The following is a 461,373-nucleotide window of genomic DNA, read 5'->3' as shown; positions in this document are numbered from 1 at the left end:
AACGATGAAAGTAATATGCGGCAGTCGTTTTGTTTACATTGACTAACTCTGCTGCTGTCCTTGCAGTAACACCTGCAACAAATAGCTCAATGAGTTTATTTTGTTTGTGCTGACTTAGACGACTTTTTCTCATTGGTTCATTCTAACCTAAATAGATTTTTTAGTTGTTATCTAGGACAGCCCCAAAAATTATCAAAAAATCCTACCGCACTTCAAAATCTCAATGCCTATACAAATTACACACATCAAATAAGAAATAAAAAACGAATGCTGCAAATTAAATATAGCTTCTTTCCACTAAAAAAATGTGATTAGAATGAGAAACTGTAGCTTCTGCAAAAATTTTTTACTGCGAGATAAAACATTCTGCCGCTGTCAGTATGATAGTTCAGGAAATCACATAATACAGAATAACAACAAAAAATTACAATTATTGCTATTTATCACTCAACCAATGACTTTTTAGGCTGATTTCTCTAAAATACACCACAAACAAATAACTAGATGTAACGATGATCCCAGAACTTGCCTTTATCACCCTACTTTTTGCCTTAATGAGTGCCTTGCTATTGGCAGTTGTGCCAGCGATTGGCATTCAATATCGGCAGCCTCGCTTAATCCGCCTAGCGTGGAATTTCAGCTATTTATTTGGGATTTTCACCTCACTGGCACTGGGGCTATTGGCGTATTCTTTCGCCGTTGATGATTTCTCATTGCAATATGTCGCCGCCCATTCCAATTCTGCCTTGCCGATTTTTTTCAAGCTAGCTGCCACTTGGGGTGGACACGAAGGCTCAATGCTATTCTGGCTCTTTTCCCTCAGCTTATGGACGATGGCATTTGCCTTTTTCAGCCGTAAAATCGATCCCATCATTGCTAGCCAAACCCTTTCTATTCTGGGCTTGCTGTGCGTTGGCTTTGCGGTGTTTATTGTGTTCTTCTCTAACCCTTTTGAACGCCTATTTCCTACTCCACTGGAAGGGCGAGATCTCAATCCAATGTTGCAAGATGTGGGGCTGATTTTTCACCCGCCCCTACTTTATTTCGGCTATGTGGGCTTTGCGGTGAATTTCGCTCTCACCCTCGCTGCTCTACTCAGCGGGCATTTTGATGCGGCAATGGCACGCTGGACACGCCCTTGGGTGCTGGTATCTTGGTTTTTCCTCACGCTAGGCATAATGCTCGGTGCGTGGTGGGCATATTATGAACTCGGCTGGGGCGGTTGGTGGTTTTGGGATCCCGTGGAAAACGCCTCGCTAATGCCTTGGCTACTCGGGCTAGGCTTGCTACACAGCTTATCAGTAAGCGAACAACGGGGCATTTTCCATTACTGGACGATTTTATTTTCTCTTTTCGCCTTTGCATTCAGCCTGTTAGGCACATTCATTGTGCGTTCTGGCGTGCTGACCTCTGTTCACGCTTTTGCAATGGACGGCGAACGCGGAATGGCGTTATTGCTCCTCTTTTTCTTACTTACCACTTGCTCGCTGACCCTCTTCGCGTTGAAAGTCAATGTTCGCTCTAGCGAGGAAAAAAGTGCGGTGCGTTTTTCTTTTCTATCGCGAGAAAGTTTAATGTTAGTGCTGAATATTCTGATCGCAGTGGCAACGGTCAGCGTGTTTCTCGGCACATTTTACCCAATGCTGTTTAGCACAATGGGTTGGGGATCGATTTCTGTCGGTGCGCCTTATTTTAATACCATTTTCTTACCTCTTATCCTGTTAGCCTTATTGACGATGATTGCGATAATGGGAACATTCTGGAAAAAATTCCACCGCACTTTGCTTAGCCGTAATGGGCTACTCTTCCTCCCCGCGTTAGTGCTAGCTTACAGCATTATTGCCTTTAGCCTTAAAGGGGACGCAAGCCTACATTTTCAAGCCCTACCTTTTGTCTTAGTAGCACTGGCTTTTTGGTTGATTTTGGTGAATCTATGGGGCTGTTGGCGAGGCTTTTCCCTTAAACGTTGGGCGATGCGAATTGCACATTGCGGGCTAGGGCTGACGGTGATCGGGGCGACAATGTCGAGCTATTTCGGTAGCGAAATTGGCGTGCGTCTTGCTCCGCAACAAAGCCAAATGTTAAACGGCTACGAGTTTCATTATCTCGGCTTCCGCAATGTGTTAGGTGCAAATTACACCAGCGAAGTGGCAGAATTTGAAATCAAAAAATCGGGTCAAAAAATCACCGCACTTTATCCCGAACGACGCTACTACGATGTGAGAACAATGAATATGTCGGAAGTGGGGCTACACTGGGGCTTGACAGGTGATATTTACATTGTAATAGGCGATAAATTTGGTAACGGCGAATTTTCTTTCCGCTTGCATTACAAGCCTTTCATTCGTTGGTTATGGATTGGGGCGAGTTTAATAGCATTGGGGGCATTGCTCGCCGCGTGGTCATTGCGTCGCCGAAAAGTTGTAGCAAAAGGAAGTCAAGAATGAAAAGAAAAATTATCGTTTTTCTCCCGCTAATGCTCATTCTCAGCATTTGCATTTTATTGTTTATGGGCTTGCATAATGATCCGAAAAAAATCGCCTCCGCCTTAGTCGGCAAGCCCATACCCGAATTTTATCAGGCGAATTTACTCGATCCAGAACAAGGGCTAAGCCCAAGATCCTTGCCAAAAGGGGCGTATTTGCTCAACGTTTGGGGAAGCTGGTGTGCTTATTGCAAACAAGAACACCCTTTTTTAATGCAGTTGCACCAACAGGGCGTGCCGATCGTGGGGCTAAACTACCGCGATCAACGGCAAAATGCCTTGCAAATGTTGCAACAAATGGGTAATCCGTTTAGTTTGGTGATTGATGATAGTAAAGGCTTACTCGCAATGAAATTAGGCGTGGACGGTGCACCCGAAACCTATTTGGTAGATCGTCAAGGTATTATCCGCTACCGCTATTCAGGCCCATTAAACGAACAAATTTGGCAACAACAATTTTTACCATTGTGGACGGAATAAAAGCAAAAAATGCCTTGAAATGATCTGCACCCCAAAAGTTGGACTAAACAACCAACTGATTAAGGTGCAGATTTTTTATGACTAAATATACTCAACGTTTCAAACAACAAGTGCTCGACTTTTATCATCAAAATGGAAAAAACCGTTCGCTTACTCGCCAGTATTTTCAGCTTCCCCAAAGAACGTTAGCACGTTGGATTGCGAAATTTAATCATAATGGAATCAATGGATTAGCTGTATTAAGTAAAAAACGATATTATTCTGTTGAGTTTAAATTAAAGGTTATTCAAGCTATCAAAAAAGGCCAGTGCTCCGCTGAAGCCGCCTGCTTTCGCTTTGATATCCCCAGTTCAGGGATAATTAGTCAATGGTTGCAACGCTTTGAAAAACAAGGTATAGATGGGTTATTACTCAAACCTAAAGGTCGTCCAAGTATGAAACTCAACTCACCTAAAATGCCACCAACGCCCAAAACAGAAGAAGAACGCTTGCGTTACCGAATTTTGGAATTAGAAGCGGAGAATGCAATGCTAAAAAAGTTGCAGGAACTCAACCAACAAAAAATGCAGAAAAAGCCGTCATCGTAAATGCCTTACGCTCGCGTTTCCCGTTGGAATTGTTACTCAGGCTAATCGGATTGGCACGCAGTTCGTTCTTTTATCATCTCAAGCCAAAGTCGGATAAAAATGTAGCGATTTCACAGAAAATAGAGGAAATTTATCGCAAAAATGACGAAAATTATGGTTATCGTCGAATTACCTTGGAATTAAGGAAATACTTGATTATCAACCACAAAAGGGGGCAAGCGATAATGCAACGTTTGGGGTTAAAAGGAAAAAGTAAGCAGAAAAAATATCGTTCTTACCAAGGCAAAGTGGGACACATTGCCGATAATCTGTTGCAACGGGATTTTACGGCAACGATGCCGAATGAGAAGTGGGTAACGGATATCACCGAGTTCAAATGTGCGGAAGGCAAAGTGTATTTATCGCCGATTAAAGACTTGTTTAATAACGAAATTATTGCTTATGATGTGGCGAGAAGTCCGAATTTTGAGCAGATAACTAGAATGTTGACCCAGGCGGTGAACCGATTAGCGGGGGAAAAACCGATACTGCATTCCGACCAAGGATGGCAGTATCAAATGATGGGTTATCGGGAGATATTGAAAAAACACGGTATTACGCAAAGTATGTCGAGAAAAGGCAATTGCCTTGATAATGGTGCGATGGAAAGCTTTTTCGGGCGATTGAAGACGGAATGTTACTTTGGCAAGCGGTTTGAAACCTTTGAACAGCTTGAAAAAGTGATTCACGAGTACATTCATTACTACAACAATGAGCGTATTCAAGTGAAGCTCAAAGGACTAAGCCCTGTGGAATACAGAACTCAGTCCTTGAATGAAATTAGAATATAGTCTAACTTTTTGGGGGCAGATCAAAAAGCCACCGCACTTTTGTGTTAGAAAATGATTTTGTGGGAAAGGTGAAACGCCCGTGTTGGGAAAAATGAGCGTTAAAAAATCCTTAAAAGAATGATGAAAATAAAAAATGAAGATCGGGGAGCTGAGGCAAAATAAATGAAAAAATGGTTTTTTCTATTGTATTTAATTAGCCATTTCGCACGGGCGGAAATGGTGGATACCTTTGAATTTAAAAGCTCGGCGGAGCGTACCCGTACGGTGGCATTGGCAAAATCGCTACGTTGCCCGCAATGTCAAAATCAAAATTTGGTGGAGTCCAATTCCCCCATTGCTTACGATCTTCGCCTTGAGGTGTATAAAATGGTGGAAGCGGGCGAAAGCAACGAACAAATTATCGCCACAATGACGGAGCGGTTCGGCGATTTTGTGCGTTATAACCCGCCGTTGAAATCCACTACGCTGTTGTTGTGGGGCTTGCCTTTTGTGCTGTTATTGCTCTCGGTGATCGCAATGTGGCGAATGCTACGCCAACGCCAAAAGCAAGGCAATCACACCGCGGGGCTTTCCGCCTGTGAGCAACAGGCTTTGCGTGAATTATTAGCAAAAACGGAGCAAAAACAATGACTTTTTGGCTGGGTATCGGGTTACTTTTATTGCTCACTTTCGGCTTATGGTTGCCGTTAGGGCGGGGGCTGGATTGGCAAACCAATCACCGTCAGAGGGAAAATATCGCACGCTACCGCGAGCAAACGCAAGGCAATGTGGACGCGGAACTCGCACAAGAATTGGCTCAGCGTTTACTTGACGATGAAAAACAGCTTGAAAAACAACCGCACTTTATTCCTAAGACTTCCCCCCGCTATGGCGCTTATCTTGTTGTATTAATGGCGGTGTTGGTTGTTGTACCCTTAGGGTATTATTTTTCTCTCGATCGTTTTAGCGAAGTTCAGCAATATCAGCAAACTCAACGAAAAAAACAGGCGGAAAAGGCGGCGACACCGCAAAATGCAGAGCAATCAGAAGATCGTTATGTGCTAAAAATCCAACAGCGATTACGGCAAAATCCTAACAATGCGGAAGATTGGATCGCACTGGGGCAGGCTTATATGACGCAAAATGAGGTGGATAACGCCTTGCTTGCCTATTCCTATGCGGAAAGATTAGCGGGGGCGAAGCCGTATTTGCTAGGTTTGATCGCCAATGGTTTGTATCAACAGGCGGGGCAAAAAATCACGCCTCAGGTGCGGACATTGCTAGATCAGGCATTGGCGCAAGATCCCAAAGAAGTATCCAGCCTATCTCTCTTAGCGGGCGAAGCCTTTGTGCAAGGGCATTACGCCGATGCACTTCACTTATGGCAACAGGTGCTTGATGCGGAGAAATCTATCGTAGATCGCCGTGCGATTATTCAAAATATGCAAATGGCGGAAATGTTACAAAACGCCAAAACTCAGAAGGCAAACTAATTTTATGATGACAACGGTTTCAGACACCTTGATTATTGGGGCGGGGGCAGCTGGGCTGTTTTGTGCAGGGCAGCTTGCCAAGCAAGGCAAACAGGTGGCGGTACTTGATTGTGGCAAAAAAGCAGGACGCAAGATTTTGATGTCAGGAGGTGGCTTTTGCAATTTCACCAATTTGGAAGTAACGCCGCAACATTATCTTTCGCACAACCCGCACTTTGTGAAATCCGCCTTGGCACGTTTTACCCAGTGGGATTTTATCGCGTTGGTGGCGGAATATGGCATTCCTTACCACGAAAAAGAATTAGGACAGCTTTTTTGCGATCGAAGTTCGCAAGATATTGTGGATTTGCTTCTTAGCGAATGCGAAAAATACCAAGCCCAGATCCATTTACGCCAGAATATTGAGCAGGTTTCCGCCATTGAAAATGGCGGGTTCTCGGTGCAAGCAAACGGGAAAAGGTGGCATTGTCGCCAACTGGTGATCGCAACGGGTGGGCTTTCAATGCCCGCCTTAGGAGCAACGCCTTTTGGTTATCAGATCGCGGAACAATTTGGGCTGAATGTGATTGCCCCGCGTGCGTCTTTAGTACCGTTTCGTTGGCGAGAAACGGAGCAATTTTACACCGCACTTGCGGGCGTTTCTTTGCCTGTGCGGGTCAGTGCTGAAAATGGGCAATCTTTCTTCAATCAATTATTGTTCACCCATCGCGGTATTTCTGGACCGGCGATCTTACAAATTTCTAACTATTGGCAGCCGAATGAAGCGGTGGAAATGGATTTATTACCGAGCCAATCCATTAGGGATTATTTGCAGGAATTACGCCAAACCTCGCCAAAATTGCAGTTAAAAACCGCCTTATCTCGTTTGTTGCCGAGTAAATTGGTGGAGCTGTGGGTTGAGCGAGGGATGATCCCCAATGAAACCTTAGCGAATTTAAGCAAAGTGCGGTTAGAAAATTTGCACAATTTTATTCACCATTGGCAGGTTTTCCCCAATGGCACGGAGGGCTACCGCACTGCTGAGGTTACAATGGGCGGGGTGGACACCCACGAGATTTCCTCGAAAACAATGGAAGTGCAGGCGGTGAAAGGATTGTATTTTATCGGCGAAGTACTTGATGTTACAGGTTGGCTGGGCGGCTATAATTTTCAATGGGCGTGGAGTTCGGCTTATGCCTGTGCGAGCCATATTGCGAGCCTGTAGCCTGTTTGTCATCTGAGCGTTAAAATTATAGTCGTTTGATTTCAAAATAATACTGCGTTACTTCGCCTTGCCGTACTATTTGTACTGTCTGCGGATCAAAGCCTTGTCTTATTTTGAACTTAAACGACTATAAAACTTTTTCGTTGCGGGAACGGGCAGGAAAAAGAAATTTGACCCCCTTGAAAATCCCGCTAAAATGACCCACTCATTACCCATTCAAATTCAATGATAAGGATAAGTTATGTCAGAACCCCGTTTCGTGCATTTGCGTGTGCATAGCGATTTTTCAATGATTAACGGTATCGCCAAAGTGAAACCGCTAGTCAAAGCCTGTGTGCAAAATGAAATGGTGGCAATGGCATTGACGGATTTCACCAATTTCTGCGGTTTGGTGCGGTTTTACGGCGAAGCCCTCTCTTCAGGTGTGAAACCCATAGTAGGGGCGGACGTGCTGGTAAAAAGCGATCTGCTCGGCGATGAGCATTTTGAGCTGACCCTATTAGCCAAAAATAACGTGGGTTATCATAATATTACCTTGCTACTGTCAAAAGCCTACGAGCGTGGCTATCAGGACTTGCCTTATATCGATCAGCAATGGTTGGTGGATCATCACGAGGGGCTGATTATTCTTTCGGGCGGTCGCAACGGCGATGTGGGCAAAAAGCTACTGAAAAATAATCCTGCCGATGTTGAAAGTGCGGTGCGTTTTTATCAAGAATTTTTTCCTAACCACTTTTATTTGAGCCTCACTCGCACGGGGCGAGCGGAGGAAGAACGCTACATTCAAGCGGCATTAAAACTGGCAGAAAAACACCATATTCCAATGGTAGCAACCAATGACGTGTGTTTTTTATCTTCGGAAGATTTTGAAGCCCACGAAATCCGCGTTGCCATTCACGACAGCTATACCCTTGATGATCCGAAACGTCCGAAATTGTATAGCGATCAACAATATTTCCGCACTGAACAAGAAATGTGTGAACTCTTTGCGGATATCCCCTCCGCCTTGGCAAATTCGGTGCAAATCGCCAAACGCTGTAATGTAACCATTCGTTTGGGAGAATATTTCTTGCCGAAATTCCCGACAGGGGATCTCAGCACCGAAGAGTATTTAGTGCAGAAATCCCGCGAGGGCTTGGAAGAACGCTTGGCGTTTTTGTTCCCCGATGAAAAAGAGCGGTCAGAAAAACGCAAGGAATATGATGAACGCTTGCAAGTTGAGCTAGACGTAATTAACCAAATGGGTTTCCCGGGTTATTTCTTGATCGTGATGGAGTTCATTCAGTGGTCAAAAGACAATGATATTCCTGTTGGACCGGGGCGTGGCTCAGGGGCGGGATCTTTGGTGGCATATGCGTTAAAAATCACCGATCTCGATCCCCTTGAATTTGATTTGCTCTTTGAGCGTTTCCTCAACCCTGAGCGGGTATCAATGCCCGATTTTGACGTGGATTTCTGTATGGACGGTCGCGACCGCGTAATTGAACACGTTGCCGAAACCTACGGACGTGGCGCGGTGTCGCAAATCATCACCTTTGGAACAATGGCAGCGAAAGCGGTAATCCGTGATGTGGGGCGAGTGTTGGGACACCCTTATAATTTTGTGGATCGTATTTCTAAACTTGTGCCACCTGACCCTGGTATGACCTTAGCGAAAGCCTTTGAAGCCGAACCACGTTTGCCTGAAATTTATGAAAGCGATGAGGAAGTAAAAGCCCTCATTGATATGGCTCGCAAGCTGGAGGGGGTAACCCGTAACGCTGGGAAACACGCGGGCGGCGTGGTGATTTCTCCAGGGCTGATTACGGATTTTTCGCCGTTATATTGTGATAGCGAGGGCAAGCACCCCGTTACCCACTTTGATAAAAATGATGTGGAATATGCAGGGCTAGTTAAATTTGACTTCTTGGGGCTGCGGACGCTCACCATTATCAAATGGGCATTGGATATGATTAACGCTCGCCTAAGCAAAGAAGGCAAGCCATTAGTGGATATTAACCGCATTCCCCTTGATGATCCGCAATCTTTCCAAGTGTTACTCAATGCAGAAACCACCGCCGTGTTCCAATTGGAATCACGAGGAATGAAAGATCTGATTAAACGCCTAAAACCTGACTGTTTTGAGGACATCATCGCGTTGGTGGCATTGTTCCGCCCAGGGCCGTTACAATCGGGAATGGTGGATAACTTTATCCGCCGTAAACACGGGGAAGAAGAAATCTCCTACCCTGATGCAGAATATCAGCACATTTGGCTGAAACCAATTTTAGAGCCAACCTACGGCATTATTTTGTATCAAGAACAAGTAATGCAAATCGCCCAAGTACTGGCAGGTTATACCCTTGGTGGAGCGGATTTATTACGCCGTGCAATGGGGAAAAAGAAACCGGAAGAAATGGCAAAACAGCGTTCTGTATTTGAAGAGGGGGCGGTGAAAAACGGTGTGGACGGCAACTTGGCAATGAAAATTTTCGACCTCGTGGAAAAATTTGCGGGCTACGGGTTTAACAAATCTCACTCCGCTGCTTATGCCTTGGTTTCTTACCAAACCCTATGGCTCAAAGCCCATTATCCTGCGGAATTTATGGCTGCCGTAATGACCTCTGAAATGCATAATGCAGAAAAAATTGTGGGGCTTTACGATGAATGTTTGCGAATGGGACTTAAAGTTACACCGCCAGATATTAATACCGGTCAGCATCATTTCAGCGTAAATGACAATGGTGAAATTGTCTATGGTATTGGTGCAATCAAAGGCGTAGGAGAAGGCCCGATTGAAGCGTTGATTACTGCCCGCGAACAAGGTGGCATTTTCAAAGACCTGTTTGATCTTTGTGCGAGAGTGGATTTAAAGAAAATTAACCGCCGCACTTTTGAAAACCTAATAATGTCAGGGGCATTTGATAAACTCGGGCCACACCGTGCAGCATTGGCGAAAAATTTGGAAGATGCACTTAAAGCCTCCGATCAATATGCTAAAAATGAAGCCATCGGGCAGGCAGATATGTTCGGCGTGCTAACCGAAACCCCTGAAGAGGTTGAACAAGCCTATGCCAACACGCCACGCTGGAGCGAAAAGCAGATCCTTGATGGAGAGCGGGAAACCCTTGGGTTGTATTTGACTAGCCACCCAATTAGTCCTTATTTGAAGGAGCTTGCTCATTATAGTTCAACACGTTTAAATGAACTTGTACCGAATTATCGAGGACAGATTAGTACTACTTGCGGACTAGTGGTCAATTCCCGCATCGCCATTACAAAAAAAGGCAACCGCTTAGGCATCGCCACCCTTGACGATCGCTCAGGGCGTTTGGATCTCACCTTATTTGGCGAAACCCTTGAACGTTTTGGAGAAAAATTACAAAAAGACAGCATTGTGATTGTGTCCGGGCAAGTAAGTTTTGACGATTTCTCCCAAGGACTAAGAATGTCAGTGCGTGAGCTGATGACCCTTGATGAAGCTCGTAGCCGTTACGCAAAAAGTTTAGCTATTTGCTTAACCCAAGAGCAATTAAATGCCCAATTTATCAAAAAATTTAAGGATACCATTACCCCTTATTGCGGTGGTGTATTACCAATTAATGTGTATTATCAAAGTCCACAGGGCAGAGCATTAATCAAACTCGGTGTGCAATGGTCCGTAAACCCAACTGATGAGCTTATTCATTCCCTAGTTGAACTAATAGGACAATATGCTGTGGAATTAGAATTCGGTTAATGCGGTTTATTGAAACAGAAAATAGATAGAAATTTATACTTCCATAGCACGTTCTTCGTGCATAAAAGTAGGAGTTTTTATCCTAGCATCTTCGTCTGAAAGCAAAATGAATTGTATTATATATCGTTTGCTATGTTTTCTCTGCTGACTGTAACACCTAAATATCCAAAATCAGGGCAAATCCTATGGATTCGCCCATCATTCATAAATTCACGTTACATTACGCAAGGGTCATTTGCCCAGCGTACAAAATAAAGTAACGCAAGCAAAGTACGCCAATCAAGCCTAACGCGGCAACAATCAGCATAAAGCCTTTGCGGTGTTTTAGGCTGTCATTGGCGAAGGTGTTAAGTAACAGCGGTAAGACAATGCCGATGCCAACCACGCCAAACCAAAAGACATTGGCCCAGAAGCCACCGCCAAGTGCGGTATAAAATGCTACCGTTTTTTGTCCACCACCAAGGTATAAGCCAAAGAAGAAAGCGAAGAGCAAAAAAGCTTCAATCAACACAACAGGCTGTTCAAATTTGTGTAAGAATGCCAAGCCTTTCGAATGGCTACTTTCTTTCGTGCATAAAATGGTGAAGAAAATCAATGCTGCAATGCCTGATGACGTGCCTGAGGCCAAGAATAACACTGGCAATACTGGATTATTCAACATTGGATAGCTCACTAGGGCGGAAAGCAAGAAGCCTGTATAAGCCCCTAATGCCACGCTAAATAACAAAGTAACAAGCTCAATCACATTGGTAAATTTCGCGGCAAAATCAATGATTTTCTCAGCTAAATTGGCAAGTTTTGGGAGAAAACGCTTCACTAAACTTAGCACAAGAGATTTAAAAATAATCGCCAGCCACAGCACCAAGAACAGCATATACAACTGGAACAACATCACCCCAGCGGACATAATTGAGGTGTGGTGATAATTAAACATTAAGTACCAGAATGTCCAAGGTTTAGTGAGGTGGAAAATCAGCAAAAGCAAGCCAATCATAATGCTAATTGGGGCAAGCAAAGCATTCACGCGTAACAGATTGCTTTCATCAGGGCGTTCACCCGCTAAGCCTGCACGTTTTAACAAAATTGCCAGCATTGTTGAACCCGCGGAAATCCCCAATAAAAAGAGATAAATCGCAATAGGCCCGTCCCACACTAAAGATGGGAAATGAAATGGACTGTTCATCGTCTGATCTCCCCTGCTCTAGCTGGAACGTGGTAAAGATTAGGATCTGTACCCAGTTCAACTCTGGTACGATAGATTTGTTTTTCTTTTAATTTCAATGAAATCGCACTATTTGGATCGTTAGTATCACCAAAAGTCAGTGCTTTTGTCGGGCAAGATTCCACGCAAGCGGGCTGTTTGCCTTTTGCAAGATTTGTATCGCGACAGAAATTACATTTATCTGCTGATTTATAAACAGGGTGGATAAAGCGAACGCGATAAGGGCAAACCGCGATGCAATATTGGCAGCCTACGCACAAATCTTTATGCACATCAACAATCCCTGTGGACGCGTCAATGTAAGACGCACCCGTTGGGCAGACCGCCACGCAAGGGGCATTGGTGCAATGCTGGCAAGAATGGCGGAAAAATTCATATTTCACATTCGGGAACTCGCCATAGGGTTCGCTACGAATAATTTCTAAACGCGAAACACCCTCTGGCACTTGGTTAGTTTCTCGGCAAGCGTCCATACAAGCCGTGCAGCCAATACAAGCGGTTTCATCGTGCAACATCGCGTAGCGAATGGGCTTTTCTTCCGCTTTTTCTTGAGCAACGGATTTGACGGCAGTGCCTGTCATTAGGATCAACGCCCCCATACCGGAAACGAAATTACGGCGTGAACAAGTGGTCATTGGCTATCCTTTTGTTTAGTCGTTGGATCAAGATCTTTCAAGGCTTTGCGTTTTTGTTGCTCTCCGTGGCAATCTACGCAAAGTTTAACCCGTTGTTTTTTCTCAATGCCTTTCATTGCATCTTTTTCTGGGTGCAAGGTATGGCAAGCGGCACAAGGTAATTTCATTGCGTGAACATCGTGCGCCCAAAGTTTTTCGCGTAATTTTTCAGGACGATGGCAAGAAAAACACACTTGGTTTTGTTCTTGCACCGAGTACATCGGGGTTTTGTCCGAGAAAATATTGCTTTCAAAATGCATTACATCTTTCACGCCGCGGCAGTGGTTTTCAGAAATATTACCGTGGCAACTCACACAGGTAATCGGCTTGCCTGTGGCTGGATTGGTTTTGGATAAATGCGTACCGTGGAATTTACCAAAATGCAAATCGCCGCCTGATTGTTCCTCATTGGCTTCCAATTTATGGCATTTGGCACAGTATTCATTTGGGTTACGCTGGTTTTCCAACGTGGGTTGATAGCTAAGCTCCGCAGGTTTACTCGCGGCTGATGCGGGCAATGCAACAATCATCGCCCCCAATAATGCCGCCAGTTTCACCATTTTCTTTAATACAACATTCATTTTTCTTTCCTCAAATTCTCATTCAAAATAGACCGCACTTTTATTCGCACAATAAAGTGCGGTTACTTTTTGGCTTATTTTGCTGGTGGAGCTTTCTCCATTAAGCCTTTTTCTAACGCTTCTTTATTCCATTGTGGAACAACTTCTTTGAGGAATTTTTCTTTCGCCGCACGTTCTTTGGCAATATCAATACCCATTGCTTTCCACGCTTTATCCGCATCAGAAATGTCTGGATAATTGATCGGCTGTTTTACGCCGTGTTTGGTGAGGATCACCGCTAATTTGGTACGGGCATCAGCAACACGATCAAGCCCCGTGGCGATGGTTTTTAAGATCACATCTGGTGCGTGAATATGACCGCCGTGTCCTGCTGCAGAGTAATCCCAACGCCATTGTGCGTGGCGAATGTCTTGTAATGCAGGCTTCATTTCTTCTTCTGTTGCCCCTGCGTCCCAAGCGGCTTTCGCTTCAAAGTGGGCTTTCACGAGCTGATCTTCCAGTTTAAGCATTACCTCTTTGATGTCTTTTTTGTGTCCAGCTACCACTTTTTGCAAGGTTTCTTTGCTTTGATCGTGGCAGTTCGCACAAGTGTTTTCAAAGGAATCAAGTGGGTTGCCAATTTGGTGATCGGTGTAAACTTTACCGTCTGCCCCTTGCACTTTCGGCATATGACAATCCACACAGGTTACGCCGTTTTTGCCGTGTGTGCCTTGCAACCAAGTTTCATAATCTGGATGCTGTGCTTTCAACATTGGGGTTTTAGATAAGGAGTGAATCCAGTCATAAAATTCGATGCTGTCGTAGTATTTTTCCATACTGTCCACATCAACCCCTTTTTGCCAAGGGAAAACCACATTGTTCACCACTTTTTTATCGAAGTAATATTCAACGTGGCAGTTCGCACAAATTGCCCCACGTTTATCGGTTTTGTCTAAATGAGCAAAGTCTTTACCAATGGTATCCAAAGCACGCAAAACGTGTGGACGAGCAATGCGTAAGGCAGGCTTCCCTTCCGCAAAGTCTTTTGATGTGGTGTCGTGGCAGTCAGCACAGCCGATAGGGTTCACAATTTCAGCCCCGCCTTTCGCCCATTTGCCATCAAAGTATTTTTCCTCGCCCCATTCCGCAATTAAACGTGGTACATCGGGGCCTTTACAAGTCCAGCACGCCATCGGCTGCGGCCCGCTATTGGCATCAAAAGGTGCCCCCGTACGCAAAATATTACGCACATCTGTAATAGTATAAAAGTGTCCGCGAGGTTTGTTATATTCTTTTGAGAACGCATAACCGCCCCATAAAACGATTAATCTTGGATCAACTTCATCAGCGTAAACAATTTCAGAAGATTTTGCCGTATCCGCCCAACCTTGATATTGTTTTGGGTATTTTTCCGCAAATTTTTCACTGATAGTTTCAATTTTCAAATCAGGATTCGGTTTTGCCAGTTCTTCACGGGTAGGGGCACGTTTTTCCGCCGCACTATTATCTACCGCCATAGCAGACGATGCCGCCGCTAAAGTTAATCCAGCCATTGCCAGAGAAGCTAGCGTTTTTCTGAAAATGTTCACGATAATTACTCCATTAAAAGTTGATCAAGGGATATCCCACATTCGCAAAATGCACGTTCATTATATGTTGTAAAAATGATAATTTTTCTCATTAAAAACAATAGGATAATGAACATAAAAGAGAATTCTACAAGAATAAAAATAGCAAATCCGCCAAGATTTTTCAGGGCTATTTTGCTATTTCTTGCGTTTGATCAATCTTTTTCTACTCAACACCCTTTTATAGGTATTTAAACCCTATAAAAACTATCAATTAGAGGTATAAAACTTATTGAATTATAAAGAAAACCGAATAAAAATAGATGCATTTAAACTCATTCAGGCGAAAAATAAGTAGAAATTGGTGAGCAATACCGCGTTTTGAGAAAAATTGGATACTTTATTTGGAGTGTAAGCAAAAAGAAAAGTGAGGTGAAAAAATAATGATTTTTTGATCTGCCCCCAAAAAGTTAGACTATATTCTAATTTCATTCAAGGACTGAGTTCTGTATTCCACAGGGCTTAGTCCTTTGAGCTTCACTTGAATACGCTCATTGTCGTAGTAATGAATGTACTCGTGAATCACTTTTTCAAGCTGTTCAAAGGTTTCAAACCGCTTGCCAAAGTAACATTCCGTCTTCAATCGCCCGAAAAAGCTTTCCATCGCACCATTATCAAGGCAATTGCCTTTTCTCGACATACTTTGCGTAATACCGTGTTTTTTCAATATCTCCCGATAACCCATCATTTGATACTGCCATCCTTGGTCGGAATGCAGTATCGGTTTTTCCCCCGCTAATCGGTTCACCGCCTGGGTCAACATTCTAGTTATCTGCTCAAAATTCGGACTTCTCGCCACATCATAAGCAATAATTTCGTTATTAAACAAGTCTTTAATCGGCGATAAATACACTTTGCCTTCCGCACATTTGAACTCGGTGATATCCGTTACCCACTTCTCATTCGGCATCGTTGCCGTAAAATCCCGTTGCAACAGATTATCGGCAATGTGTCCCACTTTGCCTTGGTAAGAACGATATTTTTTCTGCTTACTTTTTCCTTTTAACCCCAAACGTTGCATTATCGCTTGCCCCCTTTTGTGGTTGATAATCAAGTATTTCCTTAATTCCAAGGTAATTCGACGATAACCATAATTTTCGTCATTTTTGCGATAAATTTCCTCTATTTTCTGTGAAATCGCTACATTTTTATCCGACTTTGGCTTGAGATGATAAAAGAACGAACTGCGTGCCAATCCGATTAGCCTGAGTAACAATTCCAACGGGAAACGCGAGCGTAAGGCATTTACGATGACGGCTTTTTCTGCATTTTTTGTTGGTTGAGTTCCTGCAACTTTTTTAGCATTGCATTCTCCGCTTCTAATTCCAAAATTCGGTAACGCAAGCGTTCTTCTTCTGTTTTGGGCGTTGGTGGCATTTTAGGTGAGTTGAGTTTCATACTTGGACGACCTTTAGGTTTGAGTAATAACCCATCTATACCTTGTTTTTCAAAGCGTTGCAACCATTGACTAATTATCCCTGAACTGGGGATATCAAAGCGAAAGCAGGCGGCTTCAGCGGAGCACTGGCCTTTTTTGATAGCTTGAATAACCTTTAATTTAAACTCAACAGAATAATATCGTTTTTTACTTAATACAGCTAATCCATTGATTCCATTATGATTAAATTTCGCAATCCAACGTGCTAACGTGCTTTGGGGAAGCTGAAAATACTGGCGAGTAAGCGAACGGTTTTTTCCATTTTGATGATAAAAGTCGAGCACTTGTTGTTTGAAACGTTGAGTATATTTAGTCATAAAAAATCTGCACCTTAATCAGTTGGTTATTTAGTCCAACTTTTGGGGTGCAGATCATTTCACCGCACTTTTATTTCAATTATTTCACTAATTTACCGCTGGCTTGTAAATCGGCATGGTAGGAAGAACGCACGAAAGGCCCGCAAGCGGCGTGTTCAAAGCCCATTGCGTTGGCTTTGTCGCGAAACTCATCAAATTCTTCAGGCGGAACATAGCGAGCTACGGGTAAATGATGGCGGCTTGGCTGTAAATATTGCCCAAGTGTGAGCATTGTTACGCCGTTGGTGCGTAAATCTTGCATCACTTGCAAAATTTCTTCGTTGGTTTCCCCTAAGCCCACCATTAAGCCCGATTTGGTTGGAATATCAGGGAACATCGCTTTAAAGTCACGCAATAATTTCAACGACCATTCATAATCCGCCCCTGGACGAATATCACGATACAGACGCGGCACATTCTCTAAGTTGTGATTGAACACATCAGGCGGATTATCTTTTAATTTTTCAAGGGCTTGCTCGATGCGTCCGCGAAAATCAGGTACGAGGATCTCAATTTTGATCCCTGGATTAAGCGCGCGGATTTCTTTGACACATTCGGCGAAATGTCCTGCCCCACGATCAGGCAGATCATCGCGATCCACCGAGGTAATCACCACATAACGCAATTTCATATCCTGAATGGTTTCTGCCAATTTGCGAGGCTCTTCGGGATCAGGCGGCAATGGCTTGCCGTGAGCCACATCGCAGAATGGACAACGACGGGTACAGATCGCCCCTAAAATCATAAAGGTTGCCGTGCCGTGATTAAAACATTCGTGCAGGTTTGGGCAAGAGGCTTCTTCACAAACCGAGTGCAAGCCGTGGCGACGCATTCCATTTTTGATGCTGTCGATTTTCGCTGAATTGGCTGGAAGTTTAATTTTCATCCACTCAGGCTTTTTCAATAAAGGCTGGTTGGGATCAATATTTTTTACAGGGATAATGGAGGTTTTCGCGGCATCACGATATTTTACGCCGCGTTCCATTTTAAAAGGAGTTGCCATTAATGATCCTATGCTTGTTAATGATTTGTTACGGAATTATACCCCAATAATTGGGTGAAGTGTGTAACTAATTTGGGCGAAACCTTGTCTGGCTGTGCTTCTTCTTGCGGGATAAAATCTGCCATTTGACACATTTCAAGCCCAGCATAACCACAGGGGTTAATGTATAAGAAAGGCGTAAGATCCATATTGATGTTTAGTGCTAAACCGTGGAAAGAACAGCCTTTGCGAATGCGTAAACCGAGCGAGCAAATTTTTTTGCCGTCCACATACACCCCTGGTGCATCGGCTTTGGGATAGCCTTCAATGCCGTAATCTGCCAGCGTTTGCACCACCGATTGCTCAAGAGCGGTAACCAGCTGACGTACATTGAGATCTTTGCCTTGTGCTTTCAAACGTTTGATGTCAATCAGCACATACATAATCTGCTGCCCTAACCCGTGATAGGTGATTTGCCCGCCACGATCCGATTGCACCACGGGGATCTCACTTTGGCTAAGCAAATGCTCTGGCTTGCCCGCCGAACCTTGGGTAAACACCGCTGGGTGTTGTACTAGCCAAATTTCATCGGTGGTATGTTCATCGCGGTTATCGGTGAATGCCTGCATTTTATGCCAGATGGTTTGATAATCCTGTATGCCGAGTTGGCGAACGATAATAGATTGGGTCATCTTTCCCCCTTTTAGCCAATTTTTTAGCCCATTTCCTTGGGCCTTTTTGCTAGCCTTTTCAAAGGCCGATTACAGCACCATTCTTACGCCATCAATTTTGGCAAGCTCCGCATAGAGGGTTTCCACTTGCTCAATATTTTCTGCCACAATATCTACCGAAATTGATTTGTATGTGCCTTTTCCGCTGACATTTTCACGCGGATTATAATCGCCTTTGGCATATTTTTGTACCACAGCGATCACATCATCGGCTAAATCAGGTCGGTTTGCTCCCACCACTTTAAAGGTGAAATCACAGGGAAATTCTAAAAGATCTTTAAGTTGCTTTTGTGGAATATCTTCAAGTTTTACGACTTTTTCTTGTTCTGCCATTTTATGTTTCCTAAAAATTGTTAAAAATTTAGACCGCACTTTGAATAAAGCACGGTCATCTTGCGATTAAGATAGGGAGAATTTCGCGAATTTCAAGTCTAGCTAAATAAGCTTTTCACGGTTAGCACCAGCCAGTCCCAAGCCTTGCCGAAAAAGCCGCCTTCGGCAACCTCGTTCATTACTTGTAAATCCACTTGGGCGATGTCTTTACCGTCAAGCTGATAAATCACTTTACCCACCACTTGCCCTTTGGCTAATGGGGCTTCGAGGTATTTTTGCGTGAGTTCGTAGCGTGCTTTAACATCGGCTTGTCGCCCTTTTGGTAAAGTTACAAAACGATCTTGCAATACGCCAAGTTGAACCTTGCCGTTATCGCCGTAGTAAACGCTTTGTTCTGACACCGCTTTGCCCGCCTCTAAGGCTTTGAAGGTTTCAAAATTGGCAAAGCCCCATTGTAATAATTTTTTGCTTTCGATTTCACGACCTTTGTAGGTTGGCACGCCCATTACCACAGAAATTAAACGCATATTGCCATTGCCTGTGGCAGACGCCACTAAATTATAGCCAGCTTTGTCGGTATGCCCTGTTTTCATTCCATCAACATTAAGGCTTTTATCCCATAATAAGCCGTTGCGGTTTGGCTGGCGGATTTTATTAAAAGTAAATTCTTTTTCGGAATAAATTTTATATTCTTCAGGCAAATCACGAATAATATGAGAACCGATGATCGCCATATCACGGGCAGAAGAATATTGATTTTCATCGTCTAAACCGTGTACGGTGGTGAAATGGGTATTTTTCAAACCAAATCGTTCAACATATCTGTTCATTACATCGATAAAATTCTGAGTTGTTCCTGAAATATGCTCTGCTATTGCAACGCAAGCATCATTACCAGACACTACAATAATCCCGCGATTCAGCTCATCGACGGAAACTTGCTGATTGAGATTTAAAAACATTTTTGATGAACCGGGGAAATTTTTGCCCCACGCACTTTCACCAATGGTAACCATATCATTATTATGGATTTTGCCTTGCTTTAAGGCATCCCCCACCACATAACTAGTCATCATTTTTGTCAATGAAGCTGGGTATTGACGCTGATCAGGGTTCAACGCAGCTAATACTGCTCCCGAATCATAATCCATCAAAATAAAGGTTTGTGCATTCAGCTGTGGTATAGAAATATTATGTTGCATATCTACGGCAAAAGTTGATTTTGCCATACTCAGGCTTACCACCGCCAATGCTATTCCTGTTACTCTATTTAATACATTTTTTATCATTCTAAGCTCACTTATAAATCACACAATAAATCGTTATTTAATAGGTTTCTCAACCTTTTTCATTACAGCTGATTTCTTAGCTAACTTCATCAAAGAATCAGCCCCTACGCCTGATAAACCTCCTGCGGCATCAACGTAAAACACTTCAACGCGAACCTGTCCAATTCCTTGATGAATAATGCCTAACTCCCTTGCTGCTACTCGAGATAAATCAATAATTCTTCCTTTAACAAAAGGGCCTCTATCATTAATCTTTACAATAACTTTCCTCCCATTACGCAAATTTGTTACTAACGCATACGAGTTCATTGGTAATGTCTTATGTGCTGCAGTATAGCGGTTAGGATCATAGCGTTCTCCACTAGATGTTTTCCGTCCAGTAAATTTATTATGGTAATAACTCGCTTTCCCTATCTTAGTATATTCTTTAGCTATATTATAGGGTATTGTAGTATAACTTATTCCCTTCACTTTATAAGTACGGCTTTTATTTGAAATTTTATGATAAACCAATTTAGGGCCTTTGATGCCATATAATTTTTGAATTTCTACATTCTCAGCATTTATTACCGTACTAAATAAAGTAATTAATAATATAAAACAAATATTAATCAACTTACTGAGTATCATATTAAAATCTCCCATTCCCTAAATAATATTTATTAGATACAAGCAATTATGTCGTCTTTTTAAAAAAATGCTCTTTATGGGTATGAATGGACATAATCAGCCCAAACCCAGCCATTAGGGTAACAAACGACGTTCCACCATAGCTCACTAACGGCAGCGGCACGCCCACAACAGGCAGAATGCCGCTCACCATACCGATGTTTACGAAAACATAGACGAAGAAAATCAGCGTCAATGCCCCTACCAGAGTTCGCCCAAAAGCGTTTTGTGCATTCACGCCGATGATTAATCCTCTTGCCACAATAAACAGATACAAAAACATTAAGATTGCAAAGCCCACTATTCCGTGTTCTTCACTTAGCACCGCGAAAATAAAATCCGTGTGCGGTTCGGGCAAAAATTCCAGTTGGGATTGCGTGCCTTGCATCCAGCCTTTGCCCCAAATGCCTCCAGAGCCAATGGCAATTTTCGATTGCAAAATATGATAGCCCGCACCGAGTGGATCTTTTTCAGGATCGAGCAAGGTCAGCACCCTTGTGCGTTGGTAATCGTGCATTAAATAGAACCACATAATGGGGATAAAACCTGCTAAGCCCACGACGGCGATAGAAATCAGCCACCAGCTCATTCCTGCCAAGAAAACCACAAATAGCCCCGATGCACTCACCAAAATAGACGTGCCTAAATCGGGCTGAATTGCCACAAGTAGCGTGGGAACGATGATGATAAACAGGGCAATAAAGGTGTCTTTCAAACTCGGCGGTAACGCTCGCTTGCCTAAAAACACCGCTACCATTAACGGTACGGCAAGTTTGACAATTTCTGACGGCTGAAAACGGAATAAGCCTAAATCAAGCCAACGCTGCGCCCCTTTACTGGTTGTGCCGACTAAATCTACCAAAATCAGCAACACCAGCCCGATTCCAAATACATAAGGGGCAATGCCTTGATAAAAACGCGGGGAAAATTGTGCCATTACCAGCATTACCACAAAGCCAAGCACTACTTGAATAATGCGGTTGCGGAACATTATTTCATTCGCCCCAGAGGCACTATATAAAATAAACAGCCCGCCGCCAGAAATAATCAGCAAGCCCAGAAAAAGCCACAGATCAATATGCAAACGTTGCCACAGGCTCTGCCAACCTTTTTTCTCACTCATTTGTTTTCTCCTGATTGTGCTGCATAGCTGGCGTCGCCGACACGAGCATAGCGTCCGTTGAAGGGGTGGAAGATGTGGAAGAAGAAAGTGCGGTGCGATTTTCCATTGCATTAACTTGCGGAAGACGTACGTTCAAATAATAATCCATAATCTCTCTCACCACAGGCCCCGCATTGCTACCGCCGCCGCCCGCATTTTCTAAAATGACGGCAACTACTAACTTCGGATCTTCGTAAGGGGCATAGCCAATAAACCACGCGTGATCGTGTAATTCTTTCACCAAAGATTTCGCATTATAGGTTTGGTTTTCTTTCAAGCTGAACACTTGTGCCGTTCCCGATTTGCCCGCAACTTGGAAATGGGTATTCACAAAGGCTTTGCGAGCCGTGCCGTTACTGGCATTTACCACGTTATACATTCCGCGTTTTGCCAATGCCCAGTAATTCGGCTTCGGCTCGTCAATATCGGGATATAATAGCGGGTCTTTATAAGGAACAAACTGCGAGCCTTCCACGCCTTTCATCAAGTGCGGTGTGTTTACCTTGCCATTATTCACCAAAATCGCTAAGGCTTTCGCCACTTGTAACGGGGTTGCCGTCCAATAGCCCTGCCCGATACCAACTGAAATGGTATCACCCTGCAACCAAGATTTTTTATAGCGTTTTTGCTTCCATTCACGCGACGGCATTATGCCCGCCGTTTCTTCTTTAATATCAATCCCTGTCGGTAGCCCAAAGCCGAATTTATTCATTGCCTGCGATAGGCGATCTATCCCCATATTATAAGCGAGCTGATAGAAATAGGTGTCTGAAGACTCCGCAATGGCTTTGTTTAGATCCGTGTAACCATGTCCCGATTTTTTCCAATCGCGGAAGCGTTTTGTGGTGTTGGGCAACACCCAATAACCGGGATCAAACACAGTGGTGCTTGGCGTGATGACATTATCCTGCAAGCCTGACACCGCAATAAACGGCTTCACCGTAGAAGCTGGCGGGTACGCCCCTTGCGTTGCACGGCTATACAGTGGGCGTTGCGGATCTTGCAATAAGCGTTGATAATCATTGCTCGAAATGCCATCAACAAAAAGATTGTTGTCATAACTCGGCACTGATACCATCGCCAGAATACTGCTGTCTTTCGGATCTAGCACCACTGCTGCCCCTTTTCGCCCTGCAAGCAAATCGGTGATGTAGCGTTGCAGTTCCAAATCAATGGTTAAATGAATGCTCTTGCCTGCCACGGCGGGTTGTTCACGCAATTTGCGGATCACCTTACCGCGATTGTTAATTTCCACTTCCTCAAAGCCCACTTCGCCGTGCAGCTCATCTTCATAGTAGCGTTCAATGCCTAATTTGCCGATATTTTGCGATCCCGAATAATTGGCATATTTTTCTTCTTTTTTCAGGCGTTCCACATCTTTATCATTGATTTTCGCCACATAGCCCAAAATGTGGGTGAGGGGTTCGCCGTACAAATAATGGCGTTTAAAATAAGGCTTCACCGATAGACTTGGGAATTGGTATTGGTTCACCGCAAAGCGGGCGATCTGCTCTTCGGTTAAATTCGGCTTGAGCAAAATGGAGGTATAACGCGAAGAACGACGGCGTTCCTTCGTAAAATTGGCGATGTCTTCATCAGTTAGCCCCACAAGTCGCTTTAATTGTTCAAAAGTGCGGTCTAAATTTTCCACCTTTTCTGGCACGATGTATAAGCCAAAAAAGGTTAAATTTTCCGCTAATAATTTGCCGTAGCGATCATAAATTAAACCGCGAGTTGGCGGAATGGGCAATAATTTAATGCGGTTGCCGTTAGAACGGGTTTGATAGGTTTCATAATTCACCACTTCAAGATGATACAAATTAGTGAACAAAATTGCAGACAGCCCCAACACGCTAAGGAAAGACACCAAGGCACGGCGAATAAACAGGTTTTTCTCCGCTTTTTTGTCGCGGATAGGCTCAACCGCAGAAGCTGAAAGCAATTTTTTTAAATCCATTGATTACTCTCGATGATAAGGGTGATTGGTGGTAATCGACCAAGCACGATACAGGCTTTCTGCCACCACCACACGCACTAACGGATGGGGCAAGGTGAGGGGCGAAAGCGACCAACTTTGCTCCGCCGCGGCTTTGCACTCTGGCGACAAGCCCTCAGGCCCGCCGATGAGCAAGCACAGATCGCGTCCGTCATTTTTCCAGCCCTCGAGCTGTTGGGCGAGCTGTTCCGTTGTCCAAGGCTTGCCTGGAATATCCAAGGTAACGATTTTATTTCGCCCACAAGCTGCCAACATCGCCTTGCCCTCTTGCTCTAAAATACGCTTAATATCCGCGTTTTTGCCTCGCTTTCCCGCGGGGATTTCGATCAATTCAAAGGGCATATCTTTAGGGAAACGGCGTTGATATTCCTCAAAACCTGTGGTTACCCACGCGGGCATTTTTGTGCCAACGGCAATTAATTGGATTTTCATTTAGCCGCAAAGTTTTTCTAATTGGTACAGCTCACGGCTTTCCGCTTGCATAATATGCACCATCGCTTGCCCAAAATCGACCACCACCCAATCCGCTGTGGCACGCCCTTCTTCGCCGAAAGATTCAAAGCCCGCTTGTTTGCTTTCATCAATCAACTTTTGGGCGAGCGAGCTAATATGGCGGCTCGATGTCCCCGTGCAAATAATCATTGTGTCGGTTACGGAGGATTTTCCTTTTACATCTAAAGGCAAAATCTCGGTGGCTTTTAAGTCATCTAAAGTTTTTACTAAAAAATCTACTAAAGTTGTCATCGTTGTTTTTCTATAATCTATAAGGTATTCAAGGTTGTCTTTCAAAGTGGCTCATTCTAGCACGAGATAAAAAATAACGAAAAAAACACCGCACTTTTCACTACCGCCCCCCCTTTTTTCAAGTGCGGTATCAAAGTGCGGTGCTTTTTCGCCCCTGTTTTTTAAACCCTTAATACCGTTTTCTCATTGGCTTGCGATGGGGTGAATGTGTTGTTTTGACCGTGCGTTTGCGATAAGGTTTCGGTAAATTTGTCAATAATGCCTCAGGATCATACTGGCTCACGGGGATCGAATGCCCGATGTATTCCTCAATGGCAGGCAGATTCATCGCATATTCTTCGCAAGCAAAGCTGATGGAAACCCCACTTTCACCCGCCCGCCCCGTGCGTCCGATGCGGTGTACATAGTCTTCACGATCATCAGGCAGATCATAGTTGAAAACGTGGGTAACTTCAGGGATATGCAACCCGCGTGCGGCAACGTCTGTCGCCACTAAAATATCCAACTGCCCTGAGGTAAATTGTTGCAACAGAGCAAGGCGTTTTTTCTGTGCCACATCGCCCGTGAGCAAGCCAACACGATGTTTATCCGCAGCCAAATAGCCCCAAATTTCTTCGCAACGGTGTTTGGTGTTGGCAAAAATAATGCAACGCCCTGGCCATTCTTCTTCCAAAAGCGTCATCAACAATGCCATTTTGTCTTGATTTGAGGGATAAAACAGCTCTTCTTTAATGCGATGCCCCGTTTTCTGCAACGGCTCAACTTCCACATATTCGGGATCATTCATATCTTCAAATGCCAGCTCTCGCACCTTATAAGAGAGGGTGGCGGAAAACAGCATTGTCAAACGCTGAGCAGGGGCTGGGCATTTGCGTAGTAAATAGCGAATGTCCTTAATAAAGCCGAGATCGAACATTCGATCCGCTTCGTCAAGCACCACCACTTCAATTTCATTTAAGCAGATAATGCCTTGTTTCACATAATCAATTACCCGCCCCGTTGTGCCGATTAAAATATCAATGCCCTGTTCGATGACTTTCAGTTGCTTATCATAACCATCGCCACCATAAGCCAGCCCCATTTTTAGCCCTGTGGCTTGAGATAATTTTTCCGCGTCATTGCTGATTTGCACTGCCAGCTCTCGTGTTGGGGCTAAAATCAACGCACGCGGTGAAGTGGCTGAGGAATGAGAGGTAGCACTTAATAAATGATGAAAGGTGGCAGTTAAAAACGCCATTGTTTTCCCTGTGCCTGTTTGAGCTTGCCCAGCCACATCACGCCCCGCAAGGGTGATTGGCAGGGATAAAGCTTGAATGGGGGTGCAATACTCAAACCCGTTTTGTTGTAAACATTGTTGAATAATCGGATTTAATGGCAGATCAGCAAAGCGTTGCTGAGATAAATGATTCGTTTGCATAATAAAATTTCTCGCTAAAAATTGCCCTAAGCATAGCACGAAGGCAAAAAATTCCCAAAGAAAGCACCGCACTTTTGGATTTTTTTCCGCAAAATATAGACAGTTGCACAATTTAATGATAAGTTTACGCCCATTCAACATTAATTAATCAAACATCTCAACCAATAATTCATTTCTAATTTAAACTTTTCAATTATGCATTTAACAGAACTAAAAAATACGCCCGTTTCTGATCTTGTGAAACTCGGCGAAGAACAAATGGGCTTAGAAAATCTCGCCCGTTTACGCAAACAAGATATTGTATTTGCCATCTTAAAACAGCACGCCAAAAGCGGTGAAGACATTTTCGGTGGCGGTGTCTTAGAAATTTTGCCTGACGGCTTTGGCTTCTTGCGTTCCGCAGACAGCTCATACCTCGCAGGCCCCGATGATATTTATGTTTCACCAAGTCAAATCCGCCGCTTCAACTTACAAACAGGGGATAAGATTGAAGGGAAAATTCGCCCACCCAAAGAAGGCGAACGCTATTTTGCCCTCCTCAAAGTTGATCGCGTTAATGATGACAAACCTGAAGTTTCCCGCAGTAAAATCCTATTTGAAAATCTCACCCCACTTCACGCTAATTCCCGTTTAAGAATGGAACGTGGTAACGGCTCAACGGAAGATTTAACAGCACGTATTTTAGATCTCGCGTCTCCAATCGGGAAAGGACAGCGTGGTTTGATTGTTGCCCCACCAAAAGCAGGGAAAACAATGTTGCTACAAAATATCGCGCAAAGTATCACCCATAACTACCCTGAATGCGTGCTTATCGTGCTACTTATTGACGAACGCCCTGAAGAGGTTACCGAAATGCAGCGTTCAGTAAAAGGCGAAGTGATCGCCTCAACCTTTGATGAGCCCGCTTCTCGCCACGTTCAAGTTGCGGAAATGGTAATCGAAAAAGCCAAACGCCTTGTAGAACATAAAAAAGACGTGGTGATTTTATTAGATAGTATCACCCGCCTTGCTCGTGCCTACAACACCGTAACCCCTGCGTCAGGTAAAATTTTATCGGGCGGGGTAGATGCCAATGCCTTACATCGCCCAAAACGTTTCTTCGGTGCGGCACGTAATGTCGAAGAAGGCGGCAGCCTCACCATTATCGCCACCGCGTTGGTAGATACGGGGTCAAAAATGGACGAAGTAATCTTTGAAGAGTTCAAAGGAACGGGGAATATGGAACTTCACCTCTCCCGCAAAATTGCTGAAAAACGCGTCTTCCCTGCCATTGATTTCAACCGCTCAGGCACGCGTAAAGAAGACCTCCTCACCACCCCAGACGAACTACAAAAAATGTGGATTCTACGCAAAATCCTTAACCCAATGGGCGAAGTGGAAGCAATGGAATTCCTCATTGATAAATTAATGGTCGCCAAAACCAACGATGAATTTTTTGAAATAATGAAACGTTCGTAGGTTTGATTATAAAAATCTTGCAATAATGCAAGATTTAAGACTGCAGACAAAGATGTAGCTTTTGTCTGCAGTTTAAAATGATAGGGGATCACATTTCTATTTTTTCATAGAACTTCCGATTTTACACCGCACTTAGTTATTTCGCCTCCATTTAGCGAATAACGATAACGCAGATGAATAATTAAAAACACATTATACTGAACAATGTAAAAACACCACCAACTATTCCTATGTAAGATAAACCTAGATGCTGCATAACTTGATTGCCAAGTAACGCACCACTACCAATGCCAATATTATAAATACCAGAAAAAATGGCCATAGCAACATCTGTAGCATCTGGAGCAAGCTGTAAAATACGAATTTGCAAACTCAAACCAATTCCAGCAATACCAATTCCCCAGATTAATACGAGTGGATAAGTAAAAGCTGAATTTTTTTTCAAAAGCCATAACGAAAATAAGGAATACGTTAGTAGGAGCATTGCAAATAACAAAAACTTTGCTGGTCCCAAACGGTAAAAACGGCTAAATAAAATACTCGCGATCATTCCTGCACAACCAAACAGTAATAAAATCAATGTTGTTTCTGATGCGGAAATATTCACTTCTTGAATCATAAAAGGTTCAATATAGCTGTACGCTATAAAGTGTGCGGAGATCACAATAGCAGTAAGAACAAATAACCCCACTAGCAAAGGCCGTTGAAATAATATTGGTACGCTTTTTAGTGTCCCAGCATTTTTGCTCACTAAGTACGGTAATAATTTATACAAAAATATTAAGACAACAAAGGCTACAATACCAATCACGCCAAAAGTTATTCTCCACCCTAACCATTGACCAATCATACGTCCTAATGGTAATCCTAATACCATTGCTAAAGCACTTCCCATTGCTAACAAACCAAGTGCTTGTGCTTTTTTATCTCTTGGAGCAAGACGTACCGTAAGTGATGCAGTAATAGCCCAAAAAATAGAATGAGATATAGCAATACCAATACGAGAAATCACCAAAATCTGAAAATTCCACGCAATGCAAGATAGTATATGGCTAAGGATAAATAGAATAAATAATTTAATAAGTAAACCACGCCGTTCAATCTTGGCGGTTAACAACATAAAAGGTAAGGAGAGTAAAGAAACAATCCACGCATAAATAGTAATGATTAACCCTGTTTGGCTCACAGACATTTGAAAACTTTCTGCAATATCCGATAATAAAGCAACAGGAAGAAACTCTGTTGTGTTAAAAATAAAAGCGGAAAACGCCATACAAAGAACACGCCAGAATTTCACACGACGAACAATTTTTGGAGATAACATTTTGCACTAAAGCTAGAAAAGAGGTCGCCATTTTAGCATAGAAGTTTATGCTTTTGTTCAATGAAAATGCTGCTTAAGGAGATCTTTCAGCTGTGTTTTCAACTCTTTTGGAGAACCAATTTGATATTGAGGAGAGTGACAATCCCCAAAGAAATGTAACGGCAAACGAAAGTTTTGATATTTTTTTTCACGCAGATTAAGAGTAACAAGAAAATCGCATTGTTGTTTGTTTTGTTCTATTATACCTTGCCCTGTCAATTGGAAATAACGATCTCGCAGTTGTAAATCCTGCCATTGCATTTTTTGCTTATCCCAACTTAATGTCGCTGTTAGTTGTTCAAAAGGCGAGTCATTTTGCACATTTTGCTGTTCATAATTAATCGGTAAATGTCTTGTGATGATAGAAAATAAATTAATATTTTTCATCTTGCCATTCATAACCTCCAAATTAAACCGCCCTTTATCAATTTGTAGATCACTAAAATACATTTCACCATTAAGATTTGTCTTTCCTATTACTAACGCGGGTAATTTAAACAGGGCTAGCCATTGTTCTAAAGCAATATTTTGTGCAGAAACCTGTAAATGTGGCTGAGTTCTAGAAAATTCAAAATCTAAGCTGCCTTGCGATAAAAAATCCCCCTTCCCTTTAATTAAGTGCGGTTGAAAATCAATGAGGATTTTTCCCTGCTGAAAAGGTATTTCATTAATAAAAAAATCATCAAAACTCACCCCATAATAGTGCTTATAATCTTGTATTTCATTATATAAATTGCCTTGTTTTAAACGAAATACCATTTTATCCATATCACCATAAATTGGGTGTTCAAACCTCCACTGTCCAGATAACTGATTAAATCTCAATCCATTATTTAATAACTGGAATTTCCCCTGTACATTCATTTGGCTAACCAAGTTTTGCATATTTACACTAAATGCCATTTGCACAGGACTCTCCAAATTTAATGGTATATCCTGCGATAAAGCGGTAAATAAATGGGAAATATACTGCCAAGAAAGCTCAATAGGTTTTAAATTCAAATTTAATATTTTCCATTGAGAATCCGCTAACCCTCCGTTATATAACTGAATTTCATTAAGTTGGATATCACCACTAAGCAAGGTTTTCATATTTACATCAAGAACAATTTTTTCGAAAAAAAACCATCGTCCATTTTGTTGAAACTGCACTTGATGTAAAGATAACTGGGTAGGAAAAAGGTGACTTTCAACTTCTACTACTTGGATTCTATTTTCTGCAAGATAAGTAGAAAGCTGTGTATTTAAGTGAGATTTCTGCCAAAAAAGAAAGCAAAGTCCCGCAAGTAATATACTTATTAATACTAGTGCTTTCTTTTTCATAACTTATTTGTCCTTGTCAATACGACTAGCAACAGCATTTTGCTGATCTTTATACTTAGCATCTTGACGACGGTTATAAGGTCGTGCTGCTATACCACTTAGCACTTCAAAACTCAACGCACCAATGACCATTTTCGGTCGTAACGCTAAAGGTAATTTACCCGAGTTAAAAAATTCCAACACAATACGACCGTTCCAACCTGGATCAATGCGGTGAGCCGTAACATGTACCATTAATCCCAAACGAGCAAGAGAAGAACGCCCATCTAACCAACCAATAATATTAGCCGGCAAAGACACTGCTTCAAATGTTGTCGCTAGTGCCAATTCTCCAGGATGAAGAAAAAACGCCTCTCCATCCTCAACCAAAATTTCATCACTCATTACCGCTTCAAGTTGAGCAGAAACCTCTGCTTTAGGCCCGCTTAAATCAATATAAGCTGCACTATACTCGCGGAATACACGAAATGAATTCCCTAATCGAACATCAACCGTTGCACCATTAATTTTATCATTACTAGGACGCGGAAAAAGAGTAATAATACCTTCATCTAAATAACGTTCAATATCTAAATCACATAGCCTCATTTTCTATCCTTACTTTTTTTCCAAAAGTTGCATAATCTGTGCCTTTAATATATTAATTGCAATACGATTTTTTCCCCCTCTCGGTACAACAATATCAGCATATTGCTTAGAGGGTTCAATAAACTGCAAAAACATTGGACGAACAGTTTCTCTGTACTGATCTATAACCGATTGCAACGAACGTCCTCTTTCTTCCATATCCCGTTTTAAACGACGAATAAAACAAATATCTAAAGGAGTATCTACAAATACCGAAATACTTGCCTCTTTACGGATCCGTTCATCAGTAAGTAATAATATCCCTTCTAAAATAATAACCTTTTTAGGATTAAACGGCGTTACTTGCTTTGTCCTCGTATGTTCCACATAACTATATACCGGAATATCTACTGATTTACCTTCTTTCAATGCCCGCAAATGCTGTAACAACAAATCACGATCCATTGAATTAGGATGATCATAATTAGTTTTAATACGCTCTTGAAAATCTAAATGAGTTTGATCTTTATAATAACTATCTTCCGAGATAATACCGATATCTTCACAGCTTAGCTCATTACGAAGCTCTTCGTGAATTGTAGAAGCAATAAGGCTTTTTCCAGAAGCTGAAGCTCCCGCAATAACAATAATGATACAAGATTCTGACATAAAATAGCTCAACTAGACACATATAATAATACTAAAATTATAAATAAAATTTTTCATTTTTGATAATAATTTAATCTCGTTCTAAGAAATAAAATAAGAAGTTACTCAACTTTATAGGATACATACAATAGAAATTCACCTAAAATTTATTTTTTCATAGATAAATCAAAATTTTATCTTTATTATCAATATTTTTTTTGCTATAACAGCTTACCAAATTTAAAAAGTACTCTGCCAAACAAATGATAAATAAATTGCCTAAATTTCTAGATAATAGCCTATTTTGGGTCCTATTTGCCCTAATTGGTTTTATTTTCTTACCATCTATGGCCTTACAATATGGACTGCTTGACTCTTCATTTGAAGAAATTTATAAGTCAATGGGGTGGCATAGCGTGAATATCAGCTGGATTTGGTTTGGTGGATTATTGCTTTTTCCCTTATATTTATACGTTTATAAAAAACGAACGCTATATCACCAAGGACTTACAGAATTTTATATCTCACTGGTGCTTTTTTTATTTATTATCATTTCAGCAAAATTAACAGAATTTAATCTAGGATATGCCACTTTTGTGATGATCCTAAGTTTGATTGCTATTGCGACAAATGGGCTTGTAAAAATGAGAATACTACAAGGAGATAAATTTATTATTTTATCTTTAATTTGTATTATTTTAATTGTTACATGCTTTATCATTTATCCAGCGATAATGCTTTTAATTTCAATACATTATGACTCGAATGAATTCACCTCGCTCCAATTTGTCACATATCTGAACAAATCTTACATTCTCCGTCTTATAATTAACTCTCTTAGCGTATCAATATCAGTAGGAATACTATCCACTTTATTTGGACTGATATTAGCACTCTATACCACTCGAATTGCTAAACATAATCTCATTATTAGTAAAATATTTTCAATTCTACCAATAATAACTCCCCCCTTTGTTATAGGATTAGGAATAATATTGATGCTAGGAAGAACAGGCTATATAACAGAACTGTTCATTGAATATCTTGGCTTTAATAATAATTGGTTATATGGTTTCACTGGTATCACAATTGCACATACATTAGCATTCACTCCATTAGCATTTATGATTTTAGAAGGAGCGTTAAGAACTATCCATCCGTCTATTGAAGAAGCGGCTTATAGTTTAGGTGCTAGCCCCTATCAAGTGTTATTACATATCCTTTTTCCTTTACTAAAACCAGCATTTGCCAACGCATTCCTTGTAATAACGATCCAATCTTTAGCTGATTTTAGCACTCCTCTCATACTGGGAGGTAATTTCGATGTTATTTCATCACAGATCTATTTATACATTACTGGTTCACAACTTGACTATACATCTGCGAGTATACTAGGAAGTTTTCTACTCCTATTCTCACTAATTATCTTTATTACCCAATATTTATGGATTCGCAACCGTTCTTACACTAGTATTTCCGGAAAATCATCTTACTGGAATATACAAGATCTCCCATTCTGCATTAAGATATTAGTAATATCGACTTTTTTAGGATGGAGTTTATTTAATGCTTTATTATATGGCAGTATATTTTATGGCAGCTTCACAAAAAGTTGGGGAATAGATTATACATTTACGCTCAATAATTACTTAATATTATTTGGACAGGGATTCCAAAATGGTGCTTGGCCCTCACTAATTAATACTATACTTTTTTCCATTATTGCTGCACCACTGAGTACAATATTAGGTTTCCTCATCGCTTATATCACCACTAGATGTGATTTTAAAGGGAAAAAATCTCTTGAACTATTGGTCTTACTTTGCTTTTCCATACCTGGAACAGTAATTGGATTATCCTATATCATTGCCTTTAACGATGCTCCAATTTATCTTATTGGAAGCAGTACTATTATTATAACTTCGATGATAATACGCAATATACCTATAGGAATGCGTACAGCAATAGCAAGTTTAAAACAGATAGATAAATCACTTGAAGAAGCCTCTATGTCACTAACGGCTAATTCATTGCATACGATTAAACACATCATATTCCCACTTATTAAACCAACTTTATTCGCCGCACTAACGAGCAGTTTTGTCAGATCAATGACTACAGTTAGTGCTATCATATTCTTAGTTACTACGGATACCCGTGTTGCTACATCTTATATATTAAACCGTGTAGAAGATGGTGAATACGGCATAGCAACATCTTATGGTGCAATGCTTATTTTAGTAATGATTCTAATTATTTTATTATTTGAATGGGCTATGAGAAACACATATACATCTTATTTCAAAGCTAAAATAATGAACTCATAAGGTTGCGTAATGAACAATGAAAATTTTTTACTATTAAAAAATATAACTAAAAGCTTTGACCAAGCTACTATACTACAGGATTTTAGTCTTTCCATTAAACAAGGTAAAATGGTAACCTTACTAGGCCCTTCTGGCTGTGGGAAAACCACGCTGTTACGTATCATAGCCGGTCTTGACAGCCCCTCCTCTGGGCAAATTTTTATTGGTTCTCAAGACATTACTAAACTTCCTATTCAGAAGCGAAATATTGGGATCGTATTTCAATCTTATGCCCTTTTTCCCCATATGTCTATCGGTGAAAATGTTGGTTATGGTTTACATATTCAGGCAATATCAGCGGCAGAACGTAAAAAACGTATCCAAGAGGCATTAGAACTTGTCGATCTTTCAGGCTTTGAAAATCGTTATATAGATCAAGTTTCAGGAGGACAACAGCAACGCATAGCCCTTGCAAGAGCATTAATATTAAAACCCCAAATATTATTATTTGATGAACCACTTAGCAATCTTGATGCAAATTTACGTCATAGTATGCGTGAAAAAATTCGCGAGATACAACAACATTTTAACATCACCGCTCTATACGTTACCCATGATCAGAATGAAGCATTTGCCGTATCTGATGAAATTATCGTAATGGACAAAGGCAAGATAGTACAACAAGGCTCTGCTCAAAAATTATATCAATTTCCTAACTCAACATTTACTGCCAACTTTATGAGTGAGAATAATATTTTTGATGGAATATTAGAGGGGAATAGAATCAGTATAGGTAAATACACTTTTTCTTTCGTAAATGCGGAAAAATATGGTTTAACTAATGGAAACTGCCTCGTAGGAATACGCCCAGAAGCAATATACCTTTCAAAACGAGGCTATGACACACAATATTGCAAAATTCAACGGGCCATTTATATGGGAAGCCACTGGGAAATTATTGTTAAATGGCAAGGAAAAACACTTTTCATTCACATCCCCTCAAATCATTTTAATATACAAACAACCGAAGCCTACGTGAATTTTGCTGAACACGGAATTTTTTTGCTAAAAAAAGAGTAAGCTACCATAAAAATATACATAGAAATAGCTAGCCATTTCCGCCCTAAAAACAAAGACCACCTAGTCTCCTAGGTGGTCCTTTCTTATTCAAAACCTGGCGGTGTCCTACTCTCACATGGGAAATTCCCACACTACCATCGGCGTTACAGCGTTTCACTTCTAAGTTCGGCATGGATTTAGGTGGGTCCACTGCACTTTCGCCGCCAAGATAATTCTTTAAATTCTTTACATTCTTTATCTTTTCTATTCGTTCTTTACTTCTTTAACAAAAACAAGCCAAAACCCTTGAGCGTTGTATAGTTAAGCCTCTCGGGCAATTAGTACTGGTTAGCTCAACGGCTCACACCGCTTACACACCCAGCCTATCTACGTCGTCGTCTCCAACAACCCTTACTGACTTTAAGTCAGGGAGAACTCATCTTGAGGCAAGTTTCGTGCTTAGATGCTTTCAGCACTTATCTCTTCCGCATTTAGCTACCCAGCAGTGCCTCTGGCGAGACAACTGGTACACCAGTGATGCGTCCACTCCGGTCCTCTCGTACTAGGAGCAGCCCCTCTCAATTCTCCAACGCCCACGGCAGATAGGGACCGAACTGTCTCACGACGTTCTAAACCCAGCTCGCGTACCACTTTAAATGGCGAACAGCCATACCCTTGGGACCTACTTCAGCCCCAGGATGTGATGAGCCGACATCGAGGTGCCAAACACCGCCGTCGATATGAACTCTTGGGCGGTATCAGCCTGTTATCCCCGGAGTACCTTTTATCCGTTGAGCGATGGCCCTTCCATTCAGAACCACCGGATCACTATGACCTGCTTTCGCACCTGCTCGACTTGTCTGTCTCGCAGTTAAGCTTGCTTATACCATTGCACTAACCTGACGATGTCCGACCGTCATTAGCAAACCTTCGTGCTCCTCCGTTACTCTTTGGGAGGAGACCGCCCCAGTCAAACTACCCACCAGACACTGTCCGAGTACCCGTTTCAGGCACTTCGTTAGAACATCAAACGTTAAAGGGTGGTATTTCAACAACGACTCCACGATAACTGGCGTTACCGCTTCACAGTCTCCCACCTATCCTACACATCAAAATTCAAGGTTCAGTGTCAAGCTATAGTAAAGGTTCACGGGGTCTTTCCGTCTAGCCGCGGGTACACCGCATCTTCACGGCGATTTCAATTTCACTGAGTCTCGGGTGGAGACAGCCTGGCCATCATTATGCCATTCGTGCAGGTCGGAACTTACCCGACAAGGAATTTCGCTACCTTAGGACCGTTATAGTTACGGCCGCCGTTTACTGGGGCTTCGATCTGGAGCTTCTCTTTCGATTACACCATCAATTAACCTTCCAGCACCGGGCAGGCATCACACCCTATACGTCCACTTTCGTGTTTGCAGAGTGCTGTGTTTTTAATAAACAGTTGCAGCCAGCTGGTATCTTCGACCGGTTCAACCTTCGTGAGCAAGTCACTACAATCTACGCCGGCGCACCTTCTCCCGAAGTTACGGTGCTATTTTGCCTAGTTCCTTCACCCGAGTTCTCTCAAGCACCTGAGTATTCTCTACCTGACCACCTGTGTCGGTTTTCAGTACGGTTTAGTAAAGCCTGAAGCTTAGTGGCTTTTCCTGGAAGTGTGGTATCAGTTACTTCAGCACCTTAGTGCCTCGTCATCATCTCTCAGTGTTAACGGTGAGCCGGATTTGCCTAACTCACCCACCTACCAACTTAAACGACCATTTCCAACAGGTCGATAACCTAACCTTCTCCGTCCCCACATCGCAACTTTACCAAGTACGGGAATATTAACCCGTTTCCCATCGACTACGCTTTTCAGCCTCGCCTTAGGGGCCGACTCACCCTGCCCCGATTAACGTTGGACAGGAACCCTTGGTCTTCCGGCGAACGGGTTTTTCACCCGTTTTATCGTTACTTATGTCAGCATTCGCACTTGTGATACGTCCAGCAATCCTCTCGAACCACCTTCTTCCGCTTACACAACGCTCCCCTACCCAACAGACGTATCACTAATATCCCTCTTCGATTCTTTGCCATTACACTCAACGTGTTTTTCGCTTTACCCACTTGCTTCGCAAGTGGTTAATCGTTAAGGCGTATTAGTGATACGCCTGATGCCGCAGCTTCGGTACTATATTTTAGCCCCGTTACATCTTCCGTGCAGGCCGACTCGACTAGTGAGCTATTACGCTTTCTTTAAATGGTGGCTGCTTCTAAGCCAACATCCTAGCTGTCTAAGCCTTCCCACTTCGTTTCCCACTTAATATAGATTTTGGGACCTTAGCTGGCGGTCTGGGTTGTTTCCCTCTCCACGACGGACGTTAGCACCCGCCGTGTGTCTCCTGTGCATTACTCTTTGGTATTCGGAGTTTGCATCGGTTTGGTAACCCAGGATGGGCCCCTAGCCGAAACAGTGCTCTACCCCCAAAGGTATTCACACAAGGCTCTACCTAAATAGATTTCGGGGAGAACCAGCTATCTCCCGGTTTGATTGGCCTTTCACCCCCAGCCACAAGTCATCCGCTAATTTTTCAACATTAGTCGGTTCGGTCCTCCAGTTAGTGTTACCCAACCTTCAACCTGCCCATGGCTAGATCACCGGGTTTCGGGTCTATACCTTGCAACTCAACGCCCAGTTAAGACTCGGTTTCCCTTCGGCTCCCTTATTCAGTTAACCTCGCTACAAAATATAAGTCGCTGACCCATTATACAAAAGGTACGCAGTCACCCTTGCGGGCTCCCACTGCTTGTACGTACAGGGTTTCAGGTTCTATTTCACTCCCCTCACCGGGGTTCTTTTCGCCTTTCCTTCACAGTACTGGTTCACTATCGGTCAATCAGGAGTATTTAGCCTTGGAGGATGGTCCCCCCATCTTCAGACAGGATTCCTCGTGTCCCGCCCTACTTCTCGTAAGCTTAGTACCACAGCCTGGATTTTAAGTACGGGGCTATCACCCTGTGTCGCTTGCCTTCCCAGACAATTCCTCTATCTCTGCTGCTATTACTTACTGGCTCCTCCGCTTTCGCTCGCCGCTACTCACAGAATCTCGGTTGATTTCTTTTCCTCGGGGTACTTAGATGTTTCAGTTCTCCCGGTTCGCCTTACGAGGCTATTTTATTCACCTCGCAATGATAGGCTCTTCGCCTATCGGGTTTCCCCATTCGGACATCGTGGGTTAAACGCTTCTTATCAACTCACCCACGCTTTTCGCAGATTAGCACGTCCTTCTTCGCCTCTGATTGCCAAGGCATCCGCCCTGTACGCTTTCTCACTTAACTATACAACCTCAAGGATTTTTCCCCGAAGTTGTTCTCTCGTTGAGAACGCTTACTTGCTTTTGTTCAAGTAAGTCTTTTTACTCAGACTTTTTCAATTTAATCAGAAAGCAGTTCTATTACTCTCACCACTCCCTCATTAGCTTGAAAGTCTCTTCAGTTTTCAGCTTGTTTTTACATTGTTAAAGAGCAAATCGCGAAAAATTCGCTTTCTATGGCGTCCCCTAGGGGATTCGAACCCCTGTTACCGCCGTGAAAGGGCGATGTCCTAGGCCTCTAGACGAAGGGGACAACATAGAAAGCGTCTCTCTGCTTTATTAACGTGCGGTGTGATTTTAAGCCATTTTCTCATATCGCTAGTTTCTTCAACACCATCACTATTCCTTTCTTTGCTTCTTATTGTCTAACAACCATCACGACAATCTGTGTGAGCACTCATCTATTCTATTTGGTAAGGAGGTGATCCAACCGCAGGTTCCCCTACGGTTACCTTGTTACGACTTCACCCCAGTCATGAATCATACCGTGGTAAACGCCCTCCCGAAGGTTAAGCTATCTACTTCTGGTACAACCCACTCCCATGGTGTGACGGGCGGTGTGTACAAGGCCCGGGAACGTATTCACCGCAACATTCTGATTTGCGATTACTAGCGATTCCGACTTCATGGAGTCGAGTTGCAGACTCCAATCCGGACTTAGATGCACTTTCTGAGATTCGCTCCCCCTCGCAGGCTCGCTTCCCTCTGTATGCACCATTGTAGCACGTGTGTAGCCCTACTCGTAAGGGCCATGATGACTTGACGTCATCCCCACCTTCCTCCAGTTTATCACTGGCAGTCTCCTTTGAGTTCCCACCCGAAGTGCTGGCAACAAAGGATAAGGGTTGCGCTCGTTGCGGGACTTAACCCAACATTTCACAACACGAGCTGACGACAGCCATGCAGCACCTGTCTCTAAGCTCCCGAAGGCACTCCCGTATCTCTACAGGATTCTTAGGATGTCAAGAGTAGGTAAGGTTCTTCGCGTTGCATCGAATTAAACCACATGCTCCACCGCTTGTGCGGGCCCCCGTCAATTCATTTGAGTTTTAACCTTGCGGCCGTACTCCCCAGGCGGTCGATTTATCACGTTAGCTACGGGCACCAAGCCTAAAGCCCAATCCCCAAATCGACAGCGTTTACAGCGTGGACTACCAGGGTATCTAATCCTGTTTGCTCCCCACGCTTTCGCACATGAGCGTCAGTAGCTTCCCAAGGGGCTGCCTTCGCCTTCGGTATTCCTCCACATCTCTACGCATTTCACCGCTACACGTGGAATTCTACCCCTCCCTAAAGTACTCTAGTAAACCAGTCTGAAATGCAATTCCTAAGTTAAGCTCGGGGATTTCACATCTCACTTAATTTACCGCCTGCGTGCCCTTTAAGCCCAGTTATTCCGATTAACGCTCGCACCCTCCGTATTACCGCGGCTGCTGGCACGGAGTTAGCCGGTGCTTCTTCTGTGGCTAACGTCAAATCAGTGTGCTATTAACACACCAACCTTCCTCACCACCGAAAGAACTTTACAACCCGAAGGCCTTCTTCATTCACGCGGCATGGCTGCGTCAGGGTTCCCCCCATTGCGCAATATTCCCCACTGCTGCCTCCCGTAGGAGTCTGGGCCGTGTCTCAGTCCCAGTGTGGCTGGCCATCCTCTCAGACCAGCTAGAGATCGCAGGCTTGGTGAGCCTTCACCTCACCAACTACCTAATCCCACTTGGGCTCATCTTATGGCAGGTGGCAAAAAGTCCCACCCTTTAATCTTCCGATTCTATGCGGTATTAGCCATCGTTTCCAATGGTTATCCCCCTCCATAAGCCAGATTCCCAAGCATTACTCACCCGTCCGCCACTCGTCAGCATTGAAAGCAAGCTTTCAACCCGTTACCGTTCGACTTGCATGTGTTAAGCCTGCCGCCAGCGTTCAATCTGAGCCATGATCAAACTCTTCAGTTTAATCTTTCTCAATTCGTACACTAACAAAGCTCTGTGATTTCATTTAAAATCACGATGAATTTCAGTTACGCACTCATTGTTTATAAATCTTTAATTTTTTCAGAATTCAACAAGTGCCCACACAGATTGTCTGATTGATTGTTAAAGAGCAAAAAAGAACGACGCGAGGTGTACTTTCAAACTGTTTACAACGTCGCGTCGTTGTGTGCGGCGTATTATAGGGATTTTTGAAATCGATGCAAGTCTTTTTTTGCAAAATTTTTTCATTTTTTTGTTGTTTGGTTATTCTCTCAACGTCCTGAGGGTTTATCATCCAATTTTTGCTGAAGAAATGTAAAGTGCGGTCTAAATTTGGGGGGGTTTTTGTACCGCACTTTGTTTCTTTATTTTTCCATTGATAAGATTTTTAATTCGCTAAACACAAATTGTTCAAACACATTAAGTAGCAAATGTTGTTCTTGCGTGCAATAAACCTTATTCAGTTTTGTGCTTTGCCCTGTTACTTCGCCCAAAAGATCTTTTACTCGCTTTGCTATCGCTTTGCTAGGATCAAGAAAATATTTCACTTGAGGCAAACTTGCCATTAGCTCTGATTTCAGGAAAGGAAAATGGGTACACCCCAAAATAACCGTATCCAATGCCAGATCTTCTCGCCAATCTTTGATTTCTAACAAAAGCCGAATGGGATCAACGGGCTTACCTTGCAATTTTTCCTCTGCCATTTTGACTAATTCGGTACTGCCCAGTTTGCTTACTCGGCATTCACTCGCATAATCTTGAATTAACTTGTCCACATAAGGACGTTTCACTGTGCCTTTCGTGGCAAGCAACCCGATGACTCCGCTTTCAGTTTTTTGTGCAGCGGGTTTAATAGCAGGAACTGTTCCCACAATCGGGCAGGTAAAAGCCTCACGCAATGCGGGCAACACGACCGTGCTTGCGGTGTTGCAAGCGATAACGATGAGATCCAGCGGGTAATCCTGTTCAATTTTTTTACAGATCGCAACACAGCGTTCAATGATGGCTTGCTCTTCTTTTTCAGAATAAGGAAAAAATGCGTTATCGAGGCAATAAAGATAGTGGCAATTTGGTAGCAGCGTTTTCACTTCGCGATAGACACTTAAACCGCCGATGCCCGAGTCAAAAAAAAGAATGGTTGGTGAATTTATCATTAATTATTGAAAATCAAATTGATGTTGCGGCGATCTTATACCTTCGCTCGCTATATCTCAAGCAAAAGGCTCGCGTTACGCATTGGAATAAATGGTTTTCTCATCAAGCCAACGCTGAATTAAAGCTTCAGAAAGTTGGGGATATTTCACGATCATTTCTCTGGCATAATGTTGTACAGTTGGGATCATTTTACGATCACGCATTAAATTCGCCACTTTAAATTCGGCAACGCCCGTTTGTTTTGTGCCTAACACTTCCCCCGGCCCACGAATTTCCAGATCTTTTTCCGAAATATAGAAGCCGTCTTGGCTTTCACGCAATACTTGCAAGCGTTTTTTCGACACCTTACCAAGCGGAGGCTTATACATTAAAACACAGAAAGATGCCGTACTTCCGCGCCCAACTCGACCACGCAACTGGTGAAGTTGAGATAGCCCAAGGCGTTCGGCATTTTCAATAATCATCAAGCTGGCATTCGGCACATCTACACCCACTTCAATCACGGTGGTTGCTACCAACACATCTAACTCGGCGGCTTTGAAACTTGCCATAATTGCTTGTTTTTCTGTCGCTTTCATACGCCCGTGTACTAATCCGATGCGTAAGTTTGGAAGTGCTTTACTGAGATCTTCCCATATCGCCTCCGCCGCTTGTGCCTCCAAGACCTCGCTTTCGTCAATTAAAGTACACACCCAATAGGCTTGGCGTTTTTCATTCATACAGGCGTGATACACACGGTTTACAATTTCTCCGCGGCGTTCTTCGGACACCGCAACGGTGGTAATCGGCGTTCTGCCTGGTGGTAATTCATCAATAATTGAGGTGTCTAAATCAGCGTAGACCGTCATGGCTAAAGTGCGAGGAATGGGCGTTGCGGTCATAATCAGCTGATGTGGATAATTTCCTGATTTTTCGCCTTTTTCCCGCAGCATTAGCCGCTGATGAACGCCAAAGCGATGTTGTTCATCAATGATCACCAATGCTAAATCGTGAAATTCCACATCTTGCTGAAATAGAGCGTGCGTGCCGACAATCATTTGCACTTCACCCGCTTTCATTTGTTCAAGTACCGCTTGGCGAGCCTTGCCTTTCACTTTTCCTGCCAGCCAACCGACTTTGATGCTCAAAGGCCCAAACCAATTTTGGAAATTGGCAAAATGCTGTTCTGCCAAAATTTCTGTTGGTGCCATTAATGCCACCTGCTTTTGATTATCAATCGCCACCAAGGCAGCCAACGCGGCAACAAGGGTTTTTCCTGAGCCAACATCGCCCTGCACTAATCGCATCATTGGATAAGGCTTTTGCAAATCCCGCTCAATATGCTGCGCCACTCGGCGTTGTGCATTGGTGGGGCTGAAGGGTAAACACTGTAAAAAGCGTGATTTGAGATCCGTTTGATATTGCAAGGGCAGTACAAAAAACTGCTGAATATTTGACCGCACTTTTTGCATCGCCAAATTATGTGCTAATAACTCTTCAAAAATTAACCGCACTTGTGCGGGGTGTTGCCCTTTTTCCAACATTTCCAACGACACATCTGGCGGTGGACGATGTAGAAAACGGATCGCCTCTTTCAAACTGTATGGATAAGGATTAAATTCATCAGGCAAAATTTCGGGCAACTGCACTTTATCTAACAGTGCCAAGGCTTGATCGGTGAGCTTCCGCAAGGAATTTTGTTTTAGCCCCTCCGTTGTGGGATAAATCGGGGTGAGGGTTTCCGCCATTATCAAGGGAGTATCATCACGCAGAATTTGATATTCGGGGTGATGAATTTCTGCCATAAAGCGACCTCGTTTAATCTCGCCAAAGGCTTTCACTTTCGTTCCCACTTGAAAGCTGTTTCGCATTGCGGCATTGAAATTGAAAAAACGTAAGGTCAGCTTCGATGTACCATCAGACACCACGACCGTTAAAATCGGACGGCGACCAAATTGCACTTCGCAGAGCTGCACAACAGCACTAATGGTGGCATATTGTTCGGGGCGAAGATCGATAATGGGTGTAATTCTTGTGCGATCTTCATAACGGCTTGGTAAATGGAAAAGCAGATCTTGCAGATTATTAATCCCAATACGGCTGAGTTTCGCTGAAATCGCTGTTCCCACGCCCGATAATGTCGTGAGGGGAACTGCACCTAAAACGTCCATAGCCATTATCGGTTGCCACTATCGGTTAATGTTACGCTCAATACTGACAAAACCGGGAATGGTTTTAATTTTACGCATAATTCGCCCTAAATGATGGGTGTCTTTTGCCGTGAGCAAAACCACAATTTGATATAAACGCCCGTCTTGCTCTTCTGTCCAAATGCTATGAATATTGCTATCCATTGCGGAAATATTGGCTGTGAGATTTGGCAACGTTCCTTGCTGGTTGATCATTTCGATCCGCAATTCCGTTTCAAATTCCACTTTATTATCACTTTGCTCCCAAGTTACTGGCGTGTAATGTTCTGGGCTGTCTTTGCGATTGCGTAAATTTGAACAAGATTCGTGATGCACCACTAAGCCTTTTCCTGTGCTAGCATAAGCCACAATGGGATCCCCCGGGATCGGGTGGCAACATTGTGCAAAGGTGGTGAGCAGCCCCTCGTTCGCATTAATAGCAAACAAGGTTTTGTTATTACTGCGATCGCCATCAGTGTCAATTTCAATGCTTTCACCCAATAAGCGATATGCCACCACCGCACTCATTTGATTGCCAAGCCCGATTTCCGCGAGCAAATCTTCAAAGGTATTGAGTTTTAGCTCATTCAATAAATCGGTAATGCGTTGCGGGGCAATGTCCGCTAAATTATGCGGTAATAATGCGTTAATAAGCTGGCGTTTCCCCAACAAAATCGCCGTATCTGAACGCAAGCTTTTCAACGCGTGGCGAATATTTGTGCGTGCTTTCGCGGTTACCACAAAATTCAACCAGCCCACATCAGGCTGTGCTGTCGGTGCGGTGATAATTTCAATGGTTTGTCCTGACTGCAACGGCTGAGAAAGCGGATAAGGCTTGCGATCCACATTCGCAGCAACGCAAGCACTGCCAATATCAGAATGCACGGCATAGGCGAAATCCACAGGCGTTGCCCCCACTGGGAGTTCAACAATGCGTCCTTTTGGCGTGAAAACATAAATTTCTTTCGGAAAAAATTCTGATTTGACACTTTCAATAAATTCAAAGGAATTGCCCGCACTTTGTTGAAGCTCAATCAAACTTTGTAGCCAACGCTGAGCACGAATTTGTGCGGTGGTGCTGTCATTTTTGCCACCTTGTTTATATGCCCAATGTGCCGCAACCCCCATTTCTGCCATTTGATCCATTTCTTCCGTACGGATTTGCACTTCCACCGGCACGCCATGAGGCCCAATCATAGAGGTATGCAACGACTGATAACCATTGGCTTTCGGTACGGCGATATAATCTTTAACTCGCCCTGGACGCGGTTTATATAAATTGTGCATTTGCCCAAGTACACGATAGCACGTATCCACCTCTTTCACCACCGTGCGGAATGCGTAAATATCCATAATCGAATGGAATTGCTGATCTTTCAACCGCATTTTCTGATAAATGGCATAGAGATGCTTTTCTCGTCCAAACACACGGGCTTCAATGCCGATGTCATTTAAACGCCCTTTGATCTCCGCCGCAATGCGTTCGATCATATCTTTTCGATTTCCGCGTGCGATTTGGATCACTTTTTGCAACACCGCATAACGCTGTGGGTGCATTGCTTCAAAGCCAAGATCTTCCAATTCATTTTTGATATGTTCGATCCCTAAACGATGGGCTAATGGGGCATAAATTTCAAGGGTTTCTTTCGCGATACGGCGGCGTTTATCGGGACGCAACGCCCCGAGGGTTCGCATATTATGGGTGCGGTCAGCCAATTTGATTAGCACAACGCGAATGTCTTTCGTCATCGCGAGGATCATTTTGCGGAAGTTTTCTACCTGTGCCTCTTGGCGGGTGCGGAATTTTAGCTTATCTAGTTTAGAAACGCCCTCTACGATCTCCGCCACACTTGCACCAAATTCCTGTTTTAATTGCTCTTCGGTGTAAGGGGTATCCTCAATCACATCGTGCAACAAGGCAGCCATTACCGCTTCGTGATCCAATCGCATTTCCGCAATAATGGACGCAACGGCAACGGGGTGCGTGATGTAAGGTTCCCCGCTTGAGCGAGATTGCCCTTCGTGAGCATCTCTTGCGATGACAAAAGCACGTCTGACTAATTCAATTTGCTCAGGCGGTAAATAGCCTTGGATTATGCGTTCTAAACGTTCAAATAAGTACAAGGGACACCTAACTTTTCTTCAACTTTTATGGCTACTGATAAAAATGAAACAAAAAATGACCGCACTTTGACATTAAGAGGATAATAACGACACGGCGTGATGCTGTTGCATTTCTTGCTCTAGCATATCTTGACGTTCGTGTGCGTTCATAATCTCGTTGTTGATTAAGCCTTTTTCGATTTCACGCAATGCGATAACCGTTGGCTTGTCATTATCTTCTGGGACTAAAGGTTCACGCAAATGTAATTGCAACTCTCTTGCACGGCGAGCCGCGGTTAAAATTAAATCAAAACGGTTACCAATTTGCTCTACCGCATCTTGCACTGTTACATGAGCCATAAATTTACTCCAGTTAATTAAACATTATTCTTGAATATAAGGGGATTAATGATACTAAAATGTCAATTATTTTGCCAGTAATTGATGAATTAAAGCGAGATTTTGCGATTGCTGATAACGCGTGGTTAGGCATTCGGCACGCAAAATATGTTGCAGATCGGCGATCGCTTGCTCAAAGTCATCATTGATAATCACATAATCATATTTATCATAATGGGACATTTCACTGGTGGCTTTTGCCATTCTATCGGCGATCACCTCCGCACTATCTTGCCCACGCCCCACTAAACGGCGTTCCAATTCCTCGACAGAGGGCGGCAAAATAAAAATGCTTTTCACCGTCGGCACTTTACGGCGAATTTGCTGAGCCCCTTGCCAATCAATATCCAAAAACACGTCAATGCCTTGTGCGAGGCTTTTTTCAATGGTCGGTAACGATGTGCCATAATAATTACCGCCAAACACTTTGGCATATTCTAAAAAGGCTTCCTGCTCGATCAAACGCTCAAATTCGTCCACGCTAACGAAATGATAATGCACGCCGTCCACCTCCCCAGGACGTGGCGAACGTGTGGTATGTGATACCGACACTTTCATTTCTCGCCCTGTATTTTTTTCTAACAACGCCGCAATCAGCGAAGATTTGCCCGCTCCACTCGGGGCCGAAATGATATAGAGATTACCTTGGCTCATACGTTATCCTTCTTCTTTCAACTTAATAAGGACAATTATGCCGACAAATCCGCAAAAAATCATTAATAAAGTGCGGTGTTTGATCTGCACCCCAAAAGTTGGACTAAATAACCAACTGATTAAGGTGCAGATTTTTTATGACTAAATATACTCAACGTTTCAAACAACAAGTGCTCGACTTTTATCATCAAAATGGAAAAAACCGTTCGCTTACTCGCCAGTATTTTCAGCTTCCCCAAAGCACGTTAGCACGTTGGATTGCGAAATTTAATCATAATGGAATCAATGGATTAGCTGTGTTAGGTAAAAAACGATGTTATTCTGTTGAGTTTAAATTAAAGGTTATTCAAGCTATCAAAAAAGGCCAGTGCTCCGCTGAAGCCGCCTGCTTTCGCTTTGATATCCCCAGTTCAGGGATAATTAGTCAATGGTTGCAACGCTTTGAAAAACAAGGTATAGATGGGTTATTACTCAAACCTAAAGGTCGTCCAAGTATGAAACTCAACTCACCTAAAATGCCACCAACGCCCAAAACAGAAGAAGAACGCTTGCGTTACCGAATTTTGGAATTAGAAGCGGAGAATGCAATGCTAAAAAAGTTGCAGGAACTCAACCAACAAAAAATGCAGAAAAAGCCGTCATCGTAAATGCCTTACGCTCGCGTTTCCCGTTGGAATTGTTACTCAGGCTAATCGGATTGGCACGCAGTTCGTTCTTTTATCATCTCAAGCCAAAGTCGGATAAAAATGTAGCGATTTCACAGAAAATAGAGGAAATTTATCGCAAAAATGACGAAAATTATGGTTATCGTCGAATTACCTTGGAATTAAGGAAATACTTGATTATCAACCACAAAAGGGGGCAAGCGATAATGCAACGTTTGGGGTTAAAAGGAAAAAGTAAGCAGAAAAAATATCGTTCTTACCAAGGCAAAGTGGGACACATTGCCGATAATCTGTTGCAACGGGATTTTACGGCAACGATGCCGAATGAGAAGTGGGTAACGGATATCACCGAGTTCAAATGTGCGGAAGGCAAAGTGTATTTATCGCCGATTAAAGACTTGTTTAATAACGAAATTATTGCTTATGATGTGGCGAGAAGTCCGAATTTTGAGCAGATAACTAGAATGTTGACCCAGGCGGTGAACCGATTAGCGGGGGAAAAACCGATACTGCATTCCGACCAAGGATGGCAGTATCAAATGATGGGTTATCGGGAGATATTGAAAAAACACGGTATTACGCAAAGTATGTCGAGAAAAGGCAATTGCCTTGATAATGGTGCGATGGAAAGCTTTTTCGGGCGATTGAAGACGGAATGTTACTTTGGCAAGCGGTTTGAAACCTTTGAACAGCTTGAAAAAGTGATTCACGAGTACATTCATTACTACGACAATGAGCGTATTCAAGTGAAGCTCAAAGGACTAAGCCCTGTGGAATACAGAACTCAGTCCTTGAATGAAATTAGAATATAGTCTAACTTTTTGGGGGCAGATCATTTTTTGAGGCAGTTTTTTAGCCTACAAAAACCCCCAATTCTCAAGGCAATAGAAGCCCCAAAGTTTGATGTAGATCACAAAATGTTTTGCTGTTTTCGCACGAGTTAGTTTCATCCAGTAAAAAAAGCGTGCTATAATCCCGCCGACGATAAATAGAAATGATTTCTATGACACGTAACCGTTTTGTTTAACTTAAATTATAGGTGAAAAACTTATGGCAATTAAAATTGGTATCAATGGTTTCGGCCGTATCGGTCGTATCGTATTCCGTGCAGCACAACAACGTGATGACATCGAAGTAGTAGGCATCAACGATTTAATCGATGTTGAATATATGGCATATATGTTGAAATATGATTCAACTCACGGCTGTTTCGATGGCACTGTTGAAGTGAAAGACGGTCATTTAGTGGTGAACGGTAAAACAATCCGTGTAACTTCTGAGCGTGATCCTGCAAACCTTAAATGGAATGAAATCGGTGTTGATATCGCTGTTGAAGCAACTGGTATCTTCTTAACAGATGAAACTGCTCGCAAACACATTGAAGCTGGTGCAAAAAAAGTTGTTTTAACTGGTCCTTCTAAAGATGCGACTCCAATGTTCGTAAACGGCGTAAACTTTGATACTTATGCAGGTCAAGACATCGTTTCAAACGCATCTTGTACAACAAACTGTTTAGCACCATTAGCAAAAGTAATTAACGACAAATGGGGTATCAAAGACGGTTTAATGACAACTGTTCACGCAACAACTGCAACGCAAAAAACCGTTGATGGCCCATCAGCAAAAGACTGGCGTGGTGGTCGCGGTGCGGCACAAAACATTATCCCATCTTCAACAGGTGCAGCAAAAGCAGTAGGTAAAGTAATCCCTGCATTAAACGGTAAATTAACAGGTATGGCGTTCCGTGTTCCTACACCAAACGTTTCTGTAGTTGATTTAACTGTAAATCTTGAAAAACCAGCAACTTATGATGAAATCTGTGCAGAAATCAAACGTGCCTCTGAAAACGAAATGAAAGGCGTTTTAGGCTATACTGAAGATGCCGTAGTATCAACAGACTTCAACGGTTGTGCATTTACTTCTGTATTTGATAAAGAAGCTGGTATCGCATTAACTGATACTTTCGTTAAATTGGTTTCTTGGTACGATAACGAAACAGGTTATTCAAACAAAGTATTAGATTTAGTAGCACACATTCACAACTACAAAGGCTAAGAAAAACCTTTTTAAAATTAAACCGCACTTTTAAAGTGCGGTTTTTTATTTCTTGAATTTTTACTCGTCTTATAAAATACAAAATAAAACAAAGCAACAAGCCAAAGTCTGTATAAATAATATGGGGCTGTCCTAGATAACTAGACTAAACTCCCTTTAACCAATTGTTTTAAAATAGAAATTTGACTTTTTATGTTGCTGTAATTAAAACGCCATTCACATTCCTTTAAATAAAGCTCAAAATGCGCTTTTGGGATACCATTAAATTTTCGTAAATGGCGTTTTGCTTGGCTCCAAAAATTCTCAATTCCGTTAATGTGGTTATGATTTTCAGCAAAATGTGTGCTGTGATTGATACGAAAATGACTAAATTCACTCACATCAAGCACGTCATAACTACGATAATTATCGGTGTAAACAATACTATCAGGCTTTACCTGCTCCCGAATAATGGGTAACAAGGTGGCAGATTGCGTATTTGGAACCGCAACGGTATAAACCTTGCCATTGCGCTTGAGAAGCCCGAATACCGCAATTTTCCCTGCCGCACCACGACCACGTTTGCCTTTGCGAGCACCGCCAAAATAACTTTCATCGGCTTCAATTTCACCTTCAAACATCTCTAAGTGAAGGCTGTTTTGATAGATGAGTTGGCATAAACGATGAAAGTAATATGCGGCAGTCGTTTTGTTTACATTGACTAACTCTGCTGCTGTCCTTGCAGTAACACCTGCAACAAATAGCTCAATGAGTTTATTTTGTTTGTGCTGACTTAGACGACTTTTTCTCATTGGTTCATTCTAACCTAAATAGATTTTTTAGTTGTTATCTAGGACAGCCCCAATAATATAGCAAAATGGTATGATTCAGTATTATTTTAAAATAACGCTGTTCAAAAAGACCTAACAATAGGTTAGGTCTTTTTTATGAAGAAAATAAATTAAAGAATATCCAACAATTCCACTTCAAACACTAATGTGCTAAATGGTGGGATTGATGCACCAGCACCGCGTTCGCCGTAGGCGAGGTTATGAGGAATGGTGAGTTTCCATTTTGAGCCAACTGGCATCATTGAAAGGGCTTCAACCCAACCTGGGATTACGCCACTTACTGGGAATTCCGCTGGCTGACCGCGTTGCACGGAGCTGTCGAATACCGTGCCGTCTGGCAATGTTCCTGTGTAGTGAACGTGTACTTGATCTTGTTTGCTTGGAATTTTGCCGTTACCTTCCACTAGCACTTCATATTGCAAGCCCGAATCGGTAACTTTTACGCCGTCTTTTTTTGCGTTCTCGGCTAAATAGGCTTTGCCTGCTTCCTCAATCTGCTTAAATTGAGCTTTAGCGGCTTCGGCAGCCTCTTGTTGAAGTTGTTGTAATGCTTGGCTGACTTCGTTGAAATCAATCGCAGGCGGGTTTTGATTTAATGCGTCAAAAATCCCTTTCGCAACCGCTTCTGCTTTAACGGCTAATTTGCTTTCGACTAATTGCTGACCGATTTGTAAACCGATACCATAGCCACCTTTAGCAGAAACATCATCTAAAGACACTTGATTAAAAAATTGTTCTGACATTGTTTTTTCCTTTTATTGAATAAATAAATTTTATCGCGACGATGTTGGAGTTAAGCCATTAGTGCTTTTTATAGCCCAACACTTCTCCCATATGCACAGGCACATCAACGGCTAACTGTTCCGCGAGGGTGATTTTATCCGCTTGGAATAAGTTAATCACCGTTGAGCCAAGTTGAAACGCGCCCATTTCTTGCCCTTTGGCTAATTTCACCGCGTTATCGCCCTCGTACGTCCACACTTTTACTTCATTGGCTCGTGGTGGATTAATCACCCCCGCCCATTGTGTACTAATGCTCGCTGTGATGGTTGCCCCCACTAAAATTTGTACCATTTGTCCAAATTCGGTATCAAACACACAAATCACGCGTTCATTGCGAGCAAATAAATTGGGAATATGCTCCGCTAAGAACGGGTTCACGGAAAAAAGCACGCCCGGCACATAAATCATTTTGCGTAATGTGCCATCGCAAGGCATATGTACACGGTGATAGTCGCGTGGTGAAAGGTAAGTGGTGGCGAACTCACCATTTTTAAAGGCCTCAACTAATTCTTCGTCATTAGCAAGCAAATCAGCGAGGCTAAAATCCTGTCCTTTAGCTTGTAACAAACGATCATTATCAATATGCCCTAACTGGCTGATGCAACCATCAGCAGGCAAGCAAAGTGCGGTCGGATTTTCATCGATTTTTCTTGCACCGTCCGCTAATGGGCGGATAAAAAATTCATTAAAGGTGGCATAATCGTTAAAATTAGGTTTTGCCGCCTCTTGCATATTCACTTGGTATTTTTTGGCAAATAATTTGATAACAAAATGGGTTACCACGCCCCAACTCTGCTTTGCAAACCAACCTGCCAGCTGGGTTAAATAAAGTTGCGGCATTACATATTGAAAGGCCACTTTTACACGTTGCCAATACGTTAAAGGCATTTGCGTTTTTAATGTCATAAGGTTTTCCTTTGTTAAAATGGAAGGGCGATTATATCAACTTATCCTACTTGTGCAACGATATGCGGATTTTGCCTTGATTTATCAAAAGAATGGGGGTAGTGTTCGTTTTCAATTAGAAAGGCGTAGGGCGACCTATGTATTTGCCCGTAAAGCGGATAATGATATACGGACGGACACACTGGTTCGTCCCTACGATAAAATGATAGGTATAGCAACTGTATTCCGCTAAAAAGCAAAAATACAAATTCGTTAATTAAAGTGCGTGAGCGTCCCATTGCGAGTCATCGCGGACAATCGCATTTAAAATGGTGAGAAGCTTACGCATACAGGCGTTAATCGCCACTTTGAACGCCTTACCATTAGCACGTAAGCGTTCGTAAAATTGTTTGAGTTTAGGCTCAAAACGCACACAAACAAATGTTGCCATATACAGTGCATTTCGTACGGCTTTGCGACCACCTGAACAGCGGCTTTTCCATTTGGTGTTGCCACTTTCTTTAGGATGGGGTGCAACACCAACAAGTGAAGCGATTTGTTTATGTGTGTATTGACCTAACTCAGGCAACATTGACATCAAAACGGCTATTGTTTGTGTACCCAACCCTTTGATGTCTTTAAACTTTTTTATTGTATCGTCAAAATGTTTGAGATGCTGTTCGATTTCCCTATCCAGCTCATCAATACGCAGGCTGAGATAGTCGATATGCTGTTCAACACTGAATACTTGTGTGGAATGAACTTGTTCAAGGCGGTTTTTCTCCGCAAAACGCATTTCAACAAGCTGATTACGGCGTGAAACAAGGGCTTCAAGCTGTTCCTGCTCGGGAGTGGGTGGTATGTAAAGCTGCTGTGCTACATTATCACGCATTGCGAGCATTTGGGCGTAAAAAGCCAACATTTTGGCGTCTTTATTGTCGGTTTTTGCTAGTGACTGCGACATCGCAAACTGATTGGTTTGTCGCGGGTTGGCAATCACCACACGAAAGCCTGTGCGGTGGAGTGCTTTAGCTAATGGGAGTTCAAGCCTACCGGTGCTTTCAAGGACAATTAAGTCCACACTGAAACGACGTAAATACTCAATGGTATGTGCAATCCCTTTCGGGTTGTTGGTTTCGGTTTTTGTTCGTTTTTGGGTAGAAAGCCCAATGACGAAATGACGTTTAGCAACATCAATACCACAATAAGTTTGTTCATTCATCATTAACCTGCCTTGCATTCGGGTTTAAGTCTGGCAACTGTTCGGTTTTTTGGTGAAATGTTATCTGCTCTCATTGCTACAACTCGGTTTGTTGCCTGGGGCGGACGCGAGATGCAGATAACGGGGTTTTGTTGCTATTTTATATTAATTTTAATATACAAGGGGTGCACCTATGTGTGCACCCAAAAAATTAATGATTATTACGGACGGACACGTAGGTCCGTCCCTACAAAAAATGATATGAGATGCGGGCGAATACATCGTTCTCCCTAAAGTTTGCAGGAATAACAGGTTAAAAATGCAAGAACAAACCCTCCTCAATATCGACAAAAACCACATCTGGCACCCTTATTCATGTCTGAATAGTAATGCACCGATGTTTGCGGTGGAGCGTGCGGACGGGGTGGAAATCACGTTGAAAAATGGCAAGTGGCTGATTGACGGAATGTCTTCTTGGTGGGCGGCGTTACACGGTTATAATCACCCGAAATTGAACCAAGCGGCGAAGGATCAACTGGATAAAATGAGCCATATTATGTTTGGCGGTTTTACCCACGATCCCGCTGGTGAATTGGCTTCTCGCTTGGTGAAATTATTACCTCAAGGGCTAGACAAAATTTTCTTCGCCGATAGCGGTTCTGTGGCGGTAGAAGTGGCGATGAAAATGGCGGTGCAATATCAGCAAGCTAAAGGGGAAAGCGAGCGTTACAAGTTTGCCACCATTCGTTCGGGCTACCACGGCGACACTTGGCACGCAATGTCGGTGTGCGATCCGATCACGGGTATGCACAGCCTATTTGCGAAAGGCTTGCCCGTGCAGTATTTCCTCCCACAGCCTAAAACCCCTTTTGACGGACAATGGCAAGAGGCAGATATTCAGCCATTAAAGGATTTACTCGCCGAAAAGAGCGGTGAAATTGCTGCCTTAATTTTAGAGCCCATTGTGCAAGGGGCAGGCGGAATGTATTTTTATTCGCCGACTTATTTGGAAAAAGCCCGCACCTTGTGTGATGAATATGGCGTATTGCTGATTTTTGATGAAATCGCCACGGGCTTCGGGCGAACAGGGAAATTATTTGCCACCGAATACACCAATATCAAGCCTGATATTATGTGCTTAGGCAAAGCCCTCACAGGCGGTTATTTAACCCTTTCTGCCACTATTACCACCGCTCACATAGCAGAAACCATTTGTAACGGCGAAGCAAAATGTTTTATGCACGGACCAACTTTTATGGGTAATCCACTGGCTTGTGCCATTGCTTGTGCGTCCATTGATCTTTTGTTAGAAAGTGATTGGCAAGGCAATGTACAACGCATTGAGCAACAATTAAAAATGGAACTTGCCCCTGCAAAATCCTTCAAGGCGGTGAAAGAGGTGCGTGTTCTGGGGGCGATTGGCGTGTTAGAAATGAAAGAACCTGTGAATTTGAACATTTTACAGCCAAAATTTGTCGAAAAAGGCATTTGGCTACGCCCTTTCGGGCATTTGGTGTATATTATGCCTCCTTTTATTATTTCGGCAACCCAGCTCAGCCAGCTCACGCAAGGCTTATTGGCAGTACTCAAAGAGGTTTACAATGAATAATCATCTCGCTGATTTTGCACAAACACTGGCAGAACTCAAGGCGATTGGGCAGTTTCGTCAGCTTCCCCAGTTAGATCATCAAGGCAAAATGATCGTCAAAGACGGACGTACAATGCTCAATATGTCCTCTAATGATTATTTAGGTCTTGCCAATGATGACGCATTGAAAAGCGAATTTTTAAAAAACTATGGCGAAAACCTACCGCACTTTACTTCCTCTTCCTCAAGGTTACTCACGGGATCTTTCGCCATTTACGAACAGCTCGAAAGCCTAATGGCAAGCCGATTTGGACGTGAGGCGTGCTTGCTGTTTAATAGTGGCTATCACGCCAACATCGGCATTTTGCCTGCGGTGGCAAATAAGAAAACCCTAATCGTGGCGGATAAACTGGTTCACGCCAGTATCATTGACGGCATTCGTTTGAGCGAGGCGGATTTTGTTCGCTATCGGCATAATGATTTCAATCACTTAGAAACCTTATTAACAAAACATCAAGCCCATTACCAACGAATGATCATCGTTACCGAAAGCATTTTCAGTATGGACGGTGATGTGGTAGATTTACGCCAGCTTGTAGCGTTAAAACATCGCTTTGGCAATGTGATGCTTTATGTGGACGAGGCCCACGCCATCGGGGCTTATGGCGACACGGGATTAGGCATTGCGGAACAGCAAGGTTGTGTGCAAGAGATCGATTTTTTAGTTGGCACCTTTGGCAAAGCCCTCGCTTCAATGGGAGCGTATGTGGTGTGCGATCAACTGCTAAAAGATTACTTAATCAACAAAATGCGACCGCTGATTTTTTCTACCGCTTTGCCACCGATATGCGTTGCGTGGACGGCATTTCTGTTTGAAAAACTCCCACACTTTGCTACGCGTCGCCAACATTTACATCAGATAAGCGAAAAAGTGCGGTGCTTTTTTCGCGAGAATTTAGCCCAATCGATTCTGAGTGAAAGCGGTATTATCCCTTATATTATCGGTGATAATCAAAAAACCGTTGCCACCGCCCAAGCCTTGCAACAACAGGGCTATTATTGCTTGCCGATTCGTCCGCCAACTGTGCCACAAGGCACATCGCGAATCCGCCTTTCTTTAACGGCGGATATGAGCGAGCAAGAAGTGGACGCTTTTCTCACTTTGTTACAGGAATTTCAGCAATAAATGCAAACCACATTGATTAAAACGGCAGAAAATAACAAACAGCTAATCCTTTATTTTGCCGGCTGGGGAACGCCTGCCAGTGCGGTGGGACATTTAACCTTGCCCGAAAACACAGATTTATTATTGTGCTATGACTATCAAGATCTGCATTTTGAGCAGGATCTTTCCGCCTATCAGCAAATCCGCCTTGTGGCGTGGTCAATGGGCGTATGGGTGGCGGAACAAGTGATGGGACAACTGCCTCTCATCAGTGCCACAGCCATTAACGGCACGGGAAAACCTTGTGATGACGAAATGGGTATTCCGCAAGCGGTGTTTGTTGGAACGCTAGAACAACTTAATGAACGTAATTTAACCAAATTTCAACGCAGAATGTGCGGTGATAGCGACATTTTTCAGCATTATCAAAAATTGGCGGAGCAACGCGATTGGCAAAAAGTGCATTCAGAATTGACCGCACTTTATCACGCTATGCAACAAACTCAGGGGCGGCAAAGATCAATACAATGGACAAAAGCTATTGTGGGCGAAAAGGATCGCATTTTCCCCGTACAAAATCAGCTTAGCTTTTGGCAAGCCTACCAAGCGGAGCGAGTGCATATCGCCGAAGAGCAACGCATAACAAATAAAAGTGCGGTGCAAAATGAGGCTGAATTTTCTCTACAAACCTTAGCCTTGCCTCATTATCCATTCACCGCATTTCAACACTGGACTGAATTATTTTGATGAATAAGGTGGATAAATCTCGTGTCGCACAATGCTTCACCCAAGCCTTGCCGACCTACGACAGCCAAGCCCAAGCCCAGCAGCGCATTAATCAGCAACTGCTCGCTTTGCTATTACAAAGTGGGGAAACCGCATTTGAGCGAGTGTTAGAAATCGGCTGCGGCACAGGGCATTTAAGCCGATTGCTGATTGAGCATTTGCAAGTAAAACATTGGGCATTCAATGATTTGTGTGAGGTAACCAGCCAGCTTAACGCCTTGTTGCCACAGGGCAATTTTACCTTTTATCAGGGCGATGGGGAAAGCTATCCTTTTCCGCACCATTATGATCTTATCGCCTCTGCCTCGGTCGTGCAGTGGTTTGCCAATCCGCAAGGCTTTGTGCAAAAATGTGCGGGCTTACTAAAACCGCAAGGGCAGTTATTAATCAGCACGTTTGCCGAACAAAATTTGGCAGAAATTCGCCATTTAACGGGTGTAGGATTGGACTATCCCAGCCTCGCACAATGGCAAGAATGGTTGCGTGCAGATTTTGAGGTTAAGGCATTGTTTCAGCAGGGAATATCGCTCTATTTTTCCTCTCCCCTTGCGGTATTGCAACATCTTAAAGCAACGGGGGTAACGGGAACGGGGCAGGGGCGTTGGACAAAAGGGCAACTGCAACAATTTATCGTGGATTATCAACAGCAATATCAAAATGAGCAAGGTAAAGTGCGGTTGAGTTATCAGCCTGTTTTTATATTGGCACAGAAATTAAGCTAGAGAGGAAAAATGGCAGGACAAGTGTTATTTGTATCGGGCATTGATACGGACATAGGCAAAACCATTGCCACAGGTTGGTATGCGAAAAAACTCGCGGAGCAAGGCTTTTCCGTGATCACGCAAAAAATGATCCAAACGGGCTGTGAAAACATCTCAGATGACATCGTGCAACACCGTAAATTGCAAGGCATTGATTTACTGCCCGAAGATCATCAAGGGCTAACTTGCCCCTATTTGTTTCGTTATCCTTGCTCGCCCCATTTAGCCGCTCGTTTAGAAACCCGTGAAATTCGCACCGCACTTATTCAGCAAGCCACCGCACAGCTTGCTGAGCGTTACGATTATGTGCTACTCGAGGGCGCGGGCGGGTTGTGCGTGCCTTATGATGAACAACACACCACCCTCGATTATGTGGCACAACAACAATACTCGCTGATCTTGGTAACATCAGGGAAATTGGGGAGCATTAATCATACCCTGTTGAGTTTATTGGCTTGTCAGCAATATGCAATCCCGCTACACGCCTTGATTTATAACCGCTATCCCCTTGCCGATGAAACCATTAATCGGGAAACCGAGCGTTATTTGAAAAATTATTTTCATCAGTATTTTCCGCAAGGGAAATTTCTTGTGTTGGAAAAACAGGAACAAGGTTAGCAAAGGAGAAATTCGAGTTTTTCGCAGAAAAAAAGCGAATTTCCTTTGACTAATTGCACATCAAAAGGTAATATTCACGCCCTATGAAAAAGGTAAAATTACCCATTACAACCGATCCAGTGAAAGATGCTCAACGTCGATTGGATTATGATGGCTACTATGCGATCAACCAATTAACGCGTTTGGCAGAATCAGTGGAGAAAGTGCTCAGCGATGCACAGGTAACATTATCATTTTTCATTGATCCTCAAAAATTAGTTGTAATGAAAGGCAAAGCCAGCGTAGAGGTGGAACTTATTTGCCAGCGTTGTGATAAGCCTTTCACACAAGTTTTAGAAGCGGAATTTGCATATAGCCCAGTTTCTAATTTGGATCAAGCTGACGCGTTACCAGAAATTTATGAACCTATTGAGTTTAATCAATTTGGCGAAATTGATTTGTTGGCAACCGTTGAAGATGAACTCATGTTATGTCTGCCTATTGTGCCGATGCATTCATCTGAACACTGTGAAGTGTCCGTGGCTGAACAGGTTTTTGGCGAATTGCCTGAAGAATTGGCAAAAAAACCGAACCCGTTCGCTGTATTAGCTAGTTTAAAGCAAAAGTAAATTTAGGAGTATAGCCAATGGCTGTTCAACAAAATAAAAAATCTCGTTCACGTCGTGATATGCGTCGTTCACACGATGCCTTAACTACTGCTGCTGTATCAGTAGATAAAGCAAGTGGCGAAACCCATTTACGTCATCACGTTACTGCTGACGGTTATTACCGTGGTCGTAAAGTGATCAACAAGTAATTACTTTTTATAAGGTAAGCACTTGAGCCGTCTAACCCTTGCGTTAGATGTGATGGGCGGGGACATTGGTCCCCGTATTACTATCCCCGCATCAATAAAAGCGTTGGAACAAGATCCGATGCTTTCTCTTTTATTGTTTGGTGACAGCCAGCAAATTCTTCCATTATTAGAAAATACACCACAAAGCATTCAGAATCGCATTAAGCTGTGCCATTGCTCCAAAGTGATTGATAATCATCAAGATTTTACTTATGCCTTACGCAATAGCAAAGGCTCGTCAATGCGTTTAGCCATTGAAGCGGTGCAAAAAGGCGAGGCACAAGCTTGTGTGAGTGCGGGGAATACGGCAGTTTTAATGGGGCTTGCCAAAATTTTATTACAGCCCTTAAAAGGCATTGCACGCCCCGCGTTGATCTCCGCGATCCCAACCATCAATGGCGATCGTTCAGTAATGTTAGATCTCGGGGCAAATATTGAGTGCAGTGCGGAAAATTTGTATCAATTTGCCTTGATGGGGGCGATTTTTGCCGAAAATTGCCTTGATCTAGTGTTTCCACGCATTGCATTATTAAATATCGGGATTGAAGAAATCAAAGGGTACAAATCAATTCGTGATGCTGCAGAAATGCTGAAACAAAATCCGACTTTAAATTACATCGGTTTTATTGAGGGGGATTTGTTGCTCAATGGCAAAGCGGACGTTATTGTGAATGATGGCTTTGTAGGCAACGTGGCATTAAAAACCTTAGAGGGCGCAGCAAAGAATGTGATTTCTTTATTCAAAGGCAGTCCCACATTGAATAAAACAAATCATATTTTAAAACCGATTTTGCGTTGGTTTGTGCACACATTCTTGTTGAAAGGAAGTTATCAATGCTTGAAACAAATTAACCCAGATCAATACAATGGCGCTTCATTAATTGGCTTAACTGCTGTTGTTGTGAAAAGCCACGGCAGTGCCAATATTGAAGGGTTTGCTTATGCCATTGCCGATGCTGCACAGCAGGCAAGACAGCAAATTCCCGCTAAGATCTTAGCTGGCTTACAAAAATAGTCGCTTTCAATTTATTAATCATTAGACATTGTTATGTATAGTAGAATTTTAGCCACTGGTAGCTATGCACCAGAAAAAATAAGAACCAACGCCGATTTAGAAAAAATGGTGGACACCTCTGATGAGTGGATCACCACACGTTCGGGCATTAAAGAACGCCGTATTGCCGCAGCTGATGAAACTGTCGCAACAATGGGAGCGAATGCCGCACGAAAAGCCTTAGAAATGGCAGAGATTGATCCCCAAGACATCGATCTTATCGTGGTGGGAACAACCACTAATTCCCATTCTTACCCGAGTGCCGCGTGCCAAATTCAAGGGCTTCTTGACATTCAAGACGCGATTTCCTTTGATGTCGCCGCAGCTTGCACAGGCTTTGTTTATGCCTTATCCGTTGCGGATCAATTTGTACGCACGGGGCAAGTGAAAAAGGCACTGGTGATTGGGGCGGATTTAAATTCTCGTCATCTTGACGAAACCGATCGTAGCACAGTGGTGCTGTTTGGCGACGGGGCTGGTGCAGTGATTTTAGAAGCCAGTGAAAAGTGCGGTGTGATTTCAACCCATTTACACGCTTCCCCAGATACCGAAAACGCCTTGCTACTTCCACAGGCACAACGTGGTGATGAGCAGTCTGGCTATATTTCAATGCAAGGCAATGCCACTTTTAAATTAGCGGTGAGCCAATTAGCCAATGTGGTGGAAGAAACCCTAGCCAAAAATCAATTAGACAAAAAAGATCTCGACTGGCTCGTGCCACATCAAGCCAATTTACGCATTATCAGTGCCACAGCAAAAAAATTAGAAATGGAAATGTCGCAAGTGGTGATCACGCTCGATCGTTATGGCAACACCAGTGCGGCGACCGTGCCAACTGCCCTTGATGAAGCGGTGCGAGATGGGCGTATTCAACGCGGACAACTGTTATTATTAGAAGCCTTTGGCGGTGGTTGGACTTGGGGTTCAGCACTGGTTCGTTTTTAACTTTATTTGCTAGAATAGCAATTCCATAAAAAATAGGATAAAACAATGAAAAAATTTGCAATGGTTTTCCCCGGACAAGGCTCGCAAGCGGTCGGAATGCTTGCCGAATTAGCCAGCCAATTTCCTGTGGTAGAACAAACTTTTCAGCAAGCCTCAGAAGTGCTTGGCTATGATTTATGGCAATTAGTGCAACAAGGCCCCGCAGAAGAATTGAATAAAACGTGGCAAACCCAACCCGCACTTTTAGCCGCTTCAGTAGCGATTTATCGTGTATGGCAACAACAATATCCAGATTTAAAACCAAGCGTAATGGCAGGCCATAGCCTTGGCGAATATTCTGCCTTAGTTTGCGCAGGTGTCATTGATTTCCAAGATGCCATTAAATTAGTGGAATTACGCGGAAAATTAATGCAACAAGCCGTGCCAGAAGGCACAGGTGCAATGTATGCCATTATTGGTTTAGATAACGAATCAATCATCAAAGCTTGCAAAGACGCCGAGCAAGGCGAAGTGGTTTCAGCGGTGAATTTCAACTCTCCGGGTCAAGTGGTGATTGCGGGAACAAAAGCGGCGGTAGAACGTGCGGCTGCAGCCTGTAAAGAAGCAGGGGCGAAACGTGCTTTACCGCTTGTGGTGAGCGTGCCTTCTCATTGTGCATTAATGAAGCCAGCCGCAGATCAACTTGCAGTTTCTTTACAAAATATCACCCTCAAAACCCCTGAAATCGCGGTGATCAACAACGTTGATGTGAAGACTGAAGAAAAAAGTGATGAAATTCGCACCGCACTTATTCGCCAGCTTTACAGCCCTGTGCGTTGGACGGAAACGGTGGAAAAAATGGCACAACAAGGCATTGAGGTTCTCATTGAAATTGGGCCAAACAAAGTGCTGACAGGCTTAACTAGCCGTATTGTGAAAGAGTTAAATGCGGTTGCGGTGAATGATCTTGCGTCTTTAGAAAAAGCAGGAACAATGCTCATTGAAGCCTAATCGCAAGCAACCCATTGAATAATTAGGAGAAAAAAATGCAAGGTAAAATTGCTTTAGTAACAGGAGCAACCCGTGGAATTGGGCGTGCGATTGCGGAAGAATTAAGTGCCAAAGGAGCGTTTGTGATCGGTACTGCCACCTCTGAAAAAGGGGCTGACAGCATTTCCGCTTATCTTGGCGAGAAAGGCAAAGGCTTAGTGCTAAATGTCGCGGATCAACAATCCATTGAAGCAGTTCTCGCACAAATCAAAGCGGAGTTTGGCGATATTGATATTTTGGTGAACAACGCGGGCATCACTCGTGATAACTTGTTAATGCGGATGAAAGAGGAAGAATGGTTTGATATTTTACAAACTAATCTCACTTCCGTTTTCCATCTCTCTAAAGCAATGCTACGTTCAATGATGAAAAAACGTGCGGGTCGCATTATCACCATCGGCTCAGTGGTTGGCTCAATGGGCAACCCAGGACAAGCCAATTATTGTGCGGCAAAAGCGGGGTTGATCGGCTTTAGCAAAGCCCTTGCCAAAGAAGTGGCTTCGCGTGGCATTACCGTTAATGTTGTCGCTCCGGGATTTATTGCCACAGATATGACCGAAGCCCTAACCGAAGAGCAAAAAGCCGCGACTTTAGCTAATGTACCCGCTGGGCGTTTAGGCGAGCCGAAAGATATTGCCAAAGCGGTAGCATTTTTAGCCTCTGACGACGCAGGCTATATCACAGGAACAACATTGCACGTTAATGGCGGAATGTATATGGCATAATGCCAACAGACAGCGATTTTGACATAAAACAATTTATTGTCTGAAACCATAGCCAAAAACAGGGCTTAATGCTAGAATTACCTCCAGCGATGTAAATTGTTTACGTTGGCTGTTGCGTTAGCAAAGTAACGTAACTTATTTTAGTGAATGTATTTTGATTAGCGAATTTGTGGTTTGACCTTGTAAAAAGAGGTTGCAACTTGGCTAAAAATACATACACTATAAAACCATTATTTTATGGCTAACTATAAATAGGAAAAAGCAAATGAGCATTGAAGAACGCGTAAAAAAAATCATTGTTGAACAATTAGGTGTTAAAGAAGAAGAGGTTAAACCAGAAGCTTCTTTCGTTGAAGATTTAGGTGCAGACTCTTTAGACACTGTTGAATTGGTAATGGCTTTAGAAGAAGAATTCGATATCGAAATTCCTGATGAAGAAGCAGAAAAAATTACCACTGTTCAATCAGCGATTGATTACGTTGAAAACAATCAATAATTAAAATTAAGGCGGTTTCTAGACCGCCTTAATTTTTGTCCTTTTTTAATATCTAACTTTCCACTCTCTCTAATTTTCAGCGTAAATTTTGATTTAGATAGCCTTTTTCTAAAAAAATTTCTCAGATATGTTGTAGAAAATTCTAAATAACGTATCATTCATAAATAATTATTAATAACTCATCTTAGGGATAGACTATGCTTTATTTAGAATTCTTATTTCTACTACTAATGCTTTACATCGGTAGTCGTTATGGTGGTATCGGCTTAGGTGTCGTATCTGGTATAGGGTTAGCTATTGAAGTTTTTATCTTGAGAATGCCTTTAGGTAAAGCACCGATTAGTGTAATGCTAATTATTCTTGCTGTGGTTACTTGTGCTTCCGTGCTGGAAGCTGCTGGCGGATTAAAATTTATGCTACAAGTCGCAGAAAAAATCCTGCGTAATAATCCGAAACGCGTTACCTTACTCGGACCGATTGTTACTTATTTAATGACCTTTATGCTTGGTACAGGGCATTCCGTGTATTCTATTATGCCAATTATTGGTGATGTCGCACTAAAAAATAAAATTCGTCCAGAACGCCCAATGGCAGCAGCTTCCGTAGCATCACAGCTTGCGATCACCTCTAGCCCATTATCCGCTGCGGTGGTTTTCTATCTCGGCAAAATTACCGAATTACCTGGTTTTGAAAATATTAGCTTACTTGATATTATCTGCGTGACTGTGCCAGCAACCCTTGCTGGAACAATTGCACTTTCGCTTTATAGTATGCGTCGAGGTAAAGAATTAGAGCAAGATCCTGAATATCAACGCCGTTTACAAGATCCTATTTGGCGTGAGCGAATCTTGAATACAACAAGTACAACGCTAAACGAAACGCTTCCTCCTGCTGCAAAACAATCTGTTTACCTCTTTTTATTAGCCCTAATTTTAATTGTATTCATTGCAATGTTCCCTGAAATTAGAACTGTAGGCGTCGGAGAAAAAATCAAACCAATTTCAATGTCTTATATTATTCAGATGATGATGCTCTGCTTTGGAGGAATTATTTTATTAGTCACTAAAACAAATCCTCAAACTGTTCCAAATGGTGTCGTATTTAAATCTGGAATGGTTGCTGCAATTGCTATTTTTGGAATCGCTTGGATGAGTGACACATATTTTAGTTATGCAATGCCACAATTTAAGGCTGGTATCACAGAAATGGTGAGCAATTATCCTTGGACATTTGCTTTTGCCCTCTTCGCCGTTTCAGTCGTAATCAACAGCCAAGCTGCCACTGCGGTAATGATGTTGCCCGTAGGTATCGGCTTAGGCTTACCAGCTCCCCTGTTAGTTGGCTTAATGCCAGCGACCTACGGTTACTTCTTTATCCCCAATTATCCATCAGATATTGCTACCGTTAACTTTGACGTAACAGGTACAACAAAAATTGGCAAATACTATTTCAATCATAGCTTTATGATACCAGGGTTAATTGGTGTTATTGTTGCCTGCATAGTAGGCTACACTGTCGCACAAATTATTATTAGATAGTCAAATAAATAAGTGCGGTGATTTTTCTCCGCACTTATATTAAACGACATATTTTTAATTACATTAAACAAACTACATTTTTATCAGATTATGTGCCGTAAAACTCCGTCCTTCAGGGCGGAGATATAAGGCACAAACGGCGTAAGCCGTTTCAAACCTAACTAATCAGGTGTTTGTTGTTGCTCAATGTATTGGCGAATAATGGAAATTGGAGCGCCACCACAACTCCCTGCAAAATAAGACGGAGACCAAAGCTGATTACCCCAAAGTTTTTTGCGGATGTTCGAGTAGTTTTTCTTCCTAATCATTCGGCTTGATACACCTTTTAAACTGTTTACAAGTGTAGATACAGCCACTTTCGGTGGATATTCCACAAGTAAATGAACGTGATCGTCTTCGCCATCAAACTCGACTAGTTTTGCTTCAAAATCGTTGCATACACTGTCAAAAATAAGCTGTAATTCACTCAACATTTCTTTTGTAAATACATCTCTACGGTATTTAGTGACAAAGACTAAGTAAACATGTATGTTAAAAACACAATGCCTTCCGTGTCGAATATCAGTTTCTTTTTGCATAGACCAAGGGTAAAATGTTGAAAACTTACATTCTAAACCTTGTCAATGCAACTACGCAAAGCCTTTAAGTTCGAGATAATGCCGAATGGCGAACAAACCCGTAAAATCAAGCAATTTTGCGGTTGTTCTCGTTTTGTGTTCAATCGGGCATTGGCTTGGCAAAATGAACAATACGAGCAAGATAACAGCTTTAAGTTCAGTTACACTAAAATCGCCAACTTGCTTCCACAATGGAAAAAAGAATTAGTTTGGCTAAAAGAATGCCATTCTCAAGTGCTTCAACAGTCTTTAAAAGACCTAGAAAGTGCGTTTAAAAATTTCTTTCAGAAACGTGCCGACTTTCCAAAATTCAAGAAAAAAGGCGTGAAAGAGAGCTTTCGTTTTCCGCAAGGTTGCAAATTAGAACAGGAAAATGACCGCTTATTTTTGCCAAAAATCGGCTGGATTCGCTATCGCAACAGCCGAGATATCGTTGGTGAAATCAAAAATGTTACCGTCAGCCAAAAGTGCGGTCGCTTTTTTGTTAGTATTCAAACTGAATTTGAGTATGAAATCCCGACACATAAAGGCGGTGAAATCGGTATTGATATGGGCGTTGCACGTTTTGTAACATTGTCAAATGGTGAATATTTTGAACCGGTTAACGCCTTTAAAACTTACAAAGGAAAATTGGCTAAACTGCAAAAGAGGCTTAAAAATAAAGTAAAATTTAGCCAAAATTGGCAGAAATTAAAGGCGAAAATCGCCAAACTGCATCATAAAATTGCTAATTGTCGCAAAGACTTCTTGCATCAGACTTCAAGCAAAATCAGCAAAAACCACGCCATGATCTATATTGAAGATTTGCAGGTGTCAAATATGTCAAAATCAGCCAAAGGTACGGCGGAAACACCAGGCAAAAATGTTGCTGCAAAATCAGGGTTGAACCAAGCGATATTAGATCAATCTTGGTTTGAGTTTCGCCGTCAGTTGGACTACAAAACGCAATGGCAAGGTGGATTTTTAGTGGCAGTGCCAGTGCAAAATACCAGTCGAACTTGCCCTTGTTGTGGTCATGTAGCAAAAGAAAATCGCCAAACACAGGCTAATTTTGAGTGTGTAGAATGTGGCTACACAGAAAATGCCGATGTGGTTGGAGCGTTAAATGTATTGGGGCGTGGGCGAGCTATCGTCCACGCGTAATAAAATGTCAGGGCAGGACATGCCCGTAGAGCTTGTGAAGTGAACTTCATTGAGAGGTCAGCAACAAGAACCCACCGAGAGTAGCCCATTGCTTGCAATGGGCACTAGTAGGAATCCCCGTCCTTTAGGGCGGGGAGGATGTCAAAAAAAATACTAAAAACTTTTTACTTCAAGCATTCCACCAAAGCCTTAAACAACGGAGAATCCTGTCTTCGATTAGGGTAATAAAGATAATAACCTTCGTAACGCATTGCATAATTTTGTAACACCTCGACTATCTCACCAGATTTAAGCTCTTTTAGCACTCTGTCTTTCGGCATTAATGCCAACCCCAAATGAGATAAGCAGGCTTTTTTTGCAAGAAAATTATTATTCACCACGAATCGACCCGATGGCATAAATTTAACCACTTCTTTACCCTTTGGCATACAAAATTCCCAAGGAAAAATACCTTCAGAAGTTGGCATTCGTACACACAAACATTGATGTGAAGTTAAATCATCAATTGTTTTTGGAATTCCGTATTGTTCTAAATATTGTGGCGTTGCAATTAATGCCATTTGCATATCATCTGAAATTCTGATGGCGATCATATCTTTATCTACTTCTTTGCCTAAACGAATCCCCGCATCAAAACGCCCAGCTACGATATCAGTAAATTTCATATCGCTGATTAGCTCTAATTTTACTTCGGGATATTTTTCCATAAATCTTAATAGCTTATCCCAAATAACATAGAGAAAAACGTGATCAGCCCCATTAATACGTAATGTTCCATTTAGCGTGTTACGAAAATGACTTAGTGCATTAACATTATCTTCAATACTCTCAAATAATGGAAAAAGTTGTTTAAAAAGTTGTTCACCTGCTTCGGTAGTGGCAACACTGCGAGTTGTTCGATGAAACAATTTTATTTTCAGCTGTTCTTCCAATTTCCGCATAGAATGGCTTAACGCTGAGGTCGATACGCCTAAATATGCAGCCGCTTTAGTAAAACTGGCAGTTTGTGCAACAATAATAAAATTGCGTAATTCATTCATATTTTCAATCATCTTGGCTCTCTTTGATTGTTGAAAAATATTCAACAGGCTATCAAAAAAATACCCCACTAATCAAAACAATATTTTCTCCCTATAATGTCATCATTCAAAGCACATAGGAGTAAAAAATGAAAACAGCAACATTAAACAACGGTATTGAAATACCAATGATCGGCTTTGGCGTGTATCAAGTGAGCGATGAAGAAACGGAACAAGTCGTCTTATCCGCCCTTGAACAAGGCTATCGCCTGCTCGACACCGCTGCCATTTACGGTAACGAAGCGGGCGTAGGGCGTGCGATTAAAGCCAGCGGCATCCCTCGCGAAGAGATTTTCGTTACCACCAAATTGTGGATTCAACGCCAAGATGCGTTTAACGGCACACAAAAAGCCCTTGACGAATCCTTGCGCCGTTTGGGCTTGGATTATGTGGATCTCTACTTAATGCACCAGCCTTTCGGCGATGTGCACGAAGAATGGCATGCGATGGAAACAGCATTAAAAGCAGGCAAAACCCGTGCCATTGGCGTGAGCAATTTCCATATGGATCGCCTCGCCGACCTTATCACCTGCCACGACACCGCGCCAGCCGTGAACCAAATCGAAACCCACCCGTTCTACCAGCGTGAGGCGGAATTAGCCTTTCATAAAGAACTGGGGATTTTGCAACAATCTTGGGGATCGCTGGCTCAACCAACGCGGTATCGCCATCATTCCAAAATCAGTGAAAGTGGAAAGAATGCGTGAAAACCGCGACATTTTGGATTTCACCCTTGACACACAAGACCTCGCCGCCATCGCCACACTTAACCGCGATGAAATCATCTTCGATCACCGCGATCCAAAAATGGTGCAATGGTTGGCACAAGCGAGAGGCTAAACCCAGATTGAAAAACGCCGTGTGGCATACCGCACGGCGTTTTTACTGTCATTAAAAAAACAGCGTGAAAAATGCACCGCACTTTTCAGGCAGCCTGAAAAGCAGCGAAATGCTATTGCAAAGAAAACTGGCGATGGCTGGTGATCAAACCCATTGTCAATTTTAATGCCGTCTGAAAGTGCGGTCATTTTTCACCGCACTTTTTTATGCCATTCTCCCCAAATTATTGAATTTTATTCACAACCTTATCCAATAAAACCCCACTAATCATCGCTGTGCAAAAACCTTATACTAACCGCCTCAAGCCTATTGATTTATCAGGAAAAAATAATGAAATCAAAATTTAAACACACCCTCATTCTTTCCGCCGTGTTGGCATTTACCGCCTACGCCTTTGCCAGCCCGATCAGCATTGAAAAACAAGGCAGTTTTACGGTGGGTGGGCGTTATGTTACCCACGAGGGGCAGTTTAACCAACGGAATTTTCTCTCCCCCAATGGGCAGCGTGCCTATGGCGATTTTGCCTATGTGAACTATCAAATTCCCGTGAATGCGAAAAAATATCCGCTGATTTTCCAGCACGGCGGTGCGCAATCCAAACGCACTTGGGAAAGCACGGTAGACGGTCGAGAGGGCTTCAACACCTTGTTTTTACGCAAAGGCTATTCGGTGTATTTGCTGGATCAACCACGCAGTGGCGAAACCAACCTCTCCACCCAAGCCCTCGACCCTGCCACCCCTTGGGCGAGTAACCCGATGTATGGCGACAAAACCTTTTATATCCTCTCCCGCGTTGGGCATTTTGACGCACAAGGCAAGCCCGTGCCAAACGCCCAATTCCCCGCAGGCGAAGCCAACTATCAAGCCTTCCAACAAAGCTGGTCGGTTGGCTCAGGGCCTTTGGACAACGAGTTAAACGCCGATGTTCTCGCCAAACTTGTCAATCAAACCGATGGTGCAGTTTTGGTAACCCACTCAATGGGCGGCACAATCGGCTGGTGTGCCGCCATTCGCAGCGACAAAGTCAAAGCCATTATCGCCTATGAACCAGGCGGCACGCCGTTTATCTTCCCCGAAACGGAAATGCCTAAGATCACAAAAGCACGTTTTGAACACTTATCTGCCACTGCAATGGGTGTGCCAATGGACGACTTTTTAAAACTCACCCAAATCCCCATCGTGCTGTATTACGGCGATTACATCAAACTCGGCTCAAACAACGTGGGTGAAGACAAATGGGGCACAGAAATGGCAATGGCACAACAATTTGTCGATACCATCAACCGCCATGGCGGCGATGCCACGCTGGTGCATTTGCCCGACATTGGCATTAAAGGCAACTCCCATTTCCTAATGGGCGAAAAAAACAACCAACAACTCGCCGACCTCGCAGCACAATGGCTGAAAACAAAAGGCTTAGATCGCTAAGATGAAAAGTGCGGTAGAAAACGACCGCAGTTTTACCCATCATAACAAAAAGAAATGTTTAACAATTTAAGGAGTATTTAAATGAAACCAACAGGCTTCCCCCTTACCTTACTTTCAGCGGTGTTACTCAGCACTGCGTCATTTAGCCACGCCGCCGATCCCGTGCAGGCAGGGGCTGGGATTGTGGTGGTGCAGACCCAAGCAGGCGAGTTGCAAGGCTATGTGCAAGACGGCATTTACACTTACAAAGGCGTGCCTTATGCCCGTGCCGAACGCTTTATGCCACCGCACGCCGTTACTTGGCAAGGCACAAAACTCGCCCTCACCTATGGCGATGTCTGCTCACAAGTGCCGATGGGCGGACGTTCGTTTTTCTTCACCGGCCCCGAAATGCACGAAAGCGAGCAATGCCAAAACCTCAATATTTGGACACCCTCGCTTTCAGACGGCAATAAACGGGCGGTGATGGTGTGGATTCACGGCGGCGGTTTTCAATCGGGTGCGTCTAACGATTTAGACAGCTATGACGGCGAAAACCTCGCACGCACGGGCGATGTGGTTGTGGTGTCGCTCAATCACCGCCTCAACGCAATGGGGCATTTGGATCTCTCCGCTTACGGCGAAGCCTACAAACACTCTGCCAATCTAGGCATTCAAGATTTAGTCGCCGCCTTGCAATGGGTGAAACAAAATATCGCCCAGTTCGGCGGAGATCCTGACAACATCACTATTTTTGGCGAAAGCGGCGGCGGGGCGAAAGTCCTCACCCTAATGGCAACCCCTGCGGCGAAAGGCTTATTCCAAAAAGCCATTGTGGAAAGCGGTGCGGTGGAACGAATGGGTATGACCCTCACCGATCCGAAAATCGGTCAGCAAGTGGCAGCGGAAACCCTCGCCATTTTGGGCGTAAACGAAAAAGACTTGAGCAAATTACAACAATTTAGCCCCGAACAAATCAACCAAGCCGCCAGCCAAGCGATGAAAAAAATCGCCGAGCAACGCAAAATCCCAGCCATTCGTGGCAACGGCTACGCACTGGCTTGGTCGCCAACAATGGACAGCGACTATATCCCAACGCAACCTGTGGGCGAAAAATACCCCGACATCGCCAAAGATATTCCGCTCCTCATCGGCTCAAATTTAACCGAATGGGAAAGCTTCCCCTTGCAACTGAACCTTGCAGAAAGCGAAAAAAGCAACCGTTTCACTTGGAGCGAAGAGGAAGTGCAACAACGGCTGAATGCCAAATATGGCGACAAAACCGCCGCCGTGATCGCCGCTTTCAAACAAGCCTACCCACAACGCCGCCTCGCCGATGCCCTGTATGTGGACAGCTTCTTACGCGCCCCAGCCTTAAAAACCGCCAGCCTCAAAGCTGACCAAGGCGGCGCACCTGTGTATCAATACCTCTTCACTTGGGACACGCCCGTATTTAACAGCATGCCAATGAGCTACCACACCACCGAAATCGCCTTTGTTTTCAATAACATCGACCGAATGAAACAAGCCACAGGCGGCGGAGCAGCCGCCCACGCCCTAGCCGCCAAAATGAGCCGTGCGTGGACAAACTTCGCCAAAACAGGCAACCCCAACGCCACAGGCTTACCCCAATGGCAGCCCTACACCCGTGAAAACGGCAACCTGATGATTTTCGACAACCAACCCGAAGTCAAACAACATCACGACAAAGCCCTAATGCACCTACTCGCCCCGAATATGAAGTATTAACCGAGCAACATTATTTGGAGCAAAGGGAATGACATAAAGTGCGGTGAGTGCGGTGAGATTGGAGCGTGTTTTTATCACTAAATTGATTTCACTTTTATAAAAGTCCTTAAAGTTACTCATTTTTGAGCAGTTTAGTCAATTTAAGGCTTGTTTTGAGTGTGTGTGTGGGGGGGGGGAATAGAAAAGAAAGCAGTGGGGTTTCTGAATTTTTGCAATCGCAAAATCCCCTAAAAATCCCACCGCTCTTTCATTCTCCCCCTTTCAACAAACGGTCAAAATCGCTTTCAAAATGCTGGTCTTGAATAACACGATATTTTTCAAACTCGCTTAAAGCGTGGGCGCTGGCGATTTCGGCGGTAACTTTGCCGGCGTCTTGCAACACGGCTCGGTCGGTGGCGTCTAAAAAGCGATTGAGCCTTGTTTCCCAATCTTGCATTGTCATCGGAATTTGGCGTAATGCCATATCTTCCGCCATATCCAAATAAGCGGACACCAGCCGTTGCAGTTGAGCTAATTCATTGTCGGATAAATAATTTTTCGCCACCACCACATCAAAAGGATAAATTTTGCCCTGTGGTGCGTCTTTCCAAGTGGTCAAGCCCATATTCGGCTTGCTGGCGTTTGCTCGTTCTACAATCAATTCTGCGGCGGTATGACCGTGAATCGCCCAATGCAATTTGTTTTGCACGGTGGCAAAAAAGCGTTTAGTCGCTGTGGAGGTGCGGTCGTAATCAATGGAAGTCGCATAAATATCGGTGATTTTTTGGTAAAACTTGCGTTCTGACAGGCGAATTTCTCGGATACGGGCAAGTTGTTCTTCAAAATACTTTTTGCCTAAACGGGTGCCGTCATTTTTCACCCGCTCATCGTCCATCGCAAAACCTTTGATGGTGTAGGTTTGAATAATCTCAGTCGCCCATTTGCGAAACTGCACCGCTCGCTCGGAATTGACTTTATAACCCACCGCAATAATCGCTGAAAGATTGTAGTGTTTGGTCTGGTAATTTTTACCGTCATCGGCAGTTACTCGAAATTTTCGAGTAACTGAATTTTCCGATAACTCATTGTCTGCAAATATTTTTTGCAGATGATAGGTTACAGTATGCGACTCTATATCATAAAGCTGCCCCATCATTTTTTGACTCAACCAAACATTTTCGTCCGCATAAATGGCATTAACTTGGCTCTCGCCTGTAGCGGTCATAAAGGTGAGATATTCCGCCACTGAAGAAACAATTTCCGATTTGGTCATACAAACTCCTTAACTGAAATTCTGTTTAGTCTAATGCCATTTGCAAAGCTGGCAAGGGAAAAAGGGCATTTTTTCTATGTAGATCGCAAAAAAAGGTGAAAATCCGACCGCATTTTGGGTGTGGTGTGTTTTGCGTTCTCTTAACAAGCGAGGTCTATTTTAACCGCTGGTGTGAACTTGCCTTAAGAATAGACGAAGCGTATTTAAAAAACGATGCGAAAAAAGTACCGCACTTTTATGTTTTAATCCAAAAGTGCGGTGTTTTTTTGGGTAATTTTTTGCTATGTCGCCCCGCTACACAATTTTTGCACTAGGTAAATTCGAGTGCTGTTTATTTGAGCAAGAAAAATAATCGTCTTCAACCGCCTCAAGCTAACGCCTTCTTTTTTCTAAAGAACAATCCCCAGATCGCCCCTCTTGTGGCGTAAGCTGTGGCAATTAAAATGGTGAAAAAATCAAAATAAAAAATTCCTTGAGATTCACCATAGCTGAAGTAGGCGAAATCCACTTGTAGCAATAGATAAGGCAATAAATCCCTCTGTAGGAAGATCAACACGCCATAGGCGGCGATGATGAGCCAGCAAGCGGGAATGAGCTTGCGGGCAAGCCAGTGATCGAGGTCTAGGCGGTAAACATTCGCCAGTAAATTGGCGATGATTTTCCAATGTAAGCCGAGATGAACGCCGATCATTATTTGCAGCCAGTGGGTGCTGGTCATATGGACTTTTCGTATTAGATCGCTGGTGGAATGGAACGGCATCTCCGCCAGCAGGTGTTTAGACAACATTATGCCGCTGATACAGGCGGTGAAAAATAATAAAAATGTGGTGAAATTAATGCTGTATTGCAACAGGCTATAAGGGGTAGGGTTGGCTGAAAACAGCGTTTTGAGCCACCAAGTATTCAATGCGAGATGAGAAATAATCAGGGCAAAAAAGGCGATGCCAAGCCATTCGTGCGTGCTTTCGTCATACAAATGATAGCCAAATAATGACAGCAATACCGCCGTCATTACCAAATCTTGTGCAAGCTGGAAAAGCGTTTTCTTTTTCATTAACAATCCGTAGTGTGAAGGGCGAGCCATAACGCCATTTTGTCAATGAGCGATAGGAGGCCCACGGTTTTCTTGTATTTAGTCGTTTGATTTCAAAACAATACGGCATTACATCGCCTTGCTGTACTGTCTGCGGCTCGTTGCCTTGTCTTATTTTGAACTTAAACGACTTTAATTTTTCGTGTAACCATTTTGCTGTAAAAAAGTAGCTAAGCGTTTTTCCACTTCAGGCTCTGCTCTAACGGTTTTATGTAGGTAGGCTTCAAAGCCTGCTTTCACGTTGGCTTGCGGCTGAAGCTGTTGGATTTGTCTGTCCGTTCCGCCTAAGCGACTACCGCCGTGTCCCACAACTGGCACGATCTCTTTTCCGCTAAAATCCACTTGTTCCAGTAAAGAATAAAGCGGCATCGGCATTTGATACCACCAAATCGGATAAACCAAGAAGACCCTATCTACCTCCGCTAAATTCGGCAGGGCTTTCAAGGCAGGCTTGATATTTTTGCGTTGCTCGGTTTGGGCAAAGTCTAACAATGGCTGATGTATTGTTGGATAGGTTTGCACCGTTTCCAAATGGAATAATTCACCGCCAGTGTTTTTTTGAATTTCCTTCGCCAAATATTCATTTGCCCCAAGCATTTCGCCATCTTTCACCAACTTACTCGCTCCCGAAACGCCATCAACCAGCTGATCTTGGGTGTAACTTTCGGGCTGAGAGAAATAGATAATCAAATTCTTGGCTTGCAACGGCATCGCCATCACCGCTGATAACATTAAGCTAAAAAAGGTTTTTTGGGAAAATATCATTGTTTCGTCCTCGTTATTATTGAGGAACGCATTATAAGAAAAAGCCAAGTAAAGAATTAGTGGGCAAAAACAAAATAGGCTTGTGAATAATTTTCAACAATATAAGGAAAGTGCGGTGGTTTTTTACGCTGTTTTTTACGCCATCTGAAAAACCTGTTTTCAGACAGCCTCTCTTTCTTTTTTCTCACAAACCAAAAAACGGGTTTTTAAACCACCGCACTTTTCCCCCATCACCCATTCGTTAGGCGTAAGTAATCCACCACCACTCTTAGGGCGGGGGAGATGTGGCGGCTGGGGTAATAGAGATAAAACGCAGGCAGGGTTGGGGGTTGGTTGGGGAACAGGGCGATGAGTTCAACGCGTGCGATGTCTTGTTCCACCATACTTTCGGGCAGGTATGCCAGCCCTAGCCCCATTTTGGCGGCGGTGCGAGCGGGGTAATCATCGCTGAAAATCCATTTTGCTTGTGGGGTGAGTTGGTGGGTTTCGCCGTTGTGTTGGAATGTCCAAGGGTAAAGCGTGCCGCTGCTGAGCATACGGTAGCCGATGCACGAATGTTGTGCCAGTTCGCTGGGGTGTTGCGGTATGCCGTGCTGTGCTAGATAGCCTGGGCTGGCGACTACTGCCATTTTTAGCGGTTCGCTGATTTTCACGGCGATCATATCTTCTGCCACATCGTCACCAAGCCGTATGCCTGCGTCAAAGCCATCTTTGACGATGTCGATAAAACGGCTGTCGCTAATGGCTTCGATGATGATGTCGGGGTAAAGCCGTTGCAGTGGAGCGAGTTTGGGGAGCAGTAGCCATTCGATGGGGTGGTTAGCACAATTAATCCTCACCACACCACGGGGCGATTGGCGGTAGTGTTCAAGCTGGGCTAGTCCTTGGTTGAGGCGGTTGAAACTGCGTTCGGCTTGTTGATAAAACTGTTGCCCTGCTTGGGTGAGGGATACGCTGCGAGTGGTGCGGTGCAGCAGTTGCACACCTAATCGGGCTTCGAGCTGGCGTATGGTTTTGCTTAAGGCAGGGGCGGAAATGCCGAGTTTGTTGGCGGCTTGGCTGAAGCTTTGGTGCTGGGCGACTTGGTAAAAGGCGTAGAGGTCGTTGTAATTGATTTTGTCCATATTCTTAACCTGTGGTTCATAGTTTATGATGATTTTAGCCTATTATCATTGAATTATTAATCTTTACAATAGTGGTCATTCAATTAATGGAGAACCACAATGAAACTCAAACCCTTATTTACCGCCTTATTTTTAAGCACAACTTTATTAGGAGGCCCAGCAATGGCAGAGGTAACCCTCACCCCAATGAAAGGCGTAGAAAGCCTGAATATGACTCAACAATGGGACAAAATTTTCCCGCAATCCAATCAAGTGGAACACCACAAAGTTCGCTTCAAAAACCGCTTTGGCATTACCCTCGTGGGCGATTTGTATATCCCGAAAAACGCCAAAGGTAAACTGCCTGCCATCGCCGTGAGCGGCCCATTTGGTGCAGTGAAAGAACAAACCTCAGGGCTATACGCCCAAACCCTTGCCGAACGTGGCTTTGTAACCCTTGCCTTTGACCCTTCCTACACGGGCGAAAGTGGCGGCACACCACGCAATATGGCTTCCCCTGACGTGAACACCGAAGATTTCAGCGCCGCCTTAGACTATCTCGGCTTGCAAAACTTTGTCGATCGCAACCGACTTGGCGTATTAGGCATTTGCGGTTTAGGCGGAATGGCATTAAACGATGCCGCAATGGATACCCGCGTCAAAGCCGTGCCACCAGCGTAATGTATGATATGAGCCGATCCATCGGCTGGGGCGTGGGCGACCAAAAAAATGGCTATACCCCAGAACAACGCCAAATCGTGAAAACCTACCTCAACAACCTACGCTGGGCAGATGCCGAAAGCGGTGAGCGTGCCATCGGCTTACACGAAGTGGTGTTAGATCCAAATAACAACGTTGTGCCAATCCAACAAGGGCTACCTGACGAACTGCCCGCAAACGCCAACCCCGTATTGGCACAGTTCCACAACTTCTACAAAACCCAACGCGGCTACCACCCACGTTCCATTAACTCCACCACCGCGTAGACAGCCACCATGCCCTTATCTTTCGTGAACATTCCAATGATAGCTACATCAGCGAAATATCCCCTCGCCCAATGCTGATCGTAACAGGCGAAAATGCCCATTCACGCTATATGGCAGAAGAAGCCTACCAAGCCGCAGGCGACAACCCAAATAAAGAATTGGTGATCGTGCCAAACGCCACCCACGTTGATCTCTACGACAACCAAGCAGGCAAAATCCCTTTCGACACCTTCGCCGATTTCTTTAAAAAGCATTTATAAGTTGTAAAAAGTGGCTTGATAATGCACCGTGCTTTAGGCGTTTGGCTTAAAGTGCAGTGCGTTTTTACGCTGTTTTTATGCCATCTGCCTCCTGTTTTCAATCAGCCCCTCCGCCTTTCACATTCATTTCAATACCGAATCAAAAACATTTCCTCATTCCTTTTTCAGACAGCATTAGGGTTCTCGTCGCCTATTATTGAATATTATTCAACACCCTATCCCATATTCTTCGCTAATCAAAGTAAGTCCATTCTGCTATCCTATCCCCTATCATTTACATTCATCATTAATAAGGAAAAATTATGCTATCCATTCGTCAAAAATTCACTGTCTTGGCGGCGGTTTCTTTGCTGGCAAGCCAAGCCTTTGCCAGCCCGATCACCATTGAAAAGCAAGGCAGTTTTGCTGTGGGCGGTACGGTGAAAACCAGTGTTGGGCAATACACGCCCGTGCCTGAGGCGATTAAGGGCAAAAGCAGTAATCCGTTTTGGGACGTGTATAACGCCTCCATCGCCGCTGGTGGGCAAACCTTGCACGGCGATCACGCCAGTGTATTTTACCAAATTCCGGTAAATGCCAAGCCTTATCCGCTGGTGTTTTTGCACGGCTATGGGCAGTCGGCACGTACGTGGCAAACCACGCCAGATGGCCGTGAGGGCTTCGATACGATTTTTTTTACGCAAAGGTTACCCGATTTATTTGATCGACCAACCAAGACGCGGGCAAGCAGGGCAAAGCACGGTCGCCGCCAACTTGCCTGCCGTGCCTGACGATCAATTTTGGTATGCCCAGTTCCGTATCGGTGTTTATCCGAATATGAATAAAGGCGTGGCGTTCCCGAAAGATGCCGCCAGCCAAGACCAATTTTTCCGCCAAATGACACCCGATACAGGGGCGTTTGATGTGGGCGTGATCACCGATAGTATGGTGAAATTGTTCGACAAAACAGGGCAAGGCGTATTTGTTACCCACTCCGCTGGTGGCGTGATCGGCTGGACAACCGCCATGCAAAGCGACAAGGTGAAAGGCATCATCGCCGTTGAACCAGGTTCGTTTCCGTTCCCAGAGGGTGAAGTGCCGCCTACACAAACCAGCCAATTTGGCGATGTTGCACCGATGAAGGTCAGCAAAGCCCAATTTGAACGCCTTACCAAGCTACCAATTGTGATTTATTTTGGCGATTTTATCCCCGACCATTTAGACGGCACGCAAGGCGGCGAGCAGTGGTATGCCCGTTTGCAACTGGCGAAGCAGTGGGCAAAAGTGGTGAACCAACACGGCGGCAAGGTGAGCGTGGTGGAATTGCCGAAAGTGGACATTCACGGCAACACCCATTTCTTAATGTCGGACACCAATAATCAGCAAGTGGCTGAACATTTGGCGGAGTGGCTAAAAGAAAACGGATTGGATAAATAAGGGGGTAATTCAATGTCGTCTAGTGCTTAGGCGACATTATCGATCTTGTTCGAGGCTTTCGCCAAGCCGTATGCCTGCATTAAATCGCCCTGTGATAATGTCGGTGAATTTCATATCGCTGGTGAGTTCCAGCTTTACTTCGGGATAGCGTCGCATAAAGCTGTCGAATTTTTCCCATAAGAGCATAAATGAATAATTGCTCACCTGCTTCGGTGGTGGCTATGCTGTGGGTGGTGCTGTTGATCAATTTGATTTTTAATTCTTCTTCCAATTTGCGTATGGAATGGCTGAGTGCGGAGGTGTATACGCCCAACTGTGCCGCCGCTTTGGTGAAACTCCCTGCTTGTGCGGCGATTAAAAAATATTTGAGTTCGTTTAGATTATTCATTGTGTTGTGTTGTGATTGTTGAATTTTGTTCAAGAGTTTAGCGAGCTTTTATTTAAACTGGTATTATGAGAGTCTATTAAATGAAAATGCCGTCTGAACTTTCAGGCGGCATTTTATAATATCTTATTAAATTACAAATATACTGAGTTAATATATTCTAAAAATATTTCTCTTAATTGATTACCACGCTCTTCAATATACTCAAGACACCATTTATCTTTATTACGTAAATAATCATTAATTTTTACATTACCACTCTTAAAACCAATAATATTGTCCTTTTTATCTTTATCTTCCGCCTTTTTATCAAATGATTTGTTAGATAAATTGCTGTTATAAGCGGATAAAGTCAGATTTCCTAAAGAATGCAATCCGTATTTACAATCCTCATTCCATTCACCTTCTTTGGGATTTTGCGGATAAATATGCTCCACTGACCAAATTGCTTTTCCTTTTTGATTAACTGCCCAAAAATCTACTTTATTTTCTGCTGTACGGTTTTGTTGCTCCAAATAGATTAAAATATAACGTATTAAGGCTGGATTATCTTCATATAAGGATTTACTTAGCAATGCCTCTTTAATTCTTTCTTGTGAAGGTAATTCTTTTTGTAATTCATCAAACAAACTTTTTTCATTATATTTGTTATGTTGCGTTTCCGTTGCCCGAATAAAAATTTCATCTAAACGATTGGTTGCTGGACTATCTGTCAAATGGCGAATCATAAACCATTTCTCAATATAATCCAGTAAATTGGCAAAATTTTGTTGAGAGTACTTCTCAAATAAAAATAACAGTAGTGTATAAGCTGGTGCAATCCCTAACTTCTTCAAATCAAATAATTTATTCTTATATTTACTCCATAATTCATCTTTCTCCTGAATATTTTCAGGGTATGACAAAAATTTATAAATGATTCTATTATTGATTATGTGAGATCTCAAATGAAAGAATCAAATTCAATCAAATATTTTATTAATCATTGTGATGTCTCAAATCCTGATCTTTTCTCAAAATGTCTATCAAATAACTTAAAAATACTAAATAGGAATAAAATAGACTTCTTTATTGCTCATTGAGAACATCCACACAAAGTAAGAAATTAGGACTTATGTTGAATTAAACGGAATTAAGTGGGTCAGAAGTCTTATAGAATAAGGGGTTAAGAGAGTTTAGCCCCTTTTTTATTGAGGGAAATTTAAAGATGAGAAAATGAGAAAAATTAGCTGATTAGAGCCGTTTCAATCACATAAAGTGAGAAATTCCGATCCAAATTTAAAAGCGTTTAAATGGCGTTTAAATTCATTGTTTAGCCTTTCATCAATCAATCGTTATCTATCTTGACAGTTTCAATAAAACCTTTTTATTATCAATTCACTAGGTGCTTAAAAATTCAAAAATAAGCACCTTAGATGGCTTTTTGTCTGAAACCTTAGGCTACGGCACGAACCTCAAGGGCGGCCAGGCTCTCTTTTTGTTCCTTTTCTGTCTGAGCTGCTAACGCTTCGGCTGTTGCCAACAAACCAACTTGTCTATCTTTATTACACCGCCTAAACGCACACACAAGCTGCCATTCGTCATTCGTTAAGCCCTCAGGCGGTTTAGGCTGAACAAAGCCTTGTGCCTTTGTTTCTAGGGCTTGTAGCTTGTTTTCTAGTTGATCTATACGTTTTTGCAAGTCATCTTGGCTTGGTGGTATAGATTTATCAGGCTCTTTTGTTAAACGCTGAGAAAAGCCTAAAGCAGTCTGCACTTCTAATGGCATAGTATAGACACTATATTCAAAAGTTTTTCCTTTTACTCCCTCTCTTTGTCGTTTTTCCCACCCTTCTCTACTAGCTTTTTTTACAATTCCTTTATCAGACGTAGGTAATGAGCTTATTTTTTTTTCCAATAATTCTGTTACAGAAAACCATTCCTGAGAGTTCTTCATAAAACCCCTAGTAAGGAACTCAAGTTCTTTTCTGGTGTGAGAATTTAACTTATTGATATTAAAAAGAAAATAAAAATAATTAAATTTTTTTGAAAAGAACTATTGAGTTCCTTACAAAATAAGCGTATAGTTCCTTTCAGTTACTCACAATCATAACTCAATTAAATTAATTAACGTCATAAGGATAGCACGGAATGGAACAGAGTAAAAAGAATATGCATCGAGCATACATCATTGCCGCTATAAAAGAAAAAGGTAGCTCGCTTACTCAATTATCAGTGAACGCTGGATTGCATCCTAGAACATTAGCAAATGCACTAGATAGAAAGTATCCAAAGGGCGAGAAAATTATTGCAGATTTTATTGGCGTTCCTGTTCAAGAAATATGGCCAGAACGCTATTAGTTCTGTAAGGAATTTTTATGGAAACTTGGCTAACTACTCAAGAACTTTTAGGGCTGACATCTTTACCCAGTTCTGATCGTGGAATTAGCAAAAAAGCTATACGAGAAAATTGGGAAAAACGGCAAAGAGAGGGAGTAAAAGGGAAAACGTATGAATACGCCTTCTCCTCCCTCCCCCAAGAAGTCCAAGCGGAGTATTTACTTAAAAACACCACCTTACCAAAACCAAGTGCGGTGGAAAAACAGGCTGAAAAGCAAATGAGTGAAAGCGCGTGGAATGTCCTCGCTTCGGCTACTAATGAACAAGAACGCCGTGCTGAACGTCGTTTTAATGCGGTGATGAAGCTAAAAGGGTTGTTGGATATGCACCTTAAATTAATGGACGCCATGGATCGGGTGGTTGAGCATTTTGCGGGGCAAGAAGGTGAAGCGGTGAGCCGTGGAAGTCTGAAGCGTTGGTGGTACAAAGTGAAAAATCACCCACAAAGCAACTGGTTGCCGTTGTTGTTAGATAGGGTTGAGCGTGATACCACAAACCGCTATGCCAAGATTGACGAGCTTGCGTGGCAATTCTTTTTAGGGGAATACTGCCGTCAAGCCCAACCAAACTTTGCCATTTGCTATGAAGAGCTGTGTTATGCGGCAGAAGAAAACGGCTGGGCGGTACCAAGCCTCAACACGTTAAAACGCAAGTTTAACAGAGAGATGACGCCCGCCCAAATTGCCCTGATGCGAGGCGGTGATCACGCCCTGCGTGAGTTGGTTAAACCGCAACGCCGTAGCGTCGCCCACCTCCAAGCCCTTGAGATTATCAATGGCGATGGTTATCAGCATAACGTGTTTGTGGATTGGTATGAGGACGGCTCTCGCCCTATCCGCCCGAAAACGTGGTTTTGGCAAGATGTTCGCACCCGTCGCATTTTGGCGTACTGCGTGGACGACAGCGAAAACGGCGATCAAATCCGTCAAGCCACCCTGCGATTAATCAAACAATATGGCATCCCAAAGAAAATTTTAATGGATAACACCCGAGCCGCCTCCGATTTGCAAACCTCCACCCAAACCAAACGAGGTAAGCGGAATAAAGCCATTGTGGTTGATGGGTTGTTTGAACGCCTTGGTATCCAAGTGATCCGAACCCTTGTATTTAAAGGGCGAGGCAATGGACGAGCCAAGCCGATTGAGCGTGCGTTTAGACGTGATGGATTGCCCGCTTACATTGACCGAAACCGCCGTTGCGAAGGCTTTTTTACGGGGGATAGCCCAACGGAAAAACCCGAAAACTACCAATACAAAAAAGGCTTAGATAAAGCGACATTTTTACAAATTGTTGAAGAGGGTGTGCGTAAGTGGAACGCCAAGAAAGGACGCCAAAGTGAGCTAGGGCAAGGCATTTACAGTGCCGATGAGTTATGGGCAAGGGATTATGCCCAAGTTGAAGTGATAAAACCTACCGATGAGCAGTTACGCCAATTAATGATGTTAGGCGAAAGCACCAAAGTGGACAAATACGGCTGTTTTACCCTCAAAGCAGGCTACCGCCTAGACGGCGAGAAAAACACCTACTATGCCGAAGCCTTACAGGGCGGGCAATACCCTTATGTGGTGGTGCGGTTTGATCCCGATGACTTACACGGCACGGTGTATGTGTATGACTTAAATGGCGTGTATTTGTGTGATGCGATATGTGATAAGCCACTTGCCTTTGACAGCATGAAAGGGGCGGCAATGCAACGTCGCTTAGAGGCACAAGAAGCACGCCAAACCAAAAAGCAAGTACAAACCCTAGAGAAAATGGACAAACACCAACACGAACAATACCGCAAGCATTTTGACGACGTACCAGAGGCGGAGTTAGTTGAGCCGAAGAAAGTCAAGCGACTAGCAATGTTCGAGGGGAATTTACAACGCAAAGTCGAAGAAATGGATTGGGTGGTGGATGACGATCCCCCTACCGAAAACGGATTTGCCAAAGGTGTAGCGAAGTTTAAACAGTTATTAAATGATGATTAAAGCAACAGGAGAAAGTGATGAGTCAACGAAATCTACAACGTAAAAAGAGCCTAAAGGTCGCAAACGTACTCAAAGCCCTTGAACGTGAAAATACAGAACAACTCAATCAAGCAAAAGAAAACGAGGAAGTTGTCGCTCAACTTGAAAGGCAAGCCTTGAGTAGCGTTGCAAGAAAGTGGGAATTGACTGAACAATTTCTTGCCGATACGACACTTCCCCGCTCTTTGCAAGTCGCGTTGAAAGACTATCAAGCCGCGTTAAGTATCGCCATTTCGCGAAAAGTAAAAGTAAATAGACATCTTCTGGGGGTATTTTGAAATGACGGCTAAACCAGTAAACCAAGTTGACTTGATGTTCTTCACTCTTTGCATAGGTAAATTCTTCAACGTAAGGCAAAAAACGCTGTTCAATAAGAGTGTAACGGGAAAAGTTAATTTTATGCAAGATGAAATTTAAACGTTTTTTAACTGATTTAGGAATGCCTTTAAACACTGTTCTTTGATGTTTTTGGGCAAATTTAATAATAACACGATCCATAAGCTGATCCACTAGAACAAGGGAATGACATTATGACATTAATTGAACAAATCAAGCAAATTATTGAAAGCGGTGAAATTAACCGTATGCAACTTGCAAAAGAAATTGGGGTAACGCCACCTGTTATCTCAAGTTATCTCAATGGTAAATATACAGGGGATAATGACAAAATCACCCAATCGCTAGAAAGTTGGCTAGAACAGCGTGAAATAAAACGCAGTCAATTTATGACCGCACCTGAGTTTATTAAAACCCCAACCGCCGAGCTTATTCACACCATTATTAGTTATGCTCATGCGTTAGGCTGTATTACCACTGTGTTTGGAATGAGTGGTGCAGGTAAAACAGTCGCCGCACGGGAGTATCAAAAACGCCACCGTAATGTGTGGCTGGTTACCGCCCACCCAAGCCGTGCCAGCCTTGCGGAAATGCTTTATGAAATCGCTCTTGAATTGGGCGTGGGCGAACCGCCAAAACGCAAGGCAGCCCTTGCACGCTTAATTGAAAGCCGAATGAAAGGCACAAAAGGCTTGCTGATTGTTGATGAGGCGGATCACCTCTCTTATGAAACGCTGGAAGAGTTACGTCTTATTCAGGAAGCCTGCGATGTAGGAATGACTTTAATTGGGAATGACAAGGTTTACACCCGTATGCGTGGCGGCATTAACCAAAGCCACGACTTTGCCCGCCTTTGGTCGCGTAGTGCGAAAAACGAAAGCATTCAGCATTGCAAAAAAGAAGACATTGTCGCCATTGCCAATGCGTGGCAACTGGATACCACAGATAAAAAACTGATCAGCTTATTAGCAGAAACAGGCAAGCGAGGTGGTGGCTTACGCATTTTAACCCAAGTGCTACGCCTTGCGTGGTTTAGTGCCAACGGCGACAACAAACGCCTTGATTATGACTACATTTTAGCGGCGAAAAATGAATTGCAAGGGGGAACGGTATGAAACGCACCACATTAACCCACCCAAACCCTGTTTTACGAGGCAATAACGAGATGGTGTTGGGCTACCTTCGCCAAGTGCAAAAGTGCATTAGAAAGCTGGAAGAAATGGGCTTGCACGTCATTAATGTGCATTTTGAGCATATCAAACCGAAAGTGCGGGTGCAACCCAACCATAACACCAAAGAGCTAGAAAAAACCGCTCAAGCGATGCGGTATATCCTCGGCAATGATGGACAACGCTTTGACGAGTGGCAAATGATAGTGGAAGGCATTAAGGTGGTTTGGAGGAGTTATGCCAACTAGAAAGTGCGGCGAACGGGGGAAAGCAAAATGCCATACCGTTTATGCAATCTATAAAGGCGAAATCAATATCGCTGATGGCACAGCCGCAGAGCTAGCAAGACGATTAAACAAAAGCCAAGGTTATATCCGTATGCTAGCCAGTAGCAGAATACATAAGTTAGCAGAACAAAATCCAAACCGCTTAATGGCAATCAAAATCGGTTATACCACCGATGAACTATAAGGAGAAAAAAATGAAAAAACTCACCCTAATTTGCACCGCACTTTTATTGGCAGGGTGTGATGGACAAACCCGTGCCAAGTTTACCGACGTGCGAATTGCGGAAATTTGCAAAGGTGGCGTGGTGTATTTAGTTGTTAATAATGGCGGCATCACCCCAAAAATCAACGCCAATTATGACGTTTATACCTGTAATCAATCAGCTAACCCATAGGAGAAAACAATGAGTAAAACCAAACTAAAAAGCGACACCATCCGCTATCAAACCCGAGAAGAAGTGGAGATTGCGATTAAAGATATTGGCGATTTGCAACGTGAGTTACAACGCCTTGCGACCCACCAAAATGACGAACTGGCAGCGATTACCGAAAAATATGCCCCAAAAATCACCGCTCTTCAGGAGCAAATGAAGCCTTTACAAAAAGCTATCGAAGTGTGGTGTGAAGCCAACCGTGCGGAGCTGACACAAAACGGTAAAACGAAAACGGGCAGCTTTAACACGGGCGAAGTGCAATGGCGACAACGTCCACCGAGTGTATCAATCCGCAAAGCGGACGAAGTGTTGGCAAGATTGCGTGCGTTAGGATTAACTCAGTTTATCCGCACCAAAGAAGAGCCAAACAAAGAAGCGATGCTCGCAGAGCCAAATATCGCATCAACGGTCACGGGCATTACGATTAAAACTGCCGTGGAAGATTTTGTGATCAAACCGTTTGAACAGGAGGTGTAAATGGGTGATGTGATTATTGTGCTGGGCTATTTTGCCTTAATGGGTTGGATTATGTGGCTATTTACAAAGAGTTAAAACCCTTTTCAACGCTCTTTAAACCTGATTTAAGGGGCGTTTATAAAGTGTTTTAAATCAAAAAATAGGAGCAATGACAATGAATTATCACGCTGAAATAGACGTTAAATTGACTTTGGGTATTGAAGCTGAAACCAAAGACGATGCGATATGTTATATCGACCAACTACTGGAAGAAATCCATGAAGGCTACGCTATTGGTCTGAAGTATCGAATTAATTTTGTCAATGAGGAAGGCGAAGATGAAGAATAAATACCTTGTCAGAGTTTATGGAATGGTTGAAATCACCGTAGAAGCCGAAAGCATTGAGCAGGCGGCGGAAAAATGTGATTTAAACACCTTAGACCTGAATAAATTGCCTCATCAGATTACGGAAATTGACGAGGTTGTGGAGGTTGAAGAGCTATGACAACGCAAAAGCAAAGTGAACTTGCACTCAAGCTGGATATGATGATCGGACAGCTTCAACAAGCAGTCAGAGCGATTAATACGGGCAACTATATTGCGGCGGGGGTGTATCTGGAGCTGGTGCAAAATCAGTTGCCCAAAGCGAGATGGCAAGTAGTGAGGGGATAAAATGAAACGCGAAAAACTATTAAGAAAAATAAAAAAGTTGCTTGCACTAAGTAAATCAAGCAATCCTCACGAGGCAGCAAAAGCGTTAGAGATGGCACAGAAATTAATGGCTGAACATCAAATAAATCAGGTTGATATTGAGGTGTCATCAATACATAACCAAAAGAGATTTGCAATGAAGACTGCACGATATGTCTTAATGCTTTCAGGCGTAATACGCAAAGCATTTGGGGTTGAAGCCTATGTCGCTAATTATTATGACGATGGTAGCGAATATGGCGAAGGTCTATGTCACATGGTGTTTTTCGGTGTGCAAGAAAAGCCCACTATCGCCTCATATTGTTTTGATGTGCTATATCGACAATTACAAAAAGCCCGAAAAGCTTTTAATGCAAAACAAAATAAGAAATTAAAACGCAGTACATTGATTGCGAGAGCCGATGCCTTTTGCGAAGGGTGGGTAATGGGTGTCGCTAAAAATGTGGAAAAATTTGCTGTATCTGAAGAAGAAAGCCAATTGATGAGTGCTTATTATAAAACAAAAGTGGAATCCGCAAGAAATTTTGGGAAGTGCAAAAGTCGAGAAAGCGGAAATACAAAAGAAAAAAATGATAACTCTCGTTGGCTTGGTTTTGAGGAAGGGCGAAAAGTTGAGTTAAATCACGGTGTAAATGGAACCGAAACAAAGAAATTAGGAGCAAAAAATGAAAACGATATTAACTAATCAAGAACGAGGCAGTATTTGGATCTCAATGGATATTGCTGATGATTGCCTAAATGAGGCTTTAGCTCTGTGGGATCGCTATATTGATGGCGAAGTACAGCAAGAATATGAGGCAATTAAAGCGATTGAGCTAGCAGAGGGGGAAACAGTAGAAACGCTTTCTGCGGATTGTATTTCCCCCTTAGATTGCCTAGAGCTTATTGTGATGGATTTAGATGAAGCGATGCGATATATCAAACACGTTCGCCCAATTTTGAAAAAATTGATTAAAGCCCAACGTAAGCACCCCGAACAGACTATTAAAGAAGTGATGTGGGGAACAATGGGGCAAGCAGATTAAAACCCATTTACCGCCCTTTTAATCTCCCCTAGCCCCTCTTTACAAAAGAGGGGAACTGAGAGGGCGGAATAATGTGTTTTAAGGGAGGTCTAATGTACACTAAACCCAAATATATCCAGCTTATCCATATCGCCAAGCAAAAGCTCGGTATAGATGAGCTTAGTTATCGTGCAATGCTAGAACGGCTCACGGGCAAAAGCTCAACGAAGCAAATGACGATTAAAGAACTTAGTCAGGTTTTACACGAATTGGAAGATAAAGGCTTTCGTAACACCGCAAAAAAAGCCGTTCGGACAACAGGCAAAATGAGAACTGCGAAACCGACTATTGTGGATAAAATCCGCGTGCTTTGGCGAGCAATGCACAAGCAGGGCATTATTCGTGATGGGTCAGATACCGCCCTTGACCAGTTTGCCCGCAATATTGTCAATGTTGAGCTAGTGAAAAAAGGCAATAACGTGCTGATTATGACGGTGGCAGGGTTAAATGGGGATAACAAGTTGGCGACACAGGTGTTAGAGCGGTTAAAACAATGGCAAAAACGGGTGGAGAGGAAAAATGGATAAAGACAAATTAGATGTGTTTGAACGCAAAGCCCCAGAAGTGTTGGCAGATTTAGCAGCTCATGTTGAGCAAGAGTTAATCAATCGTTATGAAATGCCCGAAGAACAAGCCAAACAAGCGGGAGTTGATGTGGCAATGCGGATTTCAAGAGCTTGGGCGGGGGAGATTATTTATATCCCTCGTGCTTTGCTATTAGCATTATCTGAACGTGATTTGAAAATTTGGCGTGAGTTTAACGGGGTTAATCACCGTGAGCTTGCCCGTAAGTATGGCGTATCAATGCAATGGGTATATCAGATAGTTAAACGGATGCAAAAGGAAGAGATCGACCGTCGGCAGTTTGATATGTTTAAGTAAAAAATCTTTAAACCACTTTAAAATAGTTCTTTAAACAAAATCTTTAAACTCCTTTTAAAAGCATTTAGAAGGAGTTTATGTTATATGCCCTTTCCCATTACCAAAATCGTGATCCACTGTTCTGCCACGCAGAACGGTAAATCCTTACGCAATAAAACAAAATCCGCCGCTCAAGTGATTGACAGCTGGCATAAGCAGCGTGGTTTTAAGCGTAACCCTATCAACACCAAACATTTTAACCCGCACTTGCCACATATTGGCTACCACTTTGTTATTGATACCGATGGCACGATTGAAACTGGTCGTCAAGAGGGAGAAAACGGGGCGCATGTCAAAGGGCATAACGCCCACAGCCTAGGGATTTGTCTGGTGGGTGGCATTAGCATTACAGGCAAAAACTACGGACGCTACACCGCCAAACAATGGCAAGCCTTACACAAGCTATTACAAGAGTTAGAGGCTAAATATCCAGATGCACGAATTTGTGGACATCGCGATTTAAGCCCAGACCTTAATGGCGACGGCACGATTACGCCCAATGAGTGGCTCAAGGATTGTCCGTGCTTTGACGTTTGGAGTTGGCTTGATAGCGAGCAGATTATTAACGTTGAGCATTTATTTAAGGAGTAATGATGAAATACCTATTTAGCACTGCTTGTGTAGGGGCGTCAGCGTATTTGTTAGGGTTAGATAATCCTTGGGGATTGGGCTTTTTAGCTTTGGGTTTAGTTACTGTTTTTATAGCAAGTGTTTGTAACTAGCTAAGGAGTAAATGATGAGTGTATCAATGAAATTTTACTGGGGTAAAAAATTCTCCCGTGGATGGAAAATGAGCAATAACGCCAAGCGCAACAAAGCGATTAATGGCGGACATACTGCAGCACAACAGTTTTATTTGTTATGGGGTTACTAAATGGCACTGAAAGAATTAATTACTAACGATAACGGCAGGCTTAGCACCACCGCCTTTATTCAATTTTTCGGGGCGGTTTTGATGGCAATAATTTTGGCTTATAGCGTCTATTTAGACCGCTCAAATGTCAGTGAGCTTTTTACCACTTTTGCCCTATTTTGTGGCGGTGGTGTGGCGACTAAAGGCTTTGCCAATGCCCTTAATCACCGTAAATCCTCACTACCGCAAGGAGAAGAGCAATGATGTTATCTGCAAGTTTAATTGCCCTCGGTAGCTTTGCCTTATTTGTGGTTTACGCCGTATGGCGATTTAAAAAAGCGGAGCGAAGCCTAGAACAAATGTTTGCCACCGTAGAGCGCCTTGAGCAAGAAAAAGCCGTGGCACAAGCCCAAGTAAAACAGTTTGAAGTGAGAAAAAACAATGAAAAAAACCACCGCACTGCTGATCGCAATGACCTTATTGACCGCTTGCAGCAACAAGGCGATCTCTGTGATTAATCCGAGTTGCTCTGGCTTTGGCTTAATCCAAGCCAGTCGGCAGGATACCACTGAAACCTTGCGCCAGATTGCGGTGCATAACGCTACTTATCGGGCGATTTGCCAAGAGGATAAAAAATGATGATGGAATTATTGGAGTTTATTCAAAAGCACTGGGGATTGGTGGCAACGGTTATCGGTTCAGTTTGGGCAGGAATGAAACTCTCAATGGATAGTAAATACCCCAAACGTAGCGAAATTGAGGCTATCCGAAAAAATATTGATGAAGTGGAGCAACGGCTGACCAAGGTCGAAGATACCCTTGAGCATATGCCTACCAAAGAAGATTTATCCGCATTAAAAATTTTGATGACAGAAATCAAAGGGGAAACAAACACCACGAATGCCCGTTTATCCACTTTAAGTCATCAAGTGGCATTATTAATTGAAGAACGTGTAAAAGGATAACTATGCGAGAGATTTTTATTAAAGACCAACGCCTTGTCATTTTACGCTCCCTTGTGGACGCAGGCTATGATGCAAATGAGTCTATTTTAGATGATTGCCTTGCCCTTTATGGGCATAACATCAGCCGAGATTTGGTGCGTAACCATTTAAACTGGCTGGAAGAGCAAGGGCTTATCCAAATTGAGCGGCTTAAAAGTGGTTTTATGATTGCCACTATTACCCAGCGTGGGCTTGATGTTGCCAACGGCGAAGCGGTTGTTGAGGGCGTGAAAAAGCCCGCACCCAAATATTAAACCGCATTGAAAGGAGGTTTAAATGAGTGAAAAACTCAAGCGTGGGCGAGCGAGCAAAGTGGATTTATTGCCACCGAATATCAAAACGCAATTAACAATGATGTTGCGAGATAAACAGTTCTCGCAACAGGAAATTCTAGCCGAGATTAATGATTTAATTGCCAATTGTGGCTTACCCGACGAAATGCAACTGAGCAAAACAGGGTTAAACCGTTATGCCTCACGAATGGAAGAAATGGGGGCGAAAATTCGTCAAGCCCGTGAAATGGCAGAGGTCTGGACGAAACAGTTAGGCGAAGCCCCGCAAAGTGATGTTGGCAAATTGTTGATGGAAGCGGTCAAGACGATGGCATTTGATTTAACGATAAATACGGAAAAGGTTGATCCTAAATTTTTAAATCAGTTGGCATTAATCGCCAACCGTATTGAACAAGCACAACGCATTGCTGAAGAGCGAGAACGCAAAATCCGCAAAGAGATGGCTCAATTAGCAGCCGAAACCGCCGAAAAAGTGGTGGTGCAAGCAGGATTATCTGCAGATACCGTCCGCACAATTAAAGAGCAAATTTTAGGTATTGCGTAATGGCATTATTAAATAACCGACCATTAAACGAATTAGCCCCTGAATGTCAGTCTTTTCTTAATGCGATTTATGCGTTTAATCCATTGGAGCTGTTGCTGGGTTATCAACGGCGTTGGATCGCCGATGATAGCCAGTTAAAAATTGCTGAAAAAACACGACGCTGTGGTTTAACTTGGGCGGAGGCAGCGGATAATGCTTTGATTGCGAGTACTCGAAAAGCCGACGGTGGTTCTGATGTTTTTTACATCGGGAGCAATAAAGAAATGGCTCGTGAGTACATTGATGCTGTCGCGATGTGGGCGAGAGCCTTTAACTACGCCGCCAGTGAGATACAAGAAGAAGTTTTTGAAGATGAAGGAAAAGATATTTTGACCTATGTGATTTATTTTGCATCAGGCTTTAAAGTGAAAGCACTCTCATCAAATCCGAAGAACTTGCGTGGTATGCAAGGTGTGGTCGTTATTGATGAAGCTGCTTTCCACGAATACCTTGCGGAGGTATTAAAAGCAGCACTTGCTCTAACAATGTGGGGAGCAAAGGTACGCGTTATCTCAACTCATAACGGCGTAGATAATCTATTCAACGAACTCATTACTGATAGTCGAGCTGGTCGCAAGCGTTATTCCGTTCACACAATTACGATTGAAGATGCGTGCCGTGATGGGTTGTATCAACGTATTTGCCAAGTAACCAAACAAACATGGTCGCCTGAAAAGGAAAGGGAGTGGATTGACAATTTACTCAACGATACCGCAAGCGAAGAAGATGCCCTTGAAGAGTATTTCTGTGTACCTAAAAACGGATCGGGCTTATGGCTTTCTCGTGCTTTAATTGAACGTCAAATGAGCGAAAGCACACCTGTGGTGCGATTTACGGCAAAAGACGGCTTCAGCCTTGTGCCAGAACCAACCCGATATAAAGAAATGCGAGATTGGTGCGAGCAAACATTACAACCAATTTTGATAACCTTAGACAGCAATCAGTTGCACTTTTTAGGTGAAGACTTTGCAAGGTCGGGAGATATGACCTCTTTTGTGGTGTTGGCTCAACAGCAAAACCTAACCAAAAGTGTGCGATTAATTGTAGAGTTAGGCAATATGCCTTACAAGCAACAAGAGCAAGTTGTGCTGTTTATCTTAAAATCTTTGCCACATTTTGCAGGTGCCGCATTTGATGCTCGTGGGAACGGTGGTTATTTAGCGGAAGCCGCCCGTGATGCGTTCGGTTCATTAGTCGATTGCGTGCAGTTATCGGAAAAATGGTATCGGGAACACACCGCCCCATTTAAAGCCGCATTGGAAGATGGCGAACTAGACAGTATTCCCAAAGATGCCGATATTCTTGCTGATTTACGTTCGTTCCAAGTAGTGAAAGGTGTGCCTCGCATTCCAGATAAACGAACCAAAAGTGCAGACGGTAAAAACAAACGACACGGTGATACGGCAATTTCACTTTTGCTAGCACATTATGCAAGCCGACAGTTAATACAGTTACCAGTCAAAGCCCACAGCAGAAGACCAAGAGCTAGCCAAAAATTAACGCAAGGATATTAACAATGATTGCATTTGTCACTTTAACCATTTCTGCCACTGTGCTGATTTTTTATGACAAGCCGTTTTGGTGGGTATTTTTATTGTTTGCCACCTTTGTGGATTATGAAAAATAAGGAAAGCCAATGACAGCAAAAAAACAAGATTTAGTGCGTGAAATTGCAACCCGTGCCAGTGCTGTGGATTATTGGGCATTTATGCACTATTTGCCTAACCCAGACCCTGTGTTGAAAAAAATGGGTAAAGATATTTCCGCCTATCGTGAAATTTTATCCGATAGCCACGTGGGCGGTTGTGTACGCCGACGTAAAGCTGCAATTAAAGGGTTAGAATGGCGACTTACACCAACAGGTAATAAAAAAGTCGATGAAATTCTGGCCGCACTTTTTGAACGCTTACCTCTCAACCATATCATTAACCAGATTTTAGATGCCACCCTCTTTGGCTATCAAGCTCTTGAGGTGATGTGGGCGGAAGAAAACGGCTTGTTATTACCTGCCGAGATTGTGGGTAAACCGCAAGAATGGTTTGTGTTTAATGAAGAAAATGAATTGCTACTGCGTGATAAAGAGGAGCGCGATGGTAAGCCTCTCCCTGAAATGAAGTTTTTACTTGCCACCCAGCAAGCAGATTATATGAACCCTTATGGCCGTGCCGATTTAGCCATGTGCTTTTGGGCGGCCACCTTTAAAAAAGGCGGGCTAAAATTTTGGCTCGAGTTTGTGGAAAAATACGGCAGCCCTTGGCTGGTGGGTAAACATCCAAGACAAACCCAGCCGCACGAAATTGAAGACTTGCTGGATAGTATGGAAAAAATGCTGGGAACTGCGGTTGCGGCTATCCCAAATGACAGCACCATTGAGCTGTTAGAAAGTGGTAGCAAAGGTGGCTCATCACAGGTGTTTGATGATTTCCTGCGTTATTGTAAATCAGAGATTGCTATTGCCATTCTAGGGCAAAATCAAACCACCGAAGCCGAAGCTAACCGCGCTAGCGCAACGGCGGGGCTTGAAGTAGCCAAAGCCATTCGCGATGAAGACGCGGCGATTGTAGAAAGCTGTTTTAATCAGCTTTTAAGGTGGATTTGCAAACTCAATTTTAATGTGGACACCTTGCCAACCTTTGAACTCTTTGAGCAAGAAAGTATTGATAAATTGCAAGCCGAGCGTGACCAATTGCTGGCGAGTATGGGGGTGCAATTTAGCGAGCAGTATCTCGCTCGCACTTATGGCTTTGAGCAGGGAGATATTACCCTAAAACAACAACCGTTACCGCAGCAAAGTGCGGCGCAAAAATCGGCAGAATTTAATGAGCCAGCTCCCACAATGCCACGCAATATTGCCGATGGCATTGTGGAACAGCTGGAAATTGAAGCAGAAAGCCACGTGGATAATTGGTTGCAAGCGGTACAAGATAAACTAGCATCGGCTGAAAGTCTTGAGGATTTTCGCACGCAATTAGATAGCCTTATCCCAGAATTAGATTTTAGCGAGTACGCCCAAGTCATGGCGTGGGCATCAACCAGTGCGGAGCTGGCGGGGCGTTATAGCGTCAATAAAGAAAGTAAAAAGGAACGCTAAATGGCAATAGAAAACGGTTTCACCTTTAAAGAGCAAGTGCGCTATTTTGAGAAAAAACTCAATTTACCCACTGACAGCTATTTAGATGTGTTAGGCGAAGAACACGACTATTTTTTTATGGTCGCAGGGGCAAATCGCAATGAAATCATCGCACAGTTTCGTCAAGCGGTGGATGATGCCATTGCACGAGGTGAAACCCTAGAAGGCTTTCGCAAGCGCTTTGATGAGATTGTGGCAAAAACAGGTTGGCAGTATAAAGGTGGGCGCAACTGGCGTACACGGATCATTTATGACACCAATGTGTATGGCGCTTATAACCGTGGGCGGTTAAAGCAGCATTTGGATTTAGCCGATGTGATGCCTTATTGGGAATATCATCACCACGACAACGCCCACCCACGTCAGGCGCATATTGATTTAGATGGCACCATTCGCCCAGCCAATGATCCGTTTTGGCGTTATTACTACCCTGTTAAAGCCTACGGTTGTCATTGTACCGTCGAAGCACACGATGAAGATGATTTAAGGGAAATGGGCAAGCAGGTATCACCTCCCGTGGAAATTGAATTTGAAGAGAAATTGGTTGGCGTGCGAAGTGGTAACCCAAGAACCATCAATCTGCCCAAAGGCTATGATGCAGGTTTTGCTCCGCATAATTTTGACAATCTCACCGCAAGCCGAAATCAATCGGTGGATGCGGTCTTAATGCAAAAATTAAGCCAGTCTGAGCCACGTCTTGCGAGCCGTTTGATTAATGATGTGATCAGTCAACGCCCGCAAGCGGTGGCAATGTTAAACACCGCAATGGCGGAGATGGTCGAAACTGTTACCAAAGAGAAAATGGCACGCGGTCAAATGAAATATGTGGGCGTGCTGTCTGATGAGGTCTTGACTAAGTTAGAGGTGCTAGACAAAGCTCCACAAAGTGCGGTGATTGCGGTGCGTGATCAAGATGTGTTACACGCTTTGCGAGATAACAAACAAGCAAAAGGTATTAACTTACCTGTTGAGTTTTGGAAACAGCTGCCTGAAAAGCTACGCCATCCTAAAGCGATTTTGCTCGAAAGCCAACAGAAGCAACCGACCTTAGTGTTTGTGCATGACACGGAACAAGGTAAGGTGGCAGTCAAAATGGATTATGACATTCAACATCGCGATCAACTGACGCAGAAAAAACAACGGGTAAAAGTGAATATGGTGAGAACGGCAAGTGTGATTGCTGATAAACGTCAATGGGAAAGCTTAAAAGGGTTTGAGGTTTTATGGGGAAACTTGGATTAATAGCCACAGTTTGCCTGATTCGAACAGGATAATACGGTAGTTGCCTAGCGTAACCTTTCCAGTAGGAAACCCCTGTGGCTAGTTAAACTATACCCCTAACTTATTTTTTAATCAATAGGAGAAAATAAAATGAACATTTTTGAAGAAGAACTTAAAGAAGCCGAATTAAAATTAAAAGCCCTAAAACTCGTACCAGAGTTTCAAGGCTTAATGATGGTTGATGCTCAATTTGTATTAAAACAAATTGAACTAATATTACTCAATTTTCAGACTGTTAAGAGTGATCAGGCGAAATTTGACGAAGTAGCTTTAAAACTTCAGGCTGAAATTCAGCGATGTCAGTTACGGCTGACTGAATAAAATCAGTATAAACATCGTTGTAGGCTTTATGCGAAAGGTTGAAATTATTACATTTCGCTGCTGCCAAAGTTAAAACTTGAGCAGTTAAAAGCTGTTCTAATAGTTCAGTTTGTTTATCTTTCATTTGAAAGTCCTTAAATTAAAGCGTGGCAACATTACCACGCTTTCTTTTTAATCCAATTTGCGAGGTAACACAATGATTAAAATTACCCTTGATGATACGCTACCCAAACAGCAGTTAGAGCGTATCGCACGCACCTTAAAAGCCCCGCGTAAGCTCTATGGTGTGTTGGGTGAAACCTTGAAAAAAATTCACGCCGAACGCTTTAAAAACGAAGTCGCTCCTGATGGCAAAAAGTGGCAAGCCCTTTCGCCCATTACCCGTCAAATTAAGGGTAACAATAAAATTCTAAGGCAAGATGGCTATTTGTCGCAGAAAACCGCTTACAATTATGATGATCATCACGTGGAATTTGGTAGCGATGCCAAATATGCCCGCCTACACCAATTTGGAGGCAAGATTGTACCGAAGAAAGCAAAACGGCTACGCTTTGGTAAAAGCAAGATTTTTGCCAAAAAAGCGGATATTCCTGCCCGCCCTTGGTTAGGGATAAACAAACAAGATGAGCAAAGATTGCTAAAAAAAGCCACCGCACTTTTACAGCGACAAATTGAGCAAGGGTTATAGTATTTAAAATCGTGCTTACAAAAAAGCGGATGCTTTTTTGAACATCGGCTATGCCGATGGGGCTAAAAGCCCGAGCAAATTTCGCTATTGCGAAAATTGCGAGTAAAACGTCCATAGCGAAGTTTTCTTTTTAAGTGGTATATTGCCTTACGTTAAATTTTTTGAACGCACTGTGAAAGTTTTGAACGGGGTTTGAACGACGTATAAAATACCATTTAGCCATTATTTCAAAATAACGCCATAATCGCGTGTTATGGCGTTTTTTATTTTTACCCTTATGCTGGGTCATCTTGTAAATTATCTCTTCTCTTTAAGCGGTCTTTAATGCCTCTTTAATCGCCTTTTGATTTAAGTGGAGTATTTTTTGGAATACCGCTGGGAAAATCACGCAAAAAAATCTTTAAAGGACTTTAAAATCTTTTTCGTCTCTCTTTCGTTACTCTATCGGTGTTTCAGCAAACAAGGACACCGATATGACCCTTATTGATATTTTTCGAGCAGGCTCTCGCCCTGACGCCAATGGCAATGTGGTGAACATTACCACGGAGTCGTTGCAACAGGCGATTGATGCCTATAACCCGCAATTCCACGAGTCCCCCGTGGTGATCGGACACCCTAAAGACAATCACCCTGCTTATGCGTGGGTGAAAGGCTTACAGCTCAACGGGGATACATTGCAAGCAGAACTGACCCAGATTGATCCTGATTTTGCCGAAATGGTACAGAATGGACGATTTAAAAAGGTGTCGGCATCTTTTTACTTACCTGATAGCCCGAACAACCCTGTTGCTGGCAAGTTGTATTTACGCCACGTGGGCTTTTTAGGTGCTGTACCACCTGCGGTAAAAGGCTTGCGTAATCCTGAATTTAATGAGGAAGAACAAGGCATCGTTGAGTTTAGCGATTGGGCGCAATCAAGCCTTTGGCGGCGACTACGGGATTGGGTGATTGGTAAGTATGGACAGGAGGAAGCAGATAAAGCCCTGCCTGATTATTTGGTGAGTTCGGTGCAAGAGGAAAGTATCCGTGAGGAGTATCGCCATACTGACGTCCTTGTTCCAGACTTTAATGAAAATAATGTGCAACCAGAAGGAGAACCCGCAATGAGTGCAGAAGAAAAAGCCGAGCTTGACCGCTTGCGTCAAGAAAATGAGCAGCTAAAAGCGACAAAAGCCAAAGCCGAAGCTGAAAAAGCCGAAGCAGAACTTAACTCAGCCAAAGCCGAGAATGCCAGTTTTGCCGAAGCCTTAATTTCGGAAGGCAAACTTGCCCCGAAAAATAAAGACAAGGTGGTGTCAATGCTCAATGCCATGACGGTGCAAGCCCAAGGTGGTGTCGTGGAATTTGAAGAGGGTGAAAGCCTTGTTCAGCAGTTTAAAGCCTATCTTAAAGACCAGCCTAAAGTGGTTGAGTTTTCAGAGGTAGCGACCAAAGACAAGGCCGCACAGCCTGCTGACGAGACGGTGGACTATGCCGAAGGCACAAGCCCAGCCAGCATTGATGCGGATAAACGCATTCGTGCTTATATGGGCGAGCACAATGTGGATTACACCACCGCATTTAATGCGTTATTTAACTAATTAACCAACAAGGAGCAATTTTTATGGCACTGGATTTATCAAAATTACGCGTACAAGACCCTGTACTCACCAATTTGGCTTATGGCTATCACAACAATGAACTGATTGGCGATAGCCTTATGCCTATCGTTGAAATCGACAAAGAAGCGGCAAAAATCCCGACATTTGGGCGTTTAGCCTTCCGTATTCCGACGACCACGCGAAGCCTACGCGGGGCATCTAACCGCTTAGAGCCTGAAGATTTGGGCGCGATTGATGTGGCACTGGAAGAACACGACGCAGAATATGCCATTGATTACCGCGAAAGCAATGAAGCCAGTTTTCCATTGCGTCAATACGCCCTAGGCGTTATCCAAGATGTGATTGCGTTAGACCGCGAAAAACAAATCGCCACCCTTGCGCAAAATGAGGCGAGCTATGACAGCACCAATAAAGTGGCATTATCTGGCACAAGTCAATTTAGTCACAAAGACTCCGACCCATTTGCCGTCTTTGACGCAGCAAAACGTGCGATTAAACGCACCATTGGGCATAAAGCCAATGTGTGCGTGATTGCAGGCGATGTGTGGGAGGTGCTGAAATCCCACCCGAAAGTGATTGAAAAAATTAAGTATGTGCAAAAAGGCGTGATTACGCCAGAAATTTTTGCGGGCTTAATTGATATTGACACCGTCAAAATTGGCGAGGCAGTTTATGAAGAAAGCGGTCAGTTAAAAGATATTTGGACTAAAACCGTGGTGTTGGCTTATGTGCCGAAAACCGCCGATAAGAAAGGCACGGTGTATCAGCCAAGTTTTGGCTATACCGTTCGCCGTCGTAAAGGATTATTTGTGGATACCTACCAAGAAAGCGGTGGCAAGTTAGAAGTGGTGCGTTGTACCGATATTTATAAACCGCATTTGGTGGGCAAGCCTGCGGGTTATTTAGTGAAAGACTGTATCGCGTAACCCCTTTAAACCGCATTTAAACGTCCTTTAAGTGCGGTTGAAAAATCCTAAATTTTGGAGAATGCAATGAACGAAAAATTACTTTACGCCGTGATTGGCGCAGTGGCTGTTTTGCATAACGGTAAACGTTATGAAGTGGGCGAAACCCTTGAACTCACGCAAGAAGAAGCACAAAACATCGCCTTGTATGTGGAACTTACCGAAAGCGGCAAAGTCAAGCTCGCCCAACAGCAACGCAATGCTGAGGAAGCACAACGTAAAGCTGAAGAAGCCAAAAACAACAAAGAAGCGACCACTAATACGGCGAATGCCAACACGGAAAATCAGGCATAAGGCGGCACAATGTACATTAATGCAGAGGATTTAAACGAGCTATTAAGTGAACGTGCCTTAATGGATCTTTCGAATGACAACAGCCGTGCCACAAGCATTAACTTTGCGGTGTTAGATAAGGCGTGTTTGTATGCCACGGAGATTGTCGATGGGTATTTGCGTTCGCGTTATGTTCTGCCGCTGCATCAAGTGCCAACCCTTGTGCGTAATCTCTGTTTGCAACTGGCACGCTATTGGCTGTATTCACGCCGTCCTGATGGCAAAGGTTTTCCTGACCAAGTCAAAGACAGTTATGCCCAAGCGCTGAAAGATTTGGAGCGTATCCAATCAGGCAAATTGCATTTAGGGCTGACCGAGCTTGTCGATACGATGGACGACAATGTGCCTGCTGTACCGCGTTTTGTGGCACGAGCACCTGAAAAAGTGGATTTATCGGGGTATTAAAATGTCTGCCACCTTGCCGATTTTAACGAGCGTCCAAGAACGCTTACTTGAGCGAATAGATCGCTTTAGCATTGAGCTTTTCCCCGATGATTTGGCGAATTACTACGTTAAAGACGAATACGGGGTCATCTTAGTGCAATACGCAGGCTCGAAGTTTGAAACCCAAGGTAGCACCGACCTTGTACATCAACGCCGTGATGTGCATCTTGCTTTAACCATTATTGCCCGTAGTCAGCACGATGATAGCGGGGCATTAGAGGTGCTGGATAAGGTTCGCTTGGCGATTGTGGGCTTTCGCCCCACTAATTGCGAACCTTGTGTATTAATTAGCGAAGAGTTCGCGGGTGAAGACGAAGGGCTTTGGCAATATCAACTGATTGTGCAAACCAGCACGTGGCAGGTGGAACAACGCGACCTGCAAAATTCACACAAATTTACCACCGCACTTTTACGCCGTGCGGATCAACATTAAGGAGAAAAATATGGCTTTTCACCACGGAACTGAAACCAAACGTGAAACAGGCGGATCTGTTCCCGTTCAAACCGTTGATGGGGCGATTATTGGCATTGTCGGCACAGCCCCAATGGGAGCGGTAAACCAGCTTACGCTGTGCCAAACGAAGAAAGATTTTGCCCAATTTGGCACGCTTACAGGTAAAGGCTTCACCCTCCCTGATGCCTTTGAGATTTTAAGCCGTTATGCCAGTGGGCAGGTTTATGTGGTCAATGTGTTAGACCCCACTCGTCATAAAACCCAAGTCAATGATGAGGTATTAACCCAAGACCCAAACACCTTAATTGCCGTAACGGAAAAAGCGGCATTGCTCACCTTAACGGTGAAAGCAAACAATGTGGCTCTCACTGAGGGGACAGACTACACGGTCAATATGCAAACAGGGGAAATCTGCTTTAAAGCCAGCAAAACCAGCCTCACTGTGACCTATACCTATGCTGACCCAAGTAAGGTTACGGAAGAAGATATTAAAGGCGGCGTGGAAAGTAGTACGGGGCAACGCAAAGGCTTTGAGTTATTGCGTGATGGCTTTAATAAATTTGGGGCAGATGCCAAGGTGTTGATTTGCCCTGAGTTTGATAAAACGGCGACTTGTGCTGCCGCCCTTCAAGTGCTGGCGGAGCAACTAAAAGCGGTTGCCTATGTGCAATTGCCAAAAGGAACAACCCTTTCTAAAGCCATTGAAGCACGAGGTCCACTGGGTAACCTTAATGCCAAAGCCAGCTCAGAACGAGTACGCCATTTTTACCCTTATGTCACAGGAATGAGTGGTGGGCTTGAAAGTCTTGCCACGCACGCGGCGGGGCTGCGAATGAAAACCGATGTGGAACAGGGTTATTGGTTTAGTACCTCTAACCGCGAACTGTTGGGCGTGATTGGTATGGAAGTGCCATTAACGGCGCGTATTGATGACTTACAAAGTGAAACCAATCGCTTAAATGCCGTGGGGATTACCACGATTTTTAATAGCTTTGGCACAGGGTTTAGATTATGGGGCAACCGCTCAAGCTGTTTCCCAACGGTTACCCATATCATCAACTTTGAGACCGCCTTGCGTACAGGGGATTTAATTGATGAAAGCATTCGCCGTGCCGAGTTGCAATATATCGACCGTCCGATTGATGATGCGTTAATTGACAGCCTATTGGAAACCATTCGCACCTACTTAGGAACGCAAAAAAGCCTCGTAGGTTTTGAAGTGGGGCTCGATTACGACTACGACTTGGCAGATGCTTTTAGTCAAGGGCAGATCCCCTTGACCTATGATTACACACCAAAACTGCCAGCTGAACGCATTAGCAATCGCTCAGTGATGACGCGTAAATATTTGGTGAATTTGGTTGGTCAAAAATAATTAAGGAGCAAGAATGAGTACAGCAATTAATCAAATCGTCAATGCCAATGTGTATTTCAACGGTAACTCTTTGCTAGGTAAAGCCAAAGAAATTAAGGTTGCCGATATTGAGTTTGAACAAATTGAGCATAAAGGGCTTGGTTTAGTGGCAACCATTAAACTGCCAGCGGGTTTAAATGCCCTAGAGGGTGAAATAACTTGGGATAGTTTCTACCCTGAAGTTCGTGTACAAAATACTAACCCATTTAAACACCAGCAATTAATGATCCGCTCTAATTTGCAAGTATTTAACGCAATGGGCTTGGCAGAAGAAGCCCCATTAGTTACGGTAATGAATGTGCAGTTTAGTAAAACCGCAGGCGGAAGTTTTAAACCTAAAGAGGCGGTTGAGCTGCAAGATAGTTTCCAAATCTACAGCATTAAGCAGACCTTAGAGGGGAAAGAATTGCTCTACGTGGATACCTTTGCCAACATCTACCGTGTAAACGGACAAGATGTGTTGCAAAAATACCGCACCAATATCGGGCAATAAATTCTTAAAACTACTTTAAAAGAAATTTAAAGACGATTTCAGTAAACTCCTTAATGACGTTAAATAATAACCATTAAGGAGTTTTTTTATGTCTGACGTTATTGTTGCTCTTGATTTTCCTATTCAAAATGGTGAAGGCAATCTAATCACCGAGTTAAAAATTCGTCGTCTGAAAGCCAAAGATCTTCGCAAAATGAGAGGCAGTACGGATATTGAGCAAAGTATCAGCTTGCTTTCAATCGTCACAGGTTTAGTGCCTGAAGATTTGGAAGAGCTAGATATTGCCGATTTCAAACGTGCGGCTGAAGTGATTGAAAAAATGCAGAAGGGAAAGTTGAACTAACCGCCCTTGATGCAGCGTTAGCTGATTTGGCGTTTTGGTTTGGATTTTCGCATTCAGAACTGGAAGAAATGACGCTTGATGAAATTGAACGGTGGCTCATTCAAGCCCAACGGCAGATAAAAGCCAAGTACACGAAAGCCGCTATTTAAGCGGCTTTGTTGTTATTTATTGAAGGCTTTATGAAAACCGTTTTTAAAAGATTGGATGGGGTTTTGTGTATTTCTTTTTTCGATACGTCCAAGAATAAAACCCAAGGCAATAAGAAATAAAAATGCAATGGTTGTTTTTGGGAAGTAATACAACGCAAAACCAGTGGCAATAATGGTTAAACCGATAGCAGCTACTGATCCTAATTTTTTGGCTTGAGAGTCAGAAAAATCAAGCACATTAACGAGCCAAGTGAAGATCCCTAATCCACCTATGACACAAGTTGTCATCGGGTAATAGTAATAAGCAGTTCCCACGCCAATCACTAGCAAAAGGAAACCAATTAGGACACCAATTATGCCAAATATTTCATCAATGAACTTCATTAACATTGCACCTTCTCCCTAACTGTTGAACAATTTAAAGGAACTATAAATGATCTCAAGTAAACTCGCAATAGGTTTAGTCATCGGTGCCAGCGTAAAAGGTGCAATTTCAGGTATTAAAGAAGTCACAGCAGCCTTTAAATCATTAAAAGATAATACGTTATCACTTGAGCAAAAAACTAACTCAATGTTTAACCTTGCCAAAGGCTCATTTAAAGCGGCATTTACCTCAGTAACAGGGCTTGGTTCAAGTATTATGGCGTTATCTCAACCAGCTATTGCTTTTGAAAGTGCAATGGCAGATGTAAAAAAAGTCGTTGATTTCAAAACACCTGAGGGCTTCGCTAATCTATCCCAAGATATTCTCAATCTTACCCGCATACTACCAATGACCGCCGAAGAGCTTGCTGCTATTACCGCTTCAGGTGGTCAGCTTGGTATAGCTGAAGAAGATCTCAAAGATTTCACCACAACTATTGCAAAAATGTCGGTGGCATTTGATATGTCTGCCGAAGATAGCGGTGATGCAATGGCGAAACTTGCCAACGTGTACAAAATCCCGATTAAAGAGATTGAAAAGTTAGGTGATGCGATCAACGAACTCTCCAACTCAAGCCCCGCAAAAGCCAGCGACATAGTGAGTACGCTTGGACGAATTGGTGGCGTGGCAAAACAATTCGGCTTAACCGAAAATGCGGCAGCTGCTTTATCTAGTAGCTTTATTTCATTAGGTAAAGCACCTGAAGTAGCAGGAACGGCAATTAATGGAATGCTCACAAAATTGATGACAGCTGATAAAGGCGGCAAGAAATTCCAAAACGCTTTGAAATCAATGGGGCTTAATGCCAAAGATCTAAAAAATTCAATTGGACAAGATGCAGAAGGTGCTTTAACCGACTTCTTAAAAAAAATTCAAAAACTGCCGAAAGAAAAACAAATGGGAGTATTAGTTGATTTATTCGGCTTAGACTATGCCGATGATGTGGCAGTGCTTGCAGGTAATGTGGAAGTGTTAGAAAACAGCTTGAAAACATTACAAGATACGGACTCAAATGGTAAAGCAAAGTATCTTGGTTCAATGGAAAAAGAATTTGCTGCTCGAGCTGCCACAACAGAAAACAGTCTGAAGTTACTCAAAAATAGCTTTATGGAAGTGGGCGTTACGCTTGGCTCATCACTTTTGCCGATTATCAATAATTTTGTGCAAGGGCTTATGCCTATGGTGCATTGGGTATCAGATTTAATTAGCAATAACCAAGAACTCGTTGCCTCTTTACTTAAAGTGGGAATTGGTGCAATAGCAGGTTTTTCTGGGCTGTCTTTTGTCATTGGGATTTTTAGTACCATCACAGGAACATTCTTAAAACTAAAAAGCGGTGCGGGATTTGTGTCAAAAGCATTTTCATTCATTAAACCGTTTGTTTCAGGTTTTGGCAGCACACTATTGAACATTGTTAAAATTATTGCACTTTCTTTGTTGCCGATATTCGACAAATTAGTCACCATTTTAGGGGTTGTTAAAACTGCTATTTTTTCAATGGGCAGAGCTCTGCTTACCAACCCCCTCGGCTTAACTATTACTGCCATCACTGTCGCTGCTTATCTCATCTATGACAACTGGGAACCTATTTCAGCGTGGTTTTCTAATCTTTGGACGAAAGTCACGGGTTATTTCCAAAACTTCTGCAACTGGGTGCAAGGTATTTGGACGAGAGCAACTGAATGGGTATCGAGTGCGTGGGCAGGGGTGTCAGATTACTTTGGACAGCTTTGGAATAACATCACCAACTTTTTCAACTCAGGCATCGGCAACATTACCGCCACCATTCTTAACTGGTCGCCGCTGGGGTTGTTTCATCAAGTTTTTTCCACTGTGCTGTCTTGGTTTGGCATTGATATTCCGAGCAAGTTTTCTGAATTTGGGAAAAATATGATTGATGGTTTAGTGGGTGGTATTCGCAATGCGTGGGAAGGTGCGAAAGAAATCGTTTCTGGGTTAGGTAATGGCATCAAAGGTTGGTTTGCTGAAAAACTCGGTATTCACAGCCCAAGTCGCGTATTTAAGGGCTATGGCGTGAATGTGGTTGAAGGCTTGGCAATTGGTATGGATAAGGCTCAGCCTCTTGCTACACAAGCCAGTCAAAACCTCTCAAGTGCGGTAAAATTCGAGCCTGTTTTAAATGATGCTGAAACGCTCTTTAAACCACTATTCAACGAGAAAAAAGGCATTTTGGAAACACTTTGGGACGATGTGAAACTTGGCGTGAGTGCTGTTGGCAATCTCTTAGGGCAAAATCAACCTGCGAATTTCTCCACGCCTGATTTTGACTCGAATGCACAACACACCGCTCCATCTTCGCCTTTTGCGGATTATCAACCCTTAAATCGACATGCAGTAGTAGGGCAAGAGGGAGCATCAGCAGGTCATTCGTTTGTGGTGAATTTTAACCCAACGATTAATGTTAATGCTAATCAAAATCAAGGGGTGTTAGACCAAGTACAACAAGGCTTGAACCTCTCTTTAACGGAATTTGAACGCCTATTAGATCATGTGATAGATCAAAAAATGCGGAGGGCTTACTGATGTATTGTTTACTTGGTGACATTGTTTTTGAACCTATTGATTTAACAGAATTTTCCGAAACTCAGCAAGCCAGTTTTGCTGAACATGCTGTAATGCGTGGTAAACCCAGACTACAAGCCACAGGTGATGGACTAACTACATTACAGTTTGCAGCAAGATTACACCACCAACTCGGTAACGTGGAAAGTCGCTGGCGTGCGTTAAGTGCAGCAAAATCTACACAAAAACCATTGGCTTTAGTATGGGGGCGTAATGGGCTTAAAGGTAATTATGTGATCACTAATCTAAGCTCAACTACGCTCTTTACTGATGATAAAGGTAATGTGTTGTGCCGAGAGATTAACGTTAGTCTTACCGAATATATAGGTAAATTAGAGGCGACATTACAAGGAGCAGCATTACAGTTAGGTAATAATCGCATTTTAGGCTCAATTTTGCCTAAAAATCTTACGAATGCACTAAGTGAAATAAAAAGTCTAGTCAATAAAGGAGTACAGCTTTATCAAGCAGGTAAGCGTGCTGTTGATGATGTGAAAAATATCGTGGCGGTGATGCGACAGTTAAAAACAGATCCTCTATCAGCTCTCAATCACTTACCTCAAGCCTTATCTGGTCTAGATCAATCTTTAGGGGCATTTAGTGATCTTGTTGGTATGCGTTCAGTTTTGGATAGTGTGTCACCTTATTTGAATGCTGTAGGAGAATTTGTGCAGTCAGGGCAAGCTATTTACGATACGCTATCATTTGCTAAAACGAGCTTTGAACAATTGGATATCGCTGATTGGGATAAAGGATTTGCGATTGCTGATAATGCTTTAAATGAAGTGATTGAACATATTGATAACCTCGCCACAACTACTGCCGAAATGACAGCTTGGGTGGTATTACGCAATGATGAGGAAGAAAATAATGAGAACCGTGATTAAGCATACTGTGAAACTGGGTGAGCGTTGGGACAACCTTGCCTACTATTACTATGGTGATCCTTTAGCCTATAGTCGTATTATTGATGCCAATCAGCAACTCAGTTTTTACGAAGTGTTGCCAATGGGGGTGACGGTTTATATCCCTGTCTTACAAGTACAACCCACCAATAATGAACAGATGCCACCTTGGCTAAGGGGAAACAATGACTAATGTCGCTCAATATGATTTTTCGCTGTTTTATGAAAAAACTAATATTTCCGCCGAAATTGAACCGCACTTAATTGAACTGAGCTATACCGATTATCTAGAAGGGCAAAGTGATGAATTAAGCGTAACCTTTGAAGATATCCAAGGAAAATGGATACGCCAGTGGTTTCCAACTCAAGGAGATAAATTAATTGCAGCGATTGGTTATAAAGGCTCGCCGTTAGTAGAAATTGGCGGCTTTGAAATTGATGAGGTGGAATATGCAGCCCGCCCTTCAACTATTACGCTACGGGCTTTAAGTAGCGGTATCAGCAAAAATTACCGCACTTTAAAACCCAAAGCCTATGAAAACACTACCCTTGCACAGATTGTGGCACAAGTAGCAGGACATTTAAAACTTAAGGTGGTAGGAACTATTAAGCCTATTCCGATTAAACGGGTTACTCAGTACCAAGAACGTGATGTGGAGTTTTTATCACGTCTTGCCCGTGAATATCATCACAGTTTTAAGATTGTAGGTGAACAATTAGTCTTTACCCATAAAGACGAATTAGGACAAAGTAATCCTGTCGCAGTCCTTGATGAGCAAGATGTCATCAGCCTACGATTGCGTGATCGCATTAAAGATACCGCAAAAGCGGTGGAAATTAAGGGCTTTGATGCCAATGGCAAACAGGTCATCAAGCAACGCAAGAACGCCTCAAAACGCCGTCAGAGCATTCAGCAATCAGCGGAAGCAAGCGGTGATACGCTACGCATTGTTACCCGTGGCGAGACCCAAGAGCAAATTGATGCCCGAACTGATGCCGCGTTAGCGGAACAAAATGATGACCAGCAAGCGGGTAATATCACGCTTTGGGGCAATCCTAAACTGGTGGCTGGCAATACGATTTTGTTGCGTAATTTGGGCGTGTTTAGTGGCAAGTATCTGATTAAAAGCACAAGGCATAGTTTAAATCGTTTTAGCGGCTATCAAACCGAAATTGAAGTAAGAATGCTTGAATTTATCCCTGATGATTTGATTACCTTAGGTATGGAGGCAACCTATGCAAACCCATAATTTTACCGCGACCTATCAAGAGGGCATTGTTTCTGCGGTTGATGTTAATACCCATAAAGTGCGGTGCAAAATCCCTGCCCTTGATGACTTAGAAACCGCATGGTTACATTACCCTGTGCCTAATGCAGGCGGAAATCAATTTTATTGCTTGCCTGATGTCGGCGAATTGTTGGCGTTGATTTTAGACGCTCGCGGTGAAGGTGGCTGTGTGCTAGGGGCAATCTATAACCAACAAGACCCTGTGCCTGTGGCGAATGGCGAGATGTTTATGCTCAAATTTAAAAACGGCACAACCATTTCACACAATAGGGCAACAGGTGATGTAGTGATTGATGCGGTAGGAACGGTATTAGTTAAATCCCCAAGCCTTATCACGCTTGATAGCCCTGAAACCAAAACTGCGGGTAATTTACTTGTAGAAGGGAAATTAACCTATATGCAAGGAATGACAGGATATGGCGGAGAAGGTGGTGCTGCGGCGGTGATTAATGGCACGTTAGCGACAAAAGGTGGGGATATTAAAGCCGATAATATCAGCCTGAAAAACCACGTGCATACGGAGCAAGGAGATGGCAACGATACAAGTGCCGCCAAATAAAAATCTTTAAACGACTTTAAAACCAATTTTCCTCTCAGCCCTGTATCCTCAGGGCTATGAATACACAATTAACTACTCATTGGCAACTTGCCCCTGAATTAGACAATCCACAGCCTTTACAAGGAATTGAAGATATTCATCAGTGCATTTCCAATATTCTCAATACAATTAAAGGTTCGGATATTTTGCGACCGCACTTTGGCAGCGATCATTTCAATTATTTAGATCAGCCTGAAGACATTGCTGTCCCTCATATCGTGCGTGAAATAAGCTACGCCTTAGTACAATGGGAACCTCGTATCAGGGTTGAACGAGTTAATATCACTGGTGAAGCTCCTCATTTTGAATGTCTAATTGAGTGGCATTTAAAAGACGAAATATATCGAGAAATTTATCAAACGGCGGTGAAGTTATGAGTTGGCAAAAAGACGATGTGAAAATTGTCCATGAGGACGTGAAACAAATTTTAAGTGATGCCATTGTAGATTATGAACAACGTACAGGCAAAACCTTACAACCTGCTCATATTGAGCGTTCAATTATTCAAACCTATGCTTACCGAGAATTATTGGTACGCAAAGGGATTAATGAGGCATTCTTACAAACCTTTCCACAATTTGCAGTAGGACTAGCGTTGGATTTATGTGGTGAACCTTTTGGCTGTTACCGTCTGCGTGATAAGGCAGCTCGTTGTGTGTTGCGTTTTAGTGTAGAGGGTGAACACAGCAGTATTTTAGTACCGAAAGGCACAGAAGTGGTAGTTACTCCAGAACTCAGTTTTATCACCCTTGCCGATGATGTCATCACCCCGTTAATTAGTTATGTAGAAATTGAAGCAGAAGCCAATAAAACAGGCTCTATTGGCAATGGTTGGGAAATTGGGCGGGTAAAACAATTAAAACAGCCATTAAATACCGATAAAACCATTATGGTTAGCAATATTGATACGACAAGCGGTGGCATTGCCGAAGAAGATGATGAGGCTTACCGTGAGCGTATTTTGCAAGCACCTGAAGCCTTTAGCACTTGCGGTTCTATTGCGGCTTATCAATACCATACTCGCACAGTATCACAAGCAATTGTCGATGTACAGGTGATTAATGGTGGAGGAGGTAAGGTAAATATCTACCCACTTACCGTAACAGGTGTGCCTGATGAACGACTTAAACAGGCGATTATAGACGCTTTAAGTCCAGAGCATCGCCGTCCGCTTTGTGATGTAGTTATTGTCAAAGATCCGATTGTGCAAAGCTACCAAATCGTGGCAGAACTTACCTTACTTGAGGGGTATCGTGAAGATATTGTGAAAACCAAAGCTCTTGATGCCTTGCAGGATTATTTAGCGAAACGTACTAAAAAACTCGGTATGGATGTTGTCCCCTCTGCATTAATGCAGGTGTTACGCGTTGAGGGCGTGTATGACGTAGCTATTCAACAGCCGACCAAAATGATCCTCAATGCGACCGAATGGGCGAACTGCACCAAAATAACCCTAAATATCAATGGGGTACGACAAAATGGCTAAACTACAATATCCGAGCATCATAAAAACCTCTGAAAAATATACCGCACTTGCAGAGCTAGGTAAGAAATTAGATTTGCAAGCAAAACGTCAAATTATGACCAGCCTTGTAGAATTGCTTGATGATAAATGGATAGAGCTTTTAGCGGAAAAATGGAGTGTCACAGGTTATGACGGCTTATTTGTGGCAGAAAGCGAAAGCTCTAAACGTCAGCTTGTCCGCAATGCGGTAAAACTGCATCGTTATAAAGGCACTCCTTGGGCAATTCGTGACGTGTTGCGTCAATTAGGTTTTGGCGAAATTGAAATAGATGAGGGATTAAAAGCCCGAAATTATGACTCTCACCAAGAAGTGACTCGCATACCGCAAGACGAACGTTGGGCGGCTTATGCTATCCGCTTAAATCAACCCATCACGAACGAACAATCAGCAGAAATTCGCAAAGTATTGCTGAATTTTGCCCCCGCACGTTGCATTTTGGCTGTGCTGGATTATAAAGCAACGCCCATTCGCTATAACAACAAAGCGACTTATAACGGGGCATACAATCATGGCTCAGCATAATTTTAATGTCTATTTAAACTGCATTTAAAGATAATTTAAGGATAGGAAATGGCAAATCTAACAGAGCAAGAAAAATGGGAAAAAGGCATTTATCAAATTGAGGAAAATGACCCTGTACATGGTGGTGAAGATGGTATCACCAACAAACCTATTAAACAGCTGGCTAACCGTACCTCTTGGCTTAAAAATCAGCTAGAAACGACAAAACAGCAAGGGCGACCTAAGCCATTAAGTGCTACTACAACCGAAGCCGTGGAAAGTGATGGACATACACATAGCCTTCCGCAAGGCTCAACTACGCAAAAAGGGCTGATCCAACTTACTGATAGCATTAATATGGCATCAAGCGTGTTTGGGGCAAGTGCGTTGGCGGTGAAAACGGCGTTTGATAAAGCCGAAAGTGCTTACAATTTGGCTGAAAGCAAACAATCACCAGCCACAACCTTAGCAGGCTATAAGATTGCGGATTTTGCCCAACGTGCCTTGACCGCAAGCGATAATCTCAATGACATCACTGTAAAAGGCATCTATCACAACTCAACTTATCGCAACACGCCAAATAACAATTATCCCGAAGAACAATCCGGGGTGTTGCTTGTACTGTCAGCAGATGAGCAAATCTATTTTGCCTCTAACGGTAAGATGTTTAAACGCCTTAAAAGCAACAACAATTGGGCGAATGGCTGGGTGAGACTGGATAATTTGACTACCCCCATCGGTGCTGACCAAAATCTTGATGAGATAACCACAGACGGCAATTATTATATTGTTGGCTCGTCTAAAGCAACGCTAGCAAAAAATTACCCCGTTGAGAGAGGTGATGGGGCTTTAGAGGTCTTTGGCAACGGATATTTTCAGCGGTTTACCACGTTTCATTCGTGCCAAGTTTTCAACCGTCGTAAAGTCGGCGGCAATTGGACAAATTGGGTAATGAGTGCTGATGATAAGAGTGAGATACGCCAAAAGACCATTGATTACACCAAGGCAGAGGGTTATGCCTACAGCGGTTTTTACCGACCAAACGGCGATAAACTTAACAACCTGCCGCTTGCCAGTTTGATGGTGCACATCACACACCCATCCTACACCACCAACGCCCACGCAAGAGGGATTGGTTTTAGTTATGGTAGTTATAACGGCAATCAGGCTTGGGATATATTTACCACGGCATTTGACGCAAATGGCACTTATCTCGGACAAAAACAGATTATGACCGAGTTAGGAGGGATATTTAGAGGTGACATTAACCTTAATAATAACATGCTGGGATTTAGTGCAGATACAAAAGATTTTATCAATAGCAAGAATATTGATGGTATTTGGCACGATGACAACAGCAACACCTTTCATTTTCAGTCTGACAGCACTTACAAAAAAACAGGCGACGCAGGTAACGCAAGTTTATCGGCTGTTAATTATTTTGCCAGTGGACGAGTAGAGATTAAAAGTAACACCTGGGGGCGCATCCGTGCCATCCTACCCGATGGTGGTTATTGGCAGTGGGAAGTCAATCCTGCCTCAGCAACCGACCCACGCTTTAATTTTGTCTACCGCTATCCAAACCAGGAAAACCCTGACCGCTACGTGAGGTTCCCGACCGTTCAGCAAGGCGGTGAGACGGTTGCCTATCAAAGTTGGGTGAATGGGAAAGTGGCGGTGTTAACGGGTGTAGTTGAACACGGAGCCACTTTGCCATTACCTCCATCATTTAGCGAAGGACAATGTAAGTTTTTTGTCTCAATGAATTTTGACGATCCAAGGACACAACCATGGGATATTCAGGAATCAGGCAGAAGCAAATCTTACTATCAACGTTGTTTTGTTACAGGGCGAACAGTTACAGCTCAAGCTTGGCACGGTGAGGGGCGAGGTATGGACGTAGGCTCCTGGACAAACGGTAGAGCCAACTATCTTGTTATTGGAATTAAATAGGAGCAAATATGTTTTATGTTTTTAATAAATTGGGGGATTTCCTTTACAGTTGCGATAATCGGATGAACGAGGAAGATTTGGCGCAACGTGGCGAAACGGCGGTAGCGAGCGAAAAGGTTTTTATCAATCCCGTGCTGGTGAATGGAAACATTATCGATAAAGGCAATGCCCCGAGCGAATATCACCGTTGGAACGGGGCGGAATGGGTATTATCAACGGAAAAACAAGCCGAACTGCTTACCGACCAACGCAACCAAATCCGCTTACAAATCAACGCCAAACGCGATGCGTGCGTAAACGGCGGTGTATATGTACCAGAAATCGGCAAATGGGTGGATACGGACGAAAAAGGGCGTGCCACGTTGGTTGAAATCAAAGCGGATTTTGACTTAAACGGCAAAACGGAAGAAAACGGCGAGCCGCGTATTTTCACCCTGATTTGTGCGGATAACACCGCAGAGCCACTGGATTTTGACAAATTCAAAGCGGTGTGGAACGCGGCGAAAACGCTCAAAGAAAAAATGTTTGAAAACGCCTATATGCACAAGATTTTGTTAGAACAAGCGGAAAATCCGCTTGAGTATGACTGGTCAATCGGCTGGTCGCAAACCTATGAGGAATACCAAAATGAGCAAGAAAAATCCCTTTAAAACGTGGGGCTATCACGTTTTGATTGCCCTCGACCAACTTTGCAACGCCTTAACGGGCGGTGGGGCAGATGAAACCTTTTCCAGCCGTTGTTACCGCCGAGCCGTGTTAGAGAGCAAGCCCAAAGCCCGCTGGCGGTTTTGGTTTCGGCTGGTGAATGGGCTGTTTTTCGACAAAGACCATTGCAAAACCGCCTATGAAAGCGAGGTGAAACGGCGGCAATATCCTACAGATTTTTCAGAGGTGATCTACATTAAGAAACGGCAATTACGCTGAAATTGTTTATGAAAGCCCATTTGGCAAGCTATTAGTGGTTGAGCAAACAGACTCGGAGCTGCCCGCAGTGCATTGGCATAATGCCGATGGCTCTTACCATAAAGACGAGGATAATCAGGTTATTTCAAATGAGTTAGATATTATTTGGGAGGGGCAAAATGAAGTAAACGTTTAGAGCAAAAGAAGAAGCGGCGATGTGGTAGGCTCTGACCTCTACCACATCAGCCTAAGCAGATAGCACCTGCATAGACCCGAGACCGCTTTGTCTGACCAGACGGGCGGATTGTAACAAAACCGCGTAAAGTGAGAAAGTTTATGCAAAAAGATTTGCAAGAAATGCGGTGCAAGTGCTGTAAAAAGCTCCTTGCACGCACAAAAGATAATCAATATTTAGAAATTAAATGTGTGCGGTGTAAAACCTTAAACACATTTAAACCTACTCGTTAAACAACTTAAACAACTCAGAGTGTCCGAACGCCTTGAGCGTCAGAACGCCATAATTTAAGGATAAATTATGGCAAATCAAACAAATCCTACTCACTATAAACAAGCACCACTGCCTTTCGTTGGGCAAAAACGGCTGTTTTTAAACGCCTTTAAACAGGTTTTAAATGAGCATATTTCTGATGATGGGGAGGGGTGGACGATTGTCGATGCTTTTGGAGGAAGTGGTTTATTAAGCCATGTGGCAAAGCGTATCAAGTCCAAAGCACGGGTGATTTATAATGATTTTGATGGCTATGCCGACAGGTTAAAACACATAAGCGATACAAATCGTTTACGAGCTGAACTGCTTCAAATTGTTGGCGATATTGTACCCAAAAACAAGCGATTAGATAACAATAAAAAGCAAGAAATCATCAATAAAATCAATGATTTTAAGGGATTTAAAGACCTCAACACCATTGCAAGTTGGTTGCTTTTCAGTGGGCAACAAGTCAGCTCATTTGAGGAGCTATTTAGCAAGACATTTTGGAATGGAATAAAGCTGGCTGATTATCCTAGTGCAGAGGATTACCTTGATGGGCTTGAGATAGTCAGCGAGCCATTTCAACAGCTTCTGCCTAAGTTTGCCGACAACCCTAAAGCCCTGTTTGTGTTAGACTCGCCTTATCTTTGCACCAAGCAAAACAGCTATAAAATGGCAAATTATTTTGATTTGATTGATTTCTTGCAGCTTATTGACCTAACGCGACCGCCTTATGTGTTCTTTAGCTCCACTAAGTCAGAGTTTGTGCGGTTTATTGCGTATATGGTGCAGACAAAAAAGGATAACTGGCAAGCCTTTGATGGAGCTGAGCGGATAGTCCTTCAAACATCGTTAAACTATCAGGTTAGCTATGAGGATAATTTGGTGTTTAAATTCTAAAAATTAAGGGGCTAACGCCCCTATTTTTCAACGCCCGCCTTATAGCCTGCCTCATAAGCCGCACGCATAAGGCGTTTGATATTCCATACGCCCATATCATAAAAATCTAAATGGTCGCTCATTCGGGTCTCTAATGTTTCAATATCCCCCACCTCTTTTGCAATGGTTTCTAATATTTTTGCGATGGTTTTTTCAGTTGTTTTTTTCATTGCTTATTTCCCTCTTAAAATGTTTGCGATTTTGTCAGCGATTTGCTGGGCGACAATGTCAAAGTTAGTCTCGATTGAAACGCGTTGGCGACAATGTTCAGAGTGTTCAACCAGCGTGCCTTGTGGCATATAAAGTAAATAAATTGTTGGCTCATTTTGATAACTATCTTGACGGACTTGAAAGCGGCGTTTCCCTTGCACAAATTCCCTATTTTTAAAGCCGTGATGGTTTTCAAGTCTGGTGGTTAAGTGTTGAATAAATTCTCGTGTATTAAATTTCATTTTTATGTCCCTGTTGTTTTATGTTGGGGGCATCATTGCTCGTTGGGGACGAGGAGTAAAGGGGAAATAAGCGGGTAATTAAGCTGGCTGGCTAACAATGTAGCTGGGGAGGTATGGAGGTCTATTTCAGCATCGTTTAAAAGCGGTTTAAATAGCGTTTAAATATCATAAAAAAATCCACATAACGTGGGAAATTTTTTTCTCAAGTTATGTGGATGCTTTTCTCATTTTTCGCGGACGGCTTCAGCCATTTACGCAAATTTAATGGTATCCCAAAAGCGCATTTTGAGCTTTATTTAAAGGAATGTGAATGGCGTTTTAATTACAGCAACATAAAAAGTCAAATTTCTATTTTAAAACAATTGGTTAAAGGGAGTTTAGTCTAGTTATCTAGGACAGCCCCTAAAATAAAGTGCAGTGCTTTTTCTTACTTCATTCAATCCCAATCAACTTATGGGTTTGAATACTCAGTTGCCATTTGGGTTTGTTTAGACGCTGGTTGAGCAGCCCTAATTGGGTGATGGTGTGGAGCAAATTCATCTCGCCATTGATTTCACAAGGGGAAAGATAGTAATGCGTGGCTTGGATTTTGCTTTCAATTAAGGCACAGAAATCTTGCACATCACCGTCAGCCACAATACGAACTTCATCAGCGTGGGAAATGCAACGTTGGCGATATTTCGCTTCGTATTCCCGCTTTGGGCTGGTGGCGATGTAGTCGATTTGCGTTGGAATGGTTTTTAATCCGTTGGTTTCAATGGCTAAAAAATAGCCTTCCGCTTTGAGTTGATCGAGCAATAACGCAAGCTGTGGTTGGATTGTGGGTTCGCCGCCCGTGATGATAATATTCTTCGCTGAAAACGACCGCACTTTTTGCAAAATCGCTTGCAACGACCATTGGCTGAATTGGTTGTACGACGTATCACACCAAGGGCAAGCCAAATTGCACTTGCCAAAACGCACAAAAATGCTCGGCATTCCCGTGTTTGCCCCCTCCCCTTGCAGGCTTTCAAAAATCTCAACAATGGGGTAATGGGGATTAGAAATTAACGCTGCCATTAGGATTTTCGGTACTCGCAAAATGAAGTGGGCGTTTCCCACAAGCGAATGGCACTCAACGGCAGCCCTTGCTGTTCAAGACGCTGAAAAATAAAACGTGCCATTTCTTCCGCCGTGGTTCGCGTTGGCATAGCAAAGGTTTTGGAGTTCAACTCTTGCAGTAAGCGGGCGATTTTACATTCGCGTTCGCTAGTTTCGTCATAGATAAAGGCGTGATCCATTGGAGCGAGGATCTGTTCTTTGACGATCTTTTTCAAATCGGAAAAATCCATCACCATTCCTTTTTTCGCTCCGCTTGGGTGAAGCTCGCCTTGCACTTCAACTTGTAATTTGTAGGTATGACCGTGTAGGTTTTGGCATTTGCCATCGTGTCCGTCAAGCAAATGTGCCATATCAAAACTAAATTCTTTAGAAACCTTAAACATTTTGCACCGCACTTTTTTGTTGTAAATATTCTTCTAGCCCTTTGTTACGCAAAATACAGCTCGGGCATTCGCCGCAGCCGCCCTCTACGCCCATATAGCAAGTATGCGTGTGCGTGCGGATATAGTCCAACGCCCCGAGGCTGTCTGCGAGTTCCCAAGTTTGGGCTTTTGTCAGATACATCAAGGGCGTGCGAATGTTGAAGTTGTAATCCATCGCAAGATTGAGCGTTACATTCATTGATTTTATAAACACATCGCGACAATCTGGGTAGCCGCTAAAATCCGTTTCGCAGACCCCAGTGATAATGTCAGAAATGCCCTGCCCTTTGGCATAGATCGCGGTATAGAGTAAAAATAAGGCGTTACGCCCGTCCACAAAGGTGTTAGGAAGCTCGCCTTTTGCCTGTTTGATTTGAGCGTGATCGTCCATTAACGCATTGGTGGTAATGGCTTTGATCACGGAGGTGTCAATCAAGGTTTGTTTAATGCCTAAATCCTGAGCGATCCATTGGGCTTTTTCGAGTTCAATGGCGTGGCGTTGCCCATAATGAAAGGTAACCGCTTGTACATTTTCCTTGCCATAATCAGCAATGGCTTGAATTAAACAGGTGGTGGAATCCTGTCCACCCGAAAAGATAACCACCGCTTGACGGCGGTGAATGTTGGTTGTTGTCATAAATTGTCCTAGTTTTTTTGCGTGGGAGGGTTGCGAACCACGATAATAAAGAGCGTTATTCTATAATGATTGCCCCTTGATTTCAAAATAATCGTTACACATCGGGCATTTGTATTGAGCTTATTTTAAATTTAAAGGTTGAAAAAAGCCCGCACATCGCGGGCTATCTTACTTATTCTTTAAATGAATCTTTCAACCGTTCTTCAGCACGGCGAGATTCTCCTTTATGTTGCAATTTATTGAGCTGACGCTCTAATTTTTCCTCTACTTCATTAATGGCTTTATACATATCTTCCGCCTCACTGCTGGCGAATAAATCACCAAACGGCGTACCAATCGACGCTTCCACCGCAAAGCCTTTCGGCACTTTATTTAAAATGAAATGGGGATTAATCAGTTGAGTTTGCCATTTTCCTAATTTAGCAAGTCTTTCTTCGATGTGAGAACGAATAGCGGGGGTGATGTCCATTTGTTTACTTGTGATATTTAGAGTCATAGCATTTACCTCTTGTTGATTGTCGGTCGCCCGACCTGAATGAAATCCTATGCCTACAACATAACGCCATCAATCTTGCTTTTCAAGTGCTTTATCACAAAATTTTAAATAAAAATGTAAATTTATGATCTTAAATAAAGGGGCTGTCCTAGATAACTAGACTAAACTCCCTTTAACCAATTGTTTTAAAATAGAAATTTGACTTTTTATGTTGCTGTAATTAAAACGCCATTCACATTCCTTTAAATAAAGCTCAAAATGCGCTTTTGGGATACCATTAAATTTGCGTAAATGGCGTTTTGCTTGGCTCCAAAAATTCTCAATTCCGTTAATGTGGTTATGATTTTCAGCAAAATGTGTGCTGTGATTGATACGAAAATGACTAAATTCACTCACATCAAGCACGTCATAACTACGATAATTATCGGTGTAAACAATACTATCAGGCTTTACCTGCTCCCGAATAATGGGTAACAAGGTGGCAGATTGCGTATTTGGAACCGCAACGGTATAAACCTTGCCATTGCGCTTGAGAAGCCCGAATACCGCAATTTTCCCTGCCGCACCACGACCACGTTTGCCTTTGCGAGCACCGCCAAAATAACTTTCATCGGCTTCAATTTCACCTTCAAACATCTCTAAGTGAAGGCTGTTTTGATAGATGAGTTGGCATAAACGATGAAAGTAATATGCGGCAGTCGTTTTGTTTACATTGACTAACTCTGCTGCTGTCCTTGCAGTAACACCTGCAACAAATAGCTCAATGAGTTTATTTTGTTTGTGCTGACTTAGACGACTTTTTCTCATTGGTTCATTCTAACCTAAATAGATTTTTTAGTTGTTATCTAGGACAGCCCCTTATTTTATAAAGTAATTTACCTAAAAAAATTTGGACACTATCCACGAATTAAAGGGCAGATTTTTTATGGGAAAACATTATTCAACATAACTTAAACTACAAACTATCTCATTAGTTTCTGAGCAAGGAATGAGTGTGCGTCAGGTGGCGGAATATTGTGGTCTTTCCAATCAGACCCAAATTGTGATTTGGTTGCAACGCGTATAAAGAATACGGTATTAATGGGCTAATTCGCCAGCCTAATCGGAAGAAAAATACGACGAAACTACCCAAACGCCCGTCAAAATCTATGAAAAAACCTTTTATTACAATAACTTGAATATCTTCGCGCGGAGAATGTCTATTTAAAAAGTCTTTGGAGCTCAGAGACCTCAAACTCAAACGGAAAAATGTGCCACCGTCCGCGGACTAAGGGCACAATATCCCCTTTCCGTATCGAAGCTACCTCGTGCAACCTTCTGTTATGCAAGAAAAATCAAGAAATTAGATGATATTGATAACTTAATACAGAAAATATTTAAGGCACATCAAGGGCGAAATGGTTACCGCATCATTCGAGCGAAGTTACGCGAGAAAGAGTATTATCTAAGTGGAAAAACGGTGCTGAAACGAATGCGTCAACTGAATATTCGTTCCTGTGTGAAAGCCAAAAAACTTGTGAAGACGGGAAGAACAGCCTATGTCGTGCCGAATTTGATAGCTCGAAACTTTAAGGCTAAGATGTGACCAAATTTCGTGTTAGGAATGAAAAGTTATATCTTTCACCCATAATGGATTTGGTGAGCCGTGAGATTATTACCTACCAAATCAGACGGCGACAAAGTTTTGGGCTTTTTTCGAAAATGCTTAAAGAAGCCTTATCAAAGCGAACTTCTGGCACAGTACCGATGATTCATAGAGAGCAAGGTTGCCTTTATCAACTGTCTGCGTGTCGAGAAATATTGATGGGTAAAAAGGGCTTTCCAAAGGCGATTCAGAGTATGAGTCGTAAGGGAAATTGCTATTGCGGTGATAGAGAGTTTCTTTAGCATTGTAAAAGAATGTTTTTACCCGAATCGCTTTGCCAATGTCGCGAAGCTAGAGGTGGCACTGTACGAGTATATTCGTATTATAACGAATTACGGAAACCCGCATTAAACAACTTGAATCCTGTGCAATACAGAGCTCAATATTTAACTTCCTAGGTGTCTAGGATTTGGGGGCAGATCAAAGTACGATGTTTTCTTTTTGTGAATTTTATAGCTGTTTAATTTAGAAATCATCCAGCGTTACTTGGCATAAAAGTACTATTTTCACTGTATTCAGCTTGTTACCTTGATTTATTTCGAACTTAACTATAGCCATTGAAATTTATGATAAAGCAAGAAAGTAACGTTATTTTATTTTAAAATCTAACCTCTATGTCTGATTATAATATTGATAAGCCTCATCAATAGAAGAGAAATCTAACAATTTTCCTTTATCTAATACTTTTGCATTATCACAATATTGTCTAATAGCGGTTGGACTATGAGAAACTAAAATAATGGAACGATCTTTGCGTTTTTCAAAAAGTTCATAGCGACATTTATCACTAAAACGAGAATCTCCAACGGCAATCACTTCATCAATGAGATAGCAATCAAACTCAACGGATAACGACAATGCAAAAGCTAAGCGTGCTTTCATTCCTGAAGAATAATTTTTTACGGGCTCATATAAATAATTGCCCAATTCGGAAAAGGATTCCGTAAATTCAGTAACATAATTAATATCAGCATTATAAATACGACAAATGAAGCGTAAATTATCCATTCCCGTTAAGCTACCTTGGAATGCACCGCTAAAGGCTAATGGCCAAGAAATGCTCATTTCTCGTCGAATTATTCCTGAAGTTGGAGCTTCAACACCACTCATTAAACGAATTAATGTTGATTTTCCTGCTCCGTTGCGTCCTAAAATGCCAATTTTTTCTCCTTTGTTAAGGCTAAAATTAATATCATTTAATACGGTTACCAAACCTGTCCGTGTTTGATATTTTTTATAAACGTGTTCTACACTAATCATCTTGCATTAATCCTATTACTAAAACTGCGTACCATTAATAATCCAATTAAAAGCATCATTAAATCACAGGTAAGAAGGTAGCCGGGTGATTCCATTGTGACGACACTTGGGCCAAAATAACCGTGACGAAACATTTCTGTGCCGTGAACCATTGGAAACCAAAGTAAAATGGATTGCAGATTGCTTGGCAGACTATTCACTAAAAAGAATGCACCGGAAATAGGAAACATCACAAAAGATAATGTTCCCCAAATTTTACCGAAAAACTCTAAATAATAAGAAATAGCACAAATAATTAAACCTAAACCAATGGCAAACAGTGCCATTAAGAACCAAGCAAAAAGCATATACAACACATCATTTGGCAAGCCGATCCAATCAATAGCAATTAAAATCACTAACATCACAATTTGTGCCACAGTCGCACCAGCAATCTCCAAAATCATACGAGAAAAAAGCGTATCAAGAGGGCGAACATTACGGTGATAAAGTAATGAAATATTGGAATCAATACCACTAATTGCACGGTTAGAAGCATTACGCCACATCATTAATAATGGATAACCCGTCATTGCAAAAGCAACAATGTTTAATGTCGAAAAGCGATCAGCACGAAAAAAATGCCACATCAACACAATAACCAGACTCATCAAAAAAGGCTCTACAAATAACCACAGAAAGCCAAAATTTTTACGCCCATAACGAGTGATAATTTCACGTAACAACAATGCTTTTAACACTCGCCCTTGGATGATAAATGAATCTTTTAACGAAGTTTGCTCACCGTACTGCATCAGTTTTTATGCTCTCTCACACCGGCTAATAATAAGGTTAAAACGCCATAAATCACCAATCCAAGAATAAAGGTGGCTAAAATATTGTACAAACGGTGCGGTTCCAATGCTAAATCCGGATGGCTAGGTTTAGCAATGATTTCCAAATAAAGCTGTTGCCTTCCAGCTTCTTCTTTTGCACTTTGCAACGCAGACATTGCCGCCGTTAATTGCTGTTTTGCCAAGGTTTCATCTAAAATTAAACGCTGATACTCTGCTGATTGTGTTGTTAATGAATGGTTTCCCTCAAAAACTCGATTCAATTGTTGTGCCACTTCTTCACGAATACTTTTTTGCCTTGCCTTTAACACTTTAACCTGAGGGTTATCCGGAGATAACGCCCTCACCTGATCAAGTTGCGTCTGAATGGCAATCAGTTCATCCTGCAACTTCTGTACTAAAGTTAAAATCGATTCAGATTGTGCCCCAATATCAAATATCCCATTTTTTACACGATATTGGCTTAAGGCTGTCGAGGTTTCAGACAAATATTTTTCTGCTTCATTTACCGATTGTTCCGCAAAAGTAATTGTATCTTTACGTGCACGATCATTGAGTTTATTCACTAATGTTTCCGCCAAATGCAATAATGCTTCATTAATCTGTTGTGCCGAGTCAGCATTAAAACCACGAACCTGTAAAGTAGCAATACCAGATAGAGAATTGGTATTAATCATCAAATGTTTACGAAAATATTGATAAAACGATTCCTGTTCATTAAAAAAACCTAACGGATTAAAACGGCTGAAAAAATCCCCTTCATCTTCATAAAATTTTCTCACCGGTAACTCACTTTCCAATGTTGTCAACGCATTACGCGAACGCATAAGTTCTTGCACCGTAAAAGTATCATCTTGCGAACGAGCAAAACCGATACTCTGCAATAAAGCCCCCATACCTCCGAGCGATGCTTGAGCACGAGAAGAACGCACAATAAAACTGGACTCCGAAATATAAACATCGGAAGCCCAAATAGAAAAATAAAATAACGAACAAAAAGTCGGAATAATCACCGTCAGTAAAAATAACAGATTAATTTTTCGCAACCACTGTTTTAACTTTCCCAGTTGTTCTTTCGATTGAACTACTACATTTTGTTCCATCATCTCCCCCTACAGATTATTAACACTGTTTACAGTTGAAACCGCCGGTGTAGTTGCTCCAAAAATCATACGAATAAATTTTTGGTATTCAGCCAATGGTGCATTAGATACATAAACAATATCTTTATCTTTAATTGGAAATTGTTGAATCCAAAACATTGATTGAGGTTCAAGTAAATTCGCTTGATATACTGTTGGAATTTTCATTCCGTTGTGATACCCCTTGGCTTGCCATTCATTTTGTTTACTTAAGGGCATTTCTTCAAATGGAACATAACGAAAGATAAATACTCCTCTTGGATCTGCACGATCATCATTCAATCCACCTAAACGACCGATTGCTTCTGCTAAAGTTAAACCTTCTGCCGAAAAACGAATTTCTTTACTATTTCCTACCGCACCCATTGCAGTGAAAGAAAGTGGATTATTTAATAACGTTACTACATCGCCGGAACGTAATAGGATATTTTGCTGTGGCTCCTCCGTTAATCTGGCTAAAGAAATCGTTTGCACCTGATTTCCACGAGTCAGTCGCACTGAAACATCTTGCACATTACCACCGGCTCCACCTGCTGCCGCAATAGCATCTAACACTCGTTCACCGTAAGCAGTTAAAGCCATTCGAATAGTAGTCGATTTAGTTAAAACCGTCACATTAGCAGAATTATTCTTCACAATTCGCACCACTGCTTGTGGTTGATTGGCAATTGCTTGTAAACGTCCAACAATTTCAGATTGGATCTGCTCCGGTGTTTTCCCTGCTACTTTTAATACACCAACAAAAGGAATGGTTATTCTTCCATTGCTATTAACCACCTGTTCCGGTAAGTGAGTGCTTTGTCCGCCCGACACACCGGCTTGATTCAACACACTGCCAAACAAAGTTGCTGGCGGTGCTTCCCAGAGAGTAATATCAAGTAAATCACCAGCATTTACTACCCCCTGATAATGTGCTTTTGATGAAGGAAACTGCAAAAATGATTGAGGTTGTTGTTGATTAAACATACTTTCCGCAACTTTATTATTCACCTCGATCAACTGTACTGCAAGCAAATCCTCATTGGATTTCTGTTTATTGACTACCTCAATATTGCCTTTGCTCGGTCCTGAATTTGGCAAATAAGAACAAGACATTAATAATAAGCAGTAACTTACTGCAATCAGCGATTTACGCATAGTTTTACCTTAATTATTTTGTTTTTGATCATGATTTTTCTATTAAAAGTGAGTAATTATCATAGATAATTATTAATTTTTGCTCAATTTCCTGTAGAAAACTTTTTTATAAAAATAATTCCAATTTTTTAAAGACTCGGGAAATTTTATTTATATCAACACTTATCTCTTTTGGAATAGAAAAAAGCTCTTTTCTATTTTTATAGTTCATACGAATAGAATGCCCTAACATTAACTGTTTGATATGCCAATTATTCCAATTCTCCCAATACTGTTGTCGAATTAAAACACTATGATCTGAATAACCTGTTTCAATGCTAGTCATCAAAGAATTTTCTCTATGAGCTCCAATAGTCAAAGGCTTATTAATAACAAAAATAGCTTTATTACCAAAAACAAGCTTTAATCTTGAATTAAATTCACTATCAGCACCTGTTCTTACCCAATCCCATAATCCAGTTTTTTCTTCAACAATTTGACGTCTAAATAATGCAGAAGAAGGATTCAAACGGATAAAAGGATAGATCATCCTTGAATATGCTTTTCCTTTTTCTGTAACTCTAAACCACTTAGAAAAAGTGACTATTATATTTTTATTTTTCAATAGAGGTTCTACTTGTTTTGTTAATTTTTCTGGATGTGCCCAGTCATCAGAATCTTGGCAAGTTATAAACTCTCCAGTTACAAATTTAGCCCCAATTGTTTTAGCCACAAATGTCCCCACATTTTCTGGCAACTTAATTAATTTAACAAAAGAATATTTATCAGAAATTTTTTGAACAATATTGCACGTATTATCGGAACTGCAATCATCAATCACAATAATCTCTTTATTCGGATAGTCTTGATAAATTAAAGATAACAAACTATTTTCTACAAATTCTTGGCTATTAAATGTCGTCATTAAAATCGACACCAAAGGAAAGTTTTCTGCATTTTTTTGTTCTATTTTAACTCTATCACATCGCAAATTAGTACTAAATATAGCTTTAGTGTAATTAATTAATACTATTTTTCTTAACCCATAAACATCCATTAATTGGTTAAAATAATACTGCTGTTTTAATGGATTATCTATTGCTAAAAAATTACTAGCCAATAATATATTCTGAGGTTTTTTTAATAAACTAATTTCTAAAAGAGAATTATCCTTTAGTTTCTCATCTATAACACTTAAAATAGAATAATATAATATTTTATCCTGTGGAAAATAAAATTTACAAAAAGCTTTTGCTTTATGTGGGTAATTAATATATAAAGATTTTAATATAATTCTTTTATCAGATGCACTTAATTTTTTCTTTTTAGAGAACGAACGCCAATAAACCCTAAAATCAGTATAATCTTTATAAAATAATAATCCAACGGCATAAAAAACTGATCCTTTCCATTGAGGATCCGTCAAAAATTGACTATATAAACCGGATTCAAAAATAGTTTTTCCTAATAAAGATTTATTAAATTGAGCTGAATATTTTGCCAATAATAGAGAATATTGTCTCTCTTTAAATAATCGATTTATCTTTGAAAATTTAAAAATCACTACCCCAAATATCCCTTGTATAAACTTTATCTATAACATCAAATAATTCTTCCGATAGACGATTAGTAATAATAAGATCTGACTTATCTTTAAACTCTTCCAAATCTTTAATAATTGTAGCACAATAATAATCATCGTCTTTTACAACGGGCTCATAAGCGATTAACTCTACTCCTTTTGCCTTTAAACGTTTCATGACACCAAAGATAGAAGATGCTCTAAAATTATCAGATCCAGCCTTCATAATAAAACGATGAATACCCACGACCTTAGGATTCATCGCTTCTATCTCATCTGCAATAAAATCTTTTCTAGTACGATTAGATTGAACAATTGCTTCAATTAAATTCTGAGGAACGTTTCTATAATTTGCCAATAATTGTTTGGTATCTTTCGGTAAACAATAACCACCATAGCCAAAACTTGGATTATTATAATGTTTACCTATACGTGGATCTAAACACACACCAGCAATAATCTGTTTTGTATCCAAATGATGAATAGCCGCATAAGTATCTAGCTCATTAAAATAAGCCACACGCATAGCCAAATAAGTGTTAGCAAATAATTTTATTGCTTCCGCTTCGGTACTATCTGTAAATAAAATAGGAATCTCTTTTTTATTTGCACCATTAGCAAGTAATTGAGCAAATATTTTAGCCTTTTCGCTATGATCACCCACAATAATTCGACTAGGATATAAATTATCATATAACGCTTTCCCTTCTCGCAAAAACTCAGGTGAGAAAATAATATTATTAGTATTAAATTTATCACGCATTTTTTGCGTAAAGCCAACAGGAACAGTTGATTTTATAATAATCGTCGCTAATGAATTAATGGTTAAAACATCAGAGATAACTTTTTCTACTGATGAGGTATCAAAATAACCGCTTTCTACATCATAATTTGTAGGAGTCGCAATAATAATAAAATCAGCTTCTTTGTACGCATAATTAACATCTGTCGTTGCAGATAAATTTAACTTTTTACTTGCAAGATATTCCTCAATTTCTTTATCTTTAATTGGTGATTTTTTGTGATTAATTAAATCTACTTTATCTTGCATAATGTCAAGAGCAATAACCTGATTATGTTGTGCAAGAAGTACAGCATTAGATAAACCTACATATCCTGTTCCTATAATAGCTATCTTTGTCATTTAAAGTCCTTAAAATATAGGGTCTATTTTTTTATTTTTATCAAATCTAAATAAGTTATCCTTATCCAAAATTTGCTTAACTAGTAATACTTGGATTAATTGCCATAAAGGCTGATAATGCCCGATCTATACCCTCTCCCCCAAAAAAAAACACAATCTTAAATTTTTGTTTTGATAATAATATTTATATTATATTGAAAAAGAATTGTTTTATTTGCATTTTCTGCACATTCTCTTAATCTCGATAATTTTTTTCTGATTTCAGAACAGTTAATAAGAAGTCCATTTTTATTTCCTTATGAATAGTGAAATATTAGAAATAAGCTCATCTAATATATATCTATTATTAATTGATATTTATATATTTAATAAGAAATTGATTCATCTAATTCAATTTGTTTTACTACAGAAAATCTTAATTTTGAATATCCTGATATGACTTGTACTTCTCTAATAATTTCACTAGGCCATTTTTTAGTAAAACTGGAAAAGATAGAATTCTCTACTGTTATTTCTTTTTGCCAGTTAGCCTCTCTAGGAATGCACAATAAAGATATATTATTCTCATATAAATATTTACTAAATCTCACATCAACATATTTTTGTGATCCCTCCATATAAGATAATGAGGGTAATTGATGACCTTTCAAAAAAATAGTTCCCGTACCTAATTGATTTACCACTCTTATTTTATCTAAGGTCTGTCTAAACGAAAAAACTTTTCTTGCTTTAAATGAACCATTGTATATATCGGAATATATAACACCATGCGTACCGATAACAACATTCAAGTTTTTAAATTTTTCATAAAAATATTGTAGATGTGCTACATAATTAGGAGGATAAATAATATCATCATCAACTAAGATATAAGAGGCATCTAATACTATAGGGTGTATAAATTTACCTACATCCTTATAATCTTTATTAGGAATAATAGGATTCAAATTAGAGAACTTCGCATATTCTTTAGGAATAGATGTAAATTCATTTAAACAAAGATTTAGCAAGTCTATTTGTTTATGTAGAGATTGAATAACTTTTATAACAATATCCTTTCTTGCTGGGAAGGTTGCCATATTAGCAATAATCATATTTATACTCCAAAATTTTCTTTAAAAATGCTATGTTCCTTCAACACATCATTAATATCTTCATCAGAAATAATTTCATTTCCTAATAATCTTTGCCTTGCACATATATCAGAGAAAGCTCTTCTTTTTTTTGCAACAAACCCACTATTTCCTGCTACTAATGTTTTTTGTTTCGTTAAGGAGCCACCTCCCCATAATCCTAAAATCAATGGTTTTTCTAATTTATAAATGCTTTCTCTACCATAAAAATGAATCACTCTTTCGTAGAAATCAGTATCAGCAGCAATTAAAGAACTTTTAAAAGAACCTATTTTTTCTAAAATCTCTTTTCTTATCATTGATGAAACAACACACAATCTATTTAATTTTCCATCAAAAAAATAGATAAATCTTCCATCTGGTTCAATTCTGACCCATTGAGAAACACACAACATAATATGCTGATGATTATTTAATATATTAACTTGCTCATCTATTCTAGTCGGCAAAGCAAAATCATCAGAATCATGAAATGTAATATATTCTCCTTTTGCTAATTTAATCATTTCATTTCTAATATTATATGTGCCTTGGTTTTTAATAGACTGATAGACTCTTATTTTAGAATTTTTTAATTCCATATCTTTTAAAATAGCAAAGGTATTATCTTTAGAGCAATCATCACAAACTACTATTTCAATATTCTGATAACTCTGATTCAATAAAGAATTAATGGCATACTCTATAGTATCTTGTGAATTATAGGCTGACATTACAATAGATACTAAAGGTTTCTGTTTGCTCAATACAATCCTATCATTGTTTTCAAATTGTATTCTTTTAAGAATATTACCTTTACCATTATTGACCTTAGTTATTAATGGTAAAGCATAAGAATTTAAAAACTTATTAAAAAATATTTTATATTTTTCAAAATCATCACTAAAATTATTGCAAAATACACCATATAATTCTGGATTAATCTTTAGCTTAGTTTCTATGTTCTCTTTTTCTATTAGAAATGTGAAAGCCTGTTTAGGATCATCTTGCAAATCAAATAAGAGATATTTATCTTCGGTTTGTGAGTAATCCCAGTATCCAGAAAAATTCGTTTTAAAAAGTTTATCCTTTAATTTTGGTGATAAGGGAAGATCCTTTATTAAATAAGGAAAACTCATTAATATTATCTCTATAATCTCTGAATCTTCTGAAATTCTTAATGCATTGGATATATGTACTAAAAATTGCTTTTTATTTTTAAGATTGAGTGAATGATAATGAAGACATAAATATTTAACTAATGCTATATATGTTTCTGTTAACTCTAATTTTCTAATTTCATCTGTATATTGCAATAAAAAATCAAATTCTTCTCCAGATTTTTTACTGGAAATTTCTTCTGACAATAAATAGATTTTATGTGCATTTGATTTAGTCTTAAACGAATCTTTATCTAAAAAAGATATATTATTATTCTTTTTATAAAAATCTATAAGAAAATCAAGAGCACCAATATTTCGACCCAACTGATCACGTTTATTCTGTAATTGCTGTAATTTATTTCCCATAGCCTTTTTTATTTTTTCTAAATTCTTTTACTACTTTCGGCACTTTAGCTAAAAAACTAAAAATATTATTCTTTAAATAAAGCTCACCTAATTGATAAGAAAGATGACGTTTCACTTTCTCTGATTGAAGATAATCTTGATATTCTTCTAATCTAGGTAAAGTTTTCTGCTGTTGGTTATATTTTTTATGTATTTTATATTCACGTTGAATATGAGACAGTGAAAACGGCATTTTTAGCCAACCTGATAAACTACGACTATTCTTAATCATTTTTGCACCAAGCTGATAATTCAGTTGTTGCTTGACACGTTCAGGTGCTCCGAATAATAATGGCTTTTGTTTTAATTTTTGATTTTCTTCAAAATAGTGCTCTAACTCTTGTTGCAAGATATGCACCTGTTCTAAAAGTTCTTTATTCTCCTCAGATAATTCTTTTTGTAATAAATGATTTTTCTCTTTTATTTGTTGCAATTCCTTAGCAATCTTTTCTTTTTCAGTTATAATTCTAGTGGTTTGTTCTTGTATATTTCCTAGCTGTCTAGAAAGTTCTTGACTATTTTTTCTGCTATGATCTAAATCGTCTTGTAATTGATGATTTTTGAGTTCTAGATTTGCTTTTTGTGATGAAAATGAATTTTGTGCTGTATTTAATCTCTCAGACAATTCTGTTGTTGAAGAAGTTAATTCAGCTATTCGATCTTGATTCTTTTTGATGGTATATTTTTGGCTCTCTAAATCAGATTTTTGTTTAATCAGATCTTTCCAAGCACTTAACACTGCTGAATTTTGCCCTTCAAGAGTAAGGTAAGGTAAGGTAAGGTAAGGTAAGGTAAGGTAAGGTAAGGTAGCGTTATTTTGTAATTCCTCATAAATATTAGCAACTTCTTTATAGCCTTGAAGGATATTATTTACTACAAATTTTTCTAATGTTGAGTTCTGCCCTTGTTCAGTATCATCTTCAACATCCATAACATCACACTGCTGTTCTAAAGATAAAGGAGCTGATAATGTATTTGCTACTTTCTCTACAGCACTATTAACTTCATCAAGCATTTGTTGCCCACAAAGAAGTACACTACGTGATTTATATTGATTAAATAAGGTCAACATTTTTTGGTTATATTGTTGCCACTGCTGTAATTTATTATCTATCTCGTTAGCACTTAAAGATAATGCTTGCTCTACGTTAGAATGTAAGAAGATATTACTTGGGTGATCATAAACAAAAATAAATTTAATCTCAGGATCTAATTCTGCCCAGTAATTTAAAACTTCTATCGCATTAGAATCTGCCCATCCCCACATATCTTGCTCTAAGTTGGATAGCATTAAGTCTAGAAATAATCCATTCCATATTGGATTAATTTTTAGTTGATTATTTGAACCAGTTACAGGCATTACAGAGATAATCTTCTGTTTCTTTCTTCTTTTGTTTTTATTACCTTTGATAGCAATCTGAGATTTATTAATAATTGTTTCTGGGAAAATAGTCGCCGATGTATTTTCTTGTTGCGAACATACTTTTCGTAAAATTTCTGTAATTTCTACTGGAGTAAGTTGCTCTCGTTTTGATTTATTAGCAGGATCCAATCCATGTTGTTGAAGTAGCCGCTCAACATTCAAAAAATGAGAAGAATGATGTCCAATAATAATAAACTTATTCATAAGTGCCTGTATATCTGAATATTCAAATTATAAAAAGGATAGATTTAAAAAGGTTGTTCATTATAAAATAAAAAAAGCAAGCAAGCAAGCAAATATTACAAAAATTTCTGTTTTTTCAAAATGATAAATACTTTTCTTTTATTTGATACTAATCAAAATAGCATCCTTCCGCTGTTTTTTTATCCATTATTTTTAATTTTGATTTTGGACATCAAAGAAAAATGCTGAAAGATAGCTAGTTTGTTTTCTATACAGACCATTTTATTGATATTTATTGATTCAATAGCTTCTCTGCTTTAGGATAGCGACAATTTAATATTGAGATGATTTGATGAACCCAATTATTTTTTCCTCTGGAATCAAAAAAATCCCGAATCTATCTAGTTTTCTAAAGGATAGCCCAACCTGTTCCTTTGAAAATTCTGTGATGGGTTGGGGATTTCGCCCTACGGCAAACAAAGCACGTGATTATGCTAAAAAGCATAATCTGCACTATATTGCACTTGAAGATGGCTTTCTTCGCTCTATCGGACTTGGGGTTGAAGGATACCCTCCATTTTCTTTGGTTGTGGACGATATGGGTATTTACTATGCGGCAGAAAAACCTTCACGGTTGGAAAAGTTAATTGCTGATTGCTGCTTAAATGATGAGCAAGCGCAACAATCCCATCGAGCTATGGCATTGATTCGTGAATGGCAATTATCTAAATATAATCACGCACCTTGCGAGCCAATAGACACAGAACATAAAAATCAAATTGTATTAGTTATTGATCAAACCTTTGGTGATATGGCGGTGCAATATGGTTTGGCTGATGAAAATGGTTTTCGTCAGATGCTGCGATCAGCACTGCAAGAAAATCCTGATGCTGAAATTTGGGTAAAAACACATCCTGATGTGATTGCAGGGAAAAAACGTGGATATTTAACCGATTTATTAGATCAAGCTCGTGTGAGAATCATTAGCCAAGATATTAATCCGCCAACCTTATTATCTCAGGTGGATAAAGTGTATTGCGTTACTTCACAAATGGGATTTGAAGCATTGCTACAAGGCAAAGAAGTGGTTACCTTTGGTGTGCCTTGGTTTGCCGGTTGGGGCTTAACAGATGATCGTCATCCATTTGTTGCTGAACTGATTCGTCAAAAACGCAGAATGCCCCGTGATTTGTTTGAGCTATTTTATGCTGCTTATTTTCAGTATTGCCGTTATATTAATCCGTTTACCGGGGAATGCGGCGATATTTTTGATGTTATTCATTATTTGATTTGGATAAAAAAATGGCAAACTTTTTTAATTGGTGATTTTTATTGTATTGGGCTTTCTTTGTGGAAAAAAAACGTTTTAAAACTGTTTTTTCATTTGCCAAACTGCCGTTTACACTTCGTCCGTTCGCTTGCTAAGTTTAAGAAAATTCAGCTTCGTGAAAATGCAAAATTTTTGCTTTGGGGGCAAGGAAATCCAGAAGTCATCTCATACGCAGAACAGCATAATATTCCCATTTGGCGAATGGAAGATGGCTTCATTCGTTCTGTTGGATTAGGTTCAAACCTTGTTGCACCACTTTCTTTAGTGATTGATTCATTGGGGATTTATTTCAATCCACAGCAACCTTCACAACTAGAGTATATTTTGCAAAATACGCAGTTCTCAGAAAATGATGAGTATTTAGCAAAAGAGATCCAACAACAGCTTATTGAGGCGAATATCGGTAAGTATAATGTGGGCTATACAGGTTTTTCACGCCCAAATACAGCTAAAAAAATGATTTTAGTGCCGGGGCAAGTAGAAGATGACGCTTCTATACGTTTTGGTTCCCTCCAGTGTAAGTCAAACCTGACTTTACTACAACGAGTTAGAGAAACTTACCCCGATGCTTATATTATTTATAAACCACACCCTGACGTATTGAGTGGAAATCGAACAGGCGATATAAAACAAGAAAAAGCATTAATGTATGCTGATCAAGTGGTTACTGATGCAAATATCTTAGATTGCATTCAAGCTGTTGATGAAGTTCATACAATGACTTCTTTAGCCGGCTTTGAAGCATTATTACGAGGTAAAACAGTCTATTGCTATGGTTCACCGTTTTATGCTCACTGGGGGTTAACCATTGATGCCTATGACTTGCAGCGTAGAAAAAGAAAATTAACATTAGAGCAGTTAATTGCAGGAACTCTGTTATATTATCCACTCTATTTAAATCCAAATACGATGCAACTCACTGATGCAAAAACAGCTATTCAAATTTTGTTGCAACAACGTGAACAATTAAAAGATAGCGGAATGTATAAAAATTGGTTAAGTAAAAAATTAGGAAAATATTGGTATTTCATTAGAACATTTTGGTTACAATAAGCCAAATTTTATAGGATATATTTAATTCAATGATTGTGGATAACCTCACTGAGCTAGTAACTTCATCACAACGAATTTTGTTATTGCAAGGTCCAATTGGTCCTTTTTTTAAGCATTTTGCAGATTGGCTAGTTAACGTTCAAGGCAAATATGTTTATAAATTGAACTTTAATGCCGGAGATAAATTTTATTTTTCTTCTGCGTTAGAACAACAATCTATTATTGATTATCGTGATACCTTTGAGAATTTTGAAGCCTTTCTTTTGCAGTTGTGTCAAGAAAATGAAATTGATGCTTTGGTATGTTTTGGTGATACTCGCCCCTATCATCAAGTTGCTAAAAGAGTATCAGAACAATTGCAATATTCATTTTGGGCATTTGAAGAAGGCTATTTTCGCCCTCATTATGTTACCCTAGAAAAAGAGGGCGTAAATGCCTATTCAACGCTTCCGAGAAATAAACAATTCTTTCTGCAACAAGCAGAAAACTTAACAGAATATATACAGCCAATTCCTATTGCAAAAGGTTTTTTCCCGATGGCTAAATTAGCCACCCAATATTATGTCGTTGCTAGACATAGGGAAGAACAGTTTCCTCATTATAAACATCACCGCGTTTATAACCTCAATTATTATATAAAATTATGGCTTATTTCAGGGCTAAAACGTGTTTGTCGTTATGTGAAAGAAAAGCGATTTATTCGCAAAATTGAGCAAAATAAATTAGGTGATTTTTATATATTACCTTTACAAGTTTATGACGATAGCCAAGTGAAAGTACATTGTGATTTTGATAGTGTTGAAGCATTTTTAATCTATGTACTGAATTCCTTTGTAAAAAATGCTCCAAAGTCATTGAGTTTGGTAATCAAGCATCATCCAATGGATCGCGGGTTTATTAGCTATAAAAATGTGATTAAATGCTATTTATCTGAACATCCCGAACTGCAAGGGCGGGTATTCTACGTCTATGATGTACCAATGCCTGTTTTACTTCGATATGGAAAAGCAATGGTAACATTGAACAGTACGAGTGGACTATCTGCACTCATTCATAATATGCCTGTAATGACGCTAGGACTAGCCAATTATAATATTCCTGATATTACACACCAAGGAACACTAGAAGAATTTTGGCATACTCCACAACAACCCGATGAAAAAGCATTTAAGGCATACCATCTCTACCATTTGCATAAAACCCAAATTAATGGCAGTTTTTATAATAAAGTGATCTTACCAGAAGAGAAAATTGAATGATAGTAGCTGTTCGATTATAGTCATTTTAGTTCAAAATAAGGCAAAGCGTTGTACTCCATAGACAGTACGACGACTATGACGAGGCAGGCTAGTGCCGTATTATTTTGAAATCAAACGAGGTATAGAGCTTCAGTTTGATTTTTTCTATTAAATAAAGTGCGGTGCTTTTTTGAACCATTTTTATCTTCTCGGATGGAAGTGCTCGTGTAAATATTTCAAGCAAGCCATTACTATCTTTCCCCTTGTGAAATCAATGGCGAGATGAATTTGCTCCACACCATCACCCAATTAGGGCTGCTCAACCAGCGTCCCAATAAACCCAAATGGCAACTGAGCATCCAAACACATAAATTGATCGGGATTGAATGAATATAGTTTCATTTAAAACATACTGACCACGAATTTTGAGATTATTCGCTTTTTATTCTCCAATAAGTCGCAAATCTAGGTAGACCTTTTGAGGTTAATCCTCGATATTTGTAGGTGATGGTTGAGCCGATAGGCGGAGGATTTTGGCGATCTTCTAAGGTGAACCCTGACCCGATACGAAATTCGCCACGCTGGTTTTTGCAGGTGATTGCACCTAGGAGGTTGGTGAATTGCCCCTTTCCTTGATGATGAGCGATGACTTCACATTCTTCGTCGTGAGTACTTTTCAGTTTCAAAATTTGGTTGCTACGTTTCTTTTCGTAAGGGGCGTTTGGATTGCGTAGTACGATACCTTCGCCTTTTTGTGCTTCAACTTGATACAGAAACTCTTTGATATGTTGATGATTTTTAATGGGGATTTGCGGAATAATAGTAATGTGTTTGCTTGGGTGCTGAGCGAGGTATTGCTCTAGCACAGCGAGGCGGGCAAAAAGATCGCCCTCCGCATTTGGCACATCAAAAACGTAGAGTTTAATGTCTTCCCAGCCTTTATCTTTTTGTGAGCGGATAATGGATGAAATGCGTTCAAATTCATTGCGTTGGGTAAAAAGTTCGCCATCAATCGCAAACGGTGGAAAGTCTTTTACAAAATAAGCAGGAGGCGTGAGGATTTTATTTTGTCTAGTGAACAGTTGTTTACCGTCCCAATAGCCTCTTACGCCATCTAATTTTTCGCTCATTACCCAGCCTGCGACATTTTGGTTGCTGTAAGTGCCAAGCAGCATAAAATCTGGTGGAGTGGCACTGAGGAGGTTAGGTATAAACAGCAATGTGATGAGGTAAGTAACGAATTTTTTCATTCTAGTTTCCTTATTGGGCTTGGATATGGCTTAGCTTATTAGGTAAAAAGAAAATGGAAAGTAGAAATGTTTGGTTTTGCGATCACTGTCGTAAAAGTGCGGTTATTTTTGAGTATATGTTTTATGGAATTGACAAAAATAGTCTAATTTTGTGATGTATCTCACTATTTTGCCTTTTTTCTCTAAATTCACTTTATTTTGGAGTTTATATTACTTTATAATTCAAAGTGTGAAATATTTCTTCGGAATAATGTTTTAATTTTTACAAAATAGGAGATTGCTATGCGTTTAATTCCACTCAAAACCGCTTCTCAGGTGAGCAAATGGGCAGCTCGTCATATTGCAGATCGCATTAATGCGTTTAAACCAACGGAAGATCGCCCTTTTGTGTTGGGCTTGCCAACGGGGGGAACGCCGTTGGAAACCTACAAAGAATTGATTAAATTGTATCAAGCGGGTGAGGTGAGCTTTAAGAATGTGGTTACGTTCAATATGGACGAATATGTGGGCTTGCCAAAAGATCACCCTGAAAGTTACCGCTCTTTTATGTATAACAATTTCTTCAATCACGTTGATATTCAAGAAAAAAACATCAATTTATTAGACGGTAATGCCCCCGATCTTGATGCGGAATGCCGCCGTTATGAAGAAAAAATTCAGTCTTATGGTAAGATCAATTTGTTTATGGGCGGAGTGGGTGTTGATGGGCATATTGCCTTTAATGAACCTGCTTCTTCTTTGGCATCGCGTACTCGCATTAAAACTTTGACGGAAGACACGTTGATCGCTAATTCGCGTTTCTTTGATAATGATGTAAATAAAGTGCCGAAATATGCCTTAACTATTGGAGTGGCGACCTTGCTTGATGCGGAAGAAGTGATGTTGTTGATCACTGGGCATAACAAAGCACTTGCCTTGCAAGCGGGTGTGGAGGGTAGTGTAAACCATTTCTGGACAATCAGTGCCTTGCAATTACACCGCCACGCGATTTTTGTATGCGATGAACCCGCAACGCAAGAATTGAAAGTGAAAACCGTGAAATATTTCACCGAGTTAGAGGCGAAAGCGATTCACAGTGTAGTATAAAAAGAAGGTAAAAAATGAGCTATGCGTTAGTAAATGGCGTAATTTATACAGCGGAAGCCGTGCTTTACGGGCAAGCTGTGGTGGTGGAGGGCGATAAAATTGTCGCCATTGTGCCACAAGAAAATGTTCCGTCAGAGTTAGAACAGATTGATTTACAAGGTCATAATTTGACCGCTGGGTTCATTGATCTGCAATTAAATGGTTGTGGTGGGGTGATGTTTAACGGCGAAACTAGCGTGAAAACCCTTGAAATTATGCAGGAAACCAATTTGCGTTCAGGTACAACCAGCTATTTGCCAACCTTTATCACCGCCGATGATGAGGGAATGAAAAAAGCCGTTGTGGTGATGCGTGAGTATCTCAAAACCCATCAAAATCAGGCGTTGGGCTTGCATTTAGAAGGGCCTTATTTGAGCGTTGAGAAAAAAGGGGTGCATCAGGTTGAATATATCCGTGCGATTAGCGAGGAAATGAAAGATTTTCTTTGCCAAAATGCGGAAGTGATTAGCAAAATCACCCTTGCTCCAGAAAATCCAACGGCTCAATATGTGGCAGAGTTTGTCGCAAAAGGCATTGTGGTTTCTATTGGACATTCCAATGCCACTTATGAGATTGCCAAGCAAGCCATTGAAAATGGGGCGAGTTTTGCTACTCATCTGCATAATGCGATGTCGCCGATAAGCTCAGGACGCGAGATGGGCGTAGTGGGTGCGGTGTTGGAAAGTGATATTTATGCGGGCATTATTGTGGACGGATTGCACGTTGAATTTGATAATATCAAGATCGATAAAAAAGCGAAAGGCGACAAGCTGTGTATTGTTACGGACGCAACCGCCGCAGCTGGTGCGGAGATTGATTCTTTTGATTTTGTTGGCAAAACGGTTTATGTTCGCAATGGTAAATGCTATGACGCCAACGGCACACTGGGCGGCTCGGCGATTACGATGATAGAATCGGTCGAAAATGCGGTGAAGCACGTTGGCATTCCATTAGACGAAACCTTGCGTATGTGCAATTATTATCCTGCCAAAGCCATTGGCGTTACCGATCGCTTAGGGGATATTAGCGAAGGCAAAATTGCTAATTTAACCTTGTTTAACGCACAGTTTGAAGTGCTTGCCACGGCGGTGAACGGACAATGGAAATGGCATAAAAACTAACCACACTTTGATTTTTCGTGATTTTCATTAGTTTTATCAAGGGATTTATTCTATTCAGAAGATAGCATAGTAATGCTCTTGAAAGGTTGGGGGGAATACTCAACTGAGTAAAGAGCAGATTTTTTATGACCAAGCACGACTATTTTTATTTAATGGCAAGTGATCGGATTTAATCTTCTAAATCATAGCTAGTTGTTATAGGGCTGAAATTTTTTCTTTATGAACTTGTTTTTCTAGTTTTTTTTGTTCCCGTCGTTTTTGGAAAAAACGGCTGAGTTTTTGGCTACATTCTTCCTGCAATACGCCGCTGGTGATTTCTACACTGTGGTTCATTTTGTAGTCGTCAAAGAAATGAAAGCGTGAACCTACTGCACCTGTTTTTAAATCGCTCGCACCAAAAACTAAGCGTTTGATTCGGCTATGCAAAATTGCCCCCGCACACATCGTGCAAGGCTCGAGGGTAACGTAAAGGGTGGTGTTGAGTAAGCGGTAGTTTTGGCGTTTTTCTCCCGCTTGACGCAAGGCAACAATCTCGGCGTGAGCGGTGGGGTCGTTATGGATAATGGATAAATTCCAGCCTTCGGCAAGGATATTTCCCTCCTCATCAACCAGCACTGCCCCCACGGGAATTTCTCCCAAGGCTTCGGCTTTGTCGGCGAGACTTAGGGCGTAACGCATCATTTTTTCGTCAAAATTCGCATCAAAATCTGACCGCACTTTTTTCTCCGTTAAGGTCGTGGTGGGTTAAAGCAAAGTGCGGTGGGTTTTCCGCACTGTTTTTTATACCGAGAAAGGGTATTTGATCGCGGGGTGAGATTCATAGCCCACCACCTTGAAATCGTCCATCGTTACCCAAGTTTCTAAATCTTCTAGGGTTTTGATGTCAGGGTTGATTTCCAATGTCGGCAACGGCAATGGCTCGCGTTTGAGTTGCACATCTTGCATTAGTTCCAACTGATCTTCGTAAATATGGGCATTGACGATTTTATGATACGCCATTCCTGCCTTTTTGCCCGTAATCTGTGCCATCAATGCCAAAAAGGTAAATACTTGAATTTGATTGAAATTTAAACCGAGTGGCACATCGCAAGAGCGTTGATAGCTGGTTAAATAAAGGGTGTCGCCAAGCAAAGAAAAGGTATGGGTGTGCATACAAGGGCGTAAGCAGCCGAGATCAATTTCACCGGGATTATAGAATGTGATGATTTCCCCACGATCGTCAATGCCTTTGCTTAAATGGTTTACCACTTTTCGCAGTTGATCCAGCGTTTCGCCGTTGGGTTTACGCCACGCTCGCCCTTGCACGCCGTAAACGCGTCCCATATCGTCCGTGCCTTTGCGGTGCGGATTATTCAACCACGCTTGATTTTCATTGGCATTGGCGTCCCACGTTTTTGTGCCGAGCTTGCGGAAATCCGCTGCGTTGTCATAGCCACGAATATAGCCCAAAAATTCCGCAATCGCTGCTTTCCAGTAGCTTTTACGCGTGGTGATAAGGGGAAATTCGTTATCCGCCACGTTGTAGGTGAGATCGGCATTGATGAGGGTTAAGCAACGTTTCCCCGTGCGTTCATTTTCTACCCAAGTGCCGTGATCTATAATTTTTTGGCATAAATCTAAATACTGACGCATAAAAAACCTCGTTATTTTCGCACCGCACTTTTATAGGCGATGAATATAATGATTGCACCGAGCAAAATCATCGGCAGAGAAAGAATTTGCCCCATTGAAATATGCTGGCTGAAGAAAAGCCCGAGTTGAGCATCAGGCTCACGGAAATATTCTACAATGAAGCGGAAAATGCCGTAGCAAAGTAAAAATAGCCCCGCAACTGAGCCAGTTGGGCGAGGTTTTTTGATGAATAAATTTAAGATGATAAATAGCACCACACCCTCTAAAACCGCTTCATAAAGTTGAGAAGGATGGCGAGGGAGATAACCGCCCGACGGGAAAAGCACCGCCCAAGGTACATCGGTTACACGTCCCCAAAGTTCATCATTAATAAAGTTGCCAATGCGTCCCATTCCTAAGCCAAAGGGAATGAGCGGAGCGACGAAATCCGCCGTAGCCCAAAAGCCACGATGTTGTAATTTAGCGGTGATCCACATTGCTAAAATCACGCCGATTAACCCGCCGTGAAAGGACATTCCCCCTTCCCAAACGCGGAATAAATAGCTGGGATCTTGTAGAAAATAGTCAAATTGGTAGAACATCACATAGCCAATACGACCACCAAGAAACACGCCTAAAAAACCGTTGAAGAGCAGGCTGTCCACCTGTTCAACGCTCCAACCACTGTTCGGGCGATTAGCTCGGCGAACCGCAAGCCAACGGGCGAACAGGAAGCCGATTAAATACATCAAGCCATACCAGCGTAAACTGAGTGGTCCGAGGCTGAAAATCACGGGATCGAATTGAGGAAAAGCGAAAAATTGAGAAGTCATAATGTTCCTTTATTTAATAAGCATATTGATCGCAATACAGATCAGCAATACGGCAAAATAGCGTTTAAGGGTTTTCACGGGCAGTTTATCGGCGGTACTCGCCCCTAATTTTGAGGTGAAAAATGAGGTGGCAGTAATGGCGATGACCGCTGGCAAGTAAACATAGCCCAGTGAATAGTTTGGCATTCCTATTTGCCCCCAACCGCCGACAATAAAGCTCAGCATTCCCGACAACCCGAGCAGCATTCCGCAGAACGCAGATGAGCCAATGGCTTGTTTCATCTCAATACCACGAGCGTTAAGGAAAGGCACGATAAAGCCGCCGCCGCCAATCCCCGCAATACTAGACGCGATACCGATTAAAATTCCGCCGATAACCGAAGATGCCGTGGTTAGCGTTTTTTGCACCGCTTTTGGCTTAATGGAAAGTAGCATTTTGACTGCAAGATAAACCACTAAACAGGCGAACAATTTGCTCGCGATGGCTTTGTCTAATTTTCCAACGAAAAGCCCTGAAATAAAGGTGGTAATCATTATAACTGGAGCGAGAATTTTCACCGCGTTCCAAACAATATTGCCTAATTTGTGATGACGCTGAGCCGATGAAAAACCTGTAATTACTATAGTGGCAAAAGATGTTCCTAACGCGGTGGACATCAACAGTTCATTAGGTACGCCTACCATAGGTAATAGATACACTAAGGCGGGAACAATGATTAATCCTCCCCCTATGCCGAATAAGCCCGCGAGAAAGCCGACAACGCAGCCCACGGCTAAACAAATAAGAAAAAAGCTAAGCATCGTTATCCCCTTATGCGATGAAATGCACGTTTCTGATATTTTTTTGATGAATATTTTTTATGTGAGTTTGAATAAGCCAGCTTATTTTCATTTTGCTGAGATGTTGAACCCCCAGCGGTTTTGAGGTTGAAAAGCACTGCCATAAATTCTTTCATTGCCTTGCGGTAAACCTCTTTTTTAAATGAAACCACTTGCCGCACGGGATACCAAAAACTCACCCACCGCCAACCGTCAAATTCGGGGGACTTGGTGGCTTGCATATTGATGTCTTTTTCATCAGAAACTAACTGTAATAAAAACCACCGCTGTTTTTGCCCGATGCACATCGGTTTGCTGTCATAGCGTAATAAGCGTTTGGGCAGTTTATAGCGAAGCCATTGCTTTGATACATAAAGTAATTTTACGTCTTTTCGCGTTAAACCCACTTCTTCAAAAAGCTCACGATACATCGCCTGTTCAGCTGTTTCATCATCGTTTATACCGCCTTGCGGAAATTGCCACGAGTTTTGCCCATAGCGTTTTGCCCATAATACTTGTCCTTTACGGTTGCAAATCACAATTCCCACATTCGGACGGTAGCCATCGAAATCGATCACTATCGTTCACCTTTGTTTTCAAATTCATAATGAGTGTGAATTGTTACATAAACGCGAAGTTTTCACAATCCACAAACCCGCTTTTCTGTGGCAAAGCACGGATTAGGCTTGTTGATAACTGAGATAAAAATCAGCGGGCTGTGCATAATGTTGTGGAAGAGGCGGGGATAATCCTAGATGACTTGTGAATAGTGGAAAAAAATAATTTATCTATTAATGAGTTAAGCTATTGTTGTGGAAATTTTTACGATCTAAAAATAGGATCTGAGATCGCATTTTTTTACATCGATCTCCGTTGATAAAAAACGCAAACTGTATTTTTATCAGGATTTGTACCGCACTTTTTTCCGCTTGCTGTGAGTTATTCAGAATTTCTGTGGATAAAATTGTGGTTTTATACCGAATAGTCGGGAATTAATCGTTGTGGTTCACCAAGATAGATATGGGGTAAATAAAAAAATCTTTATTTATTAAAGAGATAGAGAAAAAGTTCCTGAATAATTGGTTGTGAATGAACAGCACAAAATGAGCTGATTACTAATTCACCAATAAAAAAGTGCGGTGTGTTTTTTCAGCGTTTTTTTACATAGTGAGGAATGATGAATTTATGATACAGCCAGTCATAAAATAAAAGTACTGTAATGGCAAAGAGGAGAGCGATTAGGTAACTATGATTGTCGGTAATCACAAATTTTTTTGTATAGAATAGTGCGGTGAACAAAATGACTGTGAGGATATTGCAGAGCAAAAAATAGGACACAGTGGCTTTTGCATTAAGGCGAATTTGGTTTACCTCTTTGATTTCATTAGATTTTTTATCTAAGAATTGAGTAAAAAAACCGAGTTTTCTAAGCAAGCAGGGCAAGATCAAAAAAATGGCTAAAGCAATTTCAATCCTATAATCGTGATTTAGCTGGTAACGTTTTCCAAAATGAAGCAAAATTTGTGAATAGATAAGTGCAACAAGAACGTTGATGGTTCTAATTTTCATTTTGCTCAGCCCCTAGAAAGTATAATGGCACATTATAGAAAAGAGGTGCCAAAAAAAACGTGATACGCCTCACAAAAGAGAATAAATTTCACTCATTTTTATACTCCCTCAAGATATTTTTTCCAATCAAAATACTGCCCAGGGTCAATTTTCCGCCCAGGGGAAATATTACTATGCCCCACAATGCGATCTTTAGAAATTTGGGGATAACGTTGCATTAGGTTTTGGGTAAGCTTTTGCAATGTGGCATATTGTTGCTCGGTGAAAGGCTGATTATTACTACCTTCTAACTCAATGCCAATCGCAAAATCGTTACATTTTTCCCGTCCTTGAAAACAAGAAAGCCCCGCGTGCCAAGCTCGATCATCAAAGCTAACATACTGGGTGATTTTCCCTTTTCGGTCGATCAAACAATGTGCAGAAACACGAAGATCTTTGATTTCTTCAAAGTAAGGGTGAAGGCGGGGATCTAATTTTCCCTGAAAAAACGCATCAATATAGCCGCCACCAAATTCTTCAGGGGGTAGGCTGATGTAATGAATAACTAACAAAGAAATATCCTGTGGATCAGGGCGTAAATCATAATAGGGTGAGGGGCAATGTTTTTCATTTTCCAACCAGCCCGCTTGGTTAATTAAATAGGGTCGTGTCATCTTTTTTTGCGATCCAGATCGAGAAAAAGTGCGGTGGTTTTTGGCGTTATTTTTCATTTGCGGCACACTTATCCCGAGGGTGATAAAACCCTCACATTGTAACGAAAATTTACTAGAATAGAAATGCGGAGGATAAGTTATGCAAAACCCAATCCATTTAAAAATCAAAAAAGGCTTTACTTTGATTGAACTGATGATCGTGATTGCGATTGTGGCGATTTTAGCGACCATTGCGATTCCAGCCTATCAAAATTACACCAAGAAAGCGGCAATATCCGAGCTAATTCAAGCCGCAAGCCCCTATCGTTCAGAAGTGGAATTATGTATTTATAATACGGGGGCTACCACGAAATGTAATGCGGGTTCAAATGGAATTCAGAAAAAATTAACGAATAAAGGGAAAGTGGCTTCTATTGATGTACAAAAAGGCACGATTACGGTTAAAGGAAAAGATAATCTTTCTGATATTACTTATTCATTAAAAGCCAGTGGAGATGCCTCAAAAGGTGTATCTTGGACGGTAAATTGTGGAAAATCTGTAGAGTTTTTCCCAGCGGGATTTTGCGGATAATAGGATAATGTAATGGCTGAGTATTCTTTAGACGAGGACGACATTGTATATGCTGTTGATGGAAAATGCTTTGAAATAACACCGCACTTATGGCAACAAAATAAGCAGCAAAAAGATATTTTAATACGTTATTTAGCAGTACCTTTACAGGAGGATGAACATACACTTTGGCTTGGTATTGATGACTTAACAAATCTATCGGCTTGTGAAAGTTTTTCATTTCTAACAGGAAAAATAGTTGAGCCGATTTTGTTATCAGAACAAGATTTAAAATCGCTATTACAGAAGTTATCTCCCACATTAGTAGAAGAGCCGGCATTACTTGATTTTTATCAATCGTCTATTTCACCTTATAGCGAAAATCAACCAGAAAAACTTGATGAACCAATTATTCAAATACTAAATAAAGTTTTTGAATCGGCAATGCAATTAAATGCCTCAGATATTCATTTAGAGCCACAGAATGAGCAATTGCAGATCCGTTTTCGTATTGACGGGGTATTGCAACATCAGCCTCCTATTTCTAAACAAATGAGCCAACGTTTGATTTCTCGTTTAAAACTTCTAGCTCGTCTTGATCTTAGCGAAACTCGCTTACCACAAGATGGAAGATTTCATTTCAAAACGACATTTTCCGATATATTAGACTTCCGTATATCGACATTACCTACATATTATGGAGAAAAAGCGGTACTACGTTTACAAAAAAATAAACCTGTTACCTTGGATTTTTCTGAGCTGGGGATGACAGCGATACAACGAAAAACATTACAAGATGCTTTATCTCAACCTCAAGGACTCATTTTAGTAACGGGGCCAACTGGGAGTGGAAAAAGTATTACGCTTTATACAGCATTAGAATGGCTTAATCAATCGGAAAAACATATTCTAACAGCAGAAGATCCGATTGAAATAGAACTTCCAGGGATTATCCAAACGCAAATTAACCCACAAATTGGTTTAGATTTTAACCGTTTGTTGCGTACATTTTTACGTCAGGATCCAGACATTATTATGCTTGGTGAGATCCGTGATGCAGAAAGTGCAGCGATTGCGTTACGTGCAGCACAAACTGGACATTTAGTCCTTTCAACATTACATACAAATAATGCACATTCAGCTATTGCTCGCTTGTTACAGCTTGGTATTCAACAATATGAAATTGAAAGTTGTTTATTATTAGTGATTGCCCAGCGTTTAGTTCGTAAAAAATGTCTACACAAAACGAAAAATTGCGGATGTTATCAAGGTTATAGTGGGCGTACTGGTATTTATCAATTTTTACAAGCTATTTTTGATTCAAATACAGGGCAAATTTCTTATCAAACCGATTATCCCTCATTATGGGATAGTGCTTCACATAAAATAGCACAAGGTATCACAGATATTGCTGAATTAGAACGAGTTTTAGGTAGGCATACAAAAGCTGAACTATAGCTTAATTAAAAATTAAGATAGTGAATTATAAACATTTGTAAATTAATGCAGCAAATTGCTATTCCAGATTAAATCTAAAGCCCGATACTTTTAAAGTATATCATTGATATTCTGCGATATATCTCTCTATTAAATAGAGGTTCTAATCATAGAATCCAGTCTATTTTTTGTCTGAAGTATTTTCAGCAAATCGATGTTGCTCTATAATACGCAGAATTTTATTCTCAACTTTTGTGAGGCGAAGAAAAAATGAGCAAACCAGTATATAAACGCATTTTACTCAAATTGAGTGGTGAGGCGTTGCAGGGCGATGAAGGCTTTGGCATTGACCCCTCTATTTTGGATAGAATGGCGTTAGAAATCAAAGAATTGCTAGAAATGGGCGTTGAAGTTGGCGTGGTGCTTGGCGGCGGAAATTTATTCCGTGGGGCGAAGCTGGCGAAAGCAGGAATGAACCGCGTAGTGGGCGATCATATGGGAATGCTCGCAACGGTGATGAACGGGCTGGCGATGCGTGATGCTTTGCACCGTGCTGATGTGAATGCGAAATTAATGTCTGCCTTCCAACTTAACGGCATTTGCGATACTTATAACTGGTCGGAAGCGATTAAAATGTTGCGTGAAGGACGCGTGGTGATTTTTTCCGCAGGAACAGGCAGCCCATTTTTCACTACGGACTCAGCCGCTTGCTTGCGAGGCATTGAAATTGAAGCCGATGTGGTGTTGAAAGCGACGAAAGTTGATGGCGTGTATGATTGCGATCCCGCGAAGAACCCTGATGCCGTGCTGTATGAAAAACTCACTTACGCGGAAGTGATCGATAAAGAACTTCAAGTGATGGATCTCGCCGCCTTTACCTTGGCACGGGATCACGGAATGCCAATTCGCGTGTTCAATATGAGCAAGCTGGGGGCATTACGCAACGTGATTTTAGGTGAGCGTGAAGGTACGCTTATTTGTGATTAATTAAGACGACTAAAAGGAATAATTGTGATTAACGAAATTAAAAAAGATACGCAACAGCGTATGGAAAAAAGCCTTGAAACCTTTAAAAATCATATTTCTAAAGTGAGAACAGGACGTGCTCAACCGAGTTTACTTGATGGCATTCAAGTGGAATATTATGGGGCATTAACCCCATTACGCCAACTTGCCAATGTGGTGGCAGAAGATGCTCGCACCTTAGCGGTAAGCGTGTTTGACCGTAGCCTTATTGGGGCGGTAGAAAAAGCGATTTTGACTTCTGATTTAGGCTTAAACCCATCATCAGCAGGCACAACCATTCGTGTTCCCCTTCCGCCATTGACCGAAGAACGCCGCCGCGATTTAATCAAAATCGTAAAAGGTGAAGCTGAGCAAGGAAAAATCGCTGTGCGTAATGTTCGCCGTGATGCCAATGATCAAATCAAAGCCTTATTGAAAGAGAAAGAAATCAGCGAAGATGAAGAACGCAAAGCACAAGATGAAATCCAAAAAATCACTGATCTTTATGTGAAAAAAGTGGACGAAGTGTTAGCGGATAAAGAAAAAGAATTATTAGATTTCTAATCCTCAGGAAAGCAAAGTCGCATTATTAAAATGACAGGGCGGACAGTAAGTTCGCCCGTTTTTTCTTGCTGAATGGCAGGCTTTTGAGTATATTCAGCACCACTTAATGAACAATATCATTATTTGAGTTTAACACCCTAAGACGGTAACAACCTTTAATAAAGTGCGGTCAAAATTTTATGCAAAATCAACAAAAACTCGTTATTTTAGGCTCAACAGGCTCTATTGGCACAAGCACCCTTTCCGTTATTGAGCAAAATCCTGAACAATATCAAGCCTTTGCTTTAGTTGGCGGACGCAATGTGGAATTAATGCTCGCTCAGTGCGTCAAATTTCAGCCGACGTTTGCGGCATTAGATGATGAAAATGCGGCGAAAAAACTGAAGCAGGAACTGACCGCACTTGGTATTCAAACCCAAGTATTAAGCGGGCAAAAAGCGATTTGCGAGCTAGCCGCTCACCCAGAGGCGGATCAAGTGATGGCAGCGATTGTTGGAGCGGCGGGATTGTTACCGACACTTTCAGCCGTGCAGGCGGGAAAACGCGTACTGTTAGCCAACAAAGAAAGTTTGGTTACTTGCGGTCAGCTTTTTATTGATGCGGTGAAAAAACATCAAGCCCAGCTTTTGCCGGTGGACAGCGAACACAATGCGATTTTCCAATCTTTACCGCCACAAGCCCAACAGCAAATCGGCTTTTGCCCATTGCAAGAATTGGGAATAAGCAAGATTGTTTTAACGGGATCGGGCGGGCCTTTCCGCTATACGGATCTAGCTGAATTTGAACACATCACCCCAGCTCAAGCGGTGGCTCACCCGAATTGGTCGATGGGGAAAAAGATCTCGGTAGATTCAGCCACGATGATGAACAAAGGCTTAGAATATATCGAAGCACGTTGGCTATTTAACGCCAGTGCGGAGGAAATGGAGGTGATTATTCACCCGCAATCCATTATCCATTCAATGGTGCGTTATATTGACGGCTCGGTGATTGCACAAATGGGCAACCCTGATATGCGAACCCCAATTGCCGAAACAATGGCTTATCCGCACCGCACTTTCGCGGGCGTTGAGCCGTTGGATTTCTATCAGCTAAATGGGCTAACTTTCCTCAAGCCAGATTATCAGCGTTACCCTTGTTTGAAGCTGGCAATGGACGCATTTGCTGCAGGGCAATATGCCACCACTGCGATGAATGCCGCAAATGAAATTGCGGTGGAAGCCTTTTTAGCAGGGCAGATCAAATTTACCGATATCGCCAAACTGAATTTACAAGTGGTTGAAGCCATTCAGCCACGCCGTATTGCTAGCGTGGACGACGTGCTAAGCGTGGATCAGGAAGCTAGAGCGAAGGCTTGGCAGCAGGTTCAATCTTAAAAGAACAAGTGCGGTCTAAAAACGTTGTAAAAAAAGCACCGCACTTTTGTTTTCCCCTGTTGTCTTACAAATGAACGCGAATTGGCTTTTCATAGCAAGTTAGTGGAACTTGTGATATATTCTCACACATTTTATAGCGTAACTCATTGAGCAATGACAGACATCGATCTTAACAATATTCCACAGCACGTCGCCATTATAATGGACGGCAACGGTCGCTGGGCTAAGCAAAAAGGCAAGATGCGAATCTTCGGTCATAAAAATGGCATGGCAGCGGTGCGTCAAGCGGTTTCCTATGCCAGAAAGATCGGGATAAAGGTGCTGACATTATACGCTTTCAGCAGTGAAAACTGGAGTCGTCCAGAAAATGAAGTGAGTGCGTTAATGACGTTATTTATGCAAGCCTTGGATCTCGAGGTCAAAAAATTGCATAAAAACAATATTCGGCTAAAAATTTTGGGCGACACCTCGCGGTTTAGCAAAAAATTACAACAAAAGATCGCCAATGCAGAAAATTTAACGCAAAATAATACCGCACTTACGCTAAATATCGCCGCGAATTATGGCGGCTATTGGGATATTGTACAAGCCAGCCAACAACTGGCGAATTTAGTGAAAGCGGGTAAGCTCGCGGTTGAGGCGATTACCCCTGAGTGTTTTCAACAGCATTTGGTTACCCAAGATCAGCCGATGGTGGATTTGTTGATCCGCACCAGTGGCGAGCAGCGGGTGAGCAATTTCTTGCTGTGGCAGATTGCTTATGCGGAATTTTATTTTTCTAATGTGCTATGGCCTGATTTTGACGAACAAGAATTTAATCAAGCGATTTTCGCTTATCAACAACGAGATCGCCGATTTGGCGGTGCAGAACAAGAGGACTAAACTGTGCTTAAACAACGTGTTATTTCGGCAATAATTCTCATTGCGTTAGTCTGTGTGGCATTATTTCTCTTTTCCCCCTTTTATTTTGCACTCGCACTGGGGGCGGTTGTCGCATTAGGTGTGTGGGAATGGACGCAATTTGCTCAAATTAAAAATCCGTTTTGGCGTTGGATTATCGCCGCATTAGCGGGAGCAGTGCTGTTTTTATGGATTGTCAGCGAGAAGCATTATCTCAATGCGGGACGTGTGTTTGAGGCTTACGCACAACCGATTTTACTCACGGCAGTAGTCTGGTGGATTGTGGCGATTGGCTTTGTGGTGAGCTATCCGAAGTCAGCGAAAATTTGGGCGAAATCGGTGCTGTTGCAAGGGGTTTTTGCACTGGTTACGTTAATTCCGTTTATTGTTGGGGTCTTGTGTTTACGTTTAGACAGCTATAACACAAACCCTTATCACGGGCTGATGTTGCTCTTTTATGTGTTTATTCTTGTTTGGGCTGCCGATTCGGGAGCGTATTTTGCAGGACGAAAATTTGGCAAACATAAACTCGCGCCGAAAGTTTCACCAGGCAAAACTTGTCAAGGCGTCTTGGGTGGTTTGGTTACGGCAGGCGTGTTAGCGGGCATTTTTATGCAAGTCGCACCGCAAAATTTATTTAATGTGCCGACCTTGCCTTTTATCGTGTTATCTGTAGCAACGGTGGCAATTTCAGTGCTGGGTGATCTCACAGAAAGTATGTTCAAACGAGAAAGCGGTATCAAAGACAGTAGCAATTTAATCCCTGGACACGGGGGCATTTTGGATCGCATTGATAGCTTAACCGCTGCTGTGCCGTTCTTTGCGTATTTCTATTTTTATGTGTTATAGGGCTAGGTTGTAATGTCGTTTTTGTGGTCGTTAGGTTCGTTTTTAATTGCCATTTGTGTGCTGGTTTTCGTACACGAATACGGGCATTTTGGGGCAGCAAGAAAGTGCGGTGTTAAAGTTGAGCGTTTTTCCATTGGCTTCGGCAAAGTGTTATGGTCGTTTTTTGATAAAAAAGGCACGCAATTTTCCATTTCGCTGATTCCGCTCGGCGGTTATGTCAAAATGCTTGATGAACGCAATGAAGCCGTGCCTGAAGCATTGAAATCGCAAGCTTTTAATAATAAATCTGTGGCTCAGCGTGCCTTTGTGATTGCCGCAGGGCCGATTGCCAATTTTATTTTTGCCGTGTTAGCGTATTGGCTGGTGTATTCCATCGGTATTCCAAGCGTGAAACCTGTGATTGCAGAGGTCGAACCACAATCTATCGCCGCGACTGCACAGATCCAACCTGATTCGCAAATTCTGGCTATTGATGGAACGGCAACGCCAGATTGGGAAACCATCAATATGGTGCTAGCCACCAAAATGGGCAGTTCGAATGTGGAAATCACCCTTTCGCCTTTTAATTCTGATGTCAAACAGCACCGCACTTTAGATTTAACTCATTGGCGATTTAATCCCGAGAAAGAAAGTGCTTTTGGTGCATTGGGAATCGTTCCCGTGCGAACTAAAGTGGAAATGATCTTGTCTAAAGTTGCACCTAATTCACCAGCGGAAAAAGCCGGCTTGCAAGTTGGGGATAAATTATATACCAATACGGGAGAGCCACTAAGTTGGCAAGATTTTGTACAAGATGTGCAGAAAGGTCAGCCATTTACCATTAAGATTGTGCGGAGCGGGGAAACGTTATATAAAACTTTAGCCCCAATTTTTAATGAAAAAAGAAGATGGTTTGTCGGCGTTTCGCCAACAGTTCAGCCTCTTAATGATAAATACCGTACCGAATTAAAATATGATCCGATTGAGGCTTTACAAAAAAGTTTCAATAAAACGAAAGATCTAATGGTGTTGACGCTCAAAGTTGTTGGTAAATTATTTACTGGAGAACTCTCCTTGAATAACTTGAGTGGTCCAATTTCTATTGCGAAAGGAGCTGGCATTTCCTCTGAAATTGGTTTTGTTTACTATCTAAGCTTTATGGCACTAATTAGTGTCAATTTAGGCATTATGAATTTGTTTCCATTACCAGTGCTGGACGGTGGGCATTTAGTTTTTCTTGCGGCAGAAGGGATAAAAGGCAAACCACTTTCTCAAAAGGTGCAAGATATCGCTTATAGAATAGGTGCAATATGTTTATTAGCTTTAACTATATTTGCCTTATTTAATGATTTTTTACGTTTATAATTCTTTCTTTTATAAGGATAAAAAGTAACAATGAAAAAACTTTTAATCACAAGTTTATTATTTGGTTCAACCTCTGTGGTTGCCGCTCCTTTTGTCGTACAAGATATTCGTGTAGATGGCATCCAAGCTGGCACGGAAGGAAAATTCCTTGCAAATTTACCTGTTCGGGTTGGTCAAAGAGCAACGGATAATGATATCGCGAATGTAGTTAGGTCGTTATTTTTACAAGGGTATGATGGCGTTAAGGCCACCAGAGAGGGCGATACATTAGTGATCACGGTGAAACAAAATCCAGTGATTGCAGATGTTGTTTTTAACGGTAACAGTTCGATACCCAATGAGGCTTTAAAGTCTAATCTAGATTCTAATGGTTTTTCTGTAGGCAATATATTAAATGTTGAGAAATTAGAGGCTTTTCGTCAAAGCTTGTTGGAGCATTATCATAGCGTTGGGCGTTATAATGCAAAAGTTGAAACCATTGTTACTCCTCTGCCAAATAATCGAGCGGAAGTAAAAATTCAGATAAAAGAAAATGATGTTGCAATATTAAAAAATATCACTTTTGAAGGTAATCACAACTTTAGTGCAAGTAAATTAGAGGAACAGATAGAGTTACAACCTGACGCGTGGTGGAAAATTTTTGGTAATAAATTTGAGGAAGTTCAGTTTAATAAAGATTTAGAAACCTTGCGTAATTTTTACCTTGAACAAGGATATGCGAAAATGCGTATTCTCAATACCAATGTTCAATTAAATGATGAAAAAACAGAAGCTCAAGTTTTTATTAAGATTGATGAAGGTGAAAAGTATATTGTCAAGAACGTCCGTATCGTTGGTAATGTAGCACAAATGGAGAATGAGTTACTTCCATTATTAAATCAAATTCATATTAATGAACACTTTCGTCGTAGTGATGTCGCTGGTGTTGAAAATGCTATTAAGACAGTGTTGAGCCAGCAAGGGTATGCTAATCCGCAAGTAAGTATTAGCCCAGAATTTGACGATAAAAACCATACGATTACTTTAACCTATGTTGTAGATATTGGGCGTCGTTATTCAGTTCGACAAATCCGTTTTGAAGGGAATAATGTCAGTGCCGATGAAACATTAAGACAAGAAATGCGTCAGCAAGAGGGTTCTTGGTTATCATCACAACTTATTGAGTTAGGAAAGGTGAGGCTAGAACGTACAGGTTTCTTCGAATCTGTCGAATATCGAACAGATGCAGTGGAAAATACAAATGACGAACTCGATGTTGTTTATAAAGTAAAAGAACGCAATACTGGAAGTATAAACTTTGGTATTGGTTATGGAACGGAAAGTGGTTTAAGTTATCAGGCAAGTATTAAACAAGATAATTTCCTTGGATTGGGATCATCTGTGAGCTTTGGGGGGGCTCGTAATGATTATGGAACCAGTTTAAATTTGGGGTATTCTGAACCTTATTTCACTAAAGATGGCGTGAGTTTAGGAGGTAATCTATTTGTTGAAAAATACGATAACTCGAAAAATAATAATACTGCTTCATATAGTAGGGCAAGCTATGGAATTAATGGAACACTTGGTTTCCCTGTAAATGAAAATAACTCATATTATATTGGTTTAGGATATATCTATAATAAACTCAAAGATGTTACACCTGAGTATAATCGTAATTTGTATCGTTTATCAATGGACATTGATGATTGGACATTTAAATCTCAGGATTTTGAGCTATCACTGGGGTGGAATTATAACAGTTTAAATAGAGGATATTTCCCTACCTCAGGGCTTAAAGCTTCTTTAGGTGGAAAAGTAACGATTCCAGGTTCTGATAATAAATATTATAAATTATCTGCGGATATACAAGGTTTTTATCCTTTAGATAGGGATCATTCTTGGGTTATTTCAGCAAGAGCTTCAGCTGCTTATGCAAGTGGTTTTGGTGGAAAAAGATTGCCTTTCTATCAAACCTATAGTGCAGGAGGAATAGGTAGTTTACGAGGTTTTTCTTATGGTGCGATAGGACCTAATGCCATTTATCAACACAAAGATGATAAATTTTGTCAGCCAAGTAATGATGTTGTAGGCGGAAATGCGATGATAACAACAAGTGCTGAGCTAATAATTCCTACTCCATTTGTTGCCGATAAGAATCAGAATTCAGTAAGAACTTCCCTTTTTATTGATGCGGCGAGTGTGTGGAATACAAAATGGAAATCTGATGGAAAAACACGTTTCCCAGATTTACCTGATTATGGCGATCCAAGTCGGATTCGCTCTTCTGCTGGAGTGGCATTGCAGTGGCAATCTCCGATAGGACCATTGGTTTTCTCTTATGCTAAACCAATCAAAAAATATCAAGGAGATGAGATTGAGCAATTCCAATTTAGTATTGGTGGTTCTTTTTAATTAGAACCTATGATTTTTTATCTAGTTTAACAACGATAACCTGTTAAACCGTATTATTTATTTAACTTAAGGACATTTACAATGAAAAAAGTAGCAAAATTGACAACCCTTTCTTTTGCATTAGCATTAGGTACATCTGCTGTGGCGAACGATAATATTGCTTTTGTAAACATAGATTATCTTTTTGCTCATCATCCAGCTCGTCAAGTAGAGTTACAAAAATTAGATGATGAATTCAAATCCCCATCTGAAAAATTGCAAGCGGCAGAAAAGGCGTTACAAGATAAAAAAAGTGCATTTGAAAAAGAAATCGATGGTAAGGTAAAAGCCTTAGAAAAAGATGCACCAAAATTACGTCAAGCTGAGATAAAAAAACGTCAAGATGAAATTGTGAAATTAGAGCAAAAACGTGAAGAAGAATTTAAAAAGTTAGTCGCGGATTATCAACAACAATTAGAGCAATTCAGACAAGATGTACAGAAAAGACAAATGGATATTCAACGTAAATTGGCTTCGGATATTCAAACTGCAACGAGTAATGTCGCTAAAACTAAAAAATATACTATTGTTTTAGATGATAAGGCGTCAGTATATTCAGTTGAAGGAAAAGATATTACTGAAGATGTATTAAAAGCGATTCCTGCTCCAGCTGTGCCAGCAAAGGCTAAATAATGCAAAAGTCTTATTCTCTTAAAGAATTAGCACAACAAATTGGCGCTACCATTCGTGGTAACGCCAATGTGCTTATTGATAGCATCGCCCCGCTCGACAAAGCACAGCCAAACCAACTCACCTTTATTTCAAACATTAAATTCCGTGATTTACTTGCTCAATCCCAAGCTGGGATTTTAGTGGTAAGCGAAAATGATGTAGAATTTTGTTCGCCTGAAAGCAATTTACTTATTGTCAAAGATCCTTATGTGGCTTACGCCGTACTAGCGCAATATATGGATTCAACGCCAAAAGCGGCAGCAGGCATTGCATCAAGTGCAGTGATTTCTGCCTCTGCAAAATTAGGCGAAAATGTGTCTATTGGCGCAAATGCCGTGATTGAAGATGATGTGGAACTTGGCGATAACGTGATTATTGGCGCAGGTTGCTTCATCGGTAAAGGTGCAAAAATTGGTGCAAATACACAGCTTTGGGCAAATGTAAATATCTATCACCAAGTGCAAATTGGCGAACATTGCTTGATCCAATCTGGTGCTGTGATCGGTAGTGATGGCTTTGGTTATGCAAACGATAAAGGTCGTTGGATCAAAATTCCACAGACTGGAACAGTTATTATTGGAAATCACGTTGAAATCGGGGCTTGCACCTGTATTGACCGCGGAGCATTAGATGCCACCGTTATTGAAGATAACGTTATCATCGACAACCTTTGCCAAATTGCCCATAACGTGCATATCGGTACGGGGACAGCGGTGGCTGGCGGTGTGATTATGGCAGGTAGCCTAAAAGTGGGGCGTTATTGCTTAATTGGTGGTGCAAGTGTGATCAATGGCCATATGGAAATTGCCGATAAAGTTACTGTTACGGGAATGGGAATGGTAATGCGACCAATCACCGAACCGGGCGTATATTCTTCTGGTATTCCATTGCAGCCAAATAAAGAATGGCGTAAAACCGCGGCACTGACTTTAGACATTGACAAAATGAACAAACGTCTAAAAGCGGTAGAAAAAAAGCTTAATAATGCTTAATTCCTCTCTCAAACGTGCCACTTTATGTGGTGCGTTTTGTATTAAATGATGAAATACCGTATAATTTGCATCAATTTTATTTTCTATTATTTTCAAATTAAAAAGGTACTATTGTGACAACAGAACAAACCGCAAAAGTCATTGAAGCAAAAGAAATTATGACCTTACTTCCGCACCGCTATCCCTTTTTATTAGTGGATCGTGTTACTGATTTTGAAGAAGGGAAATGGTTAAAAGCGATCAAAAACATCAGTGTTAATGAGCCTTGTTTCACTGGGCATTTCCCAGGCGAACCTATTTTACCTGGTGTGTTAATTTTAGAGGCACTCGCCCAATCAATGGGGATTTTGGCGTTTAAAACTCACGAATTACAAGGTGGCGAATTATTTTATTTTGCGGGAATTGATGACGCACGTTTCAAACGCCCAGTATTACCAGGGGATCAAATGGAGCTTTATGTTGAAGTCATCAAAGAACGCCGTGGTATTACCGCATTCACCGGCATCGCAACGGTCAATGGCGAAGTGGCTTGCGAAGCGAAACTAATGTGCGCACGTAGATAACCTAACGAGAGGTCAATATGATACATCCAAGTGCAAAAATTCACCCCTCAGCCATTGTAGAAGAAGGGGCAAAAATTGGCGAAAATGTGGTAATAGGGCCATTTTGTATTATTGGTGCTGATGTAACAATTGGCAAAGGCACAGTATTACATTCGCATATTGTGGTTAATGGTGTAACAGAAATTGGCGAAGACAATGAAATATTTCAATTCGCCAGCATTGGTGAGAAAAACCAAGATCTGAAATACCAAAATGAGCCAACGAAAACCATTATCGGCAACCGTAACCGCATTCGTGAAAGTGTAACTATTCACCGTGGCACGGTGCAAGGTGGTGGCGTAACGCGTGTGGGTGATGATAACTTATTTATGATCAATGCCCATATTGCACACGATTGTAAAATCAAAAATCGCTGTATCCTTGCCAATAATGCTACCCTTGCAGGACACGTTGAGCTTGATGATTTCGTGATTGTTGGCGGAATGTCAGCGATTCACCAATTTGTCATTATCGGTGCACACGTTATGTTGGGCGGTGGTTCTATGGTGAGCCAAGATGTGCCACCTTATGTAATGGCACAAGGCAATCACGCTCACCCTTTTGGGGTGAACATTGAGGGCTTGAAACGTCGCGGTTTTGATAAACCTACATTGCACGCCATTCGCAACGTGTACAAATTAATTTATCGCAGTGGAAAAACCTTAGAAGAAGTGATGCCAGAAATTGAGCATTATGCCAAAACAGAAAGTGCAATTAGCTTTTTCCTTGATTTCTTCAAACGTTCAACACGCGGGATTATTCGGTAACACCAGCTAAAAATATGACAATTTTTCACCGCACTTTGTTTATTGCACAAAGCTAGCAATGATAAAGTGCGGTTCTTTTTATGAAAGAAAACGAAATGGAACAAACAAAACAATTTCCTACCATTGGCATTGTCGCGGGTGAAGTTTCGGGAGATATTCTTGGCGCAGGGCTGATGCGTAGCCTAAAAATTCGTTATCCTAACGCACGTTTTATCGGCATTGCTGGCAAGCAAATGTTGGCAGAGGGTTGCGAAACCTTGGTGGATATGGAAGAAATTGCCGTAATGGGGCTAGCCGAAGTGGTGAAACATTTGCCACGTTTGCTGAAAATTCGCCGTCAAGTGATTGACAAAATGCTACAAGAAAAACCTGATGTGTTTATCGGCATAGATGCACCTGATTTCAATCTTGACATTGAACTCAAACTCAAGGAACAAGGCATCAAAACCATTCATTACGTCAGCCCATCGGTATGGGCGTGGCGACAAAATCGCATTCACAAAATTGCACGGGCTACCAACCTTGTTCTTGCGTTTTTACCTTTTGAAAAAGCCTTTTACGATCGTTTCAACGTACCTTGCCGTTTTATCGGCCACACAATGGCAGACGCCATTCCCTTAAAACCCGATCGTCTTATGGCTTGCCAAATGCTTAATATTGATCCAAGCCAACGCTATTTAGCGATGCTTGTTGGTAGCCGTGGTTCAGAAGTGGAATTCCTTGCCGAACCTTTCTTGCAAACCGCTTTATTGCTGAAAGAACAATATCCAGACGTGCAATTCCTCGTTCCCTTAGTGAATGAAAAACGTCGCCAACAATTTGAACGCATTAAAGCAAAAGTTGCCCCTGATCTTGCAATGATCTTGCTTGATGGGCAAGCCCGCCAAGCGATGATCGCCGCCCAAGCCACTTTGCTGGCTTCAGGCACGGCAGCATTAGAATGTATGCTATGCAAATCGCCAATGGTGGTGGGGTATAAAATGAAACCCTTCACTTATTTCCTAGCTAAACGCTTGGTGAAAACCCCTTATATTTCATTGCCGAATTTATTGGCGAATGAAATGCTCGTGCCAGAAATGATCCAGCAAGATTGCACGGCAGAAAAATTGCTAGAAAAGCTCGCCCCTTATTTTTCCACAGAAGAAAGTGCGGTGCAAAATCGCCATAATTTAGTGCAACACTTTATTAATCTGCATAAAATGATCCAATGTGATGCGGACAAACAAGCCGCCGACGCAGTGATAGAATTATTGCAAGAGGAAAAATAATGAGCGAATTTGTCTATCCTGATTATAAACTTATCGCAGGCGTTGATGAAGTAGGGCGCGGGCCTTTAGTGGGCGCAGTGGTAACTGCCGCAGTGATTTTAGACCCTAACAATCCCATTGAAGGCTTAACGGACAGCAAAAAACTCTCGCACAAAAAACGCCTTGCTTTAGCGGAAGAAATTAAACAAAAGGCCAAAGCTTGGGCGTTAGGGCGAGCTGAACGCGAAGAGATTGATGAACTTAACATTTTGCACGCCACAATGTTAGCAATGCAACGCGCAGTCAATCAGCTCAACATTACACCGCACTTTGTGCTCGTGGACGGCAACCGCATTCCCCCATTGCCAATGCCGGCTCAAGCGGTGGTGAAAGGGGATAGCCTTGTGGCAGAAATCAGTGCCGCCTCCATTCTTGCTAAAGTCGCCCGCGATTTAGAAATGGAAGAGTTGGATAAACGCTATCCCCAATACGCCTTCGCCCAACACAAAGGCTACCCAACAAAATTACATTTAGAAAAACTGGCAGAACACGGCCCCTTACCCCAACACCGCCGAAGTTTCGCCCCAGTAAGAAAACTGATTACAGAATAAAAAGTGCGGTCATTTTCCCCAAAAATTCTAAAAAATCCCACCGCACTTTAAATTTAAAATTAAACGTGAAATGTCGGGCAACCCCCTTGTATTGCCCTAATGAAAACAAAAATACAGCAGCTTATTACTTTTACCGATTATGCTTTCATCTATCAAACAAATTTACACATTAGAAATGTTTGAAGGTGAGATTGAAGCTAATGAAAGCTATTTCGCTGGTACTCGCAGAAAAATTATTTGTAAATGCAATGGTTATATAATAGTTTAGACATTGGTTATGCTTAATTAGCCTAGTAAAACAATTAAAGATGCGGAGGATTTAATTGTTTTGCTGTTTTATATTCTACAGCAACAAATCAATGGCAAATTTTCACTGAGAGATCTGCCAATTTTCCCCACACTTCATCACTAAACTCTTGTTTTACCAAGCGTTCAAGCTCTGCCAGTTGTTGGATAATTTGATACAGTTTGCGGTAGGTGAGGCGTTGGATCGCTTGGGTGAATAAGGTGCGGCGGGTTTGCCAGATTTTTAGTTGATCAAATTGTTCCCGCAATCTTGCGGTAGAAAGAGGGGAATCGATATTGATCTGCTGTTGAGAGGCGGTGAGCGTTAGGATTGTGATCTGCTCGCGTTGTAAAGTGCGGAGCAAAATCACGGGCTGAATGTCTTCGCCGCGTAAACCGTCTAAAATGCGTCTTGCACGCTGGCTTTTGCCCTCCAATAAGGCATCAATCCATTGAAACACGGTGAAAACGGAAGATTGTTCTACCACATTTTGCACTTTAGCGAGGGTGATTTTCTCTTTTGGATAAAGCAAAGCGAGCAGTTGTAAGGTTTGCTTGAGTGCCAGTAAGTTATTTTCGTAGCTGTAACAAAGAAGCTGAACCGCGTCAGGCTCAATAAAAATATCCAGCGATTTCGCCCGTGCGGTAATCCAACGCGGGAGTTGATCGATATTTGGCGTTTGGCAATTAACAATGCAAAGTTGCGGTTCAAGCTGATTCGCCTGCATAAACCAAGCCTGTTTTTCCATTGCTTTCGTCAGCTTGGGCGATTGTAACACCAATAAAATATCGGGGTGCAATAAAGCGACCAATTCCGAAAGTTGCTTTTGTAAAAGTGCGGTCAGATTTTCGGGCAAATTTAGCAGTAGGATTTGACGATTAAAAAATAGCCCCATTGATTGCACTTGCTCAAACAGGGCTGTCCAATCGGTGCTATTTTCAATGGTGATTTCGTTTTTTTCATCAAATCCCTGTGCTTTTGCGGCAGCCCAGATATGATCTTTGCTTTCTAACAGCAATAGCGGATCTTGCCCGACTAAATAATAGATCGTGGCTAAGCGAGCCGTTAATGATCCCGCGAGCTGTTCCGCAAATAAACGCTGCATTATTGACCTTTCACCTGCTGTTTTAATGCCACCATTTTGGTGATGAGCTGACGAGCGGCTTGCTCCCGCATATCATTCCAAATTACTTCTTTTTCTGCTGATTTCGCCAATGCCGCACGGGAGTTGTCAAAGAAGGTTCGGCTAACTTGGGTTTCGATTGGGTAACGCTGTTTGTTCGCCAGTTGCACTGTCGCACTCACTTGCAACACCAACACTTTCTCCGCCTCTCGCCCTTGTTTGAAAACCGATGCCACTTCGCTATCGGTGCGGGCGTTATTCAGACGTAGTACCACCGCGTCCGCCTCTTCAACCAATTTGACATTATTCGCACGCAATTCTTTACGCATTGCCATTGTCATTGCGTCATAAGGATCATTGCTTTCTAAGCGTAGGGTTTTCATTTCTTGTGGGCTCAATTCCCCATTTTGGAAATGGAAACCGCAAGCACTTAGTACCGCAATGCCTGCAATAAGACAGAATTTTTTCATTAGATTACGCATTTTGTTTTCTCTAAAATCCTAAATGAACCCCACGCGGGTGGCGTGGGGTATTGCTGCTATTTGGCAACGAAGCTGAATAATTTGCCTGGTACATAGATGGTTTTCACAATGTTTAAACCCTCTAAGAATTTTTGTACATTCGGATCGGCAAGGGCGATTTCTTTAATGGCGTCTTCTGCCATATCCGCTGGCACGGTGATTTTCGCACGCACTTTGCCGTTTACTTGCACCACTACCAGTTTTTCATCGTCCACCATTGCTTGTTCGTCCGCTTTCACCCAAGGGGCAAAGTCAATGGTTTCGGCGTTGCCTAATTCTTTCCAAAGTTGGAAACAAATGTGTGGCGTGATTGGGTAAAGCATTTTTACCACCGCATTTAGAGCCTCCGCGATTACCGCACGATCTTGCTCATCTTCCAATGGGGCTTTGGTTAATTTGTTCATTAGCTCCATAATGGCAGCAATGGCGGTATTAAAGGTTTGGCGGCGACCGATGTCATCGCTCACTTTGGCAATAGTTTTATGCACATCACGGCGTAGGGCTTTTTGCGTGTTAGAAAGTGCGGTCGGATCTAATGGCGTTTTTGCTGGATTTTTGCTGTATTCAAACACCAAATTCCATAAACGGCGTAAGAAACGGTTCGCCCCCTCTACGCCTGATTCTAGCCATTCCAAAGTCATTTCCGCAGGGGACGCAAACATCATAAATAAGCGAACGGTATCCGCACCGTATTTTTCCACCATTTCTTGCGGGTCAATGCCGTTATTTTTCGATTTGGACATTTTTGTCATTCCGCTGTGGACTAACTCGCGTCCTTCATCATCAATGGCACGGATAATGCGTCCTTTCTCATCACGCTCAAGGGTTACTTTTGTTGGTGATACCCAAATGCGCTCGTTAGTGTCGCTGGTGTAATAGAACGCATCAGCCAATACCATTCCTTGACACAATAATTTGTTTGCTGGCTCGTCAGAGTTCACTAAGCCCGCATCACGCAATAATTTGTGGAAGAAGCGGAAGTAAAGCAAGTGCATTGTGGCGTGTTCGATCCCACCGATATATTGATCCACAGGTAGCCAGTAATTGGCTTCTTCTGGGTTGAGCATTGCTTGGTGGAAGTCTGGGCAAGTGTAACGCGCGTAATACCACGAAGATTCCATAAAGGTGTCGAAAGTATCGGTTTCTTTCAATGCCGGTTGTCCGTTATAAGTGGTTTTTGCCCAATTTGGATCCGCTTTGATCGGGCTGCGTACGCCGTCCATTACCACATCTTCAGGTAACACGATTGGTAAATCAGCCAATGGTGCAGGTACAACTTCACCGTTTTCCAGTGTTAGCATTGGAATTGGCGCGCCCCAATAACGTTGGCGAGATACGCCCCAATCGCGTAAACGATAATTCACTTGGCGTTTGCCCACGCCCATTTTTTCTAATTTATCGGCGATGCCATTGAATGCGGCATCAAAATCCAAGCCATCAAATTCTGCTGAATTGATCAAAATACCGTGTTCGGTGTAAGCCTGCTGTGATAAGTCTAACGGGCTACCGTCTGCTGGCGTAATCACTGGATAAAGCGGTAAATCATATTTTTTAGCGAACTCATAATCACGCTCATCGTGTGCTGGCACGGCCATTACCGCACCTGTTCCATAGTGCATTAACACGAAATTCGCCACCCAAACAGGCACTAATTTTCCTGTAATCGGGTGAATGGCATTGATCCCCGTTGCCATTCCTTTTTTCTCCATTGTAGCAAGCTCAGCTTCCGCCACTTTCGTGTTTTTGGCTTCTTGAATAAACTGTGCAAGTGCGGGGTTATTTTGCGCTGCTTTTTCTGCTAATGGGTGCGCAGCTGCCACAGCAAGATAAGACACGCCATAGAAAGTATCAGGACGTGTGGTATAAACTGTTACGGTTTCATCAGAATTTTCAATGTTGAAAGTTATTTCCACCCCTTCCGAACGGCCAATCCAGTTACGTTGCATTGTTTTCACCATATCTGGCCATTCTGGCAGATGATCTAAACCGCCCAATAATTGCTCGGCATAGTCGGTAATTTTGATAAACCATTGTGGGATCTCTTTTTGTTCCACTGGCGTATCACAACGCCAGCAACACCCCTCGTGGACTTGCTCGTTCGCCAACACGGTTTCGTCATTCGGACACCAGTTTACGCTAGAGGTTTTTTTATACACCAAGCCTTTGCGATAAAGCTCCGTAAAGAACCATTGCTCCCATTTGTAATATTCAGGTTTGCAAGTGGCGATTTCACGATCCCAATCAAAACCAAAACCCAAAATTTTGAGCTGATTTTTCATATATTCAATGTTTTCATAGGTCCATTTTGCTGGAGCGGTTTTATTTTTCACCGCTGCCCCTTCCGCAGGTAAACCGAATGCGTCCCACCCCATTGGCTGCAACACATTTTTGCCGTTCATTCGTTGATAACGGGAAACAACATCGCCAATGGTGTAATTGCGAACGTGCCCCATATGCAGACGACCTGATGGATAAGGGAACATTGAAAGACAATAATATTTCTCTTTAGCGGGATCTTTCACCGCTTTAAATGTTTTATTTTCAGCCCAATATTTCTGAACTTCAGGCTCAATCAAATCGGGACGATAATGTTCTTGCATAAAATTACCTTTAAAAATTATCAAAAAATTGACCGCACTTTGCCCATTTATTACGGCGATTTTAGTCGGTATAGATGAATAAGAAAATGTGGTATAGGATAGCGTAAAATGGGGAAAATTGATAGAACTATTACGAAAATTGCCACCCTTATTGCTGGTGGCATTTCTCATATAACGGCTGTAAGGCTTCAATGGTTTGCACGATAAAATCCACCACCTCAATATGATCTAATTCCGCTTTTTCGAGATTTTTTCCAATACAGAAAAAATCCTGTTCGTTATTCAATAAAAAATCTTGTTCGGAAAGACACCGCACTTTGCGGAAATCGGCGTATTCGCTTTCATCGCCACGCCAAAAATCGAAGTCGCTGTATTGATTTTGATCGAGTTGTTCAGCCCATTGATTGTATTGTTGCACGTTAATTTGCGAGCGATCCGCACGATAGCAATGCCAATCTAGGCTCACTTGCAAGCGACGGCGGTTTAAGATGACAGATAAAATCGCCGCTGAATTTTGATTAAACTCATATTTAAAAAAGGCGAAAAAATGCGCCCGCACTTGCCAACCGTTACACCATTTTTCAATATGAGGGTCAGCAAAAGGTGTGCCAAGGCGTTGTGCCACTTGCAAAATCGCCATTTTCCATAAATTCCATTGCCGTTTGTAATCCGCTTTAATTTGTGGGATTTGCTCTGGGCAGAATTTTTTCATCTGGGCGAACTGGAAAAAAGGAAGATTGAACAGCTCGCAACTGGCAGAAGTAATCAGTTTTTCTTTCATAGGTTAAGTGTATTGTTTCATTGCAGGTTGAGTAAAATACTGTTTATCTTCCCAGCGTAGCATTGTCATTCGATTGCCCCACACGCAGCCCGTATCTAGTGCGTAAATATTGGCTGGGGTTGGCGTATCAACCAAGCTCGCCCAATGCCCGAAAACGAGATTTTCTGTTTTGAATAAAGGATTATCCAAGTTAAACCAAGGGGTTAGCTCAGAGGGGGCTTGATCCACAGGGGCTTTGCAATCAAAATCAAGGCGGTGATCGTAATAGCAAAAACGCATTCGTGTGAACACGTTGATAATATAACGCAGGCGAACAATGCCTTGTAAATCAGGCGACCAGCGGTCTGGCTGGTTGTCATACATTTGACTGATCATTGCATAATAATCCCCCTGCCGTAGCACCGTTTCCACTTCCGCGGCACAGGCTTTTGCTGTTGCAAGATCCCAATCGGGGGAAATCCCTGCGTGGGTGAGGACGAAGCCCACTTGTTTATTGTGGATAAGCAAGGGTTGCTGGCGTAGCCAGTCAATCAGTTCCTGAAAATCGGGAGCGTTGAAGATGGCATCAACGCGATCTTTCGGCTTGACCTTTTTAATCCTAAGTGCGGTGGAAATTAGGTGCAAATCGTGGTTGCCGAGTACGCTATGTGCGGCGTTACCTAGTGATTTCACCAACCGCAAACATTCGAGAGATTTATCCCCGCGTGCCACCAAATCGCCCACGAGATAAAGCTGATCTGTGGCGGGATCAAACCGCACTTTTTCTAATAAAAGGCTAAATTCGTCATAACAGCCTTGTAAATCACCGATTAAATAGGTCGCCATTTTTGCCTCTGGTTTACGATTATTCTTACTCTAAATCCGTAAGCTCTGCCTTGTCTTGCACGGGATTATCCGCTAGCCAATTTGCTAAGCGAGCATAATCGGCAATCGACAGATTTTCTGCCCGAGCATTTAAATCAACCCCAAGTGCGGTGAGATCTTCCGCAGAAAATAGCGTAGAAAGGGCATTACGCAAGGTTTTGCGGCGTTGATTAAAGGCTTGGGTACAAACGCGGTTTAGCCAATACAAATCTTTAACGGGGTGTGGCAAGGTGCTGTGGGGAATTAACCGCACCACCGCAGAATCCACTTTCGGTGCAGGTTTAAAAGCCGTTGGCGGCACTTCCAGCACGGGCATCACTTGGCAAAAATACTGTGCCATAATGGTTAAGCGTCCGTAAGCTTTGCTATTCGGTGCAGCACAAAGGCGTTTAACCACTTCTTTTTGCAACATAAAGTGCATATCTTGAATTTGTTCGCAATAGTTGAATAAATGGAACATTAATGGCGTAGAAATGTTGTATGGCAGGTTGCCGAAAATGCGTAATTTTTGATTTTTTTCTGCTAAATGCTCATCGCGATAAAGCTCGGCAAAATCAAACTGCATTGCGTCCGCCTCGATCACGGTCAATTTTTGATGTAAGAAAGGGTGATGGCGTAGGCGATGTGCGAGATCGCGATCTAGCTCAACCACAGTCAAATGGGAAACTCGCTCAGCCACAGGCTCAGTTAATGCCCCTAGACCGGGTCCAATTTCTACCAAGAATTGATCGGGTTGCGGATAAATTGCCGCAACAATACTTTGAATAATATTATCGTCAGATAAAAAGTTCTGCCCGAAACGTTTACGGGCGGTATGCCCTAAATGTCTTTTTGAGTTCATTGTTTGTATTGTATCGAAAAAAATTGGCTTTATTATAAAACAAAATCCCAACCTTAGGGCTGGGATTTTTCATTTAAATACAGATTAGTTGAAGTATTTAATATCGGCATTTTTACGTAAAATTTTAACCCAATCTTTGGAAACATCTTGTAGTTGTTTATTTACCAATTTCTGGTAGGCCTCCTGCATATAAATATCTTTAGTGCTATCTACTTGACGAGTATTCGTTACTTCCAATATATGCCAGCCAAATTCTGTTTTAAAGGGCAAAGAAATTTTTCCTTTTGGCGTTGTTAATACGACTCTTGCAAAAGGAGGAACATAGGTTTCTGGAAAAGCAAAGCCTAAATTTCCTCCATTTGCACCTGATAGATAATCTTTAGAGTATTTTAATGCGGCTTCTTCAAAAGTCATCTTATTATTTAAAATATCAGAACGAATTTTAGTCAATAGTGCTTTTGCTTGAGTGTCATTCAATAATGGTGTCAATTTTAATAAAATATGATGAACTTGATATTCTGTTGCAGTTGCTTTCTTTTCTTGACCTAATTCTTTAGCTTGAGCGAATAATTTATTGCCAAGTTCTTGGACTTCCTCGTGGCTCACTTCCAAACTTTTTCCAATGGCTTGGTTTCGAACCTCAGACATTAATAACTGATTAGCAATCTGATTACGGTATTGCTGGTAATTAATGCCTTGATAATCTAGTGCATCTAATAATTGCCCAAAAGTCAATCCATTACTTGCAGCGATATCTTCAATAACTTTATCTACTTGTGCATTAGTCACGCTTATTCCGGAGTTTTTAATAGCTTGATTAACCAAAATATCATCAATAATATTATCTAAAGCTACTTTGCGATTATTCTCAGTATAGGCTTTCTTTCTTAAAGCCGTTTTTACTTGGCTCTCAAGAATTGGGACACCATTTACACTTGCGATTACAGCATCTGATGAATAACTATGAGTGGAAATAAAGAGCAATCCAAATAAGGTGATAAAAATACCTTTAATATTATATCGTTTCATATACATCCATTGATAAAGTGATTTATTTTACATTTAGAGTATTAATTGATTAAAAGGTTCATTAATTCTTTTTGGGGCTGTAGTAGATTAGTAACAATGCTATACTACAAAAATGAAGATAACATATTGTAAATTAAAGCAATCCATACAGAAAAAACTGCTTGAGTTTTTTGTCGCAGAAGTTACTGCAAGAACAGCAGCAAATTTGCTAGATATTCAACCGAATACAGCCGCTTTGTTCTACCATAAAATCAGGCTTGTGATTGGCTATCATTTATCCCTTGAAGTTAACGAGATTTTTGAGGGGGAAATTGAACTAGACGAAAGCTATTTTGGTGGTCATCGAAAGGGAAAACGAGGACGAGGACGAGGAGCGGCTGGAAAAGTTGCTGTTTTTGGGTTACTAAAACGACAAGGAAAGGTATTTACTGTTGTGGTTGAAAACACCAAGAGTGAAACATTACTCCCTGTTATTAAAAGAAAAATCAAGCCTGATAGCTGGGTTTATACGGACACTTATCGCAGTTATGATGCGCTTGATGTGAGTGAATTTCACCACGAACGAATCAATCATTCCGAGCTATTTGCGGTGAAACAAAATCATATTAATGGCATTGAAAATTTTTGGAATCAGGCGAAGCGGATACTGCGAAAATATAATGGAATTAACCGAAAAAACTTTCCTTTATTCTTGAAGGAATGTGAATTTCGGTTTAACTTTGGGACACCAAAAGAGCAGTTAAAAATATTGCGAAAATGGTGTGAAATTTAGGGCTAATCTACTACAGCCCCTTCTTTTTTATTGAGCCTAAAATCAATTTTCCTTTGATACTAATGCCACTTGATAACGCTGATCAAACTTCATAGTGCGAACTTGCACTTTTTCCGTGCGGCTGGTTGGCACATTTTTGCCAACATAATCGGCACGGATTGGCAATTCACGATGTCCGCGATCAACAAAAATCACCAATTCTACTTTTGCAGCTCGCCCAAAATCAATTAAGGCATCAAGTGCAGCACGGATTGTCCGCCCCGTAAATAAGACATCGTCTACCAAAATCACAATCTTATTTTGAATGCTCACATAATTTGACGCACCGCTATACACGGGGGATTGGCTCTGTGGTTCAACATATTCTAAATCATCGCGGTAAAAGGTAATATCTAAATCAATTGAGGGCAAGGTTTTACCGCTCAAATCGGTGATTTTGCGTTTAATAAGCTCGGCAATTTCTGACCCACGACGTTTAATTCCGACAATGATGAGATCATCCAGATTTTGATGTTTTTCAATAATTTCGTGGGCGATGCGAGAAATGGTTCGCATAAAACGGTTTTCATCAATAATGATTTTTTCTACCATTCGTTATCCTTAAAGCGAGATTAAAACTTTGGTTACTATATCAAAAAATCTGCCAAAAATGACCGCACTTTATAAAATTCTTTGTGAACATCGCAAAAAGATCAAGAAATCTTCCAACTTTTCCCTATAAAAAAGTACAAAATCTTGTTTGTACTTTCTTGCTTAGTCTGTGGCATAGCCGTTAGGCGGCAACATTTTTTCATCTAAATAGGCTTTACCCGCTTGCAATGTTAGGCGTTCGGTAACAAACCAATTAACCACCAATGGATAAATGTGCTGTTCCTGATATTTCACCCGTTGTTCAATATCTGCAATATCATCATCAGGGAAAATCGGCACTTTCGCTTGCAAGATAATCGCCCCACCGTCCACTTCTTCATTAACGAAATGCACCGTTGTGCCGTGTTCTTTCTCACCCGCTGCCAAGGCTTGTTGGTAGGTGTTTAAGCCGGGATATTTCGGCAATAAGGAGGGGTGAATATTCAAAATCTTGCCTGCAAAACGCTGAGTAAATTCCGCACTGAGAATTTTCATATAGCCCGCTAGCACGATTAAATCAGCCTCCAATGACGTAATATAATCGCCAATCGCTCGATCCATCGCTAGATTATCCGCATAATCACGGCGTTCAAAAAGTGCGGTGGGAATTTCAGCCATTTTTGCACGCTGTAATCCATAAGCATTTGCTTTATTGGCGATAACAGCACAAATTTGAGCGGGAATATCGCCCACCTTGCAAGCATCAATAATCGCTTGCAAGGTTTGCCCTTGTCCTGATATTAAAACAACAATTTTTTTCATTAGCTGATAATAACCTGTGCTTCGCCTTCAGCTGCACTTTCAATGCATCCAATTTGCCACGCCGTTTCACCCACTTGTTTCAACAGTGCTAATGCCGTTTCCACTTGATTTTGTGGTAATGCGATGATCATTCCCACGCCACAGTTAAAAGTGCGGTACATTTCATAGCGATCGATGTTACCTTGCTGTTGTAACCAAGTAAAAATTGCGGGCCATTGCCAACTGGCTTCATTAATTACTGCTTTCACCGAATGTGGCAATACGCGAGGAATATTTTCCCAAAAGCCGCCGCCCGTTAAATGAGAAATCGCGTGGACATTAACCTGTTTGATCAGCTGTAAAATGGATTTTACATAAATTTTAGTTGGTGCAAGCACTTGATCCGCAAAAGGTTTTCCCTCAAGCTCGGCTTCTGCTGGATTAATTCCAGAATGTTCAATCACTTTACGAATCAGAGAGTAGCCGTTGGAATGTGCTCCACTTGAAGCTAACGCAATTAACGCATCGCCCACTTTTACTTGGCTGCCATCAATGATTTCTGATTTCTCAACCACGCCAACGCAAAAGCCAGCAAGGTCGTAATCGCCCGTGTGATACATACCCGGCATTTCTGCTGTTTCACCGCCCACTAAAGCACAACCTGCTTGCTGACAGCCGTCTGCAATGCCTTTAATCACACTCACCGCGACCTCAACGTCTAATTTTCCTGTGGCATAATAATCAAGGAAAAACAATGGCTCAGCCCCTTGCACCACAAGATCATTCACGCACATCGCCACCAAGTCAATGCCGATGGTATCGTGTTTATTCAAATCAATGGCAAGGCGTAATTTTGTGCCAACGCCATCAGTGCCAGAAACTAAAATCGGCTCTTTATATTTTGTAGGCAAAGCACAAAGTGCCCCAAATCCTCCCAATCCCCCGATCACCTCTGGGCGAGAGGTTCGTTTTACATCGGCTTTGATTTTTTCCACTAACGCATTACCCGCGTTAATATCTACGCCCGCATCTTTGTAACTTAATGATAGTTCGCTCACGATTTTTTCCTACTATATAGCCTAAGAATTAAAAATTTTTGTGTATTGTACCACGCTTACGCAATCGTTTGCGATAAATTTTCTAGCCCCATTATAGAAATTTCGATGTTCAAAAATTTATTTAAGATAATTATATTGAACTTAACAAGTATATATTTTTCATTTATTAAGATTATTGAATGAGTTGCAGTTGCTTTAAGGTGGTTCATTGCCCAAAGATATTCGTCTTTATTCATAATGCAACATTGTTTTAATTTTTTTTTGTATTTTTTCAGTTATTTTTATTTGACATCTATTTTTTTATGATATGTACCCATTTTATAGTATTTATGCTCTTGTTGTGTTTTGTGAGTAGCATAATTTTTTAGACTTCTAAAGGAATTAAATTTATGAAAAAAGTATTAGTTGCATTATCAGTTGCTGTGGCTACAGCATCAGCAAATGCTGTAACGGTTTATAGTAATAATGACTCTCAAGTGGATGTTGGTGGGTATTTTGATGTTGTATTAGGTAAATTTAGCAAATATCAACGTATAGATTTACGCAATAATGAGTCTCGTATTAACTTTCAGGCTCAACATAATTTAGGTAATGGGCTTAAAGTGTTGGGGTATGCTCGTTTACGTTTTGATGATTTCAGTAATGGCGTATTTGAGGATTATCAAGCGAATACAAATACATTTAATAATCCAGTAACCAATAAATTATGGTTGGCTCTTGAGCAAGACGGAATTGGACGTGTTTCATTTGGTAAACAAAATACGACTGGTGATGCAGTTCAATTGAATGATAATGCCTACTTCTTGGGAGGAAACAATAACCTTTATACGGGGGGGTAATAAAGTTGTTTCTTTCCGTTCAGCTGATTTTGAATTGTCAGCTGGTCAGACATTAGGGTTTGGGGCGGATTATGTTTTTGGTGATGCAAGAAAAGATACAACAACGGTCAATTTAAAAAATGCTTATGGAGCAAGCCTGTTTTATCGCGGTGACTTTAGTGGCGTGGTATTAAATCTTAATGCGGGTTACACAATTGAAAGTAAGGACAATAACTTATCAAATAATGGTACAGGTAGAAAAGATAAAAGCTGGCGTGTTGCTTCCCGTTTAGATTTTTCAGGTGCAAAATTGGGTGTGGAATATGGCAAAACACATATTACAGATAGCACTCGAATGAATGTAATGAATTTCTTAAATACGCATTATCTTGTTGGTGCTGAATATCAGGTTTTACCTTCGTCAAGAGTGTTTACTCAGTGGAAGCGTAAAGTTGAGGTAGGTAAAACTGCACAATACATTTATCGTAGAACAGACTATTACATTATTGGTGCTGACTATGACATTGCAAAAAATGTAACAGCTTATGCTCAATATGCTCAAAAACGAATGAATAATGGTCGCCGTTCAGGTTCTACAAAATCTAAAGATAGTCTTTATGGTGTTGGATTGCGTGTTTATTTCTAAGCGTATTATTTAGAATAAATCAATTTAATCAGCATATGAGTAAAATCGTATGCTGATTTTTTTATTTTTAATTTGTGAGATTTTCTTTTGTGTGGTGAATTAAGTTTAAAATAAGGTGGGTGTCATTTGAGGGGGTAATGAAAGTTATTTCGGATACCAGAGATAAATAGAAGCAGGTTAAATGTCATTTATGAAATGTTTGCTGGTGCTATCAATGTATATTTTAAGTTGTACTTAATTGATGAGGTAATGTGGCGGAACGGACGGGACTCGAACCCCTGCGTGACAGGCAGGTATTCTAACCAGCTGAACTACCGCTCCGAATCTGATATGCTAATTGGCGGAATGGACGGGACTCGAACCCGCGACCCCCTGCGTGACAGGCAGGTATTCTAACCAGCTGAACTACCACTCCGCGTTAGCGAGTTGAATGATAATGGCGAATAGTCATTGCGTCAAGCTATTTTTCCCTTGCTTCGTTTAATTGATTAAGCAATGAGCGTTAATGCAGGGTTTCGTTTTCCATTCGCTTTGTCCATAAACAATTTTCTTTGCTTTTTTTGTTGATTAATTTCAAATAATCCAAATGGGCTTGTTCTTCTTCCGCGTTTGGCGTTAATACAGAAAAATCGTAGGAAAAACTGACCGCACTTCCAGTTTGACTATCTTCCTCAATCTGCAGGAGTGGAATTTCCGCTTCGCTTTCATCAAATAAGCTGGTTTGACCGCCAGTCATTGCTAAATAAACATCACCCAAAATTTCCGCATCGAGTAACGCTCCGTGTAGGGTTCGCTTACTATTGTCAATATGCAAACGATCGCAAAGAGCATCTAAGCTATTCCGCTTGCCAGGGTATTGCTGACGTGCCATTTGCAAGGTGTCAGTAACTTCACAAATGTCACTGGTTTTGACATTACAATGATGCTTTTGAAATTCATAATCCATAAATCCCACATCGAAGGGTGCGTTATGAATGAGCAATTCTGCCCCTTTGATAAAGTCAATAAATTCTTGAGCAATTTCAGCAAAAGAGGGTTTATCCGCAAGCATTTCATCGGTAATGCCGTGAACTTTAATTGCCTCAGGATCAACAGGGCGATCAGGCTTAATATATAAATGGAGTTTTCGTCCTGTATATTTTCGGTTAATTAATTCCACCGCACCAATTTCAATAATGCAATGTCCCTCATAATGTGCACCAAACTGGTTCATACCGGTGGTTTCGGTATCCAGCACAATTTGGCGTTCAGGCGTTAATGGCGTTGTCATTGTTTTTCTATCTCTTTCGTCATTTTTGCGGTATTATCGCCCGATTTGAGAAAAATTTATAGTGAAAATTTTGCGGGATTTATGTTAAAACAGATCGAAATTTTTACCGATGGCTCTTGTCTTGGCAACCCTGGGCGAGGCGGAATTGGGATTGTGTTGCGTTATAAACAGCACGAAAAGCACCTTTCCAAAGGCTATTTTAAGACCACCAATAACCGAATGGAATTGCGAGCGGTGATCGAGGCTCTGAATAGCTTAACAGAACCTTGTGCCGTTACGCTACACAGCGATAGCCAGTATATGAAAAATGGCATTACCCAATGGATTTTTAACTGGAAACGCAATAAGTGGAAATCAAGCCAAGGCAAGCCCGTTAAAAATCAAGACCTATGGCGGCAGTTAGATAACGCCATTCAACCGCATAAAATAAATTGGCAATGGGTGAAAGGGCATAGTGGACACCGTGAAAATGAAATTTGCGATCAACTGGCAAAGCAAGGGGCAGAAAATCCTACACTCGATGATGTGGGGTATGAGCCTTAATCCTTTGCGAGTGTATTCACCGCATTGTAAAGTGCGGTGTGATTTTCACCTCATTTTCACTCTTCAATACTTTCATTGAAGAAGCCTTCTCTTTTTTATTGATTATGTGTATAAGAGAAAAGAGGGGGAATAATTTCCCCCTTTATTATGATTACATCTGTTTCGGCAAGGCGGCGATGACCGCATAGCCCTGTGCCATTCCCTCAATTTCATATTGTGAGCCAGCACTAATAAAAGCGGATTGACCTTGCTTTAAATAAAGAGCGGTGTGATTTTCACGGATTTTTATTTCACCGCTCATCACTAATAAAATCTCCGCACTTTCACTGTGAAGCTGGTGCGTTTGGGCTTTTTCATAGGTGATTTGGGTAAGTGCAAAATCTTTTGCAGGCGTGCTGTAAGTAAATATCGCTTGCTCAATAGGGGCTAGGGGGATAATTTGTGGCACGACTTCTCGGCAGTCGATCACGTTCAATAGTTCAGCAACATCAACGTGTTTTGGGGTTAAACCACCACGAATTACATTATCCGAACACGCCATTAATTCAATATTTTGCCCGCGTAAATAGGCGTGGGGAATGCCCGCATCTTGGAAAATGCCTTCACCTTTTTTGAGATGGACAATGTTAAATAAGTAAAAACAAATCAGCCCCGCGTCTAATTTTTCAGTTGGGATTTTCATTGCCTCAATGGTATAAAGCACCCAATAATCAGGATTTTCAAGGCTAAGCTGATTTTGTGCATAAGCACTTTGATTGGCTTGAATAATTGGGTTAAGCCAAGCTGCAAGGGCTTGCTGGTCGGCTTGCATAATGTCGGCATAAAAATCCGTTAAGGATTGTTGTGCAAGTTTTTCTGCAAGCGGGACGAGAGAAGGGCGAGCTTGCAAGGTTTGCAGAATAGCTTGCTTGGTTTTGAATCCGTGCAATAACCAAAAATCGGACAAGGCAATCATCATTTCGGGTTTGTGATTGTTGTCTTTGTAGGTTCTTTTTGGATCATTTAAGGCAATGCCTAGGGCATTTTCTTTGGCAAAGCCTTGTTCAGCTTGGCTTTTAGTTGGGTGAAGCTGAATAGAAAGGGGCAGTTTTACATCTAAAATTTTCAGCAAATAAGGCAAGTTGTCGCCAAATTGAGTTCGGCTTGCATCTCCAAGTGCGGTGGGATTTTTCGCTAAAAATGCGTTCAGTGGTTCAGAGGTGCCATTTTCTTCAATGATTGATGGGGCAGAGCTGTGATCCCCTAGCCACCATTCGGCATAATATTGATTTTGCTCGGCTGGAATGCCTAGAAACTCAGGTAAAAATTGGTGTCCGCCCCAGACATAATGCTGGAGCTGACCGTTTAATGGGTAAAGCATTGTTATTTTCCTTTTTTATTGGTTTTTTCGCTTTTGTTCGCCGTGGATTTTTGTTTCGCTTGTTGCTTAGCTTGTTCTAGGGCGTTTTGATCTTGCGAAATGCGACCGCTATCGGTGAGATATTGTAGGATTTTTTCCACATCTTTAGGATTTTCAGCCACTAAAGGCACGGCTTTGCCGTTTTTTAGCACTAATTGCAAAAAGCCATTTTCACCAATATTAATGGTATTGATATAAGCATATTGCAAATACAGATTATTTAAGAAAAAGCCTTCTTTTTTCAAAATAAACACAGGGTAGCGGATAAAGAAATGATAAATCATCAAAATACCGAACATTACCAATAAAAACATTGTGTAAGGTTCGATGCCTTGTGGTAGCGCTTGATAAATCGCAACGCCAACGAGGGCGAGCATAATAATGCCTTCAATTTTCGATTTTCGGCGTAAACGCACTTTTAAGATGGTTTCACCAAAGCGTTTTTCCATTAGGAATTGATCGTAGAAAGCATATAAAAAATAAAGAATGATAAAAACTAATAAAGCGGTATTGATCATAGCAATGTCCGTATTCTGATTAGATAAAAAATAAACTCTCCGCGAAAGTTCGGGGAGAGTTTAATTTTAGCATTATTCTGCGTTTAAGTAACGATTAAGCAAGAATACCGGTTGCAGCACCGATGATACCGATGATGAAAATGCCCACGATAATCCATAACGCATTGACGCGGTTGCGTAATAACCACATACAAGCAAAGGTGAACAACAATGGTAGTAAGCCCGGCATTAAGCTATCAAGGATAGATTGCACGGTCGTTACTTCAATCGTACCGTCTTGTTTTTCAATGGTGGAAACCACAAGTGGCACATTAATGCTTGTCCATTTTTGCACTAACGCTCCCATTATGAATAGACCGAGAATTGATGCCCCTTCAGTGAGTTTTTGCAATAAGCCCCCACTCATATCTTGCACCACATCAAGCCCTTTCTTATAGCCGTAAACTACGCCGTAATAACGGGTTGCTAAACGTACAAGATTGAACAAGACGAAGAATAATAATGGGCCAAGGATACTTCCGCTTAAGGCTAAACCTGCACCAAGTGCTGCGAATACAGGACGAGCCGTTCCCCAGAAAATTGGATCACCCACACCCGCTAGCGGCCCCATTAGACCTACTTTGATCCCGTTGATTGCAGCATCATCAATCTCTTTCCCATTTGCACGTTCTTCTTCCATTGCGATGGTTACACCAAGCACAGGTGCTGCCACGAACGGTTGCGTGTTAAAGAACTCTAAATGGCGTTTGATTGCATCTTTGCGTTCTTGAGAATTTGGATCTGGGTATAAACGCTTGATAACAGGCACCATTGAGTAAGCAAAGCCAAGGGCTTGCATACGCTCAAAGTTCCAAGAACCTTGGAAAAGGTTAGAGCGCATTACTACTTTATTTAAATCGCTTTGGGTTACTTTTTTCATTTCAGTTGTCATTTTTCTTACCCCATTAATCTAATCTGTTATCAAGATCATTGTTGCCATTTGAAACCACTTGCACCACTTGTTTACTTTGGTTGTATTTCGGGTGAAGTTGGATATAAAGTGCTGCCATAATTGCACCTAGCACACCTAAGGCAACAAGGTTGAAATCAGTAAAGGCGGCAATCACAAAGCCTGCGTAGAAAAATGGCATTAAGTGGCCTGCGCGCATCATATTGATCACCATTGCGTAACCCACAACGGCGATAATTCCACCGGCAATTTTTAAGCCTGTTGTAACAACTGGCGGAATCGCATTTAACATTGCTTGCACAGCGTCTGTACCTGCGGTTAAAGCCACGATTAACGCTGGGATTGCAATACGCATCGCTTGTAAAATCAAGGCACTGCAGTGAATCCAGTCTAAGCGGTTCAAGTTACCATCTTCAATCGCACGGTCTGCGGCGTGTTGGAAACCCACAGTAATTGCACGCACCACATAGGTTAAAACCTGACCTGCTGCGGCAAGTGGAATGGCAAGAGCGATTGCAGTAGTGATTTCTTGACCACCCACAATCACAAGAATGGTTGAAACCACAGAAGCTAATGCGGCATCAGGTGCAAGTGCCGCACCAATGTTCATCCAGCCAAGAGCAAGTAATTCTAATGAACCACCCACAATAATCCCTGTTTTAATATCGCCTAACACTAAGCCCACAAGGGTACAAGCGATAAGCGGACGGTGAGTTTGAAATTCATCAAGGATCGATCCCATACCTGAAATACAGGCAACGATAAATACAAGAATAATTTGTAGCGTTGAAATTTCCATAATATTCATCCTTTACACAAGATTGTTTTTCTTCAATAAATCCATCATATATTGACGGCTATCGTTTGATACTTTACGCACATCAAGCTCCACGCCCATTGCATCAATAGCTTTGAATGCGTCAATGTCTTTATCATCAACAGATACCGCACTGGTAATCATTTTCTTACCGTCTTTATAAGCCATACCACCAATGTTGATAGATTTCATATCTAACCCTGCTTCTAGCAGTTTTAACACGTCTGTTGGATTAGTGAATAACAACATCATACGCTCGCCTGCATATTCAGGGTTGTTATAAACGCGGATCATTTTATCTACGCCCACAACGTGTGCGGTTACTCCTGGTGGCGCAACGCTTTTCAGCATTGTTGAACGTACGCTATCTTTCGCCACATCGTCATTCACAACCACAATGCGAGAAACTTTGCTTTCTTTTGTCCAGCGTGTTGCTACCTGACCGTGAATTAAGCGGTCATCAATACGCGCAAGCCCAACAACAAGATGACCTTCTTTATTTGGTGTAACCACTTCAGGTTGGCTTGGTGCAGGGGCTGCTTGAGTAACGGCTTGTGGTGCTTGCTCTGGCTCTTCTTCCACATATCTTAAGGCACGCACACCAGTACGACCTGTTTCTAACGCGATTGCCACGAGTTCTTGCAAACTTGGGCCATCATCGCGAGCCATAAAGGTTTCCACCAACATTGGCACATTCACGCCCGTAACAATGTCCATATTGTCTTTGCCTTCCGATACACGGTTCGCCGCATTAAACGGACTGCCGCCCCAAGTATCTACAAGGAACAACACTTCATCACAATGTGATAGGGTTGTGCTGAGTTTTTCCTGATATTTCGCCATAATCGTTTCAGCGTTTTCGCCGAGAACAAAATCAATTGTGGCAACGTTTTCTTGTTCACCAATCAACATTTCGGTCGTTTTAAGCAGTTGTTCTGCCGCCACGCCGTGTGTTGCGATGATAATCGCAATAGCCATAAGGACTCCTTTAAGTTAAGTGATTGCAACGATATAAATTCGGCGAGCATTCTAAACTAAAATACTCCAAAATAATGTGATAGAGATCACAGTTTTTATTAATTCTTCAATAAAATTTGTGAGGAAGATCGAACTTTTACTGTTTTTGCTAAAAAGGGTAATAGTTTTGATAATTTATTTGACGGAATTTTGAAGTAAAACTCTATTTATAAAATAAAAATTTAGTAAGGTAACAAAATATTACATCATTTTCTTTCTTAAATTTTATTATTGAGATGTGGATCGTAAAAAATAAAGTGCGGTGATTTTTTTTTGGTACTATTTTTATAAAATAGATGAAAGATTTTGTTATTTTATGCTTGAAGTGCCATATGAAGAAATCAAAGATGAAATTATTTAAATGGAAAGCAGTTAATCAATTGCAACAAAAACAGCAAGGAATGATTGTCGCCAAAAATGAAGATATAGCTAAAACGCTCTTATTTAATCGAAAACTACAAAATATTAAGCTACAACGCAACTGGCAATTTTCGCGTAAACCAAAATTAAATGAGCTTTATGAATTCATAAATCAATTGGCTTTATTATTGAAAGCGTCTCTTCCGCTTAAACAAAGTTTATTGTTGTTACAGCGAGATTGTACAATTATTCAATTAAATATCTGGATTAGTGAAATTATTTCTGCATTAGATAGTGGATTAAGCTTTTCTCAGTCAATAGAAAAACAAGGTAAATATTTTTCTCAACAAGAGTTGCAACTTTTAAAAGTTGGCGAAATGACGGCATCACTTCCTCAAGTTTGCCACAATATTGCACAATACCGACAACGCTCATTAAAGTTGAAAAGAAAAGTCCAGAAAATCTTACTTTACCCTATAGTTGTGTTTTGTATTTCTTCAATTTTAACCATTCTTTTATTAGTTTTTGTTGTGCCACAATTTGCTGAGATGTACGAGGCTAATCATAGACAGTTGCCTTCTTTTACTGTCTTTTTAATTGCATTATCAGAGTTACTACAAACTTATTTGCTACACAGTATTTTATTGGTCGTTTTATGTGTTATTTTTATTCGTATACGTTTGAAACATTCTCAGCGTCTTGTGCGATTAAAGAACCAGTGTATTTTTTATTCTCCTATATTAGGAAAAATAACAAAACTCTCTCGTCTCATTAATTTTAGCGGGACCTTATCTTTAATGTTGTATGCTAAAGTGCCATTAAATATTGCTTTACAGTCTTTTTTACCTAAACAAGCTAGCTGGCAGATCCAAAAAAGTTATGTGGGCGATCAATTTTTGAACCAAGCCATAGAAACAGCATTGTATTGGCTTAATTTAGGATATAGCTTATCTGATAGCGTTTCTAGCGATTTTTTTCCACTTGAAGCTCAGCAAATGTTAAAAATTGGTGAGGAAAGCGGTCAAGTGGCTCAAATGTTGCAGCATATTTCGGAGAAATATCAACAAGATCTTGATCACCAAGTGGATCTGTTATCTCAATTATTAGAGCCGATGTTGATGCTAATTATTGGCGGATTGATTGGTGCGGTGCTGCTCGGAATGTACCTCCCTATTTTTAATATGGGAGCAATGATCCAATGAAAGAACTGGCTTGTTTTTTCTTCGGCGGTTTGGTCGGTGCAGGCATTTTTTATGCCGTTTCAACCTTTACCGCACGGCTTTCGTTTACTGTATGGAACGATTATTGCCAGCTTTTCCCCCCGCAAGAAACCGCAATGCCACAAACAACATTAACAAAGAAAAAGTGCGGTCATTTCTGGCACTATTTTTTTGCGATTGGTGGTTTATTTGCTCTGTGCGTCCAGCTCAATGCCAACATTTGGGTTGCGTTATGGTGGGCGTGTTGGTTGAGTGCATTGATTTTGATTGGTTTAATTGACGGGCTTTATCGGCTTATCTCCCCCTTGCTGTGTGTTTGGCTTTTCTTGTGGGGATTGCTTGGTGTGTACTGGCAAATTTTGCCTTTAGGCTTGGAACAGTGCGTTATTAGTGCGGTCAGCATTTTCGTGATTTTTTATGGGCTGTATGCCCTTTGCCGATGGGGATTAAAAAAAGAAATGCTCGGCGAGGGCGATTGCTGGTTAGTGCTGGGTCTCGGGGCAGAAATTCAGCTTGAAAAACTACCGCACTTTGTTTTTTTAGCTAGCCTTTACGGCATTGTTTTTTATTTGATCAAGCAACGCCTCGTTAAAAAATCACACCACAACGCCACTCCCGAAATCCCCTTTGCCCCGTTTCTTATTCTTTCCGCTTTAACGCTTGTGTGGTGGTAGTTGCTTCAGCTCAAAATAAGACAAGGCTTTGATCCGCCGATAGTATAAATCGTACAGCAAGGCGAAGCACTGACTATTTTATATTGCTTCGTAAAAATAGAGTGCGTATGATCGCGAATAACGCAATAAATCGGGAGAAAAAATGGGCTATATCGTTGGGGTAACAGGTGGGATCGGTAGTGGTAAAAGCACGATCGTAGATCTTTTCGCGGAATTGGGGGCGGAGATTATTGATGCTGATGTGGTTGCAAGGGAGGTTGTTGCACAAGGATCGCCATTGCTTGCTCAAATTGTCGAGCATTTTGGCATACAGGTTTTACAAGATTCTGGCGAGTTAAATCGTTCCGCGTTACGCCAAATTGTTTTCGGTAATGAACAAGAAAAACAATGGCTTAACGATCTGCTTCACCCTGCAATTCGTAAAGAAATGCTCACTCGATTAGCACAATCGCAAGCCCCTTATGTGCTGTGGGTTGTGCCGTTATTAATTGAAAATCAGCTTACGGAATTTTGCGATCGTGTTTTGGTAATTGATGTCTTGCCCGAAACGCAGTTGCATCGAGCCAGCTTGCGGGATCACAGCGACATTCAACTGATTAAAAATATTATGGCAGCCCAAGTCAGTCGTGAGCAACGTTTAGCGATGGCTGATGATGTGGTGGATAACGAACCCGAATTACCGCAAAATCTTCCTGCGTTAAAAAAGAAAGTGCTAGAATTGCACCAACATTACTTACAGTTCGCGAAAAAAGAAGGATACCAATGACAAAAGAGATTTTTGAAGTGCCTTGTCCTCAGTGCCAAAAAGCAGTGCCTTGGATGGAAACAAGTCAATATCGCCCTTTTTGCAGCAAACGTTGCCAACTGATTGATTTAGGCGAATGGGCAGCCGAAGAAAAAGCCATTCCGTGCGAAACCGCAGATTTTGCTACGAATGAACATTTTGGCGATGATTGGCGAGGCTAATGGAGGCAGAATGAGGATACAACACCAACAAAATCAACAAGATGGCGAGTTTTTTATCTTTGATGAAAAGGGGCAAAAAGTGGCAGAGCTTACTTATTATTTCATTGATGAACATCGCATTAATGCCAATCATACCTATGTTTCAGAAGCATTACGCGGTCAGGGCGTGGCGGATAAACTCTATCAAGCATTGGTGAAGTTTGTGCGAGAAAAGCAATTAATTTTAGAACCAACTTGCAGTTATATCGCCAAAAAATGGCAACGTGAGCTGAAATAACCCCATCAAAGCGTAGTATTGAAATATGTCATTTTCTTCGTGAAGAAGATTGAGAAATTAAAATTATCTTGCTAAAATCCACCGCACTTTTTTACAAAAGTATGTTCGGATGAAGGTAGCTGGAGAGTAGGGAATTAACCCTGCACCGACGAGGTAAAATCTTTCAGGTGCTATTAAGTTAGCGAGGACTGTTACTGGACGAACCCTTGGAGAGAGCCATCGCGATTAACGCAGAATGGACGCCGAAGGCGCAAAAGAGCGGTGTGAAATTTCACCGTTTTTCAAACGCTCAGGCAAAAGGACAGGGGCAAGAGATTATTTTCGGTGAAATGCACGATGTATTTCGTGTTTTTTATTGCTTAATCGTTTAGGTTTAAAGACAGGGCGAGCCGCCCTGTGATGTTAAACTCAACCAACGCGATTTCACCCACTCTTTTCGCCTCCTTGTAAACCCAGATTTTTTACGAGGAATATTCAATGACCGCATTTTTATCATCAATTAATTCATTTATTTGGGGGCCGCCGTTATTAATTTTATTATCAGGAACGGGGCTGTATTTCACTTTCAGGCTTGGATTTATTCAAATTTTTCAATTACCTAGAGCACTCACCTATTTATTCAAAAAAGAAAAAGGGGCACAAAAAGGAAAAGGTGATGTTTCCGCCTTTGCCGCATTGAGTACCGCTCTTGCTGCCACCATTGGCACGGGGAATATTGTCGGCGTGGCCACCGCCGTGCAAGCGGGAGGGCCAGGGGCGATTTTTTGGATGTGGTTGGTCGCCTTGCTTGGAATGGCAACCAAATATGCCGAATGTTTGCTTGCGGTCAAATATCGCATTGTGGATAAACGCGGTTTTATCGCAGGCGGGCCGATGTACTATATTGAACAAGGCTTAGGGATCAAATGGCTGGCGAAATTTTTTGCCGTTTGCGGGATCTTAGTTGCCTTTTTCGGCATTGGCACATTCCCCCAAGTGCAAGCCATCACGCACGCGATGCAAGATACTTTCCATATTCCTGTGGAAATAATGGCACCTATCATCACGCTACTTGTGGCTTCGATTATTCTTGGCGGTATTAAACGGATTTCTGCTGTCGCGGCGATTGTCGTGCCGTTTATGGCGATGCTTTATGTGCTGACGTCGATTGTGATCATCATCTTAAATTGGAAACACGTTCCCACCGCAATCAGTTTAATTGTAGAAAGTGCGTTTAACCCACAGTCTGCTTTGGGGGGAGCATTGGGATATACTGTGATGAAAGCTATTCAATCAGGTGTAGCACGGGGGATTTTTTCCAATGAATCAGGGTTAGGTAGTGCCCCCATTGCCGCCGCCGCCGCACAAACGAAAGAACCCGTACGGCAAGGTTTAATCTCAATGACGGGAACATTTTTAGACACCCTAATTGTATGTACAATGACCGGTATCGTGATTGTGCTAACTGGGGCGTGGCAATCTCCACAAGCGGGGGCAGCGGTAACCAATCTCGCCTTTTCTGAAGGACTAGGCACCGTGGCAGGCGGAACAATCGTTACTATCGGCTTACTCTTTTTCGCGTTCACCACGATCTTAGGCTGGTGTTATTACGGCGAACGCTGCTTCGTTTATCTCGCAGGCGTAAAAGGCGTGAAACTTTACCGCTTTATCTTCATCTTACTCGTTGCTTGCGGGGCATTTATCCAACTCGACACCATTTGGATCTTAGCCGACATCGTAAATGGACTAATGGCATTCCCAAACCTCATCGCATTAATCGGCTTGCGTAAGGTCATTATTGAGGAAACAAAAAGCTATTTTGAGCGTTTAAAACTCACGCACCACGATGCTGATGAGTAATGGAATTCGTTAATATGCTTTAAATCGCTAACCTCGTGTATATGGAAAGTTTATAGGTTAGCGATTTAATATTTAACTTAATAAGCAATAGGTGAATTATACATTAATAAGCTAACTAACATAATAGCTCACTTATTTGCTATTGTTTCTTACAACTATTCATTTACCTTAAATGCTTCTAACGCTCTTAAAGAGTAAGTATAAGCAGCCCCAGCATTTAGGGCGATGGCAGTGGCTAAGGCTGCGGCTACTTCTTCTTCCGTCGCTCCCGCTTTGACTGCTTCATCAGCATGAACAGCAATGCAGCTTTCACAACGTGTGGTTACCGCAACAGCAAGAGCAATAAGTTCACGCGTTTTTGCATCTAATGCGGATGCTTCCATTGCACTTGATAATGCTCCATATGCCTGCAACATTTTTGGATATTTTTTACCTAATTCACCAAAAGATTGTTTAACATGGCTTTTTTCTTGCTTCCAGTCTTTAAACATAGTTTAACTCCTATTTAATTAAATGATAGCTATTTATGGTCGTTTCATTTTTAACTTAAACGATTATAGTCCGTATTATTATGAGATGAATTGTTCGATATGTCTGGTAGGATCATCTCAAGTTTTAGTTAAAAAATCTAACAAAATGCTTTATGATGATTGCCTGTAGTAAGGAGAAAGCCGTTGGATATTTTAGATCACCTCATTGAATTGGCTCAAATTCAAGGAGAAATTCACACACATTGCCTATTTCAAGGAAATTGGCGAACCCTACAGCCAAGTGCGGCCCAAAATATGGGTATTTTTCATATTATTGTTCGTGGTGAGTGTGAAGTTATTGTTAATAAACAAAAAATTTTTCTTAAAGCGGGAGATATTTTCTTTTTACCTGAAGGGGATTTGCATTATATTCAAAGTCGAAAATTTGCAGAAATCACACAAAGTACGATTGAAAAAAGTGAAATTGGGCTATTTCAGCTAGCCACTAATGGTTTAGAAAAAAGTGATTTTGAGATGTTTTGCGGTGTATTTTATTACGATAAACAATCCATTTTATTCAAAATTTTGCCGCATATTTTGCATTTATCAATGTATCAAACACCGATTGAGCAACTTGTGGAACTTTTTCGTTTTGAAGCTGAAGGTAAACAATCGGCAGGAAGATCGATTATTAATTCGCTTTCATCTGTGCTATTTGCTTACATTTTGCGTCATTATATTGTAAAACACGAAAGTGAGATGGGCTTGCTTGCAGCATTACAAGATAAACGCTTATCGGCAGTTGTACGCGAGGTTTTACAGAATCCCGAGCAAAATTGGAATATGGAAGATTTAGCTGAAATGGCGAATATGTCGCGAGCCAATTTTATCCGTGTTTTTCAGAAGAAAATGGGAGTAGCTCCGGGCAAATTTCTTACTCAAGTGAGAATGCAACGAGCCTCAATGTTATTGAAAACAACACAGAAAAATATGCTTACCATTGCTTTAGACATCGGTTATCAGTCTGAAGCCTATTTTAGTCGTGTATTCAAACAATATTATGGTATTTCACCCAATCAGTACCGTAAACAAGGAGAATGATAATGGCTGATCCACATATTCAATCCCCAATGGATTGGAGCGATTACCTTACCGTAATCATTTATCGTTGTGGTTTTGTACTTGCAGCAATAATGACGGCGCTTTTACCTTATTATCCCGCTATTGCTTATTTAGGGTTGCTTACTGCAGCGTTATGCTGTGCCTCATCATTGCATATTTATTTGAAAAATTTTAGGTTTGTCTTGCAATTTGCGACCTGGGTTGCCTTGTTATGTCATTTGTATGGAATGCCACAGTTGGCTTTAGGAGGAGCGTTGGTTACTCTTGGTGGTTTGGCATTTAAAGAATATTTTTGTTTCCGTATCATTGGGCTAAATTTTCAACCCATTTTTCTCGCATTGCTGTGGTTTGCAGATAGGCTTAATTACGTGCTATTTTTCAATGGATTATCCGTGATCTCAGCGTTACTTTTTGCATTACTAGCGATCCAAAAATGGCGAATGCCATTGCATTTTGATATTGGGGATAAGCGAAAATATCAAATTTAATGGTCGATAAGATAAAGTACAGAGAGAAATTTTTCTTTTTAAGCAAAGAGATTGTTGTTTTGCTCGGCGGAGAATTATAGAATTCAGCACTTTCACTCCTGCCTGTATAAAAGCAGGGTTTATTTATTTTTTTATGAATAGGGCAAAACCGTGATTTCACCAGAAAGCCAAGTGCTTGAGCGTCATCTTTCTTTATTTGAAAATAGACATATATTATTTACAGGGGCATTGTGCGATGCTTTTCCACAGCAACTGCAAAATAAAGCAAAATCAATACATTGTTGGTCATGGTATTTTGATTATGCAGAAAATCAAAGTGCGGTAGATTTTTGTGTTGATTTTACTCCGAATGCCGATCTCATTGTTTATTATTGGACGAAAAACAAACAAGAAAGCCAACTGCAATTAATGCAACTTTTGTCTAAATGCGAGCCTGAGCAAGAGGTGCTAATTATTGGCGAAAACCGCAGTGGCGTGCGTTCTGCGGAAAAAATACTTTCCTCTTTGGGGGAAATTGGAAAAATTGACAGTGCAAGGCGTTGTGGGCTATATCATTTTTGCTTAAAAAAAGTACCGAACTTTGATTTAGCTCAAGCTTGGAGATCTTATCGACATACCCAATTAGGGGATTTAACCATATTTAGTCTGCCTGGTGTATTTAGTGCAGCCGAACTTGATGTGGGAACCGCGTTATTACTTTCCACTTTAAATCATCCAATTAAAGGACGCGTGTTAGATCTGGGCTGTGGCGTTGGTGTCATTGGTAGCTATATTAAGCGACATAATCCGAATGTGGATCTTACTATGACGGATATTCACGCTCTAGCTATCGCTTCAGCACAACGAACCCTTGCAGAAAATCAGCTTAAAGGTAAAGTGCTGGCGAGTGATGTATTTTCAAAAATTGAGGGCAAATTTGATTTGATTGTTTCCAATCCCCCTTTTCATGATGGTGTGGATACCGCTTATCGTGCGGTGTCAGAACTTATTCAGCAAGCAAAATGGCATTTAAATACAGGGGGAGAATTACGCATTGTTGCGAACGCATTTTTGCCTTACGCCGATTTGCTCGATCAATATTTTGCTTCTCACCAAGTGTTAGCTAAAACCAATAAATTTAAGGTTTATTCTGTTCGTTATTAAAATTGGGGCTGTAGTAGATTAGCCCTAAATTTCACACCATTTTCGCAATATTTTTAACTGTTCTTTTGGTGTCCCAAAGTTAAACCGAAATTCACATTCCTTCAAGAATAAAGGAAAGTTTTTTCGGTTAATTCCATTATATTTTCGCAGTATCCGCTTCGCCTGATTCCAAAAATTTTCAATGCCATTAATATGATTTTGTTTCACCGCAAATAGCTCGGAATGATTGATTCGTTCGTGGTGAAATTCACTCACATCAAGCGCATCATAACTGCGATAAGTGTCCGTATAAACCCAGCTATCAGGCTTGATTTTTCTTTTAATAACAGGGAGTAATGTTTCACTCTTGGTGTTTTCAACCACAACAGTAAATACCTTTCCTTGTCGTTTTAGTAACCCAAAAACAGCAACTTTTCCAGCCGCTCCTCGTCCTCGTCCTCGTTTTCCCTTTCGATGACCACCAAAATAGCTTTCTTCTAGTTCAATTTCCCCCTCAAAAATCTCGTTAACTTCAAGAGATAAATGATAGCCAATCACAAGCCTGATTTTATGGTAGAACAAAGCGGCTGTATTCGGTTGAATATCTAGCAAATTTGCTGCTGTTCTTGCAGTAACTTCTGCGACAAAAAACTCAAGCAGTTTTTTCTGTATGGATTGCTTTAATTTACAATATGTTATCTTCATTTTTGTAGTATAGCATTGTTGCTAATCTACTACAGCCCCTTAAAATTTTGTAAATAAGTGAAAGGTCACATATCTAGATATTTATTTGATGATAGAGCCTGATTCTTTTCAGGCTCATATCTACATATAGTCATTTAATTCCAAGCGAATACGATGTTATACCAACGGTATTATTTATACTCGCTTTGAATTAACGCTTTATTTTGAATTTAATCATATTCGTTTACTATTAACTCCCAGTGTGTGTCATCATTAATTTTTAAGTGAAGATGATGATGGTTCATTAAAGTAGATCGGTGACCTACACTAATGATTGTTGTGCTAGGAAGTGATGTTTTTAGTAAATAATACATTGCTTCTTCTAAGCCTTCGTCCATACTTGCGGTGGCTTCATCAAGAAAGGCGACTCGTGGCTTATGTAATAATAATCGAGCAAATGCTAAACGTTGTTGCTCGCCTAAAGAAAGTATTTGAGTCCAATCATTTTCTTCTTTCAGTCTATTGACAAGATGTCCTAAATTGACTTTATGCATAATTTCTATAATTGGGGTCATATCCTGTGAATCGTTGATTTTTTCAGGATAATATATCGCATCAATGAGTTTTCCTTGTGGTAAATAAGGCTTCTGTGAGAGAAACAATGCTTTTTGTGGACAAATAATATCGCCCTCTGAATAGGGCCATAATCCGGCTATCGTGCGTAATAATGTTGTTTTTCCTACACCAGAACGTCCCTGAATTAATAAACTTTCTCCTAAAGGTAATGTGAAATTTAAATCTGAAATAAGCGTTTTATTATCAGGTCTTTTAATTGTTAAATTATGAAAGATAATTTCTCCATCGCTATCTTGTATTTGTGATTGTTGAATGGTTGTATTAATAGCCGTATGAAAACCTGTTAAACGATCGAGTACTGCTCGATAAGCTGCAAAATCATCATAAGAATTACGATAAAATGATAATGATGATTGCACTTTACCAAATGCTTGGGCTGTTTGAATTAGATCTCCTAATTTAATTTGTTGATTAAAATAACGGACAGCTTGAATTAAAAAAGGAAAAATTACCGAAACCTGTGAAACTGTTAAATTAAAACCTGATAACTTTAATGTTCGATAAATCAGTTGCCAAATATTTGTAATTATCTTATGAAATTGGGTATTTAGTAGATGTAACTCTACTTTTTCTCCACGATAAAAGGCAATACTTTCTGCATATTCCTTGAGCCGAATAAGAGAATAGCGATAGTTAGCATTCAATTTTTCATTGATAAAATTAAGTTTAATTAAAGGTGAGCCTATTTTAAAAGCAATAAGACTTGTGAAGAAAACATAAATGAAAACAAGAAATACCATCATATGAGGAATTTCATATCCTGCAACATTCATTGGCCCAGACAAATTCCATAAAATTGCTGTAAATGCAATGAGGGATACTGTTGAAGAAATGACACCTGTAGCTAAACTAAGTGATCTTTCAATATAGGATTCAATATCTTGTTGAATACGCTGATCGGGATTATCTATTTGGGTCAAGCTATGTTGCGTTTTGTAATAAGCTTGGTTTGATAGCCATTTTTCTAAATAACATTGGTTTAACCAAATACGCCATTGAATTTTGAATCGTTGAGATAAATAATAAGTGAGCAGAATATTTAAAACGTGAATACTTGCAAGAAAAGAGAATAAAAGCATTTGTTGCCAAAATATTTTTTCATTCATATCTTGTAAAGCACTGTACATTGCGTTATACCATTCAGAAAACAGAATATCCAAACGCACAGAAATTAAGTTAAAGAAAATGATCACCCAAAAGTAGCATAAGGGTTTCAAACTTTGTTTAGGTGAAAGATAATCTCGAGCTAAAAGCCAAAATTGCCGTCCCCATCGAGTTATTTTAGTGAGTATTGCTAAGATGAGTGAAAATACGAGACTTGTTATAATTAGGGTTTTAGCTACCCATATCAACGAAGTAAGAACTTCTTCTGACCAGTTCATAATTATTCCTATTAAAAATTATTTTATCTATCGTAAATTTTGTAATGAATAAAAAATATTAGATATTAGAATTAAGAATTTGTTCGAATATTGTTAAAGAAAATTATCCATCTCGCAAGAAAAATGTGATGTAGATTACATTTTTCAATCTTAATTTATTCTTTCTATCGATAGGTTGTTATAATTTTCTAGTAGAATCTAGTTTTTGAGGTTGTTATGAATGATATTGCGATTACTATCAGTATCTTAGCACTGGTCGCAGTGGTGGGATTATGGATAGGACATTTTAAAATCCGTGGTGTAGGGCTAGGTATTGGCGGTGTATTATTTGGAGGGATTATTGTTGCTCACTTTACAAACCAATATGGCGTACATTTGGATTCCCATACTTTACATTTTATTCAAGAATTTGGCTTGATCTTATTTGTATATACCATTGGGATTCAAGTTGGACCAGGTTTTTTTGCTTCATTACGAGAATCTGGATTAAAGCTCAATGGCTTAGCCGTGTTGATTGTATTGCTTGGTGCAGCTTGTGTCGTAGTGCTTTATAAAATTGCTGGTGTGCCACTTGATATTATTCTTGGTGTTTATTCTGGTGCCGTAACCAATACCCCTTCTTTAGGTGCTGGACAACAAATTCTTTCTGAACTGGGAATGAATCACGCCACAGGTAATATGGGAATGGCATATGCAATGGCATATCCTTTTGGAATCTGCGGTATTCTACTCACAATGTGGTTAGTGCGGTTATTTTTTAAAATAAAAGTAGACGAAGAAGCAACCAATTTCCAACGAGAAAGTGGACAAGATAAAGAAAGTCTACGTTCAATGAATATTCGTGTTACCAACCAAAATCTCAATGGATTGGGTTTGATTGAAATTCCAGGATTCGAGAGTAAAGACGTTGTTTGTTCACGTTTGAAACGTGGTGAAAATGTGAGCGTACCAAACGCAGATACGAAAATTTTCCTTGATGATTTATTACACCTTGTTGGTGATAGTCACACCCTACAAAAGATGCAACTCGTGATTGGTGAAGAGGTTGATGTGCCGCGTTCAACATTAACGGGCGATCTTCGTTCTGAACGTATTGTAGTAACCAATGAAAAAGTACTAGGTAAAAAAATCAAATCTCTTGGAATTCATCAAAAGTATGGCGTCGTGATTTCTCGTTTAAATCGAGCGGGAGTTGAACTTGTGCCGACAGCGAACAGTACGTTGCAATTTGGGGATGTTCTACATGTTGTAGGGCGTACAGATATGATTGACAACGCGATCAATTTAATTGGTAATGCACAGCAAAAATTGCAACAAGTACAAATGCTCCCAGTGTTTATTGGCATTGGATTAGGTGTGTTAGTAGGTTCCATTCCTTTCTATATTCCAGGACTTTCGGTTGCTTTAAAACTTGGTTTGGCAGGTGGACCTCTAGTCGTTGCACTAATTTTGGCAAGAATAGGAAGTATCGGAAAACTATATTGGTTTATGCCACCAAGTGCGAACTTGGCACTTCGTGAAATTGGTATTGTATTATTTTTAGCTGTTGTTGGATTAAAATCAGGTGGAAATTTTGTAGATACGCTTGTCAATGGTTCAGGATTAGAATGGATGGGCTATGGGATTATCATTACGCTTTTCCCATTAATGGTCGTAGGGGTATTGGCTCGTTGGTATCTAAAACTTAATTATCTTTCCTTATGCGGTTTACTAGCAGGATCTATGACGGATCCGCCTGCACTTGCTTTTGCAAATGCGATTAAAGAAGATAGTGGAATTGCCGCATTATCCTATGCTACTGTATACCCACTAGTAATGTTTTTACGAATACTTTCACCGCAACTTCTTGCTATATTGATGTGGAGTTTCTTATAAAAACCTTATGTAGGTGTACGTTTAGCGAGCAATATTGTTCATATCGATAATTCTGATTCAAGTGGAGTAGAACGAAGAAAACAAACTAAATTTGGTTATGGTATTTTAACTGGATTCTCTTATAGTCTTGATAAAAACCTTGCATTAAATGCAGGCATAGAATATAACCGTTTAGGTGGATGGGAAGATACTAACGTTAACCAATACGGTGCAAAAATTGGACTTCGCTACGAGTTCTAATTAATCATTTTTAATAGTGCGGTAGTTTTCTACCGCATTTTTCATTCTAGATGCTAAGCGAATTTATTAAATTAATAAGGCTTTTCATTAAATCAATCAAGAGTATTTTGCATCTTTTATTTTTTCGACCGCACTCCTAATCGTAAGTCCGACTTCAGCAGATATGAGCTGACAGAGAATTTGGCTTAAATCATCTAGTAAAGATAGATTGACTTGATGATTCTCGTCAAAATAGTTATTTTCCTTTAAGCTTCCAATAAATGCTGAAAATACAGCTTTATCAAAAAATTCTGGTGCATTAATTCCATGCAATACAGATAAACGTTGAGCGACAGATTGGCTTTCTTTCTCCAATGTGGCTCGAGAAATGGCAGGATCATTTTGTAAAATATTTACTGTAATATAGTAACGTTGTAAGATTTCTCTTACACCAGCTGACCAAAGTTGTAGCATTCTGACTTGAGGTTTATAAATTGACAAGATACTTTCATTACATTGAATAATCTTTTGCCGTTGCAATTCTCGGATAATATTTTCTACACGTTCTTTTAATTCATCATTACTGAAATGTAAAAATAATTCGTCACGTAGAAAAGGGTAAATTTTTCCAACAGCTTTTAAAACCAGATCTTTTTGAATTGCACCGTAATGTAATACGATACTTGTGACTAAAGAAGGAAGCACAAATAAATGCTGAATATTATTGCGATAATAAGTCATTAATACAGCAGAGTTGCGTTCTAAGCGGACAATTTCACCAAAGTTATCTTTCTCAATAAGTACACCAACACGATCTAAAGTTAATACATGTTCTAACATCTCTTCAGGTGTTTCTGAGGGGATAATGATATCTGCAGAATAAGGGACATTTTGCAAAAATTGCTGATAACTAGCTAATTGCTCTAATAACTGTTTACGCGTTAATGCCCGTTGGCGGGAAGATAGTAATGCCATTCCCGTTAAATTCATTGCATTTACCGCAGCTGCATTATTAATATTTACCATTACTTGGTTAGATACTGCATCTACGGCTTTATTAAACCACTGAGTTCGGTCATCTTCAGAATGAGTTTCTTTCCATTCAGGAAAATTCGTATTCAGATAATTACTTAGAATGATAGGTTCGCCAAAATTTACATAGCCTTTTCCTAAATTGCGTAATTTTTTGATAACACGCAATACTAAGCCGGCATTTTCTTTTTCTTTGGCTGCTCCGCGTAATTCTTTAGCATAAGTATCCACTTCTAAAACGTGTTCATAGCCAACATACACGGGGACGACTGAAATTGGGCGGGTTTGTCGCTGTAATGCCTGTAACGTCATTGACATCATTCCCGTTTTTGGGGCAAGCAAACGCCCTGTGCGAGATCGGCCTCCTTCAATAAAGTACTCTACAGAATAACCGCGATGGAATAATTCTGCTAAATATTCCCGAAAAATCGTTGAATAAAGGCGATTACCTTTAAATGTACGGCGGATAAAAAAGGCTCCGCCTCTGCGGAACATCGCACCAACTGGCCAAAAGTTCAAATTAATTCCTGCCGCAATATGTGGTGTTACCAAGCCTTGATGATAAAGTACGTAAGAAAGCAATAAATAGTCAATATGACTGCGGTGACAAGGTACATAAACGATTTCGTGGCCTTCAAGTGCAAGTTTACGCACACGATCAGCATGTTGCACATCAATACCTTGATAAAGCTTATTCCATAACCAGCGTAAGAACCGATCCGCCATTCTTAATCCTTCATAGCTCACGTTTGCTGCAATTTCATCTAAAATTTTATAAGCCTCTTTGTGTGCTTTTTCTAATGGAATTTTCTTACTTTTTGCCTCATCTTCAATTGCTTTTAAAATAGTTGGTAACTGCAATAATTTATTAAACATAGCTTGGCGATTAGGTAATCTTGGACCTGTAGCAGAAATACGCTGTTTAGAGAAATGGATTTTTGCAACACGAGCTAATTTTGCCGCAATTTTTTCATCTGAACCATGTTCTTCAACCATATAACGTAAAGAAACAGCTTGTGAAAAACGCACAAAAGTATCACGACCAAACCAAATTGCAGCAGCAAACTTCTGAACTCCATTTAATAAACGTAAATTAGGTAGGCTAGATTTATTTTCGTGTCCTGGAGAGCGCCCCCATAATACGGAAACAGGAATAATTTGCACATCAAGATCAACTAAAGTGCGGTGTAATTCTAAATATTTATTAAAAATAGCAATCGTCTCTTTCTTAGCTCCTTTAGATTTAAAAAAACGTCTTCCTTCATCTAAGAAAACAAAACGCGGCAATGTGAGGTTTCCAATTACATTTTTTTCAAATGGATCAGGCAAACCTACATTTAAACAATTTTTCCGAAAAATCACTAAATCTGTTTGCGAAGTATAAGGCAATACATATACGACAGGTTGAGCAATATTAAGAGCCAGCTCTTCTATAGGATTGTGAGGAATTGGATTATTTTTTACTAAAATAGATAGAGGGAATTCTAATAATTTTCTATATAAATTAAGCACACTTGTCATACAAATTCCATAATTAAATTAATTAGTACAAAAGTGAGCGGTATTTTAACATAAAAATTTGATATCGTTTTTCCTTTTCATATTCAAATTTTATTAAAATTCAGTAAAAAAGATCAAAAAGCACTAAGAATATTGCAACAAATTCTTTTATGTATATAATAACAGTGATTATGTATATAAAAACAGGAGGATGCTATGAGTATGATGAAAGCCCTTACCGCCCGTCAGCAGCAAGTCTATGATCTACTGAAACGACACTTAGAACAAACAGGGATGCCGCCAACACGAGCAGAAATTTCTAGAGAGCTTGGGTTTCGTTCACCTAATGCCGCTGAAGAACATCTCAAAGCTCTTGCAAGAAAAGGAGTCATTGAAATTATTGCTGGAGCATCGCGAGGTATTCGATTGCTAGTGAATGAAGAAGATGAAGAAGAGTTAGATGGGTTGCCGTTAGTTGGACGCGTTGCAGCTGGTGAACCTATTTTAGCTGAGCAGCATATTGAAGGTACTTATAAAATTGATGCTAATATGTTTAAGCCTCAAGCAGATTTTTTACTGAAGGTTTATGGACAATCGATGAAAGATATCGGCATTTTAGACGGAGATTTATTAGCCGTTCACAGCACAAAAGATGTTCGTAATGGGCAAGTGATTGTGGCGAGAATTGAAGATGAGGTTACGGTAAAACGCCTTGAGCGTAAAGGTGCTATAGTTTATTTACATGCGGAAAATGAAGAGTTTGAGCCTATTATTGTCGATCTTTCTCAACCCGTGAATTTTGAAATTGAAGGCATTGCAGTTGGGATTATTCGCAATAATGCGTGGATGTAATCTATTAGTTAGTCATAGTGGTTATATTTATATATTCTTCGGATCGAAGATTTATATGAAATCCTCATCAATTTAGCGATAGCTAAGAATTTACTAGCATTTTATTGATAGAAGAAAGGAAAGCGTGTTAAAGATGTATCATCTTTTAAGTTATTTGATAAAGAAAAAAGGAAACTTTATAGTGGTTTGACTTCAAAATAATATTAGCTCACATCGTATCACGGCATTATTTATGCTTTTTTAGATTAACGATTATTTTGTTAATTTAAGTGCTAATAATATTTAAAGAAAATTTGATTTTTTTAGTAACTAGTTAGAGCCTATCTTTGTAAACACATCGACAAAATTCTATCTATAGTTCGACCGCACTTTAAAAGTGCGGTCGGTTTTTAACGTGATTTTTTATTTGTATTGAGCGGGATCATAACCATAATAAGCATTGGTTAAGATCACTTCCATATCTTCCACTAATGGCAAGCGTGGGTTGGCTGGGGAGCATTGATCCTCAAAGGCGAGTAATGCAATATCACGGCGAGCCGCAAGCCACGTTTGTTCATCGATGCCCTGTTCTTTGAAAGACATTTGAATGCCGACGCGGGCTGCTAAATCGTAGCAGGCTTGGGCGAACGATTTCACGCCCTCTTCAGGGGTGGCACAAGGCAGCCCGAGCATTCTGGCGATGTCTTGGTATTTCACATCGGCTTTGTAGTGGTTGTATTTCGGCCAAGTGGACACTTTTTGCGGTCGCGTGCCGTTATAGCGGATAACGTGTGGCATTAAGATCGCATTGGTGCGTCCGTGTGGGGTGTGGAAGCGTCCCCCGATTTTGTGCGCGAGAGAGTGGTTCATTCCTAAGAAGGCGTTGGCAAATGCCATTCCTGCCATTGTGGAGGCGTTGTGCATTTTTTCGCGCGCTTCAGGATCTTTCTCTTTCACTGAACGCTCGAGGTTTTCAAAGACCAATTTGATGGCTTGTAAGGCTAAGCCGTCGGTGAAGTCGTTGGCAAGCACGGAAACATAGGCTTCTGTTGCGTGGGTAAGTACATCTAAGCCCGTATCGGCGGCAACGTGAGCTGGCACGGTCATCACTAATGCGGGATCAACAATGGCAACTGTTGGCGTGAGTGAGTAGTCGGCGATTGGGTATTTTTTGTCGCCCTCAGTAATCACGGCAAATGGCGTCACTTCTGAGCCTGTTCCCGATGTGGTCGGAATGCCGATAAAGCGTGCTTTGCGTCCTAATTGTGGGAATTTGAATGCCCGTTTGCGAATGTCCATAAATTTTTGCACTAAATCGCGGAAATCCACTTCAGGCTGTTCATAGAATAACCACATTACTTTCGCCGCGTCCATTGATGAACCGCCTCCTAAGGCGATAATGGTATCAGGTTTATAGCTACGGATTAATTCTACCCCACGGCGTACGGTTTCAATACTTGGATCAGGCTCAACATCAGCAAATAATTGATAAGTAACGTGATTTCCGCGTGCAGTGATTTGTTTTGCCACTTTTTCCACAAAGCCTAAATCGACCATTGTGCGGTCGGTGATGATGACCACACGCTCCATTCCTTTCATTGATTGTAAATATTGGATTGAATCCCGTTCAAAATAGATTTTTGAAGGCACTTTGAACCATTGCATATTATTTCTCCGTCTTCCCACTCGTTTAATGTTTAGTAAATTCACCGCACTGACGTTGTTGCCTACGGCGTTTTTGCCGTAAGAGCCACAGCCAAGGGTGAGAGAAGGGAGGAAAGAGTTATACACATCGCCAATACCGCCAAAGGTGGACGGGGAATTCCAAATGACGCGAATGGCTTTAACGCGTTCACCAAATTCTTTCGCTAATTCTGCGTCTTTGGTGTGAATGGCGGCGGAATGTCCAAGACCGTTAAACTCCACCATTTGTTCGGCTAATTGAACGCCCTCTTCACGAGAATGGGATTTTAGGAGGGCAAGCACTGGGGAAAGTTTTTCGCGAGTGAGCGGTTCTTTTGGCCCAACTTCTTTACATTCAGCAAGTAAAATGTTGGTTTTTTCTGGCACGTCAAAGCCCGCTTGTTGAGCGATCCAATGGGCTGGTTTGCCCACCACATTTGCGTTGAGTTTTGCCCCACCGCAGTTGGCACTGTTCGCTTTTGCACCGAACATAAATTCTTCTAACAGGGCTTTTTCTTTTTTATTTACCAGATAAGCACCGTAAGATTTCATTTCTTTAACAAAATCATCATAGATTTCTTCATCAACAATCGCCGCTTGTTCAGAAGCACAAATCATTCCGTTATCAAAGGCTTTCGACATCACAATATCGTGTACCGCTTGTTGTAGATCCGCACTTTTTTCCACATAAGCTGGCACATTGCCCGCCCCCACGCCTAGAGCAGGTTTACCGCAAGAATAAGCCGCTTCCACCATTGCATTTCCCCCAGTAGCTAAAATGGTTGCAATACCGGGGTGTTTCATTAAGGCAGACGTGCCTTCCATTGACGGAGTTTCAATCCATTGTACGCAATCTTCGGGTGCACCTGCCGCCACTGCCGCTTCATACACAATACGGGCAGAGTGAGCAGAGGATTGTTGAGCGGAAGGGTGGAAAGCGAAGATGATTGGGTTACGGGTTTTGAGTGCGATGAGGGCTTTAAAAATGGTGGTGGAAGTCGGATTGGTGGTTGGCGTGATACCGCAGATAACCCCCACAGGATCGGCAATCTCGGTGATGCCTGTTACATCGTCCTCACTGATGACCCCCACGGTTTTTAAATTCCGCATATTGTTCACCACATACTCACAAGCAAACAGGTTTTTAGTGGCTTTGTCCTCAAACACCCCACGCCCTGTTTCTTCATAAGCGTGCATCGCCAAGACACCGTGCTGATCCAACGCTGCCACCGAGGCTTTTGCCACGATATAATCAACCTGTTCTTGATTCAGTTGGCGGAATTTTTCTAAGGCAACCAGCCCTTTTTCCACTAACGCATTCACTTCAGCTTGTGCTGAACTCACTGTGCTTTCAACAGCGTTACTCATAATGATTTCTCCTAAAGTTTATAAATTAATAATTTTTTTCTACGGGAAATTATACCTATTTAAAAACAGAAGAGTTTGTACAAATTTGCATAACTATAATAAATAGTGATCCAGATCAAAATGAAAATATTCTATTTTACAAGTGCTTAACGAGCGTTTAACAATTGAAACTATTGTTAAAAACGTAAAAGACATTATAGGAATAAGGAGATGATTCTGCTGACTTTAGGGAGAGGAAACACAAGACGGTGTGAGCTTTTTAATTACCCATTGCGTTCAAGAGAAAAATTATGTTTGATGAGTGTAACCTCTCTCTTAAATTTTTAGCTATTTTATGCGATTTGTAGTGAAAAATTATGTCGATGACAATCACATTTAGGGGGGATTTTTGGAATAAACGTTAGTATTTAGTCAAAATAGAATGGATGACTGAAAATCCTTTCAATTAGTATTGAAAGGACTGTTGGTTGGGTAACTTTTTACGTTAAACGATGAATTAAAATAGTTAGCATATTTGATATAAAGTGAGTTATTTTGTGTTCAGATAATCCAGCACTACTTGATGGTGTTCACCCGTTTTAAATTTTTCAAATACTTTTTCAATTTTACCTGTTTCATCAATTAAAAAGCTGATGCGGTGAATGCCATCATAGGTTTTACCCATAAATTTTTTTTCTCCCCAAACGCCAAATTGCTCAGCCACTTGATGATCTTCATCAGCAAGCAAGGTGAAATTCAGGGCTTTTTTCTCGGCAAAATTGGCGAGTTTTTTCGGGCTATCGGGGCTAATGCCTAAAATGACGACGTTGCGTTTTTCCAATTCTGCTTTGCTATCGCGTAACCCGCAGGCTTGCGTGGTGCAACCCGGTGTGAGGGCTTTGGGGTAAAAATAAACTAACACTTTTTGGCCTTGAAAATCCGTTAAGGCAATGGGGTTTTCGTTTTGATCGTGTAAAGTAAAGTGCGGTGCAAAATCGCCAGCTTTTAATATTTGCATTAGAAATCTCCTTAAAAATGTGGTGATTGCGAAAAAAAAGATAAAAAGTAACTTGCAAAGTCGGGCTATTTTAGCGATCCTAAACAAACTTTATCAAGCAAACTCAATTAAGATAACAAAAATAATTCGGAGGTCTTTTATGTCAGCAACGAATCCTTTATTTTACGGTAGTATCACCGCCCTGATTACCCCAATGGATCAATATGGTGAAGTGGATTTTGATGCCTTAAAGAAATTGGTGGAATATCACATTGATGCTGGCACGCACGGTATTGTGTCAGTGGGAACAACGGGGGAATCCGCGACATTAAGTATTGAAGAAAATGTAAAAACGATCTTAAAGACCCTTGAGTTTGCCGCAGGTCGCATTCCCGTGATCGCAGGAACGGGAGCAAATGCGACCAGTGAAGCCATCACAATGACGAAATTGCTCAACGGCAGTGGGGTTGCGGGCTGTTTGTCTGTTGTGCCTTATTACAACAAACCGACCCAAGAAGGAATGTATCAGCACTTCAAAGCCATTGCAGAAAGCACGGATATTCCACAAATTTTATACAATGTTCCTGGTAGAACGGGAAGCGATATGTTGCCTGAAACCGTAGCACGTTTATCGAAAATCAAAAATATTGTGGGAATTAAAGAAGCTACGGGTGATGTAAGCCGTGTGGCGAAGATTAAACAGCTAGCTGGGGAGGATTTTATCGTTTTAAGCGGTGATGATGCCACGGGTTTAGAAAGTATGAAAGCGGGTGGTGAAGGCGTGATTTCGGTAACGAACAATGTTGCTGCTAAAGATATGGCTGAAATGTGTAATTTAGCTTTGGCTGGCAAGTTTGATGAAGCGGAAGTGATTAACCAGCGTTTAATGGCATTGCACAAAGATTTGTTTGTGGAATCTAACCCAATCCCTGTGAAATGGGCATCTTACAAATTAGGTTTAATTCCTGAGCCTGTGTTGCGTTTACCGCTCACCACTTTGAGTGAAGCGGCACAGCCGAAATTGGTTGAAGCGTTAAAAATTGCTCAGTTATTATAATTTTAGCCAAAGTGTGATGAGGGGTATTGAGGCATTCAATGCCCCTAAACTTTTTAATACTATAGTTATCAAACGTTGGTCATATTAGTTTTATGTAATCTTGAGGATAAATAGATGAAAAAGTGGTTATTATGTACGCCGATTTTAATGGTATTAACAGCTTGTTCTACCAGCAATGAAAGCAAACAACAAGCAAACGATAATTTTGAAAAATATGCAGAACAGCAAGTCTTTTTTTCTCCATTGGCGAGTGGCGGCGTAAATTTACCGAAACAAGATAGCACCTATGCGTTACCTAATTTTAAGAAACAAGCTTATGAAATTGTGGATATTCGTCCCCCAAGTATGCCAATGGCATTGATTCATCATTCGGTTGCTCAATTTGATGGAGAACATTCTTTAATTGTTTATCCTGTGTCCAAAGAAGCAATTTATAATCTTAATCAAGTGGCTCGTTTATTGAAAGAGCAGGGAATTAGCTTTCAATCGGCATCTAATCGCATTGAAACTGATTGGACTTTGACTGGACGAGCTGATGATATTGGTGATCTGCAAATTCGTTATTTGATTGAACAAGTGCAATATCAAGGGGCGAGTGCGTTGGTGGTGTCAATTCTGCAAATGAAACAGGATAATATTATTTTTACCCCAACAGTGGCACAAAAGCAGCGTTATACGTCTGATCGTTTAAATCAGCTGATTGGTGAGTTAAATGCGGCGTATCGCAAACAGCAAAGTGAATTAAATAGCACTGCGGTAACGCCAATTCAAACGCAATTAACGACAGATATAAACGGTCGTGCTGCATTAGCGTTAAATGCACCTTTTAACCAAGCGTGGCAGCGTTTGCGTGGAGCGTTAAATCAAGTAGGATTTGAAACCACGTCAGAAAATCCGGGGCGTGGCTATCGTGAATTAAAATATAGTCCATTAGAAAAAACAGAATGGGCGAGATTTGGCGTGGCTTCGCCTGAATTAGAAAAAGGGGAGTATGCAATGCAACTTTCTGATTTAGGCAGACAAAGTGCAGTGGTGATTAGCGATGAAGACGGCAATGCGCTTTCAGGTAATCAAGCACAGTCTATTTACCAAGCCTTGCAAGCGATTTTAGCCAAATAAATTGTCATCAAGCAGTTCTTTGATGACACAGGGCGAGCCAGAATGTTCGCCCTTCGTTTTAACTATCATAATCCGCAAAAATAAAGTGCGGTCTTTTTTTATCAAATTTTTAAGGGCAAAAAAATGCTGAGTTATCGTCATAGCTTCCACGCGGGCAACTTTGCCGATGTGCTAAAACACATTGTGCAAATGCTGATTATTGAAAGTCTGCAACAAAAAGACAAAGGCTTTTATTATTTAGACACCCACGCCGGTGTGGGGAATTATCGCTTATTCGGCAATGAAGCGGAAAAAACCGGTGAATATAAAGAAGGGATCGGGCGTTTGTGGGATCAAACAGAAATGCCTGAAGAAGTAGCGCGTTATGTCGCCCTTATTAAGAAACTGAATTATGGCGGTAAATCGCTACGATATTACGCAGGATCACCGCTGATCGCCGCACATTTATTGCGTCCGCAAGATCGTGCCTTATTAACGGAGCTGCACCCTGCGGATTTCCCATTATTACGCAATAATTTCAAAGAATTTGATAATGTTACCACCAAGCGCGATAACGGTTTTCAGCAAATTAAAGCCACCTTACCGCCCAAAGAAAGACGCGGGCTGATTTTGATCGATCCCCCTTATGAATTAAAAGAAGATTATGATTTGGTGGTAAAAGCCATTGAAGAAGGCGTGAAACGTTTTGCCACGGGCATTTATGCCATTTGGTATCCTGTGGTGTTACGTCAGCAAGCCAAGCGCATTGTAAAAGGGTTGGAAAACACCGGCATTCGCAAAATTCTCCAAATTGAAATGGCGGTGCGTCCTGATTCTGATCAACGCGGAATGACCGCAAGCGGAATGATTGTGGTTAATCCCCCTTGGCAGCTAGAAGCACAAATGAAAAAAATTCTGCCTTATTTAACCAAAACCCTTGTGCCAGAAGGTACGGGCAGCTGGAAGGTGGAATGGATTACTCCAGAGTAAGAATTTACCGATTAGATTAATTAGTCGCTTTACTCCGTATTTTTCGGCAAAATAAGCGCAGATTTATTATGGGCTTTTTCGCATTCACAGCCCAATTCACCAATTTAGGGAGTTAAAAATGACAAAACATTATGATTACATCGCCATTGGTGGCGGAAGTGGCGGTATCGCTTCAATTAACCGTGCGGCAAGCTATGGCAAAAAATGTGCCATTATTGAAGCAAAAGAACTAGGCGGAACCTGTGTAAACGTGGGCTGCGTGCCGAAAAAAGTAATGTGGTATGGCGCTCAAATCGCCGAAGCGATCAATCTGTATGCACCAGATTATGGCTTTGATGTTGCGGTAAAAGACTTTGATTTCAGTAAGTTAGTGGAAAATCGTCAGGCTTATATTGGACGTATCCACAATTCTTATAACAATGTATTAGCCAAAAATAACGTGGACGTGATCAAAGGCTTTGCCAAATTTGTTGATGCCCACACCGTTGAAGTAAACGGCGAGAAAATCACTGCAGATCATATTTTGATCGCAACGGGGGCTTATCCTGCTCACCCTGAAATTAAAGGCGCAGAATACGGCATTGATTCTGACGGCGTATTTGAATTAAACGCGTTACCAAAATCCGTAGCGGTTGTTGGTGCAGGTTACATCGCAGTGGAATTAGCGGGGGTATTAAACAGCCTAGGTGTGGACACTCATTTATTTGTGCGTAAACAAAGCCCATTGCGTAGCTTTGATCCCCTTATCGTAGAAACCCTTGTGGAAGTAATGGCACAAGATGGCATTCATCTGCACACTCACTCCATTCCAAAAGAAGTGGTTAAAAATGCTGACGGTTCTTTCACCTTAAAATTAGAAGATGGACGTGAGCAAACTGTTGAAAAAGTGATTTGGGCGATTGGTCGTAAACCAAATACGGCGAACATCAACCTTGCCGCAGCAGGCGTGGAAACTAACGATAAAGGCTTTATCAAAGTAGATAAATATCAAAACACCAATGTGAAAGGCATTTATGCAGTGGGCGATATTATCGAAGGTGGCATTGAACTCACCCCTGTTGCCGTTGCTGCAGGACGCCGTTTATCTGAGCGTTTGTTCAATAATAAACCAAACGAACATTTAGATTACAATCTTGTGCCAACTGTAGTGTTTAGCCACCCGCCAATCGGTACTATCGGCTTAACTGAGCCGCAAGCCATTGAGCAATATGGCGCAGAAAACGTGAAAGTGTATAAATCATCATTCACACCAATGTACAGCGCAGTAACTCAACATCGCCAACCTTGCCGAATGAAATTGGTTTGTGTGGGTAAAGATGAAAAAATTGTCGGCTTACACGGAATTGGTTTTGGTGTTGATGAAATGATCCAAGGCTTTGCTGTTGCAATCAAAATGGGTGCAACCAAAGCGGATTTCGACAACACCGTTGCCATTCACCCAACGGGGTCGGAAGAATTTGTAACAATGCGTTAATATTAAGTGCGGTGTAAATTTTCATCATTTTTAATCAATCCAACCTTTCGGGGTTGGATTTTTTATTTATCTACGCACAAATTGAATGTTTTTTAATCTTTTCCTTTCGTGAAAGGAGAAAAAATAAAATTTGTGTGAAAAAATGACCGCACTTTTAATTTGAATGGGGTACACTGAACGGCATAAATCTTATTTAGCATAATTTATGTTACGAACTTGAACTTTACTAAATTGCCCCAATATGGGAGAGTAATTTCAAGTTTTAAGGAAAGAGAGAAAATATGAACGCCAGACGAACAAAACAAAAAACCATGCCTGTTTTACCATTACGCGATGTGGTGGTTTTCCCATATATGGTTATGCCATTGTTTGTGGGACGCGAAAAATCCATCGCCAGTCTTGAAGAGGCAATGGAAAATGGCAAACAATTATTATTAGTTTCGCAAAAAGTGGCTGAGTTAGAACAGCCTACGGTGGATGATGTGTATGATGTCGGCACGGTGGCGAATATTATTCAATTACTAAACTTGCCAGATGGCACAGTAAAAGTGCTAGTGGAAGGACAGCAACGTGCCAAAATTTCCCATTTGGAAGACAATGGACGCTTTTTTGAAGCAAAAATTGAATTAATAGATACCCAATTCGGTGATGAAATTGAGTTAGAAGTCGCACAAAATGCCGCATTACAGGAATTTGAAAAATATATTGAATTGAATAAAAAAGTACAACCTGAAGTGCTTTCTGCATTAAAAAATATTTCAGATCCAGAGCGATTGAGTGACACAATGGCTGCACATATGCCTGTAGCGGTACAACATAAGCAAGATGCACTCTCTATTGCAAATGTTGTAGAACGTTTTGAATATTTGCTCGGTTTAATGATTAACGAAGCTGGCATTTTAGAGGTTGAGAAACGGATTCGTGGGCGAGTGAAACAACAAATGGAAAAAAGCCAGCGTGATTATTATCTCAACGAGCAAATCAAAGCTATTCAGAAAGAGCTGGGGGAAACGGAAAGCACAATCGATGAAGTGGAACAACTACGTCAAAAAGTAGAAGAATCCAAAATGCCAAAAGAGGCGAGAGAAAAAGTGGAAGCAGAATTGCAGAAATTGAAAATGATGTCGCCAATGTCTGCTGAAGCAACGGTGGTGCGTAGTTACATTGATTGGATGTTGCAAGTGCCTTGGTATAAACGTAGTAAAGTAAAAAAAGACATTGTGAAAGCTCAAGAAATCCTTGATGCGGATCATTATGGCTTGGAGCGTGTGAAAGATCGCATTTTGGAATATTTAGCAGTACAAAGTCGTTTAAATCAGCTTAAAGGGCCTATCCTTTGCTTAGTTGGGCCTCCAGGGGTAGGGAAAACTTCCCTAGGACAATCTATTGCCAATGCCACAGGACGTAAATATGTGCGTATGGCACTAGGTGGCGTGCGTGATGAAGCGGAAATCCGTGGGCATCGTAAAACCTATATCGGTTCATTGCCGGGTAAATTGATCCAAAAAATGGCAAAAGTGGGGGTGAAAAATCCGCTCTTTTTACTTGATGAGATTGACAAAATGGCATCAGATATGCGCGGAGATCCTGCCTCTGCATTGTTAGAAGTGCTTGATCCAGAACAGAACGCCAACTTCAACGATCATTATTTAGAAGTGGATTATGATCTCTCTGATGTGATGTTCGTGGCAACCTCAAACTCAATGAATATCCCAGGGCCGTTGCTTGATCGTATGGAAGTGATTCGTTTATCGGGCTATACGGAAGATGAAAAACTCAATATCGCCACACGTCATTTGCTTAACAAACAAATTGAGCGTAACGGGTTGAAAAAAGGCGAGTTAAAAATCGAAGACAGTGCTATTTTAGATATTATTCGCTATTACACCCGTGAAGCGGGTGTGCGTGGGATTGAACGTGAGATTTCTAAAATCTGTCGTAAAGCGGTGAAAAATTTACTGCTGAACCCGAAATTAAAATCGCTCACGGTAAACAGCGATAACCTGAACGAATATTTAGGCGTAAAACGCTTTGAGTTTGGTCGTGCGGATACACAAAAACGTGTAGGTGAAGTAACGGGCTTGGCGTGGACGCAAGTCGGTGGTGATTTACTCACCATTGAAGCCACTTCCGTTATCGGTAAAGGTAAATTAACCTACACAGGATCGCTAGGCGATGTGATGAAAGAATCTATTCAAGCAGCGATGACCGTGGTGCGTTCTCGTGCAGAAAAATTAGGCATTGCGCCTGATTTCCACGAAAAACGCGATATTCATATTCACGTTCCAGACGGTGCAACACCAAAAGATGGCCCAAGTGCGGGCATCGCAATGTGTACCGCCTTGGTTTCCTGCTTAACAGGGAATCCTGTGAAGTCTGAAGTGGCGATGACAGGGGAAATCAGCTTACGTGGTAAAGTGCTTCCAATTGGTGGTTTGAAAGAGAAATTGCTCGCAGCACACCGCGGCGGCATTAAAACGGTGATTATTCCAAAAGATAATGTAAAAGATTTGGAAGAAATCCCAGAGAATGCGAAAAACAGCTTAGATATTCGTCCAGTGGAAACCATTGATGAAGTGTTAAGCATCGCCTTAGAAAATCCGCCTGAAGGGGTTGATTTTTCTCACTTGATTGCAAAAGAAGAAAAAGCAACGCCACGCCGTAAAAGTAAACGTGCGGAAAGTGCGGTGAATTAATTGCAAGTTTTTTTAATAATAAAGTCGGTAAAGAACAATCTTTGCCGACTTCTTTATTTTTATGCTGGCAATCAAAGCACTTTCGATTATAATTCTCAAGATTTGTCTTAATTTTACATTTAAGGATAATTTCAATGTTAATGGAAAAACTTAGCGATGCGTCAAACAGCATCTTGTGGAAGATCATTTTCGCACTAATTGTGGTTTCATTTGTATTAAGTGGTGTGGCAGGCTATATGTTCACACGCGTTGATACTTTTGCGGCAAAAGTGAATGGTGAAGAAATTTCCCAGCAATTATTTTTAGAGCAATATAATCAAGAGTCCCAGAGAATTAGTCAACAAATGGGAACAAGTTTTGCCGCGGTTGCAGATTCGCCAGAATTTGTTCAGCAACTGCGTAGTACTATTTTACAACGTTTGATCGATGAGCAATTATTACGTCAGTACAGTCAAGAATTAAAACTCGATATTAGTGATGAGCAAATAGAACAAGCTATTGTAACTAGTCCTATTTTTCAGAAAGAAGGAAAATTTGATAATAGACTTTATCAACAAATTCTTGAGAATAATCAACTCACTGGCGAGCGTTATGCACAATATCTACGTGAAGGCTTACGTTTACAACAATTAAATGATGGTTTAGTTCAATCTGTATTTACGGTTCCCAGTCAAAGTGATACGTTTGCGAAATTGTTTTTTCAACAGCGTGATGTGCGTTTACTCCAATTCCCATTGGCTGCAACAATTGCTCAGCAACAAGTGAGTGAAGAAGAAATTGCCACTTATTATAATGCCAATAAATCCGCGTTTGCTGTACCTGAATTAGTAAAAGTACAATATCTTGATTTAACTAAACAAGCGGCAGAAAAAAATGTTAATGTTACCGATGTAGAAGTGGCACAGTATTATCAAGATAATAAAGCTCAATATATGGTTCAACATTTGGCACATATTCAGCTCTCAACAGAGAAAGAAGCACAAGCAGTTTATGAAGATTTACAAAAAGGAGAAAGCTTTGCCTCATTAGCAAAACTTTATTCTATTGATAAAATTTCAGGCTCAAATGGTGGTGATTTAGATTGGGTGGTTGCAGGTATGATGCCTCCACAATTTGAAGCGGTTGCACGAGAGTTAAAAGTGGGCGAGTATAGTCAGCCTGTAAAAGTTGATAATACTTATCACATCATTAAAGTGGAAGATGAAAAGTTTTTACCACTTTCAGAAGTAAAAAATGACATTGTTGCGAAACTTCGCAATGAATTAAGTGCAAAAGCGTTTTATGCAATGGAAAGACAGGCGAATGAGAGAGCATTTGAACAGCCAGATTCTTTACAAGCTGCTGCTCAAACGGCTGGCGTTAGCGTGCAAGAAACGGGCTATTTCCCACGTAATGAAATTCCAGCTGTATTAAATTATAGTAATGTTGTTTCTGCGATATTTGACTCTGAATTAAACCAGGGAGGGACAAATTCAGAAGCGATTAATGTAGGCGAACAACACTCTTTGATTATTAGAGTGGTCGATCACAAACCAGAAGGGGTGAAAACTTTAGCAGAGGCAAAAGATCAAATTATCCAATATTTGAAACAACAAAAAGCAGAACAAATTGTGTTGGCTCAAGCTGAAAAAGTAGCACAATCGTTAACGGAAAATAGTGATGCTACGTTACCAGATGGAGTTCAATTTGGTGAAACAGAACAATGGGTTTATGCAGAAAACAAACATCCACAACTGCGAGATGTGATTTTTGCAATGAGAAAACCGGCGGATAAACCAATATATATGGCTGCAAAAAATGGTGATAATGGTATAGTTGTAATAGAGCTTATTAATGTGAAAGATGGAGAGTTATCGCCAGAACAACTTAAGCAATTTGATATGCAGTTACAACAGACGCAACAAATTGAATTACAGCAGACATTATTGCAGGCGTTAAGAGCAAAAGCGAAAATCGAGATTAATCAAGCGTTTTTAACTCAGCAAGAATAATTCGTAGCATAAAAATAAAACGGCAGCTTTGGAATGACAGGTTGCCGTTTTTATTGGTTTTTAAAAATTCGCTAGTTTTTCACCGCACTTTATGGTATAAAGTGCGGCGTTATTTTGGCTAGAATAGCAAAGTAATTTTTATTTTAGACAAAATAATTTCAAACTTAATTTTTAACAATAAATCACACACATATCGCACGGATAAATCGGGGTGCCAAACGGTCGATTTATTTGGTATGTGGAGGCTAAACCCCAAACAAAAGGAAAATTATTATGGCACAAGTTTCAATGCGTGAAATGCTACAAGCTGGCGTTCACTTCGGTCACCAAACTCGTTACTGGAACCCAAAAATGAAACCATTCATTTTCGGACCACGCAACGGCGTTCATATCATCAACCTTGAAAAAACCGTCCCAATGTTCAATGCTGCATTAGCAGAATTAACTCGTATTGCGGGCAACAACGGTAAAATCTTATTTGTTGGTACAAAACGAGCAGCAAGTGAAGCAGTAAAAGCAGCAGCATTAGACTGTCAGCAATACTATGTAAATCACCGTTGGTTAGGTGGTATGTTGACTAACTGGAAAACAGTACGTCAATCAATCAAACGCTTAAAAGATTTAGAAACTCAATCTCAAGATGGTACTTTCGACAAATTAACTAAGAAAGAAGCATTAATGCGTAGCCGTGAGATGGAAAAACTTGAATTAAGCCTTGGCGGTATCAAAGATATGGCGGGTCTTCCTGATGCATTATTTGTTATCGGTGCAGATCACGAACACATCGCAATCAAAGAAGCAAATAACCTTGGTATTCCAGTATTTGCAGTGGTTGATACAAACTCTGCACCAGACGGTGTTGATTTTGTTATCCCTGGTAACGATGATGCAGCACGTGCAATTCAACTATATCTTGCAGCAGCAGCGGCAGCAGTAAAAGAAGGTCGCCAACAAGAAGTGGTAGCCGAAGAGAAATTTGCTGAAGCAGAAGCAGCTGAATAATTCAGGTGAATGCGGCGAAAGCCCTTATTAATCACAACGATTAATTGGTTAGCAGGGGGCTTATGTTCCCTGCTTTTTTACATAAGTGCGGTCAAAAATCGCATCAAATTTTGTGGATAGAGGATTTTAAAATGGCTGAAATTACAGCATCTTTAGTAAAAGAACTTCGTGATCGTACCGGCGCAGGTATGATGGAATGTAAAAAAGCATTAGTAGAAGCAAACGGTGATATCGAATTAGCGATTGATAATATGCGTAAATCAGGTCAAGCAAAAGCGGCGAAAAAAGCAGGTCGTGTTGCTGCTGAAGGTGTTATCATCGCACGTGTTGCTGGCGACTACGGCGTAATGATTGAAATGAACTGTGAAACTGACTTCGTAGCAAAAGACGCAGGTTTCTTAGGTTTAGCAAATGAAGTAGCAGATTACGCATTAAACAACAAAGGCGTAACCATTGAAGCATTACAAGCTGAATTTGAAGAAAAACGTGCTGCATTAGTGGCTAAAATCGGTGAGAATATGACAATCCGCCGCGTTGGTTCAGTACAAGCACCAGTTGTAGGTTCATACTTACACGGTGCGAAAATTGGTGTATTAGTGGGTGCAGTAAACGCTGATGAAGAATTAGTGAAACACGTTGCAATGCACGTTGCAGCAAGCCGTCCAGAATATGTAAATCCAAGTGATGTACCTGCAGACGTAGTAGAACACGAGCGTCAAATCCAAGTGGATATCGCAATGCAATCTGGTAAACCACGCGAAATCGCTGAAAAAATGGTTGAAGGTCGTATGAAGAAATTCACTGGTGAAGTGTCTTTAACTGGCCAGCCTTTCGTAATGGATCCTTCTAAATCAGTGGGTGAATTACTAAAAGAGAAAGGTGCAGAAGTGGTTTCATTCTTACGCTTTGAAGTGGGTGAAGGTATCGAAAAAGTTGAAACTGACTTCGCTGCAGAAGTTGCTGCAATGACGAAATAATCATTGTAAAATGGCGAATCGAAAAAAGCAGATCTTCGGATCTGCTTTTTTATTACTAATCTACTAAAGAAAGATGTAAAACGAATTTTATAACTATTTAAGCTCAAAGCAAGGTAAGATTCTGATTTAAAGATCATATGAGTAGTATTTTGATGTAAAGCCCGCTGGAGGTTGTTAGCATCAAATAATTTATATCGGTTTTCTTTACCAATGAATCGTGATGCATTTGGGACAATAAAGAAACAAAAATTATGCTTTAGTAATATACCCGAATACAGTGATTTTTTGGGGAGAGCAATTGCCCTCCCTTTTAGCGTTGCGGGGTTAGTGTTCCCTTGTTTTAAAGAACGCCACATCAGGATAACGCTCTTGGGCAAGGTTGAGGTTTACCATTGTTGGGGCAATGTAGGTGAGGTTGTCGCCGCCGTCTAGAGCGAGGTTTTGTTCATTTTTGCGTTTAAATTCTTCAAATTTTTTCGCATCTGAGCATTCAACCCAGCGAGCCGTTGCCACATTGACGGTTTCATAAATGGCTTCAACGTTATATTCGGATTTCAAGCGTGATACCACCACATCAAATTGCAGCACACCAACCGCACCTACGATGAGGTCGTTGTTGGTGAGCGGGCGGAAAACTTGCACCGCCCCTTCTTCCGAAAGTTGAACTAAGCCTTTCAACAGCTGTTTTTGTTTGAGCGGATCTTTCAGACGAATACGGCGGAATAGCTCAGGGGCGAAGTTTGGAATGCCCGTGAATTTCAGTTCTTCCCCTTGTGTGAACGTATCGCCAATTTGGATCGTGCCGTGATTATGCAAGCCGATAATATCGCCCGCATAGGCTTCTTCGGCGTGGGTGCGATCGCCTGCCATAAAGGTCAGAGCATCAGAAATCACCACATCTTTGCCGATACGAACGTGGCGGAGCTTCATTCCTTTTTCATATTTTCCCGAAACCACACGCATAAAGGCGACGCGGTCGCGGTGTTTTGGATCCATATTGGCTTGAATTTTAAACACAAAGCCCGTGAGCTTTTCTTCGCTACTTTCAACCAGACGAGTATCCGCTTGGCGTGCTTGCGGTGCAGGCACCCATTCGGTTAAGCCGTCAAGGAAATGATCTACCCCAAAATTGCCTAATGCCGTACCGAAGAAAACAGGCGTTAGCTCGCCGCTCAAAAAGAGGGATAAATCAAATTCGTTCGATGCCCCTTTGACTAGCTCTAATTCCTCACGCAGTTGTTGGGCTAAATCCGTGCCTACGGCAGCATCTAGCTCAGGATTATCCAAGCCTTTAACGATGCGAACCTCTTGAATGGTATGCCCTTGTCCAGTCTGGTAAAGATAGGTTTCATCTTTGTATAAATGATAAACCCCTTTGAAAAGCTTTCCGCAGCCAATCGGCCAAGTGATCGGTGCACAATGGATATTTAGCACGCTTTCCACTTCGTCCAACAATTCCATTGGATCGCGAATATCGCGGTCTAATTTATTCATAAAAGTGAGAATTGGGGTATCACGCAGACGGGTAACTTCCATTAATTTAATGGTACGTTCTTCCACCCCTTTGGCACTGTCGATCACCATTAAACAGCTATCTACGGCGGTTAAAGTGCGGTAAGTATCTTCCGAGAAATCTTCGTGTCCGGGGGTATCAAGCAAATTCACCAAGCAATCGTTATAAGGAAATTGCATTACGGAGGTGGTGATAGAAATTCCCCGTTGTTTTTCCATTTCCATCCAGTCTGATTTTGCGTGCTGGGCTGAGCCTTTCCCCTTTACCGATCCTGCTTTTTGAATGGCATTGCCGTAAAGCAACACTTTTTCCGTAATGGTGGTTTTCCCCGCATCGGGGTGGGAAATAATCGCGAAAGTTCGGCGTTTATTAACTTGTTGTGGATAATCGTTTACAGACATTGTTCTCTCATCATTCTTTTTATGGCGAAAAATAGGAGCTATTTTCCCTGATATTGCCTTTATTCTCAATCTTTTATTTCTTTTTTACGAAAATAAAAAAATTAAGCAATCGTTTGCGTAAATAGGGCAAAAGTGCGGTACAATAGACGGCAGTTTTTTCACAAAGCAACAGAGGCTGAAAATGAGCGAATTAAGTTTGAAAAAAATCTATTCGGGAAAAGTGCGAGATCTCTATGAGATCGATGAGAAACGAATGCTAATGGTGGCAACGGACAGGCTGTCGGCATTTGATGTGATCTTAACCGATCCCATTCCTCGCAAAGGGGAAATCTTGACCCAAATTTCCAATTTTTGGTTTAACAAATTGGCACATATTATGCCGAACCACCTAACAGGAGAAAGCCTGTATGACGTGTTGCCGAAAGCGGAAGCGGATTTAGTTAAAGATCGTGCGGTGGTGTGCAAACGCTTAACACCGATTAAAATTGAATCTATCGTACGCGGTTATCTCACGGGCAGCGGGCTGAAAGATTATCAGCAAACGGGAACAATTTGCTGGCTGGTGCTACCACAGGGCTTACAGGAAGCGAGCAAATTACCCGAACCCATTTTCACCCCGTCAAGCAAAGAAGAAGTGGGCAATCACGACATTAATATCAGCTACGCAGAATTCGAAAAATTGATTGGGGCAGAATTAGCGGCTCAAGTGAAAGAAAAAGCCCTCGCTCTCTATCAAGCAGCGGCAGAATATGCCCTGACTAAAGGCATTATTATTTGTGATACCAAATTTGAATTTGGCTTGGACGAAAATGGCACACTCACCCTAATGGACGAAGTGCTTACGCCAGATTCAAGCCGTTTTTGGTCGGTGGATACTTACCAAGAGGGTATCAATCCACCTTCTTTTGATAAACAATTTATCCGCGATTGGCTGGAAAACAGTGGCTGGAACAAAGAACCGCCCGCTCCACGTGTTCCTACTGAAGTGATCCAAAAAACAGTGGATAAATATCAAGAAGCCTTGGATCTTTTAACTAAATAAATTTTAAGTGCGGTGATTTTTCGGTTCAGATTTCCTTAATTAAAACATTGCTTTTTTATAATAAAGTAACGAGCTTCTTGAAAGCGGAAATTATCAAAATACGCAAAAAACCATATTCTAAGCCATTGAATATGCGTTAAAAATTCACTAAAAACCGACCGCACTTAGTTTAAGTGTGGTTGTAAATTTCTTGTTCGGTTATTAAATATAGATTAAAATCTATATTAAGTAATAAAAGGTAATCGCTGTATGAAACAAGAATGGGAAGTTATTTTACAAGACCCACTTTTAAATTGGCTTGAAACATTAGCAGAAGATGACTTATTAAAAGTCTATGCGGCATTAGCGTTATTATCAACAGAAGGACCGCAATTAGGCAGACCTTATGCCGATACTATTCAAGGTTCTAAATATACCAATTTAAAAGAATTGAGAGTACAGTCTAAATTATCCGTTTTCCGTTTGTTTTATATATTTGATCCCATTCGACAGGCTATTGTGCTATGTGGGGGAGATAAAAAAGGCAAAAAAGAAAAGCTCTTTTACAAAGAGATGATCACACTCGCCGAACAAACTTATGATAATTACCTTTCTGAATTTTTAAAGGAGCAATAAAATGAGCGTAGCATTTAAAGATTTAATGAATAAACTGCCAGCAGAAAAGCAAGCCAAAGTAAAAGCGATAGCAGATGATATGCGAATGGAATTACAACTTTATCGCATTCGTGAAGAATTGGAGCTTTCCCAAAAGCAAATGGCGGAAGCTTTGAATATTTCTCAGCCATCAGTTGTTGCACTTGAGAAACGGGGTAATGATATAAAATTATCATCAGTGAAGCGTTATATTGAAGCAATGGGCGGTGTTCTAAATTTATCTATTGAATTGCCTACTGGGAAAACCGTAACATTTAACTTATAAATGGTAAGGTGTTTTAGTGAACGTTTTTTTAGCTAAACCCTTGTGGAATATACAAAAAGAAGATATTCCGCTAAAATTAACCGCACTTTGAATTAACGTTTTTGAGGGATTATGCGATCTGTTGCAATCGTTGGATTAGGTTGGTTGGGCTTGCCCCTTGCTCGTCATCTGAAAAATTTAGGTTGGGCGGTGAAAGGCACAAAACGCACCCATAGCGGTGTGGAGCAAATGCGATTAATGCGGCTGGAAACCTATCATCTCTTGTTAGAGCCTGAAATTAATGCTGATCCTGACGATCTCGCTGCCTTATTTTCGGTGGAAACTGTGGTGATTAATATTCCGCCGAGTCAATATTTTTTCGATGTGCAACAGTATGTACAAGGCATTAAACATTTGGTGAATGAAGCCTTACTCAACGGCGTGCAACACTTTATTTTTATCAGCTCAACTTCCGTTTTCCCACAGCAAAATGGGCATTTCGCCGAAAGCCAATCGCCTCAACCTGATAGCGAAATCGGACGGGGCTTGTTAGAAATTGAACAATGGCTAGCCAGTTTGGCGAATATTGATTGCGACATTATTCGCTTTGCGGGGCTAGTGGGGGCGGATCGCCACCCCGTTTATGCTCTCGCGGGAAAAAGCGATTTGCCACAAGGCAACACGCCGATTAATTTGGTGCATATTGACGACTGTGCCAGAGCCATTCAGCTTTTGTTGGAAACGCCAAGCGGGCAGCGTTTATATCACCTCGTCGCTCCACAACACCCGAGCAAAGCGGAATATTATGGCAAAATGGCGGAAAAACTTCATTTAATCGCACCGCACTTTGTTTGTTCCGCGAATGATCCAATGCGGATTATTGCGGGCAACAAAATTTGTCAAGAATTGGATTTTGTTTATCAATATCCCGATCCTGATTTAATGATCGCCGATGGGGAAAAAACTCTGTAACGGGCAATGGACTTTATGGGGGATTTCATTGATAATAAGCCGATTTAAAATCACACCAACGCAAATTTAAAATCAAATATAGGGATTACTATGTCAAACACAATTTTACAAAGCCTTCCAGTTGGACAAAAAGTAGGGATTGCCTTTTCAGGTGGATTAGACACCAGTGCCGCATTGCTTTGGATGCGTCAAAATGGGGCGATTCCTTATGCTTACACCGCCAATTTAGGTCAGCCTGATGAAGAGGATTACAATGCTATTCCACGTAAAGCGATGGAATACGGTGCGGAAAATGCTCGCTTGATTGATTGTCGCAGCCAGCTTGCTCACGAAGGGATCGCAGCCATTCAATGCGGTGCGTTCCACATTTCAACGGGCGGTGCGACCTATTTCAACACCACCCCATTAGGGCGTGCGGTAACAGGCACAATGTTAGTTTCTGCAATGAAAGAAGATGATGTAAATATCTGGGGCGATGGTAGTACCTTCAAAGGCAACGACATTGAACGTTTCTATCGTTACGGCTTATTAACTAACCCAAATTTAAAAATCTACAAACCTTGGTTGGACAACCGTTTTATCGAAGAATTGGGCGGTCGCCACGAAATGTCAGAATTTTTAATTGCCAACGGTTTTGAATACAAAATGTCAGTGGAAAAAGCCTATTCGACCGATTCCAATATGCTTGGTGCAACCCACGAAGCGAAAGATCTTGAATTACTCAGCCGTGGCATTCGCATTGTGAACCCAATTATGGGCGTGCCATTCTGGCGTGAAGATGTGGAAATCAAACCTGAAGAAGTGACCGTTCGCTTTGAAGAAGGCGTGCCAGTAGCATTGAATGGCAAATCATTCAGCGATTTAGTTGAACTTTTCCTTGAAGCCAACCGCATTGGTGGTCGCCACGGCTTGGGAATGTCAGATCAAATCGAAAATCGCATTATTGAAGCGAAATCTCGCGGTATTTATGAAGCCCCGGGAATGGCGTTATTACACATCGCGTACGAACGCCTGCTCAGTGCAATTCACAATGAAGACACTATCGAACAATACCGTATCAACGGCTTACGTTTAGGTCGCTTGTTGTATCAAGGTCGCTGGTTCGACCCTCAAGCCCTAATGTTGCGTGAAACTGCTCAGCGTTGGGTTGCGCGTGCGATTACAGGCGAAGTTACCCTTGAATTACGCCGCGGGAACGATTATTCCATCTTAAACACCTCATCAGCAAACAGCACTTATCACCCAGAGCGTTTGAGTATGGAAAAAATTGAAAATGCGCCATTCGATCCATTAGATCGTATCGGTCAATTAACAATGCGTAACTTAGACATTGTGGATACTCGCGATAAATTAGGTATTTACACCCAAACAGGGCTATTGAGTATTTCCAAAGACTCTTTTTTACCACAATTAAATAATAAGCAAGATTAATCAAAATCTCGCAAAAATTGCACCGCACTTTTTTCAGATAGCTTTTTCCTGATTGAAAGTGCGGTGGTTTTTTATTAGAATTTTCCCCTCAATTTGGCAGACTTACGGTATTTTTATGACCACAGAATTTTCTTTTCCTTCCTTTGCTCAACTGTATCCCAATGAAAAACGCCGCTTAAAGCGTTTACGCGAAGCGTTGCGTTATGCAGGGAGAACATTGTTATACCGTAAACAATGCCAGCAACTCGTTGCGTTTTTAAACACAAATCCGCTTTGGGCGGAATTTTTTAATCAAAACTTATACCGCACAAACAGTTTGTTATACGCCTATTGCGATAAAACCTTTAATGCCGAGCAACGTTTGAATGCGATTTCACAGCATTTTCTACTTGCCGAAGAAAAATGGGGCGTGGATTTCTGTCAAAAATTAGTTACGCAAAAAAGTGTAGTATTATCCCAGCTCACAGAGCAATTATCACTACAACTAAACCTAAATCAGATTGATCCGCTGGAAGGATTTTTCTCGTTGAATATTTATGATAATGAAAGCCAACGCAGTGTTTACGATGCCTCATTCAGCTTTTTATCCCCAAACCAAATTTTGATTGCCTCAATTCAAGGGCCAAAAGGGGAAGTGGCACAAGATCTCGTGCGAACAGCCACCAAACAATTACACGGCATTCGCCCGATGTTTATGATTGTCAATGCTTTCAAAATGCTCGCCACACAATCCGATTGCGAATTAATCGGCATCGCCCATAAACGCCAAGCCAAATACCGTTGGAACGACTCTAAACGCTTGATTTTTAATTATGATGAATTTTGGCAAGAAAATAATGGGACATTAAACGCAAAAGGCTATTGGCAACTCCCCCTCAGTATTGAACGCAAACCCTTAGAAGAAATTCAAAGTAAAAAACGTTCAATGTACCGCAAACGTTATGAAATGCTCGATCAACTCGAAGCTGAGTTAGCTAAGCGATTTGAATAAAAATAGTTCACAAAAAATACCGCACTTTTACTTTAAATAAGATGCGGTATTCCTTATTTTAGAGGCTTAAGGCATCAATACGGCTCTAAATCTGGCTTTCGGCTGTAAAACTTTCTCTGCGAGGAGATCTATATTTTCTTTGCTCGCGATTTGTTCCAAATGTTGATACAGATAGATTTCTTCGTTACTTTCTGTATGCCAAAAACTTTGTTCTATGATATTTGCCACTGAAAGCAATGTATCAAATTGTTGTTTAATTTGTCGGTGCTTTTCTTGAATTTTCTTCTGTAAGAATTGGCTGTCAATTCCATTTTGACTGATTTCGTCAAGAATCTGGTAGGTTTTTTGGCTTAGTTCTTGGACTCTCTCTGGTGCACAACTAAATGCAATTTTTCCTTCAATTTTGGATTGCTCTTTTTCTTGGGTAAACCAGCTCTCTATTGTATATACACCTGACGCTTGTTCGCGTAAAACCCGTCGTAATTTTTCCTGTAAAATATCACTAAGTAAATCTAATTGATATTGCAATTCGGGTTGCCATTGATGCTTTGCGGTTAAATAAATTTCAACATCCGCTCTAGGTTCTTTTAGCCCATTCATTATTAATGTTTTAGCTGGTATTTGCGGAGAAATCTCGTAAGCTTGCCGTTGCTGTTTTTTTACAGGCACGGAAGAAAGATAATGACGAGCTAAATTTTCAACCTTGCTTTGCTCAATATCACCAATAATAAAATAGGTAAAATCTGTTTTACCTAATATGGCTTGATGATAAAAATCGGTTAATTGTTGGGTGGAAAAATTGAGAAGCTGTTCTGGTTTGGCATTATAGATAAAAGGAATATGAGGATAGCGTTGTTCAAGAATCTTTTTCATAAAAAGCGTTTCTGTATCAATTTGTGTTATATATTCTTGAGTCTCTTTTTTATAGCGTTCAAGTGCATTCTCAGAAACAGGCGTTCCTTGTAATTTTAAACGGAAAAGTTTTAATAAACTCTCTAACTGATCTGTTTTTCCAACAGCCGTGAATCCCTGCTTATAATCATCAAGGATTGTTGCAAAAGCGATTGGACTTTGGCTAAATAGCTGATTAATTTGTGAAAGGGTTAATACATTTATCCCTGAATCATCAGTAAGTGTTACTGCGGTTTTAAATAAATGATAGTCATTAGGCGACACTGTTCGTAATCCGCCCTGAGTAATAGCTTTAAAATAAACTTGATTCGGCATTTTATCACTATAGTGATAAATTAATTTACTGCCATTGGATAATTGATATTCTGTAATATCGCCTTTTTTCCAATATTTTACTTTTTTAATTTCTCCATATTCTATTTCTAAAGGGGGAAATTGGACGTGATTGGTTTTAATTTGCCAAGGTTGCTGTTTCGTAGAAAGTGCTTCTTGCCACATATTTTCTATGTTCTTTTGCGTTAAAGATAAAGAACCCGCTGGGTAAGGCTGTGTAATCAGTAATAATTTTGCTTTAATGGCAAGTAGTTGTTCAAATTGCTGATTAATTTCCTCTAAAGAAATTGTATTTAGAAATCGTTGGTTTAATTGATAGCGATCTTCTGGGCTAATAACAATTTGGTTATTGGCAGCAGAAATAATCAGATCATCTGCAATTTTTAAGCTCCCTGATCTTAGTGTGCGTTGCTTTTTATTTAATTGAATTAATCTTTTTATTTCTTGTTCAAATTCTTGTTTTGAAAATCCTTGCTGTTTAATTTCTGCAATAAAGTTAAATAAATTTCTGATTACCTTTTTATAATCTGTATTAAAAAGCTGTAATGAAAAAATATTCTGTATTGTTTCTCGACCTAAATGTGTACGATAAAAATTAACGGATTCAATATTTTTATTTTCTTGCTTTTCCCAATCTTGTAAACGTAGATTAATTAAACGAATAAGAATTTGTTGTAATAAATCTTGTCGGTATGCTGATAATGTATTTATTTTATTATCAAAAGTTTCAAAGAAACTAAATTCAATCACGGGAATATTTGTTCCTTTTTCAGCAACTGTTGCTAAACGCCACTGATTGATTAACGGAATTGAAAAATCAATTTTAGGTATAGGTGGCTGATTTATCGCTTTTTTGATATCAAGTTGTTGTTTTAATTGCTTTATTATCACTTTTGTATCAATATCTCCAACAATGATAAGCGACATATTATCAGGTCTGTACCACTTATGATAAAAATCAGCAACGCGTTGCTGAGAAATGGTACGAATAATATTCATATCACCAATAGGATCTCGTAGAATATAGCGAGAGCCAGCCATTTCAATTGCACTTTTTTTATCTCCTAACCGTAGCATTGGACTTAAGCGGCGACGCCATTCTTCCTCTACAACACCGCGTTCAGCATCTAAATCTTTCTTTAAAATTGTAAGGTGATGTATCCATTCATTTAAAACGTCAAAAGCTAAAGTGAAACTCTCAGGATCATTTTTATCCAGATTAAGGGTGTAAACTGTATTTTCAAAATCGGTAAAGGCATTAATATCTCGAGCAAATTTCATACCTAATTTTTCGAGAGCATAAATAATTTGGTTTTCAGGATATTTTTTGGAGCCATTAAATGCCATATGCTCTACCAAATGAGCAATACCTTTTTGATCTTCCTCTTCGTGCATAGAACCCGCATTAATCACTAATCGAATATAAACGCGATTTGCTGGCTCAACATTTTTCATTATGTAATAGGTCAATCCATTTTCTAATTTTCCATACTGCAAATTAGGATCAGAAGGTAATGGCATTGACAGCTGTTCTTTGGTATTTATTTGACAAGCTGAGAGAATGAAGAAGATAAAGAAAAGTGCGGTTAGTTTTTTCATTATTTTTCCCAAAATAAAAAAGGTAAAAATCCCTATATAATGTTTGTAGATATAGAGATTCTTACAGATAAATTGCGTTAAAATTCATATCCTATTTCTAACCAAAATTCACGACCTGGTGTATAAAGGCTATATTCGGAATTATTTGACAGAGAAACGGAACGAATTTTTCGAGTTTGGTTGAGAACATTCAGTGCATCAACTTGTAGATAAACAGAATGTTTTCCAGCAAATTTTGGCCGCCAACGTAAACTCATATCCCATTGGGTATGCGAGCCATAATCAAAGGTTCGATAGCGAGATATTCCATCTGGATATTCAATATTGATGATTTCTTCATAACCTTTGATTGGGGCTTTGATATAAATTCGATTTGACCAAGTTAAGTCCCAATTAGGAATAGCCATATCAATACCTAATCTCGCAATCCAGTCTTCTGTATTAGCATTTACTTTTTGCTGCATTGTATGACGAGTCATTAATTTACCATCAAGATAAATAAGTTCATTGGGATCAATATCTTTATCAAGATCCGAGCGTTTTGTTTTTAGCCAATCAAAGCCTAAAGAAGCATTCCAATGTGTACTTCCTAATTTAAATGGTTCGCTATTCTCAACTTGTAAAGTATAAATATCGACATTATAAGGATTACTATTGGTGTAATATTTTATTTTCTCTCCATTAACATCTTTCTGTTTTAGAATAATGCGATTTTTATATTTACGATGAATATAACCTATTTTAGCTAAAATATTGTGGTATTTTTGCTCAAAAGTTACACTTAATTCATCAGAATGAGGCGTTTTTAATTTACCTGAGAGCATAAAATCTCTAATATTCTCAGTATCACGATTAATTTTTAAAATTTCATTTGTCAATTTTAAAGAGGAAAAAGAACGCCCGTAATAACGATTTAAGCCTAAAGTAATTCCCGTATTATCCCAAGGGGAATATTTAGCAACAAAACGGGGAGAGAAATTGTTATTTTTTAAATAATCATCACGCTCAAATCTAATACCTGGTCGGAATTCTAAATTTTTCCTAGTTATCAAATCTTCGGCATATAATGCGATATTTTGATAATGTACTTTCGCATTGCCGCGATAGGTTGTTGCAATAGTTGAACCATTATCTCCCATTGGAAACCAAAAAATATTTTCTTCAGATTCCCCTAATGTTGCCATTCCTGTTTTTGCATAAACATTTTCACCACGATGAAATTTATAGTGGGTTAATTGATAAATTCCTCCTAGAGAAATGGAATGGCGAGCTGCTCCTATATTAAAAGGTTCAAAAGCATATTCTGTTGAATAATGAAGATTGGTTTGTTTTAATTGACTGTTTCCATAGCCGCCTTTTTCATAATCATAAAGTGGTTCATAATTTTCATCAGAAACAGAGACAATTTCTACATAATTAGCACTAGAATACCGGCTATCTTTAAAGTGATCATAAGCAAGAGTATTAGTTAAAACGCCAGAATTAAAGGCGCTTACCCAAGCGAGTGTTGCACCCATTGCACTATGGTAATCTGAAACATTTCCATTGATATTTGTTTGCGAATATTTTTCTTCTCGATAGTTAGAATAGCGAGTATTTAATTCTAATCGGTTATTGTCATTAATATTCCAATTAACATTAAATAATAGATTATCAGAACGGCGAGTATGAGCTTGTTGATGTAGTTGGGCTTCGGAGGCAAAACCGATGAGTCGGTATTGATTAATGGTTGAGGTTCTTCGACTAATCCCTAATACAGCACCAATATTTTCAGTTAAACCTTTTTCGGCAACAAGGCTAAAATTTTGCTTATGATATTTAGGTTGTAAACTAGCTGAACCATCAATTTCTGGGCGTACCTTTTCTAGTACTTGACTTACATTATCATCTTGTTTCATTTTAGCCCAAGAAGAATGCGTTGTTCGGTATTTCAATTTAAAACTATCTTGCCCGCTATATTGCTTGGTTTTAGCAATTACGCTTCCTCCCATAAATCCACCTAAACTGGCAGAAATGTTGCTATCTTGAACTTCAACTTTTGAAAGCATACTCGCATCGAAAAAATAAGCCTGGGTATGTGAAATTCCTGGCAGTACCTGCATTGCACCATCAAATATGCCTTGTTCAACAGCTAGATCATTATTAACATTAACATTATCGACAAAATAGGCAGTTTGATTAGCATCTGAACCATTAATTGATATATTTTCGGGTTTTATTTCTCCTTGCTGAAAACCATCTTGATCACTATTTTCATAGCGTATATGAGGGCTGGAACGTAAATAATCCGTAATATTATTTCCCTTTGATGGAGTTTTTTTCATTTTATCTGAATCAATCTTCAGCACTGAAGTTAAAGATTTATTTTTATCTGCATATATAACAATTTCAGGTATTGAGAATTGTGCTTGCATTTTTTGAGTATCTATTTTTTGTGTTTGAGCATAAGTTGGTATAAGTATGACACTGACACTAAGGCCGAGCATTGGAACGAGCAGTTTAGACATATACTTGATCTAAATATTATTGATAATTATTATCAATAATAATTTTAAAGAATGACTTTGAAAAGAGAAAAATATCTAAAATGTGATAGCTATCACAAAATGAATATAAAAAATTTGACCGCACTTCAAAATTCATAAGATGAAAATCATCTTATTATGTTTAGAATATGTTATTCTAATAAAAATGATGTGCTGGAAAGAGAATTTAATGTGAAACATACGATTATTACCGTTGATGGACCAAGTGGGGCGGGGAAAGGAACACTATGCTATGCCCTAGCACAAAAGCTAGGCTTTGCCTTGTTAGACAGCGGGGCGATTTATCGTGTTACCGCATTGGCTGCTTTAAAAAAGCAAGCGCCATTAGATGATGAAGTAGCTTTGGCGAATTTGGCAAGTCAATTAAATGTTGCTTTTTTACCTAAAGATAATGAAGTGAAAATTGTTTTAGATAGGGAAGATGTTAGCAGCCAAATCCGCACGCAAGAAGTGGCAGATGCTGCTTCTAAAGTGGCAGTATTCCCGAAAGTTCGTGCTGCATTATTACAATTACAGCAAAGTTTTGCCAATGAAAAAGGGCTTATTGCTGATGGGCGTGATATGGGAACCGTAGTTTTCCCTAATGCACAAGTAAAGTTATTTTTAGATGCTAGCACTGAAGAAAGAGCAAAAAGACGCTATAAACAGTTGCAAACTAAGGGAATTAGTGGTAACTTTGCACAGATTTTAGCCGAGATAGAAGAGCGTGATTTTCGCGATAGAAATCGCCCAATCGCCCCTTTAAAACCTGCTGAGGGCGCGTTGTTGTTAGACAGCACGGAATTAAGTATTGAGGAAGTGATTGCTCAAGCCCTTGATTATATCCACCAAAAGGTTGATTTTTAAGGCTTAAATTATTTTCGTCAGTTTATTCAAGGAAGGATAAACATTTATTATCAGCCCCACTTTTTATGGATATAAAGTGGACGTTATTAACTAAATTTAGAAGATTAATTATGTCAGAATCTTTTGCTCAACTCTTTGAAAAATCATTAAAAGACCTTGAAACTCGTTTAGGTTCAATCGTTAACGGTACTGTTGTTGCTATTGAAAAAGGCTTCGTGTATGTAGATGCAGGTTTAAAATCTGAAGCACGTATCCCAGCTGAAGAATTCCAAAATGCACAAGGTGAATTAGACGTTAAAGTTGGCGACGTGGTAAACGTTGCATTAGACGCTGTTGAAGATGGTTTCGGTGAAACTAAATTATCTCGTGAAAAAGCAGTGCGTCACGAATCTTGGATCGAATTAGAGAAAGCTTACGAAGATCAAGCAACTGTTATCGGTTTAATCAACGGTAAAGTGAAAGGTGGTTTCACAGTTGAGTTAAACGGTGTTCGTGCATTCTTACCTGGTTCATTAGTAGATACTCGCCCTGTACGTGATGCGGATCACTTATTAGGTAAAGAATTAGAATTCAAAGTAATCAAATTAGATCAAAAACGTAACAACGTTGTTGTTTCTCGTCGTGCTGTAATCGAATCAGAAAACAGCCAAGATCGCGAAGAAATTTTAGCTAACCTAGCGGAAGGTAGTGAAGTTAAAGGAACAGTTAAAAACTTAACTGACTACGGTGCGTTCGTTGATTTAGGTGGCGTTGATGGTTTATTACATATCACAGATATGGCTTGGAAACGTGTTAAACACCCAAGCGAAATCGTGAATGTGGGTGATGAAATCACGGTTAAAGTATTAAAATTTGATAAAGATCGCACGCGTGTTTCTTTAGGCTTAAAACAATTAGGTCAAGATCCTTGGGTTGCGATTGCTGAAAATCACCCAGTTGGTAGCAAATTAACAGGTAAAGTAACTAACTTAACTGATTATGGATGTTTCGTTGAAATTTTAGATGGGGTTGAAGGTTTAGTTCACGTTTCTGAAATGGATTGGACAAATAAAAATATTCACCCATCTAAAGTTGTGAGCCTTGGTGATGTTGTTGAAGTGATGGTATTAGAAATTGACGAAGAACGTCGTCGTATTTCTTTAGGTTTAAAACAATGCAAACCTAACCCGTGGTTACAATTTGCTGAAACTCACAATAAAGGTGATAAAGTTACTGGTAAGATCAAGTCAATCACTGATTTCGGTATCTTCATCGGTCTTGAAGGTGGTATTGATGGCTTAGTTCATTTATCTGACATTTCTTGGAATGTACCGAGTGAAGAAGCGGTTCGTAACTACAAAAAAGGTGATGAAGTTTCTGCCATCGTTTTACAAGTTGATTCAGCGAAAGAGCGTATTTCTTTAGGTATTAAACAACTTGAAGATGATCCATTCAATAACTTCATTGCGGCAAACAAAAAAGGAACTATCGTAACGGCTAAAGTTGTTGAAGCTGATGCAAAAGGTGCAAAAGTTGAGTTAGATGGCGGAGTTGAAGGTTATATCCGTGCAGCAGACTTAACAAGCGAAGTTGCAGTAGGCGATGTTGTTGAAGCGAAATACACAGGAGTGGATCGTAAAGCACGTCTTGTTCACTTATCTGTGAAAGCGAAAGATCAAGCCGAAGAAGCAGCTGCAGTTGCAAGCGTGAATAAAGAAGAAATTGTTATTCCAAATGCAATGGCTGAAGCTTTCAAAGCAGCAAAAGGTGAATAATTTACATTCCCTGTAAAAGATTGGCTTAGTAATTACGCCAATTTGCTGATGTTAGGAGAATATTTATGACTAAGTCAGAACTTATTGAACTTATAGTTCAAAATAACCCCTCTCTTCCTTTGAAAAAGGTAGAAAGTGCAGTGAGAGAAATTCTTGAACAAGTTGCACAAACATTAGAAAGAGGGGAACGCGTGGAAGTACGAGGATTTGGAAGTTTTTCATTACATTTCCGTCAGCCACGTATTGGACGCAATCCTAAAACAGGAGCTAGAGTTGAATTAGAGGCGAAATCAGTTCCTCATTTTAAAGCTGGTAAAGATTTAAGAATGCGTGTTGATATTCAGGTATAATATACTCAACTAATTGAACGGCACTCTTTGGTGTCGTTTTTTATATTTATTTGTAACATAATAGTGAAAAGGATTTTTAGGTGGTTCCTATGATTAAATATGTTTTAGGTTTCATTATTTTACTTGCTGTTATTCTGGTTGGGATTACTGTAGGTGCTAATAACGATCAAATTATAACGTTCAATTATATTTTTGCACAAAATGAGATTCAGCTTTCTACATTGGTTGCAATTTTGTTTGGTTTTGGATTTATTTTGGGGTGGATAGTGACTGGTTTCTTTTATTTGAAGCTGAAGTTAAAAAATATGTCTTTATCGCGTAAAATTAAGCGTCAATCATTACAAATTACTGAATTAACCACAAAGGATAATAATGCTTGAACTGCTCTTTCTCTTACTTCCTGTGGCGGCAGCTTACGGATGGTATATGGGATATCGAAGTGCAAAGAAAGAGCAGGAAGATATTAGTAATAGGCTCTCCCGTGACTATGTTACTGGCGTTAATTTATTGCTGTCTAACCAACAAGATAAGGCAGTGGATTTATTTTTAGATATATTACAAAAGCAGGAACAAGAGAATGAAATTGAAAAAGGTTCACAATTTGAGGCTGAACTTACGCTAGGAAATTTATTTCGTTCACGTGGAGAGGTAGATAGAGCATTGAGAATTCATCAAGCTCTTGAACGCAGTCCTAATTACAGCTTTGAGCAAAAGTTATTAGCAAGACAGCAGCTAGCAAAAGATTTTATGATGGTTGGATTTTTTGATCGTGCTGAAAGTTTATATATTACTTTAGTTGATGAGCCAGAATTTGCAGAGAATGCCTTAAACCAGCTTATGCTCATATATCAAACAATGAAAGACTGGCTAAAAGCGATTAATGTGGCAGAAAAACTTGCAAAGATATCAGATGTTCATAATAGTATTGTGCTTGCACACTATTATTGTGAATATGCAGAAAATGTTGCAAATAATAATATTGATGTTCTACCATTTTTACAACAGGCACTTAAAGCTAATCCTAAAAGTATTCGAGCTTCCTTACTGTTAGCTGAATATCATATGTTACACTTAGATTATCAAAGTGCGGTCGAAAATTTAGAAAAAATTTTGGACCAAAATGCAGATTATATTGGCGAGGCATTGCCTATTTTAAAGTATTGCTATCAAGAATTAAGACAGCCTGATGACTATGAACTATTTCTCATTAAGGCAAGCAGAATATGTAAAAATAGTGCTGTGGATCTTGCCCTTTCAGATTTTATTGCTGAAAAAGAAGGGAGTTTTGTCGCACAGACTAAACTCTATCAATATCTTACGCAAAATCCAACTACGATAATGTTTCATCGTTTTATTCAATATCAAATTGATATTGCTGAAAATGGGAAAGCAAAGGATAGTTTAATTTTATTGCATAAGATCGTTGGAGAGCGAATTAAACAGGGATTTGATTATCGTTGTACCAATTGTGGCTACCAAACACACAAGCTTATTTGGTGTTGTCCATCTTGCAGACAATGGGAAAGCATTAAACCTACCAAAGATATAGAATACCGTTAACTTAATTAAGGAAAAAATATGGCTAGTAAAGTTATTGTTGCATTGGATTATGAAAAAGAATCACAAGCTTTGTCTTTAGTTGATCAGCTCGATCCCAGCTTATGTCGGCTTAAAGTAGGGAAAGAAATGTTTACAACATTAGGGACTAACTTTGTCAAGCAGTTGCATAGCCGAAATTTTGATGTATTTCTTGATCTAAAATTTCATGATATTCCAAATACTGTAGCCAGAGCTGTTCGTTCCGCAGCTGATTTGGGGGTTTGGATGGTTGATTTGCATGCTAGTGGTGGGCTAAGAATGATGGAAGAGGCCAAAAATATTCTTGAGCCTTATGGTAAAGAGGCTCCACTATTAATTGGTGTTACTGTATTAACTAGTATGGAAGATCTAGATTTATTACAAATTGGTATTAATGCATCACCTATGGAACAGGTAATCCGTCTTGCTCATTTAACACAGCGTGCAGGGCTTGATGGCGTTGTATGTTCTCCACAAGAAGTAGAAATTTTACGTGAACATTGTGGGAAAGAATTTAAATTAATTACACCAGGAATTAGACCAATTGGAGCTGACTTTGGCGATCAACGAAGGGTGATGACTCCTGCAGCTGCTATTCAAGCTGGCTCAGATTATCTTGTTATTGGTCGTCCTATTACTCAGGCTGAGAATCCGGCTGAAATGTTGCGTTCTATTAACTCTTCTATCGAGTAATAATAATGATGATGGAAGAAACGTTAGTTTATTCGACAGAAATCGGTCGGATAGAAAAGGAAAAAAAGCAGAAAAAACAACCTATTTCTTTTTCTTATGGAGATGGCATTATTCGTATTGAACGCCAGGTAAGTGGGCGTAAGGGGAGTGCGGTTAGTGTTATCAAAGGGCTTAATTTGCCTTATGATGAAATGAAGGCACTAACCACGGAATTAAAGAAACGTTGTGGCTGCGGAGGCTCAATCAAAAATGGTATGATTGAAATTCAAGGTGATAAACGAGATTTACTGAAACAACTTTTAGAGGAAAAAAATTTTAGCGTAAAGTTAGCTGGTGGATAGATTCATTATTGAGTATATGGGGTTATCTCATTTTGAATTTTGTTGGCTATCCTCGAAAGTTTACTAGACGATAAGATGTAGAAATTATATTTTATGTTAATAAAAAAAGGCTAATTGATTAAATTAGCCTTTTTATCTTAGTTAAACATAGCTGAAATGGATTCTTCGTTGCTAATACGGCGGATTGCTTCAGCAAGCATACCAGAAAGGGTAAGAACGCGAACTTTCCCTAATGCTTTAATTTCAGGAGAAAGAGGGATGGTATCTGTTACTACAATTTCATCAAGGGCATCACTAGCGATATTTTTTGCAGCAGCCCCTGAGAATACAGCGTGAGTTGCATAAGCGAAAACACGTTTTGCTCCCCTTTCTTTAAGAGCTTCAGCAGCCTTGCATAATGTTCCGCCAGTATCAATCATATCATCTACTAATATACAATCCCGTTCGGAAACGTCACCAATGATATGCATAACTTGTGACACATTCGCTTTCGGACGACGTTTATCAATAATCGCCATATCTGTATCGTTCAAGAGTTTTGCAACGGCACGAGCTCGTACAACCCCACCAATATCTGGTGATACGACAATAGGGTTTTCAAGATCAGTTTTTTTCAAGATATCATGAATTAATACAGGCGAGCCAAATACATTATCAACGGGGACATCAAAGAATCCCTGAATTTGTTCGGCATGAAGATCACAGGTTAAAACACGATCAACACCGACACTAGATAAAAAGTCAGCAACAACTTTGGCAGTGATAGGTACACGAGCAGAACGAACGCGACGATCTTGTCTAGCATAGCCAAAATAAGGAATTACTGCAGTGATGCGACCAGCAGAAGCACGGCGTAGAGCGTCTACCATCACAATTAATTCCATTAGGTTATCGTTTGTTGGAGCACAAGTAGATTGAATAATAAAAACATCGCTCCCCCGTACGTTTTCATTGATCTGAACTTGGATTTCTCCGTCACTGAATCTGCCTACAGTCGCATCTCCTAAAGATGTATATAAGCGTTCAGAAATTCGTTTTGCTAGCTCTGGCGTCGCATTACCAGTGAAAAGTTTGATATCGGGCATTTTAGAATTAACCTCAGAATTTTAGATGGAAGAATGTGTATAACATCGTGATTTTATTTTTATAAGTCCTTTATCATTTTATGTAATGGTGAAAGATTTATACCTTGTGCAACAAAACCAAAACAGTTTTTGGGTTTATTTAGAAAGACTGAATGAGCGGATCCTGAGTCGTCAAATTCAGCGAAAACACAGGCTCCAGTTCCAGTTAACCTTGCGGGTGCATATTGTAGCAACCACTTTAGTAGTTCTTCAACCTCTGGATAATGATCTCGAACAATTTTTTCACAATCATTTGTATAATTTTCAGTTAAGAGTTGTTGTAATGTTTTTTTAGGTGTATTACGAGGTAAATTAGGATCCTGAAAAATTGTTTGGGTTGAAATAGAAATATTAGGATTTAGTACGACATACCATTTTTCTTGGGGGTTACAATACTGAATTTTTTCTCCTATCCCTTCGGCAAAAGCCGCTTTTCCATGAATAAAAATTGGAACGTCAGCACCTAATTGTAGTCCTAGTTCAGCTAATTCATTTAGCGAGCATTGCGTGTTCCATAAGGCATTTAAGGCAACAAGAGTAGTTGCAGCATTAGATGAACCTCCACCTATACCGCCACCCATTGGCAAAATCTTATCTAAATAGATATTCGCACCTAAATGGCAATGAGTATATTGTTGTAATAACTTAGCCGCTCGGAAAACAAGATTATCTGTAACATTTATTTTAGAAAATGCAGGGGAAAGAATAATTTGGGGATCTTGCCTAATCTCAATTTCTAGCCAATCACCAAAATCAAGAAACTGGAATAGAGTTTGTAATTCGTGATAACCATTTTCCAATTGCCCATTTATATAGAGAAATAAGTTCAGTTTTGCGGGACTAGGAAAACGATATTTGCCATCTGTTATATGCGTATTCAACGGTGTAGAGGAAAAATGATAGTTTTTCATTGGTATTTCCAGTTATTCACTCTAATTTTTAAGGTTTGATCCGTATTTTTTAATAAAATATCTTGAGGTAGAGGAATAGGACTATTATGGTAATTTAAGTAATCTACAGTCCATTCATCGGAATAAATAGTGTAAGTGAAACTGGCCAGTAAATGATTTTCCCCGACTTGATAGTCAAGTTGAGCATTTGGATCACCCTTTAACCAAATAGCTAGTTGATCAATAGGAATCATTATGCCTAGTGTTTCTTCTAGAAGATGTTGTGCGTTACTATTGTTATAGGATTTCCCTTTTTCATCAGTAATAATAAACTCCCCATTCTTCTTTTCTAGAATAAATAAGGAGCGACTTAAAATTGAGGAAAGGGTGAGTGTATATTCGTTAGGAGAATGATATTGCCAATCAAATGTAACGGAGGCTCTTTGTTTTCTATCAAGATAGCCAATTTGCCCTTGGATATGATAGGATTTTATTTGTTTTATTTGAGCTAAATGTATTTGCCACTTAGGATCAGTTTTATCAAGATAATGAATATGCGTAGGGCGAACATTATCAACGCTGAGCATACAGCCTGTAAGAACTAGGCTGAATATTAAAAAAATAAAAAAACGATTAAAAATGAGCATTAAAATTTACTAACGATTGAAGAATAAAAAATACAAAAAAACTGACCGCACTTAATTTTCTAGTTTTCTATATTCCCACAGAAACGATAGCCTTCCCCGTGAATTGTTGAAATAAGTTCAGGTGTATTCGGATGATCCTCAAAATGTTTGCGAATTCGGCGAATAGTTACATCGACAGTTCTGTCTTGAGGTTTCAATTCCCGTCCAGTCATTTTCTTCAATAATTCTTCGCGAGATTGGATTTTTCCTGGATTTTCGCAAAATTGCAACATTGCACGAAATTCGCTACGCGGAAGTTTATAACTTTCACCTTCGGGATTGATAAGTGTTCGACTATTAAGATCTAACGTCCACCCATTAAACCGATATTGCTCAATTTGCTGTTTCGGTGATTTTTTATTTTCAGACATTGTTCGTTGGAGTAGGTTTCTTGCTCTGATCGTTAGCTCTCTAGGGTTAAATGGCTTAGTAATATAATCATCAGCACCAATTTCTAGCCCTAAGATTTTATCTACTTCATTATCACGCCCAGTCAAAAACATTAGTGCTGTATTTGTTGTTTCTCGCAGTTCTCGAGCAAGCATTAAACCATTTTTCCCAGGCAAATTAATATCCATAATGACAAGATTTATTTCTCTGCTTGAAAGGATCTTATGCATTTGGCCACCATCATTTGCTTCAAATACATTATATCCTTCTGCCTCAAAAATAGTTTTCAGCGTATTTCTTGTAATCGCTTCATCTTCAACGATTAGAATTTGCGGCGTAATCATATTAATGCTTTTTTCCTACAGTCGTGTCGATTTAAAAATTGTCAGGTATTTTATGCGGGTAATTGTATAATTGCAACATTATTGTAACAAGCATAAAAGAGCAAGAAGTGATGAATCATTTATATTTTATGATCTAAATCATATTATAGGCATTGAATTTGAAACTAATTGGTTTTAGAAGGATTATCCATATAGCTTGCCGTTTATTACAGTCATTATTTTGAATATCAGCTTTTATTGAGAAATCGGAGATAAAATTAAGTGCGGTCGTTTTACAGAGGTATTTTAACAAGAAACAGAATAGGAGAGGGGGTTAAGTTTGGTGTAAGGCAATGTTGTAAGCTAAAGGCAACATATAGGTAAACTCCCTTTACTTTCCTACAGAAACATTCCGTATTAACGTAATATACATTTCATCAAATGGCGATGCGTCAGAAAAATAGGCTAAATAACAATACTTAACTTAGCCTATTTTATTCTTAATTAAAATTATGCGGGATAAACTGGCAAACGCTTACAAATTTCAAGCACTTTTTCTTTTGTGGCAGCAATAACTTCAGCTTCGTTTTCTTTGCCTACAGCGTCAAGCACATCACACATCCAGCCAGCGAGTTCTTTTACTTCCGCTTCTTTGAAGCCTCGGCGGGTTACTGATGGTGTTCCTACACGAATGCCCGAAGTGATAAACGGTTTTTGTGGGTCATTCGGCACCGCGTTTTTATTCACTGTAATATTGGCTTTGCCTAATGCGGCATCGGCTGCTTTCCCCGTTAAACCGTGGCTGACTAAATCCACAAGGAATAAATGGTTTTCTGTGCCATTGGATACCACGTTATAACCACGCTGTTTAAACACTTCCACCATTGCTTTAGCATTTTTCACTACTTGTTGTTGATAAGCTTTAAATTCTGGCTCAAGGGCTTCTTTAAAACATACCGCTTTAGCAGCAATAACGTGAACCAACGGACCACCTTGACCAGCTGGGAATACCGCACTGTTTAATTTTTTATAAAGATCTTCATCGCCACCTTTGGCTAAAATTAAGCCACCACGCGGACCGCCAAGGGTTTTGTGAGTTGTTGTGGTAACAACGTGAGCGTGTGGTAATGGGTTAGGGTAAACACCTGCTGCGATAAGCCCTGCAACGTGAGCCATATCCACAAATAAATATGCCCCCACTTCATCAGCGATTTCGTGCATTTTCGCCCAATCCACCACTTGCGAATAAGCTGAGAAACCGCCCACGATCATTTTTGGTTTCACGCGTAAGGCTTGTTCACGCAAGGCATCGTAATCGATTACGCCTTCATCGGTAATGCCATATTGTTCAGCGTGATAAATTTTACCCGAGAAGCTCACTGACGCACCGTGCGTTAAATGCCCGCCGTGTGCCAAACTCATTCCTAAAATGGTATCGCCTGGGTTTAACAATGCCATATACACTGCCGCATTCGCTTGTGAACCTGAGTGTGGCTGCACGTTGGCATAATCTGCACCAAACAATTCTTTAGCACGGTCGATCGCTAATTGCTCAACAATATCCGCATACTCACAGCCGCCATAATAGCGTTTACCCGGATAGCCTTCGGCATATTTGTTGGTAAATTGCGAACCTTGTGCTTCCATCACACGCGGGCTGGCATAGTTTTCTGATGCGATTAATTCGATATGTTCTTCCTGACGGCGGTTTTCGTCTAAAATGGCTTGCCATAATACGGGATCGTAATCAGCGATGTTCATACTTCTTTTTAACATTGTGTTTGTCCTCTTTTGTGTAGAAAAATAGATAAGATTATCTTGTTAAAGTGCATTTTTTAATAGCAATACAATTTATAATTTCTCATCTTATAGATGAATTTTTTTCATCTAGCTTGTTTTTTCCCGCTCCACCGCTCGCCAGCCAATATCACGGCGAAAAAAGCGACCTTGCCATTGAATTTGTTCCGCAAGGGCTAAGGCTTTTTGTTGGGCTTCTAAGACGGAATCGCCGAGTGCGGTGGCACAAAGCACCCGTCCGCCGTTGGTGAGCAATTTACCGTTTGCTTCGCTCACGCCAGCTAAAAACACCTTTTCATCTAACCGCACTTTTTCGCTCAGTCCGTGAATTTCATCGCCTTTGCGATAATCCGCTGGATAGCCCTCCGCCGCTAGCACAATGCCTAACGCGGCTTGCGGTTTCCATTGTGATTTAACTTGATCCAGCTTCCCTTCGCAGGCTTTTAAACAAAGCTCGACAAGATCAGAATCCAAACGCATCATAATCGGCTGGGTTTCAGGATCGCCAAAACGGCAGTTAAATTCGATCACTTTAGGTTGCCCGTTTTTATCAATCATCAACCCTGCGTACAAAAAGCCTTTGTAGTGATTGCCTTCCGCTGCCATTCCTCGCACGGTTGGGTAAATAATTTGTTCCATTACTCGCTGATGAATTTCAGGTGTAACCACAGGAGCAGGAGAATACGCCCCCATTCCGCCTGTGTTCAAACCTTTATCGCCCTCCCCCACACGCTTGTGATCTTGGCTGGTTGCCATTGGCTCAACATTTTTACCGTCCACCATCACGATAAAACTGGCTTCTTCGCCATCTAAAAATTCTTCAATTACGACACGGCTTCCTGCATCACCAAAGGCGTTACCTGAAAGCATATCTTTAATGGCTTCCTCTGCTTCCGCTAACGTCATCGCCACAATCACGCCTTTCCCCGCGGCTAATCCGTCCGCTTTGATGACAATCGGCGCACCTTTTTGACGCACATAAGCAAGTGCTGGCTCAACTTCTGTGAAGTTTTGATATTCCGCCGTTGGGATTTGATGACGGGCTAAGAAATCTTTAGTAAAGGCTTTTGAACCCTCAAGTTGTGCAGCGGCTTGCGTTGGGCCAAAAATGGTTAGCCCTGCCTGTTCAAAAGCATCCACCACGCCAGCCACCAATGGAGCTTCAGGGCCGACAATAGTTAAGCCCACTTGATTATCCTGAGCGAATTTCACGAGTGCGGGAATGTCTGTGGCAGAAATGTTCACATTTTGCACCGCACTTTTCTCAGTGTCATTTTTCTCTGAGCCATTTTCTCTCGCCGTCCCCGCATTACCCGGTGCAACAAAAATATTGCTCGCCAACGGCGATTGTGCCGCTTTCCAAGCCAAGGCGTGTTCACGCCCTCCGTTTCCAATAATTAAAATATTCATAATAATTAACCTTTTATTTTTAAAATACTCATTACACAAAGTTTATTTTCAATTAGGATTAATAAATACAGGAGGAGCAGGATAAGAAACTTTTAGATATCCCATATCTCCAGTAATAAAACCAGAATTAATAATGCCATTTTTACAATCTGAGATAGGCATATTAAATCCCATCGTATTAATAATAAAGGTTGCTATTTGTTGATGAAATAAACGGTTACACTGCTTGAATTTCTGTATAGTGTTATTAAAAATATGTTCTGGAGCATAAATAAATACAGGGACTAGATATTGAGATTCATCCATTGTGCCTTGATTATAAAAATTGCTTGTAACATGCTGTCCGTGATCTGAAGTATAAATTAATAAATAATCTTCTTTATTACGAGCTTTTAAATAATCATAAACTTTTTTAATTAATTGATCTGTATTATAAATGGTACTATCGTAGTTATCTAAAGGTGTATTTTCTTTAAAGACTTTTTCATCTTCTGATAAATATTCGCCATAAACACCATGCGAGCCTCGTTGATGTAATACGATAAAATGTTTTCCTTGATCTAAATTTATTTTTTCAAATAGCGGAAATAAATAGTGATCATTCATTCCTAGGCTACTATTGTGGTGTAAATCTGTAGGTGTAAATTGATGATCCATCCAAGATTTCCCCATTAAACTCATAATCATCATTTGTTTCTCGGGTTGAGCCGTGTAGAAATAGGTTTCAAATCCTTGTAGTTTTGCTAAATGGAAAAAATTAGTATCACCTTTGATGATTTGAGTTAAGCCATTAGGGTAAGGAATTGCACTAAAAAATGCAGGTACAGAAATGGCGGTCATTAAACCTGCACTATAGGCTTCTTTTAGTAAAACCTCATCATTATCTTTATTATTTTTAGCGAGTTGTGTTAAAAACGGCATTGTTTCTCGTTTATAACCAAAATAATTTACGTGTGTTGCGGATAGACTTTTGCCCATTATTAAAATAATGTTTTTTACTTTAGGTTCAGAAACTATATCGGGTATAGGGTGAGAATAATTTTCTACTTTACTTAAATGTAATAAATTATAAGGAATGACTTTTCCAATAAATACACTAAAGGTATAAAAGTTACTTTTTATTCTAGAGTAAGATAAATTTGAAGTTATTCCAAATTCTTGTGTAGAATAAAAAGAACGAATAAACATATAAATAAAAATAAGATAAAAAAGGAGATCTATTGATAGGTATTTTTTGGATTTTCTATGAGGTATGAAGAATAAGATAGAAGCAAATACAAAAGTTTCTAGCAGAGAATAAAGAAAAGGAGGAATTACTTTGTCTAACATTGAGACGCCATTATGAAAAACCTCCTGAAATTCCTCAAAAAAGAGATAATAATTCGTTGCATTAATCCAATTTTGATAAACCTCATAATGAACCGAGTTCACAATTTGGCTTAACCCAAAGAAAAATACAAGACAAAACCGAGTAAATCGGCATTTTGAAAAATATAAGAAAACAATAAATGCAAGATTTATCCAAAATGTTTTAATATATTGTTCTAAAGGTCTTATACCAAATAAGTAACGATACCCTATTTCACTTAAAACAAAAAAGAGAGGGTAAAGTATGAAAATTAAAATGTTTCTTAAATAAATATTCATTGTAATACGAGTAACTTTTCCTAAGATAGAATGAGCAGTCGATTATAATAGAAACATCTATTAATGTCTAAAATGACGCATTCCCGTTAGCACCATTACCATATTATGTTCATCTGCGGCATCGATCACTTCTTGATCTCGCATTGAACCACCAGGGTGGATCACACATTCAATGCCGACTTTGGCAGCAGCATCAATGCCATCGCGGAATGGGAAAAAGGCATCGGACGCCATTACGCACCCTTTCACTTCCAGCCCCTCATCTTGGGCCTTAATCCCCGCAATTTTGGCAGAATAAACACGGCTCATTTGCCCTGCACCAATGCCGATAGTTTGATTATCTTTGGCATACACAATAGCGTTGGATTTCACAAATTTCGCCACTTTCCAGCAGAAAAGCAAATCTTGCAGTTCTTTTTCCGTTGGCTTGCGTTTGCTCACCACTTGTAAATCAGCAAGATCGACCATTCCTAAATCCGTTTCTTGCACTAATAGCCCGCCATTCACCCGTTTGAAATCAAGGCGTTGTTGCGGTTGGTTATACCATTCACCACATTCTAAAACACGCACATTTTTCTTCGCGTTCAACACCGCTCTCGCCGCTTCTTGCACCACTGGAGCGATAATCACCTCAACGAATTGACGCTCAATAATTGCCTGTGCTGTTGCCTTATCTAAAGGACGGTTAAAAGCAATAATACCGCCAAATGCAGAAGTTGGATCGGTTTGATAGGCACGGTTATAGGCTTCTAAAATATCCTCACCCAATGCCACACCACAAGGGTTTGCGTGTTTCACAATCACGCAAGCGGGTTCGGCAAAACTTTTGACGCACTCCAACGCCGCATCGGTATCGGCAATATTATTGTAAGAAAGGGCTTTGCCTTGTAGTTGGGTGGCGGTGGAAACGCTGGCTTCTTTTTGTTCTTTTTCTACATAAAACGCCGCATTTTGGTGTCCATTTTCACCGTAACGCATTGTTTGTTTACGGATAAAATTCAAATTCAAGGTGCGAGGAAATTGCCCGCAAACCGCTTCACGCTCGTCATCATCAGCGGCAAAATAAGGTTTCACTAATTTGCCAAAATAGTTTGCGATCATCGCATCATATTGTGCGGTATGTTCAAAAGCTTTGATGGCTAAATCAAAACGTGTTTCTAGGGTTAAGCCATTTTGATTTTGATCCATTTCTGCCAAAATCGCGGAAAAATCCTGATTATTCACCACAATCGCCACATCTTTATGATTTTTCGCTGCTGATCGCACCATTGTTGGCCCACCAATATCAATATTTTCTACCGCATCGGCAAGGGAACAATCTGGTTTGGCGACGGTTTGAGCGAAAGGATAAAGGTTCACCACCACCATATCGATCGGCTCAATTTGATGTGTTGCCATTACCTCATCGTCCACACCACGACGCCCTAAAATTCCCCCGTGTATTTTTGGGTGAAGGGTTTTCACACGCCCGTCCATCATCTCAGGGAAGCCCGTGTAATCTGAAACTTCCGTAACAGGCAACCCATTTTCCAGCAATAATTTTGCCGTGCCGCCGGTGGAAAGCAGTTTTACTCCACGTTGCACTAAACCTTGAGCAAATTCCACGATACCTGTTTTATCAGAAACGCTAAGTAAAGCCTGACGAATTGGGCGATTTGATTGCATTGAACTGTCCTTTAATTAAATGAAATGAAAAAACGCCCGCATTATAACGCAAACGTTTGCTTTTATATAGTAAGAGCAGAGAGAAATTTATTTTTTTGCTAAAAAAATCATCAGAAGGAAAATTTATGGTTTTCATAAAACAAAATGATTTAGTCGATCGTAGGGGGGGAATACGCGTCAGTGCTGGATTTTTTTACTTATAAAACACCGCACTTTTGTTCTGTCATTTTTTTAATATTTGGGCTGATAACTTTTGGGGCTGTAGTAGATTAGTAACAATGCTATACTACAAAAATGAAGATAACATATTGTAAATTAAAGAAATCCATACAGAAAAAACTGCTTGAGTTTTTTGTCGCAGAAGTTACTGCAAGAACAGCAGCAAATTTGCTAGATATTCAACCGAATACAGCCGCTTTGTTCTACCATAAAATCAGGCTTGTGATTGGCTATCATTTATCCCTTGAAGTTAACGAGATTTTTGAGGGGGAAATTGAACTAGACGAAAGCTATTTTGGTGGTCATCGAAAGGGAAAACGAGGACGAGGAGCGGCTGGAAAAGTTGCTGTTTTTGGGTTACTAAAACGACAAGGAAAGGTATTTACTGTTGTGGTTGAAAACACCAAGAGTGAAACATTACTCCCTGTTATTAAAAGAAAAATCAAGCCTGATAGCTGGGTTTATACGGACACTTATCGCAGTTATGATGCGCTTGATGTGAGTGAATTTCACCACGAACGAATCAATCATTCCGAGCTATTTGCGGTGAAACAAAATCATATTAATGGCATTGAAAATTTTTGGAATCAGGCGAAGCGGATACTGCGAAAATATAATGGAATTAACCGAAAAAACTTTCCTTTATTCTTGAAGGAATGTGAATTTCGGTTTAACTTTGGGACACCAAAAGAGCAGTTAAAAATATTGCGAAAATGGTGTGAAATTTAGGGCTAATCTACTACAGCCCCTAACTTTTTTCTTTGATAAATTTAACGGTTTTGCTGTTAGCGACTTCTTTTCTGTTTATCCTCCCGTAGGGGCGTATCGCATACGCCCCAGTGATGAATTTTTACGATTTTTGCTTGCTGAATATTGAACTTTTGTTTTTTATTTTTTTTGATATTTGGGCGAATTACTTTTTTCTTTGATAGCTATAACGGGTTTCGCTCGTTGAGCGACTTACTTTCTTTTGCGTTCCCAAAAGAAAGTAAGCAAAGAAAAGGGAACCCGACTAAATTGCTGTTCCTCATTCCAATAAAATTTTCTTCACGAAAAGTAAGCCTGATGTTCGCTTCGCTCTCGCTCGGCGTTACTTTTCTTAAAATTTTATTTCCATTCGGGCAATTTACACGGGAAAGGGCGATTTTTAAAAGTGCGGTGGTTTTTTGAGGGTGTTTTTGTGCTATTTTTTGATAATAAAAAAGGGCGGTTATTCCGCCCCGAAAAAGATACTTGCTTGTGAATACTTATGCTTTTTTGCAGATTTTGCTGTCTAGCGAGAATGCACCTGCACCAAGGAAAACAAAGTTTAAGAAAACAAGGGAATATAACGCCACAAGTTCGCCTTTGTTTACGATTGGTAACAATACATTATCTAAAGACGCGTGAATTTGGAAATACGCCACAGCCATCATACCTGACAATAAAAAGGCGACTGGGCGGGTGAATAGCCCTAGGATAAACAAGGTTCCACCAACGATTTCTAATACACCGCCAACACCCATCATTGAGAACAGTTCCACAGCCCCATTTCCACCTGTCATTGATACAGGAAATTCAAAGAATTTTGCCGTTCCGTGAAGTAAGAACATATAGCCTGCGATAATGCGTAATAATCCGAGGGCGTAAGGTTGTATTTTTGTGAAGATATTCATATTTTTTCCTTAAATAAAACGGGGCGTATTATAAGGGAATTATTGTTTTTAAACAATTCAAAATAAGGAAATTAAGTTTTTACGGTTAAGAAAAAGTGATAAAAAAACACCGCACTTATTTTAACTGTAGGTATTGCATTTTTAATAATACAAATTTTTCTTGAAATGATGAAATAACCAATCAAATTAGTCGGATATGAGTGGAGAAACTTAAAGAAAATGATTAAATTATGCTCACTCATTAGACCAGCAAGGGAATTAAAATAGTGTTTTTAATTGCATTTAGTTATTAAGTGTTAGAAATTACATATTGCATCAATAAATGAGGTGTTTTTATTTGTAATCTCTAATTAATTAGAGTAGTATTGAGCGGAATCTTATCTTTACTAAATTAATGGTATCACCTCTCAGAGAGGGAGAAGCAAATTCCCCCCCTAGAAATACCTAATAAGAGTTACATTAAGGGGGTATTACAAAAGTAATTTATCGATAATGATTAACGCTCATTATTATTAATAAAGAAGTGGGTAACGGATATCACCGAGTTCAAATGTGCGGAAGGCAAAGTGTATTTATCGCCGATTAAAGACTTGTTTAATAACGAAATTATTGCTTATGATGTGGCGAGAAGTCCGAGTTTTGAGCAGATAACCAGAATGCTGACCCAGGCGGTGAACCGATTAGCGGGGGAAAAACCGATACTGCATTCCGACCAAGGATGGCAGTATCAAATGATGGGTTATCGGGAGATATTGAAAAAACACGGTATTACGCAAAGTATGTCGAGAAAAGGCAATTGCCTTGATAATGGTGCGATGGAAAGCTTTTTCGGGCGATTGAAGACGGAATGTTACTTTGGCAAGCGGTTTGAAACCTTTGAACAGCTTGAAAAAGTGATTCACGAGTACATTCATTACTACAACAATGAGCGTATTCAAGTGAAGCTCAAAGGACTAAGCCCTGTGGAATACAGAACTCAGTCCTTGAATGAAATTAGAATATAGTCTAACTTTTTGGGGCAGATCAACACTCATTTTTAATATTAATATAGGAAAATGATTTATGAATAAAGTTTTTAAAATTAAATATTCTGTTGTAAAACAAGAAATGATTGTGGTTTCAGAGCTAGCAAATAATAAAGATAAAACAGCTAGCCAAAAAAACACACATAATACTGCATTTTTTCAACCGCTATTTACAAAGTGTACATATCTTGCTCTTCTCATTAATATCGCACTAGGAGCATCATTATTCCCTCAATTGGCTAATGCGAAGTGGTTAGAGGTTTATAGTAGCTCCGTAAAACTATCTACTGTTAGTGCACAAAGTAATAGTGTTAATCTTAATCCATCGGGAGCTGAGAGTGTTGGCACAAATAGCCTACAAGGGGTTGCTATTGGCTATGGTGCAACCAACGATAGATCTGCAACAGGAGCTATTGCTCTTGGGTTTGGGGTAAAAAATGAAACTTTAGCGAAAGACTCTATTGCCATTGGTTATGGGGCAAAAAATGAAAGCACAGCACCAAGTTCTGTGACTATTGGAAAACAGGCGATTAACCGTTTTGAAAAATCTATTGTGATGGGTCTTAATGCTTATACACAATTAGATCCCCGTAGAACTAGTAAAGAAACCCGTCAAGGTTCTGTAGTGATTGGGGAAAATGCGAAAAGTGCTGGGAATCAATCTGTTTCTTTAGGGCAAAATTCGTGGTCAAAAACCAATTCTATTTCTATTGGGGCAGGAACCTTTGCGGAAGGAAAATCAAGCATTGCTATAGGGACTGATAAAATATCAGGGACTAAGTATAATGACAAATTGCCTGCTACTGCTTGGAATGGAACAGGCACTGTTCCGAAAAACTCCATTTGGGATATATTTTCTGAGTTATATATGGGGAAACAGACTAACGGCAGAGATTATGATACAACTACTCGAGACCCTAATAAACCGGAGGCATTTTATAAATTTAGCGATTTTAAAGGAAAATATGTCAATACCCCAACTGCTTCACCTACTTATGCAGGGAAATTAGGGGCAATTGCTCTAGGTTCCCGCACCATTGCCGCGGGGGAAATGTCCACCGCAGTGGGTTCGTTAGCCTTTGCATTGGCAGATAGATCCACCGCAATGGGGTTACGTTCTTTTGTTGCTAAAGACGCCGTAGGTGGAACGGCGATCGGGGAAGAATCTCGAACCTTTGCTAAAGATTCCGTTGCCATTGGTAATAAAACTGAAGCCTCAAATGCTGGCTCAATGGCTTATGGTTATAAGGCGAAAGCAGTAGGTGCGGGAGCAATCGCAATTGGGACAGAAGTCGCAGCAGGGGCTAAATTTAATAGCTATCAAACAGGAAATTTACTACAGGATAATAATGCTTATGCTACCTTAAAAAATGCCGATAAATCAGATGATACTAAAACCGGAAATGCGATTACTGTATTTACCCAGTCTTTTGATAATATGCTTACTAATGGATTACCGCTGGTAAGTGAAAACGAAACCTATTTAACGACCTCATCGGGAGCAATTAAAAAAACTGCAACAACAGACAGCAGTGCGGGGGGAGGTAAAAATGCCATTGCAATTGGTAGTAAAACCTTTGCCTCTAAAGCAAATTCTGTGGCATTAGGGAGCTATGCCTTAGCCGATGCCCAAAATGCCTTTGCACTAGGTTCTTATTCTTTTGTGGAATCTTCAGCAGCAAATACAATCACAATTGGTGTGGGAAGTTATGCCAAAGGGGAAAACAGTTTCTTAGGGGGGACTTGGGCATCAACCCTTTCAGATCGGACAGTTGTGCTAGGGAATTCCACTTCAATTAGCTCAGGTTCTCAGAATGCATTAGCAATCGGGGTGAATGTCTTTATTGGTAATGATAGTGCTTCTTCATTGGCATTAGGTATGGGTTCTACTATTGCGAAAAGTGCCAAATCCCCTGACAGCTTAGCCATTGGTAAAGAGGCACGAATTGACGCTAAAGATACAGATAATGGTACTTTGTATCAGCCTCAAGTTTATGATGAAACTACTCGAGCCTTTAGAAACTTTAATGAAAGTAGCGATTATATGCGTCAAGCAATGGCATTAGGTTTTAATGCTAAAGTTTCGCGTGGGGCGGGCAAAATGGAAACGGGGATTAACTCGATGGCGATTGGTGCTTATGCTCAAGCAACTTTGCAAAATTCCACCGCACTTGGGGTAGGCTCTAAAACAGATTACACTTGGGAACAGTTAGAAACCGATCCTTGGGTATCTGAAGGGGCAATCAGTATCCCAACTTCAGGTAAAACTGGGGTTATCTCTGTGGGTTCAAAAGGTTCAGAACGTCGTATTGTGAATCTTGCTTCGGGTTCTTCTGATACTGATGCCGTGAATGTTGCTCAGTTAAAAACCGTTGAAGAACGTTTCCTATCTGAAATTAATTTATTACAAAATGGCGGTGGGGTGAAATATCTCTCTGTTGAAAAAACGAATATCAATGGACAATCGGGGAGAGTGGCTAGCCAAATTCGTAAAGGGGAAAGTTATGAGCGATATGTGAAATTAAAAACACAATTGCTCTATTTAGATGCACGAGGAAAATTAAATGGAGAGAAGTTTGATCAAAATTCATTAAACAAAATTCGTGCGGTAGTGCAAGAACTTGAAGCGGAATATAGTGGCGAGTTAAAAACAACCGCGTCAGCTCTCAATCAGGTTGCAACACAATTAGAGCAAGAAGCAACCACAAATAACTTCGACAAATTTAATCAATATAAAACGCAGATTGAGAATGCAAGCAATGCGGATTCAGCAAGAAATGTAGGCGGCTTAACCCCTCAAGTAATTGCACAGTTAAAAGCCAATAATAACTATCTTAATGATGGTGCAAAAGGGCAAGACAGTATTGCATTTGGCTGGCAGGCAAAAACCTCAGGAGCTAATAATGGATTAGCAGGGAAACAAGCCATTGCGATTGGTTTCCAAGCGAATTCTTCCGCTGAAAATGCCATTTCTATCGGTACGAATTCGGATACCTCAATGACAGGGGCAGTGGCGATTGGTAAAGGTGCAACGGTTACTGCGGGTGGAAAACCTTCCATTGCATTGGGGCAAGATTCGACGGTTGCCAATTCCGCAATTAGCCGTACAAGTTCAGCGACGATAAATGGTTTAACATTCAATAATTTTGCAGGTTCCCCTGAAACACTCGGTGTGTTAAGTATCGGAACGGCTGGGAAAGAGCGTAAAATTGTTAATGTTGCAGCAGGCAATATTTCGCAAACTTCTACTGAAGCCATTAACGGCTCACAGCTTTATGCAACGAACTTTATGTTGAACAAACTGGCTCAATCCGTTAAAACGAATTTTGGCGGTAATGCAAACCTTGCCACTGATGGCACAATTACATTTACAAATATTGGCGGCACAGGGCAAGATACAATCCACGATGCGATTAATAATGTTCTCACCAAATTGATCTCGCTTTCGGCAACAGAAGAAGAAGTGGTGTCAGGGGAAGCTGTCTATGAAGCACTTAAAGGTGCAAAACCAACGGTTTCAGCAGAAGCCAACAAAGGCATTACTGGCTTGGTGGATGTGGTGAAAAAAGCAAATTCACCGATCACAGTTGAGCCTTCTACCGATAACAACAAGAAAAAAACCTTCACTGTCGGCTTAATGAAAGACATTGAAGGGGTAAACAGCATTACCTTTGATAAGTCAGGGCAAGATCCAAATCAAGTTACGGGCAGAATGAGCAGTGCGGGTTTAACCTTCAAAAAAGGCGACACAACAAATGGTTCAACCACCACTTTTGCAGAAGATGGCTTAACCATTGATAGCACAACAAATTCTGCTCAAACAAACTTAGTGAAAGTAAGTCGTGATGGCTTCTCGGTGAAAAATGGCAGCGATGAAAGCAAATTAGCCCCGACAAAATTATCTATCGGTGCGGAAAATGCAGAACACGTTGAAGTAACTAAATCGGGCATAGCCTTAAAAGCGGATAACACCTCCGATAAATCTCGCATCACCTTAGCCCAAGATGCGATTACTCTTGCGGGGAACGCAACCGGAACGGCGATTAAATTGACTGGTGTTGCAGATGGTAACATTACGGCAAATTCAAAAGATGCGGTAAATGGGGGGCAGTTGCGTACCTTATTAGGGGTTGATAGCGGGGCTAAAATTGGCGGTACTGAGAAAACAACGATCAGTGAAGCCATTTCTGATGTGAAGCAAGCTCTTACCGATGCGACATTGGCATATAAAGCGGACAATAAAAACGGTAAAACAGTTAAATTGACTGACGGATTGAATTTTACTAGCACGACCAATATTGATGCTTCAGTGGAAGATAGTGGTGTGGTGAAATTCACCTTAAAAGATAAATTAATAGGCTTAAAAACTATCGCAACTGAATCTTTGAATGCTTCTCGAAATATCATCGCTGGCGGCACAGTAACCGTGGGCGGCGAGACAGAGGGCATTGTGCTAACAAAATCTGGCTCAGGAAATGACCGCACTTTATCTTTATCTGGTGCAGGCAATGCAGCAACAGATGGCATTAAAGTCTCTGGCGTGAAAGCAGGGACGGCAGACACCGATGCGGTGAATAAAGGTCAGTTAGATAAACTTTTTAAAGCGATCAATGACGCATTAGGCACAACAGATTTAGCGGTAACCAAAGATCCAAATCAAACCTCTATCTTTAATCCGATAAACGGCACGGCTCCAACCACCTTTAAAGACGCGGTGGATAAATTAACCACCGCTGTGAATACAGGTTGGGGATCAAAGGTAGGTATTTTGGCAACAGGTATTGATGGTATTGATGCTGGGAATAAGAAAATTAGTAATGTCGCCGATGGGGATATTTCTCCAACCAGTGGTGATGTAGTGACAGGTCGTCAGCTCTACGCCTTAATGCAGAAAGGTATTCGCGTGTATGGTGATGAAGTTAGTCCAACGAAGACTCAAACAACAGCACCTACAGCATCTAGCACTCAAGGTGGGGCGACAACGGCGAATACGGCGGGTGGTGTAGCACCAGCAGGTAATGTAGCAACGGGGGATATTGCGCCGACACAGCCAACATTGCCAGAGATGAATACGGCATTGGTTGATGATCACTTGGCTGTGCCGTTAGGTGGAAGCCTCAAGATTCACGGAGATCATAATGTGAAAACAACGATTTCTGCGGGTAATCAAGTGGGGATTTCATTACAGCCAAATATTTCTATTGAGAATAACTTGGTAATTGGTTCAAATGAGCCTGAGAAGGCAAAATTAGCCGCACAAGAAGGTAATGCTTTGGTTATCACTAACAAAGATGACGGGAATGCAGCGATGGTCTTTAATAACGAGAAAAATATGCTTGTTCTCAGTGATAAAGAGGCGAAACCAAGAGCGGTTCTTGATGGACAAAATGGGGCATTAACTTTAGTCGGCAATGATGATTCTCAAGTCACCCTTTCCTCTAAGAAAGGTAAAGATATTGATGGAAATGATTTGAGCCGTCTCTCTGTGACGATTGAAAGAACAAATGCTGATGGGCAACTTGAAAAAGTGGAAACCTCATTTGCTACAATGGATGATGGCTTGAAGTTCAAAGCCGACGGGGAGAAAGTGATTAATAAGAAACTTAATGAAACCGTTGAAATTGTTGGTGATGAGAATGTGACAACATCTATTACTGATGATAATAAGGTGAAAGTTTCACTGAATAAGAAAATCGCGATTGATGAGGTTAAGATTCCAAATACAGCTCCTGATGCTCAAAAGGGAGATAGCATTGTAATCAACAATGGTGGAATCCACGCAGGTAATAAAGTGATTACTGGCGTTAAAGCGAGTGATGACCCAACCAGTGCGGTGAATCGAGGTCAATTAAATACTGTGATTGATAATGTTCAAAATAATTTCAATCAAGTTAATCAACGTATTGGCGATTTAACACGGGAGTCGCGTGCAGGTATTGCAGGTGCAATGGCGACGGCAAGCCTACAAAATGTTGTTTTACCAGGGAAAACAACGATTTCCGTAGGTACAGCAACGTTCAAAGGGGAGAATGCTGTTGCAATAGGGATGTCTAGACTCTCTGATAATGGAAAAGTAGGTATCCGTTTATCTGGTATGAGTACGAGTAACGGAGATAAAGGGGCAGCAATGAGTGTTGGATTTACCTTTTAGCCTTAATCCATAAATAAGCAAAAAGCGAATCACCTTTGATTCGCTTTTTTTATCAGATTATGTGCCGTAAAACTCCGTCCTTCAGGGCGGAGATATAAGGCACAAACGGCGTAAGCCGTTTCAAACCTAACTAATCAGGTGTTTGTTGTTGCTCAATGTATTGGCGAATAATGGAAATAGGTGCACCACCGCAAGAGCCCGCAAAATAAGACGGAGACCACAGCTGATTACCCCAAAGTTTTTTGCGGATGTTCGGGTAGTTTTTCTTCCTAATCATTCGGCTTGATTTTGTTACAAAGACTAAGTGAACATGCATATTAAAAACACAATGTCTACCGTGCCTAATTTCTGTTTCTTTTTGCATAGGCCAAGGGTAAAATATGGAAAACTTACATTCTAAACCTTGTCAATGCAACTACGCAAAACCTTTAAGTTCGAGATAATGCCGAATGGCGAACAAACCCGTAAAATCAAGCAATTTTGCGGTTGCTCTCGTTTTGTGTTCAATCGGGCATTGGCTTGGCAAAATGAACAATACGAGCAAGATAACAGCTTTAAGTTCAGTTACACTAAAATCGCCAACTTGCTTCCACAATGGAAAAAAGAATTAGTTTGGCTAAAAGAATGCCATTCTCAAGTGCTTCAACAGTCTTTAAAAGACCTAGAAAGTGCGTTTAAAAATTTCTTTCAGAAACGTGCCGACTTTCCAAAATTCAAGAAAAAAGGCGTGAAAGAGAGCTTTCGTTTTCCGCAAGGTTGCAAATTAGAACAGGAAAATGACCGCTTATTTTTGCCAAAAATCGGCTGGATTCGCTATCGCAACAGCCGAGATATCGTTGGTGAAATCAAAAATGTTACCGTCAGCCAAAAGTGCGGTCACTATTTTGTCAGTATTCAAACTGAATTTGAGTACGAAATCCCGACACATAAAGGCGGTGAAATCGGTATTGATATGGGCGTTGCACGTTTTGCAACATTGTCAAATGGTGAATATTTTGAACCGGTTAACGCCTTTAAAACTTACAAAGGAAAATTGGCTAAACTGCAAAAGAGGCTTAAAAATAAAGTAAAATTTAGCCAAAATTGGCAGAAATTAAAGGCGAAAATTGCCAAACTGCACCATAAAATTGCCAATTGTCGCAAAGACTTCTTGCATCAGACTTCAAGCAAAATCAGCAAAAACCACGCCATGATCTATATTGAAGATTTGCAGGTGTCAAATATGTCAAAATCAGCCAAAGGTACGGCGGAAACACCAGGCAAAAATGTTGCTGCAAAATCAGGGTTGAACCAAGCGATATTAGATCAATCTTGGTTTGAGTTTCGCCGTCAGTTGGATTACAAAACGCAATGGCAAGGTGGATTTTTAGTGGCAGTGCCACCGCAAAACACGAGTCGAACTTGCCCTTGTTGTGGTCATGTAGCAAAAGAAAATCGCCAAACACAGGCTAATTTTGAGTGTGTAGAATGTGGCTACACAGAAAATGCCGATGTGGTTGGAGCGTTAAATGTATTGGGGCGTGGGCGAGCTATCGTCCACGCGTAATAAAATGTCAGGGCAGGACATGCCCGTATAGCTTGTGAAGTGAACTTCATTGAGAGGTCAGCAACAAGAACCCACCGAGAGTAGCCCATTGCTTGCCAATTGGCACTAGTAGGAATCCCCGTCCTTTAGGGCGGGGAGGATGTCAAACTCAGTATAATGTTTAGGAATAGTATAGTCGTTTGATTTCAAAATAAGACAAGGCGATGTAACGCCGTATTATTTTGAAATCAAACGACTATATATCTCTAATAAAGATATAGCTGTTTAATTTAAACTATAGCTAAACTTCTTTCATTTTCTTATGGCGTTTACTTAGCTTGTACTGTCATTGGCTCAAAGCCTTGTATAAAGCGGAAATCAATTTAGCTATAACAAGGCATTAATTATTTATTAAGCCGTTGCTGTAACCAGTTTAAAAATTGCTCTGAGTTCATAAATCCTGTAATACGAGCGGCTTCAATTTCTTTTCCCTGTAAGTTAAAAAACAGGATTGTCGGCAAGCCTAACACATTGAGTTTTTCCATCAGTTCAGTGTTTTGTGGGCTGTTTTTGGTCATATCCACTTGGAGTAACAACATTTCATCAAACATTTGTTGCACTTGCGGGTTGGAAAAGGTGTATTTTTCAAATTCTTTACAGGCAACGCACCAATCTGCATAGAGATCGAGCATGACAAAAGTGCGGTCATTTTTTTGTAAGATTTTTTGTAACTCCGCGTAGCTTTCCACTTTTTGGAACGCGACTTTGTGAGCTTCGTTGCTTTGCCCTTGATAGCGTTGTGGGAAATCTGCCTCATTCCAGAGCCAAGATTGCAAAGGTTTCACTAACATCATCGCCAAAATAAAGAAAGCGATGCGAGCTACCCAGCCTAAGCCTTTACCCTGAATTTGCAACCCAGCCCATAAGCAAAACGAAACGCCGAGTAATGCCCAGAGGCGGGCCTCCCATAGTTCAGGCAATAGGCGAGAAAGCAAAAAGACGGGCAAAGCAAGCATCACAAAGCCAAAGATAATTTTGACTTTTTCCAGCCAGTCGCCTGATTTGGGTAAAATGCGATTGCCAAATACTGTAACCAACATCAACGGCACGCCCATTCCTAAGGCGAGTAAATAGAGAGTGATTGCCCCTGTGAACAGATCGCCACTTTGTGCCACATAAAGCAACGCACCCGATAAAGGGGCGGAGGTGCAAGGGGAGGCGACCAGTCCTGCGATCATTCCCATCAAAAACACCCCGCCAAACGCACCGCTCTTTTGTTTTTGGCTGAGCAAGGTGAGCTTGGTTTGCAAGGAAGTAGGAAGCTGTAAGCTATATAACCCAAACATTGACAATGCGAGTAATACGAAAAGAATGGATAGCCCAATCAGAACATAGGGGCTTTGCAAGGCGATTTGAAACGGCAAGCCGATAGCGGCGACCGTCAAGCCGAGCAAGGTGTAAGTCAGTGCCATTCCTTGCACATAGGCGAAACTCAGCCCTAAGGCTCGCAAGGTGCTTGGGCGTTGTCCGCTGCCGATGACAATGGCGGAAAGCAATGGCAACATCGGCAACACGCAAGGGGTGAATGCCAGCCCTAATCCCAATAGGAAAAAGCCAAATACGGCATATTTGCTTTGCCATAATTGTTGTGCGAGCGATTGTTGTTCATTCAAGGGTAAAAGTGCGGCACTTTTTGGCGACGAATTTTTTTGCATCGCATTTTCTGAAGGCTGCCATTCTACGCGTTTCGTTTCTGGCGGATAGCAAAACCCTTTGGTGCAACCTTGGTAGGTTACGCTGAACTGCACGGGCGTATCGCTGTTGATAGGGATTGGTAAGGCTAAATGTTGGCGATAAATCTCCGTTTCGCCAAAAAATTCATCGTGATAATTTTCGGCTGGCGGAAACGGAAGATCGCGAAGTGGCTGATCATTTTGTTCAAGGCGAATTTCTTTTTTATAAAGATAATAATCGGGGGCGATTGTCCATTCTAATAAAAGCTGGTTACCAGTTGGGTGATAGCTAAACTGAAAGGCATCATCAGCTTTGAGGAATTTAGGCTTGGTATCAAATAACCCTGCCTGTGCCAGTAAAGCTGTGCAACATAATAAAACAGTGATGATAATTTTTTTCATTCTAGTCCTAGAAAATTAGGTTAAATGCGTTAATAAAGATAGGATTTTAGCATATCCTTTTGTTAATCAATGTAGAAATAGTCTAGGATTTTGACAAATTTATCGCCATCTTATTTTACTTTAAAAAATAAGATTTGATAATAGTTTGCATTTATTGTAGGATAGCTGCTCAAGTTATTTTTTATCGCAAAATAAGAGGTTCTCTAATGAAAAAAGGTATCCACCCTGAAAATTATCGCACCGTACTTTTCTATGATAGCAATGCCAAAAAAGGTTTTTTAATCCGCTCTTGTGCCAGAACAACGCAAACAATGAAATGGGAAGATGGCAAGGAATATCCTGTGTTTATGTGTGATACCTCTTCTGCATCACATCCATTTTATACAGGGAAAACACGCCAAATTAGTAGTGAAGGGCGTGCCAGTGATTTCAATAATCGCTACGGTAAATTCGGTGCATTAAAATCAAAATAAGGATCAATTATGCAAGTGCTTTCATCATTAAAAACAGCGAAAACTCGCCACCCAAAATGCAAAGTTGTACGCCGCCACGGTGTGGTTTATGTGATTTGTAAAGAAAATCCGCGTTTTAAAGCTCGTCAAGGCGGTAAAAAGAAAAAACGTTAATTTGGGTTATGGTTTCTTTATCATTTCTGTCAGGCTCGCAATATGTTGCGAGCTTTTTGTTATTGTGTATTGACTATCTCGTTTGCCAAGATTCCTCTGTGAGGAGATGTCCAAAATGGCTTTCTACCAGACGTTTAGTTACTTCATTTTGAGGATGAGTGAAAATTTTTTTAGTGGTATCGTATTCAATCATTTTACCTTCATCCATCACTAATACATTATCTGAGATATGTTTGATAATACCGAGATGTTGCCCTATATAAATATATGAAATACCGAGTTTTTCTTGAATTTCTAGCATTAAATTCATTAGTTGGGTTTTTACGGTTGCATCAAGTGAGCCAAGAACATCATCGGTAATTATGATTTCAGGTTCTAGGATCAATGCTCTTGCTAATGCCACGCGTTGCTTTTGGCTAATAGACATTGTATTAATTCTGACATTCGCCTGATCAGGATAAAGACCGACTAATTTGAGCGTAGAAAAGATTTTTTTGTCGCGTTCTCTTTCATTTAATGTAGATGTGAGTCTAAGTGGGGTATCTAAAATTTGCCCTACATTAAGTTTAGGGTTAAACGAGCTGTTAGGATCTTGAAATACCATTCTAATATGTTGTGAGCGGTAAGAATAATCACCAAATTGAAGGGGGGTATTTTTAAATAAAATTTCCCCCGCACTCGGCTTGATAATTCCAACGATCATTTTGACTAAAGTTGATTTTCCAGAGCCATTTTTTCCTATTATGGCAAGTGTTTTTTTACGTTGTAGTTCGAAGTTAATATTTTCTACGGCGATCAGTCGCGTAGAGGAAAAAATATTTATATTATCTTCAAAATATTTCGATAAGTTTTTAATTTGTAGTAAGGTATCCACTTCATTTCCTTATTCTTCATTATTTTCATCGGTGGTAATGATAAGAGGGCGTTGTTCTTCTTTTTCTTTATATTGATGTTCCCGTAAATTTAGTGGGAAATGGCAGAAAAATTCGTGTTGTTTTATTCGTCTTCCAGCAGGTTTGTGAATACATTTTTTTTGTGCAAATGGACATCTTGGACCTAGTCGGCAGCCTATTGGAAGTTGATCCAGTAAGGGAACATTGCCTTTTAATGTACTGAGACGGCTTTTAAGAGGCAGAGGGTATTTGAAATCTGGGATCGAGTGAAGTAAAGCGTTTGTATAAGGGTGATGAGGGGCTGAAATAATGCTGTCTTTTGGACCTGACTCAGCATTTTGACCACAGTATAAAACATTAAGGGTGTCGCACCATTCACTGATACTATTTATATCATTGCTAGCGAGTAAAATTGAGGTACCTTGATTCTGGTTCATACTTAATAGTAAACGAAATATTTGTATTTTAGTGATCGATTCCAAAGCATTTGTAGGTTCATCTGCGATAAGTAGACGAGGCTGGTTAGCAACAGCAACAGCGATCATCACTTTTTGTCCCTCTCCCTCTGTTATTTCGTGGGGGTAACTGTTCATTATATCCTTATGATCCTTTATTCCGACTCTGTGAAGCAGTTCGATTGCTCTTCGTTTTTTCCAGCCAACCCACTGCCACCAATGACCTTTAAATGCCCAAGAAGGAATGTTTTGTATGAGTTGTTTGCCTATTTTTTTACTAGGATCTAAATTAGTAAGGGGTTCTTGAAAAATCATTGAAATAGATTTACCGATGAGTTTTCTTCTTTTATGTGTGCTGAGTTTTAGTAGCTCAATATCATTAAATCGAAAGCGATCTGCGGTAACAATCCAAGATTCTTTAATCGTATTACAGATAACTTTCGCAATAAGGCTTTTGCCTGATCCTGATTCTCCGACAAGTCCACAGATTTCACCTTCATTCAGTGTGAGGTTTACATTATCAATAATTTTTACTTTCCCAGTTGAAGTGGGAATTTCTATACAAAGATTTCGAATATCGAGTAGTGCCATTAGGATTCCTATTTTTTGTAGTATTGTTCAATGGCTTGGCATATGCCGTTCCCTAGTAATAATCCGACAAGAATCAGAGCCATAATGGCTAACCCAGGGAGGATAATGGTCCAAGGGGCAAGATAAATGAGCTCAAGTGAGTCCTTGATCATTGCTCCCCATTCTGGAGTGGGGGGCTGTGCTCCTAAAGAGATAAAGCTTAATGCACTTATATCCAATATTGCGATAGTAAAAGCTCTTACGATCTCTTGAATGTATTTAATACAAATATTTGGAAATATGGCTTCTTTAAAAATAAGCCAATTGGACGCACCTTCTAGACGTAGCATTAAAACATATTCTTTTTTTAATTCGGTTTGAATGGTTTGATAGATCTCGTGAATGAAATGAGGAAGTAATGCCAATGTAATAGCTAATATTGCATTCATTAGGCTTGGTTGCATTAATGTTGCAATAATAATGGCGATTAATAAAACAGGAATAGAGAGAAATGCATCAAGGAAATGCCCTAGTATGCGAGCTTTAATGCCTTGAGACATCCCAGCCCAAGCACCAAGGATTCCACCAAATATTGCGGTCATTAAAATAACAATTAATGCTGACCCTAAGGTATAAGTGGTTCCAATAATTAAACGGCTAAATACATCTCGCCCTATATCATCAGTACCAAAAAAATAGGTAATCTTTCCTTCATTAACCCAAGAAGGTGGCATAAGTTCATAGCCTACAAACTGCATTTGGTCAGAATAAGGTGCGAGGAATCGACTAAAAAGTGCGGTCAAAATAAATGCTAAAAAAAGGTAAAAACTTCCTAAAGCCACTTTATTCTGATAAAAAAGTTTCCAAATATTTGTGAATGTTCTTGTATGGCGAAATTCTTCAGTGTCTTTATCTTGCATACCAACCTTTTTTATTAAGAGGATCTAAAATGAAAATCAGTATTTCTGTAAATAAGTTTACAATAATAATACATAATCCGATAACAATGATGCCAGCTGAAATACTATTGTAGTCTTGTTGTGTTACCGCATTAATTAACCATCGCCCTATACCAGACCATCCTAAGGTTTTTTCTACTAGCATACATTGTGCAATAACAAGTGTGAATAACCTTGTCATTTGTGGAATTAATAGAGGCAGTGTGTTACGTAAAATATGAACCCGCAGTATTCTCCATAAAGACCAACCTCTTGTGATGGTAATTTTAATATAGCTTTGCTCAAACAAATACTCCGCACGCCCTTTAATAATTCGGATAATCTCCATTGTTGGTAAGATAGAGAGAACTAGCGTGGGAAGTACTAAGTGCTGTAACACATTTTGGATAACTTTTATTCTATAGGGAACCTCAATAAACCATACATCAATAATAGGAAAACCTGTTATAGAAGGGATATCGTAAAGGAGATTATATTGTCCTATGGCAGCAATTTCCCATCCATAAATCGCAGCAGAATATAGTAATATAGGGGCAACCCAAAAGACAGGGAGAGAAAGCCCGATAATTGAGGCTACTTGGATCGCTTTTCCTAATAAATTAGTCCGATAGATTGCACCGATTAATCCTAACGGGATACCGAATAAAATTGCAAGTAATAGTGCGGTAAAACATAACTCAAGAGTGGGAGGGAGTACAGTGAAAACTAAATTGCTCAATGCATCCCCACCATTATAACTAATTCCTAAATCACCATTTAATAGATTTTTTATATATAAAAAGTAACCAGAATAAAAATGGGGAGTGGATAATACCTGATTCAACGGATCTTGTATTAGCACGATATAACTAATGAGTGAGAGAGCGATAAGTGTAATGACTAATAAGACTAAATGTCTAAAAAAAGACAAAATCATTGTTTCTCTCCTTGTTGATAGGATAAGGTAGTGAAATTTATGCTGCCAAATGGGGCGAGTTCTAATCCTTTTACCTTAGTATTTGCGATTAACATCCGTTTAGCATTTGCGATAGGGATAATAGGCAATTCAGATAAGATAATATCTTGGGCTATGTTGTAGTATTTAGCTCGCTCACGTAAGTTTGATGTACTTAATCCTTTATTCATTGCTTGCTCAAAGGGGGCATAGCACCAATTTGATAGATTGGTGACATCATTCGAGATACCGCAACTTAGGATTGGACGCATAAAGCTATCAGGATCTAAGTTTCCAGCTAACCAGCCTGTAAGAATTAAATCATAATCTTCAGCGTTATTTTTTAATTGTTCAAGTAAATAAGTACGAGTAATAGGTAGAATACTGATATCCACACCTACTTGGGATAAATCCCATTTTATTAGTTCCGCCATTTTTAGAGGAGAGGGGTTATAAAATTGCTCTTCATTTAAAACCCACATTGTTAATTTTAAATGTTTATCTTGAAAGAATGCTTTAGCTAATTGAGGGTTATAATCATAAGTAAAATCAGGCGTATTGACGGTTGCCGCCCAAGAGATACTCGGGATAATGTTATTGGCTATACTTGCAGTATTGTGATAAATACGTTGAACGATTCTCCTACGATTAATACTTTGTGAGATAGCTTGCCGTAATTTAGGGTCTTTTATTGTAGATTTCGCAAAATTAAAAGCAAGGTAAGATAAATTTACTCCTTCTGTGAACTTGAGATAATATTTTTCATTGAATTTTTTCAAAATACCAAGTTGGCTCACATCAGGCATAGAAGTAATTTGGCATTCACCGTTTAAAAATTTTATTAATCTTCCTGTTTTATCTGTTGAGAGATCAATAATAATATTGTTAAGTGTGCCTTTTTTACGCCAATAATGTTCGTTTTTTATTAGGCGAATATATTGATTTTTGACAAAGTTTTTGACTTTATAAGGACCCGTGCCAACAGGTAAGCTGTCAAGTTGCGATAGGTTATCATCGGCATTGAGCTGTAATGCATATTCTTGAGAAAAAATAATAGCATATTGACTAGCTAAATGAGAAAGGATAGAGGCATCAGGTTGAAATAGCTTTATTTGTACTTGGTATGGTGATGTTGCGATGATAGATTCAATTTTATCGTTGAGTTTAATGCTTTCGAAATAAGGAAAATGAACTTTTCTAGCTTGCTCGTGGAAAACCTGATATTGCGGGTTTTGGTAATTTGCTGAGGATTCTAATGTGGGTAAATCTGTATTACGTTGTAAAACTCGATTGAGAGAGAATACGACATCTTCTGCGTTGAAATTACGACTTGGCGTAAACCAATCTGTGTGATGAAATTTAATTCCCTTGCGTAAATTAATTGTAATTGTTTTGCCATCTTCAGAAATACTATAGTTTTTTGCCAATACGGGTTCAACTATTGAACTATTATTTATAATTTCAAATAGTTTATTATAAATTTGTTCAGTAACGACATTCATATTTGTACCAGCATCATTTGTTTGTGGATTAAAGGATAAACCATTTGCGTGAGTACAATAAATAAGCCCATTTTGAGTAAGGCTATCTGGAATTTTTGGTGCAGCTTGAATAGCTACACTTGCTAAAAATGTAAGTATAAATGTAATGATTGAAATGATTTTTCTTATAAACATAAAACAGGGATTTGTGATACATTATGGGGAAATTTTAAAGTATATTACTAAAATATAGAAATAAAATGTTTGATTCTATCCAAAAAGAAATTGATAACCTTATAGACCGAGGTTTTGATCGATCTTTACGCTTAGCTGTAACAGGGCTGAGTCGTAGTGGGAAAACAGCGTTTATAACGAGTTTTATCAACCAACTTTTACACATTAATTCAACTGATGAGAACCATCTTCCTTTATTTGATGCTGCTCGTGATAGACGTATTTTAGCGGTTAAACGGGTAGAGCAACGTGATTTATCTATTCCTCGTTTTGAGTATGAGAATAATCTACAATGTTTAGGTGAGGAGCCACCTATATGGCCAAATTCTACGATAGGTGTACACGAAATTCGGCTTGCTATTCGTTATAAAAAGTCTGGTTTTTTACGGCATATAAAAGAAACGGGGACATTATATATAGACATTTTTGATTATCCTGGCGAATGGTTATTAGATTTACCTTTATTGGAATTGAATTTTCAGCAATGGAGTGAGCAACAGTCTCAATTGATGTATGGAATGCGTAGGGAGTTAGCACAACAATGGTTAGAAAAAATACAAAAACTAGATTTAACAAAAAAAGCAGATGAGGATGTTCTTGCTCAACTCGCAAAGTGTTATACGCAATACTTATTAGATTGTAAAAAGCAAGGGCTACATTTTATTCAACCAGGGCGTTTTGTTTTACCTGGTGAATTGGACGGCTCACCGGCAGTACAATTTTTTCCTTTGATTCATATAAATGAAGCACAATGGAAACGTTTAAGGCAAGCGGAGAGTGGCAGTTATTTTTCAATACTAGAAAAACGCTATAACTACTATTGCCAACATATTGTGAAACAATTTTATAAGCAATATTTTTCTTTATTTGATCGTCAAGTTATTCTCGCTGATTGTTTGACTTCGCTAAATTATGGTCAGCAATCCTTTTTGGATATGCAAGAGGGGTTGAAGCAATTATTTGAAAGCTTTCGTTATGGAAAGCGAACGGTACTTCATCGTCTATTTGCCCCTAAAATTGATAAATTAATGTTTCTTGCAACAAAAGCGGATCATATTACAAATGATCAATGGAGCAATTTGATAAGTTTGTTGCGTCATCTCGTGCAAGATGGGCATCATTATGTAGAATATGAAGGAATTGAAACAAGTTATGGGGCAATTGCTTCTGTTCGCTCAACACAGCAAGTGAGGGTCAATAAAAATGGTAAATTTTATAATGCAATTCAAGGGGTTAGACAAATAGATCAACAAAAAATAACAGTTTATCCAGGGGAAGTGCCAAAACGTTTACCAAATATCCAATTTTGGCAAAAACAGAAATTTGAATTTGATCAATTTTCTCCTCAACGATTAGAACAAGGCGGTGTTATTCCTCATTTTAGAATGGACACGGTATTACAATTTTTGTTAGCGGATAAATTAACGTAATAGAATATTAGAAGGTTTTTTATGAAAAAAGAAATTTTTCATACCCCCTTTCAGGAAGGGGAATCGTCGTCACTTATTCCTAAGCAAACTTTTGATCAAAGTGATCTTACAATGGAAGCAGAGCTGAAAATAGATTCAGAGATGGCCGATGAAGTATCTACGCAATTTACACAAATCGTGCAGTCAGGCCTGAGCTGGTGGAAGAAATGGTTAATTGGCTCAATGTTGTTTTTCTTAGTAGGCGTAGTTGCTCAGTCTATACAATGGTTAATCGACAGTTGGCAAAATCATCAATGGATTTATTTTTCTTTTGCTTGTGCAAGTTGCACCATTTTAGCATTAGGTGGAGTAGCGATAGCTAATGAATGCTATAAGTTAATAAAATTAAAAAGAAGGATGCGATTACAAGAACGAAGCCAGAATTTATTAACTGAAAGTGCGGTGGTTTTTTGTCAGGATTTTTCTATTCAGGATATTGAAGAGGCAAAGAAGATCTGTGATGAGCTGACTAATATTTTAGAAATTCCTCAAGATGCACAATCATTAATTTGTTGGAAGGCTCGTATTAGCGATGGGCTTTCGGCGTCAGAAATAATGTATATGTTCAGTCAAACAGTTTTAACCTCAATTGATTTGGAGGCAAAAAAATTAGTGAGTAAAAATGCTATTGAATCGGCGATTGCTGTCGCAGTCAGTCCCTTGGCAGTGGTTGATATGCTTTTTGTGGCTTGGCGGAATATCCATTTAATTAATCAATTAGCTAAGTTGTATCATATTGAGTTGGGTTATTTTAGCCGTCTGCGTTTGTTCCGAATGGTCTTAGGTAATATGGTATTTGCTGGTGCAACAGAAATGGTTAAAGAGATGGGAATAGATTGGCTTTCACAAGATATAAGTGCAAAACTTTCTGGTCGCCTTGCTCAAGGGATTGGTGTCGGTATTTTGACTGCACGTTTGGGAATTAAAGCAATGGAGTTTTGCCGTCCACTACCTTTTACAAAAGAAGAAAAACCTCATTTAAAGCATATTTATAAAGAGATCTTGTCAAATTTGAAGCAATGACTTTTTAAGTGAGGCGTTGATGATTAACATAATACGGCGTTATAAGATTTTCTTATGTCTAATAGCTCATTATTCTGATAATTCATTTTAAATAGTAATGCAATGTAAAATTTTCTTTCCATCTTGTCCAAAATATTTACAATAAAGGCGAGTTGAAAAAATAGAAAGGAGCGATAGAGATGAATACTGATTTTTTTGCAGAAATTATTGCACAAAGTTGGAAAATGAAAGAGGTTGTAAAAAAAGCAAGAAAATTCGCATTGCTTGATGCTCCACTACTTATTCAAGGTGAAACAGGAACAGGAAAAGATTTCATTGCTAAATCTTGCCATTTTTCTAGCCCTAGACGGGAGAATAAATTTATTGCGGTAAATTGTGCAGGATTACCAAGTGAAGATGCTGAAAGTGAAATGTTTGGAAGAACTAATGTACATTCTGAAACTCAAGGCTTTTTTGAATATGCTGATGGTGGAACCGTGTTGTTGGACAGTGTGGCAGAATTACCTTTAAGTTTGCAAGCAAAATTGTTGCGTTTTCTTAATGATGGCACGTTTCGTCGCGTTGGTGAGGAAAAAGAGCATTATGCTGATGTGCGTGTGATTTGCACTTCTCAGGTTCCATTAATGTACTATGTAGAAAAGGGTAAAATGCGTGAAGATCTGTTTCATCGTCTTAATGTGCTTAGCCTTACTATTCCGCCTCTGCGTGAACGTAAAGAAGATATTGTACAGTTTGTATCAATATTTGTGGCACAGATTAGTCAAGAATTAGGTATTTCTACACCGCATTTTGACTACGCATTTCTTAATTATTTAACGCATTATACTTGGCCAGGAAATGTCCGAGAATTGTACAACGCACTCTATCGTGCTTGTTCTCTAGCGGAGAATAATCAGTTATCAATTGAGGGATTGAACTTGGTTGAGCAAGAACTCCCTCTTGCCAATATTGAGCAGTTTGCTAACCAAACATTAGAGGAAATGATGAATAATTTTGAAGCGAGGGTATTGCAAAAATTTTATGAAGAATATCCGAGTACACGAAAATTAGCAACGAGATTAGGTGTTTCGCATACGGCGATCGCAAATAAGTTAAAACAATATGGGATTGGAAAATAAGGAAATTTCTTTTGAGATTTATGGTGAAGGTCTAGCTTTCTGTCTAGACCTTTATTCATCATCCGAAGTATATGAGCTATGTTAATATTGACTAGAACTCAAAGTTCATCAACACTTTAATTGCCCAAATAAAAAGGATAGCAAAAATAGCGAGGAGGGCTTTTTCCCAATGATTGAGATTAAGCCGTTTGCCTTGAGATTGGTAACGAGAGTAAAGAAAAAGTGCAATACCAGGCACATATAATGCCACGGAAATTAGCAAATAATCTAATCCAGCGGCGTATAATATCCATAAAGCGTAAAGGGTTGCCATAAATCCAGTGAACTTAATGTACCAGTGGCTAGATTGTTGGAAAGAGAGTTTCAGCAAGTAAGCTCCGATAAGCAAATAAGGCACTAGAATCATTGAGGTTGAAATAAGTAGTAAGGCATCATAGGTTTTGCCAGTAAGCAACACAAGGAATAAACAAAGCTGCACAACAAGACCGGTGAACCATAAAGAATTAATTGGCACATCGTTGCGATTAAGTTTGTTGAGAATTTGCGGAAAAGCCCCATTTTTTGCACCACGATAAGGCACTTCGGCAGAGTACATTGTCCAACTAATATATGAAGCCAATACGGAAACAATCAAACAAAACGTAATTAACACTTTTCCACTTTTTCCAATCATCAATTCGAGCAAGCCTGCCATTGATGGATTTGCCATTTGAGCAATGGCTTCTCTTGGTAAAAGCCCTAAAGAAAGCACGGTGATCGCCACATAGAGAATTAACGCAATCACAATTCCCAATACAGTGGGCAAGCCCCACATCAGTTCGGTTTTTAGCGTGAGCAGATAATACCGCTGCCCCTTCCACGCCCGTGAATACCCACAAGGTAATCAACATCGTATTTTTGACTTGATCACTTACGCTATTATTGAGTGCGGTGGCTTTGGTGTCCAAATTAAAGGTATCAGGCGAGAAAAACCAAAGGGCTAATGCAATAAATAAAATAAGCGGAAACACTTTGACAATGGTGGCGACTAAATTAACGGAAGCCGCTTCTTTTACTCCTTTAGCAATGAGAATATGCACTAACCAAACCACGCAAGACGCACCAATAAATGAGGCAATCGTATTTCCTTGCCCAAAAATCACCGCACTTTCATTATCGGTAAAAGTCCCAATTCCTTCAAATGCAACAAGCAAATAGCCCACAATGCCAATGGTGGCACATAGCCAGTAGCCCCACGCAGAAAGAAATCCCATTAAATCGCCAAAACCTTCCCGTGCATAGGTATAAATGCCCCCATCTAATTCAGGTTTAAGGCGAGAGATAAAAAAGAATGAAAGCCCGAGGAAGATAATGCCAATACCCGTGATTAACCAACCAATGAGCAAAGCTTCAGAGCCTGCCACCGCTGCCATATTTTGCGGTAAACTGAAAATGCCTGAGCCAATCATAGAACTCAGCACTAATGCAGTGAGTGAAATTAAACCAATTTTTTTATTCGACATAAATCGCTTTCCTATAAAAAGATTATCTAAAATGTTTAAATCTGCGGTTTGAAATAATGAGAGAGTGCCTGAATATGAGCTAAACCAATCCCACAGCACCCGCCAATAATCGTTGCTCCAGCTTGTTGCCATTTTTTCGCCCAAGCTAAATAGGCTTGCGGATCGAGGTCCTGACGCACTTCATCAAGCCCTTCATTGGCTGTTGCTTCTTTACCTTGTGGTGCAAAAGCATTGGCATATGCCCCTGTTTCAATATGTAATGCTCCGTGTTTTTGTAAGGTTTCACGGGTAATAGCTAAGGCTTGCTCAATCACTTCTGGCTGACAACAGTTAAATAAGATCGCACTGACACCCAATTCGATCATTTTTTCCACCGCACTTTGCACAGATTCGCCTGAACGTAAACACGCCGGTTGATTGAGATCTTCATCTTGTAAAGTGAAAGAAACCCAAAGTGGGCGATCATCAGGTAATAATGGCTTAATGGATTGAGGTTCAATAATCGCACTTTGCGTTTCGCACAACCAGAGATCCACATAAGGAGAAAGCCCGTCAATGATAGGCTGAGCTACTTCTTTTACGCGCTCAGGTTGAAATAAAGCAGGGCGGTATGAGCCAAATAATGGAGGCAATGAACCTGCAATTTTGACCGATTTTCCACTATTTTGTACCGCACTTTTAGCTAAACGCCCCGCGAGATCGGCAAGTATTTTTCCGTCCACCACAAAACGCTGTTCACCAATATGAAAAGGCACAACCGCATAACTATTTGTCGTGATTACCTCAGCACCATTTGCGATAAAATCTTCGTGTACCTGTTGTACCGCTTGCGGTGACTCATAAAGAGCAAGGGCTGACCATTCAGGCTGACGAAAAGGGGCGTTTAAACGCATTAATTCACGGCTCATTCCACCGTCAAGAATTGTCATTGTCATTTTTGCTTCCTTTAATAACATTTGGGCTAAAAAAATACCGCACTTTTGCAAAGTGCGGTGAGATTTTTCATTATTTTTTTAGACTAAATTGGCATCATTAAGAACAGTTATACATTAAAACGGAAGTGCATTACATCGCCGTCTTGCACGATATAATCTTTCCCCTCTAAACGCCATTTGCCGGCTTCTTTTGCACCATTTTCGCCTTTGTATTGAATGAAATCTTCATAAGCAATCACTTCGGCACGGATAAAGCCTTTTTCAAAATCCGTATGAATAACTGCCGCCGCTTTTGGTGCAGTTGCGCCTACGGAAACTGTCCACGCACGCACTTCTTTCACCCCAGCGGTAAAATAGGTTTGCAAATTGAGTAAGGCGTAACCCGCACGAATTACGCGGTTTAAGCCCGGTTCTTCAATGCCAAGATCTTGCAAAAATTCCACTTTTTCTTCATCGTCAAGTTCTGCGATTTCCGATTCAATCGCCGCACACACAGGCACAACCACCGCCCCTTCTTTTGCTGCGATCTCACGCACGCGGTCAAGATAAGGGTTATTTTCAAAACCGTCTTCGTTTACGTTAGCGATGTACATTGTCGGTTTGAGAGTGAGGAAGTTGTAACTTTTAATGGCGTGAAGTTCCTCTTTATCTAAGTCGATAGAGCGGATCATTCCCGCATTTTCTAACACAGGCAGAATTTTTTCCATTACGCTTAATTCAAATTTCGCCTCTTTATCACCACCTTTAGCACGTTTTTGTAAACGCTGAATGGCTCGCTCACAGCTATCTAAATCCGCAAGGGCAAGTTCGGTGTTGATAGTGTCAATGTCTTCCGCAGGATCAATTTTACCCGCAACGTGGACAATGTCGTCATTTTCAAAACAACGCACAACGTGTCCGATGGCATCAGTTTCACGGATATTCGCAAGGAATTTGTTACCTAACCCCTCGCCTTTACTCGCCCCTGCCACAAGCCCTGCAATATCCACAAATTCCATTGTGGTCGGTAATACTCGTTCAGGTTTAACGATTTCCGCTAATGCGTCCAAACGCGGATCAGGCATTGGCACAACACCGGTGTTTGGTTCAATGGTACAAAACGGATAATTCGCCGCTTCGATACCTGCTTTTGTTAATGCGTTAAAAAGGGTTGATTTACCCACATTCGGTAAACCCACGATACCACATTTGAATCCCATAATTTTTCCTTAATTTGTTTTATGCTTTAAAGCTATTGAGTCGATTTGTTGCTTTTGTAATGCCTTCTTTGATGAGAATTTCTACGCACGCGGCGGCTTCATCTAAGGCTTTATCAATCAGTTGCCAATCAGTTGGCGAAGGTTTGCCGAGTACATAGGCGGAAACCAGATTTTTATCTCCGGGGTGTCCAATGCCCACACGCAGACGGTAGAAATTTTTATTATTGCCCAGTTGAGCAATGCTATCACGCAAACCGTTATGTCCGCCGTGTCCGCCCCCTTGTTTAATTTTGGCAACACCGGGGGGAAGATCTAATTCATCGTGAATAATCAAAATTTCTTCAGGTTTTATGCGATAGAAATTGGCTAAGGCACTCACCGCTTTACCGCTTAAATTCATAAAGGTAGTAGGAACGAGAAAACGAATTTCTTCGCCAAAAATCACCGCTCTTGCCGTTTTACCGAAAAATTTACTTTCTTCTTTGAGCTGAAAATGAAACTGACGAGCAAGGCGATCAATCACCCATTCCCCTGCATTATGGCGCGTGTCGGCATATTTATCGCTGGGGTTAGCCAGCCCAACAATGAGTTTAATCTCTGACATACTTTCTTTAACTGGACAAAAATAGTGGGCCATTGTAGCGAAAAATGTTGTGAAAAACCAGCCAAAGCGGAACGATAACGTTAAAGCGAGGGTTCTAGCTGAACTCAATATAGAATCCAATTGAAGAACAAAATGAATTTATTTTTTCCTTTATTCTTTGGTTTCTCACCGCACTTTTCCGCTATAATAGCGAGCGTTTTTTATAGAAAGGTAATAGAAAGATAATATAAAGCAATGCCAAGCGTGAATCAACGAGCCTTAGTGCCTTACAGTGCCAAACAAATGTATGACTTAGTGAATAATTATGAACGCTACCCCGAGTTTGTTCCGGGGTGCGTGGAAAGTCGTACCTTAAACCGAAGTGAACGCGAACTAACCGCCGAACTGGTGATTAGCAAGGCGGGCATTTGTCAGCGTTTCACCACGCAAAATACCATGGTGGAAAATCAGCAAATTCAAATGCAACTGGTTGAAGGGCCTTTCAAATTTCTACAAGGGCAATGGCAATTTACAGAAATTGATGAACAATCTTGCCAAATTGCGTTAAAACTGGATTTTGAGTTTTCTAACCCCTTGATTGCAATGGCATTCGGGCAGATTTTCACTCATTTAACCCTCAAGATGATTGATGCCTTTAAACAACGTGCGAAGGAGGTTTACGCCCAATGACAAAATTGAAAATCGAAGTGGCTTATGCCCTGCCAGATCGCTATTTTTTGAAAACCTTGCATATGGAACAAGGCACAACGGTGCAGACTGCCATTTTGCAATCGGGCATTTTGCATCAATTTAATGACATCGATCTGCGAGAAAATAAAATCGGCATTTTCAGCCGCCCTGCTAAGCTCACTGATGTGTTAGAAAATGGCGATCGTATCGAAATTTATCGCCCCTTGCTTGCTGATCCGAAAGAAATCCGCCGTAAGCGTGCGGCTCAGCAGTTGCAAGAACAGCAAGCACAAAAACAAGCGGAAAAAGAAGCGAAAAAACTCGCCAAACAGTTAGCTCAACAAGCCGACACCGAACCAACACAAGAGGACACCACCAATGCTTAAACTTTGCCTACCCGACAACATCAGCCCTGCTCAATTTTTGACAGAATATTGGCAAAAGAAACCCTTGTTAATTCGCAATGGATTGCCGCAAATTGTCGGGCAGTTTGAGCCTGAAGATATTCTTGAACTTGCTCAAGGGGAAGAGGTTACCGCACGCTTAATTAAGCAGCACAGCGATGATCATTGGGAACTAAAAGTAAGCCCGCTAGCAGAACAAGACTTCGCTCAGCTCCCCGCACAATGGACAGTATTAGTACAAAATATGGAACAATGGTCGCCAGAATTAGGGCAACTTTGGAATGCTTTTGGCTTTATTCCCCAATGGCAACGGGACGATATTATGGTGTCTTATGCCCCGCAAGGGGGATCGGTGGGTCGCCATTATGATGAATATGACGTGTTCCTCGTGCAAGGCTACGGACATCGCCGTTGGCAACTTGGCAAATGGTGCGATCCTAGCACAGAATTTAAACCTAACCAGCCAATTCGGATTTTTGATGATATGGGCGAGCTGGTGCTTGATGAAGTGCTTGCCCCTGGCGATGTGCTTTATGTGCCGTCCCGCTTATCTCATTACGGTGTGGCACAAGATGATTGTTTAACTTTTTCTTTCGGCTTGCGTTATCCGAATATTGCGGATATTTTTGAAAATCTCGGCAAAGCCTTCAATCAACCTAATTTAGAATTAGATTTAAACGAATTTTTCATTCCTTTACGCCTCAATCCTGAATTGCAAAAAACAGGCTTGTTGGCACAACAAAATATCGACACGATAAAACAGCAATTTATTCACCGCCTCGCACAAAGCCCGCAATTTGACGCACTTTTCAAGCAAGCCTTAGCCACCACCGTCAGCACCCGCCGCTATGAATTATTACCAACGGAGGGCGAATATGATCCCGATGAAGTGCGGTCGCTTTTGGAAGAGAATTGTCAGCTTTCGCAAGATAATAATTGCAAATTGCTCTACACGGAAAACCCGCTTCGCCTTTATGCCAACGGCGAATGGCTTGATGAACTCAACCCACTGGAAGCCCAGTTATTAAAACGCTTAGCTGATGGTGAATGTCTTGGTTTGCAGGAATTAAACGCCCTGTTAGAGGACGTACAAGATAAAGACAGCGTAATGGCATTGTTGCTCGACAGCCTATGCAACTGGCTTGATGATGGCTGGATATTATTGGATTAACGATGGAAAATAGTGCGATTTATTCTGTTTCACAACTTAACCAACAGGCACGCCGCTTGTTGGAGGGACAACTTGGCTCGGTGTGGCTCACGGGGGAGATTTCCAATTTCACCCAGCCCGTATCGGGGCATTGGTATCTCACCTTAAAAGACGAAAATGCCCAAGTACGTTGTGCAATGTTCCGAATGAAAAATTTGCGTGTCGCCTTTCGTCCACAAAATGGAATGCAAGTGCTGGTGCGGGCAAGCGTCAGCCTTTATGAACCGCGAGGGGATTATCAGCTCATTATCGAAACAATGCACCCTGCAGGTGAAGGCTTGTTGCAACAGCAATTTGAAGCCTTAAAAATGAAACTCGCTGCTGAGGGATTATTTGCACAAAACTTAAAGAAAAACCTACCGCACTTTTGTCGTAAGGTGGGAGTGATCACCTCGCCAACAGGGGCAGCATTGCAGGATATTTTGCACATTTTGCAACGTCGTGATCCTAGCCTGAATGTCATCATTTACCCAACCGCCGTGCAAGGGCAAGAGGCAACCGCCGAAATTGTACAGATGATCGAACTTGCCAATTGCCGGCAAGAAGTGGACGTGTTAATTGTCGGGCGGGGTGGCGGTTCGTTGGAAGATTTATGGTGCTTCAACGAAGAAGCCGTTGCCCGTGCGATTTTCCACTCCGCCATTCCCGTTATTAGTGCGGTTGGACACGAAACAGATGTAACCATTGCAGATTTTGTCGCTGATGTACGAGCGCCGACCCCTTCCGCCGCCGCAGAGTTGGTAAGCCGTGATCAGCAAGAACTAATACGACAGCTCAATGAGAAATGCCAGCGTTTAGAAATGGCACTAGATCGGCTATTTAATGAAAAAAGCCAATGGCTAAACCAACTTCAGCTCCGCCTGCAGAACCGCCACCCGCAGATTCAGTTGAATCAACAAAAATCGCACTTAGCTCAGTTAAATTATCGCCTACAATTCGCCATACAACGCAATGTTGATCGAAAAGCACAAGGGTTTGCAACGCAACGCCAGCATTTAGCTACCGCGATCACACAGTTTATCGCTAATAAAAAACAGCCTTTGCACCAACTGGAGCGACAATTACATAGCCGCCACCCGCAAAAACAGCTCAATCAACAAAAAGCCCAAATTCAACAACAGCGTTATGATTTACAGCTCGCAATGCAACGTTATCTCACAAAAACGCAGCAAAATCTCACCGCACTTTGCGAACGGCTCAACAACAACCCACTGCCTTACCAAATGCAAAAACACAGCCAACACCTGCAACAATTACAAGTGCGGTTGGATTTTGCCATAGAAAAAAAACTCAGCCAAAAACAAAACCACTTCGCCCAACTCTGCCAACGCTTAGACGGATTAAGCCCACTGAAAATTCTTTCAAGGGGATATTCGATTTCTGAAAATGAGAAAGGCATTGCAATTACGCAATGTCATCAAGTGAAAGTGGGGGAAATCCTTAAAACGAGATTGGCAAATGGTATGCTAATTAGCCGAGTTGAACATATCAAAGAGGAAATGAAAGCTTAAATTAATATATGGTTGTGGGATTTCAAAATAGTATTATGTTATCTCGCATTCAATTATTATTGATACTGCCTTTTGTTCATTACTTAATTTTACGTTGAACTTAAACTTTCGTAGTAATGGAGAATAAAAAAATTAAAAAAATTTCATTTTTGACTTGCAATCATTTTTTTTTACAATGGGGAGGATTTGGCCGGTTAATAGTGGCAAATCAAATGAAAACTTTGTTCATTTGTGGCTAAGGGAGCTTAGCCACTTTTTTATAACTATAGAAATCCTTTCTGTCTTAGGTTAATTTCTTAGGTTAATTTCGTATTGAATGTTTCATAATCCGATCTTTCGCCACTTTCCATTCACGATCTTTGATGTCATCGCGTTTGTCGTGTTGTTTTTTCCCTTTGGCAAGTCCGATTTTGATTTTTGCCCAAGGACCTTTCCAATAAAGAGAAAGGGCAACGAGGGTGTAGCCATCGCGGTTTGATTTGCCAAATAATGAAGCCAGTTCTTTTTGTTTGAGTAAGAGTTTTCGGGTGCGAGTTGGGTCGCAGACAATATGAGTAGAGGCAACATTTAACGGCTGAATGTTTGCTCCGAACAAATAGGCTTCCCCATTTTGGAAAATCACATAGCTGTCGCTGATATTGGCTTTGCCCGCTCGCATTGATTGCACTTCCCAGCCTTGCAAGGAAAGCCCCGCTTCGATCTCGTCTTCAATAAAATATTCAAATCTTGCCCGTTTATTTAATGCAATGGTATTGGAGGCGGGCTTGAGTTTTTTCTTTGTCATTGTGTTGTTGCTCAATCTAGTCAAATGATTATGCATTCTAACCAATCTCACAAAAAATCGCAAAAGCCCTTGCGTTGCTTGGCAATCTTTATAACAATGACAGCACATTTTTCTATTGAGTTCTCATTAATGAAATACAAAAATTTACGCGATTTTTTGCAGTTGTTAGAAGAACAAGGCGAGCTAAAACGCATTTCGCAACAAATCGATCCTTATTTAGAAATGACCGAAATTTCTGACCGCACTTTGCGAGCAGGTGGTCCTGCGTTACTATTTGAAAATCCGAAAGGTTTTGATATGCCCGTGTTATGCAATTTGTTTGGCACAGCAAAGCGGGTGGCATTAGGAATGGGGCAGGCTGATGTGTCGGCATTGCGGGAGGTTGGCAAGCTGCTCGCTTTTCTCAAAGAACCTGAGCCACCAAAAGGTTTCAAAGATTTATGGGCAACCTTGCCACAGTATAAACAAGTGCTAAATATGCCCGCTAAGGTGCTGAGTAAAGCACCTTGCCAAGAGGTGGTGTTGCGTGGTGATGAGGTGGATTTATACCGTCTGCCCATTATGCAATGCTGGAAAGAGGACATCGCACCGCTCATCACTTGGGGGCTGACGATTACCAAAGGGCCGAATAAAAAACGGCAAAATTTAGGCATTTATCGCCAGCAATTAATCGGCAAAAATAAATTGATTATGCGTTGGCTTTCTCATCGTGGCGGTGCGTTGGATTTCCAAGAATGGAAAGCACAAAATCCCGACAAGCCTTTCCCTGTTTCTGTGGCATTGGGGGCAGATCCTGCCACCATTCTTGCAGCAGTTACGCCCGTGCCAGATAGCCTTTCTGAATATGCCTTTGCGGGGCTGTTACGCGGCAATAAAACCGAAGTGGTGAAATCGGTGAGTAATGATCTTGATGTGCCAGCCAGTGCAGAAATTGTGTTGGAGGGCTATATTGACCCGAATGAAACCGCATTAGAAGGGCCTTATGGCGATCATACGGGGTATTATAACGAACAAGAATACTTCCCCGTTTTTACTGTAACGCATATCACAATGCGGAAAGAGCCGATTTATCATTCCACTTACACAGGACGACCACCTGATGAACCCGCGATTTTGGGCGAGGCGTTAAATGAAGTATTTATCCCTATTTTGCAAAAGCAATTTCCTGAAATTGTGGATTTTTATTTGCCTCCAGAGGGCTGTTCTTACCGCCTAGCGGTGGTTACGATGAAAAAACAATATGCGGGACACGCCAAGCGAGTGATGATGGGGGTGTGGTCATTCTTACGTCAATTTATGTACACCAAATTTGTGATTGTGTGCGATGATGATATTAACGCTCGCGATTGGAAAGATGTGATTTGGGCGATTACCACACGGAGCGATCCCGCTCGAGATTGCACCATCGTGGAAAATACGCCAATTGATTATCTGGATTTTGCTTCCCCCATTGCAGGGCTTGGCTCAAAAATGGGGATTGACGCGACAAACAAATGGCAAGGCGAAACAAGCCGAGAATGGGGCATTCCCATCAAAAAAGATCCTGATGTCGTGAAGCGTGTTGATGAGATTTGGGACAGTTTGGGGATTTTGGATAATTAAAAAAAAGTGCGGAATATAAGATAATAGCAAAAATATACCGCACTTTATTTTTTATATTTTTAATACTCGTTTTACTTCTTTCGCTTTTATTAAGAATTTTTTTCTCTCTTCGTTAGACATTTGACTGCTGGTTCCTGGTAATTTCACCGTGAGTGGATTTACAGGTCTGCCATTAATATGAAATTCATAATGCAAATGTGGGCCTGTTGAACGCCCAGTGTTCCCTGATAATGCAATACGTTGTCCACGTTTTACGGATTGCCCATTTTTGACTAACGGCTTACTTAAATGCATATAAATTGTTTGGTATTCTCGTCCATGACGAAGCATAATGTAGTTACCTGCCCCATTGGCTTGATAAGCAACTTTTTCGACAATTCCATCAGCAGGGGCAATAATCGGTGTACCAATAGCCATTGAGAAATCTACCCCTTTGTGTGGGCTAATTTTTCCTGTGACGGGATGCCGTCTATTTGGGTTAAAGGGAGAAGAAACTCGAGCTTGCCGCTGCATAGGGTATCTTGCGAATCCTTTTCCTAATGTTTCTCCCTTTTGGTTATAATATCGCCCATTATTTGATTGAATGGCGTAATAACTTTGACCATTAGTCTTTATGTGAATAGCTTCAACATTGCCTTGTCCCGTTAATTTGTTATCCAAATACTCTCGAGAAATGAGTAGGGCAAATTTATCTCCTGCTTTAAGTTTTTTCATACTAATTTGCCATTGAAGAGCCGTACTTAACTGATTTATCTGTTTTGAGTTTATTTCTTGGGCTTTTAGGCTTGCGGAAAAAGAACCTTTTATTTCGCCTTTTAAAATTTCCTTTTTCCAAATACTTTGTTTTTTTATAACTTGGCGTTTAAATTTATCATCATTTGTTCGCTCATAAATACGTTCTTCTTTCTGCGAAACTAGCCAGTTTAGGTATTCTAATTCTCCTTCTTTATTTATAGACCAGTAAAATTGTTGCCCAGCTTTTAATTTATTTAACTCTGGATCAAGTGAAATAAGAGTTTGACTGACATTATCTTCTAACCCAGCTTGCCCTAGAATATCCTGGAGTTTTTCACCTTGAACAACGGTATGGGAATATTGTTCTTTTATTCGTATAGCTTGATCAGCGACATTAAGTAAATCATATACTGCATTTCTAGCATTTTCAGGCAATGAAGATAGAGCGGTCTCATCTTCTTGATTTTGTAGCTCATCATATGAGGTTGCATCGTCAAGTTTGAAGCCCGAATGTATTTTTGAGCCCTCTGATACATTATCGTTTTCAGGTGTTAGATATTTATATTGCATTTCATCAGAGGAAAGTGTGAATGTATTTGGCTCAACATTATCTTTTACACTAAAAACGATACCTATTAGAATAGATAATATTGCTAGAACGAAGGCGATAGCTTTTATTTGTGATTTTCTTTTTCGTCTATCTCTAGCTAATTTTATATGCTGCACTACCTATAATCCTTTTATCATTTATTCTATGTTTTTATGACCCCAAAAGAGCCTAAAAATTCATTGATTAATTTTAGTTAAATTGTATTTAGAATAACGCATAAATTCTGCATTTAACTTGTTAAGTATGGCAAAATGAGCTATTTTAAGCCAATTTTTCATAATGTATAGAGATAAAATGCAAATTCATAGAATTAAGCCTCTTTTAATTGAGCTAAAAAATATCAACGTTCAATTTGAACAAAGAAATATTTTACAAAATATCAATTTATCTCTTTATCCCGATTCTGTGATCACCATTGTTGGTCCGAATGGCGGCGGGAAATCCACTTTACTCAAAGTTTTACTTAAATTGATTAAGCCAAGTTCGGGCGAAGTGATTTATCACAATAATGTGCGTATTGGCTATGTGCCGCAAAAAATTCACCTTGACCATAGCCTGCCTTTAACCGTAGAAAAATTTCTTGCACTAAAAAAAGGCGTAAGCAAATCTGAAATTGAAGCTGCGTTAGCTCTCCTTTCTATTTCCCATTTAAAGCAAAATGCAATGCAAAAGCTATCAGGAGGCGAAATGCAACGGGTGTTGTTAGCCAGAGCAATTTTGAATAAACCGAATTTGTTGGTGCTTGATGAACCTACTCAAGGGGTGGATATTGCTGGGCAGGCAGAGCTTTATCAGCTCATTCATCAAACACGAAAACAGCTGAATTGTGCGATTTTGATGGTATCGCACGATCTGCATATCGTGATGGCAGACACCAATGAAGTGCTGTGTATTAACCAACATATTTGTTGTGCTGGTACGCCTGAAATCGTGTCAAATGATCCGACGTTTAGACATTATTTTGGCAACCAGTTGTCGCACAATATCGCCCTTTATACCCATCATCATAATCATAAACACAATATTCACGGTGATGTGTGCTGCGGAAAGGAAATCACCCCAACGCAATGCGAACATCACCGCCATTAAAGAGAGGAAACAATGTTTGAGATTTTATTTCCCGCGTGGTTGAGTGGCATTTTGTTATCTTTTATTACCGCACCTTTAGGTGCATTTGTAGTATGGAGAAGAATGGCATATTTTGGCGATACGCTTTCCCATTCTGCTTTGCTAGGTGTGGCAATCGGGATATTTTTACAAGTTGATCCTTACCTAACCATTTTAATTCTCACTCTTTTGCTCGCCTTAGGAATGGTTTGGCTAGAAAGCAACACGCAATTTTCCGTGGATACCCTGCTTGGCATTATTGCACACAGTTGCCTCTCTTTAGGCGTAGTAACCGTGGGGTTACTGCAAAATGTTCGGGTGGATTTAATGAATTATTTATTTGGCGATCTACTGGCGATTAGCTATGAGGATCTTTATCTTATCGCCATTGGCGTTCTCGTGGTGGTGGGCTGCTTGTGGTATTACTGGAAACCGCTACTTTCCACCACCGTTAGCCTAGAGCTTGCACAAGTAGAAGGTATTAACATTCGTAAAATGCGTTTTGTATTAATGATTTTAACCGCCTTAACCATTGCCTTAAGTATGAAGTTTGTTGGTGCGTTAATCATCACTTCTTTGCTGATTATCCCCGCCGCCACTGCACGGCGTTTTGCCCGCACCCCAGAAGCGATGGTAGCGATTGGCGTCATCACCAGCATTCTTGCCGTATCATTTGGCTTAATGCTCTCCGCTTTCTACAACACCGCAGCAGGCCCTTCTGTGGTAATTAGTGCGACTTTTTTATTTCTGTTTTCTTTATTTAAAAGAGAAAAATCGTAAACAATGCACCGTACTTTATTATTTTGGAACTAAGCATAAAAATAAAGTGCGGTGTAAGTTTCTCTATTTTTTTTATTTAACAAACTTTATTTTACAAGAGTACAAAATTTCAACATAAGAAAATTTTTTCATTACTGCCCTTGAAATTTCTCTTTCGACCAACATTTTACTTCCATCAGTGAGTTGGGCTGCAAAATGTGAAAATTTTCTACCACACTTTGAATTTTATTCGCGTGTGAAAAAATGCAAAAAATTTGCAAAATTGCACTTGAAATTATGAAAGCCAGCCCAATTTAATCAAGCGTAAACAAATTAACCGAATTTTATTAGGAGAAAACATATTATGGGAAAAATTATTGGTATTGACTTAGGTACAACAAACTCTTGTGTGGCTGTAATGGACGGCGACAAACCGCGTGTTATTGAAAATGCGGAAGGGGATCGTACAACTCCGTCAATTATTGCTTATACAAATGATGGCGAAACCTTAGTAGGTCAGCCTGCGAAACGTCAAGCAGTAACAAATCCAAAAAATACTTTATTTGCAATCAAACGTTTAATCGGTCGTCGTTTTGAAGATCAAGAAGTACAACGTGATGTGAACATTATGCCATTTAGCATTGTGAAAGCAGACAACGGCGATGCGTGGGTTGAAGTGAAAGATGAAAAAATGGCACCACCGCAAATTTCTGCTGAAGTGTTGAAAAAAATGAAGAAAACAGCAGAAGATTTCTTAGGTGAGCCAGTCACTGAAGCTGTAATTACCGTACCTGCTTACTTCAACGATGCACAACGTCAAGCAACCAAAGATGCAGGCCGTATTGCAGGTTTAGATGTTAAACGTATTATTAACGAACCAACAGCAGCAGCACTTGCTTATGGTTTAGACAAAGGTAAAGGCAACCACACTATTGCGGTATATGACTTAGGTGGTGGTACATTTGACTTATCTATCATCGAAATTGATGAAGTAGATGGCGAAAAAACCTTTGAAGTATTAGCAACCAATGGTGATACTCACTTAGGTGGTGAAGACTTCGATAACCGTGTAATTAACTACTTAGTTGATGAGTTCAAAAAAGAGCAAGGTGTTGATTTACGCAACGATCCACTTGCAATGCAACGTTTGAAAGAAGCGGCAGAGAAAGCGAAAATCGAACTTTCTTCAGCACAACAAACTGATGTGAACTTACCTTACATCACTGCAGATGCAACAGGGCCAAAACACTTAAACATTAAATTAACTCGTGCGAAATTAGAAGCCTTAGTAGAAGATTTAGTAGCACGCTCATTAGAGCCTGTAAAAGTGGCATTGAAAGATGCAGGTTTAAGCGTATCAGACATTGATGACGTGATCTTAGTAGGTGGTCAAACTCGTATGCCATTAGTACAACAAAAAGTGGCTGAGTTCTTTGGCAAAGAGCCTCGTAAAGATGTGAACCCTGATGAAGCTGTTGCAATCGGTGCGGCAATTCAAGGTGGTGTATTAGCAGGTGATGTGAAAGACGTATTGTTATTAGACGTAACCCCGCTTTCATTAGGTATCGAAACAATGGGTGGCGTGATGACTACCTTAATTGAGAAAAACACAACGATTCCAACGAAGAAATCACAAGTGTTCTCAACCGCTGAAGATAACCAAAGTGCAGTAACCATTCACGTGTTACAAGGTGAGCGTAAACAAGCGTCTGCCAACAAATCGCTAGGTCAATTTAACCTAGAAGGTATTAACCCTGCACCACGCGGTATGCCACAAATTGAAGTAACTTTTGATATTGACGCGGACGGTATTATCCACGTTTCAGCGAAAGATAAAGGTACAGGTAAAGAACAACAAATTACCATTAAAGCGTCATCTGGTTTAAGCGAAGATGAAATCCAACAAATGGTGCGTGATGCAGAAGCCAATGCAGAAGCTGACCGTAAATTTGAAGAATTAGTTCAAGCGCGTAACCAAGCTGATCACCTTGTTCACAGCACACGCAAACAGTTAAGCGAAGTGGGTGATAAATTATCTGCAGAAGACAAAGCACCGATTGAAGCAGCGGTAAGCGAACTTGAAACCGCAGCAAAAGGTGAAGATAAAGCAGAAATTGAAGCGAAAATCCAAGCCTTAGTGCAGGCTTCGCAAAAACTAATGCAAGCGGCACAGCAACAAGGTCAAGCCGATGCACAACCACAACAAAACGGCAACGATGATGTGGTAGATGCTGAGTTTGAAGAAGTGAAAGATAATAAATAATTGATTTTCAATTATAAAATTAAAGGGCATAGCAATATGCCCTTTTAGCGTATAAAAAGGATAACAATGGCAAAACGAGATTATTATGAAGTGCTTGGCGTTGAACGTGGGGCTGACGAGAAAGCGATTAAAAAAGCCTACAAACGCCTTGCAATGAAGTTGCACCCTGACCGCAATCAAGGGGACAAAGACGCGGCGGAGAAATTCAAAGAAGTGCAAGAAGCCTATGAAATTCTAGGTGATAAAGAAAAACGTGCTGCATATGATCAATATGGACACCAAGCCTTTGAACAAGGCGGATTTGGTGGCGGAGCAGGGGGCTTCGGCGGCTTTAGTGGTGCGGATTTCGGTGATATTTTTGGTGATATGTTCGGTGACATTTTCGGCGGCGGGCGTTCGCGTCAGCGGGTAGTGCGTGGCGAAGATTTACGTTACGATATTGAAATCACCCTTGAAGAAGCAGTAAAAGGCACGAAAAAAGAGATTCGTATTAATACCTTAGCGGAATGTGATCATTGCCACGGTACAGGAGCTGAAAAAGATTCCAAAGTGGAAACCTGTCCAACGTGCCACGGTGCGGGTCGAGTGCGTCGTCAGCAAGGCTTTTTTGTTACTGAACAAGTGTGTCCAACTTGCCACGGCACAGGGAAGAAAATTGAAAAACCTTGTAAAAAATGCCACGGCGAAGGGCGTGTACAAAAACAAAAAAATCTTTCCGTCAATATTCCAGCAGGCGTGGATACGGGAAACCAGCTACGTTTAGCGGGAGAGGGAGCAGCAGGGGAGTTCGGTGCACCAGCAGGCGATTTATATGTGGTGATTCACGTTAAAGATCATCATATTTTTGAGCGTGATGGCAATAATCTATATTGCGAAGTACCGATTAGCTTCACAATGGCCGCCCTTGGCGGAGAAATTGAAGTGCCGACATTAGATGGTCGCTTGAAAGTTAAAATCCCAGCGGAAACCCAAACGGGCAAATTGTTGCGTTTACGCGGTAAAGGTGTTTCTTCACCACGCAGCGGCTATGCCGGTGATTTAATCTGTAAAGTGGTGGTGGAAACGCCTGTGAAGCTCAACGAAGAACAAAAAGAGCTATTAAGAAAATTGGAAGAAAGTTTAGAGGGTGGCAAAAAACACCGTCCGAAATCTTCTAGCTTCCTTGATGGTGTGAAGAAATTCTTTGATAATTTAGGAAAATAATTTTTAAATTAACAAAGGTGGCAATTAATTAAACACGTTTTTGATTATTGTCTTATTTAGATTGAGAACGATCGCACTTTATAAAAGTGCGGTCGTTTTTTTTTTGCATTTTTTGTGATAGTTATCACAGTTTTATTTTGTGCTTTAGTGTATGTTTTACCTATCTTGAATAACTAATAGGGAGTATATATGACAGAGCGTAGAGATTTTAAATCATTGGTTATTGGAACTATATCACTGGTTTGTGCCATTATCTTTTTTGGTGGATTTGCAAAAGAGATGCTAGGAGGGATCTTTGATTTTGGTAAGCTTACCGGACATTTTCCCGAATGGCTAAAAACTTCTGGTGGTGTGGGGCAAAAGGAGGGTTTCTTTTTGCATTGACATTAATTCCAAGTGTAATGCTTGCGTTAGGTTTTGTTGCTATTTTTGAACACTTTGGTGCTTTATTCGCAGCATCTAAATGGTTAAGCCCTATATTAAAACCTTTAATTGGTATTCCTGGAAATTGTTCAATTTCTCTTATTGCGAGTACACAAAGTACTGATGCCGGTAGCTCTACAACAAAATCTTTGTATGATGAGGGTAAGATTACTTATAGAGAGCTGCTGATTTTTGCAGCCTTTCAATTTAGCGCTGGAGCGATGCTTACTAATTTCCTTGCCTCTTTTGCTCCGCTCTTACTGTTGACAGACAAAAACGGAATGACAGCCCCTATTTCTGTTGCGATGTGTCTTGGCATTATTTTTCTCTTTAAATTATTTGGTGCGAATTTAATGCGTTTATATGTGAAAAAGTTTGTGAAAGAAGATGAAGGAGAAAAGTATGAGTAATAAGTTGATTACCGATATTTTTATTGATGGTGCAAGAAAAGGTTGGAATATTGCTATTCATAGCACAATCCCAAATGTATTAATGGCATTTGTGATTATTTATATTCTAAATGCTTCTGGATTATTAAAATTGTTAGGTGAATATGTTGGATTTATTATGGCTCCACTTGGCTTGCCAGGGGAATCTATCGCTGTGTTTCTTGCCGCATTTTTAAGCTGGGGCGGTGCTGCTGGCGTTTTAGTTGCACTTGTCCAAGCTGGTTCATTGGGGGCAGCAGATATAGCTATTTTGTTACCTGGAATGGCTTTGGTGGGATCGACAGTTCAATATATGGGACGTGTTTTAGGCGTGTTGGGTGTACCTGGAAAACATTATTTAGTGTTATTTGGTATTTGTATGATCAATGCTTATTTAGCGATGCTTGTGATGAGATTTATCATTTAAGGAAGATATTTATGAATGAACAACATTTATCTCAATTCATTTCTGAATTACGGGAACTCACAGATATTGAAAGTCCAACTTCTTCTATTGAAGGGGTTGAACAAGTTGCGAATTGGTTTATCAAAAAAGCTAAAAAGCTGGGGTTACAATACCAAAAAATTCCAATGAACACAGATAAAGTGGCTGATTGCCTTTTAATTAGTAATAATTTACAAGCAGAGAAGTTTGATATTTTATTTATTGCTCATATGGACACCGTGTTTCCTATTGGTACAGGGCAAGTCGTACCTTTTACTGTAGAGGGAAATCGACTTAATGCATTGGGGGTTATTGATGATAAATCTGGAGGGTTACTTGCTTTTTCCATTGCTCAAGCAATGGATTTAAAACAATACAATATAGCGATTTACCTTAATTCTCATGAGGAAATTGGTTCAATGTATGCAAAAGAAAGCATACGCGAGTATGCTCGTAGAGCAAAATATTGTTTTGTGATGGAACCCGCACGTGCAGATGGTTCAATGGTAGCGACTCGCAAAGGATTAATAACCTATGATATAGAGTTTTTCGGTATAGCAGCGCATGCTGGGAATTGTCCAGAAAAAGGGCGTTCCGCTTTGGTTGAGGCAGCAAACTTTATTGTCGAATTTTCAAAATATAATGATTTTCAGCGTCAACATACGTTTAACTGCGTTATTAAAAATGGCGGAACTGCACATAATGTAATTGCTGATTATGCTTCATTAACTATTGAAATGCGTTACAAATATCCGGAATCTATAGAATTTTTTGAAGATAAATTAACTCAATTACTTACTTCTCCTTTTGTTGAGGGAGTTACGACGAAAAAAACATTGATCAATAGTGAAGCACCTATGATTGATGAAGTAAATTTACCAAAGATTAAAGCAATATTTGCTCAGGCTGCACAAGAATTGGATTACCCTTTAAATGGGTTAATGCGGGAGGATTAAGTGACGGAAATATCGCCTCGTCAGCTGGCTGTCCTACGATTGATGGTTTAGGACCAATAGGAGGAAATATGCACGAAAAAACGGAATATATGCTGATAGATTCCATTGTTCCTAAATATCATTTAGTACTTAATGCCATTAATAAATTATTGGCTTAGTGTAAGGTTATCGGTGTTCCTTGAAAAACACCTAGTATGTAAAATAACCTATTGCATAAAGTATATAAATGCTATAAAATTCGCCCGTTTTTGCTTTAGATAAAGCAAGTGAAATTTCGTTCTTCTGCGTTGCAGAAAATTGTTTTAATCATATAGAGGAATAAGATTATTAAAACCGTAAAAAAAGTACCAACAACAAATCGCCCAAATCGCATTAACGAAGAAATTCGGGCGAAGGAAGTTCGCTTGATTGACCAAGATGGTGAGCAAGCAGGAATTGTCAGTCTGCAAGAGGCTTTAAATAAAGCGGAAGAAGTAAATCTCGATCTCGTGGAAATCAGCCCAAATGCTGAGCCACCTGTTTGCCGTATTATGAACTATGGCAAATTCCTGTATGAAAAAGGTAAAGCAGCAAAAGAGCAGAAGAAAAAGCAGAAAGTCGTACAAGTGAAGGAAATTAAATTCCGTCCAGGTACAGATGAAGGCGATTATCAGGTAAAACTACGCAGCCTGATTCGCTTCTTAGAAGATGGGGATAAAGCTAAAGTTACCGTTCGTTTCCGCGGGCGGGAAATGGCTCACCAAGACATTGGTTTAGACGTATTAGAGCGTGTAAAAAATGACCTTTCTGAAATTGCTGTTGTTGAATCAGCACCGGGAAAATTAGAAGGTCGCCAAGCTGTTATGGTGCTTGCCCCGAAAAAGAAATAATTAGGCACATCAAGTAAGAAAAGTGCGGTAATTTTTTACCGCACTTTTGTTCGCCTAATTATACTGATAGCGTCTTTCTTTTTGGAAAGATGAAATTAATCATAAACAATGCGGAGTTATTTAAACAATGCCTAAAATTAAAACAGTACGTGGTGCTGCGAAGCGTTTCAAAAAAACAGCTTCTGGCGGTTTTAAACGTAAACAATCTCACTTACGTCATATTTTGACTAAGAAAACCACTAAACGTAAACGTCATCTACGTCATAAATCAATGGTTGCGAAAGCAGACCAAGTTTTAGTTGTAGCCTGCTTGCCATACGCATAAGCGTAAACAAGTAAAGCGTACGTCAAGTGAATTTTAGTTAATAATATTGTATAGGAGATTAAATAATGGCTCGTGTAAAACGTGGTGTTATTGCAAGAGCTCGCCATAAGAAAATTCTTAAGGCAGCTAAAGGTTATTATGGTGCGCGTTCACGCGTTTATCGCGTTGCGTTCCAAGCTGTAATTAAAGCAGGTCAATATGCTTATCGCGACCGTCGTCAGCGTAAACGTCAATTCCGTCAATTATGGATTGCACGTATCAACGCTGCGGCTCGTCAAAATGGCTTATCTTACAGCAAATTCATCAACGGCTTGAAAAAAGCCTCTGTTGAGATCGATCGTAAGATCCTTGCTGACATTGCAGTATTCGACAAAGTAGCTTTCGCAGCTCTAGTTGAAAAAGCAAAATCAGCACTTTAATTTTTAAAGTGATATGAAAGGACGCTCTATAGCGTCCTTTTTCTTATAAACCGATTTTACCCAAATACGCATAAGAATAATTTATCAAGGTTTTTTATTCGCTTAAAGAGCGGTGAAAAAATGATGAATTTTCCCACCGCTCTTTGCCCTGTAGCCCAATGACGAAATGACGTTTAGCAACATCAATACCACAATAAGTTTGTTCATTCATCATTAACCTGCCTTGCATTCGGGTTTAAGTCTGGCAACTGTTCGGTTTTTTGGTGAAATGTTATCTGCTCTCATTGCTACAACTCGGTTTGTTGCCTGGGGCGTATGCGAGATGCAGATAACGGGGTTTTGTTGCTATTTTATATTAATTTTAATATACAAGGGGCAGACCTATGTGTCTGCCCGAAACAATATTTTCTAAAAAACGGATGAGAAAATGAACACGGGCGAACTACATAGGTTCGCCCCTACGAGGAAATAATGGTAAATCTCACCTACCCCCTCTCTACAAAAGAGAATAACTTTTCACTGGGAATAAATAGATCTCGGTAAAAATTAATAAAATAAAAGGGGCTGTCCTAGATAACAACTAAAAAATCTATTTAGGTTAGAATGAACCAATGAGAAAAAGTCGTCTAAGTCAGCACAAACAAAATAAACTCATTGAGCTATTTGTTGCAGGTGTTACTGCAAGGACAGCAGCAGAGTTAGTCAATGTAAACAAAACGACTGCTGCATATTACTTTCATCGTTTACGCCAACTCATCTATCAAAACAGCCTTCACTTAGAGATGTTTGAAGGTGAAATTGAAGCCGATGAAAGTTATTTTGGCGGTGCTCGCAAAGGCAAACGTGGTCGTGGTGCGGCAGGGAAAATTGCGGTATTCGGGCTTCTCAAGCGCAATGGCAAGGTTTATACCGTTGCGGTTCCAAATACGCAATCTGCCACCTTGTTACCCATTATTCGGGAGCAGGTAAAGCCTGATAGTATTGTTTACACCGATAATTATCGTAGTTATGACGTGCTTGATGTGAGTGAATTTAGTCATTTTCGTATCAATCACAGCACACATTTTGCTGAAAATCATAACCACATTAACGGAATTGAGAATTTTTGGAGCCAAGCAAAACGCCATTTACGAAAATTTAATGGTATCCCAAAAGCGCATTTTGAGCTTTATTTAAAGGAATGTGAATGGCGTTTTAATTACAGCAACATAAAAAGTCAAATTTCTATTTTAAAACAATTGGTTAAAGGGAGTTTAGTCTAGTTATCTAGAACAGCCCCAAATAAAAAAAGAGCGATGGAATTTTAGCTATTTAAAAAGATCTCGTAGGGACGGACCTATGTGTCTGCCCGAAACAATATTTTCTAAAAAACTGATGGGAAAATGAACACGGGCGAACACATAGGTTCGCCCCTACGAGGAAATAATGGTAAATCTCACCTACCCCCTCTCTACAAAAGAGAGTAACTTTTCACTGGGAATAAATAGATCTCGGTAAAAATTAGTAAAATAAAAAAAGAGCGGAGGAATTTTAGCTATTTAAAAAGATCTTGTAGGGACGTACCTATGTGTCCGTCCGCATAAAATTAAAAACAAAGTGCGGTGCAAAGTTGATCTGCCCCCAAAAAGTTAGACTATATTCTAATTTCATTCAAGGACTGAGTTCTGTATTCCACTGGGCTTAGTCCTTTGAGCTTCACTTGAATACGCTCATTGTTGTAGTAATGAATGTACTCGTGAATCACTTTTTCAAGCTGTTCAAAGGTTTCAAACCGCTTGCCAAAGTAACATTCCGTCTTCAATCGCCCGAAAAAGCTTTCCATCGCACCATTATCAAGGCAATTGCCTTTTCTCGACATACTTTGCTTAATACCGTGTTTTTTCAATATCTCTCGATAACCCATCATTTGATACTGCCACCCTTGGTCGGAATGCAGTATCGGTTTTTCCCCCGCTAATCGGTTCACCGCCTGGGTCAACATTCTGGTTATCTGCTCAAAATTCGGACTTCTCGCTACATCATAAGCAATAATTTCGTTATTAAACAAGTCTTTAATCGGTGATAAATACACTTTGCCTTCCGCACATTTGAACTCGGTGATATCCGTTACCCACTTCTCATTCGGCATCGTTGCCGTAAAATCCCGTTGCAACAGATTATCGGCAATGTGTCCCACTTTGCCTTGGTAAGAACGATATTTTTTCTGCTTACTTTTTCCTTTTAACCCCAAACGTTGCATTATCGCTTGCCCCCTTTTGTGGTTGATAATCAAGTATTTCCTTAATTCCAAGGTAATTCGACGATAACCATAATTTTCGTCATTTTTGCGATAAATTTCCTCTATTTTCTGTGAAATCGCTACATTTTTATCCGACTTTGGCTTGAGATGATAAAAGAACGAACTGCGTGCCAATCCGATTAGCCTGAGTAACAATTCCAACGGGAAACGCGAGCGTAAGGCATTTACGATGACGGCTTTTTCTGCATTTTTTGTTGGTTGAGTTCCTGCAACTTTTTTAGCATTGCATTCTCCGCTTCTAATTCCAAAATTCGGTAACGCAAGCGTTCTTCTTCTGTTTTGGGCGTTGGTGGCATTTTAGGTGAGTTGAGTTTCATACTTGGACGACCTTTAGGTTTGAGTAATAACCCATCTATACCTTGTTTTTCAAAGCGTTGCAACCATTGACTAATTATCCCTGAACTGGGGATATCAAAGCGAAAGCAGGCGGCTTCAGCGGAGCACTGGCTTTTTTGATAGCTTGAATAACCTTTAATTTAAACTCAACAGAATAACATCGTTTTTTACCTAATACAGCTAATCCATTGATTCCATTATGATTAAATTTCGCAATCCAACGTGCTAACGTGCTTTGGGGAAGCTGAAAATACTGGCGAGTAAGCGAACGGTTTTTTCCATTTTGATGATAAAAGTCGAGCACTTGTTGTTTGAAACGTTGAGTATATTTAGTCATAAAAAATCTGCACCTTAATCAGTTGGTTGTTTAGTCTAACTTTTGGGGTGCAGATCATTTTCACCGCACTTTAGTTTTTATCTCTCACCACATTCAACGCAGAGAAACTTTGTGCTACAGGCATAATTTCAATGCGGTTGATATTAACGTGTGGGGGTTGTTGATAGATCCAGAGTACGGTGTTGGCGATGTCGATTGGTTGGATCGGTTGTACGTTAGCATAAACGCTTGCGGCTTTTTCGTCGTCGCCTTTAAAACGCACGTTAGAAAATTCCGTGCCGCCACATAGTCCGGGTTCAACATTGGTTACGCGTACATTCGTTCCCGCTAAATCAGCACGTAAATTTAAACTAAATTGCTCCACGAAGGCTTTGGTTGCACCGTATACATTGCCGCCAGGGTAAGGATAAGTGCCAGCGATTGAGCCTAAATTGATGATATGCCCCAGCTTGCGTGCCACCATTTGCGGTAAAATTTGGCGAGTTAAATAGGTTAAGCCCACGATATTTGTGTTGATCATTGTGAGCCAATCCTCAAAATTGGCTTGATGGGCAGGTTCTAAGCCGAGGGCTAAGCCTGCGTTATTTACCAATAAATCAATCTCCTGAAAAGCTTCGGGAAGCTGAGAATGTGCGGTGCTAATTTGCGTTAAATTATTCATATCCATTTGCAAAGGATAAAAATTTTCCCCAAGCTCATTTTGTAAGGCGGTTAATTTTTCTAAACGACGAGCCGCCCCAATCACTTTATAGCCCGCGTTGATAAACACTTCGCACATCGCTTTACCAAACCCCGCGGACGCGCCCGTAATTAGAATTGCCATTGTTGTTCTCCTCAGTTAGTTTAATTGATTTAAGTAGCTTTTACCCAATAGGTTCATTTGTCGCATAATCCAACGTTGTTTTCTTTGTACAAACGCACTGGGTTTGCTCACTTTGAATAAAATTGGATTTGGCAGCACAGCGGCGAGCAATGCCGCTTCTTGTTGGCTGAGCTGTTTAGCGGATTTTTTGAAGTAATATCGGCTCGCTGCCTCTACGCCAAAAATCCCCTCGCCAAATTCTGCAATGTTTAAATAAACTTCTAAAATGCGTTTTTTTGTCCATAGCAGTTCCACCATTAAGGTAGTGGGTAGCTCAATGCCTTTGCGTAGCCAGCTTTGCCCGTGCCATAAATATAAATTTTTCACGGTTTGCTGCGAAATGGTTGAGCCACCTCGAATATGTCGAGCGTTTTGATTATGCTTTAAGGCTTTCTCAATCGCCTCCCAATCAATGCCGTGATGCTGAGCAAATTTTTGATCTTCAGCGGCAATAACCGCAAGCTGCATTTGCCAAGCGATATTATCAATGCTCACCCATTGATAATCTAAGGTATATTCTTCGCCTTGTAAAAGATGCCCCACTTTTTGTTGCACCATATAAGCGGAAAAAGGGATTGGCACAACGCGAAAAAGCAGGGTAATGCCACAGAAAAATGCAAAGCCATAAAGGGAATAGCGTAAGATTTTCTGTTTCAGGCGTTGCCAACATTGTAAGCCCCTTTTTCTATTTTTGCTCATTGAGTTGTTCTTTTACCCATTGCATAAATTCAGGCGGCATTGTTTTGATCATATTTGAACCTCGCGTGATGGTTGCCGCACTGGTGTTCAAGTTTTGCTGAATCTCACGCTGTGAACAACTTTTTTCTAATAGCTGAGCCACAATTTGCAAACGCAACCCCACCGCATCGCGTTCATCGGGGGTAAGAAGTAGGGTGAGCAATTCTTGTTCTTTGTTTTGTGCAAAGGCGGTACGGAGAATTTCTAAAAAGCTGTGCCATTGTTCCATATTTTTGCTGACATACATAACAAGCTCCTATTATCTATCACGAATGTTTCATTGTGCTATTAAACTAATGCACTAGTATAATCGGTTTTTTTCCTCTTGGGTAAATTTTTCTGGCGTTTCGCCTTGCAAAAGCTGGTAGTAATAATCGTATGCCAGCACATTTTGCACGCACTTTCTGAAATTAATGTGGCATTGCCCGCTAAAATTTTAGCTTATGATGCCAATACGGTACGGGTAACGGCACAGCCTACTATCCCGAAACGCCTTGCTAACGGGGAGGTGCTGAAAGCCCCGCAAATTGTCAATATTCCCGTTTTGTTTCCAATGGCAGATATTAACGGATCATTGGCTCAGATTACCTTACCGATCAAGGCGGGCGATGGTTGCGTGCTGATTTTCTCACAACGTTCACTGGAAAACTGGCTAAGCGGAAGCCAAGACGCACCAGACGATCCGCGAATGTTCGATCTTTCCGATGCCTTTTGTGTACTGGGTGGAAATAGTCGCTCACCCGTAGCCGATCCCGTCAATTTATGTATCAAATATGGCAAGGGTTCAATCAAAATTGAGCCTAGCGGTAATATTGTGATCCAATCGCCCGATGTTGCCATCACCACTGACAACTTTACCGTAAACGCCCCAATCAGCACTTTTAACGGCAATGTGCTGGTTAATGGTGGTATCTCAACGGCAGGCGATGGTGGTAGTGTTTCAGTGAGCGGAACTCTCAAAGCAACGGGCGATGTGCAAGCAGGGGGAATCTCTCTACAAGGGCATACCCATCAAGGCGACAGTGGAGGCAACACAGGAACAGCACAATGATCGATTTAAAATTAAATGCACAGCACGATTTGCTATTTAAAGATAACAAGCTAGTCATAGTCGAAGGCATAAATCAAAAAGCACAACAAATCAAAGTTGTGCTTTTAACGTTTTTAGGGGAATGGTTTTTAGATACCACCATAGGCTTGCCTTATTTTGACGAAATTTTAACGAAAAATCCCGATAGCACCCGCATTCAAGCCATTTTCAGAAAAAAGATAATGGGCGTTGTGGGCGTAAAGGCAGTGGAACGGCTTTCTTTAGAATTTCACCGTAAAGAGCGGACGCTTGTGGTGAGCTTTTCCGTTCGGACAAATGAGGGGAGCATTCAAGATCGCATAGAGGTAAAACGAAATGGCTAATTATGGATTAACACGCAGCGGCTTTGTGCGTAAGCGTATGCCTGAGCAATTGCAAGAATTATTTGAAAAAGCAAAACAGGCGTTTGGGAATGAGATTGAAATCACTCCTGAAACCGTATTGGGTACAATGCTCAGCATTGAAGCAGAGCGTTTTGCGAGCCTTTGGGAATTAGTTGAGGGTGTTTATGGGGCGATGTATCCAATGAGTGCCACAGGGGCGAATTTAGATCGGGCGGTATCCTTTACAGGGGTGAAACGCCTGCAGGCTGAACGATCCACCGTTCCCGTGATTTTCTTCGGGCAAGCGGACACCCTAATCCCTGCTTATACAGCGGTTCGCAATGTAGCAAGCCAAACCCTTTATTATACGGATAGCGAGGCGAGAATTAATGCTAATCAAGCCGCTTATGCACGCATTGAGTTAAACACCAAAACCATTAATCCTAACGATGAATTTTCGGCGATAATTAATGGCGTAGCCTATCGCTTTCGTGCCACTCGCTCTTCTGTTGCAAGTGTTATTAAAGGACTAAGTGGGCAACTCAAAGAGATCGATTATGTCAGCGTGCAAAATGATAATGTGATTATTGAAATCACCGCACAATCTACTCCGCACTTTTCGATTTCTGTCAGCCCGAATTTAACCCTATCACGGCTTGGCTTGCGTCTTGAACTGGGTACCGAAGAACCTAGCGAGGATAAAGCAGAGATCGGACAGATGAGCGAGCTTATCACAATGCTAGATGGCGTAGTTGAAGTGAATAATCTGGTTGAGGGGACGGCGGGACGCTTTGAAGAAAGCGATACCGAACTCTATCAACGCTATCACCTTGGCGTATGGCAAAACGGTGCGGCAACGGTGGACGCACTGTATGCCAACTTGCGGAATGTCGTGGGGGTGAACACCTTGCGAGTGTATGAGAATGATACGGATCAAACGGTTAACGGTATACCAAAACGCAGTATTTACGTTGTGATAAAAGGCGGGTTAGATCAAGACATTGCAAAAGCCTTGTTGAAATATAAGCCCATCGGCATAGGTACACACGGACGAACCTCGCTCAGCGTAAAAGACAGCCAAAACCAACCGCACTTGATCAAATTTAGTCGCCCTCGTAAGCGATATATTTGGTTGAAAATCATCGTTGAAACCTTTGTTGATGAAGGAGAAATGGCAAAGCGGGCTATATCGTGAACGTAATGAACAATATTTTAGATTATGGCAAGCAGTTAGGGGTAGGTTCTGATGTCATTCATCAACGCCTCATCGCCGCCTGCATTGCTGTGTCAGGGGTTGGAAAAGTTACCGTGCAAATAGGGAAAACCAATCAAATCACCGATCCCGAACCCCGTTACCAAGAACAAAATATTGTCATTGCACCTGATGAAGAAGCAGTGTTCGATCCTGCTATCATCGTTATCAGCTAGGAGGAAAAATGCCAAAAATTTTGACCGCACTTGAGGCGGATTTTGTGCAATTAGGCTTAGAACGACAGCTTTCTCAATTTCGCTATTCACCTAATTTAAACACCCTCATCTCACTGTTACTTTCCCCTCACACCGATTTACAACACAGTTTAAAACAAATGCTCCTTGAACGGCATATTGATACCGCAATCGGGCGGCAATTAGACGGGGTAGGCGATATTGTAGGAATGCCGAGACCTTTTACTAAGATGAATGGTGATTGGTATTTTGGCTTTACAGGGCAAAGCAAAGCCAAAGCCTTTAGCCAAGCTCCAATTCGTGATCTCGCCCTACAAACGCATACCAAAGCCGTGAGCTATATGCCTGATGAAGCCTATCGGCGACTGATCAAATGGAAAATAATCGCCAACCATTCACACGGTACAGTGGAAGATGTGATTAAGGCGTGCCAAGCCTTATTTCTGGCTAGCAAAGTATTAGTACAAGAAAAGATGGATGCAGAAATTCATATCAAAATTACACGTAATCGCAAAAATAAAATAGATGCGATAGAGCAAGATCCCAAGCCGTGGATACCCGCAGCGGCTGGGGTAAAAGTGTCTGTTGAACTGATTGACGAATAAGGACAAGCAATGAAATTACTGGATTTATTTAAAATAATTGTTTGGGCGAAAAATGGCGATACCACCGATTTTTCACAAACCAACTATGAAGCAGGTTGGGCACATTTAGGCGATGATACGCCAACAGTACAAGATTTTAACTACGTTCAGCAGATGAACGACAAAAAAGATCAGTGGCTTTTTAAACAGCTCAAAGCTGTAATGGAAAATGCGGGCATCGAACCCACAGAAGACAATATCAATGCGTTACTTAATGCCATTTTGAAGATCGCTAAAGGACACAGCACCCCAAAAGCGATCAACGCTGAAACCGTGGATTTTGTGGATAAAACAGGGCATACCCATTCAATTTCAAAAGCCAGTCTAACCCAGCTAGGCATTGTACAGCTTACTAATGCGTTAGACAGCGATAGTGAAACCCTAGGGCTCACCGCCAAAGCAGGGAAAACGTTGAAAGGGCTGATTGATGCCTTAACCCGCAATCTGAGTAACTATATCCCCAACAGCAAAAAATCTAATGCAATTAATTCGGCAAGTAGCGACACCGTGGCAACGAGCAACGCCGTTAAAACCGCCTATGACAAAGGTGTTGAAGCAAAAAATAGAGCAGATAGTGCTTATACTTTCGCTCAATCTAAACAATCCCCAGCAACCACCCTTGCCGGCTATGGCATCAAAGATTTTAAGGTACAGGCTAATCTAGGTACACAAGACCTTAATCAACTCACCACCGTGGGGATTTACGGGCAAGTGCATGATAATCTGGCCACAAGTGCGCGTCATTATCCTGAGGCGCGCGCGGGGGCATTGACGGTTAAGCCCTCGGCGTATGGCGTGATGCAGGAGTATGTGACGCACGATAAGCAAATCTACTATGCTCGCAATCGGCGCAGTGGTGGCGGTTGGAGCGAGTGGGTGCGCGTTGGTGGAGATAGCTTGCCAGTGGGCGCAGTGCTGGCTTTTCCGCGCGCCATTACTCACCCACAAGGCTTTTTACTAGCTGATGGCTCAACCTTTGGCAGTAGCACTTACCCCGATTTATATCGAGCGTTAGGCAATAGCAACAAACTGCCTGATTTACGTCGCTCAGATGTGGGTATGACCGCCTATTTTGCCACCGACAATATCCCCGAAGGCTGGATTGCCTTTGATGACATTGAAGAGCAAGTTAGCGAACAGGCTTATCCCGAACTGTATCGCCATCTTGTGGCGAAATATGGCAGCCTTTCTGCCGTGCCGAAAGCGAAAGACCGCTTTATTCGTAACGCGGGGGCATTGCTTGCGGTGGGTGAGGTGCAACAAGACGCCCTTCAAGACCACTTTCACTATATTCCTACCGAAGCCGGGGGCGATTATCAAGCCGAGAAAGGTATCACTATCGTCATTCATGATAGTGATACCACCAATGTAGTGCCGGGTGCGTTTAAGCCCGCACAAAAAGGCAGGGTGCAGGCGAACAACGTGGCGGTCGCCGATGGGGCAAGGGCAAAAACCTACCTTGCTTCTACGAAGGATACGACAGAGAAAGATACGCGAACTGCGGAAGAAACGCGCCCGAAATCCCTTGTTCTCAAACTCTGCATTAAAGCACAAAACACGCTCGATGGGGTGCAGTTTTGGATTAAGGCGTTTGGAGAGATTGCTAATGCTGGGCAACTTGATGCAAGTAGATTGGCACAAGATATTCAAGAAGTGAAGGCAAAAAAAGCGGACGTGTTACATACGCATAGGGTGAGTGAAATAACGGATTTTGAACGAAGCGTAGAGCAATACCTTAACAATCTTTTTAGCCAACAGTTTACAGAAAATGGCTGGAGCAAATTGCCCAATGGATTAATTATTCAATGGGGTAAGTTTAGAGCAGGGTGGGAAGCAACCACACAACGGCGAGTAACATTTCCAATAACCTTTCCTAATCAAGTATTTTTTATTGGACTCACAGAGTTTACTAAGATGTGGAGCTACACAAGTACCGTACAAAGCCGTGGACAGATGGATAATAGTGGTTTTGAGGTAGTCAGCCAGCGAAATGACACGATGTTTTTAGCAATAGGTTATTAAGGGGGAACAATGTATTTTTTTAACAGACTCACACAAGGTTTTTTCCTAGCGGGGATACATGTTATCCCCGAGGGTTCAGTAGAAATTAGCGAAGAAACCTACCGCACTTTACTTATCGGGCAAAGTGAGGGAAAACAGATTATCCCCGATGAGCGGGGCTATCCCGTTTTGATTGAGCCCCAGCCAAGCCCTTATCACAGATTGCAAGGGGGAAAATGGGTGATGGATGAGGCAAGACAAGGGGAGCGGCTCAGCGAACAGCGAAATCAAGTGCGGTCAAAAATTAATGCCAAAAGAAATAACTGTGTTGATGGGGGTGTGTATGTGCCAGAAATCGGCAAATGGATGGATACAGATGAAAAAGGGCGTGCCACCTTGGTAGAAATCAAAGCGGATTTTGACTTAAACGGCAAAACGGAAGAAAACGGCGAGCCACGTATTTTCACCCTGATTTGTGCGGATAACACCGCTCAACCGTTAGATTTTGACAAATTCAAAGCGGTGTGGAACGCGGCGAAAACGCTCAAAGAAAAAATGTTTGAGAACGCCTATATGCACAAAGTGCTATTAGAGGCGGAAGAAAATCCAACTGAATATGACTGGTCAATCGGCTGGTCGCAAACCTATGAGGAATACCAAAATGAGCAAGAAAAATCCATTTAAAACGTGGGGCTATCACGTTTTGATTGCCCTCGACCAACTTTGCAACGCCTTAACGGGCGGTGGGGCAGATGAAACCTTTTCCAGCCGTTGTTACCGCCGAGCCGTGTTAGAGAGCAAGCCCAAAGCCCGCTGGCGGTTTTGGTTTCGGCTGGTAAATGGGCTGTTTTTCGACAAAGACCATTGCAAAACCGCCTATGAAAGCGAGGTGAAACGCAGGCAATATCCGGAGGATTTTACCGCTCATCACTGAAACCTAAGCTGGGAATAAAACGAGGGCGATGGCTCTCGTTTTTTTTGTTTAAGTAATGTTAAATATAACGAGAAAAGAATGTTGTGTGGAGAAAGGGTTTTAGTTTGACGTAAATTTGACGAAATAGATATAAAAAGGTGGGAAATATTGATAATTGTTTTGTGTCAATTTTGTGCCAGTGATACTTGTTATATAACCACAAACAACGGCGTACTACAGCAATAAAAAATCAAACAAGAGATGTAAGGCATTGTTTTATAAAGTATTTTATAATAATAGACAAATATGGCATTCAAGAGGTCGTCGGTTCGATCCCGATTATCTCCACCAATTTCATAATTCATAGTAGTTCATACTAATTCAAAACAGTTTAAGAAGCCTTGTAAATCAAGGCTTTTTTAATATCTGATCATTTATTATCGTTCATTTTCTTCATATTGATTAATGATTTTAGTGCCTAATTTAATAATGCTTGAATTGTCAAACTAACAACAACGCTTTATCAAAATAAACTTCATAGGGGGTTTTCTAGTTAGCTTCCGAAAATGGCGTAACATCTTTTCGGAAAATACTCCCTCAGTAAACCATTTGAATTTTCATTTGTTCCTTTTTGCCAGGACTGATGGAGGAATAGAAACATAGACTCTTAAAAAATAACCATTTTGTCTGCCATATCAGATTTTTAGTAGCAATATGCCACAGTGTCTAAAATCACGCACTAGAAAATAGTCCACTTTATAGCGTTTTCGATATGTTAATATCATTCTAGGCTGCAAAACTCTAGTAAATAAATGATGTTAAATTCCCTATACCGTTTTATTTTCTATGCCTCAAAATCAATATTTTCTCAAATAAATTCACTATAAATAATTGGTTACTAATTCTTGCTCTTTATTTAACAATAGATAATTCTCTAGCTTTCAACACAAAAATGCTGAATCAATTTCTGCAATAATTGATGAGAGGGTTGGATAAATTCGGCACTTAGGTATTCATCGGGCTGGTGGGCTTGTTCGATTGAGCCAGGGCCGAGTACCAAGGTTGGACAAAGCTGTTGAATGAATGGGGCTTCGGTGCAGTAATTGACTGCTTCACATTTTTCACCCAACAATTTTTCCACCACTTGCACCACTTGGGCGGAATGTTCGCATTCATAGCCGGGGGTGGGTTCGTGTAGATTGCGAATGGAAATCAGATCGCCCCATTTTTCAAACATCGGACGCAATTTTTCTTGTAGCATTTCGTTGAGATCCTCTAATCGCATTTGCGGTAGAGGGCGAATATCAAAATGCAGTTCGCAACAGGCACAAATACGGTTTACCGCATCACCGCCGTGGATTGCGCCAAAATTCATTGTGGGATAAGGAATGGCAAAGGCAGAATGATGATATTTTTCCTTTAACTCATTACGCATTTCCATTAAATAGCCTGTGGCTTCGTGCATTAATTCAATGGCATTCACGCCACGATCAGGATCGCTCGAATGCCCCGTTTTTCCCATAATTCGCACCGCTTGTCCGATATGTCCCTTATGCGCACGCACGGGTTTTAAGGAAGTTGGCTCGCCAATAATGGCACAATCTGGGCGAATATGGCTGTGCTGGCTGAATACTCTTGCCCCGAGCAAGGTGGTTTCTTCATCGGCGGTGGCGAGTATTCGCAACGGCTTGTTGAGTTTGCTGAGATCAAGGTTGTGCAAGGTTTCCAGTACGAAAGCAAAAAAACCTTTCATATCTGCCGTGCCTAAACCGTAAAATTTGCCGTCTTTTTCTGTGAGTTTGAAAGGATCGAATGTCCAACGCCCTTCATCAAAGGGGACGGTGTCGGTATGCCCCGCCAGCAACAAACCGCCCTCACCTTCGCCATAAGTGGCTAATAAATTGAATTTTTTTCGGCTTCCTTCAACAGGCATAATGTTGATGTTAAAGCCAAGATCCGCCAGCCAAGTGGCAAGCAGATCAATCAGGGTTTTGTTGGTTTGATCATATTCTGCTTCAACACTACTAATGGTAGGTAAGGCGATGAGCTGGGAATACATTTCCATAAAGTGCGGTCGTTTTTTCATTCATTTTTCCTTATGCAGTGAAATTTAAGTTGCCTTGTGATTAATTATGCACAATAATAGCATAATTAATCAAATTATTCGGTTTATTTTGTTCAGTATAAGGCACATTTAGCTATGCAAAAAGCAATTATTATTGGGGCGAGCGGTTACACGGGGGCGGAATTGGCTCGCATTCTTCACTTGCACCCGCACTTTCAGCTTAACGGCTTGTATGTTTCGGCTCAGAGCCAAGATGCTCATAAGGCGATTTCTGCGATTTATCCCCAACTGAAGCAGGTTGTGGATTTACCCTTGCAACCTTTGGGGGAAGATTTAACTTCGCTGGCACAAGAAAATGATCTGGTTTTCTTTGCCACTGCTCACGAGGTAAGCCACGATCTCGCCCCGATTTTTTTGCAAAATGATTGCAAAGTGTTTGATTTATCAGGGGCTTTTCGTGTTAATTGCCCTGAGTTTTATCCGCAATATTACGGCTTTGAACATCGCTACCCTGAGTTATTAAAGCAAGCGGTATATGGCTTGGCAGAATGGAACGCTGCCGCCATTGCACAAACCGATTTAGTCGCCGTGGCAGGCTGTTACCCTACCGTGTCGCAACTGAGCTTAAAGCCGTTAATTGAAAATCATTTGTTGGATCTCAATCAGTTACCGATCATCAATGCAGTGAGTGGCGTGAGCGGTGCGGGGCGTAAAGCCTCCCTAACCAACAGTTTTTGCGAGGTGAGCCTGAATGCTTACGGCGTGTTTAATCACCGTCATCAGCCCGAAATCGCCACCCATTTAGGCACAGAGGTGATTTTCACCCCACACCTTGGCAATTTTAAACGGGGAATTTTAGCCACCATTACCGCCAAACTGAAAGACGGCGTGAGCGAGCAACAAATCCGCGAGGCATATCAGCAATATTATGCTAACAAGCCCCTTGTGCGTGTTTATGAGCAAGGCTTGCCGAGCATTAAAGCGGTGGAGTTCACCCCTTATTGCGACATTGGTTTTGCGGTTAAAAATGGCTATATTATTATTGTGGGTGCGGAAGATAATTTGCTCAAAGGCGCGGCGGCACAGGCGGTGCAATGTGCAAATATTCGTTATGGCTTCGCAGAGAGTTTAGGATTAATTTAAAGGAATAACGCGAAATGAAAACAATGAAACCCTTAGTCATTAAATTAGGCGGCGTGCTGTTGGATACCCCGCAGGCAATGGAAAATTTATTTACCGCCCTTGCGGAGTATCAGCAACATTTTGCTCGCCCGCTGTTGATCGTACACGGTGGTGGCTGTGTGGTTGATGAATTAATGCAACGCCTTGATTTACCAGTGAAAAAGAAAAATGGCTTGCGGGTTACCCCTGAAAATCAAATTGACATCATAGTTGCTGCCCTTGCGGGGATCGCCAATAAAACCTTAGTGGCACAAGCGGCGAAGTTTAACCTAAACCCTGTCGGGCTTTGCCTTGCGGACGGTAAGCTCACCAAAGCCCATCAATTTGATGTAGAGCTGGGGCACGTCGCCAATGTTGTGCCAAACAAACCTGAGTTACTGCACCATTTGCTCAGCGAGGCATTTTTGCCGATTATCAGCTCTATCGCAGTGGACGAGCAAGGTCGCTTAATGAATGTGAATGCGGATCAAGCAGCCACTGCCATCGCCGCTTTAATTCAAGGGGATTTGGTAATGCTCTCTGATGTGGACGGCGTGCTAGACGAAAACAAACAGCGATTGGAACAGCTCAACAGCGAGCAAATCAGCCAGCTTATTCAGCAAGGTGTCATCACAGACGGAATGATTGTTAAAGTCAATGCTGCCCTAGATGCAGCTAAAATACTCAATACGGGCGTGGATATTGCCAACTGGAAATACCCAGAAAAATTGACCGCACTTTTTGCTGGTGAGATAATCGGCACAAGAATTTTACCTTGATAATAAACCCTTGTAGAATGGCAGCCATTCTACATTTTTAACCATAAAAGCAAAAATAAGGAAAAACTATGGCACTTTGGGGTGGACGCTTCACACAAGCCGCAGATAAACGGTTTAAAGATTTTAATGATTCATTACGTTTTGACTATCGCCTTGCTGAGCAAGATATTGAAGGCTCGATCGGCTGGTCAAAAGCCTTGGTGAGCGTCGGCGTATTAACAAAAGCAGAGCAACAACAATTAGAACAAGCCTTGAATGAATTGCTGATCGAAGTGCGGTCAAATTTAACAGGGATTTTACAAGATGACGCGGAAGATATTCACAGCTGGGTAGAAAGTAAGCTCATCAATAAAGTAGGCAATCTTGGTAAAAAACTGCACACGGGGCGAAGCCGTAACGACCAAGTGGCACTCGACATCAAAATGTGGTGCAAACAGCGTGTAACGGAATTGCAATATTCCATTCGTGCGTTGCAACGCAAACTCGTTGAAACAGCGGAAAACAACCAACACGCCGTAATGCCGGGCTACACCCACTTGCAACGTGCCCAGCCCATCACTTTTGCCCATTGGTGTATGGCTTATGTGGAAATGCTCGATCGCGATTATTCACGTCTTAGCGATGCCTATCAACGAATGAACACTTGCCCACTCGGTAGCGGTGCGTTAGCGGGAACGGCTTATGCAATTGATCGCGAAGCCCTCGCCCAAGATCTCGGCTTTGCCAGTGCTACCCGTAACAGTTTAGACAGCGTATCCGATCGCGATCACATTATCGAATTGCTCTCCACCGCCTCGTTGAGTATGGCTCACCTTTCCCGCTTTGCGGAAGATATGATCATTTTCAATAGTGGCGAAGCGGATTTTGTCGAGCTTTCCGATCGCGTAACCTCGGGTTCATCATTAATGCCTCAGAAGAAAAACCCTGATGCGTGCGAATTAATCCGCGGTAAAGCGGGGCGTGTGGTGGGGGCATTAACAGGAATGTTGATGACCGTCAAAGGCTTGCCACTCGCCTACAATAAAGATATGCAAGAAGATAAAGAAGGGATCTTCGATGCGTTGGACACTTGGCAAGACTGCTTAGATATGGCGACTTTCGTGTTAGATGATATTAAAGTGAATGTGGATCGCACCCGTGAAGCGGCATTGAAAGGCTATTCCAATGCCACCGAACTTGCGGATTACTTAGTTGCCAAAGGCGTGCCATTCCGTGATTCACACCATATCGTTGGTGAAACCGTGGTATATGCCATCAGCGTGCATAAAGGGTTAGAAGATCTCAGCCTAGAAGAATTCCGCCAATTTAGCGACGTTGTAGGCGACGATATTTACGCCATTCTCTCCCTCCAATCCTGCCTCGACAAACGCTGTGCCAAAGGCGGCGTATCCCCACAACGGGTCGCCGAAGCCATTGCTGAAGCGAAAGTGCGGTTGAGATCATAAAATTATTTTAGCTTGTAATAATCTTTTAAATAATATATCAATAAGAACCTTGCTATATCAGTAAGGTTTCTTATTTTTCCCCAAACCACACGCGTTCGGCTTTTATGTCAATAATATTGTCGTCTTTTCCGCGTGCAAGTAGGGTGGCGAATACGAAGCCTAAGGAGCTGATGCAGAAGGCGGATAGGGTAAATAATACGAGGCTTCCCATTACGGCAAAGTCAATGGCGGCTAATAAAAAGTTTTGTAAAAAGGTGATGAAATTGTGCAACATAAATTTGTCCTCTTTAAAATGTTAGGGGTTAAAAGCTCGCGGGCTGGTTTTCATTTCATACGCAGTTCGCCTTGCCGTACTTTTTGTACGTTTTCGGCTTAATGCGGTTGAACGTGAAATGCCTTTTGCGATACGTTTTTCATTGCCCTCATCATACAAAAGAAAAATTAGCACAAAATTAGTATATCGCTAAACTTCTTTCACTTTTTTACAGTGTTACTTCGCTAAGCTCACTCGCACCCATAGCCCCGTTGGGAAGTGGCGGCTGTCGCGTAGCTCAATTTTTCCGCCATAGTTTTGGACAATTTGCTGGGCGATGGCAAGCCCTAATCCTGATCCCATTTGGTCTGAGCCAAGTATGCGATAGAACGGGTCGAACACGCGTTGGCGTTCCGCTGTAGGTATGCCGTTGCCGTTGTCTTCCACGTTCAAAATTAAATGCTCTGCCCTGTCTTCCGCCCAGAGGTCAATGCGGCTGCCCGTTGGCGTGTAGCGAATGGCGTTATCCACTAGGATTTTGATTAAAAGATAAAGTTCCGTTTCGTTGCCTTGAAAGAAAATCGGTTGGGGCGACTCCACGCCTAAATCTTGTTGTTTTTGTTCGGCGAGGGGGTATAAATCGGCGATCACTTGGCTAAATACTGATTGAATGGCACATAAAGTGCGGTGCGTTTTTTCGCCGTTTTGCATTCGAGCTAAGGAAAGTAATTGCTCCAAAAGATGGCGACTGCGTTGAATGCTTTGGTTGAGCTGTGCTACTTGCTGGACGGTTTCCGTCGGTAGCGGGTGCTGAGTGAGGCGTTCCGCCTGTAAGGAAATCACTGTCATTGGGCTACGCAATTCGTGCGAGGCATCGGCGATAAAGCGTTTTTGCTGTTGAATGAAGCGATCCGTGCGTGCTAAAAATTGGTTGATCGCCAACACGAAGCCCGTAATTTCATTGGGTAAATGGTTTGTCGGCAAGGGGGTGAGATCTTGCTGAGAACGTTGTAGCACTTTTTGCGAAAGCCGTTCGATGGGTTGCATTGTTTGGCGTGTGATCACATAAATCAGCACGGCGATAAGGGGCAAAATCAGCATAAAGGGAAGAAAATTCGCCAGTGCGGCGTGAATGGCTAAATCTTCGCGGTATTCATTTTCTTGTAGCACCACGATAACGCCTTGCGGCACGGTGCGAAGATAGCCGCGATACAACTTGCCCGCGTTTTTTAGGTCATAATGAAAGGAATTTTTTTTGTTATTCAATACTGCATAATGCCCTTTTTTTCGTGCGAAGGTGTAAAAATCATTTTGTGGATTTTCGGGCAATTTGAGCTGATCCGTAGGTTTATCCTTTGCAATAAAGTAAACCGCGATGCCGTTTTCATTGTATTTTTCTTCGTGTACAAAGTGCGGTGAGATGTAGCTCGAAATTTGTTTGAGCATTTCATCTTGCAGTTTATGAGTTTGGTAATAGGTATCGTAAAACGCCCAACCGCTGCCTAAAATCGCAACAATGACAACGGTCAAAATCAAGCTGAAACTGAGCCTTGCTTTTATGGAACGCATTATACCGCCTCCGTTTTCGCCATTAGCCAGCCCACGCCTCGCACATTTTTTATTCGCTCTTTGCCGAGTTTTTTCCGCAAGCTGTGAATAAGAAAATCAATGGCATTGCTCTCCACCTCTTCGCCCCACGCATAGATTTTGTCTTCTAGCTCCGCTCTGGAATGGATAATCCCCGCCCGCGTCATTAGCACTTGGAGCAAGGCAAATTCTTTGTTGCTCAGCGGAATGGCTTCGCCGTTCACTTCCACTTGGTAGGTGGTGGGGTCAAGGCTCATATCGCCGTTGATTACTTTCGGCGAGCTTTGTCCGTAATGGCGGCGTAAAATGGCACGAATGCGGGCTTGTAACTCGTTCATATCAAAGGGTTTTATCAAATAATCGTCTGCCCCGCCGTCTAGCCCCGCTAAACGGCTGTCTATGTCATCGCGGGCGGTAACGATTAACACGGGCGTGGTATTTTTCTGTTGGCGTAAGCGTTGCAACAACTGCAAGCCGTCTTGCCCTAGTAACCCGAGATCCAACAAGACGAGATCATAGGTTTGCGTGATTAATGTCTGCTTGGCAGTATTTCCGTTGTTCACCCAATCCACCGCATAATGGCTTTCTTTGAGGCTGTCCGCCATTGCCTGTGCGATCATTTTGTCATCTTCCACTAATAAAATTCGCATTTTGCCTCCCAAAAAACGGATAAAAAACAACCGCACTTTATCAATGCGGTTGCTGAAGTCAAATCTCATTCGGTGTTAGAAACGCTCGCCCGTGTTGGCATCAAGGCGAAGTTTTTCGATTTTGCCATTCACGATCATTTTAACCTGATACTGCGGACGATCTTTTTTCACTTTAAATTCAATCTCTTTGATTTTGCCGCCCGTTTGCTGTTGGGCGATGTCCATTGCTTGGGTGAGTGAAATTTTCACCTCTTGCTGTAAACGCTGGCGTTTTTCAGCCTGTTCCGCTTTTTGCTCAGATTTTGATCCCAACACGTCCCCCGTTTTGGCATCAATTTTAAATTCCTGCGTTTCGCTGTCTTTCAGCAATTTCACTTCATAGTAGAGATTGTCTTTCTTGTGCTTGAGTTCCACCTCGATCACTTTGCCGTCGAATTTGGATTTTGCCTGATCCATCGCTTGTTGTGCGGTGATGCTGGCTTGATCAAATATTGCGGTGTCTTTCAAGCTGTCCGCATAAGCCGTTCCCAATGCCCCGAAGGTTACTGCACCGATTAAGGCGGTGGCTAAAAGTGTTTTGCGTAAGTTTTTCATTGTTATACTCCTTTGTTAATCATTAAAATTCATCGTAGGTTGCTGTTCGCTTCCTTAGCGACGGGAGCATTATAAAAAGCCAGAATTAGCAAAAAATTAGCAAACACATTTTTTTGAAAAAATTGCACCGCTCACAGAAGCCTTTAATTCACTTCCTTAATGCGTAGCTCTCGCGGCACTTCAAACACCGTGTTTTCTTCACAGCCTTGTAGCTCTTCCACTTGGGTTACGCCAAGCTCTTTCAGGCGGTTCACCACCGATTGTACCAGCACTTCAGGGGCAGATGCTCCTGCGGTAATACCAATCGTAGAAACATTGTTCAGCCAAGCTTCTTCAATGTCATTAGCATCATCGATCAATTTCGCAGTAACGCCCATTCGGGTAGCCAGCTCTGCCAAGCGGTTTGAGTTTGAGGAATTTTTCGATCCCACAACGATCACCAAATCCGCTTGCTCCGCCAGCTCCCGCACCGCTTGCTGGCGGTTGGTGGTGGCATAGCAAATATCATTTTTACGCGGCCCCTGAATGGCGGGATATTTCGCTTTTAACGCTGAGATCACCTCGCTAGTATCGTCAATAGACAGGGTGGTTTGCGTCATAAAGGTAATGTCGTCCTCTTTGCTCAACGCCAGTTTGGCGATGTCTTCCACATCTTCCACCAAATAGATCCCGCCCTCCGCGTTATCATATTGCCCCATTGTGCCTTCCACTTCGGGGTGGCCTTCGTGTCCAATTAGCACGGCTTTTGTGCCTTTGCGACTGGCTCGTGCCACTTGCATATGCACTTTGGTAACCAACGGACAGGTGGCATCAAACACTTTTAACTCGCGTTTTTTCGCTTCTTGACGCACCGCTTGGGAAACGCCGTGAGCGGAAAAGATCACAATCGCCCCATCTGGCACTTCGTCTAATTCTTCTACGAACACCGCGCCACGCTCACGCAAACCATTGACCACAAAGCGATTATGCACCACTTCGTGGCGAACATAGATCGGTGCACCGTGAATTTCTAAGGCTAATTCCACAATGCTAATGGCACGATCTACGCCCGCACAGAAACCACGCGGGTTGGCTAAAATAATTTTCACTTGGCTTTCTCCGTTTTCTTCTCGCCATTTTTTATTGCGTCAATGGCAAGCAATGCCGCCCCAATACAAATGGCAATATCTGCCACGTTAAACACGGGATAATGCCATTGTTGCCAATAAAAATCGAAAAAATCCACTACAAAGCCGTGGTAAGCCCGATCTGCCATATTGGCTAACGCACCGCCAATAATTAGAGCATAGGCACTATTTTGTAAGCGTTGGCTTGCTTTATTTTTGGCTAAAAATACGCAAAGCATTGCGGAAATGCCGATAGCAAGCAAAATGAAAAAGGTTTTTTGCCAGCCTGAATGATCCGCTAAAAAGCTAAAGGCTGCCCCATAGTTGCGGACATAGGTGAGGTTAAAAATAGGCAAAATTTGCACGCTGTCATACAGGGCAAAATGGCTCACAACGGCATATTTACTCAATAAATCGATGCCAAAAACCACCGCACTTAGCCAAAGGAACGCAAGTCCTGATTTTTTTAACATTGGGTATCCTGTTTTATTCAGCGAATGTTTTTATCGCTACAATTCGCTATTTATTAATACGGGCAGACACACAGGTCCGCCCCTTGTATATTAAAATTAGGGGCTGTCCTAGATAACTAGACTAAACTCCCTTTAACCAATTGTTTTAAAATAGAAATTTGACTTTTTATATTGCTGTAATTAAAACGCCATTCACATTCCTTTAAATAAAGCTCAAAATGCGCTTTTGGGATACCATTAAATTTTCGTAAATGGCGTTTTGCTTGGCTCCAAAAATTCTCAATTCCGTTAATGTGGTTATGATTTTCAGCAAAATGTGTGCTGTGATTGATACGAAAATGACTAAATTCACTCACATCAAGCACGTCATAACTACGATAATTATCGGTGTAAACAATACTATCAGGCTTTACCTGCTCCCGAATAATGGGTAACAAGGTGGCAGATTGCGTATTTGGAACCGCAACGGTATAAACCTTGCCATTGCGCTTGAGAAGCCCGAATACCGCAATTTTCCCTGCCGCACCACGACCACGTTTGCCTTTGCGAGCACCGCCAAAATAACTTTCATCGGCTTCAATTTCACCTTCAAACATCTCTAAGTGAAGGCTGTTTTGATAGATGAGTTGGCATAAACGATGAAAGTAATATGCGGCAGTCGTTTTGTTTACATTGACTAACTCTGCTGCTGTCCTTGCAGTAACACCTGCAACAAATAGCTCAATGAGTTTATTTTGTTTGTGCTGACTTAGACGACTTTTTCTCATTGGTTCATTCTAACCTAAATAGATTTTTTAGTTGTTATCTAGGACAGCCCCTAAAATTAATATAAAATAGCAACAAAACCCCGTTATCTGCATCTCGCGTCCGCCCCAAGCAACAAACCGAGTTGTAGCAATGAGAGCAGATAACATTTCACCAAAAAACCGAACAGTTGCCAGACTTAAACCCGAATGCAAGGCAGGTTAATGATGAATGAACAAACTTATTGTGGTATTGATGTTGCTAAACGTCATTTCGTCATTGGGCTTTCTACCCAAAAACGAACAAAAACCGAAACCAACAATCCGAAAGGGATTGCACATACCATTGAGTATTTACGTCGTTTCAGTGTGGACTTAATTGTCCTTGAAAGCACCGGTGGGCTTGAACTCCCATTAGCTAAAGCACTCCACCGCACAGGCTTTCGTGTGGTGATTGCTAACCCGCGACAAACCAATCAGTTTGCGATGTCGCAGTCACTAGCAAAAACCGACAATAAAGACGCCAAAATGTTGGCTTTTTACGCCCAAATGCTCGCAATGCGTGATAATGTAGCACAGCAGCTTTACATACCACCCACTCCCGAGCAGGAACAGCTTGAAGCCCTTGTTTCACGCCGTAATCAGCTTGTTGAAATGCGTTTTGCGGAGAAAAACCGCCTTGAACAAGTTCATTCCACACAAGTATTCAGTGTTGAACAGCATATCGACTATCTCAGCCTGCGTATTGATGAGCTGGATAGGGAAATCGAACAGCATCTCAAACATTTTGACGATACAATAAAAAAGTTTAAAGACATCAAAGGGTTGGGTACACAAACAATAGCCGTTTTGATGTCAATGTTGCCTGAGTTAGGTCAATACACACATAAACAAATCGCTTCACTTGTTGGTGTTGCACCCCATCCTAAAGAAAGTGGCAACACCAAATGGAAAAGCCGCTGTTCAGGTGGTCGCAAAGCCGTACGAAATGCACTGTATATGGCAACATTTGTTTGTGTGCGTTTTGAGCCTAAACTTAAACAATTTTACGAACGCTTACGTGCTAATGGTAAGGCGTTCAAAGTGGCGATTAACGCCTGTATGCGTAAACTTCTCACCATTTTAAATGCGATTGTCCGCGATGACTCGCAATGGGACGCTCACGCACTTTAATTAACGAATTTGTATTTTTGCTTTTTAGCTGAATACAGTTGCTACACAACACATAGGTTCGCCCCGACAAATAGCTATAACAAAAAGCGTGCGAAAAAAGCACCGCACTTTGTTATTTTGCAGACAAAGTGCGGTCGGATTTTTTGACGTTTTTTACGCGAAATGTCTGACTTCACCCTCGCCGTCCACGTTTTCCACACAACGAGAACAAAGCGTTGGGTGGGCGGCGTTTTGTCCGATGGTGTCGGAATAATGCCAGCAACGCGGGCATTTTTCGTTAGCAGAACGCACTACTTTCACTTTAAAGCCGTCCACTTCACCGCCCTCAACATCAGCTTCGGCAAGTGGTTTCACTTCGGCTTTTGAGGTAATCAGCACAAAGCGTAATTCATCGCCTAATTGAGATAAAATCTTCGCGTATTCTTCGTTTGCGTAAAGGGTAACTTCCGCTTCCAATGCCGCACCGATCACTTTATCCGCACGGGCTTGCTCTAATACGCGATTGACTTCATCACGCAGTTTTAGCACTTGTTGCCAGTAAGCGTCATTCATTGTTTCATCAGCGTTCAATGGGAATAATCCCTTGTAGAACTCTTCGGTAAACACAAATTCCGCACGCTCACCAGGGATATATTGCCAAATTTCATCAGCGGTAAAGGATAAAATTGGGGCAATCCAACGCACGAGGGCTTCGGCAATATGCCACAATGCAGTTTGACAGCTACGACGTGCGAGGCTGTCCGCTTTGGTGGTGTATTGGCGATCTTTGATAATATCTAAATAGAACGATCCCATTTCGATCGAGCAGAATTTCATCAACCGCTGAACAACCGCGTGGAATTGATAATTATCATAGGCTTCTTGGATTTCTTTTTGTGCGTTTAAAGCACAATCCACCGCCCAGCGATCGAGTACGATCATTTCTTCTGGTTTAACTAAATCACGTTTTGGGTCAAAGCCGTTAAGGTTTGCCAATAAGAAACGGGCGGTATTACGAATACGGCGATAGCTGTCTGCCGCACGTTTGAGGATTTCATCAGAAACCGACATTTCCCCTGTGTAATCGGTGGAAGCCACCCATAAACGTAAAATATCGCCGCCGAATTTGTCCATTACCTCTTGCGGTGTAACAATGTTGCCGATGGATTTCGACATTTTACGCCCTTGTCCGTCCACCGTGAAACCGTGGGTAAGTACTTGTTTATACGGAGCTTTATTGTCTGTAGCAGTAGAAAGCATTAAGGACGACATAAACCAACCGCGATGTTGATCCGAGCCTTCCAAATACATATCTGGCTCTTTGCCGTTAAACTCTGGGCGAACTTTTACGACAGAATTATAGGTTGATCCTGAATCGAACCACACATCAAGGGTGTCTGGCACTTTTTTGTAATCTTTCGCTTCTTCGCCAAGCAATTCCGCAGGATCGAGATCCCACCACGCTTGAATGCCCGCTTGCTCCACGCGTTTTGCCACTTCTTCGATTAATTCCAACGAACGCGGGTGTAACTCTTCCGTGTCTTTATGAATAAACAGGGCGATCTGCACATTCCAAGTACGCTGACGGGAAATACACCAGTCTGGGCGGTTTTCTACCATTTTTTCAATGCGTGCTTGACCCCAATCTGGGATCCAACGCACTTTTTTGATTTCCTCTAACGCCTGTTTGCGTAAGCCGTTAGTTTCCATTCCGATAAACCATTGTGGTGTGGCACGGAAAATAATTGGTGTTTTGTGTCGCCAGCAATGCGGGTAGCTGTGGCGAATTTTTTGTACTTTTAACAGATTGCCTTTTTCAATGAGTTTTTCAATTACTAAGTCGTTACTTTCAAAGACTTTTTTGCCCGCGAAGAATGGCGTGTTGTCATTAAAGACACCTGCGTCAGTAATTAAATTCGCCATTTCTAAGCCGTATTTTTGTCCGACAATATAGTCGTCCTGACCGTGATCGGGAGCGGTATGCACTAAGCCCGTACCGCCGTCAGTGGTAACGTGATCGCCCAAAATCACAGGCACGCTATACTCATAGAATGGGTGGTTAAAGCGGAGCAATTCTAAATCCGCCCCTTTGGCTGAGCCTAGCACTTTCACATTTTCTTCGCCAAGGGCTTTTTGCACGCTTTCCACCAAATCTTTGGCTAAAATCAAACGTTTATCGCCAAATTGCAGCAGTTGATAATCTAAATCCGCATTCACCGCAATGGCACGGTTTGATGGCAACGTCCAAGGGGTGGTTGTCCAAATTACAGCGAAAATTTTACCACTACCCGTTTCTGTTAAATTGAATTGATTTAACACCGCACTTTCATCAACGGCAGGGAATGCCACATAGATTGACGGCGAGGTTTTATCTTCGTATTCCACTTCCGCTTCAGAAAGTGAAGAAGCACAATCCAAGCACCAATGCACAGGCTTATAACCTTTGTATAAATGGTTGTTTTCCACCACTTTGGCAAGGGTGCGAATGATGTTCGCTTCGGTGTCATAATTCATTGTTAAATAAGGATTATCCCAATCCCCCAACACGCCTAAGCGGATAAAATCTTTCTTCTGCCCTTCTACTTGTTCATAAGCATATTTGCGACATTCTTCGCGGAATTGTGCGGCAGAAATTTTATCGCCCGCTTTACCTACCAAGCCTTCCACTTTTAATTCGATCGGCAAACCGTGGCAGTCCCAGCCCGGGATATAAGGGCTGTCAAAGCCCGCTGCGGTTTTAGATTTAATAATAATGTCTTTTAAAATTTTATTTACAGCGTGTCCAATGTGAATTGAGCCGTTGGCGTAAGGAGGACCATCGTGCAGAATAAAGGATTTTTTCCCCTGTGCTGCTTGTCTGATTTTGTCGTAAAGTTTTTTCTCATACCAATTTTTTAGCATTGCTGGCTCGCGTTTTGCCAGATCGCCACGCATTGGGAAACCTGTCGCTGGCAGGTTTAGAGTGTTTTTGTAATCTACAGTTTCATTCAACATTTGTTTTTTCCACGTTGTATAAAAATAAAATTTTGCATTTAATGCACAATGATTCCCGCATTATACGCATAAATAGCCTAATGTTAAAGAATGGGGGCTGGGAATTGTTATTCAATCCCTGATTAAAGTGCGGTGCTTTTTTGGAAACTTTTTTACCGCACTTTAAGCCATTGAACTCGTTCTTTTGGCTTGGCTAAAATAATCCTTTGCCACTTCCACATCTTTGGCAATTTGCTCTTTTAACGAGTCAAAAGAAGGGAATTTCACCTCATCACGGATTTTATCGCAGAGTTCCACTTGCAAGGGTTGCCCATAAATATCTTGTTTAAAATCAAACAGATGAACTTCGAGCAGTTGCTTCACACCATTAATGGTCGGGCGACGACCGATATTTGCCACGCCCTTATATTCCGCACCATTTGGCAATTTCACTTTCACCGCATAAACCCCTTTGACGGGATTGACTTGGCGTTGCAAACGAATGTTCGCGGTAGGAAAGCCGATGGTTCGCCCTAATTTATTGCCTTGCACCACGCGCCCATAAATACAATAAGGCTTGCCTAATAATTGCTGGGCAAGGGCTAAATCGTCTTCCGCCAAGGCTTGACGAATTGCCGTGCTACTAATACGTTGCTCATTCAGCTGAAAACTGCAATTATCTTCCACTGTAAAGCCATATTTTTCGCCCGCTTGTTGCAATAAGGCAAAATCCCCTTGCCTCCCTGCACCGAAGCGAAAATCATCGCCGATACTCAAAAATTTCACCTTGAGCCGCTGTACCAAGTATTCTTGAATAAACTGCTCGGCGGAAAGGGAAGCAAAAGCCCGATTAAATTTGATACGAACCACATAATCCACGCCCAAATCCGCTAATGCACTTAATTTGTCCCGCAATCGCATTAGTCGTGGCGGTGCTTTATCCCCCATAAAATATTCGCTCGGCTGAGGCTCAAACAACATCACCACCATTGGCAAAGACAACGCCGTGGCTTTTTCGCGTAAATGGCGTAGCACAGCCTGATGCCCCAAATGCACACCGTCAAAATTACCAATGGTTAAAGCACAGCCCTGCTGCAACGCTTGGGGTAAATGGTTCAATCCTCGAATTAATTGCATTATTTAATTCCGTTATCAAAAATCATCGCATTATTATAATAAAATAACAAAATCACACCGCACTTTAATTTTCTACCGACTTATTTACCGATACAAAATGAGCTGAAGATGCTGCCGAGTAAATCATCGGAGGTAAACTGCCCAGTGATTTCGCTGAGGTGATTTTGCACCATTCGCAATTCTTCGGCGAGCAATTCGCCCGCGTGAAATTCAGTGAGCTGAATTAGCCCTGCTTGCAAATGTAAATCCGCTTGTTCTAGTGCTTCCAAATGGCGGCGGCGGGCTAAGAAGCCCCCTTCGGCACTGGTGTTATAACCCATTGCTTGCTTCAAATGTTCACGCAGTAAGTCCACGCCCACTTGGGTTTTCGCTGAAAGGCTAATGGTGGTTTGCCCATTTTGTTCGCGGAGAGTTTCTGCCTCGCCACTCAAATCCGCTTTGTTTCGCACAAGAGTTAAAGGGATATTATCGGGCAATTTTGCCAAAAATTCTGACCGCACTTGCGCGAGATTTTCTTCGCTATCAGTGCTGTCCAACATCAGGATAATGCGATCTGCTTGCTCAATTTCGTCCCACGCACGGCGAATCCCAATGCGTTCTACTTCATCGGTGGCATCACGCAAGCCTGCGGTATCAATGATATGCAACGGCATTCCGTCAATATGAATATGTTCCCGCAACACATCACGGGTTGTGCCTGCGATATCGGTAACAATGGCAGCTTCACGCCCTGCCAGTGCATTAAGTAGGCTAGATTTTCCCGCATTTGGGCGACCCGCGATCACTACTTTCATTCCCTCACGCAAAATCGTTCCTTGCTTGGCTTCCGCTCGCACGCTGTCAAGTTGAGCAATAATTTCACGCAATTTGGCTTCGATTTTGCCGTCGGCTAAGAAATCAATTTCTTCATCAGGAAAATCGATCGCCGCTTCCACATAGGTTCGCAGATAAATGACGGAATCCACCAACTGGTTGATTTTGTTGGAAAATTCCCCCTGCAAGGATTTTAAGGCTGAGCGTGCTGCTTGCTCAGAAGTGGCATCAATGAGATCGGCGATCGCCTCTGCTTGTGCAAGATCGAGTTTGTCGTTCAAAAATGCCTGCTCGGAAAATTCCCCTGGACGTGCTAAGCGAACGCCTTTCACTTGCAAAATGCGTTTGAGGAGAAGATCTAAAATGATCTGCCCACCGTGTCCTTGCAATTCAAGCACATCTTCGCCCGTGAAAGAGTTTGGGGCTTTGAAGAATAACGCAATTCCCTGATCTAACACCGTGCCATCGCTATCTTTGAAAGGCAAATAATTTGCCAAACGCGGTTTGAGAGGCTTGCCTAGCACCTCTTCAGCCACCTGATTGGCTAAAGGCCCTGACACCCTTAAAATCCCCACGCCCCCACGTCCGATCGGCGTGGCTTGGGCGACAATGGTTTCTTTTGTCATAAAAAATGTTTCCTAAAAACACCGCACTTTAAAATGCTTAGATTTTGTTAAGTTGATTTTAAATTTTTCTCAATGAGTTTTTAAATTTCTTCAATGACTGATTCGCCTGTTTCTTGCTCGCCGTCTAGCCATTGCCACTGTTCATTTAAACACAATTTGCCTGAAGGCAAGGAGGAAATTTTACTAACGCATTTGCCTAGGCGGTTTTCAAATTGCTGATTAAGATGTTGATAAGTAAAGCTAATTTCATTATCAGAAATAAATTTGCCAATCAGAAAACCTTTTTTAATTTCACCGCCTGCGTACTCAGCCCAAATCATCGTGCCTTGTTGAAAATAATGAAAACGCGTTTGGTTACTCACTTCCCCACTTTCGCTATTTACAACGGCGGCGAAGATTTTTTGGTTGAGGTTATACTCCATTACCATTCCTTACAAAGACAAATTTACTTTATTATATATTATTAAGTATTTATCTTTACTCATTTTTCTAGTAAAAATTGAAAATCCTCATAGCCTAAAGCGATATTCGAAAACACAATGAAAGATATAAAGTAAAAAAGGCGATCCATCGATCGCCTTTTCAGTAAAGTTTGTAATTATTTATTGCAACTTTCACAAGCAGCAGTAAACATCCACACTAATTTTTCTTGCTCTTTGATGTAGTCGCTCATTTGTGAAGCTGTACCTTCATCATCAGCATCGGCAGCTAAGGCGAGGATTTCGCGTTGTTGTTCCAACAAGGTTTTGAAACCACTTAACGTACCGCTTAAGCATTCTTGTGCTTCGCTTACACTAACGTGTTCTTTAATTAAAGATTTGGTTAAATATTCGCTGAACGCATTGCTTGGCGTATAGCCTAAAGTCAAAATACGCTCTGCGATTTCGTCCACTTTCACCACTAAATCATCATAAATTTCTTCAAATTTTGCGTGTAATTCAAAGAAGTTTACCCCTTTAATGTTCCAGTGATAACCACGCACGTTCATATAAAATACTTGATAAGTCGCAAGTAAGTTATTGAGTTCTTGTGCTAATTTTTCTGAAGTTGCTTTGTCTAAGCCGATATTTGTTGCCATAGTATGTTCTCCTCTATTTTGTTGGAAGTATGATAGGGATTAATCCCTTACAAATAAAATGGATATAAATGATAGATTTGATAGTTTAAAACTATTTATTATCAAAAATTTGATAGCTTTAAGTTTTCAACCAGTTAGCAATTAACGCCTTACCCTGTTCTGAAATATAGGATTCTGGGTGAAATTGTACGCCAAAAATCGGCAAATGGCGATGCTGCATTGCCATAATCACATCGTCTTCGCAAGTGGCGGTAATCTCCAATTGTGGCGGAAAATGCTGCTGCGAGACCGCCCACGAATGGTAAAGCCCAATTTGAAATTGCGTAGGCAAGCCGAAAAATAGGGCAGAATTTGACCGCACTTTGATTTGTTTCGCTTGCCCGTGTCGCACTTGCGGTAAATTATACAAGGTTGCACCAAAAAACTGGCATAGGGTTTGATGCCCAAGACAAACCCCTAAAATCGATTTGCTATGCTGATAGTGTTCCAACATCGCAAACAGTTGTGGATAAGCACTCGGCACATCAGGGCCAGGAGAAATCAAAATATGGCTAAAATTGTCCACTTCATCAAGGTTTAGCTGTTCCACATTCACCACAGAAAACGGCACGTCAAATTGACGAATTAAATCCACTAAATTATAGGTAAAAGAATCGTGATTATTGATAATTAATAAATTTGTGTTCATTCTGAAGATTTTCTACAATGCTGGCATTTGATTATCTTACTTGATTAGCCCTTTTTATGCTATTGAATGACTTGATTTCACAAGCCAACCAACTAGGAAACCAGCGAACGCCCTTTTTCTTTTTGATTGATTTTGAACAGCAAAAGCCCATCATTTGCCCTCTTGAACAATGTGCAGAGCAAGGCATTTGGTTTGAATTTGCCAGCCAAAATAATCTTGCAACGGCACAAAAAGCCCCCCCAAAACAGCCCTTTAAGCTAGAAAAATTTCCCATTGATTTCGCCACTTATCAGCAAGGTTTTGAGATTGTGCAGCAAGCGTTACAGCAAGGAAATTCCTATTTGCTTAATCTGACTTATGCCACGCCGATTGCGATAAATTACGATCTAAATACACTTTTTTCTGCCACGCAGGCGAAATATAAACTCTTGTTTAAAAACGAGTTTGTCTGCTTTTCCCCTGAACCTTTCGTGAAAATCTCGCATAACCAAATTTTCACTTACCCAATGAAAGGCACGATTAATGCCAACTTGCCTGATGCAGAAAATCAATTGCTCAATTGCGAAAAAGAACAACGGGAACATTACACCATTGTGGATTTAATGCGTAATGATCTGGCTATCGTAGGGCAAAATGTGCAAGTAAAACGCTTTCGTTATTTAGAAAAGATTTTTACCGAACGTGGCGCGATCTGGCAAACAAGTTCTGAAATTTGTGCCGATCTTAAGAAAAACTGGCAAGCCAACATCGGCACAATGCTTAGCCAACTTTTACCCGCTGGCTCAATCAGCGGTGCGCCGAAAGAAAAAACCGTTGCCACCATTCAACAAGCCGAACTAGCACCACGGGGCTATTACACTGGCGTGTTTGGTATTTTTAACGGCGAAAGCCTAGAAAGTGCGGTGGCCATTCGCTTTATTTCTCAGCAAAACGGAAACACTGCTTTCCACAGTGGCGGCGGCATCACTATTCAAAGCCAAGCAGCGCAAGAATATCAAGAATTGTTAGAGAAAATTTATGTTCCACTTAAATATCAGGAAGGTGAAAAATAATGAATTTTCCTCTGTTTGAAACCCTATGCATTGAAAAGGGACAAGTGCAAAATCTTGCCCAACACCAACAGCGTTATGAAACTAGTCTGCGTGAATTTTATGCAGGGCAACCTTATGAAATTTTTTCCCTAGCAAAAATTCTGCGAAAAAACACCGTACTTTGGGCGAACAACCAAAGCTCGCTTATCCGCTGCCGTATCGACTACAACGCCACGCAATATCACCTGCAATGTTTTCCCTATCAGCGTAAAACCTACCAACGCTTTCAACCCGTAATTTGCGATGACATTGACTACCACCTCAAATACAGTGACCGTGCTATTTTCAATGAATTGCTGAAACAAAAAGGCGACTGCGATGAGATTATGATTATCAAAAATGGTAAGGTAACGGATTGTTCCATTGGTAATCTGGTGTTACGCCAAGGCTCACAATGGTTCACCCCCGACAGCCCATTGTTAATCGGCACCCAACGCACCGCATTGCTACAACAAAATAAAATTAAAGTGCGGTCAATTTTTCTCACGGATTTAGCTGACTATGAGGAAATTAGACTGATTAATGCGTTAAATCCGTTGTGAGTTTTTAACCGCTCTTTTGATGATTTGTGTAGGGCTAGGCTGTGTGCCTGCCCGAATAGAGTGGTTGTGTTAAATGTTGGGCGGACACATCGGTCCGCCCCTTGTATATTAAAATTAATATAAAATAGCAACAAAACCCCGTTATCTGCATCTCGCGTCCGCCCCAGGCAACAAACCGAGTTGTAGCAATGAGAGCAGATAACATTTCACCAAAAAACCGAACAGTTGCCAGACTTAAACCCGAATGCAAGGCAGGTTAATGATGAATGAACAAACTTATTGTGGTATTGATGTTGCTAAACGTCATTTCGTCATTGGGCTTTCTACCCAAAAACGAACTAAGACCGAAACCAACAATCCGAAAGGGATTGCACATACCATTGAGTATTTACGTCGTTTCAGTGTGGACTTAATTGTCCTTGAAAGCACCGGTGGGCTTGAACTCCCATTAGCTAAAGCACTCCACCGCACAGGCTTTCGTGTGGTGATTGCTAACCCGCGACAAACCAATCAGTTTGCGATGTCGCAGTCACTAGCAAAAACCGACAATAAAGACGCCAAAATGTTGGCTTTTTACGCCCAAATGCTCGCAATGCGTGATAATGTAGCACAGCAGCTTTACATACCACCCACTCCCGAGCAGGAACAGCTTGAAGCCCTTGTTTCACGCCGTAATCAGCTTGTTGAAATGCGTTTTGCGGAGAAAAACCGCCTTGAACAAGTTCATTCCACACAAGTATTCAGTGTTGAACAGCATATCGACTATCTCAGCCTGCGTATTGATGAGCTGGATAGGGAAATCGAACAGCATCTCAAACATTTTGACGATACAATAAAAAAGTTTAAAGACATCAAAGGGTTGGGTACACAAACAATAGCCGTTTTGATGTCAATGTTGCCTGAGTTAGGTCAATACACACATAAACAAATCGCTTCACTTGTTGGTGTTGCACCCCATCCTAAAGAAAGTGGCAACACCAAATGGAAAAGCCGCTGTTCAGGTGGTCGCAAAGCCGTACGAAATGCACTGTATATGGCAACATTTGTTTGTGTGCGTTTTGAGCCTAAACTTAAACAATTTTACGAACGCTTACGTGCTAATGGTAAGGCGTTCAAAGTGGCGATTAACGCCTGTATGCGTAAACTTCTCACCATTTTAAATGCGATTGTCCGCGATGACTCGCAATGGGACGCTCACGCACTTTAATTAACGAATTTGTATTTTTGCTTTTTAGCTGAATACAGTTGCTACACACTAAAGCCCCTTGAATCTGTTGTTGTTCAATGGAAAAGGTGCTAGGATCAGTTCAATATTCGTTCAAGTCTATTAAAGAGAAACCAAATGTTTAAAGAAAAAGGTTATGATGAATTTTTAGCGGAAAAAATCCGCCGTGCTGATGAAGATTTTAAAGCGGGGCGTGTTTTAACGCTAGAAGAATCCAGACGACAAACACTTGCATTGCTTGAACGCAAGGCGCGTGAATTCGAAGAAATGGAAAATCATTCCTATGTATAAGGTTATTGTTAGCCAAGAAGCACAAAATAACATCAATCATATTGTAGAAAATGTAGCTGAATTTACCTATTCTTTCATCAGTGGTATGAAACTCTACCAAGATATTCACGCCAAAATTGATATGATTGCCTTTATGCCCCAAGCTATCGGTCGAATGCGCAATGATGGAACGCGCGAAGCCTTTTGTCGTGGTTATCGTATTGTTTATGATATTTTAAACGATGAAGTGCATATCAAAACCATTATTCATAGTCGCAGGCTTTATCCACGTCCTTAATAAGCACGTTATACAAATAGATTTTCCTTTCAGTTTTCGGCAAGATTGCATAGAATAAAACCATCTTTTCATTCAATAAAAGGAAATAAAATGACAAAAATTATTCATACCGAAAAAGCACCAGCGGCGATTGGGCCTTATGTACAAGCGGTGGATTTAGGCAATTTAGTGCTAACTTCTGGGCAAATTCCGGTTAATCCTGCAACAGGTGAAGTGCCTGTGGATATTGTGGCTCAAGCACGCCAATCTTTAGAAAATGTTAAAGCCATTATTGAGCAAGCAGGTTTAAGCGTGGCTGATATTGTGAAAACGACGGTTTTTGTTAAAGACTTAAATGATTTTGCTATAGTAAATGCAGAATATGAACGTTTCTTTAAAGAAAATAATCACCCTAATTTCCCTGCACGTTCTTGTGTGGAAGTGGCTCGTTTGCCTAAAGATGTGGGCTTAGAAATTGAAGCGATTGCCGTAAGAAAATAATTTGCAGGTAAACATAAGGGCGAGATGATCGCCCTTTTTTATTTTAATTTTCGCTATGCGAAAGCATATTTGATCAATCCAAACGCAATAAACCACATAATTACCCCTGTAGTGAAATCAAGCAGTCGCCAAGTAATCGTTTTTTGGAAAAGGGGAATAAGCAATCTTGCACCATAGCCTACAGAGAAAAACCATAATCCTGAAGCGGAAATCGTTCCTAGCAAAAAGGCGAATTTTTGTTCCGCACTTAATGTTCCCGCGATGCCACCGACAATAACGATCGTATCAAGATAAACGTGAGGGTTGAGAAAGGTTAAGGCTAAGGCGATAAGGATGATTTTTTTCAATGGCAAGGTTGTGTCTTGCTCAAGTGCCAGAGCGGTGTTATTGCGATAGGCGGAGAGGAAAGCTCTTGCCCCATAAACCAGTAAAAATAATCCCCCTACTAAGGCTAATATTACACTGGCAATTTTTTCTTGGCTAATGAAATGCCCTAAGCCAAACACGCCAAGGGAAAACAACAAGCAATCACAGAGAAAAAATAATGTACAAAGTACAAAAACATGCTGTTTGAGCAAGCCTTGTTTAAGTAAAAATGTGTTTTGTGCACCAATGGTGGCGATAAGCCCAAAGCACATTAAAAAGCCTTGTAGATAAAATTCCATTGCTTTCCTCTAGTTATTCCCTAATGATTCAAAACGGCGATTATAAAAGCCATAGGTGAAAATAATCAATCACAAAGGGCAAATTTCCTTAAACTTTGCCTTATTAAGTAGTACACTATCCGCCATCGTTTTTTGTGATTTTTGAGGGATAAAATGAAACCATTTTTAATTGCCCCATCGATTTTATCAGCGGATTTGGCGCGCTTAGGCGAAGACGTGGAAAACGTGCTAAAGTGCGGTGCAGATTTAATTCATTTTGATGTAATGGATAACCATTATGTGCCGAATTTAACCTTCGGCCCTGCGGTATGCAAAGCCTTGCGTGATTACGGCATCACCGCCCCCATTGACGTGCATTTAATGGTGAAACCAGTAGATCGTTTAATCCCTGATTTTGCCAAAGCAGGGGCGAATTACATCACTTTCCACCCTGAAGCCACAGAACATATTGATCGCTCATTGCAACTTATTCGTGATAATGGCTGCAAAGCAGGCTTGGTGTTTAATCCCGCTACGCCATTAAGCTATTTGGATTATGTGATGGATAAAGTAGATATGATCTTGCTAATGTCGGTAAATCCGGGATTTGGCGGTCAGTCTTTTATTCCTGCTACGCTGGAAAAATTAAAACAAGCTCGCCAACGTATTGATGAAAGTGGTTTGGATATTCGTTTAGAAGTCGATGGCGGAGTGAAAGTGAATAATATTGCGGAAATTGCACGCGCAGGGGCGGATACTTTTGTGGCTGGCTCGGCAATTTTCGATCAACCCGATTATCAAAAAGTGATTGACGAAATGCGTCAAGAATTAAGTAAGGTAAGCAAATAATGACATCACAATTTAAACTTATTGGGTTCGATTTAGACGGCACGCTAGTAAACAGCCTGCCTGATTTAGCCCTTTCGGTGAATTCTGCGTTAAGTGAAGTGGATTTGCCGCCAGCGCCTGAAGAATTGGTGCTAACTTGGATCGGCAATGGCGCGGGCGTATTGATTGGACGCGCATTGGAATGGGCAACCGCACAAACTGGCAAAACATTAAGTGCGGTGGAAATTGAGCAAGTAAAAACGCGCTTTAATTTTTATTATGGCGAAAACCTGTGTAATTTCAGCCGTTTATATCCTAATGTGAAAGAAACGCTGACCGCGTTAAAAGAACGTGGCTTTATTTTAGCCGTGGTAACCAATAAGCCAACGCAACACGTTCTCCCTGTGCTAAAAGCCTTTGGCATTGATCATTTATTTAGCGAAACCTTGGGAGGACAATCCTTACCACAAATCAAGCCGCACCCAGCACCGCTTTATTATTTATGCGGTAAATTCGGCTTATACCCAAAACAAATTTTATTTGTGGGTGATTCAAGAAATGACATCATTGCCGCCACTTCCGCAGGCTGCCCTGTGGTGGGATTAACCTACGGCTACAACTATAATATTCCAATTGCAGAATCTCACCCAGACTGGGTTTGCGATGATTTCGCCCAAATTCTGCAAATTGTTCAATAAAGAGAAAGGATACAACAATGACCAAACCTATCGTATTTAGTGGCGTACAGCCTTCTGGGGAATTAACCATCGGCAACTACCTTGGGGCATTGCGTCAATGGGTGAAAATGCAAGAGGATTACGAATGCCTGTTTTGTATCGTGGATCAACACGCCATCACAGTGCGTCAAGATCCGCAGAAATTACATTCCGCCACCCTTGATGTGCTAGCCTTATATTTGGCTTGTGGGATTGATCCTGAGAAAAGCACAATTTTTATTCAATCGCACGTTCCAGAACACGCTCAGCTGGCGTGGGTGCTAAATTGCTACACCTATTTTGGCGAAATGGGGCGTATGACCCAATTTAAAGATAAATCTGCACGCCACGCGGAAAACGTGAACGTCGGTTTGTTCACTTATCCCGTCCTGATGGCAGCGGATATTTTGCTTTACCAAACTAACCAAGTGCCAGTAGGTGAGGATCAAAAACAACATTTAGAAATCACCCGTGATATTGCACAGCGTTTCAACGCCCTTTATGGTGAGCATTTTGCTATTCCAGAAGTGTTTATTCCGAAAGCGGGTGCGCGCGTAATGTCCTTACTTGAGCCTGAGAAAAAAATGTCGAAATCAGACGAAAATCGCAACAACGTGATTGGTCTGTTAGAAAATCCAAAATCGGTGGTGAAAAAAATTAAACGTGCGGTAACGGATTCTGATGAGCCGCCTGTGATTCGTTATGACGTAAAAAACAAGGCTGGCGTGTCTAACTTGTTAGATATTTTGGCGGGGATTACCGGTAAAAGCATTGCTGAATTAGAAGCAGAGTTTGAAGGCAAAATGTACGGTCATTTAAAAACCGCCGTTGCTGATGAAGTGTCTGCAATGCTCACCCAGTTGCAAGAACGCTATCACCATTTCCGTAATGATGAAGCTTTATTGCATAAAATCGCTGCCGAAGGGGCAAAAAAAGCACAAGCACGTGCGAAAGCCACATTAGATGCGGTGTACAAAGCCATTGGTTTTGTTGCTCCTTAATTACTCCCTTTAAATTAGGCGAAAAACTCGCCTAATTTTCACCGCACTTTATATTAACTTATAAAATTAGTTTCATTTTCATATAAAGCTAGGTACAAGTTGCACAATAAATCAAACTAACCCTATAAAAATCGGAAAATACCTATCAATATAACAATATAAACAGGAAGGAAAATGCAATGACAACATTAGGTACAGCCCTCACCCCCAGAGCTACAAAAGTGATGATGTTAGGCTCAGGGGAGCTGGGGAAAGAAATGGTCATCGAATTACAACGCTTAGGCGTAGAAGTAATTGCGGTGGATCGCTATGAAAACGCACCCGCTCAGCAAGTGGCACATCGTGCTTATACCATTTCAATGCTTGATGGCGAAGCCTTGAAAGCATTGGTTGAAAAAGAACAGCCTGATTATATCGTGCCTGAAGTGGAAGCCATCGCCACTGAAACCTTAGTGGAATTGGAGCAAGCGGGCTTTAATGTCGTGCCGACTGCGAAAGCCACCCGCTTAACGATGAACCGTGAGGGCATTCGCCGTTTAGCCGCCGAAGAATTGGGATTGCCAACCTCTCATTATCAATTTGTGGACAACTTTGCCGATTTCCAAAGTGCGGTGGAAAAAATTGGCATTCCTTGCGTAGTGAAGCCCATTATGTCGTCATCGGGACACGGGCAAAGCGTCATTAGATCCCTTGATGAATTGCAACGGGCTTGGGATTACGCCCAACAAGGCGGACGAGCAGGCGGCGGGCGTGTGATCGTCGAGGGCTTTGTGAAATTCGATTATGAAATCACCTTGCTCACTGTGCGTCATATTGGCGGTACGTCTTTTCTTGCCCCTATTGGACATCGTCAAGAAAATGGTGATTACCGAGAATCTTGGCAGCCGCAAGCGATGTCTGAAGTGGCACTCGCTAAGGCACAACAAATTGCGGAGAAAATTACCACCGCACTTGGCGGGCGTGGGATTTTCGGAGTGGAAATGTTTGTGGCAGGCGATGAGGTGATTTTCAATGAAGTGTCCCCTCGTCCGCACGATACGGGTATGGTCACGCTGATTTCACAAGAGCTTTCCGAATTTGCCTTGCACGCCAGAGCCATTTTGGGGCTGCCAATCCCGCAAATCTCGTTGCTCAGTCCTGCCGCTTCCAAAGCCATTGTAGTGGAGGGGCAATCGCAACAAGTGCAATTTGGCGGTTTGGAAAAGGTGCTTGCCGAGCCTAACACGGACATTCGTTTGTTTGGTAAAGGTGAAGTCAATGGACATCGCCGAATGGGTGTGGTGCTGGCTCGCGATGAAAGCATTGAAAAAGCCTTGCAAAAAGTGGAACGGGCTTACGCACAGCTCCGCATTACCTTATAAAAACATTGAGCATTATTCTATAATGCTCATTTTTTATGCTTGAAACCCAACGGCTGAAACATAAAATAAAACGCTGTAAAAAAGCACCGCACTTAGTGCCAGCCCTTTTCTCGCAAGGGGGGCATTACGTTGATGACAGAGATAAAACACCCGTGCCATAATGCCTAAAAGAAAAGGATATACCCAAAAAAAGATCGACATTAACGTCATTTGGAGATCGGAAAGCTGGGGATTTTTAAGTAAATTGGGGAAAATCAGCAAGGCTAGCGGCCAAAGCAAAATGGGTAAGCAAAACATTGCTAACGCCCAAGTGAAGGGGGAAAAGCCGCTTGGCATTGATTGTTTTTTCATTTTTTCCTCAGGATTATCAACTTAAATTACAAAAAAGGAATATAGCAAATGCACCGTTTATTTGGTAGCGAAATCAGTAATTGGACATACCATTTTCGCGATTATATTTTGCAAAAATATAAGGTGGAATTAACCATCAAAGAAGAACAAACGGAACACGGGATAATGCTCGTTGCCTATGTGGATTCTCATTGCCCTGTGCTTGCTCAAATTGAGCAAGAACGCAACGAATTTTTGCGAAATCCTTTTGATTCGCGTTATGAGCAATCCAGTTGGCAAGCGGGGCAAGTAGAAAAAAGGGAAAAAATAAAATGGGCGAATTGGCTTCCTGCCCTCTCTTTCCTTGACGTTGGAAAAAAACAAAAATTCACGGTTTTTATTACCGCACTTTGTCTTGTCATCTATTTTTTCCAACTGATCGGTTTCGAGCTGCCTATTTTATTATTCTCCCATTATCCCGAAGATGCCATTCAGCAAGGGGAATTGTGGCGATATTTTAGCCATAGCCTTGTTCATCTTTCCCCTTGGCATATCACCTTTAATCTAGTGTGGTGGTGGATTTTTGCGAGGCAAATCGAACAAAAATGTGGCACAAGCCAGCTTGTCATATTATATTTAGTTTCGACTTTTCTCAGCGGATTTGCTCAAAATATGGCATCGGGTGCGGCATTCTTTGGGCTTTCGGGCGTGGTGTATGCGGTGTTGGGCTATGTGTTGGTATTAGATAAATTGAGCAATCAGCAAAAATTTCACTTACCCCAAGGTTTTTTCACTATGTTATTAGTGGGGATCGCGTTCGGTTTTGTCAGCCCGCTCATTGGCGTTTCAATGGGGAACACCGCCCATATTACGGGCTTGCTTACGGGCGTTGTGCTGGCATTGTTAAAAATTCGCGTTGGTAAAGCCTAAAATAACTTATAAAAAATATCAGGAAGAAATATGAAACAATCACAACGACATAAAAAAATTATTTCACTAGTTAAACAAAATGGTTATTTAAGCACCGAAGATTTGGTGAATTTATTGGGCGTTAGCCCGCAAACGATCCGCCGCGATCTCAATGAATTAGCGGAAAACAATTTAATCAGTCGTCATCACGGTGGGGCGGCGTCCCCTTCCACTTCTGAAAACTCCGATTATGTGGAACGCAAACATTTCTTCTCCACAGAAAAACGGCGTATTGCGGAAGAAGTGGCGAAACTCATTCCAAACGGGACATCTTTATTTATGGATATTGGCACAACCCCAGAAGCGGTGGCGAATGCCTTGTTAAATCACAAAAATTTACGCATTGTGACCAACAATCTGAACGCCGCTTATATCCTAATGCAAAATAAAAGTTTTGACATCACAATGGCGGGCGGTTCACTGCGACAAGACGGTGGTATCATCGGCGAAGCCACTGTGGCTTTTATCAAACAATTTCGCTTAGATTTCGGCATTTTGGGGATCAGTGCCATTGACAGCGACGGCACATTATTAGATTACGATTACCACGAAGTGCAAGTGAAACGGGCGATTATGGAAAGCTCCCGCAATACCATTCTTGCCACCGATCATTCTAAATTTAACCGCCGTGCAATGGTGTGTTTAGGCTCACTCGCCGAACTAAGCCACCTTTTCACAGACACCCCACCGTCGGAAAGTATCCGCCAATTATTAGAAGCTAGTAACACAGCGGTGCATATTTGTGAATAAAACGCACCGCACTTTATTCATAATAAAAAAGCGGAAGATAAGCTACCACTAGCTATCTTCCTCTGCTTTTTAATTAATAGACTTTGCTAATAACGTGATTGGGTGCAAACAAGTTACACTGGTGGACATATCAATTTGCCATTTGCAGGTTTCGCACTCGGAAATCACAAAATCAAATTGCCCTTCTTCAATATGCTCAAACAAGGTTTTACCAATGGCTTGGGAAACCTCATAGTTTTCTGCTTTAAAGCCGTAAGTGCCAGCAATACCACAACATTGGCTTGGTAGCATTACCACTTCAAGATCAGGAATTAATTTTAATAACGCAAGCGTATAAGGCGCCCAACCCGCTTTATCCACGTGGCAAGCGGTGTGATATGCCACTTTTAACGGCATTGATTTAAACTGCGGTGCGTTTTTACGTTGAAATAATTGATACAAATACTTCGTTACAATATTAATGTGTGGACGTACTTTTGCGTTATCCATTCCCAAAATATGATGATATTCATCACGTAAATTCATTGTGCAACTAGAGGACGTTCCCACCACATCAAGCTCTTGATTAATAATGGTCTTTTCTAGCTGAGCAAGGTTAAATTCCGCCAGCTGTTTGGCTCGTTTTGGAAAGCCATTCACGCTCAGTGGCAGCCCACAGCATTTTTCTTTTTCCAACAACAGCACGCCAATATCTAAGGCGTTGAAAACCTTGATTAAATCCTTACCAAGTTGTGGATTATTATAATTCACATAACAACCGTGATAGTACGCCACTTTGTCTTTGTAATAACGCTGACGTTCAAGGGCATTATTTTTATACCATTGACGGAATGAGCCAAAAGAATATTTCGGCAAACTGCGGTGTTGGCTGACTTTTAAGGTTTTTTCCAGTAAGAATTTCGTGGCTTTTAAGCCTGTAATGGTATTTACCACAGGGGCAAATGGTGTGTTGAGTTTGCCCATTATGTCCGTGTTACTTAGCACCGCATCGCGTAATTTATGAATGAGCGATTTTTTCTGTTCTTTCAAATGGTTATTTCTCGCCCGCACGATCAAATCGCCAATTTTTACATCAGAAGGGCAAGCCACTTCACAGCGTTTGCAGTTGGTACAATATTTCAGTGCTTCATCATAGAATGCGGCACTTTTTAGGCGAAAACGTTCCCCATCTGGGCCAGCTTGCTTCGGACCAGGATAAAGCGGATTTTGTTTTGATACTGGGCAAACCGCCGTGCAAGCCGTACATTTTATGCAACTTTCAAAACTGTTATCCACATATTGATGTGTGGGTGGCAAGGCGGCATTTTGTTTCGCATTTTCGATTAATTGTTGAATGTTCATTATTTGCCCCCTGCAAGAATCTGTTCTGCTACGGTGAGTGCGGTAACCACCGCCACGCCCGAGCTACAACCGAGTTCTAAATTATTGTAACCGCCAATCACTGAGCCGATAGCGTATAAATTCGCTAAAATCTCACTGCACTTTTGCACTTGGCATTTTTCATTAATTTTTACCCCCGCACTTTGATAAGGTTGCGGAGCAGAAAAGCGATCTCTTGTCCAAGAAAGGCGGTTGCCATTGTCAAAATCGCCGTTGCCGATAATATCGAGATCAAAAATAGGCTCGAGAACCCGCTCAAATTCCGCCACAATCCCCGAGCTAAAATAATGCCCCGAAGCCAGCACAAAATGCTCAGCATAAAGTGCATCATCTTGATGTAATTGCGTGTAAAGGGCTTTCACTTGGTGATCCTCAATATCCGCCCGCAACGCTTTGTCGCCATTGAGCATTACACCGCCCAACTTTTCAAAATGATCTCGCAGGGCTTTTCGCTGACGCATTCCCAGTAAAGAAGGCGGTAGTGTTGGCAGTTTAAATAAATTTAGCCCTGTCGCCTGTTTGAGGCTGTTGAAGAAATGGTTGTCGCTCATTCCAAAACAGGCGGGTAAAAACACCGCACTTGCGTTTCCTGCGGCTTGTTGGATCTCTCGCACTAACTCGCCGAACGCCAGTTTATGCTCCAGTACTTGGGAAATATTGACGCTACGAAATTCCCGTGCGTTGTTGCGAAGTTGGTCTAATTGCGGAATGTGCAAATAGCCAATGCTCACATCACAATGGGCAAATTGCAGATTTTGTTTTAAGTTATCCGCTAATAATTGTGGTTGGAAATCGTGGTAACCCTCAATGCCTAGCACTGCAATGCGTTTATGGGGAAATTCAGCTTGTGATAATGGCAAGGTTGGCACGCTGTTTGCCGAAAGCCAAGTGCGACGTAAACCGCCCAAAGGAGTAACACGGAGATGATTTTCTTTATGTGAGCCAATCAGATCCAAATTGAGCGATTGGGCTAATTGTTCAAAGTGTTCTGCTTTAGCAAGCACCTGATCTTTTCCCAATAAGGTATAGGGGTGATGTGGCACTTGTTCAGCAAAGTGCGGGTAAATTTCAGCGAAATTTTGCACCGCACTTCCGTTTGGTAGCTGACTGAGTAAATCTAACGAGCCAGAGGAAAAATCCATCGCCGCTTGTCCGTTGTTTACGATGGCACAATGTTTGCCTTGTTGTTGCAAGGCGATACCGCAGGTTAGCCCTGCCAATCCGCCACCGATAATAATCACATCAAATTTCATTGTTGTCTGTCCCCTGTGTGGCTTGTTCATCAAGTGGTTTAACATCATTCAAACCAAGTAAACTGTAATAAATCCAGCTGGTAAATTCTGCTTCACGCACTGCTTCTCCCCACGCAATAGGCTGAATTCCCCGCCAACGTTCTTCCATAAAAGAAGCCAGTTGCGTGGTGGATTGACGCGGGGTTGCTACTTTAAAACGTGCCATTAAGCCCGCCGCTCGACAAGCACAGAGTTCCGCTTGGCACGTTCCCATTCCTACACGGGTGCGGCGGCGTAAATCCACCAAGTTATTCACTTTGAGTTCATCAACGGCATAACGCACTTCCCCTGCACTTACCGCTTCGCATTCGCACACTAACGAGCGATCAAGGCGTTCTTTTTCTAATAATTTTGTGGCTCGTTGCCCGTGGCGATAAACCGCTGAAATTTTAATCGGGGTTGGGAGGGAAATAATTTGTTTGTAGGTTTCTTCTTGTGTTGTACCTGAACCCGGTAAAGGTTGGCTAGCAGTGATACAAGTGGCAGATTTATTGAGTTTTTTGCACACCAAGTCCGTTGCCCATTCTGCCATTAAACGATAGGTCATTAATTTCCCACCTGTGATGGTAACGAAGCCCTCTAAACCATCACGCTCAGCGTGATCCAGCAACACAATGCCACGGCTTACATTTCGCCCTGAGGGATCATCATCGGTCGCCACCAAGGGACGCACGCCCGCATAAGCACGCAGCACGCGGGTATGACGTAGGGAAGGGGCGAGTTTTTCCCCTTCACGGAATAAAATATCCACTTCTTCAGGTGTTACCACCATATTATCAATTTGATCATAAGGAATACGGCTTGAAGTCGTGCCGATCACGCAAATGGTATCACCCGGCACGAGAATATCCGCATCGGCAGGCTTGCGACAGCGGTTAATCACCAAATTATTAATACGATGCCCCATAATCAGCAACGCCCCTTTAGCGGGGAACATTCGGATTTTAAGATCCGCATATTCCGCAATGCCTTGCCCCCAAATTCCGCCAGCATTCACCACAACAGGAGCGAAAAACAAACGTTCTACTTTATTTTTATGATCGTAAACTTTTGTTCCAATTACGCGATCACCCTCGCGAATTAGCCCTTTTACTTCGCAATAGGTAAAAATTTTCGCCCCATTTTCACTGGCATCAAGCATATTTGCCGCGGTTAAGCGAAACGGATCGATAGCACCGTCAGGCACCACCACCGCGCCCACTAAATTCGGATTGACCGAAGGCTCTAAGCGTCTGGCTAAATCAGGCTCGATCGCCACCGCTTCAATGCCTGCCTTATCACAAGCGGTGAGAAAGGTTTTTTGATAGGTCAAATCATCTTCGGGTAAGGTGATGAACAGCCCTTTGGTATCTTCAATACAATGGCGAGCAATGTTTTTCAGGATCAAATTTTCTTGAATACATTCGCGTGCGGATTCTTCATCATTCACCGCATATCTCGCCCCGCTATGTAATAAGCCGTGGTTACGCCCTGTTGCCCCTGTGGCAATATCGCGGCGTTCTAATAACACGCAATCAATACCGCGTAATGCACAATCTCGTGCAATACCTGCCCCCGTAGCCCCACCACCGATGATAATGACATCAGTGCTGATCGGTGAAAAATCCCCATTTGATTGATAAAACTGAGGTGATATTGGCATAGTTCCCCCTCATAAAAATAAGCAAAATAAAGAATAACAATATAATCATACTCCAAATGTTTGTTTTAGAAAATAAAATGAGCAATTTTGTATCAAATAATGTAATAAAGATCACTGTTTAAATAAGTCAAGAAAAAATTTTGTTATATTTTTGTGACAAACATCACAACTTAACATTTCTCTGCTTTTCGTATTGGATTTTTTCTATATCATATCTATGGAATGTTCGTAAAAGAACGAACCTTAAATTATAAATAATAACAATTTGGAGAATTCTATGTTTGGACCATTTAAACCAGCTCCCCATATTGCGGAGCTGCCAAAAGAAAAAATAGATTCCACCTACAAACGCTTACGCTGGCAAGTGTTTATGGGAATCTTCTTTGGTTATGCAGCCTATTATTTTGTGCGTGCTAATTTCGACTTAGCACAAAAAGGGTTAATTGAAGCAGGACTTTATAATAAAGCAGAACTCGGTATTATCGGGACTGGTGCGGGTTTAGCTTATGGTTTGTCAAAATTCTTTATGGCGACCATCTCTGACCGCTCAAATCCGAAAGTTTTCTTACCTTGTGGCTTATTACTTTCAGGTTTATGTATGACCCTAATGGGCTTGATGCCTTGGGCAACATCAGGCATTTTGGTCATGTTCGTGATGATCTTCCTTAATGGTTGGTTCCAAGGTATGGGGTGGCCGCCGTGCGGACGTACAATGGTACACTGGTGGTCGAAAAATGAACGTGGAACCATCGTATCCATTTGGAACTGTGCTCATAATGTTGGAGGAATGGTTCCAGGTGCGATGGTATTACTTGCTGGTGCTATCTATTTTAGTGAACACGGTGTGCAAGCTACGGCAAAAGATGTTTGGCAACAAGCTCTCTATTATCCGGGTATTGCCGCGATGATCGCAGCTATTCCAGTGTTCTTAGTAATGAAAGATACGCCTCAATCTTGTGGTTTACCTGCCATTGAAAAATGGCGTAATGATTACCCAGATGACTACAACGAAAAAACCTACGAGAATGATCTCAGCACAAAAGAAATTTTCGTTACTTATGTGTTAAAAAACAAATTGTTATGGTACATCGCCATTGCTAACGTGTTTGTTTATCTCATTCGTTATGGCGTATTGAAATGGTCGCCAGTGTATTTGGGTGAAGTGAAACATTTCAATATCAAAGGTACGGCGTGGGCATACACCATTTATGAATTAGCGGCGATTCCGGGAACACTTATCTGTGGTTGGGTATCGGATCACCTATTTAAAGGTAAACGTGGTTTAACGGGTTTCATCTTTATGATCTTAACGACCATTGCAGTAGTGGCATTATGGTTAAACCCAGCAACGCCTGAAGCTGAACTCGCACAATATGCAGGCAAAGCTTGGTATGAAAACCCATATCAATTAACTGACTTTATCTTAATGACCACTATCGGTTTCTTAATTTATGGTCCAGTAATGTTAATTGGTTTACACGCTCTTGAACTTGCACCGAAAAAAGCGGCAGGTACAGCAGCAGGTTTCACAGGCTTATTTGGTTATCTCGGTGGTACAGTTTCTGCTTCAGCCGTTGTGGGTTGGGCTGCGGAATACTACGGTTGGGACGGTGGTTTCTATGTAATGATCACCGGCGGCATCTTAGCTGTATTATTACTCTTAATCGTAACCATTCAAGAAGCGAAACATAAAGCTACATTAAGCGATCACTACGGTAAATAGTGAATAATCAGAAAGGAAGCGCAGCAATGCCCTTCCTTTTTTATTGATAAAAATTCGGTGAAAAAGCACCGCACTTTACTAAAAGGAGTTTTTATGACATTCAAATTAAAAAAATTAGCCCAAGTTGTTGCCTTATCCACCTTAGCGTTCACTTGTGTGCAATCGGCAAATGCAATGCCGACTATGAACAATAATGAAAAACTTGTTATCGCTCACCGCGGAGCAAGTGGCTATTTGCCTGAGCATACACTAGAAAGTAAGGCCCTCGCATTCGGGCAGAAAGCGGATTATTTAGAACAAGATTTAGCGATGACGAAAGACGATCATTTAATCGTGATCCACGATCATTTTTTAGACGGGCTAACTGACGTGGCGAAAAAATTCCCTGATCGTAAACGCGCAGATGGGCGTTATTATGTGGTGGATTTTACGCTTGCGGAAATTCAATCGCTCAATATGACCGAAAATTTCAAAGTGGTAGATGGTAAACAGGTACAGGTTTACCCTGATCGCTTCCCAATGTGGAAATCCCATTTCAAAATTCACACCTTTGAAGATGAAATCGAATTTATCCAAGGACTAGAAAAATCCACAGGCAAAAAAATTGGGATTTACCCTGAAATCAAAGCCCCTTGGCTACATCATAAAGAAGGGAAAGATATTGCCAAAGCGACCTTGGAAGTGCTGAAAAAATATGGTTATACGCAAAAATCCGATCGCGTTTATTTGCAAACCTTTGATTTTAATGAGCTTAAACGCATCAAAACTGAGCTAATGCCAAGTCTAGGAATGGCTCTTAAATTAGTCCAGCTTATCGCCTACACCGATTGGCACGAAACGGAAGAAAAAAATCCGCAAGGCGAATGGGTAAACTATGATTATGGTTGGATGTTCAAAGATGGTGCAATGGCTGAAGTGGCAAAATATGCAGACGGCGTAGGGCCAGGTTGGTATATGCTAATCGATCAAGAAAATTCCACCAAAGATAAGGTGGTTTAGGTTTACACTCCATTGGTGCAAGAGCTAAAAAAATACCAAATGGAACTACACCCTTACACCGTCCGCAAAGACGCCTTACCCGCATTTTTTACGAACGTAAACCAAATGTACGATGCCTTGCTAAACCAAGCTGGTGCGACAGGAATATTTACTGACTTCCCTGACACCGCCGTAGAGTTTTTGCATAAGCAGTAATTCAAATTAACACCATTTAATACAACAAAAAGGTGGTGTAATAGTAAAACCTCAACACAGGGGCGTAGCCTTATGCCCCTGTCATTGGATGAATGATTTCAGCCTATGAAAATAAAAAAAGGGGCTGTCCTAGATAACTAGACTAAACTCCCTTTAACCAATTGTTTTAAAATAGAAATTTGACTTTTTATGTTGCTGTAATTAAAACGCCATTCACATTCCTTTAAATAAAGCTCAAAATGCGCTTTTGGGATACCATTAAATTTGCGTAAATGGCGTTTTGCTTGGCTCCAAAAATTCTCAATTCCGTTAATGTGGTTATGATTTTCAGCAAAATGTGTGCTGTGATTGATACGAAAATGACTAAATTCACTCACATCAAGCACGTCATAACTACGATAATTATCGGTGTAAACAATACTATCAGGCTTTACCTGCTCCCGAATAATGGGTAACAAGGTGGCAGATTGCGTATTTGGAACCGCAACGGTATAAACCTTGCCATTGCGCTTGAGAAGCCCGAATACCGCAATTTTCCCTGCCGCACCACGACCACGTTTGCCTTTGCGAGCACCGCCAAAATAACTTTCATCGGCTTCAATTTCACCTTCAAACATCTCTAAGTGAAGGCTGTTTTGATAGATGAGTTGGCATAAACGATGAAAGTAATATGCGGCAGTCGTTTTGTTTACATTGACTAACTCTGCTGCTGTCCTTGCAGTAACACCTGCAACAAATAGCTCAATGAGTTTATTTTGTTTGTGCTGACTTAGACGACTTTTTCTCATTGGTTCATTCTAACCTAAATAGATTTTTTAGTTGTTATCTAGGACAGCCCCTTATTTTAATGTTAATTTTGTTTATAAAAAAGCCCACCTGTTACAGTGGGCAACCTTAGGAGTATGTCTGCACGGGGTTTAACGCCTTCCGTGTGGGCGTATTAGTTGTTCAACCTTGATTTAGCGACTTCAATCAAAAGCTGATATTCTCGTTTTGTTTTTTCATCGTGAACTTCCGCGGATTTTTTCAAAAACTCCTCAACAGAGCCACTAAAACAGCCTCTAGTAGCCCACAATACTCCTTGCTTAGTTTTAAATACGGTTAATGTGCCGTACTCCGTACCCACGTTTGAAAACCAGACAATATCAGATCTTTCACACACCACGGCATTACCGGACACCTCGGCATTACCGGACACCTCGGCATCACCGTACACCTAGGCATCACCACTCTGATCTAAGTTTGACTCTTTCTCGACATATCCACCCAAATCACCAGCACTAACGCTGATTGATGCGATTGCTACTAAAGCTTTTATGCGATAGAGTTTAATTTTAGTTGTAAATCCGATCTCGATATATTCATCGGTTAATTCATATTTTTTCATTGAGTTTCTCCTTTCTCATTCAAAACCACACTCAAAGCCACGAGGAAAAAAGACTAAAAACGAGCGACTAAGAATGCGGTTTTGAATGAGTGCTGTCTCTCCAAGCTGTCACGCCCTTATAGCCGCGTTTGCTAGATTATTTTTTCGTTAATTCCGCTTTGGTAGTTACCTCGCCCTTGCTTCAACATTCCTTTCAACCTCACTACGAGTCATCGGATCGGTCAAAAATAATCAAAAAGTCCTACTGTTCTTTTCGGCTACTCCCTTGCACCTTATTATGTGCAACCAGCTTTCACCTAAACACCTTGTCGGATTATGTCTGTTTCCCTTATTGGGCATAATGCTGTTGTAGCGGTGGGGCTATAGGGTCTTCCACGCTTTGACTAACTACTCACCATCAGGCGACAAGGTGTTTTGTCTAAATTGTTAAAGAGCATCATCACCAAGATGAAATATTGAATTAGCTAAATTTATGTAGTAGCTTTAAAAGCAACCTTGCAATGCGTGATTGTGGCTTGACTGGAACATATATTGAACAGTAAAGCTCACCATCAATAGTTGCTTGGGACATTGCTTTGACTTTTTCTTGTGCTTCTTCAAATGAGTTGGCGTAGACATCTGAACACCACTTCTTCCCTTTGAAGAAGTAAGAAATTGCATAGCGTTTCATTTCATTTTGCATAAGGAGTTACCTCTATGTATTTTGAAATTTTCAAAGGTGTTAATGGTCAGTGGTATTGGCGACTAAAAGCCGCCAATCACGAACCTATAGCTCAAAGTGAAGGTTATACGACCAAACAAAACTGCTTACATTGTATCGGGCTTGTTATGGACACTAACCGACAAACACCTGTTCGCGAAGTTTAATTATCCAAGCCCTGTTACCGCAGGGCTTTTTATTTCATCTTGATTGTTAAAGAGCATTAAACGTTGTTTCGTTTTGATGGGTGTATAATACCATAAGTATTGTATTTGTGAATACTAAACGTATTTAATTTTCATATAAAAATACCTTATGTATTTTTATATAGTTGATTTTCAAAGAAAAATAATTTGAAAAAATTTGTTTGATTGCTTATTTTTTAACCTGTAAGCAGTTGTGAGATTAAGGTTGAACGCATTTTTGTTGATTTTAGTTCACAACTTAAGGCGGTTGAGGTATAATTTTTGTGTGGGAGGGCAACGATGATCCAAATAAAATCAACAACCTTATTTAAGAAATGGCTTGATGAATTAAAAGACTTAAGAGCGAGGGCGAAAATTCAAACCCGTATTAAGCGATTGCAGTTAGGGAATTTTGGTGATGTTAAGCCCGTTGGTGAAGGGATTTCAGAATTGCGTATTACGGAGGGCAAGGGCTATCGCATTTATTTGAAAAACCAAAATGGAGTGGTGGTGATTTTGCTTTTGCTGGCGATAAATCAACACAATCCAAAGATATTGAAAAAGCGAAATTATTAGCGAAAGAATTGGGAGTTTAAATGATGGAATTACAAGATTTTGATATTGCCGAACATTTAAGAAGTGAAGAAGAAATCCAGCTTTATTTAAATGAGGTGTTACAGGAAAATGATGTGGATTTAATTTTGTCTGCATTGGGGGATATTGCCAAAGCTCGCAATATGAGCCAGTTAGCCAGAGAAGTAGGGGTAAGCCGTGAGGGGTTGTATAAGGCATTTTCAGGCAAAGGCAACCCGACATTTTCTACTGTGCTTAAAGTGATGAAAGCCCTTAATCTTAGCTTTGAAGTGAAACGTGTTACGCACGCGTAATCATTTTCGAGACATCACGAAAGCGTTAAGCAAGGCGAGGTGATTTACCTAACTCCTTGAAATGATTGCAGTTTGGGGATTTAAGCACGATTTGAGTGAAAATAAGCAAGATTTGAGGCAAAAGAAAACCGCCGTGAGGCGGTTTGTTATTGAATTTGATTTGTCTTTGCTGATATTTCTATCAATCTTGATAGTGGAACAGCCTTAACCAATGAAGCAATAATTTGAATTTCTTCTTCTGCTTTTTGCTCGAAAAGCTGATCGCTTCTATCATCAACAACAACCAACATTTTACGCCCAGCTAAGTCATTACCACTTAGAATATCACCTGCTTTTCGCATAACTGAGCCAACGGCATTAGGTGTTGGATTAATCGCCATTATAAGTTGATCATCTAGTTGAAAATCCAGTGTGTAGCTATGCCCTGAAATACCATTTACTTTTGGCGATCTAGTGAATTTGGCGTAAGGTTTCCACGCTTTTAAATAAAGTTCCACCTCATCGGCAAGGTGATTAACTTGCATTGGTATGCCTGCAAGCTCTCTTTCGTAATGCATTAAACCGCACAAAGCTGAAGTATAATCAGCAATCGCGTAAGTCGCTTTTTCTTGTGTGGTAATACATAAAATTTCACCATCATCTTCCAATGCAATATCGGTATGAACAGTATTCAATTTATCTTTGATTTTTTTCCAAGATCGCTTATGTTCAATGAGTCCGGTGGTGTGGAAATGGAACAAGGTATCGCAATCATCGGTGATTAACAGCTGTTCACCCTGTGGAATAATATAAAAACTTAATAGAGAACCATCTAGCCATTTATGGTTGGTTTGTACGCACACGCCAGCAGAACCATTAAGGCTAGTTACCTTATGGCAATGTAAGTCAATTTGGTTGTGTAGCCATTGGCAATCTATCATTTTATTCCTCCGGCAAATTAAGTTTGCTTCCAGTAAATTCTAAACGGATTTTATCGCAAAATAAAGCAAACCAGTGAGCAATATTTTCAATTTCTGTATCAGGGATAATCTTTCTCACCTGTTTACCTATATGTTCGTGGCTACCTTTAATAATTGTATTTCCATCGTGTGAACTGATTTTATTTTCATCAGATAGCTCTAATTGGTAAGCTCGTAATTTCTCGTGTTGTTTGCGTTTGAATAAAGTCAAAACAAGTTTTCCTGACTCTTTCACACGTTTACTGTATTTATAGTCAACTTGAACCGTTGCTCCTGGTACAGGTCCAGCTAACTCATCTCTGTCATTAGGCACAAAATTAATCGTTCGCCAATGGATATTTCGCCCTTTATTCCAATATAAGTCTTTATCGTAAGATTTTAGCAATTCGATAAATTGCAGGGCTTCTTCGTTGTTTAGGCAAAATTTATGTTCGTTTAATCTGCTCATTACAAATAACTCCTATGCTCAACCGCCACGCCGATGATGCGGATATCTTGTCTCATTGAGCTAAGGGTAGGAAAATCAGGGTTAAGTGGAACAAGTTCAAAGTGCGGATGACCTGATTCGGAAATTTCGCCTAATTCACGATAGCGTTTTAAGGTTGCCTCACCGTTTCCATTGACTGCGGCTACAAAGTCACCGGGGTGAGGGCGTTTGCGAATGTCAATTAACACTAAATCCCCTTCGCTAAATTTAGGCTCCATCGATAAGCCGCTTATCCTCAAAAAGAACGCGTCTTCGCCTGCGTCTATCTCTGTGTCAATATAGTCATAACCTATACTATCGTGAAAATCGCACGCTTCTGTCCACGTTCCAGCTTGAATAGAGCTTATTAATGGATAAGAGTATGATTTTTTTACAGAAGTAAAGGAAGCGTTAGGATCGAAATCTTCAAGTGTCCCATCACTATTTAAAATAACCTTATCTACGCCAGCTAAATGAATCATTTGAGCCACTTCACCGACATTTGGGTTTCTTCTACCTGTAAGCCAGTGTCCTATTGCCCCTTGCGTTTTATTCATCGCTTCAGCAATATCATCTTGCTTTAGGTTCTGATCTTGCATTTTTTCACGCACATATTGATTCCAAGGTTTTTTCATAGCTCTCACCATTATTAAATAAATCAGCCAATTATTACCGATTGTATTAATTAGTCAAAATACTAAAAGTATTTTGCTCTTTACATTCAATTATACCTTTTGTATTATTTATGTGTTTTTAATACAGGAGCTTATCGATGAACAAAATTGCAGCGTTCAGAAAAGCAGCCAACTTAACTCAAGCTGATATGGCTAAGCATCTTAATAAAACACAAGGTGCTATTGGTCACTATGAGCTAGGTATCAGACAGCCATCAATTGAGACAGCTAAGCAAATTGTTCAAGTGTTAAATGAACACGGTTTAACTTGTTCTCTTGATGATGTTTTTCCTGTTGGCGGCTAATTTACCACCTCCACCCAAAAACAAAACCACAAAATCCACAAGGAATTTATGGCAATGAAGAAAACGATTATTGAAATGATAGAAAAGTGCCAAGGCGGAAAAGCAGCCGTTGCGGGCTTTCTTGGTATGACAGAGCAGGCATTGAATAACCGCTTGTATCAAACCAAAGGACAGCGTTTCACCTGCGAAGAATTGATTGCCATTGAGCTTGAATATGGCGTAAGTAATTGGTCGGATGAAATCAATCGGCGTTTAGGCAAGGTGAGTTTTGCTGTACCGAACGAAAACGAAACAGATTTAGTCGAGCTATCGCAGTTACAACTGCAAGAACTTGCTGAGCGTGGGATTTTATTTGCCAAGCTCAACGAGTTTTTGAGCGACGGCGTACTGACGCAGGAAGAGCAAGATGTGTTGCATAAGTTATTGCACAAATCACAACAGACCACGGCAAAAGCGATCGAAGTGGCGATTGCTATTCATAAGCAATAAAAAACCACCGTTGGAGCGGTGGCAATTAAGAGCTATAAGGAGCTACATAGATGACAGAATTATTACCGATAAATACAGAAAAATCAAGTATTACGATGAGTAGTCGCGAAATTGCTCAATTATGTGAAAAACAACACGCTCACGTTATGCGTGATATTCGTAATATGCTTGATGAACTCTATCCAAATATGGATAGTCTTGATTTTAAAGGGATTTTTATTATTAAAAATCCTGAAACAGGTTTAACAAGCGAAATTCGTTTACCAAAACGAGAAACGATGATTTTAGTTTCCGGCTATCGGATTGAGTTAAGAGCCAAGATTATTGATCGTTTAAATGAACTAGAAAATCAGCAAAAAACCACCGCACTTTTGCCTAACTTTAGCGATCCTGTTGCTGCTGCTCGGGCTTGGGCAGATGCAAAAGAAAGTGAACAACTCGCATTAGTTCGCGAACACCAAGCCTTGTTAGAAAGCAAGCAAAAATCCGAACAAATCGAATCAATGGAAAGTTATTTCCGCAATGGAATTTCTCCATTTGAATTTGTGAAAGGGTTGAATGGGGTTAATGCGTTAAAAGTGGGTGAATTTTTGATTGGTAAAAACTGGCTCTACCAAGATAGCAGAACAAAACGCGTTAAGGCTTATGCCCGAGATCAATATCTCACGGAAGAAACCACGGAGATTTCTCAGCACGGTAAAGAGCCGTTTATCGCGTATAAACCTGTGTTGTTGAAGAAAGGGGCGGCAAAGCTCTATGAATGGTATGTGAAAGGGAGTTTGCCAATGAAAGCAAATTGGAATGGGGAATTTACACAAGATAAGGCGGTGGGGCTATGAGTTTACTTTTAATGGCAAAAGCAATGGAGATTAAAGTCGGTAATCCTTTGCGTAAATTAGTCTTATTGAAATTAGCAGATAACGCTAATGATGATGGCATTTGCTTTCCTTCCTATCAATATATTGCCGATGTTTGTGAAATCTCAAAAGCCAGTGCAAGAACGCATATTGAGGCATTAATTCAAATGGGGTTTATCTCTAAAAAAGCTCGCAAAAATAAAGACGGCTCAAGCTCTAATCTTTATATTTTGCACCTTGATAAGGGTATGCCAGCAGATAGCACGGGTATGCTAGGAGATGGCATAGGTATGCCAGCAGATAGCATAGGGGGTATGCTAGGAGCTAGCACCATAACCAGTCACTCTATTAACCAGTCAATTAACCTTCCTTCTTCGTCCGAAAAAAATTCGGACGGCGGCGAGAGCAAAAAATCTCGATTTAAATTTTCCGATGATGATATGACTGCCGCACAGTGGATTTTTGGATTAGTTCAAAAACTTAACCCCGACGTCAAACCGCCGTCTTTCGACAGCTGGGCGAATGAGATCCGCCTGATGCGTGAGCGTGATAAGCGAACGCATAGGGAAATTTGCGGACTGTTTCAGTGGGCAAACCAAGACTTGTTCTGGAAAACCAATATTCTTAGCCCTGCCAAGCTGCGGGAGAAATGGGATCAGCTCACGGTGAAGAAAAATAACGCAAAACCACAGCGTAAAACGGCTTCAGAATTGAATGCGATTGAATGGAACACCGAGGAAGGTTGGAGAGGAATGCTGTGATCAGACAAGTTAATCCGCAAACAATGCAAAACGCAATGGCAAGACAAGCTAAATTTCCCAGCCAGCCACAGCAAAAATCGCAACGCTTGCCCAATGAGATTGAAAAATTGGTTGATCAGATTTTTTCGCAATTATTCGCTGCTTGCCCAGCAATGCGTGGTCAATTTGACGAAGTGCAGCTACCCATCACCAAGCGCACTTGGGTTTTAGGCTTTGCGGAAAACAATATTCGCACCATTGAGCAAGTTCGTGCGGGAATGCGTAAAGTGCGGTCGAAACCTGATGATTATTTCCCAGGTGTGGGCAAGTTTATTTCTTGGTGCAAGCAAGATCGCTTTGAAGCGTTAGGTTTGCCGAACGAAGAAGAGCTTTACCAACGACTCAAGAAATTCCAAGGCTACGGAATGCTGGAAATCCACAAATTCCAATTTGAGAGCGATGCGGAATATTGGCTGCTGACGGATTTGTATTGCGACAATCGTGAGGCAACAAAAAAAGAATTGAGAAAGGCGGTGGGAGAAGCATTAGACTCAATGGCAACACGTTTGGAAGCGGGCGAAACGTTGCCTAAACCGCAAATCACCCTGCCAGCGAAACCGAGCTTTGTTCCGCCTGAAGTGCAAAGAAAAATTAATCAACACGGCATTGAAAAATGCAAAGCGATTTTAGGGATGAAATGATGACCGAACAACAATTCGACAAAGACACGTGGTGCACGCCGAAATATGTTTTTGACTGGCTCTTACAGCGTTCGGTTACGTTAGATTTTGTGAAGAAGTGCGGTGGGTATGGAAACTAAACAACGCTTTTTCTTGCGTAATGCACGCATACAGCAAAATGCGATCGGGGTAATACATTCCCTTGCCTTAGATGAGAAAAGCCCTGCGGTGGTGGAAATAAAGCCCTTAACACGCACGTTGGCACAGAATGCAAAACTCCACGCAATGCTAACGGATATTGCCAAGCAATGTACCTTTAACGGCAAAAAGCAAACATTGGAAACGTGGAAAATGCTTTTTGTGAGCGGTCATAAAATTGCCACTGGCGAGCAAGCGGAGATGGCGATTGGCTTTGAGGGTGAAGTCGTGAATTTACGCGAAAGCACGGCACAAATGGGCGTGAAACGGTTAGCGAGTTTGATTGAGTATGTTCAGGCTTGGGCAGCAGAACAAGGCGTGAGATTTAGCGACAGGCAAGGATTTTACGGCTATTAAAAACCGCTCAAAAGAGCGGTTAAAAAATTAAGCATTTTTATCTTTTTTAACGGCGTGATTAATCGCCATTACAATGCCGAACATTACCGCGGCAAGGGTAAATAATCCGATTGTAAGTGCCATTTAATCCTCCCTGTAGAGAAGTATAACACAAGTATAACAAAAACCGCACCGAAGTGCGGTTGGATTTTGGGGAGTTTTAGAAATCAAGCAGCTTTTTTGTTGGGTTGATTTTAGGGATAACTCGTTGCCAATTGAGTTTTTTCGATTGGGTAAATGGTTGAGTTAAACGCTGTAGGGTAGCTTGGCTTTCTTCATAATGGCGTTTGTACTCATAGGCGTGGCTGTAAACCGCGCCACTGTAGGTTGAGCCAATGGCGTTCAGCGGGGCATAAAGCTCAGCGAGTAGGGTGTTCATCCGTTTGTGGCTGAACCATAACCAAGCAAGTTGTTCAAGCTCGTACTCGGTGAATTCAAAAGTGTATTTCTTTTCGGGTTCAGGTAGGGCGAGTTGTTGATTTTGTAAACTGTATTTTCCAGTTTTGCGGATTTGTGGAAGAACTTCTTCAAATACCCAGTTTTGGAATGATTTTGCGATGGGTTTTTCACTACGAAAAATGATCCGATATAAATTGGGTTCATTGATGAAGGCAGTTTTACGTTGTTTTTCATCTTTTGCCAAAGCGTACGCTAGACGTACACCTTGAGGATCTAGCATCTGGCTTTGAACTCTACGGGAATTTTGGATTTGAAAAATTCTGCAAACATCAAGCAAACAGAAAAACGGTTGATTGTCGAAAATTTCAATACGAACAGGGCTTGAATTAAAGTTGAAAAGTTGATTTGACATACTGTATTTCCTTTTGAATAGGTTGGGCGGATAGGGTGTTCAAAACCGCTACAGTGACGGCGTGGGTATTGGTTATTTCCTCACCACCCTATCCATAGATTGAATTTATTATTTGTATTGAATTTGGTTGAGAAAAGGAGAAACACCAAATTTCAGATACAAAAAAATCACATTGACGCAGTGAATGGCGACTGTAGGTATTTTAAAAGGCGTTTTGAAGCACCTTTGAGTTAAATCCTACGCTTGACCGAGGAGAATGTCAAGCGTAAGGGGGATATTAAGCCATTATTTTATCTGCGCTGACTGAGGCAAGAAAATGACTACGGTTTTTGTAATGTGGGTGTGTAGCGACAAACTCATCAATACGTTTAATTAAGTAGGCTGGCATTGTGATGTTGATACGTTCAGCTTTCCCTAAGAGGTGGCTAATATCAACATCAACAACGCCAAAGAAAATATCAACGCTTTGATAATCTGGATTGGCTTTATGTTCTTCTAGCGGGGTTGGTAGAGGAACTTCTTCATTGTCTCGGACAACTAACTCCAGATGTGATGTGATAGCTTGTTTTACATTGTTATATGCCTCTTCCAATGTATCACCAGCTGAAAAACAGCCAGGAATATCAGGCACGGAGACAACATAACCATCAGTAACTTTTTCAAGTGCGATTGGATATAACATTGATTTTCTCCTTAAAGGGGCTTATAGCCCCGCTTGTTTTCTGATTAATTTTTCAAGATGTCCTAATTCGGCTCTTGGGTGGGGAACGGTAACTTTTCCCTTTTTTTGATGATGCTCAAAATGGTGGTGGCTTCCATTTATGCTATCAAGATACCAACCATCTTGTTTGAGCAATTTTATCATTTGTTTGCTGTTCACATTTGTTTTCTCCTCGATGTGTTGTTAATTAATGTGTGTATTATAAGTATTTATTAGGCGTGTGTCAATATTTTTGTGGCGATAATGTGTATTTTTTTTGAGGTATGAATGACAAAAATACGAAAACGAAAATGCAAAATCTGTGGTGAACGTTTTGAAACCTATGACAGCTTTCGGCAATGGTGTAGCCCTGAATGTGGGGTGGCGTTGGCGAGGCTGAAGCAGGCGAAGCAGCGGGAAAAAGCAGAGCGTGAAAAAGTGCGGGCGGAAAAAGCAAAAATTCGGACGGTGAAAGAGGGGTTGAAAACGCATCATCAGCTCATTGCTGAAGCTCAAAGTGCGGTGAATAAATATATCCGTTTTCGTGATGCGAATAAGGAATGTATCTCGTGCGGTACGCCGTTGATTAGCGAGAAATTAGGCGGGGGATTTGATGCGGGGCATTATCGTAGCCGTAGTTCAGCCCCGCACTTGCGGTTTTATACGCTTAATATTTTTGGTCAATGCAAACGCTGCAATCGATGGTTGGGCGGAAATTACCACGAATATCGCATACGGCTGATTGAGCGTTTGGGTATTGAAAAGGTGCGAGAAATCGAAAGCGATCAACGCCCAAGACATTATAGCGATGAGGATTTAAGGCGGATTAAGCGGATTTTTGAGCGGAAAGTGAAGTTATTAGAAAAGCGAGGGAAGCAATGGAATTAGTTTTTAACGATATTAAAAAAGTCTGCACACAATGGGGGTACTGGGCAACGCCTAGATTAGGCACGGAATATCCTTGCCTTTCGGTGAGCATTCCCACGCCGATTGATGAGAGCAAAAGACGAGTTGATCCCGTTAGTGAGTCGTTAGCTGAGGAAATCGAGCGTTGCGTGCTAGTGATGCGTAAAGCAACACCTGAGCTTTACGATTTATTTATGGCAACTTATGCTTACCGTTTGCCGCTTTATACGGAATATGATCGAAATCGTGTGCCAGTGCGGGTTGGGATTTTGGAGAGGTTTGGGATTAAGAAAACACGTTATTTTGAGCAGATGAAAATTGCTGAAACTGCATTGAAATTGATGTTGAGTAAAAACAAATGCCTTTTCTTAGCGTGATGTATAAAAAATGCTTGTTTTGTTCGAACTAAAAGTGTATAGTCTTATCTATAGTGCGGTTTCGCACGTTTAAAACGCACGAATGAATTTTAACAGCCCTAGAATACAATCTAGGGCTTTTTTGTAGGTTTATTTTTCACTATAAATTGCTCTGCATTTGGTCAATCCTAAAAGGAGATAACTATGTCATTTGAATTGCGTAAACAGCTTGCAGATTTAAAGGCAGAATGTAATGCGTTATTTGAACAACGTTTGAGTGTGTTGCGAGATAAAAAAGAAAACGCAATTTCGTTAATGGTAGATGAAGCAGTTTCTTTTTTACAAGAGCAAGGTTTTACCGTAATAAATAATATTCCAAGCACGATTGAAGCTAACTATAAAGGCTCAATGAATATACGTATTCAATTTTCTGATCCAGCAGATAGCTTTATTGGTGCAGATATTACTATTGATGTCGATTACTTAAATCAATCCTATGGCTTTAGTGTTAATTTAAAACGAGCATATTTTAATGCGATTCAAACGGGTGATTTATCCGCGGAGATTATGCAGTATCAAGCGATGATAAAACGTTTAGCCGAGTTAGGGTGGACAGATATTGATGGCTCATTTGAAATTGTGTTGATTAAGCAAGATTTAAACAAACTCACGTTTTCATCAATGGAAGAGGTGTTGGCGTTTGTGTTAGAGATGTAACAAAATAGAGTGAGCAAACTTTTAACAGCCCTGATCGGAAACGGTCGGGGCTTTTTTTTACAGAAGTAATCACGCAACCTAGCGTAGGAGCTAGTTCTGAGGAGAGTATTGAGAAACGCTAGCTAGTATCAATATTTCAGCGTTTGCGGAGCTTTGAGCTGACAGAAGTCAATATTATTTCAAGCCTAGTCTTAACGGACAGGGCTTTTTTATTGCCTCAAAAAGGAGGCGGAGTGATGAAAATGCCAAACAACGATCCGAATATATGGCTTATTTTAGGGGCATATATTCATCAAAATTACAACGCCATTGTGGGTTTCACGATGGCGTTTTTTATGTCTTTGCTACGCGCTGCCTTTTTGCGTCAGAAAACGAGTTTTCGCCAACGGATATTGGATGGGGCAATTTGTGGAGCTTTGACCTTGTCAAGTATGTCGCTGTTAAATCATTTAGGTTTTTCAGAGGGGCTAGCTACCTTTATCGGGGGAATGCTTGGGTTTATTGGTGCGGAGAAAATCCGTGAATATTTAATGCTGGTGTTAAAAAAACGGGTAGAAAAAGATGTTTAAATTTAGCCAACGTAGTGAAAAGCATTTACAAGGTGTTCACGGTGATTTGGTTAAGGTCGTGCGAAAAGCCCTTGAATATAGCACCGTTGATTTTGCGGTGATTGAAGGGGTAAGAACAAAAGCACGCCAAGCCCAACTCTTTAAGCAAGGGGCAACTAAAACAATGAATAGCCGTCATTTAACCGGTCACGCGGTGGATTTAGCCCCGCTGGTTGAAGGAAAAATCCCTTGGTCAGAACGGGATAAATTTAAGGAAATTGCGAAGGCAATGTTTCGAGCGGCCAAAGAATTAAATGTCACCATTCGCTGGGGTGGAGATTGGAACGGTAATGGGAAAAGTGAAGATGAACGTTTTTATGATGGCCCGCATTTTGAATTACATCGTGCCGTTTATCCGTAAATATTCCTCGCTGTTGTGGTTATGCGTGATTTTGGGCTTGTGTGGTTGGGTTTGGTATCAGTCGCAGAGGATAAGTAGCTTGAGAGCCAAAAATCAAATGCAAGCTCAAACCATACAGCAACTGAACCATAATCTCGCAGAAAGAACAAAACAGCTCGAAGATGAACGAAAAACGACACAAAAACAGACCGCACTTGAACAAGTACAGCGAGAAAAAGCCGATGAAGATATTCGCGTTATTTATAAAAGGATTAAAGGGCAGGATTGTAGCCGCGAGCCTTTGCCTGATGATGTTATTAAGCGGTTGCAGCACAAAAATTAAAACAGAGTATCACCTACCACCGAGCATTTATTTAATCCCTTGTCAGCAAACCGCATTTAACGGCTCAACGTATGGTGATGCGATTATTTATTTGCGAGTGGTGCAGAAAGAACGTGAGATTTGTGCGGGGCGGTTAAGTGGGGTGATTGAGTGGAGTAAATCAAATGGGAATGCTTTATAAGTCGAAAAAGAAATTGATTGAGGAAGGCTTCACGCATTATGGATGGCTTTGGGGTATTCCTGTTTATGTCAAAGATATTGATAGTGAAGCCCCCATTATTGGGGCGGCTAATTTTATTCCTGAATGGGTTTTAACTGTCGCAGATCAAATCGGCTTTTTTATTGAGGGACTGCTGAATATCCACAACCCTGAATATGTGCCAATGTTTAAAATTCGTATTACTGGAGAAATTAAATAAGGATTAACCTATGCCAAAGAAAGACGGGGTTAAGTCCACGTCTAAAGGGCGTGGGTTGACACCAAAACAAGAAAAATTCTGTCAGCTCTATATTGAGCTTGGGAATGCAAGTGAAGCGTATCGGCAGAGTTATGATTGTTCTAAAATGAAATCAAGTGCAATCAACTCAAATGCAAAAAAATTATTAAAGGACACTCCGATCGCACTCCGTATTGAAGCATTACAAGATAAACATAAACAACGCCATAATTTAACGGTTGATGGGATTATTAATGATCTGCAAGAATATCTCGCTATATGTACAGGTAAGAAGCCATTAACCATTACTACTGTAATTAAAAACGCCCAAGAGGGAACAACGCAAGCGGTAGATGACCGATGTTTTGTGTTTGAACCAACTGGGGCTAATAAGGCGTTTGAATTACTTGGCAAGCATTTAGGAATGTTCAGCCAAAAAGTAGATTTAACCTCAAGCGATGGCTCTATGGCATTAGGCTCATTAAGGGATTTATTTTCAGATGACGCAGAAGCTGATTAGTAAATTTTTGCCTTTTATTGAGCCTCATCGCTACAAAGTGGCTTATGGTGGGCGTGGTAGTGGTAAGTCTTGGACGATAGCGAGGCTGTTAATTGAAATTGCCCGCCGATTATCAATCCGTTTTTTGTGTGCAAGGGAATTACAGAACTCGATTAGTGATTCGGTGATTCAGTTACTTGCCGATACAATCGAACGCTATGGCTATCAAGCCGAATTTGATGTGCAGAAAAACAAAATCTACAACCTTAAAACGGGGGCGATTTTCCTGTTTTACGGCATCAAAAATAACCCAACTAAAATTAAATCCCTTGAGGGGATTGATATTTGCTGGGTGGAAGAAGCCGAAAATGTGTCAAAAGAGAGTTGGGAAATTTTAATCCCAACTATTCGGAAAGAATATTCTGAAATTTGGGTTTCCTTTAACCCGAAAAATATTCTTGATGATACTTATCAACGCTTTGTTGTTTCGCCGCCAAGCGATATTGTCCTGATTAAAGTTAATTTCACAGATAATCCCTTTTTCCCCGAAACCTTGCGATTAGAAATGGAAGATTGCAAGGCGAAAGATTATGAGCTTTATCGGCATATTTGGGAGGGGGAACCCGTTGCAGATAGCGATAAAGTGATCATTAAGCCCGTATGGATTGATGCCGCCGTTGATGCACATATTCAACTCGGGTTTAAACCTGAAGGCAGAAAAATTGTCGGCTTTGATGTGGCTGATGAAGGGGCTGATGCAAATGCCAATGCGTTTTCGCACGGTTCAGTGGTGCTACGGGTTGATGAATGGAAAGGCGATGATGTGATTGCCAGTGCGGATCGCACAAGGCTCAACGCCATTGAGTTTAACGCTGATGAAATTGTATTTGATAGCATTGGCGTTGGGGCAGGAGTGAAAGCCCATTACAACCGCATTAAAGATAAAAGGCTCGTGATTAATGGGTTTAATGCAGGCGGGGCGGTGTTTGAACCTGAAGAAGAATATGTTTTCGGTAAAACCAATCGAGATATGTTCGCCAATATCAAGGCTCAAGCGTGGTGGCGGCTGCGAGATCGCTTTTACAAAACCTATCGAGCCATCAAGTATCAGGAAAGCTATCCCGTTGATGAGCTAATCAGCCTTTCATCGCAAATTCACGATCTGGATTATTTAAAAGCGGAGTTATCCCGCCCTTATGTGGATTATGACAATAACGGGCGCGTGAAAGTCGAGAGCAAAAAAGAAATGAAAAAACGGGGCATCCCCTCACCAAATAAAGCGGATGCCTTGGTGATGTGCTTTGCCCCGAAAGACGATGTGTTATCACGATTTATTGGATTAGGTAGTTAATTATGCCATTTAACCAAGACGGCTATGCCGATGCCTTAGGGCTAAACCACTTTCAAAAAACACCACAAAAAAGCACCGCACTTTTGGATTTAACCCTGTATGAACTAGGTGGGTTGGCGGCTCGGGTGGTAGATATGCCAGCCGATGCGGCGATTTCTCGTTCTGTTGAGATTGAAGGTGATGAGGATAACGTGATTTTCAATGACCTTGATCGCCTGAAAATTTTGCCAGCCTTGGCGGATATGGTGCGTTGGTCGCGGCTATTCGGTGGCTCGGTGATGTTGCTTTTAACCGATGACGGGGCGAAGCTCAGCGAGCCGTTGAACATCAATAAACTCAATCGCATTGATGAGGTGAGGGTGTTTGATTTAAGTCAAATTTCACCGACAACAAGACGCTATTTAGATCCACGCCAAACCAATTATGGGCGGTTTGAAACCTACCGCCTCAATATTGGGGCGGTGAATGGCTCTCTTGAAAGCCAAGTGGAAATTCACGAAAGCCGCTTGTTATTTATGGGTGGAGATCCAATGCCTGAGCGATTAAAAAAAGGGTTGCATTGGGTTGGGCGTAGTGTCGTGAAGACAGCGTATCAAAAAATCCGTGATTATCAAACATCGCTCACTTGGTCATCATTAATTCTGGAGCGTAAACAGCAAGCCGTGCATAAAATGAAAGGGCTTGCCCTTGCCATCGGTAACGGTTTAGAAGATCAGATTAGAGAGCGGATTAACCTTGTTGAACGGGGGCGCAATCTACTAAACGGGGTGGCGGTAGATTTTGAAGATGATTACACCATTTTAAACGCTGATTTAAATGGCATCGTTGATGTGCTTGATGAGTTCAAAATCGCCATCTCGGCAGATGTGAATATTCCCGTGGCAATTTTATTCGGGCAATCAGCAAAAGGAATGAACGCCACAGGAAAAAGTGATTTTGAGAGCTATTATGACCTGATTGAGGGTATCCAGCAGCACAAAATCAAACCTGTACTAGAGCGGTTGATTGAATTGATGATGTTGCAAAAACATATTAAGCCATTTGAAAACTGGCAAATTCACTTTCCATCACTCAATACGCCAACAGATAAAGAGCAAGCGGAAGCCCGTAAATTGAATGCCGAAGCCGCCAAAGCAGAAATCGGACGGCTGATTGACTTAGTAGATAGCGGGGCATTATCAACGCAAGAATTACGGCAGCAAATTGCAGAAGAATTGGGGATTACAGCGGCGGCTTTGCCAGAGGTAAGCGAAGATGACATTAACGACTATCAAAAAGCCCAAAAAGCAAAAAAACTATATAATAGGTTTGCTGATAATGGAATTATTCTTGATATTCACGCTATCGCTAGATTGGGAGAAAGGTTAAATCAATTAGGACTAAGTATTGACGAAGCCATTGCTTTTATTCTTTCGACTAAGCCTAATTATATTGATGAGCGTAAAGATAGATTAGTTATTTTCGATGCTAAGCGTAAAATCGCTGTTATTCAATCTAAGGCAGATGGTAAAATTATCACGTTTGAGAAAAAAGCCACGCCAAGCCCTAATTGGAAATCATTATGAAACACTTTCTTAAAGTATTAGTGCAGTTTGTTCACACCAAAACCGATGATGATCGCAAGGCATTATTTGCGTTACTCCCTAAACATATTCTGAAACATAAGGCTTTTTTTGAAAAAGAAATGTTTGCCGATGCCGATCAGCACACATTTTATATTTTGACTTCGTTATTCATTTATTGGATAAATGAGTTAGAAGAAAGTGAGCTTGATAGTGATGAAATGAACCTATTAGATGAATTGCAAGCACTTTTTGAAGAAATTGATGATGATATTACTGAAACCGAACAAAAGAAAATTCTTTTAGCAACGAAAGAGATTATAGAGAAGCAAGATTCATACTCAATTCACGTAAAACACCTGACGAAGTCCGAAATACAATCCTTGCGAGAAAGTAAAAAAGATGCTTACCATCGAATGATGGCGATTAGTTGATTTAATGTTCACAGCCCCCCCCTGAAATATACAAAATTTCAGGGGGGTCTATTAATTAGAATATAAATTTAGGATAAATATAGAAATGGTAATGCGATACGATCGCCGAGCGATACAAGCAAGGCGAGATGATAACGGGTTTATTTTTGATACCCCAGTTCTAACAAGGACTGGGGTTTTTATTTATCAGTTGCCTGACGGCACAAAACGGCGGGAATATCGGCCACCTGATGAAGTGTTTAATGCTGATAGCTTGCGAGCTTATAAAGGCATTCCAATCACTAATGAACATCACGGTGTAATCAACAAAGATAACGCCCATCTAGTGGTTGGTTCGGTGCTTTCAGAGGGCAAACAAGATGGCAATAACTTAACCGCGGATATTGTGATCCACAATACGCAGGCGGTGGAATTAGGCAAAAAAGAATTATCGGTTGGCTATGCTGTTGAGCTTGAGATGAAAAGCGGCATTACGGAAGATGGTGAGCCTTATGACGCAATTCAACGTAATATCAAGCCCAATCATTTAGCTATCGTTAAAGCAGGGCGTGCAGGTAATGCACAGCTTAATATGGACGCGGCGGATGCCGTAGAATTTCGTGAAGATGGAGAACCTCAAATGAGTGAAACAAAACTCGCAGACATTCGCTTAGATAGTGGCATTACTTATCAAGCCGCCCCAGAAGTGATTGTTGAATTAAATAAATTGAAACAAGATGTTGCAACTGCTGTTGCTGAAAAGGACAAAGAAACCGCTCGGGCAGATGCGTTAGATGCCAAAGTGAAAACCCTTGAGGCAGATATGGAAAAGCTCAAGCAAGATGCGGTTAATATCGCAAAAGCTCGCGTTGAGTTAGAGAATGTGGCGAAAGCGCATCAAGTTGAAGTAAAAGCAGATAGCACAGATCGCCAATTGCGTGAAGCGGTGATCGGGGCTATTCGTCAAGATGGTGCGGATTTATCGCAAAAATCTGATGCCTATATTGAAGCGGCTTTTGATATGGCAATGGCTGAAGCAAAATCTCGCCAAGACGCGTTAGGTTCGCAACGTAGCCAAGTAACACACACCTTTACCCAAGACGGGCAAAAAGGTGAAAAATTAACAGGACGTGCGGCAATGCTTGCCAGTCGCAATCAATAAGGAGAACAGCAATGTACGAATCATTTCAACGCCCTGCGTTCGCAGGAATGAAAGGCGATAGCCGCTATGATTTAGTGGAAACTTTCGCCGCAGAAAGTGCGGTCAATTTTGGCACTGTTTTAACCCAAGGGACAAAAACCACACAGGTGAAATTAGGTGGCACAACGCCCGTTGGCATCGCATTACATTCTCACGCCGTAGTGGGTGGCTATGCTCAATTTGATGCGGTTTCCGTGCTACGCAAAGGCGTGGTTTGGTGTGTGGTTGAAAACGGCAAAATAGTAACGGCAGGCAGTGCGGTGAAGTTTAACCCTGCAACGGGCGAAGTAGGGTCAAATAGTACGACTGCGTTGCCCAATGCCGTCTTTAAAACCGATGTCGTCGATTGCGGTCAATACGGCAAGCTCGCCTTAGTGGAATTAGCGTAATCGCAAGTCGGTTCCCTTTTAACTGTTCAATCCGCCTCCTCAATATTGAGGGGGCTTTTTTATAAGGAAAAATTATGTCAGATTTTCATCAAGATGCCTTTGAACTCAATGAAATCAATAAATGCTTAAATGCTGCTGGCGTTTTTAACCAAGATGCGGGGTTATTTACTGCCCGCCAATTGGAAGTGGTTCGCAACCGCACTTATGAAGAAAAACTCCCTGCGATGAACGGGCTTAGCCTTGTGCCGATGTCCTCAGAAGCCCCTGAATGGGCAGAAACCATTGTTGAACGTACCTTTGATACGGTGGGAATGGCGAAAGTGATTGCCAACTATGCTGATGACTTACCACGTGCAGATGTGGCAATGAAGGAACGTGCCATTAAGGTGAAAAATATCGGTGCGTCTTATGGTTACAATCTTCAAGAGCTTAAAGCGGCGGCGGCTAACCAAACCGATTTACCTGCCTCAAAAGCCAGAGCAGCACGCCGTGCGGTTGAAATCAAAATGAATGAAATTGCCTTGTTAGGCGATAAAGAATTTGGCTTAAACGGCTTTATTAATCACCCGAATTTGGGCGAAACCACAATCGCGGGCGGTTGGAAAGCGGCGAAAGCGGACGCAGTTTTAGCGGATTTAGATAATCTGCACGACACGGTGATTTTGCAATCAAAAGGCACGCATCAGCCTACCCATTTATTGTTAGCATTGAGTGATTACCAAACCTTATCCAGCAAATATATGGACACCGCTGACAAGGTTGATGTTCTAACTTTCTTCAAGCGTAAACACCCAAATCTTGTGATTCAGGGCTTATGGGAGCTAGAAAAAGCGGGTTCAGGCAATAAAAACCTTGTCATCTGTTATGAGAAAAATGCGGATAACTTGAGCCTTGAAACCCCGCAAGATTTCACGCAGTTACCAGCACAAGAACGCAATCTTGAGCTTGTGGTGAATTGTATTGCCCGTATTGGCGGTGTGTTCTTGCGTTATCCATTATCAGCAACCAAAGCGGAGGTAACTGCCTAATGTTAGTGCGTAATATTGAGCCTCGTTTAATTCGCCTTGATGGGGTGTTTATCGCCCCAAATCAGGAAATTGAAGTGGCTGAGAATGCGGTAGGGTTAGCCTCTTTGCTTGAACGTGGGACGTTGATACAAATCAACACTGATGCAAACTCGGAAGTACCTGAAAGCAACTCAGAAGTGCTAGAGACTAAGTCCGAGAAATCAAACAAAGGCAAAAAATAGGAGTCATCAATGGGCGTTACCGCATTACTGCATTTTTTCTATCCCGTATCTCAAAAAATGGAAACGGAAGAAATTAACACCGCACTTGAGCTTGCAGAAAATTATCGCCCACAATGCTTGACGGAAGAAAAGCAAGATGAGGCGGTAGCGTGGTACGCCGCCTATTTGCTGGCTCAATCTGTCGAGGCGAGGGCGAACCCGTTAGGGTTAAAGCGTGAGCGAGAGGGGGATTTAGAGCGTGAATATTTTGCTAATGGCGAGAGCGGCAGCAATGCCCAACGCTTTTTAGCCAATTTCGACGCACTCAACGATCTTTGCTTACGCTTAGGGGCAATCACGGTGGGCAATAATGAGCGATGTTGAAGTCAAAATTAATAACAAGGGCTTAGAAAAAGAGCTTGCGTTAATGCAAAAGATGGCCAATGCCAGTGTAAAAATTGGTATTCAGTCTGACGCAGGACAGCACGAAAAAAGCGGAGCTAATTTGGTTGATATTGCTATTTGGAATGAGTTTGGTACAGATAAAATTCCCTCTCGTCCCTTTATTCGTCAAAGTTTTACGGATAACCAAAAAGCAGTTGCTCAATATTTAGGCCGTGTTTTTTCTAATGTGGCAAAAGGCAGTGACCTGAGATTAGAAATGGCAAGGCTTGGTCAATGGTATCAGAATAAGCAAGAAAATACTTTGCGAGATTACCCTTGGCAACCAAATGCAAAAGCCACGGTAAAACGCAAGAAAAGCTCAAAGCCGCTAATTCATTATAGGTTGCTATCCAAAGCTATTCGCTATCAAGTGGAGGTGTGATGCAGTCTTTTCCTTTTCAGTCCTCTTTTCGCAAGACTTACAAGTTATTGGTGCGAACAGAGGGGCAATATATCAAAGGTAAATGGGTAAATGGCGAAGAAGTAGAGCAAGAATTTACGGCATCAATTCAGCCCTTAAACACGCGAGAGATGGATAGATTGTCATCAATGATGCAAGGGCGACATATTGCAAGTGCGGTGAAAATTTACACGAATTTTCGCCTTGATGTGGCAGGTGAAAACCAAACTAACGGCGCGATCGTGTTGTTTGAGGGGGAACGTTATGAAGTGGTGGCGCGTTCTACTTACCATTCAGGCGTGATCGAACATCACCGCTATGTAGCGCAACGGGTGAAATAAAATGCAAGACACACTTTATGATTTGCTTTCTACGCTTTCCGCACGTCCTTTTATTCGTGCTTATGAAAATGGACGAGAGCCTGAAAAGCCTTTTTTCACTTATGAATTACGTTTTGAACAAACGCCTACACATTCCCATTATTCCAAGCTTGATGATCAAGGTAATCAACAAGTGAAAACCCATGTTGATGCCATCCTTGAGATTAACTATTTCGGAGAAAACAGCTTAAATGCGTTGCGTGGCCTTTGTATGAAGTTAAGTACCGTAACACAACGGAATAGATGGAATGAGCAAGGTGTTGCACTGGTGCGAATTGGGCGAATTACGCACTTAGCTTATCTCAATGAACAACAGGAATATCAAGATCGTGCGATGGTGGAAATTGAAATCCGCTATGCCGTTGCGGTTGAAGATATGCTTTCAATTATTGAACAGGTGGAGGTCACGAGCCAAGTTGGCGGGCTTTCCGACATCACTCAAATAGGAGTAAAAAATAATGGCAAAAATTGATCGTTTGGTCAATGTTACAATTGATCTCAACACAACAGCAATCGCTGGCAAGTCGTTTAGTGATTTGTTGATTTTAGGTGAACATACTTTAAAAAATTCCGCTCGTCTGTTAGTGGTTACCGATCCGAATGAATTATTAGATCTCGGCTTGCGATCTACCGATCCGCTGTATAAAGCGGTGGCAACGGCATTTTCTCAACCTACGCACGTTGCACAAGTGTTTATCGGGCGTAAAGATGCGAGCGAAAGCGTTACTGACGCATTGGCAGCCGTGGCAAAAGAAAATAATGATTGGTACGGCTTAGGCTTTGTTTCCCGTGAAGTGGATGATGTGCTATTAGCCGCCGCTTGGGCAGAAGCGAACGGCAAATTATTCGCAACCGCAAGCAATGATGAAAAACTCTTGCAGTCTTCGGATAAAACGGACATCGCCAGCAAGTTAGAAGCGAAGCAATATTACCGTAGTGCAGTGATGTACTCCCATAAAGCCGATGAAGAATATCCAGAAATCGCCTTAATGAGTTACGCGTTCACCTTTTACCCTGGTGCGGAAACGTGGAATTTGAAAAAGCTCGCCGGGGTGTCTTTCTCGCCATTAAGTGAGGGGGATTATCTCGCCTGTGCGAAGAAAAACGCCACAACCTTTGAGAAATTCAACGGCAGTTTTGCTGTAACCCAAGGCGGAAAAGTGGCAGCGGGAGAATGGATTGATGTGATTCGCTTCCGTGATTGGCTAGTGCAAGAGGTGCAGATTAACGTTACCTCCGTACTGATTAACGCTTACGGCAAAGTGCCTTATACAGATAAAGGGATTGAGCTAATCGGTGCGGCCATTCGCAAAGCGTTAGATTTAGGTGTCAGTCGTGGCGGGATTGCCCCCGTTGAATTAGATGACGACAACAAGGAAATTCCGAGTTATGTCATCAGCCTACCAAGATCGGCGAACATTTCCGATAACAACAAGGCAAGCCGTATTTTGCAAGATGTGAAATTTTCCGCACGCCTTGCGGGAGCAATTCATATTGCCGAATTGAAAGGTAACTTGGCATATAGCCTTTAATTGATTAACCCTAGACCGCAAAAGTGCGGTCTTTTTTATAGGAGAATTTTTATGGCAGCGTTAGCAACCTATGCGCCTGATGAAGTGAGTATCGTGATTGGTGCCGCTATTGCCACAGGCTTTGCCGATGGCACTTTTATTGATATTGAAGAAATTTCTGACGGCATTACCTCCGTTGCAGGAGCAGATGGCGAAGTAGCACGCTCAACCAGTGCTGATCCGCGTAAAAAAATTACATTAACGTTACTTCAAACCAGCAGCACTAATGACGTGTTAAGTGCGTTATATGCGGCGGATAAGGTGAGCAAAAACTCCACTTTCCCCATTGCGGTGAAAGATTTGCGTGGACGTTCCTTATTCGCCGCAAGTACGGCGTGGGTAACAAAATCCGCCAAACTTGATTTTGGCAAAGAAATTGGCAGCCGTGAATGGGTGATTGAAACCTCAGACGGTATTTTATTTGTTGGAGGAAATGACTAATGGCACGACAAGAAATTCAAATCGGCGAAAGCACGTTTTTCGTGCAAAAGTTTTCAGCGATGGATCAGTTACGCATTTTTGGCGATTTACAGAAAACCCTTGCTCCCTCGTTCGCAAAAATGTTTGGAATATTTGGTGTAGATACTCCCGAAAAAGCGAATGCCAGTCAGCTCGCAGAGCTTGCGAAAAAAAGTGCGACGGAATTTGCCGAGGGTTTACAGCAACTAAGCCAACAACTTAGTGGGGCGGAACTGGTTAAACTCGTCGATATGTTGGTGAAACCTGAATTGGTAACCGTACAACGTGATGATTTCAACAACGGCACGGATAAAAAATTGCAAAAAAATGATTTCGATCAGGTGTTTGACGATATGTCAGAAGTCATTGAGCTGGTGATTTTCATTTTAAGGCTGAATTTTGAGCCTTTTTTTATGAAATTTCTTGCCCGTCTTGGGTCGGGGCAAGAGGGAGCGAAGAAAGCCTAAGCGTTGGCAAATATAGTGAAAGGACGTTAAGTGAAATGCTCGCTTGGCGTCCTTTTTTAGCGGGCAAAGTTACCTTGACGGAACTCAATACCGCAGGGCTGACGGATATGGGCGAACTGTTGAAAATTAACCGATTACTTGATGCGGTTGAGGCAATGGAAGCAAAACAAATGGAGAAACACCGATGAATGTTATTCGTGAGCTGGTAACCGTCTTAAAGTACAAGGTAGATAATTCTAAGCTCAAAGGCTATATCACCCAAACCCAGACCGCTGCGGGGCAAATTCGGGACAAGTTACGCAACGCATTGCGAGGGGCAGCCCAAGAAAGTCGAGCTATTGGGGAGGGGATCAATCAAGCGAAAACCCATATGCTTTCCTTGCGGAATATGATTGGTGGTTATTTTGCAATGGTCGCAGGCGGTAATGTAATTAAAATTGCCGATGATTGGGCGGCGGTAGATAGTCGGGTTAAACTCGCAACCAAATCCGCTGAGGAGCATAAACACGCTCTTGATGAGATTTTTGCCATTTCGCAACGCTCAGGGCAGGATTATTTAGCGAGTGCGGATCTGTTTTCTAAAGTTAATCGCAATGCGAGCGATTTAGGCTTAAGCCTTGATGATACGTTAAATTTAACGGAAATCATCGGGCAAACAATGACGATTGGCGGCGGCGATCCTGCGGCCCAGCAAGCGGCATTAATGCAGTTAAGGCAAGCGTTAGGCTCAGGGGCGTTGCGAGGTGATGAACTTAATTCCATTATTGAGCAAGCTCCACGCCTTGCTAATGCCATTGCCGATAGCTTCGGCGTACCCATTGGGCAATTAAAAGATCTTGGCAAAGCAGGAAAACTCACATCAAAAGAGTTGGCCCAGGGATTATTAAGGCAGGCGGAGAAAATTCAAAAAGAATTTGATCAAATGCCAAAAACCTTTGGGCGAGGAATGACGCTACTCAGGAATAAAGCAGGACAGCTCATTGATCGTGTTGTAAACAAAGCCTCAAAGCTAGGTGAAACCTTTTACAACGCAGCGGAATGGATCACGAAAAATATTCGCTTAGTTGGGATTTTAGCCACTTCCGCGATCGGGGCGAAACTGCTACCGATGCTGAATGCGACCAAGCTCAGCTTAAAGCAGATTATCATTAACGGCACCCGTGCTGCCGCTCCTTTTTTAGCAATGGCAGCCGCATTAACTGCGGTAGGTTTGGTGTTAGAAGATATTTACGGCTGGACGCAAGGGGATATTTCTCTTACAGGGGCATTGATTGGCAGGTTCGATCAATGGGCGGACAAATTCCAAGCAGTAGGAAAACTCGCCAATGGCGTATGGCTAAATATTAAAGGCTTACTTCGCGACCTCGCAAAACTGGCGAATGTTGATCTTGACCTGTCAAACTGGCAAGGCTTCGCTACTAGTGTAATGAACTATGTGATTGACGGGCTGAAAAATCTCATCAAAACCGTAGGATCAGTAGTGCGGATTATTCGGGCGTTAGTGAATGGTGATTTTTCGGGAGCTTTCAGCAATGCAGGAAAACTCATTGATGGGCTAAGTCTGAAATTTTTACCGTTTTATTCCATCGCCTTAACCGTAATCAGTGGGATTATTTCACTACTTTGGGCGATATTCGCTCCATTGAAATTGCTAGGGAAAGCGTTTTTTTCTGTTGGAACGATCATTGGTAAAGGGTTTAAATTCGCCATTTTTATCATTAAACCCTTTATTTCAATCTTACTTTTTACTAAAAAAGCGATCTTTTTAGTCGGTAAGGCATTTTTATTTGCCTCAAAAATGATGATTAAAGCAATCTGGGCAGTGGCCAGAGCAATGTTTGTTGCAATGGCCTCTAACCCGATTTTACTTGCTATCGGGTTAGTCCTTGGGGCAATCGCGTTGTTAATTATTTACTGGGACGATGTCAAACGGATCGCACTTGCAGTTTGGGAGGCGATTTCAACCAAAGCCAGCGAGATTTGGGCGGCGATTACCACATCCGCCGATGAGATGTGGGAAGGTATCAAAAACAAAGCCACCGAAATCTGGGACGGTGTAAAAACCACGGCGGTGAATAAATGGAATGAAGTAACCGACACATTTAAAAATGCGTGGCAGAAGTCTATTGATACAGTCGTAGGTTGGTTTGAAAGCCTTATTCCAAATTGGATCAAAGATTTGTTTTCTGATGGTGCGAAAGCTGAAGTCAATGTAACGGGAGCGGCGTTAGTTTCCCCGACTAGCCAATATGTGCAACCGACAAGCACATTGCCTAGTTATACAAAATACGGCGGTAACGTGCAATCTACCGTTACTCAAACGAATAACTTCAATATTCAAGGCACTGCCAATCCAGCAGGGGTCGCCAATGCGGTATCAGGAAAGCTCAAACAGAACCGCCCTGCCCCTTTTGGTGTGGGGTCAATTGAATATGCAGGATAAAAGTGCGGTCAGTTTTGACCGCAGTTTTAGTAGAATATTAACTCACCGCCAAATGAATTTCCCGCCCTAGTTTTTTAAAGGCTTTTTCAACAAAATCAATTTTAGAAGGATAGCGAAAATCTAATAAGCGATCGATTTGTGGCATATGTACATCAAGGCGACGAGCCATTTCTGCTTTGCGAACACCTTGAGCAAGCATTTCATTCAGTAATAACACTTTTAATGATCGCAATAAAGAGAGCGGAACAGTATATTGCCCCTCTTGAGGTTTACTCGGTAATGGGATTGGGCGTTTATCATCAAAATAAAATTCCAGTGCGGTTTCTAATCCTTCCTCTGCTTCAAGTAAGGCACTTTCAATGTCTTCTCCGACACTTGCCGCTTCGGGAATATCGGGAAAGGTAACAAGAAAAGTGCCGTTATCATCGGCTTTTAGTTCAACAGGATAACGTAACATTTTTCCTCCTTAAATCAGGCTAAAAAACGCCCCTTTTCAGGGGCGAAAAGGCTTATTTTAATTTTAAGTCTTTTTTGATTTTGTGAACTAACCCCGTTCCGATTTCTTGACTACCGTGGTAGGGAAATACAGTTTGGTGTCCGTTCAACATTACCTTGCGATGGCTTCCTCGCTTTGTATTTTCGACTTTACAGCCTTGCTCAAGCAAGTATCGCAAGAATTCACTGTATTTCATCGGGGGACCTCCTTTGCTATACAGTGATTATATTATACAACAATTTTGTTGTGTTGTAACAGTTTTGTTGTGTTTTTTAGAGGTATTTTATGAGTATCGTAAACCTTTTATTTTCCGCTATTGCGGGCAAACGCACCACCATTGGCGTGTTAGAGCTTGATGCCCTTTTAACGGAAAGTACCTCATTAAGTAGCCAAATCACGGAATATCCCGTTGAAGACGGCACAGTAATTTCCGATCACATCACGCAAGAAAGTGAACGCTTGAGTTTAAGCGGCGTGATTACCAGTGCGGGGACATTATTTAATATCAGCCTTGGCAAATATAAATTAATCGAAGCCAAAGAAACCTTGCGAGAATTACACGGTCGCCGTGAGTTGATTACCATTGTTACCGGGCTTGATGTGTATGAGGATTTTGCCATTGAGAGCCTTGAGATTGAACGCAATAGCGATGATGGCGAACGGTTAAATGTTAAGGCTGAGTTTCGCAAAATCAATAAAGTTACTCTCAGAACCGAAGAAATGCCTCCCGAAAAGGTTGATGCCTCCACGAAAGGTAAAGCAGGACAAACAAAAGCAAATGCGGGTAAAGCAGCAACAGGAAAGCCAACGGATTTACAAAAAAAAACGGGGGATAACTGGGCTTGGAAAAATAGCAGGCATTAAGGGCGATGCAAATTGAATTCGCAATCTCTTAAACATCAAAATTATTACCTATAGCTTTAGTTATTTAATTAGCTTTGTGATCCCGCTCACTTTAAATATTATTTATTTTTGCTATGATTAATTCCTATTTTCAGCTTAGGAGTTAATATGAGCCAGAATTTATTTAAAGATCGCGTTTTATCACATATACAACACGTCATTAATGTTGGAACACATTGCACAACAGAAGAAACAACAAAGCAGGCATTAATATTACCTTTATTAGATATATTAGGATTTAGCCCATATGATCCAACTAGAGTTAGAGCTGAATACACTGCTGATTTTGTTGGGGCAAAAAATGGTGAAAGAGTGGACTACGCATTATTCTGCCACGATGTCCCGGTGATGTTTATTGAGGCAAAATCGTACAATGAGAATTTGACGAATCACGTTCCACAGTTATCAAGATATTTTAATGCAACGCCTGAAGTTACCGTAGCAGCCGTTACAAATGGGAGAGAATGGCGTTTCTTCACGGATCTAAAAGAAAAAAATATAATGGACGATACGCCATTTTTACGGATCAATTTTGAGAATGTAGATGATTCCAAAATAAATCAACTAAGCCAGTTCTGCCACGATAGATTTCAGCCAGAAGCCTTGAGAACACTAGCAGAAGAAAGTGTTTATCTTTCGGCTTTTACGAAAACAATTACAGAAAGCTTAAAAGATGTTGATAGTGAATTTGTTCGTTACGTTGCCAGCCGCTCAAATATTGGCAGACAGCTGAATCAAAGATTTATTGACTCTATTACGCCGATTGTTAAGCAGGCAGTAGAAAAATCAGTAAGTGCAATGGTTGTATCAGGCTTATCAAGACAAAATCAGCCTTTGGAAGAAGCCGTAGAACAGGAACACGATCAAGAAATTGACGAGAAAGCACCGGTAATTGATCCAGAGAACAGTAAAATTGTAACAACATACACGGAACGCTTACTGTTTGATTATGTTGTTTTAATTTTAGGCGAAGATGCAGAAATTGATGCCAAAGATACCGAATCATATTTTACGGTATTGTATAAAGGAAAAACAAACCGATGGATCTTGCGTTACTTTGATAGTAAACAGCGACCAAGTATCACCGTTCCTTTAGAGCTAGCTGAAATTCATAAAGCGGAAATTCAGCGAGCAGGATTAGAAATTAGTGGATCTAACATTATTATTGATATACCTGAGAATATACTAAGAATTAGCGGTTTAATTAAAGATTGCTTAGAATATTGTCAGGATGATAACAATTTTTCTAGGAAAAAGTAGAAAAAAGCATAAGCCCTATTGCAATAAATAGGGCTTTATTTTATATTAATCTCATAGGCGTCGAAACCTACAACCAAAGGCGGTAATCCGCACCCGAAAGCATAGCGGTTTTTTTTATGCGTAAAATTTGTGTTTCTCCTATTTCTCATCACGAATGGATCGCACATTTCACTCTATGCCGAGAGGGCGGAGAATAAAATACCCGAAAGGGGAATAATCCCGACCGTTCCTTTGGCGGTTTTCGAACCTCTTGGCAACCCTATAATTGGGTTAATCTTAAACTTCGAAAAACTTTCAAAGGAGTTCTTTATATGAACACTCAACTTCAAACTTTTAACTTCAAATCTAACACTGTTCGTGCTGAATTAATCGAAAACGAAGCCTATTTCTGTCTTGCTGATGTTTGTGCGGTAATGGACATAAAAAACTCACGAAGAGTTAATGCTGAAATGTTAGATCAAAAGGGAGTACGTAATGCGTACACCCTTACAAACGGCGGCAAACAAGAACTTACCTTTATCAACGAACCTAACTTATACCGTATTATTTTCAAATCACGCAAAGCGGAAGCGATTGAATTTCAAAATTGGGTGTTTGATGAAGTGCTGCCACAAATTCGCAAAACAGGAAAATATGAAAGATCGCAAACCACAGTTGATGATCGCACAGGTTTACGCGATGCAGTCAATATGCTTGTGAGCAAAAAAGGCTTAATCTACTCTGACGCCTATCAACTTATTCACCAGCGTTTCAACGTCAATCACATTGATGAGCTAACAAAAGAGCAACTACCGCAAGCAGTGGAGTATGCTCACAAAATTATCTTAGAAGGCGAATTGATTATCCCCGAAAAGCAAGAACACATCGCCATTGGGCTTAATACCGCCCAAGCCTTAGTGAAATTTCATCGCCTTGCCGTCGCCAAAGCCCAAAAAGCGGAAACAGCATTGCGACAAATTCACCAAATAATGGGCTATGAGCCTTACGTCCGCAATGATTTAGCGGCAGGGCTTTTTGACATTCACCACGAATTTACGGTTTGGCTCAATGATTTTGAACAAGCCGTAACCGCAGCCACAATGCCAAAATTAGGCTATGTGAAATAAATTTTACAAAAAATCACCGCACTTTAACCGCTTGTGGGAAACCGCAAGCGGCTTTTGGCGTGCTTAAAATTTTGCACCAAAAACGACTCTTTATATAAGGGAAAGATATGTTTACCATTCAACTTGCTAATAAAAACGATTTTATCACCGAAGTGAATTTCGATGATGAGGTCTTTTTCTTACATTTTTCTTGGAATGATACGCTGAGCTTTTGGACGTTAGCCATTGAAAATGCTTATAACGATGAGCTAGCTTCAAACATTGTGCTGTTACCTAACCGACCATTAATTGAGCCTATTCGCCGTGAGGCATTGCCACTCGGTGAGCTAATTATTGTGCGTGAGGATAATCAACAAATTATCGGGCGTGATGATTTTGTATCAGGGCAAGCAACGCTCATTTATATTGAGGTGGACGATGAGTTACCGTTTTTTGCGTAGTTATCAATTAGTGATCGGAAAGAAAGGACAGAAAGAGGGCATTGTGATTGAACCGCCTATGCGGATTGCTTTTGATATTGAAAAAGACAGCGAAAATAAACCCAATGAAAACACAATCAAAATTTACAATTTAGCCCCCACCACAAGGCAAGCGGTGGAGCAACCCGATATGCGTTGCGTGTTATATGCAGGCTATGAGCAAGAGGGCAATATTTTGTTATGTTCGGGGGATATTGCTACAGCTTATTCTTATCACGATAACGCCGATTGGGTGACGGAGCTTTATGTACTTGATGGGCTGATAGAAATTCGTGATACCGCGGTATCGCTAGGCTATCAAGGTGGAGTGAGTTCAACGCAAATTGTCAATGATATTGCCACTAAAATGGGCGTGCCACTTGTGGGGGCAGATAGTTTGAAATCTCGCCTTTGGGCGAATGGCTTTAGTTTTTACGGGGCAGCTCGTACAGCCTTAGATAAAGTGGTCGCAGGCACGGGGCTTGAATGGTCTATCCAAAATGGCGAATTGCAAATTGTCAATCGCAAGGGGGTAACGAAGCGGACGGGCTATGTGCTGGCGAAAGACAGCGGACTTATCGGCTTTCCTGAGCGTACACGGGAAGCGGCACGCAGTAAAAAGCAAGATACACCGAATAAAAAGCAAGAAGAAAAATTCGCTTTTGATCGTCAAGCTCGCGATGGCTGGAATGTAAAAAGTTTGCTGCTACCAATGGTTAATCCTTGCGACAAAATCAAGCTAGAAAGCCAAACCATCACCAACTGGTTTCGGGTAGAAAAAATCAAGCATTCGGGCGATAGTCATTCAGGGGATTGGCAATCGGAATTACATTTAATCGATCTCAATGCCCCAACCAAAGCGGAACAAAAAGCACAACGCAAACACCGTAAAAAACGCAAAAAAGCGGAGGAGCAAAATGCGTAAAATTTTGACCGCACTTTCTGAAATTAATGTGGCATTGCCCGCTAAAATTTTAGCTTATGATGCCAATACGGTACGGGTAACGGCACAGCCTACTATCCCGAAACGCCTTGCTAACGGGGAGGTGCTGAAAGCCCCGCAAATTGTCAATATTCCCGTTTTGTTTCCAATGGCAGATATTAACGGATCATTGGCTCAGATTACCTTACCGATCAAGGCGGGCGATGGTTGCGTGCTGATTTTCTCACAACGTTCACTGGAAAACTGGCTAAGCGGAAGCCAAGACGCACCAGACGATCCGCGAATGTTCGATCTTTCCGATGCCTTTTGTGTACTGGGTGGAAATAGTCGCTCACCCGTAGCCGATCCCGTCAATTTATGTATCAAATATGGCAAGGGTTCAATCAAAATTGAGCCTAGCGGTAATATTGTGATCCAATCGCCCGATGTTGCCATCACCACTGACAACTTTACCGTAAACGCCCCAATCAGCACTTTTAACGGCAATGTGCTGGTTAATGGTGGTATCTCAACGGCAGGCGATGGTGGTAGTGTTTCAGTGAGCGGAACTCTCAAAGCAACGGGCGATGTGCAAGCAGGGGGAATCTCTCTACAAGGGCATACCCATCAAGGCGACAGTGGAGGCAACACAGGAACAGCACAATGATCGATTTAAAATTAAATGCACAGCACGATTTGCTATTTAAAGATAACAAGCTAGTCATAGTCGAAGGCATAAATCAAAAAGCACAACAAATCAAAGTTGTGCTTTTAACGTTTTTAGGGGAATGGTTTTTAGATACCACCATAGGCTTGCCTTATTTTGACGAAATTTTAACGAAAAATCCCGATAGCACCCGCATTCAAGCCATTTTCAGAAAAAAGATAATGGGCGTTGTGGGCGTAAAGGCAGTGGAACGGCTTTCTTTAGAATTTCACCGTAAAGAGCGGACGCTTGTGGTGAGCTTTTCCGTTCGGACAAATGAGGGGAGCATTCAAGATCGCATAGAGGTAAAACGAAATGGCTAATTATGGATTAACACGCAGCGGCTTTGTGCGTAAGCGTATGCCTGAGCAATTGCAAGAATTATTTGAAAAAGCAAAACAGGCGTTTGGGAATGAGATTGAAATCACTCCTGAAACCGTATTGGGTACAATGCTCAGCATTGAAGCAGAGCGTTTTGCGAGCCTTTGGGAATTAGTTGAGGGTGTTTATGGGGCGATGTATCCAATGAGTGCCACAGGGGCGAATTTAGATCGGGCGGTATCCTTTACAGGGGTGAAACGCCTGCAGGCTGAACGATCCACCGTTCCCGTGATTTTCTTCGGGCAAGCGGACACCCTAATCCCTGCTTATACAGCGGTTCGCAATGTAGCAAGCCAAACCCTTTATTATACGGATAGCGAGGCGAGAATTAATGCTAATCAAGCCGCTTATGCACGCATTGAGTTAAACACCAAAACCATTAATCCTAACGATGAATTTTCGGCGATAATTAATGGCGTAGCCTATCGCTTTCGTGCCACTCGCTCTTCTGTTGCAAGTGTTATTAAAGGACTAAGTGGGCAACTCAAAGAGATCGATTATGTCAGCGTGCAAAATGATAATGTGATTATTGAAATCACCGCACAATCTACTCCGCACTTTTCGATTTCTGTCAGCCCGAATTTAACCCTATCACGGCTTGGCTTGCGTCTTGAACTGGGTACCGAAGAACCTAGCGAGGATAAAGCAGAGATCGGACAGATGAGCGAGCTTATCACAATGCTAGATGGCGTAGTTGAAGTGAATAATCTGGTTGAGGGGACGGCGGGACGCTTTGAAGAAAGCGATACCGAACTCTATCAACGCTATCACCTTGGCGTATGGCAAAACGGTGCGGCAACGGTGGACGCACTGTATGCCAACTTGCGGAATGTCGTGGGGGTGAACACCTTGCGAGTGTATGAGAATGATACGGATCAAACGGTTAACGGTATACCAAAACGCAGTATTTACGTTGTGATAAAAGGCGGGTTAGATCAAGACATTGCAAAAGCCTTGTTGAAATATAAGCCCATCGGCATAGGTACACACGGACGAACCTCGCTCAGCGTAAAAGACAGCCAAAACCAACCGCACTTGATCAAATTTAGTCGCCCTCGTAAGCGATATATTTGGTTGAAAATCATCGTTGAAACCTTTGTTGATGAAGGAGAAATGGCAAAGCGGGCTATATCGTGAACGTAATGAACAATATTTTAGATTATGGCAAGCAGTTAGGGGTAGGTTCTGATGTCATTCATCAACGCCTCATCGCCGCCTGCATTGCTGTGTCAGGGGTTGGAAAAGTTACCGTGCAAATAGGGAAAACCAATCAAATCACCGATCCCGAACCCCGTTACCAAGAACAAAATATTGTCATTGCACCTGATGAAGAAGCAGTGTTCGATCCTGCTATCATCGTTATCAGCTAGGAGGAAAAATGCCAAAAATTTTGACCGCACTTGAGGCGGATTTTGTGCAATTAGGCTTAGAACGACAGCTTTCTCAATTTCGCTATTCACCTAATTTAAACACCCTCATCTCACTGTTACTTTCCCCTCACACCGATTTACAACACAGTTTAAAACAAATGCTCCTTGAACGGCATATTGATACCGCAATCGGGCGGCAATTAGACGGGGTAGGCGATATTGTAGGAATGCCGAGACCTTTTACTAAGATGAATGGTGATTGGTATTTTGGCTTTACAGGGCAAAGCAAAGCCAAAGCCTTTAGCCAAGCTCCAATTCGTGATCTCGCCCTACAAACGCATACCAAAGCCGTGAGCTATATGCCTGATGAAGCCTATCGGCGACTGATCAAATGGAAAATAATCGCCAACCATTCACACGGTACAGTGGAAGATGTGATTAAGGCGTGCCAAGCCTTATTTCTGGCTAGCAAAGTATTAGTACAAGAAAAGATGGATGCAGAAATTCATATCAAAATTACACGTAATCGCAAAAATAAAATAGATGCGATAGAGCAAGATCCCAAGCCGTGGATACCCGCAGCGGCTGGGGTAAAAGTGTCTGTTGAACTGATTGACGAATAAGGACAAGCAATGAAATTACTGGATTTATTTAAAATAATTGTTTGGGCGAAAAATGGCGATACCACCGATTTTTCACAAACCAACTATGAAGCAGGTTGGGCACATTTAGGCGATGATACGCCAACAGTACAAGATTTTAACTACGTTCAGCAGATGAACGACAAAAAAGATCAGTGGCTTTTTAAACAGCTCAAAGCTGTAATGGAAAATGCGGGCATCGAACCCACAGAAGACAATATCAATGCGTTACTTAATGCCATTTTGAAGATCGCTAAAGGACACAGCACCCCAAAAGCGATCAACGCTGAAACCGTGGATTTTGTGGATAAAACAGGGCATACCCATTCAATTTCAAAAGCCAGTCTAACCCAGCTAGGCATTGTACAGCTTACTAATGCGTTAGACAGCGATAGTGAAACCCTAGGGCTCACCGCCAAAGCAGGGAAAACGTTGAAAGGGCTGATTGATGCCTTAACCCGCAATCTGAGTAACTATATCCCCAACAGCAAAAAATCTAATGCAATTAATTCGGCAAGTAGCGACACCGTGGCAACGAGCAACGCCGTTAAAACCGCCTATGACAAAGGTGTTGAAGCAAAAAATAGAGCAGATAGTGCTTATACTTTCGCTCAATCTAAACAATCCCCAGCAACCACCCTTGCCGGCTATGGCATCAAAGATTTTAAGGTACAGGCTAATCTAGGTACACAAGACCTTAATCAACTCACCACCGTGGGGATTTACGGGCAAGTGCATGATAATCTGGCCACAAGTGCGCGTCATTATCCTGAGGCGCGCGCGGGGGCATTGACGGTTAAGCCCTCGGCGTATGGCGTGATGCAGGAGTATGTGACGCACGATAAGCAAATCTACTATGCTCGCAATCGGCGCAGTGGTGGCGGTTGGAGCGAGTGGGTGCGCGTTGGTGGAGATAGCTTGCCAGTGGGCGCAGTGCTGGCTTTTCCGCGCGCCATTACTCACCCACAAGGCTTTTTACTAGCTGATGGCTCAACCTTTGGCAGTAGCACTTACCCCGATTTATATCGAGCGTTAGGCAATAGCAACAAACTGCCTGATTTACGTCGCTCAGATGTGGGTATGACCGCCTATTTTGCCACCGACAATATCCCCGAAGGCTGGATTGCCTTTGATGACATTGAAGAGCAAGTTAGCGAACAGGCTTATCCCGAACTGTATCGCCATCTTGTGGCGAAATATGGCAGCCTTTCTGCCGTGCCGAAAGCGAAAGACCGCTTTATTCGTAACGCGGGGGCATTGCTTGCGGTGGGTGAGGTGCAACAAGACGCCCTTCAAGACCACTTTCACTATATTCCTACCGAAGCCGGGGGCGATTATCAAGCCGAGAAAGGTATCACTATCGTCATTCATGATAGTGATACCACCAATGTAGTGCCGGGTGCGTTTAAGCCCGCACAAAAAGGCAGGGTGCAGGCGAACAACGTGGCGGTCGCCGATGGGGCAAGGGCAAAAACCTACCTTGCTTCTACGAAGGATACGACAGAGAAAGATACGCGAACTGCGGAAGAAACGCGCCCGAAATCCCTTGTTCTCAAACTCTGCATTAAAGCACAAAACACGCTCGATGGGGTGCAGTTTTGGATTAAGGCGTTTGGAGAGATTGCTAATGCTGGGCAACTTGATGCAAGTAGATTGGCACAAGATATTCAAGAAGTGAAGGCAAAAAAAGCGGACGTGTTACATACGCATAGGGTGAGTGAAATAACGGATTTTGAACGAAGCGTAGAGCAATACCTTAACAATCTTTTTAGCCAACAGTTTACAGAAAATGGCTGGAGCAAATTGCCCAATGGATTAATTATTCAATGGGGTAAGTTTAGAGCAGGGTGGGAAGCAACCACACAACGGCGAGTAACATTTCCAATAACCTTTCCTAATCAAGTATTTTTTATTGGACTCACAGAGTTTACTAAGATGTGGAGCTACACAAGTACCGTACAAAGCCGTGGACAGATGGATAATAGTGGTTTTGAGGTAGTCAGCCAGCGAAATGACACGATGTTTTTAGCAATAGGTTATTAAGGGGGAACAATGTATTTTTTTAACAGACTCACACAAGGTTTTTTCCTAGCGGGGATACATGTTATCCCCGAGGGTTCAGTAGAAATTAGCGAAGAAACCTACCGCACTTTACTTATCGGGCAAAGTGAGGGAAAACAGATTATCCCCGATGAGCGGGGCTATCCCGTTTTGATTGAGCCCCAGCCAAGCCCTTATCACAGATTGCAAGGGGGAAAATGGGTGATGGATGAGGCAAGACAAGGGGAGCGGCTCAGCGAACAGCGAAATCAAGTGCGGTCAAAAATTAATGCCAAAAGAAATAACTGTGTTGATGGGGGTGTGTATGTGCCAGAAATCGGCAAATGGATGGATACAGATGAAAAAGGGCGTGCCACCTTGGTAGAAATCAAAGCGGATTTTGACTTAAACGGCAAAACGGAAGAAAACGGCGAGCCACGTATTTTCACCCTGATTTGTGCGGATAACACCGCTCAACCGTTAGATTTTGACAAATTCAAAGCGGTGTGGAACGCGGCGAAAACGCTCAAAGAAAAAATGTTTGAGAACGCCTATATGCACAAAGTGCTATTAGAGGCGGAAGAAAATCCAACTGAATATGACTGGTCAATCGGCTGGTCGCAAACCTATGAGGAATACCAAAATGAGCAAGAAAAATCCATTTAAAACGTGGGGCTATCACGTTTTGATTGCCCTCGACCAACTTTGCAACGCCTTAACGGGCGGTGGGGCAGATGAAACCTTTTCCAGCCGTTGTTACCGCCGAGCCGTGTTAGAGAGCAAGCCCAAAGCCCGCTGGCGGTTTTGGTTTCGGCTGGTAAATGGGCTGTTTTTCGACAAAGACCATTGCAAAACCGCCTATGAAAGCGAGGTGAAACGGCGGCAATATCCGGAGGATTTTATCACTAATTAATGTGAAATAGGTTATTTACAATGTGGAAAAAACAACAATTACAACTTCCCCCACAAACAAAAACAGCCTTACAAAACGCACAAAAGGGGATTACCTCCCCTTTTTCGTTATCGGTGCAAGGGACAAAATTAGGCGTGCATAATTGGACGCACGGGATTAGAGAGGATAGCGGGCGGTATTTATCGCCTGAAAATGCAGTGAAAGTGATACAGGCAAAATTTACCGATTATAGCGATCCCCACCGCCCTAAAGGCGAGGTGCAATGTGTGGCGATAATGATTACTGCGGCAAAAATCGCAGATTTCATTACCGCACTTGAAAATGCGGCGGTTTTGCTACCCTATCCTGAATTTAAACAGGCTTTGGATTATGCCAAATCACAGCAAACGTTAAGCGATAGCAAAATGGTAAAAATGCCGACCATCGGCAATCCCTCTTTTTTGCCAAGTGCGGACATTACCCCGCAATCTGCCAGAACGTTGCAAGCGGTAATGCGTAACGCCAACGCCACTGCGTCAAAAAGTCTTGATCCTATGGCGATGTTGGCAGAACTGAAAGCGAAAAAAGCGGAGCGTGAACAAAAAAATCAAGAAAAAACCACCGCACTTTTAAATGCGTCAGTGGAAGCCTATTGCTACACGAAAAAGGCTCACCTTGAGCAAATTGCGTTAGAGATCTATCAACATATCCCCAATGCAAGCAATATTTTTACGGCGTTACTGGTTTTTATCGGTGAGGATTTAACGAATTTGAAGGAGATGATGAGATGAGTTTTTTACAGCCTCAACGCCCCCGTCCTTCTGTGCAACTTGCTTTAAATGGTAAGCCTGTTTATTTGCTTAACCCATCAATAAATATTACGTTAAAACGCGATGAAGCCGATATGAGCGGGCAACAATCTAGCACCCAAAAAGCTGATAAAGGTGTGAAAGCAAAAGAAATGACCGTTTCAGGTTTGATCCCTTACCGTGAAAAACAATGGCTAAAGGATTTATTCAATTTTGCTGAAGCCACAGAAAAATCAGGTGAACAAGTAACATATCGGGTTTCTTCCATATCGGCTGAAGCGGTAAATATGCGTGAAGTACAATTTAGCGGATCAGTAAGTATGGTTGAACAAGGGGACAAAATGGCTTGGCAGGTGAATTTTACGCTAAAAGAAGTCAATAGCGTCAGCGAGAAAAAAGAGAAGCGTAAGACCAAACCGAAGAAAAAAGTGCAAACGGAAAAAGCACCTGAAGCGAAATCGACACAACCGAAAGTAGTACCAGAAGAAGACAATAGCATTTGGAAGAAAATTGATGACGCAATCGGAAGCGGAGGGGAAAAATGAAAATTATTAAAGAATGCCTAATTGACGGCAAAGAATATGATTTAAGCCACTGCCATATTGTGTTAGAACTCAATAATGCAGGGCGGGGCTTTATTGTCATTGAAAGCGATGAGGACTTAGCGGGAAGAGCCGTAGAAATTAATGTAGGAGAAGCTGCCCATTTTTACCAATATTTTAATGGCGTGATTGAACACGCTCAAGATGACAAACCTAAATTTAAAAGGGGCTGTCCTAGATAACAACTAAAAAATCTATTTAGGTTAGAATGAACCAATGAGAAAAAGTCGTCTAAGTCAGCACAAACAAAATAAACTCATTGAGCTATTTGTTGCAGGTGTTACTGCAAGGACAGCAGCAGAGTTAGTCAATGTAAACAAAACGACTGCTGCATATTACTTTCATCGTTTACGCCAACTCATCTATCAAAACAGCCTTCACTTAGAGATGTTTGAAGGTGAAATTGAAGCCGATGAAAGTTATTTTGGCGGTGCTCGCAAAGGCAAACGTGGTCGTGGTGCGGCAGGGAAAATTGCGGTATTCGGGCTTCTCAAGCGCAATGGCAAGGTTTATACCGTTGCGGTTCCAAATACGCAATCTGCCACCTTGTTACCCATTATTCGGGAGCAGGTAAAGCCTGATAGTATTGTTTACACCGATAATTATCGTAGTTATGACGTGCTTGATGTGAGTGAATTTAGTCATTTTCGTATCAATCACAGCACACATTTTGCTGAAAATCATAACCACATTAACGGAATTGAGAATTTTTGGAGCCAAGCAAAACGCCATTTACGCAAATTTAATGGTATCCCAAAAGCGCATTTTGAGCTTTATTTAAAGGAATGTGAATGGCGTTTTAATTACAGCAACATAAAAAGTCAAATTTCTATTTTAAAACAATTGGTTAAAGGGAGTTTAGTCTAGTTATCTAGGACAGCCCCATTTAAAAAGTGCTTTATTCGTGAAAAAGTTGCCATTTTTGAGGGCGTACATAACTGCTCCATTCGCCACGCAACGCTGAATGATATTTGTGCCTACTTGCAATCTAAAACGGGGATTACCTTTAAAATTCCCTCTCAACCTTATGCCACAACCCCAATCCCGAACTTTACCCATTCGGGATCAGGCTATCAGTTACTAAATAACTTAGGACGGCTGTTTAATATCCCTGATTATTTATGGCAACAAGGAGCTGATGGCACGGTTTTTGTAGGAAGTTATCAAGATAGCCGATGGTATGGCAAGAATATTGAGATAGACAGCTCTGAAGCCTTAGATAGCAGTAACAATCGGATGACGTTGCCAATTTACTCTGCGATTCGCCCAGGTGCGTTAGTCAATCAACATAAAATTACACAGACGGAATTGATTAATGATGAACTCATTTTGCAATGGCAAAGTGTTGATGAGAAGGGTAAACCAAAACAGAAAAGCCCAAAACGCCAAATGATGGAGAAAGAATTTCCTGAACTTGCAGGCGGTTATCACTTGCCACGTTATGCCAAAGTGATCGGTGTAGCTGATCCAAGTTCGGGCGGAGATATTGCCGATCCGTTTCGCCCTAAGTATGCGGTAGAATTACAAGTTCTCAATGAAGATGGAAGTGATGACACAAATACGCCACCTTATTCCGCCGTACCTTTACCCGTTACAAGTACAGGTTCACAAGGTGGCGATTTTGCTTTTCCTGAAGTGGGGACGATTGTCGAAATTGACTATGCCTATGGGCGACCTGATAAGCCTTTCGTGCGGACGTTATTAGCTCAAGATAAAACCGTGCCATCAGTAGCTATTGGCGAGCAACTTAAACAGCAACGCCCAGAAGTGTTTGAACGTACCGATGCGGCAGGCAATAAAACCCGCGAAACCGATCAAACCATTACCGATCGTTCATTTATCCGCGTGATTGAAACAGACACCGAAACGAAAAATATTGGGACATCACAAAGCAATATTGACGCAGATAAGCAAATCAACGTAGGCGGAAATTATAGCCTTAGTGTTATTGGCAATATTACAACGGTTACTGCGGGCAATAATACAACAGCGATTGATGGCACATTCAAAGAACAAATAAGCGGCATTGCCGAGCGTTGTTCTGATGTACTCATTAAGCTACAAGCTCCAGCCATTCAGCTTCTAGCGAGCCAAATCAATATCGGTTCAGGCAAACAAAATATATTAAACATTATGGAAGAAACAATTCAAATCGTTGCAGACCTAGCTAATACTGTTGCAAGTCATACCCACAACGGCGGTTCAGCCCCCGATCAAAGCAACACGTTTAATAGCTACAATACCAGAGCCTTAGCCGAGAAAGGTAAACTCACGCCGATTATTGAAAAGTAGCCATATCACCGCACATCTAGCCACCTATTTAGGTGGCTTTTTTAGTGCCAACCACCTTTATTTAAAAGCCTTTGGCTACAGCTTTCCTTTCATAGAGTTAAACCAAACTGATCCACGGAAAATTTTTCACGCCACGTCAAACGCCACAAAAAATCCACTCTCCCACCCGCGTTTTTTGTGTTAAAAATTGCTGTTTTTTCAGTTAAATTTCATAGGGAAAACTCACTAAAGCCAGTACGGAAAACGGATCTCTATAAAAAATAAATTTGATCTTAACTGAAAAAATTACAGTAAATTTCAGTCATTTTCAGTTAAAAAAGATCGGAGCTTGTAAAAGGTTTGCATTAATATCTTGAAATATCAATAAAATTTCTATTTTACGTGAGATTTTTTATAGAATTTATTTACAGTTAAGATGATATAAGTAACTAATTTGGTGACCAATGGTCACCAAATCAGACAAAAGCAAAGCGTTAGTTTTTTTATAATAGGCTAAAAATAGTCACCAAATGGACACCAAAAGAAAAGGGAGGATAAAAATGAGATATAAAAAAAGCCGCTCTTGGCGACTATCTTATTGATTTACTTATGCTTTTAAATGGTGCCCGAGGGCGGACTTGAACCGCCACGACTCGAAAGTCGAGGGATTTTAAATCCCTTGTGTCTACCGATTTCACCACTCGGGCAAGTGGAGCGGGAAACGAGGCTCGAACTCGCGACCCCGACCTTGGCAAGGTCGTGCTCTACCAACTGAGCTATTCCCGCAAATTTAACTAACCATTCGGTCCTGCTAAATAACGGGGTGCATTTTACGGATTTATGTCGATTAGTCAAATAGAAATTTCTTACTTTGTGTTTAATTGACTAAAAAAAACTCATTGTAAATTAATATGCTTATTTCAGGATCAAATTTTGTCTACTTTAACATTCTCGCATTTAAGGGAATGCAATCAGACTAAATAAAAATAGATAAAAAACACCGCACTTCAGTTTCAATAAAATGATCTGCCTAAAAAATCCTAAACACCTAGGAAATTAAATATTGAGCCCTGTATTGCACAGGACTCTAGTTGTTTAACACAGGTTTAATCCCATTCATTATAGTGGCGAATATACTCATACAGTGCCGCCTCCAGCTTCGTCATATCCATAAAATTATTCTGGGAAAAACCTTTCGATTTCATAATGCTAAAAAATCCTCCATCACCGCATTATCATAGCCATTTCCCTTGCTCGCTAGGAATCAGCATAACAACCCCATTTAACTTTCCTTAACTCAACAACATCTTTTCAAGCATCGCTTTCAAATAATCCTTATCCTGCATAAACAGAATATTTTTGGCTTGATAAACGGTTTCATCATATTGATGGGTTAAATTTTCCCTTTCGGTAATGGAAAGAATAAAGGCATTGAGCTGAATCGCTAAGCCGTTTTCTTTTTGTAGATTTTTGATTTCTTCTGCTAAGCCGAATTTGGGATCATCAATACCCATATGCAAAATGCCTTTGGGGTCAATCAGGCTGAGCCATTGCTTGCCCATTTCCCGATCCACCAGCCAGAGCAAAAAGTCGGGGTAAAAATTGCCTGCCAGTGCAAAGCCTAAGCCTTTGTTTTTATTGGCAGCGTTGCGGAGTAGATACAATTCTTTTTCGCCGATCCATTGTTTCAGGCTGCCTGAATCGTGGGCGGTTTGCAGATCTTGCACAAAACGGATTTCGCTGGTTTGGTTCATATCCATTGGCTTCATGGTAAACGGCAAGGTTTCGGCATTTGCTAGCGTCATAATGGGGTAGTACAAATGCGGTTCAAAGCAAATGGCGGTGATATTGGGGGCTTGCCAGTTGAGGGCTTGTTTTAATTGACCATTTTTAATGGCGTTTTCCAACTGTTTTAATTTATTTGCGTATGCTTCACGCTCCTCATTATTGTCTTTATCAAAGGCAAAATGATAGTGGTTTTGCAAGGCTGGGTGATTTTCGTTCACCTCCACCACTTCATAAAACTGCCCTTCATACAAGCCTTTGAGGGTTTGGTAAAAGCGTTGCATATAAAGTTTCAGCAGTTCAATCAGAATATTTTGCTGTTTTTCAATATCAGCATAACAATGAACGCTGAGTGCCTCTTTCGGAATATACAGGCGATACCAGCCCTCCGTTCGGGCAAAATCTTGAATGCCTTTCTTATGGATTTGCAGATTCCACCACGAGCGTTGCCATTTGTATTCCCACAAAGTGAGATAGATTTTTTCCCAATCAAAGGCGGTAAACAGGCGTTGATCCAGCTTGTGGTGTTCCCGTTTATCTATTGGCGTGCTGTCGCCTTTGGTGCGATACATTTCGATTTTTGGGTATAAATCCAACTCAATATGCAGGCGTTTGGCTTTGCCTTGATAGCATTCAGGCAGCCTGAAAAATTCAATGCCTTTTTGTTGGCGTTTAAAGCCCATTTTTTGGTTGTCTTTATAGCCGTCTTTTAATTGCAAGGTTTTTAAGGTGCGTTGTGGCAAATGAGCACGCACTTTAAAATCAATAGTCAGCACTTCATCAGGCGGGGTAATTCCCTCTTCTTTAAGGTATTTTTTAAACTCCTCCATATAGCCTGCGGCGATGCCGAAAATATTCAGCGTTTCTAATTTTTCCAGAAATACGCCTTGAGGGCGTTCATTTTCTTGGCTACGTTTTAACGAATAGCCTTGCCCTTTGAGCCGCACGCCTCGCCCAAACAATTGGATAATTTGGCTACCCTCGCTTTTGCCCATATTGAGCAAGCCCATTGTGGACACTCGCCAGCTCGACCAGCCTTCGGTGAATTTTTTTGAGCCAATCAGCAAATGAATATCGCTGTCTTTGTGGTTAATCTTCCGAAATAAAGAGGGTGAAAAATCATTCTGTACGGTATCAAAATCCCTTTGCGTTTCGGCAGTTTTGGCAAACCCTTTGGCATCGCCAATATTAATCACACCAAAAGCAGGGGCATTGCCTACCGATAATGCCAATTCGCCTTCTGCGTTTTTATTGTTTAATAAGGCAACCTGCAAACGTCCGTCAATGGCAGTATTGAAGACTTTTTGTAAAATATCGTTATACAACTCGGCTTCTTTGCCTAAAAAATCCATTAATGGCACAAATTGCCCTTGAAAAATATTGTCCCCTTTTGCATTGGTTAATACAGCGGTATCGCTGAGTAATTGGTTCAGACGGCGTTCAATGGTTGTACGGTCGTTTAAAAAATGTGCCAAAAATTGCAGGATTTTTAAAATATCGCTGTCATCATCAGCGACTTTATTGCCCACAAACACCCACAGCGGTTTTTCAATTTGAAAAGAGGCAATCGCTTTTTGATGACGTTCAAATAAGTACAACTGTTGATAAAATACCAATAAGCAAGCGGTTAAATACATCTCGCCATGTGGGGCATAATCTTCATCACGCAAATTGAGGATTTGGCTTTCTTTGCCATAACCATCGGCGTAAAAATATTTGTAGGAATAATCAAACAACACGGCTTTGGCATACACTTCCAGCATCGCCGATTGTTTGATTTCTTGCAATGCCAACACATCGGGCTGTAATTGTGCCAATTGATGTTCATCTAAACCTTTTAGGCTTTTTTTGCCAAACAGAATGCCCGCTTGCTTTTTTTGCCATTCGATTATTTGTTCTTTCACGGTTTTGCCCTTGCTCACCGCCTGCCCAAAGGTGGCGGAATATTCAAAGGCAAAACCATTGCCAATCAGCTGTTCACGGCGTTTTAGCCACGCATCGCCTGATGTGCCGCGGTGTCCCTCGTCCACCAACACCAAATTGCTGCCTGAAAAACTTTCCACTGCCACCGTTTTATCGCCGTGTTTATCTGCCAATTTATTGATGTCGATCACCTGAATGGCTTCATATAATTCCCCTTGATTGGGGGATTTATTTTTATCAAATAAAGCAGCGGAAAAATTGGACTGCTCCAATTCCTGCAAATGTTGCTGGCTTAAGCCCTCATTGGGGGTAAGCAAAATAATTTGATCGATTTTATTAGGGCAATAATGCTGATATTGCAAAATATTAACGTGCATCAGCAAGGTTTTGCCTGAACCTGTGGCATTCCAAAAGGCTATTTTGTTTAAATCTTCCGCTTGATAATCGGATAAGTCCAAATGATCGTTTTCTTGCTTATAGCTTGCCAACGTTTGATTTAAGCCCGCCAGCATTGCCTCTGTGCGATGAACAAACCAATCCAAATAAATCTCAGTAAACAACAGCGATAAATATTGGAAATATTTCATCTGCAATTGATGACCGCTGGCTTGATTACGTTTTTCAGTGATGGTTTGCCAATGTTTGACAATATTTAAATCATAACGGCGAAAATCTTCCTCGCTGATTTTTTTAGAAAAAACGTCTTTCAAGGCTTCAAAAAAAAGCGTTTGCCCCTCATTATTTAAGCCGATTAAGTCGTTATCCTTTAAAGCCTTTTTTAAATCCTCAAAACTGTTTTGCCCCAAAAGCGATAAAATCCAGCGATTTAAAATTAAATGGGCGTGAAAAGTGCGGTGTTTTTTCTCCGTAGTTTTTTTCTGTTTTGCCATTTATTCCCCCTTTTGTGCAAACATTAGGCGTAAAAATTCAGGCTCAATCGCTCGCAGGCTTAAACGGCTTTCTGTGCCATCTTCGTTTTGCCAAAGGCTTGCCATATCGTGATCGCCGTTGAGATAAACCACATCATATTGATCGCTATTGGGGTTAATATTTTGTGCATTAAAGCATTGTGCCACTTCGGCATAGCCCATTTTTTCGACATCACGCCACACAATCAGGCAACGTTCGCCATTCGGCAATGCTCCCTCCACCATCACATAACCCCGTTTTTCTCGTTCATCGGTAATGCCCTGCACACGAAGTCCGAGCAGATAGTTAAAGGTTTCCACCAAGTCAATATTGGTTTTTGCATAAGCCCCTGCGGAATCAGTGGCAATGTTGAGGCAATAATCAAAGGGGTGGGTAAAATCCTCACTGTTTAAGAGCGAGCCTTTGCTTTCCACGTCTAATAAATAACGCAATAAATAATCTTCTTGCACGCTTTCAGGCAGCCCACCAATAAAATCCGCTTGCCCTTTGAGTTCGAGATTATTGAGGGTGTCTTCATAGCTTTCGAGTTTTAAAACTTTAACGATTTGCAACACGCCATTAAAGCCATCTGACTGTTTTTCAGACGGCATAGGCTTGCCGTCTTTCCAGTTTTCGCTGTAAATCACTTTTTGCACACGCGGTTTAAGCACGGTGTCAAAATATTCGCCTTGTTCCACAAGAATATATTTGCGGTTACCACCGTCTTCACGGTTCAGATTAATCACCGCGTGGGCGGTTGTGCCTGAGCCTGCGAAGTAGTCCATAACCAAAGAATGAGACGCTCTTGCAATCGCCTTTAAAAAATATTGAGATGCTTTAATTGGTTTAGGGTTAGGAAAGTTAATCCCTAAATTTTTTAACAAGTCATCATCACTACCACCCATGCTATAAATAGATGGAACATTTTCAGTCAAATTTTCTTTTAATAAATATTTTCTATTTGGCTGTGTTGTTTCGTCTTTACCAAACAAAATTAGCCCTTTTTCCAACAATTCAGCCATTGTATCAGGTGGATTTCTCCAGCCTCTCGCAGGTACTGGACAAGGTTTTCTAGTAACTGGGTGTATCAATGGAATAAAATATTCTTCTGGTGCTTCTGATTTATTAGGCCAAGCCATTGAGACAGGACGATAAACATCACCATTATCATCAATAAATTTATAAGCCCTTTCTCCACCACTAAAATCTTTTTGTTTTTTCATCCATTCGGAAAATTCTTTTCTTGCCTTTTCTGAAATACCGTATTTTTTAACCAATTTTTCTGCTTGGTTTAATATTTTTTCCGCATTTTCTTTATCTCTAGAAAAAGCATTTTCATTATTTAAAAATGATTTTTCTTTTACAGCTAAATGCACATATTCATGTTGAACGCTTAACTCTTTTGCATCTCCTTTTGGATTTTTCTTATCCCAAACCAATTTCCCCAAATCATTTTCACCAAAGAAAATTTTTATCAATCCTTCTAAAGTGAAATGCTCATTTTCATCAATATGACACGCAAAAAATCCTTCATAATTTAATAAAGGAATGCATTTTTCTAAACGGCTTTCCATCATTGCCAGCCAAGTGGATGTTGGATAACCGTCTTTATAAATAAACTTGCCTTTGGCTCTATCGTCTTCAGTGTTATACGGCGGATCAATATAGATACATTTCACCTGTTCCCGATAACGGGCTTGTAAAAGATTCAGAGCTTGGAAGTTGTCGGAATGAATTAAAACGCCGTCTGTGTTTGCGTCTAAATCCCATTCTTCAGAAAGCAGGGTGAGCAGTTTTTGCTGATAGCGGGGCGGATAAAGCGAGGTATCCACCACTAAGTGCGGTTGATTTTGTTGCAGTTTTTCTAGATTGTGTTCAGCAAGGTTACCCCCCCCCCCGAGCATTCTAACACATTGAAATTAAATAGATTTTTCCAAGCATTTTGTTGAACTGGGTTGGCGAGGGTTTCAGCTAGCATTTCGGTTGGAATGCGATCGAGGGTGATGAGGTAATGGCTTTGGGCGACAAATTTTTTCTTCAACCAAAGTTTTTTCTGAAAGTTTTCCAGTTGGGCTAAAAAGTCGATGATATCGTGGGCAATTTCTCGCAATACTTGGATTTGACGCAGGCTGTTTTCGATTTGAGCAAAGCTGTCGGCGTGCTGAATATTATCTAGGTGCATCACTTCGTTTTTGATGTAGAAATCCAATTCACGGCGTAAAAATCCGCCTAAATCTTTGTGGATAAAATAATCCGCACTGTTTTTTTGTGTGTAATCGCTGAGGTGTTTTCCTAGTAATGTGCGGTTGGAATTATTGGCAGTCGGTGCTTTTTCCCAAACGGCTTGCCAATCGGTGGGAATGAGGCGTTTTAGGGCTTCAATGGTGCGGGTGTTTTCTTGCTCTTGTTTGTCACCTTTTTTCTCCGTTGGGCGGTATTCAAAGCGGATTTCTAGGGTGTTGCCGTCTTCGCTTTGTGCCAATGTTTCGATTTGCTCTTCATTGTATTCGCCGTTTTCGTCTTGCTTTTCAATTATTCTTGTTTCTGCTAATGCAAATAAACGTTTGGCTTCATTGTCTTTGCGATTGTCTTTGGCGGTGTCGGCAGCAATCAGGCGGAAAAACACTTCTTTGCCGTCTGACAGTTTAAAACGGTAATTGCTAAAATTTTCGCCTGATTTGGTGTAGTACTGATCTTTATTTGCCCAGTGTAATAGCACTTCTTCGCCACTGTAGGGAATGGCATAGGTGTCGCCTTTGTAACGGCGTTGGCTGATAAAATCGCCTTCGTCATAGTAGCGAGAAAAGAAAGTGTATAAATGCGAAAAAATCGCCGCTTCACTTTGGCTACCCGCTTGTTGGGCTTGGGCGATTTGTGCTTGCAGTTGTTGCACTTTAGGCGAGGCATCAGGCTCTACCCCTAAGGCTTGAGCCTGTTTTTCAGCTTCTTTTAGCTCACTTTGCCATTGTGCCATTTGCCCTTGATTGGCTTGACTGAGGGATTGGCGGATTTTTTGCGGCAGTTTGTGGTTCAAATAATCGTTTATTTGATCGGCCCTGCTGTTTAAGATTCGGTAAATACCAAAATCCAAATCCGCACGGTCGGTTTGGAAGATTTCTTTCAGTTTTTGAGTAAGTTGGGGGAGATGGTGCATTTTTGCCTCTCTAATGAGTTTTAGTTATTTAAGTGAAAATAGTAATTGTAATTTAGGTAATAGATTACTCAACGATACATTGATAATCCACCTATTCTATTTATTTTTCACCAAAGTTTATATAGTATCTCAGATCAAACTTTATAGATAACAATATTTTAGCAAGAATGAACAGCACCACATATCACCAACTACAAATTTTCCACGCCATTGCCCAAGAGGGGAGCATTAATTCAGCAGCGAGGAAACTGGGGATTACCAGCCCTTCCGTAAGCCAAGCCTTGAAGCTGTTGGAGCAATCAATGGATATGCCGTTGTTTTGGCGTAGCACAAGGCGGGTTCAGCTCACGGAGGTTGGAGCGAGGTTGCTCACACAAACCGAGCCGTTAATGCGGGAATTGGATAGCCGTTTGGAGCAGTTTCTCGGCGAAGAACACGCGCCATCGGGTTTGGTGCGGATTACCCTTTCTCGCTTTGCTTACCGTTTGATTTTGCAAGATCATTTGGCGGAATTTCACCGCCGTTATCCGCATATTTGCTTGGACATTTCCGTGTATGACGGCACGGTGGATTTGGTGGCACAAGGCTTTGATTTAGGTATTCGTTTTGGCGATAAAATCGATGAAAATATGGTAGCACGCCAGCTTCTGCCGGCCTTTCAAGAGGGGCTATATGTTTCAGACAGCTATCTGAAACAATACGGTATGCCGAGCCGTGAAAACCTGCACCAACACCGCTTAATTGGCTATCGTTTTATCACTACTGGGCAGATTTTGCCGCTGATTTTGGAACACGAGGGCGAAAGCGTGAGTGTGGAAATGCCCACGCCGATGATTTGTAACGACATCGACACCATCGCAGATGGCGTGCGTGCAGGATTAGGCATTGGGCGTTTATTCACCCCGATTTATCAACAACTCCCCGACAAAGCTAACTTTATCCCCGTGTTGCAAGACCATTGGCGAACCTATCCGCCTGTATATGTGTATTACCCACAAGCCAGCCAAAAAATAAAGCGTGTGGCGGCGGTGATTGCGTTTTTGCAAGAGCATATCCACACTAAAAATAATATTCTCTTTCCTCGCGTGTTGAATGAGCAGTAATCTTATTGCACCTTATTCCCCTAAGGTGCCAATTCGATTTCCACACGAAAACCTTTTTCGCCGCGAAAATTCTCCTGATTTTGATACCGCACTTTGTAATGATGAAGTTCGGCGATGCGTTGCACAATGGATAGCCCTAAGCCACTGCCCTTTTCATTTTGCCCTACGGGGCGATAGAAGCGTTGTCCGAGTTTATTTAACGTTTCATCGGGTACACCGCCGCCATTGTCTTCTATTCTGAGCTGAGTTTTCATTAGAATGATGTTGATCTCGCTCCCTTTGGCACAGTAGGCGATCCCGTTGTCGATCACATTGCGTAGCATTAGCGACAGTAACAACGGCTCGCCCTGTTGCGTTGCGGGTTGAGCGAGTTGCTCAAAATTTAGGGTGATGCCCGCTTTTTCTGCTTGAAAATATCGCTCGGCGATGAGTGAGCGGATCAGCTTATCCCACTGAATTTGTTGTAGATTTTCCAGTTGATTGAGATTATCCAAACGAGATAAGGTCAAAAGCTGTTCCACCAACTGGCTCGCACGGTCAATGCCTCGCGTCAGGTTTTGCAAGGCTTGTTCTCGCATTGGCTGATCCTCACCTGCCATTTGAGCGATTTCAGTTTGGATACGCAAGGCGGTTAAAGGGCTACGCAATTCGTGTGCCGCATCAGCAGTGAAACGGCGTTCACGCAATAAACTTGTTGCGGTTCGGGTAAAAAACTGATTCAGGCTTTCCACTAACGGCAAAATTTCCGTTGGGATTAACCGCGTGTCTAAGGGATGAGCTTCATCGGGGCGACGCTCACTCACTTGTTGGCTCACCTGTCGCAGCACCGCCAGCTCTCGGCTAATCGTCCAAATTATCACGCCTAACAACAGGGGCAAGCTGGCGAACCAAATCCACATTTGCCCCAGTACCATTTTTTCAATCAGGGCTTGGCGATATTTGAGTTCCTGCCCCACCGCGACCATCAAATTTCCCTCTGTAATAGGTAGCCAGAAAATTCGCCATTGGTCACTATCCCCTTGTAGCGGGGCGTTATCAAAACCTCTTTTGGGATCATAAAGAAAATGGGGCTGTCCTAGATAACAACTAAAAAATCTATTTAGGTTAGAATGAACCAATGAGAAAAAGTCGTCTAAGTCAGCACAAACAAAATAAACTCATTGAGCTATTTGTTGCAGGTGTTACTGCAAGGACAGCAGCAGAGTTAGTCAATGTAAACAAAACGACTGCCGCATATTACTTTCATCGTTTACGCCAACTCATCTATCAAAACAGCCTTCACTTAGAGATGTTTGAAGGTGAAATTGAAGCCGATGAAAGTTATTTTGGCGGTGCTCGCAAAGGCAAACGTGGTCGTGGTGCGGCAGGGAAAATTGCGGTATTCGGGCTTCTCAAGCGCAATGGCAAGGTTTATACCGTTGCGGTTCCAAATACGCAATCTGCCACCTTGTTACCCATTATTCGGGAGCAGGTAAAGCCTGATAGTATTGTTTACACCGATAATTATCGTAGTTATGACGTGCTTGATGTGAGTGAATTTAGTCATTTTCGTATCAATCACAGCACACATTTTGCTGAAAATCATAACCACATTAACGGAATTGAGAATTTTTGGAGCCAAGCAAAACGCCATTTACGAAAATTTAATGGTATCCCAAAAGCGCATTTTGAGCTTTATTTAAAGGAATGTGAATGGCGTTTTAATTACAGCAACATAAAAAGTCAAATTTCTATTTTAAAACAATTGGTTAAAGGGAGTTTAGTCTAGTTATCTAGGACAGCCCCAAGAAAATTATTGCCGTTTTCGCCATCGCTGAGCAACATTTCGCCATCACGGGTAAAAATCGCAAACGCCAGTGCGTTATCATCGTGATTTTTCCGCTTTCTAAAGTGCGGTCGTTTTTTGAGGTGATTTTTCCATTCGGGCGGATTGCGGTCAATTAACATTGTGCGAAGATCGGAAGAAGCCAGCCGTTTCGCAAATAAAATCTGTTGCATATCAAAGACTTCATTCACTTGGCTACGCACTGCCGACCACGCAATCGCGGTGGAAATACCCCAAATCGCAATGGCAAGCAATGAGAGAATGAGGATAAGGCGTATGCGTAAACTACGAGCTGGCATTGTCGTCCTCAAGCGTTCCTAAGGCATAGCCTACGCCGTGAACCGTGCGGATAAAGGGCTTACCGAGTTTTTGGCGGAGGTTATAAATATGCACTTCTAGGGCGTTACTGCTCACTTCATCGTTCCAACTGTACAATTTTTCCTCGATAAAAGAACGCGTTAGCACCCGCTCTTTGTTGTGCATTAGCAGTTCTAATAATTTGTATTCCGTGCCAGTGAGGGCAACGGGTTGCCCGCGTAAAAAGGCTTGATGTTGGCTTAAATCAAGGCTGACCGCACTGTGCTGAAGCAGGGATTGCGTTTGCCCGTAACGGCGGCGAATTAAGGCTTGCAAGCGTGCCACCACTTCGCTCAGTGCAAAGGGTTTGACGAGGTAATCGTCCGCCCCAAGTTGCAAACCTTCGACCCGCTCTTCTAGACTGCCGCGTGCGGTCAAAATTAACACTGGAACATCGTGGCTCTGCTTACGCCATTGTTGCAACAGGGCTAGCCCGTCTTTCTTCGGCAAGGTGAGATCCAGCACCACCGCATCATAAGGGGCGGCGTTCACCGCGTGCATTCCCGTTTCGCCATCACGAAACCAATCCACGCTGAAACCTGATTTGCTTAATCCAATATTCAGCCCGTCGCCGATTAAAGGATCGTCTTCAATGAGTAAAATTCGCATTATTTTTTGACCGCACTTTTATGTTTAACTGAGATCCAACCCCATTTGCCAGAAATCAATTTCCATTCGCGTCGCGGTGGTGAAAATCTGTTGGAGCTGTTGAGTTTGCTTCTCCGATAAGCCTTCATATAAGCCATTTAGCATCGCCGTGAAGTCCGCTGCGGCTTGTTGAAAGTCTGCTGCCCCGTAGGTGTCGATCCATTTTTGATAAGGATTATTCGGTGTGGGCGGCTGCTGACTTAAATGTTTTCCAATTTCCGCATACCCTAACATACAAGGGGCAAGGGCGGTGTAAAGCTCCGCCAAACCGCCTTTTACACCACAATCTAACACATAGCGGGTATAAGCCACGCAAGCGGTCGATTCTGGCACATTTTGCAAGGCTTGCTCAGAAATGCCCCAATCACGACAAAATTCAATGTGCAACTGAATTTCTTTCAACAGCAAATCGTTCGCTTGGTGTGCAACGTGAATTTCTGCAAAATTATCCGCTTTAAAAATGCCGAGCGACAATGCACGGCTGTATTGGAAAAGGTAAAGATAATCCTGTTGCAAATAGTGCTGAAAACTTTTTGTCGCCAATGTGCCGTTGTTCAACTGTTGCACGAATGCGTGGCGAATGTAATTATCCCAATAGGGTTGGCTATTTTCAATGAGGTGAGAAACAGTAAGCATTTGATTTTCCTTATATAAATGAAAAGAATGTTGCCATTTCGCCTCACCCACTACATAAACCCAATGAGGGAAATGCCTCATTGAGTTTAACTGAAAAAACAAATTTGTAAAATGAGATTAATTCTCACCCTGAATTTTCACAATATGATGCACTTCTAGCTCCAACTTATTGTCTGATTTATCCACTTCAGCAAAAATTTTCACTTCATCATTTGGCTTGATGATTTGCCCTTTCCACGCACGATGTTTCACTTCAATTTCCGTTTCACCACTGTTATCACGGAAAAGAAAATCGTTTTTGCTCAACTGTTTCACAATTTTCCCTTGTAATACCACTTGCTGATCGTCTTTCCACTCCCCTTTCTGCGAAATCAAACTAGCGAGTTGATTGGCATCAAAAGAGGGCATTGCCTTTTTCTGCGTTTGCGGATTGCTCGGATCAACAAACCCACCACGCATTCTCTCGCCGCGTGATTTTTTATGATGATGCTTCCCTTGGTGCTTTTCCCCTTTTTGTATCGTTGGGGAATTTTCTGTTGTCTGTGCCACCGAATTTTCCGCATTTGCCGCAAAACTCGCCATTGATAATAGTAAAATTGTTGCTAAACTAAATTTTTGGGGCTGTCCTAGATAACAACTAAAAAATCTATTTAGGTTAGAATGAACCAATGAGAAAAAGTCGTCTAAGTCAGCACAAACAAAATAAACTCATTGAGCTATTTGTTGCAGGTGTTACTGCAAGGACAGCAGCAGAGTTAGTCAATGTAAACAAAACGACTGCCGCATATTACTTTCATCGTTTATGCCAACTCATCTATCAAAACAGCCTTCACTTAGAGATGTTTGAAGGTGAAATTGAAGCCGATGAAAGTTATTTTGGCGGTGCTCGCAAAGGCAAACGTGGTCGTGGTGCGGCAGGGAAAATTGCGGTATTCGGGCTTCTCAAGCGCAATGGCAAGGTTTATACCGTTGCGGTTCCAAATACGCAATCTGCCACCTTGTTACCCATTATTCGGGAGCAGGTAAAGCCTGATAGTATTGTTTACACCGATAATTATCGTAGTTATGACGTGCTTGATGTGAGTGAATTTAGTCATTTTCGTATCAATCACAGCACACATTTTGCTGAAAATCATAACCACATTAACGGAATTGAGAATTTTTGGAGCCAAGCAAAACGCCATTTACGAAAATTTAATGGTATCCCAAAAGCGCATTTTGAGCTTTATTTAAAGGAATGTGAATGGCGTTTTAATTACAGCAACATAAAAAGTCAAATTTCTATTTTAAAACAATTGGTTAAAGGGAGTTTAGTCTAGTTATCTAGGACAGCCCCAAATTTTTTCATTGTTTATACTCCTTAATAAAAGACAAGACGGGTGTCTTGTTGGAAGCATTAAAACAAAGAAATATTAAGAGAATCTTAAGAGAGAGAAAATTACTCATCTCCCTCTTATATTTTATGAGGATTTTTATGATAAATGATCTACCAATAACCTGTAGGTTATCGTTACTTTAATTTTTGTTTTTATAAAGACTATCCACCAATTTAGAAGGTAATAATTGCTGATGCTGATGAAAATTAACACCAATTTGATAAGAACCAAAACCAGTTAAATGATCTTGATCAGCATAAACTACTTTATCTTCTTTATAATAATATTGTGGTAAATAAGGAACAATATCTACCCAATGCACATTAGGAATATCCTTAATAATAGAAAATATTTTTTGATTACTTTCTTGAATATTTCCCATATGAATAATTGGAGGTAAATAATTACTTAATCCTAAATATTTAACTCTAAAATATCTTAATGGCGAATAGCTCAATGCTGGAATATTACTAAAAATATAAACTTGCTTATCTTTCGACAAATCTCTAATAAAACGTTCAAATTTGGTATAAAAATCTTTTACTATAAAATCTTTTGGATTTGAACGAGGGACAGGATAATCTCCTGAATACAGATCATAGAAAAAGCTAATAAAAACTATTGGATAATCTTTCACTTCCTCATATACACAATTATGACCTTGTTCATCAACTTCAAAAGTAATTTCGCAAGATGGATTTTTCTTTTCAATATATTTAAAAATTGAAGCACGGCAATGCTCTTTATCACCTATATAATTTAAAAAATCTTTTAAGTGCCAAGAATGCGAGTCTCCAATAACAATGATTTTACTTTCCAGCTTTTTATTAGACTGCTGAATAATATCAGCATTAAATGTTTTTTCCCAATTTCTCAGACTATTTCTAATACAATAGTTTGAAGCAATTAGCAGCAAAGATGGTATAAGGTAAATGAATAAAAATGATTTTTTAAAACTTATTTGAGAATATCTGATAGGCTTTTCGATAAAAAGATACCCTAAAATAGACAATAAAAGAATTAAAGTCATTTGGATAATAATCATAAAAATATGTTGTGCTTTATCACCTAAAATATAGTGAAAAGACGTAATTATTACCCAATGCCATAGATATAAAGAATATGATAATAAACCAATTTTTACAATAAATGCATTACTTAAAACTCTCTTAACAAAAGAACTTGATACAGAAAAGTAAATAATACCCGCAGTACTTAAGCAAGGTAATAAAAGCATAACACCTAGTATATACGGCATATTATCCGAATATAGAAAGAAACAGCTAATAAGAATAACAAGAAAGGTTAAAGATAAAAAATCGCTCCGTCTTGAGTAACTTTGATTTAGTTCATTTGACTTTTTAAATAAAATTGTATAGGGGGGGGTAAGAAAGACAACCCTGAACCAATTAATAACTCAAAAAACCGTAACTGTGATAAATAATAAATATTAATGTATTTTGTATAATAGCTATCCGGTATAAAAGTTAATCCTAAACTTAATAGAAATAAAACAAAAGTTAAATAAAAAAATATCTTTTTATTTCTAAAAAGTTTGTATCCAAAAATAAGAAAAAGAGGAAATATAAGATAATATTGCTCTTCTACAGATAATGACCAAATATGTAAAATAGGATTACTATTCGCATCTAGATCAAAATATCCTTGCTTTTTAGCAAAAAATATATTGGCCGAGAAAAAAGTGGAAAATTCGATACCTTTTCTTAGAGTATTAAAATCTTGATATGTAAAAATCAATGTTCCAATCAACGAAGAAAAAAACATAACCGAAATAAAAATAGGAAAAATTCTTTTTATTCGACGGTTATAAAAATCCTTATAAGAGAACTGATTATTCTCTATATCAGTAACAATAATCTTGGTAATTAAATATCCTGAAATAACAAAAAAAACATCAACACCTAAAAAGCCACCTAGCAACCAGTGATGATTAAAATGGAAAAGGATCACAGAAATAACAGCAATCGCCCGTAAGCCATCTATCTCTGGTCGATATTTAATCTTTGACATAAATGATACAACCTCATATAAAATTTAACGATAAAATCTCAGTATATTAAATTATATTCGCTTTCTTGAAAAAAGCACAATACGCCGCTACCTTTTTCTCAAAAGCCAAAGGATAAGCCCTTGAAGTAGAGGGTAAACGATATAAATTTAACGTAAAATTGGGGTAGGGATAAGGAATAAAGCTGTTGGTTTTCGGCTCTTTAACCTTTTCAGGTAACAAAGAAAGCAAAATTTCTGTGGCTTTTCCGCCGGTGGTAAAAATCCAATGGCAATGTGGTACTTGGGGTAACACTTCCGATAAATTCACAGTTTCCACCACTTTTAAGAATTTATCAGAAGCATTATCTTGCAGTCTGATCGCTTTACGCACCGTTGGGCAAAGAGCGATACCTCGCTCCCAAAGAAATTGTTTGATCCGTTCGGCATCAAACCGTTTTTCATTTGGCACTTGGAAGTAATCCGCACGCCCGAAAAATACTGCCCCATAGACCCGCCACATATCATTTTGAAAATTAGGATAATGAAATGCCATACAACGCTTTTCTTCTTTTGGCGGGAAACTTCCCATCATCATTACCGTGGCGTGCGGCGGCAAAATAGCGGGGAACGGGTGCGTTTCAATTTGTTGGCTCATTGTTTTTCCTTATTTTGCAACCTTTAATTGTTGATACAAATAATTGCGATAACCCGCCAATAATCGCACATCTTGGCAATCTTGCAGTTTTCCACCGCTGAGCTTACGCATTGCAATATTCGCTTGCATAAATTCGTCAGCTTGTAGCCCAGCAATCTCCAAAAGCAAACCGCCCGCTTGGGCAAGATCGAGGAAATCTTGCTGTTGTTTAAAGTCATTTTGCAAATTGCTACGCACCACCAACTGCGTAATATAGTTAGGATTTGGATAATCAAATTGATAAGCTGGCTGTGCACCGTTAATGGAAATTTGATGATCGCCAAAGTACGCTAAAACATAAGGCTTGTGGCGATTTTTCATATACTGATTAAATTCTTCCATCACCTCATTCAATTTAACGATACGTTGAATATAATCATTCAGCTCACCTGTTCCCTTTTGGGTAAAACCTTGATTTTGCAAATTAAAAATGTTGCCCACATCGTGATAAGGCCCGTGTTCACGCATTGTAAGAACATAAACAAATAAAGGCTGATTTACCTTTTCAAGTGCAGGAATACCTTCTTTTTGCAAAATTTTCTGCACATATTGGCTCATTTCATCGCTACCAATCGTCCACAAATTTTTGCTTAATGGTGCAGGATAACCTAACTCTTGCGGCTGCAACATTAGATCAAAACCAAGATGATCATAGGCGGGCTTGGCGTTGTAATTTCCTTTGGTAAAAGGCGATAACGCGACGCAATAATAGCCCTGCGCTTTTAAATTTTGGATAAAACTATACTGCAAATGTGGCACAACGGAATAAAACACCGCATTCGCCATTGCGCCAAAATCCGTTGAAGGTAGCCCCGATAAGAAAGCAAATTCCGATTTCCAGGTTGCACCACCTAAAGTATGCACACGCAAATGGCTGTTAAACTTGGTATCAGCCTGATTTTCATACATTGTAATTGGCGGAATATCAGCGCTTTCAAATACAAAGCTATGCCGATTTAGGGTGGATTCCTGCAACCATACGACAATGTCAGGTTTCTCGTTTTCTGCGCTGAGTGGATAGTCGGGAACATGTTGTTTTTGCTGTAAAAAATAATTTGCATCGCCCTCAAATACTGGGGGCTTAAAAAATACGCCACGGCAAGACATTGGTAGGTTTAAAAACACATCTCGCCCATCATCAGGCAAGGAATCAAGCCATTGCTTAATGGCCGATTTATTTTTGTTGTAATGACAAATGGAAAAAATTGTGAAAAAAAGCACCGCACTTGCTAAAAGTCGCCATTCACCGCTGATTACCTCCGCCGAACTCCAGCCCATCACGGCATAGACCAACAAGCCAATCAGCCCAGCAATGGCAAAAATCGCTGAGCGATAATGTAATAAAGTTTCCCAATTCCGCCAATCGAAAACCAAAAAGAAATCCGACACCAAGAGCTGTTGTTTATAAAAATGTATTTTCAGACGATGGAAAAGCATCAGCACCACAAACAGCACCGCAGCAAAATTCAGCCCACGCTGCCACTGCCCTGTAATGCTAAACATCAAACTAAAAAACAACACAAACTGCGCAATCGCAAAGAAATACGTCCAGCGGTAATGGGAATTGATAATAAAAATTACCACGGCGAGGGTGAAAAGTGCTAATAAAATATACTCCATAATGACCATTTCATAAAAAAACCGCACTTCCATTTAAAGTGCGGTCTATTTTTAACATATTTTTTGCGAAAAGAAAGTAAAACTTAATTTAAAGGGCTTTTAAAATATCGTCCACGCGTTCTTTCGCATCACCAAAAAGCATTTGGGTGTTTTCTTTGAAGAATAATGGATTTTGTACGCCGGCGTAGCCCACTGCCATTGAGCGTTTGAAGACCACCACATTAGCGGCTTTCCACACTTCTAGTACTGGCATTCCTGCGATTGGGCTGTTTGGATCGTCCATTGCCGCAGGGTTTACAGTATCATTTGCACCGATAACCAACACCACATCAGTATCTGCGAAATCATCGTTGATTTCGTCCATTTCTAATACCACGTCATAAGGCACTTTGACTTCAGCGAGTAACACGTTCATATGCCCTGGTAAACGCCCAGCCACTGGGTGAATACCAAAACGCACATTCACGCCACGATCACGCAATTTTTGGGTAATTTCAGCCACTGGATATTGCGCTTGCGCCACCGCCATACCATATCCCGGGGTGATGATCACAGAGCTTGCATTTTTCAACATTTCCGCTACTTCTTCTGCGGTTGTTTCGCGGTGTTCGCCTTGTTCTTCATCACCACTTGCAACCACGTCATTACCAAAGCCACCAGCGATAACGCTGATAAATGAACGGTTCATCGCTTTACACATAATGTAAGAAAGAATCGCACCTGATGAACCTACTAACGCACCCGTTACGATCAAGAGATCGTTATTAAGCATAAAGCCTGCCGCTGCCGCTGCCCAACCTGAATAAGAGTTCAGCATTGACACCACCACGGGCATATCTGCCCCGCCGATTGAGGCAACCAAGTGCCAACCGAAAGCAAGTGCAATGACCGTCATCAATAACACTGGGAAAATATTTTCTGGTGAGCTTAAAAACGCAATCATTAATAAGGCAGACACCACTAACGCCGCTAAATTTAATTTATGACGATGCGGTAACATTAAGGCTTTAGAGTTGATAATGCCACGCAATTTACCAAATGCCACCACAGAGCCCGTGAAAGTTACCGCACCGATAAAGATCCCTAAGAACACTTCTACATTATGGATTGTGGCAAGGGTTGCTTGTTCTGCATCAAAGGCGGCTTTCGCGTTTTCTAATGCGGCTTCGCTGATAAATGCGGTACCTTCTGGTGCAACAAATTCAGGGGTAACGTGTAAGCCAAAGCTGTTAAAGCCAACTAACACCGCTGCAAGACCAACAAAGCTATGTAAAATAGCTACAAGCTCTGGCATTTCGGTCATTTCTACTTTTAATGCACGTTGGATACCAATCACCGCGCCAATCGCCATAGCGATTAAGATCCAAATTTGCCCTGAAGTTTGTGGGCCAAAAATGGTTGCGATAAGGGCGATGGTCATACCCACAATGCCATACCAACACCCGGCTTTAGCAGTTTCGTGTTTAGAAAGCCCTGCTAAGCTCATAATGAAAAGTAATGCCGCTACAATATATGCAGCCTGTACTAAACCTTCTGACATTGCTTTTTCTCCTTAACCTTTTCTAAACATTGCAAGCATACGTTGGGTAACTTTAAAGCCCCCAAAGATATTGATACTTGCCACTAAAATTGCAATAAACGCGAGCAGGCTAATAAAGAAACTGCCTTGGGCAATTTGCAATAATGCTCCCACAATGATGATGCCTGAAATGGCATTGGTTACCGCCATTAATGGCGTATGTAAGGCGTGGCTCACATTCCAAACCACATAGTACCCCACCACACAAGCAAGCACGAATACGGTGAAGTGTGATAAGAATGCCGCAGGCATCACTGAACCTAGCCATAGGAACAACACGCCAATTGGGCCCATAATGCCGTATTTCACGCGTGGGTCTTGTGGTTTTTCTTCTTTTTTCTCAACCACTACTTCCACTTTTTGTTGTGGCTGGGCAGAAACTTGAATTGGTGGTGCTGGCCAAGTGATTTCACCATCACGAATAACCGTTACACCACGCAATACCACATCATCAAAATCAATGTTGATATTGCCATCTTTCTCTTTGCACAATAATTTGAGCAAGTTCACTAAATTTGTGCCGTAAAGTTGAGAAGATTGCGTTGGCAAGCGAGCTGGGAAATCCGTATAGCCGATAATTTTCACTTGGTTAGGCGTAACGAACACTTCACCTGGTTTGGTATATTCACAGTTACCGCCTGTTAATGCCGCTAAATCCACAATCACCGAACCCGGTTTCATTGAATCCACCATTTCTTTGGTGATCAAACGCGGAGCTGGTTTACCCGGGATCGCAGCGGTGGTGATGATAATATCCACTTCTTTAGCTTGTGCAGCGTAAAGTTCCATTGCTCGGCGGTTAAATTCTTCCGACATCACTTTCGCATAGCCATCACCTGAGCCACCTTCTTCTTCAAAATCAATTTCTAAGAAGTCTGCACCCATTGATTTCACTTGCTCTTTCACTTCTGGACGAGAGTCAAAGGCACGCACGATCGCTCCAAGGCTATTTGCGGTACCAATCGCAGCTAAACCTGCCACACCCGCACCAATCACCAACACTTTCGCCGGTGGCACTTTACCCGCTGCGGTAATTTGCCCCGTGAAGAAGCTACCAAAGGCATTCGCCGCTTCCACCACCGCACGATAACCAGAAATATTCGCCATTGACGAAAGGGCATCTAACGCTTGCGCACGTGAAATACGCGGCACGGCGTCCATCGCTAACACATTGATTTTCTTCGCCGATAATTTTTTCATCAAGGCTTCATTTTGGGCTGGCCAAATAAAGCTAATTAAAGTTGCCCCCTCTTTAATTAAGGCAATTTCCTCATCAGTCGGAGGATTAACTTTCATAATCACATCGGCATTCCAAACTTCTTGCTCAGTGCCAACTTTCGCACCCGCTTCAATGAATGCCTGATCTTCAAAAGTGGCTTTAAAGCCCGCATCGTGTTCAACAATAATTTCAAAGCCAAGCTTCAAAATTTGCTGCACCGTTTTTGGCGTTGCCGCCACGCGAGTTTCATTATCAAGCCGTTCTCTAGGTACACCAATTAACATAATGTTTCCTTCAAATTGGTTGATGATACAATCTGGAAAATCACGCTTTCCAGCCCATAAAATGACAAAAGTCAAACCGTCCTAACTGTACCACTTATTCTAGATAACATACAAAAAGATTTTACATATTGCATCGAAAAAATTTACCGATAAATCACGCCACTATTTAGATTCATCGTGTTACTTAAGGGTAACGATGGATAATGTTTTGATACAATTTTTACCGAAGTTCTATTTTCAAGTAGGAATCCACAAGCCAAGTTCAGCCCTTTATCGATCTTATGCTTGATAAGTAGTCTCATTTGTTGACATTAAAAACAATAATAATTATCATTAATAAAAAATATGGGGCTGTAGTAGATTAGCCCTAAATTTCACACCATTTTCGCAATATTTTTAACTGCTCTTTTGGTGTCCCAAAGTTAAACCGAAATTCACATTCCTTCAAGAATAAAGGAAAGTTTTTTCGGTTAATTCCATTATATTTTCGCAGTATCCGCTTCGCCTGATTCCAAAAATTTTCAATGCCATTAATATGATTTTGTTTCACCGCAAATAGCTCGGAATGATTGATTCGTTCGTGGTGAAATTCACTCACATCAAGTGCATCATAACTGCGATAAGTGTCCGTATAAACCCAGCTATCAGGCTTGATTTTTCTTTTAATAACAGGGAGTAATGTTTCACTCTTGGTGTTTTCAACCACAACAGTAAATACCTTTCCTTGTCGTTTTAGTAACCCAAAAACAGCAACTTTTCCAGCCGCTCCTCGTCCTCGTCCTCGTTTTCCCTTTCGATGACCACCAAAATAGCTTTCGTCTAGTTCAATTTCCCCCTCAAAAATCTCGTTAACTTCAAGGGATAAATGATAGCCAATCACAAGCCTGATTTTATGGTAGAACAAAGCGGCTGTATTCGGTTGAATATCTAGCAAATTTGCTGCTGTTCTTGCAGTAACTTCTGCGACAAAAAACTCAAGCAGTTTTTTCTGTATGGATTGCTTTAATTTACAATATGTTATCTTCATTTTTGTAGTATATCATTGTTGCTAATCTACTACAGCCCCAAATATTAAACTGGATGATACAGAAATCACTTTTCCGAAAGTCCATCGTTTGCTTGGTCGTGTTGGGGTTAGAGGGGCATATAATATAATGAGCAATCGTGGACAAAGAGAGCAAAAAACGATATATGCAACGGCGAATATTTGGCACGATTTTAAACATCAATATACCGCTTATGTGAATAATCTTCCGATAAATTCCCGTTATGTGACAACGTGGTGGGATGCGGGAATAGGTATCCAATTCCCTTTAAAAGCAAATATCGTCTTTTATGCTGATATTCGTTATGAACAGGCGTTTGGAAAACGTGAACGTTTCTATGGATACCGCGGTACACTGGGAATAAAATACAATTTACCTAGTCCGAAATCGGTTACAACAACATTCAAACTTAATACTGATGCACTATTTGCGTTTAATAAATCCACACTACCTGATTTATTACCAAAAGAACGTGACAAAATTGATAATATTTTGATGAAAATAGAGCATTCTCATATTAAACATATTGCTTTGATCGGACATACCGATCGTTTAGGAAGTCAGCAATACAATAAGCAACTAGGATTAAAACGAGCAGAGTCAATTGCAAATTATTTGAAAGCTCAGGGGTTGAATAAAAATATGACAGTAACTTCTCAAGGTGAAGACAATCCTATTACAACACATTGTAAAGGGCATAAAGCGACGAAAGCGTTAATCCATTGCTTACAACCAGATAGACGTGTTGAGATTATTCTTTCTGGAGAAAACATACGACCTTAGTTTTTTTAATTGATAAAGGCATAAGTCATACTATAGATATAGGATTTTAAACATAATCAAAAGCCTTAGATAATCACTAAGGCTTTAATTTGGAATGTTTATGACAGTTTATTGATCATCGCCAACACCATTGCGGAAGATTGTTTGGCAGCGAGCGGAAGAAATTCTTCAAAAGAGATGCTAGCTTTTCCATCACCGCCATCAGAAATGGCTCGTACCACCACAAATGGCACATTGAAAGCGTGGCAAACTTGAGCGATTGCAGCAGCTTCCATTTCCACCGCGATGACATCAGGGAAATCGTGCTTAATTTGTGTTAAGGCTTCTCCGCCGTGAATAAAGCTATCCCCTGAGCAAATCAACCCTTGGTGGACATTTTGCCCTTGTGCTTGTGCCACTTGTAAAGCAAGTGCGGTCAGTTTTTCATCAGAATTAAAGCGTGCGGGACAGGCGGGAAGTTGTCCTTTTTCGTAGCCAAACGCCGTAACATCGGCATCGTGGTGTGCGGTTTGGGTGGAGATCACCACATCGCCCACCTTAAGCCCTTGAGCCACGCCGCCCGCTGATCCCGTGTTAATGATGACATCAGGTTGAGCCAGTTGTAATAATGCCGTTGTTCCCATTGCGGCTGCCACTTTGCCAATGCCCGACTGCAATAAGGCGACCTCTTTGCCGTTAATTTTGCCTTGATAGATGGTTGCACCGCCAATTTGAGTGGTGGTTTTATTTTCCATTTGCGAGCTTAAGGTGGCGACTTCTTGTGCCATTGCTCCAACAATGCCTATTTTCATTCTTTTTCTCTTGTCGTTGTTTGTTAATTAAACGTCCTATACTGCTATCTCGCGTAATTTTGTACGATATTACGAATATCCTGCAGGAAGAACCACAGGGCACATTTGCTTTGCCTATGCTAAAGGTTCGATGTAGTCCACTAAGAGCTGAATGTTACGCTGCCCGCGATATTCATTCACCTCTAATTTATATGCCAGTTTTACCTTTTTCAGCGAAAGATCGGGGTAATAACGGGTGTCCACATTAAACGCGATGGCATCGAGTAATGGCCCGCCATTTTGCGGCTCAACCATCATTTTAAGATGACGCTCCCCCACTAAACGCTGTTGTAAGAGCTTAAACTCACCGTCAAACACGGGCTCAGGAAAGGCTTGTCCCCAAGGGCCTGCTTGTTTGAGAAGCTCGGCAGTATCCAAATTCATAAATTGGCTTGCCAGTTCGCCGTCCGTCCACACAATGCCTTGTAGATCTTTTTCGTCTAAGCACTCTTCCACCACCTCGTTAAATAAGCGTTGAAAATCACTAAATTTTTCTTCTTGAATGCTCAATCCCGCTGCCATTGCGTGTCCGCCAAATTTCAAAATGATGTCAGGGTGGCGAGAATGCAACCGTTCCAACGCATCACGAATGTGCAGCCCCTCAATGGATCGTGCCGAGCCTTTAAGCACGCCTGCTTGATCCTGTGCAAAGGCAATCACGGGGCGGTGAAACTGATCTTTCAATCTTGAAGCCAAAATCCCCAATACACCTTGATGCCAATCCGCCTGATACAGCACAATGCCAGTGGGCAACGGTGGCGTAAGTGCGGTCAATTTTCGGCAAATTTCTAGCGCTTCGAGCTTCATTCCCTGTTCAATTTCTTTGCGCGTTTGGTTCAAGCCATCTAGCTCCAATGCCAAAGCACGGGCGGAAGGCATATCTTCAGCCAATAACAATTCCACGCCTACCGACATATTGTCCAACCGCCCTGCGGCATTTAAGCGAGGGGCAATAGCAAAGCCGAGATCGGAAGCACTAAAACGGCTCAGATCGCGATTTGCCACCTCCGCCAAGGCTTGAATGCCATAGCGACAACGCCCCGCTCGGATTCGTTGCAACCCTTGATAGGCTAAAATGCGGTTATTTTGATCCAACGGCACAACATCGGCAATCGTGCCTAAGGCGACTAAATCCAGCAACTCGGTAAAATTGGGCTGGGTTTTCACATCAAAAACGCCCAGCTCTCGCAGCTTAGCGCGCAATGCCAACATTACATAAAACGCAACGCCAACGCCCGCTAAGGATTTCGAGGGAAAAGCACATTGGGGTAAATTAGGGTTCACAATGGCGTCCGCTTCGGGCAAGGTTTCAGCGGGTAAATGGTGATCTGTTACTACCACTTGCACGCCTTGTTGGGTTAAATATTTCACCCCCTCAAAGGAAGAAATACCGTTATCCACCGTGATCAGCACTTCAACGTTTTTTTCCAACGCCAGTTTTGCCACCTCAACGCTCAGCCCGTAGCCCTGCTCAAAACGGTTAGGGACAAGGTAATCCACCTGCTGAAAACCAAGCTGACGCAATGCCAACACGGTGAGTGCGGTGCTGGTTGCTCCGTCCGCATCAAAATCCCCCACGATGACAATGCGTTTTTGTGCCATTCGTGCTTCTGCCAGCAACGCCACTGCCTTCTCCATTTCTAAAAGTTGATGGGGTGAAAGCATCGCTTTCAAAGTGCGGTCTAATTGTTGCGGTGTTTTTATTTGCCGAGCACGGTAAAGGCGATCAAGCAATGGGTGATCGCTAATCGGCTGTGCTGTGCTAATGGGGCGGCGTTGGATTGTTTTGATCACGAAATAAAATCCTTAAACACATTTTAGGTTTCGCCCTAAAAGGGCGACCTACTTTTCTTTGCTTGTGCAAAGCAAAGTATGCAAAAGAAAGCACACCCTACAGTCTCGCTTTTCCTCATTCCAGTTAGATTTTCCGAGCGGCGAAAAAAGAGATTTTGTTTCGCTCCGCTACACAAAATTACAATTTTTTTCGCCTAAAAATCTAACTTCCATTCGGGCAAGACTGAAGGGAACCCACAAAAGATCATCTAGATTAAATGGGTATATAAGAAATTTTTCATAATTTGTATTATACCTATTCTTCTTGCAAGGCTTTGAGCAATTCTTTTGGCGGTAAATAACCACCGATAAGCTCACCTTTCGGCGTAACAATGCTTGGCGTGCCACGCACACCAAATTGCACACCAAGTTCATAGTGTTTCTTCACGATATCAGCATTTTTTAAGGTTTTCGGCAGGTTGCCTTTTTCCGCTTCATTTAAGGCTTGCGCAGGATCTTTCGCCTGCCAAATGGCTTCCATTTGTTTTGCTGTATTGTTATTTAAGCCACCGCGCGGAAATGCAAGGTAACGAACGGTGATGCCTAAATCATTATATTGGCTAAGTTGTTGATGTAATAAATGGCAGTAATGGCAGGTAATATCCATAAACACGGTTACCACATATTTTTCATTTTTTGCTGGATAAACAATCATTTCATTTTTATAACTATTTAATTTATCTAGCAAAAATTTTCCTGTTAAATCCACCGCACCTTTATCAGTTAGCGCATATAGCTGACCTTGCAGCACATATTTGCCGTCTTCGGAAGCGTAAAAAATGCCTTCGTTGCTGATAACTGTTTTTAAGCCATTGATCGGCGATGACTTAATTTCCATTTGTGATACGCCAAGTTTTTTTAATTGCGCTTCAATTTGTGCATCGCTTGCCACGGCATAGACGGACAACGCGGCTAACGAAAGTGCGGTAATGATTTTCTTCATTTTTCTTTCCTGATGTCTATTCCTTGTGAAAGGCGGATTCTATCACAAGCCCAATCAACAAGCTAATAGGAAAAGGCTTTCAACATAATTGACCTACCAAATTGGGCTAAAATAGCATATAATTCGGCTCTTATATGCAAAATTAGATAGAACTGAATTTATGTTTGAAATTAATCCAATCAAAAATAAAATTGCCGACCTCGCTGAACGCACGGCAACCCTTAGGGGGTATCTTTGACTTTGATAGCAAAGTCGAACGTTTAGAAGAAGTGAATGCCGAGCTGGAACAGCCCGATGTGTGGAACGAGCCAGAAAAAGCCCAAGCCTTAGGCAAAGAGCGTGCTAGCCTTGAAAGCGTGGTGAATACCATCAACAATTTGCAACAAGGGTTAGATGATGTGGACGGCTTGCTTGAACTCGCCATTGAAGCGGAAGACGAAGCCACCTTCAACGAAGCCGTTGCTGAATTAGACGAGCTTGAGCAAAAACTCGCTGGGCTTGAATTTCGCCGTATGTTTAGTGGTGCAAATGATGCGGCGGATTGCTATGTGGATCTGCAAGCAGGCTCAGGCGGTACGGAAGCACAAGACTGGACAGAAATGCTGTTGCGAATGTACTTGCGTTGGGCGGAAAGCAAAGGCTTTAAAACGGAATTAATGGAAGTTTCAGACGGCGATGTAGCAGGCATAAAATCGGCCACTATTCGCATTTCTGGCGAATACGCATTTGGTTGGCTACGCACCGAAACAGGGATTCACCGCTTAGTGCGTAAAAGCCCGTTTGATTCCAACAACCGCCGCCACACCTCTTTCAGCGCCGCTTTTGTGTACCCTGAAATTGATGACGATATTGATATTGATATTGAAATCAATCCTGCGGATTTACGCATTGATGTGTACCGAGCCTCAGGTGCGGGCGGACAGCACGTGAATAAAACCGAAAGTGCGGTACGAATTACCCATATTCCAAGTGGTATTGTGGTGCAATGTCAAAATGATCGTTCACAGCATAAAAATAAAGATCAAGCGATGAAGCAGCTTAAAGCCAAGCTCTACGAATTGGAGCTACAAAAGCAAAATGCGGAAAAACAAGCAATGGAAGACAACAAATCCGACATTGGTTGGGGCAGCCAAATTCGTTCTTATGTGTTAGATGATTCACGCATCAAAGATTTGCGTACGGGCGTAGAAAACCGCAACACCCAAGCCGTGCTAGACGGTAATTTAGACAGATTTATTGAGGCGAGTTTGAAGGCTGGGTTATAAGCTCAAGGTAACAAAATGACCAGGAATGACATCAACAAAATTCTCAAGGCTCTGCCCTTTATTAATGATGATTTAATTTATTTCTATAATTATCATTCCAATAAAATTGAGAATAATAGTCTGACTTTAGGGGAAACGGTTACCGTTTTAAAAGATGGTTTTGGCGTATCAAAACCCCTTAAAGATATTCGCGATGTGGAAAATCATCATCGCGCATTGCATTTTGTCTTTGAATTAGCGAAAGCCCAAGAGCCTTTATCTTTGCGTACCATTCGTGAAATTCAGGCATTGGTTGAACCAGAAAGAACAGGATTTAGAACGCAGCTTGTTGAAATTCTAAATACTGATGTGAAAACCGCTGAGCCTTTTGAAATCAGTCTACGTTTGGAACAAATTTTAGAAAATTATCACCGCAAAGATGAAGATAAATACGAGCAAGATTTTTTCTATAAATTAGCAGAGTTTCACATTGCTTTTGAACGTATCCATCCTTTTATTGATGGAAATGGACGTACTGGGCGGCTTTTACTGAATTTAGAATTACTCAAAGCAGGTTATCCGCTGACTACAATAAAGTTTGAAGATCGCCCAATGTATTACGATGCTTTTTCTGATGTGGAAAAAATGAAAATATTGCTGGAAAAAAGCGTTCAAGATACTATTGAGATGATTGTAGAAAAAGCAAAATAAACATTAAGATCACAATTTGTGACCTAAAAATCAAACACATTTTATTTTTTAATAAAGGTAAAACAAATGACAGAACAAACTCAAGAATTAGATTTAAACGGTGAGATGTTGGTTCGCCGTGAAAAATTGGCGGCATTGCGTAAAAAAGGCAATGCGTTTCCTAATACCTTCCGCCGTGATGCGTTGGCACAGGATTTACATCAGCAATATGATGAGGTTGATGGCGAAGCCTTAAAAGAGCAAGGTGTAGAAGTGAAAGTGGCTGGGCGTATTATGACACGCCGTATTATGGGGAAAGCCACCTTTGTAACCTTGCAAGATATGAGCGGACGCATTCAGCTTTATATCGCCCGCGATAACCTGCCTGAGGGCGTTTATGCTGATGATGTGGGCAACTGGGATTTAGGTGATATTGTGGGCGTGAAAGGCACATTGTTCAAAACCAAAACCAATGAACTTACTGTACGTGCCAGTGAAGTTCAACTTTTAACCAAAGCATTACGTCCGTTGCCAGACAAATTCCACGGTCTTTCGGATCAAGAAATGCGTTATCGTCAGCGTTATTTGGATCTCATTTCTAACGAAGAATCTCGCCGCACTTTTATTATCCGTTCAAAAGTAATTGCGGGAATGCGTGAATACTTCATCAGTAAAGGCTTTATCGAAGTGGAAACCCCAATGTTGCAAGTGATCCCCGGTGGTGCAGCAGCACGTCCATTTGTGACCCATCACAATGCTTTAGACATTGATATGTATCTGCGTATAGCCCCAGAGCTTTACCTCAAACGTCTTGTGGTGGGAGGCTTTGAACGCGTGTTTGAACTCAACCGCAACTTCCGTAACGAGGGCGTATCGGTGCGTCATAACCCAGAATTTACAATGATCGAATACTACCAAGCCTATGCGGATTATCACGATTTAATGGATAACACCGAAGAGTTATTACGCAAGTTGGCCTTAGATATTTTAGGCACAACCATCGTGCCGTACGGTGATTATGAATTTGATTTCGGCAAACCGTTCGAGCGAATCACAATGCACGATGCGATCTTAAAACACGGTGCAGATAAAGGTATCGTGAAAGAGGATCTGTACGACCTCGATCGTGCCAAAGCCTTGGCTTCCAAACTCGGCATTGAAGTACAAAAATCTTGGGGCTTAGGCTCGATCGTCAATGCAATTTTTGAAGAAGTGGCAGAACATCACTTAATTCAGCCAACGTTCTTAATGGCTCACCCAGCGGAAATTTCACCATTAGCACGCCGTAATGATGAAAACCCAGAAGTAACCGATCGCTTTGAATTATTTATCGGTGGTCGCGAAATTGGTAACGGTTTCTCAGAGCTTAACGATGCAGAAGACCAAGCAGAACGCTTTGATGCACAAGTGGCTGCCAAAGAAGCGGGTGATGATGAAGCAATGTTTAAAGATGAAGATTTTGTTACCGCACTTGAACACGGCTTGCCACCAACGGCTGGCGAGGGCTTAGGTATTGACCGCTTAGCAATGCTCTTTGCTAACGCCCCGTCAATTCGCGATGTGATTTTATTCCCAGCGATGAAACAGAAATAAAACACAATCTATCAATTAATTGTAGAAAAGGCTTCTTAAGAAAAAGGTGTAATAAATGTTTAAAATTTTCTATAAACAACTTTATTTTGTTGTGGTTGCTGCTTTTTTTTCGGCAACATCGGCTTATGCAACTGAAACGGTACAAGTGCCAGATAATAAAAAAGCATACGAATTGACTCAAGAGGAAGTTAATGACTTGAAAAATCAATATAAGTATGACTTTATCACGGGTAAACCTTATGTTCCCATTGTTTTTCTCGGTGAACGTTATGAAAGTGATGCATTGCTTGAGCTAGCTAAAAATGGTTATCGAATTAATAATAAACTTCATAAGCTTACAAAAAGTGCAGAGATTATTTTGATGATGCCTAGAATTGATTTGTTGGGAAAATATATGGGAGCATTAGCCAAAACAACAAATAATCTTTATGTTTTTATTATGGACAATGATAAACAGGCGGAACCCTATGGAGATCGTAGTTATCAACAGTATTTAAAACAAGGATTAGACAAGAGATTACCTAAAAATGTTATAGTATTTCGTTTACAAGATGAAAGTGTTACACCATTTCCAGGAAAAAATAATTTCGAGTTTAGTAGAAATGCAAGTATTTTAGATAGTGCCGTATTTAATAATCAAGTAAAACAAATTTTTCAGAGTATTACTAAAGTTAAAAATAACTATCCACAAAAATAGCGACACATTTTATATGTATAGAGTAAAGATACGAATTCTATGAGTTCGTATCTTTTTATTTTGATAAAAGATCTTAATTTTGGATTTAAATTCTCTTATTGTAGGGATGAACTGATATTCGGACAGAGCAATTTGCCCCTTGTTCTAACAGTTTAGTAATTCTCGCACTTTCCAAACAAACCATTGTTTTATAACCTGTTTCGCTCATTCCACCAGTAGCTTTATGCCAAGGATTCCACAGCACCACATTGCTTGCATTATGATGTGCGATATTAATTGTACGCCCGTCCCCTTTATCGATAATTTGATGAGAAACAGGGGATTGCACCGTATAAATGCAATCAATATGCTGATCAATTAAGCGGGGAGAAGGCACATTTTCTTGCTGTTGAGTTAATGCGTTGAAGCATTCTGTTGGCAAGTTTTGCACTTCCACATTCACCACATCGCTTAAATTCAAATAGCTATGCAACGCAAGTTGGGCAGGTTCTTGGCCATAATGCTGAAAAATAATTTCACAATCTTGGCTAAAGATCATTGTGGTTTTGGCTTCAATCAAATGATCTGAAGAAAATAAGCAAAATTCTAACCGCACTTTGTTTTCTTCAATTTCATAATCACTGAGTTGCCATAAACTGATGCGCACATAACCGTGCGCAGGGGATTTTGCCCCACCAAACCAAGGATAGCAAATTGGCACACCACCTCGAATGGCATTACCTAATTTGAACGGTTCAATTTCACTCAGCCAAAGTACGTCTTTCTGCGTGCCTTTTGGCTGCCAGCTAAATAAATGTGCACCTTGAAGCGAGATCAAAGCTTTACCCACTTGGTGATCTAATGCGATCACGGGAATTTCATTATATTGCTGTAAACTTAAAACTGAGGTAAGTTGTTTGATGGTTGTTATTGTTGTCATTAAATTATTCTCCTTTAACAATGTGAATTATTCACTTCCTCACGCAAAAACTTTCCGTGTTGTAGGAAAATGGTGCGGTTGGTGAGCTTACCCAGTTCGGGATTATGCGTTACCATCACGATCGTTCGTCCTTGCTGATTGAGTTCGGTAAGCAGATCAAGAACGAGTTTTTCGTTTTTTTCATCAAGATTTCCTGTAGGCTCATCAGCGAAGATGACGGGGGGCTGATTAACCAAGGCTCGTGCGATACAAACCCGTTGTTGTTCCCCCCCTGAAAGTTGGCTTGGGCGGTGATCAAAACGGTGAGCCAAGCCCACTTGAGCTAATACCGCTTTGGCAGCTTCTTCATCAACAACACTGTGATAATGCTGAGCGAGCATGACGTTTTCTAGTGCAGTTAAGTAGGGAATGAGGTGGAATTGTTGGAAAACCAAGCCGATTTTTTCCGCACGAAAACGCTGGCGACCCGTTTCATCGAGCTGAGCCGCGTCCACGCCGTCTAAAATCACTTTGCCAGAGGTTGCAGTGTCTAAGCCCGTGAGAATGTTCATTAGCGTGGTTTTGCCTGAACCCGAAGTGCCCATAATGGTTACAAATTCTCCTTCAGCGATTTGGATATTAATATCTTCAAGGGCAGTAACTTGTCCAAAGCGTTTATATAAATGTTGGGTTTCAATCACATAATTTTTCATTTTATTCGCCTTTTAATACGTTGGCTGTTTGAATCTCTAATGCTCTCCGCGTTGGCACGATCACCGCAATAAAAGCGACGCTGAGCGAAAGGAAAATCGTGATCGGAATAACGGGTAAGCGCAAGTCAATATAGGCTTTAAACACGGTGATGCCAAGAATTTGTGCCAGTAAATACCCTAAAATTAGCCCCACGACGATAGCACAAAATGCGATGAGTGAAATTTCTGTGCCAATTTGCTTAATAATATCTTGCTGTTTTGCACCTAAGGCTTTTTGCAGCGCAAATTCTTTCGCCCGTTCTCCCACAATGGCAATTAAGGTGGTGTTCACGCAAAGGGTGGCTAGAATGAGAATTACAACGGAAATCAAGCCCATTAAGCCTTTGATTTTATCCAAAATTTGCCCCTCAGAGGCGGATACTTTCAAGATCGGGCGAATGGCTAAATCAGGATACTGCTGTTGTAATTGTTGTGCAAATTGGCTCACTTGCCCTTGATCGTTTTTCACATTCAGAAGCGCATTAGTGATTAAGCCCGTTTTATCTAACCATTGTTGGGCAAATTCAAGATTAACAATCAGCATATTGTCCGTGGCATCACCACTTTCTACAATAGCTTTAATGGTGAAGTGATGCTTTTCTGCCCCTTTGTTCAAGGTGATTTTATCGCCAAGGTTCAGGTTTAACCGTTGGGCAAGGGATTTGCCGATCATCGCGTTGCGATCATCAAAATTTACGCCAATGGGTGATCCTGTGATTTGCCAATAAGGGGAAAGGGTTCGCATTGCATCAAACCACACGCCCATTATCACCACTTTTTCTAAATCTGCTCGAGTCACGCCATAAAGATAAGGGCTAGCGGCCGTAATTAAGCCTTGCGGTGCTTGGCTGAGAATTTGGTTAAAGTCTTTTTCGTTCATCAAGCCACTGCTGTTTGAGCCGATATAAAAATTCGCGCCAAAGGTACGCAGCTCTTGGCTCATTTTGGTGTTGATGTCGAAATAGACCGCTGCCATTGCGGTAACAATACTCGCCCCCACAGTGAGTGCGGCGAAGATAATTATCACCCGTTGCAAGCGTAAGCGTAACGCATTGATAATTAAACGCCAAAACATCGTACGCGTTTTATTGGCGACCATATAGCACCTCCACAGGGTAAAGCTGTGCAATGCGATGAGCAGGAAACCAAGTGCCGATCAGAGCGATAATCACCGAAAGCACGAGTACGCAAGGCACAACGATCCAAGCAAAATCAAGGGGAGAACCAAAGAGGGTAATGCCGATAAATTTTGCCAAGCCCCAGCCAGCTACACAGCCTAACGCCCCGCCGATCAAGGCACTGAGAATCGCTTCGCAATAAAACAGCAACACGATTTGCCATTGATATGCCCCAAGGGCTTTCATTAAGCCGATTTCTTTGCTTCGTTCAATAATGGTAGTGGTCATTAATGAGGCGATCCCCATTGCGGCAGCGACTAAGGCGGCGACGGTAACCACTGCTAGCAAGAGCTGGATTTTCTCAATCACCACGCCCTCAGAGGCGGCGACTTGCCAGATTGGACGCACCACAGCCCCTGAAATCGCTTCTTCTAATTGATGTGAAATGGAGGAAACATAGGCGGTGCAATACCAGCGGTCATATTCCTCCGCAGCGAGAGCGTCAGGATTATCCCGTGCTTTGCGGGACAGCTTATTTTCTGGCACAGTGAGGGCGGAAACCTTAATACCTTGCACCTTGTCCGATAAATTGAGTAAATTTTGCACCGCACTTAAGGGCAGCACGATTTGTTGTTCTTCCGTTCCACCTGTGCTTAAAATGCCGACAAGATGAATGTGAAGTGTGCGTTGAATTTGCCCCTCGTGATAGCTCAACTGAATGCGATCGCCGATTTTCCATTGGGTTTGATTGGCTAATTGGTTGCCAAGCAGAGCGGGGATTGCTTCACCAAAATGATCTTGGCTGTCGTTCACCCATTGCCCTTGCACTTTCCAATAGGGGCTAATAATACGTTGCCCCGTGTGATAATCTTCTTCATCAGGAATGGCGATATGATGATCAAAGAACGTGCCTAAAATCGCGACATTCCGTTCATTGCCTTGCGTGAGGTTTTTGCCCGCCACTTCCGCACTGAGTAATGGGGCAAAGCCCACAATATTATTACGCCAAAAAATATCTTTCACATTTGGCAGTTCTTTTTGGTCTAAAAAATCCTGCGTAGAAAGGCTATTTCCGCCGTTCATTTCTGCGGAAAGCACCGCCTGACTGGCTGGCTCGATCAAAATATTCGCACCGTAAGATTTCAGCTCGTGAGCCATTTTGTCGCCAATATCAATGGACACCGCGAGAAGGGCAGAAACCAAGCCCGCCGCGAGAAAAATCGTCATAATGGCAAGTAATTTGCGTTTTAGCCCATAACGCCAAGATTGCAATAACATTCTACTGAGCATTAGGGATTTTCCTCTTTAGCAAGATAGGCTTCAGGATTATCGCGGAACGCGTTGAGATTTTTTTCATTGGCGAAGAAGTAGGTTTTGCCTGCGTAATTGTATTTATGCTCCGCGGTGGTATTTTTCAATTTTGTGCCGTCCACTGGATCATTCACGTCCAATTCCACGATGGTAGAAAAATAGTTCAGCCCGTCTTCAAGGCTTTTTTTGCTGATAATCACGTCGCTATCGGTTTGTTGCCAATCTTCAATCGGCACGGGGTTACAGCCGCCCGGTTTGCCAATGGACGGGATAAACATTCGCACACCACAGCCCACGCAAACCACTTGATCGCCCTCCATTACATAGCCTTGATCGCCGCACAGAATACAAGCGTCAAACACCACAGCCAAGCTGAGGTTTTTCGTTGAGCGGTTGATAATGAAAAAACGCACCGCCTTACCATCACTGGCAATCCACACGAATCGGTGTAATTTGCCGTCTTTCACCTGCTCAATGGGAATATGAATGCGGTTTTGTTTATCGAGCGTTACGGGTTTTGCTTCAGAAAGTTGCGGAGGGCGAGAGGCGATTTGATCCCAATAAAGTTGTGCTGCGATAATGCTACATAAGGCGACAACACCCCACAATAGCGTGCGGCGGCTGGTTTGTAATAGGGCTAATTTTTTCCGTTTTTCAATGGGTTGAAGCGTATTGTTTACCACAGTTTTGTTGGCAGAATGGATTTTTAGTGCAAATAAAATCAGGCTTAATGCCGTCAGTACGACGATAAAATAATTGCTATAACTGATCAAGTTGCTGGATTTTGCCACGAAACTTAATCGCGCTTTGGTGAGATCAATCACTTGCAATTTCATCAAGCCAAGTAATACTTCACCGATTAAAGGCAAGAGTAAAAATAGGGTAGTGAGCGAAATCAGCAAAAAGGGAAGTGCGGTGAGTTTTTTCGCTGTTTTATTTTGGCTTAACAGAAGATAAAGCCAAAAGGCGAACAAAAAGCAAAAAATCACGCCAGAAATGACCGCACTTAAGTGCAGAATAAAATCCGTATTAATAACATCGGTGCTGGTAATGGCGGAAATATTGGGATCTCTCGCCCACAACGCTCCTGCCACAAGGCAAAGCATAAATTGCCAAAAATAGGCAAGTTTGATTGAGCGGAAGAACGACGAAATATAAAACGCCCCTAAGGTGGCAATGAAGAAAAGGGCTAGCCCTAATTTAACGGGGTGATAAGAGGGAAGTTGCAAATAGCCCACCACACCACAAACCAGCCCAAATAAAGAAAGCCAAAGGACGCGTTTTAAATGGATATTGTCATATTTCAGCCAATTCACGCCTAATAACAAGGAAATTGGCAAAAACGATTGCAGTAAGAAAACGAAGTAGTAGTTCATAGTTTTTTTAATTTATATCATTCTGTTGTTTTCGGGCGGACACATAGGTCCGCCCCTTGTATATTAAAATTAATATAAAATAGCAACAAAACCCCGTTATCTGCATCTCGCATACGCCCCAGGCAACAAACCGAGTTGTAGCAATGAGAGCAGATAACATTTCACCAAAAAACCGAACAGTTGCCAGACTTAAACCCGAATGCAAGGCAGGTTAATGATGAATGAACAAACTTATTGTGGTATTGATGTTGCTAAACGTCATTTCGTCATTGGGCTTTCTACCCAAAAACGAACTAAGACCGAAACCAACAATCCGAAAGGGATTGCGCATACCATTGAGTATTTACGTCGTTTCAGTGTGGACTTAATTGTCCTTGAAAGCACCGGTGGGCTTGAACTTCCATTAGCTAAAGCACTCCACCGCACAGGCTTTCGTGTGGTGATTGCTAACCCGCGACAAACCAATCAGTTTGCGATGTCGCAATCACTAGCAAAAACCGACAATAAAGATGCCAAAATGTTGGCTTTTTACGCCCAAATGCTCGCAATGCGTGATAATGTAGCACAGCAGCTTTACATACCACCCACTCCCGAGCAGGAACAGCTTGAAGCCCTTGTTTCACGCCGTAATCAGCTTGTTGAAATGCGTTTTGCGGAGAAAAACCGCCTTGAACAAGTTCATTCCACACAAGTATTCAGTGTTGAACAGCATATCGACTATCTCAGCCTGCGTATTGATGAGCTGGATAGGGAAATCGAACAGCATCTCAAACATTTTGACGATACAATAAAAAAGTTTAAAGACATCAAAGGGTTGGGTACACAAACAATAGCCGTTTTGATGTCAATGTTGCCTGAGTTAGGTCAATACACACATAAACAAATCGCTTCACTTGTTGGTGTTGCACCCCATCCTAAAGAAAGTGGCAACACCAAATGGAAAAGCCGCTGTTCAGGTGGTCGCAAAGCCGTACGAAATGCACTGTATATGGCAACATTTGTTTGTGTGCGTTTTGAGCCTAAACTCAAACAATTTTACGAACGCTTACGTGCTAATGGTAAGGCGTTCAAAGTGGCGATTAACGCCTGTATGCGTAAACTTCTCACCATTTTAAATGCGATTGTCCGCGATGACTCGCAATGGGACGCTCACGCACTTTAATTAACGAATTTGTATTTTTGCTTTTTAGCTGAATACAGTTGCTACGGGTTATGGAATTCAATTAATATCATTCCGTAAATTACTGGTAGGGGCGGACCTATGTGTCCGCCCGCATGCTAGATAAATTACAGATTATTTTAATCCAGTAAATTTAAACTCATAGCTCACATCAAAAGGTTTCCACCAACGGCCTACGCCTGTTTCGCTGTCGGTATGGCGGTGCATACCCGCTTTTGATGGTGGGTCGATGTGATAGGTTACTTTGTAGTTACCTACGCCCATCATTTTTACGTTTGCGCCATAATGTGGGCCATCGCCGGCTACCATTGGCATAAATGTGCCTTCTTGTTTTTCACCAGTGTCGGTGTTTACCAAGGTGTAGGCGATGGTTAAATATGGCATCCATTCGCCTTCGCCAAAACCGTTGTCGTTGCCTTTGGTAGCGTGAATATCTGCTTCAAGGTGAATGTCTGAGTCCTTAGCAGATAAGCCCATTCCACGCGGTTCCATATCAATAGGCTGTAAATAAACGGCAGCAATTTCCATACCATTCATTGTTACCGCTTCACCAATTGGGTATTCTTTGAAGGCAAGGGCTGAAGGGGCAGTTAAAATTCCTGCTAATAAAGTCGCTGCAACGAATGTTTTTTTCATAGGAACTCCTATTTATTAAAGGTTAAAAATCAATATTAAGCCTGTTTTTTGCTTTGGTGTTTCATATAGAACAAAGCGAAAACGGCTGCGATAAGTAAAATAGCCTGAGGCGTTAGGGTTTCAATGTAAGGATAAATGCCGAGCCACGAAATTTCTGGCACATTGGCAACCAGTGTTGGCTCAAACAGTTTTCCTTCAATCAGTTCTAGCACCGATTTTCCTGCGAAAATAAATGCCATTAAATACATAAAAGAACCAGTAAACATAAAGAACGGTTTCAGTGGCAACTTCACCACAGAATAACGCATAATCACATAACAAATCGCTAAAACAACAACCCCCGCCGCAATTCCCGCAAAGAGATACACATAGCTCATTGCATTGGAGGCATCACCCGCTAGAGCATAATAGAATAAAACGGTTTCTGCTCCCTCTCGATAGACCGCTAAAAAGCTGGTGAGCCACAAACCAATTAATGATCCTGTAGTGAGTGCGGTGGAAAGTTTGCCTTCTAAATAGCGTTTCCAATTTTGTGCTTCCACTTTGGAAAGTAGCCAATAGCTCATCATAAAGAGCATTACCACCGCAATCATCATTGTGAAACCTTCGAGCAATTCGCGGCTTGCCCCTGAATTAGAGAACACTAGTTGGAAAATAGCCGCGGTGATAACACTGGCGATCAACGCCACATAGACTGATTGTTTAATCACCGGCAATTTATCTTGATGATTATTTTTCACTAAATAAGCCACAATCGCTGCCACAATCAACAAGGCTTCCAAACCCTCACGCACCATAATTAAGAAGCTATAAATGAACATTGCCCAATCGCTTTGCTGATTGCCTTGCAACATTTCTACGGCTTTCGCGAGGCTCTGAGCCAAGCCTTCAGCCTGTTGGAGGAGTTGCTCAGTGGGCTGATTGGCTTTCATTAGGCTCACTAAACGGGTGAAATAGCCCTCAATTTCTGTTTTAAAATTGCTATCACGCGAACCGATTTTGTTTTCCATTCCGCTATTTTCAAAAATATCGAAATAGGTATCTTGCACGGCGAGCATTGCTTTTTTGCTTTCGCCTTTTTCAAACAGGGCAATGGCATTTTTGATCCCCGCATTAACCTGAGTTGCCACCTCGCTCCAGTTTTGCTTATCAGAAAAATCTTGCGAATTTTGCACCGCACTTTGCGTTGTTGCCTGTGCCGCTTTGGTGGTTGGCAGTTGCGGGAGCTGTTCTTCAATATCCTGTAACAGCGTGGTGATTTGATAGCCTAACGCATTAATTTGCTCGGGTTGCTCGCTGAGTTTAATCAAATCGTAAAACTGTTGATTAATACTCGCCGAAGCCGCTGCGGAACGATTTTTACGAATGGACATTTCCATTTCGCTATTTTTATAGCCATCATATTGAGCTTGCTGAATGCGTTTCTTCGATTGAGCAAATTCCCCTTTTTGATAGTCGCTAATTGCTTGGGCGAGTAAATCATCAATAATTTTGAAACTTTCTTGCCAATAAGGATCGATTTCTTCGTGTTGATACACATCGTGTTGCGTGGACGCGTTGAGCTGATGCCCTTGCTCTAAAACGGGTAAAACCGCTTGAAGGTCTTGTTTGAGTTGATTGATTTTTGCCTGCACCTCATTCAGCGGTTTCCCCTCACCAATCATTTTACGAATTTCCCCAAACATCGCTTCCATTTGGTAGCTTTTTTGTGCGGAAAAGTTAATGCGAATCGGACCCTCTAAATTCTCAAATACTTCAAAATAGGCCATTTGCACTTCGGTGCGTGCGTCATCAATTTGATTTTGCTGATAAAGTTCATCGGTTTTGGTTAAACGATTTTGTATGTCATTAACCCATTGCTGATAGTTCTCCGATGCTTGAGAGAACGCGGTAAAGAAGAAAAAGAATAAGGAAAAAAGATAACGGTGGTAACGCAAAAAGACCATATTGACTCTCTAATCTAAATAAAATTTATTCTTATTTCTACGTATTATCCTTATTCCTAAGTGTTTTAGCAAGAAAAAGCTTTCAATGAAAGAAATTGGATTGACAAGGATCAAACTTATATTTCTAGGTAAAAAGTGTGGTAAATTCGATTTAATTATTAGATTTCAAAATAACATCACTACAAATCATATGACTTGTATCGAGTTATCTTCTTTTTTAGGCTAAATTTGAAATCACAATATGAATGTACCGCACTTTTAATTTCACAATTTTTCTTATTCCACGGCTTTAAACAAAATCTCACTTGGGATAATCTCCCCCTGCCAATAAAGTTCGCTGGCGACTTTTTCAGCGAGTTGTAGGAAAGATTGGGCAATTTCGCTGTCTGGTGCGGAAACCACCGTTGGTTTGCCGTTATCCATATCTTCACGCAAGCGGATATGTAATGGCTGTTGTGCAAGCACTTTTACTTGATATTTTTCCGCCATTTTTTCTGCCCCGCCTGTACCAAAAATAGGTTCGTGATGGCCGCAGTTGCTACAAATATGCACGGACATATTTTCCACAATGCCAAGCACTGGGACAGAAACACGCTGGAACATTGAAATGCCTTTAATCGCGTCAATTAACGCAATATCTTGCGGTGTGGTCACCACAATCGCGCCAGTTACAGGGATTTGTTGTGAGAGCGTAAGCTGAATATCGCCCGTTCCTGGGGGTATATCGATCACTAAATAATCCAACTCCACGCCGTCTTTCGCCCATAAGGTTTCTTGTAAAAGCTGGCTTAGCGCACTGCTCGCCATTGGGCCTCGCCAAATGGTGGCGTTATCAGGTTCCATCAAATAGCCAATGGAATTGGTGCGTAGCCCGTACACTTCAATAGGGTTAATATGTTTGTTGTCTGGCGAAGTTGGGCGTTGATCTGCCACGCCAAGCATATGCGGTACGGACGGCCCATAAATATCCGCATCAAGCAGGCCCACTTTCGCCCCTTGTGCTTGTAAGGCTAAGGCTAAATTAACGGAAACGGTGGATTTCCCAACACCGCCTTTACCTGAACTTACCGCAATAATATTTTTGATGCCTTTGACAGCAGGGTGATTATTCGCACGTTTTAAGGTGGCGATTTGGTAATTTAGCACCCATTTCACCTCGTTAGCGTGAGTGATATTTTGCAGTTCCTTGCTGAGAGTATTTTTTAGCTGTTCAAAGCCTGTATTCCACGCAAAGGGCATTACAAGCTCAATGCGTAAAATCTCTGCACCGAGCTCCACTTTTTTAATCGCATTTAGTGAAAGAAGATTTTGTTGCAAGGTTTCGTGTTGAAATTGTTGAAATAATTGTTGAATGTCTGCTTGTTGAGCTTCGCTTAAATTCGCTGAAAAATGAATGTGCATTATCGCCCCTTAATTCGTTGAGTAGAATGGTTGAGTAAATTAGTCGGTATATTTAAACACGGCAAAGCGGTGCTGTTAAGTATAAATTGAGATAAACCGTATTGAACTGGAAAAAATACCATCAATAAGGTAAAATCCGGCAAAATTTTTTGATGAAAAAGGTAAATAAGAATGTCAAATTCACCGCGTAAGATTTTAGTTACTTGTGCCTTGCCTTATGCCAATGGCCCAATCCATTTGGGGCATATGTTAGAGCATATTCAAGCCGATATTTGGGTGCGTTTTCAGCGTATGCGTGGCAACGAAACTTATTTTGTTTGTGCTGACGATGCACACGGCACGCCGATTATGCTTAAAGCCGATCAAATGGGCATTACCCCTGAGCAGTTAATTGCCGATGTGCAACAAAAACACGTTGAAGATTTCAAAGGCTTTAACATTAGTTTTGATAATTATTATTCAACCCATAGCGAAGAAAATCGCGAGCTGGCAGAAAGCATTTACAATAAATTAAAAGAAAATGGTTTTATCAAAAGCCGTACTATTTCGCAATTATTCGATCCTGAAAAGCAAATGTTCTTGCCTGATCGCTTCGTTAAAGGCACTTGTCCAAAATGTAAATCCCCTGATCAATATGGCGATAACTGTGAAGTTTGTTCTGCCACTTACAGCCCAACGGAATTAATCGATCCGCGTTCTACGGTATCGGGTGCAACGCCTGTGTTGAAAGAAAGTGAGCATTTTTTCTTTGACTTACCAAGTTTTGAAGCAATGTTGAAAGCGTGGATTCGCTCCGGTTCATTGCAACAAGAAGTGGCAAATAAAATGCAAGAATGGTTTGAAGCGGGCTTGCAACAATGGGATATTTCCCGCGATGCCCCTTATTTTGGCTTCAAAATCCCTAATACAGAAAACAAATATTTCTATGTTTGGCTTGATGCCCCGATTGGCTATATGGCTTCATTCAAAAACCTTTGCAACCGTAAAGGCAATATTGATTTTGATAGTTTCTGGCATAAAGACAGCCAAGCTGAGCTGTATCATTTTATCGGCAAAGACATTATGTATTTCCACTCCCTTTTCTGGCCAGCGATGTTAGAAGGGGCGGAATTGCGTAAGCCTGATAATATTTTCGTACACGGTTATGTAACGGTAAATGGCGAGAAAATGTCGAAATCTCGTGGTACATTTATTCAAGCCGCCACTTACTTAAAACACCTCGATCCTGAATATTTGCGTTACTACTATGCGGCAAAATTGAGTAATCGTATTGACGATTTGGATCTCAACTTAGAGGATTTTGTGCAACGTGTGAATGCCGATGTGGTAAATAAATTAGTGAATTTGGCTTCACGCAATGCGGGCTTTATCCAAAAACGTTTTAATGGCGAATTGGCAGCGAGCTTGCAAGATCCCGTTTTATTCGCAGAATTTACTTCACAAGCGGATCACATTGCGGCTTATTATGAAAACCGTGAATTCGGCAAAGCCATTCGTGAAATTATGGCATTAACGGACAAAGCCAATAAATATATTGACGAAAAAGCCCCTTGGGTGATTGCAAAAGAAGAAGGTCGTGAGCAAGAATTGCAACAAGTGTGTTCAATGGGTATTGAGCTATTCCGTGTATTAATGGGCTATTTAAAACCTGTGCTACCGCAATTAGCCGAACGTGCTGAAGCCTTCTTACAGACTGAAATCACTTGGGATAGCCTCGCAACACCGTTGCTTGATCACAAAATTGCACCGTTTAAAGCCTTGTTCTCACGCTTAGAAATGAAACAAATCGAACAAATGATCGAAGCATCAAAAGCAGAAAATGCCCAACTTAATCCGCAAAGTAGCACAGAGAAAAGTGCGGTGCAAAATTCGGAAGATTTTGAACCTTTTGAAGAAACCATCACCATTGATGATTTCGCCAAATTAGACTTGCGTGTTGCCAAAGTGCTGAAATGTGAAGCCGTGCCTGAAAGCAATAAATTATTGAAATTTATCCTTGATTTAGGCGTGGAACAGCGTCAAGTATTCTCAGGAATTAAAGCCGCTTACAACAAACCAGAAGATCTAGAAGGGCGAATGGTGATTATGGTCGCCAATCTTGCACCGTGCAAAATGAAATTCGGAATGTCTGAAGGAATGATTCTCTCCGCTGGCACAGGCGGAGCAGATTTATTCTTGCTTGATGTGGATTCTGGTGCTAAAGCTGGTGCACGTGTGAAATAATAAATCTCAAATTGCGATAGAAAATAGAAAAAAGGTGAACTTAATGTTCGCCTTTTTATTATTTGTTTACGCGACAGGCGTGCCTTTCAGCAATTTTCTAATCCAACTGCGATTTGGGCTGAGCTGATGCAAAATATCTTCACTTAACGGCAAAGGTTCGCCATAAATTAATGAAGCTAACACTTCGCCAAGCAACGGGGCGGAGGTTAGCCCTCTTGAACCTAATGCACCAAGAAGATAAAGGTTTTTATGTTGTGCGGCGGGCTTGATAGTTTGTTTACGACGGCGGAGGTTAAACAGATTGGCGTAATTGGCGATTTGTTGTGCATAATCTGCCACATTGCCCATTAACGGCATACGATCTCGCACGGCACATCGCACGCCAACACGGGCTTGATTGCCTGAGGTATCGACATCATTCACCCAATCCACCCCAGCAAGATTACGTTGAATCTTCTGTTGATTTTCCTGCTGTTCCTGCCGGCTGAAGTGGCGATCTTGATTATCGCGAAGATGGCTCGCTCCAATGCAGTGGCTGATTTGGCGTTGATCTACTGGGGTGAGATAGCCATCATAGCAAAGCACGGTGTTGAGTTGGCTTAAATGCGGGGAAGTGGGAATTTCGCTCACTTGCCCTCGCACAGGGTAAACGGGGAGCTGGGTAGTTTGTGCAAAATTTTTCAGATGATGCCCATTGGCGATAATCACCACCTGATGATAAAAATGCTCGTTTGAGGCAGTAGTAAGCTGCCAGTGGTTATCTTGTTGTTCATCATTTTGAGAAAGTGCGGTGATTTTTTGCGATGTTTTTATTTTTACCCCTCGCTGTTGCAAATAGGCAAATAAATTTTGCACGAATTGACGCGGGGAAAGCCACGCCCCTTGCGGAATAAATCCGCCCTCGCAAGGTAGAGGTAGCCCCGCTTTTTCGCTTAATCCCGCTTGCGAAAGGGGCTGATATAAGGCAGTGGGTAAGCCTAGCTCAGAAATTTTGGCTAATTTCACCGCACTTTTTGCGTCATAGGCACAAAGTGCAACGCCACAAAATTCGTGTTCAAATTCAATACCTTGCTGAATTGCCCATTGCAACCGCTGTTGTCCGTATAAAAACGCGTGAATGTAAAAGCGAATGTTGCGTTCATCGTCATCGCTCAACTGAGGGTAAAACGCCCCTTGCTTATTCCCTGAAGCGTTGAGGGCAGTTTGCTCGTCCTCGCAATAAAGGGTGATCGTAGCCCCTCGCTCTAATAAAGAAAGGGCTGTGAAGGCGGAGGCAATCCCGCCGCCGATAATGGCGACATCTTGGCATTCAGCAAATTCTGCTGGTTGTGGGAGATACCAAGGGAAAAAAGTGCGGTCGGTTTTTGAGGCATTTTTTTCTTTGTAGCCCGCTAAGCATTCCCGTTTTTTGCCGTAGCCTTTGCGTTTATAAACGGTAAAGCCCGCCTTTTCTAGCCCTTTTCGCACCGCACTTGCCGCGGTGAAGGTGGCGAATGTGCCGTTAGGTTTGCTGTAATCAAACATTGCTTGATAGAGTTGGTCGTTCCACATTTGCGGATTTTTACTTGGTGAAAAGCCGTCTAAAAACCACGCGTCAATGCGATTTTGCATATAATCCCCGAGCTGAGGCAAATTATCTGCCATCTCGCCAAACCAAATATCCAGTGTGATTTCCGCAAAATGAAAACGCTGACAACCTGCGATCATCGGCTGCCAATGGCGACAAAGTTGCGTACTTAAATCGGCAAATTCAGGATAAGCCAAATGGATTTGTGCCAGCTGAGTTTGGTGGAGCGGATATTTTTCAAAAGAAATAAAAAATAACCGTTTCAGCGGGCTGTGTGGATTGGCTTGGCGAAATTGGCGGAACAGTGTGGCAACTGCCAAGAAATTCAACCCCGTGCCGAAGCCTGTTTCAGCAATCACAAAATGGCGTTCGGTGGATTGCTCCCAACGCACCCATAACTGGTTGCCTTGTTGGAAAACATAACGGCTTTCCGCAAGTCCATCTTGGTTAGAATAATAGACATCATCAAATTGATGAGAAACGGGCGTGTTTTCGGGATTAAACGAAATCTCGGCGTAATTCAGTGTTTGGATCATTGCTTAATTCTTTGTTGCCTTTGCAGATTTTGCTATAATAACCAAAATTTTGTGATTGGTCGAACCTTCAAAGAAATGCTTGCAATATTTTCATTTCGTAGTAAGTTAGCGACCAATTTTGTTTTTACTCTTTCAATTCAAAAGGAAGCATCTATGAGAAGAGCGGTGATTACGGGCGTTGGTATTATTTCCAGCATTGGTAACAATAAAGAAGAAGTATTGGCTTCGCTAAAAGCGGGCAAATCGGGTATTGAATTAGTGCCTGAGTTTGTAGAAATTGGAATGCGTAGCCACATTGCTGGAACTATTAAATTAAAACCAGCGGAATTGATTGATCGTAAAATTTATCGTTTTATGGGCGATGCCGCCGCTTATGCCTATCTTTCAATGAAAGAAGCCATTGAGGATTCAGGTTTAACAGAAGAGCAGGTTTCTAACGACCGCACAGGTTTGGTGATTGGTGCGGGAACAGGATCAGCTCATAATCAGCTTATCGCTTGTGATGCAGTGCGTGGGCCTCGTGGCGTGAAAGCAATAGGACCTTATGCTGTAACCAAAACAATGGCATCAAGTGTATCAGCTTGTTTAGCAACGCCTTATAAAATTCGTGGTGTGAATTATAGTATCAGCTCTGCTTGTGCGACATCTGCACATTGTATTGGTAACGCGTTAGAATTAATTCAACTTGGTAAACAAGATATTGTATTCGCAGGTGGTGCGGAAGAGTTGTCTTGGGAATGTGCGACAGAATTTGATGCAATGGGAGCAGTTTCCACTAAATATAACGATACGCCAGAAAAAGCCTCTCGTGCTTATGATGCCAACCGTGATGGTTTCGTGATTGCAGGCGGCGGTGCGGTGGTTGTGGTAGAAGAATTAGAACACGCACTTGCACGCGGTGCCAAAATCTATGCCGAGATCGTGGGCTATGGTGCAACTTCGGACGGCTATGATATGGTTGCACCAAGCGGTGAAGGGGCAGAGCGTTGTATGAAACAAGCAATGGCGACAGTGGACAGCCCGATCGATTACATTAACGTACACGGCACTTCAACCCCAGTAGGTGATGTGAAAGAATTAGGGGCAATTAAAAATGTTTTCGGTGAAGCAAAACCTGCGATTTCCTCAACCAAATCAATGACAGGGCATTCACTAGGTGCGGCAGGCGCACACGAAGCCATTTACACCTTATTAATGTTAGACAACGATTTCATCGCCCCAAGTATTAATATCGAAACCCTAGATCCACAAGCGGAAGGAATGAACATCGTTACAGAAACTAAAGAAAATGCGGGCTTGAATACAGTAATGTCAAACAGCTTTGGTTTTGGTGGTACGAATGCAACTTTAGTATTCAAACGTTATAAAGCGTAATTTAGTAACTTAAGAGGTTGTTAGGAAATAAATGTATTAATATCAAAAATTGTATGAGACTAGCTATTTAGTTAGTCTCATATTTTTTAGGGATGTATTATTGAAAAAATACGATCCTTGGTTCACTAAGAGGAATTTCTATACTTGTAGGTTTATTGGATAGATAAATCGTTTATATTTTTTCTTTCCAATAACCTATCCATTCTTTTAATGCTTGTGCATTCGCTGCCATAGCACTGGCTTGTGGAATGAAATGCATCAGTGTTACAGAGTAGCTTTCAGGTGTTTTTCCATTCCCTATACTAGCTGGAAGAACTATAAATCCTTGTTTCTCAAACAATAATTTTGCTCGTTGCATATGCCATTGGTTTGTTACCAAAATAATGCGATGAATATTTTCTTTATCCAATAGCTGTTTTGTGAATTGTGCATTTTGAATGGTAGTTTGGGCTTTTTCTTCTAGCCATTGGGTTGGAGTATGGAAAAATTGTTGCAATTCGTTTGCCATTATTTGGGCTTCAGAATTGCCGTTCGGGCTTGCTCCCGTGAGCAAAATCGGCAGTTGGGTTTGTTGGTGTAAATAAGCGGCGTAACGCAACCGTTCCAGTGCGATGGCAGGCACGGCGAGTGAACCAAATAATTCATTGCTATCCCGCAAGCCTCCACCCAATACTACGATGGCTTGTGCTGTTTTATACTGGCTCAGGCTTAGCGGTGGTGTTTGCACAAGGCTGTCTTGAAGTTTTTGTGCGGTATAAGGAATACTGGAAATATACAAAATCGCAATGCCGAAAACACAGCACGCAAGGCTTAATTTTTTGCAATGTTTTTTTGCCAAGATGCAAGAAAGCAGCCATAAAATCAACACATTAAATGGCGGAAGAATAATGGCAGTAATGAGTTTGGTGAGTAAATACATTGTTCATTTTTCGTGGGAAAATTTGTTGCATAGCATAAAAGGCTTGTAATCTTTTGTAAAGATGAGCAATCTCTTTGGATCTGCTTGTATTCTGTTTTACAATAGCCGCTTTAAATGTTGTCGCCAAAAAATGGTTTAATAATGAATAATATTTTAGTTTCTTTGAAGCAAGAATTAAAACAAATCCTTGATGTGATTGTGGATAAAAATGATGTGCTGTATTTTGATTATCCATTGCATTTAAATGTTGGGGATTTATTAATTTACGCGGGAACAGAAGCCTTTTTTCAGGATTATCAAATTAATATTCGCCTAAGACGTTGTTTGCAAAGTTTTGATCTTGAAGAAATCAAAAAATATGTGAAGCCAAATACCACATTGCTATGCCACGGCGGCGGGAATTTTGGTGATCTTTATCCGCTCCTTCAAGGAATGCGTGAAACCTTGCTCAAGGCGTTTCCAAATAATCGAATTATCGTTATGCCACAGACTGCCTATTTTTCTAATCTTCAAGCTAAAGAAAGAGCGGCAGCGATTTTTTCTGCACACCAAGATTGTTATTTATTTGTACGCGATCAAGCGACTTATCAATTAATGAAAGATCAATTTTCGGATAAGGTTTTTTTATCGCCAGATATGGCACATCAGCTTTATGATTCGGCATTATTGAACAAAACAACGCGAGCGAAAAGTGCGGTCGGAAAAACCTTATATTTTTTACGCAAAGACATTGAGTCAAGTCATTTAGAAAAAGAAATTCAATCAACTTTGCCAGAAAATGCCATTGTAAAAGATTGGAAAGATATTCTTACCACGCAAGATAAATGTTACGGACGTATTTGTAGTGGTTTAGCCAAAGTAGCGAATAAATTTCATCAAGCTTGGTTAAAAAATTGCGTGAATGATTTGTGGTATCGCCATAGTTTGGCAGTAATTAAACGCTGTAAAGACATATTTCAGCAATATGATTTAGTTGTAACCAGCCGCCTACACGGGCATATTTTTTCTTGTTTATTGGAAATTCCTAATGAAGTTTGCGATAACGCTTACGGAAAAAATTTAGGCTATTACCGTCAATGGACGCAAAATATTGATTTTTCGAAAGTTTATGAAAAATAAATCCTTTGCCAAAGTGCTGATCACCACCTTTTTAACAACGGGGCTAACAATGGTTAGCTCCTTTTTGCTTGCTCGATTGCTTGCGGTGGAAGAACGCGGGGCATTACAACTTTTCATCACTTCGGTTACCTATGTGGTAACTATCGCCACTGGTGGCGTGGGGTTTTCTCTGGCACTTTGTATGAGGCAGCAACAATATCTTCACTGGCGTTATTATTTTTCAACGTTTTTATTGTTGGCTATTTTCATTTCCAGCCTTGCACTTTATTTTTTTAATATTACTTCATTCAGCTATTTATTTATTTTAAATGTTATTTTAACCGCACTTTTTACCATTACATTGGAAAAAAGTAAAATTGATGCGAATTTATCTTTTTATCGTTTACTTTCCTTACAGCAACCTATTTTAGCTGTAGGAATATATGGCGGCTATTATTTTCTTTTTGGCGAGCAACATTTAGAAAAAGTGGTTCAGCTTTTAACGCTTTTAACTACAATCCAAGCTGGATTTGCATTGTATGTTATTAAAAAAATAGAAAGTCAATTTACAAATAAAGCAGAAATAACCCCAATTCAACCGCGTTATTTTCTTAAAAATTGCTTAAAACAAAATTTATTGCAAACTTTCGGTGCAACAACGGTTAATTTAGATCGTTTCTTAATAGTTTCTTTAATGGGAAATTATACGCTAGGTTTATATACCGTATGTATCGCTTTCGATGCCTTGCTTACACGGATTATTAATATGCTCGCAGATTATTATTATTCGGGATTGCTCAACGGGCTAAATCGCATTCGTGCCGTATTAGGCATTATTCTGTTAATGGGAATAAGTGCGGTAATAATTGTCCCGTTTTTGGCTGAACCTGTTATTCATTTATTTTTTGGTAATGCCTATATTGGCGTTGCTCCGATATTATTGTGGTTTATTATTAATTCATTACTTGCGGGACTTTCTTGGCTATTATCGCAAAATATGCTGATATTAGGTAAACAAGTATTGTTGTTTACTCGTCAAATTATTTCTATTCTTGTGTTAGTTGGGCTATTTTTCGCTTTTCAAAATAAAGGATTATATGGGGTCGCTTATGCGTTAATTGGAGCAAGTTTAGTACGATTGATGATTTCGATCATTTACTATTATAAATTTCCCATAAAAATTAATTGAGTTGGATAAAATGAAAAAATTTCTTATTTCTTTAGATAAAGATCAGCAACGCCGTGAATTATTTTTTACACAGCTAAATACGCAAGATTTTTCCGTATTTAGTGCGATTAATACAATGGAAAAAACGGCAGAAAATCTGACCGCACTTTATGATCAGGATAAATTTTTTCAACGCTATGGACGTAAGGTTACCAAAGGGGAAATTGGTTGTACCCTAAGCCATTTAGCCGTATATGGTTTAATTGCTGAGGATAACAGTATTCAAGATAAGGATTATTGCTTAATTTGTGAAGATGATGCCTTATTTAACCGAAATTTCCAACAGCATTTAGATAATTTATTACAAGAAAATCCGCAAGCAGATATTTTACTTATCGGACAATCTAAAATTGAGGATTTTAATCATTCAGAATTAGAGATTAATTATCCAACTACTTTTTCATTTTTGCGTAATAAAATTTCAGACTCAGCATTTTCTTATGCTTATCCATATAAAAATTATTTTGCTGGAACGGTGGCATATTTAATTAAAAAATCAGCGGCAAAAAAATGTTTAATGGAACAAAAACCTTATTGGTTAGCTGATGATTATCTTTTATTTGGTGATCAATGGGGATTAAGGATTCAAGTGGTGCGTCCTTTGCTTGCTATTGAAAACCCTAAATTAATGAGCAACTTAGAGGCAACGCGAGGCAGTGTTACGCATCATTTTTGGCAAAAACTGATGAAATATCCGTTGAAAAAACTCTTGGCAGTACAACGTAATTTGATAGGTAAAAAATAAAATGTCGGCATTAGTAAATTTATTTTATTTGTATGATCCTTGGCTATTCCATTTTTTTAGAATGGCATTTTTTGTTGGTGGGATTTCACTTATTTATTTAGCTTATCAAGTTGTAGCCCATAAACGCCCACAAGGCATTTTTATTCCGTTGCAGAGTTTAGCTGTTATTTTGGCATTAATTTTATTGAGTGCCATTCCAATGTGGGTCCACCAAACTCAAGATTACTCGGTATTATTGCAATATAGTAAAACCTTAATTCTATTTATTTTGGCGATTGGTATTTATAATGTTTTTTACTTTTATAAAGATAAAAATACGGGAAAACAAATTTTTATTCGCGATTTAAAAATAGGCATTTTAATACAATGGCTAGTTGGGGTTGGTGCATTAATAGGGATTGGTTTTATTATTGATCTCGCTTTATCTACCAATGTAATATTACCACGTTTTTATGGTTCGGAGCAGGAATATCGTTTGTATAATATTACTTCCTCAGCCTTTTTTCAGCTAAGTGCCTTTTATCTTTTTTTATTGCACTTTTTGTTGGCTTATAATAAACAGCATAATCAATTAAGTGCGGTGTTTTTATTTCTTATTTTATGTATTGGATTAATTTCAGGACGAACCTTCTTGTTTTTATCCTTAGTGAGCATTGCTATTTATTTTAAATGGAAATATGTACCAGCGTTAGTTTTATTTGCTTTGCTATGTTTAGGTTTAGCATTTTATTATCCACAAAATTCTTATGCCGCTCACGCATTAGAACCCTTAATAAATGTCTTAAATCATCAAGGGCTAACCAGTTCATCAACAGAGACTTTGATGCAACGCCACTTATTTATGCCTGAATGGAAGCAAATTTTATGGGGCGATGGTTGGTATATTACACCAGAGGGAAAATATTATGAGCGAACCGATAGCGGTTTTTTACGCCAATTATTATATGGTGGCATTGGCTATTTATTATTATGTTTTCTTTTTACCGCTTATTTCGTGCGTAAAGTGGCATTAAATTGGTTTAATGGCAGCTGGCTATTTACCCTATCAACCTTATTTATTTTTTCCATTTTAAATATTAAAGCAGATACCTATGCTTTCCCGGGAATAATGTTAGGATTATTAATGTTCTTATCGTTATTTGATAAGCGAAGTAAAAGTATTTTCTTAGTCAAAAAAGAAGGAAAAGAAAATGTTTAGTATTATTGTTCCCTCTTATAATCGCCAAGCAGAAATTCCTTCATTATTGGAAAATTTAGCTCAGCAAACAAAGCATAATTTTGAGGTTATTATTGTTGATGATTGTTCTAAACAAAAGGTAACGGTAGATAAAAATTATCCTTTTAAGGTTACGGTTATTCGCAATGAACAAAACCAAGGCGCGGCGGAAAGTCGTAATATTGGGGCGAGGAATGCCACTCAAGATTGGTTGTTATTTTTAGATGATGATGATCGTTTTGATTATCAAAAATGTGAAATATTGGCTCAAAAAATAATAGAAAATCCTGAAATCAATTTTATTTATCACCCTGCAAAATGTGTAATGGTTAATGAGAATTTTAGCTATTTTACTCACCCTTTTACGCAGAAAAAAGATCTCACTTTAGATAATCTATTATTGGCAAATAAAATCGGTGGAATGCCAATGATTGGAATTGAAAAATCTTTCTTCTTAAATATTGGCGGGCTTTCCACTCAATTAAAATCACTGGAAGATTATGAGTTTGTATTAAAAGTGGTTTCATCGCCAGAATTAAATCCATTATATGTAGAACAGCCTTTAACAGAATGCACATTCCACACTCAGCGATCCAGTGTTTCGACAAATTTAACTAATACGAAACAGGCCATTGCATTTATTGAACGAGAGTATGTTAAAACGCCTGAACAGCAAAAAAACTTTTCCATTAATGCCCTTTATATGCTGGCTTATCCTTATATTATGAATTTATCTAGAAAAGCCAGTGTTTATTATTGGAAAATGTTTCTATCAAGCAAAAAAATTAAATACTTTATTATTGCAATGATTATTTTTGTTTCGCCAAAATTGGCAATTCATTTGAAAAGGTTTATTTAATGAAATTTTCCGTTTTAATGTCCTTATATATTAAGGAAAACCCACAATATTTGCGTGAATGTTTAGAAAGTTTGCGTCATCAAACCTTGCCCGCTGATGAAATTGTATTGGTATTTGATGGAACAGTTACACCAGAATTAGAAAGTGCGGTGCAAAATTTTAGCGATTTTTTACCTTTGAAATTGGTTAAACTTCCCGTGAATCAAGGGTTGGGAAAAGCCTTAAATGAGGGGCTATTACATTGTTCGAATGATTGGGTTTTCCGTATGGATACCGATGATATTTGTGAGCCACAACGCTTTGAAAAACAAGTGAATTTTATCAAGCAGTACCCTGAAACCATTATTTTTGGTGGACAAATTGCTGAGTTTGGCAAGAACATTCAAGATATTGTGAGTTATCGAAAAGTACCGACGCAAGCCAAAGAAATCGTAAATTTCACCAAAACTCGCTGTCCGTTTAACCATATGACCGTGGCTTATAAGAAATCTGCTGTGCTTGATGCAGGCGGTTATCAAGATATTCAAGAAGATTATTATTTATGGATTAAATTAGTAGCAAAATATCCGCAAAATATTGCGAACTTACCTGATATTTTAGTTTACGCTCGAGTGGGAAACGGAATGGTTTCTCGCCGCCGCGGATTAGCTCAAGCAAAATGTGAATGGCATTTATTTCAATTAAAACGCCGTGTAAATTTGCAATCTACTTTATCTGGTTTTATGGTTTTTTTATTGCGTGTATTACCTCGTTTATTACCTGTTTCATTATTAAAAATAGTGTATAAATTTTTACGCAAATAATTTTTTTATTTATATTAAGGAAAGTAAAATGTTTAAGCGAAAATTATTATTGAGTTCATTATTTTCAGTGATTTTATTGGCAGGTTGTTCAAGTTCGCATTCTATTAAACCTATCAATGAAAATGCTCAATATAATAAGCCCCGCACATTAAATAATTTTGAGGATTATGTGGCATTTCTCAAAGGAAAAGCCGCAGGGCAAGGGGTATCAAGTGCGGTGCTAAATGCACAACAAAATATTCAATATATGCCTAAAGCGGTGGCGTTGGATAAGCAGCAAGCGGGCCAAGCGAAAAAGCGTAATCTGAATGAACCTAAGGTGTTGAATCCTAATGGCGTAACGCGTTATCTTAATCGTGTACTAACCACTAATAAAGTGAAGGTGGCTGAGCAACGTTATTGGGAGCAATTACCGCAGTTAGAAAAAGCGAGCCAAAAATTTGGCGTGCAAAAAGCCTATTTAATGGCATTGTGGGGAATGGAAAGTAGCTTTGGTTATTATCAAGGCTATTATGATGTACTTTCTGCTTTGGCAACCTTGGCGTTTGATGGTCGCCGTGAGGCGTTGTTTAGCAAAGAATTTATTGCCGCAATGAAAATGTTAGAGCGGGATCATATTCAGCGAAGCAAAATGAAAGGTTCTTGGGCGGGGGCAATGGGACAAACGCAATTTATGCCGAGTTCTTATCTAAGCTATGCTGCTGATGGTGATAATGATGGCGAAAAGGACATTTGGAAAAATCATTATGATGTGTTTGCATCTATCGCGAACTATCTCCATACTGTGGGTTGGGACGATAAATTGCCTTGGGGCGTTGAGGTGCGTTTGAATCAATTTATCAATCCGAGTTTTGTAGGCGTTGAAAAACAAAAAGCACGCAGTTTACAAGACTGGCAAGCCTTAGGTGTGACACTCAAAACCTTTACGCCAAAAACAACGCAAAATCTCACCGCACTTTCTCAGGCAAAATTATGGCTTGTACAACCAGACGGGGAAGCGGGGCGTGCATTTTTGGTATCCAATAACTTCCGCACATTGCTAGATTGGAATCGCTCGCAATATTTCGCGGTGAGCATTGGAATGTTTGCTGATCGCATTAAAACAAGGGTGATGTAGCTATTAATCTTAAGAAGTAAAAAAATCCTATCTAATGTCTTATTGTTTCTTATTTGTAAATAATGTTTTTAAAATTAGCCTATTTATCAATATATAAGAGAAAGGTAAACTTACTTTCACAAATAAGGTACTTCAACAAAATTAAGGCGTTAATATGAAAACAGTCTATCATTTAGCAAATAGTCGCGGTTATGCCGATCACGGCTGGTTAAAAAGCCACCATACCTTTAGTTTCGCGAATTATTATGATCCTACTCGTATCCATTTTGGGGCGTTACGCGTGATTAATGATGATTATGTAGAAGGTGGAATGGGATTTGGTACACATCCGCACGATAATATGGAGATTATTTCTATTCCATTAAGTGGTGATTTAGCACACAAAGATAGTATGGGAAATGGTAGCGTGATTCGCCAAGGTGATATTCAAGTGATGTCAGCAGGTACGGGCGTTACTCATAGTGAAATGAACCCCAATGCAGATATTCCAGCACAATTTTTGCAAATTTGGGTTTTTCCAAATAAACGTGATGTTAGTCCACGTTATCAACAAATCAGCATTGTCGATGGAGAAAAACGCAATGATTTTCAGCAGATCCTTTCGCCAAATCCAGATGATGAAGGCGTTTGGATTCATCAAGAGGCGTGGTTTTCATTAGCTAAATTTGATAAAGGTATAATGAAAACCTATAATACTCATAAATCTGGTAATGGTGTCTATGCTTTTGTATTGAAAGGCAGTGCCATCATAGCTGATCAGCAATTATCTACTCGAGATGGTTTAGGAGTATGGGACTGCGAACAATTTGAGATTATTGCAGATAGCGATACCGAAATTTTATTAATGGAAGTCCCGATGACAGTAAATTAAAGTGGAATCCCTTACGGTGAGTAGTAAGGGATTTATTTTTAAGGAAAGAAAAGTTATTTTAATTAAAATGAATGTTGATATTATAGATAGCGTTCATTAAAAATAATTATGCCGTTTACTTCTCATTAATCTAAATACTCCAAAATAGGAAGGATGAATATCGGTTATTTATAAAAGCATTCTTAATTTTCACAAAATGAAATATTCCCTGTATGAATAAAATAACAGCTACATCTGATCAAATTCAATGTTTAAAGAAAAAAATTACACAATGTTATCGGCAGTATCAGTTTACTGATGAACAAAAAATTTATGCAAAATTCGACCGCACTTTATTTAGTGAAGATTATCAAACTTTTGCATTTTATCGTGCTGAAATCACTCAAACGCTTACACAGCTTGAAAAGTTACAAGATCAAGAACAATATCAATGCCAATTTTACACTAAAAAATTATTAGCCCAGCTACAAGCATTACTAGATGCCGCTTCTTCTCCTCATTTTGAGAAAAAATTACGGAAAGAAAAAACAACCTCACCTTATCGGGTTAAGCAAAAAAATGAGATACATCAGCTCCCTCCAAGAGAACGCTTAGAAAAATATTATGAAGCATTGCAAGTGCTGAATGATAAAATTGCATTACAGAAAGATCAATATTATCTCGCAACGGATGAATTAGAAAAGCAACAGCTACAACGACATATTACTCATACTCAGCAGAGAAAAGCACGTTGTTTGGAGGCGATTGCTACATTGGAAGAATACTTGAGTTTAACTAAATAAAATCAATCTTCTTTATGTTGTTTCCAATTTAGTATCCGCTCAATGATATTAATCAGTTCTGCACGTTCATAAGCCTCTAAGCCAATAAATAAGCATTCTAATTTTCTAGCTTGATCTATTGAACGATTACTACTGAGGGTAACTAAATCCGCGACTTCACAATGAAAAATTTCTGACAATTCTAGTAGTCTTAATACGGAAGGAACTGATTTTCCACGCTCCATTCTTGATACCGCATCATTGCTAATATCTAATTTTTCGGCTAATTCAGCTTGAGTCATTCCTACTGCTCGACGATATTTTGCAATTGCTTGTCCAATTGTTCGCAATAACTGTTCACTTTTGCTCAACATAGCTAACTCCTTACTGTTAAAGGAGAAATAATAGGTCTTGACTTCTTTTCATAAATAGCGGAGCATGCTTAGATTAGATGTTAAAAGTCTAATATGAAGAAAGTAAGAAATTTTTTTCATCCCGACACAACCTGTCGTCGAATTTTCTGTTTATTGCCATAGAATAAGAACATCAATAATTCTTCAAAGGAAATAAAATGAAAGGGGCTGTCCTAGATAACAACTAAAAAATCTATTTAGGTTAGAATGAACCAATGAGAAAAAGTCGTCTAAGTCAGCACAAACAAAATAAACTCATTGAGCTATTTGTTGCAGGTGTTACTGCAAGGACAGCAGCAGAGTTAGTCAATGTAAACAAAACGACTGCCGCATATTACTTTCATCGTTTACGCCAACTCATCTATCAAAACAGCCTTCACTTAGAGATGTTTGAAGGTGAAATTGAAGCCGATGAAAGTTATTTTGGCGGTGCTCGCAAAGGCAAACGTGGTCGTGGTGCGGCAGGGAAAATTGCGGTATTCGGGCTTCTCAAGCGCAATGGCAAGGTTTATACCGTTGCGGTTCCAAATACGCAATCTGCCACCTTGTTACCCATTATTCGGGAGCAGGTAAAGCCTGATAGTATTGTTTACACCGATAATTATCGTAGTTATGACGTGCTTGATGTGAGTGAATTTAGTCATTTTCGTATCAATCACAGCACACATTTTGCTGAAAATCATAACCACATTAACGGAATTGAGAATTTTTGGAGCCAAGCAAAACGCCATTTACGAAAATTTAATGGTATCCCAAAAGCGCATTTTGAGCTTTATTTAAAGGAATGTGAATGGCGTTTTAATTACAGCAACATAAAAAGTCAAATTTCTATTTTAAAACAATTGGTTAAAGGGAGTTTAGTCTAGTTATCTAGGACAGCCCCAAATGAAAAGCACAACACAGCTTGCCCAGCGAATTAGTCTTATTTTAGTCGAGCTTAACAAAGGCAAACGTATTGATGTTAATGAACTTGCAGATGAGTTTAATGTATCTATAAGAACCATTCAAAGAGATATAAAAGAGCGGCTTAATTTCTTACCTTGGGATAAGTTAGGACCTAGATTTTATCGATTAGATCGCCAAAAATTAGATATACTGACCGAAGAAGATATTCAACGCTTTGCCCTTTTTGCCAGTGTTTCTAATTTATTCCCAGAGATTGATAAAGTGTTTTATCAAGAAAAGCTCACACAATCCGTGCAAGTGAAAGGCGTTCAATATGAAAATATCAGCCATTTAAAAGAACAATTCAACGAGCTTCAATTAGCCATTCAGCAAAATAAACTGATTTCATTTAAATATAAAAAATAAATAGTGAACATTCAACATTTTATCAACTCAAACCTTATTTATTAACTAATAAAAATGGCATTTGGTATCTTATTGGCACAGATAAAAATCAAAATGATAAACAAAAAACATTCTGCTTTACTCAAATTTCACAATTAAAGGTTTTATCTGAAACATTTATTCCTAATCAAAAATTTATCGAAAATATTAAAAATAGCAATTCATTATCACATGGAAATGTAATGCCGGAAGTGGTGGTTCGAGTTTCTGCTTTTGCCGCGCCTTTTTTCTTACGCAGAAATTTATTACCTAACCAAAAGCTGTTACACAAATTAGAAAGTGGTGAATTATTACTTTCAGCACAAAATATCAGCCAATTAGAAATTTTACCTCTTGTTCAATATTGGATTCCGCATTTAACTATTATTAGCCCTCAAAGTTTGCAGGAAGAGTTAAAAGATAATTTACTTAATTATTTGAATAAGATTGAAAAGATTTAATTCGGAGATTAAAAATGCAATTAGATACCCTAGATACAGCAACATTAAATAAACTAATTAGAAATAAAATTAACTTTTCGATCAAAACAGAAAATTTTATTGATGATGTGGCTTATATTGAAGAGCTTATTGAAAGAAATGGCTTTACTTGCCGAGTTTATACAGAAAATCGTTCAGTGGGAATGGGAGCTGGTGTGTTCCGAGGGGTTGGGGCTTTAATTGGAATAGCTACTGCTGTTGGTATCGGCATTCATAATTTCTTAACCTATAACCCAGATTTTGAAATTGGTAAAGATTTTATCAATAGTCGAATTAATGTTACTTATAAAAAATAATAACTTAATAGGAAATAAATTTATTTTATGACGACAGTAACCTATTCTCAAGGTAGATTAATGACAGATTCGATGGCAACAACCATTTCTACTTTTAAAGGTTTTGTTAATCAATTTAATATGAATGAAAGTGTTGCTCGTAATATTATTGATGATCCAGATTTTATCGTTGATCAATTAATCATTGATGATTTTGTTGAGAATAATCCACTTCGGAATAAAAAATATTCTTTAAACCAAGTTATAAATTTTGCTAAAAGGAATCATAACGCATTAAAGTTATTAGATGGAAAGTATATTCAATCCGATGAAAATGGGAAATATTTTCTTTGTCCTGATGCGTCATTAAAAATAAATGGTCAAAAGGTTTTAGCAGTAGCTTATGCTGGAAAATTTAATTTTTTTACATTACCTATTATTGAATATGCAGTTTATCACGCAAAAACAATAGAGGCATTTTTTAATATTTTATTAAATTTTAAAGAAATCATTTTCACAAACAAAGCATTGAATTTTCATTTAATGTTAGTTTTTAAAGAGGGAGTATATCGTTTATATGATTTAGATAGACGATCAATTTATTTTCATTCTAAAAAAGATAAAGGCATTATTGGAATAGGCAGTGGATTTCAACTTTTTATTGAAAATAATAAAGAAAAATTTAGTAAAAATAACGCCTTGTTAGAAGACGTTCATTGTTATGCCATGAAAAATGATCCATATACGAATAATTTAGTTGCAATGGTAGATTTCAATGGCGATAAAATTATTCAAAAAAATCTTATTCTTATTGAAGATTTATTAATAGAGAAAGAAGAATTTATAAAAGAGAATGACAATAAAACCTTTAAGAAAGAAATTAGCAATGAAAAAATTAAAGCCTTAGTGAAATGTAAACTAAACTTTTCTATACAGACTGATGATATATCAAGAGAAGCATTAAGGGTTGAATGTATTATTGAAGAAAATAACTTTAGCTGTCGTGTTTATACTGAAAATCGTTTAGCTTCAGTTGGGCTTTCGATTTTTTTACCTAATATCATTGGGGTTGCAACATTAGCGGGTATTGCAGCACATAATCTATTAACACTTAATCCTGATTATGAGATTGGAAAAAATATTCTTGATAGCCAAATTAATATTACTTACCAACCTTAGAGGTGAAAATGAATTTTGAGAATTTAACTTTAGATGGCATATATAAAAAATATAATTTAAATTAATGGGGCTGTCCTAGATAACTAGACTAAACTCCCTTTAACCAATTGTTTTAAAATAGAAATTTGACTTTTTATGTTGCTGTAATTAAAACGCCATTCACATTCCTTTAAATAAAGCTCAAAATGCGCTTTTGGGATACCATTAAATTTGCGTAAATGGCGTTTTGCTTGGCTCCAAAAATTCTCAATTCCGTTAATGTGGTTATGATTTTCAGCAAAATGTGTGCTGTGATTGATACGAAAATGACTAAATTCACTCACATCAAGCACGTCATAACTACGATAATTATCGGTGTAAACAATACTATCAGGCTTTACCTGCTCCCGAATAATGGGTAACAAGGTGGCAGATTGCGTATTTGGAACCGCAACGGTATAAACCTTGCCATTGTGCTTGAGAAGCCCGAATACCGCAATTTTCCCTGCCGCACCACGACCACGTTTGCCTTTGCGAGCACCGCCAAAATAACTTTCATCGGCTTCAATTTCACCTTCAAACATCTCTAAGTGAAGGCTGTTTTGATAGATGAGTTAGCGTAAACGATGAAAGTAATATGCGGCAGTCGTTTTGTTTACATTGACTAACTCTGCTGCTGTCCTTGCAGTAACACCTGCAACAAATAGCTCAATGAGTTTATTTTGTTTGTGCTGACTTAGACGACTTTTTCTCATTGGTTCATTCTAACCTAAATAGATTTTTTAGTTGTTATCTAGGACAGCCCCAAATTAATTATTATTGAGGAAAATATGGCTTGGTCAAACCTTTTCGATCCTAATGTGCAATATTGCCCAAAGTGTGATTGGGTAAGTGCATATCTTATTTACAGTGATATTTTATTTTTATCACATTGTGAAAAATGTAATACCGAATTAAAACCAAAACCTTTATCAAAATGTAATTTGAAACAAAAGGCTTATATTAAGTTGTTTAGAATAAATTGATAATGCTAATTTAATAAAAAATAGAGGAGTAAATATGTCAAATAATAATACCGCACTTGAAATTGTAAATGCAGCTCTGAAATTTCCAATGATTAAAGTGAACCGTCAATCATTTCTTTTAGAAACTTGCCCTGTTAGATCTAATGAGGAGAGAAATTTATTATTAGAAAAAGGACCAATTGGCTCAGGGTTATTTTCTGAGAAAGAAATTAGAAAAATTGCTGAAAATATTTGTAGTAAAAAAACGTGGACAAGCACTACAGCATCTTTTGCAGCTGGTATTCTAGGCGGTTTTGCAATGATAGGGACAATACCAGCTGATACGGCTCAGTTTTTTGGATTTGCATTAAGGCTAGCTCAAGAAATCGCTTATCTTTATGATACGAGAGATTTTTGGGATGGAGAAACGCTAAATGATGAAGCAATAAAGGGCGAGTTTATGCTTTATCTCGGCACAATGTTGGGAGTTGGGGGAGCAGCAAATGCGATGAGATATATCACACAAGGACTATCCCAACAATTAGCTAAAAATTTAACTAAAACTGCATTAACTAAAACATTTTGGTATCCATTAATAAAAAGCTTGGGGAAATATGTAGGGGTTAAAATCACCAAAGATACCTTTGCACGCACAACATCAAAAATTGTGCCTTTTTTAGGTGGAGTATTTTCTGGAGCTTTAACTTATTACGCGATGACTCAGATGAATAAGCGTTTAATTAACGCACTAGAAAAACGTATTGTTTATACAGAGGAGGAAAAACGAAAAGATAAAGAAGTAATTAAAAAAGAAATGCCTGAAGTTGATCTGCCCCCAAAAAGTTAGACTATATTCTAATTTCATTCAAGGACTGAGTTCTGTATTCCACAGGGCTTAGTCCTTTGAGCTTCACTTGAATACGCTCATTGTTGTAGTAATGAATGTACTCGTGAATCACTTTTTCAAGCTGTTCAAAGGTTTCAAACCGCTTGCCAAAGTAACATTCCGTCTTCAATCGCCCGAAAAAGCTTTCCATCGCACCATTATCAAGGCAATTGCCTTTTCTCGATATACTTTGCGTAATACCGTGTTTTTTCAATATCTCTCGATAACCCATCATTTGATACTGCCATCCTTGGTCGGAATGCAGTATCGGTTTTTCCCCCGCTAATCGGTTCACCGCCTGGGTCAGCATTCTGGTTATCTGCTCAAAACTCGGACTTCTCGCCACATCATAAGCAATAATTTCGTTATTAAACAAGTCTTTAATCGGCGATAAATACACTTTGCCTTCCGCACATTTGAACTCGGTGATATCCGTTACCCACTTCTCATTCGGCATCGTTGCCGTAAAATCCCGTTGCAACAGATTATCGGCAATGTGTCCCACTTTGCCTTGGTAAGAACGATATTTTTTCTGCTTACTTTTTCCTTTTAACCCCAAACGTTGCATTATCGCTTGCCCCCTTTTGTGGTTGATAATCAAGTATTTCCTTAATTCCAAGGTAATTCGACGATAACCATAATTTTCGTCATTTTTGCGATAAATTTCCTCTATTTTCTGTGAAATCGCTACATTTTTATCCGACTTTGTATAGAGAGGGTAAGTTCAAAAGCTATGGATTATCTAAATTAGTGTTAAGAATTATTGAGGTTTTACCAAAAGAAGCGAAAGCAAGTTTTTATGCTAGTGCAAATGAAGAGGCAAAAACAGAATCTGCTAAAGTTGAAGCTCAAAAAGGGCTATGGGATACCATAGTTGATACAGTAAAAGAGAAACTTCCCGAAATAGTAGAAACTCTTTTACCTTTAGCAAAAACAGCAATAGATAAAATCTTTAAAAAGTGGTTTTAGCTGTTATCTGTCTTTCTTGATAAAGAGAGCTGATAAAATATGGGTTGTAGAAGATTAAATTTGATCTTCTACAATTTTTTAATTTTTATTGATGGAGAAATTTATGATGTTTTTTATTTATAGAGTTGATGAGCTAATAAATCACTTCAAAAAAAACCGCGATCACCTCAACTACTCCGATAATTTCAAGCTAAGAATTCACCGCTCTTTGAGTTGGTTGAAAAAAGCGGAGGAAACGGAAGAGTTAGATAGCCAATTTATTTATCTGTGGATTGCCTTTAATGCGGCATATGCAAAAGAAATTAAAAATTTAGAAAATAAAGAGCGGTCAAATTTAAATGAGTTTTTATTGCGTATTTGTGGTTTAGATGAAAATAAAGTGATTTATGATCTTGTTTGGAAAAATTTTTCTCAATCTATTCGCTTATTAGCAGATAATAAATTTATCTTTCAGCCTTTTTGGGATTATCATAATGGAAAAATAAGTGAAACAGAGTATTTAAATGCTGAGATAAAAGAAAGGGAAAAATTATTTTCTGCCTTAGAAAATCAAAATATTGATCGTATTTTAGATGTATTATTTAGACGGCTTTATACATTGAGAAATCAAATTATACACGGTGGGGCGACTTTTAATAGCTCAGTAAATCGCGAGCAACTAAAAACAGGGTGTAATATTCTTTCTTTATTTTTACCTGTTATGCTAGAAATTATGATGAAAAATCATAATGAAATGGATTGGGGAAAGCCGTTTTATCCAGTAGTTAAGGATTATTAATAAGATATTGAAAAATAGGACATATGGATTTATTACTGTTTCTAAGGGGGCTTTTTTAACTTGTAATATGATGGTCTTTATTTGATAATGCTTTCCTTTGTATATGGTTAAAGGGGGAATGATGAAAGAAAGAAAAAAACTTGATCCTGATGCTGCAATTGATATGGCATATGATATTTTTTTAGAAATGGCAGGAGAAAATTTAGATCCAGCAGATATATTGTTATTCAATTTACAATTTGAAGAGAGGGGGGCGGTTGAACTTGTGGAAACTGCTGATGATTGGGAGGAAGAGATTGGCGTATTGATTGATCCTAATGAATATGCAGAGGTGTGGATTGGTTTAGTTAATGAACAGGATATTATGGATGATATTTTTGCAAAATGCCTTATATCTTATTCTGAAGATAACCGAGAGTATCATATTATTTGGAAGAAATAAGGGGGGTATTATGATATTAAACGATGAGATACTGTTTAGTTGAGTCTTTTTAAGAAACTAGCCTGGGTAATACAGGCTAGTTTTTTTATAGGCGTCCTCAATCAATTATTTGTTTTTAGACGATTGTTTATCCTGTGGTAGGATTAAATTAAGGACAAGTGCTAGTAGAGAGCCAACGGTAATGCCAGAACCTAGAACCTCTTTGAAGAAGTGCGGTAGTTTTTCAAGTAATTCTGGGCGAGTCGTTACGGCTAAACCACAGCCAATAGAAATGGCGATGATTAGTCCGTTGCGTTTGCTTCGTTCTATGCGATCTAACATTTGAATACCTGCTGCGATGATCATTGCAAACATCATTAAGCCAGCACCGCCTAGTACAGGAAGGGGGATAGATACGATTAATGCACCAAATACAGGGAACAAACCTGCAAGTACTAGTAATCCCCCAGTAATTGCCACAACATAGCGACTTGCCACTCCAGTGAGGGAGATCACGCCAATATTCTGTGAGAAAGAGGAAAACGGTGTCGTGGACATTATTGCGGCTAATGCTGAGCCTAGTCCATCACAAAGTACACCACCACGTAAATGTTTGCCCGTAATCTCAGTTTGAGTTGCATTACCTAAGGCAAGAAAGTTACCACTGGATTCAACAATGGTAACTAAGTAAGCAATGGACATTCCAATGATTCCCGAAATGGGAAAGGCTAATCCGAAATGAAGAGGTTGTGGTACAGCGAAAATTTGTGCGTGCTTCACGCCATCAAAATTCACCCAGCCAAGAGCGAGTGCCACGATATAGCCCGTCATCATTCCGATCACAATTGCGGCAGCGGAAAAAATGCCTTTCCCCCATTGCACTAAAACGACTACGATAATAAGAACAAAGGTTGCCATCATTAAATTCTCTGGTGTGGCATAATTAGGATCGGTGCGTTGCCCACCGGCAAACCAATCCACTGCGACTGGGATTAAGCTTAAACCAATCATCATTACCACTGTTCCTGTTACCACTGGTGGGAATAATTTGCGGATATAAGGCATAAAAAAGCTACCGATAATCATCACGAGTGAACCAATTAAAGAAGCCCCTAGAATGCCAGCAACGCCCGCTTCACTAAAGCCAATGGCAAGTGCAGCTGCAACAAAGGTAAAACTGGTTCCCATTACGCTTGGCAGACGAATGCCAATTGGGCCTAAGCCACGGCATTGGATAATAGTAACGACACCAGAAATCAATAATGCAGCATTGACGAGGGTAATTGTGTCTGTGGTCGAGAGTTTTAGTACATTGCCAATCACCAATGGCACGGCAATAATTCCACCTAAGGCAGCGAGTAAGTGCTGAGCAGCAAGCAAAAGGCTGAGTCCAAAAGGTGGTTTGTCTTCAACGGAATAAAGTAGGTTGTTCATAGGCTTTCCTAAGGTAAGAGATAAAAATAGGGCGAATTATACTAGATATTTTATTTTAAGCAATCGTTTGCTTTGGGGGTTAAAAGCGATATGAATATAATATAGCAACGTGAGATATTATCTGATGAAGTAAGGGCATTAAGCTATGTTTGATAGTGGATTAAGTGCGGTCGTTTTTTGAGGAGTTTTTTCCATTCGCTTTGCTCAAGATTAATCTCAAGTAAAAACTCACCTTGCTCGCTAATTTGCTCTTGGCGAATACAACCCATTTCATACAGCCAATGGCGAATTTGTCCCTCTTGTGGCGGGAGGGTTAGGTGTAAGTGCAGCATATTTTTACTGAGCCGTTGGCGGATCGCGTCCGTTAATAACTCAATGCCTTGTTGCTGGTGGGCAGAGATGTACACGGCGATAGGGCGATTTTGCTCGTCATATTCAATATGCGGAGCGAGATTTTCCACTTGATCAATTTTGTTATAGACCAGTAAGGTGGGAACGCTATCGGCTTGAATTTCTTGCAATACCTCATTTACCGCTTGAATATTGTCTAATTTTCGTGCGTCCGTACAATCCACAACGTGCAACAGCAAACTCGCTTCGGTAGTTTCTTGCAAGGTGGATTTAAAGGCGGAAACTAAATCGTGTGGTAACTCACGGATAAAGCCCACTGTGTCCGCCAAAATAGTCGCACCGATGTCTTGAATGGTTAAACGGCGTAATGTGGGATCTAAGGTGGCAAAAAGTTGATCGGCGGCGTAAACTTCCGCGTTTGTTAGCACATTAAATAGCGTGGATTTTCCCGCGTTGGTATAGCCCACAAGGGAGAGGGTAGGAATATCCGCTTTTTTACGCGTTTGGCGATTTTGATTACGCTGTTTTTCCACTTTATTGAGCCGATTTTGCAGTTGAGCGATCCGCACTTTGATTAAACGGCGGTCGCTTTCTAACTGAGTTTCCCCCAGTCCACGCAAGCCCACCGCTCCTTTTTGTTGATCTAAACCCGTTTTACGCCGTACCAGACGGGTGGAAAGGTGCTTTAATTGGGCAAGTTCCACTTGTAATTTCCCCTCGTGAAAGCGGGCGCGTTGGGCAAAAATATCCAAAATTAAGCCCGTGCGATCCACTACGCGGCATTCGCAAAGGGCTTCTAAGTTACGGGTTTGGGCGGGGGTTAAGCAATGATTTACTAAGATCACATTGGCATTGTAAGTCTGCACCGCTTGGGCGATTTCTTCCGCTTTGCCTTGTCCGATAAAATATTTGGCTTGCGGTGTGGCTCGGCTTGTGGTGATTGTGGCAGCGATTTCCACTTGAGCTGATTTTGCTAAAAGTTGAAATTCGTTCAAATCATCGAGGTTTTTCTCAGCCGAGAAAAAGGCTTGCACGATAATGCCACGATCTCGCACGGGATCGGCAGTGGAGGAAGTTTCTGACGATAAGAAAAGTGCGGTGGAAATTTCATCTAAATTTTGCACCGCACTTTTAGGGTATTGATTATCCAAAATTATTCAGCTTGTGGTTCAGCACTTGGCGTTGCAGGCGTTTCTTGTACTGCGTTGTGTTGATTATGAGATTGATTGTTGTGATGAGGAACGGTACGTGCTGGAACAACTGTAGAAATTGCGTGTTTGTAAACCATTTGGTTTACAGTGTTTTTCAATAAAATCACAAATTGATCGAATGATTCGATTTGCCCCTGTAATTTAATGCCGTTTACTAAATAAATGGATACAGGAATGCGTTCGCGACGTAGTGCATTTAAATAAGGATCTTGTAATGATTGCCCTTTTGCCATCTTTTTTTCCTTCTTGGTTATATTAATTATAATAAATAAACATACGGAGGAGGATGCCCGTATTGTCTCCGCCTGCCAATATAGCAATAATTTATCTTGATGTCATCTAGATATTTTATCATTTTAACGTTTGCGTGATTTGTGCTAAGGCGTTTTCTGGTTGTAAGCTGTCGAGCCAAGTGAGTGGTGATTTCCAGCCGCGTAGCCAAGTGATTTGGCGTTTGGCAAGCTGACGTGTAGCACAAATCCCGCGAAAAACCATTTCTTGATGATCATATTCACCTTGCAAAAATTCCCACATTTGACGATAGCCTACGCACCGAATAGAGGGCAAATCTGCGTGCAGGTCGCCGCGTTGGTAAAGTTTTTCTACTTCTTGTTGAAAGCCTTGCTCGATCATTATATGAAAACGTTGCTCAATGCGTTGGTGCAAGACTTGGCGTTCTTGCGGGGCAATGGCAAATTGGCTGATGTCATAAGGCAACGCTTCGCCCTTTTGCTCCGTTAGCTCGGTGAGGGATTTTCCTGTGAGGTAAAACACTTCCAACGCACGGTTGATCCGCTGGCTATCGTTCGGGTTGATCCGCTGTGCGGAAACGGGATCGATTTTCGCTAGCTCTTGATGTAACCCATTCCAGCCGATTTCTTCCGCTTTCTGTTCGATTTCTTGGCGTAAGCCCTCATCAGCGGCAGGCAAAGGCGAAAGCCCCTCCAATAAGGCTTTGTAATAAAGCATTGTGCCGCCCACCAAGAGCGGAATTTTCCCTTGCTGAGTGATGTCTTCCATTTCTCGCAGGGCATCTTGGCGGAAATTAGCAGCCGAGTAGCTTTCACTTGGATCTTTAATATCAATCAAACGATGCGGGGCTTGTGCCAGTTCTTCCGCATTGGGTTTCGCCGTGCCAATATCCATTCCACGATAGATCAAGGCGGAATCGACACTGATAATTTCAACGGGAAAGCGTTGATGTAATTTGATGGCTAAGTCGGTTTTGCCCGAAGCCGTGGGCCCCATCAAGAAAATAGCACGAGGTTTGTCTGACATTCTGTTCCCTAATTTAAATAATGTTGCCAATCAATGGGGATCAGCAGTTGCGATAAGCGAATTTGGTTTTGCTGATGGAGCAGGCTTTCGATTTCCGTTAATAAATTCACCGCATCACCAAGCACATTAATCTCAGTATAGTCGAGTTGCTCGCAAAGTGCGGTGAGAAATTGAGCGAAATTTTCGCTGTGCTGATTGAGTAAATTGCCTACGCATTGTTGTAAATTTTGCTGACGCAGACAACTTGGCACAAGGGTGAGGCTGATACGGTGCTGAGCGAAATTTTCGTTGAAAGCGAAGCCCGCTTGCTCGAAAAATGCCTTTTGCTGTTGCCACGCCTTTTGTTGTGTTTCATCTAAGCGGAACAGAATGGGGATCAATAAAGGCTGCTGCTCAATATGATCTTGCTGTAAGCTGAGCCTGATTTGCTGGGTCTGCAACGCCTTTATAGGGAGCAAATAAAATTGCTGGGCTTGTTGCAATAGCAGGGCTTTGTTTTCCACCAACGCAAGGGTTCGCAAAATCGCGTTGTTGTGCGGAATGGCAGAAAGATCCTCAGGGCCTTGAATTTCCATTCGGGGCGTGGTTTGCGACGTAGCCGAAGCCCCGCCCATCAACTCGACATAAGCCTGACGCACAGTTTTTGAAATTGACGGCGTGTAATGCTTTTGGCGTTGTTCACAGTGCGGTGCGATTTCCGCATTGTTTTTTTGCTCAGCGGGAGAAAGGCTCTCTCCCTCGCCCTCATTTGGAGCGGTAATGTTATAGAAAGCCTCGTTTGTAGGCTGAAAGATATTTCGCCCCGCTGCCGCTCGGTTTGTCGTGCCTCTTGGCGTTCTTGCAAAAGGCTGCCAAATTCCCGCTGGCTCTTGTATGCTTGAGGATTGTGGTTTATGCGATGGCTGATTGTGTGATTGCTCGGTCGTCCCCTCTGGTTGCGTGAGATGATCGCCATTCCCAACCTGTTCAACAAAGCCCAGCTCTTGGCTGGAAAGCAACGCATTTTGCACGCCTTGATAAATAAAATCGTGGACTAAACGGGATTGCTGAAATCGCACCTCGTGTTTAGTGGGGTGAACATTCACGTCCACATCATTGGGATTGAGGTCGATAAATAAAATATAAGCGGGGTGTTCATCACGCCCTAAATAATCCGCATAGGCTTGACGAATGGCGTGGGTGATCACTTTATCCCGCACCATTCTGCCGTTCACATAGCTGTAATTTAAGTCATTTTGACTGCGTTTAAAATTCGGTGCTGCCACCCAGCCCGAAAGATGAAGATCATCGTGCTTCCAATCAATGTGCAAAGCATGCTGGATAAATTCCTCGCCGCAAATTGCGGCAATGCGTTTTAATTTCTGCGAAAAATCCACCGCACTTTTATATTGTCGTACCGTTTTCCCATTGTGGGTTAGGGTAAAGGCAATATGAGGTTTAGCGAGAGCGATACGGCGGATCACTTCGTCAATATGGGCAAATTCCGTTTTATCGGTGCGTAAAAATTTGCGTCTTGCGGGGGTGTTAAAAAATAAATTCGCCACTTCAACGGTTGTGCCGACAGGGTGAGAAGCGGGTGTGATGGTGGTTTCCATTTCTCGACCTTGAGCATACACCTGCCACGCTTCTTTTTGGTTTTCTGTGCGGGAGGTGAGGGTGAGGCGAGAAACGGAGCTGATACTGGCTAAGGCCTCACCGCGAAAGCCAAGGCTGAGAATGGCTTCTAAATCTTCAATGCTCGCAATTTTACTGGTTGCGTGGCGAGCCAATGCCAACGCCAATTCTTCTTTGGGAATACCGATGCCATTATCACGAATGCGGATCAGGCTCGCCCCGCCATTTTCCACCTCAATTTGAATGCGTGTCGCCCCCGCATCAAGGCTGTTTTCCACCAATTCTTTTACTACTGAAGCAGGACGTTCCACCACCTCGCCTGCGGCGATTTGGTTAGCTAATTGTGGCGGTAGAATTTGAATTGGCATTGGTGTTCCTACTTTTGTAACTGAATTTTTTGCCCTGTTTGCACTTTGCCGTCTTTCAATTTTGGATTGAGTTTCTGTAAAGTTGGTACAGGGATATTGTATTTTTTTGAAATTCCAAATAATGTTTGACCTTTTTCTACAATATGGAATTTAGGTAGATTTTTTATTTTATTATTGGTGTTTTTATGTTTTGTGATACCTTCCATCTTTTCATTATTATTTACCTTTAGGGGCTGATTAGACGCACCATTACTAGATGTTTTTTTATTGATTGATGTTGCAGATTCATTAATAGAAACAGGAATTTTTAGTATTTTTCCAGCTAAAAGCGTTTTTCCATTAATATTATTTAAAGCAATGAGTGCATCTATATTGACCTTATATGTATTGGCAATACCCCATAGAGTTTCTCCTTTTTTCACTTTATGGCGAATATTGCTGTCCTTCGGCAGTATTTTCTGTTTATATTGATTGTTATTAATCTCATTTTTTATATTATTCCGTCGAAAAGTTACAAGACTTTCATAAATAACGCGAGCAAGCTTTTTCCGATAAGTAGGTGAATTCAGTTTTTTTTCTTCATCGGAATTTGATAAAAAACCAGTTTCTACTAAAACAGATGGAATATCCGGTGAGCGTAGTACACCAAGACTAGCGTGCTGGGGGGTGTTTCTGCTTAGTGTTGTAATTTGTGCAAAACGTTTGAGTATAACATCGCCCAATTCATAACCTACTCGCTGACTATGCCCGAATTGAAGATCTAAAACAGTTTGATCTAAATACTTTTCGTTATGAGAGGCAAGAACTGTACCAGCTCCCCCTAAGAGTTCAGAGCGTTTTTCGTGATCCTCTAGCCATTGCCCCATTTCGCTATTCGCTCTACGATTAGAGAGGACCCACACAGAAGCTCCTCTAAGGTCAGGTGAAACTGATGAGTCAGCGTGAATAGAGATGAGGTAGTTTGCTTTGTATTTTCTCGCTATTTCTGATCGTTGAGAGACAGAAATATAATAATCTCCTTTACGCGTAAGAACGGCTTTAAAGTTAGGATCTTTATCTAGCAGAATTTTTAATTCTTTTGCAATGGAGAGGGTAATATTTTTCTCATAGATCTTTTTAGTTCGGCTGATTGCTCCAGGATCTTTTCCGCCGTGTCCGGGATCAATAGCGATAGTCCATACATTAGCTGCTGATGGAAGAGCGTACAATCCAAATATAATAAAATATGTAATTAATCGATAGGCTTTTGTTATCATATTTATTGCATTTTACGGATTTAACTGTTGAATAATCACATTGCCTTGCGGGCTTTGAGCTTGCAAGCGGAGGTTGCGTGCATCATCGGCATAATCAATATTGATGATTAAATCGGGTTCAGCTAACAGCCCTTGCCCTTTTTCTGACCATTCGATTAAACAAACGCTTTGCGGATTAAAATAATCACGAATGCCCATAAATTCTAATTCTTCGGGATCGCTTAAACGATATAAATCAAAATGATAAATGGATTTTCCCGCTAAATGATATTCTTCCACCAAGGTGTAAGTCGGGCTTTTTACCTTGCCTTCATAGCCTAACCCTTGGATCATTCCACGGCTTAGGGTGGTTTTGCCTGCACCAAGATCACCATTTAAATAAATCACAATGCCTTTTTCTGTCGCCATTTGGCTAACAATTTGCATTAATTTCGCTCCAAAGCGACACATTGTGATTTCATCAGGAATATATTGGCTAAACTGTTCCATATTTTCTCGGCGATTGGCTAATTTCAGATAAAAATAGTGCGGAATTGTACCGCACTTTTATTGTATTTTGTAGGGGATAAAGAAAAAAACAGCGAATGCTATCACGCACTAAGTCTTTATTTATAAGAGATCGCTTTCGGATACCCCACCTGTAATGTAAGCGGTTTATCTGTACAAAGTTGATTTTCTCTTGTGCAGATGAAAAAGCGTGAAGTCATTGCTTTTTCGCCGTTATTGAGAAAAATTTCAGCCACGGAGCGATCGAAGAAAATTTCCACTTGGTGTAAATCTTCAATGCGGCAATAACGCTTATCGCCAAAGGCTTTCATTGAATCCGTTTGTTCCGTTTGACTGCGATCTAGGTAGAGCAACTTGCCGTCATAACTTAGGGTTAAATGCTGATTTTGTTCATTATTAAAGAATTTCAGGCTGAACGGTTGGGCGTTTGCATCAAATTTGAGATAAGCACGATCTAAATCTGCAATCACTGCCTCTTTTTCAACCGTAATAGATTGAAGTGCGGTAAGATTTTTATAAATATTTTCAATCGGTTGCTGATAGATTTTGCCGTTTTGTAAGCGTAATTGACGTGGCATTGAAAGCATTGAATGCCATTTGTAGCAATCTGTTGGATAAGTTAAATCCGGCAACCCCACCCAGCCTAACAGCATTGTTTGCGTGCCTGAAAAAGTTTGTGGGGCGTAGAAATCAAAGCATTGATCCAGTTCTGCAATCTGTTCTGCGTGGAATTGGCGATCGGCAAGATCACCCAAGGCATAAACTGCGTGATAATTATTTTGATATTGCTCGCGCTCACGCACTTTGCCCTGTGGCGACCAAATAAAGAGCAATTTATCGCCCATTTGCGATAAGTCAGGGCATTCCCACATAAACACGCCTTGATTATCAAAGGCTGGTAAGGCAAGTTCGCCTAATAAACGAGGCGTGTCTGCCAAATCATCCATTTCAAAAATTAACGCCGTGCCGCTGAGATCTTCCCGTTGTGCACCGCAGATAAAGCGGATTTTACCGTCTTTGGTGAGAAACGGTTTGGGATCGCGAACGTGTTCGGTGTAGCCTTGTGGGGCTTGTTCGATAAGCGGACGCTTGCTTAATAATTTTCCGTCTTTGCTGAAAATTGCCAGATTTTGATAAGGCACGCGTTGATTATCGCTTGGACGCCTAGTGTTGCCCGTGTAGAACACTGCGATGTTGTCATCAATTAACACCGCACCGCCCGAATAGCAACCGTGGCTTTCGTAGGTTTCGCAAGGAATAAGTAAATCTGCTTGTTGGAAATGTTGGAAATCTTGCGTAATGAAATGTTGCCAATGTTTCATTCCGTGTATTGCATCAAAGGGATACCATTGATAGAACAGATGATAGTTTTCGCCGTCAAAAATCAATCCGTTCGGATCGTTGAGCAAGCCCGTTGGCGGTGCTAGATGATAAACAGGGCGAAAATCCTGATCTTGTGCTACGATTTGGGCGATTTTTTCTAACTCTCCCTGCTCGGCGGCGTAAAGGCTTTTGTATTTCCCTTCATTGAAAATGATCATTGGCGTTCTCCTTATTCGCTATTCGCTTAAAAACGCTTGTAATTGTGCGTGGTTCGGTAAGGCAGACATCGCGCCTTTTGCTGTGGTGGCTAACGCACCGCAGGCATTGGCTTGTCGTAGGATTTTCACGAGTGTTTCGCGATTGTTTTGCCAATCAGAATTTTGCGAAAGCCCCGCGAGCAAGCCACCCACAAAGGCATCACCCGCCCCCGTAGTGTCCACAGGCTGCAATGCTTTGCCCGCCACAATGTCTTTTTGCCCTTTGAAATGATACAACGCACCCGCTTTTCCAAGGGTAACGATAATCAGCTTTTGCGGATAAAGTGCGGTGATTTTTGCGAACGCTTTTTCAAGACTGTCTGTTTCCGTTAGGAAAGTGAGTTCCTCTTCGGAGAATTTCAACACGTCCGCCAATGCTACCGCTTGCATTACCACCTTCCGCATTTCATCAAGGCTTTGCCATAGGCTTTCACGCAAATTTGGGTCAAAAGACACATAGCCTTTCGCTTGGCGAATCGCTTTCATTGCGGTGAATGTCGCCGTGCGGGAAGGATCGTTGATTAACGCAATGGAGCAACAGTGCAGCCATTGCCCTTGTGCAAAAGTAGGTAATTCAGAAACGTGCAAAAATTGATCCGCACTTGGGTTCACCATAAAAGTGAAACTGCGTTCCCCTTGATCTAAACCTACCACTACGGTAGAGGTGCGTTGTGCAGGATCTAACGTCATAAAGGCAGTATCTACTTTTTCTTTTTGTAAGGTTTGACGCATAAATTCACCCAGTGGATCTTTCCCCACTTTGCCGATAAAACCGCTTTTGCCACCTAATCGAGCCACGCCCACTGCCACATTGGCAGGTGCACCACCCGCACAGCGTAAATAATGTTGTTCGCCGTCAGGGATTAAATCCACCACGGCATCGCCTAATACCCAAATTTTTTCTGACATTGTTTTTCCTTATAAATTTGCTTGATTTTTTGACCGCACTTCTGCGGTGCGGATTTCATTTTACCATCCTTTGATTTCAAAATAAGACAAAACGTTGATTTGCAGGCAGTACAACGCGTTCGGCAAAGCGAGCTTTTAAAATCAAAGGATTAATCATCGCGTTACATCTTATTGACATTTTATTTTTCCTCGCTTTGGAGCAATACTCTGTCTTGTTTTGAACTATTTTTGCATTATTTTTCTGGCTAAATCCATTTAGCTTCTTGGCTAAAAAGAAGGCGTATTCTCATACGCCTATTTTTAAAAGGATTATTTCACCGTTACGCGAGCGAATTTGCGTTTGCCCACCTGATAAACGGCGGTGGAGGCGTAAATGATGGCTTTGGCATTTTCCACTTTTTCATCGTCAATTTTCACCCCACCTTGGTTTACCATACGAATGGCTTCAGAAGTCGAGCTAACAAGCCCCGTTTCTTTTAACAGGTTGGCTAGCCCAATTTCGCCCTCAAAGGTAAATTCTGGCATTTCATCAGGGATCGCCCCTTTTTGGAAACGGTTAATAAAGGCTTGCTCTGCGGCGTTTGCCTCGGCTTCAGAATGGAAGCGAGCAGTGATTTCTTTCGCTAATAACACCTTAATATCACGTGGATTGCGTCCCTCTGCCACTTCTTGTTTGAACTGAGCAATTTCGCTGAGTGGACGGAAAGAAAGCAAGTCGTACCAATCCCACATTAATTCATCAGAAATCGACATAATTTTGCCGAACATTTCATTAGGTGCTTCCGTTACGCCGATGTAGTTGCCGAGGGATTTCGACATTTTTTTCTCACCATCTAAGCCCACAAGCAGTGGCAAGGTGATGGCGACTTGCGGTTTTTGACCGTCTGATTTTTGCAGTTCACGCCCGATCAGCAAATTGAAGGTTTGGTCTGTGCCACCTAATTCCACGTCCGCTTTCAAATGCACAGAATCGTAGCCTTGCAACAACGGATAAATAAATTCGTGAATGGCAATCGGCTGATTATTGGTGAAACGTTTTTTGAAATCATCACGTTCTAACATTCGTGCGACAGTATAATTTGATGCCAAGCGGATCATTCCCACCGTGCCTAATTCCCCAAGCCAATCGGAGTTAAACACAATTTCCGTTTTCTCAGGATCTAAAATTTTATAAATTTGCTCTTTATAGGTTTCCGCATTGCGTAACACATCTTCACGAGAAAGTGGTGGACGCGTCGCATTTTTCCCCGATGGATCGCCCACGGTCGCGGTGAAATCCCCAATCAAAAACATCACGTGATGCCCAAAATTTTGGAATTGACGCAATTTATTTAACACCACCGTATGCCCTAAATGAATGTCTGGGGCCGTTGGGTCTGCCCCTAATTTAATGCGTAACGGACGGTTTTCTTTAAGTTTTTCGATTAAATCTTGTTCTGAAAAAAGTTGATCTGTGCCGCGTTTTAGCTCAGCAAGCTGCTCGGCAAGCAAAGGTGAAAGATCAGTCATTGAGGTATCCTATATGTGTAAATTATTTTCTTGAATTTCATTATTATAGATAGGAAAAAACAATATTCAAATGAAATCTATAATAGTCAATATTTTTACTCATTTATGTTAATTAAAATTAATTTATGCTAAATGTATTTCATTTTGTTGAATTGCAAGAAATTATAAACTGTTTTATAAATCCCAAAAGTCTTTAAGCTGTGTTTTAGTCGGTGATGCTATAAATTCTAGGATACTATCATAAGCAAGTTGTAGTGTATTTTGTTTTCTATATGGATTTTGGCTGTTTTTTACTCTATCAAGAAATGCTTTTTCTTGTGAGGCGACGATACATTTAACAATTTGTTCGGAACAAACAGGACAATCTATGACCGTTTCCCCTCTTACTCGTCCTAATTGTCGGTTACCTAGATTAATTGTAGGGACTTTAAGTGATGGAATCTCAATGAGTCCAGAGGAGGAATTTCCGATTAAACCTTGAGAATATTTCACTAATGTTAAATACTCTTCACTAGTAAGTGAATTAAAGTATTTATAATTATACTGATTAATGTAATTGCTAATCTTTTTGTGAATAAGATCTGAACCTGTATCTGAGTTCGAGCCAATAAAGATAAAATCATATTTATTCTTTAGAGCGTTTATTGCTTTTAAAAGCTCATCAACTTGCATATTCAAATCATCTTGGAGCAGTGTTTCAGGATGAAATAAAACAACAAAATAGGGCTTTTTATATCCAATCTTATTATAAATATATTCTTTTGAATGAAGGGGAAGTAATATACTATTTTCAGCCCCTAAAGAACCAATATTTATTACGGAATCTGGTTTTTCACCAAGTTGAATTACTCTCTTTTTATATTCTTCAGTAGAAACTAGATGTAATTTAGCCATTTTAGTGATGCTATGCCTAATAAATTCGTCGTAATTTCCTAATGTTTTTTCTCCGCCGTGTAAATGAATGATAGGAATATTATGCATAGCAGCTGCGATAGCTACGGAAAGCATTTCATATCTATCGCCTAATATCATTATTGCATCATAGTAATTTTTTTGAAAAAAGTGACCAAATAACGAGAGACATTCAGCCATTGAATCAATAACTTTTTCATTATTTGAACTATCTAGTGTTAATGGTATTTTGTGAGAAACTTTAATTCCATCTTCAATAATATTATTTACTGTAAAGCCATACTGTTTATCTAAGTGCATCGCTGTAGCAATCACAGATAGATCAATATCATTACATTGTTGAAGTTTGATTAATAGTCTTTTGACGATTCCATATTCAGCTCTAGAACCTGTAATATAAGCAAGTTTTTTCATTGTTTTTTGTTATCTAACTTTTTTGTTAAAATAGAGTAGAGTTTTGTATATCCTTCAGCATTAAAATGAAGACCATCATCACTCAGTGATAAATCTAATTTTCCATATTTATCGCTATATTCATCATATAGATCAATCCATTCTATATCTTTTAAATTATTTTTAAGATAATGATTAAATTCTTTAATCTTATTATTATTTCTATCTAGGCGAAGTGCCGTAGGTGAGATTTCTAAAAAATAAACTACTGTATTTGGATTAAGGCTTTTTATACTATCTATTAATTTTTGAATAGCGAGTAAATTTTCTTCTTTATTCCAATTTTTGCTGATAATGTCATTCGTTCCCAGCATTATAATAGTTTTGTTACCAACGTTTTTTAATAATCCACTATCGAGAATTAAGGATTGATATTCTTGTGTAGCGATTCCTGATATAGCTAAGTTAGTAATCTTATATTTTCCTAGAGTTTGTATTGTCCATCTATCTAAAATAGAATGACCAATGAAAGTAATTTCTTGGATTTTACTGAATAAATGTTTTTTATATTCAATGCGTTGTTTAATTTGAGATAATAAAATTTCTCTTTTATTTCTTTGCTGAATAATTGAATAGAAGTACTCAAAGTCTAATTTATCATCAATGTCTATTGAGCTTTCTTTATCCATAAAATATGCTAGACATTTTTTTCCATAAAAATGTTTTGGGGCTAAATATGCTAAGGGCTTAGCTGAAAATATAGCTCCATTAGGGGAGTATTCTGGGCTATAATTTTGCCTTGCATAATTGGAGTAATCTAGTTTGAAATGTTTGAGCGTTTCATCTTGCTCAATAGGGCGAGTTAATGTCGTTGGTTTGTGAGCAGAGGAAACGGAAACAAGGAAATCAAATTTTCTAAAGTGAGATTCAAACCTTCTATTCGCATCAATAATGTGCTTTGCTGTCCTTAATGGTGATGTCGGTTGTAATAAAACAAAGTAATCAAATGTAATGTTTTTATATTTATGTAGGACGTCTTCTATTACAACATAAGAGCTTGCTGAATCTGTCGCTAAATCAGCATCTCTATGAATAAAATCAATAGGATAATGAGAGAGTAAGTCTATATATTCTTGAGAATCTGTTGTCACAATAATTTTATCAAATTCTTTAGATTCTAGAGCCGCTTCTATTGAAAATGCAATTAGTGGTTTTCCTGAAACTAATAGGACATTTTTATTAGGCAAGCCTTTGGAACCCGAACGTGCTGGAATAATGGCAATTTTTTTCATACTTATATATTCGTTAGTCTTGGTTAGGAAATCTACTATCTATGATTAATTCATCTTCATAAAAATCTATTTCTGCTTTTTTTCCTAATAACATATACCAATGCATAGGACTGATGCCATTACCGGGTCTTTTAGTTGTAATATTATCGATAGTAAATACCTCGCCTTTAGAAATTTTTTTCTTAGCAACGATAGAACGTCTTGCTACAATTTTATTTTTTCGTTCTGAAGGCGTGACAACCTTTTGAGATGTACCTAATGCTTTTTCTATAACTCTGATACCTTGACATAGCATTGCTAGTTCATTAGGAGTGATTGAAGCTTGATGATCAGGACCTTCGAAAGATTTGTCTAGTGTAAAATGTTTTTCAATAAATGAAATGCCATAAGGAATAGCAGCTATTCCAGCAAAATAACCTTCGGAGTGATCTGAGAAACCTATCGAATAATTTGGAAATGCTTCTTTTAGGGCATTGATTGAATTTAGATTTACATCTTCAAAAGGTGTAGGATATTCTGTATTACAGTGCAAAATCGTAATATTTCTAGGAGAAACGCCACATCTATTTAGTATATTTAAAGTAGCCTCAATCTCATCAATGGTACTCATACCAGTTGAAAGAATTATCTTTTTATCTTGTATTGGAAGTTGGGCTATTTTTTCCAAGTATGGCAAATTTGTTAATTCTCCAGAAGGTATTTTCCAAATTTTTTGGTTTTCTTTTGCTAAGAAATCTATAGATTCCATATCGAAAGGGGTTGAAAAAACCTCCAGACTTAATGATTTTGCATATTCAGATAACCATTTGTAATCTTCATAGGACAATTCTAATTTCTGGGTCATAGCAAGTTGTGAATCTTGTTCACCCGTTGTTTTTCTTTGATATTCTGCTTTAGGAGCAAATTTTGAAATTAATTGAGCTGCTTTAAATGTTTGAAATTTTACTGCGTCTACTCCGCAATCTTTAGCAACTTCAATCATTTTCTTTGCAAGCATTGGATCACCGTTATGATTACACCCTATCTCAGCAGTAATAAATACTTTTGTCATTTTATATTCCTTATATGTTTTGCAGGTACGCCGGCAACAATGGTATATGGCGTTACATTTTTCACGACAACAGCTCCTGAGCCAACAATCGAATGCGTACCTACTCTTAATTGTCCATTGATTACTGAGGAACTGCCAACAAAGCTGGCACTTTCAACAATAACATCTCCATTTAATGTCGCATTTGTAGATATATTGCAGTGATCTTCGACTATACAACCGTGTTCAACTAATGATTTTGTATTAATAATAACGTTATTGCCTATGCTGGTACCATTATTAATAATGGCATACTTACCCACAAACACGCCAATTCCCAGTGTCGAACCATCGGAAATAAGGGCTGTTTTGTCAATAACATTAATTAGTTTACAACCAAATTTCATTAGATTAATAAAATGCCTAACTCTATGAGTATTATCGCCGATACTAATGAAATATTCATAGTCTTGTCTATTGGGTAAAGTTTCAATATTGTTGGCGATAATTGGATAGCCTAAATGGTGGTTTCCTATATTTTGAAAGTTGTCAATGAATCCGATTAATTCAAATTTATCTTTGTCTAAGGAGTCAAGGACAGATTTTGCATAGCCACCAGCTCCAATAAAGAGAACTTTTTTTCGTATCATTTACTTTTGGTATATTTACTATGGGAATTTGACCATAGTTTATACCTTAAAAATTGAAAGAATACAACCTCACCTCTTTTTTGTATTATTTATAAGCTATTCTTAGTTAAGAGTCTTTCTGATTAAATTAATTAATTTGCTTGTCGGATAGTATTTTGAAATTTTATTTTGTGAAACGTTTTTTCAAAAAAATAATCATATATTTTTATTATGTGAGCTATTTCACAGTTTTAAAATGAAAAGTGTCATATCATTCTCTACAGGGTTTCACTTAAATATCTTGGAGTAACGATGAGTATTACACGTAGAAAATTTATTCGTAATGTCGCATTAGGTTCTGCTGGTATGGTGGTAATGCCAGAAACTATGGCTAAGGATACCTGTAGTAGTGAGGGCGAAAAATTATTAAATGCTAAAAATATTGTCATTATTACCGCTGATCAGCTAGCTAAGCGTGCGGTTGGGGGATATGGAAATAAGGTCGTAAAAACGCCGAATATTGATGCGTTAATGGCTCAAGGTGTCAGCTTTGAGAATGCTTATTGTAGTTATCCGCTATGTGCACCTTCGCGATCGAGCTTTTGGACAGGATGTTTACCTCATCATACGGGAGTTGTTGCCAATGATAATGCGGATATTCCTGAAACATTGGCAACCGTGGGATCTATTTTTAGTGAGGCGGGCTATGAATGCTACCATTTTGGAAAACGCCATGATCACGGTGCGTTGAGAGGTTTTATTAGTGCGGAACAAATTGAAAAAGATTTTCCCGCTGAACCCGCTTTTCCTGTGAATTATGACACTAAAGAAGATGTATATTGCTTAGAGGAAAGCTTAAAATTTATTAATCGATTGAATCAACGAAAAGAGAAAAAACCATTTTTATTAGCGGTTGAATTCAATAATCCGCACAATATTAACGGCTGGGTAGGCAAATTTGCAGGAGAACACGGTGATATTGAAGGGATCGGCGAATTGCCTGAGCTTTTAGATAATTTTGATACAAAATCAGATTTAATTAATCGACCAAAAGCGGTTCAATATGCTTGCTGTACTCATACAAGAGTAAAACAGGCAGGCAAATGGAATGAAAAGAATTTTCAACAATATCTTAAAGCTTATTATTACTATACAGAACTTGCGGATAATTATATTGGGCAAGTTATTAATGCATTGAAAGAAAACGGGCTTTATGATGATACGCTCATTGTCTTTTTCTCTGATCATGGTGATGCAATGGGTGCGCATCGGCTTGTTACAAAAATGAATTGGTTTTATGAAGAAGCGATGAATGTACCTTTTACCTTCCTCGGGCCAGATATTCAAAAAAATCAGCATAAAAAAGAGCTGGTATCCTTATGTGATTTATTGCCAACACTTTGTGATTATGTAGGGTTAACTGTTCCTAATCCGATTTATGGGCGTTCCTTGTTACCGTTATTACAAAATAAACCGACCGAAGAGTGGCGAGAATATGTTGTTGCCCATTGGAATACGGATCGAAATCTTGATCTTCAACCAGCACGAATGTTAAGAACAAATGAGTTTAAATATGTGCTTTATAAAGAGGACGAGGAAGAAGAGCTCTATGATATGGTCAATGATCGTGGTGAAACACGTAATTTAGCAAATGATCCAAATTATCGAGAGATTAAGCGGGAATTACGTGCGAAATTAGACAAACATATCCAAAATAATTCTGATCCTTTTTATTCTCAAGATGTGTTAATTGATCCTCAACGTTGGCGTAGCCATCCATTGGGGTACGAACATCATACAGGGGAAACAAGTACCGAAATTTATTTACGGGAAATTCGCCCATTACTAACGAAGAAAGATTGGGAGAAAGCACATAAGGTAACGCTTGAATTACAGAAACAATTACGTTTGAGTAAAAGTGTGCTTGTTGTGGATAAGTAATATCACAATGCTGTATAGCTAAGTGTTATTTTGACATTCCACAGTTATACAAAAAAGGCTAAAAAAACACCGCACTTTTTAAAAGTGCGGTATTAATTGAAAGATTTTTTAATTGGCTTAATTGAAAGTTTTCAGGCTATCGACAGTATTATCACAACCAGAGGTTGTGCAATAAAACAAGTCATTATGCAGTACAACAGCTGTATTGAAATGAGCATTTAAAGCTTTAACATCAAGTATATCAATTATTACAGGTGTTACGCCTATTTTTATGAGGGAGTACAATGCCAATTAACCATCTCGGTCAGCCTATCGGTGAACTTATTGCAGATTTTACAGTGGGAGAGTTGCCGAATATTCAAACGTTAGAAGGGCAATATTGCCGTTTGGAACGGTCGTCATTTTAGCGATATTTATGATTTTTTGGGGCCAAATAGCCCTGAAAGCCAATGGACTTATTTGTCTATTGATGCGCAACCTAACGAACAAGCCGCACGGCAACTTTTGCAACAATGGGCAAGCGTTTCAGATCCCTATTATTTGGCGATTATTGATAAAGCTACACAAAAAGCCGTTGGACTATTTTCTTTAATGCGAATAGACCCGAAAAATCGTACTATCGAAATGGGCTGGGTGATTTATTCAGAAAGCCTTAAACATTCCCGTGTTGCAACCGAAGCCCAATTTTTAGCAATGCAATATGTGTTTGAAACCTTACATTATCGCCGTTACGAATGGAAATGTGATAGTCTAAATCAGCCGTCTTTCAATGCGGCGAAGCGCCTTGGCTTTCAATTTGAGGGGATTTTTAGGCGTGCGCTGGTGTATAAAGGGCGTAACCGTGATACCGCGTGGTTTTCAATGTTGCAAGAAGAATGGCAGGCAATGAAACCTAAGTTCCAACGCTGGCTTTCGGCTGATAATTTTGATGCCACAGGTCGTCAGTTGCGTTCGTTACAAGATTGTTAAAATTTCTACCAAAATCTGACCGCACTTATTAGTTTAGTTTTACGCACAAAAAAAGTGCCTCTTTCTGTGGGGGGAGAGGCACTAAAGTGTTGGAGTGATTATCTATTATTGTTTGAATGGTTAGATGATAATAGTTCTCAAGTACAAAGTCAACAGATAAATGAAAATAATTCTCAATATTTTTTTATTCAATGTAAGGCACGCAATGGGTCAAAGAAAGTGCGGTAGGAATTTGACCCGAAAATTCAAATTCGCCTGCATAGGCATACACCTCAACCCCTTCTTTGATCGCTTGGCTGAGCAATTTGGCGTATTCAGGATCGATGTATTCTGCCACTTTGAAATGATCAAAACCGTTGTGCAAGCCCGCGAAAAAAATCACCGCTCTGTGTCCCAGCTTTTTCATCGCCATTAATTCACGCAAATGTTTTTGCCCCCGCGTGGTTACGGCATCGGGGAACATTCCAAGATTGCCTTTTACGAGTGTGACGGATTTTACTTCAACATAGCAATCGGGCAAGCCTTTGCCTTTGAGCAGAAAATCAATGCGGCTGTTTTCTTCGCCATATTTCATTTCAGGCAAAATTTCGCTGTATGCGGCTAATTCTTTGATTTGCTTATTTTGCAAGGCTTCAAAGGTGAGCTGATTGGAACGGTGGGTGTTAATGCACACCATTTGCCCATTTTTGAGCTGGGTGAGTTCCCACGAATGGGGATATTTGCGAGTTTTGCTGTCGGAGGTGGAATACCAAATGGTATCGCCTTTTTCGCCACAGCCTGTCATCGCGCCCGTGTTGGCACAGTGAATCGCCAGCACCTCGCCATTTGCCAGCTCTACATCAGCTAAAAAGCGTTTATAACGGCGAATGAGTGTCGCGGATTGTAATGAAGGTAATTGCATTTTTGTTCCTAATTGATCTAAAAGCCTGAAGTGTATCATTTTGCGGTTGGGGGAAAAAGAAAAAGTGCGGTGCTTTTGAGGCGTAAATTTTATATCTATTATGTATGCTTTATTTGCCATAACTAAAATTAAAGGTAAATATCGCAGCAATCAGATTGAGTGCTATAGATGAAAGTAATACCGGGAAATAACCGTATTGACCGGCAAAAGACATCGCCATCGTTGCATAAATAAATCCCATAATGACGATAACACTGAGTTGTAATGAGAAGAACGTGGCTTTAGCTTGCATTGGTGCGGCTTTATCCATAATAACCGTACTTATTGAAGCTAATAAGGCAGGCTGGATAAGAGAATATAAGCCAATCACGCCATAAGCTGTTAATATTTCTATTTTTTGTTGCGTAAGCATCAGTAAGCAGAGTAATGGCAACGTTTGTAATATTAACAAATATTGTAGTGTTTTAATCCGCCCAAAACGTTTGATTAAAGGAATGATTAGTAAGGCTGAAAATACGCCTATGATTGAGCCATAAATTTTTGTAGCTATACCTATATTCGCGATAGATCACCCTGCATCAACTAACATTGGGTTAATGAGCACATATGCTGAGCTGAATCCGCTTGGTAAGATAAGCAGAAGGAAAAACCACATTTTATTAGCCTTCATAAAAGCAGTCATTTGTGCAATCAGAGGGTATTTGGTGCGACTTTCTTTGTACGCCACTTTTTCTGCTTCGGGTTCGTAATAAAAAATAAGTTGAACGACTGAGATTGCAGTCAGTGCAGATAATACGAATAGCGAACCTTGCCACTGGAGCGTATTGTAGAACATTAATATTATGCCTCCGCCAATAATATTTCCAAATAAATTACTGGCGTATTGCACGGCATTCGCTTTTTGGCGATCGGATTCTACAAAAATTTTACAGGCTAACCCATCAATGGCAACATCTTGGATACAGGTCATCACACTGTACAAAAGAAATAGCACTAATACGATAGAAAAATGCTGAGCAATATCAAAAAAACTGGAGATGACTAATAAAATTGTCATACAGCTTTGTGCGATGATTAGCCAGCCACGGTACATTCCTTGGAAAAACGTGCGTATATGATCAACCGCCAAGGCAAAAAATAATTTTCCTGCAATCGGAAGTGCTATCAAGTTAAGAAGAGCGAGTTTATCCAACGAGAACCCTGAAACTCGGAGAACAACAATTGAGGCAATCAATGCAAAGGAAATGCCAATGTATGATCTGCCCCCAAAAAGTTAGACTATATTCTAATTTCATTCAAGGACTGAGTTCTGTATTCCACAGGGCTTAGTCCTTTGAGCTTCACTTGAATACGCTCATTGTTGTAGTAATGAATGTACTCGTGAATCACTTTTTCAAGCTGTTCAAAGGTTTCAAACCGCTTGCCAAAGTAACATTCCGTCTTCAATCGCCCGAAAAAGCTTTCCATCGCACCATTATCAAGGCAATTGCCTTTTCTCGACATACTTTGCGTAATACCGTGTTTTTTCAATATCTCCCGATAACCCATCATTTGATACTGCCATCCTTGGTCGGAATGCAGTATCGGTTTTTCCCCCGCTAATCGGTTCACCGCCTGGGTCAGCATTCTGGTTATCTGCTCAAAACTCGGACTTCTCGCCACATCATAAGCAATAATTTCGTTATTAAACAAGTCTTTAATCGGCGATAAATACACTTTGCCTTCCGCACATTTGAACTCGGTGATATCCGTTACCCACTTCTCATTCGGCATCGTTGCCGTAAAATCCCGTTGCAATAGATTATCGGCAATTTGTCCCACTTTGCCTTGGTAAGAACGATATTTTTTCTGCTTACTTTTTCCTTTTAACCCCAAACGTTGCATTATCGCTTGCACCCTTTTGTGGTTGATAATCAAGTATTTCCTTAATTCCAAGGTAATTCGACGATAACCATAATTTTCGTCATTTTTGCGATAAATTTCCTCTATTTTCTGTGAAATCGCTACATTTTTATCCGACTTTGGCTTGAGATGATAAAAGAACGAACTGCGTGCCAATCCGATTAGTCTGAGTAACAATTCCAACGGGAAACGCGAGCGTAAGGCATTTACGATGACGGCTTTTTCTGCATTTTTTGTTGGTTGAGTTCCTGCAACTTTTTTAGCATTGCATTCTCCGCTTCTAATTCCAAAATTCGGTAACGCAAGCGTTCTTCTTCTGTTTTGGGCGTTGGTGGCATTTTAGGTGAGTTGAGTTTCATACTTGGACGACCTTTAGGTTTGAGTAATAACCCATCTATACCTTGTTTTTCAAAGCGTTGCAACCATTGACTAATTATCCCTGAACTGGGGATATCAAAGCGAAAGCAGGCGGCTTCAGCGGAGCACTGGCCTTTTTTGATAGCTTGAATAACCTTTAATTTAAACTCAACAGAATAACATCGTTTTTTACCTAACACAGCTAATCCATTGATTCCATTATGATTAAATTTCGCAATCCAACGTGCTAACGTGCTTTGGGGAAGCTGAAAATACTGGCGAGTAAGCGAACGGTTTTTTCCATTTTGATGATAAAAGTCGAGCACTTGTTGTTTGAAACGTTGAGTATATTTAGTCATAAAAAATCTGCACCTTAATCAGTTGGTTATTTAGTCCAACTTTTGGGGTGCAGATCATTTTAAATTCAAACGACTATAATGCTATTTGTGTAAATTAAAACGTATGTGTTCATTAAACACTAAGTATGTCATTGTAAATGTTATTTTTTACCTTCTAATGGTGAAAAGGGGCGTTCAATATGACCAGTGTAGAGCTGTCGAGGGCGAACGATTTTCATATTTCCTGGTTTGAACATCTCTTTCCAATGTGCAATCCAACCAACAGTTCGAGCTAACGCAAAAATAACGGTAAACATTGATGTTGGAATTCCAATCGCTTTGAGAATAATGCCTGAATAAAAATCAACATTAGGATAAAGTTTATGTTCAATAAAATAAGGATCATTTAATGCGATACGTTCAAGCTCCATTGCTACATCAAAGAGGGGGTTTTTAATATTTAGCTCTTGTAATACTTCATGGCAAGTTTGACGCATTACTTTAGCTCTAGGATCGTAATTTTTATATACGCGATGTCCAAATCCCATTAAGCGGAATGGATCGTTTTTATCTTTAGCTCGAGCGATATATTCAGGAATACGCTCTATAGTGCCAATTTCTTCTAGCATATTGATACAGGCTTCATTAGCTCCACCATGAGCTGGTCCCCATAAAGAAGCAATACCTGCTGCAATACAAGCAAATGGATTTGCTCCTGATGAAGCTGCTGTACGTACTGTTGAGGTCGAGGCATTTTGTTCGTGGTCGGCGTGTAATATAAAAATACGATCCATAGCACGTTCTAATATAGGATTAACAATGTAAGGTTCGCAAGGTGTAGCGAACATCATATGTAAGAAATTTCCCGAATAAGAAAGGTGGTTCTGAGGGAACATAAAGGGCTGTCCAATAGAATACTTATAGCACATTGCCGCGAGGGTTGGCATTTTTGCTAGTAAACGAATGGCAGTAATTTCGCGATGTTCAATATTGTTAATATCTAATGAATCATGATAGAAAGCGGCTAAGGCACCGCTAACTCCGCACATAATTGCCATTGGGTGGGAATCCCGACGGAATCCATGGAAGAAACGAGAAATTTGTTCGTGAACGAGAGTGTGTTTACAAACTAATTTTCTAAAAGTTTGATATTCTTCAAGTGAAGGGCGTTCGCCAAATAGGAGTAAGTAGGCGACTTCTAAATAATCAGCATTTTGTGCTAGGTCGGCAATTGGATAGCCTCGATGAAGTAATATGCCATTGTCTCCATCAATATAGGTGATTTCCGAAACGCAGGATGCGGTAGACATAAAACCGGGGTCAAATGTAAAAAGTTTATGTTTGACGAGAGTTTGAACGTCAATGACATCATATCCAAGTGACCCTTTATATACAGGCAAATTGAGTTCACGACCATCACTTAGCATTAATGTAGCATTTGGTTTTGTCATAGTTTTTTCCTCTTTAAGTTAGAAAGTGAATGATGTTGTATTTGATAAATTATTTTATATGTTGTGTAAGCTTCAACTATAACTTGCTGTTGTGTTGTTGTCTTTAATCTTGGCAAAAAAAAATTGTTAAGGAAATGTTATTTTTCGAAAAATGAGAGATAGATCAAAAAATTAGAAAAATGTTAATGGGTTGTTAATTGAAATTGTTGCTTATCACTATAATTTGTTTTTAAATTATCTAAATAGAGCTGAGAGGGAAATCAGTGCGTGTTTATTAATAAATCCTATGTATAATTAATTCTTAATCCGTTGTAGGTTTTACCCATAAAATTAGGTGGTATGAATGAAACAAACAAGCCAAATTGGTGAATGGTTAGCTTCAAGTGCATTAAATGGTGCTAATCAATCTTATATTGAAGAGCTTTATGAGAATTATCTTCAAGATCCTCATTCTGTTGATGAAAGTTGGCAGCAGATTTTTGATAAATTGCCAAAACATACTATTGTTGAACAAGCTCATTCACCTGTTCGTCAATATCTTAAACGTTTAGCGAGAGACAACAATGCTGAAGGGGGCAGCGTTATTGATCCCAAAGTGAGTGCAAGATTAGTGAAAGTGTTGCAATGGGTAAACGCACATCGTAACCGTGGGCATTTACACGCGGATCTTGATCCTTTAAAAATTTGGCAACGTATGGATGCTCCGACATTAGATTACAAATTTTATGGCTTTACAGATGAAGATCTTGACGAAGTGTTTGATGTTGGTGGTTATGTCTATAACAAAGAACAAATTAGCTTGCGTGAACTGACTTCATCATTAAAAAATACCTATTGTGGTACTATTGGCCTAGAGTTTATGCATGTCAATGATTTAGAGGCAAGAAAGTGGCTACAAAGTAAAGTAGAAAACTTATTGAATAAACCGCTATTTAATCGAGATGAACAACTTAAATTTCTTGAAGAGTTGACTGCTGCAGATGGTCTAGAACGCTATCTTGGTGCTAAATTTCCAGGTGCGAAACGCTTTTCTTTAGAAGGGAGTGATGCATTTATTTTACTGATGAAAGAAATTATTCGCCATAGTGGGCGTAATGGCATCAAAGAAATTGTTATGGGAATGGCACACCGTGGGCGTTTAAATTTATTGGTAAATGTTCTCGGGAAGAAACCAGCAGAATTATTTGATGAATTTGCTGGAAAACATCAGGGAGATGGAACAGGAGATGTTAAATATCATCAGGGTTTTTCTTCTGATTTTATGACTGATGATGGTATTGTTCACCT

At 40.9% G+C, this 461,373-nt stretch carries 464 protein-coding genes, 5 tRNA genes, 3 rRNA genes, 20 pseudogenes and 2 riboswitches (2 of these 494 only partly in view); of the genes and pseudogenes, 283 read left to right on the top strand and 209 right to left on the bottom strand.

Features of this window, described 5'->3' with window-relative positions:
* Positions 1–133 (bottom strand): annotated as a pseudogene (locus DXZ23_RS12135) (IS1595-like element ISHpa1 family transposase); it reaches 518 nt to the left of the window's first position.
* 379 nt (positions 134–512) lie between these two features.
* Here DXZ23_RS12135 and nrfE point away from each other — a divergent pair.
* From nrfE to dnaE, 7 genes are all read left to right on the top strand, one after another.
* Positions 513–2,447, top strand: a complete 1,935-nt coding sequence (nrfE, locus tag DXZ23_RS12130; RefSeq protein ID WP_017805648.1) for a heme lyase NrfEFG subunit NrfE — start codon at positions 513–515, stop codon at positions 2,445–2,447.
* Positions 2,444–2,965, top strand: a complete 522-nt coding sequence (locus tag DXZ23_RS12125) for a DsbE family thiol:disulfide interchange protein (RefSeq protein ID WP_017805647.1) — start codon at positions 2,444–2,446, stop codon at positions 2,963–2,965. The genes nrfE and DXZ23_RS12125 overlap by 4 nt, the downstream gene beginning before the upstream one ends.
* A 77-nt stretch (positions 2,966–3,042) precedes the next feature.
* Positions 3,043–4,382, top strand: a protein-coding gene (locus tag DXZ23_RS12120) for an IS3 family transposase (RefSeq protein WP_114995528.1) whose coding sequence is annotated in 2 segments (ribosomal slippage) — positions 3,043–3,493 and positions 3,493–4,382 — 1,341 coding nt in all. Because the reading frame shifts where the segments join, the coding sequence is not laid out codon by codon here.
* A gap of 162 nt (positions 4,383–4,544) precedes the next feature.
* Positions 4,545–5,012, top strand: coding sequence for a heme lyase NrfEFG subunit NrfF (nrfF, locus tag DXZ23_RS12110; RefSeq protein ID WP_017805645.1), 468 nt, complete (start codon positions 4,545–4,547; stop codon positions 5,010–5,012).
* The gene (gene ccmI / locus DXZ23_RS12105) at positions 5,009–5,854 is read left to right on the top strand and encodes a c-type cytochrome biogenesis protein CcmI (RefSeq protein ID WP_017805644.1); all 846 of its coding nucleotides are present in this window, start codon (positions 5,009–5,011) and stop codon (positions 5,852–5,854) included. Before nrfF ends, ccmI begins: the two co-directional genes overlap by 4 nt.
* Before the next feature lie 7 nt (positions 5,855–5,861).
* Positions 5,862–7,058, top strand: coding sequence for a BaiN/RdsA family NAD(P)/FAD-dependent oxidoreductase (locus DXZ23_RS12100; RefSeq protein WP_035695693.1), 1,197 nt, complete (start codon positions 5,862–5,864; stop codon positions 7,056–7,058).
* Between the two features lie 241 nt (positions 7,059–7,299).
* The gene (dnaE, locus tag DXZ23_RS12095; RefSeq protein WP_017805642.1) at positions 7,300–10,776 is read left to right on the top strand and encodes a DNA polymerase III subunit alpha; all 3,477 of its coding nucleotides are present in this window, start codon (positions 7,300–7,302) and stop codon (positions 10,774–10,776) included.
* Between the two features lie 220 nt (positions 10,777–10,996).
* On the opposite strand, the gene nrfD is transcribed toward dnaE, so the two are convergent.
* From nrfD to rhlB, 15 genes are all read right to left on the bottom strand, one after another.
* Entirely contained in the window at positions 10,997–11,959 is a 963-nt protein-coding gene (gene nrfD, locus DXZ23_RS12090; protein WP_035695689.1) for a cytochrome c nitrite reductase subunit NrfD, read from the bottom strand.
* Positions 11,956–12,633 (bottom strand): cytochrome c nitrite reductase Fe-S protein, encoded by a 678-nt coding sequence (gene nrfC / locus DXZ23_RS12085; protein WP_017805640.1) that lies wholly within the window; start codon positions 12,631–12,633, stop codon positions 11,956–11,958. The genes nrfD and nrfC overlap by 4 nt, the downstream gene beginning before the upstream one ends.
* The gene (nrfB, locus tag DXZ23_RS12080) at positions 12,630–13,253 is read right to left on the bottom strand and encodes a cytochrome c nitrite reductase pentaheme subunit (protein ID WP_017805639.1); all 624 of its coding nucleotides are present in this window, start codon (positions 13,251–13,253) and stop codon (positions 12,630–12,632) included. Before nrfB ends, nrfC begins: the two co-directional genes overlap by 4 nt.
* 74 nt (positions 13,254–13,327) lie before the next feature.
* A complete protein-coding gene (gene nrfA / locus DXZ23_RS12075; protein ID WP_017805638.1) occupies positions 13,328–14,821 on the bottom strand; it encodes an ammonia-forming nitrite reductase cytochrome c552 subunit in 1,494 nt (497 codons plus the stop codon).
* Positions 14,822–15,275: 454 nt separating this feature from the next.
* Positions 15,276–16,615, bottom strand: a protein-coding gene (locus DXZ23_RS12070) for an IS3 family transposase (RefSeq protein ID WP_114995526.1) whose coding sequence is annotated in 2 segments (ribosomal slippage) — positions 15,276–16,165 and positions 16,165–16,615 — 1,341 coding nt in all. Because the reading frame shifts where the segments join, the coding sequence is not laid out codon by codon here.
* Between the two features lie 79 nt (positions 16,616–16,694).
* A complete protein-coding gene (gene lipA, locus DXZ23_RS12065; protein ID WP_017805634.1) occupies positions 16,695–17,657 on the bottom strand; it encodes a lipoyl synthase in 963 nt (320 codons plus the stop codon).
* A gap of 17 nt (positions 17,658–17,674) precedes the next feature.
* The gene (gene lipB / locus DXZ23_RS12060; RefSeq protein ID WP_017805633.1) at positions 17,675–18,328 is read right to left on the bottom strand and encodes a lipoyl(octanoyl) transferase LipB; all 654 of its coding nucleotides are present in this window, start codon (positions 18,326–18,328) and stop codon (positions 17,675–17,677) included.
* 69 nt (positions 18,329–18,397) lie between these two features.
* On the bottom strand, positions 18,398–18,700 hold the full coding sequence (gene ybeD / locus DXZ23_RS12055; protein WP_017805632.1) for a DUF493 family protein YbeD: 303 nt from the start codon (positions 18,698–18,700) through the stop codon (positions 18,398–18,400).
* 98 nt (positions 18,701–18,798) lie between these two features.
* A complete protein-coding gene (locus tag DXZ23_RS12050) occupies positions 18,799–19,989 on the bottom strand; it encodes a serine hydrolase (protein ID WP_026138480.1) in 1,191 nt (396 codons plus the stop codon).
* A 33-nt stretch (positions 19,990–20,022) separates the two neighbouring features.
* Positions 20,023–20,619 (bottom strand): septal ring lytic transglycosylase RlpA family protein, encoded by a 597-nt coding sequence (locus tag DXZ23_RS12045; RefSeq protein ID WP_051185299.1) that lies wholly within the window; start codon positions 20,617–20,619, stop codon positions 20,023–20,025.
* 46 nt (positions 20,620–20,665) lie between these two features.
* The gene (gene rodA / locus DXZ23_RS12040) at positions 20,666–21,781 is read right to left on the bottom strand and encodes a rod shape-determining protein RodA (RefSeq protein ID WP_017805629.1); all 1,116 of its coding nucleotides are present in this window, start codon (positions 21,779–21,781) and stop codon (positions 20,666–20,668) included.
* Positions 21,774–23,777, bottom strand: a complete 2,004-nt coding sequence (mrdA, locus tag DXZ23_RS12035) for a penicillin-binding protein 2 (RefSeq protein WP_021724039.1) — start codon at positions 23,775–23,777, stop codon at positions 21,774–21,776. Before mrdA ends, rodA begins: the two co-directional genes overlap by 8 nt.
* 3 nt (positions 23,778–23,780) lie before the next feature.
* The gene (gene rlmH, locus DXZ23_RS12030) at positions 23,781–24,248 is read right to left on the bottom strand and encodes a 23S rRNA (pseudouridine(1915)-N(3))-methyltransferase RlmH (protein ID WP_017805627.1); all 468 of its coding nucleotides are present in this window, start codon (positions 24,246–24,248) and stop codon (positions 23,781–23,783) included.
* Complete coding sequence (gene rsfS, locus DXZ23_RS12025; RefSeq protein ID WP_017805626.1) at positions 24,249–24,560, bottom strand: ribosome silencing factor; 312 nt, start codon at positions 24,558–24,560, stop codon at positions 24,249–24,251.
* A 169-nt stretch (positions 24,561–24,729) separates the two neighbouring features.
* Complete coding sequence (gene rhlB, locus DXZ23_RS12020; RefSeq protein WP_103846566.1) at positions 24,730–25,977, bottom strand: ATP-dependent RNA helicase RhlB; 1,248 nt, start codon at positions 25,975–25,977, stop codon at positions 24,730–24,732.
* Between the two features lie 195 nt (positions 25,978–26,172).
* On the opposite strand from rhlB, the gene rho reads away from it, so the two are divergent.
* On the top strand, positions 26,173–27,435 hold the full coding sequence (gene rho / locus DXZ23_RS12015) for a transcription termination factor Rho (RefSeq protein ID WP_017805624.1): 1,263 nt from the start codon (positions 26,173–26,175) through the stop codon (positions 27,433–27,435).
* 104 nt (positions 27,436–27,539) lie between these two features.
* Here the strand turns inward: rho and DXZ23_RS12010 are convergent.
* From DXZ23_RS12010 to udk, 4 genes and pseudogenes are all read right to left on the bottom strand, one after another.
* Positions 27,540–28,759 (bottom strand): annotated as a pseudogene (locus DXZ23_RS12010) (sugar transporter).
* Positions 28,760–28,816: 57 nt separating this feature from the next.
* Positions 28,817–30,121, bottom strand: coding sequence for a hypothetical protein (locus DXZ23_RS12005; protein WP_017805622.1), 1,305 nt, complete (start codon positions 30,119–30,121; stop codon positions 28,817–28,819).
* 3 nt (positions 30,122–30,124) lie between these two features.
* A complete protein-coding gene (gene dcd / locus DXZ23_RS12000; RefSeq protein ID WP_017805621.1) occupies positions 30,125–30,709 on the bottom strand; it encodes a dCTP deaminase in 585 nt (194 codons plus the stop codon).
* Between the two features lie 9 nt (positions 30,710–30,718).
* Complete coding sequence (gene udk / locus DXZ23_RS11995; RefSeq protein ID WP_017805620.1) at positions 30,719–31,357, bottom strand: uridine kinase; 639 nt, start codon at positions 31,355–31,357, stop codon at positions 30,719–30,721.
* Between the two features lie 242 nt (positions 31,358–31,599).
* Between udk and DXZ23_RS11990 the strand changes: the two genes are divergently transcribed.
* Both DXZ23_RS11990 and fbpC read left to right on the top strand, forming a co-directional pair.
* Positions 31,600–33,663 carry an ABC transporter permease gene (locus tag DXZ23_RS11990; RefSeq protein WP_017805619.1) on the top strand — a complete coding sequence of 688 codons (2,064 nt, stop codon included), beginning with the start codon at positions 31,600–31,602 and terminating at the stop codon, positions 33,661–33,663.
* 9 nt (positions 33,664–33,672) lie between these two features.
* A complete protein-coding gene (gene fbpC, locus DXZ23_RS11985; protein WP_017805618.1) occupies positions 33,673–34,722 on the top strand; it encodes a ferric ABC transporter ATP-binding protein in 1,050 nt (349 codons plus the stop codon).
* A gap of 92 nt (positions 34,723–34,814) precedes the next feature.
* Here fbpC and rrf read toward each other — a convergent pair.
* The 9 genes from rrf to gmk all read right to left on the bottom strand — a co-directional run bounded on the left by rrf (position 34,815) and on the right by gmk (position 46,506).
* Positions 34,815–34,930: ribosomal RNA gene (rrf, locus tag DXZ23_RS11980) — 5S ribosomal RNA — on the bottom strand.
* Positions 34,931–35,018: 88 nt separating this feature from the next.
* Positions 35,019–38,019: ribosomal RNA gene (locus DXZ23_RS11975) — 23S ribosomal RNA — on the bottom strand.
* A 212-nt stretch (positions 38,020–38,231) separates the two neighbouring features.
* Positions 38,232–38,307, bottom strand: a tRNA-Glu gene (locus DXZ23_RS11970).
* 161 nt (positions 38,308–38,468) lie between these two features.
* Positions 38,469–40,009 (bottom strand): 16S ribosomal RNA (locus DXZ23_RS11965).
* The 16S, 23S and 5S rRNA genes sit together here with 1 tRNA gene alongside, the layout of an rRNA operon.
* Before the next feature lie 383 nt (positions 40,010–40,392).
* Positions 40,393–41,181 carry a glutamate racemase gene (gene murI, locus DXZ23_RS11960; protein ID WP_017805617.1) on the bottom strand — a complete coding sequence of 263 codons (789 nt, stop codon included), beginning with the start codon at positions 41,179–41,181 and terminating at the stop codon, positions 40,393–40,395.
* A gap of 75 nt (positions 41,182–41,256) precedes the next feature.
* Positions 41,257–43,338: an ATP-dependent DNA helicase RecG gene (gene recG / locus DXZ23_RS11955; protein WP_017805616.1), complete on the bottom strand. Its 2,082-nt coding sequence runs from the start codon at positions 43,336–43,338 to the stop codon at positions 41,257–41,259.
* A 12-nt stretch (positions 43,339–43,350) separates the two neighbouring features.
* Positions 43,351–45,474 carry a bifunctional GTP diphosphokinase/guanosine-3',5'-bis pyrophosphate 3'-pyrophosphohydrolase gene (gene spoT, locus DXZ23_RS11950; RefSeq protein ID WP_017805615.1) on the bottom strand — a complete coding sequence of 708 codons (2,124 nt, stop codon included), beginning with the start codon at positions 45,472–45,474 and terminating at the stop codon, positions 43,351–43,353.
* Positions 45,475–45,546: 72 nt separating this feature from the next.
* On the bottom strand, positions 45,547–45,813 hold the full coding sequence (rpoZ, locus tag DXZ23_RS11945; RefSeq protein ID WP_017805614.1) for a DNA-directed RNA polymerase subunit omega: 267 nt from the start codon (positions 45,811–45,813) through the stop codon (positions 45,547–45,549).
* Between the two features lie 66 nt (positions 45,814–45,879).
* A complete protein-coding gene (gmk, locus tag DXZ23_RS11940) occupies positions 45,880–46,506 on the bottom strand; it encodes a guanylate kinase (protein ID WP_017805613.1) in 627 nt (208 codons plus the stop codon).
* 137 nt (positions 46,507–46,643) lie between these two features.
* Here gmk and DXZ23_RS11935 point away from each other — a divergent pair.
* A protein-coding gene (locus DXZ23_RS11935) for an IS3 family transposase (protein ID WP_114995485.1) occupies positions 46,644–47,983 on the top strand; the annotation gives its coding sequence in 2 pieces (ribosomal slippage) (positions 46,644–47,094 and positions 47,094–47,983; 1,341 coding nt in all).
* 238 nt (positions 47,984–48,221) lie between these two features.
* The gene (gene gap, locus DXZ23_RS11930) at positions 48,222–49,226 is read left to right on the top strand and encodes a type I glyceraldehyde-3-phosphate dehydrogenase (protein ID WP_017807541.1); all 1,005 of its coding nucleotides are present in this window, start codon (positions 48,222–48,224) and stop codon (positions 49,224–49,226) included.
* Positions 49,227–49,366: 140 nt separating this feature from the next.
* Here the strand turns inward: gap and DXZ23_RS11925 are convergent, their stop codons facing one another.
* From DXZ23_RS11925 to DXZ23_RS11905, 4 genes are all read right to left on the bottom strand, one after another.
* The gene (locus DXZ23_RS11925) at positions 49,367–50,017 is read right to left on the bottom strand and encodes an IS1595-like element ISHpa1 family transposase (protein ID WP_017805439.1); all 651 of its coding nucleotides are present in this window, start codon (positions 50,015–50,017) and stop codon (positions 49,367–49,369) included.
* Positions 50,018–50,166: 149 nt separating this feature from the next.
* On the bottom strand, positions 50,167–50,799 hold the full coding sequence (gene bamJ / locus DXZ23_RS11920; RefSeq protein WP_017805609.1) for a BamJ family beta-barrel-assembly machinery protein: 633 nt from the start codon (positions 50,797–50,799) through the stop codon (positions 50,167–50,169).
* Positions 50,800–50,857: 58 nt separating this feature from the next.
* Positions 50,858–51,745, bottom strand: coding sequence for an archaetidylserine decarboxylase (gene asd, locus DXZ23_RS11915; protein ID WP_017805608.1), 888 nt, complete (start codon positions 51,743–51,745; stop codon positions 50,858–50,860).
* Positions 51,746–52,001: 256 nt separating this feature from the next.
* Entirely contained in the window at positions 52,002–52,949 is a 948-nt protein-coding gene (locus tag DXZ23_RS11905; protein WP_172457181.1) for an IS110 family transposase, read from the bottom strand.
* 295 nt (positions 52,950–53,244) lie between these two features.
* Here DXZ23_RS11905 and bioA point away from each other — a divergent pair, with 295 nt between their 5' ends.
* The 13 genes from bioA to DXZ23_RS11840 all read left to right on the top strand — a co-directional run bounded on the left by bioA (position 53,245) and on the right by DXZ23_RS11840 (position 64,465).
* Entirely contained in the window at positions 53,245–54,534 is a 1,290-nt protein-coding gene (gene bioA, locus DXZ23_RS11900; protein ID WP_017805605.1) for an adenosylmethionine--8-amino-7-oxononanoate transaminase, read from the top strand.
* Positions 54,527–55,699 (top strand): 8-amino-7-oxononanoate synthase, encoded by a 1,173-nt coding sequence (gene bioF, locus DXZ23_RS11895; RefSeq protein ID WP_017805604.1) that lies wholly within the window; start codon positions 54,527–54,529, stop codon positions 55,697–55,699. The genes bioA and bioF overlap by 8 nt, the downstream gene beginning before the upstream one ends.
* 15 nt (positions 55,700–55,714) lie before the next feature.
* Positions 55,715–56,425: a DUF452 family protein gene (locus DXZ23_RS11890; RefSeq protein ID WP_026138476.1), complete on the top strand. Its 711-nt coding sequence runs from the start codon at positions 55,715–55,717 to the stop codon at positions 56,423–56,425.
* Positions 56,425–57,186: a malonyl-ACP O-methyltransferase BioC gene (gene bioC / locus DXZ23_RS11885; protein ID WP_017805602.1), complete on the top strand. Its 762-nt coding sequence runs from the start codon at positions 56,425–56,427 to the stop codon at positions 57,184–57,186. The genes DXZ23_RS11890 and bioC overlap by 1 nt, the downstream gene beginning before the upstream one ends.
* A 9-nt stretch (positions 57,187–57,195) precedes the next feature.
* Complete coding sequence (bioD, locus tag DXZ23_RS11880; RefSeq protein WP_021723765.1) at positions 57,196–57,843, top strand: dethiobiotin synthase; 648 nt, start codon at positions 57,196–57,198, stop codon at positions 57,841–57,843.
* 83 nt (positions 57,844–57,926) lie between these two features.
* Entirely contained in the window at positions 57,927–58,451 is a 525-nt protein-coding gene (yceD, locus tag DXZ23_RS11875) for a 23S rRNA accumulation protein YceD (RefSeq protein WP_017805600.1), read from the top strand.
* A gap of 17 nt (positions 58,452–58,468) precedes the next feature.
* Entirely contained in the window at positions 58,469–58,639 is a 171-nt protein-coding gene (gene rpmF / locus DXZ23_RS11870) for a 50S ribosomal protein L32 (RefSeq protein WP_005544470.1), read from the top strand.
* A 22-nt stretch (positions 58,640–58,661) separates the two neighbouring features.
* A complete protein-coding gene (gene plsX, locus DXZ23_RS11865; RefSeq protein ID WP_017805599.1) occupies positions 58,662–59,693 on the top strand; it encodes a phosphate acyltransferase PlsX in 1,032 nt (343 codons plus the stop codon).
* Positions 59,694–59,726: 33 nt separating this feature from the next.
* Positions 59,727–60,677 (top strand): beta-ketoacyl-ACP synthase III, encoded by a 951-nt coding sequence (locus DXZ23_RS11860; protein WP_017805598.1) that lies wholly within the window; start codon positions 59,727–59,729, stop codon positions 60,675–60,677.
* A 45-nt stretch (positions 60,678–60,722) separates the two neighbouring features.
* A complete protein-coding gene (gene fabD, locus DXZ23_RS11855; protein ID WP_017805597.1) occupies positions 60,723–61,667 on the top strand; it encodes an ACP S-malonyltransferase in 945 nt (314 codons plus the stop codon).
* Positions 61,668–61,702: 35 nt separating this feature from the next.
* Entirely contained in the window at positions 61,703–62,431 is a 729-nt protein-coding gene (gene fabG, locus DXZ23_RS11850; RefSeq protein WP_017805596.1) for a 3-oxoacyl-ACP reductase FabG, read from the top strand.
* Positions 62,432–62,696: 265 nt separating this feature from the next.
* Positions 62,697–62,927 carry an acyl carrier protein gene (gene acpP / locus DXZ23_RS11845; protein ID WP_017805595.1) on the top strand — a complete coding sequence of 77 codons (231 nt, stop codon included), beginning with the start codon at positions 62,697–62,699 and terminating at the stop codon, positions 62,925–62,927.
* A 197-nt stretch (positions 62,928–63,124) separates the two neighbouring features.
* Positions 63,125–64,465 carry an anaerobic C4-dicarboxylate transporter gene (locus DXZ23_RS11840; RefSeq protein WP_017805594.1) on the top strand — a complete coding sequence of 447 codons (1,341 nt, stop codon included), beginning with the start codon at positions 63,125–63,127 and terminating at the stop codon, positions 64,463–64,465.
* Between the two features lie 161 nt (positions 64,466–64,626).
* Here DXZ23_RS11840 and tnpA read toward each other — a convergent pair whose 3' ends face one another.
* The gene (gene tnpA / locus DXZ23_RS11835) at positions 64,627–65,043 is read right to left on the bottom strand and encodes an IS200/IS605 family transposase (protein WP_017805593.1); all 417 of its coding nucleotides are present in this window, start codon (positions 65,041–65,043) and stop codon (positions 64,627–64,629) included.
* Positions 65,044–65,088: 45 nt separating this feature from the next.
* Here tnpA and DXZ23_RS11830 point away from each other — a divergent pair, with 45 nt between their 5' ends.
* A complete protein-coding gene (locus tag DXZ23_RS11830) occupies positions 65,089–66,225 on the top strand; it encodes an RNA-guided endonuclease InsQ/TnpB family protein (protein WP_035695615.1) in 1,137 nt (378 codons plus the stop codon).
* A gap of 164 nt (positions 66,226–66,389) precedes the next feature.
* Here DXZ23_RS11830 and DXZ23_RS11825 read toward each other — a convergent pair whose 3' ends face one another.
* A complete protein-coding gene (locus DXZ23_RS11825) occupies positions 66,390–67,277 on the bottom strand; it encodes a LysR family transcriptional regulator (RefSeq protein WP_017805591.1) in 888 nt (295 codons plus the stop codon).
* 116 nt (positions 67,278–67,393) lie between these two features.
* Here DXZ23_RS11825 and DXZ23_RS11820 point away from each other — a divergent pair.
* Positions 67,394–68,144, top strand: a pseudogene (locus DXZ23_RS11820) (aldo/keto reductase).
* Here DXZ23_RS11820 and DXZ23_RS11815 read toward each other — a convergent pair.
* Positions 68,141–68,332, bottom strand: coding sequence for a hypothetical protein (locus DXZ23_RS11815; RefSeq protein ID WP_017805589.1), 192 nt, complete (start codon positions 68,330–68,332; stop codon positions 68,141–68,143). The pseudogene DXZ23_RS11820 and the gene DXZ23_RS11815 overlap by 4 nt on opposite strands.
* 142 nt (positions 68,333–68,474) lie before the next feature.
* Here DXZ23_RS11815 and DXZ23_RS11810 point away from each other — a divergent pair, with 142 nt between their 5' ends.
* On the top strand, positions 68,475–69,572 hold the full coding sequence (locus tag DXZ23_RS11810; RefSeq protein ID WP_017805588.1) for an alpha/beta hydrolase: 1,098 nt from the start codon (positions 68,475–68,477) through the stop codon (positions 69,570–69,572).
* Positions 69,573–69,653: 81 nt separating this feature from the next.
* Positions 69,654–71,300: a carboxylesterase/lipase family protein gene (locus DXZ23_RS11805; RefSeq protein ID WP_021723758.1), complete on the top strand. Its 1,647-nt coding sequence runs from the start codon at positions 69,654–69,656 to the stop codon at positions 71,298–71,300.
* Here DXZ23_RS11805 and DXZ23_RS15530 read toward each other — a convergent pair.
* The 5 genes from DXZ23_RS15530 to DXZ23_RS11785 form a co-directional block, all read right to left on the bottom strand.
* The gene (locus DXZ23_RS15530) at positions 71,274–71,420 is read right to left on the bottom strand and encodes a hypothetical protein (protein WP_172457189.1); all 147 of its coding nucleotides are present in this window, start codon (positions 71,418–71,420) and stop codon (positions 71,274–71,276) included. The two genes, DXZ23_RS11805 and DXZ23_RS15530, sit on opposite strands and share 27 nt — an antisense overlap.
* Before the next feature lie 127 nt (positions 71,421–71,547).
* Complete coding sequence (locus DXZ23_RS11800; protein WP_017805587.1) at positions 71,548–72,552, bottom strand: virulence RhuM family protein; 1,005 nt, start codon at positions 72,550–72,552, stop codon at positions 71,548–71,550.
* Positions 72,553–72,919: 367 nt separating this feature from the next.
* Positions 72,920–73,606 (bottom strand): DUF4405 domain-containing protein, encoded by a 687-nt coding sequence (locus DXZ23_RS11795; protein WP_017805586.1) that lies wholly within the window; start codon positions 73,604–73,606, stop codon positions 72,920–72,922.
* Positions 73,607–73,777: 171 nt separating this feature from the next.
* Positions 73,778–74,458: a flavodoxin gene (locus tag DXZ23_RS11790; RefSeq protein WP_223810344.1), complete on the bottom strand. Its 681-nt coding sequence runs from the start codon at positions 74,456–74,458 to the stop codon at positions 73,778–73,780.
* A gap of 182 nt (positions 74,459–74,640) precedes the next feature.
* Positions 74,641–75,534, bottom strand: a complete 894-nt coding sequence (locus tag DXZ23_RS11785; RefSeq protein WP_017805584.1) for a LysR family transcriptional regulator — start codon at positions 75,532–75,534, stop codon at positions 74,641–74,643.
* Between the two features lie 99 nt (positions 75,535–75,633).
* Here DXZ23_RS11785 and DXZ23_RS16190 point away from each other — a divergent pair, with 99 nt between their 5' ends.
* The 4 genes and pseudogenes from DXZ23_RS16190 (at position 75,634) to DXZ23_RS16175 (ending at position 78,175) form a co-directional block, all read left to right on the top strand.
* Positions 75,634–76,194, top strand: coding sequence for an alpha/beta hydrolase (locus DXZ23_RS16190; protein WP_017805583.1), 561 nt, complete (start codon positions 75,634–75,636; stop codon positions 76,192–76,194).
* A gap of 8 nt (positions 76,195–76,202) precedes the next feature.
* Entirely contained in the window at positions 76,203–76,499 is a 297-nt protein-coding gene (locus tag DXZ23_RS16185; protein ID WP_338010246.1) for a hypothetical protein, read from the top strand.
* Positions 76,500–76,570: 71 nt separating this feature from the next.
* Positions 76,571–76,759 carry an alpha/beta hydrolase gene (locus tag DXZ23_RS16180; protein WP_017805581.1) on the top strand — a complete coding sequence of 63 codons (189 nt, stop codon included), beginning with the start codon at positions 76,571–76,573 and terminating at the stop codon, positions 76,757–76,759.
* A gap of 302 nt (positions 76,760–77,061) precedes the next feature.
* Positions 77,062–78,175, top strand: a pseudogene (locus DXZ23_RS16175) (alpha/beta hydrolase).
* Between the two features lie 42 nt (positions 78,176–78,217).
* Here the strand turns inward: DXZ23_RS16175 and DXZ23_RS11770 are convergent.
* From DXZ23_RS11770 to DXZ23_RS11760, 3 genes and pseudogenes are all read right to left on the bottom strand, one after another.
* A pseudogene (locus tag DXZ23_RS11770) lies at positions 78,218–78,563 on the bottom strand (LysR family transcriptional regulator); the annotation flags it as partial.
* 131 nt (positions 78,564–78,694) lie between these two features.
* Positions 78,695–79,465, bottom strand: a complete 771-nt coding sequence (locus DXZ23_RS11765; protein WP_017805580.1) for an HNH endonuclease family protein — start codon at positions 79,463–79,465, stop codon at positions 78,695–78,697.
* Positions 79,466–79,995: 530 nt separating this feature from the next.
* The gene (locus DXZ23_RS11760; RefSeq protein ID WP_017805579.1) at positions 79,996–80,496 is read right to left on the bottom strand and encodes a DNA-binding protein; all 501 of its coding nucleotides are present in this window, start codon (positions 80,494–80,496) and stop codon (positions 79,996–79,998) included.
* 194 nt (positions 80,497–80,690) lie between these two features.
* On the opposite strand from DXZ23_RS11760, the gene DXZ23_RS11755 reads away from it, so the two are divergent.
* The 37 genes from DXZ23_RS11755 to DXZ23_RS11600 all read left to right on the top strand — a co-directional run bounded on the left by DXZ23_RS11755 (position 80,691) and on the right by DXZ23_RS11600 (position 102,679).
* Positions 80,691–80,900 carry a helix-turn-helix domain-containing protein gene (locus DXZ23_RS11755; RefSeq protein WP_017805578.1) on the top strand — a complete coding sequence of 70 codons (210 nt, stop codon included), beginning with the start codon at positions 80,691–80,693 and terminating at the stop codon, positions 80,898–80,900.
* A gap of 17 nt (positions 80,901–80,917) precedes the next feature.
* Positions 80,918–82,912, top strand: coding sequence for a transposase domain-containing protein (locus DXZ23_RS11750; RefSeq protein WP_114995524.1), 1,995 nt, complete (start codon positions 80,918–80,920; stop codon positions 82,910–82,912).
* A gap of 17 nt (positions 82,913–82,929) precedes the next feature.
* Complete coding sequence (locus DXZ23_RS11745; protein WP_114995521.1) at positions 82,930–83,229, top strand: hypothetical protein; 300 nt, start codon at positions 82,930–82,932, stop codon at positions 83,227–83,229.
* Between the two features lie 252 nt (positions 83,230–83,481).
* Positions 83,482–84,402, top strand: a complete 921-nt coding sequence (locus DXZ23_RS11740) for an AAA family ATPase (RefSeq protein ID WP_021723751.1) — start codon at positions 83,482–83,484, stop codon at positions 84,400–84,402.
* Positions 84,399–84,704, top strand: coding sequence for an HI_1482 family protein (locus DXZ23_RS11735; protein WP_103846705.1), 306 nt, complete (start codon positions 84,399–84,401; stop codon positions 84,702–84,704). The genes DXZ23_RS11740 and DXZ23_RS11735 overlap by 4 nt, the downstream gene beginning before the upstream one ends.
* Complete coding sequence (locus tag DXZ23_RS11730; protein WP_021723750.1) at positions 84,694–84,927, top strand: hypothetical protein; 234 nt, start codon at positions 84,694–84,696, stop codon at positions 84,925–84,927. The genes DXZ23_RS11735 and DXZ23_RS11730 overlap by 11 nt, the downstream gene beginning before the upstream one ends.
* 10 nt (positions 84,928–84,937) lie before the next feature.
* Entirely contained in the window at positions 84,938–85,138 is a 201-nt protein-coding gene (locus tag DXZ23_RS11725) for a hypothetical protein (protein WP_017806106.1), read from the top strand.
* Positions 85,139–85,147: 9 nt separating this feature from the next.
* On the top strand, positions 85,148–85,654 hold the full coding sequence (locus DXZ23_RS11720; RefSeq protein WP_017806105.1) for a host-nuclease inhibitor Gam family protein: 507 nt from the start codon (positions 85,148–85,150) through the stop codon (positions 85,652–85,654).
* A 154-nt stretch (positions 85,655–85,808) separates the two neighbouring features.
* Positions 85,809–85,982 (top strand): hypothetical protein, encoded by a 174-nt coding sequence (locus DXZ23_RS15255; RefSeq protein WP_017806104.1) that lies wholly within the window; start codon positions 85,809–85,811, stop codon positions 85,980–85,982.
* A complete protein-coding gene (locus DXZ23_RS15525; RefSeq protein WP_017805652.1) occupies positions 85,972–86,139 on the top strand; it encodes a hypothetical protein in 168 nt (55 codons plus the stop codon). Before DXZ23_RS15255 ends, DXZ23_RS15525 begins: the two co-directional genes overlap by 11 nt.
* Positions 86,136–86,306, top strand: a complete 171-nt coding sequence (locus DXZ23_RS15520; protein ID WP_017805651.1) for a hypothetical protein — start codon at positions 86,136–86,138, stop codon at positions 86,304–86,306. Before DXZ23_RS15525 ends, DXZ23_RS15520 begins: the two co-directional genes overlap by 4 nt.
* A 1-nt stretch (position 86,307) precedes the next feature.
* Positions 86,308–87,030: a DUF2786 domain-containing protein gene (locus tag DXZ23_RS11715; RefSeq protein WP_017806103.1), complete on the top strand. Its 723-nt coding sequence runs from the start codon at positions 86,308–86,310 to the stop codon at positions 87,028–87,030.
* On the top strand, positions 87,011–87,370 hold the full coding sequence (locus DXZ23_RS11710; RefSeq protein WP_017806102.1) for a hypothetical protein: 360 nt from the start codon (positions 87,011–87,013) through the stop codon (positions 87,368–87,370). Before DXZ23_RS11715 ends, DXZ23_RS11710 begins: the two co-directional genes overlap by 20 nt.
* A gap of 92 nt (positions 87,371–87,462) precedes the next feature.
* On the top strand, positions 87,463–87,936 hold the full coding sequence (locus tag DXZ23_RS11705; RefSeq protein ID WP_017806101.1) for a gp16 family protein: 474 nt from the start codon (positions 87,463–87,465) through the stop codon (positions 87,934–87,936).
* Entirely contained in the window at positions 87,929–88,291 is a 363-nt protein-coding gene (locus DXZ23_RS11700) for a Mor transcription activator family protein (protein WP_035695609.1), read from the top strand. Before DXZ23_RS11705 ends, DXZ23_RS11700 begins: the two co-directional genes overlap by 8 nt.
* A gap of 84 nt (positions 88,292–88,375) precedes the next feature.
* Entirely contained in the window at positions 88,376–88,921 is a 546-nt protein-coding gene (locus tag DXZ23_RS11695; RefSeq protein ID WP_035695727.1) for an N-acetylmuramoyl-L-alanine amidase, read from the top strand.
* A 142-nt stretch (positions 88,922–89,063) separates the two neighbouring features.
* Positions 89,064–89,204 carry a hypothetical protein gene (locus DXZ23_RS15515; RefSeq protein ID WP_165381614.1) on the top strand — a complete coding sequence of 47 codons (141 nt, stop codon included), beginning with the start codon at positions 89,064–89,066 and terminating at the stop codon, positions 89,202–89,204.
* Positions 89,205–89,447: a DUF2644 domain-containing protein gene (locus DXZ23_RS11690; RefSeq protein ID WP_046098956.1), complete on the top strand. Its 243-nt coding sequence runs from the start codon at positions 89,205–89,207 to the stop codon at positions 89,445–89,447.
* Positions 89,444–89,701, top strand: coding sequence for a DUF2681 domain-containing protein (locus tag DXZ23_RS11685; protein ID WP_114995519.1), 258 nt, complete (start codon positions 89,444–89,446; stop codon positions 89,699–89,701). Before DXZ23_RS11690 ends, DXZ23_RS11685 begins: the two co-directional genes overlap by 4 nt.
* Entirely contained in the window at positions 89,694–89,822 is a 129-nt protein-coding gene (locus DXZ23_RS16000) for a hypothetical protein (protein WP_017807568.1), read from the top strand. Before DXZ23_RS11685 ends, DXZ23_RS16000 begins: the two co-directional genes overlap by 8 nt.
* Positions 89,819–90,148, top strand: coding sequence for a DUF2730 family protein (locus tag DXZ23_RS11680; protein ID WP_017807500.1), 330 nt, complete (start codon positions 89,819–89,821; stop codon positions 90,146–90,148). The genes DXZ23_RS16000 and DXZ23_RS11680 overlap by 4 nt, the downstream gene beginning before the upstream one ends.
* 2 nt (positions 90,149–90,150) lie before the next feature.
* Entirely contained in the window at positions 90,151–90,441 is a 291-nt protein-coding gene (locus DXZ23_RS11675; RefSeq protein ID WP_017807499.1) for a VpaChn25_0724 family phage protein, read from the top strand.
* A gap of 22 nt (positions 90,442–90,463) precedes the next feature.
* Complete coding sequence (locus DXZ23_RS11670; RefSeq protein ID WP_017807498.1) at positions 90,464–91,024, top strand: DUF3486 family protein; 561 nt, start codon at positions 90,464–90,466, stop codon at positions 91,022–91,024.
* A complete protein-coding gene (locus tag DXZ23_RS11665) occupies positions 91,024–92,577 on the top strand; it encodes a terminase large subunit domain-containing protein (RefSeq protein WP_017807497.1) in 1,554 nt (517 codons plus the stop codon). The genes DXZ23_RS11670 and DXZ23_RS11665 overlap by 1 nt, the downstream gene beginning before the upstream one ends.
* Before the next feature lie 122 nt (positions 92,578–92,699).
* Positions 92,700–94,154 (top strand): DUF935 domain-containing protein, encoded by a 1,455-nt coding sequence (locus DXZ23_RS11660; protein ID WP_114995516.1) that lies wholly within the window; start codon positions 92,700–92,702, stop codon positions 94,152–94,154.
* Complete coding sequence (locus DXZ23_RS11655; protein ID WP_017805323.1) at positions 94,155–95,435, top strand: phage minor head protein; 1,281 nt, start codon at positions 94,155–94,157, stop codon at positions 95,433–95,435.
* Positions 95,436–95,564: 129 nt separating this feature from the next.
* Entirely contained in the window at positions 95,565–95,795 is a 231-nt protein-coding gene (locus DXZ23_RS11650; protein WP_017805322.1) for a hypothetical protein, read from the top strand.
* 196 nt (positions 95,796–95,991) lie between these two features.
* Positions 95,992–96,483, top strand: coding sequence for a phage virion morphogenesis protein (locus DXZ23_RS11645; RefSeq protein WP_017805321.1), 492 nt, complete (start codon positions 95,992–95,994; stop codon positions 96,481–96,483).
* Positions 96,484–96,956: 473 nt separating this feature from the next.
* Positions 96,957–98,063, top strand: coding sequence for a hypothetical protein (locus tag DXZ23_RS11640; protein WP_017805320.1), 1,107 nt, complete (start codon positions 96,957–96,959; stop codon positions 98,061–98,063).
* A gap of 23 nt (positions 98,064–98,086) precedes the next feature.
* Entirely contained in the window at positions 98,087–99,010 is a 924-nt protein-coding gene (locus DXZ23_RS11635) for a major capsid protein (RefSeq protein WP_017805319.1), read from the top strand.
* Between the two features lie 66 nt (positions 99,011–99,076).
* Positions 99,077–99,343: a DUF7210 family protein gene (locus DXZ23_RS11630; protein WP_017805318.1), complete on the top strand. Its 267-nt coding sequence runs from the start codon at positions 99,077–99,079 to the stop codon at positions 99,341–99,343.
* Positions 99,344–99,352: 9 nt separating this feature from the next.
* The gene (locus DXZ23_RS11625; RefSeq protein WP_017805317.1) at positions 99,353–99,787 is read left to right on the top strand and encodes a gp436 family protein; all 435 of its coding nucleotides are present in this window, start codon (positions 99,353–99,355) and stop codon (positions 99,785–99,787) included.
* A 1-nt stretch (position 99,788) separates the two neighbouring features.
* Entirely contained in the window at positions 99,789–100,259 is a 471-nt protein-coding gene (locus tag DXZ23_RS11620) for a Gp37 family protein (protein WP_035695585.1), read from the top strand.
* Positions 100,260–100,269: 10 nt separating this feature from the next.
* A complete protein-coding gene (locus tag DXZ23_RS11615; RefSeq protein WP_017807371.1) occupies positions 100,270–101,655 on the top strand; it encodes a phage tail sheath family protein in 1,386 nt (461 codons plus the stop codon).
* Between the two features lie 13 nt (positions 101,656–101,668).
* Positions 101,669–102,187 carry a phage major tail tube protein gene (locus DXZ23_RS11610; RefSeq protein ID WP_017807372.1) on the top strand — a complete coding sequence of 173 codons (519 nt, stop codon included), beginning with the start codon at positions 101,669–101,671 and terminating at the stop codon, positions 102,185–102,187.
* Between the two features lie 88 nt (positions 102,188–102,275).
* Positions 102,276–102,530 carry a phage tail assembly protein gene (locus DXZ23_RS11605; protein WP_017807477.1) on the top strand — a complete coding sequence of 85 codons (255 nt, stop codon included), beginning with the start codon at positions 102,276–102,278 and terminating at the stop codon, positions 102,528–102,530.
* 26 nt (positions 102,531–102,556) lie between these two features.
* Positions 102,557–102,679, top strand: a complete 123-nt coding sequence (locus tag DXZ23_RS11600; RefSeq protein WP_081603170.1) for a GpE family phage tail protein — start codon at positions 102,557–102,559, stop codon at positions 102,677–102,679.
* Between the two features lie 12 nt (positions 102,680–102,691).
* On the opposite strand, the gene DXZ23_RS11595 is transcribed toward DXZ23_RS11600, so the two are convergent.
* The gene (locus tag DXZ23_RS11595; RefSeq protein ID WP_017807478.1) at positions 102,692–103,063 is read right to left on the bottom strand and encodes a hypothetical protein; all 372 of its coding nucleotides are present in this window, start codon (positions 103,061–103,063) and stop codon (positions 102,692–102,694) included.
* A 49-nt stretch (positions 103,064–103,112) separates the two neighbouring features.
* On the opposite strand from DXZ23_RS11595, the gene DXZ23_RS11590 reads away from it, so the two are divergent.
* From DXZ23_RS11590 to DXZ23_RS11535, 14 genes are all read left to right on the top strand, one after another.
* Positions 103,113–105,647, top strand: a complete 2,535-nt coding sequence (locus DXZ23_RS11590; RefSeq protein WP_017807479.1) for a phage tail tape measure protein — start codon at positions 103,113–103,115, stop codon at positions 105,645–105,647.
* The gene (locus tag DXZ23_RS11585) at positions 105,647–106,573 is read left to right on the top strand and encodes a phage tail protein (protein ID WP_017807376.1); all 927 of its coding nucleotides are present in this window, start codon (positions 105,647–105,649) and stop codon (positions 106,571–106,573) included. Before DXZ23_RS11590 ends, DXZ23_RS11585 begins: the two co-directional genes overlap by 1 nt.
* The gene (locus tag DXZ23_RS11580) at positions 106,557–106,784 is read left to right on the top strand and encodes a tail protein X (RefSeq protein WP_017807377.1); all 228 of its coding nucleotides are present in this window, start codon (positions 106,557–106,559) and stop codon (positions 106,782–106,784) included. The genes DXZ23_RS11585 and DXZ23_RS11580 overlap by 17 nt, the downstream gene beginning before the upstream one ends.
* Entirely contained in the window at positions 106,777–107,841 is a 1,065-nt protein-coding gene (locus DXZ23_RS11575) for a phage late control D family protein (RefSeq protein WP_021723700.1), read from the top strand. The genes DXZ23_RS11580 and DXZ23_RS11575 overlap by 8 nt, the downstream gene beginning before the upstream one ends.
* Positions 107,828–108,439, top strand: a complete 612-nt coding sequence (locus tag DXZ23_RS11570; protein WP_035695583.1) for a phage baseplate assembly protein V — start codon at positions 107,828–107,830, stop codon at positions 108,437–108,439. Before DXZ23_RS11575 ends, DXZ23_RS11570 begins: the two co-directional genes overlap by 14 nt.
* 56 nt (positions 108,440–108,495) lie before the next feature.
* Positions 108,496–108,855, top strand: a complete 360-nt coding sequence (locus tag DXZ23_RS11565) for a GPW/gp25 family protein (RefSeq protein WP_021723698.1) — start codon at positions 108,496–108,498, stop codon at positions 108,853–108,855.
* Positions 108,852–109,964, top strand: coding sequence for a baseplate assembly protein (locus tag DXZ23_RS11560; RefSeq protein WP_035695582.1), 1,113 nt, complete (start codon positions 108,852–108,854; stop codon positions 109,962–109,964). Before DXZ23_RS11565 ends, DXZ23_RS11560 begins: the two co-directional genes overlap by 4 nt.
* Positions 109,957–110,526 (top strand): phage tail protein, encoded by a 570-nt coding sequence (locus DXZ23_RS11555; RefSeq protein WP_017807532.1) that lies wholly within the window; start codon positions 109,957–109,959, stop codon positions 110,524–110,526. The genes DXZ23_RS11560 and DXZ23_RS11555 overlap by 8 nt, the downstream gene beginning before the upstream one ends.
* Before the next feature lie 48 nt (positions 110,527–110,574).
* Positions 110,575–112,458: a pyocin knob domain-containing protein gene (locus DXZ23_RS11550; RefSeq protein WP_021723695.1), complete on the top strand. Its 1,884-nt coding sequence runs from the start codon at positions 110,575–110,577 to the stop codon at positions 112,456–112,458.
* Positions 112,459–112,466: 8 nt separating this feature from the next.
* On the top strand, positions 112,467–113,108 hold the full coding sequence (locus DXZ23_RS15510; protein ID WP_051185281.1) for a DUF4376 domain-containing protein: 642 nt from the start codon (positions 112,467–112,469) through the stop codon (positions 113,106–113,108).
* Positions 113,086–113,382 (top strand): hypothetical protein, encoded by a 297-nt coding sequence (locus DXZ23_RS15505; RefSeq protein WP_035695581.1) that lies wholly within the window; start codon positions 113,086–113,088, stop codon positions 113,380–113,382. The genes DXZ23_RS15510 and DXZ23_RS15505 overlap by 23 nt, the downstream gene beginning before the upstream one ends.
* A gap of 34 nt (positions 113,383–113,416) precedes the next feature.
* Positions 113,417–113,557 (top strand): hypothetical protein, encoded by a 141-nt coding sequence (locus DXZ23_RS15500; protein WP_172457178.1) that lies wholly within the window; start codon positions 113,417–113,419, stop codon positions 113,555–113,557.
* A 140-nt stretch (positions 113,558–113,697) separates the two neighbouring features.
* Entirely contained in the window at positions 113,698–113,829 is a 132-nt protein-coding gene (locus tag DXZ23_RS11540) for a Com family DNA-binding transcriptional regulator (protein WP_080744072.1), read from the top strand.
* A gap of 67 nt (positions 113,830–113,896) precedes the next feature.
* Positions 113,897–114,751, top strand: a complete 855-nt coding sequence (locus tag DXZ23_RS11535; protein ID WP_114995514.1) for a hypothetical protein — start codon at positions 113,897–113,899, stop codon at positions 114,749–114,751.
* A gap of 20 nt (positions 114,752–114,771) precedes the next feature.
* Here DXZ23_RS11535 and DXZ23_RS11530 read toward each other — a convergent pair whose 3' ends face one another.
* Together DXZ23_RS11530 and DXZ23_RS11525 are read right to left on the bottom strand one after the other, a co-directional pair.
* Positions 114,772–114,960 carry a DUF6900 domain-containing protein gene (locus DXZ23_RS11530; RefSeq protein ID WP_114995512.1) on the bottom strand — a complete coding sequence of 63 codons (189 nt, stop codon included), beginning with the start codon at positions 114,958–114,960 and terminating at the stop codon, positions 114,772–114,774.
* A 3-nt stretch (positions 114,961–114,963) separates the two neighbouring features.
* On the bottom strand, positions 114,964–115,242 hold the full coding sequence (locus tag DXZ23_RS11525) for a hypothetical protein (protein ID WP_021723691.1): 279 nt from the start codon (positions 115,240–115,242) through the stop codon (positions 114,964–114,966).
* Between the two features lie 245 nt (positions 115,243–115,487).
* On the opposite strand from DXZ23_RS11525, the pseudogene DXZ23_RS11520 reads away from it, so the two are divergent.
* Positions 115,488–115,628, top strand: a pseudogene (locus DXZ23_RS11520) (IS1595 family transposase); the annotation flags it as partial.
* A gap of 46 nt (positions 115,629–115,674) precedes the next feature.
* Here the strand turns inward: DXZ23_RS11520 and DXZ23_RS11515 are convergent.
* The 5 genes from DXZ23_RS11515 to DXZ23_RS11495 all read right to left on the bottom strand — a co-directional run bounded on the left by DXZ23_RS11515 (position 115,675) and on the right by DXZ23_RS11495 (position 118,705).
* Complete coding sequence (locus DXZ23_RS11515; RefSeq protein WP_035695977.1) at positions 115,675–116,301, bottom strand: 7-carboxy-7-deazaguanine synthase QueE; 627 nt, start codon at positions 116,299–116,301, stop codon at positions 115,675–115,677.
* Complete coding sequence (gene queD / locus DXZ23_RS11510; protein ID WP_017807027.1) at positions 116,301–116,726, bottom strand: 6-carboxytetrahydropterin synthase QueD; 426 nt, start codon at positions 116,724–116,726, stop codon at positions 116,301–116,303. The genes DXZ23_RS11515 and queD overlap by 1 nt, the downstream gene beginning before the upstream one ends.
* Positions 116,719–117,402 carry a 7-cyano-7-deazaguanine synthase QueC gene (gene queC, locus DXZ23_RS11505; protein WP_017807028.1) on the bottom strand — a complete coding sequence of 228 codons (684 nt, stop codon included), beginning with the start codon at positions 117,400–117,402 and terminating at the stop codon, positions 116,719–116,721. The genes queD and queC overlap by 8 nt, the downstream gene beginning before the upstream one ends.
* 2 nt (positions 117,403–117,404) lie before the next feature.
* Positions 117,405–117,449: riboswitch (PreQ1 riboswitch) on the bottom strand.
* Between the two features lie 125 nt (positions 117,450–117,574).
* The gene (gene raiA, locus DXZ23_RS11500) at positions 117,575–117,898 is read right to left on the bottom strand and encodes a ribosome-associated translation inhibitor RaiA (protein ID WP_017807029.1); all 324 of its coding nucleotides are present in this window, start codon (positions 117,896–117,898) and stop codon (positions 117,575–117,577) included.
* A 156-nt stretch (positions 117,899–118,054) separates the two neighbouring features.
* Positions 118,055–118,705 (bottom strand): IS1595-like element ISHpa1 family transposase, encoded by a 651-nt coding sequence (locus tag DXZ23_RS11495; protein ID WP_017805439.1) that lies wholly within the window; start codon positions 118,703–118,705, stop codon positions 118,055–118,057.
* A 526-nt stretch (positions 118,706–119,231) separates the two neighbouring features.
* On the opposite strand from DXZ23_RS11495, the gene DXZ23_RS16170 reads away from it, so the two are divergent.
* From DXZ23_RS16170 to DXZ23_RS16160, 3 genes are read left to right on the top strand one after another with little or no spacing between them, the layout of a single operon-like run.
* On the top strand, positions 119,232–119,483 hold the full coding sequence (locus DXZ23_RS16170; RefSeq protein ID WP_103846621.1) for an IS3 family transposase: 252 nt from the start codon (positions 119,232–119,234) through the stop codon (positions 119,481–119,483).
* Positions 119,480–119,785, top strand: coding sequence for a hypothetical protein (locus DXZ23_RS16165; protein ID WP_103846622.1), 306 nt, complete (start codon positions 119,480–119,482; stop codon positions 119,783–119,785). The genes DXZ23_RS16170 and DXZ23_RS16165 overlap by 4 nt, the downstream gene beginning before the upstream one ends.
* Positions 119,766–119,894, top strand: coding sequence for an IS3 family transposase (locus DXZ23_RS16160; protein ID WP_165381620.1), 129 nt, complete (start codon positions 119,766–119,768; stop codon positions 119,892–119,894). The genes DXZ23_RS16165 and DXZ23_RS16160 overlap by 20 nt, the downstream gene beginning before the upstream one ends.
* A gap of 261 nt (positions 119,895–120,155) precedes the next feature.
* Here DXZ23_RS16160 and DXZ23_RS11475 read toward each other — a convergent pair whose 3' ends face one another.
* From DXZ23_RS11475 to DXZ23_RS11435, 9 genes are all read right to left on the bottom strand, one after another.
* Complete coding sequence (locus DXZ23_RS11475; RefSeq protein WP_017807030.1) at positions 120,156–120,803, bottom strand: ABC transporter ATP-binding protein; 648 nt, start codon at positions 120,801–120,803, stop codon at positions 120,156–120,158.
* Positions 120,800–121,597 carry an ABC transporter permease gene (locus DXZ23_RS11470; protein ID WP_017807031.1) on the bottom strand — a complete coding sequence of 266 codons (798 nt, stop codon included), beginning with the start codon at positions 121,595–121,597 and terminating at the stop codon, positions 120,800–120,802. Before DXZ23_RS11470 ends, DXZ23_RS11475 begins: the two co-directional genes overlap by 4 nt.
* Positions 121,597–122,739, bottom strand: a complete 1,143-nt coding sequence (locus DXZ23_RS11465) for a hypothetical protein (protein ID WP_017807032.1) — start codon at positions 122,737–122,739, stop codon at positions 121,597–121,599. The genes DXZ23_RS11470 and DXZ23_RS11465 overlap by 1 nt, the downstream gene beginning before the upstream one ends.
* A gap of 9 nt (positions 122,740–122,748) precedes the next feature.
* Positions 122,749–123,915: a polysaccharide biosynthesis/export family protein gene (locus DXZ23_RS11460; protein WP_017807033.1), complete on the bottom strand. Its 1,167-nt coding sequence runs from the start codon at positions 123,913–123,915 to the stop codon at positions 122,749–122,751.
* A gap of 106 nt (positions 123,916–124,021) precedes the next feature.
* Positions 124,022–125,398 (bottom strand): glycosyltransferase family 2 protein, encoded by a 1,377-nt coding sequence (locus tag DXZ23_RS11455; protein ID WP_021724631.1) that lies wholly within the window; start codon positions 125,396–125,398, stop codon positions 124,022–124,024.
* Positions 125,399–125,447: 49 nt separating this feature from the next.
* Complete coding sequence (locus tag DXZ23_RS11450; protein WP_017807035.1) at positions 125,448–126,620, bottom strand: nucleotide sugar dehydrogenase; 1,173 nt, start codon at positions 126,618–126,620, stop codon at positions 125,448–125,450.
* Between the two features lie 365 nt (positions 126,621–126,985).
* The gene (locus DXZ23_RS11445) at positions 126,986–127,714 is read right to left on the bottom strand and encodes a hypothetical protein (RefSeq protein WP_017807036.1); all 729 of its coding nucleotides are present in this window, start codon (positions 127,712–127,714) and stop codon (positions 126,986–126,988) included.
* Positions 127,715–127,716: 2 nt separating this feature from the next.
* Positions 127,717–129,261 carry a glycosyltransferase family 2 protein gene (locus tag DXZ23_RS11440; protein ID WP_017807037.1) on the bottom strand — a complete coding sequence of 515 codons (1,545 nt, stop codon included), beginning with the start codon at positions 129,259–129,261 and terminating at the stop codon, positions 127,717–127,719.
* Positions 129,251–130,927: a DUF8374 domain-containing protein gene (locus DXZ23_RS11435; RefSeq protein ID WP_035695974.1), complete on the bottom strand. Its 1,677-nt coding sequence runs from the start codon at positions 130,925–130,927 to the stop codon at positions 129,251–129,253. The genes DXZ23_RS11440 and DXZ23_RS11435 overlap by 11 nt, the downstream gene beginning before the upstream one ends.
* Positions 130,928–131,258: 331 nt before the next feature.
* Here DXZ23_RS11435 and DXZ23_RS11430 point away from each other — a divergent pair, with 331 nt between their 5' ends.
* The 3 genes and pseudogenes from DXZ23_RS11430 to DXZ23_RS11420 all read left to right on the top strand — a co-directional run.
* Positions 131,259–133,289 carry a capsule polysaccharide biogenesis protein gene (locus DXZ23_RS11430; RefSeq protein WP_017807038.1) on the top strand — a complete coding sequence of 677 codons (2,031 nt, stop codon included), beginning with the start codon at positions 131,259–131,261 and terminating at the stop codon, positions 133,287–133,289.
* A gap of 29 nt (positions 133,290–133,318) precedes the next feature.
* On the top strand, positions 133,319–134,548 hold the full coding sequence (locus DXZ23_RS11425) for a capsule polysaccharide biogenesis protein (RefSeq protein WP_017807039.1): 1,230 nt from the start codon (positions 133,319–133,321) through the stop codon (positions 134,546–134,548).
* 219 nt (positions 134,549–134,767) lie between these two features.
* Positions 134,768–134,917, top strand: a pseudogene (locus tag DXZ23_RS11420) (radical SAM protein); the annotation flags it as partial.
* A gap of 41 nt (positions 134,918–134,958) precedes the next feature.
* On the opposite strand, the gene DXZ23_RS11415 reads toward DXZ23_RS11420, so the two are convergent.
* On the bottom strand, positions 134,959–135,777 hold the full coding sequence (locus DXZ23_RS11415; RefSeq protein ID WP_017807041.1) for a DNA ligase: 819 nt from the start codon (positions 135,775–135,777) through the stop codon (positions 134,959–134,961).
* Positions 135,778–136,059: 282 nt separating this feature from the next.
* On the opposite strand from DXZ23_RS11415, the gene nagB reads away from it, so the two are divergent.
* Together nagB and nagA are read left to right on the top strand one after the other, a co-directional pair.
* The gene (gene nagB / locus DXZ23_RS11410; RefSeq protein WP_017807042.1) at positions 136,060–136,863 is read left to right on the top strand and encodes a glucosamine-6-phosphate deaminase; all 804 of its coding nucleotides are present in this window, start codon (positions 136,060–136,062) and stop codon (positions 136,861–136,863) included.
* Positions 136,864–136,877: 14 nt separating this feature from the next.
* The gene (nagA, locus tag DXZ23_RS11405; RefSeq protein WP_017807043.1) at positions 136,878–138,023 is read left to right on the top strand and encodes an N-acetylglucosamine-6-phosphate deacetylase; all 1,146 of its coding nucleotides are present in this window, start codon (positions 136,878–136,880) and stop codon (positions 138,021–138,023) included.
* A 195-nt stretch (positions 138,024–138,218) separates the two neighbouring features.
* Here nagA and tadA read toward each other — a convergent pair whose 3' ends face one another.
* From tadA to ampD, 7 genes are all read right to left on the bottom strand, one after another.
* The gene (gene tadA, locus DXZ23_RS11400) at positions 138,219–138,704 is read right to left on the bottom strand and encodes a tRNA adenosine(34) deaminase TadA (protein ID WP_046098880.1); all 486 of its coding nucleotides are present in this window, start codon (positions 138,702–138,704) and stop codon (positions 138,219–138,221) included.
* 99 nt (positions 138,705–138,803) lie between these two features.
* The gene (locus DXZ23_RS11395) at positions 138,804–139,655 is read right to left on the bottom strand and encodes a thymidylate synthase (RefSeq protein ID WP_017807045.1); all 852 of its coding nucleotides are present in this window, start codon (positions 139,653–139,655) and stop codon (positions 138,804–138,806) included.
* A gap of 11 nt (positions 139,656–139,666) precedes the next feature.
* Positions 139,667–140,467, bottom strand: coding sequence for a prolipoprotein diacylglyceryl transferase (gene lgt, locus DXZ23_RS11390; protein WP_017807046.1), 801 nt, complete (start codon positions 140,465–140,467; stop codon positions 139,667–139,669).
* 9 nt (positions 140,468–140,476) lie between these two features.
* A complete protein-coding gene (locus DXZ23_RS11385) occupies positions 140,477–141,268 on the bottom strand; it encodes a sulfite exporter TauE/SafE family protein (protein ID WP_017807047.1) in 792 nt (263 codons plus the stop codon).
* Between the two features lie 2 nt (positions 141,269–141,270).
* Positions 141,271–141,864, bottom strand: coding sequence for an RNA pyrophosphohydrolase (gene rppH, locus DXZ23_RS11380; protein ID WP_017807048.1), 594 nt, complete (start codon positions 141,862–141,864; stop codon positions 141,271–141,273).
* A 571-nt stretch (positions 141,865–142,435) separates the two neighbouring features.
* Positions 142,436–142,855, bottom strand: a complete 420-nt coding sequence (locus DXZ23_RS11375) for a hypothetical protein (protein WP_017807049.1) — start codon at positions 142,853–142,855, stop codon at positions 142,436–142,438.
* A 98-nt stretch (positions 142,856–142,953) separates the two neighbouring features.
* Positions 142,954–143,508 carry a 1,6-anhydro-N-acetylmuramyl-L-alanine amidase AmpD gene (gene ampD, locus DXZ23_RS11370; RefSeq protein ID WP_026138594.1) on the bottom strand — a complete coding sequence of 185 codons (555 nt, stop codon included), beginning with the start codon at positions 143,506–143,508 and terminating at the stop codon, positions 142,954–142,956.
* 139 nt (positions 143,509–143,647) lie between these two features.
* Here ampD and DXZ23_RS11365 point away from each other — a divergent pair, with 139 nt between their 5' ends.
* The 16 genes and pseudogenes from DXZ23_RS11365 to DXZ23_RS11290 all read left to right on the top strand — a co-directional run.
* The gene (locus DXZ23_RS11365) at positions 143,648–144,079 is read left to right on the top strand and encodes a pilin (RefSeq protein WP_017807051.1); all 432 of its coding nucleotides are present in this window, start codon (positions 143,648–143,650) and stop codon (positions 144,077–144,079) included.
* Positions 144,080–144,091: 12 nt separating this feature from the next.
* A complete protein-coding gene (locus tag DXZ23_RS11360; RefSeq protein ID WP_017807052.1) occupies positions 144,092–145,516 on the top strand; it encodes a GspE/PulE family protein in 1,425 nt (474 codons plus the stop codon).
* A gap of 249 nt (positions 145,517–145,765) precedes the next feature.
* Positions 145,766–146,482 carry a UMP kinase gene (gene pyrH, locus DXZ23_RS11355; protein ID WP_017807053.1) on the top strand — a complete coding sequence of 239 codons (717 nt, stop codon included), beginning with the start codon at positions 145,766–145,768 and terminating at the stop codon, positions 146,480–146,482.
* 24 nt (positions 146,483–146,506) lie between these two features.
* Positions 146,507–147,064, top strand: a complete 558-nt coding sequence (gene frr, locus DXZ23_RS11350) for a ribosome recycling factor (RefSeq protein ID WP_017807054.1) — start codon at positions 146,507–146,509, stop codon at positions 147,062–147,064.
* Positions 147,065–147,243: 179 nt separating this feature from the next.
* Positions 147,244–148,440 carry a 1-deoxy-D-xylulose-5-phosphate reductoisomerase gene (gene ispC, locus DXZ23_RS11345; RefSeq protein ID WP_017807055.1) on the top strand — a complete coding sequence of 399 codons (1,197 nt, stop codon included), beginning with the start codon at positions 147,244–147,246 and terminating at the stop codon, positions 148,438–148,440.
* A 153-nt stretch (positions 148,441–148,593) separates the two neighbouring features.
* Positions 148,594–149,322 carry a polyprenyl diphosphate synthase gene (gene uppS, locus DXZ23_RS11340; protein WP_017807056.1) on the top strand — a complete coding sequence of 243 codons (729 nt, stop codon included), beginning with the start codon at positions 148,594–148,596 and terminating at the stop codon, positions 149,320–149,322.
* 3 nt (positions 149,323–149,325) lie between these two features.
* Positions 149,326–150,189: a phosphatidate cytidylyltransferase gene (locus DXZ23_RS11335; RefSeq protein WP_017807057.1), complete on the top strand. Its 864-nt coding sequence runs from the start codon at positions 149,326–149,328 to the stop codon at positions 150,187–150,189.
* 12 nt (positions 150,190–150,201) lie between these two features.
* Positions 150,202–151,533 carry a sigma E protease regulator RseP gene (rseP, locus tag DXZ23_RS11330; protein WP_017807058.1) on the top strand — a complete coding sequence of 444 codons (1,332 nt, stop codon included), beginning with the start codon at positions 150,202–150,204 and terminating at the stop codon, positions 151,531–151,533.
* Between the two features lie 30 nt (positions 151,534–151,563).
* Positions 151,564–153,924, top strand: coding sequence for an outer membrane protein assembly factor BamA (gene bamA, locus DXZ23_RS11325; protein WP_017807059.1), 2,361 nt, complete (start codon positions 151,564–151,566; stop codon positions 153,922–153,924).
* Positions 153,925–154,005: 81 nt separating this feature from the next.
* Positions 154,006–154,596, top strand: coding sequence for an OmpH/Skp family outer membrane protein (locus tag DXZ23_RS11320; RefSeq protein ID WP_017807060.1), 591 nt, complete (start codon positions 154,006–154,008; stop codon positions 154,594–154,596).
* Positions 154,596–155,627 (top strand): UDP-3-O-(3-hydroxymyristoyl)glucosamine N-acyltransferase, encoded by a 1,032-nt coding sequence (gene lpxD, locus DXZ23_RS11315; protein WP_017807061.1) that lies wholly within the window; start codon positions 154,596–154,598, stop codon positions 155,625–155,627. Before DXZ23_RS11320 ends, lpxD begins: the two co-directional genes overlap by 1 nt.
* 113 nt (positions 155,628–155,740) lie before the next feature.
* On the top strand, positions 155,741–156,190 hold the full coding sequence (fabZ, locus tag DXZ23_RS11310) for a 3-hydroxyacyl-ACP dehydratase FabZ (protein ID WP_017807062.1): 450 nt from the start codon (positions 155,741–155,743) through the stop codon (positions 156,188–156,190).
* A 17-nt stretch (positions 156,191–156,207) separates the two neighbouring features.
* The gene (gene lpxA, locus DXZ23_RS11305) at positions 156,208–156,996 is read left to right on the top strand and encodes an acyl-ACP--UDP-N-acetylglucosamine O-acyltransferase (protein WP_017807063.1); all 789 of its coding nucleotides are present in this window, start codon (positions 156,208–156,210) and stop codon (positions 156,994–156,996) included.
* Positions 156,997–157,076: 80 nt separating this feature from the next.
* A complete protein-coding gene (gene lpxB, locus DXZ23_RS11300) occupies positions 157,077–158,264 on the top strand; it encodes a lipid-A-disaccharide synthase (RefSeq protein ID WP_017807064.1) in 1,188 nt (395 codons plus the stop codon).
* Complete coding sequence (gene rnhB / locus DXZ23_RS11295; protein ID WP_017807065.1) at positions 158,264–158,854, top strand: ribonuclease HII; 591 nt, start codon at positions 158,264–158,266, stop codon at positions 158,852–158,854. The genes lpxB and rnhB overlap by 1 nt, the downstream gene beginning before the upstream one ends.
* Before the next feature lie 98 nt (positions 158,855–158,952).
* Positions 158,953–159,083 (top strand): annotated as a pseudogene (locus DXZ23_RS11290) (IS1595 family transposase); the annotation flags it as partial.
* 127 nt (positions 159,084–159,210) lie between these two features.
* Here the strand turns inward: DXZ23_RS11290 and holA are convergent.
* From holA to DXZ23_RS11255, 7 genes are all read right to left on the bottom strand, one after another.
* On the bottom strand, positions 159,211–160,245 hold the full coding sequence (gene holA / locus DXZ23_RS11285) for a DNA polymerase III subunit delta (protein WP_017807066.1): 1,035 nt from the start codon (positions 160,243–160,245) through the stop codon (positions 159,211–159,213).
* A complete protein-coding gene (locus DXZ23_RS11280) occupies positions 160,245–160,745 on the bottom strand; it encodes an LPS-assembly lipoprotein LptE (protein ID WP_021724624.1) in 501 nt (166 codons plus the stop codon). The genes holA and DXZ23_RS11280 overlap by 1 nt, the downstream gene beginning before the upstream one ends.
* 56 nt (positions 160,746–160,801) lie before the next feature.
* Complete coding sequence (gene leuS, locus DXZ23_RS11275; protein WP_021724623.1) at positions 160,802–163,384, bottom strand: leucine--tRNA ligase; 2,583 nt, start codon at positions 163,382–163,384, stop codon at positions 160,802–160,804.
* 148 nt (positions 163,385–163,532) lie between these two features.
* Entirely contained in the window at positions 163,533–164,165 is a 633-nt protein-coding gene (locus DXZ23_RS11270) for an HI_0552 family protein (RefSeq protein ID WP_017807069.1), read from the bottom strand.
* 3 nt (positions 164,166–164,168) lie between these two features.
* Positions 164,169–164,990 (bottom strand): bis(5'-nucleosyl)-tetraphosphatase (symmetrical) ApaH, encoded by an 822-nt coding sequence (gene apaH, locus DXZ23_RS11265; RefSeq protein WP_017807070.1) that lies wholly within the window; start codon positions 164,988–164,990, stop codon positions 164,169–164,171.
* A 25-nt stretch (positions 164,991–165,015) separates the two neighbouring features.
* The gene (gene rsmA / locus DXZ23_RS11260; RefSeq protein ID WP_017807071.1) at positions 165,016–165,870 is read right to left on the bottom strand and encodes a 16S rRNA (adenine(1518)-N(6)/adenine(1519)-N(6))-dimethyltransferase RsmA; all 855 of its coding nucleotides are present in this window, start codon (positions 165,868–165,870) and stop codon (positions 165,016–165,018) included.
* Positions 165,871–165,954: 84 nt separating this feature from the next.
* Complete coding sequence (locus tag DXZ23_RS11255; RefSeq protein WP_017807072.1) at positions 165,955–166,899, bottom strand: peptidylprolyl isomerase; 945 nt, start codon at positions 166,897–166,899, stop codon at positions 165,955–165,957.
* Between the two features lie 112 nt (positions 166,900–167,011).
* On the opposite strand from DXZ23_RS11255, the gene DXZ23_RS11250 reads away from it, so the two are divergent.
* Entirely contained in the window at positions 167,012–167,671 is a 660-nt protein-coding gene (locus DXZ23_RS11250) for an IS1595 family transposase (RefSeq protein ID WP_017805094.1), read from the top strand.
* Between the two features lie 42 nt (positions 167,672–167,713).
* On the opposite strand, the gene pyrR is transcribed toward DXZ23_RS11250, so the two are convergent.
* The 4 genes from pyrR to DXZ23_RS15495 form a co-directional block, all read right to left on the bottom strand.
* Positions 167,714–168,262, bottom strand: a complete 549-nt coding sequence (gene pyrR, locus DXZ23_RS11245) for a bifunctional pyr operon transcriptional regulator/uracil phosphoribosyltransferase PyrR (protein WP_017807073.1) — start codon at positions 168,260–168,262, stop codon at positions 167,714–167,716.
* A gap of 162 nt (positions 168,263–168,424) precedes the next feature.
* Positions 168,425–169,063 (bottom strand): phosphoribosylglycinamide formyltransferase, encoded by a 639-nt coding sequence (gene purN, locus DXZ23_RS11240; RefSeq protein WP_017807074.1) that lies wholly within the window; start codon positions 169,061–169,063, stop codon positions 168,425–168,427.
* Positions 169,063–170,100, bottom strand: coding sequence for a phosphoribosylformylglycinamidine cyclo-ligase (purM, locus tag DXZ23_RS11235; RefSeq protein ID WP_017807075.1), 1,038 nt, complete (start codon positions 170,098–170,100; stop codon positions 169,063–169,065). Before purM ends, purN begins: the two co-directional genes overlap by 1 nt.
* A 56-nt stretch (positions 170,101–170,156) precedes the next feature.
* Positions 170,157–170,336, bottom strand: coding sequence for a hypothetical protein (locus tag DXZ23_RS15495; RefSeq protein WP_017807076.1), 180 nt, complete (start codon positions 170,334–170,336; stop codon positions 170,157–170,159).
* A 153-nt stretch (positions 170,337–170,489) separates the two neighbouring features.
* Here DXZ23_RS15495 and DXZ23_RS15995 point away from each other — a divergent pair, with 153 nt between their 5' ends.
* Both DXZ23_RS15995 and DXZ23_RS15990 read left to right on the top strand, forming a co-directional pair.
* Positions 170,490–170,939: a porin gene (locus DXZ23_RS15995; RefSeq protein ID WP_021724621.1), complete on the top strand. Its 450-nt coding sequence runs from the start codon at positions 170,490–170,492 to the stop codon at positions 170,937–170,939.
* The gene (locus tag DXZ23_RS15990) at positions 170,887–171,564 is read left to right on the top strand and encodes a porin (RefSeq protein WP_256593718.1); all 678 of its coding nucleotides are present in this window, start codon (positions 170,887–170,889) and stop codon (positions 171,562–171,564) included. The genes DXZ23_RS15995 and DXZ23_RS15990 overlap by 53 nt, the downstream gene beginning before the upstream one ends.
* Before the next feature lie 252 nt (positions 171,565–171,816).
* On the opposite strand, the gene DXZ23_RS11220 is transcribed toward DXZ23_RS15990, so the two are convergent.
* The 3 genes from DXZ23_RS11220 to dnaQ all read right to left on the bottom strand — a co-directional run bounded on the left by DXZ23_RS11220 (position 171,817) and on the right by dnaQ (position 172,834).
* Positions 171,817–171,885, bottom strand: a tRNA-Asp gene (locus DXZ23_RS11220).
* Positions 171,886–171,902: 17 nt separating this feature from the next.
* Positions 171,903–171,979: transfer RNA gene (locus DXZ23_RS11215), tRNA-Asp, on the bottom strand.
* Between the two features lie 87 nt (positions 171,980–172,066).
* A complete protein-coding gene (dnaQ, locus tag DXZ23_RS11210; RefSeq protein WP_017807077.1) occupies positions 172,067–172,834 on the bottom strand; it encodes a DNA polymerase III subunit epsilon in 768 nt (255 codons plus the stop codon).
* An 81-nt stretch (positions 172,835–172,915) separates the two neighbouring features.
* Here dnaQ and rnhA point away from each other — a divergent pair, with 81 nt between their 5' ends.
* Positions 172,916–173,377 carry a ribonuclease HI gene (gene rnhA, locus DXZ23_RS11205; protein ID WP_017807078.1) on the top strand — a complete coding sequence of 154 codons (462 nt, stop codon included), beginning with the start codon at positions 172,916–172,918 and terminating at the stop codon, positions 173,375–173,377.
* A 151-nt stretch (positions 173,378–173,528) separates the two neighbouring features.
* Here the strand turns inward: rnhA and manA are convergent, their stop codons facing one another.
* From manA to manX, 5 genes are all read right to left on the bottom strand, one after another.
* Positions 173,529–174,737, bottom strand: coding sequence for a mannose-6-phosphate isomerase, class I (gene manA / locus DXZ23_RS11200; RefSeq protein ID WP_017807079.1), 1,209 nt, complete (start codon positions 174,735–174,737; stop codon positions 173,529–173,531).
* Positions 174,738–174,739: 2 nt separating this feature from the next.
* Complete coding sequence (locus tag DXZ23_RS11195) at positions 174,740–175,294, bottom strand: DUF986 family protein (protein WP_017807080.1); 555 nt, start codon at positions 175,292–175,294, stop codon at positions 174,740–174,742.
* Between the two features lie 94 nt (positions 175,295–175,388).
* Complete coding sequence (locus DXZ23_RS11190; RefSeq protein WP_017807081.1) at positions 175,389–176,225, bottom strand: PTS mannose transporter subunit IID; 837 nt, start codon at positions 176,223–176,225, stop codon at positions 175,389–175,391.
* 13 nt (positions 176,226–176,238) lie between these two features.
* Positions 176,239–177,042 carry a PTS mannose/fructose/sorbose transporter subunit IIC gene (locus DXZ23_RS11185; protein ID WP_017807082.1) on the bottom strand — a complete coding sequence of 268 codons (804 nt, stop codon included), beginning with the start codon at positions 177,040–177,042 and terminating at the stop codon, positions 176,239–176,241.
* Between the two features lie 12 nt (positions 177,043–177,054).
* Complete coding sequence (manX, locus tag DXZ23_RS11180; RefSeq protein WP_017807083.1) at positions 177,055–178,038, bottom strand: PTS mannose transporter subunit IIAB; 984 nt, start codon at positions 178,036–178,038, stop codon at positions 177,055–177,057.
* A 386-nt stretch (positions 178,039–178,424) separates the two neighbouring features.
* Between manX and DXZ23_RS11175 the strand changes: the two genes are divergently transcribed.
* From DXZ23_RS11175 to DXZ23_RS11150, 6 genes are all read left to right on the top strand, one after another.
* The gene (locus tag DXZ23_RS11175; RefSeq protein ID WP_017807084.1) at positions 178,425–179,639 is read left to right on the top strand and encodes a type II secretion system F family protein; all 1,215 of its coding nucleotides are present in this window, start codon (positions 178,425–178,427) and stop codon (positions 179,637–179,639) included.
* Complete coding sequence (locus tag DXZ23_RS11170) at positions 179,636–180,331, top strand: prepilin peptidase (RefSeq protein WP_017807085.1); 696 nt, start codon at positions 179,636–179,638, stop codon at positions 180,329–180,331. Before DXZ23_RS11175 ends, DXZ23_RS11170 begins: the two co-directional genes overlap by 4 nt.
* A gap of 142 nt (positions 180,332–180,473) precedes the next feature.
* On the top strand, positions 180,474–181,097 hold the full coding sequence (gene coaE / locus DXZ23_RS11165; protein ID WP_017807086.1) for a dephospho-CoA kinase: 624 nt from the start codon (positions 180,474–180,476) through the stop codon (positions 181,095–181,097).
* Complete coding sequence (yacG, locus tag DXZ23_RS11160) at positions 181,094–181,297, top strand: DNA gyrase inhibitor YacG (protein ID WP_017807087.1); 204 nt, start codon at positions 181,094–181,096, stop codon at positions 181,295–181,297. The genes coaE and yacG overlap by 4 nt, the downstream gene beginning before the upstream one ends.
* A gap of 10 nt (positions 181,298–181,307) precedes the next feature.
* Positions 181,308–181,574, top strand: coding sequence for a GNAT family N-acetyltransferase (locus DXZ23_RS11155; protein WP_017807088.1), 267 nt, complete (start codon positions 181,308–181,310; stop codon positions 181,572–181,574).
* Between the two features lie 196 nt (positions 181,575–181,770).
* A riboswitch (glycine riboswitch) is annotated at positions 181,771–181,889 on the top strand.
* A 162-nt stretch (positions 181,890–182,051) separates the two neighbouring features.
* Positions 182,052–183,413 carry an alanine/glycine:cation symporter family protein gene (locus DXZ23_RS11150; RefSeq protein ID WP_017807090.1) on the top strand — a complete coding sequence of 454 codons (1,362 nt, stop codon included), beginning with the start codon at positions 182,052–182,054 and terminating at the stop codon, positions 183,411–183,413.
* Between the two features lie 155 nt (positions 183,414–183,568).
* On the opposite strand, the gene DXZ23_RS11145 is transcribed toward DXZ23_RS11150, so the two are convergent.
* Entirely contained in the window at positions 183,569–183,904 is a 336-nt protein-coding gene (locus DXZ23_RS11145) for a carboxymuconolactone decarboxylase family protein (protein ID WP_017807091.1), read from the bottom strand.
* Between the two features lie 183 nt (positions 183,905–184,087).
* Here DXZ23_RS11145 and DXZ23_RS11140 point away from each other — a divergent pair, with 183 nt between their 5' ends.
* The 3 genes from DXZ23_RS11140 (at position 184,088) to rsmC (ending at position 186,636) form a co-directional block, all read left to right on the top strand.
* Positions 184,088–184,984: an AraC family transcriptional regulator gene (locus DXZ23_RS11140; protein ID WP_017807092.1), complete on the top strand. Its 897-nt coding sequence runs from the start codon at positions 184,088–184,090 to the stop codon at positions 184,982–184,984.
* A 2-nt stretch (positions 184,985–184,986) separates the two neighbouring features.
* Entirely contained in the window at positions 184,987–185,493 is a 507-nt protein-coding gene (locus tag DXZ23_RS11135) for a DUF2301 domain-containing membrane protein (RefSeq protein ID WP_017807093.1), read from the top strand.
* 150 nt (positions 185,494–185,643) lie between these two features.
* Positions 185,644–186,636, top strand: a complete 993-nt coding sequence (rsmC, locus tag DXZ23_RS11130; protein ID WP_017807094.1) for a 16S rRNA (guanine(1207)-N(2))-methyltransferase RsmC — start codon at positions 185,644–185,646, stop codon at positions 186,634–186,636.
* 24 nt (positions 186,637–186,660) lie between these two features.
* Here the strand turns inward: rsmC and DXZ23_RS11125 are convergent, their stop codons facing one another.
* On the bottom strand, positions 186,661–187,320 hold the full coding sequence (locus DXZ23_RS11125; RefSeq protein WP_114995509.1) for an IS1595 family transposase: 660 nt from the start codon (positions 187,318–187,320) through the stop codon (positions 186,661–186,663).
* Positions 187,321–187,529: 209 nt separating this feature from the next.
* Positions 187,530–189,317, bottom strand: coding sequence for an ABC transporter ATP-binding protein/permease (locus DXZ23_RS11120; protein WP_017807025.1), 1,788 nt, complete (start codon positions 189,315–189,317; stop codon positions 187,530–187,532).
* Between the two features lie 216 nt (positions 189,318–189,533).
* Here DXZ23_RS11120 and DXZ23_RS11115 point away from each other — a divergent pair, with 216 nt between their 5' ends.
* Entirely contained in the window at positions 189,534–191,192 is a 1,659-nt protein-coding gene (locus tag DXZ23_RS11115; protein WP_017807024.1) for a putative transporter, read from the top strand.
* A gap of 12 nt (positions 191,193–191,204) precedes the next feature.
* Positions 191,205–191,432: pseudogene (locus tag DXZ23_RS11110) on the top strand (opacity family porin); the annotation flags it as partial.
* A 96-nt stretch (positions 191,433–191,528) separates the two neighbouring features.
* On the opposite strand, the gene plsB reads toward DXZ23_RS11110, so the two are convergent.
* Positions 191,529–193,964, bottom strand: coding sequence for a glycerol-3-phosphate 1-O-acyltransferase PlsB (gene plsB / locus DXZ23_RS11105; RefSeq protein ID WP_017807023.1), 2,436 nt, complete (start codon positions 193,962–193,964; stop codon positions 191,529–191,531).
* Between the two features lie 195 nt (positions 193,965–194,159).
* Between plsB and lexA the strand changes: the two genes are divergently transcribed.
* A complete protein-coding gene (gene lexA / locus DXZ23_RS11100; RefSeq protein WP_035660202.1) occupies positions 194,160–194,795 on the top strand; it encodes a transcriptional repressor LexA in 636 nt (211 codons plus the stop codon).
* Positions 194,796–195,197: 402 nt separating this feature from the next.
* Here lexA and adhE read toward each other — a convergent pair whose 3' ends face one another.
* Together adhE and bcp are read right to left on the bottom strand one after the other, a co-directional pair.
* Complete coding sequence (gene adhE / locus DXZ23_RS11095) at positions 195,198–197,825, bottom strand: bifunctional acetaldehyde-CoA/alcohol dehydrogenase (protein ID WP_017807022.1); 2,628 nt, start codon at positions 197,823–197,825, stop codon at positions 195,198–195,200.
* A gap of 529 nt (positions 197,826–198,354) precedes the next feature.
* Entirely contained in the window at positions 198,355–198,822 is a 468-nt protein-coding gene (bcp, locus tag DXZ23_RS11090) for a thioredoxin-dependent thiol peroxidase (protein WP_017807021.1), read from the bottom strand.
* 139 nt (positions 198,823–198,961) lie between these two features.
* Between bcp and dapA the strand changes: the two genes are divergently transcribed.
* From dapA to tsf, 8 genes are all read left to right on the top strand, one after another.
* Positions 198,962–199,858, top strand: a complete 897-nt coding sequence (dapA, locus tag DXZ23_RS11085; RefSeq protein WP_017807020.1) for a 4-hydroxy-tetrahydrodipicolinate synthase — start codon at positions 198,962–198,964, stop codon at positions 199,856–199,858.
* A 114-nt stretch (positions 199,859–199,972) separates the two neighbouring features.
* Positions 199,973–200,977: an NlpB/DapX family lipoprotein gene (gene bamC / locus DXZ23_RS11080; protein WP_017807019.1), complete on the top strand. Its 1,005-nt coding sequence runs from the start codon at positions 199,973–199,975 to the stop codon at positions 200,975–200,977.
* 123 nt (positions 200,978–201,100) lie between these two features.
* Positions 201,101–201,946 (top strand): 23S rRNA (adenine(2030)-N(6))-methyltransferase RlmJ, encoded by an 846-nt coding sequence (locus tag DXZ23_RS11075; protein ID WP_017807018.1) that lies wholly within the window; start codon positions 201,101–201,103, stop codon positions 201,944–201,946.
* A 118-nt stretch (positions 201,947–202,064) separates the two neighbouring features.
* A complete protein-coding gene (gene gorA, locus DXZ23_RS11070; protein WP_017807017.1) occupies positions 202,065–203,420 on the top strand; it encodes a glutathione-disulfide reductase in 1,356 nt (451 codons plus the stop codon).
* 281 nt (positions 203,421–203,701) lie between these two features.
* Complete coding sequence (gene lon / locus DXZ23_RS11065) at positions 203,702–206,116, top strand: endopeptidase La (RefSeq protein WP_017807016.1); 2,415 nt, start codon at positions 203,702–203,704, stop codon at positions 206,114–206,116.
* Between the two features lie 134 nt (positions 206,117–206,250).
* On the top strand, positions 206,251–208,107 hold the full coding sequence (gene ppiD, locus DXZ23_RS11060; protein ID WP_017807015.1) for a peptidylprolyl isomerase: 1,857 nt from the start codon (positions 206,251–206,253) through the stop codon (positions 208,105–208,107).
* A 273-nt stretch (positions 208,108–208,380) separates the two neighbouring features.
* Positions 208,381–209,109: a 30S ribosomal protein S2 gene (rpsB, locus tag DXZ23_RS11055; protein ID WP_017807014.1), complete on the top strand. Its 729-nt coding sequence runs from the start codon at positions 208,381–208,383 to the stop codon at positions 209,107–209,109.
* A gap of 131 nt (positions 209,110–209,240) precedes the next feature.
* Complete coding sequence (gene tsf / locus DXZ23_RS11050; RefSeq protein ID WP_017807013.1) at positions 209,241–210,086, top strand: translation elongation factor Ts; 846 nt, start codon at positions 209,241–209,243, stop codon at positions 210,084–210,086.
* A 324-nt stretch (positions 210,087–210,410) separates the two neighbouring features.
* On the opposite strand, the gene prfC is transcribed toward tsf, so the two are convergent.
* A complete protein-coding gene (gene prfC, locus DXZ23_RS11045; protein WP_103846626.1) occupies positions 210,411–212,000 on the bottom strand; it encodes a peptide chain release factor 3 in 1,590 nt (529 codons plus the stop codon).
* 181 nt (positions 212,001–212,181) lie between these two features.
* On the opposite strand from prfC, the gene DXZ23_RS11040 reads away from it, so the two are divergent.
* The 6 genes from DXZ23_RS11040 (at position 212,182) to DXZ23_RS11015 (ending at position 217,334) form a co-directional block, all read left to right on the top strand.
* Complete coding sequence (locus tag DXZ23_RS11040; protein WP_021724605.1) at positions 212,182–213,042, top strand: phosphoribosylaminoimidazolesuccinocarboxamide synthase; 861 nt, start codon at positions 212,182–212,184, stop codon at positions 213,040–213,042.
* A 249-nt stretch (positions 213,043–213,291) separates the two neighbouring features.
* Positions 213,292–213,657 carry a type II toxin-antitoxin system RelE/ParE family toxin gene (locus DXZ23_RS11035; protein WP_017807010.1) on the top strand — a complete coding sequence of 122 codons (366 nt, stop codon included), beginning with the start codon at positions 213,292–213,294 and terminating at the stop codon, positions 213,655–213,657.
* Position 213,658: 1 nt separating this feature from the next.
* Entirely contained in the window at positions 213,659–213,961 is a 303-nt protein-coding gene (locus DXZ23_RS11030; RefSeq protein ID WP_017807009.1) for a helix-turn-helix domain-containing protein, read from the top strand.
* Positions 213,962–214,072: 111 nt separating this feature from the next.
* Positions 214,073–214,912: an SDR family oxidoreductase gene (locus tag DXZ23_RS11025; protein ID WP_017807008.1), complete on the top strand. Its 840-nt coding sequence runs from the start codon at positions 214,073–214,075 to the stop codon at positions 214,910–214,912.
* 90 nt (positions 214,913–215,002) lie between these two features.
* Complete coding sequence (argG, locus tag DXZ23_RS11020) at positions 215,003–216,343, top strand: argininosuccinate synthase (RefSeq protein ID WP_017807007.1); 1,341 nt, start codon at positions 215,003–215,005, stop codon at positions 216,341–216,343.
* Positions 216,344–216,458: 115 nt separating this feature from the next.
* Entirely contained in the window at positions 216,459–217,334 is an 876-nt protein-coding gene (locus DXZ23_RS11015; protein WP_017807006.1) for a VirK/YbjX family protein, read from the top strand.
* A 66-nt stretch (positions 217,335–217,400) separates the two neighbouring features.
* Here DXZ23_RS11015 and DXZ23_RS11010 read toward each other — a convergent pair whose 3' ends face one another.
* On the bottom strand, positions 217,401–220,178 hold the full coding sequence (locus DXZ23_RS11010) for a M16 family metallopeptidase (protein ID WP_017807005.1): 2,778 nt from the start codon (positions 220,176–220,178) through the stop codon (positions 217,401–217,403).
* Between the two features lie 77 nt (positions 220,179–220,255).
* Positions 220,256–222,685 (bottom strand): TonB-dependent receptor plug domain-containing protein, encoded by a 2,430-nt coding sequence (locus tag DXZ23_RS11005; protein ID WP_021724602.1) that lies wholly within the window; start codon positions 222,683–222,685, stop codon positions 220,256–220,258.
* Between the two features lie 156 nt (positions 222,686–222,841).
* On the opposite strand from DXZ23_RS11005, the gene cmk reads away from it, so the two are divergent.
* From cmk to yciH, 7 genes are all read left to right on the top strand, one after another.
* The gene (cmk, locus tag DXZ23_RS11000) at positions 222,842–223,570 is read left to right on the top strand and encodes a (d)CMP kinase (protein ID WP_017807003.1); all 729 of its coding nucleotides are present in this window, start codon (positions 222,842–222,844) and stop codon (positions 223,568–223,570) included.
* A 110-nt stretch (positions 223,571–223,680) separates the two neighbouring features.
* A complete protein-coding gene (gene rpsA, locus DXZ23_RS10995; protein WP_017807002.1) occupies positions 223,681–225,324 on the top strand; it encodes a 30S ribosomal protein S1 in 1,644 nt (547 codons plus the stop codon).
* A 65-nt stretch (positions 225,325–225,389) separates the two neighbouring features.
* On the top strand, positions 225,390–225,674 hold the full coding sequence (locus tag DXZ23_RS10990) for an integration host factor subunit beta (protein ID WP_017807001.1): 285 nt from the start codon (positions 225,390–225,392) through the stop codon (positions 225,672–225,674).
* An 89-nt stretch (positions 225,675–225,763) separates the two neighbouring features.
* Positions 225,764–226,054: a LapA family protein gene (locus tag DXZ23_RS10985; protein ID WP_017807000.1), complete on the top strand. Its 291-nt coding sequence runs from the start codon at positions 225,764–225,766 to the stop codon at positions 226,052–226,054.
* Positions 226,047–227,234, top strand: coding sequence for a lipopolysaccharide assembly protein LapB (gene lapB / locus DXZ23_RS10980; RefSeq protein ID WP_017806999.1), 1,188 nt, complete (start codon positions 226,047–226,049; stop codon positions 227,232–227,234). The genes DXZ23_RS10985 and lapB overlap by 8 nt, the downstream gene beginning before the upstream one ends.
* An 18-nt stretch (positions 227,235–227,252) precedes the next feature.
* A complete protein-coding gene (gene pyrF, locus DXZ23_RS10975; RefSeq protein ID WP_017806998.1) occupies positions 227,253–227,945 on the top strand; it encodes an orotidine-5'-phosphate decarboxylase in 693 nt (230 codons plus the stop codon).
* An 11-nt stretch (positions 227,946–227,956) separates the two neighbouring features.
* On the top strand, positions 227,957–228,286 hold the full coding sequence (gene yciH, locus DXZ23_RS10970; RefSeq protein ID WP_017806997.1) for a stress response translation initiation inhibitor YciH: 330 nt from the start codon (positions 227,957–227,959) through the stop codon (positions 228,284–228,286).
* Between the two features lie 137 nt (positions 228,287–228,423).
* Here the strand turns inward: yciH and DXZ23_RS10965 are convergent, their stop codons facing one another.
* The 8 genes from DXZ23_RS10965 to purH form a co-directional block, all read right to left on the bottom strand.
* The gene (locus DXZ23_RS10965) at positions 228,424–229,371 is read right to left on the bottom strand and encodes a ribose-phosphate pyrophosphokinase (protein WP_017806996.1); all 948 of its coding nucleotides are present in this window, start codon (positions 229,369–229,371) and stop codon (positions 228,424–228,426) included.
* Positions 229,372–229,430: 59 nt separating this feature from the next.
* A complete protein-coding gene (gene ispE, locus DXZ23_RS10960; RefSeq protein WP_017806995.1) occupies positions 229,431–230,321 on the bottom strand; it encodes a 4-(cytidine 5'-diphospho)-2-C-methyl-D-erythritol kinase in 891 nt (296 codons plus the stop codon).
* Positions 230,318–230,947, bottom strand: coding sequence for a lipoprotein insertase outer membrane protein LolB (lolB, locus tag DXZ23_RS10955; protein ID WP_017806994.1), 630 nt, complete (start codon positions 230,945–230,947; stop codon positions 230,318–230,320). Before lolB ends, ispE begins: the two co-directional genes overlap by 4 nt.
* Before the next feature lie 59 nt (positions 230,948–231,006).
* Entirely contained in the window at positions 231,007–231,720 is a 714-nt protein-coding gene (gene arcA / locus DXZ23_RS10950; RefSeq protein ID WP_017806993.1) for a two-component system response regulator ArcA, read from the bottom strand.
* Between the two features lie 489 nt (positions 231,721–232,209).
* Positions 232,210–233,475 carry a serine hydroxymethyltransferase gene (gene glyA / locus DXZ23_RS10945; RefSeq protein WP_017806992.1) on the bottom strand — a complete coding sequence of 422 codons (1,266 nt, stop codon included), beginning with the start codon at positions 233,473–233,475 and terminating at the stop codon, positions 232,210–232,212.
* Between the two features lie 111 nt (positions 233,476–233,586).
* Entirely contained in the window at positions 233,587–234,906 is a 1,320-nt protein-coding gene (gene purD / locus DXZ23_RS10940; protein ID WP_021724596.1) for a phosphoribosylamine--glycine ligase, read from the bottom strand.
* Positions 234,907–234,954: 48 nt separating this feature from the next.
* Positions 234,955–236,553, bottom strand: coding sequence for a phosphoethanolamine transferase (locus DXZ23_RS10935; protein ID WP_021724595.1), 1,599 nt, complete (start codon positions 236,551–236,553; stop codon positions 234,955–234,957).
* Between the two features lie 60 nt (positions 236,554–236,613).
* The gene (purH, locus tag DXZ23_RS10930) at positions 236,614–238,218 is read right to left on the bottom strand and encodes a bifunctional phosphoribosylaminoimidazolecarboxamide formyltransferase/IMP cyclohydrolase (RefSeq protein WP_021724594.1); all 1,605 of its coding nucleotides are present in this window, start codon (positions 238,216–238,218) and stop codon (positions 236,614–236,616) included.
* 294 nt (positions 238,219–238,512) lie between these two features.
* Here purH and DXZ23_RS10925 point away from each other — a divergent pair, with 294 nt between their 5' ends.
* Complete coding sequence (locus DXZ23_RS10925; RefSeq protein ID WP_021724593.1) at positions 238,513–239,166, top strand: IS1595 family transposase; 654 nt, start codon at positions 238,513–238,515, stop codon at positions 239,164–239,166.
* A 518-nt stretch (positions 239,167–239,684) separates the two neighbouring features.
* On the opposite strand, the gene DXZ23_RS10920 is transcribed toward DXZ23_RS10925, so the two are convergent.
* Entirely contained in the window at positions 239,685–240,092 is a 408-nt protein-coding gene (locus DXZ23_RS10920) for a DoxX family protein (protein WP_021724592.1), read from the bottom strand.
* A gap of 518 nt (positions 240,093–240,610) precedes the next feature.
* On the opposite strand from DXZ23_RS10920, the pseudogene DXZ23_RS10915 reads away from it, so the two are divergent.
* Both DXZ23_RS10915 and DXZ23_RS10910 read left to right on the top strand, forming a co-directional pair.
* A pseudogene (locus tag DXZ23_RS10915) lies at positions 240,611–241,096 on the top strand (IS3 family transposase); the annotation flags it as partial.
* A 58-nt stretch (positions 241,097–241,154) separates the two neighbouring features.
* On the top strand, positions 241,155–247,268 hold the full coding sequence (locus tag DXZ23_RS10910) for a YadA-like family protein (RefSeq protein WP_103846630.1): 6,114 nt from the start codon (positions 241,155–241,157) through the stop codon (positions 247,266–247,268).
* 130 nt (positions 247,269–247,398) lie between these two features.
* Here DXZ23_RS10910 and DXZ23_RS10905 read toward each other — a convergent pair whose 3' ends face one another.
* Complete coding sequence (locus tag DXZ23_RS10905) at positions 247,399–247,632, bottom strand: transposase (protein WP_080558801.1); 234 nt, start codon at positions 247,630–247,632, stop codon at positions 247,399–247,401.
* Between the two features lie 45 nt (positions 247,633–247,677).
* Between DXZ23_RS10905 and DXZ23_RS10900 the strand changes: the two genes are divergently transcribed.
* Complete coding sequence (locus tag DXZ23_RS10900) at positions 247,678–248,814, top strand: RNA-guided endonuclease InsQ/TnpB family protein (RefSeq protein ID WP_035695966.1); 1,137 nt, start codon at positions 247,678–247,680, stop codon at positions 248,812–248,814.
* Positions 248,815–249,197: 383 nt separating this feature from the next.
* On the opposite strand, the gene DXZ23_RS10895 is transcribed toward DXZ23_RS10900, so the two are convergent.
* A complete protein-coding gene (locus tag DXZ23_RS10895; protein ID WP_017806984.1) occupies positions 249,198–250,928 on the bottom strand; it encodes a protein-disulfide reductase DsbD in 1,731 nt (576 codons plus the stop codon).
* Between the two features lie 206 nt (positions 250,929–251,134).
* Between DXZ23_RS10895 and DXZ23_RS10890 the strand changes: the two genes are divergently transcribed.
* Both DXZ23_RS10890 and ykgO read left to right on the top strand, forming a co-directional pair.
* Positions 251,135–251,401, top strand: a complete 267-nt coding sequence (locus DXZ23_RS10890; RefSeq protein ID WP_017806983.1) for a type B 50S ribosomal protein L31 — start codon at positions 251,135–251,137, stop codon at positions 251,399–251,401.
* 9 nt (positions 251,402–251,410) lie between these two features.
* Complete coding sequence (ykgO, locus tag DXZ23_RS10885) at positions 251,411–251,554, top strand: type B 50S ribosomal protein L36 (RefSeq protein ID WP_017806982.1); 144 nt, start codon at positions 251,411–251,413, stop codon at positions 251,552–251,554.
* 73 nt (positions 251,555–251,627) lie between these two features.
* Here the strand turns inward: ykgO and DXZ23_RS10880 are convergent, their stop codons facing one another.
* Genes DXZ23_RS10880 through DXZ23_RS10860 form a run of 5 tightly spaced genes read right to left on the bottom strand, consistent with a single transcriptional unit; the run spans position 251,628 to position 257,041 of the window.
* Entirely contained in the window at positions 251,628–252,428 is an 801-nt protein-coding gene (locus DXZ23_RS10880) for a peptide ABC transporter ATP-binding protein (RefSeq protein ID WP_017806981.1), read from the bottom strand.
* 9 nt (positions 252,429–252,437) lie between these two features.
* A complete protein-coding gene (locus tag DXZ23_RS10875; protein ID WP_017806980.1) occupies positions 252,438–253,493 on the bottom strand; it encodes a peptide ABC transporter ATP-binding protein in 1,056 nt (351 codons plus the stop codon).
* 8 nt (positions 253,494–253,501) lie between these two features.
* Positions 253,502–254,392, bottom strand: coding sequence for an ABC transporter permease subunit (locus DXZ23_RS10870; protein ID WP_017806979.1), 891 nt, complete (start codon positions 254,390–254,392; stop codon positions 253,502–253,504).
* Positions 254,382–255,347, bottom strand: coding sequence for an ABC transporter permease (locus DXZ23_RS10865; RefSeq protein WP_017806978.1), 966 nt, complete (start codon positions 255,345–255,347; stop codon positions 254,382–254,384). The genes DXZ23_RS10870 and DXZ23_RS10865 overlap by 11 nt, the downstream gene beginning before the upstream one ends.
* Positions 255,344–257,041: an ABC transporter substrate-binding protein gene (locus DXZ23_RS10860; protein WP_017806977.1), complete on the bottom strand. Its 1,698-nt coding sequence runs from the start codon at positions 257,039–257,041 to the stop codon at positions 255,344–255,346. The genes DXZ23_RS10865 and DXZ23_RS10860 overlap by 4 nt, the downstream gene beginning before the upstream one ends.
* A gap of 65 nt (positions 257,042–257,106) precedes the next feature.
* On the opposite strand from DXZ23_RS10860, the gene DXZ23_RS10855 reads away from it, so the two are divergent.
* From DXZ23_RS10855 to DXZ23_RS10845, 3 genes are all read left to right on the top strand, one after another.
* Positions 257,107–258,510, top strand: a complete 1,404-nt coding sequence (locus DXZ23_RS10855; RefSeq protein WP_017806976.1) for a YcjX family GTP-binding protein — start codon at positions 257,107–257,109, stop codon at positions 258,508–258,510.
* 21 nt (positions 258,511–258,531) lie between these two features.
* Positions 258,532–259,572, top strand: coding sequence for a YcjF family protein (locus tag DXZ23_RS10850; RefSeq protein ID WP_017806975.1), 1,041 nt, complete (start codon positions 258,532–258,534; stop codon positions 259,570–259,572).
* Positions 259,573–259,751: 179 nt separating this feature from the next.
* A complete protein-coding gene (locus DXZ23_RS10845; protein WP_017806974.1) occupies positions 259,752–260,690 on the top strand; it encodes a sigma 54-interacting transcriptional regulator in 939 nt (312 codons plus the stop codon).
* Positions 260,691–260,781: 91 nt separating this feature from the next.
* On the opposite strand, the pseudogene DXZ23_RS10840 reads toward DXZ23_RS10845, so the two are convergent.
* The 4 genes and pseudogenes from DXZ23_RS10840 to pth all read right to left on the bottom strand — a co-directional run bounded on the left by DXZ23_RS10840 (position 260,782) and on the right by pth (position 264,930).
* A pseudogene (locus DXZ23_RS10840) lies at positions 260,782–262,192 on the bottom strand (basic amino acid/polyamine antiporter).
* Between the two features lie 35 nt (positions 262,193–262,227).
* Positions 262,228–263,127, bottom strand: coding sequence for a homocysteine S-methyltransferase family protein (locus DXZ23_RS10835; protein ID WP_017806973.1), 900 nt, complete (start codon positions 263,125–263,127; stop codon positions 262,228–262,230).
* A gap of 107 nt (positions 263,128–263,234) precedes the next feature.
* Complete coding sequence (ychF, locus tag DXZ23_RS10830; RefSeq protein WP_017806972.1) at positions 263,235–264,326, bottom strand: redox-regulated ATPase YchF; 1,092 nt, start codon at positions 264,324–264,326, stop codon at positions 263,235–263,237.
* A 19-nt stretch (positions 264,327–264,345) separates the two neighbouring features.
* Positions 264,346–264,930: an aminoacyl-tRNA hydrolase gene (pth, locus tag DXZ23_RS10825; RefSeq protein WP_017806971.1), complete on the bottom strand. Its 585-nt coding sequence runs from the start codon at positions 264,928–264,930 to the stop codon at positions 264,346–264,348.
* A 234-nt stretch (positions 264,931–265,164) separates the two neighbouring features.
* On the opposite strand from pth, the gene DXZ23_RS10820 reads away from it, so the two are divergent.
* Genes DXZ23_RS10820 through xseA form a run of 4 tightly spaced genes read left to right on the top strand, consistent with a single transcriptional unit; the run spans position 265,165 to position 268,724 of the window.
* A complete protein-coding gene (locus DXZ23_RS10820; protein WP_017806970.1) occupies positions 265,165–265,599 on the top strand; it encodes a type II toxin-antitoxin system RatA family toxin in 435 nt (144 codons plus the stop codon).
* The gene (locus DXZ23_RS10815; RefSeq protein WP_017806969.1) at positions 265,596–265,985 is read left to right on the top strand and encodes an RnfH family protein; all 390 of its coding nucleotides are present in this window, start codon (positions 265,596–265,598) and stop codon (positions 265,983–265,985) included. Before DXZ23_RS10820 ends, DXZ23_RS10815 begins: the two co-directional genes overlap by 4 nt.
* On the top strand, positions 265,978–267,174 hold the full coding sequence (locus tag DXZ23_RS10810; RefSeq protein ID WP_017806968.1) for a ribosomal protein uL16 3-hydroxylase: 1,197 nt from the start codon (positions 265,978–265,980) through the stop codon (positions 267,172–267,174). Before DXZ23_RS10815 ends, DXZ23_RS10810 begins: the two co-directional genes overlap by 8 nt.
* Before the next feature lie 2 nt (positions 267,175–267,176).
* Positions 267,177–268,724 (top strand): exodeoxyribonuclease VII large subunit, encoded by a 1,548-nt coding sequence (gene xseA, locus DXZ23_RS10805; protein ID WP_021724576.1) that lies wholly within the window; start codon positions 267,177–267,179, stop codon positions 268,722–268,724.
* A gap of 301 nt (positions 268,725–269,025) precedes the next feature.
* Here the strand turns inward: xseA and smpB are convergent, their stop codons facing one another.
* Positions 269,026–269,508, bottom strand: coding sequence for an SsrA-binding protein SmpB (gene smpB / locus DXZ23_RS10800; RefSeq protein ID WP_017806966.1), 483 nt, complete (start codon positions 269,506–269,508; stop codon positions 269,026–269,028).
* A 129-nt stretch (positions 269,509–269,637) separates the two neighbouring features.
* Here smpB and ubiD point away from each other — a divergent pair, with 129 nt between their 5' ends.
* On the top strand, positions 269,638–271,110 hold the full coding sequence (gene ubiD, locus DXZ23_RS10795) for a 4-hydroxy-3-polyprenylbenzoate decarboxylase (RefSeq protein ID WP_017806965.1): 1,473 nt from the start codon (positions 269,638–269,640) through the stop codon (positions 271,108–271,110).
* A 51-nt stretch (positions 271,111–271,161) separates the two neighbouring features.
* On the opposite strand, the gene mepM is transcribed toward ubiD, so the two are convergent.
* The gene (mepM, locus tag DXZ23_RS10790) at positions 271,162–272,571 is read right to left on the bottom strand and encodes a murein DD-endopeptidase MepM (protein ID WP_017806964.1); all 1,410 of its coding nucleotides are present in this window, start codon (positions 272,569–272,571) and stop codon (positions 271,162–271,164) included.
* Between the two features lie 178 nt (positions 272,572–272,749).
* Between mepM and znuC the strand changes: the two genes are divergently transcribed.
* The 10 genes and pseudogenes from znuC (at position 272,750) to rplT (ending at position 281,652) form a co-directional block, all read left to right on the top strand.
* Positions 272,750–273,544, top strand: a complete 795-nt coding sequence (gene znuC, locus DXZ23_RS10785) for a zinc ABC transporter ATP-binding protein ZnuC (protein ID WP_021724575.1) — start codon at positions 272,750–272,752, stop codon at positions 273,542–273,544.
* A gap of 12 nt (positions 273,545–273,556) precedes the next feature.
* Entirely contained in the window at positions 273,557–274,342 is a 786-nt protein-coding gene (znuB, locus tag DXZ23_RS10780; RefSeq protein ID WP_017806962.1) for a zinc ABC transporter permease subunit ZnuB, read from the top strand.
* A gap of 343 nt (positions 274,343–274,685) precedes the next feature.
* The gene (gene dnaK, locus DXZ23_RS10775) at positions 274,686–276,584 is read left to right on the top strand and encodes a molecular chaperone DnaK (protein WP_017806961.1); all 1,899 of its coding nucleotides are present in this window, start codon (positions 274,686–274,688) and stop codon (positions 276,582–276,584) included.
* Positions 276,585–276,650: 66 nt separating this feature from the next.
* Positions 276,651–277,787, top strand: a complete 1,137-nt coding sequence (dnaJ, locus tag DXZ23_RS10770) for a molecular chaperone DnaJ (protein WP_017806960.1) — start codon at positions 276,651–276,653, stop codon at positions 277,785–277,787.
* Between the two features lie 189 nt (positions 277,788–277,976).
* A pseudogene (locus DXZ23_RS10765) lies at positions 277,977–278,620 on the top strand (nucleoside recognition domain-containing protein).
* Positions 278,613–279,065 carry a YjiG family protein gene (locus DXZ23_RS10760; RefSeq protein WP_017806959.1) on the top strand — a complete coding sequence of 151 codons (453 nt, stop codon included), beginning with the start codon at positions 278,613–278,615 and terminating at the stop codon, positions 279,063–279,065. Before DXZ23_RS10765 ends, DXZ23_RS10760 begins: the two are co-directional and overlap by 8 nt.
* 11 nt (positions 279,066–279,076) lie before the next feature.
* Positions 279,077–280,039: a M20/M25/M40 family metallo-hydrolase gene (locus DXZ23_RS10755; protein ID WP_021724571.1), complete on the top strand. Its 963-nt coding sequence runs from the start codon at positions 279,077–279,079 to the stop codon at positions 280,037–280,039.
* Between the two features lie 323 nt (positions 280,040–280,362).
* Positions 280,363–280,908 carry a translation initiation factor IF-3 gene (infC, locus tag DXZ23_RS10750; RefSeq protein WP_425277855.1) on the top strand — a complete coding sequence of 182 codons (546 nt, stop codon included), beginning with the start codon at positions 280,363–280,365 and terminating at the stop codon, positions 280,906–280,908.
* Positions 280,909–281,035: 127 nt separating this feature from the next.
* On the top strand, positions 281,036–281,233 hold the full coding sequence (gene rpmI / locus DXZ23_RS10745; RefSeq protein ID WP_005596065.1) for a 50S ribosomal protein L35: 198 nt from the start codon (positions 281,036–281,038) through the stop codon (positions 281,231–281,233).
* Positions 281,234–281,298: 65 nt separating this feature from the next.
* Positions 281,299–281,652 (top strand): 50S ribosomal protein L20, encoded by a 354-nt coding sequence (gene rplT / locus DXZ23_RS10740; protein WP_005546410.1) that lies wholly within the window; start codon positions 281,299–281,301, stop codon positions 281,650–281,652.
* 94 nt (positions 281,653–281,746) lie between these two features.
* On the opposite strand, the gene DXZ23_RS15980 is transcribed toward rplT, so the two are convergent.
* Entirely contained in the window at positions 281,747–281,881 is a 135-nt protein-coding gene (locus tag DXZ23_RS15980) for a hypothetical protein (RefSeq protein ID WP_021724570.1), read from the bottom strand.
* A 382-nt stretch (positions 281,882–282,263) separates the two neighbouring features.
* On the opposite strand from DXZ23_RS15980, the gene DXZ23_RS10735 reads away from it, so the two are divergent.
* Positions 282,264–282,914, top strand: a complete 651-nt coding sequence (locus DXZ23_RS10735) for an IS1595-like element ISHpa1 family transposase (RefSeq protein WP_017805306.1) — start codon at positions 282,264–282,266, stop codon at positions 282,912–282,914.
* A gap of 371 nt (positions 282,915–283,285) precedes the next feature.
* Here DXZ23_RS10735 and DXZ23_RS10730 read toward each other — a convergent pair.
* The 4 genes and pseudogenes from DXZ23_RS10730 to trpR form a co-directional block, all read right to left on the bottom strand.
* Positions 283,286–284,624: pseudogene (locus DXZ23_RS10730) on the bottom strand (IS3 family transposase).
* A gap of 70 nt (positions 284,625–284,694) precedes the next feature.
* Positions 284,695–285,447 carry an SDR family oxidoreductase gene (locus tag DXZ23_RS10725; RefSeq protein ID WP_017807514.1) on the bottom strand — a complete coding sequence of 251 codons (753 nt, stop codon included), beginning with the start codon at positions 285,445–285,447 and terminating at the stop codon, positions 284,695–284,697.
* Between the two features lie 15 nt (positions 285,448–285,462).
* Positions 285,463–286,185: a monofunctional biosynthetic peptidoglycan transglycosylase gene (mtgA, locus tag DXZ23_RS10720; protein WP_017807515.1), complete on the bottom strand. Its 723-nt coding sequence runs from the start codon at positions 286,183–286,185 to the stop codon at positions 285,463–285,465.
* The gene (gene trpR, locus DXZ23_RS10715; RefSeq protein ID WP_017807516.1) at positions 286,172–286,471 is read right to left on the bottom strand and encodes a trp operon repressor; all 300 of its coding nucleotides are present in this window, start codon (positions 286,469–286,471) and stop codon (positions 286,172–286,174) included. The genes mtgA and trpR overlap by 14 nt, the downstream gene beginning before the upstream one ends.
* Before the next feature lie 105 nt (positions 286,472–286,576).
* On the opposite strand from trpR, the gene DXZ23_RS10710 reads away from it, so the two are divergent.
* From DXZ23_RS10710 to DXZ23_RS10680, 8 genes are read left to right on the top strand one after another with little or no spacing between them, the layout of a single operon-like run.
* Positions 286,577–287,275, top strand: coding sequence for a Gp138 family membrane-puncturing spike protein (locus DXZ23_RS10710; protein WP_256593716.1), 699 nt, complete (start codon positions 286,577–286,579; stop codon positions 287,273–287,275).
* Positions 287,272–287,637 carry a contractile injection system sheath initiator gene (locus DXZ23_RS10705; RefSeq protein WP_017805941.1) on the top strand — a complete coding sequence of 122 codons (366 nt, stop codon included), beginning with the start codon at positions 287,272–287,274 and terminating at the stop codon, positions 287,635–287,637. Before DXZ23_RS10710 ends, DXZ23_RS10705 begins: the two co-directional genes overlap by 4 nt.
* Positions 287,630–288,832, top strand: coding sequence for a baseplate J/gp47 family protein (locus tag DXZ23_RS10700; protein WP_017805940.1), 1,203 nt, complete (start codon positions 287,630–287,632; stop codon positions 288,830–288,832). Before DXZ23_RS10705 ends, DXZ23_RS10700 begins: the two co-directional genes overlap by 8 nt.
* Positions 288,833–288,837: 5 nt before the next feature.
* Positions 288,838–289,065 carry a hypothetical protein gene (locus DXZ23_RS15975; protein ID WP_017805939.1) on the top strand — a complete coding sequence of 76 codons (228 nt, stop codon included), beginning with the start codon at positions 288,838–288,840 and terminating at the stop codon, positions 289,063–289,065.
* An 8-nt stretch (positions 289,066–289,073) separates the two neighbouring features.
* Positions 289,074–289,688: a baseplate wedge 1 family protein gene (locus DXZ23_RS10695; RefSeq protein WP_017805938.1), complete on the top strand. Its 615-nt coding sequence runs from the start codon at positions 289,074–289,076 to the stop codon at positions 289,686–289,688.
* A gap of 9 nt (positions 289,689–289,697) precedes the next feature.
* Entirely contained in the window at positions 289,698–291,749 is a 2,052-nt protein-coding gene (locus DXZ23_RS10690; RefSeq protein WP_021723520.1) for a tail fiber protein, read from the top strand.
* Between the two features lie 9 nt (positions 291,750–291,758).
* Positions 291,759–292,412: a DUF4376 domain-containing protein gene (locus DXZ23_RS10685; protein ID WP_035695524.1), complete on the top strand. Its 654-nt coding sequence runs from the start codon at positions 291,759–291,761 to the stop codon at positions 292,410–292,412.
* The gene (locus DXZ23_RS10680; RefSeq protein WP_035685195.1) at positions 292,390–292,662 is read left to right on the top strand and encodes a hypothetical protein; all 273 of its coding nucleotides are present in this window, start codon (positions 292,390–292,392) and stop codon (positions 292,660–292,662) included. The genes DXZ23_RS10685 and DXZ23_RS10680 overlap by 23 nt, the downstream gene beginning before the upstream one ends.
* 913 nt (positions 292,663–293,575) lie before the next feature.
* On the opposite strand, the gene argE is transcribed toward DXZ23_RS10680, so the two are convergent.
* On the bottom strand, positions 293,576–294,727 hold the full coding sequence (argE, locus tag DXZ23_RS10670; RefSeq protein WP_017805316.1) for an acetylornithine deacetylase: 1,152 nt from the start codon (positions 294,725–294,727) through the stop codon (positions 293,576–293,578).
* Between the two features lie 114 nt (positions 294,728–294,841).
* Between argE and argC the strand changes: the two genes are divergently transcribed.
* From argC to argH, 3 genes are all read left to right on the top strand, one after another.
* Entirely contained in the window at positions 294,842–295,849 is a 1,008-nt protein-coding gene (gene argC, locus DXZ23_RS10665; protein ID WP_021723631.1) for an N-acetyl-gamma-glutamyl-phosphate reductase, read from the top strand.
* A 23-nt stretch (positions 295,850–295,872) separates the two neighbouring features.
* Complete coding sequence (argB, locus tag DXZ23_RS10660; protein ID WP_026138446.1) at positions 295,873–296,646, top strand: acetylglutamate kinase; 774 nt, start codon at positions 295,873–295,875, stop codon at positions 296,644–296,646.
* Positions 296,647–296,714: 68 nt separating this feature from the next.
* A complete protein-coding gene (argH, locus tag DXZ23_RS10655) occupies positions 296,715–298,091 on the top strand; it encodes an argininosuccinate lyase (protein WP_017805313.1) in 1,377 nt (458 codons plus the stop codon).
* Positions 298,092–298,161: 70 nt separating this feature from the next.
* Here the strand turns inward: argH and DXZ23_RS10650 are convergent, their stop codons facing one another.
* From DXZ23_RS10650 to DXZ23_RS10620, 8 genes are all read right to left on the bottom strand, one after another.
* The gene (locus DXZ23_RS10650; RefSeq protein WP_017805312.1) at positions 298,162–298,365 is read right to left on the bottom strand and encodes a hypothetical protein; all 204 of its coding nucleotides are present in this window, start codon (positions 298,363–298,365) and stop codon (positions 298,162–298,164) included.
* 21 nt (positions 298,366–298,386) lie between these two features.
* Positions 298,387–298,539 carry a hypothetical protein gene (locus tag DXZ23_RS15490; protein ID WP_156127751.1) on the bottom strand — a complete coding sequence of 51 codons (153 nt, stop codon included), beginning with the start codon at positions 298,537–298,539 and terminating at the stop codon, positions 298,387–298,389.
* 42 nt (positions 298,540–298,581) lie between these two features.
* Positions 298,582–299,913: an ATP-binding protein gene (locus DXZ23_RS10645; RefSeq protein ID WP_017805311.1), complete on the bottom strand. Its 1,332-nt coding sequence runs from the start codon at positions 299,911–299,913 to the stop codon at positions 298,582–298,584.
* Positions 299,913–300,581: a response regulator gene (locus tag DXZ23_RS10640; RefSeq protein ID WP_021723626.1), complete on the bottom strand. Its 669-nt coding sequence runs from the start codon at positions 300,579–300,581 to the stop codon at positions 299,913–299,915. The genes DXZ23_RS10645 and DXZ23_RS10640 overlap by 1 nt, the downstream gene beginning before the upstream one ends.
* 75 nt (positions 300,582–300,656) lie before the next feature.
* Complete coding sequence (locus tag DXZ23_RS10635; RefSeq protein WP_017805309.1) at positions 300,657–301,175, bottom strand: PepSY domain-containing protein; 519 nt, start codon at positions 301,173–301,175, stop codon at positions 300,657–300,659.
* A 143-nt stretch (positions 301,176–301,318) separates the two neighbouring features.
* Complete coding sequence (ispH, locus tag DXZ23_RS10630; protein ID WP_017805308.1) at positions 301,319–302,263, bottom strand: 4-hydroxy-3-methylbut-2-enyl diphosphate reductase; 945 nt, start codon at positions 302,261–302,263, stop codon at positions 301,319–301,321.
* Complete coding sequence (gene lspA / locus DXZ23_RS10625) at positions 302,260–302,754, bottom strand: signal peptidase II (protein WP_017805307.1); 495 nt, start codon at positions 302,752–302,754, stop codon at positions 302,260–302,262. The genes ispH and lspA overlap by 4 nt, the downstream gene beginning before the upstream one ends.
* 116 nt (positions 302,755–302,870) lie before the next feature.
* Positions 302,871–303,521, bottom strand: a complete 651-nt coding sequence (locus DXZ23_RS10620) for an IS1595-like element ISHpa1 family transposase (protein WP_017805439.1) — start codon at positions 303,519–303,521, stop codon at positions 302,871–302,873.
* A 201-nt stretch (positions 303,522–303,722) separates the two neighbouring features.
* Between DXZ23_RS10620 and DXZ23_RS10615 the strand changes: the two genes are divergently transcribed.
* Positions 303,723–304,670, top strand: coding sequence for an IS110 family transposase (locus DXZ23_RS10615; RefSeq protein ID WP_017805811.1), 948 nt, complete (start codon positions 303,723–303,725; stop codon positions 304,668–304,670).
* 153 nt (positions 304,671–304,823) lie between these two features.
* Here the strand turns inward: DXZ23_RS10615 and ileS are convergent, their stop codons facing one another.
* The 6 genes from ileS to DXZ23_RS10585 all read right to left on the bottom strand — a co-directional run bounded on the left by ileS (position 304,824) and on the right by DXZ23_RS10585 (position 311,964).
* Entirely contained in the window at positions 304,824–307,643 is a 2,820-nt protein-coding gene (ileS, locus tag DXZ23_RS10610; RefSeq protein WP_017807294.1) for an isoleucine--tRNA ligase, read from the bottom strand.
* Positions 307,644–307,805: 162 nt separating this feature from the next.
* Positions 307,806–308,759 carry a bifunctional riboflavin kinase/FAD synthetase gene (gene ribF / locus DXZ23_RS10605; RefSeq protein WP_017807295.1) on the bottom strand — a complete coding sequence of 318 codons (954 nt, stop codon included), beginning with the start codon at positions 308,757–308,759 and terminating at the stop codon, positions 307,806–307,808.
* An 80-nt stretch (positions 308,760–308,839) separates the two neighbouring features.
* Positions 308,840–310,198, bottom strand: a complete 1,359-nt coding sequence (gene mnmE, locus DXZ23_RS10600) for a tRNA uridine-5-carboxymethylaminomethyl(34) synthesis GTPase MnmE (RefSeq protein ID WP_017807296.1) — start codon at positions 310,196–310,198, stop codon at positions 308,840–308,842.
* An 80-nt stretch (positions 310,199–310,278) separates the two neighbouring features.
* Entirely contained in the window at positions 310,279–310,620 is a 342-nt protein-coding gene (locus DXZ23_RS10595; RefSeq protein WP_017807297.1) for an avidin-fold protein, read from the bottom strand.
* A gap of 176 nt (positions 310,621–310,796) precedes the next feature.
* A complete protein-coding gene (locus DXZ23_RS10590) occupies positions 310,797–311,276 on the bottom strand; it encodes a Dps family protein (RefSeq protein WP_017807299.1) in 480 nt (159 codons plus the stop codon).
* Between the two features lie 118 nt (positions 311,277–311,394).
* Positions 311,395–311,964 carry an anthranilate synthase component II gene (locus DXZ23_RS10585; protein WP_017807300.1) on the bottom strand — a complete coding sequence of 190 codons (570 nt, stop codon included), beginning with the start codon at positions 311,962–311,964 and terminating at the stop codon, positions 311,395–311,397.
* Between the two features lie 56 nt (positions 311,965–312,020).
* Here DXZ23_RS10585 and DXZ23_RS10580 point away from each other — a divergent pair, with 56 nt between their 5' ends.
* The 6 genes from DXZ23_RS10580 to DXZ23_RS10560 all read left to right on the top strand — a co-directional run bounded on the left by DXZ23_RS10580 (position 312,021) and on the right by DXZ23_RS10560 (position 315,870).
* Positions 312,021–313,016, top strand: coding sequence for an aminodeoxychorismate synthase component I (locus tag DXZ23_RS10580; RefSeq protein ID WP_017807301.1), 996 nt, complete (start codon positions 312,021–312,023; stop codon positions 313,014–313,016).
* Complete coding sequence (locus DXZ23_RS10575) at positions 313,016–313,597, top strand: aminotransferase class IV family protein (protein ID WP_017807302.1); 582 nt, start codon at positions 313,016–313,018, stop codon at positions 313,595–313,597. The genes DXZ23_RS10580 and DXZ23_RS10575 overlap by 1 nt, the downstream gene beginning before the upstream one ends.
* A 259-nt stretch (positions 313,598–313,856) precedes the next feature.
* The gene (locus DXZ23_RS10570) at positions 313,857–314,804 is read left to right on the top strand and encodes an IS110 family transposase (RefSeq protein WP_017805811.1); all 948 of its coding nucleotides are present in this window, start codon (positions 313,857–313,859) and stop codon (positions 314,802–314,804) included.
* A 135-nt stretch (positions 314,805–314,939) separates the two neighbouring features.
* Positions 314,940–315,113, top strand: coding sequence for a hypothetical protein (locus tag DXZ23_RS15485; RefSeq protein ID WP_017807304.1), 174 nt, complete (start codon positions 314,940–314,942; stop codon positions 315,111–315,113).
* Entirely contained in the window at positions 315,106–315,390 is a 285-nt protein-coding gene (locus tag DXZ23_RS10565) for a type II toxin-antitoxin system RelE/ParE family toxin (RefSeq protein WP_017807305.1), read from the top strand. The genes DXZ23_RS15485 and DXZ23_RS10565 overlap by 8 nt, the downstream gene beginning before the upstream one ends.
* Positions 315,391–315,480: 90 nt before the next feature.
* Entirely contained in the window at positions 315,481–315,870 is a 390-nt protein-coding gene (locus DXZ23_RS10560; RefSeq protein ID WP_017807306.1) for a RidA family protein, read from the top strand.
* A 53-nt stretch (positions 315,871–315,923) separates the two neighbouring features.
* Here DXZ23_RS10560 and DXZ23_RS10555 read toward each other — a convergent pair whose 3' ends face one another.
* Positions 315,924–316,535, bottom strand: a complete 612-nt coding sequence (locus DXZ23_RS10555; protein ID WP_017807307.1) for a LysE/ArgO family amino acid transporter — start codon at positions 316,533–316,535, stop codon at positions 315,924–315,926.
* A gap of 153 nt (positions 316,536–316,688) precedes the next feature.
* Here DXZ23_RS10555 and rpe point away from each other — a divergent pair, with 153 nt between their 5' ends.
* The 4 genes from rpe to purT all read left to right on the top strand — a co-directional run bounded on the left by rpe (position 316,689) and on the right by purT (position 320,420).
* The gene (gene rpe, locus DXZ23_RS10550; protein WP_021723619.1) at positions 316,689–317,363 is read left to right on the top strand and encodes a ribulose-phosphate 3-epimerase; all 675 of its coding nucleotides are present in this window, start codon (positions 316,689–316,691) and stop codon (positions 317,361–317,363) included.
* Positions 317,363–318,040 carry a phosphoglycolate phosphatase gene (locus DXZ23_RS10545; RefSeq protein WP_017807309.1) on the top strand — a complete coding sequence of 226 codons (678 nt, stop codon included), beginning with the start codon at positions 317,363–317,365 and terminating at the stop codon, positions 318,038–318,040. Before rpe ends, DXZ23_RS10545 begins: the two co-directional genes overlap by 1 nt.
* 17 nt (positions 318,041–318,057) lie before the next feature.
* Entirely contained in the window at positions 318,058–319,059 is a 1,002-nt protein-coding gene (trpS, locus tag DXZ23_RS10540) for a tryptophan--tRNA ligase (RefSeq protein ID WP_017807310.1), read from the top strand.
* A 179-nt stretch (positions 319,060–319,238) separates the two neighbouring features.
* A complete protein-coding gene (gene purT / locus DXZ23_RS10535) occupies positions 319,239–320,420 on the top strand; it encodes a formate-dependent phosphoribosylglycinamide formyltransferase (protein WP_017807311.1) in 1,182 nt (393 codons plus the stop codon).
* 33 nt (positions 320,421–320,453) lie between these two features.
* Here the strand turns inward: purT and DXZ23_RS10530 are convergent, their stop codons facing one another.
* A complete protein-coding gene (locus DXZ23_RS10530) occupies positions 320,454–320,771 on the bottom strand; it encodes a DUF5389 domain-containing protein (RefSeq protein WP_017807312.1) in 318 nt (105 codons plus the stop codon).
* Between the two features lie 48 nt (positions 320,772–320,819).
* On the opposite strand from DXZ23_RS10530, the gene DXZ23_RS10525 reads away from it, so the two are divergent.
* Together DXZ23_RS10525 and DXZ23_RS10520 are read left to right on the top strand one after the other, a co-directional pair.
* Positions 320,820–321,680 (top strand): rhomboid family intramembrane serine protease, encoded by an 861-nt coding sequence (locus DXZ23_RS10525; RefSeq protein ID WP_017807313.1) that lies wholly within the window; start codon positions 320,820–320,822, stop codon positions 321,678–321,680.
* Positions 321,681–321,710: 30 nt separating this feature from the next.
* Complete coding sequence (locus DXZ23_RS10520; protein WP_017807314.1) at positions 321,711–322,469, top strand: DeoR/GlpR family transcriptional regulator; 759 nt, start codon at positions 321,711–321,713, stop codon at positions 322,467–322,469.
* 69 nt (positions 322,470–322,538) lie between these two features.
* Here the strand turns inward: DXZ23_RS10520 and glpC are convergent, their stop codons facing one another.
* Genes glpC through glpA form a run of 3 tightly spaced genes read right to left on the bottom strand, consistent with a single transcriptional unit; the run spans position 322,539 to position 326,783 of the window.
* Complete coding sequence (gene glpC, locus DXZ23_RS10515) at positions 322,539–323,810, bottom strand: anaerobic glycerol-3-phosphate dehydrogenase subunit GlpC (RefSeq protein ID WP_021723617.1); 1,272 nt, start codon at positions 323,808–323,810, stop codon at positions 322,539–322,541.
* Positions 323,810–325,102: a glycerol-3-phosphate dehydrogenase subunit GlpB gene (glpB, locus tag DXZ23_RS10510; protein WP_017807316.1), complete on the bottom strand. Its 1,293-nt coding sequence runs from the start codon at positions 325,100–325,102 to the stop codon at positions 323,810–323,812. Before glpB ends, glpC begins: the two co-directional genes overlap by 1 nt.
* Entirely contained in the window at positions 325,092–326,783 is a 1,692-nt protein-coding gene (gene glpA / locus DXZ23_RS10505; protein ID WP_017807317.1) for an anaerobic glycerol-3-phosphate dehydrogenase subunit A, read from the bottom strand. Before glpA ends, glpB begins: the two co-directional genes overlap by 11 nt.
* 277 nt (positions 326,784–327,060) lie before the next feature.
* On the opposite strand from glpA, the gene glpT reads away from it, so the two are divergent.
* The gene (gene glpT / locus DXZ23_RS10500) at positions 327,061–328,506 is read left to right on the top strand and encodes a glycerol-3-phosphate transporter (RefSeq protein WP_017807318.1); all 1,446 of its coding nucleotides are present in this window, start codon (positions 327,061–327,063) and stop codon (positions 328,504–328,506) included.
* A 93-nt stretch (positions 328,507–328,599) separates the two neighbouring features.
* Positions 328,600–329,700 (top strand): annotated as a pseudogene (glpQ, locus tag DXZ23_RS10495) (glycerophosphodiester phosphodiesterase).
* A gap of 137 nt (positions 329,701–329,837) precedes the next feature.
* Here the strand turns inward: glpQ and DXZ23_RS10490 are convergent.
* The 4 genes from DXZ23_RS10490 to DXZ23_RS10480 all read right to left on the bottom strand — a co-directional run bounded on the left by DXZ23_RS10490 (position 329,838) and on the right by DXZ23_RS10480 (position 331,769).
* Positions 329,838–330,488, bottom strand: coding sequence for an IS1595-like element ISHpa1 family transposase (locus tag DXZ23_RS10490; RefSeq protein ID WP_017805439.1), 651 nt, complete (start codon positions 330,486–330,488; stop codon positions 329,838–329,840).
* A gap of 152 nt (positions 330,489–330,640) precedes the next feature.
* Positions 330,641–330,916, bottom strand: coding sequence for a hypothetical protein (locus tag DXZ23_RS16155; protein ID WP_341871906.1), 276 nt, complete (start codon positions 330,914–330,916; stop codon positions 330,641–330,643).
* The gene (locus tag DXZ23_RS16150) at positions 330,917–331,087 is read right to left on the bottom strand and encodes a hypothetical protein (protein WP_021723613.1); all 171 of its coding nucleotides are present in this window, start codon (positions 331,085–331,087) and stop codon (positions 330,917–330,919) included.
* Between the two features lie 460 nt (positions 331,088–331,547).
* Positions 331,548–331,769: a hypothetical protein gene (locus tag DXZ23_RS10480; protein ID WP_017806446.1), complete on the bottom strand. Its 222-nt coding sequence runs from the start codon at positions 331,767–331,769 to the stop codon at positions 331,548–331,550.
* Positions 331,770–331,783: 14 nt separating this feature from the next.
* On the opposite strand from DXZ23_RS10480, the gene DXZ23_RS10475 reads away from it, so the two are divergent.
* From DXZ23_RS10475 to DXZ23_RS10465, 3 genes and pseudogenes are all read left to right on the top strand, one after another.
* A complete protein-coding gene (locus DXZ23_RS10475) occupies positions 331,784–331,954 on the top strand; it encodes a YegP family protein (protein ID WP_017807323.1) in 171 nt (56 codons plus the stop codon).
* A 318-nt stretch (positions 331,955–332,272) separates the two neighbouring features.
* Positions 332,273–332,568 (top strand): annotated as a pseudogene (locus DXZ23_RS10470) (type II toxin-antitoxin system RelE/ParE family toxin).
* Complete coding sequence (locus DXZ23_RS10465) at positions 332,569–332,859, top strand: addiction module antidote protein (RefSeq protein ID WP_017807324.1); 291 nt, start codon at positions 332,569–332,571, stop codon at positions 332,857–332,859.
* Positions 332,860–333,005: 146 nt separating this feature from the next.
* Here the strand turns inward: DXZ23_RS10465 and DXZ23_RS10460 are convergent, their stop codons facing one another.
* From DXZ23_RS10460 to DXZ23_RS10450, 3 genes are read right to left on the bottom strand one after another with little or no spacing between them, the layout of a single operon-like run.
* Positions 333,006–333,779: a DUF1828 domain-containing protein gene (locus DXZ23_RS10460; protein ID WP_017807325.1), complete on the bottom strand. Its 774-nt coding sequence runs from the start codon at positions 333,777–333,779 to the stop codon at positions 333,006–333,008.
* A gap of 1 nt (position 333,780) precedes the next feature.
* Positions 333,781–334,266 carry a hypothetical protein gene (locus tag DXZ23_RS10455; protein WP_017807326.1) on the bottom strand — a complete coding sequence of 162 codons (486 nt, stop codon included), beginning with the start codon at positions 334,264–334,266 and terminating at the stop codon, positions 333,781–333,783.
* Positions 334,266–334,919, bottom strand: coding sequence for a LexA family protein (locus DXZ23_RS10450; protein ID WP_017807327.1), 654 nt, complete (start codon positions 334,917–334,919; stop codon positions 334,266–334,268). Before DXZ23_RS10450 ends, DXZ23_RS10455 begins: the two co-directional genes overlap by 1 nt.
* A 137-nt stretch (positions 334,920–335,056) precedes the next feature.
* Between DXZ23_RS10450 and DXZ23_RS10445 the strand changes: the two genes are divergently transcribed.
* The 6 genes from DXZ23_RS10445 to DXZ23_RS10420 all read left to right on the top strand — a co-directional run bounded on the left by DXZ23_RS10445 (position 335,057) and on the right by DXZ23_RS10420 (position 338,584).
* Positions 335,057–335,263 carry a helix-turn-helix transcriptional regulator gene (locus tag DXZ23_RS10445; RefSeq protein ID WP_017807328.1) on the top strand — a complete coding sequence of 69 codons (207 nt, stop codon included), beginning with the start codon at positions 335,057–335,059 and terminating at the stop codon, positions 335,261–335,263.
* A 48-nt stretch (positions 335,264–335,311) separates the two neighbouring features.
* Positions 335,312–335,752: a YmfL family putative regulatory protein gene (locus DXZ23_RS10440; RefSeq protein ID WP_017806454.1), complete on the top strand. Its 441-nt coding sequence runs from the start codon at positions 335,312–335,314 to the stop codon at positions 335,750–335,752.
* A 50-nt stretch (positions 335,753–335,802) separates the two neighbouring features.
* Positions 335,803–336,591, top strand: coding sequence for a Rha family transcriptional regulator (locus DXZ23_RS10435; RefSeq protein ID WP_021723609.1), 789 nt, complete (start codon positions 335,803–335,805; stop codon positions 336,589–336,591).
* Positions 336,588–337,370: a helix-turn-helix domain-containing protein gene (locus tag DXZ23_RS10430; RefSeq protein WP_017807329.1), complete on the top strand. Its 783-nt coding sequence runs from the start codon at positions 336,588–336,590 to the stop codon at positions 337,368–337,370. Before DXZ23_RS10435 ends, DXZ23_RS10430 begins: the two co-directional genes overlap by 4 nt.
* On the top strand, positions 337,367–338,050 hold the full coding sequence (locus tag DXZ23_RS10425) for a replication protein P (RefSeq protein ID WP_017807330.1): 684 nt from the start codon (positions 337,367–337,369) through the stop codon (positions 338,048–338,050). Before DXZ23_RS10430 ends, DXZ23_RS10425 begins: the two co-directional genes overlap by 4 nt.
* Positions 338,051–338,158: 108 nt before the next feature.
* Entirely contained in the window at positions 338,159–338,584 is a 426-nt protein-coding gene (locus DXZ23_RS10420) for a recombination protein NinB (RefSeq protein ID WP_017807332.1), read from the top strand.
* Between the two features lie 199 nt (positions 338,585–338,783).
* Here the strand turns inward: DXZ23_RS10420 and DXZ23_RS10415 are convergent, their stop codons facing one another.
* The 3 genes from DXZ23_RS10415 to DXZ23_RS10405 all read right to left on the bottom strand — a co-directional run bounded on the left by DXZ23_RS10415 (position 338,784) and on the right by DXZ23_RS10405 (position 340,314).
* Positions 338,784–339,434, bottom strand: coding sequence for a P22AR C-terminal domain-containing protein (locus DXZ23_RS10415; protein ID WP_017807334.1), 651 nt, complete (start codon positions 339,432–339,434; stop codon positions 338,784–338,786).
* 277 nt (positions 339,435–339,711) lie between these two features.
* On the bottom strand, positions 339,712–340,116 hold the full coding sequence (locus DXZ23_RS10410) for a type II toxin-antitoxin system HicB family antitoxin (RefSeq protein ID WP_017807335.1): 405 nt from the start codon (positions 340,114–340,116) through the stop codon (positions 339,712–339,714).
* A gap of 21 nt (positions 340,117–340,137) precedes the next feature.
* Positions 340,138–340,314: a type II toxin-antitoxin system HicA family toxin gene (locus DXZ23_RS10405; RefSeq protein WP_017807336.1), complete on the bottom strand. Its 177-nt coding sequence runs from the start codon at positions 340,312–340,314 to the stop codon at positions 340,138–340,140.
* Between the two features lie 108 nt (positions 340,315–340,422).
* On the opposite strand from DXZ23_RS10405, the gene DXZ23_RS10400 reads away from it, so the two are divergent.
* From DXZ23_RS10400 to DXZ23_RS10285, 25 genes are all read left to right on the top strand, one after another.
* Complete coding sequence (locus tag DXZ23_RS10400; protein WP_114995507.1) at positions 340,423–341,022, top strand: recombination protein NinG; 600 nt, start codon at positions 340,423–340,425, stop codon at positions 341,020–341,022.
* On the top strand, positions 341,013–341,417 hold the full coding sequence (locus DXZ23_RS10395; protein WP_035695561.1) for a hypothetical protein: 405 nt from the start codon (positions 341,013–341,015) through the stop codon (positions 341,415–341,417). Before DXZ23_RS10400 ends, DXZ23_RS10395 begins: the two co-directional genes overlap by 10 nt.
* Before the next feature lie 183 nt (positions 341,418–341,600).
* Complete coding sequence (locus DXZ23_RS10390; protein ID WP_017807600.1) at positions 341,601–342,113, top strand: hypothetical protein; 513 nt, start codon at positions 341,601–341,603, stop codon at positions 342,111–342,113.
* Positions 342,114–342,349: 236 nt separating this feature from the next.
* Positions 342,350–342,682, top strand: coding sequence for a phage holin, lambda family (locus DXZ23_RS10385; RefSeq protein ID WP_017807585.1), 333 nt, complete (start codon positions 342,350–342,352; stop codon positions 342,680–342,682).
* Positions 342,675–343,082 (top strand): M15 family metallopeptidase, encoded by a 408-nt coding sequence (locus DXZ23_RS10380; RefSeq protein WP_017807118.1) that lies wholly within the window; start codon positions 342,675–342,677, stop codon positions 343,080–343,082. Before DXZ23_RS10385 ends, DXZ23_RS10380 begins: the two co-directional genes overlap by 8 nt.
* A complete protein-coding gene (locus tag DXZ23_RS10375; protein WP_228523718.1) occupies positions 343,039–343,404 on the top strand; it encodes a DUF2570 family protein in 366 nt (121 codons plus the stop codon). The genes DXZ23_RS10380 and DXZ23_RS10375 overlap by 44 nt, the downstream gene beginning before the upstream one ends.
* Complete coding sequence (gene lysC / locus DXZ23_RS10370) at positions 343,370–343,585, top strand: Rz1-like lysis system protein LysC (RefSeq protein ID WP_046097555.1); 216 nt, start codon at positions 343,370–343,372, stop codon at positions 343,583–343,585. Before DXZ23_RS10375 ends, lysC begins: the two co-directional genes overlap by 35 nt.
* A complete protein-coding gene (locus DXZ23_RS10365; protein ID WP_021723600.1) occupies positions 343,569–343,823 on the top strand; it encodes a hypothetical protein in 255 nt (84 codons plus the stop codon). The genes lysC and DXZ23_RS10365 overlap by 17 nt, the downstream gene beginning before the upstream one ends.
* Positions 343,824–343,833: 10 nt before the next feature.
* Complete coding sequence (locus tag DXZ23_RS10360) at positions 343,834–344,361, top strand: terminase small subunit (protein WP_017806476.1); 528 nt, start codon at positions 343,834–343,836, stop codon at positions 344,359–344,361.
* The gene (locus DXZ23_RS10355; RefSeq protein WP_035695559.1) at positions 344,342–345,691 is read left to right on the top strand and encodes a PBSX family phage terminase large subunit; all 1,350 of its coding nucleotides are present in this window, start codon (positions 344,342–344,344) and stop codon (positions 345,689–345,691) included. The genes DXZ23_RS10360 and DXZ23_RS10355 overlap by 20 nt, the downstream gene beginning before the upstream one ends.
* A 2-nt stretch (positions 345,692–345,693) precedes the next feature.
* Positions 345,694–347,256, top strand: a complete 1,563-nt coding sequence (locus DXZ23_RS10350; RefSeq protein WP_021723597.1) for a phage portal protein — start codon at positions 345,694–345,696, stop codon at positions 347,254–347,256.
* A complete protein-coding gene (locus DXZ23_RS10345) occupies positions 347,253–347,687 on the top strand; it encodes a hypothetical protein (protein WP_017805963.1) in 435 nt (144 codons plus the stop codon). The genes DXZ23_RS10350 and DXZ23_RS10345 overlap by 4 nt, the downstream gene beginning before the upstream one ends.
* Before the next feature lie 85 nt (positions 347,688–347,772).
* Positions 347,773–348,828 carry a DUF2213 domain-containing protein gene (locus tag DXZ23_RS10340; protein ID WP_017805962.1) on the top strand — a complete coding sequence of 352 codons (1,056 nt, stop codon included), beginning with the start codon at positions 347,773–347,775 and terminating at the stop codon, positions 348,826–348,828.
* An 11-nt stretch (positions 348,829–348,839) separates the two neighbouring features.
* Complete coding sequence (locus DXZ23_RS10335) at positions 348,840–349,256, top strand: structural cement protein Gp24 (protein WP_017805961.1); 417 nt, start codon at positions 348,840–348,842, stop codon at positions 349,254–349,256.
* 74 nt (positions 349,257–349,330) lie between these two features.
* The gene (locus tag DXZ23_RS10330; protein ID WP_017805960.1) at positions 349,331–350,284 is read left to right on the top strand and encodes a DUF2184 domain-containing protein; all 954 of its coding nucleotides are present in this window, start codon (positions 349,331–349,333) and stop codon (positions 350,282–350,284) included.
* Positions 350,284–350,505, top strand: a complete 222-nt coding sequence (locus tag DXZ23_RS15965) for a hypothetical protein (RefSeq protein ID WP_017805959.1) — start codon at positions 350,284–350,286, stop codon at positions 350,503–350,505. Before DXZ23_RS10330 ends, DXZ23_RS15965 begins: the two co-directional genes overlap by 1 nt.
* 9 nt (positions 350,506–350,514) lie before the next feature.
* Entirely contained in the window at positions 350,515–350,868 is a 354-nt protein-coding gene (locus DXZ23_RS10320) for a DUF4054 domain-containing protein (protein WP_017805958.1), read from the top strand.
* On the top strand, positions 350,855–351,310 hold the full coding sequence (locus tag DXZ23_RS10315; RefSeq protein ID WP_017805957.1) for a hypothetical protein: 456 nt from the start codon (positions 350,855–350,857) through the stop codon (positions 351,308–351,310). Before DXZ23_RS10320 ends, DXZ23_RS10315 begins: the two co-directional genes overlap by 14 nt.
* Positions 351,310–351,669 carry a hypothetical protein gene (locus DXZ23_RS10310; RefSeq protein ID WP_017805956.1) on the top strand — a complete coding sequence of 120 codons (360 nt, stop codon included), beginning with the start codon at positions 351,310–351,312 and terminating at the stop codon, positions 351,667–351,669. Before DXZ23_RS10315 ends, DXZ23_RS10310 begins: the two co-directional genes overlap by 1 nt.
* Position 351,670: 1 nt before the next feature.
* Positions 351,671–352,180, top strand: a complete 510-nt coding sequence (locus tag DXZ23_RS10305) for a phage neck terminator protein (RefSeq protein WP_017805955.1) — start codon at positions 351,671–351,673, stop codon at positions 352,178–352,180.
* Complete coding sequence (locus DXZ23_RS10300) at positions 352,167–353,240, top strand: DUF3383 family protein (RefSeq protein WP_017805954.1); 1,074 nt, start codon at positions 352,167–352,169, stop codon at positions 353,238–353,240. Before DXZ23_RS10305 ends, DXZ23_RS10300 begins: the two co-directional genes overlap by 14 nt.
* A 51-nt stretch (positions 353,241–353,291) precedes the next feature.
* Positions 353,292–353,720 (top strand): phage structural protein, encoded by a 429-nt coding sequence (locus DXZ23_RS10295; protein WP_017805953.1) that lies wholly within the window; start codon positions 353,292–353,294, stop codon positions 353,718–353,720.
* Positions 353,720–354,205 (top strand): phage tail assembly chaperone, encoded by a 486-nt coding sequence (locus DXZ23_RS10290; protein WP_017805952.1) that lies wholly within the window; start codon positions 353,720–353,722, stop codon positions 354,203–354,205. Before DXZ23_RS10295 ends, DXZ23_RS10290 begins: the two co-directional genes overlap by 1 nt.
* Positions 354,206–354,240: 35 nt before the next feature.
* Positions 354,241–354,393, top strand: coding sequence for a hypothetical protein (locus DXZ23_RS15470; protein WP_017805951.1), 153 nt, complete (start codon positions 354,241–354,243; stop codon positions 354,391–354,393).
* Positions 354,390–356,648 (top strand): tape measure protein, encoded by a 2,259-nt coding sequence (locus DXZ23_RS10285; protein ID WP_017805950.1) that lies wholly within the window; start codon positions 354,390–354,392, stop codon positions 356,646–356,648. The genes DXZ23_RS15470 and DXZ23_RS10285 overlap by 4 nt, the downstream gene beginning before the upstream one ends.
* Before the next feature lie 37 nt (positions 356,649–356,685).
* On the opposite strand, the gene DXZ23_RS10280 is transcribed toward DXZ23_RS10285, so the two are convergent.
* Positions 356,686–357,105, bottom strand: a complete 420-nt coding sequence (locus DXZ23_RS10280; protein WP_017805949.1) for a type II toxin-antitoxin system HicB family antitoxin — start codon at positions 357,103–357,105, stop codon at positions 356,686–356,688.
* 52 nt (positions 357,106–357,157) lie between these two features.
* Complete coding sequence (locus tag DXZ23_RS10275) at positions 357,158–357,340, bottom strand: type II toxin-antitoxin system HicA family toxin (RefSeq protein ID WP_017805948.1); 183 nt, start codon at positions 357,338–357,340, stop codon at positions 357,158–357,160.
* Between the two features lie 89 nt (positions 357,341–357,429).
* On the opposite strand from DXZ23_RS10275, the gene DXZ23_RS10270 reads away from it, so the two are divergent.
* The 18 genes and pseudogenes from DXZ23_RS10270 to DXZ23_RS10190 form a co-directional block, all read left to right on the top strand.
* Positions 357,430–358,008 (top strand): phage baseplate protein, encoded by a 579-nt coding sequence (locus DXZ23_RS10270; protein ID WP_017805947.1) that lies wholly within the window; start codon positions 357,430–357,432, stop codon positions 358,006–358,008.
* Between the two features lie 147 nt (positions 358,009–358,155).
* Positions 358,156–359,307 carry a type I restriction endonuclease gene (locus DXZ23_RS10265; RefSeq protein WP_017805946.1) on the top strand — a complete coding sequence of 384 codons (1,152 nt, stop codon included), beginning with the start codon at positions 358,156–358,158 and terminating at the stop codon, positions 359,305–359,307.
* Between the two features lie 311 nt (positions 359,308–359,618).
* Positions 359,619–360,413 (top strand): BRO-N domain-containing protein, encoded by a 795-nt coding sequence (locus tag DXZ23_RS10260; RefSeq protein WP_017805945.1) that lies wholly within the window; start codon positions 359,619–359,621, stop codon positions 360,411–360,413.
* Between the two features lie 107 nt (positions 360,414–360,520).
* Positions 360,521–360,853: a phage baseplate plug family protein gene (locus DXZ23_RS10255; RefSeq protein WP_017805944.1), complete on the top strand. Its 333-nt coding sequence runs from the start codon at positions 360,521–360,523 to the stop codon at positions 360,851–360,853.
* Positions 360,831–361,796, top strand: a complete 966-nt coding sequence (locus DXZ23_RS10250; RefSeq protein WP_017805943.1) for a phage protein — start codon at positions 360,831–360,833, stop codon at positions 361,794–361,796. The genes DXZ23_RS10255 and DXZ23_RS10250 overlap by 23 nt, the downstream gene beginning before the upstream one ends.
* Entirely contained in the window at positions 361,789–362,460 is a 672-nt protein-coding gene (locus tag DXZ23_RS10245) for a Gp138 family membrane-puncturing spike protein (protein WP_017805942.1), read from the top strand. The genes DXZ23_RS10250 and DXZ23_RS10245 overlap by 8 nt, the downstream gene beginning before the upstream one ends.
* Positions 362,457–362,822 (top strand): contractile injection system sheath initiator, encoded by a 366-nt coding sequence (locus DXZ23_RS10240; protein WP_017805941.1) that lies wholly within the window; start codon positions 362,457–362,459, stop codon positions 362,820–362,822. The genes DXZ23_RS10245 and DXZ23_RS10240 overlap by 4 nt, the downstream gene beginning before the upstream one ends.
* Complete coding sequence (locus DXZ23_RS10235; protein WP_017805940.1) at positions 362,815–364,017, top strand: baseplate J/gp47 family protein; 1,203 nt, start codon at positions 362,815–362,817, stop codon at positions 364,015–364,017. Before DXZ23_RS10240 ends, DXZ23_RS10235 begins: the two co-directional genes overlap by 8 nt.
* A gap of 5 nt (positions 364,018–364,022) precedes the next feature.
* Positions 364,023–364,250 carry a hypothetical protein gene (locus tag DXZ23_RS15960; protein WP_017805939.1) on the top strand — a complete coding sequence of 76 codons (228 nt, stop codon included), beginning with the start codon at positions 364,023–364,025 and terminating at the stop codon, positions 364,248–364,250.
* A gap of 8 nt (positions 364,251–364,258) precedes the next feature.
* The gene (locus tag DXZ23_RS10230; RefSeq protein ID WP_017805938.1) at positions 364,259–364,873 is read left to right on the top strand and encodes a baseplate wedge 1 family protein; all 615 of its coding nucleotides are present in this window, start codon (positions 364,259–364,261) and stop codon (positions 364,871–364,873) included.
* A 9-nt stretch (positions 364,874–364,882) separates the two neighbouring features.
* Complete coding sequence (locus DXZ23_RS10225) at positions 364,883–366,934, top strand: tail fiber protein (RefSeq protein WP_021723520.1); 2,052 nt, start codon at positions 364,883–364,885, stop codon at positions 366,932–366,934.
* Positions 366,935–366,943: 9 nt separating this feature from the next.
* A complete protein-coding gene (locus DXZ23_RS10220) occupies positions 366,944–367,597 on the top strand; it encodes a DUF4376 domain-containing protein (RefSeq protein WP_035695524.1) in 654 nt (217 codons plus the stop codon).
* Positions 367,575–367,844: a hypothetical protein gene (locus tag DXZ23_RS10215; protein WP_035695526.1), complete on the top strand. Its 270-nt coding sequence runs from the start codon at positions 367,575–367,577 to the stop codon at positions 367,842–367,844. The genes DXZ23_RS10220 and DXZ23_RS10215 overlap by 23 nt, the downstream gene beginning before the upstream one ends.
* Positions 367,845–367,864: 20 nt before the next feature.
* The gene (locus DXZ23_RS10210) at positions 367,865–368,614 is read left to right on the top strand and encodes a hypothetical protein (protein ID WP_017807526.1); all 750 of its coding nucleotides are present in this window, start codon (positions 367,865–367,867) and stop codon (positions 368,612–368,614) included.
* Complete coding sequence (locus tag DXZ23_RS10205; protein ID WP_017807527.1) at positions 368,611–369,177, top strand: baseplate complex protein; 567 nt, start codon at positions 368,611–368,613, stop codon at positions 369,175–369,177. Before DXZ23_RS10210 ends, DXZ23_RS10205 begins: the two co-directional genes overlap by 4 nt.
* The gene (locus tag DXZ23_RS10200) at positions 369,174–369,416 is read left to right on the top strand and encodes a hypothetical protein (protein ID WP_017807528.1); all 243 of its coding nucleotides are present in this window, start codon (positions 369,174–369,176) and stop codon (positions 369,414–369,416) included. Before DXZ23_RS10205 ends, DXZ23_RS10200 begins: the two co-directional genes overlap by 4 nt.
* A 34-nt stretch (positions 369,417–369,450) precedes the next feature.
* Positions 369,451–370,101 carry an IS1595-like element ISHpa1 family transposase gene (locus DXZ23_RS10195; RefSeq protein ID WP_017805306.1) on the top strand — a complete coding sequence of 217 codons (651 nt, stop codon included), beginning with the start codon at positions 369,451–369,453 and terminating at the stop codon, positions 370,099–370,101.
* An 18-nt stretch (positions 370,102–370,119) separates the two neighbouring features.
* Positions 370,120–371,526, top strand: a pseudogene (locus tag DXZ23_RS10190) (hypothetical protein); the annotation flags it as partial.
* Positions 371,527–372,125: 599 nt separating this feature from the next.
* Here the strand turns inward: DXZ23_RS10190 and DXZ23_RS10180 are convergent.
* The 6 genes from DXZ23_RS10180 to DXZ23_RS15950 all read right to left on the bottom strand — a co-directional run bounded on the left by DXZ23_RS10180 (position 372,126) and on the right by DXZ23_RS15950 (position 379,276).
* A tRNA-Leu gene (locus DXZ23_RS10180) sits at positions 372,126–372,212 on the bottom strand.
* A 3-nt stretch (positions 372,213–372,215) separates the two neighbouring features.
* A tRNA-Gly gene (locus DXZ23_RS10175) sits at positions 372,216–372,291 on the bottom strand.
* 320 nt (positions 372,292–372,611) lie between these two features.
* Complete coding sequence (locus tag DXZ23_RS16145; RefSeq protein WP_370445006.1) at positions 372,612–372,713, bottom strand: IS3 family transposase; 102 nt, start codon at positions 372,711–372,713, stop codon at positions 372,612–372,614.
* 84 nt (positions 372,714–372,797) lie between these two features.
* Complete coding sequence (locus DXZ23_RS10165; protein WP_017805931.1) at positions 372,798–376,103, bottom strand: DEAD/DEAH box helicase family protein; 3,306 nt, start codon at positions 376,101–376,103, stop codon at positions 372,798–372,800.
* On the bottom strand, positions 376,104–378,026 hold the full coding sequence (locus tag DXZ23_RS15955; protein ID WP_256593715.1) for a site-specific DNA-methyltransferase: 1,923 nt from the start codon (positions 378,024–378,026) through the stop codon (positions 376,104–376,106).
* Positions 377,987–379,276, bottom strand: coding sequence for a restriction endonuclease subunit M (locus tag DXZ23_RS15950; protein WP_256593714.1), 1,290 nt, complete (start codon positions 379,274–379,276; stop codon positions 377,987–377,989). Before DXZ23_RS15950 ends, DXZ23_RS15955 begins: the two co-directional genes overlap by 40 nt.
* 167 nt (positions 379,277–379,443) lie before the next feature.
* Between DXZ23_RS15950 and DXZ23_RS10155 the strand changes: the two genes are divergently transcribed.
* Positions 379,444–380,379 carry a LysR family transcriptional regulator gene (locus DXZ23_RS10155; protein WP_035695528.1) on the top strand — a complete coding sequence of 312 codons (936 nt, stop codon included), beginning with the start codon at positions 379,444–379,446 and terminating at the stop codon, positions 380,377–380,379.
* A 20-nt stretch (positions 380,380–380,399) separates the two neighbouring features.
* On the opposite strand, the pseudogene DXZ23_RS10150 reads toward DXZ23_RS10155, so the two are convergent.
* Positions 380,400–381,446, bottom strand: a pseudogene (locus DXZ23_RS10150) (ATP-binding protein); the annotation flags it as partial.
* A gap of 50 nt (positions 381,447–381,496) precedes the next feature.
* On the opposite strand from DXZ23_RS10150, the gene DXZ23_RS10145 reads away from it, so the two are divergent.
* Positions 381,497–382,147, top strand: a complete 651-nt coding sequence (locus DXZ23_RS10145) for an IS1595-like element ISHpa1 family transposase (protein ID WP_017805306.1) — start codon at positions 381,497–381,499, stop codon at positions 382,145–382,147.
* Here DXZ23_RS10145 and DXZ23_RS10140 read toward each other — a convergent pair.
* The 4 genes from DXZ23_RS10140 to DXZ23_RS10125 all read right to left on the bottom strand — a co-directional run bounded on the left by DXZ23_RS10140 (position 382,144) and on the right by DXZ23_RS10125 (position 384,514).
* A complete protein-coding gene (locus DXZ23_RS10140; RefSeq protein ID WP_017806099.1) occupies positions 382,144–382,503 on the bottom strand; it encodes a hypothetical protein in 360 nt (119 codons plus the stop codon). The genes DXZ23_RS10145 and DXZ23_RS10140 overlap by 4 nt on opposite strands.
* A complete protein-coding gene (locus tag DXZ23_RS10135; RefSeq protein WP_017805928.1) occupies positions 382,490–383,170 on the bottom strand; it encodes a response regulator in 681 nt (226 codons plus the stop codon). Before DXZ23_RS10135 ends, DXZ23_RS10140 begins: the two co-directional genes overlap by 14 nt.
* A 24-nt stretch (positions 383,171–383,194) precedes the next feature.
* A complete protein-coding gene (gene tenA, locus DXZ23_RS10130; protein WP_017805927.1) occupies positions 383,195–383,845 on the bottom strand; it encodes a thiaminase II in 651 nt (216 codons plus the stop codon).
* 117 nt (positions 383,846–383,962) lie between these two features.
* Positions 383,963–384,514 carry a YgiW/YdeI family stress tolerance OB fold protein gene (locus tag DXZ23_RS10125; RefSeq protein ID WP_256593713.1) on the bottom strand — a complete coding sequence of 184 codons (552 nt, stop codon included), beginning with the start codon at positions 384,512–384,514 and terminating at the stop codon, positions 383,963–383,965.
* Between DXZ23_RS10125 and DXZ23_RS10120 the strand changes: the two genes are divergently transcribed.
* The gene (locus tag DXZ23_RS10120) at positions 384,514–385,164 is read left to right on the top strand and encodes an IS1595-like element ISHpa1 family transposase (protein ID WP_017805439.1); all 651 of its coding nucleotides are present in this window, start codon (positions 384,514–384,516) and stop codon (positions 385,162–385,164) included. The two genes, DXZ23_RS10125 and DXZ23_RS10120, sit on opposite strands and share 1 nt — an antisense overlap.
* A 196-nt stretch (positions 385,165–385,360) precedes the next feature.
* Here the strand turns inward: DXZ23_RS10120 and DXZ23_RS10115 are convergent, their stop codons facing one another.
* The 7 genes from DXZ23_RS10115 to DXZ23_RS10085 all read right to left on the bottom strand — a co-directional run bounded on the left by DXZ23_RS10115 (position 385,361) and on the right by DXZ23_RS10085 (position 393,654).
* Positions 385,361–386,458 carry an acyltransferase family protein gene (locus DXZ23_RS10115; RefSeq protein ID WP_051052675.1) on the bottom strand — a complete coding sequence of 366 codons (1,098 nt, stop codon included), beginning with the start codon at positions 386,456–386,458 and terminating at the stop codon, positions 385,361–385,363.
* 107 nt (positions 386,459–386,565) lie between these two features.
* Positions 386,566–387,252 (bottom strand): acyltransferase family protein, encoded by a 687-nt coding sequence (locus DXZ23_RS10110; protein WP_021723531.1) that lies wholly within the window; start codon positions 387,250–387,252, stop codon positions 386,566–386,568.
* 46 nt (positions 387,253–387,298) lie between these two features.
* Positions 387,299–387,886, bottom strand: a complete 588-nt coding sequence (locus DXZ23_RS10105) for a uracil-DNA glycosylase (protein WP_021723532.1) — start codon at positions 387,884–387,886, stop codon at positions 387,299–387,301.
* Between the two features lie 9 nt (positions 387,887–387,895).
* Positions 387,896–389,548, bottom strand: a complete 1,653-nt coding sequence (locus DXZ23_RS10100) for an LTA synthase family protein (RefSeq protein ID WP_026138501.1) — start codon at positions 389,546–389,548, stop codon at positions 387,896–387,898.
* Between the two features lie 85 nt (positions 389,549–389,633).
* A complete protein-coding gene (gene pntB, locus DXZ23_RS10095; protein WP_017805921.1) occupies positions 389,634–391,085 on the bottom strand; it encodes a Re/Si-specific NAD(P)(+) transhydrogenase subunit beta in 1,452 nt (483 codons plus the stop codon).
* Between the two features lie 12 nt (positions 391,086–391,097).
* Complete coding sequence (pntA, locus tag DXZ23_RS10090) at positions 391,098–392,627, bottom strand: Re/Si-specific NAD(P)(+) transhydrogenase subunit alpha (protein WP_017805920.1); 1,530 nt, start codon at positions 392,625–392,627, stop codon at positions 391,098–391,100.
* A 367-nt stretch (positions 392,628–392,994) separates the two neighbouring features.
* Entirely contained in the window at positions 392,995–393,654 is a 660-nt protein-coding gene (locus DXZ23_RS10085; protein WP_017805094.1) for an IS1595 family transposase, read from the bottom strand.
* Between the two features lie 43 nt (positions 393,655–393,697).
* Between DXZ23_RS10085 and DXZ23_RS10080 the strand changes: the two genes are divergently transcribed.
* Positions 393,698–394,456, top strand: a complete 759-nt coding sequence (locus DXZ23_RS10080) for an OmpA family protein (protein WP_338010248.1) — start codon at positions 393,698–393,700, stop codon at positions 394,454–394,456.
* A 98-nt stretch (positions 394,457–394,554) separates the two neighbouring features.
* Here the strand turns inward: DXZ23_RS10080 and mtnN are convergent, their stop codons facing one another.
* The 3 genes from mtnN to dsbC all read right to left on the bottom strand — a co-directional run bounded on the left by mtnN (position 394,555) and on the right by dsbC (position 398,062).
* Complete coding sequence (gene mtnN / locus DXZ23_RS10075; RefSeq protein ID WP_017805918.1) at positions 394,555–395,247, bottom strand: 5'-methylthioadenosine/S-adenosylhomocysteine nucleosidase; 693 nt, start codon at positions 395,245–395,247, stop codon at positions 394,555–394,557.
* A 114-nt stretch (positions 395,248–395,361) separates the two neighbouring features.
* Positions 395,362–397,080 (bottom strand): single-stranded-DNA-specific exonuclease RecJ, encoded by a 1,719-nt coding sequence (gene recJ / locus DXZ23_RS10070; RefSeq protein ID WP_017805917.1) that lies wholly within the window; start codon positions 397,078–397,080, stop codon positions 395,362–395,364.
* Positions 397,081–397,375: 295 nt separating this feature from the next.
* Positions 397,376–398,062 carry a bifunctional protein-disulfide isomerase/oxidoreductase DsbC gene (gene dsbC, locus DXZ23_RS10065; protein ID WP_017805916.1) on the bottom strand — a complete coding sequence of 229 codons (687 nt, stop codon included), beginning with the start codon at positions 398,060–398,062 and terminating at the stop codon, positions 397,376–397,378.
* A 160-nt stretch (positions 398,063–398,222) separates the two neighbouring features.
* Here dsbC and prfB point away from each other — a divergent pair.
* The 4 genes from prfB (at position 398,223) to DXZ23_RS10045 (ending at position 402,286) form a co-directional block, all read left to right on the top strand.
* A protein-coding gene (gene prfB / locus DXZ23_RS10060; RefSeq protein ID WP_103846616.1) for a peptide chain release factor 2 occupies positions 398,223–399,327 on the top strand; the annotation gives its coding sequence in 2 pieces (ribosomal slippage) (positions 398,223–398,297 and positions 398,299–399,327; 1,104 coding nt in all).
* A gap of 15 nt (positions 399,328–399,342) precedes the next feature.
* Positions 399,343–400,017 carry a Fic family protein gene (locus DXZ23_RS10055; RefSeq protein ID WP_017805914.1) on the top strand — a complete coding sequence of 225 codons (675 nt, stop codon included), beginning with the start codon at positions 399,343–399,345 and terminating at the stop codon, positions 400,015–400,017.
* A 66-nt stretch (positions 400,018–400,083) separates the two neighbouring features.
* The gene (lysS, locus tag DXZ23_RS10050; protein ID WP_017805913.1) at positions 400,084–401,589 is read left to right on the top strand and encodes a lysine--tRNA ligase; all 1,506 of its coding nucleotides are present in this window, start codon (positions 400,084–400,086) and stop codon (positions 401,587–401,589) included.
* Between the two features lie 55 nt (positions 401,590–401,644).
* A complete protein-coding gene (locus tag DXZ23_RS10045; RefSeq protein WP_017805912.1) occupies positions 401,645–402,286 on the top strand; it encodes a hypothetical protein in 642 nt (213 codons plus the stop codon).
* 85 nt (positions 402,287–402,371) lie between these two features.
* Here DXZ23_RS10045 and DXZ23_RS10040 read toward each other — a convergent pair whose 3' ends face one another.
* From DXZ23_RS10040 to DXZ23_RS10020, 5 genes are read right to left on the bottom strand one after another with little or no spacing between them, the layout of a single operon-like run.
* The gene (locus DXZ23_RS10040; protein ID WP_017805911.1) at positions 402,372–403,205 is read right to left on the bottom strand and encodes a D-hexose-6-phosphate mutarotase; all 834 of its coding nucleotides are present in this window, start codon (positions 403,203–403,205) and stop codon (positions 402,372–402,374) included.
* A 14-nt stretch (positions 403,206–403,219) separates the two neighbouring features.
* On the bottom strand, positions 403,220–403,897 hold the full coding sequence (locus tag DXZ23_RS10035) for an ABC transporter ATP-binding protein (protein WP_017805910.1): 678 nt from the start codon (positions 403,895–403,897) through the stop codon (positions 403,220–403,222).
* Position 403,898: 1 nt separating this feature from the next.
* A complete protein-coding gene (locus DXZ23_RS10030; RefSeq protein ID WP_017805909.1) occupies positions 403,899–405,035 on the bottom strand; it encodes an ABC transporter permease in 1,137 nt (378 codons plus the stop codon).
* A complete protein-coding gene (locus DXZ23_RS10025) occupies positions 405,022–406,344 on the bottom strand; it encodes an ABC transporter permease (protein ID WP_017805908.1) in 1,323 nt (440 codons plus the stop codon). The genes DXZ23_RS10030 and DXZ23_RS10025 overlap by 14 nt, the downstream gene beginning before the upstream one ends.
* Positions 406,344–407,741, bottom strand: a complete 1,398-nt coding sequence (locus tag DXZ23_RS10020; protein ID WP_017805907.1) for a Fe-S-containing protein — start codon at positions 407,739–407,741, stop codon at positions 406,344–406,346. Before DXZ23_RS10020 ends, DXZ23_RS10025 begins: the two co-directional genes overlap by 1 nt.
* Before the next feature lie 214 nt (positions 407,742–407,955).
* Between DXZ23_RS10020 and DXZ23_RS10015 the strand changes: the two genes are divergently transcribed.
* On the top strand, positions 407,956–408,903 hold the full coding sequence (locus DXZ23_RS10015) for an IS110 family transposase (protein WP_017805811.1): 948 nt from the start codon (positions 407,956–407,958) through the stop codon (positions 408,901–408,903).
* Positions 408,904–409,035: 132 nt separating this feature from the next.
* On the opposite strand, the gene DXZ23_RS10010 is transcribed toward DXZ23_RS10015, so the two are convergent.
* The 3 genes from DXZ23_RS10010 to apbC form a co-directional block, all read right to left on the bottom strand.
* Complete coding sequence (locus tag DXZ23_RS10010; RefSeq protein ID WP_017805905.1) at positions 409,036–409,557, bottom strand: iron transporter; 522 nt, start codon at positions 409,555–409,557, stop codon at positions 409,036–409,038.
* Between the two features lie 35 nt (positions 409,558–409,592).
* Positions 409,593–411,503 carry an FTR1 family iron permease gene (locus DXZ23_RS10005; RefSeq protein ID WP_017805904.1) on the bottom strand — a complete coding sequence of 637 codons (1,911 nt, stop codon included), beginning with the start codon at positions 411,501–411,503 and terminating at the stop codon, positions 409,593–409,595.
* Positions 411,504–411,779: 276 nt separating this feature from the next.
* On the bottom strand, positions 411,780–412,904 hold the full coding sequence (gene apbC / locus DXZ23_RS10000; RefSeq protein ID WP_021723540.1) for an iron-sulfur cluster carrier protein ApbC: 1,125 nt from the start codon (positions 412,902–412,904) through the stop codon (positions 411,780–411,782).
* Between the two features lie 171 nt (positions 412,905–413,075).
* Between apbC and metG the strand changes: the two genes are divergently transcribed.
* Complete coding sequence (gene metG, locus DXZ23_RS09995; protein WP_017805902.1) at positions 413,076–415,127, top strand: methionine--tRNA ligase; 2,052 nt, start codon at positions 413,076–413,078, stop codon at positions 415,125–415,127.
* Positions 415,128–415,193: 66 nt separating this feature from the next.
* Here the strand turns inward: metG and mnmC are convergent, their stop codons facing one another.
* Positions 415,194–417,227: a bifunctional tRNA (5-methylaminomethyl-2-thiouridine)(34)-methyltransferase MnmC2/FAD-dependent 5-carboxymethylaminomethyl-2-thiouridine(34) oxidoreductase MnmC1 gene (mnmC, locus tag DXZ23_RS09990; RefSeq protein ID WP_026138499.1), complete on the bottom strand. Its 2,034-nt coding sequence runs from the start codon at positions 417,225–417,227 to the stop codon at positions 415,194–415,196.
* Positions 417,228–417,383: 156 nt separating this feature from the next.
* Between mnmC and fabB the strand changes: the two genes are divergently transcribed.
* Entirely contained in the window at positions 417,384–418,604 is a 1,221-nt protein-coding gene (fabB, locus tag DXZ23_RS09985) for a beta-ketoacyl-ACP synthase I (protein ID WP_017805900.1), read from the top strand.
* Positions 418,605–418,776: 172 nt separating this feature from the next.
* Here the strand turns inward: fabB and DXZ23_RS09980 are convergent, their stop codons facing one another.
* Positions 418,777–419,523: a YdcF family protein gene (locus DXZ23_RS09980; RefSeq protein ID WP_103846615.1), complete on the bottom strand. Its 747-nt coding sequence runs from the start codon at positions 419,521–419,523 to the stop codon at positions 418,777–418,779.
* A gap of 141 nt (positions 419,524–419,664) precedes the next feature.
* On the opposite strand from DXZ23_RS09980, the gene DXZ23_RS09975 reads away from it, so the two are divergent.
* The 9 genes from DXZ23_RS09975 (at position 419,665) to priC (ending at position 428,242) form a co-directional block, all read left to right on the top strand.
* Positions 419,665–420,642 (top strand): polysaccharide pyruvyl transferase family protein, encoded by a 978-nt coding sequence (locus DXZ23_RS09975; protein WP_017805899.1) that lies wholly within the window; start codon positions 419,665–419,667, stop codon positions 420,640–420,642.
* Complete coding sequence (locus DXZ23_RS09970) at positions 420,632–421,810, top strand: lipopolysaccharide biosynthesis protein (RefSeq protein ID WP_017805898.1); 1,179 nt, start codon at positions 420,632–420,634, stop codon at positions 421,808–421,810. The genes DXZ23_RS09975 and DXZ23_RS09970 overlap by 11 nt, the downstream gene beginning before the upstream one ends.
* Before the next feature lie 10 nt (positions 421,811–421,820).
* The gene (locus DXZ23_RS09965) at positions 421,821–422,594 is read left to right on the top strand and encodes a glycosyltransferase family 25 protein (protein ID WP_017805897.1); all 774 of its coding nucleotides are present in this window, start codon (positions 421,821–421,823) and stop codon (positions 422,592–422,594) included.
* 1 nt (position 422,595) lies between these two features.
* Entirely contained in the window at positions 422,596–423,792 is a 1,197-nt protein-coding gene (locus tag DXZ23_RS09960) for a hypothetical protein (protein WP_017805896.1), read from the top strand.
* Positions 423,785–424,669 carry a glycosyltransferase family 2 protein gene (locus tag DXZ23_RS09955; RefSeq protein ID WP_017805895.1) on the top strand — a complete coding sequence of 295 codons (885 nt, stop codon included), beginning with the start codon at positions 423,785–423,787 and terminating at the stop codon, positions 424,667–424,669. Before DXZ23_RS09960 ends, DXZ23_RS09955 begins: the two co-directional genes overlap by 8 nt.
* A complete protein-coding gene (locus DXZ23_RS09950) occupies positions 424,669–425,472 on the top strand; it encodes a glycosyltransferase family 2 protein (RefSeq protein WP_017805894.1) in 804 nt (267 codons plus the stop codon). Before DXZ23_RS09955 ends, DXZ23_RS09950 begins: the two co-directional genes overlap by 1 nt.
* A 28-nt stretch (positions 425,473–425,500) precedes the next feature.
* Entirely contained in the window at positions 425,501–426,589 is a 1,089-nt protein-coding gene (locus DXZ23_RS09945; protein ID WP_017805893.1) for a lytic murein transglycosylase, read from the top strand.
* Positions 426,590–426,743: 154 nt separating this feature from the next.
* On the top strand, positions 426,744–427,460 hold the full coding sequence (locus tag DXZ23_RS09940; RefSeq protein WP_017805892.1) for a pirin family protein: 717 nt from the start codon (positions 426,744–426,746) through the stop codon (positions 427,458–427,460).
* A gap of 212 nt (positions 427,461–427,672) precedes the next feature.
* Entirely contained in the window at positions 427,673–428,242 is a 570-nt protein-coding gene (priC, locus tag DXZ23_RS09935; RefSeq protein WP_017805891.1) for a primosomal replication protein PriC, read from the top strand.
* Positions 428,243–428,244: 2 nt separating this feature from the next.
* On the opposite strand, the gene DXZ23_RS09930 is transcribed toward priC, so the two are convergent.
* Entirely contained in the window at positions 428,245–428,595 is a 351-nt protein-coding gene (locus DXZ23_RS09930; protein WP_017805890.1) for a helix-turn-helix domain-containing protein, read from the bottom strand.
* Between the two features lie 254 nt (positions 428,596–428,849).
* Here DXZ23_RS09930 and DXZ23_RS09925 point away from each other — a divergent pair, with 254 nt between their 5' ends.
* The 6 genes and pseudogenes from DXZ23_RS09925 to DXZ23_RS09910 all read left to right on the top strand — a co-directional run bounded on the left by DXZ23_RS09925 (position 428,850) and on the right by DXZ23_RS09910 (position 431,917).
* A complete protein-coding gene (locus tag DXZ23_RS09925; RefSeq protein ID WP_017805306.1) occupies positions 428,850–429,500 on the top strand; it encodes an IS1595-like element ISHpa1 family transposase in 651 nt (216 codons plus the stop codon).
* A gap of 19 nt (positions 429,501–429,519) precedes the next feature.
* A complete protein-coding gene (locus DXZ23_RS15945) occupies positions 429,520–429,945 on the top strand; it encodes an HTH domain-containing protein (RefSeq protein WP_021723547.1) in 426 nt (141 codons plus the stop codon).
* Positions 429,942–430,028: pseudogene (locus DXZ23_RS16220) on the top strand (hypothetical protein); the annotation flags it as partial. The gene DXZ23_RS15945 and the pseudogene DXZ23_RS16220, both read left to right, overlap by 4 nt.
* A 138-nt stretch (positions 430,029–430,166) precedes the next feature.
* The gene (locus tag DXZ23_RS16215; RefSeq protein WP_021723548.1) at positions 430,167–430,424 is read left to right on the top strand and encodes a WYL domain-containing protein; all 258 of its coding nucleotides are present in this window, start codon (positions 430,167–430,169) and stop codon (positions 430,422–430,424) included.
* A gap of 14 nt (positions 430,425–430,438) precedes the next feature.
* Positions 430,439–430,759, top strand: a complete 321-nt coding sequence (locus DXZ23_RS09915; RefSeq protein WP_017805889.1) for a hypothetical protein — start codon at positions 430,439–430,441, stop codon at positions 430,757–430,759.
* Between the two features lie 27 nt (positions 430,760–430,786).
* Positions 430,787–431,917 (top strand): hypothetical protein, encoded by a 1,131-nt coding sequence (locus DXZ23_RS09910; protein ID WP_021723549.1) that lies wholly within the window; start codon positions 430,787–430,789, stop codon positions 431,915–431,917.
* Between the two features lie 83 nt (positions 431,918–432,000).
* Here the strand turns inward: DXZ23_RS09910 and DXZ23_RS09905 are convergent.
* Positions 432,001–432,651: pseudogene (locus tag DXZ23_RS09905) on the bottom strand (IS1595-like element ISHpa1 family transposase).
* A 304-nt stretch (positions 432,652–432,955) separates the two neighbouring features.
* On the opposite strand from DXZ23_RS09905, the gene DXZ23_RS09895 reads away from it, so the two are divergent.
* Entirely contained in the window at positions 432,956–433,747 is a 792-nt protein-coding gene (locus tag DXZ23_RS09895) for a hypothetical protein (RefSeq protein ID WP_017807575.1), read from the top strand.
* Between the two features lies 1 nt (position 433,748).
* On the opposite strand, the pseudogene DXZ23_RS09890 reads toward DXZ23_RS09895, so the two are convergent.
* A pseudogene (locus DXZ23_RS09890) lies at positions 433,749–434,507 on the bottom strand (IS3 family transposase); the annotation flags it as partial.
* Here DXZ23_RS09890 and DXZ23_RS09885 point away from each other — a divergent pair.
* From DXZ23_RS09885 to DXZ23_RS09875, 3 genes are all read left to right on the top strand, one after another.
* Positions 434,465–434,755 (top strand): hypothetical protein, encoded by a 291-nt coding sequence (locus DXZ23_RS09885; RefSeq protein ID WP_103846613.1) that lies wholly within the window; start codon positions 434,465–434,467, stop codon positions 434,753–434,755. The pseudogene DXZ23_RS09890 and the gene DXZ23_RS09885 overlap by 43 nt on opposite strands.
* A 103-nt stretch (positions 434,756–434,858) precedes the next feature.
* Positions 434,859–435,533 carry a HEPN domain-containing protein gene (locus DXZ23_RS09880; protein WP_017805883.1) on the top strand — a complete coding sequence of 225 codons (675 nt, stop codon included), beginning with the start codon at positions 434,859–434,861 and terminating at the stop codon, positions 435,531–435,533.
* Positions 435,534–435,654: 121 nt separating this feature from the next.
* A complete protein-coding gene (locus tag DXZ23_RS09875; protein ID WP_017805882.1) occupies positions 435,655–435,975 on the top strand; it encodes an HI1450 family dsDNA-mimic protein in 321 nt (106 codons plus the stop codon).
* 105 nt (positions 435,976–436,080) lie between these two features.
* On the opposite strand, the gene DXZ23_RS09870 is transcribed toward DXZ23_RS09875, so the two are convergent.
* The 14 genes from DXZ23_RS09870 to DXZ23_RS09805 all read right to left on the bottom strand — a co-directional run bounded on the left by DXZ23_RS09870 (position 436,081) and on the right by DXZ23_RS09805 (position 452,248).
* Positions 436,081–437,388, bottom strand: coding sequence for a nucleobase:cation symporter-2 family protein (locus DXZ23_RS09870; RefSeq protein ID WP_017805881.1), 1,308 nt, complete (start codon positions 437,386–437,388; stop codon positions 436,081–436,083).
* 143 nt (positions 437,389–437,531) lie between these two features.
* The gene (gene hflX, locus DXZ23_RS09865; protein ID WP_017805880.1) at positions 437,532–438,890 is read right to left on the bottom strand and encodes a ribosome rescue GTPase HflX; all 1,359 of its coding nucleotides are present in this window, start codon (positions 438,888–438,890) and stop codon (positions 437,532–437,534) included.
* A 2-nt stretch (positions 438,891–438,892) separates the two neighbouring features.
* The gene (gene hfq / locus DXZ23_RS09860; RefSeq protein ID WP_017805879.1) at positions 438,893–439,183 is read right to left on the bottom strand and encodes an RNA chaperone Hfq; all 291 of its coding nucleotides are present in this window, start codon (positions 439,181–439,183) and stop codon (positions 438,893–438,895) included.
* A gap of 118 nt (positions 439,184–439,301) precedes the next feature.
* Positions 439,302–440,228 (bottom strand): tRNA (adenosine(37)-N6)-dimethylallyltransferase MiaA, encoded by a 927-nt coding sequence (gene miaA, locus DXZ23_RS09855; protein ID WP_017805878.1) that lies wholly within the window; start codon positions 440,226–440,228, stop codon positions 439,302–439,304.
* An 8-nt stretch (positions 440,229–440,236) separates the two neighbouring features.
* Positions 440,237–442,210, bottom strand: coding sequence for a DNA mismatch repair endonuclease MutL (gene mutL / locus DXZ23_RS09850; RefSeq protein ID WP_017805877.1), 1,974 nt, complete (start codon positions 442,208–442,210; stop codon positions 440,237–440,239).
* A gap of 8 nt (positions 442,211–442,218) precedes the next feature.
* The gene (locus tag DXZ23_RS09845) at positions 442,219–443,466 is read right to left on the bottom strand and encodes an N-acetylmuramoyl-L-alanine amidase (RefSeq protein ID WP_017805876.1); all 1,248 of its coding nucleotides are present in this window, start codon (positions 443,464–443,466) and stop codon (positions 442,219–442,221) included.
* A 12-nt stretch (positions 443,467–443,478) separates the two neighbouring features.
* Positions 443,479–443,955: a tRNA (adenosine(37)-N6)-threonylcarbamoyltransferase complex ATPase subunit type 1 TsaE gene (gene tsaE / locus DXZ23_RS09840; RefSeq protein ID WP_017805875.1), complete on the bottom strand. Its 477-nt coding sequence runs from the start codon at positions 443,953–443,955 to the stop codon at positions 443,479–443,481.
* A 116-nt stretch (positions 443,956–444,071) separates the two neighbouring features.
* Positions 444,072–445,514: a glycoside hydrolase family 32 protein gene (locus DXZ23_RS09835; protein WP_017805874.1), complete on the bottom strand. Its 1,443-nt coding sequence runs from the start codon at positions 445,512–445,514 to the stop codon at positions 444,072–444,074.
* An 18-nt stretch (positions 445,515–445,532) separates the two neighbouring features.
* Positions 445,533–446,462 (bottom strand): fructokinase, encoded by a 930-nt coding sequence (cscK, locus tag DXZ23_RS09830; protein WP_021723554.1) that lies wholly within the window; start codon positions 446,460–446,462, stop codon positions 445,533–445,535.
* A gap of 309 nt (positions 446,463–446,771) precedes the next feature.
* Entirely contained in the window at positions 446,772–447,971 is a 1,200-nt protein-coding gene (tyrS, locus tag DXZ23_RS09825; RefSeq protein WP_017805873.1) for a tyrosine--tRNA ligase, read from the bottom strand.
* A 174-nt stretch (positions 447,972–448,145) separates the two neighbouring features.
* Positions 448,146–449,297: a UDP-N-acetylglucosamine 2-epimerase gene (gene neuC, locus DXZ23_RS09820; protein WP_017805872.1), complete on the bottom strand. Its 1,152-nt coding sequence runs from the start codon at positions 449,295–449,297 to the stop codon at positions 448,146–448,148.
* Positions 449,294–450,568, bottom strand: a complete 1,275-nt coding sequence (locus DXZ23_RS09815) for a cytidylyltransferase domain-containing protein (protein ID WP_017805871.1) — start codon at positions 450,566–450,568, stop codon at positions 449,294–449,296. The genes neuC and DXZ23_RS09815 overlap by 4 nt, the downstream gene beginning before the upstream one ends.
* 13 nt (positions 450,569–450,581) lie before the next feature.
* On the bottom strand, positions 450,582–451,619 hold the full coding sequence (gene neuB, locus DXZ23_RS09810; protein WP_017805870.1) for an N-acetylneuraminate synthase: 1,038 nt from the start codon (positions 451,617–451,619) through the stop codon (positions 450,582–450,584).
* Positions 451,616–452,248 (bottom strand): acetyltransferase, encoded by a 633-nt coding sequence (locus DXZ23_RS09805; RefSeq protein ID WP_017805869.1) that lies wholly within the window; start codon positions 452,246–452,248, stop codon positions 451,616–451,618. The genes neuB and DXZ23_RS09805 overlap by 4 nt, the downstream gene beginning before the upstream one ends.
* A 291-nt stretch (positions 452,249–452,539) precedes the next feature.
* Between DXZ23_RS09805 and DXZ23_RS09800 the strand changes: the two genes are divergently transcribed.
* From DXZ23_RS09800 to DXZ23_RS09795, 3 genes are all read left to right on the top strand, one after another.
* Positions 452,540–454,168, top strand: a complete 1,629-nt coding sequence (locus DXZ23_RS09800) for a sulfatase family protein (protein WP_017805868.1) — start codon at positions 452,540–452,542, stop codon at positions 454,166–454,168.
* A gap of 284 nt (positions 454,169–454,452) precedes the next feature.
* A complete protein-coding gene (locus DXZ23_RS15935) occupies positions 454,453–454,575 on the top strand; it encodes a hypothetical protein (protein ID WP_017805867.1) in 123 nt (40 codons plus the stop codon).
* A gap of 16 nt (positions 454,576–454,591) precedes the next feature.
* On the top strand, positions 454,592–455,137 hold the full coding sequence (locus tag DXZ23_RS09795; RefSeq protein ID WP_017805866.1) for a GNAT family N-acetyltransferase: 546 nt from the start codon (positions 454,592–454,594) through the stop codon (positions 455,135–455,137).
* Positions 455,138–455,321: 184 nt separating this feature from the next.
* Here the strand turns inward: DXZ23_RS09795 and sfsA are convergent, their stop codons facing one another.
* The 5 genes from sfsA to gltA form a co-directional block, all read right to left on the bottom strand.
* Positions 455,322–456,038 carry a DNA/RNA nuclease SfsA gene (gene sfsA, locus DXZ23_RS09790; RefSeq protein ID WP_017805865.1) on the bottom strand — a complete coding sequence of 239 codons (717 nt, stop codon included), beginning with the start codon at positions 456,036–456,038 and terminating at the stop codon, positions 455,322–455,324.
* A gap of 109 nt (positions 456,039–456,147) precedes the next feature.
* Positions 456,148–456,450, bottom strand: coding sequence for an MFS transporter (locus DXZ23_RS09785; protein WP_051052672.1), 303 nt, complete (start codon positions 456,448–456,450; stop codon positions 456,148–456,150).
* Between the two features lie 156 nt (positions 456,451–456,606).
* A complete protein-coding gene (locus DXZ23_RS09780) occupies positions 456,607–457,272 on the bottom strand; it encodes an MFS transporter (RefSeq protein ID WP_021724044.1) in 666 nt (221 codons plus the stop codon).
* 44 nt (positions 457,273–457,316) lie between these two features.
* Positions 457,317–458,656, bottom strand: a protein-coding gene (locus tag DXZ23_RS09775) for an IS3 family transposase (RefSeq protein ID WP_114995505.1) whose coding sequence is annotated in 2 segments (ribosomal slippage) — positions 457,317–458,206 and positions 458,206–458,656 — 1,341 coding nt in all. Because the reading frame shifts where the segments join, the coding sequence is not laid out codon by codon here.
* A 140-nt stretch (positions 458,657–458,796) separates the two neighbouring features.
* A complete protein-coding gene (gene gltA, locus DXZ23_RS09770; protein WP_017805862.1) occupies positions 458,797–460,086 on the bottom strand; it encodes a citrate synthase in 1,290 nt (429 codons plus the stop codon).
* A 343-nt stretch (positions 460,087–460,429) separates the two neighbouring features.
* On the opposite strand from gltA, the gene sucA reads away from it, so the two are divergent.
* On the top strand, positions 460,430–461,373 hold the start of the coding sequence (sucA, locus tag DXZ23_RS09765) for a 2-oxoglutarate dehydrogenase E1 component (protein WP_017805861.1). Its footprint extends 1,852 nt past the window's final position; the window shows 944 of its 2,796 coding nt (coding positions 1–944); it begins with the start codon at positions 460,430–460,432; its stop codon lies beyond the right edge, outside the window.

Origin of the sequence: Avibacterium paragallinarum (assembly GCF_900450705.1) — a bacterium.
Lineage (GTDB): Bacteria > Pseudomonadota > Gammaproteobacteria > Enterobacterales > Pasteurellaceae > Avibacterium > Avibacterium paragallinarum.
This window is presented reverse-complemented; position numbering and strand designations above follow the sequence as displayed.

Bases quoted from the DNA above. Each gene is read 5' to 3' on its own strand.
- nrfE (WP_017805648.1), top strand. From the start codon at position 513: ATGATCCCAGAACTTGCCTTTATCACCCTACTTTTTGCCTTAATGAGT.
- DXZ23_RS12125 (WP_017805647.1), top strand. From the start codon at position 2,444: ATGAAAAGAAAAATTATCGTTTTTCTCCCGCTAATGCTCATTCTCAGC.
- nrfF (WP_017805645.1), top strand. From the start codon at position 4,545: ATGAAAAAATGGTTTTTTCTATTGTATTTAATTAGCCATTTCGCACGG.
- ccmI (WP_017805644.1), top strand. From the start codon at position 5,009: ATGACTTTTTGGCTGGGTATCGGGTTACTTTTATTGCTCACTTTCGGC.
- DXZ23_RS12100 (WP_035695693.1), top strand. From the start codon at position 5,862: ATGACAACGGTTTCAGACACCTTGATTATTGGGGCGGGGGCAGCTGGG.
- dnaE (WP_017805642.1), top strand. From the start codon at position 7,300: ATGTCAGAACCCCGTTTCGTGCATTTGCGTGTGCATAGCGATTTTTCA.
- nrfD (WP_035695689.1), bottom strand. From the start codon at position 11,959: ATGAACAGTCCATTTCATTTCCCATCTTTAGTGTGGGACGGGCCTATT.
- nrfC (WP_017805640.1), bottom strand. From the start codon at position 12,633: ATGACCACTTGTTCACGCCGTAATTTCGTTTCCGGTATGGGGGCGTTG.
- nrfB (WP_017805639.1), bottom strand. From the start codon at position 13,253: ATGAATGTTGTATTAAAGAAAATGGTGAAACTGGCGGCATTATTGGGG.
- lipA (WP_017805634.1), bottom strand. From the start codon at position 17,657: ATGGCAACTCCTTTTAAAATGGAACGCGGCGTAAAATATCGTGATGCC.
- lipB (WP_017805633.1), bottom strand. From the start codon at position 18,328: ATGACCCAATCTATTATCGTTCGCCAACTCGGCATACAGGATTATCAA.
- ybeD (WP_017805632.1), bottom strand. From the start codon at position 18,700: ATGGCAGAACAAGAAAAAGTCGTAAAACTTGAAGATATTCCACAAAAG.
- DXZ23_RS12050 (WP_026138480.1), bottom strand. From the start codon at position 19,989: ATGATAAAAAATGTATTAAATAGAGTAACAGGAATAGCATTGGCGGTG.
- DXZ23_RS12045 (WP_051185299.1), bottom strand. From the start codon at position 20,619: ATGATACTCAGTAAGTTGATTAATATTTGTTTTATATTATTAATTACT.
- rodA (WP_017805629.1), bottom strand. From the start codon at position 21,781: ATGAGTGAGAAAAAAGGTTGGCAGAGCCTGTGGCAACGTTTGCATATT.
- mrdA (WP_021724039.1), bottom strand. From the start codon at position 23,777: ATGGATTTAAAAAAATTGCTTTCAGCTTCTGCGGTTGAGCCTATCCGC.
- rlmH (WP_017805627.1), bottom strand. From the start codon at position 24,248: ATGAAAATCCAATTAATTGCCGTTGGCACAAAAATGCCCGCGTGGGTA.
- rsfS (WP_017805626.1), bottom strand. From the start codon at position 24,560: ATGACAACTTTAGTAGATTTTTTAGTAAAAACTTTAGATGACTTAAAA.
- rhlB (WP_103846566.1), bottom strand. From the start codon at position 25,977: ATGCAAACGAATCATTTATCTCAGCAACGCTTTGCTGATCTGCCATTA.
- rho (WP_017805624.1), top strand. From the start codon at position 26,173: ATGCATTTAACAGAACTAAAAAATACGCCCGTTTCTGATCTTGTGAAA.
- DXZ23_RS12005 (WP_017805622.1), bottom strand. From the start codon at position 30,121: ATGAAAAAGAAAGCACTAGTATTAATAAGTATATTACTTGCGGGACTT.
- dcd (WP_017805621.1), bottom strand. From the start codon at position 30,709: ATGAGGCTATGTGATTTAGATATTGAACGTTATTTAGATGAAGGTATT.
- udk (WP_017805620.1), bottom strand. From the start codon at position 31,357: ATGTCAGAATCTTGTATCATTATTGTTATTGCGGGAGCTTCAGCTTCT.
- DXZ23_RS11990 (WP_017805619.1), top strand. From the start codon at position 31,600: ATGATAAATAAATTGCCTAAATTTCTAGATAATAGCCTATTTTGGGTC.
- fbpC (WP_017805618.1), top strand. From the start codon at position 33,673: ATGAACAATGAAAATTTTTTACTATTAAAAAATATAACTAAAAGCTTT.
- murI (WP_017805617.1), bottom strand. From the start codon at position 41,181: ATGATAAATTCACCAACCATTCTTTTTTTTGACTCGGGCATCGGCGGT.
- recG (WP_017805616.1), bottom strand. From the start codon at position 43,338: ATGGCTATGGACGTTTTAGGTGCAGTTCCCCTCACGACATTATCGGGC.
- rpoZ (WP_017805614.1), bottom strand. From the start codon at position 45,813: ATGGCTCATGTAACAGTGCAAGATGCGGTAGAGCAAATTGGTAACCGT.
- gmk (WP_017805613.1), bottom strand. From the start codon at position 46,506: ATGAGCCAAGGTAATCTCTATATCATTTCGGCCCCGAGTGGAGCGGGC.
- gap (WP_017807541.1), top strand. From the start codon at position 48,222: ATGGCAATTAAAATTGGTATCAATGGTTTCGGCCGTATCGGTCGTATC.
- DXZ23_RS11925 (WP_017805439.1), bottom strand. From the start codon at position 50,017: ATGAGAAAAAGTCGTCTAAGTCAGCACAAACAAAATAAACTCATTGAG.
- bamJ (WP_017805609.1), bottom strand. From the start codon at position 50,799: ATGTCAGAACAATTTTTTAATCAAGTGTCTTTAGATGATGTTTCTGCT.
- asd (WP_017805608.1), bottom strand. From the start codon at position 51,745: ATGACATTAAAAACGCAAATGCCTTTAACGTATTGGCAACGTGTAAAA.
- DXZ23_RS11905 (WP_172457181.1), bottom strand. From the start codon at position 52,949: ATGATGAATGAACAAACTTATTGTGGTATTGATGTTGCTAAACGTCAT.
- bioA (WP_017805605.1), top strand. From the start codon at position 53,245: ATGCAAGAACAAACCCTCCTCAATATCGACAAAAACCACATCTGGCAC.
- bioF (WP_017805604.1), top strand. From the start codon at position 54,527: ATGAATAATCATCTCGCTGATTTTGCACAAACACTGGCAGAACTCAAG.
- bioC (WP_017805602.1), top strand. From the start codon at position 56,425: ATGAATAAGGTGGATAAATCTCGTGTCGCACAATGCTTCACCCAAGCC.
- bioD (WP_021723765.1), top strand. From the start codon at position 57,196: ATGGCAGGACAAGTGTTATTTGTATCGGGCATTGATACGGACATAGGC.
- yceD (WP_017805600.1), top strand. From the start codon at position 57,927: ATGAAAAAGGTAAAATTACCCATTACAACCGATCCAGTGAAAGATGCT.
- rpmF (WP_005544470.1), top strand. From the start codon at position 58,469: ATGGCTGTTCAACAAAATAAAAAATCTCGTTCACGTCGTGATATGCGT.
- DXZ23_RS11860 (WP_017805598.1), top strand. From the start codon at position 59,727: ATGTATAGTAGAATTTTAGCCACTGGTAGCTATGCACCAGAAAAAATA.
- fabD (WP_017805597.1), top strand. From the start codon at position 60,723: ATGAAAAAATTTGCAATGGTTTTCCCCGGACAAGGCTCGCAAGCGGTC.
- fabG (WP_017805596.1), top strand. From the start codon at position 61,703: ATGCAAGGTAAAATTGCTTTAGTAACAGGAGCAACCCGTGGAATTGGG.
- acpP (WP_017805595.1), top strand. From the start codon at position 62,697: ATGAGCATTGAAGAACGCGTAAAAAAAATCATTGTTGAACAATTAGGT.
- DXZ23_RS11840 (WP_017805594.1), top strand. From the start codon at position 63,125: ATGCTTTATTTAGAATTCTTATTTCTACTACTAATGCTTTACATCGGT.
- tnpA (WP_017805593.1), bottom strand. From the start codon at position 65,043: ATGCAAAAAGAAACTGATATTCGACACGGAAGGCATTGTGTTTTTAAC.
- DXZ23_RS11830 (WP_035695615.1), top strand. From the start codon at position 65,089: ATGCAACTACGCAAAGCCTTTAAGTTCGAGATAATGCCGAATGGCGAA.
- DXZ23_RS11825 (WP_017805591.1), bottom strand. From the start codon at position 67,277: ATGATTGAAAATATGAATGAATTACGCAATTTTATTATTGTTGCACAA.
- DXZ23_RS11815 (WP_017805589.1), bottom strand. From the start codon at position 68,332: ATGACCGCACTTTCAGACGGCATTAAAATTGACAATGGGTTTGATCAC.
- DXZ23_RS11810 (WP_017805588.1), top strand. From the start codon at position 68,475: ATGAAATCAAAATTTAAACACACCCTCATTCTTTCCGCCGTGTTGGCA.
- DXZ23_RS11805 (WP_021723758.1), top strand. From the start codon at position 69,654: ATGAAACCAACAGGCTTCCCCCTTACCTTACTTTCAGCGGTGTTACTC.
- DXZ23_RS15530 (WP_172457189.1), bottom strand. From the start codon at position 71,420: ATGAGTAACTTTAAGGACTTTTATAAAAGTGAAATCAATTTAGTGATA.
- DXZ23_RS11800 (WP_017805587.1), bottom strand. From the start codon at position 72,552: ATGACCAAATCGGAAATTGTTTCTTCAGTGGCGGAATATCTCACCTTT.
- DXZ23_RS11795 (WP_017805586.1), bottom strand. From the start codon at position 73,606: ATGAAAAAGAAAACGCTTTTCCAGCTTGCACAAGATTTGGTAATGACG.
- DXZ23_RS11785 (WP_017805584.1), bottom strand. From the start codon at position 75,534: ATGGACAAAATCAATTACAACGACCTCTACGCCTTTTACCAAGTCGCC.
- DXZ23_RS16190 (WP_017805583.1), top strand. From the start codon at position 75,634: ATGAAACTCAAACCCTTATTTACCGCCTTATTTTTAAGCACAACTTTA.
- DXZ23_RS16185 (WP_338010246.1), top strand. From the start codon at position 76,203: ATGAGCCGATCCATCGGCTGGGGCGTGGGCGACCAAAAAAATGGCTAT.
- DXZ23_RS16180 (WP_017805581.1), top strand. From the start codon at position 76,571: ATGCTGATCGTAACAGGCGAAAATGCCCATTCACGCTATATGGCAGAA.
- DXZ23_RS11760 (WP_017805579.1), bottom strand. From the start codon at position 80,496: ATGAAGAACTCTCAGGAATGGTTTTCTGTAACAGAATTATTGGAAAAA.
- DXZ23_RS11755 (WP_017805578.1), top strand. From the start codon at position 80,691: ATGGAACAGAGTAAAAAGAATATGCATCGAGCATACATCATTGCCGCT.
- DXZ23_RS11750 (WP_114995524.1), top strand. From the start codon at position 80,918: ATGGAAACTTGGCTAACTACTCAAGAACTTTTAGGGCTGACATCTTTA.
- DXZ23_RS11745 (WP_114995521.1), top strand. From the start codon at position 82,930: ATGAGTCAACGAAATCTACAACGTAAAAAGAGCCTAAAGGTCGCAAAC.
- DXZ23_RS11740 (WP_021723751.1), top strand. From the start codon at position 83,482: ATGACATTAATTGAACAAATCAAGCAAATTATTGAAAGCGGTGAAATT.
- DXZ23_RS11735 (WP_103846705.1), top strand. From the start codon at position 84,399: ATGAAACGCACCACATTAACCCACCCAAACCCTGTTTTACGAGGCAAT.
- DXZ23_RS11730 (WP_021723750.1), top strand. From the start codon at position 84,694: ATGCCAACTAGAAAGTGCGGCGAACGGGGGAAAGCAAAATGCCATACC.
- DXZ23_RS11725 (WP_017806106.1), top strand. From the start codon at position 84,938: ATGAAAAAACTCACCCTAATTTGCACCGCACTTTTATTGGCAGGGTGT.
- DXZ23_RS11720 (WP_017806105.1), top strand. From the start codon at position 85,148: ATGAGTAAAACCAAACTAAAAAGCGACACCATCCGCTATCAAACCCGA.
- DXZ23_RS15255 (WP_017806104.1), top strand. From the start codon at position 85,809: ATGAATTATCACGCTGAAATAGACGTTAAATTGACTTTGGGTATTGAA.
- DXZ23_RS15525 (WP_017805652.1), top strand. From the start codon at position 85,972: ATGAAGAATAAATACCTTGTCAGAGTTTATGGAATGGTTGAAATCACC.
- DXZ23_RS15520 (WP_017805651.1), top strand. From the start codon at position 86,136: ATGACAACGCAAAAGCAAAGTGAACTTGCACTCAAGCTGGATATGATG.
- DXZ23_RS11715 (WP_017806103.1), top strand. From the start codon at position 86,308: ATGAAACGCGAAAAACTATTAAGAAAAATAAAAAAGTTGCTTGCACTA.
- DXZ23_RS11710 (WP_017806102.1), top strand. From the start codon at position 87,011: ATGAAAACGATATTAACTAATCAAGAACGAGGCAGTATTTGGATCTCA.
- DXZ23_RS11705 (WP_017806101.1), top strand. From the start codon at position 87,463: ATGTACACTAAACCCAAATATATCCAGCTTATCCATATCGCCAAGCAA.
- DXZ23_RS11700 (WP_035695609.1), top strand. From the start codon at position 87,929: ATGGATAAAGACAAATTAGATGTGTTTGAACGCAAAGCCCCAGAAGTG.
- DXZ23_RS11695 (WP_035695727.1), top strand. From the start codon at position 88,376: ATGCCCTTTCCCATTACCAAAATCGTGATCCACTGTTCTGCCACGCAG.
- DXZ23_RS15515 (WP_165381614.1), top strand. From the start codon at position 89,064: ATGATGAGTGTATCAATGAAATTTTACTGGGGTAAAAAATTCTCCCGT.
- DXZ23_RS11690 (WP_046098956.1), top strand. From the start codon at position 89,205: ATGGCACTGAAAGAATTAATTACTAACGATAACGGCAGGCTTAGCACC.
- DXZ23_RS11685 (WP_114995519.1), top strand. From the start codon at position 89,444: ATGATGTTATCTGCAAGTTTAATTGCCCTCGGTAGCTTTGCCTTATTT.
- DXZ23_RS11680 (WP_017807500.1), top strand. From the start codon at position 89,819: ATGATGATGGAATTATTGGAGTTTATTCAAAAGCACTGGGGATTGGTG.
- DXZ23_RS11675 (WP_017807499.1), top strand. From the start codon at position 90,151: ATGCGAGAGATTTTTATTAAAGACCAACGCCTTGTCATTTTACGCTCC.
- DXZ23_RS11670 (WP_017807498.1), top strand. From the start codon at position 90,464: ATGAGTGAAAAACTCAAGCGTGGGCGAGCGAGCAAAGTGGATTTATTG.
- DXZ23_RS11665 (WP_017807497.1), top strand. From the start codon at position 91,024: ATGGCATTATTAAATAACCGACCATTAAACGAATTAGCCCCTGAATGT.
- DXZ23_RS11660 (WP_114995516.1), top strand. From the start codon at position 92,700: ATGACAGCAAAAAAACAAGATTTAGTGCGTGAAATTGCAACCCGTGCC.
- DXZ23_RS11655 (WP_017805323.1), top strand. From the start codon at position 94,155: ATGGCAATAGAAAACGGTTTCACCTTTAAAGAGCAAGTGCGCTATTTT.
- DXZ23_RS11650 (WP_017805322.1), top strand. From the start codon at position 95,565: ATGAACATTTTTGAAGAAGAACTTAAAGAAGCCGAATTAAAATTAAAA.
- DXZ23_RS11645 (WP_017805321.1), top strand. From the start codon at position 95,992: ATGATTAAAATTACCCTTGATGATACGCTACCCAAACAGCAGTTAGAG.
- DXZ23_RS11640 (WP_017805320.1), top strand. From the start codon at position 96,957: ATGACCCTTATTGATATTTTTCGAGCAGGCTCTCGCCCTGACGCCAAT.
- DXZ23_RS11635 (WP_017805319.1), top strand. From the start codon at position 98,087: ATGGCACTGGATTTATCAAAATTACGCGTACAAGACCCTGTACTCACC.
- DXZ23_RS11630 (WP_017805318.1), top strand. From the start codon at position 99,077: ATGAACGAAAAATTACTTTACGCCGTGATTGGCGCAGTGGCTGTTTTG.
- DXZ23_RS11625 (WP_017805317.1), top strand. From the start codon at position 99,353: ATGTACATTAATGCAGAGGATTTAAACGAGCTATTAAGTGAACGTGCC.
- DXZ23_RS11620 (WP_035695585.1), top strand. From the start codon at position 99,789: ATGTCTGCCACCTTGCCGATTTTAACGAGCGTCCAAGAACGCTTACTT.
- DXZ23_RS11615 (WP_017807371.1), top strand. From the start codon at position 100,270: ATGGCTTTTCACCACGGAACTGAAACCAAACGTGAAACAGGCGGATCT.
- DXZ23_RS11610 (WP_017807372.1), top strand. From the start codon at position 101,669: ATGAGTACAGCAATTAATCAAATCGTCAATGCCAATGTGTATTTCAAC.
- DXZ23_RS11605 (WP_017807477.1), top strand. From the start codon at position 102,276: ATGTCTGACGTTATTGTTGCTCTTGATTTTCCTATTCAAAATGGTGAA.
- DXZ23_RS11595 (WP_017807478.1), bottom strand. From the start codon at position 103,063: ATGAAGTTCATTGATGAAATATTTGGCATAATTGGTGTCCTAATTGGT.
- DXZ23_RS11590 (WP_017807479.1), top strand. From the start codon at position 103,113: ATGATCTCAAGTAAACTCGCAATAGGTTTAGTCATCGGTGCCAGCGTA.
- DXZ23_RS11585 (WP_017807376.1), top strand. From the start codon at position 105,647: ATGTATTGTTTACTTGGTGACATTGTTTTTGAACCTATTGATTTAACA.
- DXZ23_RS11580 (WP_017807377.1), top strand. From the start codon at position 106,557: ATGAGAACCGTGATTAAGCATACTGTGAAACTGGGTGAGCGTTGGGAC.
- DXZ23_RS11575 (WP_021723700.1), top strand. From the start codon at position 106,777: ATGACTAATGTCGCTCAATATGATTTTTCGCTGTTTTATGAAAAAACT.
- DXZ23_RS11570 (WP_035695583.1), top strand. From the start codon at position 107,828: ATGCAAACCCATAATTTTACCGCGACCTATCAAGAGGGCATTGTTTCT.
- DXZ23_RS11565 (WP_021723698.1), top strand. From the start codon at position 108,496: ATGAATACACAATTAACTACTCATTGGCAACTTGCCCCTGAATTAGAC.
- DXZ23_RS11560 (WP_035695582.1), top strand. From the start codon at position 108,852: ATGAGTTGGCAAAAAGACGATGTGAAAATTGTCCATGAGGACGTGAAA.
- DXZ23_RS11555 (WP_017807532.1), top strand. From the start codon at position 109,957: ATGGCTAAACTACAATATCCGAGCATCATAAAAACCTCTGAAAAATAT.
- DXZ23_RS11550 (WP_021723695.1), top strand. From the start codon at position 110,575: ATGGCAAATCTAACAGAGCAAGAAAAATGGGAAAAAGGCATTTATCAA.
- DXZ23_RS15510 (WP_051185281.1), top strand. From the start codon at position 112,467: ATGTTTTATGTTTTTAATAAATTGGGGGATTTCCTTTACAGTTGCGAT.
- DXZ23_RS15505 (WP_035695581.1), top strand. From the start codon at position 113,086: ATGAGCAAGAAAAATCCCTTTAAAACGTGGGGCTATCACGTTTTGATT.
- DXZ23_RS11540 (WP_080744072.1), top strand. From the start codon at position 113,698: ATGCAAAAAGATTTGCAAGAAATGCGGTGCAAGTGCTGTAAAAAGCTC.
- DXZ23_RS11535 (WP_114995514.1), top strand. From the start codon at position 113,897: ATGGCAAATCAAACAAATCCTACTCACTATAAACAAGCACCACTGCCT.
- DXZ23_RS11530 (WP_114995512.1), bottom strand. From the start codon at position 114,960: ATGAAAAAAACAACTGAAAAAACCATCGCAAAAATATTAGAAACCATT.
- DXZ23_RS11525 (WP_021723691.1), bottom strand. From the start codon at position 115,242: ATGAAATTTAATACACGAGAATTTATTCAACACTTAACCACCAGACTT.
- DXZ23_RS11515 (WP_035695977.1), bottom strand. From the start codon at position 116,301: ATGGCAGCGTTAATTTCTAATCCCCATTACCCCATTGTTGAGATTTTT.
- queD (WP_017807027.1), bottom strand. From the start codon at position 116,726: ATGTTTAAGGTTTCTAAAGAATTTAGTTTTGATATGGCACATTTGCTT.
- queC (WP_017807028.1), bottom strand. From the start codon at position 117,402: ATGACAACAACCAACATTCACCGCCGTCAAGCGGTGGTTATCTTTTCG.
- raiA (WP_017807029.1), bottom strand. From the start codon at position 117,898: ATGACTCTAAATATCACAAGTAAACAAATGGACATCACCCCCGCTATT.
- DXZ23_RS11495 (WP_017805439.1), bottom strand. From the start codon at position 118,705: ATGAGAAAAAGTCGTCTAAGTCAGCACAAACAAAATAAACTCATTGAG.
- DXZ23_RS11475 (WP_017807030.1), bottom strand. From the start codon at position 120,803: ATGATTAGTGTAGAACACGTTTATAAAAAATATCAAACACGGACAGGT.
- DXZ23_RS11470 (WP_017807031.1), bottom strand. From the start codon at position 121,597: ATGCAGTACGGTGAGCAAACTTCGTTAAAAGATTCATTTATCATCCAA.
- DXZ23_RS11465 (WP_017807032.1), bottom strand. From the start codon at position 122,739: ATGGAACAAAATGTAGTAGTTCAATCGAAAGAACAACTGGGAAAGTTA.
- DXZ23_RS11460 (WP_017807033.1), bottom strand. From the start codon at position 123,915: ATGCGTAAATCGCTGATTGCAGTAAGTTACTGCTTATTATTAATGTCT.
- DXZ23_RS11450 (WP_017807035.1), bottom strand. From the start codon at position 126,620: ATGACAAAGATAGCTATTATAGGAACAGGATATGTAGGTTTATCTAAT.
- DXZ23_RS11445 (WP_017807036.1), bottom strand. From the start codon at position 127,714: ATGATTATTGCTAATATGGCAACCTTCCCAGCAAGAAAGGATATTGTT.
- DXZ23_RS11440 (WP_017807037.1), bottom strand. From the start codon at position 129,261: ATGGGAAATAAATTACAGCAATTACAGAATAAACGTGATCAGTTGGGT.
- DXZ23_RS11435 (WP_035695974.1), bottom strand. From the start codon at position 130,927: ATGAATAAGTTTATTATTATTGGACATCATTCTTCTCATTTTTTGAAT.
- DXZ23_RS11430 (WP_017807038.1), top strand. From the start codon at position 131,259: ATGAACCCAATTATTTTTTCCTCTGGAATCAAAAAAATCCCGAATCTA.
- DXZ23_RS11425 (WP_017807039.1), top strand. From the start codon at position 133,319: ATGATTGTGGATAACCTCACTGAGCTAGTAACTTCATCACAACGAATT.
- DXZ23_RS11415 (WP_017807041.1), bottom strand. From the start codon at position 135,777: ATGAAAAAATTCGTTACTTACCTCATCACATTGCTGTTTATACCTAAC.
- nagB (WP_017807042.1), top strand. From the start codon at position 136,060: ATGCGTTTAATTCCACTCAAAACCGCTTCTCAGGTGAGCAAATGGGCA.
- nagA (WP_017807043.1), top strand. From the start codon at position 136,878: ATGAGCTATGCGTTAGTAAATGGCGTAATTTATACAGCGGAAGCCGTG.
- tadA (WP_046098880.1), bottom strand. From the start codon at position 138,704: ATGATGCGTTACGCCCTAAGTCTCGCCGACAAAGCCGAAGCCTTGGGA.
- DXZ23_RS11395 (WP_017807045.1), bottom strand. From the start codon at position 139,655: ATGCGTCAGTATTTAGATTTATGCCAAAAAATTATAGATCACGGCACT.
- lgt (WP_017807046.1), bottom strand. From the start codon at position 140,467: ATGACTTCTCAATTTTTCGCTTTTCCTCAATTCGATCCCGTGATTTTC.
- DXZ23_RS11385 (WP_017807047.1), bottom strand. From the start codon at position 141,268: ATGCTTAGCTTTTTTCTTATTTGTTTAGCCGTGGGCTGCGTTGTCGGC.
- DXZ23_RS11375 (WP_017807049.1), bottom strand. From the start codon at position 142,855: ATGAAAATTAGAACCATCAACGTTCTTGTTGCACTTATCTATTCACAA.
- ampD (WP_026138594.1), bottom strand. From the start codon at position 143,508: ATGACACGACCCTATTTAATTAACCAAGCGGGCTGGTTGGAAAATGAA.
- DXZ23_RS11365 (WP_017807051.1), top strand. From the start codon at position 143,648: ATGCAAAACCCAATCCATTTAAAAATCAAAAAAGGCTTTACTTTGATT.
- DXZ23_RS11360 (WP_017807052.1), top strand. From the start codon at position 144,092: ATGGCTGAGTATTCTTTAGACGAGGACGACATTGTATATGCTGTTGAT.
- pyrH (WP_017807053.1), top strand. From the start codon at position 145,766: ATGAGCAAACCAGTATATAAACGCATTTTACTCAAATTGAGTGGTGAG.
- ispC (WP_017807055.1), top strand. From the start codon at position 147,244: ATGCAAAATCAACAAAAACTCGTTATTTTAGGCTCAACAGGCTCTATT.
- uppS (WP_017807056.1), top strand. From the start codon at position 148,594: ATGACAGACATCGATCTTAACAATATTCCACAGCACGTCGCCATTATA.
- rseP (WP_017807058.1), top strand. From the start codon at position 150,202: ATGTCGTTTTTGTGGTCGTTAGGTTCGTTTTTAATTGCCATTTGTGTG.
- bamA (WP_017807059.1), top strand. From the start codon at position 151,564: ATGAAAAAACTTTTAATCACAAGTTTATTATTTGGTTCAACCTCTGTG.
- DXZ23_RS11320 (WP_017807060.1), top strand. From the start codon at position 154,006: ATGAAAAAAGTAGCAAAATTGACAACCCTTTCTTTTGCATTAGCATTA.
- lpxD (WP_017807061.1), top strand. From the start codon at position 154,596: ATGCAAAAGTCTTATTCTCTTAAAGAATTAGCACAACAAATTGGCGCT.
- lpxA (WP_017807063.1), top strand. From the start codon at position 156,208: ATGATACATCCAAGTGCAAAAATTCACCCCTCAGCCATTGTAGAAGAA.
- lpxB (WP_017807064.1), top strand. From the start codon at position 157,077: ATGAAAGAAAACGAAATGGAACAAACAAAACAATTTCCTACCATTGGC.
- rnhB (WP_017807065.1), top strand. From the start codon at position 158,264: ATGAGCGAATTTGTCTATCCTGATTATAAACTTATCGCAGGCGTTGAT.
- holA (WP_017807066.1), bottom strand. From the start codon at position 160,245: ATGCAGCGTTTATTTGCGGAACAGCTCGCGGGATCATTAACGGCTCGC.
- DXZ23_RS11280 (WP_021724624.1), bottom strand. From the start codon at position 160,745: ATGCGTAATCTAATGAAAAAATTCTGTCTTATTGCAGGCATTGCGGTA.
- leuS (WP_021724623.1), bottom strand. From the start codon at position 163,384: ATGCAAGAACATTATCGTCCCGATTTGATTGAGCCTGAAGTTCAGAAA.
- DXZ23_RS11270 (WP_017807069.1), bottom strand. From the start codon at position 164,165: ATGAAAGAAAAACTGATTACTTCTGCCAGTTGCGAGCTGTTCAATCTT.
- apaH (WP_017807070.1), bottom strand. From the start codon at position 164,990: ATGGCGACCTATTTAATCGGTGATTTACAAGGCTGTTATGACGAATTT.
- rsmA (WP_017807071.1), bottom strand. From the start codon at position 165,870: ATGAACTCAAAAAGACATTTAGGGCATACCGCCCGTAAACGTTTCGGG.
- DXZ23_RS11255 (WP_017807072.1), bottom strand. From the start codon at position 166,899: ATGAAACGATATAATATTAAAGGTATTTTTATCACCTTATTTGGATTG.
- DXZ23_RS11250 (WP_017805094.1), top strand. From the start codon at position 167,012: ATGAAGATAACATATTGTAAATTAAAGCAATCCATACAGAAAAAACTG.
- pyrR (WP_017807073.1), bottom strand. From the start codon at position 168,262: ATGGTAGAAAAAATCATTATTGATGAAAACCGTTTTATGCGAACCATT.
- purN (WP_017807074.1), bottom strand. From the start codon at position 169,063: ATGAAAAAAATTGTTGTTTTAATATCAGGACAAGGGCAAACCTTGCAA.
- DXZ23_RS15495 (WP_017807076.1), bottom strand. From the start codon at position 170,336: ATGAATAAAGACGAATATCTTTGGGCAATGAACCACCTTAAAGCAACT.
- DXZ23_RS15995 (WP_021724621.1), top strand. From the start codon at position 170,490: ATGAAAAAAGTATTAGTTGCATTATCAGTTGCTGTGGCTACAGCATCA.
- DXZ23_RS15990 (WP_256593718.1), top strand. From the start codon at position 170,887: ATGATAATGCCTACTTCTTGGGAGGAAACAATAACCTTTATACGGGGG.
- dnaQ (WP_017807077.1), bottom strand. From the start codon at position 172,834: ATGACAACGCCATTAACGCCTGAACGCCAAATTGTGCTGGATACCGAA.
- rnhA (WP_017807078.1), top strand. From the start codon at position 172,916: ATGTTAAAACAGATCGAAATTTTTACCGATGGCTCTTGTCTTGGCAAC.
- manA (WP_017807079.1), bottom strand. From the start codon at position 174,737: ATGCTTTACCCATTAAACGGTCAGCTCCAGCATTATGTCTGGGGCGGA.
- DXZ23_RS11195 (WP_017807080.1), bottom strand. From the start codon at position 175,294: ATGATCAATACCGCTTTATTAGTTTTTATCATTCTTTATTTTTTATAT.
- DXZ23_RS11190 (WP_017807081.1), bottom strand. From the start codon at position 176,225: ATGACAACTGAAATGAAAAAAGTAACCCAAAGCGATTTAAATAAAGTA.
- DXZ23_RS11185 (WP_017807082.1), bottom strand. From the start codon at position 177,042: ATGGAAATTTCAACGCTACAAATTATTCTTGTATTTATCGTTGCCTGT.
- manX (WP_017807083.1), bottom strand. From the start codon at position 178,038: ATGGCTATTGCGATTATCATCGCAACACACGGCGTGGCGGCAGAACAA.
- DXZ23_RS11175 (WP_017807084.1), top strand. From the start codon at position 178,425: ATGAAATTATTTAAATGGAAAGCAGTTAATCAATTGCAACAAAAACAG.
- DXZ23_RS11170 (WP_017807085.1), top strand. From the start codon at position 179,636: ATGAAAGAACTGGCTTGTTTTTTCTTCGGCGGTTTGGTCGGTGCAGGC.
- coaE (WP_017807086.1), top strand. From the start codon at position 180,474: ATGGGCTATATCGTTGGGGTAACAGGTGGGATCGGTAGTGGTAAAAGC.
- yacG (WP_017807087.1), top strand. From the start codon at position 181,094: ATGACAAAAGAGATTTTTGAAGTGCCTTGTCCTCAGTGCCAAAAAGCA.
- DXZ23_RS11155 (WP_017807088.1), top strand. From the start codon at position 181,308: ATGAGGATACAACACCAACAAAATCAACAAGATGGCGAGTTTTTTATC.
- DXZ23_RS11150 (WP_017807090.1), top strand. From the start codon at position 182,052: ATGACCGCATTTTTATCATCAATTAATTCATTTATTTGGGGGCCGCCG.
- DXZ23_RS11145 (WP_017807091.1), bottom strand. From the start codon at position 183,904: ATGTTTAAAGACTGGAAGCAAGAAAAAAGCCATGTTAAACAATCTTTT.
- DXZ23_RS11135 (WP_017807093.1), top strand. From the start codon at position 184,987: ATGGCTGATCCACATATTCAATCCCCAATGGATTGGAGCGATTACCTT.
- DXZ23_RS11125 (WP_114995509.1), bottom strand. From the start codon at position 187,320: ATGAAGATAACATATTGTAAATTAAAGCAATCCATACAGAAAAAACTG.
- DXZ23_RS11120 (WP_017807025.1), bottom strand. From the start codon at position 189,317: ATGAACTGGTCAGAAGAAGTTCTTACTTCGTTGATATGGGTAGCTAAA.
- DXZ23_RS11115 (WP_017807024.1), top strand. From the start codon at position 189,534: ATGAATGATATTGCGATTACTATCAGTATCTTAGCACTGGTCGCAGTG.
- plsB (WP_017807023.1), bottom strand. From the start codon at position 193,964: ATGACAAGTGTGCTTAATTTATATAGAAAATTATTAGAATTCCCTCTA.
- lexA (WP_035660202.1), top strand. From the start codon at position 194,160: ATGAGTATGATGAAAGCCCTTACCGCCCGTCAGCAGCAAGTCTATGAT.
- adhE (WP_017807022.1), bottom strand. From the start codon at position 197,825: ATGAGTAACGCTGTTGAAAGCACAGTGAGTTCAGCACAAGCTGAAGTG.
- bcp (WP_017807021.1), bottom strand. From the start codon at position 198,822: ATGCAAATATTAAAAGCTGGCGATTTTGCACCGCACTTTACTTTACAC.
- dapA (WP_017807020.1), top strand. From the start codon at position 198,962: ATGTCAGCAACGAATCCTTTATTTTACGGTAGTATCACCGCCCTGATT.
- bamC (WP_017807019.1), top strand. From the start codon at position 199,973: ATGAAAAAGTGGTTATTATGTACGCCGATTTTAATGGTATTAACAGCT.
- DXZ23_RS11075 (WP_017807018.1), top strand. From the start codon at position 201,101: ATGCTGAGTTATCGTCATAGCTTCCACGCGGGCAACTTTGCCGATGTG.
- gorA (WP_017807017.1), top strand. From the start codon at position 202,065: ATGACAAAACATTATGATTACATCGCCATTGGTGGCGGAAGTGGCGGT.
- lon (WP_017807016.1), top strand. From the start codon at position 203,702: ATGAACGCCAGACGAACAAAACAAAAAACCATGCCTGTTTTACCATTA.
- ppiD (WP_017807015.1), top strand. From the start codon at position 206,251: ATGTTAATGGAAAAACTTAGCGATGCGTCAAACAGCATCTTGTGGAAG.
- rpsB (WP_017807014.1), top strand. From the start codon at position 208,381: ATGGCACAAGTTTCAATGCGTGAAATGCTACAAGCTGGCGTTCACTTC.
- tsf (WP_017807013.1), top strand. From the start codon at position 209,241: ATGGCTGAAATTACAGCATCTTTAGTAAAAGAACTTCGTGATCGTACC.
- prfC (WP_103846626.1), bottom strand. From the start codon at position 212,000: ATGTCTGTAAACGATTATCCACAACAAGTTAATAAACGCCGAACTTTC.
- DXZ23_RS11040 (WP_021724605.1), top strand. From the start codon at position 212,182: ATGAGCGAATTAAGTTTGAAAAAAATCTATTCGGGAAAAGTGCGAGAT.
- DXZ23_RS11035 (WP_017807010.1), top strand. From the start codon at position 213,292: ATGAAACAAGAATGGGAAGTTATTTTACAAGACCCACTTTTAAATTGG.
- DXZ23_RS11030 (WP_017807009.1), top strand. From the start codon at position 213,659: ATGAGCGTAGCATTTAAAGATTTAATGAATAAACTGCCAGCAGAAAAG.
- DXZ23_RS11025 (WP_017807008.1), top strand. From the start codon at position 214,073: ATGCGATCTGTTGCAATCGTTGGATTAGGTTGGTTGGGCTTGCCCCTT.
- argG (WP_017807007.1), top strand. From the start codon at position 215,003: ATGTCAAACACAATTTTACAAAGCCTTCCAGTTGGACAAAAAGTAGGG.
- DXZ23_RS11015 (WP_017807006.1), top strand. From the start codon at position 216,459: ATGACCACAGAATTTTCTTTTCCTTCCTTTGCTCAACTGTATCCCAAT.
- DXZ23_RS11010 (WP_017807005.1), bottom strand. From the start codon at position 220,178: ATGAAAAAACTAACCGCACTTTTCTTTATCTTCTTCATTCTCTCAGCT.
- DXZ23_RS11005 (WP_021724602.1), bottom strand. From the start codon at position 222,685: ATGTCTAAACTGCTCGTTCCAATGCTCGGCCTTAGTGTCAGTGTCATA.
- cmk (WP_017807003.1), top strand. From the start codon at position 222,842: ATGTTTAGAATATGTTATTCTAATAAAAATGATGTGCTGGAAAGAGAA.
- rpsA (WP_017807002.1), top strand. From the start codon at position 223,681: ATGTCAGAATCTTTTGCTCAACTCTTTGAAAAATCATTAAAAGACCTT.
- DXZ23_RS10990 (WP_017807001.1), top strand. From the start codon at position 225,390: ATGACTAAGTCAGAACTTATTGAACTTATAGTTCAAAATAACCCCTCT.
- DXZ23_RS10985 (WP_017807000.1), top strand. From the start codon at position 225,764: ATGATTAAATATGTTTTAGGTTTCATTATTTTACTTGCTGTTATTCTG.
- lapB (WP_017806999.1), top strand. From the start codon at position 226,047: ATGCTTGAACTGCTCTTTCTCTTACTTCCTGTGGCGGCAGCTTACGGA.
- pyrF (WP_017806998.1), top strand. From the start codon at position 227,253: ATGGCTAGTAAAGTTATTGTTGCATTGGATTATGAAAAAGAATCACAA.
- yciH (WP_017806997.1), top strand. From the start codon at position 227,957: ATGGAAGAAACGTTAGTTTATTCGACAGAAATCGGTCGGATAGAAAAG.
- DXZ23_RS10965 (WP_017806996.1), bottom strand. From the start codon at position 229,371: ATGCCCGATATCAAACTTTTCACTGGTAATGCGACGCCAGAGCTAGCA.
- ispE (WP_017806995.1), bottom strand. From the start codon at position 230,321: ATGAAAAACTATCATTTTTCCTCTACACCGTTGAATACGCATATAACA.
- lolB (WP_017806994.1), bottom strand. From the start codon at position 230,947: ATGCTCATTTTTAATCGTTTTTTTATTTTTTTAATATTCAGCCTAGTT.
- arcA (WP_017806993.1), bottom strand. From the start codon at position 231,720: ATGATTACGCCGCAAATTCTAATCGTTGAAGATGAAGCGATTACAAGA.
- glyA (WP_017806992.1), bottom strand. From the start codon at position 233,475: ATGTTAAAAAGAAGTATGAACATCGCTGATTACGATCCCGTATTATGG.
- purD (WP_021724596.1), bottom strand. From the start codon at position 234,906: ATGAATATTTTAATTATTGGAAACGGAGGGCGTGAACACGCCTTGGCT.
- DXZ23_RS10935 (WP_021724595.1), bottom strand. From the start codon at position 236,553: ATGAATATTTATTTAAGAAACATTTTAATTTTCATACTTTACCCTCTC.
- purH (WP_021724594.1), bottom strand. From the start codon at position 238,218: ATGCAATCAAATCGCCCAATTCGTCAGGCTTTACTTAGCGTTTCTGAT.
- DXZ23_RS10925 (WP_021724593.1), top strand. From the start codon at position 238,513: ATGAAGATAACATATTGTAAATTAAAGAAATCCATACAGAAAAAACTG.
- DXZ23_RS10920 (WP_021724592.1), bottom strand. From the start codon at position 240,092: ATGAATATCTTCACAAAAATACAACCTTACGCCCTCGGATTATTACGC.
- DXZ23_RS10910 (WP_103846630.1), top strand. From the start codon at position 241,155: ATGAATAAAGTTTTTAAAATTAAATATTCTGTTGTAAAACAAGAAATG.
- DXZ23_RS10905 (WP_080558801.1), bottom strand. From the start codon at position 247,632: ATGCAAAAAGAAACAGAAATTAGGCACGGTAGACATTGTGTTTTTAAT.
- DXZ23_RS10900 (WP_035695966.1), top strand. From the start codon at position 247,678: ATGCAACTACGCAAAACCTTTAAGTTCGAGATAATGCCGAATGGCGAA.
- DXZ23_RS10895 (WP_017806984.1), bottom strand. From the start codon at position 250,928: ATGAAAAAAATTATCATCACTGTTTTATTATGTTGCACAGCTTTACTG.
- DXZ23_RS10890 (WP_017806983.1), top strand. From the start codon at position 251,135: ATGAAAAAAGGTATCCACCCTGAAAATTATCGCACCGTACTTTTCTAT.
- ykgO (WP_017806982.1), top strand. From the start codon at position 251,411: ATGCAAGTGCTTTCATCATTAAAAACAGCGAAAACTCGCCACCCAAAA.
- DXZ23_RS10875 (WP_017806980.1), bottom strand. From the start codon at position 253,493: ATGGCACTACTCGATATTCGAAATCTTTGTATAGAAATTCCCACTTCA.
- DXZ23_RS10870 (WP_017806979.1), bottom strand. From the start codon at position 254,392: ATGCAAGATAAAGACACTGAAGAATTTCGCCATACAAGAACATTCACA.
- DXZ23_RS10865 (WP_017806978.1), bottom strand. From the start codon at position 255,347: ATGATTTTGTCTTTTTTTAGACATTTAGTCTTATTAGTCATTACACTT.
- DXZ23_RS10860 (WP_017806977.1), bottom strand. From the start codon at position 257,041: ATGTTTATAAGAAAAATCATTTCAATCATTACATTTATACTTACATTT.
- DXZ23_RS10855 (WP_017806976.1), top strand. From the start codon at position 257,107: ATGTTTGATTCTATCCAAAAAGAAATTGATAACCTTATAGACCGAGGT.
- DXZ23_RS10850 (WP_017806975.1), top strand. From the start codon at position 258,532: ATGAAAAAAGAAATTTTTCATACCCCCTTTCAGGAAGGGGAATCGTCG.
- DXZ23_RS10845 (WP_017806974.1), top strand. From the start codon at position 259,752: ATGAATACTGATTTTTTTGCAGAAATTATTGCACAAAGTTGGAAAATG.
- DXZ23_RS10835 (WP_017806973.1), bottom strand. From the start codon at position 263,127: ATGACAATGACAATTCTTGACGGTGGAATGAGCCGTGAATTAATGCGT.
- ychF (WP_017806972.1), bottom strand. From the start codon at position 264,326: ATGGGATTCAAATGTGGTATCGTGGGTTTACCGAATGTGGGTAAATCA.
- pth (WP_017806971.1), bottom strand. From the start codon at position 264,930: ATGTCAGAGATTAAACTCATTGTTGGGCTGGCTAACCCCAGCGATAAA.
- DXZ23_RS10820 (WP_017806970.1), top strand. From the start codon at position 265,165: ATGCCAAGCGTGAATCAACGAGCCTTAGTGCCTTACAGTGCCAAACAA.
- DXZ23_RS10815 (WP_017806969.1), top strand. From the start codon at position 265,596: ATGACAAAATTGAAAATCGAAGTGGCTTATGCCCTGCCAGATCGCTAT.
- DXZ23_RS10810 (WP_017806968.1), top strand. From the start codon at position 265,978: ATGCTTAAACTTTGCCTACCCGACAACATCAGCCCTGCTCAATTTTTG.
- xseA (WP_021724576.1), top strand. From the start codon at position 267,177: ATGGAAAATAGTGCGATTTATTCTGTTTCACAACTTAACCAACAGGCA.
- smpB (WP_017806966.1), bottom strand. From the start codon at position 269,508: ATGACAAAGAAAAAACTCAAGCCCGCCTCCAATACCATTGCATTAAAT.
- ubiD (WP_017806965.1), top strand. From the start codon at position 269,638: ATGAAATACAAAAATTTACGCGATTTTTTGCAGTTGTTAGAAGAACAA.
- znuC (WP_021724575.1), top strand. From the start codon at position 272,750: ATGCAAATTCATAGAATTAAGCCTCTTTTAATTGAGCTAAAAAATATC.
- znuB (WP_017806962.1), top strand. From the start codon at position 273,557: ATGTTTGAGATTTTATTTCCCGCGTGGTTGAGTGGCATTTTGTTATCT.
- dnaK (WP_017806961.1), top strand. From the start codon at position 274,686: ATGGGAAAAATTATTGGTATTGACTTAGGTACAACAAACTCTTGTGTG.
- dnaJ (WP_017806960.1), top strand. From the start codon at position 276,651: ATGGCAAAACGAGATTATTATGAAGTGCTTGGCGTTGAACGTGGGGCT.
- DXZ23_RS10760 (WP_017806959.1), top strand. From the start codon at position 278,613: ATGAGTAATAAGTTGATTACCGATATTTTTATTGATGGTGCAAGAAAA.
- DXZ23_RS10755 (WP_021724571.1), top strand. From the start codon at position 279,077: ATGAATGAACAACATTTATCTCAATTCATTTCTGAATTACGGGAACTC.
- rpmI (WP_005596065.1), top strand. From the start codon at position 281,036: ATGCCTAAAATTAAAACAGTACGTGGTGCTGCGAAGCGTTTCAAAAAA.
- rplT (WP_005546410.1), top strand. From the start codon at position 281,299: ATGGCTCGTGTAAAACGTGGTGTTATTGCAAGAGCTCGCCATAAGAAA.
- DXZ23_RS15980 (WP_021724570.1), bottom strand. From the start codon at position 281,881: ATGCAAGGCAGGTTAATGATGAATGAACAAACTTATTGTGGTATTGAT.
- DXZ23_RS10735 (WP_017805306.1), top strand. From the start codon at position 282,264: ATGAGAAAAAGTCGTCTAAGTCAGCACAAACAAAATAAACTCATTGAG.
- DXZ23_RS10725 (WP_017807514.1), bottom strand. From the start codon at position 285,447: ATGGCAATTCTAATTACGGGCGCGTCCGCGGGGTTTGGTAAAGCGATG.
- mtgA (WP_017807515.1), bottom strand. From the start codon at position 286,185: ATGAGCAAAAATAGAAAAAGGGGCTTACAATGTTGGCAACGCCTGAAA.
- trpR (WP_017807516.1), bottom strand. From the start codon at position 286,471: ATGTATGTCAGCAAAAATATGGAACAATGGCACAGCTTTTTAGAAATT.
- DXZ23_RS10705 (WP_017805941.1), top strand. From the start codon at position 287,272: ATGATCGATTTAAAATTAAATGCACAGCACGATTTGCTATTTAAAGAT.
- DXZ23_RS10700 (WP_017805940.1), top strand. From the start codon at position 287,630: ATGGCTAATTATGGATTAACACGCAGCGGCTTTGTGCGTAAGCGTATG.
- DXZ23_RS15975 (WP_017805939.1), top strand. From the start codon at position 288,838: ATGAACAATATTTTAGATTATGGCAAGCAGTTAGGGGTAGGTTCTGAT.
- DXZ23_RS10695 (WP_017805938.1), top strand. From the start codon at position 289,074: ATGCCAAAAATTTTGACCGCACTTGAGGCGGATTTTGTGCAATTAGGC.
- DXZ23_RS10690 (WP_021723520.1), top strand. From the start codon at position 289,698: ATGAAATTACTGGATTTATTTAAAATAATTGTTTGGGCGAAAAATGGC.
- DXZ23_RS10685 (WP_035695524.1), top strand. From the start codon at position 291,759: ATGTATTTTTTTAACAGACTCACACAAGGTTTTTTCCTAGCGGGGATA.
- DXZ23_RS10680 (WP_035685195.1), top strand. From the start codon at position 292,390: ATGAGCAAGAAAAATCCATTTAAAACGTGGGGCTATCACGTTTTGATT.
- argE (WP_017805316.1), bottom strand. From the start codon at position 294,727: ATGAAAAAACGACCGCACTTTATGGAAATGTATTCCCAGCTCATCGCC.
- argC (WP_021723631.1), top strand. From the start codon at position 294,842: ATGCAAAAAGCAATTATTATTGGGGCGAGCGGTTACACGGGGGCGGAA.
- argB (WP_026138446.1), top strand. From the start codon at position 295,873: ATGAAACCCTTAGTCATTAAATTAGGCGGCGTGCTGTTGGATACCCCG.
- argH (WP_017805313.1), top strand. From the start codon at position 296,715: ATGGCACTTTGGGGTGGACGCTTCACACAAGCCGCAGATAAACGGTTT.
- DXZ23_RS10650 (WP_017805312.1), bottom strand. From the start codon at position 298,365: ATGTTGCACAATTTCATCACCTTTTTACAAAACTTTTTATTAGCCGCC.
- DXZ23_RS10645 (WP_017805311.1), bottom strand. From the start codon at position 299,913: ATGCGTTCCATAAAAGCAAGGCTCAGTTTCAGCTTGATTTTGACCGTT.
- DXZ23_RS10640 (WP_021723626.1), bottom strand. From the start codon at position 300,581: ATGCGAATTTTATTAGTGGAAGATGACAAAATGATCGCACAGGCAATG.
- DXZ23_RS10635 (WP_017805309.1), bottom strand. From the start codon at position 301,175: ATGAAAAACTTACGCAAAACACTTTTAGCCACCGCCTTAATCGGTGCA.
- lspA (WP_017805307.1), bottom strand. From the start codon at position 302,754: ATGTTAAAAAAATCAGGACTTGCGTTCCTTTGGCTAAGTGCGGTGGTT.
- DXZ23_RS10620 (WP_017805439.1), bottom strand. From the start codon at position 303,521: ATGAGAAAAAGTCGTCTAAGTCAGCACAAACAAAATAAACTCATTGAG.
- DXZ23_RS10615 (WP_017805811.1), top strand. From the start codon at position 303,723: ATGATGAATGAACAAACTTATTGTGGTATTGATGTTGCTAAACGTCAT.
- ileS (WP_017807294.1), bottom strand. From the start codon at position 307,643: ATGTTGAATGAAACTGTAGATTACAAAAACACTCTAAACCTGCCAGCG.
- ribF (WP_017807295.1), bottom strand. From the start codon at position 308,759: ATGCAATTAATTCGAGGATTGAACCATTTACCCCAAGCGTTGCAGCAG.
- mnmE (WP_017807296.1), bottom strand. From the start codon at position 310,198: ATGACAAAAGAAACCATTGTCGCCCAAGCCACGCCGATCGGACGTGGG.
- DXZ23_RS10595 (WP_017807297.1), bottom strand. From the start codon at position 310,620: ATGGAGTATAACCTCAACCAAAAAATCTTCGCCGCCGTTGTAAATAGC.
- DXZ23_RS10590 (WP_017807299.1), bottom strand. From the start codon at position 311,276: ATGGCAACAAATATCGGCTTAGACAAAGCAACTTCAGAAAAATTAGCA.
- DXZ23_RS10585 (WP_017807300.1), bottom strand. From the start codon at position 311,964: ATGAACACAAATTTATTAATTATCAATAATCACGATTCTTTTACCTAT.
- DXZ23_RS10580 (WP_017807301.1), top strand. From the start codon at position 312,021: ATGCTATTGAATGACTTGATTTCACAAGCCAACCAACTAGGAAACCAG.
- DXZ23_RS10575 (WP_017807302.1), top strand. From the start codon at position 313,016: ATGAATTTTCCTCTGTTTGAAACCCTATGCATTGAAAAGGGACAAGTG.
- DXZ23_RS10570 (WP_017805811.1), top strand. From the start codon at position 313,857: ATGATGAATGAACAAACTTATTGTGGTATTGATGTTGCTAAACGTCAT.
- DXZ23_RS15485 (WP_017807304.1), top strand. From the start codon at position 314,940: ATGTTTAAAGAAAAAGGTTATGATGAATTTTTAGCGGAAAAAATCCGC.
- DXZ23_RS10565 (WP_017807305.1), top strand. From the start codon at position 315,106: ATGTATAAGGTTATTGTTAGCCAAGAAGCACAAAATAACATCAATCAT.
- DXZ23_RS10560 (WP_017807306.1), top strand. From the start codon at position 315,481: ATGACAAAAATTATTCATACCGAAAAAGCACCAGCGGCGATTGGGCCT.
- DXZ23_RS10555 (WP_017807307.1), bottom strand. From the start codon at position 316,535: ATGGAATTTTATCTACAAGGCTTTTTAATGTGCTTTGGGCTTATCGCC.
- rpe (WP_021723619.1), top strand. From the start codon at position 316,689: ATGAAACCATTTTTAATTGCCCCATCGATTTTATCAGCGGATTTGGCG.
- DXZ23_RS10545 (WP_017807309.1), top strand. From the start codon at position 317,363: ATGACATCACAATTTAAACTTATTGGGTTCGATTTAGACGGCACGCTA.
- trpS (WP_017807310.1), top strand. From the start codon at position 318,058: ATGACCAAACCTATCGTATTTAGTGGCGTACAGCCTTCTGGGGAATTA.
- purT (WP_017807311.1), top strand. From the start codon at position 319,239: ATGACAACATTAGGTACAGCCCTCACCCCCAGAGCTACAAAAGTGATG.
- DXZ23_RS10530 (WP_017807312.1), bottom strand. From the start codon at position 320,771: ATGAAAAAACAATCAATGCCAAGCGGCTTTTCCCCCTTCACTTGGGCG.
- DXZ23_RS10525 (WP_017807313.1), top strand. From the start codon at position 320,820: ATGCACCGTTTATTTGGTAGCGAAATCAGTAATTGGACATACCATTTT.
- DXZ23_RS10520 (WP_017807314.1), top strand. From the start codon at position 321,711: ATGAAACAATCACAACGACATAAAAAAATTATTTCACTAGTTAAACAA.
- glpC (WP_021723617.1), bottom strand. From the start codon at position 323,810: ATGAACATTCAACAATTAATCGAAAATGCGAAACAAAATGCCGCCTTG.
- glpB (WP_017807316.1), bottom strand. From the start codon at position 325,102: ATGAAATTTGATGTGATTATTATCGGTGGCGGATTGGCAGGGCTAACC.
- glpA (WP_017807317.1), bottom strand. From the start codon at position 326,783: ATGCCAATATCACCTCAGTTTTATCAATCAAATGGGGATTTTTCACCG.
- glpT (WP_017807318.1), top strand. From the start codon at position 327,061: ATGTTTGGACCATTTAAACCAGCTCCCCATATTGCGGAGCTGCCAAAA.
- DXZ23_RS10490 (WP_017805439.1), bottom strand. From the start codon at position 330,488: ATGAGAAAAAGTCGTCTAAGTCAGCACAAACAAAATAAACTCATTGAG.
- DXZ23_RS16150 (WP_021723613.1), bottom strand. From the start codon at position 331,087: ATGAAAAAATATGAATTAACCGATGAATATATCGAGATCGGATTTACA.
- DXZ23_RS10480 (WP_017806446.1), bottom strand. From the start codon at position 331,769: ATGCAAAATGAAATGAAACGCTATGCAATTTCTTACTTCTTCAAAGGG.
- DXZ23_RS10475 (WP_017807323.1), top strand. From the start codon at position 331,784: ATGTATTTTGAAATTTTCAAAGGTGTTAATGGTCAGTGGTATTGGCGA.
- DXZ23_RS10465 (WP_017807324.1), top strand. From the start codon at position 332,569: ATGATGGAATTACAAGATTTTGATATTGCCGAACATTTAAGAAGTGAA.
- DXZ23_RS10460 (WP_017807325.1), bottom strand. From the start codon at position 333,779: ATGATAGATTGCCAATGGCTACACAACCAAATTGACTTACATTGCCAT.
- DXZ23_RS10455 (WP_017807326.1), bottom strand. From the start codon at position 334,266: ATGAGCAGATTAAACGAACATAAATTTTGCCTAAACAACGAAGAAGCC.
- DXZ23_RS10450 (WP_017807327.1), bottom strand. From the start codon at position 334,919: ATGAAAAAACCTTGGAATCAATATGTGCGTGAAAAAATGCAAGATCAG.
- DXZ23_RS10445 (WP_017807328.1), top strand. From the start codon at position 335,057: ATGAACAAAATTGCAGCGTTCAGAAAAGCAGCCAACTTAACTCAAGCT.
- DXZ23_RS10440 (WP_017806454.1), top strand. From the start codon at position 335,312: ATGGCAATGAAGAAAACGATTATTGAAATGATAGAAAAGTGCCAAGGC.
- DXZ23_RS10435 (WP_021723609.1), top strand. From the start codon at position 335,803: ATGACAGAATTATTACCGATAAATACAGAAAAATCAAGTATTACGATG.
- DXZ23_RS10430 (WP_017807329.1), top strand. From the start codon at position 336,588: ATGAGTTTACTTTTAATGGCAAAAGCAATGGAGATTAAAGTCGGTAAT.
- DXZ23_RS10420 (WP_017807332.1), top strand. From the start codon at position 338,159: ATGGAAACTAAACAACGCTTTTTCTTGCGTAATGCACGCATACAGCAA.
- DXZ23_RS10415 (WP_017807334.1), bottom strand. From the start codon at position 339,434: ATGTCAAATCAACTTTTCAACTTTAATTCAAGCCCTGTTCGTATTGAA.
- DXZ23_RS10410 (WP_017807335.1), bottom strand. From the start codon at position 340,116: ATGTTATATCCAATCGCACTTGAAAAAGTTACTGATGGTTATGTTGTC.
- DXZ23_RS10400 (WP_114995507.1), top strand. From the start codon at position 340,423: ATGACAAAAATACGAAAACGAAAATGCAAAATCTGTGGTGAACGTTTT.
- DXZ23_RS10395 (WP_035695561.1), top strand. From the start codon at position 341,013: ATGGAATTAGTTTTTAACGATATTAAAAAAGTCTGCACACAATGGGGG.
- DXZ23_RS10390 (WP_017807600.1), top strand. From the start codon at position 341,601: ATGTCATTTGAATTGCGTAAACAGCTTGCAGATTTAAAGGCAGAATGT.
- DXZ23_RS10385 (WP_017807585.1), top strand. From the start codon at position 342,350: ATGAAAATGCCAAACAACGATCCGAATATATGGCTTATTTTAGGGGCA.
- DXZ23_RS10380 (WP_017807118.1), top strand. From the start codon at position 342,675: ATGTTTAAATTTAGCCAACGTAGTGAAAAGCATTTACAAGGTGTTCAC.
- DXZ23_RS10375 (WP_228523718.1), top strand. From the start codon at position 343,039: ATGATGGCCCGCATTTTGAATTACATCGTGCCGTTTATCCGTAAATAT.
- lysC (WP_046097555.1), top strand. From the start codon at position 343,370: ATGATGTTATTAAGCGGTTGCAGCACAAAAATTAAAACAGAGTATCAC.
- DXZ23_RS10365 (WP_021723600.1), top strand. From the start codon at position 343,569: ATGGGAATGCTTTATAAGTCGAAAAAGAAATTGATTGAGGAAGGCTTC.
- DXZ23_RS10360 (WP_017806476.1), top strand. From the start codon at position 343,834: ATGCCAAAGAAAGACGGGGTTAAGTCCACGTCTAAAGGGCGTGGGTTG.
- DXZ23_RS10355 (WP_035695559.1), top strand. From the start codon at position 344,342: ATGACGCAGAAGCTGATTAGTAAATTTTTGCCTTTTATTGAGCCTCAT.
- DXZ23_RS10350 (WP_021723597.1), top strand. From the start codon at position 345,694: ATGCCATTTAACCAAGACGGCTATGCCGATGCCTTAGGGCTAAACCAC.
- DXZ23_RS10345 (WP_017805963.1), top strand. From the start codon at position 347,253: ATGAAACACTTTCTTAAAGTATTAGTGCAGTTTGTTCACACCAAAACC.
- DXZ23_RS10340 (WP_017805962.1), top strand. From the start codon at position 347,773: ATGGTAATGCGATACGATCGCCGAGCGATACAAGCAAGGCGAGATGAT.
- DXZ23_RS10335 (WP_017805961.1), top strand. From the start codon at position 348,840: ATGTACGAATCATTTCAACGCCCTGCGTTCGCAGGAATGAAAGGCGAT.
- DXZ23_RS10330 (WP_017805960.1), top strand. From the start codon at position 349,331: ATGTCAGATTTTCATCAAGATGCCTTTGAACTCAATGAAATCAATAAA.
- DXZ23_RS15965 (WP_017805959.1), top strand. From the start codon at position 350,284: ATGTTAGTGCGTAATATTGAGCCTCGTTTAATTCGCCTTGATGGGGTG.
- DXZ23_RS10320 (WP_017805958.1), top strand. From the start codon at position 350,515: ATGGGCGTTACCGCATTACTGCATTTTTTCTATCCCGTATCTCAAAAA.
- DXZ23_RS10315 (WP_017805957.1), top strand. From the start codon at position 350,855: ATGAGCGATGTTGAAGTCAAAATTAATAACAAGGGCTTAGAAAAAGAG.
- DXZ23_RS10310 (WP_017805956.1), top strand. From the start codon at position 351,310: ATGCAGTCTTTTCCTTTTCAGTCCTCTTTTCGCAAGACTTACAAGTTA.
- DXZ23_RS10305 (WP_017805955.1), top strand. From the start codon at position 351,671: ATGCAAGACACACTTTATGATTTGCTTTCTACGCTTTCCGCACGTCCT.
- DXZ23_RS10300 (WP_017805954.1), top strand. From the start codon at position 352,167: ATGGCAAAAATTGATCGTTTGGTCAATGTTACAATTGATCTCAACACA.
- DXZ23_RS10295 (WP_017805953.1), top strand. From the start codon at position 353,292: ATGGCAGCGTTAGCAACCTATGCGCCTGATGAAGTGAGTATCGTGATT.
- DXZ23_RS10290 (WP_017805952.1), top strand. From the start codon at position 353,720: ATGGCACGACAAGAAATTCAAATCGGCGAAAGCACGTTTTTCGTGCAA.
- DXZ23_RS15470 (WP_017805951.1), top strand. From the start codon at position 354,241: ATGCTCGCTTGGCGTCCTTTTTTAGCGGGCAAAGTTACCTTGACGGAA.
- DXZ23_RS10285 (WP_017805950.1), top strand. From the start codon at position 354,390: ATGAATGTTATTCGTGAGCTGGTAACCGTCTTAAAGTACAAGGTAGAT.
- DXZ23_RS10280 (WP_017805949.1), bottom strand. From the start codon at position 357,105: ATGTTACGTTATCCTGTTGAACTAAAAGCCGATGATAACGGCACTTTT.
- DXZ23_RS10275 (WP_017805948.1), bottom strand. From the start codon at position 357,340: ATGAAATACAGTGAATTCTTGCGATACTTGCTTGAGCAAGGCTGTAAA.
- DXZ23_RS10270 (WP_017805947.1), top strand. From the start codon at position 357,430: ATGAGTATCGTAAACCTTTTATTTTCCGCTATTGCGGGCAAACGCACC.
- DXZ23_RS10265 (WP_017805946.1), top strand. From the start codon at position 358,156: ATGAGCCAGAATTTATTTAAAGATCGCGTTTTATCACATATACAACAC.
- DXZ23_RS10260 (WP_017805945.1), top strand. From the start codon at position 359,619: ATGAACACTCAACTTCAAACTTTTAACTTCAAATCTAACACTGTTCGT.
- DXZ23_RS10255 (WP_017805944.1), top strand. From the start codon at position 360,521: ATGTTTACCATTCAACTTGCTAATAAAAACGATTTTATCACCGAAGTG.
- DXZ23_RS10250 (WP_017805943.1), top strand. From the start codon at position 360,831: ATGAGTTACCGTTTTTTGCGTAGTTATCAATTAGTGATCGGAAAGAAA.
- DXZ23_RS10245 (WP_017805942.1), top strand. From the start codon at position 361,789: ATGCGTAAAATTTTGACCGCACTTTCTGAAATTAATGTGGCATTGCCC.
- DXZ23_RS10240 (WP_017805941.1), top strand. From the start codon at position 362,457: ATGATCGATTTAAAATTAAATGCACAGCACGATTTGCTATTTAAAGAT.
- DXZ23_RS10235 (WP_017805940.1), top strand. From the start codon at position 362,815: ATGGCTAATTATGGATTAACACGCAGCGGCTTTGTGCGTAAGCGTATG.
- DXZ23_RS15960 (WP_017805939.1), top strand. From the start codon at position 364,023: ATGAACAATATTTTAGATTATGGCAAGCAGTTAGGGGTAGGTTCTGAT.
- DXZ23_RS10230 (WP_017805938.1), top strand. From the start codon at position 364,259: ATGCCAAAAATTTTGACCGCACTTGAGGCGGATTTTGTGCAATTAGGC.
- DXZ23_RS10225 (WP_021723520.1), top strand. From the start codon at position 364,883: ATGAAATTACTGGATTTATTTAAAATAATTGTTTGGGCGAAAAATGGC.
- DXZ23_RS10220 (WP_035695524.1), top strand. From the start codon at position 366,944: ATGTATTTTTTTAACAGACTCACACAAGGTTTTTTCCTAGCGGGGATA.
- DXZ23_RS10215 (WP_035695526.1), top strand. From the start codon at position 367,575: ATGAGCAAGAAAAATCCATTTAAAACGTGGGGCTATCACGTTTTGATT.
- DXZ23_RS10210 (WP_017807526.1), top strand. From the start codon at position 367,865: ATGTGGAAAAAACAACAATTACAACTTCCCCCACAAACAAAAACAGCC.
- DXZ23_RS10205 (WP_017807527.1), top strand. From the start codon at position 368,611: ATGAGTTTTTTACAGCCTCAACGCCCCCGTCCTTCTGTGCAACTTGCT.
- DXZ23_RS10200 (WP_017807528.1), top strand. From the start codon at position 369,174: ATGAAAATTATTAAAGAATGCCTAATTGACGGCAAAGAATATGATTTA.
- DXZ23_RS10195 (WP_017805306.1), top strand. From the start codon at position 369,451: ATGAGAAAAAGTCGTCTAAGTCAGCACAAACAAAATAAACTCATTGAG.
- DXZ23_RS10165 (WP_017805931.1), bottom strand. From the start codon at position 376,103: ATGGCAAAACAGAAAAAAACTACGGAGAAAAAACACCGCACTTTTCAC.
- DXZ23_RS15955 (WP_256593715.1), bottom strand. From the start codon at position 378,026: ATGCTCGGGGGGGGGGGTAACCTTGCTGAACACAATCTAGAAAAACTG.
- DXZ23_RS15950 (WP_256593714.1), bottom strand. From the start codon at position 379,276: ATGCACCATCTCCCCCAACTTACTCAAAAACTGAAAGAAATCTTCCAA.
- DXZ23_RS10155 (WP_035695528.1), top strand. From the start codon at position 379,444: ATGAACAGCACCACATATCACCAACTACAAATTTTCCACGCCATTGCC.
- DXZ23_RS10145 (WP_017805306.1), top strand. From the start codon at position 381,497: ATGAGAAAAAGTCGTCTAAGTCAGCACAAACAAAATAAACTCATTGAG.
- DXZ23_RS10140 (WP_017806099.1), bottom strand. From the start codon at position 382,503: ATGCCAGCTCGTAGTTTACGCATACGCCTTATCCTCATTCTCTCATTG.
- DXZ23_RS10135 (WP_017805928.1), bottom strand. From the start codon at position 383,170: ATGCGAATTTTACTCATTGAAGACGATCCTTTAATCGGCGACGGGCTG.
- tenA (WP_017805927.1), bottom strand. From the start codon at position 383,845: ATGCTTACTGTTTCTCACCTCATTGAAAATAGCCAACCCTATTGGGAT.
- DXZ23_RS10120 (WP_017805439.1), top strand. From the start codon at position 384,514: ATGAGAAAAAGTCGTCTAAGTCAGCACAAACAAAATAAACTCATTGAG.
- DXZ23_RS10115 (WP_051052675.1), bottom strand. From the start codon at position 386,458: ATGCTTTTATTACCTTGCTTAAGTACTGCGGGTATTATTTACTTTTCT.
- DXZ23_RS10110 (WP_021723531.1), bottom strand. From the start codon at position 387,252: ATGTCAAAGATTAAATATCGACCAGAGATAGATGGCTTACGGGCGATT.
- DXZ23_RS10105 (WP_021723532.1), bottom strand. From the start codon at position 387,886: ATGAGCCAACAAATTGAAACGCACCCGTTCCCCGCTATTTTGCCGCCG.
- pntB (WP_017805921.1), bottom strand. From the start codon at position 391,085: ATGTCAGAAGGTTTAGTACAGGCTGCATATATTGTAGCGGCATTACTT.
- pntA (WP_017805920.1), bottom strand. From the start codon at position 392,627: ATGTTAATTGGTGTACCTAGAGAACGGCTTGATAATGAAACTCGCGTG.
- DXZ23_RS10085 (WP_017805094.1), bottom strand. From the start codon at position 393,654: ATGAAGATAACATATTGTAAATTAAAGCAATCCATACAGAAAAAACTG.
- mtnN (WP_017805918.1), bottom strand. From the start codon at position 395,247: ATGAAAATAGGCATTGTTGGAGCAATGGCACAAGAAGTCGCCACCTTA.
- dsbC (WP_017805916.1), bottom strand. From the start codon at position 398,062: ATGAAGAAAATCATTACCGCACTTTCGTTAGCCGCGTTGTCCGTCTAT.
- DXZ23_RS10055 (WP_017805914.1), top strand. From the start codon at position 399,343: ATGACCAGGAATGACATCAACAAAATTCTCAAGGCTCTGCCCTTTATT.
- lysS (WP_017805913.1), top strand. From the start codon at position 400,084: ATGACAGAACAAACTCAAGAATTAGATTTAAACGGTGAGATGTTGGTT.
- DXZ23_RS10045 (WP_017805912.1), top strand. From the start codon at position 401,645: ATGTTTAAAATTTTCTATAAACAACTTTATTTTGTTGTGGTTGCTGCT.
- DXZ23_RS10040 (WP_017805911.1), bottom strand. From the start codon at position 403,205: ATGACAACAATAACAACCATCAAACAACTTACCTCAGTTTTAAGTTTA.
- DXZ23_RS10035 (WP_017805910.1), bottom strand. From the start codon at position 403,897: ATGAAAAATTATGTGATTGAAACCCAACATTTATATAAACGCTTTGGA.
- DXZ23_RS10030 (WP_017805909.1), bottom strand. From the start codon at position 405,035: ATGGTCGCCAATAAAACGCGTACGATGTTTTGGCGTTTAATTATCAAT.
- DXZ23_RS10025 (WP_017805908.1), bottom strand. From the start codon at position 406,344: ATGCTCAGTAGAATGTTATTGCAATCTTGGCGTTATGGGCTAAAACGC.
- DXZ23_RS10020 (WP_017805907.1), bottom strand. From the start codon at position 407,741: ATGAACTACTACTTCGTTTTCTTACTGCAATCGTTTTTGCCAATTTCC.
- DXZ23_RS10015 (WP_017805811.1), top strand. From the start codon at position 407,956: ATGATGAATGAACAAACTTATTGTGGTATTGATGTTGCTAAACGTCAT.
- DXZ23_RS10010 (WP_017805905.1), bottom strand. From the start codon at position 409,557: ATGAAAAAAACATTCGTTGCAGCGACTTTATTAGCAGGAATTTTAACT.
- DXZ23_RS10005 (WP_017805904.1), bottom strand. From the start codon at position 411,503: ATGGTCTTTTTGCGTTACCACCGTTATCTTTTTTCCTTATTCTTTTTC.
- apbC (WP_021723540.1), bottom strand. From the start codon at position 412,904: ATGCACATTCATTTTTCAGCGAATTTAAGCGAAGCTCAACAAGCAGAC.
- metG (WP_017805902.1), top strand. From the start codon at position 413,076: ATGTCAAATTCACCGCGTAAGATTTTAGTTACTTGTGCCTTGCCTTAT.
- fabB (WP_017805900.1), top strand. From the start codon at position 417,384: ATGAGAAGAGCGGTGATTACGGGCGTTGGTATTATTTCCAGCATTGGT.
- DXZ23_RS09980 (WP_103846615.1), bottom strand. From the start codon at position 419,523: ATGTATTTACTCACCAAACTCATTACTGCCATTATTCTTCCGCCATTT.
- DXZ23_RS09975 (WP_017805899.1), top strand. From the start codon at position 419,665: ATGAATAATATTTTAGTTTCTTTGAAGCAAGAATTAAAACAAATCCTT.
- DXZ23_RS09970 (WP_017805898.1), top strand. From the start codon at position 420,632: ATGAAAAATAAATCCTTTGCCAAAGTGCTGATCACCACCTTTTTAACA.
- DXZ23_RS09965 (WP_017805897.1), top strand. From the start codon at position 421,821: ATGAAAAAATTTCTTATTTCTTTAGATAAAGATCAGCAACGCCGTGAA.
- DXZ23_RS09960 (WP_017805896.1), top strand. From the start codon at position 422,596: ATGTCGGCATTAGTAAATTTATTTTATTTGTATGATCCTTGGCTATTC.
- DXZ23_RS09955 (WP_017805895.1), top strand. From the start codon at position 423,785: ATGTTTAGTATTATTGTTCCCTCTTATAATCGCCAAGCAGAAATTCCT.
- DXZ23_RS09950 (WP_017805894.1), top strand. From the start codon at position 424,669: ATGAAATTTTCCGTTTTAATGTCCTTATATATTAAGGAAAACCCACAA.
- DXZ23_RS09945 (WP_017805893.1), top strand. From the start codon at position 425,501: ATGTTTAAGCGAAAATTATTATTGAGTTCATTATTTTCAGTGATTTTA.
- DXZ23_RS09940 (WP_017805892.1), top strand. From the start codon at position 426,744: ATGAAAACAGTCTATCATTTAGCAAATAGTCGCGGTTATGCCGATCAC.
- priC (WP_017805891.1), top strand. From the start codon at position 427,673: ATGAATAAAATAACAGCTACATCTGATCAAATTCAATGTTTAAAGAAA.
- DXZ23_RS09930 (WP_017805890.1), bottom strand. From the start codon at position 428,595: ATGTTGAGCAAAAGTGAACAGTTATTGCGAACAATTGGACAAGCAATT.
- DXZ23_RS09925 (WP_017805306.1), top strand. From the start codon at position 428,850: ATGAGAAAAAGTCGTCTAAGTCAGCACAAACAAAATAAACTCATTGAG.
- DXZ23_RS15945 (WP_021723547.1), top strand. From the start codon at position 429,520: ATGAAAAGCACAACACAGCTTGCCCAGCGAATTAGTCTTATTTTAGTC.
- DXZ23_RS16215 (WP_021723548.1), top strand. From the start codon at position 430,167: ATGCCGGAAGTGGTGGTTCGAGTTTCTGCTTTTGCCGCGCCTTTTTTC.
- DXZ23_RS09915 (WP_017805889.1), top strand. From the start codon at position 430,439: ATGCAATTAGATACCCTAGATACAGCAACATTAAATAAACTAATTAGA.
- DXZ23_RS09910 (WP_021723549.1), top strand. From the start codon at position 430,787: ATGACGACAGTAACCTATTCTCAAGGTAGATTAATGACAGATTCGATG.
- DXZ23_RS09895 (WP_017807575.1), top strand. From the start codon at position 432,956: ATGTCAAATAATAATACCGCACTTGAAATTGTAAATGCAGCTCTGAAA.
- DXZ23_RS09880 (WP_017805883.1), top strand. From the start codon at position 434,859: ATGATGTTTTTTATTTATAGAGTTGATGAGCTAATAAATCACTTCAAA.
- DXZ23_RS09875 (WP_017805882.1), top strand. From the start codon at position 435,655: ATGAAAGAAAGAAAAAAACTTGATCCTGATGCTGCAATTGATATGGCA.
- DXZ23_RS09870 (WP_017805881.1), bottom strand. From the start codon at position 437,388: ATGAACAACCTACTTTATTCCGTTGAAGACAAACCACCTTTTGGACTC.
- hfq (WP_017805879.1), bottom strand. From the start codon at position 439,183: ATGGCAAAAGGGCAATCATTACAAGATCCTTATTTAAATGCACTACGT.
- miaA (WP_017805878.1), bottom strand. From the start codon at position 440,228: ATGTCAGACAAACCTCGTGCTATTTTCTTGATGGGGCCCACGGCTTCG.
- mutL (WP_017805877.1), bottom strand. From the start codon at position 442,210: ATGCCAATTCAAATTCTACCGCCACAATTAGCTAACCAAATCGCCGCA.
- DXZ23_RS09845 (WP_017805876.1), bottom strand. From the start codon at position 443,466: ATGATAACAAAAGCCTATCGATTAATTACATATTTTATTATATTTGGA.
- tsaE (WP_017805875.1), bottom strand. From the start codon at position 443,955: ATGGAACAGTTTAGCCAATATATTCCTGATGAAATCACAATGTGTCGC.
- DXZ23_RS09835 (WP_017805874.1), bottom strand. From the start codon at position 445,514: ATGATCATTTTCAATGAAGGGAAATACAAAAGCCTTTACGCCGCCGAG.
- cscK (WP_021723554.1), bottom strand. From the start codon at position 446,462: ATGTCAGAAAAAATTTGGGTATTAGGCGATGCCGTGGTGGATTTAATC.
- tyrS (WP_017805873.1), bottom strand. From the start codon at position 447,971: ATGACTGATCTTTCACCTTTGCTTGCCGAGCAGCTTGCTGAGCTAAAA.
- neuC (WP_017805872.1), bottom strand. From the start codon at position 449,297: ATGAAAAAACTTGCTTATATTACAGGTTCTAGAGCTGAATATGGAATC.
- DXZ23_RS09815 (WP_017805871.1), bottom strand. From the start codon at position 450,568: ATGAAAAAAATTGCCATTATTCCAGCACGTTCGGGTTCCAAAGGCTTG.
- neuB (WP_017805870.1), bottom strand. From the start codon at position 451,619: ATGACAAAAGTATTTATTACTGCTGAGATAGGGTGTAATCATAACGGT.
- DXZ23_RS09805 (WP_017805869.1), bottom strand. From the start codon at position 452,248: ATGATACGAAAAAAAGTTCTCTTTATTGGAGCTGGTGGCTATGCAAAA.
- DXZ23_RS09800 (WP_017805868.1), top strand. From the start codon at position 452,540: ATGAGTATTACACGTAGAAAATTTATTCGTAATGTCGCATTAGGTTCT.
- DXZ23_RS15935 (WP_017805867.1), top strand. From the start codon at position 454,453: ATGCCAATTAACCATCTCGGTCAGCCTATCGGTGAACTTATTGCAGAT.
- sfsA (WP_017805865.1), bottom strand. From the start codon at position 456,038: ATGCAATTACCTTCATTACAATCCGCGACACTCATTCGCCGTTATAAA.
- DXZ23_RS09785 (WP_051052672.1), bottom strand. From the start codon at position 456,450: ATGCTTACGCAACAAAAAATAGAAATATTAACAGCTTATGGCGTGATT.
- gltA (WP_017805862.1), bottom strand. From the start codon at position 460,086: ATGACAAAACCAAATGCTACATTAATGCTAAGTGATGGTCGTGAACTC.